Here is a 392,828-nt window from a genome sequence, read left to right as displayed (position 1 = left end):
GGATTAAGTCCAGTCGATTACCGAACTCAATCAACCCAATCAGCTGCATAATAAAAACTCTAACTTATAGGGGTAAGCACCAAGCCATCCGTCTGTTTTTTGATTTCCAATTATGAAGCCTATGGATAAATGTTTTTACCAAAAGAAAAAAGGAAGTAAAACGAGGGAAGTAATAGCACCAATCGCAAATCCAGCAGCAAATCCACCATACCCGCCATATCCATAATTTCCACCGAAACCAAACCCGTATCCGCCTAAATTTCTATTTTGGCCTAATGGTTGTAAATATACATTTCTATTGTCAACACGTCGGATAATACCTCTGTGAATTCTCCCGTTACGCATTCTTATTTCAACAGCCCTTCCCGTATGTTTACGGCAAAGCGCGAGGTTTTGTTCAAAAGACATACTTTCACCTCCATAATTTGTTTATGACTACAGGATAGTATATGCAAGTACTTAATATATCTAAAGGACGGGTGTATCAGGGGTATGGCTGAATTATTGTGATAACTAAATTTGTAAATGACTGAATACTTCCCAGGAATTTGCTTATTGCTTACATTAATATTGCAAGACGTTGGGGGATAAACCATGGTTTGCATAGGTGGTAAGAAAGTTTTTCACATGTCATCGTTGGAATTATCCTTTGATATGATCAATTGCTAGTTAAGTTGATCTAAGATTTATATTCAATTATTATTGGAGAACCTTGTGCTATTCTAAACAGATAGCTTAAATTTCAGCATTATAATCATTCATTATGATTGGTATATGATGATTGCATATGTTTGTATTAGGGTAGAGAATAGTAATATTAGAGAAAGAGGTGCTTATTTTGAAGAAGTTAAAAGCATTAATTTTGAATTGCTCTCTGAAGCCGTCTAATGAAAAATCCAATACGGATGCTCTATTGCAGGACTTTATAGACGTGTTTGAAAAGAAACATGTGGAAACTGAAACAATTAGAGTTGTAGATTATGATGTAGCATTTGGTGTGGATGATGATATGGGAAATGGCGATCAATGGCCAGTTATTTCTGATAAGATTGAGCAGGCTGATATTTTACTAGTCGGTACACCAGTTTGGCTAGGTGAGAAAAGCAGTGTTGCCAAAATGGTTATGGAAAGAATTAGTGGGTCTGGTTCTAAAATGAATGAATTGGGTCAGCCAATTTATTATAATAAAGTGGCTGGTGCTGTAGTAACAGGAAATGAGGATGGTGCGAAACATGCAGCTAGGGATATTCTTTTTAGTTTAGGACACTATGGATTCTCACTCCCACCTAATCCATTATCTTATTGGGTTGGAGATGCTGGTCCCGGACCTTCCTATATCGAGGCAGAAGGTAATAACAATGAATTTACAAAGAATAATGCCCAAGTTGCTAGTCATAACCTTGTGCATTTAGCAACAATTTTAGCTAATCATCCAATCCCCACTGAAGGGAATGTGTTAGATTAGTTTAGCTTGGTTAGTGTATAAATAAACGGTTTGAATCCAAAACGTTCCCTAATTTTATAGATAGGGAACGTTTACTTATCTTATTAAACATTGAATACCAACAGAAAAATAAGTATTTAAAATTGTACTTAAAATCGGTTTGTCGAATAAAGTAGGTCTATTTGACTTATTTTGTAAATTTATATGTAAAAAATAGTTAATTTGTAATATATCGATTGATTAAATAGTTCGAATTAACTATAATTGATAATAGTTGCTGTTTCACTAGGAAAATTGGTTTTCTCAAAATGATATTTGTATTTATTTAAAAAACAAAAAAGAAATCTTTATTATCAACAATATGAGCAATTTTGATTTCTGGAAAAGGTGGGAGAGTGGGGATGGAGTTTAACAGTTATGAGGAAATAGTTTCGCAAAATCAGAAACGATATATGCAACATATTCAAAAATTAAGTATCAATAATTCAGGGAAAATTGTTTACTATGGGGGACCTAGTGAAATATGGCATCCACTTAAAATGAATGAGCCGGATAAAGGAAACCTTTCTACATACTTCAACTTCATCATTCGCAATCATCTGATTAATTTAATACAAAATCCATCAAAAGCACTGCAGATTAAAGCCATCCAAGAGACAATCAGAATCCAACCTAACAAGTCGACAAATCAATAATCGCGTTAACCGCATGAAGCATATTTCTTCAATTTACATAATGGTACCGTAAATAATTAAAATAGCGTAGCAAAATTTTTGGTTATGCTACGCTATTTATGAATTTATAATGTCCGTAACTTAATTAAATCGTCATTTTGATTAATGGCAGTTTCTTTGGACGTTTGCACATCTAAATATTCTTCAGAATTGGTGATAACAATAGGTGTGGTTGTCTTATAGCCAGCTTTTTTAATTTCTTCAATATCAAATTCAATCAGTAGATCTCCTTGTTTAATTTGATCACCTTGCTGAACATGAGTTTTGAAATACTTTCCTTCTAGTTTAATAGTATCTACACCAATGAAAATTAACATTTCAGCGCCAGCATTTGTTGTTATACCGATTGCATGTCCAGTTGGAAATAATGAGGTTATCTTCCCGTTAACTGGTGAAATAACTTCACCTACCTCTGGTTCGATTGCAACTCCTTTTCCGACAGTCTCCGTTGCAAATAACTGGTCTTCTACCTTATTTAGTTGCACTACTTTCCCTTGTATTGGACTTCCGATAGTTTCCGGTTTGACTCCGACTAAAAGATGGCTGTAATTATCCATCTGTTTCTGATTTTTTCCTTCAAATCCAAATACATAGGTTAAAATCATTCCTAATATGAAGGCTGTTCCAATACCAATGATATGACTTCCTATCGGTGAGAACGCAGGGATGGATAGTAAGCTTGGCAGTACAAATTCTATCATTTGCACACCAAGACCTCCATTAATTGCACCGCCGATCGCTCCAGCGATAATGACGTAAATCATTGTTCGTCTATAACGTAAAATGATTCCATAACTAATTGCCTCCGTTGTCCCAGCCAAACCTCCAGGAACTATACCGCTTGCAGCAAGGGCTTTCAAATCTTTGTCTTTTGTCTTCAATAATACAGCAATAGCAATCCCAACTTGCGCAAATGGTGCAGCCGCAGCCATTGCTATAATTGGGTCTGGTCCCGTAGCAAGATTAGCAATAGCGAGTGGAACGACAGTCCAATGTAGACCAGCAATAGTAAGGAATGTCCATGCACTTCCTAGTACCGCTCCAGCGAGAATCCCACTTTTAGCGCTTAAGAAATTAATGATGAAACCAAGACCTTCACCAAGCAATGTACCAAATGGTCCAAAAATAAGCAATGTCAATGGTACAAGTATGAGTAAGGAAATCATTGGATTAATAAACATTTGTATATCTTTATAAATGACTTTTTTCAAAACCTTTTCCACACCTGCATAAACAAGCATTGCGATAAATATTGGGAATACAGTTGAGGAATAATCTGCCAATAGGACAGGCATTCCTAAGAAGCTAATTGACTCAACTCCGCCATCTACAAGACCGACGATTTCTGGAGCGAGCAGAGATGCCCCGACAACTCCTCCAACATATCCATTCGCACCTAGTTTATTGGCGATAGAAATTCCTAGAAATACTGGAAGGAAATAAAAAACCGCTCCGCCAGCAGCAGACAAAACTAAATAGGTACCGCTTTCAGAAGATAGCCAACCTATCATCGATAAAACTGCTACAAGTGCTTTCAATAATCCAGCACCTGCAAGTAAACCAATGATCGGTGCAAAGCTGCCAGAAAGTACTTCTAATATTTTTGTAAAAAATGATTCTGTTTTTATATTCGATTGTTCTGTTTTTTTGATGTCAACTTGTTGTCGATTACTCATTGCAATTCTCCTAAAATTCATTTTTGTTCATGAAAGCGTTGTTATGTTACAATTATAATTAAGTTTAGAAAATATTGTTAGGACTTTTTTAACATAAATAGGATTAAAATATCAAATTTATCATTATTTTACTTTGGGGGAGTAACATGAAACAATCACGATTAATTACAACTGCATTGAAAATACAACAGATTACTAATTTAAATATATATGTATTGGATCAGTATAGCGATTTCATTTATTATCATGAATTATTAACGATTCCAGAATATGTACCAGGATATGATCAGGCAGATATATTAGATTTACATCATAATATGAAGCGAAATGGAAAAGCTTATTCATATATTAATGAATGGGGGCTGCATTACCTAGGATTCCGCTTTTTAAAAAAACGAGATGAGTATACAGTTATCATTGGTCCATATTTAGATACAACACCCAACGTATATAGCTTATCCAGAGAATATAATTTAAGTAGTATGAAGGGAGAAGAACTGCGAGGGATAATTGATGAAATTTATGTACTCACCACTGATCAAGCTAGCAGTTATGCTAGTATGCTGAGACTTTTTGACACAATGCTGGAAAATGAAATGGATCACACTATTATTGTTGCGGATAAAACAAAAGAAGCGGAATATAATCGGCAGACAAACACGAATTTAGATGAAGAAGCGGAGATAGTAGAACTCCGTTATAGTATTGAAAAGGATTTTATGTTTGCTGTTGAGCAGGGAAATAAAACAGAGGCATTAAAACTCATTAGCTCAGGTAATTTATTGTTTTCTTTTTCTGAACGCTTTCCGAATCAGCCAATAAGAAGAGTGAAAAATATTTTAATTGTAATGAATACTATGCTGCGAATTGCAGCAAGAAATAGTAATGTTCCTACGATATTAATTCATCGGATCTCCGAGAAGTATGCACTGCAAATCGAACACTCAAGTAAATTAGCAACGCTAAATCAATTACAAGATAATATGATTGCAGCATATTGTGACCTTGTTTCTGAAAATGCATTACGTCATTATTCAAAAATAATCCAAATTGCAATTGAGCATATCCAAATTTATTATGACCAGCAATTAAATCTGGAAGAAATTGCAAAAGCTTGTAATACGCATCCTAGCCATCTTTCTAGGAGTTTTAAAAAGGAAACAAACATGACCATTACAGCATACCAGCAGATGTTAAGAATGAATCGTGCGAAGTACTTGCTGGAAACAGAGCCATTAGCGATAGAAGAGATCGCATGGATTGTAGGCTATGAAGATTCTTCCTATTTTGCGCGAGTGTTTAAGAAAGAAATAGGTTGTACGCCTACTGTATATCGGAAGGGGAAATAAATAAAGCTGGTCTAAGCTTCAAAACCTGGACCAGCATTAATCTTTAAAGCGCGAGAGCGATTATTTCTTAAATTTGCCCATATTTGCTTTTACAGCTTCAATAATTGCGGAACGAAATCCGTTCTCTTCTAGACTAGCAATAGATTCGATTGTTGTTCCACCAGGCGAACAAACGTCATCCTTTAGTTTTCCAGGGTGTTCTTCAGATTCTAATACCATTTTAGCAGAACCTAGTACCGACTGGGCAGCGATTTTATATGCATTATTTCGGGGCATACCATGTAATACTGCAGCATCTGCTAGAGCTTCTATAAACAGGTATACGAAAGCAGGGGAGGAGCCGCCAACTGCACTTGCAATATTCATAAGACTTTCATCAATGAACTCTACTTTTCCGAAGCTTTCAAACAATGCTCGGATTTCTTCTTTTTCCTCATCAGTCACAAATCGATTAAAACTAATTGAAGTCATTCCTTCTCCAACAGTTACAGGTGTATTCGGCATTGCTTTCGCAATTTTGATACTTCTTTGGAAATGTTTTTCACTTTGTGCTATTGTTTGTCCTGCTGCAATATGGATGACAATCGCGTCTTCACGGATGCCATCTCTTATTTCTTCAATTACATCAGGATACACATCTGGAGTAACAGAAAGGAACACAATATCACAGTTTTCTGCAACAGAAAAATTATCCTCGTAAATATTAATCCCGTATTCTTCTTTAATATCAATTAATTTCGCAGTGGAGCGATTTGAAGCGTAGACATCATGCGCCTGCGTATAACCTGATTTTATAATTCCTCCAATTATTGCTTTTGCCATATTTCCAGTACCGATAAATCCAATATTTCTTTTCATATCAAAAATCCTTCCAAACGTAAATTAAATACGACTTATTTTACTGCAGTATTAGAAGGAAAGCAATTGACAGTAAAGGCAGAAAAATGTATATTTTTACGAATATGGAGAGTGCCACTCCTGGATTCAATTTAGTTGGAGGTATGATTAATCAACATTTAACATCAAAGGCCAAATATGATATATTAATATATTTAGTTACGGTAGGTAACTATATTGAGAGGAAGATGTTTATGAAACCTTATCAGTTATTTTTTCACCATTATCATAAGATGTACAGACCATTTGTAAGTAAATTAAATGTCCATTTAGCAAAGCACCAACTGCATAGCTCACAATGGTCTGCTTTAGTACTTTTAAAAAATGAAGGTCCTCTTACGATTGTAGAAATTGCTAGTCACCAAAATGTGGAGAAACCGACAATATCACGTACCGTTAAACGTTTGGTGGAGCTTGGGTTTGTAGAGCAGACACCAGGAAAGGACAAACGGGAAAAGCGAATAGAGATTACTAGATTAGGCGAAGCTGTTTGTACTGAAATAAGAGAAACTGTCGAACAATTTGAAGTCGATGCATTACAAGGAATCAGTGAGGAAGAACAAATAGCGGTTAGTAGAATATTAGCTACGGTTTACGAGAATTTAAGAAAGTAGGAAGAAATAGATGAGGAAAGAAAAACTATGGACAAAAGATTTTATCTCCGTTTCAGCAGTGAATTTTTTTATGATGCTGTCAATGTATCTATTATTAGTAACCATGGCAACATATGCAACGAACGAATATAATACTACTGCTAGCATGGCTGGTTTGGTTGCAAGTATTTTCATCATTGGTTCTTTAGTAGGGCGGTTATATGCAGGGAAACAAATAGAAAAATTAGGTACAAAGAAAATGTTACTTATTGGAATTGTCATTTTCTTAGTATTTACCTTACTTTACTTTATCCCAACAAATATTTATGGACTGATTGCCATTCGATTCTTTCATGGGGTAGGCTGTGGATTAGCAACAACTGCAACTGGAACTATTATTGGTTTGATTGTACCTTCAAGTAGAAGTGGCGAAGGAATTGGATACTTTAGTCTAAGTGCAGTATTATCAACTGCTATCGGGCCATTAATTGGGATCGCCCTAATTGATATTGCAGGTTATACGAGTATATTTGTATTTTCTTTCGTAATGGGGCTTGTTAGTTTAATTTTAGCATTTGGTGTGAGGGCACCACTAGTGAATTACGTCGAAAGCAAAGAAACAAAAGGGTTTAAGCTTACCAATTTCTTTGAACCGAAAGCATTACCAATTTCTATTGCAATGTTTGTCATGGCATTTGCTTACTCGGGTATTCTATCATTTATTACTACGTATGCTATTGAGATTAATTTAGTACAAGCAGGCAGTTTCTACTTCTTAGTTTATGCAATTGTGATTATACTTTCCAGACCTTTTACGGGGAAATTACTTGATTCAAAAGGTGGGAATGTAATTGCATATCCAACTCTTATACTCTTTTCAATAGGCATGCTGCTTCTTAGCGGAACTCATTCTAGTTTTGTCTTTATATTGGCTGCCGCAATTATTGGATTAGGATATGGGAATTATCAGTCAATCACACAGGCAATTGCGATTAAAGTTACACCACCACATCGAATGGGGCTTGCAAACTCAACGTATTTCATATTTCTTGATTTAGGACTTGGTATCGGACCCTTCGTATTAGGATATGTCATTCCTATATTTGGCTACAGAGGACTATACCTTTCATTAGTTGGATTAATTATAGTCGGTATTTTTATTTACTACTTGTTACATGGAAAAAAGGATAAACAGCTTATGCAAGGTAAACGTGATTCACAATAAAGTCCATTGTATGAATTCTAATTATATAACGTCAAATTAGGTGCACACTTTTCACCCTCCAGCATATATTAGCTACTGTGTGAGAAAAGTATGAGGGAGGAAGAAAAGTGATGAATAATGACCAATCAATCATGGGAGATAAAGAAGTAATCATTGAGGGAGGTTATAAAGTAATCGAAGTCAATATTTCTAATATAACCGACAACTTATATGCAGTATGTACGCCTATTGAAATGGATTAGGATGCATATTAAAAACCATCTCTTTTTGTACGATTACATAGAGGAGATGGTTTTTCAATTTATGAAATTCCAGAATAATTGCGATCTGTTTCAGTCAAAGCTAATTTTGCAACCTATACCAATAAAATTCAGCAAAGCGGGAATAATAATGACATTAGCAAAAAAAAAGGGGCATACATCTAAGGTGAATAAACTATTTATCATTCTCATTGTAATTGGGTTGCCTTTATCAATAATTGGTTCCATCTTCCATTGGTCAGCTGTTATGATGTTTCTTATTTATTGTTTGACTATTATTGCTTTGGCAGGGTTTATCGGGCGAGCGACTGAAAGTTTAGCAATCGTGATGGGACCAAGAATAGGTGGGCTGCTTAATGCGACATTTGGGAATGCTGTGGAACTGATTATTTCCATTTTCTCATTAAAAGCAGGATTGGTTGGAATTGTTTTGGCATCTCTGACAGGGTCAGTTTTAGGAAATTTATTGCTTGTTGCTGGATTATCATTCTTTGTAGGCGGTCTGAAATATAAGCGGCAATCCTTCAATGTAAATGATGCACGACATAATGCTGGACTGTTAATATTTGCAGTTATCGTTGCCTTTGTTATTCCGGAAGTTTTTACACATACAATGGATAATCAGAAAACGATGGGGCTAAGTATCGGTATTTCGATTGTTTTAATCCTTTTGTATCTATCCATGCTGCTCTTTAAGCTTGTTACTCACCGTGGTGTTTATCAAAATAATGATGAACGGGAAATAAGGGATCAAGAATCGGAAGAACCAGAATGGAGTAAAAAGAAAGCAGTAATCATCCTTGCATTAGCAACTATTGCAGTTGCTTATGTATCGGAAAATTTAGTTCACACATTTAGTGCAGTCGGAGAAACTTTTGGGTGGACGGAATTATTCATTGGGATTATTATTGTAGCGATCGTTGGAAATGCAGCAGAACACGCATCTGCTGTTATTATGGCATTTAAAAATAAAATGGATGTTGCTGTAGAAATTGCTGTTGGTTCTACACTGCAAGTCGCAATGTTTGTTGCGCCAGTACTTGTACTCGTTTCTTTATTTTTCCCTGTTTCGATGCCACTTGTTTTTACATGGCCTGAATTGATTAGTATGGTGACTGCTGTACTACTTGTAATCATGCTTACTGTTGACGGAGACTCAAATTGGTTTGATGGACTTGTATTATTTGCTGCATATGTGATTATGGCGATTGGATTTTATATGCTCTAAGAAAGTTTATGTTAATAATTTAGCAAGGAATAGTACTTATACCATTCCTTGCTGTTTCTAAAACTGTCCGATTATTTTCTAGAGAAATACTCCAAACTTAATTTATTATAGTAACATTCACCGTTCGAACGCCCCAATTAAATGCTTCTTGATTAGTTGGTACGTAAACATCAATTTTATTTCCATTAATTGCACCACCCGTATCACCTGCTATTGCGTAACCATATCCTTCCACATAAACCTCCGTACCAAGTGGAATAACATTAGGATCAACGGCAATTAATTTAATATTTGGATTGGCATTTAGGTTAATTCCTGTAGCGGTAACACCAGACCCACCAGCACTTTGCACCGTGTAGGCTGTCGCTTTAACCGAAATAGTGTGTCCTGAAATGTTTTCGTCTTCAACTGCTGTATTTTCATGTTGATCTGGTTCATTTGTTACCGGCGTTTCAACTTCCTGTACAGGTGGCGCTTCCTCGGTTTGAGTGTCTGTAGATATTTCATTTGAACTTGTTTCTGCTGGTATAGCCTCTATATTAGGTCCATGAATGGTTAGTTTTTGTCCGATAGAGATTATATCATTATCTAATTGATTCCAATTCTTGAGGTTTTCTACTGTTGCATTATGTTTTTGACCGATTTCCCATAGAGTGTCACCTTTTTCTACTATATGATTACTCTTTATGTCCTCTGTGTCTTCTGTAGTTAAGAGCACCTGTTGAGGATAAATAACAGTAGATGTGAGATTATTTATTTCTATCAACTTTTCAACAGTAATGTTCTCACTTTGAGCAATGTCCCATAGAGTTTCCCCTTTATGTACGACGATTTCTTCTGCAGAAACCTTAGAATTCCAAGCAATAAAACTTAAAATTATTAAAGCCAGAGCAATTACTATTTTTTTCATGAGTATTTCCCCCTTGTTTAACGTTAAATGCATACTAACACAAAACCCATAACAAATAGGTTTCGCTAAGATTACAAATTGTTTACAAAATAAAGTAAATTAAGAAAATTATAACTAATTGTCGAACATTGGATTTTCTAGGTGAAATTTAGGAACTTACAGAAATAGCCATTAGCTTTCACATGTTAAATGCTAGGGCAATTTATGTTAAAATATATCCAGCAAGAATTAATAGGAGATAATCAGCATGAAAACACAGAACTATTATCAATTTTTAGAACCATTAAATAAGGAACTCGCGCTAATTGCTTGCGAGTTGGAAAATAGTATATTTACTAGCCCAAGGACGATGCTTACACATGCACGTGTTTTTGTGGAAAATATATTGCAATTTGTAATGAAGATAGAAAAACTGCCAAATGAATCTTGGACAACTTTAGTTGAAAGAATAGATATTCTAAGTGACAATGGCTATATTACGTCTGAAATTTGTGATGCATTGCATACTGTACGAATGATGGGAAATCAGGCAGCACATGATACACGAAAGTTTCGTTATTCTGAAGCATTGTTATCATGGGAATCTGTCTATTTGATTGTAAGGTGGTATGTAGAAACGTATGGACCAGTTGAATTTGAATTTCCGGAGTATCAGGACCCAACTCCACAAGCGTCTGAATCCTATGATATATCGGAGATCGAGGTGAGATTAGGTGCACTTGAAGCGCTGTTAACGACAACGTTAAAAGAAGAACAACAACAAACAAGCGTGGAAGTGGAGAAAGTAATCAGGGCAGAAAACCTATCACAAGTTGCTTCCCCTGGATTTACTACTATTCGGAATCTCATCTATAAAGGAAAGGAACTAGAGGTTCCGTATTTTCTTCGGGATGCATTTTTACTACCACAGCGTTTTGAACGGTCAGAAACATTTTTAATTCGCTTAGGGGCTGAACAACAAGCTCGGATTATGAGTGAACTGCCAAATAATCTTGAAGGGCTATCCAAGCACGTCAAACGTTTTAGTGAAAAGAATGAGGAAATATTATTTGCCGAGCTTAAAAATTATATAGAAGAAGAGAAGGTACGTAGAAATATAATGGTTGAGAGACCAGGAGACTTACTTTTCTTCTTCAAAACTGATTATTTGATTATAACAGAAAAGATAGCAGCAACACCATTAACAGCAAAATTATTTGCTGGCTTTCCTAGTCTATTAAAACAGTTGCATGCGGATCAAATCGAAACGGTTGGACAATTGCCTAGAGAATTAGTTATTCTAGCAAAATATGATAACGTTGGAGTAGGTACAGTGAAAAGTTTGTTTGACCAGATAATCAGTATACAGGAGAAACCTTCCGTCACAATTGGTTGAGGCCGGAGAGAAGATCATATTTGCCATCTGCAAAAGGGAAATCATCATTTGATTTCCCTTTAAAATTACAGGTATATCAATTCGAAGCTATAAATCTATTGTTTTTTCTATAATACCTTTTTTCATATGGGAAGGACTATTCGCTGAAATAGATACTGTCATTACTGTATGATTTGATCCACTATCTATTGTTGCTTTAAAAACTTGCTCTAACCCCTCGAAAATTGTCAATGCATCTCCATCAAGACGAGTGGAGTAATTTGCAGCGCTCACGGTAACATATTTTCTCATTGCTTCAATTTGCTTGTGAATAATATCCATATAATTATCTCCACCAAATGGATATAATGAAAACTTCGCTGCAACATATTGTTCGATTCCTTTTACTAATTCTGCGTTGATAGGGTCCTCATAATCTTCCATATCATTTTCCACTTTGGAATCCCCTGGACATCCAAAGGAATAAGTAGCTTGAAAAGCAACATGTTCACCTGTTTTTGCAGCATGGAGAAACATTGCTTTCGTTACATCAAATATATGTACCAAATTTCCCTTAACTGTTGTCGTCACATCATCCGTTATCAAATTAACTTTACTTGTATCTACATCAGTTAGTGCGGATTTAATAATCTCAATGAAACGATTACTCATTGGATGAATAGAGAAGCTAGCTCCAGCAACATCACTTTCTGTACAAGTTTGATTTTGATAATCCATTATAAGTACCTCCCTGTTCTTTAAAAAAACTACATCCCAAAATGAAATGCAGTTACATGTTACTGCAATGCTGACTGCACTTCCTTACGCTAGAATTATCTAGTTCGAGTATAGGATCTGAACAAAGATCGCTGCCAGATTGACAGTTCCCCTAGTGCTTAGCAAGATAAGTTGCCCAAATCGTAACATCGTGGTCGGATATTGTAAAGCTAATCGTTTGCTTCTAACAATACACGAGATAATAAATGAAATGAAAAGTTCGAAATACCTAATTCCCCAGTGAAGAATGAACCTTTATGCCTAAAAAATGTAAACGCATTATTAACGATATTAATCTACTGTTAACTCGTTGTAATGAATCGGTAAATCAAAACTTTTAAAGATAAAAATATGATTAAATGGAACTTGCAAAAGAAAAAAAGGAGGTACGCTTATGGGACAGATTGATTTGATTAATATTTCAAAGTCATACGATAAGCAAAAAAGCGTATTGAATGAAATTAATCTTTCGATTGAAGAAGGTGAATTTTTTGTACTTGTTGGTCCATCAGGTTCCGGAAAAAGTACCTTACTTCGAATGATTGCAGGCCTAGAAGATATAACAGCGGGTAAATTAAAAATTAACGATAAAGTGGTGAACCATATACCACCTAAAGATAGAAATCTATCAATGGTCTTTCAAAATTATGCCTTATATCCGCATTTATCGGTCGAACAAAATATTTTGTTTGGTTTAAATGCTAAGAAAGTAGATAAGAAGGAACAGCGTAGAAGACTTACAGAGACTGCGAAAATGATGGGGTTAAGCGAACTATTAAAGAGGAAGCCCCGGGAGCTTTCTGGTGGCCAAAGACAACGAGTTGCGTTAGCGAGGTCTGTCGTAAGTGAGGCCCCGCTTTGCTTAATGGATGAACCGCTGTCTAATTTAGATGCAAAGCTTCGGGCACATATGCGAATTGAAATTCGCCGCCTGCAAAGAAGATTAGGTTTAACAATGGTATATGTAACACATGATCAGGTGGAGGCGATGACGATGGGGGATCGAATCATGGTTCTCAATGATGGTAAGATTCAGCAGGTGGGAAAACCGATCACGCTTTATAATGAACCAGCTAATTTATTTGTCGCTTCTTTTATTGGGACACCAAAAATGAATTTAGGTAAAGCAGTTTTCAATGGGAATCAGAGTCAACTAATAGTAGAAAATGTACTTAATATTCAAGTAGATCCGATACAGGATGATATACCAAGAAATGAAAATGTAACTATTGGAATAAGAGCAGAACATATTTTCCCAGGAACAAATAACTTTACAACCCATCATTTAGAGGTTGTAAATGTCGAGCACTTAGGAAATGAAACATCAATCGCATTTGATATTGGTTCAGAGTTATGGACAGCAAAGTGGCCAGGACAGTGGGATATTACTGTAGGGGATGTTGTACCGGTACATATAAATATTGAAAATCTATGTTTCTTTGATTCGAAAACGGGATTATTAATAAAATCTGCAAAAGCTGGAAAGAAACAAGAGGTCGTGCTGGTATGAGTTTAGAAAATATTGTTATTCAAGATGCACAAATAGGTCAGATTAATTTTGAACAAGTGAAAAAGAGACAAAGAGCGAAGAGTTTTATAAAAGGGATGCTGTTTTTACTGCCTTCGATAATTTTATTTAGTATATTTCTATTTTATCCACTCGGAAGAACCATTTATTTAAGTTTTTTCTTAACGAATGCGGCAGGTGAGACGACGGTTTTTATTGGTTGGCAAAACTATGTAAACCTATTTACCTCGCCAATCTTTATGCAGAGTATGAAATCAACATTTTTATTTGTCTTATATACGGTGCCATTTACGATAATTATTAGCTTGTTTTTAGCGATGATTGCTAACGAAAAATTGAAGGGAATTGGATTTTTTCGTACGGTTTATTCATCGACAATGGGAATATCGGTTGCAGCGGCTTCTGTATTTTGGTTGTATTTATTCCACCCGTCAATTGGCTTACTGAATATGATTTTAGAAACGCTAGGAATAGATGGGATAGGGTGGCTGACGGATCCTGACTGGGCACTTTTTGCAGTGTCAATTACGACGATTTGGATGAATATTGGCTTTACATTTCTTATATTATTAGGTGGATTACAGTCGATCGATTCTTATTTGTATGAAAGTGCAGACATTGATGGTGCGGGGTATTTTTATAAAGTAAGAAGGATTACCATCCCAATGCTTTCACCGACATTGTTTTTCGTCGTCACGGTTACAATTATAAATGCCTTTCAAACATTTGGGCAAATTGATATTTTGACACAGGGTGGTCCAGTTAATTCTACAAACCTAGTCGTATATTCCATTTACCGAGAAGCGTTTGTAAACTATAAATTTGGATCTGCAAGTGCACAAGCAGTTTTACTCTTTATTATTATTTTAATCATGACATTTTTACAGTTTAAATTTGGTGAAAGGAAGGTTCATTATCAATGACCATGCCAATCAGCAAAAGGATTATATTCTATGTATTACTTTTTATCACAGGATTTATCGTTTTCGCGCCAACGCTAATGGCCTTGGTGATGAGCTTCATGTCAAACAAAGATATTATGACTGGTAGCTTCCCAACTATGTTGTCATTTGATAACTATGTGAAAGCATTTGGGCAATTTCCTTTACTGAAATATTTATTTAATAGTTTTATCATTTCAGCTTTAATTATGCTTGGACAGTTGATTTTATCTAGTTTAGCAGCATATGCTTTTGTCTTCTTAGAATTTAAAGGAAGAGATCTATTATTTTATCTATTTATTGCAACGATGATGGTTCCATTTGAAGCATCTATCATTCCTAACTTTCATACGATTCGTGATTTAGGTTGGATTGATAAGTACGAGGGGTTATCCATTCCATTTTTTGCATTAGCATTTGGCACATTTTTGCTAAGACAGAATTTCAAACAAATCCCGAAAGAATTGCGAGAAGCAAGTCAAATTGCTGGTATGGGTGATTTCAAATTCTATCTATCTGTTGTTTTGCCAGTTTCAAGAACGAGTTTGTTAACGCTAGGTGTCTACGGGTTTTTAACATCTTGGAACATGTACTTATGGCCACTTCTAGCAACGACAAATGACAGTGTTCGCACCGTTCAGATTGGGTTAAAACAACTACAAACACAGGAGCAATTAAATGACTGGGGCGTCATTATGGCGGGTGCGATAATCGTTGTTATTCCTACTTTAATTCTCTTATTCATAAGCCAAAATAAGCTCCAAAAGGGCTTAACAGAAGGCGCTTTGAAATAGAAAAACTTAATCATGAGTCATACTGTCGATCAACGGCAGGATAACTATATAATTTTAATATAACAGGGGAGTGTAAAGAGAATGAAAAAGCTAATCGCAGTACTGATGTTAGGATTGGTGCTCTTCATTGCAGCATGTAGTGAAGAAGGAGATACGGAAGAACCGGAAACTAGTGGTGCAACTGATTCAGATACTGCTGAAGCTTCAGCAGAAACTAGTGAAGCAACTGGCGAGAAACAAACTGTAACATTTTGGCATTCAATGGGCGGGGCTGGCCAAGAAGCATTAAATGCAATTGTCGATAGCTACAATAACTCTCAGGATGCAGTGCAAGTTAATGCAGAATATCAAGGTACATATGATGAAGCATTAACAAAGTTTAATAGTGTTGCTGGTACAGATAGTGTACCAAATATGATTCAAACATTTGAAATTGGTACGATGTCAATGATCAATAGTGGGAGTATTGTACCTATCCAAGAGTTAATTAATGCAGATGGCTATGATATGAATGGGCTAGAGGAGAACATTGTAAATTACTACTCTTTAGATGGTACATTTTATTCAATGCCATTTAACTCTTCTACTCCTGTAATGTATTACAACAAAGATGCATTTGAAGCTGCTGGACTAGATCCAGAAGCACCCCCAGAAACGTTTGAAGAAGTAGAAGAAGCAAGTAAAGCAATTGTAGAATCAAACCCAGATATGAAAGGTTTTGCATTACAAGCATATGGTTGGTTATATGAGCAATTATTAGCAAACCAAGGTGCATTATTATTGAATAATGACAATGGACGAACAGATACGCCGACTGAAATTGGGTGGACAGAAGAAGAAGGTAAATCCATTTTTGAATGGGTAAAACGTATGGTTGATGATGAAACATTTGCAAACTATGGTACTAATGGTGATAACATGATGGCTGGTTTCCTCGCTGGTGATGTTTCGATGTTCTTGCAATCTTCTGCAAGTTCAAGAGATGTTATTGATCATGCACCATTTGAAGTTGGGATTGCATTTTTACCACATCCAGAAGCAAAAGAACGTGCTGGTGTTGTCATCGGTGGTGCAAGTCTATGGATGATCGATGGTAAATCCGTAGAAGAACAAAACGCTGCATGGGACTTCATGAAGTATTTACAAACACCTGAAATCCAAGCAGAATGGCATGTAGGAACCGGATATTTTGCCATTAATCCAGCTGCATATGATGAACAAGTTGTAAAAGATGCTTATGTAGAAATGCCACAACTACAAGTTACAGTAGACCAGTTACAAGCAACAGAAGCTTCATATGCTACACAAGGTGCTTTAATGGATATGATTCCAGAAGGTCGTAAAATTATGGAAACAGCATTGGAAACCGTATATAATGGCGGAGATGTAGACGATGCATATAATACTGCAGTAGATCAATTTAATGCTGCAATTGAGCAAGCTAACGCAGCTCGAGGGGAATAAGCTTAAAGTGTTTAATAAAGGTTGTTAAATAGAGAGAATAAAGCAATGCAAAATGCTTTATTCTCTCTTTGGTAGGTAAGAAAGTATAACGAATTTCTGAGCGAATAAGTGGGTCCTACAGGATGTAGGTCAGTTCGGTGTTGCGACAAAGATTTTCGGGTGGGGCGAGTAATCGCAGTCCCAGGACGTCGTGTCTTTAACCGAACTTCACCTAAGGCTGTCACCAAAAAGGATTGGTTAAACCTTAGTTTTCTAAGCAATAATGGTAATGAGAATTGGTCTGTATTCTAATTAACCTATTAGGAGGATGTTAAGATGACTGCGACAAAAATATATGGGCATCGAGGATGTATGGGAACTTATCCGGAAAATACATTATTAGGATTTCAAAAAGCAATTGAGCAAGGTGTCGATGGACTTGAATTAGATGTTCAGTTAACAAAAGATGGCGAAGTAGTCGTCATCCATGACGAAATTTTAGACAGAACGACTAATGGCAATGGGTATATTAAGGACTTCACATTATTAGAAGTAAAACAGTTTAGTGCTGGTGTTAATTATGCACATTTTCCTGAATATGATGAAGCATCGTGGGTAGCAGAACGTGTGCCAACCCTTAAGGAAGTATTAGAATTACTTGCACCATATGATATCGAATTAAATATTGAATTGAAAACTTATTTAATTAATTACGAGGGCATCGAAGAGAAAGTATTATCAATTGTGGAGCAGTTTGGAAATGGTCGGAAAATAATATTTTCTTCATTTCATCTACCAACTTTATTACGGATTAAAAAGCTGAATAAGTATGCTGAAATTGCCTGGTTACTTGATCAACGGATTTCACATCCACTGGATTACATTCAAGGTTTAGACTTAGAAGCATTACATATTTCAAAACATGTCGCTTTATCGGATGCTTACTATTTGAAAGAAATATTTGAAAAAATACGTGTTTGGACAGTGAATGATAAAGATGAAATAAAGCAATTATTGGATTTAAATGTAAATGCGATAATTACCGATTTCCCAGAAAGAGCATTATTTTACCGAAGTGAAAGAAAATCATTTGTCTAAAAAGGTTATAGGGTTTATTCTGTTTATTGGCATCACGAATTTGCTTATTTACTATGTATATAGTGAGCGTGAGGTAGAGCCGATGGTAGCTGACTTTCCAAAAATAATTGCCCATCGTGGTGCAATGGATCGTTTCAACGAAAGTACCATCAGTGCATATAAAATAGCTGCAGAAGATGGTGTCGACGCGCTTGAAATTGATTTACGTATGACAGAGGATGGCACACTAATAGCGATGCATGATAAGACAATTGATCGAACTACGAATAGTACTGGCGAAGTTTCTAACTATAAACTCAATGAAATAAAGGGAATTCTAACGATAGATGTTTTTAGTAATCAAGTTGAAGAGATACCGACGTTAAAAGAGATTCTTGATACATTTAGAGACAGTGAGCATTATTATATAGAAACAAGATTAGTACATGATGAACTAGCAATGGAAGAAACCTTGGTACAGATGCTAAATGAATATGATCTAATCGAGAAAGATCTCGTTACGATACAGTCTTTTTCACAGAAAAGTTTAGAAAAGATTGAAGAATTAGTGCCTGGAGTGCAGTTAACCTTATTATTTGGAAAAGAAAAGTTTAACTTAAAGCAAGCGATAAGGGAAGACTATCCGTTCATCGGGATGGAAGCTTCTGATGTCACTACAAAGAATGTCAATGCATTGCATCGCCAAGGGAAAGAAGTTCATGTGTTCTTCAATGATTTGGAGACGGAGAGAAAGGAACAAGAGAGAGTAAAGTTGCTCAATGTGGACGGTTATTTCACTAATGATATTCAATTTACGAAGGAATTACTGCAGGTCGAGTAGGGTAATTAATATAAGAGTGAACTTACAACTTACATTTCAGTAGGATGTAAGTTCTTTTTCATTTCTGCTCTGGAAAGAAAAGAAGTTTGTAGTTGTAGTTTAAATTACATTATTTGAATAGAATGATACCATAAAATATACAAGTAGAGCCTTCAGCGACTGCAGGTTTACTCGGTCCAATTATGGCATAGAGTTCGGATTATTTGGGGAAAAAAGGAATAAATGAGGAAAATGTGACACATATTGCTTGGTCGACTGGTGGTTGACTTTTGCCTGAACAGGAGAGAGAAGATGATTATAAACAAGGAAGTTTGTTATTAGCGGAATAAGAGGTGATATTTTACAGAGTTAAGTTTTAATAATGAACGTAAATGTATAGATTAACATTTTGATCGATAAAAAAAGTAATTCCAAGAGAAGGAGACTAACTTCCTAACTCTTGGAATTGTTATTTACTTAAAGCTCTTCACATGAATTTAAAATGCCCAGTCCCCATTACGGAAAATTGGCATGATTGTTCCATCTTGCTTGATTCCATCAATATCCATTTTGTCTGAACCAATCATAAAGTCAACGTGAACAGTAGATGTATTCATTCCATGCTCTTGCAATTCTTCTTGGCTCATTTTAGTACCGTCCTCAATTGTAGTTGGGTAGGCAGATCCAATTGCTAAATGGTTTGATGCATTTTCATCAAATAATGTGTTAAAGAAAGTAATTCCCGATTGTGAAATTGGAGATGGATCTGGCACAAGCGCAACCTCACCTAATCCTGTTCCACCTTCATTATCATTCACTAATTTCTTAATTGTTTCATCGCCTTTTTCTGCGGTAATATCAACGATTTTCCCATCCTTGAAGTGAACTTCAATTCCTTCAATGAGTGTACCAGCATAGCTAAGTGGCTTCGTACTTCTTACGACGCCATCCATCCGACGTGTATCTGGAGCAGTGAACACTTCTTCTGTCGGCATATTAGCAATAAATTCTTCACCTTTTGGATTATAACTTTCAGCACTAGCCCAAATATGGTTTTTCGGAAGTCCTAATGTTAAATCTGTTCCAGGTGCTGTATAGTGTAACGCATCGAATTGGATTTCGTTTAATTTTGCTGCTTTTTCATTCAATGTTTTTTTATGCTCATCCCATGTTGCAATTGGATCATCAGCATACACACGGCTTGTTTTAAAAATCTGATCCCATAATGCATCTACTTGTTCTTCGCTTGTTTCTAAGTCTGGGAATACTTTTGCAGCCCAGCCTGCTCCAGCTGCTGCAGCGACCGTCCATTTTAAATCATCGTTTTGAGTTGCAATTCTTGTTGCTTCAAAAGCTTTGCCGGCAACTCTTTGATATGCTGCTATTTTTTTTGGATCAACTCCATCTAGCAGGCCAGGGTCACTAGAAATAATAGAAAGGCGACTTACGCGATGATTCAATACATGATCTTCAGATTCTTCGATTTCATATTTAGGAATATCCGTTAATACCTCTGTAGACTGATTTAAGTAATGTTCTCGGCCAATTTCATCGTCAGCCCATTTGACGATAACTTTCTCAGCTTTTAGTGCATATGCCTCCTTAGTAATTAGTCGTGCTAATGGTGCTTGGTCAACGTTGATCGTCATTTTCACCCAATCACCGGGTTGAACATTAATTCCTTTGGCAACCAATAATTTCGCATATTTTTGTAAATTTTCTTCAAAGTTAGGCAGTACCATACTTTTACCCCCAGTTAATTAATTTGATTAAGTTCTAATACAGTTTACCAGAAATTTCAATATGTAAACACTTTGTAAACTGTATATAGCTATAATTTAAGTATCCGGACTAAAAAATTCTACATTAATCGGGAAGAGGCAGACACTCATTAATAAGCTGAATTATTTGAATTTCGCAACCTGTTAATGGTACGCTAAATGCATTGATGATAGGATTTTAATACTGATTAAAGGGGAGATTATTAGTGAGTAAAACGGTTGAAGAAATTACATTAAACGATGGGACTTCAGTTCCGGTTATTGGTCTTGGTACATATGGGCTTAACGGAAATGCGGGTGCGAGCGCGATAACAAGTGCTATTGAAATAGGTTATCGACTAATTGATACCGCTTATAATTATGAAAATGAAGGTACGGTAGGGGAGGCAATTCGCCGCAGCACTGTTCCAAGAGAGGAATTACGAATAACATCGAAACTACCTGGACGCTATCATGAGTACAATAAAGCAGTTACAACAATTCAGGAATCTTTATACCGTGCAAATCTAGATTACTATGATTTATATCTAATTCATTGGCCAAATCCGAAGCAGGATCATTATGTTGAAGCTTGGCAAGCATTAATTGATGCTAAAAAATGGGGACTCATTCGTTCAATCGGAGTTTGTAATTTCTTGCCAGAACATTTAGTTCGATTAGAGAAGGAGACTGGTGTATTACCAAGTATTAATCAAATCGAATTACATCCATTTTTCAATCAAGAAGAGCAAAGAAAATGGCATATGGAACATAACGTGAAAACAGAGTCTTGGAGTCCGCTCGCAAGAGCAAATGATGTATTACAAAACGATAAATTGCAGAAAATTGCTGATTCACATAATAAGACTATTTCACAGGTCATTTTACGCTGGCATCACCAACTTGGAGCAATTCCTATTCCTAAGTCTGCATCGCCTGTTCGCCAGCTGGAAAATATATCGATTTTTGATTTCTCACTAAGTGATGCAGAAATGGAACTGGTTGCAGAACTTACTCGTCCAGATGGTAGAAATAAAAACCAGGATCCGGCAGAATATGAAGAGTTTTAATACAAGATAAGAATAGCGGCGGAATACAGCGTTTCAGTTTGGAGAGTAGCATTTATATAAAAAGTGCTTTCACTACTATAAATTTAGGTGGAAGCTCCTTTTTTTCGTGTCGAGAATCATCATCCGTCCAGTTCCTATTCTATTATTGGATTTACTTAATTAGAATTATCCTATTTTACATGATGTTTTTTAGAGAGGGAAGAATCGATTTATGAATGGACTAGAAAATAAAGTTGAAAGCCAGCTGAAGCCAAATCGATTCAGTAAAGTGTGGATTGTCTTATTGCTAGGATTGCTCACCGCATTTGGACCATTATCAATGGATATGTATTTACCGGCACTTCCTATAGTAACCGTTGATTTACACACGACTGCATCTCTTGCCCAATTAAGTTTAACAGCCTGCTTGTTAGGACTTGCGACTGGACAGCTTATCTTTGGCCCATTAAGTGATATTCAGGGACGACGGCGTCCGCTAGTATCAACATTGATTATTTATTCTGTTGCATCACTCCTTTGTGTATTTGCCCCAAATATTTGGGTGTTCATTGGATTACGATTTATTCAAGGGGTATCGGGTGCAGCAGGAATTGTTATTGCTCGTGCATCTGCACGTGATATGTATACTGGAAAAGATTTGACGAAATTTATTGCACTGCTCTCCCTTGTTAATGGTGCTGCCCCAATTTTAGCACCGATATTTGGTGGAGCTGTATTAAATTGGGTTTCGTGGCCGGCAGTATTTGTTATTCTAAGCGTGATTGGACTCATCATGTTATTATCTGTAATCGTATCACTACCTGAAACGTTGCCAATTGAAAAAAGGTCTGAGGCAAGTATTGTTGCAGTATTAAAAACGTTTCGTGTTCTATTGAAAGATCATGTATTCATGGGGATTGCACTTGCCCAATCCTTTATATCGATGAGTATGTTTGCGTACATCGCTGGATCACCGTTTGTATTGCAAAATATTTATGGGGTAACACCACAGCAATTCTCACTAATATTTGCGGCGAACGGCGTGGGGATTATAATTGCAGCCCAATTAACAAGTAGGTTAGCTAATAAAATGGATGAATTGACCCTATTATTAATAGGTATTATGATCTCTGTTATTGGTAGTATCCTACTCTTAATAGCTGTGTTGTTTACACTTCCATTATGGGCTTTAATTCCTGCACTTTTCCTCGTTGTATCAAGTATGGGAATGGTTGGAACTGCTAGTTTTTCACTAGGGATGGAACGACAAGGGAAATCAGCAGGGAGTGCTTCCGCATTTTTAGGTATTCTTCCTTTTGGTGGTGGTGCGCTCGTTTCCCCGCTGGTTGGTCTTGGAGGGGAATACAATGCATTACCGATGGGAATTGTGATTATCATTTGTAGTATGATGTCGTTAGTTGTTTATTTTTCATTGGTGAAATATAAAATTTGAAGATATTTATTCCCAGAAATTAAAACTGAAATATTTCTAATTCAAGCAATACCACTGATGCCAGTGGTATTGCTATTCTCAGTTAATTGCCAGGGGGCCGGTTCCGTTTAAATTTATTTTTGTTCTTCATCTCGTTTAGCTCTTCCTTGTTTTTATTCTTCGTTTTTGTTTTCCCTTTTACCAATGCAATTACCTCCTTTATTAATTATTCTCTCTTATTTCCTAGAAATAATGTAAGATTGTATTTGCTTGATTACATCGCTCTTCGTTTTTCAAATCTTGAATGCCGTTCAAGGGTCTAGGTGATAAGTATTTTTGGATATTGATTGTTTTATTAATGGTTTCATTTATTCTGTGGTCCTGTGGAAATCTAAGTGAAAATGAAACAAGTAGTAATGATTCGAATAACACGGATTGTAAATGGGGAGAAAATCAAGAAGATGGAGAAATTGTTGTAAGAACTTCCGGTACGTTGTTTCCAGCTTCGTATTATGAAGATGGAAAAGGCAATGAAGATGAGCTTGCTGGCTATGGTGTAGAAGTAATGCGGGAAAGCAGATTGTCTAGAACTAGATATAACATTTGAGATTATGGGTATTGATAGCTCGATAGAGAGTGGGCGAATTGACGTTGAAATTATAACCAAGCATTACAAGGAATGCGTGATGATGGAAGTCTTTCTAAACTTGCCATTCAATTTTTTGAGAGGATGCTTCAACAAGTTCCATATGTAGATTTTTAAGGATAAAAGAAATGACCTACACTTTAAAAAGAGAGGTCATTTCTTTTTAATTTATTTAGACAATTGTAACTAAGGTCATTGCTAATTCGCGAAAGTAAAAAAGGGATGCAAAAGCATCCCAAATTAATTGATTTAATCAACCGCTATCCGATCGAGGAGGAAATATAGATAAGCTGATGATATGATGCTAGTTAAGACTTAATTATAAATAAAAGCAGTTCCAACAATAATTAACAAGATAAATAGAACAACAATCAATGCAAATCCACTGTTACCATAACTACCGCCACCGCCACCGTATTGTTCACTCATTTTGTCACCCCCATTCCAGTTTACCTTAGTATTATATGAAGAAAATGTTCCAAAGTAAGGGCAATGATACTATAAATTAAACTTTTTTTATAATAAGTAAAGGATTACAACATAAAATAGTTAGAAAATCCAATAGAGGAATCTGCTGATATCCTGTAGAAATAGGTTAACAGTGCATCACTAATTCTCAATCTATATACAAGGGGACAAATAATGAAGGAGCAAATTGATAACTATATTAAAAACGAAATAAAATTACGCGGTTCGTTAATTGGTGTTTGTATCCTCTCACAATCTTCAGGTGAAAAACTATATGAACATATGAGCTGTGTTCGTCTGCATCCAGCGTCAAATATGAAACTATTTACTAGTGCAGCTGCATTAGCTGTTCTTGGCAAGGATTATACATTTCCAACAGAGATAAGAATGACCGGGACTACTGTAGGAGCGACATTGAAGGGCAATTTATATTTTGTTGGAAAAGGTGACCCCACCTTAGTACCATCCGCTATTATTAGTCTTTCCAAACAATTACTCAGTAATGGAATCAATAAAATTGAAGGAGATATCATCGGTGATGATACTTGGTATGACAAGGACCGGATTTCTCCTGATCTAGTTTGGACGGATGAGCAATATTATTATGGTGCCCAAGTATCCGCATTAACAGCATCGCCGAACGAAGATTATGATACTGGTTCAATCATTGTTGAAGTGACAGCTGCTAATGTTATTGGCGACAAACCAGCTTATTCCATTTTTCCAAAAACTGATATTATTGAGATTGAAAATAATGCGGTGACAGCAGAAGAAGCATCAGAAGATGAGCTCGTTATTACAAGAGGCTATGGTTCAAATGTCATTTGTATCAATGGAAATTTAATGCTCGGTTCAGTGAAGCGAAAGGAATTTATGTCTGTCCCAGATCCGTCACTGTATGCATTGAATCTTTTTACTCGTGTATTGGAAAAAGAGGGGATAATCCATCGTGGAGCCTCAAGGCTAGGAAATACTCCTAAAGATAGCCAATTGATCGTATCACGTAATTCGATTCCATTAGTTGAATTACTGATTCCACTAATGAAACTTAGCAATAATGGCCATGCGGAGATTTTAGTTAAAGAAATGGGCAAGAAAGTTGATGGGGAAGGAAGCTGGAAGAATGGACTAGCAGTCGTGAAGCGGGAGATGGTTAAACTAGGTATTAATATGGAAACGATACAAATTAAAGATGGATCAGGTATATCCCATAATAATCTAATTCCAGCTAATGAAATAACGCATCTTCTATACGAAGTACAAAAAGCGGACTGGTTTCCTTCATTTCTAAATGCACTTCCTGCTGCAGGGGAGGATGATCGGATGGTTGGTGGAACGTTGCGAGAAAGAATGAAAGGTATACTCGTAAAGGCGAAAACGGGGACAATAGAAGGTGTGAGCACACTCTCAGGTTATATTACAACGAAAAATCACAATAACTTGATTTTCTCAATAATGATAAATAATTTATTAAATGAAGAGGATGGAAAGTTAATCGAGGATGAAATTGTCAATATTATCGACTTTTTCGGCTGAATATTAACAGATTTATCCATGTAGTTCATAGATTGAGAAAAAAACGAATGATAATATTTAGATCTGGGTATAGAGGGTACTAATAAACTAGTTTGCGGGGTGAAAAGATTGCACTGATAAAACGTAAACAATCATAATATCTATAGACCACTGCTAATTAATTGACATTTTTGTTTCTTGGGGTTAAAGTTTTTGCTGGGGTAAACATTTTAACGTAGTTGCATATTTTTGTAAATATTTTAAGTAAGGAGTCTTTTCATATGGTCGATTTTTTCTTAGAGCTTGATCCCCTTGTTCAAACGTTAATTGCGAGTTTATTCACTTGGGGTATGACTGCACTAGGTGCGGCAATTGTATTTACAACAAGAACAGTAAATCAAAAGTTTATGGATGCAATGCTAGGATTTGCAGGAGGTGTGATGATTGCGGCCAGCTTTTGGTCTTTATTATCACCCGCACTTGAAATAGGAGCAGGTGGTAGTAGTGCTCCAGCTTGGCTTCCGGCAGCAATTGGATTTATGTTAGGGGGGATTTTCTTATCAAGTCTTGATAAAATACTTCCACACTTACATCCGAATGCACCGATGCATGAAGCGGAAGGGATTCAACCTAAAAAAAGAAAACGCAGTACTTTGCTTGTTCTAGCAATCACCATGCATAATATACCTGAAGGTTTGGCCGTTGGTGTTGCATTCGGTGCCGTCGCCAGTGGTTCTAGTCAGGCATCATTAGCTGGGGCAATTGCACTTGCAATTGGGATGGGGGTTCAAAATCTACCAGAGGGAATGGCCGTATCAATGCCACTTCGCCGGGATGGGTATTCAAGGAGAAAGAGCTTTCTGTACGGACAGTTTTCGGGAATGGTTGAGCCAGTTGCAGCAGTAATAGGTGTCCTGTTGGTTACTCTAGTAGAGCCAATCATGCCATATGCACTAAGCTTTGCAGCAGGTGCGATGATCTTTGTTGTGACGGAAGAGGTGATTCCGGGGTCTCAAGAAGAAGGGAATAAGGATTTGGCATCGATGAGTTTAATGATTGGTTTTACAATTATGATGATCTTAGATGTAGCACTTGGTTAATATAGAGGAATCTTTATTTACTTTAAACTTAGATGGGCGTTTTGATTTGACTGTTTGTTTGTCAATTGTTTGAGCGCGGGATTAATACGAGCGCTTGAACAAGGGCTTTTTCCAGTATAAGGAACAATTCTAATGAAACAGCAGCCATACCGATAGCAAAAACATGACTTCGTGTATCTTCAAGTTCTTCAATTTTTTCTTCGACAACCTCTTCGTTCCTCTTCTTTAACTTGCATCGTTATCATAGTTTTTGAACCGTTCCAGTATCCATTTTTGATTGACTTTTTGCGATAAATCATCCAAACTGGTAAAAAGAATATACGTTCGTTTTTAAGGTTTAATATTATATATGGAGTCTTATATATAGTAAATGATGATAATGACTAGTTGAGATAAACTGCAAGCTATGCGTAAAGTTGAAGTGTATTTCTGGAGTAGTCATTAAGTAGAGCAATGGCCAACTTCGTTTAATGAACTGAACTGATTGCAACTATAAAAAAGATATATTACTAAGCTTTTCAACCGAAGAAAAAAATACAATATCTCAAACATAGAATAGGGAGGGAAACCTAAAAATGGGACTTGCATTAATTTTAGCAGAAAAACCATCCGTAGCAAAAAACATTGCCGATGCATTAAAAATAAAAACAAAAAAGGACGGCTATTTTGAAGGAAACGATTATCTTATTACTTGGGCTTTTGGTCATTTAGTAGAATTATATGATGCTAAGGACTACGATAGTAAGATGAAAAGTTGGAAGATGGATAATTTCCCGTTCATCCCTTCAACATTTAAATATAAGGTAAAAAGCAATCCAAGGAATCGTGCACAAACAGATGGTGGAGCAGCGAAGCAGTTAAAAATTGTTCAAACATTAATCAAACGCCAGGATGTAGATTTAATCGTATCTGCTTGTGATTATGATCGAGAAGGACAGCTCATTGGCGACAGCATTATCTACCGTGGACAGGTACCTTCAAAGCCAGTTTACCGATTATTATTAAACGAATGGACACCGAATGAAGTAATCCGTGGTCTTGAGAATATGCAGTCCAATCAAATGATGAAGCCATTGCGTGATGCTGGTATTAGCAGACAATGGGCAGATTGGATCATTGGCATTAACTTAACTTCCGTTGCAACTTTGAAATACCAAAAGGGCAAAGGAAAGGCTTTAAATATTGGTCGCGTACTTATGCCCACCTTAAAGATTATTTATGATCGAGATAAGGAAATCGAAAATTTTGTACCGGAGGATTACTATAAATTAATCGTGACATTCCAAACGAAGGATAATAAAGAATACAAGGGAACTTATGTGGAAGACAAAGAGCAGAAATTCAAGTCAAAAGAGACTTTAGAGCAGCTCCGTCAGTTGATTCAAGGGAAACAGGCACTGATTTTTGATAAACAGGTCGATAGGAAGAAAGAATTCCCTCCATTTTTATTCAATCTATCTAACTTGCAGGGATACATCACGAGCAAGTTTAAAGGATTTACATCGGATAAGGTGTTAAAAGTGGCACAATCTTTGTATGAGAAAAAGTTCATCACATATCCAAGAACATCAAGTACAGCATTAGAGGAGAGTCTAGTAGCTAAAACGGCAAATGTATTAAAAGCGCATGCAGAAGATTTACCATATAAAGAAGAAATTAAGTTTATGAAAACGAAGCGCGTGTTTAATAATGCGAAAGTGGAGAGTCATAGCGCAATTATTCCAACTTATTTAAAGCCGAAGCGCTTAACAAGTGACGAGCAGCTTGTGTATACTGCAATTAAAAATCGGTTTATTATGCAGTTTATGCCAATTGCAGAGTATGAGGAGACAAGTTTAAAGACAAAATTAGTGGACGTTGATCAAAAAGGTCTATTTGCTTCAAAAGGAAAGGTTCAGCTCATAGAAGGATGGAAGAAGGTAGAGAAAATCCAATCAAAGGATACGATTTTGCCCTTTGTACAAATCAATGATCCTGTAAGTCTAGTAAGCTCAGAGGTAACGTCACATGTTACAAAACCGCCGAAACTTCATACAGAAAAAACATTACTTCGTGTAATGGAAACATGTGGAAGAAGTTATAAGGAAGAGGAGAGTGAAGAACTGTTAGGCAGCATCTTAACTGGATTTAGCATTGGCACTCCAGCTACTAGGGCGGAAACAATTAAGAAATTAAAATATGTTGGCTATATTACTACAGAAAGTAAAAATCTACTCTGCACGGAACTAGGCAGAAATCTAGTTGAAACGTTTCCCGTTCAAAATCTGTTTGATTTGGAATTTACTGGACGACTTGAAAAAGGATTGGCCGATATTCAAAAAGGAAAAGCAAGCAAACAGGAATTTCTTAATATCGTTTTCAAATTCACCAATGATTCAGTAGCGACGATTAAACAGGCGGAAGATAGGATCATTAATGAAGTCACCTCACCAAAAATTTCAAAGGAAGTATTAGGAACATGTCCACAATGTGGTGGGAATATAATTGAAGGATACAAAGGGTTTGGTTGTAGTAATTGGAAAAATGGCTGTAAGTTTACGATTTGGAAGAATGATAAATATTTAGCTGCTATGAAGAAACAACCGACGAAAACAATGGTAAAACAGCTACTAGCTAAAAAGAAAGCATTTGTTAAGGGCCTAACGAGTAAAAAAGGAAAGAAGTTTAATGCCTATTTAAGCTATGAGAAGAATCCTGATAATGTGTACTACAGCTGGAAGATGGAGTTTAATGATTAAATACAAAGCTTTTCACCCTATTTCTAATAAAATCTACTAATAATGGTCTTTCTCAGCCTTTTTCATGATTAAGGTGTATACTAAAGGGAGAGGGTAATATTATATAGATGGAGGTATTATCCATTAGATGGGAAAATAACTTAATAATCCTCAAAAAAAGTAAAGGGTGATTGAGTGAAAAAGGTAACAGTTAGTGTTGCTGAAGATTTAGGGTATGGAACTCTATTGTGGATTTATGCCAATAATCATAAGGTATATCACAGCAACAAACGAGTTGATCGTGTTGAATCATTTGACGATATTGATTCTAACTTTTTAGGAAAAGTGGAAGAACTTGATTTAAACAAAGCGGATAAAAAAACGATACTAAATCTTATTCTTGAAAAAACAGACCGGATTTTTGGTGTATGTGTAAATAAGAAGAAAAATGATAAAAATAATCGTACAAATGATTATAGTGTCGTTTTTTTCCAAAGTTGGGAACAAGTAAAGACCTTTGCAGAGACTACATTTCAGGAATTGGCTCAAACAGAAGTGCAACGGAAAAAAGAGGCAAAAGAAAAGTGGCTTGAACGAGGCAGACTCTTTTCCCAAAAGAAAAACTCTAACAAAGAAAGAGTTAAGTAATAACGGTAAACATCTAACAAAGCTTGTATTCTTTATAAAAGGATACAAGCTTTTTTTAGATTAGATTAACATATAAAATATGAACTAGTTCCATGATGATTTCCTACACGAAAAATACCTTTTTCTAAGTGATTCTCCTGAAAAAGAAGCTTTGACAGTAATGCATCATCGTTAGATATTTTTGGTTAATTTTGAATAATATTCCTATCTCCTTTGAAAAACTATAGGAAAGAGAAGTGCAAACTCATTTTATGGATAGTAAATATTTTATTTTATCTTGCCCCTACTTTAGCGGAGGAAGTACATGAAGACTCCCCGAAAATAAAACTCAATTTGTCTGATTGCCATGTAACGCTGCCGAGGCTTTCTATTTCCTGTGGGAGGAAGGACTAGGTGAGACTGCGGCGTGCGTAAGAACAAGGAGGATCAGCAGCACCCTGCGGAAAGCGTAGTGTATTTTCGGAGCGATTAGTTAGTCTGAGAGCTTTGATATCGAAGGTAGTACTCAGTTTACATTAAGAATAGTTATTTTGTAATATTGACTTTCTACGAATATTGTCGAAAGATATAGATAAGTTTTACATAGATGGGGGAGAGAGTATGTCTAAAAGGGTATAGTAATTCTAGCAATACTTGTTAGCTTGCTTTCTGCATGTAGTAATGATAATGCAGAGGATACGAGCAAGCTCCAGGAGAAAGGTGAAGATTCGGCAGTCTCTGCTAATGCAAAAGAATCAGAACAGGAAAAAAGCATCGTGGAGCAATTAAAAGCGAGCAAACTGATTGACTCAAGACAAGCAATGAAGGAACAACAAAGTGGGATGCTTGTTGCAGATATTGAGATTGATAGAGAACAAACGGAGTCATTAGAAACTACTATTTTAGATGAGACAGCAGTTGAGAAATTGACCGATGAATTAAAACGTTTAACAAAGGAAACGAAGGAACCAACCACGATGTATAAAGGGCTTATCTATCTACTTGGATCTCCGAATTATAAGGAAGCGATAGAAGCAGCAGAGGCATTTGAGCCAGAGTTTGAAGAACCGTATTTACCTGAACCTGGAAAAACAGAAGAAGAAATTGCAAACGAACCTGAGAGTGGAAAGGCAATAATTTTGCTTGATGCAAGCTCCAGTATGTTACTTCCTGTTGACAATCAAATAAAAATGGATGTTGCAAAGGAAGCTGTGCTTCGGTTTGGTGAAACAATCGGTCAAGACAGTGATATCTCTTTAGTTGTATATGGGCATAAGGGATCTGAATCTGCTGCAGACAAGAAACTATCTTGTACTGGCATAGAAGAACTTTATCCGATGGGTGCATACGATGAAGCAGCATTCGAAAAGTCTTTGGCAACCTTTGATAGTAAAGGGTATACACCACTAGCAGGCGCAATCGAAAAAGCGATGGAAATGAGCAAGAATTTCACGGAAAACGTTACGGTATATATTGTAAGTGATGGTGTGGAAACATGTGATGGTGATCCTGTTCAAGTAGCAACAGATTTTGTTAAAGAATATGAAACAAGAACGGTTAATATAATTGGCTTTAATGTTGATCAAGATGCAGAGGCACAGCTAAAGCAAGTTTCCGATGCTGGGAATGGTGAATACTTTGCCGCAAATAATGCAGATGAATTAAAAACTACAATTGAGAAACAATGGTTACCATCCGATATTGATTTAGCTTGGGCATTTCTTAAGGCGCCAGACGGATGGGAAACACTTGCTGAATATGAACGATTTGATGAAAAACTAAATCCAATTAAAATAATGATTGAAAACGAAAAAAACCGTTATCGACAAGCATTACAAATAATGCAGGATGAGCAATTAGTAGATAATGATGTTTTACAAGGTCTGCAAAATGTAATAAATGAACAAGATCAATTGATAACTAATTTAATGAATGATTTTCGTTCCGAGAAGATAGAAGAAATAAAAGAACTGGCAACAGCAATTAGTGATAAGGTTTCGTCATGGACAGAGGAAATGAAACGTCTTAAAGATGCAGAATAAATGATAAATCCAATAGGAGATATTTGTCTATTGGATTTTTTTGTCCTTGGGTAGAAAAAATCCTAAATTTTGTCATAATACATTGACTGGTTCTGTGCTTCAACAATTTTTTCTATAAAATGAGAAGAAAATTAGCCTAAACGTAAAATATTTGATATTATTAATAGGTAAACTAAACATTTCTTATTGATATAAGCTATGATATGGACTATATTAATTTGTGAAGGTTATTACATGCAAACGCTTATTCAATCGGCAAAATAACTAATACATATAAAATGAAAGGTGGATGGTTTAAATGAGTAAACCAAAAATTGTTGTCCTTGGCGCAGGTTATGCAGGGATTACGACAACAAAACGACTAACAAAACAATTATCACCAGAACAAGCTGAAATTGTACTAATAAACAAACACAACTACCACTATGAAAGCACATGGTTACATGAAGTAGCTGCTGGTACAATTAATCCAAATCAAGCGCGATACATGATTAGTGATGTTATTAATCCTAATAGAGTACGATTAATTTATGATTCAGTAGTTGAAATTAAAAAAGATGAACAACGTATTGTATTAGAAAATAGTGAAGTAACGTACGATTATTTAGTAGTTGCACTTGGGTTCGTTACAAATACATTTGGTATTAAAGGAATGGACGAAAATGCTCTATTCATCCAAGATATTGATTCTGCTCGCTTAATTAGCGAACATATTGAATATCAATTTGCACAATATAGTGCAGGTGAAAATACTGACGAAGATAGCTTAAACATTATCGTTGGCGGCGGCGGATTTACTGGTATTGAATTCGTTGGAGAATTAGCTGACATCGTTCCTAAACTTTGCAAAAAATATGATATCCCAAGAAACAAAGTACGCATCATTAATGTGGAAGCAGCACCATCTGTATTACCTATGTTTGACAGAGATTTAGTATCTTATGCTCTACAATCACTTGAATCACGTGGTGTTGAGTTTAGAATGGGTACTGCAATTAAAGAATGTACTCCTGAAGGATTTATCGTTGGTGACGACGCTGAATTAATTAAAGGTGGAACAGTTGTCTGGACTGGTGGAGTAACAGGTAACCCTGTACTTGGTAAATCAGGCTTTGAATTAGTAAAAGGTAAAGTAAATGTAGATGCAGACCTTCGTGTACCAGGTGAAGAAAATCTCTTCATTCTTGGTGACTGTTCATGGGTAATGGACAAGCAAGCTGGTCGTCCATATGCACCAACAGGCCAATTAGCAATGCAAGAAGCTGATGTTGCAGCATATAACATCAAGGCATTGCTTACAAATCAACCATTAAAAGAATTCGCATTAGATGATAAAGGTACGGTTGCATCCTTAGGACTTTCTGATGGAATCGGTAGTATCTTCTCTGGTACTAAACTAAAAGGTAAAGCAGCGGCTGCAATGAAAAAAGTAGTTGATGACCGTTCACTATTTATCGTTGGTGGACCTAAGTTAGTCCTTAAAAAAGGTAAATTCCGTCCTTTCTAATCGTTATCAAATTCTAAAATAGCTCTAATAATTTGGCAAAAAATTGAGGAGGTACATTTTAAATGAGAAAATGTTTATATGGAGTATTACTTGTAGTTGCATCCGTTATTGGCTACAGAATTGCAAGTGATTGCTTAGAAGACTCAAGAGATTTTCGTTAAAATTAGAAGAGTAGGACCACCTAGGTTTGTCTAGGTGGTTTTTTTTGTATAGAAATTTGAGTACGCTGAATTTTAAAACTGATGTCACACAGGCATAAACCGTAATTAAATGCACAATGATTGTTTGAGTTTTAGCTAGTCTTTCTACATTTAATTCTACATGATTTCACTACTTCTACTAATACTAATAATAGAGGTGAAATTCATGATAATATCCAGTCTTTCTATCCTTTTATTTATGTTTCTTGCTCATACAACTGAGGACACAATGGGTGTCAGTAGCGAAGACATTATGCTGCAAAATATTGAAGTGGATCAGTATTCCCTTCCATATTTTGAGCCAATCTTCCTGGATGAAGGTAAAGTACAATTATTGATGGATCGGTTAGAAGAGACTATCTACAAAGAGCCCGTAAATGCTCGATTTTCAGCTAATGGACAAATAATGCCTGAAATACTTGGAGAAACATTGGACCGTAATCAATTTCAAATTTTATTTCGGGAGCATTTTTATAGCAATAGAAATAGTAATTTTGAAGTTCCCAAAAAGCCAATATATCCAAAAGTGGATAGGGGACTATTAAAAGAAATTAGTACAAAACAGCTTGGGACATATACAACATTTTTTAGGAAAAATAATGCGGAGCGCGCGCATAATATTGCCCTTGCAACAGAAGCAATTAATAATTACGTGCTTTTCCCTGGAGAGACCTTTTCTTTTAATGAGATTGTTGGTGAAAGAACGAGAGAAAGGGGATATAAACGAGCCCCAGTAATCGTTCGCGGCGAATTGTCTGAGGATATTGGTGGTGGGATATGTCAAGTATCATCCACACTTTATAACGCAGTAGACATTAATGGAATCCAAATTGTTGAGCGGTATGCACATAGTAGGAATGTGCCATATGTACCGAAAGGACGTGACGCCACGGTTAGTTGGTGGGGACCTGATTTTGTTTTTAAAAATATGTATAATGCGCCCATTTTAATAAGATCGGTCTCTGTGAATGGTACGATGTGGGTATCTATTTATTCATCCGATACAGCAGAGTACTTCACTGGTAAATAATAACACGCGCAGTCATGTTTGAACTGCGCGTGTTTGCTATCTAATTAAATTAATCTTGTTTGTGTAATTCTAATTCAAGGTGAATTGTAACCTCGTCACCAACTAGTACACCACCAGTTTCAACAGTTGCATTCCATACTAAACCAAATTCTTTACGGCTAATCTTAGTTTTTCCACTGAATCCAGCAACAGTATTTCCGCCCATTGGATCTTTACTTTGTCCTTCGAAAGTAATATCAAATGTTGCAGGTTTAGTTACTCCGCGAATTGTTAAATCACCAGTTACATCGTAAGTTGAATCTGATTTTTTCTTAATATCAGTAGCAATGAAAGTTAATTTTGGATGGTTTTCAGCATCAAAGAAATCAGCTGAACGCAAGTGATTGTCACGGTCTTCATTACGAGTATTAATACTTGCAGCATCAATAGTTACTTCAACTTTAGCATCTGTTAAATCTTCTACTTCTGCTTCAATCGTTGCATCGAAGTTTTCAAATACTCCTTTTGCTTTTGAAATCATCATATGTTTTACTGAAAATCCAATTTCACTGTGTACTGCATCTACTGTCCATGTTGCTTTTGTCATAATAATATCCCTCCAAAAATTATTTGAAATACGTTAGTTACTTTATGTCACTAAGTATAGAATAATACATTAAAGATGTCAACTATATGTAATTAAAAAATAATCGATTAAAAATATGTAAACATTTATTAACAAATGAAATGAACTAACAATAGTAGTTTTCCCGACAATGTAAATCTAAAACATTATTTATTTTCCCGTTCCATCTAACATGTAAATGAGCAAATGGAATCTGGCATGGATATCAGAGATGGAAATTAAGGGCGAAGTTACAATATTTAGAACCGAATATTGCTATATTCATAAAACGATTCCTTATATGAAACAAAATTAGTATTGACATGTAAGGAGAAAGGCTTGATACCGTATAATTGTGAAGTTGATAAACAATTCTATATGGGTACTCTAAATGTAGCGTCTTTCCTCATCGTAGCATAGGCTATAGGACTAAATAATGAAGGGAAGCGAACAGTTATGGAGTTAACGATTTCCCATGGTCTATATGGTTTATTTACTATTATTATCATTGTTACGATGATTTTCCGAAAAGGAGTTGTCTTGCCTACCTTACTTGGTACATTTATTATCGCCTGGGTATATCATGGTAATATTATCGAGGGATTCACAGCAATTTTTCATGCCAACTTAGTAGCTGCTCAAGAACTCTTCAGTATTTTCTTAATTATTACTTTCATGTTAGCGCTCTTACAATCTTTGCGTGATTTAGGAGCAGATAAGCGGATGATTCAACCTATCCAGAAACTGATGGTCAATGGCCATGTTTCATATTTTATATTAGTTGCTGTGACCTATACTATTTCTTTGTTTTTCTGGCCAACTCCTGCAGTCCCATTAATTTGTGCTTTGCTTGTACCAGCAGCAATTCGAGCAGGATTACCAGCAATGACAGCAGCAGTTGCCATTGCTATAGCGGGGCAAGGGATGGCGCTTTCTTCTGATTACATCGTACAGGTTGCTCCTAATTTATCAGCTGCAGCTGCAGGAATAGAGACTTCACTCGTCGCAGATAAAACGATGATTCTGTCCCTTATTACAGGTGGAATTGCAATTGTAACTGCTTACTTATTGTATCGTAAATCAATTCGTTCAAAAGATGATAATAGAAATGAAGCGGAGCTACAAGCAATTCAAGCAATAGATGAGTCTACAAATAAAGCAATAACAAAATATGTAACAACCTGGAGTAGGATTTTTGCAGTCTTAGTTCCGTTTTCGCTTTTAATCGTCGTCATCTATATGATGTATAGTAAATTATTTTCTGGTAGCACCGATTTAATTGGCGGTGATGGTGCTGCATTTGTTGGAGGTGTTGCAGTTATTATATTATTGCTTTCAACTGTTGCTTTTGGAAAGCATTACGCACTCGATTATGTTAGTAACCATATAACGGAGGGATTTGTATTTGCTTTTAAAGCAATGGGACCAGTTATACCAATTGCTGGATTTTTCTTTCTTGGGAGTCCAGATTTATCTGGAAGAATATTAGGGGTAGAAGAGGGTCCTGCATTATTATTTGATCTTGTACAATCTACGCAATCATTCCTTCCACAGAGTGCTCTCCTATCGGGAATTAGTATCTTGATTATCGGTATTATTACTGGACTAGATGGTTCTGGATTCTCTGGATTACCATTAACAGGGGCACTTGCAGCATCACTTTCAAACAGCTCTATTGATACAGAAACCCTTGCAGCGATTGGTCAAATGGGTGCAATTTGGACCGGTGGTGGAACAATTGTTGCCTGGTCATCTTTAATTGCAATTGCAGGATTTTGTGGTGTTTCGGTAATGGATCTCGTGCGAAAAAACTTTTGGCCGGTGATTATTGGGTTATTTATTTCAACACTCACCGCTATCTTCTTATTATAGAAACAGATTTCTAGTTTATCCCTAAACCTTTTGTTATACTTTGAATAATCAGGAATTAATAGGTGTATTTCAGTGGGCAATTATCTGCTCGCTGGAATGCTAGCTTGTTGCTAAAATACATGCTAATGGAAAGGGTGTTATGGTGAAAGCATTTGTACTGGAATATGGAGAATTAAAAATCAAAGAGATGGAAGCACCTATTGCAAACAAGGGAGAGGTAGTTGTTGCTTTACGTGTTGCAGGATTAAACCGACGTGACCTATATATACCAAACAGAATGGGGAAGGACAAGGAAGCATTAATCCTTGGTTCCGATGGTGCAGGATTAGTCGAAGCAATCGGTGAAGGTGTGACACGCTTTAAAGTTGGCGATGAAGTAATTATTAATCCTTCGTTACGTTGGTTTGATAATAGTGATGCTCCATCAAAGGAATTCGATTTACTCGGGATGCCTGACCATGGAACCTTCGCTGAGAAGATTGCGATATCAGAAGAACAACTAGAGATGAAGCCGGAAAATCTCTCGTGGGAGGAAGCTGGAGTTCTTGCATTATCAGCTCTAACAGGGTTCCGTGCATTATTTACAAAGGGTAATTTAAAAGAGGGCGATACCGTCTTTATTCCTGGGGCTGGAAGCGGTGTTGCAACATACCTTATTGCCTTTTCAAAAAATGCAGGAGCAAGGGTAATTGTCACTTCTCGAAGCAAAGAAAAGCAGAATTTAGCAAAAGAACTTGGTGCGGACGTTGTACTGGATACGAATAGTGACTGGCAGAAGGAATTGGCTAATGAAACAGTTGATTTAGTAATTGATAGTGTTGGACGAGCCACATTTAATCGTTCACTTGATATATTAAAGAAGGGAGGAAGAATGGTTACATTTGGTGCAACAACAGAAGATAAAATTGAATTTGATTTGAGAAAATTCTTTTATGGTCAATATCAATTATTTGGAACGACAATGGGCAGTAGGGACGAACTTCGTGCATTGCTCATTCATATTGAGAAATATAATCTACATCCTGTTGTTGATCGGGTATTTTCGCTTGAACAAGCACAGGAAGCATTCGACTATTTGAAAGAAAGCAAACAATTTGGGAAGATTGCATTACAAATAGAAGCTTAAAAGCAAAGCAGTCCTATTTCATATAAATGGGACTGCTATTTACTGTATTGAAGGAAAAATAAGGTCAATTGCTGCTTGTAACTTTTTACTATTCCGTTCATATAGTTGCTTGGACTCTTCGTTCTCGGTTGCTAAAGAAAATAATTCTAAGTCTGCTTGGCATTTTTTCATTGTTGCTAGTAATAGCGGTTTTTCTGTCGGTTCAGGAACAGCGATTTTATCATCGTACAAGTCAACCGTTAGCTGGGCATCACTATCTGCTTGACCTAGAAAAACATTTTCAATACTTACGTTTAATTTTGCAAGCTCTGTTTCTAACCAGTTTAAATTAAGGGATAGGTTTGCTAGCGGTTCTAGAATTACTTTTCCATCCATAATAACGGTTTGAGGCTCTTTTTTGGGTGCAAGCTTAATACCTAAGTCTTTTGCGGTTAACGGCATCTTATCTCGTTTCTGCAAAACACTAATCGAGCCTGTTGGTTCTAATAATGCGAATTCTACATCAGAGGCAAGAAAAATATCCTTTTCCCGCAACTTTTCTAGCAAATCATCCGTTGTATAACCACGTTTTTTAAGATTATCTTCCATTATTTTGCCGTCTTGTATAAATACGGTACTTTTTCCTTGGGTGAAATCTCTAAAGGTCTTACTTTTTAATGAGATCAGCTCAACACTAAATGGAACGATAAACCAAATAGCCATTGCAATGAGCGCGTAAAGAAAGTTGCTGGAAAGATCGACCGTATGGAGCGCAACAATTCCGCCTAATACAACACCAGTAATGGTTTCGAAAATATTTAGTTGGGATAACTGTTTTGCTCCGAGCCATTTGACCATAAAAAATAAGATGGCAATTAGTGTTATTGATCTAATTATTACGAAAATCCAGTCTGGCATGGACAACCTTTCCTTTCTTGCTAATTATTTGTATTGTGGCTCTTCCTTGGAAAGCTGAATGACTTGTTTTTGTAAATCATCTTTGACTTCTTTTATTAGCTGCTGTACTTGTAAGAAGGTTTCCTTCGTTTCTTCGTCCTGTGATTTATTTACGAATAATTGCAGGCTTGCTTCAATGCTTTTTACCGATGCAAAGCAGCCTTTTACTTGTGAACCTACTGTCATACTCGTTTCACACCTTTCATCCTTTAGCCTTAAAAATCAATGCACCAATGACACCGAAGATAATAGCAGCAGAGATTCCTGAGCTTGTTACTTCAAACATTCCTGTAATGACACCAATAATTCCGTGTTTTTCTGCCTCTGCCATGGCCCCATGAACCAATGAGTTACCAAAGCTTGTTATTGGAACAGTTGCACCAGCACCAGCAAAATCAATTAATGGTTCATAGAGACCAAGCCCGTCTAAAATAGCACCAGCAACAACTAGGCTTGTCAATGTGTGAGCTGGAGTCAGTTTGAAAACGTCGAACATAATTTGTCCGATAACACAAATGAGACCACCAATTACAAACGCCCAAAAGAATATCATTGTATATCACTTCCCGATTCTATGGAAACTGCATGTGCAATACATGGAATTGGATCTTTTTGAAAGATGCTAAGAGGGGAATGGAGTGCACCAGTCGCAATAACAAGTATCCGGTTGAATTCACCTTGCTTCAGCCGATTTAAAAAATGTCCAAAAGTAACGATAGCTGAACATGCTGGACCACTAGCTCCAGCTAAAACGGGCTGTCCTTCACGATAGATCGTCAGTCCACAATCAACATATTTTTCCGAGGGGATATCAATCCCACGTTTATGCAATAAATCTAAAGATACTTCTCTACCAATATGTGCTAAATCCCCGGTAATAATTAAATCATAATATGAGTGGTCAATATTTCTTTCTCTTAAATGGGTTTCAATCGTTTCAACTGCAGCAGGAGCCATGGCACCACCCATATTAAATGGATCTGTCATTCCCATATCCACTACTTTTCCAATTGTAGCAGATGTTATAACTGGTCCTTCACCTTCTTTACCAACCAATGCACAACCAGCCCCTGTAACAGTCCATTGCGCTGTTGGTGGCTTCTGTCCACCATATTCTGTTGGGTAACGAAATTGTCTTTCTGCTGAAGCGTTATGGCTCGAAACGCCACTCAAAATATGATTTGCACCACCACTATTAATAATGGCAGCAGAAAGTGCTAAGCTTTCCATTGAAGTAGCGCAAGCACTAAATAGTCCAAAGTACGGGGCACCTAATGTGTTTGCTGCAAAGCTTGTTGGAGTAATCTGATTGATTAAATCACCACCGATGAAAAACTGAACATTTTCTTTTTCGATATTGCTTTTTTTGATAGCGATTTGACACGCTTCCTCCATTAGTGTTTGCTGTGCTTTTTCAAATGATGCTTGCTCTAACCACATGTCATCATGTAATAAATCAAAATCATTTGGAATCATTCCGTTCGCTTCAAAAGGACCACCAACAGTACCGGTAGTTAGGATAACTGGTTTATTGTCAAAGACCCATGTTTGATGTCCAACTAACACTAAAATCCACCCCACTCAATAATAATGGTCTTAATTAATGCAACAATAAACGCAGAGAATACACCATAGACAATAACAGGTCCAGCTACTTTGAAAATATTCCCACCAACACCTAAAATGAATCCTTCTGTTTTATGTTCAATTGCAGCAGAAATGACAGCATTTCCGAAACCTGTTACAGGAACAGCAGATCCTGCTCCACCAAATTGGCCAATTCGGTCATAGACGCCAAATCCAGTTAAAAGCATTGTTAGAAAGATTAATGTGGCTGTGGTTGGGTTTCCAGCAGTTTGTTCGGTAAAATTAAAATAATAAATATAGAAGGTGGAAATTAGCTGACCGATAAGACAAATTAATCCACCAACAAAGAAGGCTTTCAGGCAGTTCTTTAACAGTGGTCGCTTTACTTCCCGTTGCTGTTGAAACGCTTGATACTCCTGTGCATTTGGTGGTAGGTTTTTCTTCTTTTTATCTGCCATGCTTCCATCACTCTTTTCATTAATCTCATCATAATTTATTCATCTTTTGCGGCAAAATCTTTTCTTTAAAATGCTCGCGCATCATTATTGCTTTCAGATTATCTATGTTTGTTTCTTGGACAACTTAATAATTTTGTCAAGCTCTTTATTAAGCTCTTTCTCAGTCAGGGAGCCAGTTTGCATCTTTTTTTTCAATTTATCTAGCTCAAGAAAGATTTTTAAGTCAGTTGAAAATTCCACATCTAATTTTGGGAATTCATCTTTTAATTTTTTCGTCATTTTTTTCTCTAGCGATTTTAGTGTAAAACGTTCGTCATGATTCACTTTAACTGCAACTACAAGTGTTTTGGTGTTATTAACAGACCTGATCTCTGTAATTCCTTCGTGTTCGTTTAAAGTTTTCTTTGCTTTAATCGAAGGTTCTTGGTCAATTTGGCTATTACTATTATCAATTGTAGAATCTTGTTTAGCTTGTTGTTCCTTACTAGTATCGGTTCCACAACCAAATAATAGAAAGAACATTCCAGCGATAATAATGACTATAATTCGTTGCATGATGTTCACTCATTTCTAAAAACAAGTAATGTACTGTAATACCCTTATTCCTACATCTATGATGCATTGGGTAAATTGTTAAGATTGAATCTCAACTATGTAGGAAGTTGGAATAACCAACTTCCAACGCTTACTGTTTATATTGTGGTTCTTCTTGTTCAATTTGCTGTACTCTTGGTTCAACATTTTGCAATATTGCCATCGTTTGTTGTGCAGCATCCTGATACATTTGTTTCGCCTGTTTATTTTCAGTTTGCAGTGCAAATTGTTCAAAACTCGCTTGAGCACTCTTAAGACCTGCAATAGTTTGCTTTACTTGACTTGATACTGTCATAATAGAACCTCCCTAAAGAATTTAATGTCACCTTTAAGGTTTGACAATTTATTTTATTTATACGGTCAAATTATTTCCTATATATTCCTATCAAAATGCGGAAGGATTTTGATAGTGATTAAAGTTCTTCATACATAGCAAATCTTAACCGGTTTTGTTTATGTATTTGTATTATAATGTGTGAATAATGCTGCTTTATGCTATGCAATCCTAAGAGAACCGTTTTTCGGAGCGATAACAAATAAATTAACTCTCAGCCACCGGTAAAATTATTTAGTTTTTACCGAAGAAAAAAGCACATTGCATGAATGTGCTTGATTTATTGAGTTTATCTTTTATTTAATTTTTGCTCTTTCACAAAGCTACTAACGTCCATGCGAATCGGATTTCGATATTTACGAATCATTTGTTCGGACCAAGTATCTACTTTAGTATTGCTCGAACGAGTTTGATAATACTCTAGAAGTTCCGCGTCATAAGAAGAGATGGCAGGTTGTTGGATTTCATCAGCTAGATATTTATTTTCATGATACACAACCTCGAAAGGTAAACGTGGTTTTAATTCCGGTTGTTGGGCGGGGGTGCCAACTGCCATACCAAAAAGTGGAACAACATAATCAGGAAGCCCTAATAATTCACTTACATGGTAAATATCATTTCTTAAACTTCCGAGATAACAAATACCGAGTCCAATTGATTCTGCTGCAATTGCTAAATTCTGTGCCGATAATGCCGCATCAATTATTGTGACAATGAATTGTTCTGTGCTTTCAATTGTTTCTTCCATTTCAATCCGCTCTTCCGGTGTGGAAAGTTGTGTTATCCGATGTAGATCTCCGCAAAATACGAATAAATGACCATTATGTTCAACATATGGTTGACCGGATATTTTTCTAAGCTCTTTTTTCAGTACAGGATCTGTCACACCAATAATTGTATATGCCATTACATTACTTGAAGTAGAGGCTTGTTGTGCGGCTTTAATAAGTATATGGATTTGTTCATCTGTTAATTTATCTTCCGTAAATTTTCGGATTGATCGATGATTTAATATCGTATCAATAGTATGATTCATAATAATTAATCCCCCTCAACAGAATTGTACATGTTTATTGTTAGAAATAAATTAGATTACGATGATATTATACAGGAGAATAATAAATTATTGTTGTAATACATATCAATTCCAGTTTCTTTTTGATACACTCTAGATATATTCATCACTTTCATTATTAGATTAAAAAACTTCTTGCAACTAAGACTGTCGCAATAATGCTTAGCTAAGTCAAACTTTTCGATAGGGGGATTATATGAAGACGTTTAAGCTTATGAAGCTAACTATTATAAATCAAAGAAATGGCAATATAGTCCAAAATAATATACCGCTATTAAATGGTCTTATTATTAATCGGGAGGATGATACGAACCGGTGGATAATTGAAGCCTACATTGAAAAAGCGAACAAAGTCTATTTTAATCAACTCTTAGAAAATAAAGAAGAAATTATGCTTCAAGTAAAAATCACGAAAGAAAGCAATGAACCAGCGACATTTATTACATCAATTCTAAGTGTAAATGAAATTGGTGAAAATATTAACGTACTATTTATGGGCACTATTATTGAGCGCAAGGAAAAAAATATTTTAAAGGAATTGACAGCTTTATTGAAAGAAGGTTACCGTGGCAAGGAACTGTTAAAAACTTTTGATGAACCAATAGGTAAAGATTCGATTTAAAATATCATGCGGAATCCTTTTCTAATATGAAATACAGTAAACCAATATACTTAGGAGTAAGACAATGAAATATCTTCACTTTAATCATAAGTGGTTAAATAAACGAACACCGGCACAATTATTACTATTATTCTATTTATTATCAATCATTATTTCAACAGCAGCACTTTCATTACCATTTGCATACCAGGACGGAGTTCAAATTGGATTTATAGATATTCTCTTTACTGCTGTGAGTGCTATAAGTGTTACAGGGCTTAGTACAATTTCAGTTGTTGATACACTAAGTACGTCAGGAATCATTATCCTAACAGTAATTTTACACTTTGGAACAATTGGCATCATGGCTTCAGGAACATTTATCTGGCTTTTAATCGGGAAAAAAATAGGACTGCGTGAACGGCGATTGATTATGACAGATCAAAATCAAACTAGTTTTCAAGGGATGGTTCGCTTAACAAAGCAGATTATTATTGTATTGCTAGTGATAGAAATAATCGCTTTTCTTATTTTAGGAACGTATCTATTAAATTATTATCCTACAGCAAGAGAAGCCTATTTCCATGGTTTTTTTGGCACAATTAGTGCACTTTCAAATGCAGGATTTGATATAACAGGGGCGTCATTGCTACCCTATAGTCATGATTATTTTGTACAATTTATTATCATGCTTTTAATTATATTTGGAGCGATTGGATTCCCAGTGTTAATTGAAGTTAAAGAGTATTTATTTTCAAAAAAGAGGAAAAACATACGTTTTAGTTTATTTACAAAAGTAACGACAACAACTTTCTTTATATTAATTTTTGTTGGTGCAGGGATAATATATGTACTTGACAGCAGTGATTTTTTTGCGGATAAATCTTGGCATGAAGCATTGTTTTATGCACTTTTTCAATCTGTTACAACAAGAAGTGGCGGGTTGTCCACCATGAATATCAACCTGTTATCAGAAGAAAACCATTTGTTTATTTCGTTCTTGATGTTTATCGGTGCATCTCCAAGTAGTGCTGGTGGAGGGATTCGAACGACTACTTTTGCTCTAGTAATTATTTTTATCTTTACTTACGCTCGAAGTGGAAGAAGCATTCGGCTTTTTAAACGAGAGGTTTATGAGGAAGATCTGTTAAAGGCTGTAATGGTAACTCTTGTTGCATTGGCCATGGTACTTGGTTCGGTTCTTTACATTTCTTCAATAGAACCATTCTCCTTAATGGAAGTAATCTTTGAAGTAACTTCAGCTTTTGGAACTGTTGGTCTCTCGTTAGGGATTACAAGTGATTTAAGTAATGCAAGTAAATTAATTCTAATGTTGTTAATGTTTATTGGAAGGTTAGGGCTATTCACCTTTATCTTGATGTTTAGAAAGAATAAACAAGATGGTAATTACCATTATCCCAAAGAAAAAATTATTATCGGTTAATAAAATGATGAAACAAACGTAAAATCTAATTCATAAATTAATAATAACCTGTGCTACTTAGATATAGCACAGGTTAATTTGTTAGCAGTAAAATGCTGCTCCTACAATGATTAAAAGGATAAAAAGCACAACAATCAATGCGAAATTATTACCATATCCGCCACCACAATCATATGAGGGACTTTGATATCCACCGCAGCCGCCAAATCCTCCGTAGCCATAACCCATGCTCTTTCACCTCCTGAATGTTACGTTATACTATATGTATAACTACTCAAGATGTATGGACGTTTGCACTAGTTCTACAGAAAATTTGGATATAATTGGAGTAAAATCATTTTAGCAAAGGAGTGGATAGTAATAATACCACAATTACTTCCAAAAGATTGAGAATATGGTAAAATAAAGAGTAATTAATGGAATAATTAATTTATGTTGCTGAAAGGGGTGTTTGTTCTTGGAAATCGCTTTTGGAATCGTTTGCTTTGTTATCCTTGCAATGAACGTAGGATTTTGTATATTAGATAATGAGTAAGCTATTAAAGTGTAAGCATCTATCAAACAACGTTACGCTGCTCCTTATTCTTTATTGCAATTCTTAAATAATTTATCGATTAAGAAAAGGGGCAGCATCATGCTCCCCCTCAATCGTATCTTTGAAGATTATTTTGTTAATTCCCACTCACTGAATGGATAAATGATAATTTCAGATTTTCCAATGATTTCTTCCTCATCAATAAATCCAAGTCCATTCCGACTATCTTTACTAATTGCGCGATTATCTCCTAGCACAAAGTAACTCTCCTCTGGAACTGTTATGGGTCCAAAATTTCCAGTGTGTTTAATGACTTCATCTGTAATAAAATCTTGGTCATATGGTTTCCCATCAATTAGAAGCTCACCAGCAATAATTTCTATTTTTTCACCTGGTAAACCTATTACTCTTTTCACATAATTCTTATATGGTCGTTGTATGATTACAATGTCACCTCTGTCGGGATCATTTATCAAATAGACCAATTTATTTAAAATTACTCTTTCTCCGTCTTCTAGTGTTGGTTCCATACTTTCACCTTCAACAATAGAAGTAGCAAATATAAAGGTTCGTAATAAAAGTGCTATAATGATTGCAATTACAATTGCTTTTCCCCACTCTAGCCATTCGTTCTTTTCTTTTGATTTAGTCAATGAGGACATTCCTTCCCAAAAAAAGTTTCAATACTATAGTAGCATAGTGCCTGCAAGTATTCGAATATAAACCCTTGCTAATCATAAACTTACTTAATGTCGCTACTTTAATTACTTGTCAAGGACTATTTACCTATGTTACGTTAAATTAAGAGCGATTAGGAGGTGTATAGAATGGATATGCATGAGTATCTTCAAAAACGAATTGAATACTTACGTAGAAAAATGATGCAAATAGCAACGCATAAAGGATTAACTGACACCGAATCTGTTAAAATCAGTCAAGAATTGGATATTGTTTTAAATCATTATGAAAAAATGAAGAAACAAGCAAATAAACATAGTATGTAACTTCAAAAATCACTTGCTATATGCATTTAATAACTTCTTCATACCTTACTTCTTTAAAAGCCCCAAACTTCTTCCATAACTTATATTACTATATTAATAATTTAAAAAGCTAATACTAGCAAAATCCAAAAAATCTGGAAACAAGCTAAATCTTATACATAAATATGTAAATTGTTAGTAAAATATACATATTTCTATTAATTTTGACAAAAATTTAATAAAATGTTCAAACAATTTCGATTTAATTTGATAATAATAGGGTATAATAGGATTAGTATATGATAAGGAGTGTAAATCCAGAATGAGACCTAGGGCATTGAATTTTGAACAATTAGTGAAGCAAAATAAACAAGAACTTTTAGACGATGAAAAAAAGATAAGACAAATAGAATTACGTCTGGAAAAGAAACATCGAGAGTTAGTTGGTTTTGAATCAAAAGAATTAGAATTAAAATAAGTGCATTGTTTTCATTATTCTTTGATAGATTAACAAATAGAAGCAGCAGGTCTAATTCCTGCTGCCTCTATTTGTTAATGCGGGTAATATGTATAATATTTCATTAAAACGTATAGAATGCTGCTAAGATGAAAATAAGAAGAGGGATAGGGAGTTGAGCACAGTGTTACTAACAAGTTTGGTTAATAACTTTCTCGAAACGTTCGAAATTGAAACGAATCTATACTACTTTATCATGCTATTCATAGCTACATTTACTTGTTATTTCATTATGAAGCCATTGATTACTTTAATTGTTTCACTAAAATCCACGAAACTTCTAACGTATTTAATGAGTAGTTTGTTAGTGATGCTCTGCTTATTTATTGTTTCCATGTTCATAGAACAGTTATTTGATCCCGCCTTGTTCAAAACATTATTACAAGCTATATCCTTATTTGGAATTGTATTAGCGCTGTATTATAGTTTTCTTAGGTTATCTAAAAGGATTTGATATTAAATCCTTGAAACATTGCTGCTTATTTTTCTTGAACCTGACAATCTAGAATAAAAAAGCATATGATTCATACGCTTTTAGTAGTTTAATGTCCCTTAGGCTGACAATTAAGAGTTAATTCAGCCTAAGTTTTTTTTATTCGTGTTGGAACTTAATATCGTTTTGATTTTGTTGGTGGCCATTCCATTTTTCCTAATGAGGAAGGGGTAAAGTAGGAAGAGGTATACCGTTGCTGCTTTATCGGCTGCTTCTTATCAGGCTTCCAATTAATATATTCATATACAATATTTTTTGCTTTTGATAGTGACATTTTCGTAGGTGGGTTCCGATAATTTTGGTCAAGGGAACCTAAATGTTCAAGTTCTTGGAAGTCTTGTTTAGTAGGAGGGATATGGAAATAATAATCCGCTACCTTTACAAGCAGTGTGGAGTGTTGATTACTGAACTTTGGGTGATCTGAGAAATGAAGTCCTATCTTACTAGCACGTTTTTCTTTTATTAATTTATTTATTGTTTCTTTCTTAATAGAATACAGATGCTTAGGCTCTGGTGCAGTTTTTGCATGACGATTAATTGTAAATAATGCTTGAGCTAATTCATGTATTGGAATCGTTTCTGACAAACAGATTTCCTCCTTTCAATCGAACATCTCTATCGTATCGCAAAGCTTGTCCTAGCGCAAGAGAAAGCGGAAGCAATTTATCATAAACTTTTTAAAATAATAGTTTAACTTTGAAATAGAAAACGAACGGATACAATGATTACCGTTCGTTGCTAACTCTATTATTGTACTTGCTTTAAGTCTTCTACGATTAGATCAACGGATTTAGCATCAACACCACTATAATTCTTAATTACTTTACCTTCTGGACTAACTAGGAAGAATAAAGTGCCATGGACTACTTGATCCTCACCAGTTGGTGGTGGTGCTACAATATTCTTAAAGGAAGTAATGGAGAATTCTTTAATTGTTTCGAAATCATAACCTGTTAAGAAGGACCAATTAGCGAAATCTGCATCATAGCCTTGACCATATTTTTTTAATACTTCTGGAGTATCTCTTTCTGGATCGATGCTGAACGATACTAATTGCGCATCGATTTCTTCTTCAGATAGTTTATCCTGTAATGTTGCCATATTATAGGTCATTGGCAGACATACGGTAGTACAGTTTGTAAAGATGAAATCCGCTACCCACCAATTTCCTTCTAAATCTTCAAGACTGAGTGTTTCATTATTCTGTGTAGTATATTCAAAGCTATCAATTTCCTCCGACATATTCGTTTCAATTGCATATCCGTCACATGCAGCGAGGAAAAGAAGAACAAATAAAATAAATAATTTCAAACGATTCAAGATTACCTTCCTTTCTACAATATTTACTAGAGGCAAGCATGAATTTATTATATCATCACAATGGATATTATTTTAAGAATTCTAATCAATTATGTGAAGTCTTTATGACAAAAAATCTTAATATTAGTAAGGTTAATAATAGCTATTTGGACAATATCCAAGGTCATAGTGTTATGGGGGCTGAATATGGATAGGGTGGATATGGGGAATAATCTCCTTTAATAGATGCACGATATAAAATTTGACCGAAAGCTAGTCCAGTTGAGAAAGAGATAACTGGCAATAGTCGTGCAGTGCTGCTATTTTCATGAAGCATTTATGTAGGATGAAGGAGAAGAATCGTTCATAAATAAACTCCTTTTCTGATAAGCATTGTTGAATTATCGTATGCTAATATTCTAGAAAAGGAGCCTGACTGTTTATTGCTTTTCTTTTTTTAAAATAAATTGTTTTACCATTTATCCCTTATTTTGAAGTGTATATACATGGAGTTCTGGTTTACAAAGAAATCTATAGGGCAGACGTGTTGTTCCAATGCCTTTATTTACATATACAATTAGCTTATCGTTTTTTAATGAATATTTGCCTTGGACAAACTTTTCAGCATATGCAGGTGTATATAAGTGTCCTATGAATGGAAATCGAACTTGCCCACCATGACTGTGTCCAGAAAGTTGAATATCAACAGGATACTTGACTGTAGTATCTGCATAATCTGGTGCATGTGCTAATAGTATAATGAATAATTCTGGATTGGCGGAATGTAAGGCTTGTTGTATATTAGGGTTTCCAAGCATCATATCATCAATACCGGCGATGATGATTCGATCATTTTCCTTTTGAATGGCCACATGGCTATTTTTCAATAAAGTAAAATTAGAGCGCTCCATGACATCATGAATGATATCTGTTCCATATCCACCGTGATCGTGATTTCCGTATATCCAATATTTGCCATATTCAGCGTTAATCGATGTTAATGCCTCAATTAAGTTTGGGTACCAGTTGTATTGATTTGGTGCATCTACTAAGTCTCCAGTGAAAACGATAAGATCAGGCTTTAGAGCGTTGATTTGTTGCATTAGTGCATTTATATCCTCCATTGAATAATGAAAACCAGCATGGGTATCAGAAAACTGAACAATTCTAAAATTATTAAATGCAGCAGAAAATTTATTGGAAAAAATAGTTTCTTGTTGTATATGAAGCATATTCGGTTCGATATTCCTAGCGTAATAATATGTTCCACTACTGAGACCGACTAGTCCTACTATGCTTCCAAGTCCCTTTTTAATAAAGGTACGTCGATTCATTTTAGCATGTCAAACCTTTCTAATGAGAAAAATATCATACGAGAATTATAGCATGGAAGTGAAATGAATAGTGGGACTTTATTAGGAAAGCTGTAATTTTAATTATCAGTATATTCATTGACTTCGTATAAAAATACGTTTAAAATTAAGTTAATGTAAATAATGTAATCGCTGTCATAGATGGGAGATAAGGATAAGTAAAGCAGGTGATATTCAAAGATTGTTGTTATCCCTAAAAATTAATGATAATTAGCTATTGTTATAGACTGTTTATTAAGAGAACCGGGATTCTGCAGCTGTGTTCCGGAAACACCTATAATACAAAATTCTCTGCTGAATTTAATCGAACAAACGTTGAGTAATGAGTCCAAAAAAAGACATCAGGAAATTATTCCTGATGAATTAATTGAGATATTTATTAGGCATGCTATAAATTGTATTCTCATGGACTAATTAATGACACTAACATATAAATAAAGTAATCAATTGAAGTATAGAAGACAACTTAGTCACATGAATTACAGTTTTTATGAATAATTGAATTTATTCCTTCTATTTGAATTGTGCAATGTGAGATATTGAAATGATGATGAATCAATTCCTTCGCTCGCTGAAGTATTTGATCACGATCTATCGACTCTTGTACGATTAAATGGCAACTAAGTGTTGGGAATTCAGAGGTGATTGACCAAACATGTAAGTCATGAACATCCTCAATGCCATCCATTTTTGAAAGGGATTCTTTAATCGATGCGATATTAATATTCTCTGGTTTTCCTTCCATTAATATGTTCAATGAATCCTTAGTAATTCGAATACCGGAGAAGACAATTAGTATCGCTACAATCACACTGGCAATTGGATCGGCAATATTCCAACCAAATAATAAGATGAGAGTACCAGCAATGATTGCTCCAACAGACCCTAATAAATCTCCAAATACATGAAGTAAAGCGCTTCTAAGATTTAAGTTTTCTTTAGAATCTCCGCGCATTAGCAACCAAGCTACGAAGATATTTATGATTAGTCCAATTACTGCGATAATCATCATACTACCACTTACATTTGGAGGTTCAACAAATCGCTGGATTGCTTCATAAAATATGAAGAATGCTATTAAAATGAGTGCTGCACCATTAATAAAGGCAGCGATTATTTCAAAACGTCGATAACCAAATGTTTTATCCATTGTTGCTTTTTTTTCACCGATTTTAAATGCGACTAGGCTAAGCCCCATAGCAGCAGCATCACTAAGCATATGCCCAGCATCTGAAATCAATGCAAGACTATTCGTTATAATACCGCCAATCGCCTCAACAATCATAAACAAGAAGATAATGATAAAGCTAAAGAAAAGTACCTTCATATTACTTGAATGGTGATGATGGTGGTTATGGTTATGCCCATCATGATGATGTCCCATTTGTGCATCCTCCTAATTCGTATGTTTAATATGTTCAAGAGTTTGTTCTAATAAGTTCATGACATGATTGTCATCGAGCGAATAATAATTCGTTGTTTTTTCTTTTCGATTTTTAACCAAACGTAGTTGTTTTAAATATTTTAATTGATGAGAAATCGTTGACTGATTCATTTCAAGTTGATTTGCTATTTCATTTACTGAACATTCCTTGAAAAATAATAGATGCAAAATCCTTATTCTTGTTGGATCAGACAATGCTTTAAATATTTGCGAAGACTGTTCGATTAATTCGTTTTCAATTGAATGATAGGGCAAATTTAAACACTCCAATACAATATGATCATATGCTCATATTGTAAAATATGTGCATTAAAATAGCAAGAATTTGATTGTAAACTATATCCGTCTAAGATGTTACTTCTAATTATCTATGATAAACTGATAAAGTAAAAAGCTTACCTTAGAAGTATAAGCTTTCTTATGCTGCACAAGTGCAACTAAGAAATGCGTAGAAAAGTGATTAAAAAAGGGGCGTTAGTTATGAGTATGACACAAGATAGGCAATTAGTTGATATAGCTGTTGCTGAATTAATGATATCTTCCGAGAAAGTTGCCCATGTACAATTAAATAATCCATTAGAACATGCATTATTAGTTTTAGTTAAATCTGGATATTCAGCTGTACCAGTTTTAGATGCATCCTATAAATTAGCAGGAATAATTAGCAAGACAGTAATATTAAATCAAATTTTAGGCCTTGAGCGGTTTGAAATAGAGAAGCTATCGGAAATGCGAGTTCAAGAGATCATGCATCATGATGTTATAACTATAACCAAGGAAAATAATTTACTAGATGGTTTAAATGCGATTATTGATAATAATTTTATTTGTGTTGTCGATGAGGAAGGATACTTTGATGGTATTTTAACAAGAAGGGCAATCTTAAAACAATTAAAAAAAGAAATTTATTCTTCTAAACAATATTCAAAGTAAGATTATAAATAGGTATCTTCCATGTTGCTGTATAACATAGACGTTTTCGGTCAAACTACAGATGTATATTTTTTATGTAGAGGAGGAAATACCTATGGCGCGTATTGGAGTCGAAGAAACATTATCAGATGTAAAAGCAGCATTAACTGAGCTTGGCCACGAGGTTGTAGATTTACGGTCTGAAGCTGATGCAGCAGGGTGTGATTGCTGTATCATTTCTGGTCAGGATAAAGATGTAATGGGAATATCAAACGCGGTTATTTCTGGACCGGTAATAAATGCACACGGATTTAATGCTGATGATGTTTGTGACATGGTAAATCAACGATTAAGCTAAGGTTTTTCTATTAACAAAGTATTCTAAAGAGTAAACAGATTTTCATTAAATGAGAGTCTGTTTACTTTTTGTGTTTTGGAATACGAATTAAGGCTGGAACATATATTGTGGATAGAGAATAGACAACAGTTCACATTAGGGGAGGGCATCAATATCAAACTAAGAGATTCATTGCCAGAGCTAACGGGAGCAACAGCTTGGCTTAATAGTAATTCATTATATAGGCAAGATTTGATTGGTGAGAAACCATTACTCATTCATTTTTGGTCGATTAACTGCCATCTTTGTAAGAAATCAATGCCATATGTTAATGAGTTAAGAGATACTTATCGAGAGCGCTTAAATATCATTGCAGTATATATGCCATTATCTAGGCAGGATACTGATATAGAAGAAATTACTAGGGTTGCAAAAGCGCATAATATTTCACAGCCTGTCTACATTGATAATGACTTAAAGTTAAGTGATAGATTTCGCACACGATATGTACCAACATATTATATTTTTGATAAAAATGGTGATCTTAGGCATTTTCAAACCGATGGAAAAATTAGCACAATCCGTAACCGAATAAATCGATTAATAGATAAGTAATCATAACGATTAAACGATACCCTTGCGACGATCTTTGCAAGGGTATTTTTAATGCTTGTGGATGATAATTCCCGATAAATAAGGGAGGGACAAGTCATTACCCATTCGAATGCATTTTATCCCGGAAAAATGAACCTTTTCAGCGAAAGCGGGTGGTAGAACTTACAAAAATTAGCACGACTTTTCTGTCGAAAAAATAATTATAAAAATAATGAGAAATATATGGCAATTTATTTCGGTAACCGTTATATTAGTACATACGGGAATTAAGACTTTAGGGGGGAAGTAAATTGAATACGTTTAATCGGTTAAAAAGCTTTTACTGGCCATATAAGAAATATTTGCTATGGTCATTATTTTTCTTGTTATTTGTAACAGTAATTACTGTTGTTTATCCTATCATTTTACAGATAACAATTGATGAAGTTGTCGCAAAAGACAGGTATGCTTTAATCCCTTATATTTGTAGCCTATTCCTTGTACTAATGATTATGAAAGGCTTATCCACCTTTGCATTTCAATACTTAGGTGATTTGTTTGGGATGACTTCTGTTTATAAATTGCGTGGATCAATCTATGATAAACTCCAATCATTATCATTCCGATATTATGATAATGCTAAAACAGGAGATATAATGTCTCGTTTAACTGCAGACGTTGAAGGATTCCGCTTTTTCTTATCTATTGGAATTGCAGAATTAATTCGTACAATCTTATTAATTGTCATTAGTTTAGCTGTGATGTTTTACTATTCTGTTCCATTAGCGTTTGTCACGATGGCTGCAATGCCTTTTCTAATTGTCGTTGTTTACCAATTTGATAAGCGTGTACATCCTGCGTTTCGAAAAATAAGAAAATCAATGGGTGTATTGAATACGAGAATCCAAGAAAACATTAGTGGAATTAATACGGTTAAATCATTATCTCGAGAAGATTTCGAGGTGAAACGTTTTTCTACAAGCAATGATGATTATCGTAACAATTATATAGATACATCTAATCTATGGGCGAAATACTTCCCACTGATGGAATTTATCGGCAATATTTGTGTTATTGCATTACTTGGTTATGGTGGTTATTTGGTTATAAATGGATCGCTTGCATTGGGAGAATTGGTCGCTTTCTTCAGTCTAGTATGGTATATTCTTGATCCATTAATGGGCCTTGGCTTTATTATTAATCAGTTTTCCCAAGCAAAAGCATCTGGTGAGAGATTAATTGAAATACTCGATGCAAAAGAAGATATTGTGGAAAAAGAGAATGCAGTTGATGTACTAATAAAAGGTCATATTACATTTAAAGACGTAACGTTAACCTATGTTAAGGATGATGATTCAGCACTTAAAAATATCAGTTTCGATGCACCCCCAGGGAAAATTATCGGCTTAATCGGGGCAACAGGTTCAGGAAAAACAAGTATAACCCAACTCATCACAAGATTTTATGAGCCTGAACAAGGGGAAGTACTTGTGGATGGTCGTCCTGTTTCAGATTATAAACTTAAAACCTTACGTAGTCATATCGGTTTTGTATTGCAGGAACCGTTTTTATTTTCAACAACTATTAGAGAGAACATTGCCTACGGGAACCCAAATGTAACGAATGAGCAAATTATTGATGCAGCGAAAAGAGCACAGGCACATGACTTCATCATGGAAATGCCAAAAGGTTACGATACAATGCTTGGGGAACGTGGAATGGGTCTATCAGGTGGTCAAAAACAACGGATTGCAATTGCACGAGCAATTTGTATTAATCCTAGTATCCTTGTACTAGATGATGCAACATCAGCCGTTGATATGGAGACAGAATTTAAAATACAACACGCGCTGAGGGAAGTGATGGAAGGGAGAACTTCCTTCATTATTGCTCACCGTATTTCTTCACTAAAACATGCAGACGAAATTTTAGTTTTAGATGATGGTGAGATTGTCGAGCGTGGTACCCATGATTATTTATTACAAAATAATGGACCGTATGAACGTATCTACAGTATCCAATATCAAGATCGGGAAACGGTTATGAATACAGTTAACTAATTAGGAGGTGATCAGGAAAATGGCAAAAGCAGCAAATAGGAAAAGGGAAAGCAGACATTTAAAGCGATTTCACTATACAGTAGACCAAGCGATTGATAAACCATTTAACTGGAGGCAAATGCTGAGACTGTTACAGTATGTTAAACCATACGCTAAAACATACCTTCCGGCCGCATTAATCGCTATGTTACTCTCTACAATTGTTCGTTTAACTGTACCAATATTAATTGGAAAGGTAGCAATCGATATTGCAATCGAGCATAAAGATTTTACATTGCTAACTTATCTTGTATTAGGGATAGGTGTTCTTTACTTAATAAGCTACACTGCGAACGTATTTAGGATCAAATGGGTAAACAAGCTAGGGCAAAATGTAATTTTTGATTTAAGGCAGCATTTATTCTCACATGTTGAACGTTTGTCCCATCGTTTTTTTGATAGTAGATCAGCTGGATCAATCTTAGTAAGAATATTAAATGACGTAAACTCATTACAGGAACTATTTTCGAACGGGATTATCAACTTATTGATGGATTTTGTAACACTAACTGCAATTGTTGTTATTTTATTTGCATTAAGTCCACAGCTTGCACTTGCAGTAATTATTGTTATTCCACTTATGTTTTTGATTTCAACAAGATTAAGGAAGATGATACGCAGGACATGGCAGGACGTAAGGGTGCACCAATCGCGATTAAATTCACATTTAAATGAAGGACTTCAAGGAATGCGCATTACCCAATCGTTTACACAGGAAAAAGAGAATGCTGAATTTTTTAATGGCGTAAATGAGGGATATTTTAATAGCTTTAGAATCGCTTCGAAGCGAAGTGCGATGTTTCGCCCCTTAGTTGAGATTTGCGATGCAATTGGAACAATTATTTTAATAGCATTTGGAGCCTATCTAATCTTAAATGATACGATTCAGGTTGGTACGTTTGTATCTTTCGCCTTTTTCCTTGGCATGTTCTGGGGACCGATTTCCAGATTAGGACAGATGTATAATCAACTACTCATGGCAATGGCATCTTCTGAACGGATATTTGAATTTTTGGATGAAGAGTCAAATGTAGAAGAGAAGAAAGATGCATATGTGTATACAGAGATGAAAGGTCATATTGAATTTGACCATGTAGAATTTTCATATGAGGAAGACAGAATAGCATTACATGAAATTTCTCTGGAAATGAAGGAAGGGGAGACGGTTGCTCTTGTTGGCCATACTGGTAGTGGGAAGTCAACAATTGCAAACTTAATTAGTCGTTTCTATGATCCAACTAAAGGGTCTGTAAAGATTGATGGCGTTGATTTAAGAGATGTAACCTTGGATAGTCTGCGAAGTCAAATAAGTGTTGTTCTGCAAGATACATTTATTTTCTCGGGAACAATCATAGATAATGTTCGCTTTGGCAGGCCAGATGCCACAGATGAAGAAGTAATAAATGCTGCTAAGGTAGTTGGTGCCGATGATTTCATTCAACGTTTATCAAATGGTTATTATACGGAAGTAGAGGAAAGAGGGAATATATTATCAGCGGGTGAGCGACAATTGCTCTCCTTTGCTAGAGCACTATTAGCTAATCCCAGAATAATCATTTTGGATGAAGCGACTGCAAGTATTGATACGGAAACAGAAGTAAGAATTCAAGAAGCAATGCGCACGTTATTAAAGGGAAGAACTTCGATTATCATTGCTCACCGATTATCTACGATTAGGGAATCTGACACTATTTTTGTTTTAGAGCAAGGTAAGATAATCGAGCAAGGGGATCATGAAGAATTAATGAGCCAATATGGTAAGTATTATCATTTGGTAAAATCACAGTTTCAAATGTTAGACGCAATTTAATTAATAAATTGTTCAAGGAAATATAAAACATTCCAATTTTAATTCACAGACTGAATTGGTCATGTCTAGCAAGCGCCCGTTTAGCGACACTTTCTTCACCTCCGTACGTTGCTAAACGGGTCCTTGCGCTTTTGTTCTAAAAATGTGGTATGATAATGCTAAAGTTAGACAGACATGGGGGAACTATGATGAAAAAGGAATTTGCTGTAATTGGGTTAGGTCGTTTCGGCGGGAGTATTTGTCGTGAATTGAGTTCAGAAGGAATGCAGGTACTTGCAATTGATAAAGATGAGGAAAAGGTAAATGAATTTAAAAATATTGCCTCCCATGCTGTAATATTAGACTCGACTGATGAGGTTTCTTTAAAAGAAATTGGAATTTCAAATTTTGAACATGTGATTGTAGCAATTGGCGAAAATATTCAGGCGAGTATATTAACAACGGTAATTCTATCAGAATTAGGAGTAGATCGAATAACAGTAAAGGCACAAAATGATTATCATGAAAAAATATTAAATAAGATTGGTGCACATCAAATTGTCCATCCAGAACGTGATATGGGAAGAAGAATAGCGCATAATCTTATCTCAAATAATATTCTAGATTATCTTGATTTATCGGACGAGCATAGCATTGTCGAGGTTAAGGCAGGGCTCAAGATGAAGGGCAGAACATTAATTGACCTTGATATTCGTGCAAATTACGGATGTAACGTTGTTGCTATCAAACAAGGGAAATCGATAAATGTTTCCCCAATGGCTGATGAAGTACTGCAAGAAGATGATGTTCTAATAGTTATCGGAGCAGATATTGATATTTCAAGATTTGAAAAGAATCTAGTAATTGATGATTAAGTAATGAATAGGAAATAGTCCTTTTGTGAAATAGCAAAAGGACTATTTTTTATGATGTATTATTCCTAGTTGATGTAAAGTTCGAACTAACTTAACAGATGTTCTTGGGCCAGTCGCTGCGAAAATACACTACGCTTTCCTCGGGGGGGCTGGTGAGCCTTCTTGTGCGTCTCACCGAAGCCCTTCCTCCCGCAGGAGTCTTCGTGTATTATCTCCGCTTGGGATGTGCGAGTTAATAATTTTCTAAAATAGATAGAAGTGCATTTTCCTCTCTCATGGCTGTTGATTGGAACCGAGGACAGGAGACTCGTCGAAAATAAAAATATTTTCATCGTGCGATGTAACGCTGTCGAGGCATTTTTTGTCCTGTGGGAAAAGCTACGGCTGAAGATACATCTAAAGTGATTTTCTTTAGAAGGAGCAGACCGCGTTGCCCTCCAGATGCGCGACTTTCCGGAGCGAAAATCAACTTTGCGTCTTCTTAGTCCACAGTTTATCTAAACTTTTCCTTACTATATCAAGTAATAGCAATAACAATATTAAATTAGCTTATCTTAAACAATGGAAAAAGACCCGAGTTGTATATAAACTCAGGTCTTTTAAATATTAAACTTCCATAATTATTGGTAATACCATTGGACGGCGTTTTGTTTTTTCATAAAGGAATGGTGCAATTGTATCAGTAATTTCATTCTTAATTTCTGACCATTGGGTTGTTCTTCTTTCCATTACTTTAGATAAATGACTTGAAACAAGCTTTTGTGCTTCATTTATTAAGTCCTCAGACTCTCTCATATAAACGAATCCGCGGGATATGATATCTGGACCTGCCGCAATTCTAAATTCTTTCATATTAATACTTACAACTACAATTACTAATCCTTCCTCAGATAGGATGCGACGATCGCGTAAAACAATATTTCCGATGTCACCAATACCACTGCCGTCAACATAGATGGAACCTGAAGGGATTTTACCTGCTATTTCACCTTGTTCTTTTCCTAAAGCCAGTACATCTCCATTGTCCATGATGAAGACATTATCAGGATCGACACCACAAGCTACAGCTAGTTTCTCATGCTCTTTAAACATGCGGTATTCTCCGTGAATTGGTAAGAAGAATTTAGGTTGAATTAATCGTAACATTAATTTTTGGTCTTCTTGTGCACCATGTCCTGATGTATGCACGTTGTTTAATTTACCATGTATCACTTCAGCACCAGCACGGTATAATTTATTGATGATTCTTGATACACTGACCGTATTTCCAGGGATTGGTGAAGATGAGAATACGACAGTGTCACCAGGTATTAATTGGATTTGTCTATGTGTGCCATTTGCAATTCTAGATAAAGCTGCCATCGATTCACCTTGTGAACCAGTACAAAGAATTGCCACTTCATTGGCTGGCAAGCGGTTAAGCTGCTGGGCATCAATAAAGGTTTCTTTTGGTGCCTGAATATAACCTAGTTCAAGACCAAGGGTGATAGCTGACTCCATGCTTCTGCCAAAGACTGCAACTTTACGATTATACTTTATTGCCGATTCTACAACTTGTTGAAGTCGATAAATATTAGAGGCGAATGTGGCAAAGATAAGTCTACCATCTGCACGGCTGAATATATCATTAATACTTTCACCTACAACTCTTTCTGACATTGTATAACCAGGGACTTCACTATTTGTACTGTCTGAAAGTAAGCAGAGAACACCATCTTTACCAATTTCAGCCATTTTTGCAAGATTAGCTGGCTCACCGACTGGAGTGAAGTCAAATTTGAAATCTCCAGTATGAACAATATTCCCTGGTGGTGTCTTAACGACGACACCATATGCATCTGGGATACTGTGTGTAGTACGGAAAAAGCTTACGGAAGTTTTACGGAATTTAATAATATCATCTTCTTGGATAACGTTTAATTTTGCAGTCCTTAATAAACCATGTTCATCTAATTTATTTCTAATTAATCCAATTGCGAGTTTCCCTGCATAAATTGGAATATTTACTTCACGTAAAAGGAATGGGATACCGCCAATGTGATCCTCATGTCCATGAGTAATGAACAACCCTTTAATTTTATCTTGGTTTTGTACGATGTAGGTATAATCTGGTATAACGTAGTCAATTCCAAGTAACTCATCCTCAGGGAACTTAACCCCTGCATCAATTAAAATAATCTCATCTTGGAATTGTACCCCATACGTATTTTTACCAATTTCACCTAGTCCACCAAGAGCGAATACTGCGGTTTGATCGTTTTTTACAAATTTCATAATTAAATGTTCTCCAATTCAAAATTTTCGGATTTTTGTTCATACTCCAGATGTGCAGCATCCAATTCTTGGATAAGCTCGATGTTATAGTTGCGATCGTTTAATTTTTGGCGAACTTCGCGTACTGAGTTTGCTTCCACATATATACTTTTTGTTTTTTCACGAACAGGGTTTTCGCCCATGAATTCTTGGAACAATACTTTATAAATCATTCTATCTCTCCTGACCTAATTCTAATACTTTTTTATTTTTGATTCTTTTAATAAAGCTAGCACTATTTGTGATAGCTAAAACACTTTTATTAATTAGATGTTATTTATTTTCCGTAGCCATACTAAAATAAGCTTATTATGCTTCCGTAACATAACCAGTTAAGCTTGCAATACTAAATTCGTTGTGATTGGTGACATCAATGATAGTCTTTTTCAAAAGTTGTAGGTACACGTCCTTCTTTGCCTAAAAATTCCTTCCAGCGTTTCTTTAGCTTTTCTTTTAGGCGCTTCAGCATAATCATGCACGTCTCCTTCCAAATATTTAAGAAAAGCAACATAAACATCTACCGATCCAATCCCTCTTAACTATAGTATAGTACGATTTGAGGAAATTTGAAATACAAATCCATTATTTATCTAAAAATAAGTTCTAAATTCTATGGAATTTGTTGATATGGTTATGCTTTACAGTAAAATAATAATTATTCATTTGTAGGAATGATGCCGTTAAAATGAAAAAAGTGCCCGCTGTTGGACACTTCTCGAAAGTGATTATTTGATTTGCCAAGTTCAGCGAAGTATATCAACTTGGTATCAGACAGTTAAATTTTCTTTATTCAATTACAGTCGAATTATCTGGTACGGCGAAGGGAACTTCTGTATTAATATGGTCGTAGAACATTACACCGTTTAAATGATCAATTTCATGTTGAAAAACAATTGCTGGATAACCTTTTAATCTAAGTTTTACAGGATTACCTTCTATATCTGTTGCTTTAACTGTAATTCTAGCATGACGTGGAACATATCCTTCGACGGGGCGATCAACAGAAAGGCAACCTTCACCACCAGCCAAATATGACTGTTCGACTGAATGGCTAACAATTTTAGGATTTACTAAACCGTAGTTATACAGTTTTCCATCTGAATCCTCAAAATAAACTGCAATTAATCGTTTCTCTATCCCTAACTGTGGTGCTGCTAAACCAACACCAGCACGCAAATCATATTTAGCTGCAATTTCATCATCTTGACTATTTTTCAAAAAGGTAATCATATCAAGTAGAAGCTGTCTATCTTCATCATGAAGCGGTAACTCCACTTCTTTTGCTACTTTTTCTAATGAAGGATGTCCTTCACGAACGATGTCTTTCATTGTAATCATGGTTCATACTCCTTTTTCAATGTTTCAGAAATTATTTAAAATAAGGGCTGTTGTAGCTTTTTAAGTAATACTCTTAACCAACTCCAGCGACTCGTAATACAAGCCTAAGGTAACAATCTCATTTGTCGCTAAATAGGTTTTTCATGTTTATTGTTACATATAGTTACAATCTATATCATATTATTCTAACATAGGTTACAGGTTTTAATCATTTATTTTCCATTACGGATATTTTTGGAAAAATAGTAAATCGTTTATGGATGTTTTATGGTATACTGTAGAACATATTATTGAAGCAACATGATGTAGGAGGGTATTTGAATGAAGTGGAACGGTTCAATACTAATTGGGTTTGCAATGATGCTATTTATTGTATTTCTATCAGCTTGTAGTGGTGAATCAACACAGGTGCAAATACATAATCATTTAGAAGAAGCGGTTAACTTAGAAGAAGTGTTTGAATCGCAACAAGAAAATATTACAGAGTTAGAAACACAAGAACAAGAAATCTATAGTCAAATTATCGATTTAGGAATGGATGAATTTGAGCAAATTGTAGAGCTTGCAAAAGAAGCAACTGGTATTATTGATGAGAGGGCAGACAAAATAAAGCTTGAAAAGGAAAGTATCGATGCATCCAGAGAAGAGTTTAATAAAATCCGTCCACTAATTGACGAACTAGAAGATGGTGAATTAAAGCAGGTTGCAGATAAAATGTATGCGATGATGGAGAAACGATACAATTCCTATGACAAGCTGCACGAGGCATACCTACAGTCACTTAAGCAAGAAAAGGAACTGTACTCATTGTTACAACAAGAGGATTTAGAGCAAGAGACATTGACAGAGCAAATTAACAAAATAAATGAAAGCTACCAAAAGATATTAGATGAGAATCAGAATTTTAATGAATTTACAACGGAGTATAATAAATTAAAGAAAGAGTTTTACACGCAGGCGAATATGAATGTATCTTATGAGAGTGAATAAAAGTAAGAGGGCTGAAAATAGTTTCAGCTCTCTTTTTATTATGCGATTAACTTGTATTATAACAAAAATGGTGTTGTGATATAACAACGGCTCGTATAATGTATAATCATGAACGAATGAAATATGTAACACCTTTCATTGTTGTAAAGTATACACAACATTAATATTGACGCCATAAAAAAAATAGTCTATCATGAGTTTGTATTCATGATTGTACCATTCAAACTCATACTTAATAATATAACAGTTTAGTGAAATTGCATAAGTGTTAAATAAGTTTATAAGGGTACATCAAATATAGACCTTTTTTTAGTGTTAGTTTTTGGTAGTTGGGAAAGCTATCAAAGAAAATATTTTTAAGGATAGAAAGGATAGGTGACTATTTTGAAACACGTATTAGAAAGTGTTGAAAATCAGTTTGAAACATTCCAGATTCTTAATGAAGATGGAAAAATTGTTAACAAAGCAGATATGCCTGAACTATCAGATGAGGAATTAAAAGAGTTAATGCGCCGCATGGTATATACTCGTGTACTAGATCAGCGTTCGATTGCACTTAACCGTCAAGGACGTTTAGGTTTCTACGCTCCAACAGCAGGACAAGAGGCTTCACAACTTGGTAGTCATTTTGCATTAGAAAAAGAAGATTACTTATTGCCAGGTTACCGTGATGTTCCACAATTAATTTGGCAAGGACTACCATTACATCAAGCATTCCTATGGTCAAGAGGCCATTTTGCTGGTGGACAATTCCCTGAAGATGTAAGAGCGTTATTCCCACAAATTATTATTGGTGCACAATATGTACAAGCAGCTGGGGTTGCACTAGGAATTAAGAAACGTGGTAAACAAGCTGTTGCAGTCACATGGACTGGTGATGGTGGTACATCACAAGGTGATTTCTACGAAGGTATGAACTTTGCAGGTGCGTATAAAGCTCCGGCAATTTTTATTGCACAAAATAACGGATTTGCTATTTCAGTACCAAGAGAAAAACAATCATCTGCTAAAACATTAGCTCAAAAAGCTATCGCAGCAGGTATTGAAGGAATTCAAGTTGACGGTATGGACGTGTTAGCTGTTTATGCGGCAACAAAACATGCTCGTAACCGTGCTATCAATGGTGAAGGACCAACATTAATTGAGACTTTAACTTACCGTTATGGTCCACATACAATGTCTGGTGATGACCCGACTCGTTATCGTTCAGATGAGCTAAACTCAGAATGGGAAAAGAAAGACCCACTTATTCGTTTCCGTAAATTCTTAGAAGGCAAGAAATTATGGTCTGAAGAAGAAGAAGCAAAAGTAATTGAGGATGCTAAGAACGATATTAAAGAAGCTATTAAAAAAGCTGACCAAGCTCCAAAACAAAAAGTAACTGATTTAATCGGATTTATGTACGAAGAACTTCCAGTGAACTTGCAAGCGCAAATGGAAGAGTACCAAGCGAAGGAGTCGAAATAACTCATGGCACAAATGACAATGATCCAAGCAATAACTGATGCAATGCGTAATGAACTTAAAAATGACGAAAACGTGCTAGTTTTTGGTGAAGACGTTGGTCAAAACGGCGGTGTATTCCGTGCTACCGAAGGATTACAAAAAGAATTCGGTGAAGATCGTGTATTCGATACTCCACTTGCTGAATCAGGAATTGGTGGTCTTGCAATTGGACTAGCGTTAGAAGGATATCGTCCAGTACCAGAAATCCAATTCTTCGGTTTCTTATTTGAAGTAATGGATTCTGTAGCTGGTCAAATGAACCGTATTCGTTTCCGTACTGGTGGTACAAAAAACCAACCAATTACGGTACGTGCGCCATTTGGTGGTGGGGTTCATACTCCAGAAATGCATGCTGACTCATTAGAAGGATTAATCGCTCAAACACCAGGAATTAAAGTAGTAATTCCTTCAACACCATACGAAGCGAAAGGTTTATTAATCTCATCTATTCGTGATAATGATCCAGTTGTATTTTTAGAGCATATGAAATTATACCGTTCATTCCGTGAAGAGGTACCGGAAGAAGAATATACAATTGAACTTGGTAAAGCAGCAGTTAAACGTGAAGGTAAAGATGTGACAGTTGTTGCTTACGGTGCAATGGTTCACTCTTCATTAAAAGCTGCAGAAGAATTGGAAAAAGAGGGTATTGATGTTGAAGTAATCGACCTTCGTACTGTTTCCCCAGTTGATTATGAAACAGTAATGGAATCTGTTAAGAAAACAGGTCGTGCAGTCGTTGTACAAGAAGCGCAACGTCAAGCAGGTATTGCAGCAAATATCGTTGCAGAAATTCAAGAAAGAGCAATTTTACATCTAGAAGCACCAGTACTAAGAGTTACAGCTGCAGATACGATTTATCCATTCTCAGAAGCAGAAGATGTATGGTTGCCAAACCATCAAGATATCGTTGAGAAAATTAAAGCTGTCGTAAACTTTTAATTTTAGATAGGAGGTAATAATAATGGCATTTGAATTTAAATTCCCAGATATTGGTGAAGGAATCACAGAAGGTGAAATTGTAAAGTGGTTCGTAAATGAAGGCGATGAAGTAAAAGAAGACGATACACTATGTGAGGTTCAAAACGATAAAGCTGTCGTTGAAATTCCTTCTCCAGTAGACGGTACAGTTAAGAAAATCCATGTTGCAGAAGGTGAAGTAGCAACTGTTGGAAATACATTTATTTCATTAGATGCTGAAGGATATGAATCAGAAGAACCAGCTGAAGAAGCTAAGGAAGAAGCACCTAAAGAAGAAGCAAAATCAGCAGAAAAACCAGCAGCAGAATCAGCACCAGCTGAAGAATCTGATGGCAAACGTGTTATTGCAATGCCTTCAGTTAGAAAATATGCTCGTGAAAACGATGTGAACATTCAAGCAGTTTCAGGTACTGGTAAAAATGGCCGTATTCTAAAAGAAGATATTGACAACTATCTAAATGGTGGACAACCTTCAGAAGCTGCTCAAGCAGAGGATTCTGCTGAGAAGAGTACAGAAACTAAACAAGCTCCTGTCGTTTCAGAAGGTCAATACCCTGAATCACGCGAGAAGATGACTAATATCCGTAAAGCTATTGCTAAAGCAATGGTTAACTCTAAATCTAAAGCACCACATGTTACATTAATGGACGATATAGAAGTGTCTGCACTAGTTGCACATCGTAAGAAATTCAAAGCTGTTGCTGCTGACCAAGGCATTAAATTAACATTCTTGCCATACGTTGTAAAAGCATTAGTTTCAGCTTCTAAGAAATATCCAATTTTAAATTCTTACATTGATGATGCTACTGACGAAATCGTTGAAAAACATTATTATAATGTAGGTATTGCTGCTGATACAGACCGCGGATTACTTGTACCAGTCGTTAATAATGCAGACCGCAAATCAATCTTTGAGATTTCTCAGGAGATAAATGAATTGGCAGTTAAGGCTCGTGATGGTAAACTTACACCAGATGAGATGAAAGGCGCTTCAAATACCATTTCAAACATTGGTTCTGCTGGTGGTCAATGGTTTACGCCAGTAATTAACTACCCTGAAGCATGTATTCTTGGTATTGGACGCATTGCTGAGAAGCCAATCGTTAAAGATGGCGAAATCGTAATTGCTCCTGTCCTAGCATTATCACTAAGCTTTGATCATCGTATCGTTGATGGTGCAACGGCGCAAAACGCTTTAAATCAAATCAAACGATTATTAAATGATCCACAATTAATTATGATGGAGGCGTAAAACAATGGTAGTAGGAGATTTCCCAATCGAAGTAGATACGTTAGTTGTTGGCGCTGGTCCTGGCGGCTATGTAGCAGCCATCCGTGCGGCACAACTAGGTCAAAAAGTAACAATTGTTGAAAAAGGTGCAATTGGCGGGGTATGCTTAAACGTAGGTTGTATCCCATCTAAAGCATTGATTTCAGCAGGGCATTCATTTGAAAGTGCAGCAGGCAATGAAGCATTAGGAATTAAATCTGAAAATGTAACTGTTGATTTCACAAAGGTTCAAGAGTGGAAAGGCAGCGTTGTTCAGAAGCTTACTTCAGGTGTTGAAGGTTTACTTAAAGGGAATAAAGTTGATATCGTAAGAGGCGAAGTATATTTCCATGATGCAAATACAGTAAAAGTAATGGATGAGAATTCTTCTCAAACATATAAGTTTAACAACTGTATTATTGCAACTGGTTCACGACCAATTGAAATCCCTACTTTCAAGTTCTCTGACCGTGTATTAGATTCAACTGGAGCTCTTAACTTGAAAGAAGTACCGAAGAAACTAGTAGTTATCGGTGCTGGATATGTTGGTAGTGAATTAGGATCTGCATATGCTAACTTCGGTACAGAAGTAACATTCCTTGAGGGCGCTAAAGATATCTTAGGTGGATTCGAGAAACAAATGACAGCATTAGTTAAAAAACGCCTTAAAGCTAAAGGTGCAACAATTGTTACTGAAGCAATGGCTAAAGGTGTAGAAGAGACTGCTGACGGTGTTAAAGTTACTTATGAAGTAAAAGGAAAAGAAGAAACTGTAGAAGCTGATTATGTATTAGTAACAGTTGGTCGTCGTCCAAATACTTCAGAACTTGGCCTTGAGCAAGTTGGTATCGAAATTGATGAGAAAGGTCTTATCAAAGTAGATAAGCAATCTCGTACAAATATCGGAAATATCTATGCAATTGGTGATATTGTACCAGGTCTTCCACTTGCACATAAAGCATCTTATGAAGGTAAAATTGCTGCTGAAGCAATTAGCGGTGAGAAATCAGAAGTTGATTATATCGGTATGCCTGCAGTTGCATTTACAGAGCCAGAACTTGCCCAAGTTGGCTTGACTGAGCAACAAGCAAAAGATGCTGGTTATGATGTTAAAGTTGGTAAATTCCCATTTGCGGCTAATGGACGTGCATTATCACTAAACAATAGCGATGGTTTCTTGAAACTTATTACTCGTAAGGAAGACGGATTAGTTCTTGGTGGACAAATCGCTGGACCTAATGCAAGTGATATGATTTCTGAACTTAGCTTAGCTGTTGAATCAGGTATGACTGCGGAAGATATCGCATTAACAATCCACGCACATCCAACATTGGGTGAAATTACAATGGAAGCTGCAGAAGTGGCACTTGGTAATCCAATCCATATTATGTAGGCATGATAATAAATTATTAAAGGGATAGCTATAATACTAGCTATCCCTTTTGTTTTTTATTTGCTGAAAAGGGTATATTAGAAAGGTATCAATTATGGAATATTCTTCCGCTAATACTTTATGAATCTATTAGGATTAAGCAATCTATGTTAAGATTCAAGTTAAAGATTAATAAAATTGCTGAATTATTTTAAACTGAAGGGGACTTTGCTTGTGAAAAAAGTTGTAATTACCATTTTAATTGTTATGTCAATGTTAATTTTAGCCGCATGTAATACTGAGTCAGCTTCACAACCATCCATGCCGAGTGAAGAAGGAAAGAATGAGTCGAGCAACAATGATGAAGGGCAAAGTAGTGAAAAAGATGAAGTTTTTGAGGAAAAGAAACCAGAAGTGGAAGAGGATGAACTGAAGGAGGAAGAAGAGGAAGTAAATGCGGCATACAAAGTTTCTGATGATTCATCCATTGTTCCATTAAATGATGAGATAAATGAAAATGTTGTGTTATTAACCTTTGATGATGCACCTGATAAATATTCATTGGAAATTGCTGAAACTTTGAAATCAATGGAAGCAAATGCAATATTCTTTGTTAATGGGCATTTCATTAATACACCAGATGGGGAAGAGAAATTAAGGGAAATCCATGACATGGGTTTTATGATTGGTAACCATACATATAATCACCCATTATTATCATCAATTTCTGAAGAAGAGCAAAAAGAAGAAATTGTTTCGTTGAATAATCGAATTGAAGAAATAATTGGTGAGCGACCGAAGTTTTTTCGTGCGCCAAATGGTGTTAATACGGATAACTCAAGACAGGTTGTACAGGATGAAAGTATGGTTTTAATGAATTGGACCTATGGTTATGATTATTTTGAGCCCTATATGGATAAGGGCAAGCTAACCACTGCAATGGTAACTGGTAAAGGTCCTGAGGTTGATGTACCCTATTCACTTCTAAAACCAGGAGCTAATCTATTGATGCATGATAGGGAATGGACGGCAGCAGCACTTAAAGATATTATCGATGGGTTGCGCAAAAGTGGATATGAAATGGTAGATCCAAATTTAATTCAAACGAATTAACAGGTATTTATATAAATAAAAAGCAGTTCATTTTGGGGCGCTATAACAGCTTGTTATAGCGCCTGTATTATTATTTATATCCCGTTATAATAGCTTATATATTTATATGTATGTCTAATATTATAATAAATATTTTAATATGTTATACTATTTAGGGTTGATTTATTAAATGTGTTATATTATAATGTGAATACGCTATCAAATAGATTATAAAGGGGATGGGCTAATGGGAACGATTATTTGTCAAGATTGTCAGCAAGTTATTGAAAACTATGACGATGAAAAAGTAACAACTCTTTATAGTACATGTCCTAGCTGTGAAAAATAACAAAAAGTACACAGCAAAATAAAAAGTTCAGGCAGATTTTTTCACTGAATTATACATTGTTTCAATTCAACTTAATAAATCGCGAATGACAACAGCTACTTACTATATTGTAGCTGTTTTTCTTTTTAAAGACGCCTTTAGAATTGCTCAATAAGTAGTTAGGATTACAAAGATATTATAAGTATTGACGAGATTCGTTCAATTACTAAACTAGAAATCCTAATATTCTTAGAAAAAGAGTTCTGAGGATGTCATTTTACATAGTACGAATATACAGGTTCAGCATGTTACTATTAATTAAGTCAAATTAAATAAGGGGGAGTTATTGTGAATCTTAATACGAGGGTTACAGCATTACTTAACATTAAGTATCCTATTATTCAGGGGGGGCTTGCTTATTTGGCATATTCTGACTTAGCTGCAGCAGTCTCAAATGCTGGCGGTTTAGGGCAGATTACAGCAATGAGCTTGCCAGGACCTGATCAATTAAGAAAAGAAATTAAACGTGTTAAAATCTTAACGAATAAACCATTCGGTGTAAATTTTGCGATAGGTCAACATGGTAGACCATTTGCTGACATGGTTAACGTAGCAATTGAAGAGAAAGTTCCAGTCATCTCTGTTACCGGGGGAAATCCGAAAGCGGTAATCGAAATGACGAAGGGTCATGATATAAAAACATTAGTACTTGTGGCTGCTAAACGACAGGCGATTAAGGCGGAGGAATTAGGTGCAGATGCAGTAATGGTAGTAGGGCAGGAAGGTGGAGGACATTTGGGAAGAAGTGATATGGGGACCTTTGTACTAACGCCAGAAGTTGTAGATTATCTGTCCATACCTGTAATTGCATCAGGAGGAATTGTCGATGGTCGGGGGTTAATGGCCGCTCTCAGTTTAGGTGCAGAAGGGATAGAGATGGGTACGAGATTTATCGCTACGAAGGAATGTATTGCTGCACATCCAGATTACAAGCAGGCAATTATAGATGCTGATGAAAATAGTACGGTTGTAATTAAACGTTCTATAGGAGCGCCTGCAAGAGCATTGAGAAATTCATGGACAGAGGAAATATTAGCAATTGAAAAATTAGCAAAAGGATATGAATCCATGAAAGAATACATTAGTGGTAATGCGAATAAACGATATATTTATGATGGAGATATTAATGGATTTGGCTGGGCAGGGCAATCCTCTGTTAGAATCCATGATATACCGACCGTTGAGGTGTTAATTCGTTCCATAGTTTCTGACGCAGAGGCGATTAGGAATGCTTGGAATTAAAGTAAAGCTATTGAAACAAAGTGAGGCAGATGATGGATCTGCCTCACTTTGTTATTCTCGACTGCAATGCAATACGATAGAGTGGAATCAATTTATCGTATGTATCTTTAACAGTTTGTATAAATTTTTCACCGTCTTTGATACGTGAATCGTTGAATGGAAGCTGCAGACCAATTAAAAATTCTGCTTTCTTCACATCTCGAAATCTCTCCAATTGTTTCATCTGCAAATCTTCTAGGTTAATAGAATCCTTCTTCATATGATCCATCGAAATGACGAAATTATCAGGAAGCTGCTTAATCTCATCATAATGCTTGATTAGTGATTCTGCAATTTCCTTCTTATAAGGTAGTTCATAAATAAGTGCCATCCAGACGAATACATGATCATCAAATAAACCAACCTGAAAATGTGGATGTTGTTTATACCCACGTTTATTATCAGCAATAGCTAACCAAGTATCGTTCGGTGGATTCACAGTTCTTCTAGCATGTCTAGCAATATGTAAATACACTTCGTTTCCTAATTGAGCGGATAGGTAATCTACTAATTCACTACCAATTTCTTGAAATTTGGGCTGAATTCTTGTTTGGATTGCTTCCATTCTTGTATCCAGTCCTTTGAGTTGAAACGTATCAAAATCACGTTCTGTAAAACCTGTAAAAGCCAAATTCTTCACCTTCCAATAGATTGAAAATGTAATGATAATTATTAGGTATTGATTAGGGGAAGTCAAGTAATATCAACCTGTATCCAGAGAATATAATTGAGCAATGTTTAAATATGGCCCAATTTGGGAAAAGATATAAAATAAATAGCGGATTTCTGAAAATTAGATGAACGAATCACAGTGTAAATCATAAAATATAAGAAAGTAAAATCGATGGCAAAGACCTAAATGAAAGGTTGTGAACAAAGTGAAATATGTAATGGAAGCAATAAAGAGAAAAGAAGCGGAAGAAAAGCTACCGGTTATTCGAATGGAAATTGATTATGAATTAGTTACATTGTTTGATGCAATGCAGCAGAAAGATAGTTTACAAATTATTAAAACAAAAGAGCGACTAGAATCACTGAGAAGCCAGATGCTTGAGATAGAAAATGAAGCATAGCTAAGATTCTAGATAGATTAATATGACGCACCCCATTCTATTTGATACAATATTAATATCAGGTAAATGGGGGTATATTGATGAATACAGAAGAACGAAAAGCAATATATAATCAAGCTAAGGAATGGGTATTAGAAGCAGGTAAAAATATAAGAGCAAAAATTGATGATCCATTAATAATCGATACAAAGTCAAATCCAAATGATCTTGTTACAACAATGGATAAAGAAACTGAAGCATATTTTGTTGGGAAAATAAATCAAATTTTTCCTGAACACCATATTATTGGTGAAGAAGGATATGGAGATAAGCTCACATCTTTAGATGGTACGGTATGGATTATTGATCCGATTGATGGGACGATGAATTTTGTCCACCAGAAGCGAAATTTTGCAATATCTGTAGGTATTTATCATGATGGAATCGGTGAAATTGGATTAATTTACGACGTAATGGAAGACAATTTATATCATGCAAAGAGAACGGAAGGCGCATATAAAAACGAGAATAAATTAGCACCATTAGCGCAGAATGTAAGATTTGATGAAGCAATCATTGGGTTAAATCATTATTGGTTATGTGAAAATCGTTTAGTAGATGAGTTGGTAATGCAACAGTTCGTTCGTAAGATAAGAGGAAGCAGAACATATGGATCGGCAGCACTTGAATTTGCATATGTAGCAGAAGGAATTATTAATGGGTATTTAACAATGAGTCTTGCTCCGTGGGATATCGCTGCGGGAATTGTTATTGTAAATGAAGTTGGCGGAGTGACAACTGATATTGATGGTGCTACCCTCGATATGTTGGAGAAGAATTCCGTACTGACTTGTAACCAAGGTTTGCAACAGGAGATTATTCAGTTTATTGAGAAAGGAAGAAAGTGACAATACATCATGTCACTTTCTTTTTTCTTGCTATGCCAATGGACATTAGTGAGAATCCTAAAATTAAAAATATCAAGATAAGCCAGATGTTACGTAATGCGATTGAAAGTCCTACTCCAAGAAACATTGCAATTACTAGCATAGATAGCAGCAACATTGGAACATTAACTCTTTTCACGTTTTATACACCTCTTTTAATGTATTTATTCTGTAATCAAATCCATTCCAATGCTAATAATTTAAGTATATAGTAAAATGTAAAGGGATTCAAAAATACAGCAGTCGAAATCATAAACATTAACTGGCAGGAAATGAGAAGATTTAGTATGATATACGAAGAGTTTGAATTGTTGCAAGTTAGATGAAAGGTTTTACTATTCTATATAAAGCGATAATTGTAGTTCGATAAACTAGAAAAGTGAATTGATTTTAGTAACAATTTATATGAAATGGGGGAAGAGATTGAGTATATTTTTTGATTTGATTTTAGAAAACAATGGTACAGATAATATTTTCTGGATATTCTATTTTATGAATCTTGTTCTTGCAGCAATTGCTTTTAAGTTAGGTTTTGCCAGAAAACTTTCACTATTAAAAAATATATTCGTTTACGCAATGCTCTTTGTTGGTACATATATTATAACGGTTTTCAGTGTTTTAAGGATGCCAATGACGGAAAGTTTGATTATTATCATAATCGTACTTGCAATCTATCGTATGAGGCTCCATTTTCAGCGTAAGGCTAATCATAATGCATAAAAAAATGCCAAGGTCCCTTGGCATTTTTATGTGTCTATATTTGTTCTAATGATTAAAAAAATCTTCCGGTTTCTTTTGTTCTCGATATAAATGGAAATTACCTGTATCGTGTCGTTTTGCTGTTTTATATTCTATTCTTTCATAACAAGGATTGCATAAATACATATAAATTCGGCGATTTCTTAATCGCTTAGCCTTCGGGGCATTATCATCAATGATTTCTACATGATCACAAAGCGAACATTTAACTTGCATGATTGTCACCTCAAACTACAAAAGTATGTTAATAAGTATAACATAAAGGATCGCCATCTATTAGTGGAAAGTTACTTTTCTTATACTGCTTTTTAAAGTTTGCTGCTATGTAGCCGAATTACCAATAATTACTTGGCTGCTAAGGAATTATAACACTTTCTTAACAAGTAAATGAAACGTAGGCTTTCTCCCAAACGATGGTATGCGCATGTTTTAAAATAAATCAGATGGGGAAGATAAATACAAATGCTCTTTCTAAAGAAGGGATGATTTGATGAATAAACGTTTACTTTCAAGTATTGGTGCAGTAAGTGCAATTGGAGCTTCCGTTGCAGGGTATTATTTAAAAGAGAAAGGAAATAGGCAAAAACTGAAACAGAATTTTCGAAATCTAAAAAATAAGTTATTCAATACAGAGAAACAATATTCAATTTTTGATAATGCGGGTGTACCAGACCAAGTGCCAAGTATCGAACACGAACAATTGGAAAATTCTAAAATGGTGTCAGAAGGATCGCAATTTGGTGTACAGTATTATAATGAAAAAAAGGAAGAAGACGAGCCGAAATAATGCAATTACGTAGCAGCTAGGCTAAAGATTGTCCTAGCTGCTACGTTCTTATGCTATTTATTATTGAATGATTAATGATTTATATGGTGGTTGGATTGTTCATCTTCCACATTTTTTAATCTGCTCTTATCCTCTTGTGGAATTGATTGCTTATTTTGATCTGGCTCGGTTGGCCGATTTTCATTAACTGGAAATTCAGGCATAAATCTGCCAACAATCTCAGCTAATTCATCTACAACGCCCTGGACTGGATATCCCTGCTGGACTTTATTTGCCATTCCACGAATTCTTTCCATTGCATCTGCATCAGCTACAACGACAGCGGTCTTGCCGTATGGATCATGATAAAGTGCTTCTGCTACAGAATATTTAATGGCCCCGACGCGTGTTCGATCAAGATCTTTATCCACATCTATACCTACGACAGCATATGGTCCAGCAACAACAGCAGAGGCACCATTTACATCTGGTACGCCAGCCGCAAGATCGGCTAAATGATTGGCAATCTCATTATTGGATAGTTCTTTTTGTTCTGTGGGCGAAGAATTCTTGACCTGCATCAATTGATTATCATTTTGTGATTCAGGTGCAAGGGAACTTTCATTTCTGTTTGTACAACCGGTAACAATCAGCACAATTATGATAAGAAAGACACTTAGATAGAATCTCATGATATATTTTCCCTCCTAATAACTTTCAATATTGTTATTTTGGTTGGAAAAGGAAAAAATATACCGTAAATCGAAGAACAAGAGTGGAATTACAAAAATAGCGAGATATATTGAGGGGATAAGTCTGGGAGGTACGCAACAGTACTGTGTCATATATTGAAATAACGTATCTTGGGATCTTTCTATTACAGATAAGGAAAGCTGCTACTATATTTAGTACCAGCTTAAAATAAGCATTAATTAATAATAATCTTTTTCACATTTCTAATTGGGTTATCTTTATTTGAGCCGTCATGATAGAAGAAATATGCAGGACCATCACTTTTCAATGGTTTGCCATTCAATGCAAATTGTAAATATCCTTCCTCTAATTCCTGCAACGTAATGGTAATATCATTTTCGGGATTCTCGCTGGTAACGAGAGTAGCATTGACAGCCTCTGGCTTGATTTCAGCATTTTTTATGAAATCTTTTATCGGCATAACGTAAGAATGCTTTAAAATTTCTTCACCTTCAACTCTTGTAATACCCTTGTTTACAGGTGGATTAATTGCTCGTTCCCATCTTTGTGAAGCTTTTTCAAGTTCATTTTTAGATTCTGAAAGAGGCACGGATTCGCTAAAGGCTTCTTCAATTTTGATTTTTCGATCATCAAAAATCCAAACAGATGGATCAAGTGTTATTGTATAACAAACGCTTCCAGTAATCGGAATGATCATTTTCTTTCCCCCTAATCTATGTATCTTTGTCAAGAATACCAGACCTAACGAAATATTTCACTTTATTTCATTTGCATTTTCTTTTATCTAACGATAATATAGTATAAAAGAGAGTGTTTTAGCGGAGGGGATGATCCAAATTGATGCCGGAGGTAACTATAAATCATCGTGAAAATGCCTATGCCCTTCTAAAGGCTGATGCAGATAAGATTTTACGACTTATAGAGGTTCAAATTCAAAACTTAACAATGCCACAGTGTCCTGTTTATGAAGATGTTTTGGATACGCAAATGTTTGGACTTTCTAGAGAAATAGATTTTGCAATTCGCTTGCAATTAATTGATGAGACTGAAGGTAAAGCCCTTCTTGATAATTTAGAGAAAAAGCTTAATATATTGCATGAGGCATCACAAGAAACTTTGTGAACACTCAACAATGCATTTCGGCGTTTAAATTTTTAACAAAAACTTTGCCCTAGAGGAACATGGCAAGGTTTTTTTGTCTAAAATACTTGTTTTTTTAAGCTATGATGAAGTAACTTTATTACCTCTATTATATCGTAATAAATGTAGTCTGGTCACATTTATCATAGGCAAAAGTTAAATTTGGAATGATGAAATTAGAATAATAAATTTAAAATATTACACTATTTAAATAAATGTGATATACTTATTAAAATTTCTAATTCATCTACACTTATCAAACTATTCTGGAAATTAGCGGAGGAAATCGAGATAATTGTTGCTTCAAGGATACGGGTTTTCAAATAAAATTTGTAACCATTAGACAATCGATTATTCACATTTGTGTGAACGATTAGAACTTCCTCTTGTAAATACATATTAAGTGGGGAGAAGTAGTAAGATGATTCAGAGATTAAAAGATTATGATTTTACATTAATAATTACACCATTACTTTTAACTGCTTTTGGACTTGTTATGATATACAGCGCGAGTATGGTATCAGCTGTAGTTGAAGGGTTAGAAAGTACTTACTACCTTAAGCGGCAAGCAATGTGGTTTGCTATCGGGTTAGTTGGATTTACTGTTACTAGCATATTTCCATACAAGCATTATCAGAAATTAATAAAACCGATTATTTTTGGGGTTATTCTATTGCTGCTTGGTGTTTTGATTTTTGGATCAGTGGTAAATAATGCAAAATCATGGTTTAGATTAGGGCCATTAAGTCTTCAACCAGCAGAATTTGCAAAATTAGCTTTGATTATGTATTTAGCCTCTGTATATTCAAAAAAACAATCCTACCTAGATAATTTTTCTAAAGGTGTTTTGCCCCCGCTAATCATGACTGGAATAGTCCTAGCTTTAGTCGTTTTGCAACCTGATATTGGTACAGCTTCGATTATCTTCCTAATCGCTTGTTCTGTTATTTTTAGCTCAGGTATAAGATTCAAGCATTTGTCACTCTTGATTGTATTAGGAGTTGGGCTTGTTATTTTAGCTATTCCATATATGGTAACAGATGAACGGCTGTCTAGATTTACCGGTGCATATCAGCCTTTTGAAACTCCGGATTCTGATGGCTATCAATTAATTCAGTCTTATTTAGCAATAGGGACTGGAGGAATTACTGGTGTGGGACTTGGACAAGGTGTACAGAAGCTCGGATACTTAACGCAAGCAGAATCTGATTTTATCATGGCAACAGTTGCTGAAGAATTAGGATTTATCGGTGTCATCATTGTGATAGGCTTAATTGCGATTATTGTGTTAAGGGGAATATTTATTGCTAGAAAAAGCGAAGATAGTTTTGGGGCGTTGCTAGCAATTGGAATATCCTCAATGGTGGGAATTCAAGCATGCATCAATTTAGGAGCAATAAGTGGTCTACTCCCAATAACTGGTGTTCCACTACCATTTGTTAGTAATGGGGGTTCATCATTATTCGTTTTACTTATTTCTATGGGAATAATAAATAACGTAGCAATGAATGTAAAGAGAAAAGAGCATGAACGCAGTTAATTTTATCTCACTTTATATAACTACAAATAATTCTAACAGGGGTGGATCAATATGACAGAAGTGAAAGAAATTAAAAAGGTTTTAGTCGCAAATCGTGGTGAAATTGCAATTCGTGTTTTTCGAGCATGTACAGAACTTAACATTCGTACAGTTGCAATTTATTCAAACGAAGATAATTCCTCATTCCACCGTTTTAAAGCGGATGAAGCTTATTTAATTGGTCAAGGATTGAAGCCTATTGATGCTTATTTGGACATTGAGGGAATTATTCGCTTAGCAAAAAGTGTAAATGTAGATGCAATCCATCCAGGTTATGGGTTCCTATCTGAGAACATTCAGTTTGCTAAACGATGTGAGGAAGAGGGACTTATTTTTATCGGTCCAACAAGTGAACATTTAAATATGTTTGGCGATAAGGTGAAGGCTAGAGAACAAGCGTTGGATGCAGGAATTCCAATCATTCCTGGAAGTGATGGACCGATTGAATCTGTTGAAGATGTAAAAGCATTTGGAAATAATTATGGCTACCCAATCATTATTAAAGCTTCTCTCGGCGGTGGGGGTAGAGGAATGCGAATTGTCGAAGATGAACAAAGTGTATCAGAAGCATATGATCGTGCAAAATCAGAGGCAAAAGCAGCATTTGGTAATGATGAGGTATACTTAGAAAAACTAATTGAAAATCCAAAACATATTGAAGTCCAGATTATTGGTGATAAAAACGGGAACATCGTGCATCTGTATGATCGTGATTGCTCCATCCAACGTCGACATCAAAAAGTTATCGAAATTGCTCCGAGTTTATCTTTGACAGACAAACTGCGTGAAGAAATCTGTGATGCTGCAGTGCAATTGATGTCAAAAGTGAATTACTTAAATGCAGGGACCGTTGAGTTTCTAGTAACAGATAAAGAGTTTTATTTTATCGAGGTTAACCCGCGTATTCAAGTAGAGCATACAATTACAGAAATGATTACAGGTGTGGATATTGTTCAAACACAAATTAAAGTAGCTGAGGGTAAGGGCTTACACGATGAGTCCATTAATATTCCCGAGCAAGAAAACATTCGAATTAGTGGATATGCGATTCAATCTCGAATTACGACTGAAGATCCATTAAATAATTTTATGCCTGATACAGGGAGGATTGTCGCATACCGTTCTGGCGGAGGCTTTGGTGTCCGATTAGATGCTGGGAATGCGTTCCAAGGTGCAGTCATTTCTCCACACTATGATTCATTATTAGTAAAAGTATCTATCTGGGCAATGAGTTTTGAACAAGCAGCAAGTAAGGCAATTAGAAATTTAAAGGAATTCAGAATCCGCGGTATTAAAACGAACATACCATTTTTAGAAAATGTGATTCAACACGAGCAATTTCTGACAGGAAAATGTGATACAACGTTTATCGATAAAACCCCTGAATTATTCATTTTTCCAACACGTAAGGACCGTGGAACGAAAATGCTTACATATATTGGGGATGCGACGATTAATGGTGTAGAGGGTACAATTAAAAAGAATAAACCACAATTTACTAAATTAAGTATACCCGTGGTCGATAGCTTTGAAGAGATGCCGCGTGGTACGAAACAAATTCTAGATGAAGAAGGACCAGAGGGATTGTCGAAATGGCTGCTCGGCGAACAAGAAGTTTTACTAACGGATACTACCTTCCGTGATGCACACCAGTCTTTATTTGCAACAAGGGTTAGAACGAAGGATATTTTACAAATTGCAGAACCAACAGCACGTCTGTTACCTAATCTGTTCTCAGTAGAAATGTGGGGCGGCGCAACATTTGATGTTGCCTATCGTTTCTTAAAAGAAGATCCATGGACAAGATTAATTAAGCTCAGGGAGCAAATGCCGAATATTCTGTTCCAAATGCTTCTGCGTTCGAGCAATGCGGTTGGCTATAAGAACTATCCAGATAACTTAATTCGTGAATTCGTTGAAAAGAGTGCTAATGCCGGTATTGATGTTTATCGAATTTTTGATAGTTTAAACTGGGTGGAAGGTATGCGGCTTGCGATTGATTCAGTAAGAGAAAATAACAAAATTGCAGAAGCTACGATGTGTTATACAGGAAATATCTTAGATGTTGGTCGCAAAAAATATGATCTGAATTATTATATTAACTTAGCTAAAGAGCTTGAAAATGCTGGTGCACATATTCTAGGTATTAAAGATATGGCAGGCTTATTAAAGCCAGAAGCAGCATATCAATTAATTTCTAGCTTGAAGGATACACTTAATATTCCAATTCATTTGCATATGCATGACACTAGTGGCAATGGAGTTGTAACCTATGCTCGTGCAATTGATGCGGGGGTTGATGTAGTCGATGTAGCAACAGGTGCAATGGCAGGACTTACGTCGCAACCTAGTGCACAATCGTTATATCATGCTCTAGAAGGAACAGACCGTCAGCCTAAGGTTAACATTGGTAACTATGAAAAAATTTCAAACTACTGGGAAGGTGTCCGTGAATATTATCAAGACTTCGAAAGTGGAATGAAGGCACCACATACCGAGATATACTTCCATGAAATGCCTGGCGGACAGTATAGTAATTTAAAGCAGCAAGCAAAGGCTGTTGGACTGGAAGAACGCTGGGATGAAGTCAAAAAGACGTACCATCAAGTGAATGAAATGTTTGGTGATATTATTAAGGTAACCCCATCTTCTAAGGTTATTGGAGATATGACACTCTTTATGGTACAGAATAATTTAACAGAAGAAGATGTTTATGAGCGTGGCGCAACAATTGATTTTCCAGATTCTGTTATTGAATTTGCGCAAGGATACATTGGACAACCATATCAAGGTTTCCCAGAAAAGTTACAAAAGATTATTTTGAAGGAAAAAGAGGCGATTACAGTTCGACCTGGTGAGTTATTAGAACCAGTTGACTTTAAACAAACGAGAGATTATTTGTTTAAAGAACTGAATCGACCAGTATCAAGCTTTGATGTGATTGCACACGCACTTTATCCAAAGGTATTTATGGAATACAATAAATTCATTGAATCCTATGGTGATGTGTCGGTACTGGATACACCAACATTCTTCTACGGGATGAATTTAGAAGAAGTTATTGAAGTAGAAATTGAAAAAGGGAAGACATTAATCGTTAAGCTAAATTCCATTTCTGAGCCAAAACCAGATGGAACACGTGTTGTTTATTTCGAATTAAACGGCCAATCTAGAGAAGTAAAAATCAAGGATAACAGTGTAGAATCGAAATTAACAACAAGACCAAAAGCAGAAAAAGGGAATGAAAAGCATATTGGTGGCACGATGCCGGGTACAGTTTTATCAGTAAATTGTGCACCAGGGGATCAAGTAACAAAAGGTGATTATATTATGACTACTGAAGCAATGAAAATGGAGACAACGGTTCAAGCCCCATTTACAGGAGTTATAAAAGCTATCTACGTATCAAATGGGGATGCGATTGAAGTGGGAGATTTACTAGTTGAATTAGAATAATCTAATAAACAGGAAGGAGAATCTGCAGATTCTCCTTCCTGTTTCCTTGTTATACTCACTAGCTTTTATGTGGTTAGTTAATCTGCTTATCTAACAGATCATTCTTATAGTCCGAATCTGCCAACATTTTCTCTTGTCTTGCGCTTCTGGCTGACAGAAGAATGAAGTAGCTTAACATTCCAAAATAACAAGATATTACAAGTGCATGCATTAAGGCGATTCCAAGATTGAGCATTGTAAAAATAATCATCGCGCCAAAGAATACTTGTAAGGTAATGAGCGCAAGCGTTATGCTCCATCCCCATCTCATTACTCTACTCGAACGGTAATGTTTAACCATCTTTACAACTATAAGAATGGTCCAAATAAATAAGATGCCTGCCAGTAATCGATGTCCCATTTGCACCCATTGCTGAAAGTTATAGTCTGTGAAACTAAGTGGTGCTCCATTATTACAGAATGGCCAGTCTCCACAAACCATATTTGAATTTGTGTGCCGCACTAATGCACCAGTATACACGACGATTAGTGTATAAATGGATAAGGCGAATATCTCTGTTCGATGTCTTTTTTCAATGAAGAGTGAATCTGCATCGAATTTCTTATCAATTTCAAAGATAAGTAGCATTAGTAAAAATACAGATGCAAATGAAAGTAATGATATACCAAAATGTGAAGCCAGAACAAAATCAGATTGGCCCCACATTACGGCTGCCGCACCAATTAAAGATTGTAAAACAATAAAGAAAACGGATAAAAATGATAACAGTTTTACTTCGCGGATATGTCCAATTAATCTCCATGAAAGAATGGAAAGTGCTAGAACAACAATCCCAACACCACCAGTAACTAAACGGTGACTGACTTCCACAACCATTTCAAAAGAAAATTCAGCATTACATAACGGCCAGCTATCTCCACAACCATCTTCAGAACCTGTTTTTGTTACAAGTGCGCCACCTAAGAGGATAAAGAGCATGCCAATCGTAGCAATTACAGATAACCACTTTAAGTATTTAATCATTATGTAGTCCTCACTTTTCAATCTCTAAGATAATATTAAATCCAGTTATTTTATATTAAACAAAATTACTTTGCATCTTAATAAAAGTATCTAGGATTTAAATACTATTCTAACATAATTAATAATATTCTCACGTTGTCTATTGTAAAAAACCGCTTGCATTATTGGAAAGAGTTTGCTAGAAATAGTATAGAAGGAAATATTATAAAACTCTTAAACACAATAATGGTAAGGAATTCACTACTTGTTTTGTTTTCTGCATACATATTGATATTTACAAGGAAGAAATAAAAAATTCAATATTTTGTCACAATTTGTTAGTAAGATATCTATAAATATAAAATATTATGAAGTAGTTACCTAGAATCAATTAACTATCCATGGTACAATTGAGTTATTAGTGATTTATAAAACGGATTCATTTCTATTATTCCACAATAAACGATACATTTCGTGTATTGGAAAGGGGGACAAGAATGGATAAAGTGGAAACGTCCTATTCTGAAATGGATCTACATACCTCGGATTCAAATAGTGCAAAGATAAAAAAACTATTTACGGAGTTAAAATCACTAATTAAAATAGGGATAATAAATTCAAATTTAATTACAGCCTTTACCGGATTTTGGTTAGCAATTTTCTTTACTAATACCTCCATCACGATGCATTGGGATACTTTTTTCCTGACGATGATTGGAAGTGTGTTAATAATCGCAGGTGGCTGTATTCTTAATAACTGGTATGATGTAGATATAGATCCAATAATGGCAAGGACGAAAAACAGACCAACTGTAACTGGTTACTTTACTTTAAGATCTGTCCTAATTATGGGGATTATTACTAGTTTTATTGGATTTATTTTATTATCTTTAACCACAATAATAGCAACAATATTTGGATTTATTGGTTGGTTTATTTATGTTGTGTTGTATACGATGTGGTCTAAAAGAAAGTATACGCTTAATACGATTGTTGGTAGCTTTTCAGGGGCAGTGCCTCCATTAATTGGCTGGACAGCTGTTAGTCCTGAATTACATATTGTACCAATTGCTTTATTTTTAATTATGTTTATTTGGCAAACACCACATTTTCTTTCGTTAGCAATGAAGAAGAGGGATGATTATAAAGCGGCGAATGTGCCAATGCTTCCCGTAGTCTATGGTTTCGAGTTTACTAAGCGACAGATTGTAATATACATTGCTTGCTTGTTACCGTTGCCATTATTATTAACTTCCTTGGGAACGACGTTTGTTGTAATCGCTACAATTCTTAATATAGCCTGGTTAATTATTGGTTTTAGAGGACTTTTCACTAAGGATAATCTGAAATGGGCAAATATGATTTTCTTTTATTCTCTTAATTATTTAACCGTGATGTTCTTATTGATGGTAATTGTCACATTACCAATATTCTAATCATAGTCCTTAATTTATTTATTAATATATAAGGAATCAACAAGGAGAAAGAGAGGTATAATTCATGAATGGTTGGATGGGGAAAATTAGAGCAGTTCTGATGTTGAGTATTCTATCCCTTGTGTTAGCGGCTTGTGGTAAAGAAAACTTAACGGCGCTTGATCCAAAGGGGTACGGTGCAGATACATCGATGGATATGATTATACTGACAACATTAATCATGGTAGTAGTATTTCTAGTAGTAATCATTGTTTATTCAATCGTATTAGTTCGATTCCGTCGAAAGAAGGGTCAAGAAAATTACATACCAAAACAAGTAGAAGGTAATCACACCCTTGAAATGGTATGGACAGCAATCCCGATTGTATTAGTTCTTATCATGGGAGTTCCAGCTGTAATGACTGTTTTTGATTTAGCGGATGAATCAGAGGCAAGTGATAGTATCAATATTGAAGTTACTGGTAATCAGTATTGGTGGCATTTCAACTATGCTGGCGAAGAAGTAGTAACGAGTCAGGATCTATACATTCCTACTGGCGAAAAAGTATATTTGAATATGCAATCCTCTGATGTGATCCACTCTTTCTGGGTGCCAAGTATTTCTGGGAAAATGGATGTAAATCCTGAAAACGTAAATACAATGTATATTGAAGCATATGAAGAAGGCGTATATTGGGGAAAATGTGCTGAATTATGTGGACCATCACATTCACTGATGGACTTTAAAGTAATTGCTGTAAGTCCAGAAGAATTTGATCAGTGGATTGCGGATATGCAAAGTGTTGATCCTGCTGACGAGCCACAGGATGCAGTTGCTCAGGAGGGTAAAGAATTATTTGAAGCGAACAATTGTATGGGATGTCATGCTATCGGATCATCACCATCAGCAGTAGGTCCTAACTTAACCAACTTTGGTGACCGTACGAAAATTGCTGGTTTCTTAGAGCCTACCGAAGAGAATTTAGTAGATTGGATTATGGATCCTGAATCTATTAAACCTGGTAATAAGATGACAGGAAAGTATCCGAATTTGTCTGAGGACGAGGCAAGTAGTATTGCGGCATATTTAATGCAATTGAAACCATCAGAAGTAACTCCTGAAAGCGTAGGAGGAATTAATTAAAGAAATTTAAGAAGCTAAAATGGGATGAGAGACAAAAGGGAGGTTTATAAGTTGAGTATAGCAACTACTCAAAAAAAGGGCTTTGGTGCTGTTTTATGGGATTATTTAACGACAGTAGACCATAAGAAAATTGGTAATATGTATATTGCCGCCGGCGCCTTCTTCTTCTTAATTGGGGGATTAGAAGCTCTAATAATACGAATTCAATTAATTAAACCTGAGAATGATTTTATTAGTGCAGGTTTGTATAATGAAATGATTACGATGCATGGAACTACAATGATATTCTTTGCAGCCACACCGATATTAATTGGGTTTATGAACGCAATTATGCCTTTACAAATTGGAGCGCGAGATGTTGCATTTCCGTTTTTAAACTCATTAGGTTTTTGGTTATTCTTCTTTGGAGGAGTTCTTCTAAACCTAAGTTGGATCTTTGGCGGAGGAGCTCCTGATGCAGGTTGGACTTCATATGCACCGTTATCGCTCCAATCACCAGGGCATGGGGTGGATTTTTATGTTATGGGTCTTCAGCTTTCGGGTGCGGGAACATTAATGGGTGGTATTAACTTCATTGTGACTATCGTAACGATGCGTGCTCCTGGTATGACCTATATGCGTATGCCATTATTTACATGGACAACATTTGTTACAAGTATTTTAATTTTATTTGCATTTCCAGCACTAACTGTAGGTTTGTTTTTACTAATGTTTGATAGAATGTTTGGATCGGCATTCTTTGATGTTGCTTTGGGCGGTAATGCAATTATTTGGCAGCATTTATTCTGGATATTTGGACATCCTGAAGTTTATATTTTGATTCTGCCAGCGTTTGGTATTTTTAGTGAAATTATTCCAGCGTTTTCTAAGAAGCGTTTATTTGGATATACATCCATGGTATTTGCAACATTCTTAATCGCATTCTTAGGATTTATGGTATGGGCTCACCATATGTTTACGGTTGGACTTGGACCTGTTGCAAACGCAATTTTTGCTGTTGCAACAATGGCAATTGCGGTGCCAACCGGAATTAAGATATTTAACTGGTTAGCAACAATGTGGGGCGGAAGTATAACGATTAACTCAGCAATGCTTTGGGCATTGGCATTTATTCCTTCATTTACGATTGGTGGTATGACAGGTGTAATGCTAGGTGCTGCATCAGCTGACTACCAATACCATGATACGTATTTCGTTGTCGCCCACTTCCACTATGTAATTGTTGGTGGGGTAGTGTTTGGTATATTTGCAGCAACACATTATTGGTATCCAAAAATGTTTGGAAGAATCTTACACGAAGGCCTTGGTAAGCTATCATTCTGGCTATTCTTTATAGGCTTCCATTTAACTTTCTTTATTCAGCATTTCCTAGGGTTAATGGGCATGCCACGTCGTTATTGGGTATTCTTGGAGAACCAGGGATTAGATACAGGAAACTTAATTAGTACGATTGGTGCCTTCTTGATGGGGCTTGGTACAATCGTCGTATTAATAAACGTAGTCTATACTGCTGTAAAAGGTAAAAAGGTTTCGGGGGATCCATGGGATGCACGTACATTAGAATGGGCAATACCTTCACCACCACCTGAATACAACTTTAAGCAGCTTCCTTTAGTTCGTGGTTTGGATCCATTGTGGATTGAAAAAACAGAAGGAAAAGGAAAAATGACACCAGCAGAACCTGTAGTTGATATTCATATGCCAAATGGATCAATATATCCATTTATTATGACAATTGGATTTTTCATTGCTTCTATTGGATTTATATTCCAAGTAGATAATAATGTATGGTTACTTGCGGTTTACTTTGGAATGGCACTTGCTCTTGGAACAATGGTTGTTAGATCACTAAAAGATGACCACGGTTATCATATACACAAAGAAGACCTTGAAAGGGAGGCTGACTGATATGAGTCAAGATCATTCCTTGAATCCAGAAACAATGCCACATGATCCGTCAAAGGCTACTACAGAGGGGAAACACAAGTTCCTTGGATTATGGTTTTTCCTAGGTGGAGAGACTGTTCTGTTCGCATGTTTCTTCGGAACATTTATTGCTCTAAGAAATTCAACAGCAGGCGGTCCAACCTCTCAGGAATTATTTGGGTTAGAATTAGTATTTCTTATGACAGTATTATTATTAACTAGTTCATTAACTAGTGTATATGCAATCTACCATATGAAGAACAATGATTTTAAAAAGATGCAATTATGGTTTGGAATTACTGCATTGCTTGGAATTGGATTTTTAGCTTGTGAGTTATATGAGTTTGCACATTATATAACAGAATATGGCTTTACATTCCGTTCCTCAGCATTTGGATCAGCGTTTTATACGTTAGTAGGCTTCCATGGTGGTCACGTTATATTCGGACTTAGCTGGTTAATTGCACTGATGGTTCGGAATGCTAAACGTGGACTTAATTTATATAACGCACCAAAGTACAACACTTTTAGTCTATACTGGCATTTTATTGATGTTGTTTGGGTGTTTATCTTTACGGTTGTATATTTGATGGGAGCGGTGAGTTAATTTATGAATAACGAGAATATGAATATTGATAAAATTAATTCTTTCCAAAAACAACAAAATAAAGAAGAAATGAAGAAACAAATTATTACATTTGTATTAATGATTGCCTTTACTGTTGTCGCTTTTGCAGTAGTTGCTAGTGGTTTAGAAGCAATCTATGCTGTTCCATTGATTTTAATATTAGCTGTAGTGCAAGTCGGCTTCCAATTTTACTATTTCATGCATATGAAGGATGAAGGCCATGAAGTTCCAGCTGCATTAATTTATGGCGGCATTTGGGTTGCTATTCTAGTCGCATTAACTATGGCAACAATAATATGGTGGTAATGATATGATCGGAGTTAAATACTCCGATCTTTTTTTACTAAAATCGTCACAATATTAGTCGTTTTAGTAGAAATGAACAGGTATAATATAAAGAAAGGCAATAATTCCAATAATTGGAGTGAGCTAACATGTGGTTAAATTTACAAATTTTTGGTTTTCGTGCGCTGTGGAGTCCTTATTTTTTGATCTTTCTAATACTCATTGTAGTAGCGTACGCATTAATTACAGGACCATACAGACATCGATTTGGTGGAGAGGATAAGCCAAGTTTAAAACAACAAATTTCATTTTATATTGCGATATTGTTAATTTATGCTGTAAAGGGTTCACCAGTTGATTTAATGTCGCATATTACACTAACAGCACATATGACACAAATGGCAATTTATATCCTAATCGTTCCAATTCTTATTATTAAAGGAATACCAGAATGGATTTGGCATAAATTTATTTATGCTCCATTTATAAGACCGATGTTAAAGGTACTTGCAAATCCAATCATATCTGTATTATTATTCTATAGTCTGTTTAGTTTTTATCATGTCCCATTTGTGTTTGATTTTTCGAAATCGTCACCGATCGCTCATACTTTAATTCATTTAGTTTTATTTATCGCAGCATTTAATATGTGGTTGCCAGTTCTTGCTCCTGTCATGGAACTGGATCGGTTAAAACCATTACTTAAAATTGCTTATGTATTTGTAAGTGCAGTGTTAATGACACCAGCTTGTGTAATTATCATATTTGCAGCAGAACCACTTTACGCTTCTTATTCGAGTGGTGGGGCATGGATAACGGCATTAAGTCTGTGTGTGCCGGGAGATGTGTTACAGGGCATATCCAGTAATTTAACTGGTCCAGGGTTATTTACTTCGATGGATGTCCTAGAGGACCAGCAATTAGGTGGAATCGTAATGAAGGTTATTCAAGAAATTACCTATGGATTTATTCTAGCAGGAATTTTCTTTAAATGGTTTTCAAAAGAAAGCTTGAGAGTTGATCCATTACCATCTGATTCTTAAAGAACATTCACTCGAGTTGCTGGATAGTTTAGGAGCTTGATGTGACCGTTCGAAGCCTTTAGTTAGGCCTTCATTTCTAATTATTTTTTTTGAAAGGAATAGTGTTCAAGATGCCTTTTTTACCAACTATTAGTACATTATTTATTATTATAAGTGCCGTTTTAATGGCATTTGGCTGGAATTTAATAATTAAAGGGAAGGCAAAAGCGCATAAAATAACGATGATTGCATCGGCTATTAGTGCATTGCTTTTTTTAATTATTTATATGTCACGGACAATTTTTATTGGAAACACGAGCTTTGGTGGACCCGAGGATTTAAAGATCTATTACACAATCTTTTTAATCTTCCATATTATTTTAGCAACGACTGGTGCGGTTTTTGTAGTTGTTACCCTTACGTTGGCTTTCAAACGAAAGATTAAATTACATAGAAAAGTTGGACCAGTGACTGCAGTGATTTGGTTCTTTACCGCGATAACTGGTGTGATGGTGTATTTATTCTTATATATCTTCTGGGATGTTGGTGAAACGACGAATCTATTCCGAGCAATCTGGGGATTCTAAGTAAAACAAAAAGTTGGAAGCTTTATCTCGATATGCTTCCAACTTTTTATTTAATTGTTTTCCGTTACTTCTTTCTTAAAGCTTGTAAGTTCGTCTGCTAGTTTCGAAGCTAAAGTATTTGCTCGTTCAACAAGACTTTCTGGGAAATTCTCTTCTTCTCCGTATTCAATTCCATGTGGATAGTAATGCTTGCCTAAAAGTGGTGGAAGTAATTTAATTACGGCATTTCTTCTATCGACATCACCTTCAAGAGCATATCCTTGGATACGAACATAATATGTAATGTTTTTTTCCTTGGAACCAATCTTATAATCATATGTTACTCGTTCATAATCCCACTGACCTGCGCGGATAAAGGCATGTTTTCCGGTAATGTGATCCAAAGGCTTTAAATCAACAACAATATCCTCGATACCTGTGTTTTCTAGTCTCATTATATACACCTCTTATGTTAATCATCTTCTATTAATCATATTACGAAAACGCTTAAGTTGCAATTAAAAACAATTTATTTAGGTAGTTAAGAAAGTTTGAAATTTTTCTCGATACAAGAGTGCACTTAGACTTAAGCAAAGTGTAGCTATATGTAATCCATTGTGTGGAATACATTTTTTCTATATTATTATAGGCGAAAATAGTATAAATACTTTTGTTCAACATAAACTCTATTAAATTGAATTCCAAAGAATTAGACCTGGAAGTTAATAATATAAATCTTTCTTCATAGATAAGCGCAACCAAATTTTTAAAAGAAGCATACGATTTGGCAGTCGAAAGCTCAAATACCGAAATCTATTTAGTTAATCAGAGTGATTAGTACAGCTAGTTGGATTATCACGTTGAGTCAAAAGGAGAATAAAGCATGAAATTTATTCGAAGTTTAATATTTATTACTATCATCGCCTTCATAGCCTTTTACATTTTAGAAGAAAAGAATCTGTTACCAAATGATGCAATCGATAGTGTTGGGAGTGTAGCCAAAGAAAAGACCAATACAATGCGGAATAAAGTTCCTCCTGAGTACGATGAAAAACAAAGTGAGCTTCCGATAGAAGGAGATTTATATGGATGGGTTGGTGGGTCGATCGAGCGGTTGATTGATAAATATGGTGAACCAATTAGAAGGGATACTAGTGCATACGGCTATGAATGGTGGGTGTATACCGATTATCAAACAAATTATATTCAATTTGGCATTAAAAACAATCAAATTGAAACGATATATGCAACAGGGAATAGTTTAACGGATGAGCGTGCTTCCGTTGGACAAAGCTTTACTTCTTTAGATGAAAAATTTTCTTTTAATAATGAAGTATCTTTTAATGAAGGGTTTTCAACGTATACGTTCAAACTAACGAATGACGAGCTGAAAATGCGGCCATTGGTGAAACTTAATGACAATGTATTTGCACAATTTTATTTTGATACTTTTACAAATCAATTATCATCAATTCGTGTATTAACTGCAGATATATTATTAAAGCATCGTCCATATCAATTACATTATCGTGGTGATTTACCTGAAGAGCCACATTTAACTGTGGGGGAATGGGAAAAGATCGAGGCTGGAATGGAACAGCAAGTATTTGATATTACGAATGTTTTTCGAGATCAACAAGGATTGGAGCCTTTACAATGGGATGTTCCAGTAGCTGAAGTAGCATTTTCACATAGTAAAGATATGGAGGAAAATAATTACTTTTCACATGATAGCTTAAATGGGGATGGACTTAAAGAAAGATTAGCCGTTGAAGAAGTGATTTACGTTGCAGCCGGGGAGAATATTGCTGCGGAATATACTGATGCACCAGCAGCGATGGAAGGTTGGTTAAATAGTGAAGGGCATCGTGAGGCATTGTTTAATAAAGAATACACGCATTTAGGTGTTGGTGTTTATAAACTTTATTACACACAGAACTTTCTGGCGAAACCGCTGTAAGTTCTTTTTTTCTTGCACGTAGTGTCAGTAGCCCGCATAAATTATTTAGTATAAGTGCGTGTTTAAAAAGGAGGATAAAAGGACCGAGAAGTTCGAGGCGGCGTAGCTTTGAGTAGCGGAACGTATGCTATTAATACGTGAGCGAACGATTCTGCACGCAGTAAAAGCTTTTTTTCTTTTCCAAGGAACGGAAAAGCGAGCCAACGAAGAAATTCGATGTGTCATTTTTACCGGACTTTTTGAAACATCCTCTATAAAAGAACGATTTATGTGGGGTGAATATTATGGAAGTAGAACATCTGAATCCAACGGTGCTTGCATTCAAAGAATTTATTAATGCACATCCATCTTTAATTAAAGAAGTAAGAAAAAGTGGAAAATCATGGCAAGAATATTATGAGAAGTGGGTTCTTCTTGGTGAAGATGATCCACATTGGGAACAATATAAGGAAGAGCCAACAAAAGAGAATGAAAAAAAAAGCGACGAGAAAAATTTTGAGCTAATGAGCCAACTTATGAAGCTTACCGAAAATTTCGATATAAACAAGGTACAAGGTCAGGTGCAGCAACTAAGCAACACAATTTCCACCATTCAAGAAGTCATTAGTCAATATCAACAATCAAAAAAGCCAAGTGAACAAACAAAGGATCCATTTAACTGGTTTCATGATTAAGGAGTGGTACGGTGGATCAATATAGTTATCAATATATTAGCGGAAATCGTCAATTAGCTAACTATATTCGTTATAATCCTATATGGTATCGCTACTTATCACGAGACCCGAATCGTGTTTTAGAAATGGAAAAAGAAGCAAAGAAATTTTACGGGAAAACATTTCCACAACGATTGGAAAAGATCAGCAATAATATTCAAATGGTCGGGATGCTAATGCAATTTGCGGATGCAATGAAAGATTAATGAGCCAAGTTATTTTCATTCACAACTTAAAATGGTAATATACTAATTGGGGGTGTTAATCTTGATTGCAACATTAGAATATGTTGATATTCTCGATCAATCAGAGCAACTTGGTAAGATGATCATGGATTCTGAAGTTATGGATGATTATAAGAACAGACAAGTTGCACTTTATGAAGATACTGAAGCACAAGAACTGATTCGTGCTTTTACAGATATGAAACAACATTATGATGATATTCAGAGGTTTGGAAGATATCATCCAGATTATAACGAAATAATGAAGAAGGTTCGTTCTGCCAAAAGGGAAATGGATATGAACGAGAAGGTTGCAATGTTTAAAGTTGCTGAACGTAACTTGCAAAATTTGCTAGATGAAATCAGTAGCTATGTTGCATTAAGTGTAAGTGAACAAATCAAAGCACCAAAGGACGGAGCAGCATTAACAGATAGTGGCTGTGGTCATGGCGGCGCATGTGGTTGCTCACATTAATGATTTAATCAACTATCTTATAGCTTAGATAGTTGATTGAATCTGACTATTAAAATAGAACGAACGTTTGAAGTACATAATATTGTTGAGAATCCTATTTGAAAAGTAATAGGGAGGGCAGGGTATGAGAACAGAACGGCAAGGGATTATCGTGTGGTTTCAACATACGAAGAATATTAAACAAATTAAGCGTTTTGGTAACTTGATCTATGTATCAAAGAAATTAAAATATGCTGTTATTTATGTTGACCAAGTAGAATTAGACAAAATCGAATATAAATTATTAAAACTACCATTTGTTTCTAAAGTAGAAAAGTCATATAAGCCATTCATTAAGACCGACTATGAAAATGCGAAACCTGATGAAGCAAAGCAATATGATTATGATTATAAAATGGGGATATAAAAGCCATTGTAGTGACTTTACCTACAATGGTTATTTTTTTTGCTTTTAAAAATAGAAGGTAGCGAATAGTTGATATAAAGTGCGACGTAACTTAAGAAGCTCAATGCTCATGGACCGACCGCTCCAGTAATACACTACGCTTTCCGCGGGGAGCTGGCGAGCCTTCTTGTGCTGCGCACTTCGAAGTCTCGCCGAGGCTCTACCTCCCGCAGGACAATGAAAGCTTCGGCAGCGTTACATCGCAATTAGACAAATCGTTCTTTATTTTCGAGGAGTCTCCGTGTATTTCTTCCGCTAGGGATTTTGCAATTACTGTCATCTTTCTATCTGTGATATAAGGCGAGAGGGCAATTCCTCTATCATGGCCGTTGATTTTAGCGTAGGACAGGAGACTCCTGCGGGAACAACGAAGATGTTGAGCCCTAAGGTTCACGACTGTCCGCAGTGAAAATCAACATTGCTCCTAGTTCGTAGTTAATATTAATGGTAAAAAATGATTAATTATGTCTAGAAAAAGAAAAATCCTGCAGAGATGACTCTGCAGGTCCTATATGTTTTTAGTATAAAAAACATATAGGTAAAGGGAGAGGAGAAACCGAAGAAGAACTTATGGGGAAGTATAAGTTCCTCTCCGTATTGAAACAACCAAGCTAACAGTTAGTTGAATCATTATGTTATTATGTACAAAGGGAAAAATAATATACCTAAACAGGTGAATTTTTCTTAGAGAAGTGTGAGCTAGGAAATCGTTCTACTGAACATAATTGTCGTTTGTGGTAATATTAATTTTGATTAGTAGGATATCGAGGTGATGACATGCGGGTTATAGCAGGTGAATTTAAAGGAAGACAATTAAAAGCTGTTCCTGGTAAATCAACAAGGCCGACAACCGATAAGGTAAAAGAGGCGGTATTTCAAGTCATGGGACCATTCTTTGAGGGTGGAGCAGTACTTGATCTATTTGCAGGAAGCGGCTCGTTAGGGATTGAAGCGATTAGTAGGGGAATGGATTCAGGTATATTTGTTGATAAAAACCCCAAAGCGATACATACTATTTCAGACAATGTAAAAACGGTAAAAATAGAGGACAAAGTAGAATTATTTCGAACAGACGCTGTTCGTGCACTAAAAGCGATAGCGAAACGTGATTTACAATTCGATTTAATCTTACTGGATCCGCCATATAAAAAAGTTGAATACGACAAGGTCTTAAAACAAATTATCGAATCTAACTTAATCAAAAAAAATGGAATTATATATTGTGAACATGATTTAGAAGATGAGCTAGCAGCAAGTTATGGCCCATTATCCCTTATTAAACATGAAAATTATGGAGGAACTATTGGGATAACAATTTATCAAAGGAATTGAAAAGGAGTTGGCATCATGGGAAAATTGGCGATTTGTCCGGGAAGCTTTGATCCAATAACGAATGGACATTTGGATATTATTACTAGAGGCGCAAAAATCTTTGAGAATGTAATAGTTACAGTTTTTAATAATCAATCTAAGTCACCATTGTTTACGGTAGAAGAAAGAATCCATTTAATGCGAGAGTCCACAAAGCATTTACCGAATGTTACGGTTGATTCCTCGGATCACCTGCTAATGGATTACGCTCGTGAAAACAAAGCGAACGCAGTAGTTCGTGGATTAAGAGCTGTAAGTGATTTTGAATATGAAATGCAAGTAACATCGATGAATCGAAAGCTTAATCAAGATGTGGAAACGTTTTTTATTATGACGAATAATCAATATTCCTTCCTAAGCTCAAGTATTGTGAAGGAAATTGCGAAGTATAATGGTGATATTTCAGGATTGGTACCAGATGTAGTTCTCGAAGCACTGAAAGAGAAATTTGGTCATCGCTAATGTAATAAACAACACTCTAGCTATCAGTTAGAGTGTTGTTTATTTATGCCTTCTATTGCTTCTTCATATTTCTCCGATAAAGAATGATGATTGCTATTCCTAGGGAGAAGAAAGTTAATAATGCACCGTTTTGCGTAACTAAATCCAATATATAATTCCCTATATTATTATCTGACGCTTGTGATGCGGGGACACTTGTCTGGGAAGTTTCTTTATTAAGATAGAGAGGCTTGTACAGAATAATTGTTAATATACTTGCGAGGGTTCCATGTAATAAACGTGCAAAGAAATACGGTAAGAAACGAATATCCGTTTTAGCTAATATACTAGCAACCTGGGCTTGTATAGAAAAACCGTTAAATCCAAGAATAAAGCTAATAAGGATTAATTGTGGCAATAATGATTCGGTTGTAATTTGGGTAATCATATTGGCACCGATTGTTATTTCGAATAATCCTGATAAAAAAGGAAGTGCAAATTCAATTGGCAGACTGAACAATGATAAGGCGACTTTGAATAATCCTGCTATTGCTGGAGTAACTCCAACTAAGAAGAGTAGTTTGATTAAGACAGAGAATAAGGTAATAAACCCGCCGACCATGATTAACGTTTTAATCGAATTTAGAACTGCATCTCCTAGAATTTCTCCAAATGGTCTTTTGTCTTTTAATCTTGTTCGGTGCATTGCTTTGAAAGCTGTTGTCAAGGAAACTCTCTCTCGCTTCTCCCGCAGTATTTTCTTCTTGCTCCTCCCGTGAAATCGCATGACAATACCTACGATTGCGTTACTTGTATAGTGGCAAACAGCGATTAAAACTCCTAAAGATGCATCGTGAAAAAAACCGACAGAAATAGCGCCGAAGATAAATAATGGACTCGAATTATTTGTAAATGCGACTAGTCTTTCTGCTTCAATTTGTGTAAGTTGGCCTTCTTCTCGTAGTCGAGCCGCAATTTTTGCACCTGTTGGATAGCCGCTAGCCATACCCATCATCCAGCCAAAACTTCCTACACCAGGGATATTAAATAACGGACGCATAATCGGCTCAAACAATACCCCTATGAAGTTTACAACCCCAAATGCTAGTAATAGCTCGGCCGTGATGAAAAATGGCAACAGCGATGGGAAAACTACTTCCCACCATAAATTTAATCCTCTAATACTAGCTTCCAGTGCCTGATCTGGAAACTGAATTAGTGAAATCATTATGAAAATAGTCATTCCTGAAAAGAGCAATGTTTTAATAATTTGTATCAATGGGAATCCCCCTACGTCTATAAAGTGGTGCCAATACGATTACGTGTATCAAGTGATTTTTTGAGCGGGCTTACCAACCCAAGTTCTGTACATCTAATTCGCTTAGTAGTAAAATAAATTTTAGCTTGTAATAATTTAAAACTTCATTTTGCTGAAGTCTTACTATTATCTACATTCAATGATAAATGAATTAGCTAAATCACTACGAATTGTTTCGTTTTCACATCCGTCCTATATCATCATTTTTACGCTTAGGGTATCATATAGGTCAAAAAGAAACATGTTATGTACAAGTTCTTTACTAATATACGCACATAGAGAGGTTGTTTATGACATACACTTTTTTCAGGCCCTGCTGATAATGTGTTTATCAATCGTATGAATTAGCAAATAATGTTTTATTTATAGTCGGCAAGTCATTTTGGTCGTTTACTTTGGAAGGAGCATTAGCGAAATAATGAATATTACGAAGAAAAATATTATTTACTTTGTCCTAATCATTGTAGTTGCTTATTTAATAGCAGGATATCAACTACCTTACTATATTCAAAAACCAGGTGGAGCAGATGCTCTAAACCCGATCATCAAAGTTACTGGTGGATTTGAAAGTGAGGGCGACATGCATCTAGTAACGGTCAGCGGACTACAAGCAACGCCATTGCAATATATATGGGCCAAAGTTACGCCTCACAATGAAATATTGCCAATCGACAAAGTATTTCCTAAAGGAACTTCACAGAACGAATACATGCAGGCGCAACTTCAAGTGATGGAAAACTCACAGGAAGCGGCGACTGTTGTTGCGTATCAAGCGGCAGGAGAGGACATAACAATTTCATATAACGGTGTTTATGTTGCTTCTGTTATCGAAGGAATGCCTGCAGAGGGGAAATTATTTGTTGGCGATTTGATAACTGGGGTTGATGGAGCAGGGATACAAGAATCTGAGCAATTAGTCCAGTATATAGAAGCGAAAAAAGCAGGAGACACGATTACAATAGATTTTGAACGTGAAAATAAAAAAATGACAACAGATGTAACGTTGAAAGCTTTTAATGAAATCGATAATAAAGTTGGAATTGGCATTAGCTTAGTGACTGACAGGAGTGTCTCAGTTGAGCCAGAAATAGAATTTTCAAGCGGTAATATTGGAGGACCTAGCGCAGGACTTATGTTTTCACTTGAAATATATGATCAACTAACAGAAGATGATTTGACGAAAGGATATCAAATTGCCGGTACGGGTGAAATCGATTATGATGGCAATGTACTAAGAATCGGTGGAATTGATAAGAAAATTGTTGCTGCTGACAAAGAAGGGATTGATATCTTCTTTGCTCCAAATGAAAATGGGGCAATTGATTCCAATTATCAACTTGCAAAACGAACGGCAGAGGAAATAGGCACAGATATGAAGATAGTACCGGTAGATACGTTTGCAGAGGCACTCGAATACTTAGAAAATCTATAATTTGTAAGTAGGGTGATTTCTGGAAGACTTTTACTCTTCCTACGATAGTTAGAAAGCAAAGCTTTAAATTAAGTTAAATTACAAATCATATACAAAGGGTTTATAAGTAAAAATAAAATCGACCTACTCTGTGGAGGGTCGATTTTATTTAATTTCCTTAATATACAACTGGACCTTTATACTCTTGCTTGATTGCCTGTATTCTTGCTTCAGGTGGGAGAATACTATAATAAGCATAACTTGCTCTTTCTTCTAACTTCATTAATGTTGGTGCATCACGCTTAATATTTGAAACAATTGGAACTTGTATTTCCTTTTTTCTTTTGTTTAGATAATGCTGCCCTGTTTTTGTTAATCCGAGTACTCGGACGTAGGGGACAGTCGGAAGGTTGATGATCGATGTAATCTCCGACCTTTTCGTATTGGTCAAGAGATGAACGAACAGTCGTTGAATTCTTGTCCACGTATAACGTTTCGTTTTAATCAATGTCACCCATTGTTCGAATGAAGTTGCCTGTTTTGCAGTTTTCTTTATCCGATGCTCTAATCCTTCATCAACACCGTGAATCATGCCTAATTCCTCTAAAGGCATTGTCATAACTCGATAATGCAGGAGCGGAAAGTAAAGTTCCCACGTATGCCAAAAGGATGCAATATTTTTATAAGATTGTAACTGAATTGCTGTTGCTTTAGGGATAGCTTGTTGAATTGCAATTGAAAGCTCATTTTGTTCGATTAACTGTTTTCGGATACTTGTTGCACTAGCGATATCACTAGTAATTAATTCGTCATGAAAATTATTATTTGTCCTTTTAATCGTAATCGGTTCAATAGGTAATTCATTATTCAATATTGATTTCACGTAGCTGAATCCAAGAATATTATTTGGTTTTGCAAGATCTATGTCACTTGATGCTAAGTTAATCTCTTGATATGCATCTCTACTTGCCTCTGGAAAAGATTTTCCCTCTGCTAGAGCATGTTTCAATGTGGTATTATAGATGTCTTCATTGTTCTTCATTGTTGTGTAGCTGTTTAGGAAAGGGGAGATACTTCCGGACTCACTACCGAAACATATGCTAGATACACCGATCTCGTTAAGGGTATGTACAGCACCATGTGCAAATATATCACTATTTTGAACTGCAAATGCATAAGGGAGCTCGAGGACAATATCAATGCCGGATTGGAGTGCAGCTTTCGTTCGATGGTATTTATCGATAATCGCCGGTTCTCCACGTTGTAGGAAATTACCGCTCATAACAGCGATGGTGCAATCCGCGTTCGTAGCAGTTTTTGATTCTTCTATATGATAGACATGTCCATTATGGAATGGATTATATTCAACAATTAGGCCAGTGGCTTTCATACATTCAGCTCCTATAGTATAATGAAATTATTGTATCAAAAAAGAGTGTTAAAAACATCTTTAATCGCAATATACATGCTAATTGGATAAATGTTAAGCTTATAATAAGTTTCATGCAAAAATAGCAGAAGTGTGATAAAGTATCTGTAAAGAAAATATGTTGACAAAAGTACATTTTTCTTTTAAAATTACTCTTGTTGCCTTGAGGTGATAATAATGAAATTTCCATTAAGCCAAATTAAAAAAAGTGCTTATAATGAACCTTTCAAATTTGATGATTATGTGGATGTTTCGGAACTGGAAACGATGAATAATGATATACGTAAAATACAACCTGTAAGAGTATACGGGAATTGTAGCGAACAAGGGGAACAAATTTTATGCTCCTTTACAATTGAAGGAGAAATGATTTTACCTTGTGCACGTACACTAGTGGATGTTCCTTATTCGTTTAAGATTAAAGCGACAGAGGTTTTCACCACATCATCTTATTATAGTGAAGAAGAGGAAGATGAAATTCATCCAGTAAATGGAGATGTGCTTGACTTAACTCCATATATAAAGGAAAATATTTTATTAGAAATTCCTTTTCGTGTATTTTCTGAAGAAGCAAACCCTGAAAACGCTGCTCCAATTAAAGGGCGGGACTGGGAATATGTTTTAGAAGAAAAGAAAGAAAAAACGATAGATCCACGTTTTCAAAAATTGGCGTCATTACTTGAAAATAAACAGAAAGACAAATAAGAATCAACATTCAAACTTTGCTTTCATTTGAAGGAGGTGTTTGTCGTGGCAGTACCTAAACAAAGAACGTCTAAAAAAGTTAAAAATCAACGTCGTACACACAAGAAATTACTTGTACCTGGCATGGTAGAATGTTCAAATTGTGGAGAATTAACTAAATCACACCACGTTTGCAAATCTTGCGGACATTACGATGGTAAAGAAGTAGTTGCTAACTAATCTTCTAAAATAATAATAAAAAGGCAGATCACTTTTGTGGTCTGTCTTTTTATTTTCGTCTCCGATTCATTTGCTGGTATTTAAATATAGTGCGGACTACATTAATGAAATAGGGGTTTTCGGGCCAATCGCTCCAGAAATACACTACGTTTTCCGCAGGGTGCTGGTGAGCCTCTTTGTGCCCTGGCACATCAGAGTCTCACCTAGGCTCATCTTCCCGCAGGACAAGGAAGACTTCGGCAGCGTTACATCGCAATCAGACAAGAACTTTATTTTCGAGGAGTCTCCGTGTATTTCTTCCGCGGGGATAGTGTAGAAGTTAACTACAATAGAATGCCTTAACCACTAGCAAACCGACGTAGTTTGTAGGGAAATACTGAGGTATCGCGAGTGAATAAAAATTGCTGTCTAAATCTGAAATCAATACTTGTCACTTGTTCGCACTTTATATCAACTTCAAACTACTATCCATCAATTGCCACATAAGGTTGCTTTAAAAATTCCTCGCTTTATCTGAAGAGTTGGGGCTGTTACTTCAAGTAATAGTGACATCTCAGTTTTTCCTGTAAAAAGCAATTTAATTTTAGAATACAGCCTATTTTTACATATAAATGTAAACATGTATTCTAGCTTTCCTACTTTTTGCATACATTGATACCAAAGTGATAAGGAGGGGTGTAATGAACGAGACGCGTCAGGATGCTTGGACGAAGGATGAAGATATTCTGTTGGCAGAGACGGTATTACGCTATATTAGAGAGGGAAAGACGCAGCTAGAGGCGTTTAAGGAAGTAGCGGAAGGGTTGTCGCGTACATCTGCAGCATGTGGATTTAGATGGAATGCAACAATCCGTAAACAATATCAAGATGCAATTCAGTTAGCGAAAGAGGAGAGGAAGCACGGAGGTAGAAAAGATATTTGGAAATTTGTGAAACCAGAGAATCCGGAGCTTGATACGATAGATTCTGCAATTTTATTATTAGAGAAGATGAGAACTAAGTACCCTGATGAACATAACATACTGCAAAAGGAGCAAGAAAAGGTAGTTACATTAGAATTAGAGAATAAGCAATTGAAGGAAGCACTACTAAGATATGATCATGCGTGGGAAGAAATGGGGAAACTCTGGGGCTGGGTAAAGCATACGGAAAATGACTAAACCGAAAAAAGACATGAATGCACATAATGGCTTCATGTCTTTTGTATAATTTCATAAGTACAAACCTATCTTCAAACCCATTCCTTCTCTAGAACACCTTCAGGCAGCCAAATTAACGGGTTCTCACCTAAGTCCCTTTCCAATTCGTAATGCGTTTTTTGAAACCCCATCTTTTTCCAAAAGGAATGAGAGTTAATTCTTGGTTTGGTTGAAAATGGCTTATTAAATGATTTAGCAAAATTTATTAATTTCTTTCCATCGCCATTCCTTTGAAAATTCGCTAACACTTCAAGCTTCCATAGTGTTAAATGTGTTTAGAAAAAAAGTATTGATTATACTTCGCTTTTACTTCATATAAACTCATTCTAGCAATGAGATTCTCACCATAGTAAATTCCATAAAAAGGAGATTTGCTATCATTTTCAACTAAATTATTCTGTAAATCCTCGATCATTGATGACCATATTCATTAAAATGCTTAAACTTCTCGAAGGTTTTATAATTAATCAGGAGGTTGTCTATCTTCACCTTGTTTCATCCCCTAACATATAACACATCGAAAGTAAGCGTTCTCTAAAGTGAGTGATTATAAAGGAGTTTATGTTTTATTTTATTATAATATAGAATCAATTATTTTGAAATTAAAGTCTATTATAGAAATTAGTTCAATATTTTTACCCTAAAGATAAATCTATTTGGTACAATATATTAGAATTGTAACAGCACTTTAGTATGAATAAATAGGACATAATCGATTCTCCTACTGTAGGAGTAAAGAGGATAAAGGAGTTAAATCAAAATAATGGTCGATGTTATCATCTATATAATCGCATTTTTAATGACAGTTCCAATGTTTCTAACAACAGTGATTTATTTTCTTTCTATTAAATTTCATCAACCAGTTTGGAAAGCAGTTCACGCTGCGGTGAATTGGTCAACCATTTTTTATATAATGGCTGTAATATTAATATTAGACATGACGTTTGATCTCCATGTTATCGGCATCGTTTTAGTCTTCTTTCTCCTTTTATTGGGATTGTTTATATATCTGCAATGGAAATTCAATACGGAAGTGAAAGTTACGAAGGCATTCAAACTAGTTTGGCGAATATGTTTTCTGCTTTTTCTAATCTTATATATTTGCCTCGTTATTATTGGAATCATTATAGAATTTATGTAATATTAAGCGATACAAAGTCAGATCAGGTTTATCCTTAAACAGAATACGTGAAATACTTTAGGAAACATTGTACAATACACTCAGTTGATAAATGTTACAAAAGGAGCAAGGAATTTATGTGGATTGACCCGATAAAGTTGACGAAACAAGCAAAACTTATAAATGATTACCGAAATAATAAACCAGAGATTATGCAGTTTTTTGATTATCACCCGTTTGATAATTATCAGCAGCGAATCCAGAATTTAACAGAGCGTACGTTTAATCGCAGTCGTTTAACCAGAGTCTTAAATAAAATCAATGAGGAATGGGGAGCGCCGGTCTCAACATTCAATAATATTGAAAGACTAAAGCAGGAAAACAGTGTAGTCGTAATTGGGGGACAGCAAGCTGGATTATTAACGGGTCCATTGTATACAATCAATAAGGTTATTTCGATCATTCAGCTTGCTAAACAACAGGAATCAGAATTAAATATTCCAGTTATCCCAGTGTTTTGGATTGCTGGTGAAGATCATGATTTTGAGGAAATGAACCATATTCATTTACCAGCAGCGAACCGATTGAAAAAGTATAAAGTGGCACAACAGAATATCGAGAAACGATCTGTTTCTAACATTTCGTTGGATGAAAAACTAATGAAGGAGTGGCTGGATAATCTATTTGTTCAATTAATGGAAAGCGAATATACAAAGGACTTGTACGACACGATGAATGCTTGTTTAGAAAAATCTACTACATATACGGATTTCTTTGCGCGTGTTATTTTCCAATTGTTTGATGATGAAGGGGTAGTGTTAGTTGACTCTGCTCATCCACTAGTTCGAGAAATTGAGAAAGAACACTTTGTTCATATGATTGAGGCACAACCGAAGATTAGTTCTGGTGTATTTCGGACGTCAGCGGAATTAAAGCAAGAACAATATCCTCTCGGACTGGATGTTACACTTGATGATGTGAATCTCTTTTACCATAAAAATAATGAACGGATTTTACTGACTCGAAATGAGAATCAGGAATGGATTGGAAAGCAAGAAGAGGTAACCTTTTCAACAGAGGAATTAATAGGTATAGCTAAAGATACACCGTCTTTATTAAGTAACAATGTTGTCACACGACCTTTAATGCAAGAATTATTATTTCCTTCCTTAGCATTTATTGGAGGTCCTGGAGAAATTAGTTACTGGGCGCAATTGAAGTCTGCTTTTCATGCACTTGGGATAACTATGCCGCCGGTAGTCCCGCGATTATCCCTAACCTATGTTGAGCGCAATTTAGAAAAAAGGATAGAAAAATATGATTTAGAGATTGAAGACATTGTAAATTATGGTCTAAACGATTTTAAAAATGATTGGCTAGCAGGGAAGGTTAATCCTCCTGTACAGAAATTAGCTGATGAATTAAAGGCCGTTATAGATCAAGCGCATAAACCATTAAGAGATATCGCTACTGAGTTACGGGCAGATCTAAGTGAATTAGCAAATAAGAATTTACTGCAAATACATCGTGATGTAGAGTTTTTAGAAAAAAGAATTGTAAGTGCAATAAAAGAAAAATATGCATTAGAGATTTCTGATCTGGATCAAATCAATTTAGCTTTACATCCTGAGGGCGGACTTCAGGAACGGATGTGGAATCCCTTACCATATCTTAATAAATATGGTAGAGGGTTTGTGAAGGAAACGTTGAAGCAATCCTATTCGTTTAAAGAAGATCATTATATCGTTTACATATAATCCGAAGAATTGTCTGCGGAAAAAGGCAGGCGGGAACGAAGATTAGTAAATGTATGGAGCGACTTATATCGACTAGTCACTGACATAAAATCTAATCCTATTTTAAATACGATTAAGTAGCATTTTGGGAAATTACCCCCACCATCCTCCACTTTGTAATAATATTTTAATAAAAAGCTGTCAAACCTTGGTTTGGCAGCTTTTTATATGGAAAAAATTAGGTGAATAAGTCTAGTATTAAATGTAAGATTACTATTTTTGAGAAATGGGTGGTGAAGAGTGGGGGGATGTGGTAATATAAAAAATAGAAAGTGGGGCGTACTATATGTTCATGGGAGAATACCAACATAACATTGATTTAAAAGGTCGAATAATCGTCCCTTCTAAGTTCCGTGATGAGCTTGGAGAATCTTTTGTTGTGACCCGTGGACTTGATAAGTGTCTATTTGCTTATCCAATGGATGAATGGAAAATTCTCGAGGATAAGTTAAAGAAACTCCCTTTAACAAAAAAAGATGCTAGAGCATTCACCCGGTTTTTCTTTTCTGGAGCAGTTGAATGCGAAGTCGATAAACAGGGAAGAATAAACATTCCGCAAACACTTAGAAATTATGCTGTTCTTGAAAAAGAGTGTGCAGTAATTGGAGTATCAAACCGAATTGAAATTTGGTCGAATGATAATTGGCAGGAATATGTTTCAACTTCTGAAGAATCATTTGCTGAGATAGCCGAGAATCTAATGGATTTTGATATTTAAGCTAAATGCGGAAGCTTATTAAAGAAAAGTGGGTGGATTATTTAAATGTTTGAACATTATAGTGTACTTAAAGAAGAAACAATTAACGGACTTGCTATTAAACCAAGTGGTACATATGTCGATTGCACAGTTGGCGGTGGCGGTCATTCAGAAGTAATTGCATCAAGATTAAATGAAGATGGACTATTAATTGCATTTGATCAAGATCTAGATGCACTTGCTGCAGCAAAAGAGAGACTGGAGAAGTATCAAGATAAAATTCTTTTCATCCACTCCAATTTCCGTGGATTGGAACAGAAACTCTCTGAGCATAATATTACGCATGTTGATGGAATATTATTTGATTTAGGCGTTTCATCTCCACAGCTAGATAGAGGAGAAAGAGGTTTTAGCTATCAGCATGATGCACACCTCGATATGAGAATGAATCAAAGGCAGGAATTGACGGCATTTGAAATTGTTAATACATGGTCGTACAATCAATTGGTTTCAATTTTCTTCAAATACGGAGAAGAGAAATTCTCTAAACAAATTGCTAGAAAAATTGAATCATACAGAGAAACGGCACCGATTAATTCGACACATGAATTAGTCGAAATTATTAAAGAGGGGATTCCTGCAGCAGCAAGAAGAACCGGTGGACATCCAGCAAAGCGTATTTTCCAAGCGTTGCGGATAGCTGTAAATGATGAGCTTGAGGCTTTTAATGATGCATTACACCAAGCGGCAAGAGTAATAAGCATCGAGGGGAGAATTGTAGTAATTACTTTCCATTCATTAGAAGACAGACTTTGTAAACAGGCATTTAAGAAATGGAGTACGGCGAAAGAAACTCCTAGAAATCTTCCTGTTCTACCAGACGATCATAAAGCTCCATTTAAATTGATTACGAAGAAACCGATTATTGCGGGAGATAATGAATTAGAAGACAATCGCAGATCTAGATCAGCAAAACTACGGATAACAGAAAAAGTAAATAACTGGCGAAATGAATTTGCTTATGAGGAAGGGTGGAAAAAATAATGAATACAAGTAATGCGCGTAGTTGGCAACAATCAAGTCCGCAGCAGGCGCCGAAAAAAGAACAAAAAGTAGCTGTAAAAGTAAAGAAACAAGGTTGGGTTACAAAAGGTGAAAAAGTTATTTATTCCATTTTTTCGGTAGCTCTAGTTGCAATATGCATTTTTATTGTATCTTTTTCTTCCTCTACTGATGCGCTAAATCGGGAGTTGCAAACATTAGAGAAAACAGCACAAAGTCTCGAACTTAAAAACGAAGCGCTTCAATTCGAGAAGAAAGAGCTAAGCAGACCCGAACGAATCATTGAAATCGCAAAGAAAAATGGTTTGAAAATCCAAGACGCTGAAGTGAAACAGGCACACGCATTCAACAATTAACAAGGGGCATTCATGATGAGGAAAAATAAAACAACGCACATAGTAGCGGGAATCTTGCTCCCATTATTCGTCATAGCCTTCATTGTTTTGACAGGAAGGTTCATGTATATACAAGCAACGGGTGTTGTTGACGGTGTTTCTTTAGATGAATGGGCTAAACAAAAACGTACTTCTTCATATCCATTGCATGCAGAACGTGGGAAAATCTACGATAATAATGGGATGACTTTAGCATACGATCGACCGATTTTTCGAATGTATGCAATTGTCGATAAAAAACACTCTGAAAAGTCGGATACACCCAGACATGTAACTAATCCAGAGAAAACAGCAGAATCAATCGCAAAAGTATTAGAAGTAGAAACGGATGATATATTAACGCCTTTACAGAATGGCATTGAAAATGAACGTTTCCAAGTTGAATTTGGAAGTATAGCGAATGAACTATCGCAACAACAGCGAGATGAAATCCTCGAATTAAAACTACCAGGTATTAATTTTGAAAAAGACTCCATCAGATATTATCCAAATGGAATGTTTGCGTCTCACATCATCGGTTTCGCTAGAGAGACTGAAGTGCAAAACGAAGAAGGAATAAAGAATGAAATAACAGGTATCGCGGGAATTGAAAATGAAATGAACGATATTTTAGGTGGGAAAAATGGATTTATCTCCTACCAACGTGATAAATATAATAACCGACTGCTAAATCCAAACGAGATTATCCAGGAACCAGAGAACGGAAATGATGTTTACTTAACATTAGATCAGAAGATCCAAACCCTTGTAGAGGATGTTCTTACAGAAGTAGACGAAGAATACAATCCTAAACGTTTAACGGCAGTAGTTATGAATCCAAAGACTGGAGAAGTACTAGCAATGAGCAGTCGACCGAGCTATAATCCAAACAATCCAGCGAATGTAGAAAATTGGTATAATGATGCCGTTTCAACACCATTTGAGCCTGGTTCAACGATGAAAATGTTTACTTGGGCGGCAGCAATCGAAGAAGGTGTCTATAATGGTAGTGAAGGCTTTCAATCTGGTAGCTATCGGGTAAACGAAAAAATAGTACCGATCCATGATCATAATAATGGAAAAGGCTGGGGAACGATTTCATATGACGAAGGATTTGAACGCTCATCGAACGTTGCTGCAGCGAAACTAGTTTGGGAAAAACTAGGGGCTGATAAATACCTTGAATATCTACATGCATTTGATTTTGATAAAAAAACAGGAATTGATTTACCAGGTGAAGTGGCAGGACATATTCTTTATAACTGGCCTCTCGAAAAAATTACAACATCATTCGGACAAGGTACAACATTGACACCTATTCAGCAGATGAAGGCTGCAACTGCAATTGCAAATAATGGTAAAATGCTGCAACCATATGTTATTCAAAAAATTGTTGATTCAACAAGTGGGGACATAATTGAAGAGAAGTCACCGAATGTTGTAGGGGAACCAATTTCTAAAGAGACAGCAAAGCAAGTCCTTTCATTACTCGAAGCAACGGTCACCTCTGAAGATGGAACATCTGGAAGGTACGAATTGCAGGATTATTCAGTTGGAGGGAAATCAGGTACTGCGCAAATTCCGAATCCTAAAGGTGGCTATTTAACTGGGAAGGAAAATTACATTTTTTCATTTCTAGGAATGGCACCAATTGATAATCCACAGCTTATGATGTATGTTTCTGTACAACAACCAGAACTAGAAGCGACAGAAACCGGATCAATGCCAGTATCATTTATCTTTACGAACGTAATGGAAAATGCCCTGCATTATCTTAATATCGACCCTGATAAGGATTCTGAGGATACTGTTAATTTAGTAGAAATCCCTACCTTAAAGAATCAAAAGGCGACAGATATTGCAAAAAACTTAACAGACCAAGGTGCAACTGTCACAACGATTGGTAATGGAAGTAAGATTGTTTCATCCAATGTTCAAGAGGGTGATAAAGTTCTACCACAAGAACGGATTATGCTTGTTACTGACAAGCCGACGATGCCTAATATCATCGGTTGGTCGGTACGTGATACGTTAGAATTAGCTGGCTTGTTAAAATTACAAACAGAAATATTAGGTAATGGTTTTGCGGTGACTCAGAACATTAAAGAAGGTACACCAATCAAGGAAAATGATTATCTTGGAATAGAATTCAAGATTCCTACTATACAAGATGAGAAACCGACGGATACAACAGAAAACCCAGAAGATGAGAATGGAAATGAGTAATATTAAAAGTTCCTGAAACATACCTATTTACTTTCTATGACAGGAGAAGCTACATCCAGCTCTAGCGTCCGTGCACATAGCGAGACTTCCCTCACTTCCGTACGGGCGCTTCCGCTTTTGTTACTGAAACAGTGTTCTATTCAGTTTTTGACATTCATATAGTGGATACAAGCCTACCTATGAAAAGAGGATGGAATATGAAACATGTATCTGCTATAGTCGTTAGAAAAAGAATAGTCACTGTTTTTCTTTTTGGATTAATAGTCTTAGCAATTATTTGTATACGTTTAGGCTATGTGCAATTCATTATTGGTGATCGTTTAATGGCACAGGCGAATGAATTGTGGACAAGGGATATCGTATTTGAGCCTGAACGAGGACTTATTTTAGATGAGGATGGGGAAATACTAGCAGAGAATGTAACTGCACCATCTATTGTAGTTGTTCCTAGACAAATTAAAGAACCAGAAGAGACAGCTAGTAAACTAGCAAGTGTGTTAGATGTATCTGCCGATAAGATTTATGAGCAGATTACAAAATCAAGGTCGAGTGTAAATATTCGCCCTGAAGGTATTAAAATATCTGAAGAACAAGAATTAGCAATCCGTACATTAAATATGGACGGGGTTTATCTTGCGAAAGATTCTAAACGACATTATCCTTATGGAAATTATTTATCCCATGTGCTGGGCTTCGCTGGAATTGATAATCAAGGACTGATGGGTCTTGAGCTATATTATGATAAGCAACTTAGCGGGGATAAAGGGAGTTTATCTTTTTACTCAGATGCAAAAGGACGGAGACTTGATGATTTAGCTGATAGTTATAGAGCGCCAAAAGATGGATTTAATTTAAAGACAACGATTAATTCAAAAGTCCAAACAATTATGGAAAGGGAACTTGATCTAGCTGTTTCGAAATTTAATCCAGATGGTGCAATTGCGATTGCTGTCAATCCTAAAACAGGTGGCGTACTCGGTATGTCAAGCCGACCTAATTTCAATCCGGAAAATTACCAGGAAGTGGATGCTGAAGTTTTTGACCGTAACTTACCAATTTGGAGTTCATATGAGCCAGGATCAACATTCAAGATTATTACACTTGCTGCAGCTTTAGAAGAAAATATTGTGGATTTAGAAAATGATCATTACTTTGATGATGGCGAGATAGCGGTTGGTGGTGCACATCTTCATTGCTGGAAACGTGGAGGTCATGGAAGTCAAACCTATTTGGAAGTTGTTCAGAACTCTTGTAATCCAGGGTTTGTAAATTTAGGATTGAACCTTGGTAAGGAGAAGCTATTTTCATATATTGATAAGTTCGGATTTGGTAAGAAAACAGGGATAGATTTACAAGGAGAAGGGTCTGGAATCCTATTTAAACTTGATAATGTTGGTCCTGTTGAGCTTGCAACGACAGCATTTGGTCAAGGAGTATCTGTAACTCCAATCCAGCAAGTAATGGCAGTAGCTGCGGCAGTGAATGGTGGTTACTTGTATGAACCACATATAGCGAAAGAATGGATTGATGCAAAAACAGAGCAGACAGTTGAGTCCGTAGAACCTGTTTTAAAAGAGAGGGTTATTTCAGAATCAACATCTAAAGAAATTCGTTATGCACTTGAAAGTGTAGTCGCACAAGGGACAGGTAGACCTGCATATGTTGAAGGGTACCGGGTAGGCGGAAAAACGGGGACTGCCCAAAAAGTGGGGCCAGACGGAAGGTATATGCAAAATAATCATATCGTTTCTTTTATCGGTTTCGCTCCCGCAGATGATCCAGAGATTGTTGTCTACGTTGCGATAGATAATCCGAAAAATACGGTTCAATTTGGTGGAACCGTTGCAGCGCCAATTGTTGGTTCCATCATTGGTGATAGTTTAAGGGCAATGGATGTCGAGCCAAGAACCGACGGATTGGAAAAAGAATACCTTTGGCCTGAACAGCCTAAAGTAGAGGTGCCAGATCTGATTGGCCATAAGAAGAGCGAAATTGCAGAGATGATGATTAATCTATCGATAGAGGCTAGCGGAACCGGAAATTATATTATCGATCAGGCTCCAAGTCCTGGCTCGAAACTGGAAGAAGGCGCACAAGTGAGAATTTATTTAGGGGATGAAAAGGTCCAGGGGACAGAATAGAGATTATTATCATTTAGCACGCCTGGATAAAGTCAATTAGTTGGTCATTAATGAATAAAGGATGTTTGTTATGAAATTAAAGGAATTGCTTTCGAGTCTATCTTTTTATAACAGAAATTCATTCTTTAAGGATGTAGAGATATCGGATATTGCAATCGATTCTCGTGAGGTAAAGCATGGATGTTTATTTATTTGTATCAACGGATTTACAGTGGATGGTCATCAATATGTTGATGAAGCAGTGAACAATGGAGCGGCAGCAATTGTAGCAGAGCAGCCAATTAATTGTTCAGTCCCAGTAATCAATGTGCAGGACACTAATAGGGCTTTAGCAATGCTTGCAGCGAAGTTCTATCAATACCCAACGGATAAGCTTCCGCTAATCGGTGTTACAGGAACAAACGGCAAGACAACGATTACCTATCTGCTTGAAAAAATATTCAATACTAATAATGTCAAAACTGGTATAATTGGAACGATACAAACAAAAATAGGTAATCAAGTATATCCAATTGAGAATACGACACCGAATGCGTTAATTTTGCAACGAACATTTCGTCAGATGATTGATGCCAACGTGGAACAAACAATCATGGAAGTCTCCTCGCACGCACTTGATTTAGGAAGGGTGTATGGTTGTGAATTTGACATTGCAATCTTTACGAACTTGTCACAGGATCATTTGGATTATCATAAAACTTTAGATGATTATTTACATGCTAAAAGTCTGCTGTTTGCCCAATTAGGGAATAGCTATCATAATAATAAAAAAAAGTTTGCTATAATTAATCAGGATGATTCAGCTTGTAGGATATTAAAGCGTAGTACAGCTCAGGAAATTATCACGTACGGATGTAAAAATCAAGCAGATGTTATGGCTAGCAATATAACATTGTCTGCTAAAGGAAGCCAATTCCGATTAATAACACCAATTGGCAATATCGTTGTAAATAGTAAACTAATTGGTATGTTTAATGTATATAATATGCTAGCTGCTACTGCCGCTGCAATTGCTGCAAATATTCCCTTAACTATCATAAATACTGCTATGGATAATATTCAAGGGGTAGATGGACGATTTGAAACAGTATCGCTAGGACAATCATTTGGTGTCATCGTCGATTACGCACACACACCAGACTCACTAGAAAATGTCCTGCAGACTAGCAAGGAAATAGCAAAGCGAAAAGTCTATGTTGTCGTCGGGTGTGGAGGGGATCGTGATCGCTCTAAGCGTCCATTAATGGCAGCAATTGCCATACAATATGCAGACTATGCAATTTTTACATCGGATAATCCTAGAACAGAGGACCCTAACTTGATTATAGAAGATATGATAATAGAGCTGACAGATACAGCGAAATTTGAAGTCATTGTTGACCGAAAAAAAGCAATAAATAAAGCTATTCAATATGCTAGTAACGATGATATTGTATTAATTGCAGGGAAAGGTCATGAAACCTATCAGCAAATTGGTCATGTAAAATATGACTTCGACGATCGCGAAATAGCAAGAGAAGCAATAAAAGCTAAGGAGAAATGAATATGTTATTTACTACTAACTGGTTATCTGAACAATTTACGGACTACCGTGGTGATGCAAAAATATTAATTGAAATTGAAGCAGTTAATACTGACAGTCGTGTACAATTAAAGAAATCTTTATTTGTACCGATTGTCGGTGATAATTTCGATGGGCATGATTATGTGAAACAGGCCATTAATAATGGAGCTGTTGCAGTTTTATGGGAGAAGGGAAGAAGCCTTCCAGCATTCATACCGACGGATTTCCCTGTTTTTTTTGTTGAGGATACACTTACCGGATTACAGCTGCTTGCAACCAATTACCGCGAGTATGTAAATCCAATTGTGATTGGCATCACTGGTTCGAACGGAAAGACAACAACGAAAGATTTAGTTGCTGCGATGATGAAATCTACATATATTACCCATTATACGGATGGTAATTTTAATAATCATATTGGTTTACCACTGACGATTTTATCAATGGAGAAAAACACAGAGGTGCTCGTACTTGAAATGGGGATGAGCGGTTTTGGAGAAATAGATTTATTATCAAAAATTGCTAAGCCAGATTATGCGATTATTACAAATATCGGCGAATCTCATATCGAATACCTTGGCTCAAGGGAAGGTATTGCCAAAGCAAAATTAGAGATAATTAATGGATTAAAGAATGATGGTGTCTTAATAATCGATGGCGACGAACCCTTGCTAACCCAACATAATAATTATCCAAATACGATAGCATGCGGATTTAATGTTGAAAACGACATTGTAATCAGCGATGTAAAGATTTCGTTAGAAGTAACGAGTTTTGTTTTATCTGATAGCACAGATTATGATGTTCCATTGTTAGGAAAACATCACGCAAAAAACGCAACATATGCTATTATATTAGGGGAGCAATTGGGAATAGATTTAAATAAACGAAAGAAAGCGTTGCTTGATTTAGAGCAGACCTCCATGCGTTTTGAATTGATGAACGGTAGACACGACGTATCCATCGTTAATGATGCATATAATGCATCGCCAACATCGATGAAAGCTGCGATAGAGGTAGTGAAGCAGATGAAAGGATTTAAGAACAAGATATTGGTTCTTGGTGACGTTCTGGAATTAGGGGAACATTCGGAACAAATGCATCAGTCAATCGCGGACGTGATACATTCACCAATAACTGCGGTCTATACGTATGGCAATTATTCTAAGGCCATATCGACAGCTGTATTGAAGAAAAATGAGAAAATTGAATGTAATCATTTTACAGAAAAAGATGCATTACTTCAGGCACTTGAACCATATTTAGAAAAAGAAACAATCCTTTTGTTCAAAGCATCTAGGGGATTGCAATTTGAAACATTAATTAAAGAAATACTGAACTAATCCACTATAAGTGCGTTTTCAAAAAGAGGATAAAAATGACCGCGTCGGCTAAGAACGCAACGTCCTGGGGCTGCGATTACTCGCCCCATCGAAAAGATTTGTTGCAATGCCGACACTAACCCGTTCTGGGCGTCGAAAGTTCGAGGCGGCGTAGCTCCCTTTAGCGGGCTTCCACAGGATGTGGTGACTTCTACGTTGTCCACAGGACGTGGACGTTTATAGTAAAAGTTCCTTGACTGTTTGAGCGTGAGCAAACGATCCTGCACGGAGGAAAAGCGTTTTTTCTATTCCAAGGAACGGAAAAGCAAGCCAAATAGAAACATCGATGTGTCATTTTTACCGGACTTTTTGAACATCCTTTATAACGGACGGTAAAGGTAAGAGGAGGAATAACAATGAATATAACTGTGTTACTAATTACTATAGCAATAGGATTTCTAATCACCGTCCTTTTGTCTCCGATTTTTATTCCATTTTTAAGACGATTAAAGTTTGGACAAAGCATCCGAGAAGAAGGACCCCAATCACATTTGAAAAAGACTGGTACACCAACAATGGGCGGGATTATGATAATTTTGAGTATTGTCATTACATCGCTCATTATGGTTAATCGAGTGTCAGAAGATTCCATTGGGTATGAGTTCTGGCTATTGTTATTTGTACTTGCGGGCTACGGCCTTTTAGGATTTTTAGATGATTATATTAAAGTAGCATTAAAAAGAAATTTAGGATTAACATCTTTGCAGAAATTTATTGGACAAATTATCATTGCTCTCATATTTTTCTTTATTTTACGAAGTCAGGATTTCCCTACATATATCCAAATACCTGGGACAGATATTCAGTGGGAACTTGGATGGGCATACGCATTATTAATTATTGTAATGCTTGTAGGTGCTTCTAATGCAGTAAATTTAACAGATGGATTAGATGGACTGCTTTCTGGAACCGCGGTAATTGCTTTCGGAGCATTTGGAATTATTGCCTGGTATCTTGGGGCACAGGCCGAAATAGGTATCTTTACATTAGCTGTTGTAGGCGCACTTTTAGGGTTTCTAGTGTTTAATGCACACCCTGCTAAAGTATTTATGGGGGATACAGGGTCATTGGCACTTGGAGGATCAATTGCAGCTGTTGCGATTTTAACAAAAACAGAAATACTTCTGGTTGTTATTGGCGGCGTGTTTGTAATTGAAACTCTTTCGGTTATTATTCAGGTCATTTCCTTTAAGACAACAGGAAAAAGAGTATTTAAAATGAGTCCGCTACATCATCATTATGAATTAGTAGGATGGTCAGAATGGCGTGTTGTCACTACATTTTGGGTCATTGGAATTATTTTTGCCGCGCTAGGCATTTTTATTGAGGTGGGCATAAATTGAAAAAATTAAATGATTTCCCGTTTTCCCATGCACTTGTGCTTGGTCTTGCAAAAAGTGGCACAGCAGCTGCTAAAGTGTTATTAGCAAACGATAAAAAAGTACGAGTGAATGATCGAAATGCAACGAAGGAAGATGAAGTTGTGATGCAACTTCAAGCCTTAGGTGCGGAAGTGATTGTTGGTGAACATCCACTTGAAGTTCTCGATGATATTGAAATTATCGTAAAAAATCCAGGCATTCCTTATGAAAATCCAATAATTGTCGAGGCTGAGAGACGTAATATTCCAATCATTACCGAAATAGAAATTGCATATAGCCTTGTAGAGGGTTCAATTATTGGCATTACAGGGTCAAATGGAAAAACAACAACGACAACTTTAGTGACCGAAATGTTAGAGAAGAGTAATCAGCCAGTTAAGGTAGCAGGTAATATTGGGATTGTTGCGATTGATGCAGCACAATCACTTAAAAAAGAAGAAACGCTTGTTTTAGAATTATCTTCCTTTCAGTTGCTAGGAATTAATAAGTTTAGGCCAAAAATTGCTGTCTTATTAAATATTTTTGAAGCACATTTAGATTATCACAAAACAATGGAACATTATGTACAAGCAAAATGCAATATCTTTAAGCAACAAACGAGTGATGATTATTTAGTATATAATGCGGATGATCCAGTCATTACTGATGCAGTGAGGCATGCAAAAGCATTATTAATTCCTTTCTCCACAAAGAGAAACTTAGAAAATGGTGCTTGGATTGATGATGAATGGATTTATTTTAAAGATGAAAAAGTGATGAAACTTAATGAAGTCGTATTAGTTGGTGATCATAACATTGAAAATATTCTTGCGGCAGTTGCAGCGGCTAAATTAGATGGAGCAACCAATGAAGGTATACGTAAGGTATTGACTACCTTTTCGGGTGTGAAGCATCGTTTACAATATATTGACACAATTGATGGCCGTTTATTTTATAATGATTCAAAGGCTACTAATTTGCTGGCAACACAAAAGGCATTAACAGCGTTCAAGCAGCCTACGATATTGTTAGCTGGTGGTCTTGATCGTGGGAATGAATTCACGGATTTATTGCCATATTTAAGCAGCGTAAAAGCGATGGTGTTATTCGGTCAAACAAAAGGAAAATTACAAGAACTTGGTCATCAAGCAGGCATCGAAACGATGGAATTAGTCGAAAATGTAGACGAGGCAGTTAAGAAGGCATATGCAATTTCCAATGCTGGCGATGTCATTCTACTATCTCCGTCCTGTGCTAGCTGGGATCAATATCGGACATTTGAAGAAAGAGGTGACATGTTTATACAAGCCGTGCATAAACTAGTATAGGGGCTTGTATTAATCAGTCGCAATTAAATATTAGTCATCGAGATACGATACTACCCCTATTCCAATTACAAGGAAAGGGGTATTTTTTTGTTACAAAAACTATTGAAGGACAAAAATAAACCGGATTTTCTTTTGTTAGCGATAATATTAACTTTACTCACGGTGGGTATGATAATGGTATTTAGTTCTTCCTATGTCTGGGCAGAATATAAGTTTGGTGATGCATTTTTTTATTTAAAACGGCAAATACTCTTTGGTGGTGTAGGTGTAATTGCGATGTTCTCAATCATGGTTATTCCGTATAGCAACTGGAAAAGGTATAGCAGAGTTATTTTGTTAATTTGTTTTATTATGCTAATACTAGTACTTATCCCTGGAGTAGGTCTGGTGCGTGGGGGAGCACAAAGTTGGATTGGTGTTGGCGCATTTAGTATTCAGCCTTCTGAATTTATGAAATTAGGATTAATTATTTTTCTGTCTAGTTTGTTAGCAACTAGTCAAAAATACATTACGTCTCTAAGAAAAGGATTTATCCCTTGTTTGTTACTAGTATTTACGGCATTCGGATTAATTATGCTGCAGCCAGATCTTGGCACGGGATTAGTTTTAGTTTTAACTTGTATCGTTATGATTTTTGTTGCTGGTGCAAGATTATCTCATTTTTTTGGACTAGCAGCACTTGGAGTTATTGGTTTTGTTCTATTAATCGCATCAGCACCATACAGAATTAAAAGAATTACTGCGTTTTTAGATCCATGGGAAGATCCATTAGGTGATGGTTTTCAAATTATCCAGTCTTTATATGCTATTGGACCTGGGGGATTAATGGGGCTTGGTTTAGGAAATAGCCTTCAGAAATATTTTTACTTACCAGAGCCTCAAACTGACTTTATCTTTGCAATACTTGCAGAGGAGCTAGGATATATCGGAGGTATTTTTATTATTGGCTTGTTTTTACTGCTTTTATGGAGAGGAATAAAGATTTCACTTGAGGCACCAGATTTATTCGGAAGATTTCTCGCATTAGGGATTGTCGTAATGTTAACGATTCAAGCGATGATTAATATAAGCGTTGTGATTGGATTAATCCCTGTTACAGGAATTACCTTACCATTCTTGAGCTACGGCGGATCCTCACTAACATTAACATTATGCTCTGTTGGTATCCTGTTGAATATCAGCATCCATTCCAAGATTTAGTAGTAATTGAATAGAATGGAAAAATAAATAGGCAAGAGGCACTCTGAAAAAAGCTTGGAATAATCGATTGCTGCGATGATAACAAGTTGATATAAACTGTGACGTGACTTAAGAACCTCAACGCTCATGGACCGACCGCTTCGGAAATACACCACGCTTTCCGCGGGGGCCTAGGTGAGCCTTCTTGTGCTGATGCACACGAAGTCTCACCTAGGCCCTTCCTCCCTCAGGAGTGCTCTTCTTCCGCTGGAGATGAAGATTTGCCCGCGGAAAGCGACTGTCAGCAGCGGAAATTAATATAGCTCATAGTTCGCACTTTATATGAATAGTGAAAAATGATGCAACGTAAGCTTGTTTTTTGAGTCAATTTAAGGTCGATTTTTACCAGATTAAAGGTAAGATTTGTAATTTTAACGTGTTCATATTTCTAAACGATAAAAAAAGCAAAACAAATCGTAGTAAACTACGTGTTTCACGATATTTTATGATATAATTCTAGTAACTAGATTGAAGCGGCAACAAATGCTGTCGTTTATTCTTTAAATAATGAAAAAAGGAAGAAATGGGGATGAGCAAAAAGAACATTGTCTCAATTGAGGATCGAATTCCGAAATTGAAACAAGCTCGCAAGAAAAAAGCAAATCGACGATTAATTTTTTATCTTTCTATTTTTTTCTTCTTAATCTCAATTATTGTCTATTTACAATCACCTTTAAGTAACATTAAAACTATTCAAGTCCATGGCAATACACATGTTTCCAATGAATCGATTATCGAACAAAGCGGTTTGACAATGGATACAAATATTTGGATGCTTAATCAAAAGCATACGGAAGATTTACTAACTAAAAATCCAATTATTGAATCTGTTGAAGTATCTAGGAAACTACCTTGGACAGTGGATATTAAAGTAAATGAATACAAAATTGTCGGTTACACGAAGGAAGAAACTAACTATTTTCCAATTTTAGGAAATGGTGTAATGATAAATCAGCTAGGCCAATCTTCATTTAACGGTAAATCTCCATTAATCTTAGGATTCACAGAAGAGGAATACTTACATAAAATGGCTGAAGAGCTTAATGAATTACCATCTACTATTTCTGCTCTTATCTCTGAAATTCACTGGCAGCCTACAGATGAAAATAAGAATAAAATTTTACTTTATATGAATGATGGTTATTTGGTTGATGCAACGATTCGTGATTTTTCGGATAAGATGGAAGTTTATCCATCAATTGTTGCTCAATTAGACCCAAAAAGCAAAGGGATTATTCATCTTGGAGTGGGCGTTTACTTTGAATCATTTGAAAAAAGACCAGCGAGTGATGAGGAAGAAATTGATAGGATAGAAGAAGATAATACAACGGAATAAATTCTTTTTTAAAGTCATATAAACATAACCATAATCGAATAACTATACGATGGCGGTACAATCGCCTGCTTTAGATAATAATTCAACCAGAACGAAACTTAAACGCCATGAAACGATGTGCGGACTGCCCCCAGGGATGTGGGCTGTTTTGGTGTTGCGATTAAACGGTGGCTATAGTCTAGTTATCCAAGTTATATAGAGCAACCTAAATGTAAAAGATAAAATCTGTACTTTATTATCTTAAAATAAAGGGAAATGCCGTCCGGATGTGGAATTAACTATGTATCATTTTCTTTTTCACTGAAATTCCTTTAAAATAATAGTTTATGAGTACCCAAGGTTTATTATTAGATTTTCCTTAATTAATAATTATATTTCTTAGTGAAAAGTGGGTAGGTATTGAACTATATGTGTATAGAGAATTTATATCGAATAGCAGAAAAAGATAAATTTTCCACTGTGAGTGGATCGATTTTTGTATAATAGTTTGAGGTATAGTTACTATTAAAGCAATTGTTTTTTGAAATTGGAGGTGCCTTTCATTGAAAAATAGTGAAATACTAGTAAGCCTTGATATAGGAACAGCAAAAATTAAAGTAATAATTGGAGAAGTATTAAATGATTCGCTAAATATTATTGGTGTTGGTACGGCCAAATCAAATGGGATGAAAAAAGGTGCGATTGTAGACATTGATCAAACCGTTCAATCAATAAGAAGTGCAATTGAACAAGCTGAGCGTATGGTTGGCATGCATATTGAAAGTGTGATAGTTGGTATTAATGGAAACCATATACAATTACAGCCTTGTCACGGTGTTGTTGCAGTTCAAAGTGAAAATCGCGAAATTGGCGACGAAGATATTAAGCGAGTAATTGATGGTGCGCAAGTAATCTCAATTCCACCAGAACGCGAAATAATCGATGTCATACCGAAGCAATTTATTGTTGATGGGTTGGATGAAATTACGGATCCTCGAGGTATGATTGGTGTACGCTTAGAAATGGAAGGTACGATTATTACTTGTTCAAAAACTGTCTTGCATAATATTTTAAAATGTGTTGAACGTGCGAACTTACAAGTATCTGATATTTGCTTGCAACCATTAGCAGCTGGAACCATTGCTTTGTCAAAAGATGAAAAGAATATGGGAGTAGCACTAATTGATATTGGTGGTGGCTGCTCAACAGTTTCCATCTTTGAAAATGATCATCTAGTATCTACTAGTGTTCTAAGCTTAGGCGGGGACAATATTACGAAGGATTTATCTATCGGACTCCGAACTTCAACAGAGGAAGCAGAGGCTGTCAAATTAAATTATGGTCATGCATTTTACGATGATGCCCAAGAAGATGAAACCTTTGAAATTTCAATTATTGGAAGCAATACAAAGCAAACGTATAATCAACTACAAATTGCTGATATGATTGAAGCGAGATTAGAAGAAATATATGCATTTGCTGAACGAGAAATCAGAAAAATGGGTTACCAAGAATTACCTGGTGGCTATGTATTGACAGGTGGTACAATGATGATGCCAGGAGTTTTAGAATTAGCTCAAGACTTATTCCGTTCGAATGTTCGCATCGCGATACCTGATTACATAGGTGTTCGAGAATCACAATTTACGGCTGGAGTAGGGATTTTGCAATTCGCACATCGAAATGCGAAAATACAAGGGAAAGAACTATATCCTTCTGTAACTGTTAGTTCAAATGAACCAAAACCAAAACGAAATCAAAAACAAGAAAAGACCAATGAACCGAAAGAAAAGAAGAAAAAAGAATCTGGAATGGCTAATCTTTTTAAATATTTCTTTGATTAATCTTTGAAAATAGTAATGACTTAGATTAATAGTTTTATTAAAATAAGTGATGTGCATTAGCTTCTGGTACTCTTGTTATTTTGCATATTAGGAGGAACAAATATGTTAGAGTTTGATACAAATCTTGATGAATTAGCGACGATAAAAGTTATAGGCGTCGGTGGCGGCGGAAACAATGCTGTTAACCGAATGATTGAACATGGGGTAGAAGGTGTAGAATTTATTGCTGTAAATACTGATTCACAGGCATTGAACTTATCCAAGGCTGAGCTTAAGATTCAAATTGGCGGAAAGTTAACACGTGGATTAGGTGCAGGTGCAAATCCAGAAGTTGGTAAAAAGGCTGCAGAGGAAAGTAAAGAACAAATTGAAGAAGTGTTGAAAGGTGCCGATATGGTCTTTGTAACAGCTGGTATGGGTGGCGGAACTGGAACAGGTGCGGCACCGGTTATTGCTCAAGTTGCAAAAGATTTAGGGGCATTAACTGTTGGTGTTGTAACACGACCATTCTCATTTGAAGGAAGAAGACGTTCGACACAAGCAATTTCGGGAATCGAAACATTAAAAGATAGTGTGGATACACTTATTGTTATTCCAAACGATCGTTTATTAGAGATAGTAGATAAAAATACACCAATGTTAGAAGCTTTCCGTGAAGCAGATAATGTTTTAAGACAAGGTGTACAAGGTATCTCAGACCTTATTGCAAAACCTGGGTTAATTAATGTTGACTTTGCCGATGTGAAGACTATCATGTACGACAAAGGATCTGCATTAATGGGAATTGGGATTGCAACTGGTGAATCACGGGCGATGGAAGCTGCTAAAAAAGCAATTTCATCCCCATTACTTGAGACATCTATCGATGGTGCACATGGTATTTTAATGAACATTACCGGTGGAACAAACTTAAGCTTGTATGAAGTACAGGAAGCTGCTGACTTAGTAACCTCTGCAGCAGACAAAGAAGTTAATGTTATCTTCGGTTCTGTAATTAATGAAGACTTAAATGATGAAATTGTTGTAACAGTTATTGCAACTGGTTTTGATGAATCAATCCAAAAGCCGGAAGCAAAAGTGAAACATCAACGTCCAGTCATTAATCATAGTCAACATGCAGCAACACAAGCAAATGAAGAAGCTGCACCACAGCAGCGTGAGCGCGAACGTGAAAGAGAACGTGAGCAAGCCCAAGCACAGCCTCAACGCCAGCGCCATGAAGAAGACGAACTGGATATTCCAACATTTTTAAGAAACCGTAATCGAAATCGCTAAATGATAGATAACAAAAATAGCAAGCAGGTAGCTACTTCTAGCTTCCTGCTTGCTATTTTTTGTTTTTCACAACTAATTATCTCTACAAACAATATACAATACCCCTTAGCCTCTGTACTTAACACATACTCAATTCCTTTTTTGTGAATGACAAACTTTTCAATAACTAGTTAAAATTAGCCCCAATCTGCTTACAAGAAGTGACAGACTTTGCTTATGAATATCGATATACTTCTCATTAACTCCTCTAATAAAAAAATAGTAATTGAAGTTGGGAAAATCATATAGGCAATCATAAACTCACGAGGGAAGGAAGAATTTGTTGACCATTTATCTTGATGCCGTTTGGGCTTTAAATTTTTTCTTAGATATGATGCTGCTCTTATTGACACAGGCTCTATCCCGAGAAAATTCGAGAAAGCGAAGCATTCTTTTAGGGGCTTTTATTGCTTCGTTGTTAGTACCCATTACGATATATTTTCCAGATTCATTTATTACAAGTGTATTTGGAAAAATACTCTATTCTGCACTTATCATATTTAGTACGTTCGGTTATCGATCAATTTATCGATTTTTTAGACTACTTTTGTTATTTTATTTTACTACCTTTGCTATTGGGGGTGGATTAATCGGTTTACATTTTCTCATACAAAACCCAATTGGGATGTCGGAGAATAGTTTGCTTACCTTTACAAGCGGATATGGGGACCCTGTTAGCTGGTTATTCGTTGTAGTAGGCTTTCCTATTGTGTGGTTGTTTACCAAGTCCCGTATGGACAAGCATGTGATGGAGAAAATTCGCTATGATCAACTTTATACGGTAACGATTCAGATTAGTAATCAAAGTTTTTCAACGACCGGCTATATTGATAGTGGTAATCAATTAGTCGATCCATTATCAAAGAAGCCAGTAATCATTTGTGACGAATTTTTCCTTAAACAGTGGTTTACTGATGAAGAATGGGAATTATTAAAAGCAGCACAGGATACGTTAGATTTCGAAATTCTTCCAAGAAATTGGGAAAATAAGATTCAAATCGTTCCATATCAAGATGTACAAGGAAAGAGTATGTTTCTAATCACCATCCGTCCTGAGCAGTTAATTGTCTATTATAATGAGCAAAAAATAGTGTCAACAAAGTTATTAATTGGTATCCAGTTTGCAGAATTAGTGAAGGACGGAAGTTATCATTGTTTGCTCCAACCGCAAATAATTAAGTTAGCAACTGTACATTCAGCATAGAGGAAAAAAGCTTAGAAAATAGCTCATTTACATTGTTTGTTGCTATTTGTATAAGCTGCGAACTAGTTTGGATTGAAGAGAGATCACGGGCCAGTCGCTCCAGAAATACACTACGCTTTCCGCGGGGAGCTGGTGAGCCTTCTAGTGCTGGCGCACTTCGAAGTCTCACCTAGGCTCTTCTTCTCGCAGGAGTCTCCGTGTATTTCTTCCGCTGAAGATAGAGTAGAATCTAGAAACAAAAGAATGGCAAATCCACTAACTATTAACGGTGACTGTAGTAACTTACTCGATACTCGTGTTAAATAGTAACGACTGTCTAGATATTAAAGAGACAATTGTCACTTGTTCGCAATTTATATCAACTGCTACTTATCATCCATTACTTTAAAAGGAATTTATCTTATTTATAATCAGCCAATCAAATATGATTATCAAAAGGGGAGATGTGACATGAAGGTGTGGTTTATTCGTTTACGTTTAAGATGGTATAAGCTATTAATTAAACTAGGGATAAAATCAGATGAAATATACTATATCGGTGGCAGCGAAGCACTCCCGCCACCCCTTTCAAAGCAAGAGGAGGCGGAATTACTCGTAAAACTGCCAAAAGGGGATAAAGCAGCGCGAGCAATTTTGATTGAACGTAATTTACGTTTGGTCGTTTACATCGCTCGTAAATTTGAAAATACTGGGATAAATATTGAGGATTTAATAAGTATTGGCACTATCGGTCTTATTAAAGCTGTAAACACGTTTAATCCTGAAAAGAATATTAAATTGGCGACATATGCATCAAGATGTATCGAAAACGAAATCTTAATGTATTTACGAAGAAATAATAAGCTTAAATCAGAAATATCCTTTGATGAACCGTTAAATATCGATTGGGATGGAAATGAATTATTATTATCAGATGTACTTGGGACAGATGATGATATTATTACAAAGAACTTAGAATCTAACGTTGATAAAAGTCTATTAAAAAGTGCATTATCCCAATTAAATGATCGTGAGAAACAAATAATGGAGCTACGGTTTGGACTAATTGGCGATGAAGAAAAAACACAAAAAGATGTAGCAGATATGTTAGGGATTTCACAATCTTACATATCCAGATTAGAAAAAAAGATTATACGTAGACTGCAAAAAGAATTTAATAAAATGGTTTAAGCTTTTCCTATCAAGTTTTGATATGATATGGCAATTTTTTCAAGCTATTGACGTTGCATAAAAACTTTTCCAGTTGGTGATAATGACCATGAACAGCATCACCATCTGGGAGGGTTAACAGAATGACTAGACATAAAGTTGTAATATGTGGTGTTGATACATCGAAGCTACCTGTGCTTAAGAATGACGAAATGAAGAAGCTGTTTGTTAGAATGCAGCAAGAAGGAGACATATCCGCACGAGAAGAGCTTGTAAATGGGAATCTTAGACTAGTATTAAGTGTTATTCAGCGTTTTAATAATCGTGGAGAATTCGTCGATGATCTATTTCAAGTGGGATGCATTGGCTTAATGAAATCCATTGATAACTTTGACCTAGGACATAATGTACGATTTTCTACTTATGCTGTACCAATGATTATTGGTGAAATTAGAAGGTATTTACGTGATAATAATCCAATCAGAGTATCGAGGTCATTAAGAGATATTGCATATAAGGCGATGCAAGTAAGGGAAAAACTAATTAATAAGACATCAAGAGAACCTACACCAGCAGAGATTGCAGAAGTAATGGAAATTCCGCACTCAGAAATTGTGTTTGCACTAGATGCTATCCAAGATCCTGTATCCTTATTTGAACCGATTTATAATGATGGTGGGGATCCAATCTTTGTTGTCGATCAAATAAGTGATGATAAAGACAAAGACTCAACCTGGGTTGATAAAATTTCCTTAAAAGAAGGAATGTATAATTTAAATGAACGGGAAAAAATGATCTTAAACAAGCGATTTTTTCAAGGAAAAACTCAAATGGAAGTGGCAGATGAGATTGGAATTTCTCAAGCCCAAGTTTCCCGCCTAGAAAAAGCAGCAATAAGCCAAATGAATAAACAAATGTTTGAATAAAAGAAAAGTATAGCGGGCTGTTCAGAGGGAAAAGCATAGACAAGGGACCGTAGAGCACATGATCTTCGTGCTCGGAGAGTCAATTGACTATGACTCGAGCCTCTAGCCCACGCTGTACTGGACAATGATATGCTGAAACGACTGTCCAGAGACGGACGCATAAGCAGGGGACCGAAAACGCGTGGTTTTCCGCGTTGAAGAGTCAACAGCTTATGACGGTAGTCTCTAGGAGTTGAAGCTGGACAAAGAAAAGTATAGCGGGCTGTTCAATATGTCTAAAACGATAGCTGATTTTGATGTGCGAATTAGTGGTACTTTTGATATCAGATCTTTAGAGAAGTAGATATTCACTCAAAAGGTTATATTGTTACTTCAAACAACATCGTTTGTCATGATAAGACGCTCTATAATATATGATTCTTTACTATTCCAGCGGAAGAAATACACGGAGACTTCTGCGGGAAAAAGAGCCTAGGTGAGACTATGAATCGCGATAGCTTGAGTAGGCTCACCAGCTCCCCGCGAAAAGTGTAGTGTATTTCTGGAGCGACTAGCCTGAGATCCCTAAGCACTATGCTAGTCTGCATTTTATTTTATTATCCTTAAGAAATAAGCTAAAAAATAGAAGAAATCGTATTTGCAATAAACGATTTCTTCTATTTTTTATTTCCATATGAAAAAAACCAAAACACCTGCATATAGTTAAATAAAGGCGGTGATTAGATTGGTAAAATTGTCAGAACTACAATTAAAAGAAGTGATAATTGTTGATGATGGACGGAGGTTAGGGCATATTTCTGATCTTGAAATCAATACGAATACAGGTAAAATAACGGCAATTATTCTAATGTCAAAAGACAAAAGAAACAGTTTATTTGGAAAGGTAGATGAGCTTGTTATCCGCTGGGATCAGATTATTCGAATTGGTTCCGATGTCGTCCTAGTCAAAGATGTTCATGATCAAACCCTTTCTTCAGAGCCACATTTTTCAAAAATAGATAAATAAATAGCAAAATATGATAAAATGGTACAAACATACTTTCAGGAGGCTAATGCATGGCGGAACCTTTTAAACAATCAAATGAATCCTATTTACATATAGAAAATTGGCAGAAACATAATCCCAACCTGAGAGCGGGCTTTACGACAAGGAATGGTGGGGTAAGTGTGGCACCATTTCACTCCTTTAATTGTGGTCTGCATGTAAACGATAGGACAGAAACAGTGATTGAAAATCGAACCCTTTTAGCAAGCGCATTAAATATCCCACTTGAAAATTGGGTTTCCGGTGAACAAGTACATGGGACGAATGTACAAATAATTGTTGACAGTGATAAAGGACGGGGTGCTACGTCCTATGATAGTGCAATTAAAGGGATAGATGGACTGATAACGAATAAAAAAGGGATACTTTGTACAGCTTTTTTTGCTGACTGTGTCCCTCTATATTTTTACGATCCAGTTACAGAATATATTGGAATAGCCCACGCAGGGTGGAAAGGAACAGTAAATCGAATCCAAGAACAAATGGTGCAAGCATTAACAGAAGTTGGAGTAGATGCAAAGAATTTACTAGTGGCTATCGGACCATCAATATCGCAATCAGAATATGAAGTCGATAATCGGGTTATAACGGCAATTTCTAAAGAAGAGAGACAAAAAACTGTTATTCCACTGGACAATGAGCGTTATTTATTAGATTTAAAGCAATTAAATGTAGAAATCCTTTTACAATCAGGAGTATTACGTCATAATATAGAGGTAACAAATTATTGCACACATCAGGATGAAACGTTGTTTTTTTCACATAGACGGGATAATGGAAAAACAGGAAGAATGTTAGGATTCCTAGGATTTCAAGAGTGATGATGCTGGGAAGGGGAATAAATAGTGGATGTAGTAACAAATTTAGAGAAGATTAAACGCAATATTAGTGAAGCATGTGGACGAAGTAATCGGAGATCAGATGAACTTACTATAATTGGGGTAACGAAATATGTTACAATAGAGCGAACGGTTGAGGCAATTGAAGCAGGTATTGAAAACATTGGTGAAAATCGAAATGAAGGATTTTTAGAGAAATATAGTGAAATTGGAACAAAGGCAAAATGGCATTTCATTGGGAGCCTGCAATCTAGAAAAGTTAAGGATATTATAGATAAGATAGATGTCCTCCATTCACTAGATCGCCTTTCCCTTGCTAAAGAAATAAATAAACGAGCAAGCAATCAAGTAGATTGTTTCATTCAAGTAAATGTAAGTGGAGAAGAGTCAAAGCATGGGCTTGCTCCTGAAGAGGTCATGCCATTTATTGAAAACCTTACAACATATGAAAAAGTTCATATTATCGGTTTAATGACGATGGCACCCCATATAGATGATGAGGAAAAGATTCGATCCGTATTTAGGCGTCTAGCCGAGCTAAGAGATTCAATTCAATCTAAGAATTATGATCATGCACCATGTTCGTTTTTATCAATGGGAATGAGTAATGACTATGAGATAGCAATTGAAGAAGGAGCAACCCATATTCGGATTGGTTCGAACTTAGTAGGAAACTAAACAAAATCAAATAATTGTGAGGTGTACCAATGAGCATTAAGAATAAATTAAAAAATTATTTTTCAATGGATGATGAGTATGAATATGAATATGTTGAAGAATCAGAATTACCAGAGGCAAGTAAAAATATAGCACCTAAGCCTAAAAATCAAAATGTCGTAAGTCTATCGAGTGTTCAACAACCATCTTCGAAAGTTGTATTATGTGAGCCGAGAAACTATAATGAAGCACAGGAGATAGCGGATAATATAGTCAATCGACGTGCGGTCGTTATTAACCTGCAACGGGTGGATCACGATCATGCGAAGCGAATTGTTGACTTTCTTAGTGGCACGGTATACGCCGTTAATGGTGATATTCAAAAACTTGGAGCAGAAACGTTTCTCTGTACGCCAGATAACGTAGATGTATCCGGAACTATCTCAGAAAATTATGCCGCTGAAGATGAATATAACAAAGGATGGTAGCACGCAATGTACGAACTGTATAGGATACTAAATTCAGCATTAACGATCTATAATTTTGCGATTATTATTTACATTTTCATGTCTTGGTTTCCAGGTGCACGTGAATCGTCATTTGGATTGATGCTTGGAAAAATTGTTGAACCATATCTTGATGTTTTCCGAAGAATTATTCCACCTCTTGGCATGATTGATTTTTCACCGATTGTAGCAATTTTTGTTTTGTACTTAGCAAGAATTGGATTACTGGAATTCTTTGAAATGTTCCTATTTTAATTGGTGATAACATGGATATCTATCAGCATTTTAGAAAAGAAGAACAGGGCTTTATCGATCAGGTTTTATCATGGAAGGAACAGGTAGAGCGTACGTTTGTACTGAAATTAACAGATTTCCTCGATCCTCGTGAACAACAGATAATCGAGATGTTAATTGGGACAAGCAATGATGAATTAAAGTTATACCAATTTGGTGGTGCAGAACAGAGCGAGCGTAAGCGAGTAGTAATTGCACCCTATTATGAAGTAATTACAAATAATAGTTTTCAGCTAACATTATTACAAGCAACATATCAGGATAAATTCGTCACATTGGAGCATCGAGATGTGATGGGTGCTTTTTTATCGCTGGGAATCATTCGAAAAAAGCTCGGAGATATTTATGTAAAGGATGGAACCATCCAAATCATTATGACGGATGACATCGCTTCTTACGTAATTACGAATCTTACATCGATTAAGAATGCTACGATTAGGTTTGAGGAAAAGACAAGTAATTCTTTATTAACTAATGCAGCGGATTGGGTTGAAGCTGAGAAAACCGTATCCTCTTTACGTTTAGATGCAGTAGTGAAGGAAATTTACCGGATATCTAGAAAAGATGCTTCAGACCTAATTACAAGGCAATATGTAAAGGTTAATCATCGGGTTGTCGAGGACGCAAAGTTTACCGTTGAACGTGGCGATCTTATTTCTGTACGAGGTAAGGGGAGAAGTAAGCTATTAACGATAAACGGTCAATCGAAAAAAGACAAATGGCGAATTACAACTGCAATGATGAAATAAATTATTGTGATCTTGCAGGAATTCACAGATTTTTGTCGAATGATAGTTAAAGCTGTATATAATAAGTTTAAAATTCAAGGAGGTGGCCATCGTGCCATTAACACCATTAGATATTCATAACAAAGCATTTACGAAAAGTTTACGTGGATTTGACCAAGATGAGGTAAATGAATTCCTGGATCAGGTAATCAAAGATTATGAAATGGCAATTAGAGAAAAGAAGGAATTAAAGGAAAAAGTAACACAGCTCGAAGAGAGACTTGGGCATTTTACTAATATAGAAGAAACGTTAAATAAATCGATTCTTGTTGCCCAGGAAACAGCTGAAGAAGTAAAAGGAAACGCAATGAAGGAATCGAAGTTGATCATTAAAGAAGCTGAGAAAAATGCGGATCGAATTATTAATGAAGCCCTGAGTAAATCACGCAGAATTTCGATGGATGTCGAAGAGTTGAAGAAGCAAGCGAAAGTATTCCGAACAAGATTAAAAATGCTAGTGGAAGCACAATTAGAAATGATTGTAACAGAAGATTGGGATCAATTATTCGATGCTGAACTAGGCGAAGATCTTGATTTAATTGAAAATAAATAGAAAGTCTTGACGAAAGCTTTAATTTTACATATAATTCATACTACAGAATTGTAACATAATAAATATATTATATACGATGATAGAGACAGTATATTAGTAATTACTGATAAGCGAATCAGGGATTGGTGAAAGCCTGATACAGTGATACTACTAGAAAATCACTCTTGAGTATCCATTAGGAAATTAAGTAATAATGGACGGTATTCCCCGTTACGGAATTCGAGTGAATTTAAAAATAAGAATGCAAGTAAAGTATTATAGCATTTGCTTATTTTAAATTTATAAGGGTGGTACCGCGAGTCTTCTCGTCCCTTTTTGGGATTAGAGGGCTTTTTCTATTTAAGTAGATAAGAAAGATAAAAACCTTCTTACTACATGCAACTAAGGTTGTCACCGAAAAGCTTGGCTAACCTTAGTTCTCTAAAAACAGAATTCGTAAGGAAATCAATTAAGGAGGAAGAAGCAATGGAATACAAAGACACATTATTAATGCCGAAAACTGCATTCCCAATGCGAGGAAATTTACCAAATAAAGAACCAGTTCGTCAACAAGCATGGAGAGAAGAGAATATTTACGAAAAGGATTTAGAACGTACAAAAGGAAGACCAACATTTATTTTGCATGATGGTCCTCCATATGCAAATGGTGATTTACACATTGGGCATGCGCTTAATAAAATCTTAAAAGATTTTATTACACGTTATCGCTCTATGACTGGATTCCACGCACCATATGTTCCAGGTTGGGATACACATGGTTTACCTATTGAAACAGCACTTACAAAAAACAAAAAAGTAAAACGTAAAGAAATGAGCGTTGCTGAATTTAGAAAGCTATGTGCAGAATATGCGCTTGGTCAAGTAAATAATCAACGTGATCAGTTTAAACAATTAGGTGTTCGTGCTGATTGGGATAATCCTTATATTACTTTAACAAAGGATTATGAAGCAGCACAAATTCAAGTTTTTGGTGAAATGGCGAAAAAAGGCTATATCTATAAAGGATTGAAGCCGGTTTATTGGTCCCCATCATCTGAATCTGCTTTGGCAGAAGCTGAAATTGAATATCAGGATAAACGCTCAGCATCGATTTATGTAGCGTTCAATGTTATCGATGGGAAGAATGTATTAGATGGTGATGAGAAGATTGTCATTTGGACGACAACACCATGGACACTTCCTGCAAACCTGGGAATTAGCATCCATCCTGACTTAGAATATGTTGTTGCAAAAGTAAATGATGATAAATATGTTGTGGCACAGGCATTATTAGAAACTGTTGCCGAAGAATTAGGCTGGGAAAATCCAGAAGTCGTGAAATCATTTAAAGGTAAAGAAGCAGACCATGTTGTTGCGAAGCATCCTTTCTATGATCGTGAATCTCTAGTAATGTTAGGAGAGCATGTAACTACAGATGCTGGTACTGGTTGTGTTCATACTGCACCTGGACATGGGGAAGACGACTTTTATGTATGTAAGAAATATGGAATTGATGCTTTCTGTCCAGTTGATGACAAAGGTGTCATGACAGCAGAAGCGCCAGGGTTTGAAGGATTGTTTTATGAGGACGCAAATAAAGTAGTTACAGAGAAATTGGAAGCAGAAGGTGCCTTGCTGAAACTATCATTTATCACGCACTCATACCCACATGACTGGCGTACGAAGAAGCCAACTATTTTCCGTGCGACAGCACAATGGTTTGCATCAATTAAAGATTTCCGTCATGATATTTTAGACGAAATCAAGAAAATCAATTGGTACCCGAACTGGGGAGAAACTAGATTATATAACATGGTGAGGGATCGTGAAGATTGGTGTATTTCCCGTCAGCGTGCATGGGGAGTTCCAATTCCAGTATTCTACGGTGAAGATGGTACACCAATAATTACAGATGAAACGATTGAACATGTTGCAAATCTATTTGCAGAATTTGGTTCTAATGTTTGGTTTGAACGTGAAGCAAAAGACTTGTTACCAGAAGGATTCACATCTGAGCATAGTCCGAATGGAGCATTTACGAAAGAAACAGATATTATGGACGTATGGTTTGATTCTGGTTCTTCACATCAGGCAGTATTACTTGGGCGTGAGGATCACAGAAGACCTGCCGATATTTATTTAGAAGGTAGTGACCAATATCGCGGGTGGTTTAACTCTTCTATTTCAACAGCTGTTGCAGTAACAGGGAAAGCACCATATAAAAATGTTATCAGCCATGGTTTTGTACTTGATGGTAATGGAAGAAAAATGAGTAAATCGCTAGGAAATGTTATTCTTCCATCGAAGGTTCAGAAGCAACTTGGTGCAGATATCTTGCGTCTATGGGTATCATCAGTAGACTATCAAGCAGACGTTCGAATTTCTGATGATATTCTAAAACAAGTTTCTGAATCATACCGTAAAATCCGTAACACATTCCGTTTTATGCTTGCAAACTTAGCTGACTTTGATCCTTCAAAAGATCGGATTCCAGAGCAAGAATTAGAAGAAGTGGATCGTTATATGCTTCATCGATTACAACAAGTAGTAAGTGATGTCCGTGAGAACTATGAGAAATATGAATTCTCACCAATTTTCCATCAAATTCATAATTTCTGTGCTATTGATCTAAGTTCGTTCTATTTAGATTTTGCGAAAGATATTCTATATATCGAGGCTGCAGATAATAAACGCCGCCGTAGTATTCAAACCGGTTATTATGAAATCTTAACTACCTTGGTTAAATTATTAACACCAATCATTCCACATACAACTGATGAAGTATGGGAATATATCCCAGGTGTAGAAGAAGAAAGTGTACAGTTAACAGATATCCCTGAGGCAAGAGAAGTTGCTGATTATGAGCAAATCGAAGCGAAATGGGAACACTTTATGGCTGTTCGTGATGATGTTATGAAAGCATTAGAAGAAGCAAGAAATGACAAGGTAATTGGTAAGTCATTAGAAGCTAAATTAACACTAGTGCCGAAAGATGAACAAACAAAAGAAGTATTACTTTCAATGGAGCATTTACATCAATATTTAATCGTATCAGAAGCAAATGTTGTGGACGCAGCTGAAAATGCGAAAGAATACAAATGTGTAGATGTAGTTGTTGAGAAGCATCCAAGTGAAAAATGTGAACGGTGCTGGGTTTCTGATAATTCAGTTGGCCATGATCATGATCACCCAGAATTATGTGAACGTTGTGCGACTGTAGTGAAAGAGCATTACACAGCTTAAATTAAGAAATACTCCTCTTAACAGGGGAGTATTTTTATCTTTAGGCATACTTTGACTAATTTTTAGTTCTTTAGATAAACTGCGGACTACTTGTGATGTTGATTCCCTTGGATCTTCAGCCATTGCTATTCCCACAGGAGTCTCCTGTCCTCCGCTACAATCAACGGCCATAAGAGAGGTAGACTCCATCCTCCCTTATAAGGAAATTCACACAATCCCAGCGGAGAAAATACACGAAGACTCCTGTGGGAGGAAGGGCATCGGTGAGACTTTGAAGTGCGACAGCACAAGAAGGCTCACCAACCCCCGCGGAAAGCGGAGTGTATTTTCGGAGCGAACGGCCTAAGAGTATTTGACATCCGTAGTTAGTTCGCAGTTTATATCACATTATAGTTAACAGGTTACCTAAAAATATATTCTTTTTGTTAAAGCCTATAAACAAAATCATGCAATGAAATAAAAGACTGTAGTAATTGTTGAAATTATTTGTTGTAAAGTATAAGATAAATAGGAATTAGGAAAGAATCGGGGGAAAGCAGATGTTTCTATACTACATTATCGCACTCATTATCATTGCAATAGATCAACTAACGAAATGGACCATTGTAAAAACGATGGAGCTCGGGGAATCTATTACAGTAATTCAAGATTTCTTTTATATTACTTCACATCGGAATTCAGGTGCAGCTTGGGGTATTTTAGAAGGGAAAATGCTGTTTTTTTATATTGTAACCATTGTTGTTGTAATCTGTGTAGTCTATTATATGCAAAAGCATGCTAAAAACGATAAAATTCTTGCAGTCGCTTTAAGCTTTATTTTAGGTGGTGCGATTGGTAACTTCATTGATCGTCTATTCCGCCAAGAAGTTGTAGACTTCTTTAACTTCTATATTTTTAATTACAACTTCCCAATATTTAATGTCGCAGATTCTGCATTAACGGTTGGTGTAATTCTAGTAATTATTGCAACAATACTTGATGAAAGAAAGAAAGGAAAAACAACGAAATGACTTCTTTTCAACATATAGTAACAGAGGAGCAAGCAAAAGTACGAATTGATAAACTTTTATCGGAATTGAATCCGGAAGAGTCGCGTTCACAGGTGCAAACCTGGATTGTTAAGGAGCATGTTAAAGTGAATGGCGTAATTGTAAAAGCGAACTATAAGGTTCAGACTGGTGATGAGGTGGAATGGTCGATTCCAGAAGTTGTTCCACTTGAATTAACAGCGGAAAACATCCCATTAACAATTGTCTATGAAGATAGTGATTTATTGGTAGTGAATAAACCAAAGGGGATGGTTGTTCATCCTTCAGCTGGACACCAAGGTGGTACACTAGTAAATGCATTGCTTTACCATTGTAAAGATTTGTCAGGAATTAATGGTGTCGAAAGACCTGGAATTGTGCACCGAATTGATAAGGATACAAGTGGACTATTAGTTGTTGCTAAAAATGACTTTACCCATGTAAATTTATCAGAACAATTGTCTGCCAAGGAAGTAAACCGTGTGTATGAGGCGATTGTACACGGAGAAATCCCACATTCAACAGGGATAATTGATGCACCAATCGGTAGGGATCCTAAGGACCGACAGAAAATGGGGATTGTTGATGATGGAAAACCTGCTGTTACTCATTTTAAAGTGATTAAAAGCTTCCCAGACTACACACATATAGAATGTAGACTGGAAACAGGCAGAACCCATCAAATTCGTGTACACATGAAATATATTGGCTATCCATTAGTTGGGGATCCTAAATATGGCCCTAGAAAAACAATGGACACAGATGGTCAAGCATTACATGCAAAAGTATTAGGTTTTACCCATCCACGTACAAAGGAATGGTTGGAATTTCAAGCGGAAGCCCCAGCGTATTTTGCAGAAGTACTTGATTATATTGAGAAATTGTATTGACAGAAACAAGATAGTCTGTAATAATGAATACAATTATAAATGACCTTTAATAATAGTCCTGTGAGGCTAAAAAGGAACGTGAAATATATGGTAAGACACATATATTGTAAAAACCCCTTTTCCTCATGGATAATGGGGTTTTTCTTGTTCTAAGGAAGAAAGGAAGAGACTTAAATGAAGAAAAAAACAGAGATATTAGATGCAGCAGCAATGAACCGTGCACTAACAAGAATGGCTCATGAAATTCTTGAGAAGAATAAGGGTGGAGAAGAGCTTGTATTAATTGGGATCAAGACTAGAGGTGTACCACTTACAAAACGGTTACAGGATAAAATCAAGCAAATTGAGTCGATTGACGTTCCTGCAGGTGAGCTTGATATTACTTTATATCGTGATGATTTAACAATAGCGAACAAAAATGAGGAACCAGAATTAAAATCCACCTCAGTTCATAATGATATTACTGGCAAGAAAGTTGTTCTAGTTGATGACGTTCTTTTTACTGGGCGAACAGTGCGAGCAGCAATGGATGCTGTAATGGACATCGGTAGACCTTCCCAAATTCAACTCGGTGTTCTAGTTGATCGGGGACATCGCGAATTGCCAATTCGTGCAGATTATGTAGGAAAAAATATACCAACTTCTGATAAAGAAGTGATCGTTGTCCAATTAAACGAAATTGACGACATTGATTCAGTATCTATATATGAATAATAAAATATTCAACTTTTAAATAAATCCAGAGAGATTTATAAGGTTGTTCTGAAGGAAATCTGTATACATTGATACAGGTGTACCTCTTTGCATCCTTATGCAAAGAGGTTTTTTTTTGGTAAAAAACATAAACAGAATTAATAATTTTCTGTTCTATACAAGTAGGAACGCATTTAATTCAAGTAATAAACCTTGAGCAAGACTTGCTTCATCTAAGAACAATAAATCAAAATCGATGTGCTAAAGTCCAACGTGTTTCCATTAACTCTTGCGATGATTTGTTCGGCAAGACCGTCATATCGTTTCGAACGCAGTATGTACCAACTTAAACAGTCGTTTATCATTTAGCTCTAGTCAAAATGGTTATAAAGAGGAGGTATTCTATAAATGAAACATTTTATTTCGATGAATCAACTAACAGTGGAAGATATTTATTCGATATTAAGCAATGCTGAGAAATACAGAGTAAAAGAAGCTAGTATACCGAAGCAGTTATTTGCTGGCAATCTATTCTTCGAGCCGAGTACAAGAACGAAAATGAGTTTCATTGTTGCAGAGAGAAAGCTTGGCCTTGAAGTGCTGGATTTTCATATGGAAAGTTCGAGCGTATTAAAAGGGGAGTCATTATATGATACGGCGAAGACCTTTGAAGCAATTGGGGCAAATTTATTAGTTATTCGTGATGCTTCTGATACATGGTTTGAAGAGCTTGATCAGAAACTGGCAATTCCAGTAATAAACGCTGGTGCTGGTAAAGAAGAACATCCGACCCAGTGCATGTTGGATTTACTTACGATTTATCAGGAGTATGGCAGATTCAGAGGGTTAAATATTGTCATTGTCGGCGACATCAAACATAGTCGTGTTGCTCACTCAAATGCCAATGCATTAAAAAAGCTAGGAGCAAAAGTATTCTTAAGTGCTGCACCAGAATTTATTGATGAAGAACTAGAATTTCCCTATATTACGATGGATCAGGCGGTCGAACTTGCAGATGTTGTCATGCTCTTAAGAATTCAGCATGAAAGACATGAAGATAAAGCAGAAACGAATAATTATTTACAGCAATATGGGTTAACAAAAGAACGGGAAAAGAAAATGAAACAGGCGGCAATTATTATGCATCCGGCACCAATCAATAGAGGGATAGAGATTGATACAGACCTTGTAGAATGCAGTCGTTCTCGAATTTTTAAACAGATGGAAAATGGTGTCTATATCCGCATGGCAATAATCAAGCATGTATTACAAGAATGGGGGATTATTAATGAAAATACGATTGAAAAACGCGAAACGACTATTAGAAACCAGTGGAATGGAGCCTTGCGAAGTATTAATTAACGATAAAAAAATAGAAAGGATAGACCACGATTTATCGGCAGAACAAGTAGATAAGACCATTGATCTCGACGGCAATTTGATTCTACCTGGGTTCATCGATGTACATATCCATCTAAGAGAACCAGGTGGTGAGCATAAGGAAACGATTAAAACTGGTACAGAGGCTGCTGCAAGAGGAGGATTTACGACGGTTTGTGCGATGCCAAATACAAATCCTGTACCTGATAATGCAGCAACCATCCGCGAGTTGTTTGCAAAAATTAGTGAAGATGCAGTCGTTCGTGTACTTCCATATGCTGCAATTACAAAAGGATTAAAAGGCAAGGAAATTACGGAAATTAATGCACTTGTTGAAATGGGGGTATTCGCCTTTACTGATGACGGGGTAGGAATTCAAACGGCAGATTTCATGCTTAAAGCGATGAAAGAAGCGGCAGCATGCGGTGCTTCAATTGTTGCCCATTGCGAGGATAATTCCATTGTCTACGATGGAGTCGTACATGATGGCAAGGTTAGTAATCGCTTAAACTTACCAGGTATCCCATCATTAAGTGAATCGGTACAAATTGCTAGAGATGTGCTATTAGCAGAAGCAACGGGCTGTCATTACCATGTTTGTCACGTAAGTACAAAGGAATCCGTTCGTATCATCCGTGATGCTAAGCGGGCAGGAATCAATGTTACTGCTGAAGTAACACCACATCATTTATTGATGAACGAAGATTCGATTATGACGAATGATGCAAACTATAAAATGAATCCACCACTACGCACAGCAGCAGACCAACAAGCACTACTTGCAGGTTTGCTGGATGGGACGATAGATTTTATTGCAACTGATCATGCGCCACATGCAGCAGATGAAAAGGACAAAGGTTTTCTGTATGCACCTTTCGGAATTGTTGGCTTAGAGACAGCTTTCCCACTACTGTACACATACTTAGTAAAACAGGGAAAGGTTACATTGCATCAGCTTGTAGAATGGCTGACAACGAAACCAGCTAAAGTGTTTAACTTGCCCTACGGATTATTAGAAGAAAATCAAGTAGCTGATATAACAGTAGTGAATTTAGAAAGGGAATCGATTATTCAAAAAGAGAATTTTTTATCGAAAGGGAAAAATACACCATTCGACAGTTGGAAGGTTGTAGGTTCTCCGATTTTAACAATCTCAGAGGGAAATGTAGCTTACATTAATGAGGAGGATATTCATGTACAAACGACAATTGGTTCTTGAGGATGGAACAGTTTTCATAGGTGAAGGATTCGGCAGTGATCGTTTATCAACAGGAGAAGTTGTATTTAATACAGGTATGACTGGTTATCAAGAAGTCATTACAGACCCATCATACTATGGACAAATTGTAACGATGACTTACCCGCTAGTTGGTAATTATGGAATAAACCGTGATGATTTTGAAACAGTAACACCATTTATTCAGGGATTAGTGGTGAAAGAAGTGAGTGAGCATCCTTCTAATTTTAGAAATGATGAAAGCTTGGACCATTTTCTAAAAGCGCATAATATCCCAGGTATTTCTGGAATAGATACTAGGAAACTAACGAAGATTATAAGAAAACATGGAACAATGAAAGCAATGATTGCGGATACCAGTCAGTCTGCTGAAGAAATTGTAAGTCAGTTGAAAGAAAAAGAGTTATCAAAAGACCAAGTTAAAATGACATCTACAGTAAAACCTTATGTTGTACCTGGAAGAGGTTTGCGGATTGTAATGGTTGACTTTGGTGCAAAACATGGGATACTTCGTGAACTGACTAAACGTGACTGTCATATTACAGTTGTTCCTTACAACTATAGTGCAGAAAAGATTTTACGCCTAAAACCAGATGGTATGATGCTTACAAATGGACCTGGAGATCCCAAAGATGTACCGGAAGCTATAGAAATGATTAAACAGGTAATTGGAAAGATTCCTATCTTCGGAATATGTCTCGGACATCAATTATTAGCACTTGCAAATGGTGCAGATACAGAGAAAATGAGATTTGGTCACAGAGGTGCGAATCATCCAGTAAAAGATATTCGCAAAAATATTACTTATTTAACTTCACAGAATCATAGTTATGCGGTAAGTAAAGCATCCCTTGAAAATACGGAATTAGAATTGACGCAACTGGCGCTAAATGATGACACAGTGGAGGGAATTGCACATAAGAAGCATCTTGCGTTTTCCGTGCAATATCATCCAGAAGCAGCACCAGGACCTGAAGATACGAATTATTTATTTGATCAATTTTTGCAAATGATTAAATCAAGTAAAAATGAGGAGGAAGCATATGCCTAAAAATACTGCAATTAATAAAATTCTTGTAATCGGGTCAGGTCCAATTGTAATTGGTCAAGCAGCTGAATTTGATTATTCAGGTACACAGGCATGTCAAACGCTGAAGGATGAAGGGTACACTGTCATCTTAGCAAATTCCAATCCAGCAACGATTATGACTGATCATACAGTAGCAGATAAAGTATATATGGAGCCATTAACAGTTGAATTTTTAACAAAGATTATTCGTAAAGAACGGCCGGATGCACTTTTAGCAACATTAGGAGGACAAACTGGATTAAACTTAGCAATTGAATTGGAGAATAATGGAATATTATCCAAGTATGATGTTGAATTATTAGGTACATCATTAGAAGCAATTCAAAAAGCAGAAGATCGAGAGAAATTCAGAAGTTTAATGCAGGAAATCAATGAGCCTGTACCTGATAGCAGAATAGTGCACACTGTAAATGAGGCAATTGATTTTTCAAAAGAGATTGGCTTTCCACTAATTGTACGCCCTGCATTTACATTAGGAGGAACTGGCGGTGGAATGTGTTATAACGAAACAGAATTACTGGAGATTACGAGGAATGGCCTTGCGTTATCCCCAGTAAATCAGTGTCTAATTGAGCGAAATATAGCTGGATTTAAAGAAATTGAATATGAAGTGATTCGTGATAAAAAGGATCAAGCGATTGTTGTTTGTAATATGGAAAATATTGATCCGGTGGGTATACATACTGGTGATTCGATTGTTGTTGCTCCTTCACAAACCTTAAGTGATCGTGAGCACCAGCTATTACGCAACGCTTCTCTTAAAATTATTCGTGCACTAGGGATTGAAGGTGGATGTAATGTCCAACTGGCAATCGACCCAAATAGTTTCAACTATTATATTATCGAAGTGAACCCAAGAGTAAGCAGGTCCTCTGCGCTGGCATCAAAAGCAACAGGATATCCAATTGCAAAAGTAGCAGCAAAAATAGCAGTAGGGTACACGATGGATGAGATTATCAATCCGATTACAGGAAATACATATGCATTATTTGAACCGACACTTGATTATATCGTTACGAAATTTCCACGCTTCCCATTTGATAAGTTTACAGCGGGTGACAGAAAGCTTGGAACCCAAATGAAGGCTACCGGTGAAATCATGGCGATTGGGAGAAGTTTCGAGGAGTCACTATTAAAGGGTATCCGTTCTCTTGACCATGGTTCGCAAGAGTTATGGCTGAAATCATTAGAAAAGGTAGCAACTAATGATTTGGAAAATCGGATGAAATCAGCGGATGATGAACGTATTTTTGTTATCGCAGAAGCATTTCGTCGTGGGGTATCAGTGGATACGATTTTTGATAATACAAAAATCGATCGTTTCTTCCTCGTAAAAATACAACAGTTAATTATGTTTGAAACAGAACTAGTAAATAATCGTTTATCTATGGAAATATTAAGGAAAGCAAAACGATTGGGGATTTCAGATACACAGATTGCTAGACTATGGAATGTATCCGTTGATTACGTGTATGAGCAGCGACTGAAGGAAAACATAGCACCTGTCTATAAAATGGTAGATACATGTGCAGCAGAATTTGAATCCAAGACTCCTTACTTTTATAGTTCGTATGAAGAGGAAAACGAATCGATTGCTTCGAACCGTAAGAAAATTCTCGTTCTCGGCTCAGGTCCAATTCGGATCGGTCAAGGAATTGAATTCGATTATGCTACCGTCCATTCCGTTCTTGCCATAAGGGAAATGGGATATGAATCGATAATTATGAACAATAATCCAGAAACGGTTTCAACCGATTTTAGTATCTCTGATAAGCTCTATTTTGAACCGCTAACCTTGGAAGATGTCATGCATGTCATTGCATTAGAAAATCCAGAAGGTGTAATCGTCCAGTTCGGTGGGCAAACCGCAATTAACTTAGCGGCAGGTCTTGAACGAAGAGGGGTAAATATTTTAGGAACAAGCTTGGAATCGATTGACCGTGCAGAGGATCGTGACAAATTCGAAGACTTACTGGATGAATTAGCAATACTAAGGCCGAAAGGTAAGGCAGTTCGTAATTTTGACCAAGCGATTGAAGTAGCAAATTGGGTCGGTTATCCGGTACTCGTAAGACCTTCTTATGTAATTGGTGGAAGCAAAATGGAAATTGTTTATGATGATCATGATCTGCAATTATATTTAAATAAAACAATAAATGCGAGTCCAGAGCATCCGCTGCTAATCGATAAATACATCACAGGTATGGAAGCAGAAGTTGATGCAATCAGCGATGGTGAGACAGTAATATTACCAGGAATAATGGAACATATTGAGCGAGCTGGCGTACATTCGGGCGATTCGATGGCAGTATACCCACCACAAAGAATGGGGGGAAATGTCAAACAAAAATGTATCGATGCAGCAATTAAAATTGCGCGCGCGCTGCAGGTAAAAGGTCTGATTAACATTCAATTCATTATTCGGGATGAAGATGTATATGTCCTTGAAGTTAATCCACGAGCAAGCAGAACGATTCCATTTTTAAGTAAAATTACGGGCGTACCAATGGCCAATCTTGCTACAAAATCAATTCTCGGTATGAAACTAGCAGATCTAGGCTATCAATCTGGGATTCTACCAGATATTGACAATGTCGCGGTTAAAATCCCTGTCTTCTCATTTGAAAAATTGCGCAGTGTTGATACGATTCTTGGACCAGAGATGAAATCAACAGGTGAAGCAATCGGTTATGATAAAAATTTAGAAAAAGCATTATTTAAAGGATTGCTCGCTGCTGGAGTTAAGGTTCCCCAAGAAGGTGGCGTATTATTAACGGTTGCGGATAAAGATAAAGAAGAAATGCTCGATATAGCAGAACGATTCCATGAGCTGGGATTTGAATTGTTTGCAACTGAAGGGACAGCTGCGTTTGTAAAACAAGCAGGAATTCCAATTACGGCTGTACAGAAGGTTGGAGCTGAACAACCAAATGTTCTATCTATCATTGAAAAGGGTCAAGTACAGTTTGTAGTGAATACTTTAAATTCTGGTAAGCAGCCACGCTCAGATGGATTTTTAATTCGACGACAGGCGGTAGAACATGGAATACCGTGTCTCACGAATTTAGATACAGCAAATGCAATCGTAAACGTAATTGATACTACAACATTTAGCGCTAAATCAATAACAAATAAAGAGGTAGTTCGCCCATGATTAAAAAGGAAAAGCTGCAGATAATTGGAACGAAACAGATTGCGAAAGATACGATCGAGATGAAGCTGGAGAATATCCATATTAGTGAAACAGCCGTGCCAGGTCAATTCCTCCATATTTTAATCGAAGGTCATACGTTGGGGAGACCAATTTCCATAGCTGATATAGATAAAGAAAATCATCTCGTCACGATTCTTTTTAAAGTAATTGGATCAGGTACGAAACGCCTAGCTGCATACAGTGTAGGACAACAGATTAATGCGCTTGGTCCAAGTGGTAATGGTTTTCCGCTTAGGCAAGAAGCGAAGGAAACTGTTCTTTTAATAGGTGGAGGGATTGGTGTACCACCGATGTATTATCTTGGTAAACAGCTAGCAGCGCAGAATGTCAATGCAATTGCAATACTTGGTTTTCAAACAGCAGAAAATGTTTTTTATGAAGATAAGTTTAAAGAGATTGCAGAAACGTATATTGTTACCGATGATGGTTCCTATGGGAATAAAGGGTTAGTAACAGATTTATTGGATAAGGTCGGTGACTTTGACTGCTATTATACTTGTGGTCCACTTCCAATGATTCAAGCAGTTACTAGTAAATTAAGTGGAAAACGTGGGTATATTTCTTTAGAAGAACGAATGGGCTGTGGGGTCGGTGCTTGTCTCGCCTGCATGATACCAGCAAATAATGAAAGTGGATATAAGAAAATATGCAGTGATGGACCAGTATTTCTTGCAGAGGAGGTAACAATATGAACGAGTTAGCGGTATCTTTACCAGGTTTGAAATTGAAAAATCCGATTATGCCTGCCTCAGGCTGTTTCGGATTTGGACATGAATATAGTAACTATTATGATCTAAGTGAACTTGGAGCAGTGATAATGAAGGCAGCAACGGGAAATGCTAGGCTAGGAAATCCCACACCACGTGTCGCTGAAACTGCTTCAGGAATGCTTAATGCCATCGGTTTACAAAATCCAGGTGTCGATAAAATTATCGAGTATGAAGTGCCATTTTTAGCTAATTTTGATACATCTATCATCGCTAATATTGCTGGTAGTACGATTGAGGAATACGAAATGGTGGCGGCAGCATTTAACTATACGGAAGATGTACATGCATTGGAACTAAATATTTCCTGTCCAAATGTAAAGGAAGGTGGCATTCAGTTCGGAACAGATCCAGTAATGGCTGCTAAAGTAACCGAGAGAGTAAAGAGAGTAAGCAAGTTACCAGTATATGTAAAACTCTCACCAAATGTAGCTGATATTGTTGAGATGGCAAAAGCAGTGGAAGCGGCTGGTGCTGACGGTCTATCGATGATTAACACATTAACTGGAATGCAAATCCACTTACCATCTAAGCGACCTTTGATTGCAAATAAAACTGGTGGTTTATCAGGTCCTGCAATTAAACCGATTGCGATTCGGATGATTTATGAAGTAAAGCAGAATGTAGATCTGCCAATTATCGGCATGGGCGGAATTTGCAGTGCAGAAGATGTACTTGAATTTTTATTAGCAGGGGCAAGTGCGGTTGCGGTTGGAACTGCTAATTTCGGCAATCCTTTGGTTTGTAAGGAAATTATTGATGAATTACCCGATGTGCTGAGCCGTTATGGTTTTGCTTCTGTCCAAGAGGCGATGGGAAAGGCGGTATTTGTATAATGAATAAAGCAATATATTTGGCTTTGGATTTTCCTACATGGGAAGTTACGGAACAATTTCTTAAAAACAATCAGCTTCATGGTGTCCCAGTCAAAGTAGGGATGGAACTATTTTTTCGTGAGGGCCCAGCTATCATTGAAAAGTTGAAAGCAAATAACCATCCGATTTTTTTAGATTTGAAATTGCATGATATTCCGACAACAGTAATGAAGGCAATGAAAAATCTTGCAGCACTTGAAGTGGATATTGTTAATGTTCACGCACTTGGTGGAAGTGACATGATAGAACATGCGAAAGAAGGATTATTAAAAGGTTCTTCTAAACATAAGACTAAATTAATTGCTGTTACTATCTTGACTTCACATGATAAAGAAACGATGAATAATCAACTACTAATTCCTGGTGAGCTTCGAGAAAACGCCGTACATTTAGCATATACTGCAAAGCAGAGTGGTGCAGATGGTGTTGTCTGCTCGGTTTACGAAGCGGGTTCAATTAAAGAAAAATGTGGTAATTCTTTTTTAACTGTAACACCTGGAATACGATTAGCTAATTCTAGTTTAGATGATCAAAAACGAGTTGCAACACTGAAAATTGCAAAAGAAAATGATGCAGATATCCTTGTGATTGGCAGAAGCATAACAAAAGCAGAAAATCCGTATCAAGCATACCAACAAGCAGTAGAGGAGTGGGGAAATGGCATTAAATGAAGAATTGGCAAGAGACCTATTAGAAATTAAAGCAGTGCAAATTAATCCAGATAATTATTTCACATGGACATCGGGAATAAAGTCACCTATTTATTGTGATAATCGTTTAACTATGTCATATCCTGAAATTCGCAAAAAGATCACCGATGCATTTATTACGATGATTGGTAAGCTAAATCAAAAACCCGATGTAATTGCCGGATGTGCCACCGCTGGGATTCCCCATGCAGCATGGTTAGCAGATTGTTTACAATTGCCAATGGTATACGTTCGCTCAAAGCCTAAGGGACATGGCAAAGGAAATCAAATCGAGGGACAAATATCAAAGGGGCAAAAGGTTCTTGTCATTGAAGACTTAATTTCAACAGGTGGTTCTGCAATTGAAGCTGCCAAAGCATTACAACAAGAAGATGTAGAAGTAATTAGTGTCTTTGCAATTTTTACATATGGATTAGGGAAGGCAGAATCACAGTTTGCCGCAGCAGAACTTCCATTTGCGACAATTACGAACTTTGATCAATTAGTTGAGGCGTTAGTTGTAGACCGGAAGCTGACTCAAAGTGAAAAAGAGAAGTTAATCGACTGGCGTGACAATTTGAAATAAGGAGTAGCGTTTCATTATTGGTTGTTGCTATTTAAATATTTGGATAAAAAACATAGTTGATATAAACTGCGAACTAGTGACAATCGTGTCTTCGAACCTAGACAGTCGTTGCAATTAAGACATGAGTCTCATGTATATTGCTACAATCAATGGTGATAGTTAGTGGGTTTGTCATTATTTTCTTTTGATTCTACTCTATCTTCAGCGGAAGAAATACACGAAGACTCCTCGAAAATAAAGGTCAATTTTCTTCGTGCGATGCATCGCTGCCGAAGCCTTCCTTGTCCTGCGGGAAGAAGAGCCTAGGTGAGACTTCGAAGTGCGGCAGCACAAGAAGGCTCACCAGCTCCCCGCGGAAAGCGTAGTGTATTTTTGGAGCGACGGCCAAGGATGCAAATATCATCCTAAGTTAGTTCGCAGTTTATCTAATAGGCGACTTTGTACATAAGACCATCCATTCATCAATTGTAAATTCTTTAATTTCTTCGTGCTCAATCTTGATTTGGAAATAATCTTTTATCTTCGTATTGGCAGCTAATATATACTGTTTTACTTCCTCGATTTTAGATTGTTTATCTAATGTTCGGTTAACCCATTCATTATATGGTAAGGTCTTTTTTCTCTTCTCTTGTTTCACCACGGTTAAATGGTTGCTGCTAAGTAGTTTTTCCCATTCAGTAATTTTCAATGACCTACCATGGCTATAATCCCGCATTTTCTCTAATGAATTAATGAATATATCTGCAGAAGGTTCCTCTGCTCCAACATTATCAATTAGTAAAAAACTGCCATTTGGTTTTAATACACGCTCAACTTCTTGAATAAATCTATCAGGATTAGGAAAATGGTGTGCAGCAATTCTACAAGTAATAATATCAAAGGAGTTATCTAGAAATGGCAGTGATTCAGCGTCTGCTATGACGTAATTAATATTAGGATAAGATTGCAAATGCATTGCGGTATTTTCTAACATTTCTTTCGTAATGTCTGTGGCAAAAACTTTTTTAACATTCGGGGCAAGCTTCTTGGCGGCATGACCACCACCAGTGGCTATATCAAGCGCTGACAAATCTTTATTTGGATTTAGCCAATGTATCAAAACTGACAAATCATTACCATTTGCATGTGTGCTACTCGTAAAATATGCTTCCTTATTTTTGGAGAAAACCTCTTGGACACTTTTCTTCTCATTCATTTTAACTCCTCCAATCATTCTTACTATTATCCTATGCTTTTGCGTGATATAAGTAAAATACTATTATATAATCAATTATAATAATAATTACTTATTAGGTTGGTGAAGCAATGAAAATTGAGGATTATGAATTACTCTTGAAACTCAACGAGATTGGTACGATTCGCGGTACGGCAAAGATTATACTGATTTCGCAACCAGCAGTTACACAGCGTTTGAAATATATTGAGGATTATTTTGGAGAAATATTATTTATCAGGACACCTAAAGGCTTAGTGCCAACTCCTAGTGGCGAAATTATCTTAAACCATGCAAAAGAGGTGGTAGAAAGAGAAGCAGGCTTAATAAACAAACTTGCAGAGTCAAGTAAAGAAATTCAAGGAACATTGTCAATTGCTTGTTCATCATTGATAAGTCAACGATTTCTTCCAGCTATTTTAGGAGAATTTACAACAAAATTTCCTAAGGTTGCAATTGATCTTGTGACAGGAATTAGTGAAGATATTCGACGTAATCATAAAAATTATCATGTCTGTATCATTCGTGGTGAAAAATTAAAGGAGAGTGTGTCGATTCGTTTATTTGATGATCCATTATACATTTTTGATACGGAACCTTTTCCGAAAGATGATATAAAGGAGCGTCCGCTAATCTCTTTTAAAAGTGATGATAGTATGCATGAGCTTGTAGACAACTGGCTCTATCATCATCAGGAACAAATCAAGCCTCAGAAAACAATGACTGTAGACCAAATTGAAACGTGTAAACAATTTATGAAGCAGGGAATTGGGATGGCAGTACTGCCAGAAAGTGTCTCAGATTCTATGAAAAATGAATATCCAAATGTTCCGTTGAAACTAAATGGGAAGCCAGTGACAAGGGATACGTGGGTATGTTATCAAGAGGGAATTCGCCAACTACCACAGGTCGATCATTTTATTACAGCACTAACAAGTACGAGTTTTCTTTAGGATGTTATTATAAGCTTGTTTTGTTTAACAGCTTATAATGAATCAAAACGAAAAGTTAAGATAAACAGTGAACTAGCTATTGAGAGCAATTGCTCTCTAGCCGATCGCTCCGAAAATACACTTCGCTTTCCGCGGGGGGCTGGTGAGCCATCTTGTGCTAACGCACTTCGAAGTCTCACCTAGGCCCTTCCTCCCGCAGGAGTCTTCGTGTATTTTCTGCGCTGGATTTTGCTATTGCTGGCATCTTTCTATGATATAAGACGAGAGGGCAATTCCTCTCTCATGGCCGTTGCCCTCCGGATGCGCGACTGTCCGCAGCTGAAATCAACGTAGCTCATAGTTCGCAGTTTATATCAACCGTAACAATTAATAGGAAACGAGTCTTATTAATGTTTAAAAGGGACCTTTAAGAGGAATACGAAGGTATAAGTAATAGTATAAGGAGTGAATAGAATGAGTAATGTAATTTTTACATCATTTGCAACGGCTAAGAATGGAAGAGCCGGTCATGTGAAGTCAGACGATGGACTGATTGATTTACAGTTAGTAAATCCAGCGACAGATAAGTCTGGCGAGAAAGGATCCAATCCAGAACAGCTATTTGCAGCAGGGTATGCAGCTTGCTATGATGGTGCACTCAATTTAGTAGCTTCGAAGCAAAAGAAAAAACTTGAATCAGAGACAACAGCTGAAGTTAGCTTTCTTAAAGATACAGCAGATGATGGTTTCAAAATAGGGGTTACGTTGAAGGTGAAAATTGAAGGTTTAAGTCCAGAAGAAGCAGTGGAGCTAACGGAATCTGCTCACCAATTTTGTCCGTATTCGAAAGCAACGAGAGGGAATATTGAAGTGACGATTATTCCGGAAGTAGTATAATAAATGAGGATTCCCAGAAAGGGAATCCTCATTGTAGGTAGATAATAAAGTGATTTTCTCACTATATTAGTCCATGGCAATCTTAAGTTTTATTATTTCTTAACCGCTCCACAGTTTCATTTGATGGGGTTACGAATAATGTTTTTTGATTATCATATGTAACGAATCCAGGCTTCGCACCGTTGGGCTTCTTTACATGACGTATTTTCGTATAGTCAACAGGTACTGCTGATGAGTTTTGTGACTTGCTGAAAAATGCAGCAAGCTCTGCTGCTTCGAGTAATGTTTCCTCACTTGGTTCTTTGGAACGGATAATTACGTGGGACCCAGGAATATCCTTTGTATGCAACCATGTATCGTCTCGATGCCCGAGCTTCATGGTGACATATTCGTTTTGCTTATTATTTTTACCGACAAGAATTTCAGTGCCATCAGCTGATATAAATTTCTCTGGTACTGGGTTCTTTGGTTTGTTTTTCTGTTTCCTTTGTTTCCCTTGTTTTTTTAAATATCCTTCTTCTCGTAGCTCTTCACGAATTTCTTCGATATCCTCAACGCTAGCAACATCAATTTGCTGTAATAATTGCTCCAAGTAATCAATTTCTTCTTGATTCTTAATGATTTCTTGTTCGATAATTTTTTTAGATGTTTTTAACTTTTGATACGTTTTAAAGAAACCCTGTGCGTTTTCGCTAGGAGTTTTATTTGGATTTAATTCAATCGTTATTTCCGATTGTTGTGGATCATAATAATCAATCACTGCTATGCTTTTATCTCCTTTGGAAACGAGGTGCATATTGGCTGTTAAAAGCTCACCTTTCTTTTGATAACGATCTGCTTCAGCAGCCTTTTTAATTGTTTGCAGATGCTTTTTCATTTTTCTTTCGTTTTTATTCTTTTCATTTTTTATGAAATGTGATAAATCTTTTGCCTGCTGCTTTACACGATCACGCTCTGCTTTTCCAGAATAAAAAGTATCGAGCATATTATTTACTGAATCAAATTTTATGATTTCACCATTAAAGCTTTGTAACGCAATGACGTGGAATTCTTCTTTCTTATTTCGATAAATTGCTGGTGTATAGTGATTTTCAATTAGCTGCGTTCTTATTTCCATATATTTTTCCGCATAGATGTTCCCACTACCTAAGCCTGCACGTGAAACGATTTCGCGCGCAATAAAAGGGGAAAATCCATCAAGATGAGTTACAATCTGACTGTCTAATTTCCCTGCATTAAAATCAAGCTTCTTAATTAAATCCTCACCATCTGTTAATAATGGATTTAATTTATTCTGTGCAGGTGGAAGGATGTACTGTTGGCCAGGTAAAATTGTTCGATAACGATTTTGAGCCATGGATACATGCTTTAGACTGTCGATGATATTACCCTTTTCTTCGTCTACCAGCATAACATTGCTATGTTTCCCCATCAATTCAATGACGAGTAGCTTTTGACCAATATCGCCAATTTCATTTCTTGTTCTAATTTTAAAAGTAACGATACGCTCCATGCCATTCTGCTCAATTTCTTCTATGGTCGCACCTGATAGATGCTTACGCAGTACCATGCAAAACATCGGTGCTTCTTGCGGGTTAACATATGTATCATCCGTTAAGTGGAATCTAGCATAGGTTGGGTGGATTGATAATAATAGTGTATGATTTTTCCCTTGGCTACGAATTGTTAAGATGATTTCGGTAGCGGTAGGCTGGTATATTTTATTTATTTTACCTGGGACTATTGTTTGCTTTAATTCATCTGTTACTGCTCTAGTTACAATACCATCGAATGGCATAGGATCACCTCTCATGACAATTATAGCATTTTTTAGGACAAGTATGCATAGATATTGAAGTATGAGCTTGGTAGTAAAGAAAGTATATCCGTATTTCTTTCTACATAAGTGCAACTATGGCATTCGCCCAAAGGCTTAGGCGTTTGCCAAGTTTTCTAATATTATTTAATAGCCCGGAGGAATGCAGATGAAATGGTATCAATTAGACGTAGACCGCATTGAAGAGAAGTTAGTAGTTTCCAGTAATAGAGGACTTACAGAAAAACAAGTGGGGGAACGGCAGAAACAGTATGGTTATAATGTGCTAGATGAGCAAAAGCATACATCAAAGTGGCTTGTTTTCTTAAAACAATTTCAGGATTTTATGGTTATTGTCTTACTTGCAGCAACTCTCATTGCGGGATTATTAGGGGAATTTGTTGATGCGATCGCAATCATGTTAATTGTTTTAGTAAATGGGTTTATTGGCTATTTTCAAGAACAAAAGGCTGAAAAGTCTCTTGAAAAATTGAAAGAACTATCAGCACCTATTGCACATGTGTTGCGCGACAATAAATGGGAAAGGGTAACATCAAGAGAAATTGTAGTTGGTGATATTGTAAAAGTCGATAGTGGCGATCGTATCCCGGCTGATATTCGAATCATTAAATCAACAAGCATGGAAACGGAAGAATCTGCACTTACTGGTGAATCTTTACCAGTAATGAAGCATGCTACGGCAATTGTAAAGGAAAACCTAGATGCACAGGATCAAGTAAATATGGGCTTTATGGGAACGCTTGTCACGAGAGGATCAGGAGTAGGCATTGTGGTGGGAACAGGGATGAATACCGTAATGGGACAAATTGCATCATTAATGGTTAATACGAAAAAAGCGATTACACCACTTGAGCGAAAATTAGCAGAGCTTGGTAAAATTTTAATTGTTGTTGCCTTACTTTTAACCGCACTTGTTGTTGTGCTAGGAGTACTACAAGGGAATCCAATGTATGAAATGTTTTTAGCGGGTGTTTCATTAGCGGTTGCCGCCATACCAGAAGGATTACCGGCGATTGTAACGGTCGCATTATCATTAGGTGTCCAGCGAATGATTAAGAAGAAGGCGATTGTTCGAAAACTGTCAGCAGTAGAAACCTTAGGTTGTGCTTCTGTCATATGTTCGGATAAAACCGGAACAATGACGGAAAACCAAATGACTGTTAAAGAGATTTATTTAAATGGCAAACATCTTTATGTGACAGGTGATGGCTATGATATTCGTGGAGATTTTTTTATTAATAAAACAAAAGTTGAGCAAGATTATCCAAACTTAGGATCGATGTTATTCTACGGAATGCTTTGCAACAATGCAATATTACAAACTAAGAAGGGAAAATATTCGATTGACGGCGACCCGACAGATGGGGCTTTATTAGTCGCTGCAAGAAAATTAGGTTTTACAGATGCAGACAAGAGTAAATACCAGATAATAAAAGAATTACCTTTTGATTCGGATCGCAAACGGATGAGTGTTATCGTTGAAGATGAAAATCAAATGCGTTTTCTTATCACCAAAGGTGCACCAGATGTACTTCTTCCAAGATCTACTTTTTGGCTAGATGGAAATAATAAAGCATTAATTAAAGCAGTGGATCGCACAAAAATTGATACTGCGATTAATTTGATGGCAAATAAAGCACTGCGAACGATAGCGATTGGGATAAGGTCATTATCAAAAAATGAGTCACTTGACGCTACCTTCCTAGAAAAAGATTTAACGTTTATCGGACTATATGGAATGATTGATCCACCGCGGAAAGAAGTGAAGTCGGCGATTGAAGAGTGTAGACAAGCAGGAATTAAGACCGTAATGATTACCGGAGATCATGTTAATACCGCACGTGCAATTGCGAAGAATCTCAATTTATTACCTGAAAACGGTCTCGTTCTTGAAGGATATCAATTAAATCAAATGTCGTTGGCGGATCTAGAGGAAGTTATCGAGGATACTTACGTATTCGCAAGGGTAACCCCTGAACATAAATTGAAAATCGTCAAGGCTTTTCAAGATAAAGGACATATCGTTGCCATGACGGGAGATGGTGTCAATGATGCCCCGGCGATTAAAGCAAGTGATATTGGGATAAGTATGGGCATTAGCGGGACAGACGTTACAAAAGAAGCCTCCTCCCTAGTATTAATGGATGACAACTTTGCGACAATTAAGGAAGCAATTCATGAAGGAAGAAACATTTATGAAAATATCCGTAAATTTATTCGATATTTACTAGCCTCAAATGTTGGTGAAATATTAGTCATGTTATTTGCGATGCTATTAGCACTACCGTTACCGCTCGTCCCCGTACAAATATTATGGGTAAACCTTGTAACAGATGGATTGCCGGCGATGGCACTTGGATTAGACAAACCAGAAAATGATGTAATGAAGCGAACGCCAAGAAATCCGAAAGAAGGTATATTTGCAAGAGGACTAGGTTATAAAATTATTAGTCGTGGGATATTAATTGGCCTTGTAACGTTAATTGCCTTTATGTTATCGTATCAATATAATCCGGATAACTTGATTTATGCCCAAACAGTTGCATTTACGACATTAGTTATGGCCCAGCTCATTCATGTGTTCGATTGTCGAAGTGACCATTCGGTATTTTCAAGAAATCCATTTGAAAATATTTACCTTGTCCTTGCGGTAATTTCATCATTATTACTGTTACTTGTTGTAATTTACTGGCCACCAATGCAGCCTGTTTTCCATACAACGGCATTATCGTTAAGAGACTGGATGTTTGTCGGAGCAATAAGCGCAATCCCAACCGTACTATTTGGCTTTAGGAAATAACCATGCTAACCCGAGCAAACTTGTTCGGGTTTTTAGCCTTTTTCACATTGAATGGTACAATCTTTATAAACTGGGGACTAACTTAGGATTATATTTGCTTACTTGGCCGTCGCTCCAGAAATACACTACGCTTTCCGCGGGGAGCTGGCGAGCCTTCTCGTGCTAAAGCACTTCATAGTCTCACCTAGGCTCTTCTTACCGCAGGAGTCTTCGTGTATTTCTTCCGCTAGGATGGTTCGAAAATAACCATTTACATGTTTATATTCCCTCTCACATGGCCGTTGATTGTAGCTGAGGACAAGAGCCTCCTATGGAAAAAGCACCGGCTGAAGATTCATCGAAAGTGGTCATCGTTTTCGGAGAAGCAGACTGCCTTGCTCCCGGAAATCTTTGCTGATTGTCCGTAGATTATCTACAACTATGTATTTACCCAATAAGGAAACGATGTCTTGGTAAACTGTCTTTTTTTTGATAAGATAAAAAGTATATTTGAAATCGGATGTGATAATGATGGCGATGAGTATGACTGGTTACGGAAGTAGCGTATTATATATTGAAGATGCAAGTATTACGGTTGAAATACGAACGGTGAATCACCGATTTTTGGATATTGCAATCAAGATGCCTTCATTCCTGCTTTTCCTAGAAGAAAAAATTAAAAAAATTATTCAATACCAATTTAAACGTGGAAGAATCGAAGTTATTATTGAAATCGCAGGAAGTTCACTTGCACAGAAAAAAGTAGAAATGGACTGGGAATTGTTGGATGAATATATGGAAAAGATAAATGCAGCAAAGGAGCGTTACAGTCTATCTGGCGAACTGCCAGTAACCATTTTAACAAGTCTTCCAAATATCCTTACAGTACAAGAAGGAAATCAAAAGGATGCATTTAAAGATGCTATTTTAGCAAGTGTAGAAAAAGCTTGTGAACAGGCAGTTGCAATGCGGCGAAAAGAGGGCGAATATTTATTTCAAGATTTAATGAAACGTGTATCCACAATAGAGGATATTGTGATATTATTACAAACAAGACGAACTTTAGTAATCGAAGAATATCGCAAGCGAATCAAGGAAAGAGTGGAAGATCAATTAGAAGGTCACACGCTAATTGATCCTGCAAGAATTCACCAGGAAATTGTCTTACTTGCTGAAAAAGGGGATATAACGGAAGAAGTCACGAGACTTATCAGTCATATTGAACATTTTCGGGCATCGATTCAGATGAATGATGCGATTGGAAGAAAGTTGGATTTTATTACGCAAGAAATGCATCGTGAAGTAAATACGATTGGCTCTAAGTCAACCGACGCTAAACTCAGTGAATGGACGATTTCGCTTAAAGGTGAAATTGAAAAGATTAAAGAACAAGTACAAAATATTGAGTGAAGCCTAGGTTTTTATTTGCATTTTATAGTATAATGATTGTTAGACGTAATTTAAATGTCACGATTTTTAAATAATGCGAGTCTTTCAACTGGATCATGGAGGGAAATTACTTGAATTTGCGACTTATTAATATAGGATTCGGAAATGTTGTTTCTGCCAATCGAATAATCTCGATTGTTTCACCAGAATCAGCTCCAATAAAAAGAATTATTACCGTGGCAAGAGATCATAATAAACTGATAGATGCTACATACGGACGCCGGACCAGAGCAGTGATCGTTACCGATAGTGATCATGTCGTACTATCAGCGGTACAACCTGAAACTGTTGGACAAAGGCTGTTAAGTCATGACGAGGATTCAGATGATTAAGGTTTGTGTTTTTTAGTTTAAATGTATTAGGAGGAAATATATTGGTTGCAGAGAAAGGTATATTATTTATTCTCTCTGGTCCGTCTGGAGTAGGGAAAGGCACAGTTCGGAAAAGACTTTTTGAAGAATCTACAGAATTACAGTATTCTATTTCGATGACAACAAGAAATAAACGTCCAGGTGAAGTCGATGGTGTGGATTATTTCTATAAGTCAAATGAAGAATTTGAAAGCCTAATTGAACAAAATCAACTTCTGGAATATGCGAAGTACGTAAATAATTATTATGGCACACCTAGGAAGTATGTTGAGGACACACTTGCAAAAGGACTGGATGTATTTTTGGAGATTGAAGTTCAAGGTGCTCTTCAAGTGAAAGAAAACTTTCCGCAGGGTGTATTTATTTTTCTATTCCCGCCGAGTCTAGTGGAATTGAAAAATCGAATTGTAAACCGTGGTACAGAATCTCAAGAACTCGTATTAAATCGATTGAAAGAAGCAAGAAAAGAAATCGAGATGATGGATGCATATGATTATGTCGTTGTAAATGACAATGTCGATCATGCGGTTGCAAAAGTAAAAGCCATTATCCAAAGTGAACACTTAAAACGTATTCGTGTTGCAAAACAATATAAGAAAATATTGGAGGATGAAATCCATTGATGTTAGAACCATCTATTGATAAATTGCAAGAAAGAATTAAATCAAAATATACCCTAGTTACATTATCATCTAGACGTGCCAGACAGCTTACAGTTACGAAGGATTTGCAAGTTGAAAATCCAAAATCATTTAAAAATGTAGGGATGGCGCTTGAAGAAATAGAAGCTGGAAAACTACATTTAGCAGAAGATTAATAAATCAGCCTAAGCCAAGCCCTAATTGCAATTAATATTTAAGGATTTCTTAAACACTACAGTTCGAATGCATAGAAATACTTATAAGTTATACCCTCGCTTATTACTTGCGGGGGTATTGTTGTTTTATTGGTAGTTAAGAAAGTATAAAATATATCTTACTACATAAGTGGGGCCTACAGGATGTAGGTCAGTTCGGTGTTGCGACAAAGGTCTTCGGTGGGGCGAGTAACCGCAGTCCCAAAGGTCTTCGGTGGGACGAGTAACCGCAGTCCCAGGACGTCGCGTTTCTAATCGAACTTCCCCTAAGGCTATCATCGAAAGACCTTGGTTAAACCCAAGTATTCTAACCTATTACAAGATTTAATACACGGGTTTATGGTATAAATAAACTATAGATAAGTATGAAATTGGAAATAATTGTTGAGAGGTGCTAGTGAATGGTATTTAATAAGAATATTCTATTAGGGGTTACTGGTGGTATTGCCGCTTATAAGGCATGCACATTAACAAGCAGATTAACACAGAAGGGTGCAAATGTTAAAGTCATAATGACGAAAAGCGCGGCAGAATTTGTCTCTCCCTTAACCTTTCAAGCATTATCACGGAACCCTGTTTATATAGATACATTTGATGAAAAGGATCCGAACAAAATTGCACATATAGATTTAGCCGATTGGGCAGACATTGTAATTATTGCACCAGCAACAGCCAATATTATTGGGAAAGTTGCAAATGGTGTTGCTGATGACATGCTTTCTACTACGCTGTTAGCGACGAAGGCGAGTATTTATGTTGCTCCAGCTATGAATGTTAATATGTATGGGCATCCTGCAGTTATGAGGAATATGCAGCAATTGGATGAATGGGGATACCATTTTATTGAACCCGGTGCTGGTTATTTAGCATGTGGCTGGATTGGAAAAGGACGCTTAGAGGAGCCAGAAACCATTATTGATGTAATTGAAAAGCATCAATCAATTGATCCGTTTTTACAAGGGAGGAAAGTACTTGTATCAGCAGGACCAACACGTGAAAAAATTGATCCTGTTCGTTTTTTTACCAACCATTCATCAGGAAAAATGGGCTTTGCATTAGCGGAAGCTGCGGCTAAATATGGTGCTGAAGTAACATTGGTTTCTGGACCAACTGCATTAACAGTTTCAAATAATAAAATTAACCGAATCAATGTAACATCTGCACAAGAAATGTATGAGGCGATGCATGATTATTTTGCAGATAGTGATATCGTTATTAAAGCAGCGGCAGTTGCAGATTATACACCGAAACTAGTCTATGATGAGAAAATGAAAAAACAACCTGGTGATTTACAGATTGAAATGAAAAGAACGAAGGATATTTTACTATCGCTTGGTGAGATAAAGTCGAATCAATATTTAGTTGGTTTTGCTGCAGAAACGAATAATTCAATCGAAAATGGATTAAAGAAGTTAGAGAAAAAGCATTTAGACGCAATTGTTATTAATGATATTTCAACAAAGGGTGCTGGTTTCGGTGGAGATACAAATATCGTTACCTATGTAAATAAAAAGCAGGAGCAAAAGGATATCGAGCTAGCTACTAAAATAGAAATAGCAGAAAAAATATTGCGTTTCATTGATCGAGATATGAAGGATGAAAAGCATTGAATATAGCAAAAGTAATTGTGGATGTACCTGCAAGCTCTATTAATCAAACATTTGACTATTATATTCCAGAGAGATTTCAAGAAATTCTGGAAAATGGTATGCGCGTAATTGTGCCGTTTGGACCGAGAAAGATTATGGGATTTGTTGTTGGACGTGTATCAGAGTCATCCTTTAAGCAATTAAAGGAAATTGTTGAAGTATTGGACTTAACTCCTGTTTTAACTGACGAGTTATTAGAATTAGGGAAATGGGTTGCAAATGAAACCCTTAGCCTGTCTATAACCGCATTACAAGCGATGCTACCACAAGTGCTAAAGGCACAATATGAAAAAGAGCTTGTAAGAATGACGGATGCCGATTTACCGGAACCGTTTGAAGCGCTTTTTGCAGGGCGGGATTTCATAAGTTTTGCTGAATTTGCAGGATCAACTTTGAGCTACTATCAACTGCAAAAAGTTGTGCAGGATGGTGATATTTCGATTGAATATCTAGTAAAATCAAAAATCACAAAAAAATATGTGACAAAGGTAAAAGCTGCACGTCCTATACATTTATTAGAAGAGGCACTGCTTGATCTATCGGCGAGTGCAAAGAAACAGAGACAATTATTACATTATTTTATAGAAAATGAAGCTCCAATTGAACAAAAAAAATTGCTTCAGCAAGTGAATACAACAACAAGTACTGTGAAATCATTGATTGATAAAGGCCTACTTGAAATATTCAAGGAAGAAGTATTTAGAAATCCATACAATGATGCAGAAATCGAACGAACGAGTGCATTAACTTTAAACGAGGAACAACAAATTGCGATTAACCCAATTAATGAAGCGATTGATTCTGGACACCATGATGTCTTTCTACTTCATGGTGTTACTGGAAGTGGAAAAACGGAGATCTATTTACAGGCAATCCAAAACGTGATTAATCAAGGAAAAGAAGCGATTGTCCTAGTACCAGAAATATCACTAACACCACAAATGGTGAAACGTTTCAAAGGAAGATTTGGCGCAAATGTTGCAGTGATGCATAGTGCATTGTCTGCTGGTGAGAAGTTCGATGAATGGCGGAAGATTCAACGAAAAGAAGTACAGGTTGTCGTTGGGGCAAGATCTGCAGTGTTTGCCCCATTTGAAAATCTTGGAATTATCATTATCGATGAAGAACATGAAACAACATATAAACAAGAAGATCAGCCCCGCTATCATGCAAGGGACGTATCGATACAACGGGGGGAGTATCATCAATGTCCGGTCATTTTGGGAAGTGCGACACCGACATTAGAGTCTTACGCAAGAGCTAGTAAAGGCGTATATAAATTAGCAACCCTTAATAAGAGAACCAATGATAAACCAATGCCTAAAGTAGATATCGTTGATATGCGAGAAGAACTTCATGCAGGAAATCGGACAATGTTTTCCAGAAAACTAAAAGAAAGCATCGAGCATTGTATTGAAAGAGGAGAACAGGTTGTTCTATTATTAAATCGACGTGGATACTCTACATTTGTGATGTGCAGAGATTGTGGGCATGTGAAAGAATGTCCACATTGTGATATTGCACTAACCTATCATAAGAATAGCAATCAATTAAAATGCCATTATTGCTCGCATGAAGAAGCAATGCCTACTGAGTGCCCTGAATGTCAAAGTAATTTAATTCGTTATTTTGGTACAGGAACCCAACGTGTCGAGGAAGCAATTACCCAGCTAATTCCCGAAGCAAAGGTTTTACGAATGGACGTAGATACGACAAGGCGGAAAGGCTCCCATGAGAAAATATTAAAGCAATTTGTTGAGAGAAGAGCTGATATATTATTAGGAACGCAAATGATTGCAAAAGGATTAGATTTTGAGAATGTCACATTAGTCGGTGTTCTAACCGCAGATTCTATGCTGCATTTACCAGACTTCCGCTCATCAGAAAAAACATTTCAACTATTGACCCAGGTTAGCGGCAGGGCTGGGAGACATGAATTAACTGGTGAAGTAATTGTCCAAACGTACACTCCTGAGCATTATAGTATCGTTCTTGCAAGTGAATATAACTTTCATGATTTTTATAATAAAGAGATGAACACGAGAAGGACTTTTCAATATCCACCATATTTTTATTTAGCACTTATTACAATTTCTCATAAAAACCGAGTGAAAGTGATTCAGACATCACAGCAGATCGCGCAATTGCTTATGAGACAGCTGCAGCAGGATACAGTGGTATTAGGTCCTACACCGTCACCTATCCCGCGGATCAAAGATAGATATCGCTATCAATGCATGATAAAATACAGAAATGAGCCAGATTTACGTATTCATATTAGAAAAATTATCGATCAATTTGCTGACGAGGTACGTAAGGATGATTTACAGATAACGGTAGATATGCAACCATATCATTTAATGTAAAGATGCTTATGATTAATAGAAATAGAAAGTAGGTAATGTTTTTGAAAAAAATCGTTTTTATGGGTACACCAGATTTTTCTGTGCCAGTTTTAGAGTCGCTTGTCCAATCGGAGTATGAAGTAGTTTTAGTTGTAACACAGCCAGATAGACCAAAGGGAAGAAAGCGGGTCATGACTCCTCCACCTGTTAAGGTAGAAGCAGAAAAACATAATATACCAGTATTTCAACCAGAGAAATTACGAAATGAATATGATGAAATTTTGAGTTACAATCCAGATTTAATTGTAACTGCAGCATATGGTCAAATTTTACCAAATGCATTATTAGATGCACCAGAGTTCGGTTGTATTAATGTACATGCATCATTACTTCCAGAATTACGAGGTGGAGCACCAATCCATTATGCAATCGTACAAGGTAAAAAAGAAACAGGGATTACGATTATGTATATGGTGGAAAAGTTAGATGCTGGAGATATCTTGACCCAAGTGAGTGTGCCGATTGAAGAAGAAGATAATGTAGGAACGATGCATGACAAGCTTTCAAAAGCAGGATCATCCTTATTATTAGAAACCTTGCCAAAACTATTTGCGAAACAATTGGAGCAGGTAAAGCAAGATGAAGCACAAGCGACATTTGCTTCCAACATTAAACGGGAACAGGAAAGAATCGATTGGAAGAAAGACAACCAAGCAGTCTACAATCAAATACGCGGACTACATCCATGGCCAGTAGCTTTTACAACTTATGAAGGAAATGTAATGAAAATCTGGTGGGGTGAAGTAGATTCGACTATCTACGAAGGAAAGCCTGGAGAAATCGTGAAGAAAATTGATGATGAAGCTTTCGTTGTTGTCTGTGGCAATCAAAAGGGAGTGAAGATCACCGAAATTCAACCAGCAGGTAAGAAAAGAATGTCTGTGAAAGATTATTTGCGCGGTTCAAGTGATCGAATAAAACTAGGTATCATAATGGGTGAGTAAATGAAAACATATCAATTGAGAAACGCAATATTAGATTTATTAATCCGTATTGAAAAAGATCAGAGCTTCAGTCATCTATTAATTGATCATGAAATAAAATCTGGTCAAATAAAACAGAAGGATGAAGGTCTATTAACAGAAGTTGTTTATGGGACGTTACAAAGAGAAATGACGTTGGATTATTATCTTGACAGCTTCATGGATTCTAAGAAAAAAATGGAACCATGGGTAAGAATACTTTTAAGGATGTCACTCTACCAAATGTTATTTTTAGATAAGGTTCCAGATCATGCGATTATCCACGAAGCAGTAGAAATCGCAAAACATCGTGGCCATAGAGGAATAGCGGGATTCGTTAATGGTGTATTGCGTAATGTGCAGCGAAATGGGGTTCCAGATACTGCATTAATCGAAGACCCAGTCAGCAGGATTAGCATTGAAACTAGTCATCCAAAATGGCTCGTTGCCAGGTGGACAGCACAATACGGAATAGAAACGACAAAAGCAATGTGTGAGGCAAATGTAAACAAGAAAAGCCAATCGATTAGAATACAGCCCTTAAAAATATCAAGAGAAGAAGCGATGGAGATTTTAAAAGAGCAGGGATATTCTGTGATTCCATCCCGTTTTTCTAGTCAAGGTATCATTATCGAAAAAGGGAATATTTTACACTCCAGTTTGTTTAAGGATGGGTTGATTACAATTCAAGATCAAAGTTCCATGCTTGTTGCTGAAATGCTTGATGCAAAACCGAGTATGGAAGTTTTAGATGCTTGTAGTGCACCAGGTGGAAAGGCAACACATATTGCTGAGAAGATGGAAAATCAAGGGAGTATTAAGGCTTACGATCTCCATAAAAAGAAAGTAAATCTAATCGCGAATAAGGCGAAGAGTCTTGGTTTAACAATTATCGATGCAAATGCGAATGATGCAAGAAAGCTACATGAAATTCATGCGGCAGAAAGCTTTGACCGAATTGTTGTCGATGCCCCATGCTCTGGGCTGGGTGTGATACGCGGCAAACCTGAAATTAAATACAATAAAAACGAAAATGATATTGAGCGCCTATCAGAGATTCAATTGGATATATTAGAGCGCGTTGCGCCACTTTTGAAGAAAGACGGTTTACTCGTCTATAGTACGTGCACGGTCGATAAGCAAGAAAACGAACAAGTGGTAAAGTCATTTATTGAAAGCAACCCAGACTTTGAAGTTGATTCGGTATTTTTCGAAAAACTACCAGATGAATTAAAAGCTTCTCAAGGGAAATCTGAATTTGGACTGCAATTATTTCCACAGAATTTTGATACAGACGGCTTCTTTCTTACTAGACTTAAGAGAAAAAAATAATCCTGTTTTACTCTAGCAGATAGGAGGTTTTTATTTGTACCTATCTGCTAGAGTATAATTTTCTGTTGCATTAATCCTAGTTTTCTAAGGGGAAATATGCAATACTTTAACTAAATTATTTATTGCAATTGCATCCTATATTTCAAATGAGGAGGGATATAAAATGAATGGGCAATTCTTAACGGATCGCGGTAGGGTTAGAAGTCACAATGAGGATTCTGGGGGAATATTTTATAATCTCGGAAATCAGTTTATGGCGATTATTGCTGATGGTATGGGTGGACATCAGTCAGGTGATGTCGCTAGTCAGATGGCGACATCATTAATGAAGGCTAAATGGGAGAGCACAAACGATTTTACTGCACCTCAAGATTTAGAGGCATGGTTAGTTAAGGCAATTTCGGAAATTAATGAATCAGTTTATAAACATGCCCAAGCTAATAGCGAATGTGAAGGAATGGGTACGACGATTGTCATTGCTATTTACATAGAAGAATTTCTGACAATAGCCCATATTGGCGACAGTAGGTGTTATTTACTAAATAGTAAAGGGTTTAGACAATTAACCGAGGATCATTCATTAGTAAATGCACTCGTTCAGTCTGGGCAAATCTCGAAAAACGATGCACAGCACCATCCAAGAAAAAATATTGTTTTAAAAGCTTTAGGTACGGATAGTAAAGTAGAACCAGAAATTAATACTGTTGGCATCGATGTAGGCGATAAAATACTATTATGTTCTGACGGGTTAACAGATAAACTAGAAGATCAAGAATTAATTGAAGTAATTAAACAGCCTATTGATATTCTCGAGGCGGGGCAGCAATTAATTGACTTGGCTAATGCTCGTGGTGGTGAAGATAATATTTCCATTATCCTAGCATCGCTTGACTCATCGGCGGAAGAAGGTGAAACAAGTGAATAAGGGCCATATGTTAAATGATCGCTACAAAATTGATAAAAAAATTGGTGGCGGCGGAATGGCCAATGTATTTCTAGCGAGGGATACGATATTGGATCGTGATGTCGCGGTAAAAGCACTGCGAATGGAGTATGCAAACGACCAGGAATTTATTGCTCGATTTGATCGGGAAGCACAGTCAGCCTCAAGCCTATCGCATCCAAATATAGTAAACATCTTTGATGTCGGTGGGGAAGACCATGTGATGTATATTGTGATGGAATATGTCGACGGTATGACATTAAAGGAATACATACAACTTCATGGGTCAATTGAGGTTAGTGAAGCACTTGATATCATGCGTCAGTTAACATCCGCAATAGCACACGCACATGACAATGATATCGTACATCGTGATATCAAACCTCAAAATATATTAATAGATAAGTTTGGTCAAATAAAAGTCACTGACTTTGGGATTGCTGTTGCTTTAAGTGCTACCTCGTTAACACATACCAATTCAATCTTAGGTTCAGTGCACTATCTATCTCCCGAACAAGCACGAGGTGGATTGGCGACAAAGAAATCAGATATTTATTCGATTGGTATCGTTTTATTTGAGTTACTGACTGGGAAGATTCCATTTTCTGGGCAATCACCAGTTTCAATAGCGTTGAAGCACTTGCAAAGCAATACGCCTTCTGTTAGAAGATTTAATCAGGATATTCCTCAAAGTGTTGAAAATATTGTGCTGAAAGCAACTGCAAAGGATCCATTTCATCGTTATCAATCAATTTATGAAATGGAAGAGGCATTAGCAACAGCGCTTGATCCTGATAAATTGAATGAGGAAATGTATGAACCGCCAGTTGAAGCTGGTGATGAAACAAAGGCAATCCCAATTATTACGGATCATCAAATTGCTAACAATCCTGAGCAACATACAATTGTTCATCAAACGAATGGAGCAACAAAGAATTATCCTGAAGAAAGCAATGCCAAAGAATCATTTAGTAAAGCGAAAAAAAAGGAAAAGAAACCGAAAAAGGGAAAGAAGAGAAAGAAATGGCCAATGATTCTAATTATTATCGTCGTCTTGCTTGCAGCCGGAGTTGCTTCATTTTTAATTCTTCCGGACTTACTCCAACCCAAAGATATTGTTGTTGAAAATGTCATTGGTAAGGAAAGCGATGAGGCCAGAGAAATATTAGAAGAAAAGAAATTCGTAGTAGAGGATGAACTAGTATACTCGGAGGATGTCGAAGAAGGACATGTCGTTAAGACAAACCCTGGTGCAGACCGAATTGCAAAAGAAGGATCAACCGTTACTTTATTTATTAGTCAAGGTAAAGAAAAAGTAAATTTTCATGATTATGTTGGCCGTGATTTCAGTCAGGTTAAACGAATTCTTGATGAAGCAGGCTACTCAGAGGTTATTAAGATTGACAAATATTCCAATCGTCCAGAAGGAGAAATAATAGACCAAATTCAACCAACTCCTGAAAGTGATGTTATTCCAAGTGAAACTAAGGTTATTTTTGAAGTAAGCATGGGGCCTGAGCTAATAAGCTTAAATAATTTAACCGGTATGACCCAGGAAGAAGCGGAAGCATATTTGAATTCTAAAAATCTCAAAATGAATGTGATTGAGACGAATTCTGAAACGGTACCAGCGGGTATGGTTATTAGACAGTCACCGACAATGGGGATGGAAGTGGAGGAAGGAACTACGGTTGATGTTTACATTTCCATTGGTCCTGTAGAGAAACCACATGCATCACATACGATTACTTACACTGTACCATACAAACCAATGCCACCGGAAAATCCAGAAGAGGTTGAGCAGGATAATCCAGAAGAAACACCGCAAGAACAAGTGGAGCCAGTCGAACAAAACGTGAAAATTTATATTGGCGATGCAAATAATGATATCACTAACGTATATCGAGAAGTATCGATTACGGAGGACACGCCAGTTACCTTTACATTATCAATTGCTCCTGGTAGTGAAGCAGAATATGTAATTACACGTGATGATGAAGAAATTGTTAGAGATACAGTATTATATGAGGATGGTGAATAATGGCCGAAGGGAGAATTATTAAAGCTTTAAGTGGTTTTTATTATGTACAGTCGGGTGATAATGTTTATCCATGTAAAGGAAGAGGGGTGTTTCGGAATCAGAAGATTTCCCCTTTAGTTGGTGATTTTGTCCAATATGATTTAGATGAAAATGATGAAGGCTATATCATGAAAATTAATAAAAGGACGAACGAGCTTGTTCGTCCTCCTATTGCTAATATTACGCAAGCAATTCTTATTAGCTCTGCAAATTCTCCTGTTTTTAGTACACTCTTACTTGATCGTTTTCTCGTATTAATCGAGGCTAAAGACATTAGACCAGTTATTTTCATTACAAAAATTGATATGCTTACCAATTCTGAACAATTGGAAATTGAACATTATAAGCAAGTATATGAGGGAATTGGTTATAGGGTAGAATTGCTCTCATCAAAAAAGCCAGAAAGCATTCCAGATCTTTCACATTATTTTAAAGACAATGTGTCGGTATTTGCAGGGCAGTCTGGGGTTGGAAAGACCTCATTACTCAATGCATTAAACCCTTCCTTAACATTAGAAACAGGAGAAATTTCCCAAAGTCTTGGGCGGGGGAGACACACTACTAGACATGTTGAGCTTATTCAGCTTTATGGAGGTTTAGTTGCAGATACGCCTGGATTCAGTGCGTTAGACTTTAGTGAGATTGAAGCAGATATGTTAGGCGATAGTTTTCCAGAAATACGCGAGCTTGGGCAGTACTGTAAATTTAGAGGCTGCATGCATCATAAAGAACCGAAATGCGCGGTAAAAGAAGCTGTTGAAAATAATAAAATCGAACAATTTAGATATGAGCATTATTTAAGTTTTTTAGAAGAAATACAATCGAGAAAGCAGAGGTATTAACTATGTTGAAAATTGCACCTTCGATCCTATCAGCAGACTTTGCAAAACTTGGGGACGAAATAAAAGATGTTGAAAAAGGTGGAGCGGACTATATCCATGTAGATGTTATGGATGGCCATTTTGTACCAAATATTACAATCGGACCATTGATAGTGGAAGCTATTAAGCCAGTAACAACCCTTCCGCTAGATGTCCATTTAATGATTGAAAATCCCGATCCTTATATCCCGATTTTTGCAAGCAGTGGTGCATCAATCATTACCGTTCATCAAGAAGCATGTACTCATTTACATCGAACCATTCAATTAATCAAGCAACATAATGTGAAGGCTGGTGTTGTGATCAATCCTGCGACCCCTGCTGAAGTATTGCTGCCAATTCTTGCTGATGTTGATTTAGTGCTACTAATGACTGTAAATCCCGGATTTGGCGGACAATCATTTATAGAGAGCGTATTAAAAAAGATTGAACTGGTTTCAGCATGGAGAAAAGAATTTGGTTTATCTTTCGAAATTGAAGTAGATGGCGGAGTTAATGCAGAGACAGCTAAATTATGTACAGATGCTGGTGCTGATGTACTTGTTGCCGGAAGTGCTATCTTTAATCGTGAAAATAGACAGGAAGCAATACAAGCAATACGTGTTGCTGCTAAAGGGTAAAACCTATGACAGTTGTTGCAATTGTTGGGAATGGCCCCGAGGAATTACTCGCAGATTTAGATTCCTATGTCGATAAAGTTGACTATTGGATTGGCGCAGATCGTGGAGCATTCGTATTAGCGCAAAACAAAATGCCGATTAAATATGCTGTTGGTGATTTCGATTCTATTGATGAGGAAGAAAAAGTATTAATCCAAAACTCAGCAGATAACTATGAGGAATATCAACCAGAAAAAGATGAAACAGATTTAGAAATAGCTTTATTGAAAGCTTTTGAACTAAATCCTAATGAAATATATTTATTCGGTGTCACTGGCGGCAGGATTGATCACGAGCTAGTCAATATTCAATTACTCTACTTGATTCGGAATAAGGGAATCAAGGGAGTAATTATCGATCATGTAAATTATCTCGAGCTTACGCTTCCAGGAACTTATGAAATAATAGAGGATGAACGTTATTCCAATATATCGTTTATTCCATACACCGAAAAGGTTGAAGGAATTACATTAACAGGGTTTTACTATCCATTAACAAATAAAACGATTACTTGGGGATCTACCCGTTGTATTTCAAACAAGCTTTCTTCAAATTCTGGTACTTTTTCCTATGACAAGGGCATATTATTATTAATAAAGAGTCGTGACGCGATTCCGAAGTAAGCCTGGATTGTAGGAATAGGAGGGGGCACTTATGAAATTTTATACTATTAAACTCCCAAGATTTATCGGTGGATTTGTTAAAATTGTAATTAATATTTTTAAAAAGGATAAATAACTTTCTAATCAGCTTTTGTCATTTGAATGGCAAAAGCTTGTTTTTTAGAAAGGTAGTTTTCAGAAGGCTTGTTATATTTATAAAGTTTATTGATTTTAAGTTGCAGTTGATATAAATTACGAACTAACTGAATCATATGCTCTTGAGCCAGTCGCTCCGAAAATACACTTCGCTTTCCGCGGGGGCTGGAGAGCCTTCTTGTGCTATAGCACTTCGAAGTCACTGAGGCCCTTCCTCCCGCAGGAGTCTTCGTGTATTTTCTCCGCTGGGGATGTGAGTAAAAAATCTATCCCTAAATTAGATAGAATCGCAGTTCCATCTCTCATGGCCGTTGATTGGAGTGGAGGATAGGAGCCTCCTTGAAAATATAAACGATTTTCATCGTGCGATGTAACCCTGCTGAAGCCATCCTTGTCCTGCAGGAATAGCAACGGCTGAAGATCCATCGCCAGTGGTTTTCTTTCGATGGAGCAGACCGTGTTGCTGTTGCCCCAAGGATGCACGACAGTCCTTCCGCAGTCTATCTAAATAGCGACGATGATACGGAATGAGATTTTAGAGAAAATATATGTGGAAATGAAAAAAAGCGCCTATTTATAATAAATAGGTGCTTTTAGTTACATTACCTGAACGGTATATTATACGCGCTCAACTTTACCTGATTTAAGGGCGCGTGCAGAAACATAAACTTTTTTAGGTTTTCCGTCTACCATAATACGCACTTTTTGTACATTAGCTTTCCAATTACGCTTGTTGGAATTCATAGCGTGAGAGCGTTGGTTACCACTGCGAGTTTTACGTCCAGTTACAACACATTTTCTAGCCATGTTATCCCTCCTTACTCGAGAACTCGTGTCTTTTAATACTTATACAATTTACCACAAGAATGACAAGAATGCAATCAAAATTTACATGTAATATAAAGAATAAATACTTGACAGATTAATTATAATCGTCCAAAGTAATAATAGAAATTTTCTACTATAGTTATTACAACTTTTATTCCGAAATGGATTTCAAGGTGGGTTTGTATTAGCACCTGCTTTTAAAAACGTTTAGTATGTAGTATAATTTGCTTAGATTATAAGCAGTTGTTTTGAGGAGGATAATTATGTCCATAGAATTAAATACGAAGGATGGCCTAGTAACCATTACAAATGACGTTATCGCTACGATTGCTGGTGGAACTGCTGTAGAATGTTATGGTATTGTTGGTATGGCTTCAAAAAGCCAAATCAGAGATGGAATCGCTGAAATTCTGAGAAAAGAAAATTACTCTCGTGGCATCATCGTACGTCAAGAAGATGATGAGTTACATATTGATATGTATATTATTGTTAGTTATGGAACGAAGATTTCTGAGGTTGCGAGCAATGTACAATCACAAGTTAAGTATACATTGAATAAATCATTAGGATTAAACATTGACTCCATAAATATTTATATTCAAGGAGTACGTGTAGCGAAAGACTAATTTTTTGCTAACGTTTGAGGAGGAAATATAGTGAGGGTTGAAAAAATTGATGGTGTAGTTCTAACTAGTATGATTCTTGCTGGTGCGCATCATTTAACAAATAATGCCAAAAAAATCGATGCATTGAATGTTTTCCCGGTGCCTGATGGAGATACAGGGACGAACATGAATTTATCGATGACTTCTGGAGCAAATGAAGTTAAAAAATTAAAAGGCGAACATGCCGCTGATGTAGCAAATGCTTTTTCAAAAGGACTTCTAATGGGAGCGAGAGGGAATTCAGGTGTAATCCTTTCACAGATATTCCGAGGATTTGCAAAAGGTATGGATAATAAAGAGTTGGTTACCGTTAAAGATTTAGCTATTTGTTTTGATGCAGGTGTAAAAACAGCGTATAAAGCAGTTATGAAGCCTGTAGAAGGAACGATTCTTACAGTTGCAAAAGACGCTGCTAAAGAAGCTGTAAAAGTGGCTGAAACGGAAAATGATTTAATTGGATTAATGGAAAAAGTATTAGCTGAAGCTAAGGCATCATTGAAACGTACACCAGATTTACTACCTGTTTTAAAAGAGGTCGGTGTTGTGGATTCTGGTGGACAAGGACTTGTAACAATTTACGAAGGATTTTTGGCAGCTCTTAAAGGTGAAGAACTACCTGAATCTTCTCTGGAATTCGAAATGGAAGAAATGGTGAATGCTGAACACCATCGTGTGACACAAGATTTCATGAATACTTCCGATATTGTTTTCGGTTATTGTACGGAATTCATGGTTAAATTCGAAGAAAATAAATTAGCTGAAAATCCATACAATGAAGAAGCTTTTCGACAAGAGTTAAGTGAGATTGGTGATTCTTTACTCGTTGTTTCCGATGAAGAAATTGTTAAAGTACATGTTCATTCTGAGACTCCGGGAACTTGTTTATCACTTGGACAACGCTATGGTAGCTTAATTAACATGAAGATTGAAAATATGCGCGAACAGCATATAGCATTAGTAGGGGAAAACGAAAAAGCAGTACAGAAAGAGATGAAAGAGTATGCAATTGTTACGGTAGTAATGGGTAAAGGTTTGAAAGCATTATTTGAAAGCCTTGGCGCATCTGTTGTTATTGAGGGTGGTCAAACGATGAATCCGAGTACGAAAGATATTACGGATGCTATCAAAGAAGCGAACGCTCGAAATGTAATTATTTTGCCTAATAATAAGAATATCCGTATGGCGGCAGATCAAGCGGCTGAATTAGCAGAAGTAGATGTAGTAGTTGTGCCGACAACAACCATTCCACAAGGGATTACAGCAATGCTAGCATTTCATCCAGAAGCAGATATTTTAGAGAATAAGGATGCAATGGATGAAGCCAGAAGACAAGTAAAAACTGGACAAGTAACATATGCTGTAAGGGATACACAAATTGAAGGCATCACAATTAAAAATGGTAATTTTATGGGAATTGAAGATGGCAAGATAAAGGCAACACATCAAGATAAAGCAGAAGCGACTAAACTATTATTAAAAGAGATGATTTCGGAAGATAGCGAGATCTTAACGATCCTATATGGTGAAGATGTTGATAAGCAAGAAATCGACGCGCTAGTAGCTTATATCGAAGAAGCTTATGAAGATGTGGAAATTGAAGTACATCATGGTGATCAACCAATTTATTCGTATATCTTTTCTGTTGAATAACAAAAAATTCGCCTTAATGAATCATTAAGGCGAATTTTTTGTGTTTGTTTTTCAACCTTTCCAATGTAATTGGCGTCTCAGCACTATTTATATAAACTGCAGATTAGTTTTTGCTCAAGGCTCTCAGGCTAGTCGCTCCAGAAATACACTACGCTTTTCGCGGCGAGCTGGTGAGCCTACTCACGCTATCGCGCTTCGTAGTCTCACCTAGGCTCTTCTTCCCGCAGAAGTCTCTGTGTATTTCTTCCGCTAGGGTTAAAAATCGCATATAAAAGAGTAACTTACCACTAAGAGTCACCGTTGATTAAAGTGAACGAATGGAAACTCATATGTGAATAACAACAACTGTCCGGATCTCAAATAATAATTTTCATTAGTTCACAGTTTATATCAACTTTTTTTCTATTATTAACTACAAAGTGATTAAAAGCACCTTTTTTGTTATAATTTATTTAGGATATTAATATTTCTAATGGAGAGGGGATGTGGTCTTTCATGAAATATAATTCAGTTTTTGATATTATTGGACCTGTTATGGTTGGACCATCGAGTTCACATACGGCCGGTGCTGCAAGAATTGGGCTTGCGGCAAGAAACTTATTTGGAGAAGAACCGAAATGGGCCAAAATACATTTGTATGAGTCATTCGCTAAAACTTATAGAGGACATGGAACAGATTTTGCTTTAGCGGGGGGGTTATTAGGCTTTGCAACAGATGATCCACGGATGAGTAAAGCGCTAGACATTGCCAAACAACGTGGAATTAATATTGAATATATTGAAGATAGTGCTTCGAGCGATCATCCAAACACTGCAAGATTGATTATTGGGAATGACGAGGAGTCTCTTGAACTTGTTGGAATATCTATCGGTGGTGGAAAAGTAGAGATTACTGAATTAAACGGGTTTGCATTGCGTTTATCTGGAAATCATCCGGCAATCCTTATTATGCATAGTGATCGCTTTGGTGCAATAGCATCAGTTACTAGAATACTAGCGAAATACGAAATAAACATCGGACATATGGAAGTAAATCGTAAAGACGTTGGAAAAGAGGCTTTAATGGTCATAGAAGTTGATCAAAATGTAGAAGATTTTATCTTAGAAGAATTAAAGAATGCAGAACATATTATTAGTATTGCCAAGATTGTCAGTTAAATATAGAAAGGAGCATGTAAATGTTTAGAACAGTTGCAGAGTTAGTAGAGCTAGCTGACAATGAACAATTATCTATTTCTGAAATAATGATACGCCAAGAAATGGATGTAAAAGAGAAAACTCGTGAAGAGGTACTCGATGAGATGGAAAGTAATCTTCAAGTGATGGAAAAAGCAATTGAGGACGGATTAAAAGGTGTACAATCTACTACTGGGCTAACAGGTGGCGACGCAGTACTTATTCAAAAATATATGAAAGAAAAGACTCCATTATCTGGCCCAGTGATGATGGATGCTGTGAGTAAAGCGATGGGGACAAATGAAGTAAATGCAGCGATGGGAATTATTTGTGCAACGCCAACAGCAGGTAGTGCTGGGTGTGTACCAGGTGCTTTATTTGCCGTGAAGGACCAGTTAAATGCAACGCGTGAACAAATGATTCGCTTTTTATTTACTGCGGGTGCATTCGGGATGGTAGTCGCGAATAATGCGTTTATTTCTGGTGCTGCTGGTGGATGTCAAGCAGAAGTAGGTTCTGCAGGTGCAATGGCATCTGCTGCAATTGTTGAGATGGCAGGTGGAACGCCCCAACAATCCGCAGAAGCATTTGCAATAACATTAAAAAATATGCTTGGACTCGTATGTGACCCTGTTGCAGGTCTTGTTGAAGTCCCTTGTGTAAAACGAAATGCACTCGGTTCTTCGCAAGCAATTGTCTCTGCAGATATGGCTTTGGCAGGTGTTGTTAGCCGAATCCCTTGTGATGAAGTAATTGGAGCAATGTACAGAATCGGTAGACAAATGCCTTCTTCTTTGAGAGAAACTGGTGAAGGTGGACTAGCGGATACACCAACGGGGCGATTATTAAAAGAAAAAATTTTTGGAATGTCCATATAGAAAGAGTGATCGATTGTGCTTAGTGATTCTGTATTGGAAATAAAAGGTGTAGGTGAAAAATTTGCAGAAGATCTAGCTGCATTAAATATTTATACCATATATGATTTATTACTTTATTTTCCTAGTCGATACAATGAATATGAAATCAAAGCCTTAAGTGATTTAATTCATGATGATAGAGTTACGATTGAGGGAAGGGTCGTTCACGAACCTTCTCTTACTTTTTTTGGAAGAAAGAAATCTCGGCTATCATTTACAGTCATTGTAGAAAATGTTGCAATAAAAGTAGTAATGTTTAATCGTGCATTTGCCAAAAAACAACTAAATGCGGATGATATTGTAACGCTAACTGGCAAGTGGGATGCGCATCGTTTACAAATAACCGTAGACCATTATAAAAAGGGGCCAGCGAGTACAGATGAGGAAATCCAAGGTTTATATGCTTTAAAAGGTGACATAACAAATGTGAAATTGAAGAAAACAATTAAGCAGGCACTGAATAGTTATGGAAATGAGATTGAAGAGCTATTGCCAGAACAGTATTTACAATCTTATAAAATACCAAATCGAAAAACAGCGATACGAACCATGCATTTTCCAGTTAATCGTATTGCTTTAAAGCATGCGAGACGCCGATTTATTTATGAAGAGTTTTTACTCTTTCAGCTAAAAATGCAGTTATTACGAAAGATTCATCGTGAAGCAACAAAAGGAAATGCCCAACTTTATGATCCACAAAAACTCCAGGAATTTATTCATGATTTCCCATTTTCATTAACGAATGCTCAAGAGAAATCTTTACAGCAAATACTGGCTGATATGAAATCTCCTTATCGAATGAATCGGCTACTACAGGGGGATGTAGGTTCAGGGAAAACAGCAGTAGCAGCTATTAGCTTATATGCGGCTCTCACAGCTGGTAAGCAAGGTGCATTAATGGTGCCCACGGAAATTTTGGCTGAACAACACTATCAATCCTTAACAGAATTATTTGGTGAACGTGCAAATATTGCCTTACTTACAGGTTCTGTAAAAGGCAAGAAACGTAAAGGGATTTTAGAACAAATGGTGAACCATGAAGTACATATCGTTGTTGGGACACATGCACTCATTCAAGATGATATTGTATTTGATGACTTAGGGTTTGTTATTGTAGATGAGCAGCATCGATTTGGGGTGGAACAGCGTCGCACATTAAGAGAGAAGGGGCTCGATCCTGATGTACTGTTTATGACAGCTACTCCTATTCCTAGGACGCTCGCAATTACAGCTTTCGGTGACATGGATGTATCGGTAATCGATGAGATGCCTGTTGGTCGAAAAGCAATCGAGACTCACTGGGCGAAGGAAAATATGCTCGATCGTGTCCTCACAATGATTGAAAAGCATGTCGGCTTCGGTGAACAAGCATATGTTATTTGTCCGCTTATCGAGGAATCAGATAAATTGGATATTCAAAATGCAGTTGATCTTCATAACCAACTACAAGCTTTTTATCCTCCTGAAATTAATGTTGGTCTGATGCATGGCAGGCTCAAAGCAACTGAAAAAGAAGAGATAATGAAGCAATTTGCTGCGAATGAAATTCAAGTCCTCGTTTCGACGACAGTGGTTGAGGTTGGAGTAAATGTCCCGAATGCAACAATCATGGTTATATATGATGCGGAACGTTTTGGTTTGTCGCAGTTGCACCAATTAAGAGGTAGAGTAGGCCGAGGAAGTAAACAAAGTTATTGCATCTTAATAGCTGATCCCAAAGGGCAAGTAGGGAAAGAACGGATGCGGATAATGACTGAAACATCGAATGGATTTGAACTATCTGAACAGGATTTGAAGCTGAGAGGACCAGGGGACTTCTTCGGAAAAAAACAAAGTGGTGTACCAGAATTTAAAGTAGCAGACATGATTCATGACTACCGTGCACTGGAAACTGCTCGTAATGATGCAGCGGAAATTATTGAGCAGAACTTATTGGAGCAAGATGCTGCATTTACTCCTCTGAGGAATTATTTAGAAAAAAATCATACATTTACAGATAAACTTGATTAAATCAATGCTTGCATAAATAGAGATGCTATTATATATTACTATTAGTACCAAGTCATAATACAACTCATTCACTGAAGTTTAATTATTTTATCCGTAATTTGGTAAGGAAGCAAACTTTAGAGATGAGCCTAAAAATAAAATAAAAGATTTAGATTCTCCTTTATGATTAAAGTGAGAATTATTACTCCATAACCTGTTACAAAAAATATGAAATGTAAATGCGGATGGTGCAATAATGAAACGAACAAAGACAGAGCGTCAATTATTGTTAAAGGAGAAAATAGAAGAGACTCCATTTATAACAGATGAACAGCTTGCAAAGTTTTTCACTGTAAGTATACAAACAATCCGGTTGGATCGAATGGAACTTTCTATCCCAGAACTTAGAGAAAGAATCAAATATGTTGCAACTAATCAATGGAATGAAACGTTAAAGGCATTACCATTAGAAGAAGTAATTGGTGATATTATTGATTTAGAGCTAGATAAACGTGCCATCTCTATTCTTGATATTACATCTGAGCTTGTCTTTTCGCGAAATAAAATCGCAAGGGGTCACCATTTATTTGCACAGGCAAACTCGCTTGCTGTTGCGGTAATTAACGATGAATTGGCACTTACTGCTAAATCTGAAATAAGGTTTACAAGACAAGTAAAGGCCGGTGAAAGAGTAATTGCGAAGGCAACTATTGAAGGAAAAGAAAAAGGTTTAACGATTGTAAACGTGAATAGCTATGTAGGGAAAGAAAAAGTATTTACAGGAATCTTTTATATGTACCAATCCAATGATCAAAAAGGGGAAATATCAAATGAGACTAGCAGTTGATGCAATGGGTGGCGACAATGCACCAAAGGAAATTGTTGAAGGTGCAATGGCGGCTGTGTCCCAATTAGACGATCTGCAGATAATATTAGTAGGCGATGAAAATAAGATAAACCCTTTTCTAACAAACTCAACTAATATAAATATTATCCATACGGAAGAAGTGATTACTGGTGATGATGAGCCAGTGAGAGCTGTCCGCCGCAAAAAAAATGCATCGCTCGTTCTTATGGCGAATGAAGTAAAAGAAGGGCGAGCAGATGCATGTATTTCTGCAGGCAATACTGGGGCATTAATGAGTGCTGGATTATTCGTTGTTGGCAGGATTCCTGGAATTGACCGTCCTGCTCTTAGTCCTACCTTACCTACGATTGATGGTAAGGGTGTTCTGATGCTTGATGTAGGTGCAAATGTTGATGCAAAGCCATCGCATTTGGTTCAATATGCGATAATGGGCTCTGTTTATGCAGAGAAAGTGAGAAACATTAAAAACCCAAGAATCGGCTTATTAAATGTCGGTACTGAAGATGGTAAAGGGAATGAGCTAACAAAAAAAGCATTTTCAGAATTACAAGCAGCGCCAATTAATTTTATTGGCAATGTAGAAGCACGTGATATTTTACATGGAGTTGCGGATGTTGTTGTTACTGACGGTTTTAGTGGCAATATAGCATTAAAAACGATTGAAGGCACTGCACAAACGATTTTTAAATTATTGAAGGAAACATTAATGTCGTCAATGAAAACAAAGCTTGCTGCAGGGATGCTAAAAAATGATTTACTTAGCTTAAAAGATAAACTGGATTATTCGGAATACGGTGGTGCTGGTTTATTTGGTTTAGCTGCCCCAGTCATTAAAGCGCATGGTTCGTCAAATGCACGTGCAATCGCAAGCGCAATTAAGCAGGCGAAACATATGGTCGATAATGATGTAACCAATACTATTAAAACGACGGTAGAAACAATTAAACTAGATAAGGAGTGAGCGTATGAAACGTGTAGCATTTATGTTCCCAGGACAAGGTTCCCAGGCTGTAGGAATGGGGAAAGAGTTCTATGATCAATTTCCAGAAGTTAAAGACCTGTTCAATCAAGCAAATGATTTGTTAAATAAGGATATTACTTCGTTGATGTTTGAAGGCCCTGCAGAAAGCTTAACGGATACAGAGAACGCACAACCAGCATTGTTATTAACGAGCATAGCGATACATAAATTACTTACAGGTGCAGAAATTAGTCCGATGATGACAGTTGGTCATAGTCTAGGTGAATATAGTGCATTAGTTGCAGCAGGAGCATTGTCAATTGAAAGTGCGTTACCGCTTGTTGCAACTAGAGGTAAATTAATGGAAGAGGCATTTCCTAAAGGGCAAGGTACAATGGCAGCTGTACTTGGACTATCACAAGAGGAAATTGTACAAGCTCTTAAGGGAATAACAGAAGAGATTGTTGACATAGCCAACTTAAATTGTCCTGGACAAGTTGTGATATCCGGATCTCAAGCAGGAATTGAAGAGGCATCAGCTCTACTAAAAGAGCATGGTGCAAAGCGTGTCCTGCCGTTAAACGTTAGTGGACCATTTCATTCAAGATTAATGAAATCGGCAAATGAAGAATTCGCTAACTATTTAAATGAAGTTGAAATTCATGATGCAGCTATTCCTGTGTATGCAAATGTTTCAGCGCAGCCAGTTGTTTCAAGCAATGAGATTAAAGAGCTATTAATCAAGCAATTGTACTCCCCGGTTCGTTTTGAAGAGTCCATTCGTCATATGCTGGAACAAGATGTGGATGCATTTGTTGAGGTCGGAAATGGAAAAGTACTTTCTGGATTATTAAGAAAAATTGATCGAAAAGCACAAACATTTGCAATCCAGGATATGAAATCAATGGATGAATTTATCGCATGGTACAAGGAGGATGCATGATGTTAAAAGGTAAAAGTGCATTAATTACTGGAGCATCCCGTGGAATTGGTCGGGCGATCGCTTTAGAACTAGCAAAAAACGGTGTGAACCTTGTGATTAACTACGCAGGAAATGAAGCAAAAGCACAGGCGGTTGTAGAAGAAGTAGAGCAGCTTGGAGTAAAAGCATTTAAGGTTCAAGCAGACGTAGCAAATGAGACAGAAGTAAAGGCAATGATTAAAGAAGCAATCAGCCAATTTGGAAGCCTTGATATTCTTGTGAATAATGCCGGTATAACCAGAGATAATTTGTTAATGCGAATGAAAGAGGAAGAATTTGATCAAGTAATCAATACGAACTTAAAGGGCGCCTTTATTTGTTCAAAAGCGGTAACGAGACAAATGATGAAGCAAAAGGCTGGTAGAATTATTAATGTTGCTTCCATTGTTGGCGTTAGTGGCAATCCAGGGCAAGCGAACTATGTTGCAGCGAAGGCTGGTGTGATTGGCTTAACAAAATCAACTGCAAAAGAACTCGCATCAAGAAATATTCTTGTGAATGCTGTTGCACCAGGATTTATTTCAACTGATATGACGGATGTGCTTACAGAAGAGCAGAGAGAGCAGATGCTAGCACTAATTCCATTAGCGAAGCTTGGAGCGCCTGAAGACGTGGCTAGGGTTGTTCGTTTCCTTGCATCAGAGGACGCAAATTATATTACTGGGCAAACCATCCATATCGATGGTGGGATGGTTATGTAACTCTAAAATTCTGGAAACTACTAGCAAATAATTCATGAGTTCGAGGAATGGCTGTTTGCTCAGAATAATAAGATTTTTATTATCATTTTTTGATAACTAGATTTTTTATTAAAAAATCTTTATACTACTTGGAGGGAGGTGAAGTAAATGGCAGAAGTATTTGATCGTATCAAAACAATTATTATCGATCGTCTTGATGTTGAAGAGTCTAAAGTAACGATGGAAGCATCTTTCAAAGATGACCTTGAAGCTGATTCTCTAGACGTTGTTGAGCTTGTAATGGAGCTTGAAGATGAATTCGATTTGGAGATTGCTGATGAGGAAGCTGAAAATATTAATACAGTAGGTGACGCTGTTAACTACATAAATAGCAAACAGTAATTAGTCCCAGTCTACATTAGATAACATGGTTGTCACCAAGCTTTTAGGTGATAGCCATAGTTGGCCTTATGTAGTGAGAAAGTTTTTATACTTTTTTACCTACCAAAAAATGAAGTCTCGCTATATGCGAGACTTTCTGCATATTACAGACTAGAGGTGACATTATGGATGTTGCACAATTAGAAAGACAGTTAAAGATGACCTTTAATAATCATGATTTGATTAAACAGGCTTTTACACATTCATCCTATGTTAATGAGCATCGGCACGAAGTTATTTCGGATAATGAACGCTTGGAATTTCTTGGTGATGCAGTTCTTGAATTAGGTGTATCACAATATTTATATCGGAAAAATAGCGATATGCCTGAGGGAGAATTGACAAAATTACGTGCTGCTATCGTTTGTGAGCCATCGCTAATGGATTTTGCACAGAATCTTGAATTTGGTAAATTTTTACTGCTAGGTAAGGGAGAAGAACAAACCGGTGGTAGAGAACGTCCAGCTATTTTAGCAGATGTATTTGAATCATTTCTTGGTGCTGTCTATTTAGATCAAGGCTTTGAACAAGCGTTACAGTTTCTAAAAGATCATGTTTTTCCGAAAATATCAACAGGTGCTTTTTCGCATGCGATGGATTATAAAAGCCAGCTGCAGGAATTAATACAAGCAGTTAAAAATCAAGGGATTGAATATAAGATTGTTGAAGAAAGAGGCCCATCCCATGATAAAGAATTTATATCCCAAGTATTAATTGGCAATGAATTAGCTGGAGAAGGACTCGGTAGAACTAAGAAAGAAGCTGAACAACGAGCTGCAAAACACGCATTAGACAAGTTCAGTGAAATAAATAGATAAAGAAATCATTTGAGTCGAACAAAGGCTGTGATTCGATATTGAATCACAGCCTTTGTTCGACTTTATTTAATTCTAACACCTGCTAATTCTTCAAGGAATGCTTGTGTTTCGAGTGTAGATAACTTTCCCTTCTTAACTACAATATCATAGAGAAATTTTATATCATCATATTTTTCTAGATCATAATCTTCCGCATCCAATAATGAAACATTAACGACCTGTAGCCTTACTGCTAAATCATTTAACAAATGTTTTAAATTTTCTTCTGAAGCAATTGATAAATCCATTTAATCCCTCCTCGTTATCCAAAATTAAAGTGACAATAAGTATAAGTAATGTGTAAGCTTCTTTTGTTTCTCATTTTATGATAAAATAAATGCGGTAAAAAGCCAACTGTTTAGTGTAGCAGTTTAAATTACAAGGATTATTCGTTTTTTATTAATTATTAGCGAGAGTGTACGATGATATTTCCGGAGTAGCGCATGAAGAGAAGACTATTTGTTAGCTTCATTAACTGGAGATAACAATACTAATAAATCCGCCTGAAATAAATAATGATAATAACGTGTATTTTAGAACAGAGATATACCACTTATTAAAATAAGTGATTATGGCCGTCGGATAATGGCTTGGGCGTTGCCCTAGTTTCTTAGCTTATATGTGCAACCAAGGTTGTCACCTAAAGGCTTGGCGACAAGTGAGTTTGTGAATAATAGGAGAATTTAGTATGTATTTAAAACGAATTGAGAGTGTAGGGTTTAAATCATTTGCCGAGCGGATAAATGTTGAATTTGTACCAGGAGTGACGGCGGTTGTTGGCCCGAATGGAAGTGGTAAAAGTAATATCATAGATGCAATCCGCTGGGTGCTTGGCGAGCAGTCAGCGAAAGCGCTGCGTGGTACGAAAATGGAGGATATTATTTTCCAAGGTAGTGATACGAGAAAGGCTTTGAATGTAGCAGAGGTTACGTTGGTGCTTGATAATGAGGACCATACCCTCCCATTAGATTATGATGAAGTGAGTGTAAGCCGCCGAGTTTACCGTAGTGGAGATAGTGAATTTTATATTAACAAGCAATCTTGTCGTTTAAAAGATATTATAGATTTGTTTATGGACTCTGGACTTGGTCGAGAAGCATTTTCCATCATTAGTCAAGGTAAAGTGGAAGAAATTCTCAGCTCTAAACCGGATGAACGTCGGACTATTTTTGAAGAAGCAGCAGGAGTATTGAAATATAAGCAACGGAAAAAGAAAGCGGAATATAAATTAGCGGAAACACAGGAAAACCTAAATCGAGTGGAAGATATCATTTATGAAATTGAACAACAAATAAATCCACTGAAGGAACAAGCGGAGACAGCAAAGAAGTATAAGGAATTAAAAGAAAAATTAAAGCATCAGGAAATTTCTTTTTTAATTGCAGAAATTGAAAAATTACATAATGGATGGCAAACACTTCTTGCTGACATTGAAGACCAAAAGTCAAAGGAGCAAGGTCTGCAATTATCAATCCAACAAAAAGAATCTGCAATCGAACAAGAAAAACAAAGAATTCAAGCGCTCGATGAAGAAATGGAAGCACAGCAGTCTCGATTATTAGCAACAACCGAGCATTTAGAAAAATATGAAGGTCGAAAACAACTGCTGCATGAGCGTACGAAACATTTTGATGAAAATAAACAAAAGCTTGGTATCCAAAAAAATGAAACTGCTGTAAAGATTGGGACGATGCACGAGGAACTCATAAGGGAACAAAAGAAGTTAAGTGATATACAGGCAGATCGTCAAAAAACAAAAGAAGCGATTAAAAACCTGCAAGCAAAATTAGAAATAAGTAAGGAAACGATTTTCGATCAAATTGAAGATTTAAAATCAGACTATATTGAGCTACTCAATAATCAAGCTGCAAAGCGAAATGAAAAGCAGTCGATCCATAGTCAATTAAAGCAAATTACTGGTAAAAAAGATAAACAGGCCGATAAATTCCAGGATTTATTAAAAGTGCGAGAAGAATTACATGAGAAAAAGGTAGAAACGGAAGCCGCATATAAAGTACAAAATAAGGAGTACTTAGAAACGGCAGCTGAGATTAAGAATCTGAAGTTTCGATTAGAAACGGCTAGGAATTCATTTCAAGAATCACAGTCGAAGCTTTATAAAGGTTATCAATATATTGAAAACTTGAAGTCCAAAAAGGAAATGTTAGATGAAATGAAAGAGGATTTCCAAGGATTCTTTCACGGTGTGAAGGCTGTTTTAAAAGCTCGAGAGGAAAATCAATTAGAACATATTGAGGGTGCGGTAATTGAACTGATTGATGTACCAAGTAAATATATTACGGCGATTGAAACAGTTTTAGGTGGACAAGCACAGCATATCGTCGTTAAAGACGACCAAGCTGCCCGAAATGCAATTATGTGGCTGAAGCGTACAAATAATGGGCGTGCAACCTTTCTACCTCTAAAATCCATCCAAGAACGGTTTATTACAATGGATATGGAGCAGAAAGTTAAATTACATCAAGGTTATATTGGTATAGCTGCAAGCCTAGTGAATACGAATGAACGATACGAAAGAGCTGTAAATCATTTGATGGGACATGTTATTATTGCAGAATCCTTGAAGGATGCAAACGATATTGCGAAAATTGTCGGGCGTAAGTATCGCGTCGTTACACTTGAAGGTGATGTTGTAAATCCAGGTGGATCGATGTCAGGTGGTGCGCAAAAGAAAACGAATCAATCGCTGTTTACACGAGAAAAGGATATTCAAGAAATAACAGAGAAATTAACTGCATTCCAAAAGAAAATCCTTTTATTTGAACAAAAAGTTCAGCGAGAAAAGCAAGAGATAGTTACTAGTGAAGAACAGCTTCAACAAGCTGAAGTGACATTATCAGTTAAACAGCAAGAAATTCAAGAATTACAAGCAACAGTAAGAGAAGTAACATTAAAGTTGGAATCATTGAATGATAATCTGTCTATCTATGATCAGGATAAAAACCAGTATATGCAGGACAGCAATACATTAAAAACACGCGACGAACAATTAACGAAAGAACTAGAAGTGATTGCGAATCGTTTGGAATCTATCCAAAAACAGATTGACGACTTATCAGAACAGGAATCTAAGTTCAAAGATAATCAGGAAAAACTGCAAAATGAATATTATCAACAACAAGTTATACTTGCCGAGCAGGATGAACGAGTGAAAAACCAAAGAGAAAAGGCAAGGATGGCACAAAATCAACTCGAGGATTTGCAGGAACAATATGATACGATGGCCGTTGAATTAACGAATTTAGCAGAAATGGAACAATCAACGGAGACAGCGGAGGAAATTGATCAAACAATTGAAACCAGCCGACTGGAAAAAGAAGAGATTACAGCATCCATTCAACAAAAGAGAGAGGAACGTACGAAACGAACAGAGCGTAATATAGGTCTTGAAACCGAATTAAAAGAAGAAAATAAAAAGCATCAAATTTTCGTACAAGCAATTCAGGAAAAGGAAGTTAAAGTAAATCGTTTAGATGTTGAGTTAGAGAATCGCTTAAACCATTTACAAACCGAATATACAATCACATATGAAAAAGCGAAGCAAATGTATGAAAAGGCAGAGGATATTGAGGACGCGAAGCAGATTGTCAAGGAACTGAAATTTAATATTGAACAGCTAGGTTCAGTTAATTTAGGAGCAGTTGATGAATATGAACGTATCTCGGAGCGATATACATTCTTATCCGATCAAAAAAATGATTTAGTCGAGGCAAAGCAAACACTCTACACGGTTATTAATGAAATGGACGAAGAGATGGAGAAACGATTTGATTTCACTTTTAACCAAATAAAAGATGAATTTACTGTCGTTTTCAAACAATTATTTAATGGTGGACATGCAGAACTAAAATTGACGGATCCGAAAAAATTATTGGATACAGGGGTTGATATTGTAGCCCAGCCGCCAGGGAAAAAACTCCAAAACTTAAGTCTATTATCAGGGGGAGAACGTGCGCTAACCGCAATAGCATTATTATTTGCGATATTACGGGTGCGCCCAGTTCCGTTTTGTATTCTTGATGAAGTAGAAGCAGCACTAGATGAAGCGAATGTCATTCGCTTTGCTAAATACGTGAAAACGTATAGTGAACAGACACAATTTATTGTTATTACTCATCGTCAAGGAACGATGGAGGAAGCCGATGTTTTATATGGGGTGACCATGCAGGAGTCTGGTGTCTCACGACTAGTTTCTGTTCGCTTAGAGGATACGAAGGAATTAATTAATTTATAGGGAGGTAATTTGAGATGGGATTCATGGATAAATTAAAAAATCGATTTAAGAAAAATACAGAAACAGAAGAGGTTTCCGAAAAATATAAAGAAGGCATGAAAAAAACGAGAAATTCGTTTTCCTCAAAATTGAATGATCTAATGGCAAGATATCGCAAAGTAGATGAGGATTTCTTTGAAGAATTAGAAGAGGTACTGATTACTGCCGATGTTGGTGTAATGACTGTTATGGATTTAATCGAGGAACTAAAGATGGAAGTGAAGCGTCAAAATATTAAAGACACAAAAGAAGTAAAAGACGTCATCTCCGAGAAACTAGTGGAAATATATTATGGTGATGATGAGGAACAAGTGGAATCTTTGAATATACAAGAGAAAGAATTAACTGTTATTTTAGTTGTTGGTGTAAATGGTGTTGGGAAAACAACTTCCATTGGTAAGCTAGCAAATCAATTGAAACAGAAAGGCAAACGGGTCGTATTAGCGGCGGGAGATACTTTCCGTGCTGGTGCGATTGAACAGCTTGAAGTGTGGGGAGAACGTGCAGGTGTCGATGTTGTGAAACAAAGTTCAGGCAGTGATCCGGCTGCAGTTATATTCGATGGGATTAAGGCTGCAAAATCACGAAATGCAGATGTATTATTATGTGACACAGCTGGAAGACTTCAAAATAAAGTAAATCTGATGAATGAATTATCCAAAGTAAAACGAGTGATAGAGCGAGAAGTGCCTGGAGCGCCACATGAAGTTTTACTCGTTCTTGATGCAACTACAGGACAAAATGCATTGAGTCAGGCGAAAACTTTCTCAGAAGCTGCCGATGTTACCGGAATTGTATTAACGAAATTAGATGGAACAGCAAAAGGTGGAATTGTCTTGGCGATACGTCATGAGCTAAACCTTCCAGTGAAATTTGTCGGGCTCGGTGAACAAATAAATGATCTCCAAGAGTTTGATGCAGAAGCCTTTGTATATGGGCTGTTTGCTGACATGCTCGAAGAAGAGTAGAAAGCAATATCCCTTGACAGAACGTCAAAATCCAGTATGATATAATGTAAAGGATTTTCACTTAACAAGGGGTGAATAGGATGCTAGAAAAAGCGAACAGAATAAATTATTTATTGGATTTTTATCAGGCATTGTTAACACCCAAGCAACGGAATTATATGGAATTATATTATTTAGAGGACTATTCCCTTGGGGAGATTTCCGAGTTATTTAATGTGTCGCGTCAAGCAGTATATGATAATATAAAACGTACAGAAGCAATGCTTGAAACCTATGAAGAAAAGCTTCGTTTATATGAGAAATTTAAACAACGTGTATCGCTTATTGCTGAAATTGAATCATCCATAACCGATACACATACGTTAGATTTGATAAAACAATTAAAAGAATTAGATTAGGAGGACACCTTCTATGGCATTTGAAGGATTGGCCGACCGCCTGCAAAGTACAATTAAAAAGATTACTGGTAAGGGGAAGGTTTCTGAACAAGATGTAAAAGAAATGACCCGTGAAGTACGCTTAGCATTACTGGAAGCAGATGTAAACTTTAAAGTGGTAAAAGATTTAATCAATCGAATTAAGGAACGTGCGGTTGGACAGGAAGTAATGGAAAGTCTAACACCTGGACAGCAAGTAATCAAAGTTGTAAAAGAAGAATTGACAGATTTAATGGGTGGAGAACAAAGTAAGATTGCTGTTAGCGATCGTCCACCAACAGTAATTATGATGGTAGGTCTTCAAGGTGCTGGTAAAACGACGACAACCGGTAAACTTGCTAACTTATTGCGCAAGAAATACAATCGTTCACCATTACTCGTTGCTTGTGATGTTTATCGTCCTGCAGCGATTAAGCAGTTGGAAACACTTGGCGAGCAATTAGATATGCCAGTATTTTCACTAGGGACAGAGGTTAGTCCGATAGATATCGCAAAGCAAGCAATTGATAAGGCTAAGAACGAGCATCATGACTATGTCATTATTGATACTGCAGGTCGACTTCATGTAGATACAGATTTAATGGATGAGTTACAACAAATCAAATCAACAGTAGTACCTGATGAAATTTTCCTTGTGGTTGACTCCATGACAGGGCAGGATGCAGTTAATGTTGCTGAGAGCTTTAATGAACAATTAGATATCTCAGGAGTTGTCTTAACGAAGCTTGATGGTGATACACGGGGCGGTGCAGCGCTTTCAATTAAGGCTGTTACTGGCAAGCCGATAAAATTTGCTGGGATGGGTGAAAAACTCGATCAGTTAGAAGCTTTCCATCCTGAACGTATGGCATCAAGAATTCTTGGTATGGGTGACGTTCTTTCTCTAATCGAAAAAGCGCAGACTAGTGTAAATGAGAAACAAGCAAAAGAACTAGAAGAGAAAATGAGAACCATGTCATTTACGTTTGATGATTTCCTAGAACAGATGGGGCAAGTAAGGAAAATGGGACCCCTCGATGAGTTAATATCGATGCTTCCAGGTGCAAACAAAATGAAAGGTCTTAAAAATGCACAAATAGATGAAAAACAAATTGTGCATGTCGAAGCGATTATTCAGTCGATGACCAAAAAGGAAAGACAAGATCCAAGTCTTATGAATGCAAGTCGTAAGAAAAGAATTGCCAAAGGCTCAGGGACAAATGTTTCCCAGGTCAATCGTTTGCTCAAACAATTTGATGATATGAAGAAAATGATGAAGCAAATGACCAACATGCAAAAGGGTAAAAAAGGCAAAGGAATGAAATTTCCATTCATGTAAAAAAATTAAAGCAAAGGCTATCGTCTAGTGTCGCCTGAGCTTGACGTGGCCTGTTCACGTGAAAAAATACTGACTGTATTTTATACTTTTTAATGTTGTAATGGAAAAATACTTTACAGACTAATAATTATCTGTTAGAATCTTAAATTGTGAATAACATTTTTATGGAGGTGCAAATAAATGGCAGTTAAAATTCGTTTAAAACGTATGGGTTCTAAAAGAAATCCATTTTATCGTATCGTTGTTGCTGATTCACGTTCTCCTCGTGACGGACGTTCTATTGAACAAATTGGAACATACAATCCAGTAGTTAATCCAGTTGAAGTTAAAATAGATGAAGAAAAAGCGCTTGATTGGATGACAAAAGGTGCAAAACCAAGTGATACAGTTCGCAATCTATTCTCAAACGAAGGCATCATGAAGAAATTCCACGAAATCAAAAACCAAAAGTAAAGTGGTGTGATATATCATGAAAGCCCTAATAGAATCAATTGTTACGCCGCTTGTTGATCATCCTGAAGACATTGTAATAACGGAATCAGAAGAGGAAACAAAAATAGTTTACCATCTAAAGGTTAACGGGGATGATGTTGGTAAGGTGATCGGCAAAAACGGCCGTATTGCAAAGGCGATTCGAACAGTGGTGTATGCAACAAAATCGGATAGTAAGAAGCGTATTTATTTAGATATTATGTAAAGGGAAAGGTGATACCTTTCCCTTTTACGTATCATTGCTGAATATTAAGGCGTTTTGTGAGAGTGAGGAGAAAAGATGAAAATAATCAAAAAGGTCCTAATCAAACAAATTGTCACAGAGAAAAGCAAAGAGAAAATAAATCGGAAATTTAATGAACAGAAAATGCGACTTGAACAAGAGTGTCAACAATTGCTTTTTGAAAAAAGAAAGTTACAAAATAAAGCAAGTATATCCAAACAAGAGATTACGCAACGATTTCAACAGGAAATCGATAATCGTAAAGAAAAAATTAAGTTGGTTGAGTTTAAAGTAGAACAACTGGACATGCTTGAAATAGGTAGTGAAATTATTGAAAAAGAAGTTGAAGCTCTTGTTGAAGTAACAGAAGGATCGCATTGGAATGATATTGATAGTGCAGCAATTATTATTAAAGATGATGTTGTAATTAGAATAGATGAGTAGTAGGTGAAAGAATGGAAGATAAAATGTTTAATATCGGTAAGATTGTGAATACACATGGTATACGTGGCGAAGTTAAGGTGCATCGTATTACTGATTTTGAAGAACGTTTTGCAGTCGGCAAAACAGTATATATTGAAAAAGAAAATGGAACATTATTAGAGTTGATCATTGTTGGACATCGAATGCATAAGGGATTCGATTTAATTCAATTTGAAGGATTGAATAATATTAATGATGTGGAGCAATTCAAAGGTTTAAAGCTAAAGATATCAGAAGAACAGCAATCGCAGCTGGATGAGCATGAATATTACTATCATGAAATTATTGGTTGTGAGGTTCATACTACTAGTGGTGATAAACTTGGTGTAATTAAAGAAATTTTGTCACCAGGTGCAAATGACGTATGGGTTGTAAAGCAAGAAAAGGGTAAAGATTTGCTTATTCCATATATCGAAGAAGTTGTAAAGGAAATTGATGTTGAAGCAAAGAAAATCGTAATTGAACCAATGGAAGGATTGCTAGAATAATGCATATTGATATTTTGACCCTTTTTCCTGAAATGTTTTCTGGAGTTTTTCAATCGTCTATATTGAATAAGGCGCGTGAGAAAGGAAAATACAGCTATAATCTTGTTGACTTTAGGGAATACTCAGATAGTAAGCATGCAAAAGTAGATGATTATCCATATGGTGGTGGTGCAGGAATGGTATTGCAGCCTCAACCTATTTTCGATGCAATCGAAGCAGTCGTAAACGTGAAGGCAACAAAGCCAAGAATTATTTTAATGTGCCCGCAAGGTGAGCCTTATAGCCAACAGAAAGCAGAAGAGCTAGCAAAGGAAGAGCATCTAGTGTTCATTTGTGGACATTATGAGGGCTATGACGAGCGAATTAGAGAGCATCTCGTAACAGATGAGATATCGATTGGCGATTATGTTTTAACAGGCGGGGAGCTTGGAGCAATGGTCGTTGTTGATAGCGTCGTGCGCTTACTTCCTGATGTACTTGGTAATGATCAGTCTGCACCAATGGATTCTTTCTCCACAGGATTATTAGAACACCCACATTATACTAGACCAGCAGATTTTAGAGGGATGAAGGTTCCAGAAGTACTACTCTCAGGTGACCACGCTAAGATTGAAGCTTGGCGTAGGAAACAGTCTTTGAAACGGACATATGAAAGAAGGAAGGATTTACTGGAGAATTTTTCATTAACTACAGAAGAGCAACAGATACTAGATGATATTAAGAAACAATAAAATTACTACTAGAAATTTTATTAAATATTGTTGAACTCCATGTTGTCTTATGATATATTTATTATTGTGCTTAAGTGTGCTTAAGTCACTAAAAACGATGTTCCGCTGTTCTGTAGTGAATGATGAACATTGGTTGGAAGGAGAATAAACAATGCAAAAACTTATTGCAGACATAACAAAAGATCAATTACGCACTGATCACCCTGAGTTTCGTGCAGGTGATTCTGTAAAGGTACACGTTAAAGTTGTTGAAGGAACTCGTGAACGTATACAGATATTCGAAGGTGTTGTTATTAAACGTCAAAATGGTGGAATTAGCGAAACTTTCACAGTAAGAAAAATCTCTTACGGTGTAGGTGTTGAGCGTACATTCCCAATCCATTCACCTCGAGTAGACAAAATCGAAGTTACTCGTCACGGTGTTGTACGTCGTGCGAAATTATACTATCTTCGTGAGCTACGTGGAAAAGCAGCGCGTATTAAAGAACGCCGCAAATAATTCACGAATCGAAAAAACAGAAAGGAGCTTGGCAATGTGCACAAGCTTCTTTTTTTACTTTAAAGACTGAACCAAAAGTGCAAGCGGCCGTTTAGCGACGTACAGAGGTGAGGGAAGTCTCGCTAGTCGCTGGAGCTGGACGTAGCCTATCTGGGAATTGGAATAGGAATTTTTATCCATTCATATTTCAATGAATGTGAAAATTGGGTGCTTGGAGGGATAGCGATGGCAAAGAAAAAGAATGAATGGTTAGACTGGATAAAGGCTTTATTAGTTGCACTTGGTTTGGCGCTTGTAATTCGGATGTTTCTATTTACCCCAATCATTGTTGATGGTCCATCCATGCAGCCTACGTTACATGATCGTGATCAAATGATTGTGAATAAATTTACGTACCGTTTTTGGGAACCCGAGCGTTTTGATATTATTGTCTTTCATGCTAACTCCGAGAAAGACTTTATTAAACGCGTTATCGGCCTACCAGGTGAGCATGTTGAAATGAAAGATGATGTATTATACATTAATGGCGAAGAAGTAGCTGAACCATTCTTACAGGACCAAAAGGACGAAATGGAATCTTATGAAACATTAACGAGTGATTTTACACTTGAGAATTTACCGGGAGAATTTGAGGTTATTCCTGATGGACATGTACTTGTTCTTGGAGATAATCGCCGGAATTCCACGGATAGTCGGATATTAGGTGTAATTCCAATGGATCAAGTTGTCGGTAAGACAGAATTTATTTACTGGCCATTTGATCGACTACAAATAGTAGGAGAGTAGGGTGAAATATGACAATACAATGGTTTCCAGGACATATGGCAAAGGCAAGGCGTCAAGTAGAAGAAAAATTAAAACTAGTTGATTTTGTAATGGAATTGGTTGACGCAAGAGCACCTCTATCCTCACAAAATCCAATGTTACAACAAGTATTGCAGAGTAAAACAAAAATGATTGTATTAATGAAAAGAGATTTGGCGGATCAGCGCATAACAGAGCAATGGATTAACTATTTTAAAGAGAAAGAAATTCCAGCTATTGCCGTAGATGTTAATGATAAAACAGATATTAAGAAAGTCATTCAGCTAGCTAAATCGCTTGGACAAGAAAAAATGGATAAGCTGATGAAGAAAGGAATACAGCCAAGACCAGCTCGAGCAATGATTGTTGGAATTCCTAACGTTGGTAAGTCTACATTGATTAATCGTTTAGCGAATAAGAAAATTGCACAAACAGGAGATCGACCGGGAATTACAAAGCATCAATTATGGATTAAAGTAAAGAAGGATTTTGAATTATTAGATACACCAGGTATTTTATGGCCAAAATTTGAAGATCAAATGGTTGGTTATCGTTTAGCGGCAATTGGTACGATAAAGGATCAATTATTATCCCTTCAAGATATTGTTGTCTTTGTAATCAAATACTTACAAGTTCATTATCCAGCATTGCTTAAAGAAAGATTTAATATTGACCATGATATGGAAGATATGTGGGAAATATTTAAGTTAATCGGCAAGCAAAGAGGTGCATTGGAAAGTGGCGGTAATATAAATCTTGATAAAGTATCAGAAATTGTACTGCAAGATCTTCGTTCAGGACGACTTGGTAATATTACACTTGAATCACCAGAATAAATAATATGACATGCATCTTAAATACGCGGATGGATGTCTGTTTTTTATCTTGACTGGTTGCTGATATAGATGCTTCATTGATATAGAGTGAGAACTAATGAAAATTGTGTTTTAAATCTGGACAGTTGTTAGTAGTTACACACTAACCTTCTGAAATTGATACAATCAACATCGTTAGTTAGTGGGTTTCTATTCTTTAGTTTCTAAATTCTGCTGCACTATCCTCAGCGGAAGAAATACACGAATACTCCTGCGGGAAGAAGAGCCTAGGTGAGACTTCGAAGTGCGACAACAAGAAGGCTAAACAGCTCCCCGCGGAAAGCGAAGTGTATTTCTGGACCGACAGCCAAGGTAGCAAATATCATCCAAAGTTTTGCCGCACTTTATATAAATGCTTGATAAACAATAAAGTTAGATTATTTTTTAACGATATAAAATAGAGAGAATGGTGTCATCATGGAGAAACAATCAATTTCAAATTTAAAAAAACTACTAGATAATAGAGAATTAAATGATACAATGCTTGAACAATTGAAGAAGGATGAACGGAAAGGTGTCCAGAAATTAATTTATACATACGAAAAACGTTTGGCAAAGCAAGCGGAGCTAGAGAAGAACTATCAAGAAATGTGCTGTTATGAACAATCAGCCTTCGCTAAAGGAAAGCAATATATTTCCGGAATTGATGAGGCAGGGCGAGGACCACTTGCGGGGCCAGTTGTGGCAGCAGCGGTAATATTACCAAGGGATTTTAAATTGCTTGGACTAAATGATTCGAAACAAATAAATGAAGTGACGAGAGAGAAGTTTTTTTCTATCATTAAAGAAGAAGCCATTAGTTATGGAATTTCGATCATTAGCAGTGAAACAATCGATGAAATGAATATTTTTGAAGCAACAAAATTAGCAATGCGAGAGGCTGTAAATCAGCTTGAACCAAAGCCAGATCATGTATTAATTGATGCAGTACAACTAAGTGGACTTCCATGCTCCTCAGAGTCAATTATCAAAGGAGATGCGAAAAGTATTTCGATTGCAGCAGCAAGTATCTTGGCCAAAGTATCCCGTGATCACCTAATGAAAGAAATACATCAGGAATATCCAAATTATAATTTTAGTTCAAATATGGGTTATGGTACGAAGCATCATATAGAGATGATAAAAGAATACGGAGCAACACCATATCATAGAAGATCATTTGCACCCATTCGAGATGTGTTAACGAAATCACGAGTAAGTTATTAAAGAGGTAAGGGAGTCAAGCTACGTGAGTATAAATAAAATCGTTGGAATACGAATGAATCAAGTAGTAGAACCTCAGCAAAAGTTTCGGGTTGGACAAATTGTGGAAGGGAAAATTTTGAAATTATATCCTAATAATAAAGCACAAATACTATTGGGAATGCAAAAAATGACCGCTCAACTAGAGGCTAATCTTTTGGTCGGTGAAAAATACCATTTCCAAGTGCAATCTACCGGAAATGTTATTCCGTTGAAGGTGATTGGTGAAGCATTAACAAGTCATACGAAGACGAATGCTATTCGTTTACTGAAGCATTTAAGCTTAAAAACAACAAAAGACAATGTAGCCTTTGTTCAGCAGCTTTTAGATAGTAACATTACCTTTAATAAAGCACAATTAATCGATGCTTTACAGTTATTGGACAGCAAAAAAAATGATGAAGAAGCTCAAAAAGTATTAACTGAAATGTTTTCTCGTAAATCACCAATTAATCGGTTTATATTCGAAGCATTGCAGACGGTTGATTCAATGAAACAAACTGACTTAATGAAAAATTTATTGAATCAGTTAAGGAAAAATAACGTGCACTCAGAACTCGTCAATCAATTAAGTCAATTGATTGAAAAGCCAACGGATATTAATGCATCTTTGGTCAAACAAATAAATACAAATAAACAACCGTTATTCCAATTATTTACATCATTAGGGTTAATAAATCAAAACACAGACTTCTTTGCTTGGGAATCGGCCTGGAAGTCATTATCTAACGGGATAGAGCAGCTTAATGTTAAACAGGGTATTGCTACTGATCTACCACGGATAGACACTAAGTTACCGTTTAATTTAAATTTTAACACGATTTTACAAAGTTTTACACAACTTAATATGAACCAAGCACCACTACTTAGTCAAGCTGACAGTATATTACAATCAATGGATACGAGACTAAACCATGCAATTTCCACTAGTTCGAGTCTACCTGAGGAGGATTTCAGAGTGTTAAAGCAAGCACTCGTTCAAGGAGTAGTACCGCTCTTAGGGAAGGAAACCGGTCAAGCAGTAATTGGATTAGAAAATGATTTCAAACAAATAGGACAGGTTCAAAAACTATTATATTTATTGAGCAATCTGCAGACATTTGAAATGCTAGAAGAAGTATTGTTTTCAATTAACAAGGATCACGCATTTCTTTCAGCAACCCCACAGAAGCAGTTTCAGCAGCAGCTAACACAAGCGCTCTTGCTTACTGGACTGTTTTATGAAAATCAAATTGCAAATGAGCAAGTTCAACAACAAGCAACAATCAAGGAAATGCTAATTCAATTATTGCAAACTGATGATGGCTCTCTAAGGGAATCTAGTTCGAAATTATTACATTTCATCAATGGTATGCAAATAAATTCAGTACAGGAGTCTGCTAATTTTATTCAAGCAAGCTTGCAAATTCCCGCTGAAAAACTAGGTCTAAATTATGATATAGAGTTAGAATTTGAAAGTAGAAAAACCGAAACTGGACAAATAAATCCAGAATTTTGTCGAATATTATTTTATCTAAATCTTGCTAAATTAAAAGAAACAGTTATCGACATGAATATTCAGAAACGGTCAGTTTCTATTACAGTATTCAATGATTATGACCAGATAAAGACGAACACAGATGCTTATCAACCACTGCTAAGAAAGGGATTAGAGGAATTGGATTATCATCTATCAAGCATATCCATAAAACCTTTATCAGAGAAAGAACAAGTTAAGACAAAGCTAGTTAGTTACAAAAAAGAGTCATTAAACGGAGGAGTTGATTACCGAATATGACGGAAAAACGAAAAAAATCGGTAGCACTCAAATATGAGGCTGAAACAGATTATGCTCCTAAAGTATCTGCAACAGGTAAAGGTATCATTGCTGAGGAAATCATTAAAAAGGCGAAAGAAAATAATGTGCCTATTATAGAAGATGCTTCACTAATAGAGTTATTAGCGGAGCTAAATATTAATGAAGTAATCCCGGAAGAGTTATACAAAGTCGTTGCAGAAGTATTTGCATTTATTTATAGAGTGGATCAGAATATGGAAGAGAGGGATGGAAAATGAGTCCATCCCTTTCAGGAATTATTAATCAATTCTATATTTCTTGTTTATTTTGCATATTTTTTATACAATGAAGTTGCAGTTAAATTGATAGGAGGATGAAAGATGAACATTCACGAATATCAAGGCAAAGAACTTTTGCGTGAGTTTGGTGTCAAGGTTCCTAATGGATTTGTTGCATTTACGGTGGACGAAGCTGTAGAAGCTGCTGAAAAATTAGGCACAAATGTAACCGTTGTAAAAGCGCAAATCCATGCAGGAGGACGAGGAAAAGCTGGTGGTGTTAAAGTCGCTAAAAGCTTGGACGAAGTTCGTACATATGCGAATGAAATATTAGGAAAGACGCTAGTAACCCATCAAACGGGCCCAGCAGGAAAAGAAGTTAAACGCTTACTTATTGAAGAAGGCTGTGACATACAAAAAGAATATTATGTGGGTGTTGTACTTGACCGCGCAACCTCACGTGTTGTCATGATGGCTTCTGAAGAGGGTGGAACTGAGATTGAAGAAGTAGCTGAAGAGACACCAGAGAAGATATTTAAGGAAGTAATTGATCCTGCTATCGGCCTCTCTCCTTATCAAGCTCGTAGACTAGCATTCAATATTAATATACCAAACGAATTAATTAATAAAGCAGTACAATTTATGACAAGTCTTTATCAAGCATTTGTCGAAAAAGATTGTTCCATTGCTGAAATAAATCCATTAGTTACAACTGGTGATGGTGAAGTTCTTGCACTTGATGCGAAGCTAAACTTTGATGATAACGCATTGTATCGTCACAAAGATATTCAAGAATTACGTGATTTAGAAGAGGAAGATGAAAAAGAAATTGAAGCATCAAAATATGACTTAAGCTATATTTCCTTAGATGGAAATATTGGATGTATGGTTAACGGTGCTGGTCTTGCGATGTCAACGATGGATATCATTAAGCATTATGGCGGTGACCCAGCGAACTTCCTCGATGTTGGGGGCGGTGCGACAGCAGAGAAAGTAACAGAAGCATTTAAGATTATCCTTTCTGACACTAATGTTAAAGGAATTTTTGTGAATATCTTTGGTGGAATTATGAAGTGTGATGTAATTGCAGAAGGTGTTGTCGAGGCAACAAAACAAGTAGGATTAGAAATTCCACTAGTTGTTCGATTAGAAGGAACAAATGTTGATTTAGGGAAGAATATCTTGAAAGAATCTGGTCTTAATATAACAGCTGCAGACTCAATGGCTGATGGTGCTGAAAAAATCGTTTCGTTAGTAAAATAGTAAATAATAGAAAGGACGGCATACAAATGGGTGTATATATTAATAAAGATACAAAAGTAATTGTCCAAGGAATTACAGGGTCTACAGCTACATTCCATACAAAACAAATGCTAGAATATGGGACCAAAATAGTTGGTGGGGTAACTCCTAAAAAAGGTGGGACAGAAGTAGAAGGTGTACCAGTATTTAATACATTACAAGAAGCAGTAGACCAAACAAGTGCAACGGTTTCTGTGATTTATGTACCAGCACCATTTGCAGCAGACGCAATTATCGAAGCCGTTGATGCGGAATTAGATTTAGTAATTTGTATTACCGAGCATATCCCTGTGTTAGATATGGTAAAAGTGAAGCGTTATATGGAAGGCAAAAAAACTCGACTCATTGGACCGAATTGCCCGGGAGTAATCACCGCAGATGAAACAAAAGTAGGGATTATGCCAGGTTACATCCATAAAAAAGGTCATATTGGTGTTGTATCGCGTTCAGGTACATTGACATATGAAGCAGTTCATCAATTAACACAAGCTGGTTTCGGCCAATCAACTGCAGTTGGTATTGGTGGAGACCCTGTAAATGGGACAAACTTTATTGATGTTTTAAAAGCATTCAATGAAGATGATCAAACAGAAGCGGTAATAATGATTGGCGAAATTGGTGGTACTGCTGAAGAAGAGGCTGCAGAATGGGTGAAAGCAAACATGAATAAACCTGTAGTTGGCTTCATTGGTGGAGCTACAGCGCCTCCAGGAAAACGGATGGGACATGCTGGCGCGATTATTTCTGGTGGTAAGGGCACTGCTGCAGAGAAAATCCGCGTGATGGAAGCTAGCGGGATTACTGTTGCAGAAACACCCGCTGTCATGGGAGAAACGATGATCAGAGTATTAGAGGAGACTGGACTAATAGAAAAATGTAAAACCCATTAAATTTGAGGATTTGCACTTATAGTACGAGTTCAAAAAGAGGTTAAAAAGGACCGATTCGGCTAGGAATGCAACGTTCTGGGACTGCGATTACTCGCCCCCTCGCAAAGATTTGTTGCAACGCCGACACTAGCCCGTCCTGGGCGTCGAAAGTTCGAGGCGGCGAGCTCTTTGAGTAGCGGTCTTTCACAGGAAGTGGTGATTTCTATGTTGTCCACAGAACGCGGACGGTTTTAGTAGAAGTTCCTTAACTGTTTTAGTTTGAGCAAACAATCCTGTACGCAGGAAAAGCAAGCCAACTAAAAACATGGATGTGTCATTTTTACCGGATTTTTGAACATCATCTTCATATAGTACGATAGATAAACTGGAACCTATTGGTTCCAGTTTTATAAATATGATAAGGAAGTGATAACTTGACCCAGCAACGAAAACGGCTAATACATATAAGTAGATGTCGCGGATTGACGAGAAGAATGATTAGAAAAATACTCCTTCAAGATTCCTCTTTATTACAAATCTATTCACTATCTCCCACACAAATTAGTCAACTATTTTCAGTACCAATAAAAAATGCAACATTATTCTATCAAGACCTTCATAATGTAGGTATACGCAAACAATTACATGCAGATTTGGTAAACTTCAAAACTATCACAATACTTGACGAGAACTATCCGCGTGTGTTAAATACAATTAAAGATGCGCCACTAGTTTTATATGCTATCGGTGATGTATCATTATTGTCGCTTACACCCTCATTAAGTGTAATTGGAACTAGAAGCCCAACGAATGAAGCAATGAGGAAAGTTGAGTATATTGTTAAACCATTAGTGAAATACCAATGGATAATTGTAAGCGGGATGGCAAAAGGAATTGATAGTTTTGCGCATCAGGTATCACTTGAAAATAATGGAAAAACCATTGCGGTATTGGGTGGTGGATTTCATCATGTTTATCCTAAACAAAATCTTCCATTGTTTCATCAAATTACTGAAATGGGTTTAATTATCTCGGAATACGCTCCAGATTGTCCGCCTGCTAAGTATCATTTTCCGGAAAGGAACCGTATAATAAGTGGACTTAGTTTTGGAACCTTAGTAATTGAAGCAACGGAAAGAAGTGGTACATTGATAACTGTTGATCAGGCTTTGGATCAAGGAAGGGAAGTATTTGCAGTACCTGGTTCACCATTAGTTCCTCAAACGAAGGGATGCCATCAATTGATTCAAGATGGGGCAAAATTAGTTACGGATGCAGAAGATATTATGGAAGATTGGGTTCGTATAAAAAATTATCAATTTATATAATATGTTTGGTAGTTAAGAAAGTATATAAACTTTCTTACTATATAAGTGTAACCAAGTATAAAAAATATTTTAGCAGATGAGAAGGTAATCACGCTTTCTCAATGAATAACTGCATTCAAGATTGTCAACGTAGTTAACTAAGAAAGATATATGAGTGTTAAATTAATAAGTGTAGTAAGATTGACAAAAACTGGTTCTATCCTTACTATTAGTGAAAGATTTTAAAATATTAATTGTCAACCTCATTTTGGGAGGATTTATTATGTCGGAATATCTAGTAATCGTAGAATCGCCAGCAAAAGCGAAAACAATCGAACGTTATTTAGGTAAAAAATATGAAGTAAAAGCATCAATGGGTCATATACGCGACCTGCCTAAAAGCCAGATGGGTGTTGATGTTGAGGATAGTTATAATCCAAAATATATTACCATCCGTGGAAAAGGTGAAGTATTAAAAGAACTTCGGAAATCAGCTAAAAAAGCTAAAAAAATATATCTCGCAGCCGACCCCGACAGAGAGGGAGAAGCAATCGCCTGGCATTTAGCACATATTTTGAATGTGGATGAAAATTCAGAATGTCGTGTAGTTTTTAATGAGATAACAAAAGATGCGATTAAGGAGTCCTTTAAACATCCAAGATCAATTGATCTTGATTTAGTTGATGCACAACAGGCAAGACGTATTCTTGATCGATTAGTTGGCTACAACATTAGTCCGTTACTTTGGAAAAAGGTTAAAAAAGGGCTTAGCGCCGGACGTGTACAGTCAGTTGCACTTAAGATGATTTTAGATCGTGAAAAGGAAATCGAAAACTTTAAACCAGAAGAATACTGGTCCATCGAGGGAACCTTCCTCAATAAAAAAGAACTGTTTGAAGGTTCATTCTATGGTGTTGATGGTGAAAAACAAGAACTGAAAACAGAGGCAGATGTAGAGGAAATTACCAAGAAATTAGCAAGTGACAAATTCAAAATCGAGAAAATTAATAAACGAGAACGAAAGCGGAATGCACCTAAACCATTTATTACATCTTCTTTACAACAAGAGGCAGCTCGTAAACTAAATTTTCGTGCGAGAAAAACAATGATGGTTGCACAGCAATTATATGAAGGAATAGACCTAGGTAGAAAAGCTGGTGGAATTACAGGGTTAATTACCTATATGCGTACTGATTCAACACGAATTTCTGATACAGCTAAAGAAGAAGCGAAGGGCTTTATTTTAGATAAACATGGTAAGGAATATCTTGGAACAAGTACGCCATCAAAAAATAAAGAAGGGGCACAGGATGCGCATGAGGCAATACGCCCCACCTCTGTATTAAGAGAGCCTAGCTCGCTTAAAGAGATCTTGTCTAATGATCAGCTTCGCTTATATAAACTAATTTGGGAACGATTCTTGGCTAGCCAAATGTCTCCGGCAGTAATGGATACAATGACTGTTCATTTAGTCAATAATGGCGTTGAGTTTCGTGCAACTGGATCTAAAATCAAATTTAAAGGTTTTATGAAGATCTATATCGAAGGAACAGATGATAATAAAAAAGTTGAAGATAAGCTACTTCCTGATTTAGAAGAAGGCATGGTTGTTGATACTAAAGAAATTATTCCAAACCAACATTTCACACAGCCACCTCCAAGATTTACTGAAGCAAGGCTTGTTCAGGTAATGGAAGAACTAGGAATTGGAAGACCATCAACCTATGCTCCAACTATTGATACGATACAACGTAGAGGATATGTATCGATTGATAATAAACGATTTATTCCAACAGAACTTGGAACAATCGTTAACGAATTAGTGGAAGAATTTTTCCCGGAAATAATTAATGTTGATTTTACAGTGAAAATGGAAGCTGATCTGGATTCAATTGAAGACGGAAAACGTGAATGGGTAACGATCATTGATGATTTCTATCAAGGGTTTAGTAAGCGGCTTGAAACTGCTGAAAAAGAAATGGAAAAAATTGAGATTAAAGATGAACCAGCAGGAATCGACTGTGAAAATTGTGGGCATGAAATGGTATATAAAATGGGAAGATATGGTAAATTCCTAGCTTGTTCTAATTTCCCCGAATGCCGGAACACGAAGCCAATTTTAAAAGAAATTGGGGTTAAATGTCCGACATGTAAAGAAGGAAATGTAGTTGAACGTAAATCTAAGAAACGCAGAACTTTCTATGGGTGTGATCGATTCCCTGAATGTGATTTTGTCTCGTGGGATAAACCAATTTCTAGACCATGCCCGAAATGTGATTCGCTTTTAGTCGAGAAGAAAAATAAAAAAGAAACACAAGTACAATGCACAAATTGTGACTATAAAGAAAAAGAACAAAGTTAAGCCGGTGCTGCCCATCTATTAAAGATGGGCAGTATTAATTTGGTAAAATTTACAAACTAGGCACAGATAGAAATTTCAAAAACACTGAAGTTGTATACAGCTTAGAATTCATAAGGTTAAGCGGAGCAAAGACATCGGTGATGAGATCTCTCTTCACAAGTGGGTCCCACCAGTTCTAAGATGGGTGAAGTGTATTTCTTGAGCAACTGACTTGTTATGGTGCCAAAATGGATGATACGACAACCAAAGCCATTCCAATTAAATAAATGTTTTTCCGGATAGATTGCAGAAAAAGTAAACTGGGACGATTTATATAAAGACATTGTTTAGAAAAGTTAACATAGAATAAATAAAAATGTATTAACTTATTTAATTTTAGGGAACAAAATAAAGATAATTATGAATAGATTCTTATAAAATTGGTAATACATTTAAATAGTGGGGATTCACAAAAAATTCACTAAATCACTTTATCACCAGGTTAACCGCTGATATTTGTTGACTAATCACTGTCAAGGATTTATAATATCGCATTGGTAGGTTGATTTTAGTTTATTAGCTAAATTAATACAGCGTATGGAAACTACCATTAAAACAAAATGGCTACGATTCAGAATTTTGTTGCAATTTAGTCAAATTTATTGCATCGGCATGATTAGTGTGATATGATTTATTCGCAGTCCTTTTGAGGTGCTAAAATGGAAGAATTCTATACTCAGTATCGGTCATTTGTTGAATATTTACAGATTGAAAAGAACGCTTCTCCGTATACTGTAAAGTGTTATCAGAATGATCTGGATTCTTTTTTGGGTTTTCTTAATCAAGAAGGAATTCATCAATTGAATGATGTTAATCATCAAGTTGTTCGATTGTTTCTGACGAATTTATACGATCGAAAACTTAGTAGAAGATCTGTATCAAGAAAGATTTCTTCATTGCGCAGTTTTTTTAAATTCATAGAACGAGAGAAACAAGTTGAAACCAATCCGTTTATTCAAATAACTTTACCTAAAACGACGAAACCAATTCCAGGTTTTTTATATATGGAAGAGCTAGAGAAGCTGTTTGAAGTAAGTGATATGACGGAGCCTTTGGGGCAACGTAATCAGGCAATCTTGGAAACTTTATATGGTACTGGAATAAGGGTAAGTGAATGTCAAGGCATTAAGCTTGGGGATATTGATTTTTCAATTGGCACCATTTTTATTAAGGGAAAAGGTCGGAAAGAACGTTATGTTCCTTTTGGAAGGTATGCGGAAATTGCCTTGGAGACATACATACAGGAAGGCAGACAGAAGCTGCTGGAAAAATCAAACATAGAAACGGACACTCTATTTTTAAATGCACGCGGTAAAATACTAACTGCAAGAGGTATCCGACTTATTCTGAATAAAATGGTGGAAAATGCGGCATTAACTGTTCATGTACACCCACATAAATTACGGCATACGTTTGCAACCCATTTATTAAATGAGGGTGCTGATCTCCGTACTGTTCAAGAACTACTTGGGCATGATAATTTATCTTCCACTCAAATCTATACTCATGTAACAAAAGATCATTTACGAGATGTGTACATGAAGAGTCATCCAAGAGCAAATGATTAAATGCTACTAAAGAGGTGATCGTTTTTGACTAATGAGATGCATGCTACTACTATTTTTGCGATTCAACATAATGGACAATGCGCAATGTGTGGTGATGGTCAAGTTACATTAGGCAATGCAGTTGTGATGAAACACAAGGCGAAGAAGGTTAGGACGCTATTTGAAGGTCAAGTTTTAGCGGGATTTGCTGGTTCAGTAGCAGATGCTTTTACTTTATTTGAGAAATTCGAGGGAAAGTTAGAAGCCTTTAACGGTAATTTAACACGTGCCGCTGTTGATCTAGCACAAGAGTGGCGGAGTGATCGAGTACTTAGAAAGCTAGAAGCAATGTTGATTGTAATGAATAAGGAGCATATGTTTTTAGTTTCTGGAACTGGAGAAGTGATTGAGCCTGATGATGGAATTCTAGCAATTGGTTCAGGCGGTAATTATGCACTCAGTGCAGGAAGAGCCTTAGTAAGACATTCAAGCGGATTATCTGCTAAAGAAATAGCACAAACAGCGTTGGAAGTTGCTGGAGAAATTTGTGTATATACAAATGATTATATTACTTTAGAGGTACTTGAATAATAAAGGAGGTCTTTCTAAAGCATGGGTATTGATTACACTCCGAAGCAAATTGTAAGTCAGTTGGATAAGTATGTCATCGGACAAAAGAGTGCAAAGAGAGCTGTTGCCGTTGCTCTTAGAAATCGTTATCGCAGAATACAGCTTGACGATGCAATTAAAGAAGAGATTACACCTAAGAATATTTTAATGATTGGGCCTACAGGAGTCGGTAAGACCGAGATTGCTAGAAGATTAGCGAAGCTTGTTGGTGCGCCATTTGTAAAAGTAGAGGCAACTAAATTCACAGAAGTTGGTTACGTCGGGCGTGATGTCGAATCGATGGTACGTGACTTAGTTGAAATGGCTGTAAGAATGATTAAAGAAGAGAAAATGCATGAAGTGATGGATGAAGCGTTGCGAAAAGCGAACAAAAATCTAGTTAGTTTATTGGTCCCACAGACTAAGAAACAAGCAGGCATTAAAAATCCATTTGAAATGTTTTTTTCAAATCAAGATTCTGATCAAGTCGAAAATGATATAACAGATAAAGATGAAGAACTAAGGAACAAGCGAAAGCAAATTGAGCATAAACTTGCCTTGGGAGAACTTGAAGACCAAATGGTCACAGTAGAAATCGAAGAAGTTGCTCCTTCCATGTTTGATATGTTGCAAGGATCCGGAATGGAACATATGGGCATGAATATGCAAGATGCATTTGGACAGTTTATGCCAAATAAAAAAAAGAAACGTAGACTCCCGGTAACGGAAGCAAGAAAAGTACTAACACATCAAGAAGCACAGAAGCTTGTTGATATGGAAGAAGTAGCACAAATTTCGATAGAACGTGCAGAACAGTCAGGGATCATTTTTATTGATGAAATTGATAAAGTAGTCAGTAAGGGAGATAATACTGCGAATGTTTCACGAGAAGGCGTACAACGAGATATTCTACCCATAGTAGAAGGATCGACAGTAATTACGAAACATGGACCAGTAAAAACAGATCACATGTTATTTATTGCAGCGGGTGCATTCCATATGGTAAAACCTTCTAATTTAATCCCTGAGCTGCAGGGGAGATTTCCTATAAGAGTAGAGCTTGAGAAGTTGTCGGTAGAGGATTTTAAACTGATATTAACAGAGCCTTCAAATGCTTTAATTAAACAATATCAAGCATTACTAAAAACAGAAGGTATAGATGTTGTTTTTACAGACGAAGCTATAGATAGGCTTGCAGAGATTGCCTTTCAAGTTAATCAGGATACAGATAACATTGGTGCCAGAAGGCTTCACACGATAATGGAGAAACTGTTAGAAGATTTATCATTTGAGTCACCAGAAATAACAATGGAGAAAATTGATATAACTCCAAATTATGTTGATCAAAAACTACAAAACATTGTACAAAACAAGGACTTAAGTCAATTTATACTATAACCTGAAACAATTGAATGGAGGATTATCATGGAATTACTAGAACGCGCAAGAAAAATTAATGCAATGTTACAAAAAGCAACAGGAAAATCGGTGAATTTTAACGATATGTCTGCATCTTTAAGAGATGTAATTGAAGGAAATATTTACATTCTTAGCAGAAGAGGAAAGCTATTAGGGTTTGCAGTAACAAAAGAAGTAGAAAACGATCGTATGAAAAAAATGCTGGAAGAAAGACAATTCCCAGAAGAATACACACAAGGACTTTCTAGCATTTATGAAACAACAGCAAATCTTGATATTGATAGCACACATTCGGTATTCCCTGTTGAAAACAAAGATTTATTTAGAAATGGTTTAACAACAGTTGTTCCTATTATCGGCGGTGGGGAACGTTTAGGAACACTTGTACTTGGAAGAGTGAACGATACTTTTAACAACGATGATCTATTACTAGCAGAGTATGGCGCAACAGTTGTTGGTATGGAAATCTTGCATGAAAAGACAGAAGAAATTGAAATGGAAGCTAGAAGTAAAGCTGTAGTACAAATGGCAATTAGCTCACTATCTTATAGTGAATTAGAAGCAATCGATCACATCTTTGAAGAATTAAACGGTAATGAAGGACTTCTAGTAGCAAGTAAAATTGCAGATAGAGTAGGAATTACAAGATCTGTAATTGTTAATGCATTGCGTAAGCTGGAAAGTGCTGGTGTTATTGAGTCACGTTCATTAGGTATGAAGGGTACTTACATTAAAGTGCTAAACGATAAATTCTTAGTAGAACTTGAAAAATTACGTACAAGATAAAGAATTAAAAAAGCTAGGACTCAAATCGAGTCCTAGCTTTTTTTGTATCTACTTTGTATTCAGATTCTTCATGAGTTTTCTAATCAAGTATATTTCTAATTGGCCACTTGAATCGATGTTCACTAATAATGTTTGTTAATCCGCTCCATACATTTACTTCTAAGTAGATTTGACTAGGACTAAACGTATATATATCGGTGTAAGCGTTGGAAATTGCTAGTAAATTAGCGCAATTATCAGTTATCGGATGATGTTTATACAGTAAATAGAACTTAATACTCATGATAAAACCAGTCCTAAAGAACTAATTGTTTTCCAATCTGTAGATATTGTCGAAAATCAGTAGACTTTGTCACTTTTATAAACTACAATATTCGTATGAAAGAAGGTTTTTATGACCGTAAGTTTAAAATTAAATAGGAGGAGATTTTTATGGGGTTATTTAGTGGAACTATTCAAAAATTAGAACATTCACTAGATTATTCATCTACTAAAAATCGAGCTATTTCTACTAATTTAGCGAATATCGATACACCGAACTATAAATCAAAAGATGTAGTATTCAAAAACGTATTAAATGATACCCTTGAATCCTCGATCAAAGCAAAAACTACCCATTCTAAACACATTCCGTTTAATCAAACAACAATCACACCATATCAAGTAGTAACCAATAATAATACGACTTACAATAATAATGGTAATAATGTTGATGTAGATGTTGAAATGGCAGAATTGGCGAAGAATCAAATTTATTATAATAGTTTAGTGGACCGGATAAATGGAAAGTTCAGTAGTCTGCAAACGGTTTTAAGAGGAGGTAATTAATTGTGTCAATCTTTAATGCAATTAATGCAAGTGCTAGTGCATTAACAACCCAGCGATTGCGGATGGATGTCGTATCCTCAAACATCGCAAATGCACAAACTACAAGGGCAACTGTAAATGAGAATGGAGAGTATGAACCCTATCGAAGAAAGCTAGTAGTAATGGAATCTGGTGAGAATAATTTTAATTCTATTTTAAAATATGCAACGAATAAAAATGCCTCAACATCAAATGTAACGGTCTCGGAAATTAGGGAAGATGATGAGCCGTTTAAGGTTGTTTATAATCCGACACATCCAGATGCAGATGAAGCTGGGTATGTTCAAATGCCAAATGTAGACCCTTTACAAGAAATGGTAGATTTAATGAGTGCTACAAGATCATATGAAGCAAATATTACAGCACTAAATGCTAGTAAAAGTATGTTGATGAAGGCATTAGAAATTGGCAAATAAGAAGGGACCTAAATAATGAATACAATATTCAGCAATATAGCACAGCTGAATCCAACACAAGAATTAAGTCGAAATGTGTCGATTACGCCGAAAGTAGCTCAAACAAGTTTTGCTGATACATTAAAAGGTGCAATTGAAAATTTAAACGATGTTCAGATGGATTCAGATAAAGCTACAGAAGCATTGGCAACTGGAAATATTGATGATTTACATAATGTAATGATTACAGCACAAAAAGCAAGTATTACACTTGAAGCTACCGTGCAAATACAGAAAAAGGTTATCGATGCCTATAACGAAGTAATGCGAATGCAAGTATAGGTAGATAACGAATTTCAAGAAAGAGTATATCAAACTTAGATTGTGAACATATTGCACGTTGGTGGGGGAACATATGAATGAAATGATAACCAAATGGAGAGAAAATATCACTACTTTCTGGACGAAGCGAACAAAAAGCCAGAAAGGGATATTTATAGGGTCTGTCGCAATTGTTGTACTATTAATAATCGGAATATCCCTGTTTGTTAATAATACAAAATTTGTCACATTATATAATAACTTGTCATTGCAAGAAGTGGGACAAATCAAAACGGAATTAGATTCAAGAGGTGTGCCTTATGAGTTGGACGATGGTGGGACGACGATATCTGTACCGGAAGAACAGGTTGATACACTGCTAGTTGATTTAGCGGGTCAAGGCATACCAAGCAGTGGAAACATAGACTATTCTTTTTTTAGTGAGAATTCTTCCTTTGGAATAACTGATAATGAGTTTAATATAATGAAGCTCGATGCAATGCAGTCGGAGCTGGCCAACTTGATTACAGGCATTGATGGGATTGAAAATGCCCAAGTTATGATTAACATGCCTGAAAAGCCGGTTTTTGCAAATGAAACATCAGAGGAAGCAAGTGCATCTATTGTATTAACGACAGAGCAAGGATATCAGTTTAAAGGCAATCAGATTGAGTCACTGTATACGCTTGTCTCAAAAGCTGTGCCAAATTTGCCTGCAGATAATATCGTCATCATGAATCAGTATTTTGAATATTTTGATCGGATGTCAGATACAGGTCTTGCTGCACAGGATGTTTATAGCAGTCAACAAGCGGTAAAACAAGATATCGAACGTGACATTAGACAGAGACTGCAGCAAATGATTGGCATGATGGTAGGAATGGACAACGTAATTGTTTCCGTAACTGCTGATGTTGATTTCACTCAAGAAAATAGAGCAGAAGAGCTAGTGGAACCTGTGGATCTTGAGAATATGGAAGGACTTCCTGTAAGTTTAGAAACAATTCAGGAATCCTATACTGGCAATGCTGCAGAAGGTGGCGTTCCAGGAGCAGGTGAAGAGGATGTAACAAATTTCCAAGTCACTCAAAATGGTGATGGTAATGGTGATTATGAGCTTGATAAAGAAACAATCAATTATGAATTTAATCGTATTCGTAAAGAGATTGTAGAAAGCCCATATAAAATTAGGGATTTAGGTATTCAAGTTGCTGTTGATAGTGTCAGAGATTCCAAGGGTTCAGAGCTTGAATATTTATCTACGCAAGATCAAAATGCAGTCGAACAAGGTATTTCATCAATTTTAGATTCGATTATTGCAACATCAATCGATGATGAATTTGAAAATGTACCAACAACTGATAACACTTCAATTGTATTTCAAGAGTTCACTGGCAGTGTAACGACACCGCAAGCAACTACACCGTTTATCCAAACTTGGATGTATGTTGTAGGTGGAATATTATTAGCAATTATTATTTTATTAATCGTACTTCTTATTCGAAATCGAAATAAGGATGAGGTTGTTGAAGAAGAACTGATGGAAACTGAAACTGTTATTGCTGAGGTTCCAGACATTCAACATGCGGAACAAACAGAATCGGATATCAGAAGACAACAATTGGAAAAAATAGCAAAAGAAAAACCTGAAGAATTTGCTAAACTTTTAAGAAGTTGGATGGGACAGGATTAGGAGGATTGTTAGATGGCAAGACAAAAAGGTGCATTAAGCGGGAAACAAAAAGCAGCAATTCTTTTAATCTCTCTTGGTCCAGATGTTTCAGCTCAAGTATATAAACATTTAACGGAAGAGGAAATTGAAAAGCTTAGCTTAGAGATTTCCTCTGTGAAAAAAGTAGATTCTAGTTTAAAAGAAGATGTTATTGAGCAATTTCATCAAGTTGCTGTTGCACAGGACTATATTTCGCAAGGAGGTATTGGCTACGCTAAAACTGTATTAGAAAAAGCATTTGGAAAAACAGAAGCTTCTAATATTATTAATCGCCTTACTTCCTCGCTGCAAGTAAGACCCTTTGACTTTGCAAGGAAAGCTGATCCACAGCAGGTATTAAATTTCATACAAGGAGAACATCCTCAAACGATAGCACTTATACTTTCTTATCTTGATTCAGAACAAGCGGGGCAAATTCTTTCTTCCTTACCTCAGGAAATGCAAGCAGATATTGCTAAACGGATTGCGACGATGGATTCTACTTCACCAGAGATAATTAGTCAAGTTGAGCAGGTTTTAGAAAGAAATCTATCCTCCTCTATCACAGAAGACTTTACTCAAACGGGTGGAATTGCTGCAGTAGTCGAAGTATTAAATGGCGTTGATCGCAGTACAGAACGAACAATTCTTGATGCACTTGAAGTACAGGATCCAGAACTTGCTGAAGAAATCAAGAAGCGGATGTTTGTATTTGAAGATATCGTAATTCTAGATAATCGTGCGATCCAGCGTGTTATCCGTGAAGTAGAAAATGATGATTTACGTCTTGCTCTGAAAGTTGCTAGTGATGAAGTTAAGCAAATCGTCTTTACCAACATGTCACAACGGATGGCTGAGACGTTTAAGGAAGAAATGGAATATATGGGACCTGTTAGACTACGTGATGTGGAAGAAGCACAGACGAGAATTGTAGGGACTATTCGAAGATTAGAGGATATTGGTGAAATAGTTATTGCGCGTGGTGGAGGAGACGATATCATTGTCTAAATTTGGCCAATCACTGGATTCAAACCGTAGAATTATTGAAATTAAGCCAATCGAACTTAGAAGAGATGAACAACAGAACAGGCAATTGATCAAAGAGGAAGATGTAGCAACTATACATACAGAAGTTCAAAAGGCGAATGCTGAGCTTGCGGAGTTAAATGATAAAAAAGAATCATTGCTTGAAGCAACAAAGGTAGAAATAGAGAATGAAAAAAGTGCATGGAAACTGGAAAGATTAAAGTGGATTGAATCAGCAAAAGAAGAAGGCTATTCAGCCGGGTTTGAACTTGGAAAGTCTGAAATTCGTATTGAATATCAAGAAATCTTAAATAAGGCAAATGCCATTGTAGAAACAACAACGAAAGATTATCATGCAACACTTGAAAAAAGTGAGGAAATGATAGCACAATTGGCAGTTAAAGTAGCTGAAAAAATTATTAAATCGACGATTACCGGGAATCCTGATACCTTTTTAGAGCTGGTTAAAGCAGCTATTAAAGAAATAGAGGATCGATCGACAATTTCAATATTTTTACATCCAATGAATTATGAAACAGTCTTTGAGCAAAAACAGGAACTTGTTAATTTATTGGAAAATGAATCAAAATTATCACTTTATGTGAGAGAAGATTTATCTGAAAATGCATGCATAATTGAACATCCATTTGGGAGAGTTGATGCAGGCATTGATACTCAGCTAAACGAAATTCGTAATGTATTATTAGAACTATCGGGTGGAGAATAAGCGATGAAATTAATAGACTATGTCTCAGCCATAGAAAAGGCCGATACATATAAGTACTATGGAAAGGTGTTACGGGTTGTTGGCTTGATGATTGAATCACTAGGCCCTCAAGCCAATATCGGTGATGTTTGTTATATTCATACTTCCAATAATGGGAAAAAGCCGATACTCTCTGAAGTTGTCGGATTTAACAACGAGCGAATTATCCTTATGCCATATTCTGAGGTGACAGAAATTGGTCCCGGCAGCATTGTAGAATCTACTGGGAAATCTTTAAGTGTTAAAATTGGACGCGGTATGATAGGTAACGTTGTTGATTCTCTAGGAAAGCCGTTAGATGGATCCCCATTGCCTAAAGGCTTGACAAATTATTTGACAGAAAATGCTCCACCAAATCCAATGTTACGTCCACCAATTGCTGAGCCGATCCAAGTTGGTGTCAAAGCAATTGATTCGTTACTAACCGTCGGAAAAGGACAGCGAGTAGGGATTTTCGCTGGAAGTGGTGTAGGGAAAAGTACATTACTCGGAATGATCGCTCGTAATAGTGGGGCAGATATAAATATTATTGCTTTAATTGGTGAACGTGGTCGTGAGGTACGAGAGTTTATTGAAAAGGACCTTGGACCAGAAGGGTTGAAAAAGTCTATCGTCGTTGTTGCTACATCAGATCAACCAGCTTTAATGCGAATTAAGGGAGCATATACAGCAACAGCCTTTGCAGAATATTTTCGCGACTTGGGCTATCAAGTTAATTTGATGATGGATTCAGTAACACGTGTTGCAATGGCTCAACGAGAGATTGGTCTTGCGATTGGCGAACCACCGACAACAAAGGGTTATACACCGTCTGTATTCTCAATTTTACCAAAGCTTTTAGAACGAACTGGAACAAATGAGTATGGAACCATTACAGCTTTTTATACAGTATTAGTCGATGGTGACGATATGAATGAACCGATTGCCGATGCAGTACGAGGAATTTTAGATGGACACTTTGTAATGGACAGAAAGATAGCTGAGCGGGGACAATTTCCTGCTATTAATGTACTTAAATCCATTAGTCGTGTGATGAACCAAATTGTGGATAAGGAGCATAAGGAAGTAGCGGTAGAGCTTCGTACAATTCTTGCTACATATGAGGAAAATCGTGAGTTAATTAATATTGGTGCATATAAACGAGGTACAAATCAGGAAATTGATCGATCAATTTCTTATTATCCATCGATTCAAGCCTTTTTAAAACAAGATGTTTTTGAGTATAAAACATTAAGTGAATCAATTGAAACAATGAAAGTATTGTTAAATGGAGGCATCAATTAATGGCCGAAACGGTTGTTTTTTCGAAAATATTACATGTACGTGAGAATGAAAAAAAAGCTGCGCAAAAAATCTATTACCAAGCAATGGATGTATTCGAGAGAGCTGCATCAGAGCTATATATCTTGTTAAAGAAAAAAGAAGCGGCTGAGGAAACTTATGATCGGTATATCCAAACAACAACAGCATTAAATAAAATTATCGATCAAGTAAATTACATTGAACAGTTAAATAACCAAATTATTTTGGTTGAGAAAAATGTACAAAAAGCTAGAACTGATATGGAAGCAAAACAATTAAAACTAACCGATGCACATGTTGAAGTAAAGAAATTCGAGAAAATTATTGAATTACGAAAAGAAACAGAAGCAAATAAAGTTAAGCAATTGGAAAAATCATTTATGGATGAAATTTCCATGAATCAATATTTAAGCCACAAAAATGGGTGAGAAAATGGCAGGACAAGCGAATGGATCGAACCAAGTTAAGAAGGAACGAAAACCAATTATATGGTTTCTTTTTGCAATAATAATCCCTATTATCGTTGCTGCTACACTAATCATAGTTATTTTAGAAGTAGCGGGTGTGGGTGTGATGGATTGGACAAAGGAGAAAGTCGGTATCAACTCAGAAGTATCCGAACCAGATACTTCTGAAAGAGAAGGTCAAACGGATAATGTCCAGTCCACAATCGAAGCAAAAGATACCGAAATTGAAGTTTTAAATCAAGATATACGTATTCTTGAGTCTACGATTGATGAATTAGAACAAGAAATAGTAAAAAACGAAAATAGTCAAGAAGGTACATCAACTGCTACAAGTGAAGAAGAAGATGGATCGCAGCAAGAAAATGATTCAGTAGCGCTAGTTGCGAATGCCTATAAGGAAATGGATAGTAAACAATCTGCTGCAATATTAGAGAGTCTTGATAGAGAAACTGCGGTGGCAATTCTGTTAGCTGTTTCAAATAAAGTAAGAGGAAGTATTTTGCAAGAGATGGATCCAAAGATTGCAGCTGAACTGACAGAATTATTATTAGCGACAGAGAATTAAATTAATGTTCTTGAGGGGGAGGTGAATAAGTGAACACGCTAGATATGATTTTTCAACATAAACAATCAGCAAATAATATGATGAGTCAACATAATACAAGAAATTTAAGTAATGGGCACGATACCTTTCAAAATGTATTGACAAACGAACATAACACAGCAGAGTCAGAACTACCTCAAGCTCTAACAAATACTTCAGATCTTGAAATAGGTAGCATGTTTAACTTAAACAAAAATGAACTAGCATTGATTATGCGTGATCAAAACAAAGAAGGGTTAAAAGCAGTTACATCAACAAAGGATTTTGGTGTTGACATTGATTCATTGAAGCTTTGGAATGAAATAAAAGCAGAAGTAAAAGAATCAATGAACCTAAATAATTCCCTAGATAATAGGTTAGGTCAGGTGGATCAGCTAAATTCACAGGACGAGCCAAAAACGATATCAACGGATTTGATGGATGAATCTATTTCACTTTTTCCGGAAGATAAACAAGAAAATGCACTTTCGATGCCATCTACATCCACTGAAGATTATGGAGTAGAAAATACATCAATGAGTTTGGGAATAGAAGTGTTAGAAACTGATGAACAGCTTGATGATTACAATTTGGGGAATCTACATCCTGCATCATTAGTTTCCCGCATTAGGGAAACGGCAGAGCAGAACGATTTAGTTATGGAGAATCCCAATCAAAATGTGGAGAAAACTAAAATATTTGAAAATAATCTTGCTACAGCACCACAACCGAGGAATTCTTCATCAGCAGTTCAAGAGCAATTAGCAAAAGTATACACGGACGTACAAAACCTTTTATCTCAAGTTCAAAGTGAAAAGGACATTCCTAAAATTGCTCATAAGCTTCTAGAGCTACTGCAGCAATGGTCAGCAATAGAAAAACAGAATAATAAATCCAGTGATCCTTCAGCACCACAATTAATAGGGAAAAATGATGGGTCAAGAGAACAATTAATCTGGAAGAATTTAGTAGAAGTTTTTCAAAAAAGACAGGATATTGCTGCAAAGCAAATGTACGATATGGACTCTAAAGTTACTACCCAGGATGTTATAAAGTGGGCAGCAAAATCATTAGAAAATCAATCACAATCCGAACGAGTATTGAATCAAACAGTTGAATTTATGCCAGCAACATCAATGCAGAAATTGGAGCAACATGCAATTCACGTTAATCGAACTCTAACAAGCGATTTGCAATCCACTACTCAAGAAGTAATGGAAAAGTTTCAATCGATAGTAAAATCTAGTAAATTTTTAACAATGCCTAATGGTACAAATCAATTGTCAATTACATTGAATCCAGATAATTTGGGTGAAATGAGACTCCGTTTAATACAAATTGATGGTGAAATGACGGTTAAGATTATGGTAACAACTCAGGCAACGAAAGAAATACTAGAGTCCAATATTAATCAATTGAAGCATATGTTTGCGCCAAACCAGGTAGTAATTGAGAAGCAAGAATCAATGATGCAGCAAAATAGTGAGCAAATGAAAGAATCAAAAGAACAACAAATGAATCAGAAGGAAGAAAGTGAATCGAACCATCAAGAGCATCATGAACAACGTTATGCTGATGATGAGTTTGAAAGTCAATTTCGTGAGATGTTAATGAATGAGAAAGTTTAGGTGAATTAGATGAATACAATCGATCCGTCATTATATTTATCAAATCAGAAGGCAATGAGAGAGCCGAAACCAACATTGGATAAAGATGGTTTTCTTCAAATTTTGATGACACAAATGCAGAATCAAGATCCAACCCAACCAATGGACAGCCAGGCAATGATTGAACAAATGACATCATTAACATCACTTGAGCAAATGATGAATATCTCAAGTTCTATTGATAATCTTGTTCAAAGCCAATTAATATCTCCTGTTATCCAATACAGCCATATGATTGGGAAGGAAGTTACCTATCAAGCATATGACCCTATAACTGGTGAGTCTCTTGGTGAAAAAGCTAGTGCTGTTGTAGCAGTCAGTCAAAATGAAGGCTGGGCTATGTTAGAACTGGAAAATGGTGAAAAGATTTATGCTGATGCGGCATTAAAAGTTAGTACCCCGGATTCTGAGGAGGATGTTACAGAATAGGAGGTGAGATGTAAGTATGGACCATCGGATACATCAAGTAGCACAGCACTATGCATTACAATTACCTATTGCAAAAAAGGCGAGTAATCTTGGGCCAAAGTCCTCGTTTAAAGATGTATTAGCAGAGCAGCAGACATTAAAAATTAGTAAACATGCGAGCGAACGTATGAATGAAAGAAATATCCAATTAAATGAGAAACAATGGCAAACATTAGAAGTAAAAATGCTAGAAGCGAAACAAAAAGGAATTACAGATTCATTAGTAGTTATGAACAATGCAGCACTTTTAGTGAGTGCAAAGAATAATACCGTTGTAACAGCAATGGACCGGGAAGAAGCAACAGGTCGAATTTTTACTAATATTAATGGTACGATTTTAATTAATGACTAGGCTGGACCCAATTGGGAGGCCATTATAGCTGTTGACTGATTGATACAGCAAATTAAATTAAACCAATAAAGGGGAAATGAGAAATGTTACGTTCAATGTATGCAGGAATCTCAGGAATGAAAAACTTTCAAACGAAATTAGATGTTATCGGGAATAATATAGCCAATGTAAATACATCAGGTTTCAAAAAAGGACGAGTTACTTTCCAAGAAATGATGGCACAAACTACAAGTGGTGCACAAGGACCAACAAATACACGCGGAGGTATTAATCCCGCACAAGTAGGACTCGGTTCTCAATTAGGATCAATAGATAATATTCAAACACAAGGATTTCGTCAAACAACGAATAATCCTTTAGACTTTGCCCTAGAGGGTGATGGAATGTTTGTTGTTGCAAGTGACTTGCAACCTGTATTAACAGATTCTGATGTATCCTATACTCGGGCTGGAAACTTTTATTTAGATGAATCAGGCGATATTGTAAATCCTCAAGGTTTATATTTGATTGGATTTGAAGTTGACCCAAATGGGGAACCTGTCTTAAATCCCGATAATAGTTATAGATACACTACTATTACAATACCGACGGATGCACAAAGTTTTAATGTGCAGTCTAATGGCGTAGTAAACTATATTGATGCTGACGGAGATACTGGTATTGCAGGTAGGGTAGCATTAGCGAATTTTGCTAATCCAGCAGGACTACTTAAAGATGGTAGTAATCATTTTTTAGCAAGTGAAAACTCAGGAACACCGCAATTTGTAGTTCCGGAATCCGAAGGTGTAGCTTCCGTAATAAGTGGTTCCCTAGAAATGTCCAACGTTGACCTTGCTGAAGAATTTACTGAAATGATAACAGCACAACGTGGATTCCAAGCAAATACTAGAATTATTACAACTTCTGATGAAATCTTGCAGGAATTAGTAAACTTAAAACGATAATAAGGGGGTAGGGAGTGCCTACAATTCTAGTAGTGCGCTCCTGCCAATATTATGATTCAATTATTGCGTTTAAACGGAGAACCGTTTACATTAAATGCCGTTTTGATTGAACAAATTCAGTCTTTGCCAGATACAACAATAACTTTGCTTAATGGCAAAAAGCTAGTGGTAAAGAACCCTGAAAAAGAAGTGGTTCAATTAATAACAGCATATTATCAAACTATTGGATTACAAAGAATTCATATTGAAGCAGGTGAAGAAAGTGAGTAGGTCAATTAAAGCATTCATAATCTTTCTCGTAATATTACTAATCGCTGCTGTTGCTGCGCTAGTAGTAGTATTGAATTCTCCTAAAGAAAACGTTCAAGGTAAAGAGTTAACAATTGACGAAGTAGTTGAATATTCCTATGAATCTCCAGAAATTACCACCGACCTTGAAGATGGCAGCTTTGTACGGATTCAGTTTCAAATTTTAACTGATAGTGAAGAAGCAAAAGAGGAAGTAACCAAGAGAGAATTCCAGTTAAAAAACATTATTATTAAAGAACTGGCAGTAATGAATGAAGAAGATTTTAAATCAGGTCTTGGAAATCTAGAGGATATATTAAGAACGAAATTAAATGAAGTAATGAAGGATGGCAGCATAACAGCTGTCTATACGATAAATAAAATTCTGCAATAGTAGATAGATACTCCAATCTGGAGGTGAGTATTTGTAATGAACGAAATTCTTTCGCAAAATGAAATTGATGCATTGTTATCTGCTATAAGTTCAGGAGAAATGGATGCCGAAGAATTAAAAAAAGAAGAGCAGGAAAAAAGGGTTCGTGTCTATGATTTTAAACGAGCATTACGTTTTTCCAAAGATCAAATAAGAAGTATCTCAAGAATACATGAAAATTATGCACGATTATTAACGACATTCTTTTCAACACAATTTAGATCGTTTGTTAATATCTCAGTGACTTCAGTAGACCAAATACCGTTTGAAGAATTCATTCGTTCTGTTCCTAAAATGACGATATTAAATATATACAGCGTCGAGCCACTCGATGGTAGACTAATTATGGAAATTAACCCGAACATCGCATATGCAATTTTAGATCGGATTCTAGGTGGAAAAGGAAGTAGCACTTATAAAAATGAAGGATTAACGGAAATTGAAAAAATACTGTTAAGGCAAGTGTTTGAAAAAGCAGAAGAAAGTTTGACGGAAGCATGGTCATCAGTTACGGAGATACATCCGAGATTAGAGGATTTCGAGGAGAATCCACAATTTATACAAATGATTTCTCCTAATGAAACGGTTGTTGTAGTTTCATTATCAACGGCAATTGGTGAGACAAGTGGGATGATTAATATTTGTATACCACATATTTTACTCGAACCAATTATTTCGAAATTATCTGCCCATTATTGGATGCAATCTCCGAATAAAGAGCGAGATTCAGAAAGCTATAATAAATTAACAAAACATATTCAACAAACACAAATAGATGTAAAATCAATATTGGGTGAGACGACGATATCAATTCAAGAGTTCTTAAAGTTGAATAATCAAGATGTTATTGCGTTGAACCAACCAATAGATGATCCACTTACATTAGTAATTAATGATAAACCTAAATTTAAAGTACAGCCAGGAAAGTATAAAAACAAAATGTCTGTGCAAGTATTGGAAGAAATTAAAGGGGTGAATGAAGATAATGAATGACGGTATGCTGTCTCAGGACGAAATTGATGCATTATTAAACATAAGTTCTGATAACGATAACGTAGAGGAAAAAGAATCTGACTCACAAGGTTATCTATCCAGTATTGAAGTTGACACACTAGGTGAAATTGGAAATATTTCATTCGGTAGTTCTGCAACAACACTATCAACCTTGCTGAATCAAAAAGTGGAAATTACTACACCTCGTGTAGCTGTTATTGAAAATAGTGAACTGAAAGAAGCATTTTCATTTCAGCCCGTAAGTATCCAAGTGAATTACACAGACGGTTTTACAGGTAAAAGTGTATTCATTATTAAGGCAAATGATGCTGCGATTATCGCAGACATTATGCTTGGAGGAGACGGAACAAGTCCGGATACGGAATTGAATGAAATCCATTTAAGTGCTGTCCAAGAAGCAATGAATCAAATGATGGGTGCAGCAGCAACTAGCATGTCTACCATTTTTAGCAGGAAAGTAGACATTTCACCTCCATCCATTTTAGATGATTCCGTAACAAACGAAACTTTCTTTGATGAGGAGGCCTATGTTCGAGTTTCATTCCGATTAATGGTAGGAGATTTGATTGACTCGGATATGATGCAACTAATGCCAATGCAATTTGCTAAGCAGTTAGTTGATCAATTATTGAATGAAGATACAAATAGAGAATCAGAAAACTTAACTACTGAAGTTGCAGCTACAATAGAAACTTTGGAAAGAACTATAGATCCTAAAATAGAATCAGTTCCACAAACGGCATCAACTAATAAGCAATCTGCTGAACAACCAGTAGCTCAGGTACCGCAATTTTTAGGAAATCAGTTAGGTGCAGAACAGGCAACAATTCAAGAAGCATCATTTTCTAACTTTGAAAAAGTGGAATTAAATCAATCTGAACAAAGAAATTTGGATATGCTCCTTGATATTCCTTTAAAAATTACCGTTGAGCTTGGTCGGACGAAACGATCTATTAAGGATATTCTCGATCTCACATCAGGTTCAATTATTGAGCTAGACAAACTAGCAGGTGAACCAGTAGATATTCTTGTTAATGATAAATTAATCGCTGAGGGCGAAGTAGTGGTAATTGATGAGAACTTTGGTGTCCGGGTGACGGATATTATTAGTAAGCCAGATCGTTTATTGAAATTAAAATAACTAATTATGGGGGAATTATAATGGCACAACGAATTTTAGTAGTAGATGATGCAGCATTTATGCGTATGATGATTAAAGATATTTTAACTAAGAATGGCTTTGAAGTTGTTGGTGAAGCACAGGATGGGGCACAAGCTGTTGAAAAATATAAAGAACTCTCACCTGATCTAGTAACAATGGATATTACGATGCCTGAAATGGATGGAATCACTGCCTTAAAAAATATCAAAGCATTTAACCCTGAAGCAAAAATTATTATGTGCTCTGCGATGGGGCAGCAAGCAATGGTTATTGACGCAATACAAGCTGGAGCGAAGGATTTTATTGTAAAACCGTTTCAAGCTGATCGTGTAATTGAGGCAATCCAAAAAGCTTTAAATTAAGAAACGAGTGAGTATCTTGAAATTTAAAATCATTGTTTACTTATGTGTTGCCGTTGTTCTGTCACTATATGTATTTCCTAGTATTACAGTAGTGGCAGCAACATCGAACGCTAAGGATTGTATTGAGAAAGATATTGATTGTGATGAAATGAATGATAACTTACATAGTGATAGTAAAGAAGAAAATGAAGAACTTTTAACAGGCGGGGATAATACAGAAGCACTCGCACTGTCTATCGTGAGGATGTTTTTTGCCCTAGTATTAGTACTAGCTCTTATATACTTCCTATTAAGATTTTTAAATAAACGTAATAAATTATTAAATAATCAAGTAAAAGCATTAGAAAAATTAGGTGGCATATCTCTCGGGCAAAATAAAACGATTCAGCTGGTAAGGGTTGGCAATCAAGTTTTCCTACTAGGTGTTGGTGATAATATCGAGCTGTTAATGGAAATTACAGAGGAAGAAGTGAAAGAAGGTCTATTACATAAAGATGAGAATCTTACAAATGATTTCATTTCTAGTTCGCTTTTTAGCTCGATTTTCCAATTGAAAACAGATGACAATAAAGCTACAGATGGCAAGAAGTTCAAAAAGTTGTTTTCTAACGAACTTGATGAATTAAAGAAAAACAGAGAGAAATTGATTAAAACGCAAGAGCAGAAGGAAGATAATAATGAATGAATTTGTTGATATGTTTTCGAGCTCTGACCCCTCAAATGTAGCGACATCTGTTAAATTAATTTTATTACTAACAGTTTTATCATTAGCGCCAGGAATCTTAATTTTGATGACGAGCTTCACAAGGATCATTATTGTATTGTCATTTGTTCGAACATCACTCGGTACACAACAAATGCCGCCAAACCAAGTTTTAATTGGTCTTGCACTATTCTTGACCTTTTTCATCATGGCACCAATATTTAATCAAGTATATGAGGAAGCATTAGAACCTTTATTTGCAGAAGAAATAACATTGGACGAAGCATATGACAATGCCAGTACACCATTAAAAGATTTCATGGCTAGCCACACAAGACAAAAGGATTTAGCATTATTTTTAAATTACTCACAAATTGAACAGCCTGAAACAATCCAGGATATTCCGCTAACGACATTAGTTCCAGCTTTTGCGATTAGTGAATTAAAAACAGCATTTCAAATGGGCTTTATGATTTTCATACCGTTTTTGGTTATTGATATGGCTGTTGCTAGTATTCTCATGTCAATGGGGATGATGATGTTACCGCCAGTAATGATTTCATTACCATTTAAAATCTTATTATTTGTTTTAGTAGATGGCTGGTATTTAATTACACATTCGTTGTTAGATGGTTTTTAGCAGGATGAAAGGGGCTATAAGGTAAATGAGTAGTGAATACGTTTTGGCATTGGCAGAAAATGCAATATCAACACTGTTACTTGTAACAGGACCTTTATTAATTTTGGCCCTTGCTGTTGGTCTGCTTGTGAGTATTTTCCAAGCTACAACACAGATTCAAGAACAAACATTGGCCTTTGTCCCGAAGATTATTGCAGTATTAGTTGGACTAATATTTCTCGGTCCATGGATGTTAACAACGATGGTAGAGTTTACTGCATCAATATTTCAAAGCTTAAACCAGTTTGTGGGGTAAATTATGCTTGAATTAATAAATTTGAATAGTCTACCAGTATTTCTATTAATCTTTGTAAGGGTAATGGCCTTTTTTGTTACAATGCCTTTATTTTCTTATCGTACAATTCCAGTTCAATATAAAATTGGATTTAGCTTTTTCTTAGCATTAACAATGTTCTATACAGTTGATACGTCCTTGATTGCGATCGACGAGATGTTCCTCTTGCTGCTTATGAAAGAGATAATTGTCGGAATGTTAATTGGACTTATCGCGTTTATAATTCTTTCTGCTATTCAAGTAGCAGGGGGGTTAATTGATTTTCAAATGGGATTTGCGATTGCCAATGTAATGGATCCACAAACAGGGACTCAAAGTCCAATAAGTGGACAGTTTTTGAATATCACATCATTATTATTTCTCTTATCAATCGATGGTCATCATTTAATTATCGATGGAATTTATAATAGTTATCAATTCATTCCAATAGATACTTTTATTCCATTTGAAAATAAATCAATTGCTGATTTTGTTATCCATTCGTTTAATAATATGTTTATTATTGCTTTTCAAATTGCGCTGCCTATTGTTGGTTGTTTATTTTTAGTTGATATTGCGCTAGGTATAATTGCACGAACGGTTCCACAGCTGAATGTTTTTGTTGTTGGGCTGCCACTGAAAATAATCGTAGGCTTAGTCGCACTTTTAATATTTCTACCGCTTTATATGTCATTAGCACAGTATTTATTTGATACGATGTTTAAGACGATGCGTGGGTTAATGCAATTATTCGGAGGTGCTTAACTTGCAACTAAAAATGGAATTACAGTTTTTTGCAGGTGAGAAGACTGAGAAGGCAACTCCAAAGAAAAGACAAGATGAACGTAAAAAAGGTAAAGTGGCAAAAAGCCAAGATGTTAATGCGGCGATTTTATTATTAAGTTGTCTTGTTACCTTAATTCTGTTTAGTAATTATATATTAGGTCATATGACCACACTATATGAACAATTTTTTACAAATTATATAGATCAAGAAGTTACCGTCTCTAGTGTAATGCAAACTTTCTTAATAACAGTCTTTGAGCTTATGAAAATGGTAGCTCCTATATTTATAATTGCAATTATCGCAGCACTTGCTTCAAATTTTTTACAGATAGGTTTTTTATTTACAACCGAATCACTAAAGTTTGATTTGAAGCGAATTGATCCCATTCAAGGTGCCAAACGGATATTTTCAATCCGAGCTTTAGTAGAGTTATTAAAATCATTATTAAAAATTGTTTGTATCGGTGCAATCACATTCTTTATCATTTGGATATATAAGGATGAGATGCTAATGACCGCCTTTACGACGGCAGAGAATGCACTATCTTTTTTCGGTACGGTCACAACGACAATGGGTATTTCTGCGACGATTGCATTATTATTTTTAGCCATACTTGATTATGCGTACCAACGTTTTGATTATGAAAAAAACTTGAGAATGTCAAAACAAGATATCAAAGATGAGTATAAAAATATGGAAGGTGACCCATTAATTAAATCTAAGATTAAAGAGAAACAAAGGCAAGCAGCGACAAGACGAATGATGAGCGAAGTGCCAAATGCAGATGTAGTTATTACGAACCCGACGCATTACGCAATTGCAATAAAATATGATGAGCAAAAAGCAAGCGCACCATATGTTATTGCACTAGGTGTTGATCAAACGGCATTAAAGATTAAGGAAATTGCAAAAGAACATGATGTCGTCATGATTGAAAATCGGCCGCTAGCGCGGGCCTTATATAAAGCCGTTGAAATTGGTGATGTCATACCAGAGGAATTTTACAAGGCAGTTGCCGAAATTTTGGCATATGTTTACCGACTAGAGAAAAAAGCTTAAGCAATGAGGAGAGTCATCCATGAAAGTACGAGATTTATCCGTTCTTGTAGCGGTAATTGTAGTAATAATGATGCTAGTAATTCCATTACCGGGATGGCTATTAGACATACTTATTTTAGTGAATATAACCTTGTCCCTAATTGTTATTTTAGTATCAATGAATACGACGGAAGTGTTACAGTTTTCCGTATTTCCTACATTGATTTTATTATTAACGTTATTTCGCCTAGCACTAAATGTATCAACGACAAGAGCGATATTATCAGAAGGAGATGCTGGTGGTGTTGTAGATACGTTTGGATCATTCGTAATTGGTGATAATCCATTAGTTGGTTTTGTAGTATTTATCATACTAGTCATTATCAACTTCCTAGTCATTACGAAAGGTTCGGAGCGTGTATCTGAAGTAGCAGCAAGGTTCTCCCTTGATGCGATGCCAGGAAAGCAAATGGCTATTGATGCAGACTTAAATGCTGGTCTAGTTTCCGAAAAAGAAGCAAGAGAAAGACGTGAAAAAGTGGAAAGAGAAGCGGATTTTCATGGTTCCATGGATGGTGCCAGTAAGTTCGTTAAAGGCGATGCAATTGCTGGTATCATTATTGTTATTATTAATATCGTATTTGGAATTATCATTGGAATGATGCAAATGGGAATGCCAGTTGGCGAAGCTGTTACAACCTTTACTCGTCTAACTGTTGGTGATGGGTTAGTAAGTCAAATCCCAGCATTATTAGTATCAACTGCAACAGGTATTGTAGTGACTAGATCAAGTGGTTTAGGAAATTTGGGCACACAAGTAACAGGACAGCTAACGCAATACCCGAAATTATTATTTATTGCTGCTGGAACAATGTTTCTAATAGGAGTAATTACTCCTATTAATTTCTTATTAACTACAACACTTGCGGGATTATTAGCAATCAGCGGTTACATGTTGTTAAAACAGTCTAATGAACCAGAAATAGCAGATATTGAGGAAGATGTACAGGCTGAAAGTTCTGCGATGCGATCCCCGGAAAATGTAGTGAATCTATTAAGTATGGATCCTATAGAATTTGAGTTTGGTTATGCACTTATTCCATTAGCAGATGCAAATCAGGGTGGGGACTTATTGGATCGAATTGTGATGATTCGCAGGCAATTAGCGATAGAACTTGGAATCGTTATTCCAGTAGTGCGTATCCGTGACAATATTCAACTTAATCCGAATGAGTATCGGCTCAAGGTTAAAGGGAATGTCGTAGCTTCAGGTGAATTACTATTAGATCATTATTTAGCGATGGCTCCAGGTATTGATGACGACGAAATTGAAGGTATCGACACGAAAGAACCTGCATTTGGTTTGCCAGCTAAATGGATAAGCGAAGAAATAAAGGATGAAGCTGAATTGTCAGGTTATACAGTGGTGGATCCACCATCTGTTGTCTCGACACATATTACTGAGGTAATTAAGAATTATGCACATATTTTACTAGGAAGACAAGAAACGAAACAGTTAATTGACCACCTTAAAGAATCATATCCAATTTTAGTTGATGAGGTGACACCAGAGCCACTTGCAACTGGAGATATTCAAAAAGTCCTTGCAAAATTATTAAGAGAAAGTATTTCAATTCGCAATTTACCAATCATTTTCGAAACACTGGCTGATTTTTCGAAGTTAACTAACGATACCGAGCTATTAGGGGAATACGTAAGGCAAGCATTATCTGCTCAAATTACAAAGCAATATACAGCTGATGACCTGTCCTTAAAAGTGATCACAGTATCAGGAAAAGTAGAAAAAATAATTGCTGAAAATATTAAACAAACGGAGCATGGTAATTTTCTATCTTTAGACCCGGAATCTCAGCAATCGATAATTAAAACGGTTCATGCAGAAGTAGAAAAGCTAACGCTTCAAGAAGAAACAGCAATAATATTATGTTCCCCAGCAATTCGCATGTATTTAAAACAGTTACTAGACAGGTTCTTACCTCAGGTTGTCGTACTGTCATATAATGAGCTAGAACCAAATGTACAAGTTCAAAGTGTTGGAGTGGTGAATGTAGCATGAAGATGAAAAAGTATATAGCGCCAACAATGCTAGAAGCAATGAAAGAAATACGAAAAGAACTTGGACCAGATGCTGTTATATTAAATTCACAAGAAATACAGCAGGGTGGCATTTTGGGCTTATTTAAGAAAAAAAGAATTGAAGTAGTTGCTGCACTTGATTCTGTGCCAAAGCAACGTAAATTAGAAGAGAAGAGAATGGTGCAAGAAAAAAAGCTGGACCACTTTTTGCCGCAAAGAGCAAATAATGAAAGTGCAATTGTCTTAAGTGAGTTAAAGCAGCTTAAAAAAATGATGGAATATCAAGCCGAGAAAGTGAATCAATACCCGATACAATATCAAGAAATGTATCAGCATTTGCTCTATCATGAGATTAGTTCTACAATTGCACGACAAATTATCGATGCGCTAATTGCCAGGCATGAAGCAGCCGAAATTACTGCTGATATGGATACAGTGAAGCGAGATACGAAAGAGCTCATTAATGAAATGCTTCAGGATATACCATTTAACAGTATCGCATATGAGAAAAAAGTGATTCAATTTGTTGGTCCAACTGGGGTTGGAAAGACGACGACAATTGCTAAAATTGCTGCGAATATGATATTGAAGGATCATAAAAAAGTTGCATTCATAACAACAGATACATATCGGATAGCGGCAATTGATCAATTGAAAACATATGCGAAAATATTAAATATCCCTTTAGAAGTAGCATATTCTATTCCTGATTATAAACGGGCAGTGGAAAAATTCCACGATTATGATGTCATTCTCGTGGATACTGCAGGCAGAAACTTCCGAGATGAGAAATATGTACGTGAATTAGAAAAAAGTGTGGCCATGCAAGTTGCGATGGATACGTATGTTGTACTATCCTTAACGGCTAAACCACAAGATATTATAGAAATATATAAGCAATTCAGGCATCTTTCCGTAAAAGAAGTAATCTTTACGAAGCTTGATGAAACACGGCAGTATGGTAGTATGCTTAATGTTGTAATAGATAATCAGATAGGCGTTGCCTATGTTACAAATGGACAAGATGTACCTGATGATCTAATGAAAGTATCTACCGAACGAATTGCAGAACTTCTTGTAGGTGATTTTGGTGATGCATGATCAGGCTGCAAGCTTACGTAGAAAGTTAGCAATATCAAGTGATTCAAAGCAAGCGAAGACACTATGTATTATTAGTGGTAAAGGTGGAGTCGGCAAATCCAATATTGCAGTTAATTTTTCGTTGGAATTAATAAATGAAGGAAAGAAAGTACTGCTGATTGATTTAGATGTTGGAATGGGAAACATTGATATATTATTAGGGTTGCATGCAAAGAAGTCAGTCTTTGATTTGTTCCATCACTATGAATCGATACACGATATTATTGAACTAGGACCTAAGAACCTGGGGTTTATAGCAGGAGGATCCGGTGTTAATGAATTCTTTTCGTTAGATGAAGGGAAGAAGGATCACTTTTATCAACAATACAATGATGTTGTTCAACTGTATGACTATATTCTTTTTGATATGGGTGCGGGAGTGACGAAGGAAAGTTTATTCTTTATTCTTGCAGCGGATGAATGTATCGTCGTTATGACACCAGAACCAACGTCGATTATGGATGCATACAGTGCGATAAAATTTGTTAATGGTAGTAACAGAGATATGCCTCTATCAGTTATCATGAATCGCTCTTCCTCACAAAAGGAAGGAGAACAATCATTGGAAAGATTTAAGCAAGTTGTATCGCAGTTTCTGCAAATCGAAATTGAGAAACTCGGTATTTTACCAGAGGATAAGAGCGTCACTAATTCCGTAATTAAACAGACCCCATTTATATTGTTTAATAGGCAGTCAAAAATATCAAAAGCGATGCAAGCACTGACTTATAACTATTTAAACATTACAAAAAATAGTAATACAAAAGAAACTTCATTTATCCAGAGGTTAAAACAAATGCTATTGGAGAGGTAAAATGATGAAACCGATTCGAGTTATCATAATTGATGATTCCGCATTTATGAGAAAAGTTATCACGGATATATTATCTAGTGATCCACGTATTGAAGTAGTTTCGACAGCACGTAATGGTGAAGATGGTCTGAAGAAAATCGAGATGTTTAACCCAGATGTTGTGACAATGGATATTCACATGCCTGTGATGGATGGGATAGATGCATTACAGGAAATTATGCTTAAGAATCCATTACCAGTCGTAATGTTATCTAGTGTCTCGGAAGAAGGAGCATCCAGTACAATTGAAGCTATCTCTAAAGGCGCCGTAGATTTTATTATGAAGCCTTCAGGACCTATTTCGCTAAATTTGACTTCGATCAAGGAAGAGATAATCCGAACAGTTATCACTGCTTGGCAAGTTAATTTTAATAAGTCTAAACAGTTAAGGAAATTCAATACTGTAACAACGAGGAAAACAGCGAAAAAGATTTTCGATAATACTATTATAGCAATTGGTACGTCAACGGGTGGACCTAGAGCATTACAGCAAGTATTGACAGATCTTCCCGGTGATTTTATTCCGCCAATATTAATTGTACAGCACATGCCTCAAGGGTTTACGAAGTCACTTGCTAATCGTTTAAATACCTTGACTAAAATAGAAGTGAAAGAAGCCGTAGATGGAGAGATAATTAAAAATAATACGGCATATATTGCACCAGGAAATTTCCATATGAAGGTAGTCAGAGTAGGGCAAATAATAAAAATTAAATTATCAAAAGAAGCCTTAAGAAATGGACATCGTCCTGCAGTAGATGAACTATTTGACTCCGTCGCTACGCTGACGAGCACAAATAAAATTGCTGTTGTACTAACTGGGATGGGGAATGATGGGTCAGAGGGTATCAAACGCTTAAATGAAATGGATCCACAAACAATCGTTTTGTCAGAAGCAAAAGAAACAGCAATCGTATTTGGAATGCCGAAAGCAGCTGCTGACACCAAATTAGTTGATCATGTTGTCCCACTGCATCATGTAGGGGAAATGCTAGTAAAATTAGAGAGAAATTTGAAGTAAACGCTAGGGAGGAAACCATGATGGAGAAAGATATTACAAATGATGGAAAAGTTATTGTTTTTCAATTAAAAGATGAAGAGTATGCATTACCAGTAGACCAGGTAGGGGCTATTGAGAAGATGCATACAATTACAAGGGTTCCACAAACTTCTGGATTTGTTAAAGGAGTAATAAACCTTCGAGGTGTTGTTACACCAATAATAGATTTACGATTACGTTTTGGTATGGAAGAAATTGCAGTCAGTGAATCGACACGCATTATCATTGTTACACTGCCTGAGATGGAAGTGGGATTAATTGTTGATGCTGCAAATGATATTATTGATGTGCCAGAAGAAATGATCGAACAACCGCCTGCTGCTATTGGTTCTATTGATATTGATTATATTGATGGTGTGACCAAATACAATAATCGTCTAATAGTACTGCTTAATTTACAAAAGGTATTAAAAATGGAAGCAAATGAATCTTTAGTATTCTTGGAAGACTGAGCAAATGGAATATTTTAACTTGACGGGTACTCAAAAGGACCTTTTACGAGAAATTGGAAATATTGGCGCAGGAAATGCTGCAACATCGATGGCAAAGTTAACGAATAGAAAGATTAATATGCAAGTTCCTTCTGTTAATATTCTCGATTTTGATCAGATGATGGAAATGATTGGTGGTCCCGAAGAGTTAGTTGTTGCGCTGCTCTTTCAAATTAACGGGGAAGTTCCTGGGACTGTTTATTTTATTTTGAAAGTAGAAGAAGCGGAAATGTTAGTCAGGAATTTAACTGATAACCACGACTTTTCATTGACAGATAATCATTCGGTGAATGAAGTGACGTTATCTGCACTGCAAGAAATTGGAAATATAGTAACGGGTTCATATCTTACTGCATTATCGGATTTTACGAATATTAATATGCAGCCATCTGTACCACATCTAAGCATCGATATGGCTGGTGCTGTTTTAACAATGGGAATAATTGAACTCTCACAGGTTTCTGATTATGCGATTATTATTGATACGAAGATTGAGAGTAGTAATCTTGAAGATGGCATCCATGGAAATTTCTTTTTTGTTCCACACCCAGAGGCATTATCAAAATTATTTACAGCGTTAGGAATAAGTGAACATCTATGAAAAATTCAAATCAAACAGTGATAAGAGTTGGCATTGCAGATTTGAAGTTTGTAAAAGCACCAGATACAATCCGGACACTAGGTCTCGGCTCTTGCGTTGGGGTCGTTGTTTATGACGATACGAAGAGAATTGCAGGATTGGCCCATGTACTACTTCCTGATTCATCACATACAAAGCAAACTAATTTAAATGCATTTAAATATGCTGACACTGCTATTCCGATCCTAGTGGATGAGTTAGTTCGAAATGGTGCAAGTAAACTGCGGTTAAAAGCAAAAATCGCCGGAGGAGCTCAAATGTTTCAGTTTACGTCAAACTCTGATACGATGCGAATCGGTGCTCGAAATGTTGATATGGTAAAAGAAATGTTAAAGGGATTTGAAATACCAATTGTATCCTCTGATGTGGGTGGTAATTCCGGTAGGACGATAGAGTTTGATCCGATAACAAGTGAATTAAAGATTCGAAAAGTACGAAGTGACGAATATGTTATTTAAGCTTGTTTCTATAATTTTAATGCTTCTTGTATCAATGTTCAGTTAAAAGCTTTGCTGATTTCATCGGTAAATGGTTGCATTTCGCAGTCACCGTCATTTTTACTACATAATTAGTTGCATGTTTATTCTAAGGGCGAAGGAGGAGCAATTTAATATGACAACTAATGATACTCCTATCGAACAAGAACATTGGGATAATTGGGTAAAGTATCGCAGCAATGATGCTGCAAACGAGCTAATTGTTAATTATATGTATTTGGTTAATTTTCATGTGGAGAGAATATCGAGCAATTTACCGAAAAGCGTGAATAAAGATGATGTAAAAAGTCTTGGTTTACTTGGATTGTATGATGCATTAAAAAAATTTGATCCTAGTCGGGACTTAAAATTTGATACCTATGCATCTTTTCGTATAAAGGGAGCAATTCTAGATGGTCTGAGAAAGTTAGATTGGCTACCTAGATCACTCAGAGAAAAGACGAAGAAGGTAAATCAAGTTTCAATTGAATTAGAGCAAGCACTAAAAAGACAGCCTAGCTCCAAGGAAATTGCAGAACAAATGGGCATATCAAGCAGGGAGGTTGAATCGATTGTTAGTGATTCACTTTATGCAAATGTCCTCTCTATCGAAGAGAAACCGAAAAACAATGCAGAAGAATTAAAAGAAGGAATTGGTTATTCAATCCCAGATGAGGCAACTTTGCCAGAGATGCAGTTGCTTCAGGGTGAATTAAAAGACGAACTAGTGATGGGGATTAAAGCTTTAAATAAGAATGAGCAAATGGTTGTAAGCCTATTCTATTATGATGAATTAACTTTTACAGAAATTGGTCAGATTTTAGGATTGACTACTTCAAGAATATCTCAAATTCATAAAAAATCGATCTTCAAACTGAAAAATACGTTAACTAAAATTCAAAAGTCATCGTAGCCTCCAAAGGTCAATACCGGTGATTTATTGCGCAAGAACCAAGTATACGTATTTCATGTTTAAGGCAAAGAAACGGTATTCGCTATGCTAAGCCTAAATTAGTGAATTTTGCAGAAGTAATTTAACAGCTTGATGAGCAAATCGATATAGGAGAGGAAGCAACACTGTGGGTTAGAAATAATATTCATGCCACTGTTATTGTTTCCTTTGGAAAATATAAGCGATTTAATTAAAGTAATTATTATTTTGTACCTATGAATTTAATTTAAAATAATATTGTCATCAATCTTTTTTAATTAAAAGTTGGTACTAATATTTTCGTTAAAATGGGTGGGAAGACGAACAAAATCCCCATGGCTGATTTGCTACGCACGGAGGGAAAGGAAGCTCGCTGCAGCTTTAGCACTAGAACTAAAAGTGGCCGACCATGCATGGCAACAAAATAAGTAATCTTTTATACTTTCCTATTCTTTTAGACAGGAGGAAAATCATGCAGTCACTATTACTTATAATTAGTTTTTTAATACATATTGTTGCATTATATGCAATCTATCGACTTTCTCAACAGTTACAATCATTTAAAAAAGCAGATACTGCAGAAATAACGGAATTATTCGAATTGTATTTACAAGAAATAAAGGAAGAGAATAATCGATTGCAAGATAAAATTAGTTCCAAAACACCTCCTCATATCAAGCCTGAGAAGACTCAAGTTGTGTCTAATAATCTAAAAAATGATAATCACCAGAAGGAAATCAATGTTGAACCTACAGCAAAGTATGCTGCGCCATTTATTGATGCAAAGGTTGATGATTTAATTGAAACTTCATTAGAAGCAAGAATATTACAGCTTCACCATCAAGGGATGTCGATTACAGAAATAGCACAAAAATTAGACCGCGGAAAAACGGAAGTAGAACTATTTATTAAATTGCATCAAAAATAATAAAAAAGCTTGATTACATTGTATCATTATGTTATAGTAACTTCTGGTGTAAATACTATGTTCAAACTAATTGAATAGGTAAATAAAACACACGTCTGGTGATTTATGTGAAGGGTGCCATTGATATCATTGGTCTTTACATGAAGATGATCTGGACGGAGGGAAATACAAAAACCAAATAGGAGGAATTTATCATGGCAGCAATTTCTATGAAGCAACTATTAGAAGCTGGTGTACATTTCGGACATCAGACTCGCCGTTGGAATCCAAAGATGAAAAAATACATCTTCACGGAACGTAACGGAATTTATATCATTGACCTACAAAAAACAGTTAAGAAGGTTGATGAAGCGTACAATTTTGTAAAGGAAATCGCATCAAATGGCGGTACAATCCTTTTCGTTGGTACGAAAAAACAAGCACAAGACTCAGTAAGAGACGAAGCAATTCGTTCTGGTATGTACTTTGTTAACCAACGTTGGTTAGGTGGTACACTTACAAACTTCCAAACAATCCGTAAACGTATCAATCGTCTAAAAGACATTGAGCGTATGGAAGAAGATGGAACATTTGATGTTTTACCTAAAAAAGAAGTTGTTAATTTATTAAAAGAAAAAGATCGTTTAGTTAAATTCTTAGGTGGAATTAAAGAAATGAAAAAGCTACCTGATGCTTTGTTCATCGTTGACCCACGTAAAGAACGTATCGCGATCGCTGAAGCTCATAAATTAAACATTCCGATTATCGGGATTGTAGATACAAACTGTGATCCAGATGAAATCGATTATGTTATTCCAGCAAATGATGATGCTATTCGTGCGGTTAAACTTTTGACATCTAAAATGGCAGATGCTATTTTAGAAGTGAAACAGGAAGAAGAAGTTGAAGAAGTTCCTGTAGAAGAAGCTGTTACTGAAGAAGCTGCAGAAGAATCAGAACAAGCGTAATCGCATTTTAAAACGAGGACCTAACGAAACCTTTAGGTATTAAGTAGCCTTCGTTGCACTAATATAGAAAGAAAAGCATGCTTTCCTTTCTACCAAAAAGGTTAGGGTGATAAGAGGAGAGGAACCTTTTATCACCTTTTTTTAAGAGTTTATTTTGAGAGACAAGCCTGATAATTTTAAAGGAGGACAAAAACATGAATATTACTGCAAAAATGGTAAAAGAACTACGTGAAAAAACTGGTGCAGGTATGATGGATTGTAAAAAAGCACTTCAAGAAACAGAAGGTAATATCGATAAAGCAATTGACTATCTTCGTGAAAAAGGAATTGCAAAAGCTTCTAAAAAAGCAGACCGAATTGCTGCTGAAGGTGCTACATTTGTAGATGTAGACAACAATACTGCAGTTCTTCTAGAAGTGAACTGTGAAACTGACTTTGTAACGAAAAACGACATGTTTAAAGACTTACTAGGTGAGTTAGGAAAACACTTAGTTAAAGAGCAACCTGCAAACGTGGAAGAAGCATTACAACAAAAACTTCATGGTGATGGAGAAACAGTAGAAACATTCATCAATGCAGCAATAGCTAAAATCGGTGAGAAGATTTCTTTACGTCGTTTCACAATCTTTAACAAAACAGATAATGATGTGTTTGGTGCTTACTTACATATGGGTGGAAGTATCGGTGTTCTATCTGTATTAGAAGGAACAAATGATGAGCAACTTGCAAAAGATATTGCAATGCATATCGCTGCTGCTAAACCTAAATACGTTTCACGTGATGCAGTTTCTGAAGAAGAGACAAATCATGAACGTGAAATTTTAAAGGCACAGGCGCTAAATGAAGGCAAACCTGAAAACATTGTTGAAAAAATGGTAGAAGGACGCCTAAATAAATTCTTTGAAGAAATTTGCCTACTTGACCAAAGCTTTATTAAAGATCCAGATCAAAAAGTGAAAAAATATGTAGCTGATAAAGGTGCTACTGTTACTTCATTTGTTCGTTATGAAGTTGGTGAAGGATTAGAAAAACGCGAAGAAAACTTTGCTGAAGAAGTAATGAGCCAAGTCAACAAAAAATAGTAATTTAAATATAGTTATATGTTGGGATAGGGGACAAATTTTGTTCCCTATTTCAACATAAACGCTAACATTTTTACAGAATATTTAAATTACATATAAAATATCAAGCTTCTATGGAGGTAATTATGACAACAGCAAAGTACCGTAGAATAGTGCTGAAATTGAGTGGAGAAGCCTTAAGTGGTGACCAGGATTTTGGTATTAATCCTAAAACGATTAAATCAATTGCAGAGCAAGTGAAAGAAGTAGTAGAATTAGGTGTTGAAGTAGCCATCGTAGTTGGTGGAGGAAATATCTGGCGTGGGAAAGTCGGTAGTGAAATGGGAATGGACCGTGCATCAGCGGATTATATGGGGATGTTGGCAACGGTAATGAATTCCTTAGCACTTCAAGATGGACTAGAAAATGTCGGAGTTGAGACTCGAGTACAAACATCAATAGAAATGCGTCAGGTTGCTGAACCATACATAAGAAGAAGAGCAATCAGACATTTAGAGAAGAATCGCGTTGTCATTTTCGCTGCTGGAACAGGGAATCCGTATTTCTCTACAGACACAACTGCGGCATTAAGAGCTGCTGAAATCGAAGCGGAAGTAATCCTAATGGCTAAAAATAATGTGGATGGCGTTTACACAGCGGATCCTAAATTAAATAAGGATGCGACGAAATACGAAAGCTTATCTTACATGGAAATGTTAAATGAAGGACTTGGCGTTATGGATGCAACAGCTTCATCACTAAGTATGGATAATGATATCCCATTAATTGTATTTTCTATCACAGAAGAAGGAAATATTAAAAAAGTTGTCGAAGGTGAAATAATCGGGACAACAATAAGGGGGAAATAAACATGTCAGATGTAATTATGAAAGAAATGAAAGATAAAATGGAACAAACTGTTCAAGCTTTTTCAAAAAGCTTAGCAACTGTAAGAGCTGGGCGTGCTAATCCAAGTCTTTTGGATGGTGTAAACGTGGATTATTATGGTGCTCCAACACCATTAAATCAAATAGCTTCTATTGCGGCTGCAGAAGCAAGATTATTAGTAATCACACCTTATGATAAAACAGCAATTAAAGATATTGAGAAAGCAATTCAAATTGCAGATCTTGGTCTCGCACCATCAAATGATGGAAATGTTATTCGTATTAGTATTCCTGCACTTACAGAAGAGAGACGAAAAGATTTAGTTAAAGTGGTAAGCAAGTATACGGAAGAATATCGTGTGCAAGTAAGAAATGTACGTCGTGATGCAAATGATCAATTGAAAAAAGAAGAGAAAAACGGTGAAATTACTGAGGATGAACTAAGAAGCTCACAAGAATCCGTTCAAAAAGAAACAGATAATTTCATTGCTAAAATCGAACAGTTAGCGAAAGAAAAAGAACAAGAAATTATGGAAGTGTAATAATATATAAAGGCCATTCTATTATTAAATAGAGTACTTTACCTTTATTTATACACCTTTTACGTGTAAAATAATATAAGAATCGCCCTCTTGTATAAGGGGGCTTTTGTATTTTTATCATCTCCTCGTTATAATAAAAGGAATTCGATGTTATAATAAGACAGAATAAATTGTGTAGTGTTTATCAGGAAAGTATAGGCAGTTGAAGTATGTACAATTTTCGAAAATGATATTGTCAATTCTCACATTTGAAATCACATTGATGGCATTGTTATATTAACTTTACGCGTAATATAATTCCTTATTCATTCATAATAATTATGTAAGAGGTAGACGTAATCTATCAACACATGCGGAGGACAAACGATGGCGATGAAAATTCCATTTTTAAAAAGTAAACAAATAGAGCAACATAAACAAGAATCTATAGAAAATATTCCAAATCACGTCGCAATTATTATGGATGGAAATGGGCGATGGGCGGAGAAGCGAGGATTACCTCGGATTGCTGGACATCAAGCAGGTGTTAAGACCGTGAATAAGATTGTGAAAACCGCTGTTGAAGCAAATATTCAAATTCTCACGTTATATGCTTTCTCAACCGAAAATTGGAATAGACCGAAATCAGAGATTGATTTTATAATGAAATTACCAAAGGAATTTTTGCATATTTATCTCCCAGGATTAATTGAAAATAATGTAAGAATCAACATCATAGGTGATATTTCAACACTACCAAAGCATACTCAAGAATCTGTCCAATATGCGATTGATAAAACGAAAGATAATGACGGTTTACTATTAAATTTTGCACTTAATTATGGAAGCAGATCAGAAATTATGCGCGCAATAAAGCAAATCATGACTGATATTGACGGCTCTAAGCTATCAATTGATTCAATTGACGAGAAGGTATTCTCTGAATATCTTTATACACATAATTTAACAGATCCAGATTTATTAATTCGAACTAGTGGTGAACAACGTTTAAGTAATTTCTTATTATGGCAATTAGCTTACACCGAATTTTGGTTTACAGATGTACTATGGCCAGACTTCGATGAAGCAGTATTTGGACAAGCGCTGGAAGAATATCAACACCGAAAAAGACGCTACGGAGGTATATAAGGAGAGGTCAGATTTATGAAGCAACGAACGATCACAGCACTATTAGCCCTAATTGTATTCGTTCCATTTGTTATTATCGGCGGATGGCCATTTAAAATATTGGTAGCTGGTTTAGCAACAATCAGCTTATTTGAGCTAATTCGAATGAGAAAAAACAATGGATATTGGGTCAGTTCTATTTTAGCAGCATTATTACTTTGGGTCATATTACTATATAACCAATCGGAAATATTTTCATTTCTCGTTTTATCTGAGCTGGAAATAATTACAATCATTATTTTACTATTATTATCCTATATCGTGCTTGTAAAGAATAAATTTACATTTGATGATGCTGGGTTTATCCTACTAGCAACCTTCTATGTTGGATTAGGATTCTATTATCTAATGGAGACAAGAGACGGTGCGAATGGCCTAAGCAATATATTTTATGCCTTCTTCATTATTTGGTCAACTGACACTGGAGCGTATCTATTTGGCCGCGCATTTGGAAAACGTAAACTTTGGCCAACGATTAGTCCAAATAAAACTGTTGAGGGAGCGATCGGTGGAATCGTACTTGCTTGTGTAATTGCGGTGATTTTCCATCTAATTCACCCATTCCCACATTCTTTACTTATCGTAATAGGGGTTACAATACTTGCGTCAATATTTGGGCAAATTGGTGATCTTGTAGAATCTGCATTAAAGCGGAATTATGGTGTAAAAGATTCAGGGAAAATTCTTCCTGGTCATGGTGGTATTTTGGATAGATTTGATAGCTTATTATTTGTTCTTCCTATACTACATATCATTCAATTTTTGTAAAAAAATATGACCTTAGAGTTGTACTATTCTTCAATTTAAGTTTAAATTTACTTAGAGTTTTAGTTCTAAAAGTACGGAATAATGCGCATCGAAATTCTCTCTTTGACTTGTCTATCAGTGCCAAGAAAATGATAGACACTTCCCCTGCTTACGCAGCGGTTCGGGAAAGAATTCCTTGTAGTCACGCTAAAATGGTCAGATCCTAAAGCGAAGTAGAAGTCATTATATTTAGTGAGGTCCGCTGCGTAGAAACACGCTTAGGACGGGCTAGTGTAGGCGGAAATACAAAGCTTTCAATTGGGCGAGTAATCTTCTCCCAGAATGATGCGAACTTAGCCGTCTCGGTCCTTTTTAGCCTCCTTTTGAACATAAACTCATATTTAAAGCTTATCTTATAAAAAATGATTCTCGCTAAGCCTGTTTTACGAAAGTCTTAATTGCACTTATATGGTTAGAAAGTTATCTATTCTTTCTTACCTATTAAAGAAATCCAATACCAATTGAAGGAAGGTGCTATATTTGACCACTGTTATTGCGTTTATATTGATGTTTGGTATATTAGTGTTTATTCACGAGTGGGGTCATATGATTTTTGCCAAGCGCGCCGGAATGCTTGTCCGTGAATTTGCAATTGGTTTTGGACCAAAGGTTTTTTCATTCACTAAAAACGAAACATTATACACGATTCGTTTAATCCCTGCTGGTGGTTATGTTCGTGTAGCTGGTGAAGATCCCGAAATCATTGAATTAAAACCAGGACACCATATCGGATTAGAATTTAATCAGGCAGGTAAAGTTAATAAAATTATTGTGAACAATAAATCGAAACATCCGAATGCAAGGGTAATCGAGGTGGAGCATGTTGATTTAGATCATCAGTTAATCATCAAAGGTTATGAAATTGATGAAGAAAATGAATTGCTGAGTTTCGATGTAGATGAAAAAGCATTCTTTATCATGGATGAAAAAGAAACACAAATAGCACCATATAATCGACAGTTTGCATCTAAAACAACAGGTCAACGAGCAATGCAATTGTTTGCCGGACCTATGATGAATTTCTTGCTTGCAATTGTAATCTTTATTATTTTAGGAATAATTCAAGGTGTGCCTGTCGATGAAGCACGCATGGGACAGATTCAGCCGAATACACCGGCAGAAGAAGCTGGATTACAACCTAATGATGAAGTCATCCAAATAGAAGATCAATCTGTTTCAACTTGGGAAGAATTTACTAGCATCGTAAGGGATAATCCAGGACAAGAAATGGAACTCGTCATATTAAGAAATGGGAATGAGGAAGTAATAACGATTGTGCCCAACGAGAAAGAGTCGGTTAATCAAAAAGGTGAACCAATTAGCATAGGGCAAATTGGTGTATATCAAGCAACCGAAAAATCTATTCTAGGTACGTTACAGTATGGGTTTATCCAAACCTATGACATAACAAAGCTAGTGTTAACTAACTTAATGATGCTAATTACCGGACAGGTTTCGCTTGATATGCTTTCAGGTCCTGTTGGGATTTATGATGCAACAGATCAAGTGGTCCAAACAGGATTCATGAATTTGCTGTTATGGACTGCAATGCTAAGCGTTAATCTAGGGATTGTTAATCTAGTACCTTTACCTGCACTTGATGGTGGTCGATTACTATTTATTGGAATTGAAGCGATTCGCGGAAAGCCAGTACCACCAGAAAAAGAAGGAATCTTTCATTTTGTAGGGTTTGCATTATTAATGCTCCTAATGATTGTCGTAACATGGAATGATATCCAACGTCTATTCCTGTAGAAGTACTAAAGCGCAAGTGCCCGTTTAGCGACGTACAGAGGTGAGGGAAGTCTCACTAGGAGCTGGGCGTGGCTAACCTTGTCACGGTAATTGAAATAGGAGATTTTATACGTTCCTATTCTAGTAGAAACCAAATCTGAAACCCTTGTCTTATTACTGGCAAGGGTTTCAGGTATTATGACGTTATATTGATGTAGATGAGTAGGAGGGCTATCAATGGATATTTCAAAAGTAGAAAAAATGCACTACTTACTTCAACAACTCCAAATACCAGAAGATTATTGTAAACAATATTTCAATGAGAGCTACTTAGAGAAACTAGAAGTATTTAAGAAAACAAAAACATGGCATTTTCACATTCATGTTGAAAAAGTATTGCCGGTTAATATGTACTTGTTATTACAAGCAAAGCTTAACGAATCCTTCCGTCAAATTGCTTCGGTAGACGTTACGATTACGACAGATAACAAAGCTTGTACGGAAGAAGATATAATCGGTTACTGGAAAAACTATATTACATCGATTACAAACCTTTCTCCGGCATATCGTGATTTGGTGCAAAATCAAGTACCGCAAGTCAACGGTAATAAGATTATGTTAACCGCAAGAAATGAAGCAGAAGGAAGTGCACTTAAAAAGCGACTTGAGGCAGATTTTAATATTTATTGTAAAAAAATTGGAACTTTATCTTATTCACTAGAAATTGATGTGAAAACAAATTTAGCAGATCTTGAGAAGTTCAAGGAACAGACGGCAAAGGAAGATCAGCAAATAGTACTAAAAACGGTTCAAGAAAAAGAAAAACGTGACCAAGCAAAGGCGACGAATGATAATCAGCCATTACAGCTTGGTCATAAGATTCAAGATGAACCAATACAAATGGAACAAATTCAAGATGAGGAACGCCGTGTAACGGTACAAGGATACATTTTCTCTGTTGAAGTTCGAGAATTGCGTTCAGGCAGAAGCTTATTAATTGTTAAAGCAACCGATTATACAGATTCACTGCAAATTAAGAAGTTTTCAAACAGTGACGACGATGTTGCACAATTTAAATCTGTTAAAGAAGGAATGTGGATTAAGGCGAGAGGAAGCATTCAGACAGATATGTATTCTAATGAGCTTGCGATGATGGCAAATGATATTCATGAGATTAAAGTAGAGCAACGTAGAGATGAAGCAGATGAAGATGAGAAACGTGTCGAATTACACGCACATACAACAATGAGTCAAATGGATGCGGTTGTCTCACCAAGTGCACTTGTTAGTCAGGCGGCAAAATGGGGACATAAAGCAGTTGCTATTACAGATCATGCTGGTGTTCAAGGATTTCCAGATGCACATGCAGCAGGTAAAAAGAATGGCATTAAAGTTTTATATGGTGTAGAAGCTAACTTAGTCGATGATGGTGTACCAATTGCATATAATGAAAGAGATTTAGATTTAGAAGAAGCTACTTATGTCGTATTTGACGTGGAAACTACAGGTTTGTCAGCGGTATACGATACGATAATTGAGCTTGCAGGGGTGAAAATTCACAAAGGGGAAATCATTGACCGGTTTGAAGCATTTGCTAACCCGCATCATCCATTATCAGAAACGACAATTGAATTAACAGGAATTACAGATGATATGGTTAAAGACGCTCCAGAGGTTGCTGAGGTAATTAAAGATTTTTATGACTGGATGGGAAGTGATGTTCTCGTCGCTCATAATGCAAGCTTTGATATGGGATTCTTGAATCAGGCACTAAATAGAATCAGCTATGATAAGGCGGACAATCCTGTTGTCGATACATTGGAATTAGCTCGTTTTCTTTTGCCAGAATTGAAAAATCATCGACTAAATACACTATGTAAGCATTTAGAGATTGAACTGACACAACATCACCGAGCAATATATGATGCAGAAGCAACAGGTTATTTACTTTGGAAGCTTGTACAAAGGCTGCTAAATCAAGAAATTGTAAATCATAATCAATTAAATAGTCATATGGGTGAAGGAAATGCATATCAACGCTCAAGGCCTTATCATTGTATTCTGCTTGCGAAAACAGAAGAAGGGTTAAAAAATCTGTATAAGTTAGTCTCCTATGCACATATTGACTATTTCTACCGTGTTCCAAGACTACCAAGGTCCGTTTTACAAAAGCATCGGCAAGGATTATTAGTTGGGACTGCATGTGATCGCGGGGAAGTTTTTGAAACGATGATGCAAAAGTCTGCTGAAGAGGCGGAGCATGTTGCTGAATTTTATGATTATATTGAAGTGCAGCCTCCGGCAAATTATGTTCATCTTATTGAGAAGGATCTTGTTCAAAATGAAGCACAGGTATTAGATATTATTTCAAAAATTGTTGATATGGGAAACAGGATGAATAAAATGGTTGTTGCTACAGGTAATGTCCATTATATTGATGAGCATGATAAGCAATACCGACAAATCCTGATTTCATCTCAAGCGGGCAACCCGTTAAGCCGACAAACATTGCCAGATACTCCTTTCCGTACGACAAACGAAATGCTAGATTGTTTTCATTTCTTAGGGAAAGAAAAGGCATATGAAATTGTCGTGACGAATCCAAATCAGCTTGCAGAAGAGATTGAGGAGCTTTCACCAGTAAAGGACGGTCTATACACACCGACCATAGATGGAGCAGATCAAGAAATGCGCGATCTCTGCTACTCAAATGCAAAACGAATTTATGGTGAACCAGTACCTAAAATTGTTGTAGATCGATTAGAAAAAGAGTTAGAAAGTATTATTGGTCATGGATTTGCAGTTATTTATTTAATTTCCCATAAGCTTGTTAAGAAGTCACTTGATGACGGATACCTCGTTGGTTCTCGTGGGTCGGTAGGTTCGTCTTTAGTTGCTACATTGTCAGAAATTACCGAAGTAAACCCACTTGTACCTCATTATGTTTGTCCTGAATGCCAATATAATGAGTTTATTACAGACGGTTCAGTCGGAAGTGGATTTGATTTACCAGATAAAAATTGTCCGAATTGTAATGCATCATTAAAAAAAGATGGACATGATATTCCGTTTGAAACATTCCTTGGCTTTAAGGGAGATAAAGTACCGGATATTGATTTGAACTTCTCAGGTGATTACCAACCACGGGCACATAACTATACTAAAGTGTTGTTTGGTGATGATAAAGTTTTTCGTGCAGGCACAATTGGTACGGTTGCAGAAAAAACAGCCTATGGCTATGTAAAAGGATATGCATCAGATAGGCAATTAGTATTTAAAAACGCGGAAATAGATCGTCTAGTTAAGGGAAGTACGGGTGTTAAGAGAACTACTGGACAGCATCCAGGAGGAATAATTGTTGTACCTGATGATAAGGAAATATATGATTTTACACCAATTCAGTTCCCTGCTGATGATCGAAATAGTGAATGGAAAACGACACATTTTGATTTCCATTCCATCCATGATAATTTATTGAAGCTAGATATTCTTGGTCATGATGATCCGACCGTGATACGTATGCTTCAAGACCTAAGTGGCATTGATCCAAAAACGATACCAACAGATGATCCAGATGTATTTAAACTATTTTCAGGAACAGAGGCACTTGGTGTTACATCAGAACAAATTAATAGTAAAACAGGTACATTTGGACTACCTGAATTTGGTACGAAATTTGTAAGGCAAATGCTAGAAGATACAAAGCCATCTACATTTGCTGAGCTTCTCATTATATCTGGATTATCTCATGGTACAGATGTATGGTTAGGTAATGCTCAAGACTTAATCAATGATGGTACTTGTGTATTAACAGAGGTTATCGGTTGTCGTGATGACATTATGGTATATCTAATCCATAAAGGGTTGGAAGCTTCGTTAGCATTTAAAATTATGGAATCTGTCCGTAAAGGTAAAGGATTGCAGGATGAATGGATAGTCGAAATGAGGAAAAACAATGTGCCTAATTGGTATATTGATTCCTGTAAAAAAATTAAATATATGTTCCCTAAAGCACATGCTGCTGCATATGCATTAAACGCAATCCGAATAGCATATTTCAAAGTACACTATCCAATTTACTTTTATGCTGCGTATTTCACGGTACGGGCTGATGATTTTGATCTAATTACGATGCATAAAGGTTCAGAGGCAATACGAAAACAAATTCAAGGGATTACTGCTAAAGGAAACGAGGCTTCACCGAAAGAGAAAAACTTATTAACTGTATTAGAACTCTCACTTGAGATGTGTGAACGTGGACTTTCATTTAAGAAGGTTGATTTATATAAATCAAGTGCAACGGAATTTATCGTAGACGGAGATAGCTTAATCCCTCCGTTTAATGCAGTTGATGGTTTAGGTACAAACGCTGCATTAAACATTGTTAAAGCACGTGAAGAAGGAGAATTCCTTTCTAAAGAAGATTTACGTGAACGCAGTAAGATTTCCAAAACTGTGTTAGAGTACCTTGATAATATTGGTTGTCTAGAAGGTATGGAAGAGAAAAATCAACTTTCCCTGTTTTAATAATGAGTCAATGTTTTGTTGAATTGGTAAATCTTGCATCACATATGCGGATGTGATATAATACTTTGTGGTAAGTAATGATACGGACAGTCAAAGAGTGGGTGAAAACCCACTCTTTCTTCATAGTTCTATTCCACATTGACAAAACTTTCCCTTGCCACACGTTCAGGCGGGGATTTTATTTTTACATGAGGGATAAATGAAGAAGCGTGGATTAGTCCATAATATATGTAAGACTACAATTGAATATAAAGGAGGATGAAAGTTGAGTTCTCAAGTAATAAAAACAGCAGAAGAATTAGTTCTACCCATTCTGGAAGAAAAGAATTTAGAACTTGTGGATATCGAATATGTCAAAGAAGGAAAAAATTGGTTTCTTCGTCTATATATCGATAAACCAGGCGGGATTGATATTACAGAATGTGGCGATGTATCTGAAGCGCTAAGTGAGAAGCTTGATGCAACAGATCCAATAAAAGACCCATATTTTTTAGAAGTCTCCTCACCAGGTGTTGAAAGACCACTTAAAACTACAGAAGACTTTAATAAAAATATATCAAAAAACATGTATATTAAACTATATGAGCCAATTGATAATGAAAAAGAGTTTGAAGGAATTTTAAAGAATTTTGAAGATAATATATTAACGATTGAATATAAACTTAAAAATCGAGTAAAACAAGTGGAGATTCCATACGACAAAATAGCAAAAGCTAGAATTGCTGTCACGTTTTAAGGGGGAAAAGATAGTGAGCAGTCAGTTGTTTGATGCAATTGATAATTTATCAAATGAAAAAGGTATTGACAAAGAAGTATTACTAGAGGCTTTGGAAGCAGCATTAATCTCAGCATATAAGAAGAATTTTCAATCTGCCTCAAATGTTAGAGTCGAACTAAATGAAACAACTGGAAAAATGAGTGTTTACTCAAGAAAAATTGTTGTTGAGGAAGTAGAGGATTCACAGTTAGAAGTTTCATTAGATGAAGCTAGAAAGCTTGATCCCAACTATGAATTAGAAGATACGATTGAATTAGAGGTAACACCGAAAGATTTCGGGCGAATTGCTGCACAGGCTGCTAAGCAAGTTGTAACACAACGAGTTCGAGAGGCAGAACGTGGCGTTATTTTCTCAGAATATATTGATCGTGAAGAAGATGTAATGACAGGGATTATTCAGCGTGAAGATCCGCGATTCGTATATGTAAATTTAGGGAAAATTGAAGCTAAGCTAGCGGAAGCTGAACAGATGCCAAATGAGGAATACAACATACATGACCGATTAAAAGTATTTGTTACAAAGGTTGAGAACACAAGTAAGGGACCGCAAATTTATGTCTCAAGATCTCACCCTGGACTGTTAAAACGGCTATTTGAAATGGAAGTTCCAGAAATTTTCGATGGTATTGTAGAAATTAAGTCTGTAGCAAGGGAAGCAGGCGATCGTTCGAAACTTTCCGTATACGCTGCAAACCCTGAAATCGATCCAGTTGGCTCTTGTGTAGGTCAAAGAGGACAACGCGTACAGGCAATCGTCGATGAATTAAAAGGTGAAAAAATCGATATTGTCGAGTGGTCAGAAGATCCGAAAGTATATGTTTCAAATGCATTAAGCCCTTCAAAAGTGGTTGATGTCATTGTAAATGAAGAGGAAAAGTCAACAACAGTAATAGTCCCCGACTATCAATTATCGTTAGCAATTGGTAAACGTGGTCAGAATGCAAGATTAGCTGCGAAGCTAACTGGCTGGAAAATTGATATTAAAAGCGAAACAGAAGCAAGAGAAGAAGGTATGTTAACTGGAGAAGATACGTATTCAGAGGAAGCAGAAGACTTGTTCGAATAAGGAGGGATACGTATGGTAAAACAGAGAAAGACACCAGAACGCAAATGTATTGTAACGAATGAAATGAAACCTAAGAAAGATCTTATCCGTGTTGTTCGCAACAAAGAGGGAGAGGTTTTTGTAGATCCTACAGGTAAGAAAAATGGACGTGGTGCTTACGTATCACGTGATTTGGATGTTATTACAAAAGCGGAGAAATCAAATGCACTAAATCGGCAGTTAAATGCGGAAGTAGATCCTTCTATTTATGAAGAATTAAGAATGCTTGTCGCAGGTAATGGCAATGAAAAATAGTTATTTAAACTTAATCGGACTTGCATATCGAGCTAGAAAATGCTCATTAGGTGAAGAATTGATTGTTAAAGATATTCAAAACCAACGAGCGAAATTAGTATTATTAGCAAGTGATATCGGTCCCCAAACGAAGAAGAAACTAATGGATAAATGTAGTTATTATAATGTGCCAGTTGTGATAGTAGATGATCGGGAAACGCTATCTAACGCAATTGGGAAATCCCAAAGAGTTGCAGTTGGTATTTTAGATGCTGGATTTGCGACTAAAATACAATCGTTGTTGGGTAATTAATCTCGGGGGTGAACGTATGAGCAAAATGCGTGTATATGAATATGCAAAACAAAATAATACGTCAAGTAAAGATGTAATTGACTATCTAAAGGAATTGGATGTGGACGTTTCGAATCATATGTCAACAATATCAGATGATACTAAAGAAAAATTAGATAAGAAGTTTGTTAGTCAGCCAAAGAATAGTGAGAAGAATGTACAACAAACGACTGTTAAAAATGAATCAAATAATAACGGGTCAAATCAAATGAAAAAGAAAGATAATCGTCCAGAGAAGAAAGCTAACACAACAACGCAAAACAATAAATCTGGTGGCCACCAAAAGAATAATAGAAATCAAAATAGACGTCCGAATCACTTTAATAAAGGCAGAGGTAATAAGCAAACTTCAACAAAACAATCAACTGTTGTAGAGACGCCTAAAAAGATTACTTACAGTGATACATTAACAGTAAGCGGGTTAGCTAGTAAGCTTTATAAAAAAGAAGCGGAAATTATTAAAAAGTTAATGTTCATGGGTGTAATGGCAACGAAAAATCAAGATTTAGACGATGATACAATCGAACTAATTTGTAACGATTATAATGTAGAAGTAGAGAAAGAAATTATTATTGAAGATACGAATTTTGACAAATATATCGTTGAAGAAAAACCAGAAGATCTTGTTGAACGACCTGCTGTTGTAACAATTATGGGGCATGTTGACCATGGTAAAACGACAACACTTGACTCGATTCGTAATACGAAGGTAACTGCAGGCGAAGCTGGTGGAATTACACAGCATATTGGTGCGTATCAAGTAGAAGTTAATGATAAGAAAATAACGTTCTTAGATACACCTGGACATGCTGCATTTACTAGCATGCGCTCACGTGGTGCACAAGTTACAGATATTGCTATACTTGTTGTTGCGGCAGATGACGGTGTTATGCCACAAACAATTGAAGCAATTAACCATGCGAAAGCAGCGGAAGTACCGATTATTGTAGCGGTGAACAAAGTGGATAAAGAAGCAGCAAACCCTGACCGAGTAATGCAAGAGTTAACTGAACATGGTCTTGTACCAGAAGACTGGGGCGGAGAAACAATTTTCGTGAAGATATCCGCGAAACAGCATACAGGTATTGATGATTTATTAGAAATGATTTTACTTGTAGCTGAAGTTGAGGAATTAAAAGCAAATCCAAATGCAAATGGATTTGGTACTGTTATTGAGGCAGAGCTTGATAAGGGTAGGGGATCTGTTGCAACGTTACTTGTACAAAATGGTACCTTAAATGTTGGGGATTCTGTAGTCGTCGGTAATACTTTTGGCCGTGTTCGTGCAATGGTAAATGATCTTGGCGAACGAGTTACAAGTGTTGGGCCATCGACTCCTGTTGCAATTACCGGATTACATGATGTACCACAAGCTGGTGATCAATTCTTAGTATTTAAAGATGAGAAGAAAGCTCGTCAAATTGGTGAAGCTCGTCAGCAAAAACACATTATGGAAAATCGTCATGAACAAACGAAAATTAGCCTAGATGATTTATTTGAGCAAATTAAACTAGGTGAAATGAAGGAATTAAATATTATCATTAAGGCAGATGTACAAGGTTCTGCTGAAGCACTTTCATCATCACTTCAAAAAATTGATGTGGAAGGCGTTAATATTAAAATCATCCATGCAGGTGTTGGAGCGATTACGGAGTCAGATATTATTCTAGCATCAGCTTCAAATGCGATTGTTATCGGCTTTAACGTTCGTCCAGATGTTAATGCGAAAAAAGCAGCAGAATCTGAAAAAGTTGATGTTCGCCTGCATCGTGTTATTTACAGTGCAATTGAAGAAATTGAATCAGCGATGAAAGGCTTGCTTGATCCAGAATTTGAAGAAAAAGTTATTGGCCAAGCGGAAGTTCGCGAAACATTTAAAGTTTCTAAAGTTGGTACAATTGCTGGAAGCTATGTAACGGATGGTAAAATAACAAGAGATTCCAGTATTCGTTTAATCCGTGATGGTATTGTGTTATTCGAAGGTGAAATTGATACGCTAAAACGTTTCAAAGATGATGTAAAAGAAGTAGCACAAAACTATGAATGTGGTATTACAATTGCAAACTTTAATGACCTTAAAGAAGGCGATGTAATTGAAGCATACAAAATGGTAGAAATCGAACGTAAATGATTGTACTTGCGGAGGTTGAATGTAAGTTATATGAAGGGAATTCACTCAAAGCAAAACGCTCTGTTGTAAAAAGATTATTAGCGAAGTTACGCAAGGATTATAATGTGTCTGTAACTGAACTGGATTATCATGATCTTTGGCAAAGGTCCAAGATAGGGATTGTCACGATTTCAATAGACTTATCTCATGCCGAACAAAGAATTCAAAAGACGTTGCAAGTTATTGATTCATTTCCAGAATTAGAACGTACGATTACAACTGTAGAACGCATATAAAAGTTCCTTTTCCCTGTTCTTTTTTCATAGAGCAGGTGAGAAGGATAATAGGTTTTTGATGAGGTGAAAGTATAATGTCTGAATTACGTGCAAATAGAATTGCAGAACAAATGAAAAAAGAGTTAGGTGAAATAATAACGCGCAAGATAAAAGATCCGCGAGTTGGATTCGTTACAGTAACGGATGTTGAAGTGACCGGTGACTTGCAGCAGGCAAAGATATTTATTTCCGTTTTAGGCGATGAGAAGCAAAAACAGGAAACACTTACTGGACTTGCGAAAGCGAAAGGGTTTATTCGCACAGAAATCGGTAGACGAATTCGTCTTCGTAAAACACCAGAACTAATTTTTGAATTTGATGAAGCATTTGAATATGGCAATCGCATCGATACGATTTTACGTGATCTAAATAAATAAACATATTAATCTGACTCGGTTATTCATTTAGCCGGTCAGATTTTTCCATGGATAAAACTTGACTTAAATTATGATGGTAATAGGCAATTTGTCACTTTCCTGTGACGGAAATGGTTGTTATTAGCAACCAGACAATACAGCCTGAGCCTAAGCGTATGAGAACTTCAATATTTTATGTTTTTGGAGCTGATTAAATGAATGGTATTTTACCATTATGGAAGCCAAAAGGAATGACATCACACGATTGCGTGATGAAGTGTAGAAGGCTGTTTAAAACTAAGAAAGTTGGCCACACTGGAACCCTAGATCCCGAGGTGGAAGGTGTATTGCCAATTTGTATTGGTGAAGCGACTAAAATTGTCTCGTTTTTAACCGATACGAAAAAAACGTATATTGCAGAAGTGAAATTGGGTACTTCGACTGAAACAGAAGATGCTGAGGGGAAAATAGTAGAAGAAAAGAAAGTATTAAATCCCCCTACAACAGAAAAGATTATGGAAGTACTGCAATCTTTCATGGGAACGATTACACAAATTCCTCCAATGTATTCTGCTGTTAAGGTCAATGGAAGAAAACTTTATGAATATGCAAGGGCAAATGAACCAGTGGACCGACCTCAACGTAAGATTACGATTTACGATATCCAATTATTATCAACGAAGACAGATAGTTTCAAAATCAAAGTGCTTTGTTCAAAAGGTACGTATATCCGTACATTATGTGTTGATATTGGTAAGGAATTAGGTTATCCTGCACATATGTCAAGTTTAGTTCGGACAGAAACAGGATCATTTTCCGAGAAAAATACAGTGACTTTTGCTAATATAGAAGAGGCTGCAGAAATTAATGAACAACAAAGATTACTAGTGCCTATCATTCATGGCGTGAATCATTTAGACCGCTTGGATGTTGATGAGGTGACGAAATTAAAAGTTATGAATGGACAGAAGCTGAAGTCGCCGACTCAAGTAATCAAAACAAATCCATTCTTAGTTGTTCACCAGCAGCAGTTATTAGCAATTTATCAAAACCACCCTGATAAACCCGAGGAAATTAAACCAGTTCGTGTTTTTAATGGGTGAGAAAGAAGTGAAAGAAATTGAGAACATTTGAATTAACATACCCACATGCCCTAGTTCTGGATGAATTACCGAATACAATAAGTGCGATTGGATTTTTTGATGGTATACATAAGGGTCATCAGAAAGTAATTCAAGCGGCAATCGATGAAGCTAAAGAGAAGCGTATGGAGAGTGCTGTTATTTCCTTTCATCCACACCCATCCGTAGTATTAAAAAAAGATACGCAACATGTGAAATACATTACACCGTTAAAAGAAAAAAAGGAACTGCTTAAGCAATTAAATGTAGATCGATTATATATTATTGAATTTAATCAAGAACTATCTAAATTATCACCACAGGAATTTATTGATCACTTCATAATCGGATTAAATATTAAACATTTAGTAGCTGGGTTTGATTATTCGTTTGGCCATAAGGGGAGTGGAAACATGAATAATATAGCTGACTATACGAGAGATAAGTTTACATTTACGACAATTGATAAATTCACTTTGGATGATGAGAAGGTCAGTTCAACAAGAATTAGAGAGCTTTTACAAACCGGAAAAGTAGAGGAAGCGAATCGTTTACTTGGAAGATTCTTTAAGCTAGATGGAATTGTAATAAAAGGCGACCAGCGTGGAAGAGTTCTAGGCTATCCAACTGCAAACTTAAGAGTCAATCCTGATGCATTGCTACCAAAACAAGGGATCTATGCTGTAAAAGTAATCTACAAGAATGAAACTTATGAAGGTATGGCTAGTATTGGAACAAACCCAACATTTACTGCTGAACGTGAGGACCTATCAGTCGAAGTAAATATATTTGACTATAATAATGATTTGTATGGGGAAGAATTATACATTGAGTGGTATAAGTACATCCGTGATGAAGAGAAATTTGCTAATGCTGAGGAGTTAATCGAACAATTAGCATTAGATGAGAAAAACATTCGTGCTTATTTTAGCAGATAACATGAATTCTAGCTTTCTCATTTCATAAGTGTAACTGTGGCTAATATCAAGCGAACTGGGCTAAACTAAAATAATTCAACACATGAATGCATTTCTTCTTGCATTTTATCTCAAAAAACGTTATGCTTATATTCGTAAAACCGTTGCTTGGCAAATCGTAACTCCGACGCTTGCTAGGGAACTGGGGATATAGAAATTATAGGAGGTGAGCCAGATGGCTATTACACAAGAGCGTAAGAATGAAATTATCAATGAATACAAAGTTCATGATACAGATACTGGTTCTCCAGAAGTACAAATCGCTGTACTAACTGAAGAAATCACAACTCTAAATGAACATTTACGTGTTCATAAAAAAGATCACCATTCACGTCGTGGTTTATTGAAAATGGTAGGTAAACGTCGTAATTTACTTAACTATCTTCGTAATAAAGATGTTACACGTTACCGCGAATTAATTAAACGACTTGGATTACGTCGATAATCTTAAAAAGCAGGAGAAATCCTGCTTTTTCTATTATTATAAGGTATAATACATAAGATAAGAAAACTTGGTTGTCACCAAGCCTTTCGGTGACAACCTTAGTTGCAATTATGTAGTAAGAAATATTTTTATACTTTCTTAACTACTAAAGAAAATCGAATTTACTTTTTTTCATTTAAAATATAAAATGGAAAATATATCGTGGTATTGAAAGGAGCACTTTAACTAATGGCAGAAGAAAAACACGTATTTTCTACAGAAATTGCTGGTAAAACATTTACTGTAGAAATTGGAGAATTAGCGAAGCAAGCAAATGGTGCTTGTATGGTCCATTATGGAGATACATCGGTACTTGCTGTTGCAACAGCTTCAAAAGAACCAAAAGATTTACCATTTTTTCCATTAACAGTTAACTATGAAGAACGTTTATATGCAGTAGGGAAAATCCCTGGAGGCTTCATCAAACGTGAGGGTAGACCAAGTGAAAAGGCAATCCTTAATTCACGATTGATTGATCGACCAATTCGCCCACTATTTCCAGATGGATTTAGAAATGAAGTTCAAGTAATTAGTATGGTCATGAGTGCTGACCAAGATTGTCCATCCGAAATTGCAGCAATGATTGGATCATCTATTGCATTAGGTGTTTCCGATATTCCATTCGCTGGTCCGATTGCAGGGGTACATGTTGGAAGAGTTGACGGCGAATTTGTCATTAATCCAACTGTTGAACAAGCTGAGAAAAGCGATATTGAATTAACGGTTGCAGGTACGAAAGATGCGATTAATATGGTTGAAGCGGGTGCATTTGAAGTACCTGAAGAAATCATGCTAGAAGCAATCCTTTTCGGTCACAAGGAAATTGTTCGTCTTGTTGAGTTCCAAGAGGAAATTGTAAAACAAATTGGTTTAGACAAATTTGAAGTTATCGTATCTGAATTCGATGAAGCGCTAGTTGCACGAGTAGAAGCAGAGGCAAAAGTTAAATTGCATGAAGCAATCCAAGTTCAAGAGAAGCATGCAAGAGACGATGCAATTAATCTTGTTAGAGAAGAAGTGCTAGCTTCATTTGAAGAGGATGAACAAGAGCTTATTAAAGAAGTTAAATCCATTTTAGATAAAATGGTGAAAGAAGAAGTGCGTCGATTAATAACGGTTGAGAAGATTCGTCCAGATGGAAGAAAAATTGATGAAATTCGCCCGTTATCATCTCGAGTACATTTACTTCCGAGAACACATGGTTCGGGATTATTTACACGTGGACAAACCCAAGCACTTAGTATTTGTACTCTAGGAGCATTAGGTGATGTTCAAATATTAGACGGGCTAGATTTAGAAGAGACAAAACGATTTATGCACCACTATAATTTCCCGCAATTCAGTGTTGGCGAAACAGGACCTATTAGAGGACCTGGTCGTCGTGAAATTGGACATGGGGCGCTTGGGGAACGAGCACTTGAAAAAGTAATCCCATCTGAAAAGGAATTTCCATATACGATTCGTTTAGTTTCAGAAGTATTAGAATCAAATGGCTCTACATCTCAAGCGAGTATTTGTGCTAGTACATTAGCGATGATGGATGCAGGGGTTCCTATCAAAGCTCCAGTTGCGGGAATTGCAATGGGTCTAGTAAAATCCGGCGATGACTATAGTATTCTAACGGATATTCAAGGTATGGAAGATGCGCTTGGTGACATGGACTTTAAAGTTGCTGGAACTGCAAAAGGTGTTACAGCATTGCAAATGGATATTAAGATCGATGGATTATCAAATGAGATTTTATCAGAGGCATTGGCGCAGGCTAAAAAAGGTCGTATGCAAATTTTAGATTCTATGTTAGCTACGATTAATGAGCCGAAATCAGAGCTTTCTGAGTATGCACCTAAAATCTTAACGATGGAAATTAATCCTGACAAAATTCGCGATGTTATTGGACCGGGCGGGAAGCAAATTAATAAAATCATTGATGAAACAGGCGTTAAGATTGATATCGAACAGGATGGTAAAGTCTTTATCTCCTCAACTAACTCATCAATGAATAAAGAAGCTCAGAAGATCATTGAGGATATTGTAAGAGAAGTCGAAGTTGGGCAAATGTACTTAGGAACTGTTAAGCGAATTGAGAAATTCGGGGCATTTGTTGAATTGTTTAAAGGTAAGGACGGACTCGTTCATATCTCTGAATTAGCAGAAGAAAGAACGAATAAAGTTGAAGACGCCGTATCAATTGGCGATCAAATCATGGTAAAAGTGAAAGAAATTGATCGACAAGGACGAATTAATCTTTCTCGCAAAGCTGTTTTAATTGAAGATAGAGAAAGAAAAGAGAAGGCTAATCAATAATTTAATAAAGTTTGAAAAAGGAAGCTGGAGAATCAGTTTCTTTTTTTATACCCATTTTTAGTGCAGTTTATATATAAAATGCGAACTAAGTAGGAGCAAAGTTGATTTTCGCCTCGGACAGTCGCGCATCCGGAGGGCTCGAGCTGAGCCCCTAGCAAAGACCGCTATGGTCTCAACATCTTCGCTGTTCCCGCAGGAGTCTCCTGTCCTCCGCTACAATCAACGGCGTTTAGAGAGGTAATACCGTAGCATCTTTTGAAGAAAATACTAAAAATTACAACCGCACAATCCTAGCGGAAGAAATACACGAAGACTCCTGCCGGAGGAAGGGCTTAGATGTGACTTCGAAGTGCGTCAGCACAAGATGGCTCACCAGCCCCCCGCGGAAAGCGAAGTGTATTTTTGGAGCGGTTGGCTAGAAGCACCTAACTAGTTCGCAATTTATATCGACTGTTCATTAATATCGATTTCCAGTAAATGAAGCAATCTTTAAGAAAACAGTATTGGAAAATGATTTGTATTGGTATAAACCTGTCCATCTTATGCATAAAGATGTATGGGAGGGATAAACCGATGAAACACTATCGTAAGTATGTTAATTTATTTATTTTTTCAATCCTAGTCATACTAACATTCAATTCGCAATATAATCCATTTCAAATAAGAGACGTTCCGATCTTCTCACAGAATAAAAAAGAAGATGCGCTGTATCAAGAAATTTTAGAAAAACAGTCAAATTATCATGAAGAACCGCAAGATGCTTATATTGATGACGTTTGGAAAAAAACACCGGGAAGAAATGGGCGAGCGGTTGATGTTGATAAATCGTATGAAAAAATGAAAGATGTAGGCGTGTTTGATGATTCCTTACTCGTTTATAAACAAATCGAACCAGAAATCTCGCTGTCTGACCTACCAGCTTCACCAATTTATCGTGGACATCCTGAAAAGAAAATGGTTTCATTAATGATAAATGTATCATGGGGAACAGAGTATATACCGACAATATTGAAAACATTACAAGAGAATAAAGTGAAGGCAACGTTTTTTATTGAAGGAAAGTGGGCGAAGGAAAATGCTGAGTTAGTGAAAATGATTGATGAGCAAGGTCATATTATTGGCAATCATGCATATAACCATCCCGACATGGCAAGAATATCCAATCAAAAAATCGTTGAGCAAATTGCACAAACGAATGATATACTAAGCGCGATTACTGGGAAAACACCAAAATGGTTCGCACCTCCGAGTGGAAGTTTCAATGAGCAGGTAGTACAATCGGCTTATAACCTAAAAATGGAAACGATACTTTGGACAGTAGATACCATTGATTGGAAGAAACCGTCTGTATCTGTTATGATGAATCGAGTAAATAGTAAACTACATCCAGGGGCTACAATATTAATGCATCCAACTCAGGTTATCGCTGAAGGACTTGATTTATTGATCAAAAGTATTAAAGAAAATGAATATCGAATCGGCACTATTGATAAACTATTAAGCAATGATAGATAATGGAAGTAATGATACACGATTATGATGTAGTGAAGCCTTGATTCAAACTATAGGAGGAACCGTATTGATAGAAAAACATAATTGTAAAAACGGTGTAAGGATTGTATTAGAAAATATACCTGCTGTACGCTCCGTAACCATTGGTATTTGGGTGTTAACAGGTTCACGAAATGAAAGTGAACAAAACAACGGGATTTCTCACTTTATCGAGCATATGCTTTTTAAAGGCACAAAGACACGAACAGCACAAGATATTGCGGAAGCATTTGATTCAATTGGAGGACAAATAAACGCGTTTACCTCAAAAGAATATACTTGTTTCTATGCAAAAGTATTGGATACTCATAAGGATCATGCATTAGAAATTTTGGCAGATATGTTCTTTAACTCTACTTTCGATGAAGAAGAGATGGAAAGAGAAAAGAAAGTTGTATTTGAAGAAATCAAAATGTATGAAGATACACCAGATGATATAGTCCATGATTTATTAGCTAAGGCATCTTTTGGAAAGCATCCACTTGGCTATTCTATCCTAGGTACAGAGGGACATTTGAAATCTTTTATACCAGATGATTTACGCAACTACATTAATGATCGCTACACACCTGAAAATGTCGTTATTTCTGTTGCAGGAAATGTTGAGAAATCTTTTGTAAACAGTATTGAAAATTATTTCGGTTCATATCAATCAAAGAACAGCCAATCATCCATTTTGAAACCAACTTTCTTAGCCAACAATATTGAACAATTTAAGGATACTGAGCAAGCACATTTATGCTTCGGATTTAGTGGGCTGCCAGTAGGTGATGAAAATGCGTATAGCTTAGTCATTATGAATAATGTATTAGGCGGCAGCATGAGTTCAAGACTATTTCAGGATGTAAGGGAAAAACGAGGGTTAGCATATTCCGTATTCTCTTATCACAGTTCATTTTTAGATAATGGTTTATTAACGATCTATGCTGGCACTGGGAAAGAACAATTACCATTACTTCGGGATACAATCAAACAGACTGTAGATACTCTGATTGATAAAGGATTAACAGATAAAGAATTACATAATAGTAAGGAGCAACTAAAAGGGAATCTCATGCTAGGCTTAGAAAGCACTAGTAGTCGAATGAACAGAAACGGCAGGAATGAATTATTATTACAGCGTCACCGTACATTGGATGAGATGATTCGTGAAATCGATGCAGTAGATCATCAATCGATTCAAAAGGTAATTGAGTCGACCTTTAATCAACCTGCATCAACCGCATTAATTGGACCAGATAAAATGAATTAATAAGACGACTATCTAACATAGCTGCTTATTTCTCGCATATATATGTATTACTTAGGTATAAATGGAGGTAATGTGATGCGTTTTAAGGAGATCAGTGGCAAGGAAATTGTCAATGTTAATGAAGGTACAAGATTAGGGATATTAGGACAAACCGATTTAGAGATTAATGAGCAGACAGGACAAATCGAAGCCTTTATTATTCCAAATTATAAGTGGTTTGGATTAAAAAAAGAGGGAGAAGAAACAAAAATTCGCTGGAAATCGATTAAAAAAATCGGTGAGGATATGATTATGGTGGAAACAGAAACACTTTAGTACTTTTCTTTAAAAATTGGCTGAGTTCAGCTATCATGCGATTTAGGCTAATATCACAAAGTTGTGATATTAGCCTTTTACATTTTTATTCCAAACTCCTTATCACTCTTGGGCACGATGAACATAAGCTATTAAGAAGTTATGTTAGGAATTTTAGGTTTGGGAGGGTATTAGATAATGAGTCAAATAATTGCGGTAATAGGTGGCGATGCCAGGTACTTGGAATTGATTCGACAATTACAAACGCTGCCAGATGCAATCATTATGCTAGTTGGCTATGATAAATTGGAACAGGGGTACATCGGATTAAAGCAGGTTGACTTTCACGAGCTTGAGTTAGATACACTTGATGCGATTGTTTTACCGATAACTGGAACAGATCCAGAAGGCTATGTTGAAACGATATTTTCAGATCAGACAATCCAATTAACGAAAGAATGGTTAGATCAAATTACAAAATCGACCATTGTTTTTACTGGAATCTCAAATGACTATTTAAATGCTATCTCGGCAAATCCCGCAATCTCACTAATTCCATTATTAGATCGAGATGATGTGGCAATTTATAATTCCATCCCAACTGCAGAAGGTGCGATAATGATGGCAATTGAAAATACGGATTACACAATTCATTCTTCGCGTGTCATTGTCACCGGTTTTGGCAGAGTTGGAAACACAGTTGCAAATAAATTCTCCGCACTTGGTGCGAAAGTTGCTGTTAGTGCGAGAAATATAAAAGATTTAGCTAGAATAAATGAGATGGGATTAACGGCGTTTCCTCTCGAAAAATTATACGATTATACAAGTGAATGTGATTTATTAATAAATACAATTCCAGCTCTTGTCGTGAACCAAAGAGCAATTCAACAACTGCAGTCAAGTGCTGTCATTATTGATCTTGCATCGAAACCAGGTGGAACTGATTTTGAATATGCGCGTAAACGTGGAATAAAAGCAATTTTAGCTAGAAGTCTACCAAGTATCGTTGCACCGAAAACAGCGGGGAAAATTCTGGGTGATGTGGTGAAACAAATTATGATGGAAGAAAGGAGTACATCATGAGCCTTGCAGGTAAACGAATTGGTTTTGGCTTGACAGGATCCCATCATACGTATAGCAAAGCATTTGAAGTGATGGAGAAACTAGTTGCTGAACAGGTTGATGTGGTTCCAATTGTTTCAGATACTGTAATGAATATGGATACTAAATTCGGTAAAGGCCCAGAACATATTGAGAAGATTGAAGCAATTGCAGGAAAAAAAGTGATTTCAACAATTCCAGATGCAGAACCGCTTGGTCCCGATTATCCACTTGATTGTATGATCATTGCCCCGCTAACAGGAAATTCATTAAGTAAGCTAGCGAATGCCCATACTGATAATGCAGTCCTGATGGCTGCGAAATCAACGATGCGGAATGAAAATCCTGTAGTTTTAGGAATTACAACAAATGATGCGCTAGGTTTAAATGGAGTGAACTTGATGAAATTAATGAATAGCAAGCATATTTACTTTATTCCATTTGGCCAAGATAATCCGTTCAAAAAACCGAACTCATTAGTAGCTGATTTGAATTATTTAGAAGCAGCTGTAACATATGCTCTCCAAGGTAAACAACTTCAACCTATAATTATTCCTTTTATTCGTTAAAGTATGATAAGATAGTTTAAATATTAGAAATACATTACAGGAGGAATTTTACAAATGACAGTAAAAACAACATATAATGTAGCAGTAGTCGGAGCAACAGGCGCTGTTGGACAAAAAATATTAAAATTATTAGCAGAAAAAGAATTTCCAATAAATGAAATAAAACTACTATCCTCTAAACGATCTGCAGGAAAAATTATATCTTTTAATGGTACAGATGTAACGATTGAAGAAGCTACTCCAGAAAGCTTTGAAGGAATAGACATCGCATTATTTTCTGCTGGTGGCTCAGTTTCGAAACAACTTGCACCAGAAGCGGTAAAACGTGGTGCAGTTGTTATAGATAATACGAGTGCATATCGAATGGCTGAAGATGTTCCATTAGTTGTGCCTGAAGTAAATAAAGAGGCAATTAAAGGTCATAATGGTATAATCGCAAATCCAAATTGTTCGACGATCCAAATGGTAACTGCACTTAAACCAATTAAAGAGCAATTTGGATTAAAACGTGTCATCGTATCAACATATCAAGCTGTTTCAGGGGCAGGAACCCAAGCAACAGTTGAATTACAGAAACAGGCAAAACAGTATCTTAATAACCAAGAATTAGAAGCAGATATTCTACCAGTAAAAGGCGATAAAAAACACTATCCAATAGCATTTAATGCATTGCCGCAAATCGACGTATTTGATGAAGATGGCTATACATTTGAGGAAATGAAAATGATTAATGAGACAAAGAAAATCTTGGATGATCAGGAGCTAGCTGTTGCTGCTACATGTGTACGTCTTCCATTCTTTACATCACATGCGGAAAGTGTCTATATCGAAGTAGAGAAATCCGGAGTAACAGTTAAAGATGTTTGGAAAGAGTTGGAAGCAGCTGATGGGGTAATCTTGGAAGACAATCCAGCAACACAAACGTATCCTACACCATTAAGTGCTGCGAATAAAGAAGCGGTATTTGTCGGACGCGTTCGTAAGGATATAGATAATGAAAAAGGATTCCATTTATGGGTTGTGTCAGATAATCTCTTAAAAGGTGCAGCACTTAATACAGTACAAATCGCAGAATCAATAATTAAAAATAATTGGCTGTAAGATTTTTTTATCTGTCATATAATGGATGGTAATGATAAGTAGATGTATAGAATAATTTGAGATGACGAGTAGCTCCCGTGCCAGTCGCTTCGGAAATACACCACGCGCACCTTAGGGAGGCTGGTGAGCCTCTCTTTTATTGCCTTGCCGCTGATTGGCAGAGGACGGAGGACACCAGTGGAAATATTTATGGCTGAGATCAATGGGGGAGGGAATCTCTTCAGTAGAAGCAGGCCGCATTGTCCGTGAAAGCGACTGGATGGAGTGAAAATCAACTTTACGCCTAATTCGGAATTTATTTATAAATAGCATCAAATTATTCGAAATGAGCCTTAGTGTTTGAACATCCCCCTTCATAAGGAGATAATGATAGAGGTGTTATGATGCAACTGCTAGTTCAAAAATATGGTGGTACTTCCGTGCAATCTAAGGAAAACAGACAACATGTTATCAAACACATCAAAGATGCATTAGTACAAGGGTATAAACTAGTTGTTGTTGTATCTGCACTGGGAAGAAAACCAGACCCATATGCAACAGATACATTGCTCGGATTAGTTGATTTTCCAGGAAATCAGAATGCAAATCGTGAGCTTGATTTGCTAATGTCTTGCGGTGAAATTATTTCATCGGTTGTATTAACTAGTGAATTAAAGAACCAACAAATAAATTCTTTAGCACTAACTGGTGCACAGGCAGGAATTATTACTACTAGGGATTATAATCATGCAAGAATAAAAAAAGTGGATACTAAAAGAATAATACATGAACTACAATATCATGATGTTGTGGTTGTTGCAGGATTTCAAGGGCAAACAGAATCAGGAGAAATTACTACCATAGGACGCGGCGGGAGTGATACCAGTGCAGCAGCCCTTGGAGCTGCACTACTTGCTGAGCAAATTGAAATATTTACAGATGTAAATGGTATCATGACTGCAGATCCTAGACTTGTAGAAAATGCAAGACATCTAGAGTCTGTCACATACACCGAGATTTGTAATTTAGCATATCAAGGTGCAAAGGTTGTTCATCCAAGAGCAGTTGAAATTGCGATGCAGGCAAATATTCCAATGCGTATAAGATCGACGTATACCGATTTACCTGGAACCTATGTCACTTCAGCTACAAGTATTGAAATCGAGATTCCTGATCGCTTGATTACAGGTATCGCTCATATTTCGTCAATTTCACAAATCAGAGTGCAAACTAAGGAATCGGCTTATCGGATTCAATCGGAAGTTTTTAAAGCAATGGCTGGGGCAGGGATATCCGTTGATTTCATAAATATGTCGCCAACAGGTGTTATTTATACGATTCCAGATTATGTAACGAATGAAGCGGTATCCATCTTGGAATCATTGGGTTTTCATCCAGAAATTACAGAGAACTGCGCGAAGGTCTCTGCAGTTGGTGCGGGTATGACTGGTCAACCAGGTGTTATTTCAAAAATTGTTCAAGCGCTAACAGAAGCTGGCATTGAGATTCTGCAATCAGCGGATAGTTATACGACTATTTGGGTACTTGTAATGCAAAAGGATTTACATTTAGCAGTAAATGCATTACATGAAGTGTTTGAACTTAGTTAATAGAGGGCGTTTTAAAAGTCTTATCCTCCTTTTTAAACATAAATTAATAAGAAATTGTGAGGTACGTCAAGCCAATAATACGGAAGGGTGGACATCGCATGAATTTTGGTAGACTTTTAACGGCAATGGTTACTCCGTTTGCTTCAGATAATAAAATTGATTTTGAACAAACAACAAAGCTAATTGAATACCTTCTTGATAATGGAACTGAGGGATTGATTGTCGCCGGAACTACAGGAGAGTCTCCTACATTAACACATGAAGAGAAAGTTGACTTGTTTAAACATGTTGTACAGGTGGTCGATAAACGTGTACCAGTGATTGCTGGAACAGGTGGGAATAATACTCAAGCTTCGATTTCTTTAACTAAAGAGGCGGAGTCCTGCGGTGTTGACGGTATTTTACTTGTTACTCCTTACTATAATAAGCCAAATCAACGGGGGTTATATGAGCATTTTAAAATGATAGCTAGTGAAACAGCATTACCAATCATGTTGTATAACATTCCAGGTCGATCCGTTATCAATATGAATGCAGAAACTGTGATTCAATTAAGTAAAATCGATAATATTGTTTCGTTAAAAGAAGCCGGGGTAGATCTTGATCAAGTAGCAACTATTATTGAGAAGACAGATGATAACTTTAGTGTGTATAGTGGGAATGACAGTATGACATTACCAATGCTTGCAATAGGTGCAAATGGCGTAGTTTCAGTTTCATCACATGTAATTGGTAATGAAATGAAAGAAATGATTGACCTATTTTTTGAAGGTAATGTAAAAGAATCTGCATCATTGCATCGTGAATTAGTTCCTGTTATGACTGGACTCTTTTCTTCACCATCACCAACACCAGTTAAAGCCGCGTTAGCAATAAATGGAATGTCGGTTGGTAGTGTCCGATTACCATTAGTTGACTTAACAGACAATGAGATAGCGAAATTAAATTCACTCCTAAATCGTTAAAGATATCGGCTTACAAGGCCGATTTTTTTTGTTCGCGGACAGGGATGTATAGGATTTAACGGGAATATTTCATTTCTTGTACTAGAACAGCTGAGTCGAGATTCAGCGCCCGAGCTCGTAGCATGACTACTCTCACCTCATAACAATCTAAACTGCCGATGGTGAAACCAGAAGCTTAGTCGCACTTGTACTCTTGTGGTTAAATTCAACATCGACTCTCCAACGCTCCCAAAGAGTTTCCTGTATCACCTACGAAGGAATATTCGGCAAGTCCACAACATCATGTGGCAAAGTCGAACCACTCCACGTCGGGAGAAACAAAAACACTTTTTCTTTTTACGATATTTTCAAGGAAGCTTATTTATCCTGTGGGGCACAGTCCGTACGTCTCCTAACCGGGTGCTTCCGCTTTTGCGTGCATGTATCCAATCAATTACGCCAATACTAAGCTTATAAATCAAAAGGAGTGTGCGTAAATGGAAAAGGAAGTAGAGAAAAAAGATGATCAGGCAACTGGTGGATCCTCTTTAGTTCAGAAAATCCAGGCATTAGGACAATCGACGATCCCACAAGCGCCTGACTCTAATATTCATGTATTATCAATTATCGGTCAGATAGAAGGTCATATGCAATTGCCTCCACAAAATAAAACGACGAAATATGAGCATTTACTCCCACAATTAATTGCCATTGAACAAAATCCTAAAATTGAAGGATTGATTATTCTACTAAATACTGTAGGGGGAGATGTTGAAGCAGGATTAGCACTTTCCGAGATGATTGCTTCCATTTCTAAACCAACCGTATCAATTGTGTTAGGTGGTGGGCATTCGATTGGTGTCCCAATAGCGGTCGCAACGAATTATTCCTATATTGTTCCAACTGCAACGATGACGATTCATCCAGTTAGATTAACAGGCCTAGTGATTGGGGTGCCACAAACATTTGAATACTTGGACAAAATGCAAGAAAGAGTGATTCAATTTGTTATTAACCATTCCAAAGTGAAGGAAGAAAAATTTAAGGACCTAATGTTTGCTAAAGGAAATTTAACTAGAGATATTGGTACAAATGTCATTGGCATTGAGGCGGTCGAATGTGGATTAATAGATGAAGTTGGTGGAGTTAAAGAAGCAATGCAGAAATTAAATGAGTTGATCAGTGATAATAAAATAGAAAATAAGGTGATACAATGATTCTGTATACCCCAGTAGCAATTACAGATATTTATCCGAATACATCCGATCTATTTGAAAATAGAACATTTATTGAGCATGAGGGAAAACTCATTGCGGTCGATAAAAATACTGACGGTTCTTACAAATTGATCCAGCTATTGTCGACAGATCCACAGGATTTCTTAAATGATAATTACTGTCCCGGTACGGTAATAAATTAACCAAAATATGTTATAATAGTTTTGACTGTATAATAGGACAGACCCTTGCCATGCTATTGGTAAGGGTTTACTATTTAGTGAAAAATGATATTGGATAGAAGTAAGATAGAGGTGGTAAAAATGGCGAAGAAACGGAGAAAACGAAGAAATAGTAAACAATCGAAACTATTAAAATATGAACTACTAGGATTATTATTTATCTTTTTAGCTATTTTTGGTAGTGGTGCAAGTGCAATTAGTGATGGTGCAATTCCAGGTGGACTTGAGCATCTATTTCGTTTCTTTTTAGGAATATGGTATTTTATTGCATCGGTCATTTTATTGGTTACAGGAATTAGCTTACTAGTGAGGAGAAAATACCCGGACTTTTTAACGAAAAAGATGGTTGGGTTTTATTTTCTATTAGCAGGGATTCTTCTTTTAACCCATATTCAAGTATTTGATAGATTACTTATATCGCCAAGCGATGTTTCAATTATCGGAACGACTTGGGATAATTTCTTTCTATTTTTAAACGGACAAGGTACTTCCATGCAAACGGGTGGAGGAATGATCGGTGCAATCATATTTGCATTTTGTAATTATTTATTTTCAATGGTAGGAGCAAAAATAGTTGCAGTCTTTTCTATGTTGCTAGGTGTAATCTTTATAACGAATCTATCAATTAGTGAGTTATCTATTAAGCTCTTTAAAAAATCGAAGGAATCCACATTTAGTTTCTATGAAAAATGGAAGACGAGAAGGATGGATAAGAAGAATCAAAAGGAAGAAAGGTTACTTCAATCCGAGTCAATGGATGATAAGGACACGCATGAAGAGCCAATAATTGGTGATTTTCCGGAGGTTGCATATTCAACATCAATGGTTGATGAAATGAAGACTAATGAGACAGAACAGCAATCTGAACCTGATTCGGAACTTGAAACAGACCCGCCGATGCAGATGGCGGAAACAGAGAATTTCGATTATATCTTGCCATCTGTTGATCTATTAGAGGAGCCACTTCCAAGTGGACAACATCAAGAAAAGTCTGAAGTACAAGCGACGGTTAGAAAGCTGGAGCGCACTTTCAAGAGCTTTTCTGTGAAAGCAAGAATTACCAAAGTACATGTTGGACCCGCTGTTACAAAATACGAAGTTTCACCTGAAGCAGGAGTAAAGGTTAGTAAAATCGTTAGTCTGCATGATGATTTGGCACTTGCACTTGCTGCAAAGGATTTAAGAATTGAAGCACCAATTCCAGGGAAGTCAGCAGTTGGGATTGAAGTTCCAAATAAAGAGATTTCAATGGTATCGCTTCGAGAGGTATTTGACAGTACGTGGAATAATAAAGCTTCGAAACTATTAGTGGCTCTTGGGCGAGACATTTCTGGTGAAGCAGTGTCCACGGAATTAAATAAAATGCCACATCTGCTAATTGCTGGCTCTACTGGAAGTGGGAAAAGTGTATGTGTCAATGGAATTATTACTACAATACTTATGCGTGCAAAGCCGCATGAAGTTAAAATGATGATGATTGATCCAAAAAAGGTAGAATTAAATGTGTATAATGGCATTCCACATTTACTTGCACCTGTTGTAACCGATCCGAAAAAAGCTTCTCGGGCATTAAAAAAAGTTGTTTCAGAGATGGAAAGAAGATACGATCTATTTTCTGATAGTGGAACACGTAATATCGAGGGCTACAATGAATATATTCGTAAATATAATTTAACTACAGAAGAAATCCAACCGAATCTGCCATATATTGTAGTTATTGTTGATGAATTAGCGGATCTAATGATGGTTGCTTCAAGTGATGTAGAGGATTCGATTACGAGACTTGCACAAATGGCAAGGGCAGCAGGAATACATTTAATTATTGCTACACAAAGACCATCTGTAGATGTTATTACAGGAGTGATTAAGGCGAATATACCATCTCGTATCGCCTTCAGTGTATCCTCACAAACAGACTCTCGGACGATTTTAGATTCTGGAGGGGCAGAGAAGCTCTTAGGGCGTGGAGATATGCTATTTCTCCCTGTTGGTCAATCGAAACCGACAAGAATTCAAGGTGCTTTTTTAACCGATGATGAGGTAGAACGAGTTGTCGATCATTGTATTGAACAACAAAAGGCATCTTACCAAGAAGATATGATCCCTGAAGACACGGAAGATATGGTAGAGGAAGTAGAAGATGAATTATATGACGACGCTGTTAAGTTAGTTTCAGAAATGCAAAGTGCAAGTGTATCCATGCTTCAGCGTCGCTTCAGAATCGGCTATAACCGAGCTGCCCGTCTAATTGATGCTATGGAAGCTAGAGGTGTCGTTGGACCATACGAAGGTAGTAAGCCAAGAACGGTATTAGTCTCGCAGCTAAGTGAAGAAATAACGTCTTAATATGCATATTATAATCATCAATAAGTAGCATCATTTATAAATAATGCAGTACAATTTATAATGTACTGCATTATTTGACTGGTGAAAAATAGAGTAACTCAATCGCTAGTAAATAGCTTAACAACGTGTGAATTTTTCGGGAAAGTAGACTATATTTTAATAATACTAATTTTCAATCAAACAGAATCCGGACGTTAAACAAAAATATTTATAAATCGTCCGATTTTTTATTGACATCCTCACTATGAATTTGATATGCTTATTACGAAAAAAATAATTAAATAGACTCATATATTTACTAAGAATATGGCTTAGAAGTTTCTACCTAGCACCGTAAATGCTAGACTATGAGAAAGATGAATCATTGTGGGGATACAATGATATGTTTTATGTTAAAGTTTATTCATCTTCTCTCATAGTATGAGGAAGTAGAATAGACTTTTTTTAGTATTTACTAACCAATATTTGATTTTATGTTTTTGGGAGGTGATTGTTTAGCAGGTGTGCTATGTTTTTTAAAGTAAATAGTATTTTATTAATAATAATATTGAATTATGGGGGTTCATTTATGATGAAAAAAAGCAAAATCTTCTTATTATTCGCATTGGTTTTAGGGTTAGGAATCTTTTTAGCGGCATGTGGTACTAGTTCAAGTGACAAAAACACAGATAAAAAAGATAGTGCAAGTGGCAGTGAAGCTGAAGTTAAGGATTTCGGCATCGCAATGGTAACAGACCAAGGTGGAGTTGATGATAAGTCATTTAACCAATCAGCATGGGAAGGTTTACAAGAATTTGGAGAAGCAAATGGATTGACAAAAGGTAATGGTATAGATTTTGCACAATCTAATGGACAAGCAGACTTTATGCCAAATATTACAAGATTAGTTCGTGATGAGTATGATGTAATTCTTGCTACAGGATTCTTATTGAAGGAAGATATACAAAAAGCAGCAAAACAGTTCCCGGATTCGAATTTCGCAATCGTCGATGAAACTGTTGACGCACCAAATGCTGCTAGTCTTGGATTTGCAGAACATCAAGGTTCATTCTTAGTAGGGGTTGCTGCAGCTCATAAATCAGAAACAGGAAAATTAGGTTTCGTCGGTGGAATTGACTCTCCACTAATCCAAAAGTTTGAAGCAGGTTTTATTGCTGGTGCTAAATCTGTTAATCCTGATATCACAGTCGATGTACAATATGCAGAACATTTTAGTGATGCTGCGAAGGGTAAATTAATTGCTTCAAACATGTACGATAACGGAATTGATGTAATCTATCATGCTGCAGGTGGTACTGGTAACGGAGTATTTAACCAAGCAAAAGATATTAAGCAAAATGATCCAGAGCGTCAAATATGGGTAATCGGTGTTGACCGTGACCAGCATGAGGAAGGGCAAATTGGTGATAATAATGTTACATTGACATCTATGGTTAAACGTGTGGATGTTGCAGTAAAAGAACTTGCTAATCTTGCGAAAGACGGTAAATTCCCTGGTGGAGAGAAATTAGAATTCGGCATTGAAGAAGATGGAATTGCTGTTACAACAACAAATGAAGAAGCAATGACAGAAGATATCATTAAATCAGTTGATGAATGGCAAGAGAAAATTCTTAACGGTGAAGTAGAAGTTCCTAAAACACGAGAAGAATTAGAAGCATTTGAGGAATCACTTTAATTTATGATGGAAGAAGGCTGAAAAAGCAGCCTTCTTCTCTCATGATTTGTGCTGTAGGTTAAAATCTTCAAATAAAAAAGAGTTAATGATTAGCCTTTTTTATTTGGTGATTTTGCTAGTAAAATCATTAGACAGTAAGGTTTTAAAAAGCCTTATGGTATATGTAGAGTCAGATAGTTTTTATACTTTCTTGATAACTAAAAAATATTCATATTTTAATAGAGGTGAACGCTGTGGAGTACGTGATTGAAATGTTAAACATCCGTAAAGAATTCCCTGGTATCATTGCAAATGATAACATTACGATTCAATTAAAAAAAGGTGAAATTCACGCTTTATTGGGTGAAAATGGAGCGGGGAAATCGACATTAATGAACGTGTTATTCGGTTTATACCAGCCTGAAAAGGGCGAAATTCGCGTTAATGGCAAGAAAGAAAATATTACGAGCCCGAATAAAGCGAATGATCTTGGGATTGGTATGGTGCATCAACACTTTATGCTAGTTGAATCGTTCACCGTAACGCAAAATATTGTTCTAGGCAAGGAGCCGAGAAAGAAAACTGGTACGATTGATATTGATAAAGCTAGAAAAGAAATTCAAGAGCTTTCCGATCGCTATGGATTGAGAGTGGATCCAGATGCGAAAATAAGTGATATTTCAGTTGGGATGCAGCAGCGTGTTGAAATTCTAAAAACGCTTTATCGTGGTGCAGAGGTTCTTATTTTTGACGAACCTACAGCAGTTTTAACACCTCAAGAGATAAAAGAGTTAATAGAAATACTAAAATCTCTAACACGTGAAGGGAAATCTATCATCTTAATCACGCATAAATTAAAAGAAATAATGGAAGTATGTGATACATGCACGATTATACGAAAAGGTAAAGGAATTGGAACGGTTAAAGTAGCTGAAACAAATCCAATCGAGCTAGCTTCCTTAATGGTAGGCAGAGAGGTTAACTTTAAAACAGAGAAAAAGGTTGCTGAACCAAAGGAGAATGTCCTTGAAATTGAGAATTTATATGTAAAGGATTCTCGGAAGGTAGATCTTGTAAAGGGATTAGATCTTAATATTCGTGCAGGTGAAATTGTTGGAATCGCTGGTGTCGATGGGAATGGTCAGTCCGAGTTGATTGAGTCAATTACAGGTTTAAGGAAAGCAAGATCTGGAGTAATCAAATTAAATAATAAAGATATTACCAATCTATCACCAAGAAAAATAACGGAAAGTGGTGTCGGACATATTCCAGAGGACAGACATCGTTTCGGGCTTGTGCTAGACTATTCGATTGGTGAAAATATTGTTTTACAAACATATTATAAAAAGCCTTATTCAAAAGTAAAAATACTAAACTATAAAGAGATATTTAATAAAGCTGAACAATTAATTAAAGAGTACGATGTTCGGACACCAAGTGTTTATACAAAAGCCCGGGCATTATCTGGTGGAAATCAGCAAAAAGCGATTATCGGTCGGGAAGTAGACCGTTCACCTGATTTATTAATCGCAGCACAGCCAACAAGAGGGCTTGATGTTGGAGCAATAGAATTTATTCATAAAAAATTGATTGAAGAGCGTGACAAAGGAAAAGCCGTTCTACTTGTTTCGTTTGAATTGGATGAAATTTTAAATGTGAGTGATCGAATTGCTGTCATGTTTGATGGTAAGGTAGTTGCCATTGTGAATCCCGAAGAAACGAATGAGCAAGAGCTAGGCATGCTAATGGCAGGTAGTAAGGTAAATGGGATGGGTGAAGCAAATGGCAAATAAACGATTAATTACATTTTTAATACCAATCATTTCAGTAATACTTGGTTTAATCGCTGGAGCAATTATTATGCTTGTATCGGGTTATAATCCAATTGTGGGATATACCGCACTTTGGAACGGTGCTTTCGGAGACTCATACACAATAGGTGAAACGGTAAGACGTACGACACCATATATATTGACTGGTCTTTCGATTGCCTTTGCCTTTAGGTCCGGTCTATTTAATATTGGTGCTGAGGGACAAGTAATTGTCGGCTGGCTTGCAGCGATATGGGTTGGACTGGCTGTTGATGCGCCAATGATTATCCATTTACCATTAGCAATCCTAGCTTCAGTGGCTGCTGGTGCACTTTGGTCATTTGTTCCAGGAATTTTAAAAGCAAAGTTAGGTGTACATGAAGTTATCGTAACGATTATGATGAACTATATTGCACTATTCAGTGCGAATGAAATTATTCGTAGTGTATTAACAGATGGTGCAACAACTACTGAGCCTATTTCTGCTACTGCATCACTTGCATCACCTTGGTTACAAAGTATAACCTTTTACTCAAGAATGCATTATGGAATTTTAATTGCATTATTTGCAGCTGTTATCATGTGGTTTATTATTGAAAGAACAACATTAGGTTATGAATTGAAAGCTGTTGGATATAACAAGCATGCCTCTAAGTATGCTGGTATGAATGTTAGTAAGAATATTGTACTGACTATGGTTATTTCTGGTGGGTTTGCAGGTTTAGCAGGAGCAATGGAAGGTTTAGGTACATATGGTACCATTTCTGTTATGTCTGGAAATATTAATATCGGTTTTGATGGGATTGCGGTCGCATTACTAGGTGCGAATAATCCATTTGCTGTGGTGTTTGCCGCTTTCTTATTTGGAGCATTAAAAGAAGGTGCTGGCGAAATGCCAACTGGTGCAGGTGTGCCTACAGAATTAGTTGATATTATTATAGCTTTAATTATTTTCTTTGTTGCATCAAGTTATATTATTCGTTGGGCATTACTTCGTTTTAAAAAGGGGGAGAAATAAATGTTTGATATTTTGCAATCAATAGTACCGACTGCATTATTTTATTCTGCTCCTCTTATATTTACTGCACTAGGTGGAGTATTTAGTGAGCGTTCTGGTGTAGTCAACATTGGTCTAGAAGGATTAATGGTTATGGGTGCTTTTGTAGGAATTGTATTTAACTTAACGTTTGCTGATGTATTAGGGGCTTGGACTCCTTGGGTTTCAATTATAGCAGCAACAGTAGTTGGTGCAATCTTCTCGATAGTCCATGCAGTTGCATCGATTACATTTCGATCGGATCAAACGATTAGTGGTGTGGCTATTAATATGCTTGCGTTGGGATTAGGAGTATATTTGACAAAATTATGGTATGGAAAAGGACAAACAGATATGGTTCAACAACCGTTCTATACTACAGACATCCCATTACTTTCTGAAATTCCAATCATTGGCCCAATCTTTTTTCAAGGTGTGTATGTAACATCCTATCTAGCAATCATTATAGCGTTTATTGCTTGGTATGTTCTTTATAAAACTTCATTTGGTCTACGTCTAAGAGCAGTTGGAGAGCATCCAATGGCAGCAGATACGAATGGTATAAACGTGTATAAAATGCGTTATATTGGTGTTATTCTCTCTGGTGCACTCGGAGGTCTAGGTGGTTCTGTATTCGCCTTAACTATTGTGTCTAACTTCTCACATTCTACGATTGTTGGGCAAGGTTTTATGGCGTTGGCTGCGGTTATTTTTGGTAAATGGCATCCGCTAGGTGCAATGGGAGCAGCACTTTTCTTCGGATTAGCACAAAGCTTAAGTGTTGTAAGTGCGGGAGTTCCATTACTTGCAGATGTACCGCAAGTATACTTACTAATAGCTCCATATGTATTAACTATCCTTGCTTTAGCAGGATTCATCGGTCGTGCTGAGGCACCAAAAGCAAGTGGAATTCCTTATATTAAAGGTAATCGATAACTATAATTACAGACCTGTCATTTAAACATGGCAGGTCTGTTTTTTGGGGGAGTTAAGAAAATATAATACCTTTCTTACTACAAAAGCGGGGCCTACAGGTTTAAAGGTTTTGGGGTGGTGCGAGTAATCGCAGTCCCAGGACGCCCTAGTTGTTAACCGAACGAACTTCCCCTAAAATTGTCCCTGAAAATCTTGGTGACAACAAAGTTTTCTAACCGTATAATGGATGACAGTTGGTAAAATTGTGCAGAATAGGAATATAAATGAATGCTGGGAGGAAAGTACATGTTACCTATAGAAGAAAAACGTAGAAATGTAAATGGATTACAGTTACATTTTATCCAAAGTAAAAAATATAAAACACTAAACATTGTTGCTAAATTAAGGGCTCCTTTGAATCGAGAAACGATAACAAAACGGGCATTACTTCCATATATATTAAACCAAGGTTCTAAACGTTATCCCAGCAAGCAAGAGCTGCAATTAAAATTAGATGATTTATATGGTGCAGTTCTTTCTGTTGATGGATCAAAAAAAGGGAATAATCATATTATTAGCATTCGCTTGGAGCTTGCAAACCCTAAATTTATTCCAGAAGAGACAGCAATTATTGATGATGGAATAAGCTTATTTAGTGAGTTATTACTGGATCCAAATATCTCTAATAATTCTTTTAATGAGGAGATTGTAAGCCGTGAAAAGAATACACTGAAGAGTCGGATCCAAGCGGTAAAAGATGATAAGATGAACTATGCAAATATGAGATTAATTGATGCGATGTGTGAGGGCGAAGCATACGAGCTGCATGCACACGGGTATGAAGAAGATTTACAAGCGATAACTGCAGTAAACCTCTATGGATATTATCAGACACTATTAGAAGAGGATAGCCTTGATATTTATGTATTAGGGGATTTTGATGAGGATGAAATGAGTACGAAAATCGCATCACTGTTCGAGCGTAAGGGTAATCACGTTTGGTCTGAAAATGAAAGCAATGACCCTATCAAGGACATTCAAGCGAAAGAAGTTATCGAATCAGAAGATATTCAACAAGCCAAACTACATATTGGTTATCGAACCAATACGACATTCAAAGATGAGGATTATGCTGCATTACAAGTATTTAATGGGATATTTGGTGGATTTCCGAATTCGAAGTTATTTATTAATGTAAGGGAGAAAAATAGTCTTGCATATTATGCATCTTCTCGAATCGAAAGCCACAAAGGTCTGCTATTTGTTTTTAGCGGGATTGCCCCAGAGGATTATGAGAAGGCGAGGGATATAATCCAGCTACAAATGGAAGCAATGAAAAAAGGAGATTACACTGAAACGGATTTACAGGAAACGAAGGAATTAATTATTAATCAGTTACTCGAAACGATGGACCATTCACAAGGATTGATCGAGTTATTATATCAGCAAGTAATCGGTGATAGAATAATTACTCCAGAGCAATTAATTGCTAATATCAAGCAGGTGACGAAGGAGCAAGTGACGATGCTTGCTAATAAAATTGAAGAGGACACTGTTTATCTACTAACAAGTAAAGGAGGACAAACGAATGAATAAAGCAGTACACCAAGATATTGCTGAGACGATTTTTTCAGAGAAACTCGATAATGGATTAACCGTATACTTATTACCTAAAACAGAAATGGCAAAAACCTATGGAATTTTTTCTACGGATTATGGCTCAATTGATCAACGGTTCGTTCCTATTGGGCAGCAAGAGATGGTAACCGTTCCAGAAGGTGTTGCCCATTTCTTAGAACATAAATTATTTGAAAAAGAAGATCATGATGTTTTTGCTGATTTTGGTAAACAAGGAGCCTCAGCGAATGCTTATACATCGTTTACAAAAACAGCATATTTGTTTTCGGCGACGAGTAATATAGAAGAAAATGTTCAGACTTTAATTAACTTTGTTCAGGAACCATACTTTTCGAAAAGCTCTGTTGAGAAAGAAAAAGGGATTATCGGCCAAGAAATCAAAATGTACGATGACCAGGCGGATTGGCAATCGTTTATGGGAACAATCAAGAGTATGTTTAAAAGTCACCCCGTAAATATTGATATCGCTGGAACAGTTGAATCAATTACGGATATTACGAAGGACGATTTGTATACATGCTACAACACATTCTACCATCCAGAAAATATGACATTGTTTATTGCAGGAAACTTTGATGCTGAAAAAATGATGAAGCTTATCAAAGCTAATCAAGCAGAAAAGACATTTACAAAAATGGAACAGCTTGAGAGAGATTTTCCGGAAGAACCAAAAGAAGTAGCAATGAAAGAAAATAAACTGATTATGCCTGTGTCGATTCCGAAATGTACCATTGGTATTAAGGAATCTACAACTGCGTTAAGTAGTGAAGCATTTCTCCAAAAAGATTTGCTGCAGGCTATGGTTGTTGATCATTACTTTTCGAAAGGCTCATCCTTCTATCAAGAGTTATATCAAGCTGGGTTAATTGATGCTAGTTTTTATTTTGAAACAACGTTAGAAAAGAACTTTGGGTATACATTGATAGGTACGAATACTGATCAGCCTGAAAACTTTGCTGAAAAAGTAAAGGAATTACTACTTTCAACGAATAAAAAGTCATTAACATCAGAAGAATTTGCACGAATGAAAAAGAAAAAAATAGGGCAATTGCTTCGGTCAATGAATTCGCTTGAATTCATTGCAAATAAATATATCCATTATCATACAATGGGTATCGATTTCTTTAATGTCATTCCGGCTATACAAGCATTAAGTCTAGATGATGCGAATGATTTTATTCGAAACTGGATTGAAGAGGATCGCCTCGCAGTTTGTACGATTGCTGCAAAGTAAGGAGAAATTATGGGGAAAAATGTACTGATTATCGGTGCAAGTGGTGAAATTGGGATTAGCATCGCAGAGAGGCTTGCCGAGGATGGACACCAATTAATCCTGCACTATAATAAAAATGAAGAAATCATAAGTGATTTAAGAAAGAAGCTTAATAATAATTCGATTCTGACCGCGATTCATGCAGATTTAAGCAATGAATTAGAGATAGAGATTTTTTTGAAGAAGCTTGTGTTTTCAGTGGATATGATTGTATTTGCAAGCGGGCGTGCACAGTATGGTGTTTTTCACGAAACGTCAAACGCGACAATGGATGAAATGCTAACATTACATGTAAAAGCACCATGGTTGATAACGAAAGCATTATTACCGAGCATGCTCCATAAAAAGTATGGAAAAATTATCTTAATTAGCTCCATCTGGGGTGATGTCGGGGCAAGTTATGAAGTAATTTACTCCACGGTAAAGGGTGCACAAAATAGCTTTGTTAAAGCTTTAGCAAAAGAAGTTGCTCCAAGCGGGATATCTGTCAATGCCGTGAGCCCAGGGTTCATCGAGACAAAAATGAACCAACATTTATCAGAAGAGGAAAAGGAAATATTAATTTCGGAGATTCCGATGAATCGTGCAGGGAAACCGGATGAGATAGCCCATGTTGTATCCTTCTTATTGGACGACAAATCTAGCTATATTCAAGGTGAAATCATTCGCGTAACAGGTGCTTGGTAAACATATAGATATTAATAGAAATTAATTACGAAGGCAGCCCTAGCTAAGCCTTCGTTTTAATGATGATATTATTAATAATGGGTCATCTGGCTGTTCGGATAAAATGCGAACTAAGAAGCACAAAGTTGATTCCCACTCCGGACAGTCGCTTTCCGTCTGCTCTAGCTGTTCCATCAGGAGTCTCCTGTCAACAGCAACACTCAACGGTGTTAAGAGAGGTAATGCCGTTACATTTTATTAAGAAAATAATAAAAAAATAACAAACGCACAATCCCAGTGGAAGAAATACAAGGAGTCTCCTGCGAGTTGGCTCACCAGCTCCCCGCGGAAAGCGTAGTGTATTTCTGGAGCGAACGGTCTGAGAGCCTATAGCGAGTAAACTAATTCTCAATTTACACCGACAAAATTATATCGATATTATTCCTGTGTAAGTAAAAGCTGCTCATAAAAATAAAGTATAATTCCTTTCCAACAAACGAATTATGCTTTATGATAGAACTATATATTGCAATTATCGAATAGATTCGTTACCATTATAAGAGTATGTAATATGAAGGAGAATATAATGACGAAAGAATGGTACCTGGAATATGAAATTCTAATCAATCGTCCTGGACTACTAGGGGATATTTCTTCATTATTAGGGATGCTTTCTATTAATATAATAACCATTAATGGCGTTGAAAATTCTAGAAGAGGAATGCTTCTTCTATCGAAACATGATGAAAATATTATGCGCCTAAAATCAATATTAAAAACGATGGATACAATTGAATTAATAAAAATACGTAAACCAAAATTAAAAGACAAAATGGCAGTCCGACATGGGAAATATATTCATACGGATGCAGATGATCGTAAAACGGTTCGATTTGTTCGTGATGAACTCGGGTTATTAGTCGATTTCATGGCAGAATTATATAAGCAAGAAGGTCATAAACTGATTGGGATTCGTGGTATGCCAAGGGTTGGGAAGACAGAGTCGGTTGTAGCTGCTAGCGTTTGCGCCAATAAGCGTTGGCTGTTTGTATCTAGCACGATGCTTAAACAGACTATTAGAAATAAACTAATCGAAGGCGAGTATAATGTTGATAATATTTATATTATTGACGGCATACTATCTACTAGACGAGCGAATGATAAACATTGGCAACTAATTCGAGAAATTATGCAACTGCCTTCAATAAAAGTTGTAGAGCATCCAGATATTTTTGTTCAAACAACTGAATATAAACTTGATGATTTTGACTATATTATTGAATTACGTAGTCATGAAGGGGAAGAGATTACATACGATTCAGTTGATAATCACTCTCTAAGTACTGCGAACAATGGCTTTTCGATGTTTGATTTCTAAAACGGAAGGTGTTATTTATGGATGTAGGGGCAAGATTAAAAGAGTCGCGACATGAAAAGGGACTCTCATTAGATGAACTGCAAGAAATTACAAAAATACAAAAGCGTTATTTAGTTGCAATTGAAGAAGGAAATTTAAACATTCTTCCAGGGAAATTTTATGCAAGAGCATTTATAAAAGAATATGCAACTGCTGTTGGCTTGGATTCAAGTGAATTATTAGAGGAACATAAAGAAGAAATTCCAAAAACTGAAGAGGAAAGCGAGATTCAGTATACAAGAATTGAACGATCACGAAAAGAAGCAAATGTTGATAAAAATTCAAGCTTCTCATTTATACCAACTATTATCGTAATTTTATTAGTAATTGGTATATTCTTTGTTGCGTGGTATTTCATTCAAGAAGGTTCCACAGGTGAAGGAGATCCACCGGAAGAAGAATTAACGGATAATGAAATTATCATAAACGACTCTACACCAGATTCAAAGGGAAATGCGGAACAAGGTCAACAGGAAGAGAATAATGAAGAAGCGAATAAAGAAGATGATGAAGCGGGTACACAATCAAAAGAAAAAACTGAAGTAGTTTCATCTGCGTTTACTGTTACTGAAGAAGGAACAGGTCCTGTGCCAGAATCTACTCTAGAGTTTAATACTTCAGATGATGAACTAATCTTTACGTTTGAGTCGCCAGGTGAAGTATGGTTAGATGTTAAGAATGAAACTGGAGAATCTTTCTATAGTACTATTCTTACCGAGGCAGATTCACCGATGGAACTGGATTTATCGGGAGAAGATACCATTTACTTAAACATTGGTAGTGCTCCGAATTTAACATTTGATGTCAATGGTGTAGAATTTGAATATCCAGTTGATCCAAATGAACGAGACCATCAACGACTATGGATAAATATTACACAATAAAGCCAATATGTTATAAGACCCTTCCAATATGGGAGGGTCTTATACCTTCTAGAATGTGTTCAACATACTTGAAGTAATAGACGTATGATATATCAGCAATTAAATAGAAATTTTGGAGGAAAGTATAATTATGAATTTACCAAATAAACTAACCCTGTCAAGAATCATATTAATCCCAGTTTTTATCCTATTATTAAGTATTCCATTTAATTGGGGAGAGTGGAATATTGGTGATACGACGCTCCCAGTATCCCATTTTGTAGCGGCGATTTTATTTATTTTTGCATCAGCAACAGATTGGGTCGATGGTTATTATGCTAGAAAGTATAATCTGGTTACCAATTTAGGAAAGTTTATGGATCCATTAGCGGATAAGTTACTCGTTTCGGCAGCTCTAATTTTATTAATTGAAATGGGCTTAGCGCCTGCATGGATTGTCATAATCATTATTAGCAGGGAATTTGCGGTAACAGGATTAAGGCTTGTAGCTGCTGGGGAAGGAATTGTACTTGCAGCAGGAAACCTTGGGAAAATTAAGACGGCAACGCAAATGATTGCAATTGCTGTATTATTATTGCATAATTTCCCTTTTTCTTACTTAGGATTCCCATTTGGTACGATCATGCTATATATCGCACTATTTTTCACGGTATTATCTGGAGTTGATTACTTTATTAAAAACTGGCATGTGATGGGAGAGTCTAAATAATGCACCAGCCTAAAGCAGAAATTATTGCTGTTGGTACTGAGTTGTTATTAGGTCAAATCGCAAACACAAATGCACAATGGATATCAGAGCAGCTCGCATTATATGGAATCAATATTTATAATCATGCCGTTGTTGGTGATAACCTTAACAGAGTAGTTGAAGCATTCTCACAAGCACATATACGCTCTGATATTATTATTGTAACTGGGGGACTCGGTCCAACAGAAGATGATCTTACTAGAGAAGCATTTCAACAAATGAGTAAACTTGATGTATCCGAGCATGAGCCGTCAATGGATAAAATTGTACGTTTTTTTAAAGAACGTAACATCGTTATGACGCCTAATAATCGAAGACAGGCAAGGGTGTTTAAAGGTAGTATTGTGCTTGATAATAAAGTTGGAATGGCCCCAGGGATGATTGTAAATTTTGAAAATCGAACTTGGATTTTCTTACCCGGAGTACCCCGTGAGATGAAAAGTCTTGTTGCGAACGATGTATTGCCATATCTCCTACAGATTATTGGCGATAAAGCAATTATTAAATCTCAAGTATTGAGATTTATCGGCATTGGTGAATCACAATTAGAACATGAAATTAAAGATATCATTGATGGCCAAAGTAATCCGACGATTGCTCCTTTAGCAACAGATAGTGACGTTACAATCCGACTTACTGCTAGAACTGATTCACTGGAAAATGCAGATAAATTAATTGAATCAAGTAAACAACAAATTCTATCTAGAATTGGAAACTTTTTTTATGGAACAGATGAACAAACATTAGAACAGCAAATCATCGACAAATTACGAGCAAGTGATAAACGACTTGCACTTGCCGAAAGTTTGACCGGCGGAATGGTGACTAGTAAACTTGTTTCTATCAGTGGGGTTTCAGATGTTTTAACAGGTGGAATCGTTTGCTATGACACGAAGGTTAAAGAGAGAGTCTTAGGTGTCTCAAAAGAAACAATCGATTTATTCGGTACGGTTAGTGAACAATGCGCAATTGAAATGGCAACCAATGTATTGCGAATTTTAGATGCAGATATTGGTATCAGCTTTACTGGGGTAGCAGGTCCTAATGTGTCGGAGGGAAAGCCTGTAGGTACTGTATTTATTGCCGTCTGTACGAAAAATGGTTATCAGCAAGTGGAGCAATTTAAGTTTCGAGGTGATCGGGATACGATTAGAAATCGCACAGCATTAAAAGGGCTGCAAATTCTTTTTAATTTGTTAAAACAGTAATTTACATTGGTTCAGTTGATTGAAATTCAATTTTCTTAGCTAGAAATAGTGCAATTATAAATTTTTTCAATGAAACATTACTATCAAAATACAAGAACATTTATTCGGCTTTTTGTTGGCAAAATGGAAAAAACAATGTATGATGGAAGTAGTTAATTTAAGGAGGTAGTTTCGTTGAGTGATAGAAAACAAGCTTTAGATATGGCTTTGAGACAAATAGAGAAACAATTTGGTAAAGGTTCGGTGATGAAACTCGGTGAAAACGAGTTTCAACCGATTGAAACGATCCCAAGTGGTTCATTAGCGTTAGACGTTGCATTAGGAATAGGTGGATATCCAAAAGGACGTATCATCGAAATCTATGGTCCTGAATCATCTGGTAAAACAACAGTAGCACTTCATGCGATTGCTGAAGCACAGAAAAAAGGTGGACAAGCTGCGTTTATTGATGCTGAGCATGCGTTAGACCCATCCTATGCAAGAGCTTTAGGGGTTAACATTGATGAATTACTATTGTCTCAACCAGATACAGGAGAACAAGCATTAGAAATTGCTGAAGCACTCGTTCGAAGTGGTGCTGTTGATATTCTAGTTGTCGACTCTGTTGCTGCACTTGTTCCAAAAGCAGAAATCGAAGGCGAAATGGGAGATTCCCATATGGGGTTACAAGCACGCTTAATGTCACAAGCATTAAGAAAATTATCTGGCGCAATCAATAAATCAAACACGATTGCTATTTTCATTAATCAAGTTCGTGAGAAAATTGGCGTTATGTTCGGTAATCCAGAAACAACTCCAGGTGGACGTGCACTTAAATTCTATTCATCTGTAAGACTTGAAGTACGTCGTGCAGAGCAATTGAAGCAAGGTAATGACATTGTTGGGAATAGAACGAGAGTTAAAGTTGTAAAAAATAAAGTAGCACCACCATTCAAACAGGCAGAAATTGATATTATGTATGGTAAAGGGATTTCTAGAGAAGGAGAAATTCTTGATATTGGATCCGAACTGGATATCGTTGACAAGAGTGGTGCATGGTACTCATACGACGGTGACCGCTTAGGACAAGGACGTGAAAACTCTAAACTATTTCTATTAGAAAATCCGGAAATAGCCGAAGTTATTCATACTGCGATTCGTGAACACTATAGTTTAGATCAAAAGGCTGAGGCAGTTCCTGAATCAACAGAAGATACTCAAGAGAGTTTAGATGTATAGAAAATATGATGAAAATCCTTTGCCCAAAATGGCAAAGGATTTTTTTATGAGATATTATGGCGATTCCTTGACAATATTAGAATAGACAATTAAAATTAAAACTGTATAATTTTATATTTTTCTATAAAACGTATTGTTAATTATACATCTAAAATGTTACATGCCGACAAATAAGAATTGTAAAACTTTATAGCAATAGGAGGTGAAAACATGGACAATCCTATCATCATCTCCATTTTGTTTGTAATTATCCTAATCGTCGGTATTGTTGTTGGTTATCTGATACGTAAATCTATTGCAGAAGCTAAAATTTCTAGTGCGGAGACATTAGCAAAACAAATCGTCGAAGAAGCACATCGAAATGCTGATGCCGCTAAGAAAGAGGCACTCCTTGAAGCGCGAGATGAAAACCATAAGCTTCGTCAACAAACAGAAGATGAATTGCGCGAACGACGTGCAGAATCTTCGAAGCTTGAAAATCGCCTCACGCAAAAGGAAGAAAATCTGGATCGAAAAAGTGAAACACTAGACAAACGTGAATTGTTGTTAGAGAAAAAAGAACAATCATTAGCAGAAAAACAACAACAAATTGAAGAAATGGAAAGCAAAGTGGAAGCTATGAAAGATGAGCAGCAAACGGAGCTTGAGCGCATTTCAGGATACACATCAGACCAAGCCAAACAGATTATTTTAGAGCGGATTGAAAAAGAGGTACAACATGAATCAGCAATCATGATCAAAGAAGCCGAAAATCGCGCGAAGGAAGAAGCGGATAAGAAAGCGAAAAGCATTCTTTCCCTCGCATTACAGCGTTGTGCCGCGGATCACGTTGCTGAAACAACAGTATCTGTAGTAAATCTTCCAAATGATGAGATGAAAGGTCGTATAATTGGTCGTGAAGGTCGAAATATACGTACACTCGAAACTTTAACTGGTATTGATTTAATTATTGATGATACACCGGAAGCAGTTATTCTATCTGGTTTTGATCCGATTAGAAGAGAAATTGCTCGTATGGCATTAGAAAAACTAGTACAGGATGGCAGAATCCACCCAGCTAGAATTGAAGAAATGGTGGATAAAGCTAGACGTGAGGTTGACGAATATATACGGGAAATTGGAGAAGAAACTACATTTGAGGTTGGTGTACATGGTTTACATCCAGATCTAGTCAAAATATTAGGAAGACTAAAATATCGTACAAGCTATGGGCAAAATGTACTGAAGCACTCAACAGAGGTTGCATACCTTTCCGGATTGCTAGCTGCTGAATTAGGTGAAGATGTTACGTTAGCAAGAAGAGCTGGATTGCTTCATGACATTGGGAAAGCGATTGATCATGAAGTTGAAGGCAGCCACGTAGAAATAGGTAAAGAACTAGCGATTAAATACAAAGAACATGATATAGTAATCAATTCAATTGCTTCCCACCATGGCGATGAAGAGGCAACATCTGTTATTGCAGTTCTTGTAGCTGCTGCTGATGCATTGTCTGCCGCTAGACCTGGTGCAAGAAGTGAAACATTAGAAAACTATATTAAACGATTAGAGAAACTTGAAGAAATATCTGAATCATTCGAAGGCGTAGAGAAGTCATTCGCAATTCAAGCTGGCCGAGAAATTAGAATTATGGTTAAACCAGATGAAATTGACGACCTTGAATCTGTACGCATTGCTAGAGAAATACGGAAGCAAATTGAGAATGAACTTGATTACCCTGGTCATATTAAAGTAACAGTGATCAGAGAAACAAGAGCAGTAGAATATGCTAAATAAAAATAAAAGCGGGTATAACATCCGCTTTTATTTTTATTTCCAAGTAGAAAGTTGTAACTTAAAAGAATAGATAGGGTGAGTTAATATGAAAATATTATTTATTGGCGATGTTGTAGGTTCTCCAGGTAGAGATATGGTGCAGGAATATTTACCGAGGTTAAAAGAAAAGTATCATCCAAATTTAACAATCATTAACGGGGAAAATGCTGCATCAGGGAAAGGGATTACTGAGAAAATTTATAAGCAATTTCTAGAGTGGGGTGCGCAAGTAATTACGATGGGCAATCACACTTGGGATAAAAAAGAAATCTTTGAATTCATTGATGATGCGAAGTATATGATTAGACCTGCTAACTTTCCTGAGGGAACTCCGGGTAAGGGATTAGTTTTTATTAATATAAATGGAGTGGAAGTAGCAGTAATCAATATGCAAGGTCGTACATTTCTGCCTGCAATCGATGATCCTTTCCGAAAAATTGATGAATTAGTTGAAGAGGCAAAAAAACGAACCAATCTTATCTTTGTAGACTTTCATGGGGAAGCCACTAGTGAAAAGCAAGCATTTGGATGGTATTTAGATGGCAGAGTGAGTGCAGTAGTTGGTACACATACACACACGCAGACTGCAGATGAACGAATTTTACCAGCAGGTACGGCATATATAACGGATGTAGGTATGACAGGTCCATATGATGGAATATTAGGTGTAGAACGGGATGCTGTATTAAAAAGATTTCTAACTTCTTTGCCTGTACGTTTCGAAACTACAAAAGAGGGTAGAACACAGTTAAATGGTTTTTTTGTTACGATTGATGATAGAACTGGAAAGGCAACAAAAGTAGAGCGAATTATGATTAATGAGGATCATCCCTTTTTCAGCTGATTTATTGAATTTTGCGAACCATTGAAGGATAATAGGGAATAAGCTAACATCTCCAGGAATATAGTAGCAATAGAACTACAATAGGAAATGAAGGAGGTACTAGTAATGGATGTATTAAAGGTTTCAGCAAAATCAAGTCCAAATTCTGTAGCAGGTGCACTAGCCAACGTATTACGCGAACAAGGTTCTGCGGAGATGCAAGCAATTGGGGCGGGTGCATTAAACCAAGCAGTTAAAGCGGTGGCGATAGCGAGAGGATTTGTAGCCCCGAGCGGTGTTGACCTAGTTTGTATTCCAGCATTTACCGATATTATGATTGACAATGAAGAGCGAACTGCGATTAAACTAATCGTTGAACCTAGATAGTATTCAATGAACCAACCTTCCTAATAAATGGGAAGGTTTTGCTTTTGTCTAGAATAAGAAAGTCCAATTTCAATCCCCACGACAGGAGATGTCACGTCCAGTTCCACCGCACGTGCTCCTAGCGAGACTTCCCTCCTTATGACAATCTAAAGAAGACTTGCCTGTTGGTTACACATGAGGCTTAGTCGCACTAATTCCCTTGTGGTGAAAGTCAACATCGATTCGCTTTTACAACCAAAGAGTTTCCATTATCTCCTGCGAAGGAATGACCACCCTAAACTGTGGGTCGCAAGCAGTCCATACACTGCACAAACGGGCGCTTGCGCTTTTGCTCTTTTCCTTTTACAATATTTGTTATACTTGACATTATCCTCTATACTATAATAATGTAATCCTATACATATTGATTTTACAGATAATTTAATTACTCTGCCATTATAAGTTGTATATACTCATAGAAAGCTAAGGATTAACCAAGCCTTTCGACGACATCCTTAGTTGCACTTATGTAGTAAGAAATATTTTATACTTCTTAACTACTAAATTTACGACCAACTTACTGCGTAAGATTTCTAAACATAAGAAATTACACTATTGATGTTTGATTTTATTGAAAGGGGTTTTTCTCATGAACGAGCAGCAACGAGTAGACCAAGCACAGGTTAAGCAGGTAGGAAAAAAATTTGTAAAGCAAGAAGATAATATTAATCGAATCAAGAATACATCTAGTGAAGAAATGATTGCTAAATATTTTCAAACGAGCTATGAACCGCAAGCACCAGATATTAAAAAGGCAAGAAAGCGTCGGAAAGAAGATATTCAGTTTCACTATGATTTTGCAATTCCAGAAGATATTGAGAAGATTGGAAAAGGGAAGAAATTCCTAATTCGTACATATGGTTGTCAAATGAATGAACATGATACAGAGGTGATGGCGGGGATTTTAATCGAAATGGGGTATGAATTTACTGCAGATACGAATGAAGCGGATATCATCTTATTAAATACGTGTGCAATCCGGGAAAATGCGGAAAACAAAGTGTTTGGCGAAATTGGCCACTTAAAACCTTTAAAACTAGAAAAACCCGATTTAATTATTGGTGTTTGTGGTTGTATGTCACAAGAAGAATCCGTGGTTGACCGTATTCTAAAAAAACATCAGCATATCGATTTGATCTTTGGAACACATAATATCCATCGACTTCCACAATTGCTTAAAGAAGCTTTATTTGGAAAAGAGATGATTGTTGAGGTTTGGTCTAAAGAGGGAGATATTATTGAAAATCTTCCAAAAGCTCGTAAAGGGAAAATCAAGGCATGGGTAAACATTATGTATGGCTGTGATAAATTCTGTACCTATTGTATTGTACCAATGACTCGTGGAAAAGAAAGAAGTCGTAAACCAGAAGATATTATTCAGGAAGTTCGTCACTTAGCAGCACAGGGCTATCAAGAAGTAACATTACTCGGTCAAAATGTGAATGCATATGGAAAAGATTTTGAGGATATCTCCTATGGTCTTGGAGATTTGATGGATGATATTAATAAAATCGATATACCACGTGTTCGATTTACAACATCACATCCTAGAGATTTCGATGATTATTTAATTGAAGTTTTAGCTAAAGGCGGTAATCTTCTCGACCATATACATCTTCCAGTTCAATCTGGCAGCAGTGAAGTACTCAAGAAAATGAATCGTAAATATACGAGGGAGGAATATTTAAATTTAGTGAAAAAAATACGTAAGGCGATTCCAAATGTTACGTTAACTACGGATATTATTGTTGGTTTTCCTAATGAAACAGAGGAACAATTTGAAGAAACGATGACATTAATGGAAGAAGTTGGTTTTGAAGCAGCATACACGTATATCTACTCACCGCGCGAAGGAACACCAGCAGCTCGTAAAGTGGATGATGTTCCAGAAGAAGTGAAAAAACAACGATTACATCGTCTGAATGCGCTTGTTAACAAACAATCTGCTGAATCGATGAAGAAATATAAGGATAAAGTTGTAAAAGTACTTGTTGAAGGTGAAAGTAAAAAGAATCCAGACGTACTTGCTGGATATACAGAAAAGAATAAATTAGTTAACTTTAGAGGCCCGAAATCTTCTATTGGTAAAATCGTAGAAGTTGAAATTACAGAAGCAAAAACATGGTCCTTAGATGGTATCATTGTTGAAAATATGGTTGAGGTGAAATAAAAAATGGCTGAATATACACGTAAAGAAGTTTTAGACGAAGCAAGAAAATTAGCAGATATGCTTGCGAATACAGAAGAGATCGACCGCTTTAAGCAAGTTGAAGCAAAACTTAATGAAAATAAAAAAGTACAGCAGTTAATTCAAAAAATAAAGACCCTGCAAAAACAAGCGGTTAATTTCCAAGCATATGAGAAAAGAGAAGCACTTAAAAAAATTGAAGCCGAGCTTGATCGACTGCAAAATGAGATTGATGAAATACCGGTTGTTCAGGAATTTAAAGAAACACAAATCGTTGTAAATGATGTGCTGCAGCTCGTTTCTGGAACGATTGCAAGGGAAGTGACTAACAGTGTCATTGAATCAACTGGTGGCGATGTATTATCAGGAGAAACAGGATCTAAAACGAAAAATAAAATAGGGCACGGTCATTAAAGAAGAAAAATCAAGTAAGTGGAACGATTCGCTTGCTTGATTTTTTATATTACTCACGGACACGATGTAGATGCTTTTTATAGGAAATAATAACTCTAGGACCATTAATGTCAATAGATTTTTTCCAGACCGCATTACAGGGGTCGTAGCCTGTAGCGTGATATGTTCAAAGTGAAAGCCAAAGCGTTGAAAACCTAGGCTTTCTTATTCTGACTTGAAATCTTCATTTATTGAGTAGGATAAAACATCTTCTTCTTTATTCCAATCAACGAACACTTCAACAGATTCCCCCCTGCTATTAGTTACCACAAAGCTTGGATCACCATGTTCTCCTGCATTTTCTGCTTGTTCATTAAATTTATTTGTAACATCCTCTTCAAGAATTACATTTATTAATTTAATTGCTTGGCTAAGGGGTAAATTTTTCATTGATTATCCTTTTCCTCTCCTATTTGTGTTTATAGGATATCCAGTTATTCATTTTTATTTCGTGAATCTTAAAGTCCAACTACGGGAAAAGCTGGGGTTTATGGATAATACGTAATCAACTACTAATCCACGGTCATATTTCAATATCTTCGTTGAATAGCTCAAAAGCGGGTCATGTGGATCTGGTTGGTTCATTTACTTTACAAAATCATAATCAGTACTGCATCTCCAGTTCAACACGAGGCGTTTCTTCTTTTACAGAGAATTGGCGTATTTTTAACGTATGGGTAAATATTATTAGGTAAAAAGAAGGATTACTTCTCCTTTTGTCGAATGATGTAGGTAGGAGGACAGGAGGATGATCATGTTTAAAAGAAAATGTAGCATTTGTACTAAAAAAACGACGAAAAGTTTAAGGAGAGAATATGTAACTGATCTAGGTAAAAAAATAATAGTTTGCTTACAGTGTGCAGAATATGCGGAAAAACGAGCATTTAGAAAAGCCTAAAAAAGTTCGTAAAGGTGGTTTACTAAAAGTTAGAGTAGAAAATCTGACTTTCAGTGGTCGGTACCTAACAGATATGAAGAATAGTCACAAATATAAGTTTGGAATAACCTTAATAAAAATTATACGATTTATCCAGGATGAAAATTACATGTAAAATAAAGAGTAAGTCCCTGACCAATTATGGTTAGGGGCATGTTTAAGTTTATATTATTATGTAGCTACTTTTCTTTCATGTTGTCGCTCTTGAGATTACTAATACTACCCACCGGATTTTTAAAGTTCTTCTTCATCTACTCATCAGAAGAGATTGTATCAGGTTAAAATGAAGATGTAACAACTACAGAGGAAGTAGATACAAGAACCAACAGAAACTGAGGCACCTGTAGAATCAGAAGAAGTAGAGGCGATAATTGAAGCAATGTCAGAGGAAGAAAAAATAGAAGACCTGGCTATAGAAGAGACTGTAGAAAGCACGAATGAAAAATTATCTCAATAAAATGCAGGGGTATGGCTGAAGCTATTTGACTATACAGCTTTTGTTACATCGAGGATTTAGAGATTCATGATGATTTAACTGATTTACTTGTTGATACTCGGTTAATGAAGTTTATGACTTTGATTTGGCTATAGAAGTTTGGAGATATTTATTATTTAGAAGGCTATATGCCCTCTTCATTGCTAAAGCCTTCAAACTCCTGCTGTTCTATTAAACCGCTTCTTGAGAAACTTGAGTAGTCTAAGTAGCCTTGAGCAATTAGTACTGCTGCTCTTGCCATTCAACACTTATTTGGTTTACTGCATAAGACGTCCTCATCATTAAATCCTAGTCTCGTTGTTGTTCTTCTTTCTCCCATATGTAAAATTCTTCTGAAAATCCCCCCCAGGCCGTCTATATAAGATACCAAAGAAATACTTTTATCATTGGTTAGAAAGCAAGCAGGGGAGCTATCTCCCTGCTTGCCGCTAATTAGAAATGGTTTCGAGAAGCTCCTGTCCACGTTTTTTTTTAGGTCCTCAAAATGCCTCCAATACGACCGAAATGCTTCAACTTTGAATATACTTTTTTATATAGCTTAAAAACACTAAGAAATTGAAGATACTGATACATCAATACTTGTTAATTTAAATACTGATAAATAATAATAAACTGTTCTATGCACTTTAGGTATTTATCTTGCATAAAATGACTATGAAAAAAGAGGAGGTAAAAGTAATCATGACTTTTCTCGATAAAGAATATAGAGAGATCATTTCGAAAGCTGTCATTGGTAAGGGGAAGAAGTTCACGCAGGAGTCTCATTCCGTTACACCGTCACATCGCCCATCAAGTATTCTTGGATGTTGGGTCATCAATCATTTATATAATGCCAAGAAGAAATCAGAAGAATCTGTAGAAATTCAAGGTAGCTATGATGTAAACGTTTGGTATTCCTATAATGATAATACTAAAACAGAAGTTGTAACAGAAAGAGTAACGTATACCGATGTTATACCACTCTCAGTTAAGGATGATAATTGCATTAATGATGATCATGATGTAATTGCTAAGGTTATCCAACAACCCAATTGCCTAGAATGTAAAATTGGAAGTAATGGACATAAGATCGTTGTTGAAATCGAGCGAGAATTTGTAGTGCAAGTTATCGGTGAAACAAAACTTTCTGTTCGAGTAAATCCAGTACAGGACGATTTTGGTGATGATGATGACGCTTGGGACTTCAAGCTAACAGATGATGAATTAGAAAGAGTAGAGCCAGACTTCTTAAATAAACAAGATTAAGAAAATTACGAGGGATAACATCTCTCGTAATATTTTTACATAAGTTGTTTTTATATAAGATAAGAATTTGTGATAATGATGATTTTTGCTATAGAGAGTCGTGCATCCAGAGGACAAGGCAGAAGTCTCTCGTCCCTTCACTACAATCAACGAAGATAGGTGAATTAATGCCATTTTCACTTTTTGTAAAAAGATGAAAATGGTATTTTTAACATTCAACCCTAGCGGAAGAAATACACGGAGACTCCTCGAAAATAAAGAGCAATTTGTCGTGATTGCGGTGCAATGCTGCCGAGGTCTTTCTTGTTCTTCGGGAAGAAGATTAGGTGAGACTACGAAGTGCGGCAGCACAAGAAGGCTCGCCAGCTCCCCGCGAAAAGCGCAGTGTATTTCTGGAGCGACTGGACTAAGAGCCACTCACACCTCTAATTAAGTTTGAATCATCATAAAGAATCCAAGTGTTGAAGAAATGCTTCCTGCGCTTTTCTTGCCTTTTATGCTATAATTATATAAGTATATTACGGGATTTTTTGGAGGATTAATGATGGGCAAGCAGACACCGATGATGGAACAATATTTAAAAATAAAAGCAAATTATCAAGACGCATTTCTATTTTTCCGATTAGGAGATTTCTATGAAATGTTTAATGATGATGCCATAAATGCTGCAAGAGAGTTAGAGATTACCCTTACAAAACGTGGTGGTAGTGATGGAATTCCGATGTGTGGAGTGCCCTATCATGCTGCTGAAAATTATATAAAAACATTAATAGAAAAAGGTTATAAAGTAGCAATATGCGAACAGGTAGAAGATCCAAAGACAGCTAAAGGCGTAGTGAAACGTGAAGTAGTACAGCTTATTACACCTGGAACTGTAATGGAAAGCAATATGCTAAAAGAAGGCGAAAACAATTACATTGCAAGTCTTTCTCAGTTTAAAGATGGCTCATATGTTATTGTGTATAACGACCTTTCGACTGGTGAAAATAATATTACAGTAATTTCTCATGGATGGGACGCTGTTATCCATGAGTTGTATAATCAACCAATTAAAGAGATTGTTATTTCTTCTAATTTACCAGAGGAGTTACAAACCCAGCTAAGAGATAGACTACATGTAACATTGTCTTATCAGGATGAAGTAACATTCAATGCAGAGTATCGAAATCTTACAGCAAATTTAAATGACGAGCGGTTGATGAAGGCATTTAGCCGATTATTAAATTATATACAGCATACGCAAAAGCGTTCACTTGATCATTTACAACAAGCAAATGTAATCGAATTGAAGCATTATCTGTCACTCGATATGTATTCTAAACGAAATTTAGAATTAACAGAAACCATTATTAAGAAGGGAAAGCATGGCAGCTTGCTTTGGGTTCTTGATCAAACGGTAACTGCGATGGGATCAAGACTACTTAAGAAATGGCTTGAGCGACCATTACTTGATAAGCAGCGAATTGAAGACAGACTAAATGTTGTTGATGCTTTCTATCAACGTTTTATGGAAAGAGATACACTGCGGGATACACTAAAATCAGTTTATGATTTAGAACGACTTGCAGGAAGAATTGCGTTCGGGAATGTAAATGCTCGTGATTTATTACAGTTAAAGCAATCACTTGAGAAAATTCCGGAGTTAAAAGCAACATTAAATCAATTTGAACAACATCAGATTCAGGCTCTTTCCAAAGGTCTAATTTACCCTAAGGAATTAGTAGACTTATTAAATACAAGCATCGTTGATAATCCACCAATTTCAATTAAAGAAGGTTCAATCATTAGAGATGGTTACAATGATATGCTCGATACTTATCGTGATGCATCAAAAAATGGTAAGAAGTGGATTGCTGCGTTAGAAAAGCAAGAAAAACAAGAAACCAATATTAAATCATTAAAGATTGGCTATAATCGCGTATTCGGCTACTATATTGAAATAACAAAGGCAAATATCCATTTGATTCCCGAGGGACGATATGAACGGAAGCAAACATTAGCAAATGCGGAACGGTACATTACTCCAGAATTAAAAGAGAAGGAACAATTAATTCTAGAAGCAGAAGAAAAAAGTGTTGATCTTGAATATAATTTATTTATAGAAATACGTGAAAAAATTAAAGAGCATATTCCAGAATTACAATATTTAGCGGAAGTTGTCAGTAAAATTGATGTGTTGCAATCTTTTGCTACGGTAAGTGAAAGGAATAATTACCATCGGCCGCATTTTGGTGACAGTAAATTAAATATCAAAAATGGTCGTCATCCTGTCATAGAGCAAGTAATGAAAGATGGCTCTTTTGTTCCCAATAATGTATCTCTTGATGAAGATAAAAACATTTTATTAATAACTGGACCAAACATGTCAGGAAAAAGCACCTATATGCGGCAGCTCGCACTTGCTGTAATTATGGGACAAATTGGTTGCTTTGTTCCTTGTGATGAAGCGGAGCTAATTATATTCGATCAGATCTTCACACGAATTGGTGCTGCAGATGATTTAGTATCTGGACAAAGTACGTTTATGGTCGAAATGCTTGAAGCGAACCATGCAATTGCTAATGCAACGGATAGAAGTTTAATCTTACTCGATGAAATTGGCCGAGGGACAAGCACTTATGATGGGATGGCTTTAGCACAAGCGATTGTGGAATATATCCATAATAATATTCAGGCAAAAACGTTATTTTCAACACATTATCATGAATTAACCGTGTTAGAAGAATCATTGGAGAAACTAAAGAATATTCACGTTCGGGCGGAAGAATTTGAAGGAAATGTTGTGTTTTTACACCAAATTCAAGAGGGCGCAGCAGATAAGAGCTATGGCATTCATGTAGCTAAATTAGCTGATTTACCGGAAGCACTTATTGAGCGAGCTAGCACAATTTTACAAGATTTGGAATCAAGCGATAAACCAGTGCCAAAGAATGAAAAAAATGATTCGAGTCAATTATCCTTTTTTGTTGAAGAAACGGTACAGGCAGAAAAGAAAAATAAGCCAGTTCCTGTAACTGAAGAAAAAGCGTTAGATGAATTAAAAAGATTAAATTTATTCGAGATGACGCCGATGGAAGCGATGAATGCATTGTATCGATTACAAAAACAAGTAAATATGTAGAAATTCAGACGAAAGGATTGTTAACATGAAGATCGTACAAATGTCTGATGCATTAGCAAATAAAATAGCTGCTGGGGAAGTTGTTGAGCGTCCAGCATCGGTTGTCAAAGAACTTGTCGAGAATAGTATTGATGCTAATAGTACTTGGATTAAAGTTGAAATAACTGAGGCAGGATTACAACAAATCAAAATTACCGATAATGGGGATGGAATGTCAGAAGCAGACTGTGAAATGGCATTCTTACCCCATGCTACGAGCAAGGTTAAAAACGAAAGTGATTTATTTCATGTGAAAACCTTAGGATTCCGTGGAGAGGCGCTCGCAAGTATCGCTTCTGTCAGCAAGCTTTCAGTTAAGTCTTCTGAAGGAGACCAAGCCGGTACGTATTTAAAGCTTGACGGTGGGAAAATAATTGAAAAGAAGAAGAGTGATGCAAGGAAGGGTTCGGAAATCATCGTAGAGGATTTATTTTTTAATACACCTGCAAGACTTAAATATATGAAAAGTCTCCATACTGAGCTTGGTCATATAACGGATTTACTGAATCGATTAGCACTTGCACATCCTGAAATTAGGTTTGAAGCAATTCATAATGATAAGGGACTATTTAAGACGGCGGGAACTGGGGACTTATTACAAGTTATCTCTCAAGTATACGGTATGAATGTTGCAAAGAAAATGCTTCCAGTTAAACAAGAAACACTCGATTATTCGATTGCTGGATATATTGCAAAACCAGAGGTCACTAGAGCATCAAGATCTTATATATCGATAATCATCAATGGTCGCTACATTAAGAGTGTGCCGTTGAATCAAGCGATAATACGTGCCTATCATACATTACTGCCAATTGGTCGGTCACCGATTGTGGTGTTAAGAATTGAAATGGATCCTATCTTAGTTGATGTTAACGTACATCCAACGAAATTAGAAGTTCGCTTTAGTAAAGATAAAGAATTATTTACTAATATAGAAGAAATGATTAAAAATAAGTTCCGGGAAATAACGCTGATTCCTGAAGTAGAGCAAAAGCCAATGCCAAAGCCAAAAGTTCAATCCTTTCAATCGATGATGAAGTTTGATGATCCAGTTAGGAAATCGGTAGAAGCAAATGATAATGCACAGGAAGTCGGGAATATTCAACAGGAAACTAGTATTAATCCTTATGAAATCAAAGAAACAACATCCTATCATGTTAGTGGTGAAGAAACTGACAGCTCCGAGGATATTGACGAACCTCAGGTTGAAATTGAGCAACAAGAACAGAATCATGAGACAAACGAGCAAGAATTCGAACCAAAGGAAACTCAGAATCCTCGTGTCCCGCAAATGTATCCAGTTGGACAAGTGCAAGGAACGTATATTATTGCACAAAATGAAAATGGGCTTTATATGATTGATCAGCATGCAGCGCAAGAAAGAATTAAATATGAATTTTTTAAAGAGAAGTTGGGAAAACCGATCAAGATGTCACAAGAATTATTAATCCCAATGACCTTTGAATTTTCAAAGCAAGAATCGATTTTTATCGAACAATACAAAGAAACATTTGAAAACGTTGGGTTATTTTTTGAGCAATTCGGGAATCAAACGTATATTATCCGTTCACACCCAAATTGGTTTCCGGGTGGATTTGAAGAGGAAGTCATCCGAGAAATGATTGATCAAATTATGAATGAGGAACGTGTCAATATTGAGTCCATTCGTGAAGAAGCAGCAATTCTTATGTCTTGCAAGCGGTCGATAAAAGCAAATCATTATTTAAATCATTCCGAAATGTTTCGGTTATTGGAAGACCTGCGAAAATCGACAGATCCATTTACTTGCCCACATGGAAGACCAATCATTGTTCATTTTTCAACCTATGAATTAGAGAAAATGTTTAAGCGTGTGATGTAAAACTAGTATAATTTATCGTCATCTCGGGTAAACCTAGTAATAAAAGCCGAGGTGCAGCATGGAAAATCAAAAGTTGATTAATTTTCTAAATCAATTGCTATCAAATTATGTTGTCATGTATATAAAGCTTCATCGTTACCATTGGTTTATTCAAGGGAGACATTTTTTCCTTCTACATGAGAAGTTTGAGGAAATGTATCAGGAAATCGCAAGTGATTTAGATGAAATTGCTGAACGTATTTTAATGATTGATGGTAAGCCGCTTGCTACAATGGCGAAATATTTAAAGGAAACAACCTTGGTTGAGGCGAATGCAGATGATAAAGAAAATGAAATCATCGCTCAATTAATCGAGGATTTCGAGCAAATGATTTCAGAAATACATCAAGTAGGAATACCGCTTAGCAATGAACAGCAGGATGATCCGTCAATCGATTTATTAGCAACTTTACAAGGAAAACTAGAAAAATATCTATGGATGTTAAAGAGTTATTTAGCATTAGAATAAAAGAATGGAATTTAGGGGAATACGAATGAAAAAAACTGTAGTTGCTATCGTTGGTCCGACGGCAGTAGGAAAAACCAAGCTTAGTATCGAAATGGCCAAAAGATTTAATGGTGAAATTATTAGTGGGGATTCTATGCAAGTATACAAGGGATTTGATATTGGAACAGCAAAGATTAGCGAAGAAGAAGCACAGGGAATTCCACATCATATGATTGATATCTTGAATCCAAACGAATCCTTCTCTGTTGCTGATTATCAATATTATGTACAAAAGTATATAGAAGAAGTCTCTGCTAAAGGTAAATTGCCAATTATCGTTGGAGGTAGCGGTCTCTATATTCAGGCAGCACTTTATAACTATAATTTTGCTGAACAAAAAAGAGATGAGGCCCTTACAAGCAAGTTTGAACAAATCATTGAACGAGATGGGATTATGCCATTATATCAACAACTAGAAGAAATTGATCCAGAACAAGCGCAGAAGATTCATCCGAATAATCATCGAAGGGTAATTCGCGCACTTGAAATCTATGAAACAACTGGAATGACGATGACGGCTTATCAAGAGAAACAAACACTCGAATCACCTTATAACTTGATTTTAATTGGGTTAGAAATGGAAAGAGAGCTTTTGTATAAACGCATTAACCAAAGAGTTGATTTAATGATTGCATCCGGGCTAGTGGAAGAAGTAAAGGCTCTCTATGATCAAGGTTTAGAAAAAAGCCAGGCAATGACTGCTATCGGCTATAAAGAGTTTATTCCTTATTTCAAGAATGGAGAAAGCTTAGAACAGGCAATTGAGGTTCTAAAGCGTAATTCGAGGAGATACGCTAAACGCCAATATACTTGGTTTAAAAATAAGATGGATATTAAATGGTATTTGCTTACACCAAGCTCCATCAATGAAAAGTTTAAAATGATTTTTGACGATTTTGAAGGAATTTTAGAAAAAAAGTAGAATGGTTATAGTATAGATAAATAGAGGAGGAAGTACGATGGCGCAAACTGTGAATGTCCAAGATCAGTATTTAAATCAATTAAGAAAGCATCATATTTCAGTAACTATATTCCTTACCAATGGTTTCCAGTTAAGGGGGACTGTGAAGGCTTTTGACAATTTCACAGTGTTACTTGAAACCGATGGGAAGCAACAGCTTATATTTAAACATGCTATTTCAACCTTCGCTCCAGTTAAAAATGTATCATTAGAAAATGAGTAAGTGGCTAACGGACGCTTTTATTGGCGTCCGTTTTCAATTGGATAAATACTAGGCGTTTGTCACAACTTTTTTCCTTTGTGCGTATACTAAGGTTGACTAGAGGGGTGATAACGTGGAATCACAATTGAACCGTAATCGAAATGGTCAAATAAATATTATTTTGCATAATGCTAATAAGAAACCGAGTGATGTGCATAACAATCCATTCGAATTTAGTAAAAATGAACAATATAAAGCAATTGATCGAGAATTTTCGTCATTTATTGGCATGGATAAATTTAAAAAAACAATAAAAGAGATTTATGCGACAATCGTAATCAATGAGAAGCGGAAGGAGTTAGGGTTAAATAGTTCGAAGCAGGTACTCCATATGCTTTTCAAAGGTAATCCCGGCACAGGTAAGACTACTGTAGCGAGAAAACTTGCCAAGGTATATTTTAATATGAATATATTATCAAAAGGGCATTTTGTTGAAGCTGAAAGAGCAGATTTGGTTGGAGAATACATTGGTCAAACCGCGCAAAAAACGCGCGCAATCATTCAGAAAGCAATGGGTGGTATTCTTTTTATAGATGAAGCATATTCCTTGGCAAGAGGTGGAGAAAAGGATTTTGGTAAGGAAGCGATTGATACTTTAGTGAAGCACATGGAGGATCATCATAACGACTTAGTGTTGATTCTTGCAGGATATCCTCATGAAATGGATAAATTTTTATTACTAAATCCTGGTCTGCAATCTAGATTCCCGTTTATCTTGAATTTTGAGGATTACGGCGTCGATCAATTATTAGATATTGCTAAACAAATGGTAGGAGAAAGAGAATATCAATTTACTAAAGAAGCAGAATGGGAACTACGGAATCATCTAGATAAAAAAACAGGTGGAGGCATACGGAATTTTTCCAATGCCCGCTATGTGCGTAACATAATCGAGCGAGCAATACGAATGCATGCTGTAAGGTTGATTCAGGAGGAACGGTTTACGACAGAAAACTTAACAAATATTACGGCAAAAGATTTACAAATGGATGATTGAATAGCTAACGAATTTTTGGAACTAGTAGGAAAAACACATAGAAAAATCCTCAGTGATGATTCGTCGCTGAGGATTCATTCACTCGCTCTAACTTTGTAAACATTGTGTTTTTTGTTATGATGAAGGAATAAACAGGGTACATATAAGATGATTTCATATAAATCATGACGAGCGAGTACGATCAGCTCGTCATAAGAAAGAGGTTGTTAAATGTCCGAAGAAAGAATCCTAATTATAGCAGTTAAAAACGAGGGTGAGCACGAAGAGCGATTTTTATCTTCTCTAGATGAACTTGTTTCACTAAGCAAGACGGCGGGTGGTACAGTTAAAAGTGTCATTACACAAAATCGAAGTAGGATTCATCCGGCTACATATATAGGAGAAGGGAAAATTAAAGAAATAAAGGAAGAAATTGATGCATTAGAAATTGACCTCGTAATTTCTAATGATGAGCTATCTCCAGGTCAATTAAGAAATTTAGGTAATCGGTTCGAGGTCCGAATCATTGACCGGAGTCAGTTAATCCTAGATATATTCGCGCAGCGTGCGCGAACGAAGGAAGGGAAATTGCAGGTCGAGCTAGCGCAATTGGAATATTTATTGCCGAGGCTCCAGGGGCAAGGGATCGCCATGTCTAGACTTGGAGCGGGAATCGGGACAAGAGGACCGGGGGAAACGAAATTAGAAACAGACCGACGACATATTAAGAATAAGATTCATGACATTAAACAAAAGTTAAAATTAGTAGTCCGTACACGCGAACAGTACAGAAAGCGAAGGAAAGTTAATGAAGTATTCCAGATTGCTGTTGTTGGCTATACCAATGCCGGAAAATCTACCCTATTCAATCGATTAACGGCGAGCAATACATTAGAGGAGAATAAACTATTCGCTACCCTTGATCCACTAACGAGAAAATTGCAGCTTGATTCGGGATTTCAAGCGTTGATTACAGATACAGTTGGTTTTCTACAAGAACTACCAACATCTTTAATTGCATCCTTCCGTTCGACATTAGAAGAGGTTTCAGCTGCAAATCTGCTGCTGCATGTTGTTGATGGATCACATGAGGATCAAGTACAGCAACAGAATACGGTATTAAAATTACTAGAGGATCTAGACGCACAGCAAATACCAGTGCTCACAATTTATAATAAAAAGGATTTACTTAAAGAGACTGTCATACCGATGAATCATCCATACCTTATTATTAGTGCGAACGATGAAGATGATGTAAAGCGTGTCCTGCTGAAAATAGAAGAGCTTCTTAAGGAGTTATGGGAAAGCTATGCAGTAGAGCTGGATCCAGATAAGGGGAAATTGCTCTCTAAGCTTGAGCGGGAAACGATCATCACAGATAAGAAATTTGATGAGGCAAGGAATAAATACGTAATACAGGGCTATGTTCGCAAAGAACACCCGATAAATTATTTGATTAAATAAATGCAATAAGCAAAAGAGGAGAAAATATTAACATGATTGAAGAAATAGTGAAGCAAGCAGAATTAGATTGCAGTAATGAGCACCAAAAAATAAATGAAATCGTTGAAAAAACTCAAAAACGAGTGCTTGATGCATTTATTAATAACCGGATAAGTGATAGTCATTTTAGTTCGACAACAGGTTACGGCTATGATGACCTTGGGCGTGATGCGTTAGAATCGGTTTATGCTGATGTATTCGGTGGAGAAGATGCGCTCGTTCGTCCGCAAATTGTTTCAGGCACGCATGCAATTGCAACAACACTATTTGGTTTATTACGTCCAAATGATGAGCTTATTTATATTACCGGAAAACCTTATGATACGTTGGAAGAAGTAATTGGCATCAGAGGAAACAATGCTGGTTCATTAAAAGATTACGATATAAAGTATCAAGAAGTACGTTTAAATGATGCTGGAGCGGTAGACTTTCCGGCAGTTCAAAGAGCAATTACAGCTGATACTAAGGTAATTGGTATCCAGCGTTCTAAAGGATATGATGACCGTCCATCTTTTACAATTAAAGAAATTGCAGAAATGGTTCGATTTGTTAAGGAGATAAATCCCGAAATTATTATTTTTGTAGATAATTGCTACGGTGAATTTGTAGAAGAACAGGAACCTCTTCATGTCGGCGTAGATATTATGGCTGGATCACTAATAAAAAATCCAGGTGGTGGGATTGTTCGAGCTGGTGGTTATATTGTAGGAAGAGAAGATTTGATTATGCAATGTGGCAATCGCCTCACTGCCCCAGGTCTAGGCAAAGAAACTGGAGCAACATTCAATATGCTGCAAGAAATGTATCAAGGGCTATTTCTAGCACCTCATATCGTTGGACAAGCATTAAAAGGTGCAGTATTTACAGCTAGATTTCTTGAATTGGTTGGTTTTAAAACGTCACCACATTATCAAGCGAATCGAACAGATTTAATTCAATCGGTGACTTTTCCTAATGCCGAGCAAATGGTTGCATTCTGTCAAGCAATCCAAAGGAATTCCCCAGTTAATTCTTATGTAACTCCATATCCAAGTGAAATGCCTGGCTATGAGGACAAAGTAATTATGGCTGCAGGTACGTTTATTCAAGGCTCAAGTATTGAATTATCAGCAGATGGTCCGATCCGTGCCCCATATACAGCCTTTGTTCAGGGGGGCCTCACATATGAACATGTGAAAATAGCATTAATCGAATCAGTAAAAAGTCTTATAAAACAAGGTTTTATAAAATTAAAGTAGGGAATATAACTAAAGAGTCTTAACGGCTCTTTTTTTAAATGGTTTATTTTTCAAGGCGCAGTATGTAGAAGATTTTTACTTCCTGTTATGAAACACTTCTCGGTGATATTGAGCGTAATCTTTCGATATCGAAGCGGCAAAGACTCCTAAATTAGCTGTAACGTATCAACACTACTGAAAATTATTTAGCATAGCGTAAATTCTTTTCGTAAATACGTTTAAAATTCTATGTTAGGTAATCTAACAAATGTTTGACAGCAAACCTTACATACAATATAATTTACCTATCAATTAGTTGGGGGTAATGGTTTGAATGATCAAGATCGTCGTTCAATGCCTTTGTTTTCAATTGGCATTGTCATGAAATTGACCGAACTTACTGCTCGTCAAATTAGATATTATGAAGAACATGAATTAATATCTCCAGAACGAACAGCCGGTAATCAACGATTATTTTCATTTAATGATGTTGATAAACTGCTAGAGATAAAAAATCTATTGGATAATGGACTTAATCTAGCGGGTATAAAAATTATGCTGCAAGAGGAACTTAAGCAAGAAGTGAAAGTGCAGGTAGCAAAAACTGATTTAACGGACAGAGAACTTCGAAATATTTTGCGAGCGGAGCTGAACCATGTTGGTATGAATGGAAAAGTAAGCATTAGACAAGGTGAGCTATCAAGGTTTTTTGTCAATCGTTAATCATTTATGATGTATTTGAGCAAGTATTTTTGGTAGTTAAGAAAGTATAAAAATTTTCTTACTACATAAGTGCAACTAAGGCAGTCATCGAAAGGCTTAGTTAAACCTTAGTTTTCTAATTATTACTCAAGGAGGAAATTTAGTGGGACAGTTTACGAAAGAAGCGATTATTAAAAAAATTAAAGAAGAAAATGTGCGATTCATTAGACTGCAATTCACAGATATGTTCGGAAGCATTAAAAATGTGGAAATTCCTTTAAGCCAATTAGATAAAGCATTATCGAATAAAATGATGTTTGATGGCTCTTCCATTGAAGGTTTTGTACGGATTGAAGAGTCAGACATGTATTTATATCCAGATTTAGATACCTTCGTTGTATTCCCATGGACATCTGAGAAAGGAAAAGTAGCAAGATTTATTTGTGATATTTATAATCCTGATGGAACACCTTTCGAAGGCTGCCCAAGATATAATTTAAAACGTAATTTAAAGAAAATGGAAGAATTAGGATTCGATACTTTTAATATCGGTGCGGAACCGGAGTTTTTCTTGTTTAAACTAGACCAAAATGGTGATCCATCACTAGAGCTTAATGATCATGGTGGTTATTTCGACTTAGCTCCTACTGATCTTGGAGAAAACTGCCGTCGTGATATAGTATTAGAACTTGAAGAAATGGGATTTGAAATCGAAGCATCCCATCACGAAGTAGCTCCTGGACAGCATGAAATCGACTTTAAATATTCCAATGCAGTAAAACATGCAGATGATATTCAAACCTTTAAATTGGTAGTAAAAACGATTGCAAGGAAGTATAACCTTCATGCAACCTTTATGCCGAAGCCGTTATTCGGTGTAGCTGGATCTGGGATGCATGTAAACATGTCAATGTTTAAAGACGGTAAAAATGTCTTTTTAGATGAAAACGGGGAAATGCAATTAAGTGATGTTGCATATCAATTCATCGCAGGAATTATGAAGCATGCAACTGGATTTACAGCTGTAACGAATCCAATAGTAAATTCATATAAGCGATTAGTTCCAGGTTATGAAGCGCCATGCTATGTAGCTTGGTCAGGATCAAACCGTAGTCCATTACTGCGAATTCCGAGCTCTCGTGGATTAAGTACTCGTGTTGAAGTACGAAGTGTTGACCCAGCAGCAAATCCATATATGGCACTTGCTGTATTACTAGCATCTGGTTTAGATGGAGTAGAAAATAATCTAGTAGCACCACATGCTGTCGATCGTAACATTTATGTAATGACGAAAGAAGAACGTGAAGAGAATGGTGTAGAAGATTTACCAAGTACGCTAGCAAATGCACTAGAGTTATTAAAGAAAGATGAGGTCGTAGTAAGCTCACTAGGCAATCATCTATTTGAGAATTTTGTTGAAGCGAAAGAGATTGAATGGGAAATGTTTAAAACTCAAGTACATCCATGGGAACGAGAACAGTATATTACGCAGTACTAATTCGTATCTTATAAATAGAAAAACTTCGAATGAGGGCAATGCCCTTGCTCGAAGTTTTTTGTTTTATTAATGTATATTTCGATATAAGCCAATGACTTTGCCGAGTATGCTGACATTTTCATAAAAAAGTGGTTCCATTGTTGCATTTTCCGGTTGTAGTCGGATATGGTTCTTCTCTTTAAAGAATCGTTTTACAGTTGCTTCATTGTCCTCTGTCATTGCAACAACAATATCCCCGTTATTTGCTGTATTTTGTTGTTTGACAATTACCATATCTCGGTCTAGTATTCCTGCCTCTATCATACTTTCCCCATCAATTACTAAGACAAATAGATTATCATCAGGGCTTGAAGTAGAACTAGGAAGTGGAATGAATTCCTCAATATTCTCTACTGCCGTAATTGGAATACCGGCAGTAACCTTCCCGATTACAGGTGCATAGCGTGCAATATCTTTCGGTATGTTACTTTCTTCAGCATCATCAAGTATTTCTATTGCTCTCGGTTTCGTAGGATCTCGTCTAATAAAGCCTTTACTCTCTAATCTCTCAAGATGACCATGAACAGTAGAGCTTGATGCAAGTCCAACAGCTACTGCAATTTCCCGAACGGACGGCGGATAACCTTTGCTATTAACTTCATTTTTTATGAAATCGAGTATCATTTGTTGTCTATTTGAAAGTTTTGTCATCATTTATACACCTCACACATAGGATTTATTATTAATAGTTTATCATTTTATATATAAACAAGCAAACATTCGTTCGAAAAAATTGTTGACAAGACCATATGTTCGTGTGATAATAAATTTAACAAATAACGAACAGAGGTTCTGTAAAACCAATTAGGGAGGAATTTATATGTTTGAAAAAATTACAAAAACAGATATATTTTATTTAGTTGCTTTTGCATTGACTTTAGGATTTTTATATTTTTCAATGGTTATAAGTGGATAAATTTTATTTATATTAAGGGGAATTACAAGGTGAGGGCTATACTATATTGTCGCGTAAGCACGGATAAAATTACGCAAGAAACATCTCTAGTTAGGCAAAAAGAAGAACTGCTTAATCTAGCTGCTAAACATCAAATGGTGGTTGTAGACTGTATTGAAGAGAAACAGAGCGGATATGATATAGAAAGAGAAGGTATTTTCCAAATGCTCGACTATTTTTCTGCGAACGAGGCGGACTGTCTTCTAATTCAAGATGAAACTAGATTAGGGCGCGGAAATACGAAAATTGCACTATTCCATCAATTAAATAAATTGCATGTTCGTATTTACACTGCTACACATGATGGTGAGTTAGAGCTTTCGGAATCGGATTCTATGGTGCTGCAAATCGTCGGAGTTGTGGAGGAATACCAACGTAAGATTCACAATATGAAGATTAAACGAGGGATGAAAAAGGCGGTTGCTGCGGGCTATGATCCTAGTAAAAATCTTACGAATCAAGATAAAGCACCAGGGAGGGAACGGATTGAGTTTCCAATTGAAGAAGTAGTGAGATTGAAAGAGAATAAACTTACCTTTGAAGAGATTACAAAAGTATTAAATGGACTGGGATATGATGTATCAAAAGCTACGGTGCATCGAAGATATCAAGAGTATCAAATACTTGAATAACAATAAAGTAAATAGTACTATTAAAAAAGCAAGAACGCAGGAAAAAGGTTCTTGTTTTTTATTTGATATTTTAATTTAGAGAGGATAGTATCGATGCTTTCACAAGAAAAATTGGGTCGTATTAATGAGCTTGCAAGAAAAGCAAAGAATGAAGGATTAACTGACATAGAGAAGCAAGAACAAAAAGATTTAAGAGAAGCATATTTAAAAAATGTACGAAGCTCCTTTAAAAATCAATTTAAAACGATGACGGTAATTGATCCAGCTGGTAATGATGTAACACCACAAAAAGTACGGGATATGCAGGAAAGAAATAAGAAACATTAATTATATAGTCAATCAAGATGATTTCCATTAGGAGTCATCTTTTTTTATTTAATCGACAAAACTAGTGTTCGTTTGCAATGCAATTTGACATGTTTCGAAAATAGAATATGTATAATATGATTTAAAAGGGAGCGATTTTAATGTATGAGTATTCTATTTATCGGATAAGAGAAGAAATTGCTAACCATTATTATCATAAAAGTGATATATTATATCGTTTTCTCAAAGAGTATGAAAAGAATAAAGAACTTCTATATTTACATGGGCAGTTTCTATATATTACAAATAAATTTACTCAAAAAAAAATAGAACTATATTTAAATAAATACCTTGCGAAAACTATTTCATATATTACAGAGCAATCAAAAATAAAAATATTTAATGAAAAACAGTCAATTACTTTACATCTAAATAAATACTGTATAAACTTTCGATGTGAGTCTCTTCATGATGCGGAAGAATTTTTGTTTCCTGTACTAAGAAAATATGACTCGTTATTATTTGTAATTGGTAATCAGCATGTAAATTATGGCTGGATTTCGCCAATATCAAAACTAAATACTGATCATGGAAATCTAGTATTGTATTCTTCACGCTGATTTAATATACTGTATAAGAGACAACACGAAGGAGGAAATACAGAAATGGACGTAATTTGGGTCGTGCTAATTGCTATAGCAGCATTAATTGCTGGTGTTGCTCTTGGATTTTTCTTAGCGAGAAAATACATGATGAACTATATGAAAAAGAATCCACCAATTAATGAGCAAATGCTTCGTACGTTAATGATGCAAATGGGTCAAAAGCCATCGCAAAAGAAAATCAATCAAATGATGCGTGCAATGAATAATCAAACTGATAAGAAATAGCAATAGTATCAAGGGTTATAAAATTTTATCAAAGTTTATTCGTTACATAAAATAGCATTTGGTTAATCTTTCTTTGCAATTATATCAATAAATTGGTTAATTTTACTCAAACCACTTTTTCTGTTAAAAAATTTAGCAGAGGGAGTGGTTTTTCGTTGTTGGATGAGTTTTAGTAGATTATAAATGCCGCTTTTTTTACAATAGACATTGATAAATATGCACCATTTATTAAACTTAAATTCATAAAAGTAACGAAGGCAAATTGAAGAGGGAGATTATTTCTTAAGTTATAGAGGATATGTAATTGCTCTCTCAGGGGTAAATCTCGATAAAGGCAATTCAATTATAAGTTTAGGTATCACTATGACAATCATTAAAGCATATTATTGAATTAATAATTAATTTTTAATGTTTACAAAATTGTAAACTTAAAAAAGGAAGCCCTAGACTTAGGAACGGCTTAGACAAGAAAATAATTAAACAAAGTCAAAAGCAAGATGTCAGATATTTTTGACTGTAAAAGGAATTCTAAATGCCACCGTAACTGGAAGTAAAATAAATTACTTCTATCGGTCAGTCCATTAAAACTTTTTTAGTACAAACGGTTTGTCCACTTGGATCAGTAATAATATAAATATATTAAGGAGTGATTTTAATGGCTTATAAAAAAGAAAAATAATATTTTATCAAACAAATAAAAATGGCCAAATAGATATAAAAATAATACTTTGTATTAACAGCGGTATGTTTGAGAGTACACCCATACTAAGATAAATAACATTTTATATCAATTGCTATTTATCATCATCACTTGGCGAATAAGAAGGCACACTACTTAAAAATATTAAGACCGTTACTTAATAGCTTAGCTAAGTTCTATATTTTCTAACAAATTCACTTATTTGTTGAATTAAATCGTAATAACTCGGGTTGCTTCTGTTAAAATAATAGGAGTTGAATGATTATTAAGGGGGAGTTTCTTTGTCAGAAATTAATGTGTTTCTTGCTTTCGGAGCAGGATTTTTATCTTTTATATCTCCATGTGTCTTGCCGCTTTACCCAGTATTCCTATCTTATATAACTGGGATGAGTCTAAGTGAAATAAAAGAGGAAAATAAGAAATTAAATAAAAAAGCATTATTACATACACTGTTCTTCTTACTTGGATTTTCGAGTATTTTTGTAATGATTGGCTTTACAACAACAACCTATATATCAACATTTTTACTAACCAACCAGGATGTTATTAGACAGATTGGAGCAATCTTAATCGTTTTCTTTGGTCTTGTAATTGTAGGGATTTTTAATTTTGAATTTTTAATGAAGGATAAGAAAATTCGTTTTAAAAATCGGCCAGCAGGTTTTATCGGTTCATTCATTATTGGAATGGCATTCTCATTGGGCTGGACACCGTGTACTGGTCCGATTCTAGCGATTGTACTTTCACTTGCAGTTACAGATCCGGGATCAGGAATGGTCATGATGATTTCTTACGTGCTAGGCTTTTCTATTCCATTTCTTTTACTATCATTTTTCATTGGGAAATTTACTTGGGTTAAAAAATATAGCACAAGTATAGTAAAAATTGGTGGATATGTTATGATATTTATGGGTATTGCACTCTTTTTTGACTGGATGACTAAATTAACTGCTTTCTTAGCGGGTTGGTTTGGATTTTCAGGCTTTTAATAATCGTTGAAGCTGTGGCAATTTTCCCGAAAGAATGTTGAATTCGCTACATGTAGTGAAACAATTAGGAGGAAAATTTAATGGCAAAAATACTAGTAGCCGATGACGCTAAATTCATGAGACTGACACTTCAGGCGATGTTAAGTAAAGATACACATGAAATCATAGGTGAAGCGGTAAATGGTGAAGAGGCTATTAAACTTTTTAAAGAATTACGTCCTGACTTAATTACGATGGATATTACAATGCCTGTTGTAAATGGGATTGATGCTATCAAAGAAATAATTAAATTAGATCCTAATGCAAAGATTATTGTATGCTCAGCTATGGGGCAACAAAAGGTAGTCGTTGAAGCTATTGAGGCAGGGGCAAAGGATTTTATTGTGAAACCGTTTGATGAGCGTAATGTATTGGCTACAATTAGTCGTGTGTTGAACACAATTGACTAGTATTGCTTAAGGAATGCTTAAGGAATCAGAAAGAGTGATAACCATGTTCTGGGTAATTGCAAGTACAATCGTTGCAGCTATAATGGCAACTCTCATGATATTTGTTCGTTTACGAGCAGCAAAAAGGCCTGCATCAGCGAAAAAAATTATTCTTCCGCCGTTAATGATGAGTACTGGCGCGTTTATGTTTATACTTCCTGTCTTTCGAGTTGAATGGATGCAGGTACTTGAAGCAATAGGAGTTGGAATCATTTTTTCTATATTTTTAATTAAAACATCTAAGTTTGAACTTCGTGATGGAGAGATATATTTAGTTCCTTCAAGAGCATTTCCATTTATTCTATTCAGTCTCTTAATCATTCGAATTATTATTAAGTTAATAATCGGAAGTTATATTTCAGTAGGGGAGACAAGTGGCATGTTCTTCCTTCTAGCGCTTGGAATGATATTGACTTGGAGAATTACTATGCTCTACCAGTACTTTCAAATTAAAAGAGAATTTTAAAAAAGATATGCAGAAGATTTCTTCTGCATATCTTTTTAGGTAAACATGATCACTACATAAACGTAACCGAAATTTGCACTTACATTTAAGCCTTGGTTTTCTTGTATCTTGATTGCCAATTATCACGATAATTACTTTTAGAAAGCTCAAAGAGATGCTCATACGGCGTTATGTCAATTTCTTTTTCTTTGAGTTTTTTTCTAAGGAATTTATGATCTCGTTTTGGTGTTGCGATAATATAACCTTCAATAATCGATTCCTGAGTTATCCTTTTTTGGTTCTTTTCGAGAGATACTTCCCCAACTTTACTAGCAATTGTTTGTTTGGCAACATCGCGAAATAGTTCCGGAACAGGTGACACTAGTTCTTCCAGTAAGGCTTTCTCCTTACCATCCCACATATGTTTTGTTTTTTCCATATAATATTCTTCCCAATCCATTACGGATTTTCCATCTTCTTTTGGTAGCTTCTTAAGGAATTTACGAAACATGAAAAATCCACCTATTGCCATTAAGCTAATTAACAAAAATCCCCATAACACGAGTAAAGTCCCCATAATTTCACCTATTTCTTAATTTTTGCAGAAATATTACTTTTCCGCAAATTTTTAATGTATTTTTGCAATTTTTTATAGTAATATACATGTAATCGAATAAATAAAATTAAAATGCAATCGTAATATTTTTTATATTTTAATTATAGTGGTCTTTTTAAAGACATACAAGTATCATATCTTATCGGATTCTTCATATACTAGATTAATAAGAAGATGGCAAAGAGCAGAGAAAGGAGGAGTTTGATGGATTCTGAAGGATTTAAATCAGAGAATACAGATAAGTGCAGTACATCGCAAAGTACCGTTAATGTAAAAAATAGTAAAGATAACGACTTAAATTTTGCTGCAATGCCTAGTTTTATGTTGAATTGGGTCGAATGCAATCGAGATGAAATTATTACAGTTTGGAATCTTAAAGGAAAGATGTTGTATATTTCTGATGCAATTGAACGATTAATAGGAATTAATAAGTCTGAACTTATAGGTTCTAGATGGTATGATCGCATGAATCCGGAAGATGTTAATTATCTATCACACCACTTAAATCGAAATATACACAAGAGACAGAAATTTATTATTAATTTACTCCACAAAAATGGAAAGTATATATCAACAGAGTGTAAGATCCAAAAATTAACGGATGATACTAGTGGTACTTCCTATTATATTGGACTACTAAAGGACATTACAGATAAACGGCAAGTGGAAGAACTAATGATTCGATCGGAAAAAATGTCTGTTGCAGGCCAACTTGCTGCAGGAGTTGCACATGAGATTAGAAATCCGTTGACCTCAATTAAAGGGTTCATGCAGTTACTGCAGGCAGGAGTGAGTCGTAAGGAAGAGTACTACAATATCATGTTAGATGAAATAGAGAAGATGGAGAAAATTACATCTGAATTGTTATTTCTCTCAAAGCCAGTTACGGATGATAGAAATGAAGAATCTTTAAATAGTATGATTGAAGATATAGTAAGTTTACTTCGGCCGCAAGCGAGAATGAAAAATATCGAAATTGTAATTGATAATCCAATATCAGATTATATCACTTGTGATCGATCCCAGATTAAGCAGGTCTTAATTAATCTTGTCAAAAATGCAATTGAGGCAATGGATACTCCAGGTGAAATTATAGTTAGTGTTGTATCCAGTGAAACGAAAGTAGTAATTTCAATAATGGATGAGGGTCCTGGAATTCCAGAAGATATACTCGAGAAATTAGGAGAACCATTTTTCACAACGAAAAAAAATGGGACAGGTTTAGGTTTATTAATTACAAAGCAAATATTAGAACGGCATAATGCGGTGTTATCTATTTTTAAAAATAGTGATAGAGGAAGCACCTTTCAACTGTCATTTCCAAAATAATAGATAGATATTATTCCTATGGATATAAGTTTTTTACTATGTATGATTTGCAAACGATCCTCTCGTTCCCGATGTGATATACAACTCCAAATTGTTTTCATTCACAACTAGGGAATAAATTCAGCTATTATATTTATTTTATAAAAATATTATAACGAGGGCAAACGTTAATTGCGTTTTTATATAAGAAAAACTTATCATAACACATAATATTTTAATATATACTGAAATGATAGATTTAATTGTTTTATGTAAACGAATACGATAAGATGTATATTGAAGGGGCTTTCTGAGTTTCTTAGATTGAAAGATAGTTTTATTTTAGGTAATTATAACCATTTTAATGAAAAGATGAAAAGTGAGAAAGTTTGGAAGGGGTAGCTTACATGAGCAATGAAAATGCATTTCAAGCAAAGAAACAATTTGAGTTACATGGGAAAAAGTATAATTATTACCAATTAAAAGCATTAGAAGAAGCAGGAATTGGCAATATTGAACGTTTGCCATTTTCGATTCGTGTGCTCTTAGAATCAGTAATACGACAACATGACGGACACCAAATTACAGATGAACATGTTAAAGCATTAGCAAAGTGGGGCAATAAAGAAGTTAAGGATGTTGATGTGCCATTTAAACCATCGCGTGTAATCCTTCAAGATTTTACTGGAGTACCTGCAGTTGTTGACCTTGCATCATTACGCAAAGCAATGGTTGACCTTGGTGGAAATCCGAATAAAATAAACCCTGAGGTTCCGGTTGATCTTGTTATTGACCATTCAGTACAAGTTGATCAATACGGTACAGCAAATGCATTGCAGGCAAATATGGATTTAGAATTTAAACGAAATGCTGAGCGCTATGAATTCCTAAACTGGGCACAAAAAGCATTTGATAATTATCGAGCAGTACCTCCTGCAACTGGAATCGTTCACCAAGTTAACCTTGAGTACTTAGCAAATGTTGTCCATAGTATTGAACAGGAAAATGGTGAATACAATGCATATCCTGATACATTAGTTGGAACAGATTCACATACAACAATGATTAATGGTTTAGGTGTATTAGGCTGGGGTGTTGGTGGAATTGAAGCAGAGGCAGGGATGCTCGGACAGCCTTCATATTTCCCGCAGCCAGAAGTAATTGGTGTTAAATTTACAGGTAGTTTCCCTGACGCAACAACAGCAACTGATTTAGCTTTAAAAGTAACGCAAGTACTGCGTGCAGAAAATGTTGTTGGAAAATTTGTTGAATACTTCGGACCAGGCTTAAAGGATATGCCATTAGCAGACCGTGCAACAATCTCAAATATGGCTCCTGAATATGGTGCAACTTGTGGATTCTTCCCAGTAGACGAGGAATCACTAAGTTATTTACGTTTAACAGGTAGAAGTGAAGAACAAATTGATTTAGTTGAAACATATTGTAAAGAAAATGGTCTTTGGTATTCTTCAGACCAGGCAGACCCAGAATATACAGAGGTTATCGAGATTAATCTTTCTGAGCTTGAACCAAACCTTTCAGGACCTAAGCGCCCACAAGATTTGATTACATTATCAAATATGCAAAAAGAATTTAATAAAGCAATCACTGCAAAAGAAGGAAACCAAGGATATGGCTTGGATAAATCTGAGTTTGACAAAGTAGTAACAATCGCACATCCAAGCGGTAATACATCTGTTATGAAAACTGGATCACTAGCAATCGCTGCAATTACATCTTGTACGAATACATCAAATCCATATGTTATGCTAGGTGCTGGATTAGTAGCGAAAAAAGCCGTTGAAAAAGGTCTAAAAGTACCGGAATATGTAAAAACATCATTAGCGCCAGGTTCAAAAGTAGTTACTCGTTATTTAGAAGATGCTGGATTACAATCTTATCTAGATCAATTAGGATTTAATTTAGTTGGTTATGGTTGTACGACATGTATCGGAAACTCTGGTCCTTTACGCGAGGAAATTGAGAAGGCGATTATGGAAAGTGATTTAATAGCCTCTTCTGTGTTATCTGGTAATCGTAACTTTGAAGGACGAATTCATCCATTAGTGAAGGCGAACTATCTAGCATCTCCACCATTAGTTGTCGCTTATGCACTTGCAGGTACAGTTGATATCGATTTAACGAAAGATGCAATTGGTACGGATAAGGACGGAAACCCAGTTTATATTCACGATATTTGGCCATCGATGCAAGAAATTAAAGAAGAAGTCAATAAAGTAGTTACACCTGAAATTTTCCGTAAAGAATACGAAAATGTGTTCAATTCCAATGAGCAATGGAATAAAATTGATACAACTGATGAAGCGTTATTTGAATGGGATGGAGATTCAACTTACATCCAAAACCCACCTTTCTTTGAAGGTTTGGCGAAAAATGCGGGAACAGTTGAAGCATTAAACAATTTACGTGCAATCGGCCAATTTGGCGATTCTGTCACTACTGACCATATTTCACCAGCTGGAGCAATTGCAAAAGATATGCCAGCAGGAAAGTATTTACAAGAAAAAGGTGTGTCACCAAGGAACTTTAACTCTTACGGATCTCGTCGGGGTAATCATGAAATTATGATGCGCGGTACGTTTGCTAATATCCGTATTCGGAATAAACTTGCTCCTAATACAGAGGGCGGCTATACAACTTACTGGCCAACAGGAGAAGTAATGCCTATCTATGATGCAGCGATGAAGTATCAACAATCTGGTACTGGATTAGTAGTATTTGGTGGAAAAGATTATGGTATGGGTTCTTCTAGAGACTGGGCGGCCAAAGGTACGAACTTATTAGGAATTAAAACCGTTATTGCAGAGAGCTTTGAGCGTATTCACCGTTCAAATCTAGTAATGATGGGAGTTTTACCACTGCAATTCCAAAAAGGTCAGAATGCTGAGAAACTTGGCTTAACAGGCCAAGAAAGCTTTAATGTGGAAATTGATGAAAGTGTTAAACCACATGATTTATTAAAAGTCACAGCAACTGATGAAACAGGAAAAACAACAGAATTTGAAGTTATTGCACGTTTCGATAGTGATGTGGAAATTGATTACTATCGTCATGGGGGTATCCTTCAAATGGTCTTACGTGAAAGAATGGGAGCATAACATGACGCTGGAGCTGGACGTGGCTATTCTCTCTAATTAAGTTATCCACAGCATTCAAATTGTATAGTTTCCTAAGCAATTAGAAAAAGCGTTCTACATAATAGTAGGACGCTTTTTTAATACTTTTCTTTTACGGTATATCGTAGAAATATAGCGGACAAGCCAATATATTAGATACGTATTTACGAATAATTTAAGAACAATCGGTTGAATCCCTTTACAAAAGTCATGAATATCCATAACATTTAATTATATTATTTATATCCATAAGAATTGATGAATTTCGGGGTGGAAAGTGATGTATAAAAAAATGACGGGTTTAATGATTTTACTAGTTTTGGTAGGAATCTTAATCGTTAATATTATCGATCAAAATAAACAAAATACGACAGAACGAATAAGCAATGAATTTGATGTTAGTGGGGATACGAGCGTTCAAGGCGGAGTAATTGCTCCTATAGAAAGTGTTGGCATTGAACCTGGTGAGTTGGCACCGGATATTGAACTCGAAGCAGCTGACGGCACCCAGTTTAAATTATCTGAACTTCGTGGAAAGAAGGTTTTATTAAATTTCTGGGCAACCTGGTGTCCGCCATGTAAAGAAGAAATGCCAGCAATGCAGCAATTTTACGATGCGCATAAAGATGAGATGGAAGTAATTGCGGTTAACTTTAAAGAAAAAGATCAAAAGGTACGAGATTTTATTAACGATTCTGTATACACTTATACGATTCCAATAGATGAAGATGGGGTTGTAAGCAATGAATATGGTGTCTATACGGTCCCTACAACTTATTTTATCGGAACAGATGGCATTATCCAGCAGCCTAGGAAGGTTGGGCCGATGACATATGAATATATGGAAGAAATGCTGCAAACCTTAAATTAATGAAAAAATATTTAATTAATTATGATTTAATATTATAATTTTTGATAAAAATGGTGATACTTCCAAATAATGTGAAACATGTATCTATCAGCTTATTAATAGATGCAATGTCGAGCAAATAGAGCATTTCCTATAGTGAATCAATTTTTATTCGGGACCGAACGAATTGAATATGGATGCTCTAGATAAGGAGTGAATCACTATTTCATTGAAAAAGAAAATAACATTCGAAGAGCTTGTTGAAGAAAATCGGAGGCAAATCTTGGAAGACCGTCGATTAATGGATGAAATTGAACAGAATTTAGAAATGAAGATGAATCAGTCATTAAAAAAAGTGAATGAAAATTAATCCAGTTGTCCCTTCTTGTGTATTAAGAAAGGGACATTTTTTATCGTATAATTTAGATTACAATTGGTATGATAATAATTATAGAAAGGAGAATGAAAATGACCAATAACTTTAGAAAACCAAACCCAGATGATCGAAGCGACAATGCCGGTAAATTACAAAGTATGATACAAAATACGATTGAAAATATGGATGAAGCAAATGAAACAATGCAGTTTTCAGATGGAGTAGAAAAAGAACAAATTATAGCTAAAAATAAACGCCGAGAACAAGCCATTGAAGTAATGCGTGAAGAAATACAAGATGAATCTTAATATAACTTTGGAAACTATGGCTGTCGTAAACTCTTGTGCGACAGCCATAGTTGAATTTATACATTGAGAAAGGCCTGTTGAATAAAATCTAAAATTTACATAATCTGGATTTAAAGATGTTTTATTAGGTACGAATATCAATTTTCAATTATCTAATCATTTTATGCTAATATAATAGAAGAGTAGGAAATATAGGGGGAAAGAGATTGAATATTGTTCGTACACCAATAGAAGTAAGATATCAAGAAACAGATCAAATGGGTGTTGTCTATCACGCTAACTATTTAGTATGGTTTGAAATAGGGCGTACAAAGTACATCGAGAGTTTAGGATTAAGTTATGCAAAAATTGAAGAAGAAAATGTAGTATCACCAGTAATCGATGCGCAGCTCTCATTTAAGAAGCCTGTGAAATACGGAGAAGATGTATACGTCGAAACATGGATAGAGGAATACGACGGACTCAGAACTACTTATGGGTATAATATTACAGATGCTAACGGAGAAGTAGCGGTAAGTGGAACTACGAAACATGTAATTGTTAAGAAAGATACTTTTAGACCTCTATCATTGCGGAGATCCTTTCCCGAATGGCATCAAGCATACATCGAGAGTATGAAGGGAGAATTGTAATGGCCTTTGGGATAAAACGAGAAGAACTAGTCACATGGAAGGAAAATGTCAAAAGTGGAAAGATTGATTTTTTAACCCACTATTGGCAAGATGATAGATTTCCAGACAGTACTACTGTAACAAAAGTGGGCTGTAATGATATAGAAAAATTAATTTCATGGGGTAAAAAATACGGACTCCAAGAGAACTGGATCGATAGGAAGGAACAATATCCACATTATGATTTATTTGGGGTGCATCAAGAAGAAGTATTGCGCAAAGAGGGCAAGTGGGAGCAGTTAAACCGATTCAATTTAATCAAAAATAAATAGAAGAGGCTATTGTTCCTCTCTTATTTATTTTTTTCTTTTTCGGGTACCAAATCGACTCCACCCGGGTGAAAAGGATGGCATTTACTAATCCTTTTAATTGTTAAATAGAAACCCTTAATTGCCCCAAATCGTTTAAATGCTTCTAATCCATACTCGGAGCAAGTTGGATAGAATCGGCAAGTTGCAGGCGTGAAGGGGCTTATGACTGCTCGATAAAACTTAATTAGTCCGATAAATATATATTTCATGAATCGATCTTCATCTCCAGCTAATTGTATTCTTTATAACTTCCTTGATTGTAAACGAAAAAATAGGATGATTCAATTTATTGAATCATCCCATCCATTTAATTTTAGGTTCTGTTCCGTTTCGAATTCGCTTAATATTTTCTCGATGACGATAAAAAACAAAAATTGTTAGAAGCGCAATTAAAATGATTAGACTAATATCTTGGAAAAATATAGCAACCAATGTACTTATTACTCCTGTAACCATCGAGGATAAGGAAACATATTTCGTGATATACAATGATAAGATGAAAGTAATAATCATAATGATAAATAATAATGGGTTTATACCTAATATAATTCCACTAGAAGTTGCAACTGCCTTTCCGCCTTTAAATTTAGCAAAAAGCGGATATGTATGTCCTATAACCGCGAAGATCCCGATTATTAAGCGATTCAAATCTACATCAAAAAGTAATGGGATTAATACTGCAATTGTCCCCTTTAAAATATCTGCCAATGTTACAATAATTCCAGCCTTTATTCCTAAAACACGGAAAGCATTCGTGGCACCTAAATTCCCACTTCCATGCTCACGAATATCAACTTTATAACCAATTTTTCCAACAATTAACGCGGATGGAATGGATCCTAATAGATACGCGATAATGACAAATAATATATATTCCATCGTACATCCTACTTTCTAATTTTATCAAATGAGTGTCCAACTTCATTACTCATTTTAGCATGAAGTACACGGAGAGAGAATAAAAAAATAATTTTTCCTGAAAAATGTCTCCGAATTTACTCTTCACAGCTGGACTCTAATAGCCGTTATTTTGTAATTAATAAAAAACGTGTGCTATAATTACGATAGATATCGAAAAATTAGTTTCACTTCTCCAATTGATTTGAAGTTATTATGATAATTACAAGGAGGATACCATAATGTCTTGGGAAAATCCATCGAAAGAAAAATTGAAAGAAATATTAGAATCTACTAAGACAATTGCTGTAGTAGGACTCTCTGATAATCCGGAACGCACTTCCTATCAAATATCAAAGAAAATGCAAGAAAATGGGTATCGAATAATTCCTGTGAATCCTACAGTTGTAGAAGTTTTAGGCGAGAAAGCTTATGCGTCTTTACAGGATATTCCAGAAGAATTTGATTTAATTAACGTATTTAGACGTCCAGAATATTTGCCAGAAATTGCAAAAGACGCTACAATGACAAATGCAAAAGTTTTTTGGGCACAGCAAGGGATTGTTAACGAAGAGGCGTACCATTACCTCAAAGAACATGATTTTACAGTAATTATGGATTTATGCATAAAGGTAGTCCATTCGGTGTTAGTAAAATAAAGTAAGATTTAGGATGACATGCTCTGTCATCCTTTTTCTTCGAATGAAAATAAATATCATTACACTTGAATTTGACTTTATCGCAAGCAAATGCAATCAACCCTTAATTATAGTATACTTATTACCGTGTTCTGGGCTATTATAAGTGTACTATAATTATTTTTGTTAACATTCCTTTTGCACTGATTGTCGGAATCGATATAAAATGCGACATAGAGCAATAGGAACGGCCTCCGTGAGACCTTGAATTTCGTTAGCACAAAGAGGCTCACCAGCCGCCCGCGGAAAGCGTAGTGTATTTCCGCAGCGGTCGGTCCGTGAGACACCTCGTCTCCAAAGCTTAAGTCGCACTTTATATAATCTAATCGTTATCATCTTTACTTAAAAAGCAAAAAGAATTGAAACAGTTTTACAAAATGAAGAATATATCGCAAACGAATGTTTGTTCTGATATTATTAGTATGAGTATTTTTAGAAAGGAGTTGATGGTCAATTGACCAATCAACCAACCCAATATACCGATGAATCCATTCAAGTTCTGGAAGGTCTTGATGCTGTAAGAAAAAGACCGGGGATGTACATTGGTAGTACAGATAGTCGAGGACTACATCACCTCGTATTTGAAATTGTAGACAATGCCGTTGATGAGGCGTTATCCGGTTATGGAAATGAAATTAAAGTGACGATTCATAAAGACAATAGTATTTCTGTAGAAGATAGTGGTAGAGGAATACCAACTGGGTTACATAGTTCTGGAAAGCCTACCACGGAAGTGATTTTTACCGTACTACATGCAGGCGGTAAATTCGGACAGGGTGGCTATAAAACAAGTGGAGGTCTGCATGGAGTAGGGGCTTCAGTAGTAAATGCCCTTTCGGAATGGTTAGAGGTAACAATATTTCGAGATGGACAAACCTTCAAACAACGATTTGTAAATGGTGGGAAGCCTGATACAACATTAGAAAAACATGGTCCGACAAAGAAGAGTGGAACTATTATTCATTTTAAACCAGATGCATTAATTTTCTCCTCATTAATCTATGATTATGAAATTATTTCGGAGCGGTTACGTGAGTCAGCATTTTTATTAAAAGGGATCACAATTGAGCTGAACGATCAACGAACGGAAGATAAGGAAATATTCCATTATCCGAACGGGATTGAGTCGTTTGTTAGTTACTTAAATGAAGAAAAAGATACACTTAGTCCAATCGTTTCCTTTGAGGGTGAGCAACAGGAAATTGAAGTTGAATTTGCTTTTCAGTATAATGATGGCTATTCAGAGACAATGTTATCTTTTGTTAACCATGTTCGTACTAGAGACGGTGGTACCCATGAATCAGGAGCAAGAACAGCAATTACAAGAACAATTAATGAGTATGCAAGAAGAACAGGACTCTTAAAAGAAAAAGATAAAAACCTCGAAGGATCCGATATTCGTGAAGGGATGACTGCGGTTGTTTCCGTACGCGTTCCTGAGGATAAGCTGCAATTTGAGGGTCAAACCAAAGGGAGACTTGGAACAATTGAGGCTAGGTCTGTTGTAGATAGCATTGTTTCAGAACATCTATCTTATTTTCTCGAAGAAAATCCAGATATTGCTGGCATGTTAACAAGAAAATCCTTAAAGGCTAAAGAGGCACGCGATGCTGCTAGAAAAGCAAGAGAAGAAGCAAGAACTGGAAAACAGCGGAAAAAGAGAGATACATTATTGAGTGGGAAGCTTACTCCTGCACAGTCAAGAAATCCAAAACGAAATGAACTTTATTTGGTAGAGGGTGATTCTGCTGGTGGATCTGCTAAACAGGGAAGAGATCGTAAGTTCCAAGCAGTACTTCCACTAAGAGGAAAAGTCATAAACACCGAGAAGGCAAAGCTTGAAGATGTTATGAAAAATGAAGAAATATCTACAATCATTCACACAATTGGTGCAGGTGTCGGAAGTGACTTTGATTTAGAAGATGTACAATATGACAAAGTGATTATCATGACAGATGCTGATACAGACGGAGCACATATTCAAGTATTATTGTTAACCTTCTTCTATCGCTACATGCGTAAGCTAATAGAGGCTGGCAAAGTATTTATTGGTCTACCACCGCTCTTTAAAATTTCCAAAGGAAAAGGAAAGAGTGAGAAAGTTGTCTATGCCTGGGATGAAGAGGAAATGAAAAGAGCAGTACAAGAATTTAAAAATGGTTATACTGTACAACGATATAAAGGTCTTGGGGAAATGAACGCAGATCAATTATGGGATACGACGATGAATCCAGAAACCCGTACATTAATTCGAGTAACGATCGATGACTTTGCTCGTGCAGACCGCAGAATTACGACATTAATGGGTGATAAAGTAGAGCCACGAAGAAAGTGGATTGAAAATAATGTTGAATTTGGTTTGGAAGAAGATGCCACAATACTAGAGAATGAGAAAATTACAAAGGAATAAGGGGGGGTTGGTTTGTCACAACCTGAGAAGTTTTTAGACCTTCCACTAGAAGAAGCAATAGGCGATCGATTCGGAAGGTATAGTAAATATATTATACAGGACAGGGCTTTACCAGATGTCAGAGATGGATTAAAACCTGTTCAACGTAGAATTTTATATGCGATGCATGTAGAAAAGAATACACATGATAGAATATTTCGTAAATCTGCTAAAACAGTCGGTAACGTAATTGGGAATTATCATCCACATGGTGATTCCTCTGTTTATGAGGCAATGGTTCGTTTGAGCCAAGATTGGAAATTAAGAAGTGAATTAATTGAAATGCATGGTAACAATGGGAGTATGGATGGTGACCCGGCAGCTGCAATGCGATATACGGAGGCTAGACTTTCTGCTATTTCTTCAGAATTACTTCGCGACATTGATAAAGAGACCGTTGATTTTATCCCTAACTTTGACGAGACTACGTTAGAGCCAGTTGTCCTTCCAGCTAAATTTCCTAATTTGCTTGTAAATGGTTCAACAGGAATATCAGCTGGATATGCAACAGATATTCCCCCACATAATCTAGCAGAAGTAATTGATGCTGTAATCATGAAGATTGAAAAGCCAGAGGCAACAATTGAAGAGCTAATGAAGGTTATTAAAGGACCTGACTTCCCTACAGGCGGGATTATTCAAGGTGTCGAAGGAATAAAGAAAGCTTATGAGACAGGTCGTGGGAAAATCATTGTTCGCGGGAAAGCTAGAATTGAAGAAATACGTGGTAATCGTGAACAAATCGTGATTGAGGAAATCCCATATGAAGTAAATAAAGCAAGCATGGTTAAGAAAATGGACGAGCTTCGTGTTGATCGTAAGGTAGAGGGAATAGCGGAAGTTCGTGATGAATCGGATCGTACAGGATTAAGAGTAGTAGTTGAATTGAAAAAAGAAGTAAATAGTGAAGGTATCCTAAACTATTTATATAAAAATACGGATTTACAAGTGAACTATCATTTTAATATGGTTGCTATTCAAAATCGTACTCCGAAATTATTATCTCTATCGCAAATACTTGACGCGTATATTGATCATCAAAAAGAAGTAGTAACAAGACAATCAACCTTTGATCTTAAAAAAGCGAGAGATCGTGCACATATTGTCGAAGGATTAATAAAAGCAATCTCCATTCTTGATGAATTGATTGTCACGATTCGTTCATCTAAGGATAAGCAGGATGCTAAGAAACGAATTATAGCTGCATATTATTTCTCCGAAGCGCAAGCAGAAGCGATTGTCATGCTCCAGCTTTATCGCTTAACCAACACGGATATTACACAGCTACAAAAAGAAGCCGAGGATTTATTCAATCAAATTGAAGCGTTAGAAGCAATTCTTGGAAGTGAAAAGGTTCTTCTCCAAACGATTAAAAAGGATTTGCGCCAGATTAAGAAAACATTTCAAGATCCAAGAAGAACAGCAATTGAAGATAAAATAGAAGAATTAAAAATTAATATTGAGGTTATGATCGCTAGTGAAGATGTTCTCGTCTCAATTTCAAAAGATGGATATTTGAAGCGTACGAGTATACGCTCTTACACTGCTTCAAATGGTGAGGACTTGGCGATTAAAGATCAGGACCATCTTGTTTCATTAATTGAGGTAAACACGACAGATAAGATTTTACTATTTACTAATAAGGGGAAATATTGGATTTTACCTGTCCATGAAATGCCTGATATTCGCTGGAAAGATATTGGCCAGCACATATCGAATCTTGCATCCTTTGAAAAGGATGAGCATATCATTCAATGTATTCCAATTCGTAACTTTGACGAAGATAAATTTTTCGTATTCTTCACGAAAAATGGAATGGTGAAGCGGAGTGAATTAATGCTATACAATGCACAACGTCATTCTAAGGCACTCATTGCTTTAAATTTAAAGCAGGATGATGAAGTTGTAAGTGTGCATGTAACAGATGGGAAATCCGAAGTATTTGTTACTTCAAATAGAGGATACGGATTATGGTATAAAGAAGACGAAATTAACGTTGTTGGCCAACGTGCTGCAGGTGTAAAAGCGATTCAATTAAAAGACGATGAATATGTGGTTAATGGTCAAGTATTTGACGAGTTAAGTAACCCATCGCTGTTTATCATTACACAGCGCGGAGCAAGTAAACGAATGAGATTACAAGAATTTGAACGGACAAGTCGCGCAAAAAGAGGATTTGTTATGTTAAAAGAATTAAAGAGTAAGCCACATCGTGTGAGAGGCTTCTTTGTTGTGAATGAGCAGGATAAAATAAACTTCCTAACTTCTAATGGGGAAACGCATCAAGTACTCCCACTTGGACTATCAGCAAGTGGACGAAACAGTAACGGGTCATTCGTTATAGATGCAGATAATCAAGGTGAAGTAGTAGATGTGTGGAAGGAAGCACAATATCTACGTCCTTTTGATGGCAGTTAAGATCATGTATAGCATAAGTGCTGCTAAACAATTTGCGCAAAGGATTAGGTGTTTGTCAAGATATTAAAATGAATTCCAGAATTGACTCGTTTTCATAAACAAATCCTTTTCTATTTTCACGGGAGAGTATACAATTAAATTATATTTTATTTTTATGAATACTAGGAATTGACTTTGATTTTAGAATTCCTAGTATTCACTATAAATTTAAATTAAGTATCAGATAACCTTAGGGGGCGAAAGGATGAACTTCGAATTATCTAAGGAACAGCAAATGGTCAAAAGTATGGTACATGAGTTTGCAGAAGAAGTAATAAAACCAAGAGCAATTGAAATTGACGAGCAAGCTAAATTTCCAGTTGATATTTTTAAGCAAATGGGTGAATTAGGTTTATTAGGAATTCCCTTTCCAGAAAAATATGGTGGTTCTGGTGGAGATACATTATCTTACGCGATTGCTGTTGAGGAAATTAGTCGTGTCTGTGCAAGTACTGGTTTAAGCTATGCAGCAGCTGTTTCACTTGGAGCCAGTCCTATTTACTACTTTGGAACAGAAGAACAAAAGAAACAGTTTTTGAAACCGCTTGCATCAGGAGTGGCTTTAGGTTCATTTGGATTAACTGAGCCAAATGCTGGTTCAGATGCTGGTGGCACAGCAACGACAGCAGTACTTAAGGATGATTCCTATATAATAAATGGTGAAAAGTGCTTCATTACAAATGCAAGCTATGCTGAAACGTTAATTATTACAGCTGTTACAGGAAAAAATGATAAAGGGAAGAACATGATTTCCGCCTTCATAGTGCCTGTGGATACTGTTGGTGTAACGATTACAAGTAATTACGATAAACTGGGCATGCGCGGGTCCGATACTGCTGAAATCGTATTAAATAATGTAAGCGTTCCAAAGGAGAATCTTTTAGGTGATGCCAGTAAAGGATTTAAACAATTTTTATATACCCTTGACGGAGGCAGAATTTCGATTGGCGCATTAGGTGTAGGCATTGCACAAGCAGCATTAGAAAAGTCGTTGCAATATGCAAAGGAACGTAAACAATTTGGTAAATCAATTTCCAGCTTTCAAGCGATTCAATTTAAGCTTGCAGACATGGCGATGGAGGTAGAGCTTGCTAGAAATATGGTACATAAAGCGGCTTGGTTGAAGGATAAAGGGAAATCTTTTAGTAAAGAAGCGGCGTTTGCCAAGCTATTTGCAACCGAAACTGCATTCCGTTCGGCAAACCAAGCAGTACAAATTCATGGTGGATACGGCTATATGCGCGAATATGAAGTAGAACGCTATTTAAGGGATGCTAAATTACTAGAAATCGGTGAAGGAACATCTGAGATTCAACGACTTGTTATTGCTAGACAACTAGGCTGTTAGAAACGAAATAACAGGTGAAGTAGATGAACTTATATGATTAAAAGGATACTAATCGCAAACCTAAGGAAAATTGCTGCATGGATTACAAAAACTTGTAGCGTCTTGGGATTAAGACGGTGGCAATATACTCGGAAGCGGATGAACAAGCACCAAATGTTAAATCAAAAGCGAAACGACAACAGATTTTATTGAAAACTATGTTCACACAAAGAAATGAGGAGGAATTGAAATGGCAGATGTACGGGCAAGTATGGCTGGAAATGTATGGAAGATTAATGTTAAACCAGGTGATGTTGTTGATGAAGGACAGGATGTTGTTATTCTGGAATCGATGAAAATGGAGATTCCAATCGTTGCAGAAGATAATGGTACCGTAAAAGAGGTTAAAGTTGCTGAAGGAGATTTTGTAAATGAAGGCGATATCATTGCTGTTATTGAATAAGGGCTAAGGAGGAAACTTATGGAGCAGCTCATTAAGCTCAGCCAGGAACATGATCATATTGCTATTATCACGCTTAATCGACCAGAAGCAGCAAATGCAATGTCTAATTCCTTACTTCATCAATTAAATCAAATACTGCAAAAGGTTAATGAAGATACCGCTATTAATGCTACGATTATTACAAATGCAGGGGAAAAAGCATTTTGTGCTGGTGCTGACTTGAAAGAAAGAAAAAACATGACAAATGAACAGGTGATTGAAACGGTGGCCTATATTGGAAAAACGGTGAACGCCATTGAACACTTACGAATGCCTGTCATCGCGGCAATTAATGGAGCTGCATATGGTGGAGGACTGGAACTAGCATTGGCATGTGATATTCGGATTGCTTCCCAAGATACTAAGTTAGGTTTAACAGAAACATCGCTCGCAATTGTTCCAGGTGCTGGAGGAACGCAACGTTTGCCCCGCTTAGTCGGATTAGGTCATGCGAAGCGGCTTATTTATTCTGCTAAGCCAATTACAGCAGCGGAAGCATTAAACATTGGTTTAGTTGAGCAGATTTTTAAAAAGGAAAACTTACTTAATGAGGCAATTAAACTAGCAGAAAGTATCGCTGCAAATGGCCCAATTGCAATTGAGCAAGCAAAGCTAGCAATCAATACAGGAATGCAAACAAATCTTTTATCAGGACTGGCAATCGAACATGAAGCATATAAGAAAACAATACCAACAGAAGATCGATTAGAAGGATTGCATGCATTTAGTGAAAAAAGAAGGCCGAGATATCAAGGAAAATAAAGGAGGGGAGCTCCATGACATCTATTGATGATTTAAAATCAAGAGTAAATAAGATTGAACAAGGTGGCCAAGAGAAGTATCACGAAAAAAACAAAGAAAAAGGAAAGCTTTTTGTTCGCAAACGATTAGCATTATTATTTGATAATGGCATCGATATTGAGGATGCTTTCTTTGCCAATTGCATAGATGATTCACTTCCATCAGACGGAGTTGTCACAGGGATAGGGGAAATAAACGGTCAAAAGGTCTGTGTGATGGCAAATGATTCTACGGTTAAGGCTGGATCATGGGGGAAACGAACCGTCGAAAAAATTCTTCGTATTCAGGAAACTGCTGATAAACTAGAATTACCAATGATTTATTTAGTTGACTCTGCTGGAGCGAGAATTACTGATCAAATTGAAATGTTTCCTGGGCGACGTGGAGCAGGAAGAATATTTCATAACCAAATAAAATTGTCTGGACGCGTTCCTCAAATATGTTTATTGTTTGGACCATCTGCTGCAGGAGGCGCATATATCCCAGCGTTTTGTGATATCGTTGTCATGGTAGATGGGAATGCCTCGATGTATTTAGGTTCACCAAGAATGGCAGAAAAAGTAATTGGCGAGAAGGTAACACTTGAGGAAATGGGCGGTGCACGGATGCACACTGCTGTATCTGGTGTAGGTGATGTTCTAGTAAAAACAGAAGAAGAAGCAATTCAATATGCAAAACGTTACTTACGATATTTCCCGGCAAACTTTAGGTCGAGACCAAGTTTAGCGGATGGAAGAGAAGTAAAACCCTTCGAAAAATCAATTTCAGAAATAATTCCTGAAAATCAGAATGCTGCATTCAATATGTATGATCTAATTGATCGAATAATTGATGAGGATAGCTTCTGTGAAATTAAAAAGAAGTTTGCTGCTGAGCTCATTACAGGTCTTGCACTTATTGATGGCAGGTCAATCGGGATTATTGCCAATCAACCTCGCGTAAAAGGAGGGGTCCTCTTTACAGACTCAGCGGATAAAGCTGCAAAGTTTATCCAGCTTTGTGATGCATTCAATATCCCATTATTGTTTTTAACTGATGTGCCAGGTTTTATGATTGGTACAAAAGTGGAAAGAGAAGGGATTATTCGACATGGTGCAAAAATGCTATCCTCGATGAGTGAAGCTACCGTACCGAAAATCTCGGTTATCGTTCGAAAGGCATATGGCGCTGGGCTTTATGCTATGGCAGGACCTGCATTTGATCCAGACTGTGTACTCGCATTTCCAAATGCACAAATAGCAGTCATGGGACCTGAAGCGGCGATTAATGCAGTACATGCAAATAAGATAGCAGCATTACCTGAAGAAGAACGTGCGGCATATATTAAAGAAAAACAAGATGAATATCGCAGGGAAATTGATATTTACCGATTGGCATCAGAAATGGTCGTTGATGCAATTATTAACCCTGATGATTTAAGAAAAGAATTAATCACAAGATTCGCAATCTACGAGGATAGGAACATTATATTTACTGAAAGAAAACACGGTGTCTATCCAGTATAGGTTTGAAAACAAGGCTGTCACCAAACCATTAGGTTAAAGTGACAGCCTTGTTGCACTTATCTAGTGACAAGACTATCCTTCGCTTCAATCAATGGCCCCTGTAAGAGCGAATGTCATCTAAATGGATATAGTTAGGGTTATTAATAATTGGTAAAATTAACACAAATCCAGCGAAGGAAATACACGGAGACTCCTGCGGGAGGAAAGGCCTCGGTGAGACTACGAAGTGCAAAGCACAAGGAGGCTCACCAGCCGCCCGCGGAAAGCGTAGTGTATTTCCGTAGCGACAGCCTATTCAGTAAATACCATCCGTGGAAATCGTAATAATGTTTTTGGCAGTTAAGACACTATCAATCGAATGAGTAGATTGCGGATTCTTTGAGGTGTTCGACTGTTCGCAGTTGAAATTAACATCACAACTAGTTAGCAGTTCGTATCAACTGCTAATGACAATTCATCATTTGAAAAAGTAACTATCAATTTTATCCAACCTCTTAATTAACGATAATTACATTATGTAAACTAAAGGGTATAATTAGAATATTGAAAATGGTTTAATAGAATAAAATAGAAAAGTTTCGTATAATAGTTGTTAAGTTGGGACTTCAGAAGGGCAGGAAGACAATGAAAGTAAAAGAAGGTATTAACTTGCATACAACGTTTCCGCGATTGACAGGATTATATCAGCTAATGATAGACAATGGAGATCAACAGTCTGCTGAAAAAATAATAGATTTATACGAGAAACTAGAAAGAGAAGAATTTACAATTAGTTTTTCTGGACATTTTTCTGCTGGTAAATCATCTATGATAAATGCGCTATTAGGTGTAGACCTACTAGCAAAAAGTCCAGTTCCGACAAGTGCTAATATCGTAAAAATAAGCGCTGGTGAGGGATCTGCACGTGTCCATTTACATAATGGTGAAGTAATAGAATTCAAAGAACCATATGATTTAGAAATGATTAAAGCTTACTCGATGGATAAGGACACAATTAAAAAAATTGAAATAGAAACGAGTGAAGATGTTTTACCCAATGGTGTAAGTATAATGGATACACCTGGAATTGATGCGGCAGATGATGCCGATCGATTGATAACAGAGGCATCCGTACACCTCGTTGATGTATTGTTTTATGTGATGGATTATAATCATGTGCAATCGGAAGTGAATTTACAGTTTTTGAAATCTGTTCAAGAGAAAGGGATTCCTTTTTATACGATAATCAATCAAATAGATAAGCATGATGAAAGCGAACTATCCTTTGAACAATATTGTTCAGAAATCAAACAAACGTTTGATCAATGGAATTTGTTTCCAAGAGATCTCTTTTTTACATCTTTATATGATGAAGCACTGCAACATAATCAGTTTACTGCGCTGAAGCGGTTCTTATTTGAGCAAATTTACGAAGAAAGGGATTATTTGATTCAACTCGATCAGTCGACTCAACAAGTCATCATGGAACATAAGGATTATTTAAAACAGCAGTATGAAGCAGCTACGATTGATATAACACCATTAACTACCGAGCAATTGGAAACGAGTAAATTAGCATTTCAAACATTAACAAATAAACTGGAAGAGATGAAACAATCGCTGCTATTGTTCGAGAAGAAATTTAATCATGAACTTCAAGCAACATTAGATAATGCCTACATCATGCCAGCTAGTTTGCGTGATAAGGTTCAATTATTTCTAGAATCGCAGCAAAAGAATTTTAAACTGGGCTTATTTTCATCAGCTAAAAAAGTATCAGAGGCAAAAACTAAACGCTTAACGGATTTTCTTGGAACATTACAGGGGAATATCGATGCATTAATCCAGTGGAAGCTTCGGGATAAGTTTCTTAAGCTGGCTAATCAATTCGACCTTACTGATAGCGAGTTGCAAAAACAAGTCCAAAAATTAGCAGTGCATTATACAGAAGAGGATATTATTGCAATTATCAAGCCAGGAGCAAAGGTTAATAGTGATTATGTACTCATTTACACGCAAGATGTGACCGCCGATATCAAACTCAAATTTAAACAAGTTGCAAAGCATTTACTTGAACAGATCAAAGCAAGTTTAGAAAAGGATCTTAATGTGAAAATTATTAATATAAATTCACAGCTTGCAGAACATGAACAAGCATTGACAACACATGCTAGATTTGAAAGTCTCCAGGGCGATCTTGATGCTCAATACAGACAAATTGATCTGCAACAGGAATCACCGAAACCATCTCAATCTGCATATAAACGCCTTGAACAAGTTCGGAATAAACGAATGCAAAAGATTAAACAGGTCAGTCATCCATTTGAGAGTGCTATTCAGGTAAAAGAGACGGAGCTGGAAGAAAGGCACAGCATTGATACGAAACATGCAAATGGTTTTAAACTGGATTCCATCCTAAAGAATATTGAGGAAACAATTCAAGTCATCGAGGATTTACCAAGTTTTGCTACGCTAAAACAAGATTTAATTAATAGACAGGAACAACTAACAAATCGTACGTATACAATCGCCTTATTCGGAGCATTTAGTGCAGGAAAATCATCATTTGCGAACGCATTAATGGGTGAGGGTGTTTTACCTGTCTCACCTAACCCGACGACAGCAGTGGTGAACCGGATTCGTCCTGTAACAGATACATGGAAGCATGGAGATGTAATTATTACAATAAAGAACGAGGATACGCTAGCAAATGATCTACGTTTAATCACGAAGAAATATTCTCCTATGGAAACAACATTTGAAGGATTACTGAAATGGGTTAATACGAATCAAATCCAACATGATGAAAAGCTAAATAAGATGTATCAATCCTATTTACAAGCAATGATTGACGGTTTCGAGGAAAATAAAGCAGTTATTGGTAAGCAATTGACAATATCTCTCGTGGAATTTGCTACCTATGTTACAGATGAGTCAAAAGCGTGTTATTTCGAAACAATTGATTTGTATTATGATTGTTCATTAACAAGACAAGGAATCGTCCTCGTGGATACTCCAGGAGCAGATTCCGTTAATGCACGGCATACAAACGTTGCTTTTGATTATATCAAACATGCGGATGCAATTTTGTATGTAACGTATTATAATCATGCATTGTCACGAGCAGACAGAGACTTTCTTCTCCAATTAGGAAGGGTAAAGGAATCATTTGAATTAGATAAAATGTTTTTCATTGTTAATGCAGCTGATCTTGCTGTAGATAAAAGAGAACTTGAATTGGTTATAGACTATGTACAAGAACAGTTATTACAGTTAGGGATCCGCCTACCTAATTTATATCCTGTCTCTAGTAAAAAATCTCTTGCAGAGAAGCAATCCAATTCAGTGTTAAATCAACAAATGCAATATTTAGAAGACTATTTTTATCGATTTATTCACCAGGATTTAACTGCATTAACGGTTGAATCTGCTAGATGGGATATTATGCGAACGTATCAAACGATGAAACAGTCAATTGAAACTTTACAATTGGATGAGAATCAAAAGGAAGCATATAAGCAGCGTTTAATTAATAGTAAAGAAAAGTTTGAGAGCGAGCTTGTTTTAATGAAGGGGACGGTAAATGAAGAACGATTAAAACAGAAAGTGGAGAAGCAGCTATATTATGTAGTTGAAAGACTATCCATTCGGTTCCACGACATTTTTAAAGAATTTTTCAATCCAACTACGGTTACCTATTCAGGGAGAAATGCAAGGGTAGAACTAAGAAATAATCTAGAAAGCTTGATTGATTATGTTGGAAATGAATTATACCAGGAAATCCAAGCAATTTCCTTACGAATTGAACAGTTTATCCAATCAGAATTAGCAGCTATTTATCAGGATATTACTGACAAAGGAAAACAAGCGGATTCTATCTTTGTCCTACCTAGTTTGAGAACATTTGGGATGGAAACCCCCGCTTACGAACGTGCATTCCAAGGGCTTGATTTCTCCATATTCGATTCCGCAATTAGTACGTTTAAAAGTACGAAAGCTTTTTTTGAGAAGAACGAAAAAGAGAAATTGAAGGAACGATTGTTAACAATTTTGTTACCAATTATAAAAGATTATATCAATCTTAATAAAGCAATTATGTTAGAATATTACATGGAGGTTCTCGCTCAACTTATAGAGGACGTAAAAGATGATGCAATTAATTCTGTAACGGTACTGCTAAATAATCATTTAAAAATGATCGTAACAGCGATGGATCTATCCATTTTATCGGAAAAAGAAGAAAAGTTAAAAGCAATTATCGAGCAACATAAGGAAAAGGACGTGTCGTAATGGATAGAAATAAAGTATTACTAGTTGATGGGATGGCATTATTATTCCGTGGGTTCTTCGCAACTTCTTTTAGAGGGAATTTTATGCGTACGAGTCAAGGAATACCGACGAATGGAATCTACCAGTTTATCCGTTATTTTACGGATGCTGTAAATAAATTTGAACCAACACATATCATTTGTTGCTGGGATATGGGGAGTAAAACCTTCCGTACAGATCTCTATGATGGATACAAGGCGAATCGGGGTGCTCCACCAGAAGAGCTTGTGCCACAATTTGATCTAATCAAAGAAGTAGTGGACTCTTTTGATATGCCGAATATCGGTGTAGTGAACTATGAAGCGGATGACTGTATGGGAACATTAGCTAATGATTTCCGTCTTGAACATGATGTAATCATCTTAACGGGTGATCAGGACATGCTTCAGCTCGTTGAACAAGGTGTTGAAGTAGCAATCATGAAGAAGGGGATTGGGAATTACGATGTGTTTACCATCGATAATTTTTATGAGAAAAAAGGAATCATGCCGAAGCAAGTTATTGACATAAAAGCATTAATGGGTGATACAGCTGACAATTATCCTGGTGTTAAAGGAATTGGTGAGAAGACAGCAACGAAATTGATTCAAGAGTATGGTTCCATTGATAATTTATTAGATAATATCGACCAACTATCAAAGGGCATTCAAACGAAGATTAAAGAAAATATCGATTTACTTCATTTATCTAGAAATCTAGCGGAAATTAAATGTGATGTTCCGGTAACTTGTTCAATTGAAACAGCGATTTGGCAATACGATAGAGCAAAAATAGAAGCAAAATTTGCAGAGCTAGAATTTAAAAACGTCGCAAATTTATTTTAAAAAGTGAGAACGGTATTTGGTGAAAAGCGCAAAAATAAATTGCGCTTTTTATTTTTGTTCTATACCTATATCGTATATATAAATAGGGGTATAGGTATATAAAAAGTAAGTATTATCTCATTTTTAGGTATGCAGGGTTTATACAAATATAGGTATTGGTATACGTGTCTATATGAATGTGTTGATGTGCATGTGTTTAATGGGTATATTATTATTCTGTTACAGGGGGTATATTGCCCACTGGAATTGGGAAACTTCTCATGTAATAGTACCAAATGGAGAGTGATGGCCCTATTGTTGTTTGTGCAACAATAATTAACTATAATTGGAAATGGGTGGTTGCTAACTTCCAAACTTAATAGAAAGCAGGTTATTACATAATGCGAGTGGTCGAAAATATAACAGAGCTCATCGGCAAAACACCAATAGTCAAGCTTCACAATCTTGTACCTGAAGGCGCTGCCGATGTTTATATTAAATTAGAAATGTTTAACCCTAGTAAAAGTGTAAAAGATCGTGCAGCATTTAATATGATTAAAATTGCTGAAGAGCAAGGGATTATTAAGCCTGGTGACACGATTATCGAACCTACAAGTGGCAATACTGGAATCGGACTAGCGATGACTGCTGCTGCAAAAGGATATAAATCTATCTTAGTTATGCCGGATAATAGTACGATGGAAAGAAGACAAATTTTAAAGGCATATGGAGCAAAAATTGTATTAACACCTAGCGAAGAGAAAATGCCTGGAGCAATAAAGAAGGCAATTGAATTGAAGGAAGAAATACCTGGAAGTTTTATTCCACAGCAATTTGAAAATCAGGCAAATCCTGACATCCATCGAACAACAACAGCGCTTGAGATCTTTGAGCAAATGAATGGTGATTTCGATGCATTTGTATGTACAGCTGGAACCGGCGGGACCGTAACAGGAACAGGTGAAACGTTAAAAGAAAAGCTTCCTGATTTACATATTGCAGTTGTAGAGCCTAAAGGGTCTCCTGTTTTGTCGGGGGGCAAGCCAGGCAAACATATATTAGTTGGTACAAGCCCTGGTTTTATTCCGTCCATATTAAACACGGATGTTTTTGACGAGATTATCCAAATCGATGATCAGGATGCGGTTCAAATGTTACGCAAGCTTGCACAAATGGAAGGAATTTTTATAGGCCCTTCTGGTGCGGCGGCAGTTTTTGCAGCAATCGATGTTGCGAAGCGGCTAGGAAAAGGAAAGAAAGTTGTTTGTATTGCTCCTGATACTGGGGAACGATATTTAAGTATGAATCTTTTTGAACAATAATGAAGGGAGAAACAGATGTATATTAGCAACCTGATTCCATTATTTACAGCTAAGCAGACTAAAGAAGATGCAATAGAGATGGAAAAATATATGAGAGATAAGTTTCCATTTTTAGGAATTCGTGCACCAGAGAGAAAAGTTATTTTGAGAGATTTCTATCAAGAATCAAATATTTTAAAGGAACCGTTTCAAGTAGATTTCGTTGCTTCATTATGGGAGCAAGCAGCAAGAGAGTATCAATATGCGGGTGTCGATTATATTGAACGCTCATTAAAGAAGTTAGAAAAAGAACATTTGCTATTGATGGAGAAATTAATCATAACTAAATCATGGTGGGATACGGTTGACTTGCTCGCACAGAAGGCAGTTGGAAAGATTGCAAAAGACCATCCTGAAGTCATTCCTGAGACGATTGAAGGATGGGCTACAAGTGATAATATCTGGCTCCAGCGTACTGCCATACTATTTCAGCTAAAAAATAAGGGAAATACGGATGAGGAGTTACTATATCATTATATTCAACTGCATAACGATAGTAATGAATTTTTTATCCAAAAAGCGATTGGCTGGGCATTAAGGGAATATTCGAAAACAAATCCAGCATCTGTGAAACGATTTATTGAGAATAATGAGCTTGCTAAATTGAGTGTTCGAGAGGGTAGTAAATATTTGGATTAATTTTGTCAAAATGACCTTATGGAGATGATGAAAATGAAAAAAGTAATATTTTTAATAATTATAATGCTTATTGCGTTACTAACAGGATGTGGAACAACATCTTCTGTCGATGACAACAACAAGAATAGTTCTGATAAACAACCATCGGCGAACTATCCTGCCGATGTTGAAAAGAATCCAGTTGTTACCATTACAATGGAAAATGATGAACAAATTGTCTTAGAATTGTATCCAGAAATTGCACCGAATACAGTTGCAAACTTTATTTCATTAGTGGAAGAGGGATACTATAATGGATTAATTTTCCACCGTGTGATTCCGCAGTTTATGATCCAAGGAGGAGATCCTGATGGTAATGGAACAGGTGGTCCTGGGTATGGAATAAAAGGTGAGTTTAGTTCTAATGGGTTTGAAAATGAGTTAATTCATGAACGTGGAGTTATTTCGATGGCAAGATCAAGTGCTCCTGATTCTGCAGGTTCACAATTCTTTATTATGGTGGCAGATTCACCGCCTCTTGACGGAGAATACGCATCTTTTGGAAAAGTTACAGAAGGAATGGAAGTAGTGGATAATATTGTTTCTGTAGAACGTAGCGCTGCAGATAAACCACTTGAAGATCAGAAAATGAAAACGGTCGAAGCGGATACAAAAGGATATGACTATCCAGCACCAGAAGTGATTGAGTAATTTAAAGGAGTCAACATTATGTTGGCTTTTTTTGTTGAAAAACACAATTCAAAATTTCAAGCTGAATGTAAGATATTTTCTATTTTTATCAGTATAATGGATGGTAATTAATAAGAATTAAACAGTTAGGGTGAGAGTGATGAGCAAAATTATCCTATTTGATGGCGTATGTAACTTTTGTAGCAGCAGTGTTAAATTTATTATTAAACGTGATAAGCTCGCTAAGTTTAAATTTGGTTCGTTGCAAAGTAAAATAGGACAGGAGCTGAAAAATAACACAAATCTGCCAGAAAATACGGACAGCATTATCCTTATCGAAGACGGAAAATCTTATGATAAATCCACTGCAGCACTTCGGATAAGTAAGGAATTAGATGGATTATGGAAGTTATTTTATATGCTTATTATCATTCCAAAACCGCTAAGAGATATTGCTTATAATTATCTTGCAAAGAATAGGTATAAATGGTTTGGCAAGAAAAATGAATGCATGCTCCCATCTCCGGAGATAAGAAGTAGGTTTTTACAGGATGGTCAACAGTAATTTTATTATGTAAACAAAGTAGTTCAAATTGATTAATGTATAAAAGAAAGACGAATGTTCCATTAAACAAGCCGAATAATAGCAACTGGCTATTATTCCGCTAATTTAGTTAATCAATGAGTCGAGCCGTGAATATCATTCCTTGATTGATTAAAGTCTGATAACATTTTTTGGGTGTTTACTAAGCGTTCGCATTAAATGGTCTACCTTCTAAAGTTTGAGAAGGTAGGCCATTTTTTATTTGATAAATTCCACCAAATTTTGGGAAGTGACAGGCACCAGTCTGTAAGCCTTAAGTCGTAGTTAATATTCAGACTAAGGAGTGTTGTTTTGAATATTTAGATATTTTATTCTAGATATGGATAAAAGAAGGATGAGGTGATAGATAAAATGTTATGACTGTAATCTTAACATAGGGAAGCGGTGCTTAATGGTTAGCTTTTATAGTTAGACACTCCGTAAATTGATCATACTTCTTAGCGATTTAAAATATTTATCATTTTTACTATTAAGGATTAAAAAATAAAAGTGAGGGATGGGAAGAATTTGCTGAAGTTTATTGTTAATCGTAAAATTCTTGTTGGTTTGGCGACGGTACTAGTACTTATTTTAGGGGTTTACTCATTAACGAAGCTTGATGAAGAGCTTATGCCACCCGTAGAGTTTGATGGAGCTTATATTGCTGTGAACGCAGGGGATATGGCCGCAATTGAAGTGGAAAGAACGATTACTACACCACTCGAACAAAGTATACAAGGGATTGATGGGGTGGAAGAAATCTATTCCACCAGTACGATTGGACAAAGCAGTTTGCAAATTACGATTGAAAATGGCCAAGGTGAAGCTGTTTCAAAGGAGATCGAATCTATTGCCAACGCTGTTACATCCGATGTAGCTGAGGTTACAGAAGTAATAGCAGATCAAATGAGTATGAGTGCAAATTATGAGTTTTTTATGGATGTATCAAATGGTGATATGGATGCCTTGACAGCTTTTTCGCAGGATATTCTTGAACCTCGTCTGGAGGAGCTTCCTGAAGTAAGAGATGTTTCGCTCATGGGGATACAGGAATATGAAATGAGTATCGAATTGGATAGGAACAGTTTGGCAGAATTTGGATTGGATAGTTCACAAGTAATTTCGATTATACAGCAAACCAATACAGAAGCGACATTAGGAGAAGTACAAGAAAACGGAGAACAGCCCTCTATTCGATGGGAAACCGAATTAACATCAATAGAAAATGTGGAAAACATAAAAATCCCAACACAAGGAGGTTTTATTGCGTTAAATGAAATTGCAGATGTTACCAAACAGCCTTTGGAAAGTGCCTCCTATGTGTGGAAAGATGGAACCAAGGATTTTATCTTTGTACAGGTTGGCCGAAACGGTGATGTGACACAAATCGATATGGCAGAGGCAATACGTGAAGAAATTCAGCAGATAAGAGATGAAGGATTAATTGAAGATGTTGAGTTAAATGAGCTTGTTGCACAGGCTGATTATGTAAAAGACTCCATTGATGGGGTTACCAGTAATATTCTCATTGGCGGTTTAGTAGCAATTTTTATTTTACTGTTATTTTTACGTAATGTTCGTGCAACGGTTATTATCGGATTGTCAATTCCAACTTCTATCCTGTTAACATTTATCACGATGTGGGTTTTAGATTACAGCTTTAATATGCTTTCTCTGATTGCCTTAGGTCTAGGAATTGGAATGATGGTCGACTCGTCGATTGTTATTCTGGAGTCGATTTACAAGAAAAAGGAACAAGGATTAAAACCTTTAGAAGCAGTGCTTGTAGGAACAAAGGAAGTGACTTCGGCAGTTATCGCCTCGATGCTGACCACGATTGTTGTATTTGTTCCAATTGGATTAATGGGTGGAGATATCGGGCAGTTTATGGTTATTCTGTCTGTAGTTGTTGCCATTACGTTGATTAGTTCTGTTATTGTTGCCTTTACCTTAATACCATCTCTGTCTGAAAGATTTTTTAAGATTAGTGAAAAGAATAAAGGAAAAGAGGGACGTATTATCAGAGGGTATGGGGACCTCGTATCATGGGTTGTGAAAAAGAAACGAAACAGCTTTGCAATGATTTTGATCTTTTTCCTCATGTTTTCTGGCTCTATGTTTCTAGTTTCTAAGATTCCAATGACAATCATGCCTGATATGTTAAATCGGTATACGGAACTAATGATTGATCTTGAGACAGGTGTATCGGCGGAAGAAAAAGAAGAACTTGCAGCTACAATCAACGAAACTTTAGCTACAGTTGATGATGTTGAAACAAGTTATATTATTGATAATGGATCGATGTTCTATACGCTGATTAATATGACCAAAGAGGAAGACATAACAAGAGAACAGAAAGAAGTGAATGAAGAAATTTTAAGTTCCTTGCGAGAACTGGAAGAAGAACAACCAGTACAAAGTGTGCAAAGTGCAATGTCTGTAACTGTTGGGCAGCCAGTTCAAGTACAGATTAAGGGAGAAAATTATGACGAAATGAAAGCTATCGTGAATGATCTTACGAATGAGCTTGAAGGTATCGAGGGACTTACTGGTATCAGCAATTCAATTGAACGGACTTCCTATGAGAAGGTAGTTGAATTGAATGAAAAGGCGATGGAGGATGCTGGGTTATCAGAAATCCAGGTTCGCCAATATATACAGGAAGCATTTCTTGATATGCCAATTGGTGAAGTTGCAATCAACGAGACGAGCGTCCCTTTGGTTGTGAAGTGGAATGAAGAAGTTGTTAATGAAGAAGCTTTACTTGATTTGAAAATTCCGACGGTTAAAGAAGAAAGGACATTATCCGAGTTTGTGGAGTTACGGAATGTAAATACACCGAATGAAATTTCTCATATCGATGGCGAACGATATATAACGGTTTCTGCCGATATTGAAAATACTGATTTAGGGACAGTCAATCGAGAAGTACAAAACCTTATTAATGATTTTGAAATTCCATCCGGTTACACGATATCTGCTGGAGGGGATCTTGAAACACAACAAGAACTCATATCCGATTTGGTAATAGTTCTTATCATATCGATTTTCCTTGTTTATCTAGTGATGGCAGTACAATTTAATAATTTGGCACACCCGATTATCGTTATGTCTGTGATTCCAATGACAATTGTTGGTGTCATTTTAGGTTTATTTATTACACAGCGTGAACTTAGTATGATGTCAGGAATGGGTATTATTATGCTCATTGGTATTGTGCTAAATAATGCAATTCTATTAATCGATAGGGCCAACCAGCTAACTAAGGAAGGAGTTTCTCCAAATGAAGCAATAAGTAGAGCTGGTAAGGATCGTATACGCCCGATATTTATGACGACATTTACGACAGTTGGCGGCATGTTACCACTTGCACTCGCCTCAGGTACTACAAGCAATTATCAGGCACCGATGGCAACAGCGATTATATCTGGGCTAATGTTTGCAACTATGATTACATTAATCTTAATTCCTTCAGTCTACCGAATATTTAATGCAATTGGAAATGGATTTGGTCGCTTATTTAAGAAAAAGCAAAAGGTAGTGCAGGACGGTGTTAAAGAACAAGCCGGGTAATGCCAATCAGGTTTCTTGTACTTTTATTTCTCAATATGGCTGACTGGCAAAGTAATGATGTAATTGGTAGAAGCATTTAGATAATATTTTAATACAGAGCTAGAGAGAAGTCAGTAAAAAACCTCATTTGCAATTTATTATTGCAAATGAGGTTTTTATGCCATAACTTATGGTTTGTAAAGGTCTGTCGGCTTAAAACAAAGATTGATCAAGGAATCCTTAAAATTCCTTATAGAAACTGGGAATTACAGGTGTAAGTTTTTATTAGTTCCACAGGAAGAGTTAGTCAATAGGGTTTCCCAAAAAAATAATATTATTTACAATGCAAGTCGGCGACTTTTTATTTCTGTGTAAATCATATTAATAACTTTATTTTCTCCTAGAAATAAATAGTAATAAATGGATAGGCTACACTAAGTTGGACAGATAAAATAAGGGCTTGTAAACTTAGACTATTAACTTAAGGGAGCGTGCAATTATGACACATCAACGTCGAACTTTTACACCCGAATTTAAGCTGCAATTAGTGAAGCTTTATGAAAATGGTAAATCTCGTGCGGACATTACTAGGGAATACGATATTACGCCTTCTGCGCTAGATCGTTGGATTAAAAATCATAAGGAAACCGGTTCATTCGCCGCCAAAGATAACCGTTCTGAAGAAGAAAATGAATTGGCTCGATTACGCAAGGAAAATCAACGTTTAATGATGAAGAATGATATTTTAAAGCAAGCAGCGCTGATCATGGGACGAAAATAGATGTGATTCGAAATAACGCTCACAAATATTCAGTATCAGCAATGTGTGACGTATTACTATCATGCCAATTTGTATGGAAAACGTGCGCTTAAAACTGATGATAAAGAGATTTCCAAAGAGATTGCCCGGATTTTCAAAGAAAGTCGAAACAATTATGGGACGCGAAAAATCAAGAAAGAACTAAGTAAATTATCAAAGCCAAGATACGTATCACGTCGTCGGATTGGTCGTTTAATGAAAGAACTTGGACTCGTATCAAACTACACTGTAGCACAGTATAAGCCACATAAATCAACATATAATGAGGCGTTGATAAACAATGAATTACAGCGTCAGTTTGAACAAGAAGAACCGTTGGCTGTCATCGTGAGTGATTTAACATACGTCCGTGTCGGAACAAAATGGTATTATATATGCTTATTTGTTGACCTTTTTAATCGTGAAATTATTGGCCGTAGTGCTGGTGCGAATAAGAGTGCAGAGCTTGTCTATCAGGCTTTATCAAGCATTAAAGGCAATTTGAACGACGTTCAACTATTCCATACAGATCGTGGAAAAGAGTTTGATAATAAGCTTATTTCAGAAGCACTGAAACATTCGGCATCCAGAGATCACTGAGCATGAAAGGATGTCCTTATGATAACGCCGTGGCTGAAGCGATGTTTAAGGTATTCAAAACAGAATTCGCTAACGGAGCTCATTTCTCTTCTCTTGAACAACTTGCTCTTGAACTGGATGATTATGTTCACTGGTTTAATAACATTCGAATTCACGGAACACTAGGCTATTTAACGCCAGTGGAATTCAAGCAACAGACCCTATAATTTTTGTCCAGTTTAGTGTTGACATACCAAGGCTATGATCGGTTAATTGGTGGGATAGGGATTTACAATATTAATAAGGGGAAAACAGGAAGATATCATGTTAACGATAGGGATGACTTGCGTCCTCTACAGTATATTTATATGGATCAAGATAGTCTCTTGGTACACTAGAAACATAATAAATATGTGTGGGTTACACCTTGAAACTATTGTAAAACGTATTACAAAAAATATAGAGTACCTTTAGGAAAAAGCTTATTAGACAAACTTAAAGGTCTTATTGAATTGGAGCTTTTATCAGATAAAAAATTATCGCAGATATGTTTAATGCTGGAAAACATGAGGGGGCATCAATTTTGAAATCAATAATTGTGATAGGGAGCTAGTTAGAGTTTTATGTCCTTGTACATCACATTTGTATTTCTTGTCAAAGAGGATAACTTACTAAAATATTAACATTGCGTTAAATTCCCATTACCCATACTTTTGAAACCGGAGAAAAACCGCCATGAACCCTTATGATATAAGGTTCCGTGGCGGTTTTATGATTTGATTTATTTGCTAATGAAAGTAATATTAACCTGACTAGCGTTAAATAACTATGATGTGAGGGAAGGGGATATCAGGCGGATTCTTTTTTTGTAGAAACCAAATCTGTATTATTTTAAAGGGATAATGTTTTCCATTTGGTACTTAATTTTATCCTACAATCGATTGAATGGGGTACTCAGAAGTCTTTTTATTTTGGTTTGAAAGTTCTTAGTAACACTATTGTAGTATTACTAGGTAAAAGTTGATATTGAGAAATGTTATTGAGACAAGATGTTTATAAAGGATGTTTCTTTATTAAAGGTCTTACTTAATTAAGTTGTTCAGTGTAAACTGAATTTAAAGAAATAAAAGAAATGGTGATATTTGAAAGTTTGTGAAGAAATGTACTTAAACTAACGGGGCAGGATAGTGGAATAAGAAAAAATTATTATCTTCTCCATATGAACGCGAAATAAAAAGGGGGAAATTATTAAAATGAAGGTTCGGCTTACAGAATATAGTAAAGATTGGTCTCGGATGTTTAAGGATGAAGTAGAGATTCTTAAAACGGTATTCGGCGACTTAATAATTAAATATGAGCATTTTGGGAGTACGTCAGTTAAGGAAATGAAGGCAAAGCCTGTAATCGATATGATGTGTATCGTTAAAAACATAGAGCAGGTTGATTTACTTAATAACCAAATGGATTCTCTTGGGTACGATGTTGCTGGGGAATGGGGTATTGCAGGTAGAAGGTTATTTCGAAAGGGCGGGGATAACAGGACTCATCATATTCATTTTTATCAATTTGATAATCCTGAAATTGACCGACATTTAATTTTTCGAGACTATCTGAGGTCTCATCCTAATGAAGTAGCTAAGTACAGTAGCTTCAAAGAAGAATTGGCTCAACGATACGATACTACAAGTGAATACAGTCCAGCGAAAAAGAAATTCGTAAGTGAGATTGAACACAAAGCTCTCCGATGGTTTTCGGAAAGATAGAGAAATATTCTTGTGAAAAGTTGTACTTAAAGTAAAGGGTGCTTTAGTACAACAATGAGATCGACTATATGGTGCGTTAATTCAAGAAGGAGTAACGCTTCTTTTGTAGAATTTATTGTACTAAAGGGGCAGTTTAGTTTGTAACAACAGAGTGATTAACAATAAAAGGAGGTTAGTAAGTGATAAATGAAATAGGTAAACGAATCTTAATAGGGGTTATTGCGACAGTCTTATTTAGTGTTTCGCTTGCTATATTTGCGTACGAACCTGTTTCTAACAGACAACCGAATTCTTCATATACTTCTCTAGCAGGACTTTTTACTATTTACGCTATATTCTCAGGTCCAGTCTTTATTATTGCAGGTGTTATTTGGTCATTTGTTATTGATAAAGTGAGCGTGAAACATCAACATTATCCAAGACTTAAAAGATACTTGAGAAAATCTATTTGGTATATTTCGGCAGGGGTAGTTAGCACTTTGATTTTTTTGTTTATACTTTCAAATGGGGCTATTGTATATAATTCAGAGACATTTGGTTTTTTGTCTCTTGGAATAATTGCATCACTCATTTATTATCATTTACAAATTATTTGGCAGTTTTTATTTAACAAACGAAGTGGTCTATTAATAAAACTGTAAAATTTCGATAAAGATACTGGAAAGCAGAAAAATATTATATGGAAACAGGTCCACCAATGAAAAAAGCAGATTTAGTCAATCATATTTAAACGAAAATCTAAAGTTTGTGAAGCTTGACACTTAAACTAACTGGTGCAATAGTTAAACAAGGTAACGACCAAAACGGTCGTCTTTATATTTAGTAATTATTTATGAAAATTATGGTAATATTGAAGTTGAATTTATTGAGCTAACAGGGCAGGTTAGTTTAAGAAGGTAGTAATTTACTAAAACAGAAAACATATCAATCTCTTTAGCTACATTAATAAAAAAAGGGGGAAATCAAATGAGATTTATTATTTCGCCGTTACTAGCTTATTTAATCGTTTGCATTATTGGAGTATTAGCTACTGCGGCAGAAGGTTATAATACGGTAGCTTGGAAATTAATAGTTATACAGGTTTATGCGATACCAGTTTTAATCATTTCTGCAATGATATCACTATATATTTATAAAAAAAATCACACAGCTAATTTCAATAGGGATAACTAGTTGTGCTAACTGGTGCGTTAGTTCAAGAACAATATAACGGGCAGTAGAATAAAAAAGGTGGATCTTAAAGGGAGAATAATTATGCCGATATCTGATTATTATAAAAAAATCCGTAGAAAGATTGGAACAGACCTAATATTTATGCCAAGTGTTGCTGCGATTATTAGAAACGATGATAATGATATATTGTTTCAAAAACCTCACGATGGCGAATACTGGAGTTTACCTGCTGGAGCAATAGAGCCAGGTGAAGCACCTGCACAAGCACTTATTCGTGAAGTTTGGGAAGAAACTGGATTAAGAGTAAAGCCAAATAAGTTATTAGGAGTATTTGGTGGAGAGAGTTTTCGTTTTACATATCCTAACGGTGATCAAGTAGAGTACAGTGTATTTGTTTTTGAATGCAACAATATAGTAAGTGGGGAATTGACCCCGATTGATGGTGAATCAGCCGATCTAGCCTTTATTAAAGAGGAAAGTAAACCGAAACTTGCTTTACCATATCCAGACTTTATATTTAAGAAATCAGCTTCAGATAATGCTTATTTTCAATGGGAAAATAACTGGCTTTAGAAATAAAAATTCTATTTCTTATTGCACTAACTGGTGCTTTAATACAACAATGGGATTGGTACAGTGGCTGTATTGAATACTTCAACAAATATTATGGATTTTTATGGTAAAATTAGAGGAGAATCAGTAAAATTGTTCAAATAGGGAGTTTTATTTACAATGGGGAAACGAAAATTATCCATTACAGTATTTTTATTAAGCCTTTTTTCATTAATCATTTCTCTTAAATTATTTTGGAATTTAGGTATTTTTGTTGATGATTATGGTTTAAGCCCTGATATTGTTAATGGCGGAGATTTTTGGCTTACAATGGATTGGTTAAGATTATTATTACTATTATTGCTATGTGTAGTATCTGGTATTAGTATTTTTAGTGCTAAAAAATAAGTGAAATAAAGTAAGAAATTGTGAAGAATTACACTTAAACTAACTGGTGATTTAGCACAACAAGGAGATCGTCAATACGGCGATCTTTTTTCAGTTAACGGGCGGTTTAGTTGAACAAGAGGTTTTCAGATTGAAACTTTTTCCAATTGAAATCGTACAAATAGTTAAATAAACACACCCTTATACTGTTAACAGCACATAATCAAAAGGAGGAGAATTAAATGTATGAGTACAAGTTTATAAAAATAGAGTTTAAAAAGTTATCTGGTAAACCTATTGAAGACTATCGAGAAGTAATTAAAAATCACGCAAATCAAGGCTGGCGTTTTGTTCAAATTTTCTCTCCTGACTTTGCAACTTCAGGAATTGCAGCAGGGTCATACTATGAATTGATTTTTGAAAGACCTATAAAACAGTAAAGAGCAGAAACTATTCACTATGAAAGTTTGCGAAACGTTACACTTAAACTATATGGTGCGTTAATTCTAGAAGGATTAACGCTATTTTATATAGAAGTAAATGCACTAAAGGGGCAGTAATCTTTAATAAGGATTCGATTTTTAGTGGTAATATTCGTATTGAGAGGGGATGAATTTATGAGTAAAAGCAAACCAGTTGATGAATTAACCATTGAGGACTTAAAGGAAAATCCTATATGGGAATGGGCAATAGATGGAGAAGAAAATCAAGAACAAGACGAGACGTGGGTAAGACCATCTGAAACAACGAACTTTAGGGAAGAGCTAAACGGTTCAATTGTATTGGGAGAATTAACCACAAATAATGGAGATAAATATCCTATGATGTGTAACCTAGGTATAGAAGACAACGAGGTATCAATTAGTTCTGTTGTTTTTTATAACGATAAACAGGATGAATACTATGCCCTAGAAGATATGATTAAAAAAATTGATTTGCCTTTATCCATTAATATTGGTCTTACAATCAATGGGAAAACACGATCTTTGAAATTTTCAGCGAACAAAGTAGACGTTTATAAAAATGACATAAAAACCAATCTGAATTAGTGTCTTGTTCAACTAACTGGTGCTATTGTTAAACAAGGTGATCATAGAATTTGATCGCTTTTTTTCTCTGGAAAATTCAATAAATTGTTTGGAATATTATGGTATTATTCAGGTATAGAGATATTGAGCTAATGGGGCAGGTTAGGGGAAGAGTTGTATCTACTGAAGTAGAAAAGAAAATTGAATCTTGGTTCATAAACAAGAGCTTAAAATTACGCTGCTTTTGGAGGTGAGTTATTGTTAAAATATAAATTTAACGCATCTATAATAACATATTGGATTTCCTGTTTTATTGTATTCTATACAGTAACTTATTTTGGGATTTTTAATACAGATTTTCAATCAACTGAAAGTGTAACTGGTAGCTTTTTAATAGTGGCTTATCTAATTTTTTTAGGTATCTTTTTTTTTTCTATCCAATTTCACTACTTATTCAATTATTGATTAATAAGATACCTGGAAATAACTGGACATATAAATTTATTTTTTATATGCTCTTCGCAACATTATTTAGTCTTATTTTCTTTATTGGATTATTTGGGATGAGTTTCTTTGCTGTTATAGTTATCTTTATATATTTTTTTATCGAGGAATTTGTTATTAAGTATAAGGGTTCTAAAGTATATAGAGTCACAATAGGTGTATCATATATATTTTTTATCTTTATACTGGGTTTATTTTTCTATCAGTTCTTCAGTTATTATTTTAACTTAATGAATTAAAGGACTAAGGACAAAACAATGAAATCGTGTTAAATCGTAAACTCCCAAGTAAAGTAAGAACTTGGAGAGTGTTAATAAATAATGAAAAAGCTAAGTAAATCTCTTATTAAACTAACTGGTGCTTTAGCACAACAAGGTAATCGTAAATATTGCAGTCTTCTTTACTCTAGGGGCAGTTTAGTAAAAGAAGAAACTTCAATGGTTAAGACAGAATATTATTAGGAAAATGATTTCTTACAAAGGGGAATATAACTTGCAAAAATGGTTTGGTTCATCAGGTGTTTGTATTAACGAAAATGGTCATTTGTTAATGGTCTTGCAAGGGAAACCAGAAGAGAAAAAAACGTGGTCTATTCCATCGGGAGGAAGAGAACACGATGAGACATTTGAAGAATGTTGTATTAGAGAAATTGAAGAAGAAACGGGATATACAGGCGAAATTGTTGAAGAAATTAAGGTTAAAAGAATGACTTATGGATATCTTAATATTTCTGTTGAAGCCCATTATTTTTTAGTAAAGATAGTGAGTGGAAAAAGATATATCCAAGATCCTGATAATCTTATTTATGATATAGCTTGGAAAACTTTGGAGGAAATAAAAAGTTTAGAATTAACCTTCGCCGAAGATAGAGATTTCCTTATTAACTACATAACGAAGATAAACCATTCAAAATCCTTATTCAACTAACTGGTGCTATACTCAAAGATGACTATATTGTTAAAGGGATGGTAGTCGAAGATTAGTGGGACGGGAAAGAGAAAAATAAAATGTGATTGTGAACTATAAATGACCGGGGTGGAGATTTAATGAAAAACAATGATACTATTTATGAAATTGCCGTGCATGTTGTCAATTGGCTCTTACTCGGTTTTATCGGTTTTATCGCATTTTTCTCAGTGATAATCAGCCCAGGCCCGCATCCTTACGGTCTCATATTCGGTTATATTATTACAATGCTGCTAATCTGGGGAGTTAATTACTGGTACCAATCCTACAAGAAAAGAAAATGGATTGTGCTATTAGCTGGAACCATCCTTTACGTTGTCATTGCTTTGTTTCTCTTGGGCGTAGTCATGCCAGTTCTGGCTAACGTCATTTATTCAGATGAAAATACTGGCCAAGTTAAAGATACGATTGGTGAAGATTATGATGGAGGAGTTCCAATTGCCATCTTATATATTGATGATTCCCAGGTTCGTCTTACTGAGGCAAATATCAGTTGGAATTCAGCTAGTATGGGTGTACAACGGACAATAGAAGATATTAAAGAATATGCATCATCATTGAATACAATAGATGTCTCTTCAGGTAGAAAGGTATTATTGGATCTTACAGAGAACGTAGAGAATGGTGGTGGAGGAGATATTTGGGCTGATTCAAAGATAACAGTTTCCTTGTTAAAAGATAACGAACGAATCGAGCTTGAATAGGATGAATCAAGAGAATTTCGTTTTCCACAAAACACAGGGAATTATGTTTTAGTAGTTGAATATGTCAATTCGGCTGGAAAAGCTCAATATGTAGGCAATGTTATTATTCATTAACCTGATTTAGTGAAAACTTAATTCTCTATATTGTGCTAATGGGTGCGTGTGATGAAGAAGAAAAATATAACTCTATTGAGGTGATTAGATGAAATATACTTGCCTTTGCTGTGGATATTTAACATTAGATGAAGAACCTCCAGGAACATACAATATATGTGGTATTTGTTTTTGGGAAGATGATGATGTTCAGTATAATGATCCCAATTATGAGGGTGGAGCTAATGTTCCATCGTTAAGACAAGCACAACAAAATTTTATTAAGTTTGTAAGAAAACCAAATCAAGAAGACATTAAAGACCCGAACTGGAAACCGGAATCAGAATAGATTGCATATATGATTAAGTTTCTTATTCAACTAACTGGTGCAAGAATTCAACAGTCGGTTCTTGTGCTAATGATGCAAGATAGTTGAAGAAGGAATCCAATTAAGTTTCGTTGAATTAAATAACAATCATATTAACATATCGAGGTGTAAATTGGTGGGCAGGAACAAGTATGAAGGCAGTTGGATAGAATCAAATTTTATTGAAATTGATTGGATGTTAAGTAAGGAAAACTTAGTTGAACTGTTAAAGAGTGTCGTAAATGGAACAAGTCAATTTACTCATCAACAAATTTGTAATTGGTGTGATAAGCATTATACAGATGAGACTGAACTAGATGGCGAAAAATTATACGACGTATTAGAGGATATTTCTACACAGTGGGATTTATATTTAACAAACACTTACACACTAAAAGAACTACAACATATGGATTTTTCTAAAGTAAAACTTCCCATCGAATGGTTTGAGAGGTGGGTAGGAGAATTATCTTAACAGATTTTTAATGAGAAGTTTGTGAAGAGTTGTACTTCATGTAACGGGTGCTTTAGTTTAATAAAGAATATAAAGAGGAACTCAAGGAAGGTCCTTTTTTAACTAATTATGTCTGTTGCGACCCCTTCAAATTGATATCTCAATTGACAACGAATTTTTTGTTGTACAATAACTATTATCATAGATAAAATCTTTAAAATATTGGGGTGTTACTAAACATTGATATAACAACAAAAAGGCATACTTCAATTTCGTATGCTTTTTAGCGTGTCATTTAATCATTATGCACCTCCTCAAAACGGAACTCTTTATCATTCGACAGATTGCTTTTTTTGTTACATTATGGACATATGTCCTTTATGAAGTATGTAAATTAAAGTATATTGAAAAAGGAGTTAGTATCATTGGATCTTTTGAACGTTGAAAGTGTAATGGCACAATATAAAAAGCAAGTAAAGGAAAAGTATCATATTGCCACGGATATACTAGAATGGCGATCTTTTTCTCCTGGAGAATGTATATATGAGCAAGGGTTTCCATTAACCTTTCTGTCTTTTTTAGTAAAGGGAAAGGTAAAAGTTTATATGACTTCTGATGAAGGCAAAGAATTGATTGTGACTTTTAACAAACCACTTGAACTCTTTGGTGATATTGAGCTTGTACAAAATGTTGATACACTGCATACGGTTGAAGCAGTGACACCGGTCCATATCGGTGTTTTATCGATTGAGGTCGCACGAAGGTGGAGAGAAGATGCAGTCTTTAATGAAATATTACTTCAATCTATTAGTCGTAAATTTTTCACGAAATCAACTACATTATCTTTTCATTTGTTGCATGAGGCAGATATAAGGTTGGCTAGCTATTTAGCTTCTATTTCCCACGATGAATATGGAGCTTTTATCAAACCTTCTATACCAAAGAGTGAGTTGAAGGCCATTGCTGAATTTATTGGAATTACTGTAAGGCACCAAAATAGATGTATTCAATCACTTGAGAGGGATGGAATCTTAAAACGAATTCCGGGGTTCATTGTTATCATAGACTCCAAGCAATTATTACAGCATGCAAAACAGAATATATATGAAATACAATAGGAGTGAGATGATGAAAGCAGTAATTTTTGATTTTGATGGTACATTAGCTGACTCTGGAGAATGTGGATTATTGGCAACACAGAAGGCATTTGAGGAATGCAATTTACCGATTCCCTCAAAGGAAATGATTGATTATTATATGGGAATTCCTATTGAGAAGTCATTTCATGAAATGACAAATCATATATTAGATGATACACAATTTACGGAGCTATTAAGCTGTTTTCGACAAGCATATAAACGTTATGAGGAAAAAACGATTACCTCCTTCCCACATATTTCAGAAGTGTTAAAAACGTTTCAATTGCAAGGTATTTTATTGTTTGTTCTTTCGAGTAAAAAAACAGATGTCTTGTACCGTAATTTACAAAAGCTACAATTAGATCACTATTTAACAGATTGGATTGGTTCAGACCAAGTGGCACATTATAAACCACATCCAGACGGCATCTACAAGATTATAGAACGTTATTCGTTAAATGTGAGCGAATGTACGATGATTGGTGATGCTATTTTCGATATACAAATGGGAAAAGCTGCTGGGTGTAGAACAGTTGCAGTCAATTGGGGGAGTCATACAAAGGAACAATTACTGAAAGAAGAGCCTAACTTTTTTGCACATGAAGTAAGTGATTTATATCATTTAACGAATTCCTCAAATAGTGGTTGGTAAATGGGCGTTTCCTGTTGGTTGGACTGACATTAATGCTAACTTATTCGCTTTCTTCCAATCTAACCAGAATCGATTCACCAAAATTACAAATAAGATTGCATAAGTTAATGAGTCCGTTAATATTGTAATGCAATTTGTTTCAAGGTGTGCTTATGATTGAGAAGGATTGTACTTAAACTAGCTGGTGCAAGAGTTAAACAAGATGATCATACAATTTGGTCGCCTTTTATTTGCGGAAGGAGGAGTAAATCATTTGTAATATATTTGTTTTACTTGACCTTTCCGTTACGTAATGGTTTACAGATTAGATAAATTCATTACGAGGGGAGTTAAATATGGTTTGGACAGATATTAAGGAGGAAATTTACATTTTATGATTAAAATTGTTGGACAAAGAATTGAATTAAAAGAAGCTACTCAACAAGATATTGATGAAATATATTATTGGAAATATGAAGAAAAGGAACAAGAAGCGAAGAAATGGAATGGTCCTTACATACCTGAATCTAAAATGACAATAGAAGAATTTCAAAAAAAATGGGAGCAAGATTATGAAATTGCTCCGAACACTCCTAATACACTAATCATTTTTGTTGAGGGAAAATTAATTGGAACAGTAGGTTCTTATTGGGTAGATAAAAACACTAATTGGTTAGAAACTGGTATTGTTATTTATGATAAAGATTATTGGAATGGTGGTTATGGAATGGAGGCTTATAAACTTTGGATCGATTTTCTATTCAGCTCTACTGATTTACATCGACTAGGGATGTCAACTTGGTCAGGGAATGTAAGAATGATGAAGGTAGCTGAAAAAATAGGAATGAAAGAAGAAGCAAGAATAAGACAAGCAAGAATAGTAGATGGTGAATATTTTGATGCAATTAAAATGGGGATTTTACGAAAAGAGTGGGAAGAGTTAGATCGCAATATAAGGACATGTATCTTTTCGAATTCTTGGGAGGTGAACTTATTGAAATTTAAGTCACGAAAAGATTGGTGGTTATCCACTATCGTCTGGGTAGCTATAATTTTTATTCTAGGAAGTGGTGTTTATGCATTATTGATAAAACACTGGATATTTTGGGATTTATAATTACATTTTCTCTTTCAATTATTTTACCAATTTTTGTTTTATGGATGTGGTTAACTACCTTTTATGTCATAGAAGATAACAACTTAATTATCAAGTTTGATCCTTTTAAAAGAAATATTCGATTAGACACTATAACATCTGTAAAAAAACAAAGAACCCATTATCAAGTCCTGCGTTATCTTTAAAAAGGCTTGAGATTGTATACGGTCAATACAATTCTGTACTCATTTCTCCTTTTGATAGAGAGGAGTTCATAAGAATTCTCTCCAAACGGTGTCAGCATATCAAAATCATATCATAATCAAGAAGTTCATATTTTAATGAAAAAATAAGGTAATACAGTCTAATATACTATCTGGTGCTTTAGCATAGAAGAGCGATCGTCAATATGGTGGTCTTTTTTAACTAAAAGGGACAGGATTGTTTTACAAGAGATAAAGAAAGAGATGGTAAAATAATGGTAATGAGGAGGATATGAATGAAATATTTTTCGTAATTTTTCGTAGGATTATTTAGTATTGTGTTATTAACAGGATGTAATTTTATAGGGGAAGACTACGATTATACACCCCCAACTGTATCACTTTCTTACAGTGAAATCGAGTTAGAAGAAGCAAATATCAATTGGAATACTAAGGGGGATACTTCAGAAGATGGAACGGTTAGCACAAACGACATTTTTGAATTAGCGAATGAACAGGAACAATCAGCCGTTAAAGTAGGTGGAAATGATAGTATTCAATTTGATAATCAACATTTTTTACTAGAAGATGTAACTGTTTTGCTTTGGAAAGACGGTCAAAGTACAACAATAGAGATAGATGAAAAGAGTTTAGATTTTAATTATCCATCAGAAGCCGGTAATTATGTTATTGATGTAACAATTGATACAGATAGTGGAATGGCACAATATGTTGGAAATATCCTTGTTGATTGATAGAAATAAGGTTATTCTTCAACTAACTGGTGCAATACTTCAAGAAGAAAATTAAATATTAAAATAAGGGAGAAATGTCTATGCGATACTTGATATTGTTAACTCCATCAATAAATTGGAAAGATGGTGTAGTCTTACATAATCAACCGTTCATGCCCGAACATGCTGTTTATGTTCAAACTGAATATAATAGAGGAAATATAGTTTTAGCTGGACCTTTTGGTGGTTCAACTGGAGGAGCCATAGTTATTGATGCAGAAAAGGAAGAAGATGTCATTAAATTTGCTGAAAATGACCCTACTGTTAAAAATGGTATCTTCAGTTATGAAATAAAACAATGGGATTACAAAATGAGCAAATTTGAAAACGAAAATCCGAATTTTGACCAGGGGTATATTGATTATAAACATAAGATTCAAAAAGAATTAGGGATTATCTAAGAACATTCTTTTTCAAGTAACGGGTGCAAGAGTTTAACAGGCGATCATCAAATTGATCGTCCTTTTCATTAGTGAATTTTTTGAACAGAATGCGCATACCTGGTCCATCCTTCAATACGTTTAAAGGGTTAATTCTGAAACTCTTAGTCTTTTCCTGTAGTTTTTTCTCCATACTATAAAAGTTAGTATCTGACGAAACGGGATAGAACAGCGGGCAAATATTCCGGTGGTTTCCACCATTAATCCAATAGGTTTATCCTCTCAAAAATCAGTAAAAAATCGGACAGAATCCATAAGGGTTCAGTTTTTTTCTATGAGTTGTCCAACATTCCCTCAATTCCTTGTCCAATAAGGCTTCAATCGTCCCTCCTCCGATTTTTCCCTATCCAATCCAGTGGTTATTCTTACTAGTTATTTAGTGACTTCGGACAGCTGCAATATAACGGATTCTAATTTATCTAATTTACGTTCGAAACTAATAGACTGATATAGAGTTATAGCTATAGGGAAAACTAAAGGTACCTATTACAGATATCCATGCAATGAATTCATCCTGCACCATAAAAATGCAACTCCCTCTCTACATCTCGTGCGAAGATGCTTAAAGATAAACAACCATTGGAGAGTATTTTATCTCGATGGAGTTATTGAAACCTAAAAAGTTTTGAACTAAAGATAATACCAGAAATTATATTTTAATTATTATGTAAATGTGCTAAGGTAAATACTGGAATATTTTAGAAGGATTTAAAATGAAGGGGAAATGCATAATGCAAAAGATGAACTATTTAGTTTTGGTATGTCTAATAGTATGAACATCAATAATTTCAACCGATTGCAGGGGTGCGAAAAAAATAATGTCACACAGGGATACTGTTGAAAAGGAACATGAATTAGTCTACTAATCTAAGAGTTTATTTTTGTTCAGTATGCAAATTTTGTTGGAATATGTTTTTATATTTAATGACATATTCATATAGCAGTGGGAGGAGAGTGCGTGCATAGGCGGAGGAGGTTAAATACTAGGGGGAAAATTGCGGTATCTATCTTGTTGTTCATTTTGATTTTACTGATAACTTGGTTGTTCGGAGGGGATAAAAAAGGAGCAGCAAAGGAGTCAGAAAACATTATTGGAAATTCACTAGATATGTTATCTTTTTCCTCGGAACCTGTAGAAGCGTTCGCAGATTCTACATTAAGTCAATCGATTGTAGAGAAGGAAAACGAAAAGAAAGAAGTTTCCCGACAAAAGGAATATAAAAAACAGAACCAATTAGACCAGCTAGATAAGGCAATTTATCTAACATTTGATGATGGTCCATCAAGAGATACAAATCAGTTGTTGGATATTCTAGATGATTATGATATGACTGCTACTTTTTTTATGATGGGTCCAAAAATGAAGGAAAACCCTACTGTAGTTAAGCGAACATATCATAAAGGCCATGGATTAGCCCTTCATGGAATAACACATGAGGTGTCCAATATATATAGTAGTCCGTATGCTCCTTCAGAGGAGATGGTAGAAGGGCAGGAAATATTGGAAAGTATAACAGGGGTAAAATCTAATATTGTTCGTTTACCTTATGGGACTTTCCCTTATTTAACAGAAAGTATGCGATATGTATTATCTCAAAATGAATTTAACACTTGGGATTGGAATGTAGATAGTATGGATTGGGATTTAAAGGATGATAGGTATGTTCAACATACTATACAGGAACTCAAAAGAACAGAAGAAGTAGGGGAAACCCCTATTGTCCTTCTACATGATAAAAAAGAGACAATAGAATATTTACCCGAATTACTGTCTTATATTAAGAAACAAGGTTATAAGGCGAAAGTATTAACCAATGATATGACCCCATTAACATTTCCTTGTGCGGGTCAATGTCGTCAGATTAACTAATACCAGTTTAGCTGTAGGAGGTAACTATGGTTGAAACGATTACTAGCATTTGCGGTTGTTGTAAGTATCATTTTTCTTCTAACAGGCTGTCCTACTAATGAAAAGCGAGCTGCCAAAATACAAGAAAAGATAGAGGAATCTGCAACATTTGAGAATGATTTTGTAGATAATCAAACGAAACTATACGAAGTTAGGGGAAAAGCACAGCAAGTTTATGATGATTTGATTGATCTTAGTATTAATGATGCGGACATGATTAGCCAAAAACTAGATGAGGCCGCTACATATAAGGAAGAACAAGAAAAATTATTAAAACAATCAGAAGAAAATTTCCAAAAGGCATATGATAAGTTCTCGAAAATTGAGAAGAATGCCCAAAAGATTAAAGACGAAAATCAAAAAGATGTAGCATTAGAACTAATAACGCTTATGAATAATCGAAAAGAATTAATAGACACCTTTTTTGAAAAATATCGTGATTATTTAGAGCTGCAGAGTACATTTTATGGATATATTGAAAAGGAAGAATATAGATTTGATAGTCTGGATAAACAGATTAAGGATGTAAATGAAAGCAGTAAGGAAATAGGAGAGGTAATCCAACAATTTAATGTATATACCGAGCAATATTCGAATAAAAGGGATGACTATTACCAAATGAATTAGATAGGAGCATAATACTCGGAACTATAATTAGTTTTACAATAATGAAAGGAATGGTTTGACGAATGAAAAAGCTAACAAAGATTCTATATTTTATGGTTGCATTATTTATACTAGCAGGATGCGGTAGTAATACAAACGAAGAATCCACAACTGATTCTTCAGAAAGCAGTTCTGTTTTAGAATCAACCGAAGAGGGTACAACCAAAGAGGATGATAGTACATCAACAAGTGAATTAGAGGGATCAGACATTGATGATGCAAATGACATCTCTTCAGAAGGATCTGTTAATATTGATTCGGATAGTGCCTCATCTGAAAATAGTGACTTAAATGTAGGCGGTAAAGAAGATAAAGAAATACCGTCGCAGCATTCTACTGAACCTGATAATACATCAACTAAAAATCAGTCAAAACCCGATAACACATCTCAAAGTACAGATGACTCTTCTACTGATAGTACAGTGACATCCGATAATAGCGGTGAAAATGATTCATATATTAAAAGCGGAGAAGAAGCTGTCCAATATTTAAAACAGAAACTACCAGAGGGAGAGGACGAAGATATTTCATTTGGTGTAGATGAAACTCTCAGAACGGATGATAACGGTTCATATTATACGATACAACTGGTCGACATACCTTTGCGTATATCTGGGAAAACTGGAAACTTAGGTTACTACAAAGTTTATCAAGATGGCACTTATAAGGTTGATGACCTGAATCAGTAATCAAATACTTAGTCCAAAAGAGCTTAGTTACCAAGCTCTTTTTACTTATATTTATTTATTATGGTTTTGATATTTATTTAGACTTATTCCAGTTGTAAAAACCACTATTTGTTTTGGGGCCCCATAACAGTTAACTACTATCCCCCTGTAACTGCCTCGGTTCCCATGGAACTTTGTTCTTTCCTACTGTAACTAAGTTGATATCTGAGCGGGAAGGAATCGGAATGGAAGAGCGGGCGAAACGCTATGTACTCGGATGGTTTTTCAATCATTGTCCAATAGGTTTTTACCAATCAAAAACCAATACAAATTCAGGCCGGATTCAATATCAGGGTTCAACCTTTTTCTTTATCAATACCCCCTTGATCAATAGTAGGTCTAGGCGGTGTCCTATCCCTTTCCCGTTTCCTTCCTAAATGTATCAATCCGAAGGATTTCCAATCGTCTTGTCCGGTGCTTTTTCAATAGTATTTCAGTCTCTTTTCTCATGTTTTTCTCTTTTTTCTTTTTCCATTCCGGTACCAACTTAATTACAATGGCATAATATTCTATACAATCCAGAGCGGAAAAAGAGGGGCATTGTACGATGACTGTTAAACTTCAAGAAGTTTTGGAATCAGAAAAATCTATCTTGCGTAACTTTTTCTCATTGTATCTTCACGAGCTTTCGAATTTTACCACGAATTTGGATATTGCAGAAGATGGTGTTTTTCATTTTGAGGAATTGGATAAATTCTGGGAAGTAGATGGATTATCGCCCTATTTTATAATGTTGGATGATAAAATTATCGGTTTTATATTACTATTAGAACGTCCATTCTTGAAAAAAAGCAATGATTATGGAATAAATGACTTGTTCATACTTAATAAGTACAAAGGTAAAGGATTGGCTGTGCAGGCTGTAAGAAAATTATTTGAAGATAAACCAGGGCAATATTTTGTAATGCAAGTTGTTGAAAATAAGCGTGCGGTTGCATTTTGGAAAAAAGTTTATAATGGATTAAATATTGAAACTCAAGAAAGACAAGACCTAATTGATGATGAGCTATTTCTAATTCAAACATTTAAGGTTTAATTTAGCTAAAGGGTGCGATAGTCCAAGGATGAACTGCTTCCCAATTTCGGGGCATCAGTAAGGAACAAGTCTGTGTGTTAATTGCAAGGGACCGTCAAAAACTGACTTATTCCAAAGTGATTGGGCAAGGACGTATTGTAAAATCTCGTTTAGAGAAAGCAATCGGCTCCAAGCTATCCAAATCGAATACCTTATGTACGGACGCTTGGCGGGCTTTCAAAACCTATGCAAGAGATAAAGGACAAGAGCACTATCCGTTCAAATCGGATGGGAAGGAACGTGTAAAAGGGCTTTACCATATCCAAAATGTTAATAACTATCATAGTCGAGTGAAAGGTTGGGTGGACCGTTTTAATGGTGTGGCAACAAAATACCTCGACCATTATTTGAGTTGGTTTCATTTCCTGGACATAATCAGATTCCGAAATGATTCTACAACAGTAAGCAAAATGGTTATTGATAGTTGCTTGTTATCCACCAATGCTAGTTATGAGAGATTAAGATTATCGGCATTTAAGTTATAGTGGTACATTTTTACTTGAACTACGATGTGTTTAGTTAAACAATAGATGATTATAATACCAACAAAAAGTCTAAATTTATGGAGGGGAATATGGGTTTAGAACACAAATTTTACCTTGTTTCTGAAACGATTGAAATAAATGAAATTTGGACGCTCAGAGAAAACAACAGGGTGATTGATAATGTTGTAATTCACGATGATATTGTCCAATACATTTCAGACTCATTAGAATGGATACCAAGTAAAAACCCTGCGAAAAAAGGGAATCCAAATGGTCAAGGCATTAATTATTATGGAGTCACTCTTTTTGATGAACAATCTTCCAAATCAATCTTCCAAATCATTAAAAGGTATTTCTACATCTTGGAGAGATTTATTTGAGAATGCACCAAATACCTTTGAAATAACAGGAAATTTTGTTTATGGAGATAACGAACAAGATGGAGAATACGAAAGAATTAATATCAATCGTGATGAAGTGGTTAATCAGCTTGGAAAGATTATTTCTATGTCAGAACATTTAGCAAAAGGTAATTGTTATCTTTACCATTTGGGCATATAAAGTGTTTTACAATACTCTTCAATAATATAAACCAAGGACCAAATCTAAGGTCCTTGATTTATATTCCATTATCAACAACAGTATTATTTAACAGAGCCTATTTAAAAAATGGTTTGTGATACCGTTATTGACATTCATAGTTTTTACTATCCTAACTTTTACTAATTTCAATGAATCATTTTTTATTTGGGTAGTAGTTTATACAATAATCTCTGTTGTTGTTACTTTGATTATGAAGTTCAATAAAAAATGAATATTATCACCCGACTACACAACCGTTTTTTTCACCACCAAAAACCATAAATTACACCAGATCGATATGTGAACCTGACGGAATCATGAATTTCGTCAGGTTCTTTCTGTATTCTGGCTCTTGTTAAATCAAAGTAATTTAGGTAAATGTAAAGGTACTTTATATTTTTGTATAAGTTTACTTTACTTTTGTGAATAATGAGTTTATAATTTGATTCAAGAGGTGATGGTCATGAAGAAAGATTTTGGTGATTCGATATCAAATAAGGTTTATGAATATCGTGTACTTGCCAGAATGTCGCAACAAGAATTAGCAGAGAAAGTCGGGGTTTCCAAACAAACCATCTTCGTAATGGAAAAAGGTAATTATGTTCCAACTCTGCTGTTAGCTTTTAGAATTGCGGAATTTTTTAATGTTGATGTAAACGATATTTTTACTTATGAGAAAGGAAATGATCAAAATGATAACTAAGTTTTTCTCAGATATCCATAACGCAATTTTTGACCCTTTAAAGTCCTGGGCTGAACAATCTACGGGAAATTGGAGTATTCTCATTGTAGTTGGTTTTTTACTGGTTATGGGTAGTGCGATTTTTGCCCTTGTAATGCATAAGATGGTTGGGCCAGACGACGAACGGACAAAAATAATCTCTTTGAAAAGCAGTTACTATGTGTTGGGGGTAATTATTCTATGTGACATGATTTTTCCTAAAGAATATATGTGGAACATCTTTTTCTTGTTTAAGTATGGACTGGCATTTTTAGCTGGTGGGATTTACCTAGCCGTACAATATAAAAAGGATTTTTCATAAAGAAATGTCGGGGAGCGAGACTCAACCAAGGGTGGAGGATTAGACAGTGCTGATAAATATGCTAACAAAGCGATATGGAAATTCAATAGTTTTAAAAGATCTCTCTTTAGATTTCAACCAAGGAGAAATCGTTGGTCTGATTGGGAGGAACGGCGCAGGCAAAAGTACCCTGATGAAGATTATAACGCAAACCATTCAAACCTACGAAGGATCAGTTGCAGACAATCATCAGGTAGGGTACTTGATCGAGGAACCAAAGCTATTCAGTAATAAGGCGGGATTATTCCACTTAACTTATTTTTCAGGAATTTACGGCAACACCTTTAAACTCAGTGAATACGAGAGGCTCTTACGGAACCTGCAATTATTTGATGTGTTGAATAAAAAGGTGAAGGAATATTCTTTAGGAATGCGGCAGAAGTTAGGAATCGTCATTAGCCTACTAAATAATCCAAGCTACATTGTATTAGATGAACCTACTAACGGAATGGATGTAGAAACGTCTCTTGAGGTTTTGCAGGAATTGAGAAGAATGGCTGATGAACGGAATGTAGGTATTTTGATTTCTAGCCATAAACTAGAGGATATTGAAGCTATATGCAATCGAGTTTTATTCTTAGGAGATGGCACGATTGCCGGTGAACAGCACTTTGACAAAAATGAGCAACGAACTCTCACGCTAATCTTTGATAATTCGGTTGATTTAGCTACATTCGCTTCGAAGCAACACTTTGGGAGGGTAGTCCATTCGGGTGACAAAGATATTCAGATTGAAACAGTTGCGAAAAACGCTGAGATTTTCGAAATGGTAAATCGACTAGGAGTCCGATTAATTGATTTCACTGCGGAGAAGAAAACCCTGCGTAGTGTTTATATGAACAAATTCAGAGGTGAATATCATGACACTCAGTATTAACAAATATGTGATTTACAACCTGAAAGAACTGCTTAAAAATGGTTATCTGGTCGTTGGTTTGTTGGGTGCTTGTGTACCCGCAATCATAATGACTTACTATATCCTTAATGAGTCAACGCCCTTTAATATCAAACATATATCAAGTTTTTATTGTATGCTGGGGATGCTGGCAGCGGTCTTATTGCCGCTTTTCTTTATCAATAGAGACTATTCGACTAAAACGATTTCTTTGATCAATAACTCAGTGCAGAATAGAAGAAACTATGTTTTCGCTAATGGTATCATCGCTCTTTCGGTGAGTTTACTTTATACGATGACAGGTATCGTACTACTTCTGGTCACGAAAGCACTTGGTGTTTCTGGTGACTTAAAGCTCTCTTTCTTGGCTGGATTTTCTGTGAATGTCTTTCTCCTGGTAATGACCTATTTCTTATTTGGGTATCTTCTATTCTTATATGGCGTTCGTAGTGGTGCAGTTTATGGAATCTTAACAGCCATATTGTTGTTTTTTCCAAACGCCTTGTTTAAAATCCAAGGGATAATCCATAACGAGTTTCTTTTTGAGTTGATTGAGAACTTTCCCGGGTATTTCTATCCAGCCAAGGTCGGATCAAATCCGCTTTCTCCTCTACAATATTCTATTGGCTGCCTGACACTAATCGTTTTGTTTGTGGTTGTCCTTAAAAAAAGCGAAAAAATCGAAGTATAGGAATCGTTTACTTGTTCTGAGGAGGAATTCGAATGATTGATTACAAAAAAATTCTCCAAATGCACTTTGATCATACTTCTCAACGTACGATTGAATCATCACTTGGACATTCGAGACATACGATAAACGATGTCATAAAGCGATCTCAAGCAAAAGGGATTACGGAACTTACTGAGGAAATGGACAATGAATGGTTGTTCGGGTTGCTTTTATCCGGAAGGATAAACCTTTGAGAGAGGGAATTATCCTGTTTATTGGAGATTGATGATTTACCATTTTAAGAAGCCACCAATCACCGTATATGACGTTTCGGGATAATAAAGTCGTTTAAATCATAATATAGTTGTTTAAAAAATAATAAAGTCATTTAAAATTAAAATGTCGATTATGCTATTCAACAAACGGGCCATTTTATAGAATGGAGTGAGATTTAGATGTATAAAAACTTATTTAATATCTTTGGGTATACCATTCAGAGCCATGCGGTAATATCAGTTATTGCTATCTTTTTAGGCTTTGGAGTAGCTCTAACATTAACGAGAAAAACAATTTATTACGATCATATTTATAAATTTATCTATTGGGCTGTAATCGGCGCCATTATTGGTGCAAGGGTATGGCATGTTTTCGTATTCCAATGGCCTTATTACATGCAACATCCGGGTCAGATTATTGCAATCTGGCAAGGGGGGATTTCAGTATTGGGAGCAATTGTTGGCGGAGCTGTTGCTCTTATTATTTATTGCTTTAAGCATCGCTTGGATTTTCTAGATCTTGCTGACTACCTGTCGCCAGCAATGATGCTGGGTATGGGAATTGGACGTATTGCGTGTTTTTTTGCGGGTGATGCTTTTGGTAAGCCAACTGGTAGTGAGTTCGGTATAACCTATCCCAAAGGCACTATTGCTTACAATACATATGGAGATCAACCACTTTGGCCGGCTATTTCTTGGGAGATACAGGCTGACTTCGTTGTCTTTGCGATATTATTGTATTTGTTTGGTAAAAAGCTACCCAAGGGAACGCTTTTCTTTGTTTATCTAATTTTGTATGGCGCTGTCCGTTTTTCCCTCGAATTCTTCAGGGGAGATTCCGACCGGTTTGCTCTCCACTTAACAGGGGGGCAATGGACGTCACTTGGCTTTATTATTATTGGTTTGGTGTTAGGCATTTTTGTAAGCGTTAAAAGACTAAAAAAACCGGAGCATAAAGCATTGATAGGAGATTTTCAAACAGAAAAATAAACGTTTTTGAAATCTTCCAGAATCGGGTGCAATTCAGGTGCGAAACGTTTCTATCACAAATTAAGAATGGTCGCACATTACTCTGGTAAAAGATAGACAATTCCGTATGGAATTGAAGGGTTTATAAAATCAGAGAATATGAGGGATATATAAATGATTATTTTAAAAAAGAGTTCTTTATTAATTGTAGCAATTTCTCTATTTTTTTTCTTATCTGGATGCGGGACTGGTGAAACAGTTGATGAAGCAGATCAATACATATCAACCATTGAACAAATCGATATTCCAGATGATATAAAGGTGATCGGATTGGGTGAGGCAACACATGGGAATATTGAATTTCAAGAGTTGAAAAAAGACGTTTTTGAAGTATTGGTAAAAAATGAAAATGTCCGTGTTTTTGTCTTAGAAGGTGATTTTGGAGGCGGACAGCAAATTAATCAATTCATTTTAAATGGAACTGGTACTGCAGAAGAGGCAGTAAACACCCTTGATTATAGTGTTTATAAAACGGAACAAATGATTGATCTACGATGAAAATTAAATTCTAAAATATTGATAAAAAGGCAACACTAAATAAGACGCAGCTCATTCATTTTTTTTTAAAAGGGGAGAGCGCCAGATTCCAAAATCTATTGAAATTAGATGGGACAGTTTAAGACGCTTCTGGTTCAACAATTGAAACTGTATATCCTAGACTTTCCAGTCTTCGAAGTGAATGCCGAACAATTGATTGTTGTTTTTGTTTTTCAAAGTGATCTTCACCTAAGTCTACGTAAATTTCTTTACGGGTTAGTAAATAATAATTGATACGTAGAATGGCGTGTGCAACTACGATTCCTGCACGCTTTTTACCTTTTTGTGCTGCAGTTCGCCGATAAAGTGCACCCAGATAGTTTTTAGATCCTCTTACAGAATGGGCTGCTTCAATTAAAGCTGATTTTAAGTATTTGTTTCCATTTTTAGTTTTTGAAGATTTCCGTTTTCCAGCGCTTTCGTTGTTTCCAGGAACTAATCCCGCCCAAGAGCACATTTGAGATGCGCTAGGAAATTGGTTCTCAATATCTGTTCCAAGTTCTGCAAGCATTTGTTCAGCGATTCTTGTCGCAATGCCTGGAATGGAATCTAAACGCTCTACATCTTCTTGATAGATACTCACCCTATTGGCGACCTCTTGATCTAACATATCGATTTGTTCTGTTAGGAAGTCAATATGGGTTAAAATAGTCTTAATCATCAGTCGTTGATGATCACTAATATAACCTTGAAGTGCGAGTTTAAGTTTGTCCTTTTTCTTTTTCATAGTTCGTCTCGCAAAGTTTGCTAGTTTTTCAGGATCATTTTCGCCATCGGCGATTTCACGAAGCATATCACGAGCTGAAACTCCCATAATATCGGAAACAACAGAGCCAAGCTTTATATTTGCTCCTTCTAAAACTTTTTGAATCCGATTATGTTGTCTAGCGCGCTCTTCAATGATACTTCGACGATAACGAACAAGTTCACGCAACTCTCGTTGGTTTCTGTCTGGGATGAAACTAGCTCTGAGTAATCCTGGCGAAGTAGTTTGGCAATCCATTCGGCATCTTTCACATCGGTTTTTCGTCCAGGTACAGATTTAATATGTTCGGCATTCACAACTAGAAACTCAATGTCTTCTGCTTCTAGTAAGTTGACAATAGGTTTCCAGTAGACACTTGTACTTTCCATTGCCACATGGGTACATCTATGCTTCTTAACCCAGTCAACCAACTGAATTAGAAATAACGTTTTAGTTTAAAATGTTTCAATCTCCTTTCCTTCTGGAGTGATGATACATGCAGTAATGTTGTCTTTGTGGACATCCATACCACAGGCTCTTTCAATGATTACATCCATTGAAAACATTCTTTCTACGGCATAAATTATTAGAGGCTGGTGCAACAACCAGAAAAGGATTAATCTACCATGAGTGCTTCCCGTAAGGGAGCGACAGTCTGTGATGCACCGTGGTCGAAGGAGTCAGACTAACTGAAGGGCTCTAATGCACCATAGTTGATCGACCTTCCTCATCCAGCGGTAGAATCAGTATAGCCAAACTAAATTCATTTTCATTCTCTGTGGTGTAGCGCTGGTCTTGCGCTACATGTATGACTAACTGGTGCGATTGTTAAACAAGAAATTTTAGATTATTGAACTATAGGGGCAGGATGGTGATAAAGAGACTTAAATCTATCACATCCTTTTTTTGTAAATTTAGTTGTAAAGCAAACTCGACATTTAGTAAAGTGTATTTTACTATAAGTAAAGAATCTTTTACTAAGGAGGTATGTAATTTAGAGTGGACCAGGATAAAGCACTATCTAATAGAATTGCGGTTTTGAGAGCTGAACACAAAATGACGCAGAAAGAATTAGCCGAAAAATCGGGGGTTAGCAGACAGACGATAATCTCAATAGAAAAAAACAGGTACACCCCATCTTTAACTTTGGCTTTTGACATAGCAAATGTTTTTGGTGTAGGTATAGAAAAAGTATTTCAATATAAGGAGGAAAAATAGAAGTGTTGTTTATAATAACGGTAATTTTAATAGTAATAAGTTTAGGTGTTTATATAGGTTTTGTTTCAAATCAAGGAAAAGATGAACGTGGACAGGCGATTATTGCTAAATCAAGTCAAATAGCTTTTATACTTATACTTTTAGGGTTTGTGTTTCAAGGATTTTATTATCAATTTACAAATCCAATGTTGATAAAGTTAAAACAATGATTTATGTTTGGATGGCACTTGTATTTTGTGGTAATAGTCTTAGTATTATGGTGTTACAGAAAAAAATGTAATATGAATGTTTTATTGTACTAACTGGTGCAAGAGTATAACAAGGTGATTATCAAATTGAACTTTTTTAATAATAAATTTTGGGATATTCTGTTAATATTGTAAATGATATAATAAAAAAGATGTAGATATTTAATGAAGGGTGGGATATTGCTTGGCTGATAAACAAAAACGTGTTCCGTTTTTGAAAAAATATTGGGTAACTTCTATTGGTGTATTTTTATTATCACAGATAATCTTTATTACATTTGAAGCAACGGGATGGTTACCTAATTATAGAGAGATTGATGGAACATTACTTGGGAGAATTACTGAATCGTCAATTTTTATAGAATGGTTTACTTTTTATGAAACACCACAATTAAATTTACTTACTGTCTTTTTTGGCATCTTTTTTCTTGTGCCTGGAATAATAAGTGCATTAAAAAACGCATTTTCGCCAAGTCATCATACTAATAGCTATAAATAACCGCCGTTGAAAAATAAATGTTGTTCACTAAAAATAAATAAAGTTTGTGAAAAGATGTTCTTAGACTATATGGTGCTTTAGCATAACAAGGAGATCGTCAATACGGCGGTCTTTTTTTACTAAAGGGGCAGAATAGTTTAACAAGGGGTATGGATTTTTATGGTAAATTTCGAGGTTGGGGAGGAATTTTTATGTTTGACCTTAGTTCGGCAATTGCACAAATTATATTTATAGGTTTGATAATTATTATTGGATGGGCTATCTTTGCATTCGTAAAACGTAATTATAAGAAAAAGTAGGAGTTCTTATACTATTGGGGCAGGTTAGTGTGCAAATAAAATCCTTGGGAACCTTTCGTTTTCTAATTCGTATATGCTGTAAAGGTAGGAGGGGATAAATTATGAAAAAAATGTTTGATGTTACATTTGAAGGACACCATATTCAAATGGTTAATACCTGGTTTAATGGTGAAGAGTTATACATTGATGGTAAATTACAGGATGAAAATTTAGGTATCGCATTGAGAGCAACTTTGAGAGGAATTCTTAAAGACAATGATTTAATTACAAAAAATATTAAAGTAAGCCTCGGTGGTATTTTTACAATAAAATGCAAGATTTTTGTAGATAATGTTTTGGTTTTTAGTAAATAGATAGCCTTTTATGCTAATTAAACTAAATGGTCTGTAGGAATTACGACCTTACTTTTACTGATTTTAGGTCTATATTTACTTGTGAAATCTTTGAAGAAATATCATTGGCGATTTGTAATTATTGCCATTTTAATCGTAATTTTTGCTCCCACGTTTGCAGTTAATTCGTTTCAAAAAACCTTTGCAACAGGTATTTATGCCGTTTCCTATTCGGAAGAAGAAAGTAATTGTAGTTTTGCAATGATAAATGAGAAAACATTGCAGGCAGAGTGTGAACTTCCTTTTAAAAACTGCAGTAACAATGATGTCCAGTTCTCCGTTGAATTTTATGAGGAATTAGTATATAAAGATGACCTACCAATGGTATCACTTATGAATAACGATGCTCCTTATGAAATTATGCTAAAGGGTAAAGAAAACAAACACGTAAAAATTAGGACAAATATTGATGTGTCGAATATGGAAAACCACATTGAAGGTGGTGAAGCAACGGGTGTGAATATTATCATTAAATCAAAAGGTAAAAGTAGAAATCTATGAAACAACTTTCATAATAGCAATACTTAATTCTTCAATGTACTAACGAGGCTTTAATAATAGAAAAAATAATTGATTTAGTTATTCCATTAACTGGTGCTTTAGTTGAATGGCAGCTATTGTGCTAAAGGGGAAGGTTAATAGAACAAGAAATTCCACACAGGGAATATTGTATTATACAGTTTCAATTAAGAATTTTTTTTAGGAAAGAGGGCTGAGATTTGGCATATTGCAAAGTTCGTCAAGCAGAAATACATTATAAAGATTTTGGGGAGGGTAAACCAATTCTAATGATACACGGTTATTCTCCCGACCATAGATTAATGACTGGATGTATGGAACCTATATTTACAAAGAGGGATGGATGGAGACGTATTTATATTGATCTACCTGGTATGGGATTAACAAAAAAATATAATGACATAAATAGTTGTGATGAAATGCTGGAGGCTGTTTTAGAATTTATCCAAGCAATAATTCCTAATCAAGAATACATAATCGTTGGAGAATCATACGGTGGCTACCTAGCTAGGGGCGTTATTCAAAAGCAGAAAGACAAGGTACTTGGTGCAGCATTTATTTGTCCTGTTATTATTCCTTTTCCAGAAAAAAGAACAGTTGAGAAACATAAAATATTGAAAACAGATGAAAGATTCATTGAAAAATTATCAAAGGAAGAATTAAAAGATTTTAGAAGCAATAACGTTGTGCTTGATGAATACATTTGGCTAAGATACAACCAAGAAATTATAAGTGGTTGTAAAATTGGAGATGAAAAGTTTTTAAATATGGTTAAGAATAAATATGGTTTTACTTTTGAGATTGATCAATCTGATTTTCATAAACCTAGTTTATTCCTCTTAGGGAGACAAGACTCTTCTGTTGGATACAAAGATGCGCTTGATATAATAAACAAGTATACACGAGGAACTTTTGCTGTATTGGATAAAGCAGGTCATAATTTGCAAATTGAACAGCCAGAACTTTTTAATAACTTAGTAAATGAATGGTTGGATCGAATTGAAGATTCTCTTAATCATAATTGATAATATATGGTAAGTTTGTGAAATAATGTACTTAAGCTAACTGGTGCTTTACTTGAAGATCGTTGAACTGTATAGAGGCTCTTTTTTCAACGGGGCAGGATTGTTGAATAAGCCAGGAGGAGGTAATATATGAAAATTGCTCTCTTAGGGATAGCAATAATACTTTTTGGTATTGCAATTATATTAGTATACAGTTCAACGGGACTTGGATATTCAAGTGGAACAAAAATAGGATTTGGAATCTCTATTTTAGGTTTAATAGTTTCAATGGTGGGTTGCTTTATTAATGATAAATAAATCTTATTCAACTAAATGGTGCGTTAGCGCAACAAGGAGATCGTCACGGCGGTCTTTTTTTACTAAAGTGGCAGGTTAGTGCAAGAAGGAATGGATTAATAAATATCGAATAGAATACTATCTGGATTTATGGGGGATAAAAAATGAGTAAACATATTGAAGGTTTTTTTTGCAAATGTTGCGGAAAATATCACGATGAACTTCCAATGAGTTATGGAAGTCCTGTTCCTGATTATTTTTATGATATACCAACAGAAGAGCAAGAAAGCAGAGTCGAGATGAATGAAGATTTGTGCATTATTGACGATGAGCATTTTTTTATTCGTGGATGTATTGAAATCCCCATAGTAGATGGGAATGAGCCATTTATATGGGATGTCTGGATTTCATTGAGCGAAGCGAATTTTAATAAAACCAATGATTATTGGGAAGTAGAAGGCAGAGAAAAGGAACTTGAACCGATGTTTGGTTGGTTATCAACATCCATTCCTTGTTATCCTGAAACATTAAATTTAAAAACAATGGTCCATACTCGTTCAGTAGGGGTAAGCCCATTTATTGAACTAGAACCAACAAGCCATCCTTTAGCAGTTGAACAAAGAGAAGGTATTACAATTGAACGTGTAAAGCTGATTTCCGAAGAGTTATGTGAAGGAGGGGAGCAACAATAGCTTTTTCTTGTTGAACTAACTGGTGCAATAGTTGAAAAGAGCAACGTGTTATAATATGCGTTGCTCTTTAATATTCTAGAAGTATTTTCTATAAAACTCTTGTCGCAGTCTACCGCTTAGTTCTGCATAAATCCTTGTGGTTTCACTTTTCTCGTGACCTAATAGGCTTTGAATAACTTCTAGTGGGGCACCATTATTTAACAGGTGCGTTGCGTAACTGTGCCCTAATTGGTGATGGTGAATCGTTTTATTTATTCCTGCTCGTTTGGAAATACGTTTAATGATATACCTCATCTGAGCAATGCTCATTCTATGTGGAGAGCGTTCTGTGACAAATATAGCTGGATCATTATCGTATCTAGTATCTAGATGTTTCTTTAGCCAAATATCGCATCGGATATTAAAGTAAACTTCTCGCTCCTTATCTCCTTTACCACGAACAATGGCAGATTGACTTCCCCAATTAATACTATTCGATCCAAAGTAACAATTTCTCCTATTCGACAACCAGTAGAAAACATAAATTCAAATAAGGCTTTTTCCATTGGAGAAAAGCAAGCATCTCTTAAATATTCGATTTCTCTTTCAGTAAGGAATTTTTGAATACGCTTTCCAACTCTCGGTTCCTTTATTTTACTAGCAGGATTTAACTCACTGAAACCTTCCTCGTGTAACCACCGAAATAAGGAACGTAAAAATCTAATACGATGTGACAAACTTGAAGGCTTTAAACTATTACTTGATTCAGCTAAATAATTCTTCAGTTGTAGGGTTGTTATCTTATCTATATTGATATTTTCAAAATAATCAATAAGTAGCTTTGCCTGAAGCCTATAAGCATTTAATGTTTGTGCTGAAAAGCCCTCAATTCTCTTATCTGCCTCGTAACTCTTTGCAGCATCCGATAATAACATAATTGTTCACTCCAAAAATATTATTATCAACATCATTTCCACTCAGTTTAATAAAATAAGTTTTAAAAATATTCAGGTGATTTGAGCGGGATTTAATGTTAAAATTGTTATTGAACTAAAGGGGCAGGTTAGTTGAAGATGAGAACGGGAGTATTTATGTCGCATTTGACACAAACTGTGACATAAAAAGAGACCTGGGAAGTAACCATCTCATTACGATGCTCTATCAAAAAATTTAGTAATTCTGGTGATGGTAATAATAATTCTCTAATTATTTTTTCTTAATTTTTCAAGTTCAGTCTTTAAATAGTTAATCTGTTTCTGCATCTCGTATATTTCATTTCTTTTTTGAGACTCTTCAAGAGAATGTAATAATATATCCGCGGAAATAGAATCACTCACTTTAATCAAATTCTTACCAATTTCAATAAGCTCATCTAATTGAGCATCGGTTTCGTGATTTGAATCATTATGTTCAAAATTTTTATTATTTAATTTCATAATTATAGCCCCCTATGGCAAAGAATTTTCATATTATTTTATGCATTAATTATTTTTAAGTGCGTGTTGAATTACCTTGAGGAAAGACCTAAACCAAAATAAATTCTTTACTTATTACTCTGCTCCATTCTTTCTATTTTTCTAGTTAATTGTTCAATTTGCTTTTGCATCAATTCTAATTGACTTGATTGATCTAATTGCTTTTGGGAATTTTGATTATTTGGGTTTTCTAATTCTTGTAGCGTAATCCCTGCTGCAATTGTTTGTAAACCATCGCCTATTGTGGAAAGTGCAGTTCCAATTAATGTGAGTTTAGCAGCATAAATTTCTGGTGACCCAGTATTTTGACCCGTCTGATTATTATTTACGTTTTTCATTATTACACATCCTTGATTTTATTATGCGTTCTTATTATATATATGAAATACTTAACAATTTGGATATTCAAGGGTTAGTTACTTTAAATCCAAACAATAATGAACAGGTGCTTATTCAACTACCATGAAAGTTTACATCCAAAAATCCTAAAAAAGACAAAAACAAACTAGACCCAGCGTTTTCTGTTTTTTAAACGCTGAGACACGATTGTTGTGAATGCACCCAAAAGTCATTATGGACATAGAAACAAACTTTCATTCTCTGTGGTGTATCGCTGTTTTTGCGATACATGGATGACTAACTGGTGCATTAGTTGAAGATGAAATCGAACAGCAGCTATTGTTCTAAAGGGGCAGGATTGTTTAAAAAGAAACTTTTTGTTGGGGGGTTATAATTTGAAACAATTAACTTATATAATTGGAATACTTATATTGGGATTATCAATAGTAATATCTGCCTTTATTCTAAGTAAAACATCGCCGAATTCAGCTAGTAAAGACAAAAATTCACAAATTACTAATTCAACACCTGATTTGATGAAAATAACTCAACTTGCTGAATATCTTCAAATAAGTGAACAAGCAATAGAAAACATTATTTTGAAAGATGATTCGGAAAGAGTAGAATTAGGTGGTTATGACACTTATCAATTTATCCCATATCTAAAAATCGATAATCAGAAAAGATTTATTAAAGCAGAAATTGATGAGTGGTTAAAGTATAAGAATGATCACAACTACAACTAGTTCACTAACTGGTGCTTTCCTTAAATAAGGAGAAGTACCTTTTTTGTTGAATTTATTAAAGGCAGGACAGTTAAATAACTATTGCTTTTTTACAATTCTAATATTATTATATCTACATACATAGAATTTCTATATACATAGAATGACTTAGTGTGGAGAGAAGTAAACTCTTTAATCATTTGGGGAAGGATATGCAAGGATTAGCTTGGGTTTTAATGTTTTTTAATTTACTTGTTACGGCACTTTGGGTAGCAAATTCACCGTACTTATTTTCATTGTGGGGTATAATTATATGGCTAATTTCAATTGTTTTAGGGTTTGTCACCTATAAACAAATAAAGGAGCCAAAAATAATAAGGAAACTTATTTTGTATTCAAGTTCTTTTAGGGTGTTTTTGGTTATAGTAACAGGTTTGATTCATTTTTAGTAACATCTATGCCATAACTAAAATTCAACTATGAAGTCAAATGGCAGTTATTGTGCTAAAGGGGGAAGAATAGTTGAAAAACAGAATTTCATTTATCGACTAAGAAAAGAATGAAAATTATTTGTTAAACTCTTCGTGGGTGAGCGAATTAGGATGGTGATATCATTTGAATATTCCAGTATATGGATTAATTTTACAGGTGTTATTTATTTTATCTATTACTGTTTTTAACTTTATTAGAATATATGTAATGGAACAGTTTAATGTATATCCAGTAGCATTTTTCGAGTTGTTCCTTGGATTAGCCAGTTTTGTTTGTGGGATATATGGTATTTTAAAAAGAGTTAATCCTTTAATTTCAATATTCGTTTCTCTTTTTGGGGTCCTAATTTGTGTGTTCTTCGTCTTTGTTTACCTGTTACCAGAAGCAGGAATACCTCCAGCTATTCCTTGGTTCTATTCTGAATAAATTTAGGTCTTTCTTCAACTAATTGGTGCGTTAATTCAAGAAGGATTAACGCTATTTTACGTAGAAGTTATTGTACTGGGGCAGTTTAGTGCAATTAGGAATTAGTGGGGAAGGGGGATGGATTATATGGTTTTTGAAACATTAACAGGAACACTTTCGGTTGTAATTACCCTTGCTTTTGGGTCTTTGCTAATTGTTCTATACCCTATAATAAATAAAGAAAATAAATATTTTGCTTGGTTTAGTCTGGTGATGGGAGTTATAGTTTTATTGCTTTTATTATGGTTCACATTTGGTAACGAAGTTATGAGACATCAGATACTAAAATATGGACTCCAATAATTATCTTTAACAAACTGGTGCGTTAGTAATAAAAACTAAATTAAAAAAGTCGATTCCGTGAAGAGACAGAAAATCGGCTTTTCTAATGGGGGGAAACTTCCTAAGAGTTGTAACTTCGTATTTCCTAATGCTTACCCCATGAAGGAAGTTTTGGAAACTTCAAATATTTTTAAAATAAAAAAATATGTCAAGGTGGAAAATTATGAAAAAGGCTAGAATTTTTTTCAATAAACATATTCTATTTAGGGGATTTATTTGTTCTTATTTTAGGTATTTATGTGTTTCCGGCAGTCTACATGCCTAATTGGATAGGATTTATTATAGGACTTATTTTAGCTATAATTGTAGGTGAATTTTTAAGTTTACAGTGGAGACCGTTAAGATCACTAAATAACAAAAAACAAAATCCTCACTTATCCTATCTCATCTTACTAATAGGTAATTTTTTCAACCTTTAATACTTCCCCATTAATTGCATCTACAATAACATTTACTTCATGACTATAATCTGTGCTTATCAAGATATCGTAGACTAAACTGTTGTTAGAGTTATCTAAATCAAATTCAATTATGGTCCCGCTTGCCCTATTTAACGCTATTTGTCTTGCATCCTTTATAGAAATTTTTGGAGAAACGTTTTGCAGCTTACTTTCGTCGTCACTTTGAACACTTTGTTCAATTCCTAATACCTTACCTGTTAACGAATCAACATCCACTGCATAATTCTTATTTCCTTTTAAAATATGGACTTCGTATTTATTAGTTACTTCATCTACATGGGAACTAATTACTATACCACCCTTTACTTCATCTGAAGCAATTTCTACCGCTCTGACTTCATCAATTATTTGTGTTGTTTCATTTGTCTGTGGTGTGTTTGGTTTGTTATTTGTCATCGAACAAGCACTAGTTCCCAGCAACTCAATAACAATCAAAGTACCTATTAATATTTTTGATTTAAATTTCATGTTGGCATTCTCCTTCGTTTGTTTATATTTATTATTGTCAAAATTTACGTCAAAATTCACTGTGGAAATATTCCTGAATATTGATGGTGTGATTCCGTTAAAAGGGTGAAAGCTATTTTGAAAGTTAGATCATTGAAAATGACCGGGGAATCAGACCAAGAGAATTGACATCAAAATCTCGATCCGGTAGCTGTGGTTGTCTGGTCAGAATCGAAACTTAGGGTGTGGATTTGAAATAAAGTTGAACTGTTTATAAAAAATATCAGCACAAATTTTCTAGTCTCTATAAAAAAGTAATTTCGGTTTTTCTTGTGGATTAAGAACCTATTTTTAGATTAAAATTCGCTTAATGTACAAATTTTCGAAATGTCGGCCGCACCTTGACTGTGTATAATATAAAATAGATTAAAACAGCTTAAAATCACGGCTGCTGGCGCATAAGGGATAGAAATGATGAAATTCACTCATTAGATTATTAAAAAATTCTAATGAAACTCCAACTATTATTTTATGTACCCTTCATCTTGTTTTCATCTTAGTAGGATAAGATATTTCATGTAGTCAAAAATAAGAAGGAGGAACAAAGAAATGAACAAGAAAGTAAAGAAGATTATTATTCCAGCAGTAGCAACAGCAGTCATTATAGGGGGAGGATTTAGCTATGCTTCAGCGGCGACAAATACAACTTCTAATACACTAACGGCCGAGAATAGCGCTCAATCAAATGAGGAAAACCAATCCCAAGCTGAATTAGCAAAACAAGCTACAGTTACAAAAGAGGTAGCAACTAAAACAGCGCTTGACCAGGTTCCAGGAACAATTGGAGACATTGAACTAGAAGATGAAGAAGGCACACTCATTTACAGCATTGAAGTAACAGCAGAAGATGGAACGAAACAAGAAGTAGAAGTAGATGCAACAACAGGTGAAGTTGTAAAGGTAGAAGCCGAAGATGACGAAGAAGAGGGGGATGATGAACAGTCCCAAGCAGAATTAGCGAAACAAGCTACAGTTACAAAAGAAGCAGCAACTAAAACAGCGCTTGACCAGGTTCCCGGAACAGTTGGAGACGTTGAATTAGAAGATGAAAATGGCACCGTCGTTTATAGCATTGAAGTTACAGCAGAAGATGGAACGAAACAAGAAGTAAAAGTTGATGCAACATCTGGTGAAGTTGTAAAAGTTGAACATAATGACGACGAAGAGAATGACGATGGAAACGAAGTGGACGACCAAGAGTAAAAGTAGGGGAAATTGATCGAAAGGTGTCCGACATAGTACCTTAATTCGGACACCTTTTTTTATATAATGTAAAGTAGAGTAATGAAAACCAGTATTATGGATCAACTACTATAGTGACATAGGAGAACGTATAATGAAAAAAATCCTAATTATTGAAGATGAAGCTAATTTGTCTAATTTTATTCGGTTAGAGCTTGAATATGAAAAGTATGAAGTTCTTGTTTCCTTTAATGGCAGGGATGGTGTTAAGAAGGCACTGGAAGAAGATATTGATCTTATTTTATTGGACTTAATGCTTCCGGGGCTAAACGGAATTGAAGTATGCCGGAGAATACGCGCCGTAAAGTATACGCCAATTATTATGATTACTGCACGTGATAATGTATTAGATCGTATATCTGGTCTCGATAGCGGTGCAGATGATTATATATCGAAACCTTTTGAAATTGAGGAGTTATTAGCAAGAATGCGAGCAATCTTTAGAAGGGTAGAAAATGGAAATCATAGTAGTCACAAGTTAATCTATCAAGATCTTGAAATGGATTTAGAGGCAAGGATTGTGAAACGGGATAACGAAATCATTGAGTTAACAAAAAAGGAATTTAATCTGCTTCGTCTTTTAATGGAAAATGTAAATAGAGTGCTTACAAGAGAAATCCTTTTAGAAGAGATTTGGGGTTATGATACATCAGTCGAGACGAATGTGGTTGATGTTTATGTCAGTTATTTGCGGGCAAAAGTAGATAAGAAGCACCAAGATTCCCATATCCAAACGGTAAGAGGAGCTGGATATGTATTACGGCAATAAAAGGTGGACAAGGCGAATGTTAAATAAATTATCAATAAAGGGAAAGATGACCCTCTTGTCTGCTATTGTTATTTTTGTAATCTTTATGATTGTTAATCTCATCCAATTATTCCTCATTCAAACCCTTACCTCAAAACAAGAAGAAGATTCGTTAAGGAAACGTTCAGAGGAAATTCAAGTTTTCTTAGCGGAACAGGCAAAATACTTGGAAACGGAAGGGGGAAATATCGTTTTATCTGATCAATTCCTTGAAAGAATTGTTGAGAATGAGGAAATGGTTCGCATCCTTGATCAAAATGGACAGGAAATCTTAAATATTTCTAATAACTTTCCAGAGCTCAATAATGAAATTAACGCTTTAGAGCGTGGATTTTCCCGTATTAATATTAAAGAGGATACCGTTCTTCTATACAGGAGCCCATTAGATATGAAATCCTTTCATGGTACGATCATCATTGGACAGAATGAAGAAGTTTTCGAAGGTTTCTTAGAAAAGGTCTTATGGACATTAATTTTAGGTACCATTCTTTCTTTAGCTTTAAGTATTGTTAGTGGTCGTCTCCTTGCTGGAAAATTATTATCCCCACTTCGAGTGCTTACAAATACAATGAAAAAAATTGAAAATGAAAACTTTGCGGAAAGAGTACCCGTAATGGAAACGAATGATGAATTTTCGCAGCTTAGTTTAATTTTTAATAGGATGATGGATAAGGTGGAAGCATCGATGCTGCAACAGCAAAAGTTTGTTGGAGACGCATCACATGAACTTCGCACACCACTTGCAATCATTCATGGCCATCTTTCCCTTTTGAAAAGATGGGGGAAAAATGATAAGGAAGTATTGGATAAGTCATTGAATATCAGTATTAATGAAACGAAGCGGATGATCGAGTTGACGAAAGAACTACTCTGGCTCTCACAATTGGAAAACCATCGAGAAAAACAAGACACGATAGGATCATATCAAATTACCGACACTGTAAATGAAATCGTTAGTAATTATTTGCTCATCTATCCGAATTTAACCATTCATAATGAAATAGATGCAAAACATACAATACAATTGGCTATTCCAGAAGAGCAATTCAAACAACTTTTAATTATTATTATGGATAATGCAATTAAATATAGCGGTGAAAATAAGGAAATAACAATTACGTCGAACATAATGAATGATAATTATAGAATTGATATTCAAGATAACGGAGTCGGCATCAGCAAAGAAGATATACCCCATATCTTTGACCGATTTTACAGGGTAGACAAAGCCCGCAGTAGGGAAAGTGGAGGAAGTGGCTTAGGGTTGTCTATTGCGAAAGAAATGATCGAAGAATATGAGGGAACGATCCTAGCAGATAGTATTGTCGGGGAAGGTACTAAGATCAGCTTAATCATTCCATATATCTCTTAGAAAACTTGGTTGTCACCAAGCCTTCCGGTGACAACCATAGTTGCACTTATGCAGCGGAGGAAAGTTTATACTTTCCTACCTGCTAAATAAAATGTAATTTCATCTAAGGAGTTTTTCAGCATGATAAATAAAAAGCACTCGGCAGGTGCCTTGATTACCGGTTTAGTTACGCTTTTCGGATTTAGTATGATGGTGATTTTGATAATTAACCAACGTATTACTAGTTTTGATAGCACAGTGATTTATTTTATTCAAGGGTTCGAAACACCAACACTAACGTCCATCATGAAGTTTTTCACATTCATTGGTTCTTTTTCCGCCTTGCTCGTCATTGTTCTGGTGACTACCCTGTTTCTATATTTTTTATTGAAGCATCGAGTAGAAATTATTTTACTTTGGACGGTCATTATTAGTACGTCAATCCTAAATTGGATTTTAAAACATAGCTTTCATCGAGCACGTCCAGAGCTTCACCGTTTAATTGATGCTGGCGGTTATAGTTTTCCAAGTGGTCATGCAATGATTGCATTTGCATTTTATGGCATACTAGCTTTTCTCTTATGGCGTCATATTCCAAATCGCACTGGACGTAACATATTAGTACTATTTAGCAGCCTATTTATTATTTTGATTGGAATTAGTAGGGTTTATCTTGGTGTACATTACCCGAGTGATATTATTGGCGGATACTTTGCTAGTGGATTTTGGCTAACAATTGTAATTTGGCTTTTTCAGAAATATAAAGAAAAGCAGTATGAAAAAATCAAACGGCTAAAAGAGAAGGATTGTAAGTAATTTTATTCCCGTATTAATTAGCGTAGTTTGATACGGGATGAGGGTTGAAAAAAATGAAAAGGGAGTATAAGCATGTCATTCATTCAGGATTTAATCAGTTTTATTTTACATATTGATCAACATCTCATTGGTATAATAGATACATTTGGGGTATGGTCATATGCTATTTTATTTTTAATTGTCTTTATTGAGACTGGTATTGTTATTTTTCCATTTCTACCTGGGGATTCTTTACTGTTTGCTAGTGGTGCCTTCGCAGCAATGGGAGCCTTTAATCTTGTATTCCTTATTGTTCTATTTTTTGCTGCAGCGGCGATCGGCGATACGGTTAATTACTACATTGGGAAAAAGATAGGGACATCAATCCCTGAGAATAGCTGGTTAGGGAAAATAATTAATAAAGAAAAGATGAAAAAGGCGGAAGATTTCTTTAACAAGCAAGGTGGAAAAACGATTATCATCGCCCGTTTCATGCCGTTTATTCGCACATTTATACCATTCGTTGCTGGTGCGAGTAAAATGAATTATCGTTATTTTATTATTAATAATATAATCGGAGCGGCACTATGGGTAATAATATGTACGATTCTGGGCTATTCATTTGGAAATATTCCGGTCATCAAGGAAAACTTCTCAACTGTTATTTTATTCATTATCTTTTTATCTATTTTACCAGCAATAATCACCTACTTTCGGAATCGTACAAAAAAATAAGTGCGGCTCGAATACTCCTTATTAGCGGGAAACAGACATCTTTTATCAAGAGATGACTGTTTTAGTTAAAATTCATGTACAAAACGTTGGACTATACGAGCTACTCAAATGACCGATGAAATAAGTATTATTAGCATTAGGATGGGTGTCTAAAGTGACACTAGATAATCATTGTTCAATTAGAGTACTGGCAAGCCTTTTGACAGCTTTGCTAATCTTCTTTCTTTGCCATATGTAACAAGGAAATGATCAAATAGGTCCAACAATTCTACATATAATAAATTAATAGTGTAGCTTGGAATGAATTTTGGTAAAAACCCTATTCAATGCAGAATCTTATATTTGAAAAGCGTGTATTTCATTGAATGGACTTACCTAAAAAAGTTGTTCTGAATTTATAGGGTAAATATAGTTTGTAACGATATGTCTCATTGTTACTAGTTTTGGGAATCCGCCGGGACCATCATGAAATAATGATATGCAGGATATTTGTGTATCTGTTGCATCCATTTGTACACGCTGGATAAATTGTAAATATGGGTGTTTATGGACACGAACATGAAATGCATCCTCAAACAACCAATTCCCTTCCACTCTGCCAATTTACCTATCCTAGGATATTTAGATGACGTAATTCTCCTTCCTATAGGGATATTGTTTGCTTTGAAAATGATACCGAAGAATGTATTATCTGACTGTGAAGTTATGGCAGAGGAACTGATGAGAAATGGTAAGCCCCAAAATTGGATAGTTGGTTCACTAATAGTATTGATTTGGGGTGTAATTACAGTTTGGGCTGTTATGAAAATTTATCATTATTCAACTAAAAGGTGCAGGTAAGCGGATAATAACACAATATAACGGAGAAATTAACTAAATATTAAATAGAAATAGGAACAAAGGTAAAGCTGTTAAAATATACTAAAGGGTGATAAACGATGGGTAATATTACAGCATACATTGATCAATATGGATATGTTGTGTTATTTGTTGCCCTTTTATTAGAATTGATTGCACTTCCATTACCAGGTGAAATTCTTATGAGTTACACAGGATTTCTTGTTTTTCAAGGACGTTTAAATTGGATACTCAGTATTTTAATAGCTGGTTTTGGATCTTGTATAGGAATGACCATTTCTTACTGGATAGGTTATAAGGTAGGACAACCGTTCTTCGAAAAATATGGTTCTCGTTTTCATATGGGTCCAGAACGAATTGAAAAATTTTCCCACTGGTTTAGCAAGTATGGGAATAAGCTGTTGCTGATTGCTTATTTTATCCCTGGAATTAGACATATTACGGGGTACTTTTCAGGAACTACCCGACTGCCTTTTCGAATGTACGCTGTTTTTGCCTATACTGGAGCATTCCTGTGGGTGACGGTATTTATAACACTCGGTAAAGTACTAGGTCCACAATGGGAGGCATTTCACAGTTCGATTAAAAAATACCTCATTATTGGGGGAATAGCAGTTGCCGTCGTTTTTATCGTGCTCTTCATCTACAAAAAATTTAAAGAGGAGATAAAAGAGACAGTCATTAGGATAATAAATCTAACTTTAACTATTTTTCATACGAGAAGACGAGTTGGATTTCTATTAACTGTGACTTCTATCCTGACGCTGGGCCTTATGATTCTCATGTTTGGCATGATAGAGGATTTTCTTGGAAACGAGTTTACCAATTTTAATCAAACTGTGGATTTATTGAATTCCCTGATTTTTAATAAGGACTGGATAGAGGCAATGCAAATATTTTTATTCCTAGGTTCGAGGCAAGTCCAACTTATACTTATCAGCTTTACAATCATTTGGATTATATGGAAAGGTGAGAATAGATTAATTGAGTTAGGTTCTCTGTTAATCGTTATTTTAGTTGGGGAACTCTTTGAAGAAAGTTTGAGGAGAATTTTTCAAATCCTTTCTCCTGTTCACTATTCTTCCAAGGATCATCTTTTTCGTAATTTTCCAAGCGAGCAATCTTTAATGAATTTTGTTATTTACGGCTTTGCAGTATTTATATGTGTACGCTTTATAAAAAACGCTTGGGTTCACACCCTTGTTCCAGTATCCGGATTAGGTGTGTTAATTCTTATTGCCATCAGTCGATTGTTCTTTAAAGTCGAACTCCCTAGTGATATTGCTGCTGGCTACGTCTTTGGAGGAGTCTGGCTGAGCTTAAATATTCTCTTACTAGAAATATTTCGATTACTAAGGAGAATAGATATAGATTAATTATACTATTAAGATAAATGGATATTTTGAATAAATGTACTTAAATTAACTGTTGCTTTAGTTGAAAATGAGATTGAACGGCAGCTATTGTGCTAAAGGGGCAGAATAATGGAATTAGATACCATTAAAACCTAAGAAGCATTTCCTTTAATATAGGGAATGTTTTTTTATATAAAAACGATAATAAATTAATATAATGTGATATTTTTTTATTGAATATCGATAAATATCGCGGTAAACTTAATTTTAAGATAATTAAGTTAGGTGCTTTCCAGAATAAAGGATAATAACATTTACAATATTGCAGGTTAATTCGACAATTTTGTATTATAAAGGGGGGAGAGATATGAAATGATTAGCTTGGGTTTTGGTGCTTTTTTATTTACTTGTTACAGTATTTTGGATAGCAAACTCACCATATTTATTCTCATTGTGGGGTATGAGTGTTTGGTTAATTTTGATATTATTAGGCTTTTTCGTTTATGTTACTGCCCAATATATCAACCCCGTTACTATAAGCAAAAGCACCATAAAGGAACTAGATAAAAATATAAGTTTCCTTATAACTTTTGGCTCACTTATTTGTTTCATAACTGAAATTTAACTAATTGGTGTTTACTTCAACAAGGAGACTCTCCTCAATGTGACAATCTTCTTTTACTAAAGGGACAGAATCTCATTTATCGACTAAGAAAGAATGACAATTATTTGTTACACTTTTCATAAGGGTGTGCGAGTTAGGATGGTGATATCAATTGAGTATTCCGGTTTATTGATTAATTTTACAGGTGTTATTTATGTTATGTATTACTATTTTTAACTTTATTAGAATTTATGTAATAGAACATTTAAATGTATATCCAGTAGCATTTTTCGAGTTATTCCTTGGATTAGCCAGTTTTGTTTGTGGGATATATGGTATTTTGAAAAGAGTTAATCTATTAAATTCTATACTCGTTTCTCTTTTAGGGGTCCTAATTTGTGTGTTTTTCGTCTTTGTTTATCTCTTGCCGTAGTCTACCACTTAGTTCTGCATAAATTCTTGTAGTTTCACTTTTTTCGTGACCCAGTAGACTTTGAATAACTTCTAGAGGGGCACCATTATTTAACAGGTGTGTTGCGTAACTATGCCTTAGCTGGTGAGGGTGAATGGTTTTATTTATTCCTGCTCGTTTGGAAATACGTTTAATTATATATCTCATCTGGGCAATACTCAGTCTATGTGGAGAGCGTTCAGTAACAAATACTGCTGAATCATTATCGTATCTGCTATCTATATATTTCTTTAGCCAAATATCGCAACGGATATTAAAGTACACTTCTCGTTCCTTATCTCCTTTACCACGAACAATGGCAGATTGATTTCCCCAATTAATACTATTTCGATCCAAAGAAACAATTTCTCCTATTCGACAACCAGTAGAAAACATAAATTCAAACAATGCTTTTTCCATTGGAGAAAAGCAAGCGTCCCTTAAATATTCGATTTCTCTTTCAGTAAGGAATTTCGGAATCCGTTTTCCAACTCTTGGTTCCTTTATTTTACTAGCAGGATTTAACTCTATGATATCTTCCTCGTGTAACCATCGAAATAAAGAACGTAAAAATCTAATGCGATGTGACAAACTTGAAGGCTTTAAGCTATTACTTGATTCAGCTAAATAATTCTTCAGTTGTAGAGTTGTTATCTTATTAATATTGATATTTCCAAAGTAATCAATAAGTAGCTTTGCTTGAATCCTATAAGCATTTAATGTTTGTGCTGAAAAACCCTCAATTTTTTTATCTGCCTCATAACTCTTTGCAGCATCCGATAATAACATAATCACTCACTCCCAAAAATATTGTTATCAACATCATTTCCACACAGTTGAATAAAATAAGTCTTTAAAATATTCGGGTGAATTGAGTGGGAGTTAATGTTAAAATTAAGATGTGTTATTGAACTCCCATGAAAATAAAAAAAGCTCAAAATCCAGAAAAAAGCATAACAAAATTGACCCAGTAAAAACGCTTTAAAAAAAAGGATGAGCCTTCTGAGTGTTCATTATTGAGTAGTTGACAGGTAATCGAGAACCTTCCTTCTATAAAAAGTATAGTATTGGCTGACGCAACGACCAAAATAAGGATTAATCTCCCATGAGTGCTACCCATATAAGGCGCGACAGTCGGTGGTACACCGTGATCGTTGGAGTCAGACTAAAGGATGGGCTCTCTGGCACCATAGTACATAGACCTTCTTCGTCAGCCGTAGAAACATTATAGACAGATGTATCAATTTTCATTCTCTGTGGTGTAGCGTTGGTCTTACGCTACATGAATGACTAAAGGGTGCAATCCTTGAAGAAGGAGAAGTATCTAATTTTGTTGAATATATATAGGGTTAGTTTAACAGATATAGCAGACTATCTTGGGCGGAAGGTGAAGTAGTAATTGCGAAAATACTTAGGAATTATATCAATATTGGTCCTGGTTGCGACTTTTTTAACTTTGCAATCTTTCGTTGGAAAACAAATTGGGAACTTGTGGATTTGGATAATTTTGATTGGATATTTGGTTGCGACACTGGCTTCTTGGTATAGTAAAAGTGGATTTTGGAGGAAAGCATCAGCGACTATTTTGATTATACTCCCTGTGGGTTATTTGATATTACTCGTTTTATTTATATTTGGTTTAGCATTTAATTAAACATTTTACTCAACTAAAGGGGTGTTATAGTTAAACAAGGTGATCCTAGTGGGTCACCTTTTTCTTATGGTTAAAATTTTGATTTTATTATTGGAATATTATGTTAGTATTTAGTTAGAAGTTATTAAGCTAACGGGGCAGGATAATGGAATAAGAAATATTTTAGTGTAAAGAGCATAACTATTAGTACATAGATGTTTCCGAAACGTTGCTGCTATTTAACAAATTACCTATTTTTTCGTCAGTTAAGGAGGAAATCATATGGATTGGTATATTTGGTTCGCCGTAAGTGCTGTTATTATTATTGGGTATAAATTTTCTGAAAAAGAAATAATCACCTTTTTTAAGCAGAAAAATATATTGAGCTAACGAGGCATTTAGTGGGAGAACAATAGGTATTATCTACTGTTTTTGTAGAAGTAAAATTATTGGGAGGAAAACAATTGAAGCAAAATATTTATGACAATCCAATTTTCTTTAAAGAATATATTTCTTTACGTGAAAGTGGAGTAACCTTTAATGATTTCGTTGAACAACCAGCAATAAAGTCTGCAATCTCAACTCTTAAAGAGAAATCTATATTAGATTTAGGATGTGGGACTGGTCATTTTGCAAAGTATTGTATTGAGAACGGTGCATCAAAGGTTATGGGTGTAGATATCTCAAGAAATATGATAGAACAGGCTAAAAAAGAAAACGGGCATGAGAAAATAGAATATATATGTACACCAATAGAAGATTTAGAATTACATAATCAAAAATTCGAGTTAATTATAAGCTCTTTGGCAATACACTATATAGAAGATTACTCAAAACTGATTGTAAAGGTCAGAAGTTTATTAAATAAAAATGGAGAATTTATTTTTTCAACTGAACATCCTATTGTAACTGCCCGAAAGGAGATGAACAATTGGGTGAAGGATGGCAGTGGAAATAAATTACATTGGGCTTTAGACGATTATCAAGAAGAGGGAAAAAGAGAGGAACATTGGTATATTGATGGTGTTATTAAATACCATCGAACTATTTCAACCCTAATAAATACACTTATAGACAATGGATTTATAGTAGAGAAGATTATTGAACCACAGTCAATTCCATCTGGATTAGAACAAATGTCTAAGTTAGAATTAATAAATGAAGAAAGAAGACCATCGTTTATTGTTATCAAGTCAAGTAAGTTAAGTTAATTCTACAAGTTTTACTATCTGGTGCGATTCTTCAATAAGAAGGATCGTCCTTTTTTATTGATCAAACGGAGTTTAGTTAAACAAGTCTTTTTATATATTGTTGCTATGTTTATTCAAACCAAGTATTAAATTTAAAACCATAGAATAAGTATTAAAAGTGATAAAGAGCTTGCCGAGTTATCTTTTCTTCTTGTTTTCTTTTTATCTCCAAATTAATATCCTGCTTTTAATAATACTCGAAGGTGAGTGAACATGAAAAATATAATAAAAATACTCAGTGGAAACAGGATAACTAGATTAACCGTTCAAGTTGCAGATACTCAAGGAAAAATAGAGAAGGGATTAATGTTTGTTGAAAAATTACCCGAGAATGAGGGGATGTTATTTGTGTTTTCAAGAAAAATATATGGTGGCTTTTGGATGAAAGACACATTAATTCCTTTATCTATTGCTTTTCTTGATTCAGATGGGGAAATTCTAAAAATACTGGATATGGAGCCTTGTAAAGGGAATGAATGTCCTTTCTATGTTCCAAAAATTTCTTATCGTTATGCAATTGAAGTGAATCTTGGATGGTTTGAAAAAAATCAAATCAAAGAAGGGGATTATGTAAAGTTTGACTGAATTCATCTTACCTCTAAGAACTAGGGGTAAGGTGATTTTTTAATGGATATTTATATATTACTGAAAAGATTGTGAAAAAATGTACTTAAACTAACTGGTTCGTTAATTCAAGAAGGATTAACGCTATTTTACGTAGAAGTTATTGTACTAAAGGGGCATGATAGTGTAAGAAAATATGGAAACTTTTATTAAGATTTATCGTCTACATTATGGGGGCATGTATCATGAAAAAAATATTTATTTTATTTATCGTAATTGGTTTTACGTTAGTCGGATGTTCTCAAGAACCAAAGAATGAAATAAGTGAACAAGTCGCTGAAAATGGTTCAGATAAACAAACAGGAATAGAAACTAACTCTAAAACTTATGATTTCGTTACAGAAGCTGCTCAGGAAAATTGGAATATAAGCCCTGCCTTTACAATTCCTAAGCCAGGTGCAAATGGAAAAGATGTATCTTATGATCTCAGAGGAATAGAGGGTAAATTGGCTATCGTTGATGGTCAAGTTATTGCAGGGACAAATAATAAACAATTATTTCATTTTTGGGGAGAAACGCCAGAAAAAACGGAACAATTATTTAATAAAAAAGTGGAAGTAATCGGAACGAATAAAGAGAACGGAGAGACAGTTACGGCTTTTGAAAGTTCAATTGGTCTTCCGAATGAAGAAATCATAAAGCCTCCACATCATTACGCTGAATCAGTAGGATATTTGAATTTACCTTCAAAAGGAATTTGGAAACTGGATGCTAATATTGAAGGTGAATTGTTTGGTAGCATTATAATTGATGTCCAAGAAAAATAGAAGTAATTACTTTACTAACTGGTGCTTTTCTTAAAGAAAGAGAATTACCTTTTTGTTGAAGTTATTGTATTAACGGGTCAGGTTAGTGCAAGAGCAATGATTAACTGATGTTCTACAATAGGGCTAGATTGTTCAAGAAAAATAGGAGGAGAGATATGAAGCATATTCTCCAATTTACAATGGGGTATTTAGGATATTTCCTAATAGTATTTATGGCGTTAAGGGCTTTGCTTACCAAAGATGATACGGTAGGGTTTATAATATTATTTGTCGGGTCATTTTTACTTGTAGACTATGTACAGTTTCTAGAAAAAAAACACGAAACACCAAAGTATAGTGGTTACATAAAACTAATTTTAGTTATAGTATTTTTACTTTCAGGATTTACAATGTTCTTTTAACAATAGGGGGCACGATTGTTAAAAAAGTGTGAAGTGATGTACCTAAATTAACTAGTGCTTTACTGAAATGGGGGGATAAAGTTGGAAATATTCATTGGAATTGCCATTATACTAATTGTATTTTTCTCTTCAAGTATCATTGAAAAAAGATTAAAATCTATAGAGAATCAAAATAACCGTTTAATAAAAGTCTTAGAAGAAATAAGAGATAATAAGTAACCCTTTTTACAACTAACTGGTGCTTTACTTCAAGAAGCAAGTGTGCACTCTTTAGTTAACTATTGGGGCAGTCAGTTTACACTCAAAAAATTAACTGGAAACAATTATATACGGTACAAAGGTGAGTATATAAACAACAAACAATATGGCAGATATTTTTGTGTATTTGGATTTAAATAGATTATTAATTCCATTGTTGAGAATTCCTAGAATAAATATGCAAAAACATAAGCCCAAGGAAACCATTGATACAATAAATAAAACTTGTTCCATTAGTTAACTCCTTTTCGATTAATTTTTATTTTTATCATAGCAAGTAGAGTTATTATACGAAATCGAATCACCTAACAAAAGACAATACGTTGTGACAATTTTGTCACTTGAACGAATAAAGTGTAGTCTGCACATACTACTTTTAGGATGAAGAGCGTTTTAATAAATTATTAAAGATGATGTTTTGAAAGTTATTAAAGGTAATACTTATAGAAATTAATAAATAATATTAAAATCTTATTCAACTATCCTGGTGCGTTAATTCAAGAAGGATTAACGCTATTTTACGTAGAAGTTATTGTACTAAAGGGGCAGTTTAGTTGAAGAATCGTTTTTAGATTTTATTCAACAATCGAGCCATTTAAGGGAGTAACAATATTAGTTTTAAAAAATGAATTTAATCTTTATTAAGCAAATATTAAATAATGGGCTAGAATATAAAATACATATAACAAAGTGAGGAATTCTCAATGGTTTATGATATGAGGGGAGAGCATTTATGATTTCAAAAGAAAGCAATATTAAATTTGTTGTGACAGGCTTATTGCTAGGGATCCTTATGTCAGCTATGGATAATACGATTGTGGCAACAGCAATGGGTACGATTGTTTCAGACCTTGGAGACTTTGATAAATTTGTATGGGTAACATCTGCCTATATGATTGCAGTTATGGCTGGAATGCCGATTTTTGGTAAACTGTCGGATATGTTTGGGCGCAAGCGATTTTTTATATTTGGATTAGCTGTCTTTTTAATTGGGTCAGCACTTTGTGGGATTGCTCAAAGTATGGTTCAGCTAAGTATTTATCGTGCTATTCAAGGAATTGGTGGTGGGGCATTAATGCCAATCGCCTTCACAATCGTTTTTGATATTTTTCCGCCAGAAAAGCGTGGGAAAATGACAGGATTGCTTGGGGCTGTATTTGGGGCATCTAGCGTGATGGGGCCGTTATTAGGTGCTTATATAACTGAGTATATTAGCTGGCATTGGGTATTTTATGTTAATGTTCCTATCGGATTGATATCGTTATTTCTAATTGTTCGCTATTATAAGGAATCATCGCAGCTACAGAATCAGAAAATTGACTGGGGTGGGGCAATTACCCTTGTGACGGCAATCGTATGTTTAATGTTTGCACTAGAGCTGGGGGGTAAGACGTATACTTGGGATTCTATTCAGGTAATTAGTTTATTTATTAGCTTTACAGTATTCATCATTGCCTTTATCCTTTTTGAGCTTAAGGCGAAGGAACCGATTTTGCCTTTTTGGTTATTTAAAAGAAGATTGTTTGCTTCCTCGCAAATTTTAGCTTTCTTATACGGAGGAACATTCATTATTTTAACGGTTTTTATTCCTATATTTGTTCAAGCAGTTTACGGTGGATCGACTACAAATGCAGGATTAATTCTAATGCCAATGATGCTGGGATCCGTGGCTGGAAGTGCAATTGGGGGGATATTTCAAACGAAGACGAGCTTTCGTAATTTAATGATTATTTCCGTTATTTCATATTTTTTAGGTATGTACTTTCTTAGCACTTTAACACCTGACACAACTAGAGGAATCATGACTATTTATATGATTACTGTTGGCTTTGGGATGGGCTTTTCATTTTCACTATTGCCGACAGCTTCTGTTCATAATCTTGAGTCCCATTTTCGAGGAACAGCTAATTCAACGAACTCCTTTTTACGTTCGATCGGCATGACTATTGGAATCACTGTCTTTGGTACCATTCAAAACAATGTATTTACACAAAAATTAGCGGATGCTTTTAAAGGTCTGGACGGCGGTTCGGGGATAGGTAATATTGGCAGCCCTCAACAAATTTTTGAGCCAAGTGAACGTGCGAAGATTCCTGATTTTATTTTGGAAAAAATAACTTATTCGCTCTCAGACTCTATAACATTTATATTTTTCATCGCGCTAATACCTATCTTATTGTCCGCAGTTGTCATTTTCTTTATGGGCAAGGAGCGAGTAAATGTTGCAAAAGAGAGTCTTGAAATGAAAAAATAATATTTGGTAATGGTGGCATTTTATTAAGAGAAAATTAGAAAGCTGCTATTCAGCTAAAGGGCACATTTCTTGAGCAAGGGAACTGCGATTTTATTCTTTTACATTAACAAAGAGGTCCATTACTAAAAATTTGGGGGCATTTTTTATTCTTTATCGCATTTTTCATTATTCCACAATCGGGCGCTTTTCTTTAATAAGAGGGCGTCTTTTGTAGTTGCCCAACACATTCAAGAGATTAGATCTTGAAGAGTAAAGAAAAGATTGTGAAGGATTCCACTTAAACTAACTGGTGCGTTAATTCAAGAAGGATTAACGCTATTTTAGGTAGAAATTATTGTACTATTGGGGCAGGTTAGTTGAAGAAGGAATATCTAAATTGCCACATTATATTTGGACTCCAAATCGGGTATCAGATTTTTAGAGTCGTAATTTGTCGAAGATTCTACATATAAATACAAATGTTATTGTGGTAATGTTTTCTTATGCTATTTGGAAATGCCAAAAAATGCCGGATGGAAATCAATGCGTAAATTTTGGTTAGATGATGAAGACGATTTAGTGTTAGGCCCTATAAAAAAGAAGGATATTGTTTTAGCAGAGGAAAAGTTAGGCATAGAATTACCCAAACTCTATAAGAAATTAGTAAAAAAACAAAATGGGGGATACATAAAACGTACTGTTTTCCCTATTGATTTCTCTACTGAATCAGTAGAGGACTATATTGAGGTTGATAGTATATTTGGTATTGGGGAAGATGGTATTTTAGATTCTGAGTATCTCATTAAGGAATGGGAGCTTCCAAATGATTTAGTGCTTCTTAATGGAGAGGGTCATACTTGGGTTGCGATGGATTACAGAGGAAAGACAAAAAATCCAAGTATCGTTTATATCGATGTTGAAGAAGAAGTTGAATTTCAAATCGCACGTAGTTTCTCAGAATTCATTGAACGCCTTGAAGAGGAAGATATTGTTGATGAAGATGAAATTACAGGTGATATGGATATACCAAATCTGGAAGAAATAACGAAAGAAGAAGCGGAACATATTTTTAAGACAAGTGACGATAAAAGATTTATCAGAAGCGTTATAATTAATTTACCCTTAGATAAGGATGGCGTGAATTGGTTTTTAGATCAACTCATTTTTCTCTTGGATAAATATAATAGTACAGGAATAGCTGAAGATGCGGCTGATTTTTTTCTAATACACCACTATCTTCGAGGGAAAATGGACGATAGTAAATATTCTTTATTAATGAATAAGTTAAATGCCCTTCCCTATAAAAATTTAAAGACATTACAGATGATAGATGAAAGGGAAAGACGAGCTAATCTAAAAAAAATTTAGCAAACTCACCTAAATCTTATTTTATGTACCTTACCCTTAATGCTCAAATTAAAGAGCAAAAACAAATGTGAAAAACCTAATCAAGTTAAATTCTTGTGAAGAGGTGTACTTAAACTATATGGTGCATTACTTTAAGAAGGAAATCTGAACCTGAACCTGTTATTCAACTAATTGGGTAGATTAATGAAATAAGAAGGTGTTATTAAGAGTGTGCCGAAATAGTTTAGTAAAATCAATTTAAGAATGGGGGAGCTTCTTTGATAAAAAACTATTTCATGTTCAGTACTATCCTATTTTTTTTCTTAGTATTAAGCTCTGGTTGCACTAATTCAAGTGACAATAAAGTTACTATTTCAGTTAATTCCGATTCCGAATATGTGAATACCTTTGAGGATTTAAATTTAGGGATACTATATGATTTTGATTTTAAATTACCCAATGCAGATAAAAGTTGGGTAAATCTTTGGGTAGAAAGATACTATTATGGAAAAAGAGAATCTAAACCATTAACGCAATTATCCTATGGTAACAGCCCTAATGAAGTGGACGAAGGGCATTTGGGGTTTGGTATGATCAATCCAAATTCAGAAGACACTTTAGTTTTTGTTTATGGACCTGATGTAAGCACTCAACCATCAATAATTGAATATGAATCTAAGACTGATATTTTTAGTTCTTGGGACTATGCCATTGGTAATGAAGAAGTAGAGTTAGAATTGGGTGAAACAAAGATATTAGCAGTATATAGGGAAACGGAAGGTAATTCAATTAGTACCATTGATTTACAAGATGAGGAATCAGTAAATAGAATGATTAAAGAAGATGCTATGGTACTATTATTGAAGATAAAGATAGAAGAAAAAAATGCAAACCAGAACTAATTAACTGCATTTAGTTAAATTGTGAAGTAATGTACTTAAAGTAACTGGTGCGTTAATTCAAGAAGGATTAACGCTATTTTAGGTAGAAGTTATTGTACTAAACAATGAATCAAATTATTAAAGGGAAAGAGAAGATGTAATGGAAGCTGCTGAGGTAATCTTAGGGAGACCAATTCATGTTGTGAAAGCATAATTGATATACTTTGAATACAGACATTAATAAAATATTTTTTAATAGAAATAGGAATAGCTATAAAATAAAAATATTGGGGGATATAGACTTATCAAAAGTTTTTAGTTCATAACATTTTGATTATCTTTATTAGGAGGTATTCTAATTGACAACATTAAAAGAGCAGATTGTTGGTGTTTGGTCACTCGTATCCTTTAAAGATCGAGATGAGAATGGAAACACCGTTTATCCATTAGGTGAAGATGCAACGGGGTTTATCATGTACCATCCAGAAGGGTATATGTCTGCTCAACTCATGAAGCAAGGGCGTCCACATTATCAGTCAGGGCATATGCTTACAGGGACGACTGAAGAAATGGCTGAGGCAGCACATGGTTATTTGGCTTATGGGGGAAAATTTCATGTTAATGAAGTAGAGCGTACGCTAACCCACCATATGGATGTAAGTATGAATCCAACCTGGCTAGGGCAGCAGCAACCACGAATAGCTTCAATTGAAGGGGATATACTAACTATTCATAACGGCTTGAATCCAATTCAAAAGTTGGTCTGGAAACGTGTTAAAGCTTATCAATTTTAATTTGGTGGATGAAGTATGAGTAAAGAATAGGAACGTACTGTCATTTGAAATAAATAATCCTTCAGTAAACGGACGCTTTTCTTTAATAAGAAGGCGTCTTTTGCATGGACAACACATTTAAGGGAGTTGGAGTTAATTGAGATGTAAATAGATTGTGAAGTATTGTACTTAAAGTAACTGGTGCGATAGTTTAACAAGGCGATCATCAAATTGATCGTCTTATTTTTTTGAAAATCGTTTGGAATATTATGTTAATATTAAATTAAAAAGTTCTTTAGCTAACGGGGCAGGTTAGTTTAAGAAGGATATTTTTTTACAAACATCGAATTACATAATAAAAGGGATAATTTTGGGGGGAAATGATGTGATTGATAATAGACGTTTAAAAGAGTTTGAACACGAAATAGATGATGATTTGCAAGGAATCTCCGATACATCAATTTTACTGAATTTCCAACAAGCTATTGTCAGTTTATACCCTCATTTAATTCCGATTAATGCCTCCGCATATGATTCTTGGGATGATATTGTAATGCCTTTATTTTATGAGATGGTTTACAATACTTTTGCTTTTAAATATGGCATTGATATTAATTGGGATGAAACGCATACCTATATGTTTTCATTAAGATGCTACAAAGGGATAAATCATATTGAATGCATTCCCAAGCACTATTCTTTTGCAGTTTTAGTAAACGAACAGTGGATTGAGATGGATAATGATGATTTGGAAGAAAAGGTACTCGTTTTTAAGTCTTTTGGGGACGGGGTACATTCTTTAACAGGTGGACTTGATGCTGAAGATGCTTACAATGTAAGTTTTAACCTTGTAGAGGTTGATATTGTTTCGGCAAGCACAAGTAACCCTGCTAAAACAAGTTTATTTATTAATAAAGAACAGCTAGACTTTGTGTTTGTTGCGGAAACCTATGATGACAATATAAAACGTTAACTTCTTATTGTGCTAACGGGTGCAAGAGTTAAACAAGGTGATCATAAAATTCGATCACCTTTTTCTTCCGGAAATATTATTTGAATATTGCGCTATTATTGAGGGAGGAGTTAAAGTCGCAGGTTAGTTGAAGAAGTAATTACACTCATAAATAATTAAATAATATCAAATAGGCTATTTTCTATTATAAACTCCTTTAACATTCTTATAAATTTTTATGATTTAACAAAGATTATTGGTGAGGAGTACAACAAATGAAGATAAAAACTCAGTATTATTTTAGAGAGATTAGAAAAAATGAAAAATTAGAAAAACCAGGACCTGAACTAACTAGGGAAGGCTTTTTTACAGATGATTTAACTGAAAAGGTTTTAGAGGAAGGTCCAGTATACTCTGAGGACTTTTTGTTAGTAGGAGTAACAGCACCACCTAGAGAAATATGGATACTTGAACCTAACCAAGAAGTAAATGTACTTACATTTGACCTTGAATTTTTGGATGCTGATCCTTATTCGGATCCTAACAAATTCTATGAAACAAACCGAGAATATTTTAAAGAATATGAAGTTCGAGATCGAAAGGATAGGATTATTAGAAAAGTAACGTTTGACTTGGATAAGATAAGAGAAAGAGACTACGATGCGATAAAAGCGAATTGGTGGGCATTAAAGTCGTATTTTAATGAACAACATAGATTATCTTTTTATTCTGGAGGTAGTGGAGGTAATAGAAAAGGGGGTAGAAGAAACCTTTTATGGGTTAAATGGGGTTTTAAAGAGTTAGTTCATAAATGGTGTAATTTACCTGATAGTCAGAATGAAGGTCTGAATAATAATGCAATAACTACCGTAGAGCTGGAAGAAGAATTAGCCCTAAATAAATATGATGATAGCGAATTAGATAAAAAGGGAGAAATCACATATAGGGTCGAACATAAAGATTTAAGAAAACACCTATTTAAAGGAAAGATATCGGAGCGTTGTGGTATCTGTGGTAAAGAATACCCTGTTAATTTATTAGTGGCAGCTCATATTAAGAAAAGAGCAGAATGTAAACCTCATGAAAAAAAGGACAAAAATATTGTGATGCCGATGTGTACATTTGGCTGTGATGATCTTTATGAAAGAGGTTATATTTCCGTTAAAAATGGTAAAATTGTTGCGAACAATCAAAAACACCTTACTGATGATGTAAGGGAATATATTAAAAAAATAGAGAACAAGGAATGTGCATACTACAATAGGTATAAGGAAAAATACTTTTTATGGCACAATGATTATCATCATATCAAATAATCCAGAAATTGTGAGAAAGTATTGCTTAAACTAACTGGTGCTTTAGTACAACAATGAAATCGTCACAATGGCGGTCTTGTTTAACTAATGGGGCAGTTTAGTTGAATAAGAAATCACAAAAGTAATGAGTATTTACTTTAAAATAAGATTAAACGGGGGTTTATATGCGAAAAATTTATCTAGATAGAACAGCATTCTCTGGAGCCATAGGTGTTAATTTAGAGGATACTGAGATTATATCAGCAGGAACAACCATTAATTCAATGGGGGTTCATGATAGAAATGAAGAGTATCAAACATACGCTAACGATTATGATATTCAATTTATCTTTGACGATGATATTCCACATTTAGAGTTTTTTACGGTGCCACATGTAGATATTATGGCAAAAGATAGTAAAGGAGGATTTGTCGGAATTGTTTATCAACAGTGTGATTCGGAAAGTGACGCACCAATTTGTTATATCAAAAGGGATTTAGAGTGCTTTATAATTTCTGAAAACGTAGAAGATTTTCTGAGTAATATAGGAACATGGCAAGACAACATGAAACCCTATGATAAAATTACCGTTTATCGTTCGAAAGCAGAAGCAGAAACTGAACTAGAATTTATCGATTTGTCTGACATTCTTCCATTATTATAAATTCTTCTTGAACTAACGGGTGCAAGAGTTGAAGAAGGCTTAATAGAGCTATTATGTGAATTTGGGGTGATATGATGACACAATATTATATTGCAGTGACGTATGATGTTTGCGAACGTAATAATCTATATGAAGATATGAATGAATATCCTTTAGATATGTCCATTGATATAGATAAGCAAGTAAGGGAATTTGCAAAAACCGATGTTGCTCCCATAATAAAGGTTTTTGAGTCAGATACTAGTGATCTTAAAGAGTTAAGATTATATAAAGAATATAAATTTAAAGAATATGAGTGTGGTTGTAATCAATAGTCTTTGTTCAACTATTTGGTGCAAGGGTAGGACAAGTGAGATCATCAAATGGGTACCGACCCCCAAAAGTTAGAGTTAAAAAATGACTTTTGGGGGTGTTTTTATGGCCAAATATAGTGAGGAATTTAAAATA

At 35.9% G+C, this 392,828-nt stretch carries 382 protein-coding genes, 9 pseudogenes, 1 riboswitch and 1 other annotated feature; of the genes and pseudogenes, 337 read left to right on the top strand and 54 right to left on the bottom strand.

Features of this window, described 5'->3' with window-relative positions:
- Window positions 1–135: 135 nt before the first annotated feature.
- Window positions 136–408: a hypothetical protein gene (locus tag CWR45_RS11975; RefSeq protein WP_115750090.1), complete on the bottom strand. Its 273-nt coding sequence runs from the start codon at window positions 406–408 to the stop codon at window positions 136–138.
- 421 nt (window positions 409–829) lie between these two features.
- Here CWR45_RS11975 and CWR45_RS11970 point away from each other — a divergent pair, with 421 nt between their 5' ends.
- Window positions 830–1,465 (top strand): flavodoxin family protein, encoded by a 636-nt coding sequence (locus CWR45_RS11970; protein ID WP_342770179.1) that lies wholly within the window; start codon window positions 830–832, stop codon window positions 1,463–1,465.
- 380 nt (window positions 1,466–1,845) lie between these two features.
- Window positions 1,846–2,139, top strand: a complete 294-nt coding sequence (locus CWR45_RS11965; protein WP_115750088.1) for a hypothetical protein — start codon at window positions 1,846–1,848, stop codon at window positions 2,137–2,139.
- Between the two features lie 104 nt (window positions 2,140–2,243).
- Here CWR45_RS11965 and CWR45_RS11960 read toward each other — a convergent pair whose 3' ends face one another.
- Entirely contained in the window at window positions 2,244–3,854 is a 1,611-nt protein-coding gene (locus CWR45_RS11960) for a glucose PTS transporter subunit IIA (protein WP_115750087.1), read from the bottom strand.
- 146 nt (window positions 3,855–4,000) lie between these two features.
- On the opposite strand from CWR45_RS11960, the gene CWR45_RS11955 reads away from it, so the two are divergent.
- A complete protein-coding gene (locus CWR45_RS11955; protein WP_115750086.1) occupies window positions 4,001–5,203 on the top strand; it encodes a helix-turn-helix domain-containing protein in 1,203 nt (400 codons plus the stop codon).
- Window positions 5,204–5,263: 60 nt separating this feature from the next.
- Here the strand turns inward: CWR45_RS11955 and proC are convergent, their stop codons facing one another.
- Complete coding sequence (gene proC / locus CWR45_RS11950; RefSeq protein ID WP_115750085.1) at window positions 5,264–6,061, bottom strand: pyrroline-5-carboxylate reductase; 798 nt, start codon at window positions 6,059–6,061, stop codon at window positions 5,264–5,266.
- A 143-nt stretch (window positions 6,062–6,204) separates the two neighbouring features.
- Here proC and CWR45_RS11945 point away from each other — a divergent pair, with 143 nt between their 5' ends.
- The 4 genes from CWR45_RS11945 (at window position 6,205) to cax (ending at window position 9,406) form a co-directional block, all read left to right on the top strand.
- Window positions 6,205–6,714, top strand: coding sequence for a MarR family winged helix-turn-helix transcriptional regulator (locus CWR45_RS11945; protein ID WP_245975411.1), 510 nt, complete (start codon window positions 6,205–6,207; stop codon window positions 6,712–6,714).
- A gap of 10 nt (window positions 6,715–6,724) precedes the next feature.
- Window positions 6,725–7,918: an MFS transporter gene (locus CWR45_RS11940; protein ID WP_115750084.1), complete on the top strand. Its 1,194-nt coding sequence runs from the start codon at window positions 6,725–6,727 to the stop codon at window positions 7,916–7,918.
- Window positions 7,919–8,025: 107 nt separating this feature from the next.
- Complete coding sequence (locus CWR45_RS20325) at window positions 8,026–8,160, top strand: hypothetical protein (protein ID WP_281271856.1); 135 nt, start codon at window positions 8,026–8,028, stop codon at window positions 8,158–8,160.
- A 148-nt stretch (window positions 8,161–8,308) separates the two neighbouring features.
- Window positions 8,309–9,406: a calcium/proton exchanger gene (gene cax, locus CWR45_RS11935; protein WP_115750107.1), complete on the top strand. Its 1,098-nt coding sequence runs from the start codon at window positions 8,309–8,311 to the stop codon at window positions 9,404–9,406.
- Between the two features lie 97 nt (window positions 9,407–9,503).
- On the opposite strand, the gene CWR45_RS20320 is transcribed toward cax, so the two are convergent.
- On the bottom strand, window positions 9,504–10,316 hold the full coding sequence (locus CWR45_RS20320; RefSeq protein ID WP_115750083.1) for a 3D domain-containing protein: 813 nt from the start codon (window positions 10,314–10,316) through the stop codon (window positions 9,504–9,506).
- A gap of 247 nt (window positions 10,317–10,563) precedes the next feature.
- Here CWR45_RS20320 and CWR45_RS11925 point away from each other — a divergent pair, with 247 nt between their 5' ends.
- Window positions 10,564–11,691 (top strand): DUF4145 domain-containing protein, encoded by a 1,128-nt coding sequence (locus CWR45_RS11925; protein ID WP_115750082.1) that lies wholly within the window; start codon window positions 10,564–10,566, stop codon window positions 11,689–11,691.
- Between the two features lie 87 nt (window positions 11,692–11,778).
- Here CWR45_RS11925 and CWR45_RS11920 read toward each other — a convergent pair whose 3' ends face one another.
- A complete protein-coding gene (locus CWR45_RS11920; RefSeq protein ID WP_115750081.1) occupies window positions 11,779–12,408 on the bottom strand; it encodes a YkoF family thiamine/hydroxymethylpyrimidine-binding protein in 630 nt (209 codons plus the stop codon).
- 433 nt (window positions 12,409–12,841) lie between these two features.
- Between CWR45_RS11920 and CWR45_RS11915 the strand changes: the two genes are divergently transcribed.
- From CWR45_RS11915 to CWR45_RS11890, 6 genes are all read left to right on the top strand, one after another.
- Entirely contained in the window at window positions 12,842–13,957 is a 1,116-nt protein-coding gene (locus CWR45_RS11915; protein WP_115750080.1) for an ABC transporter ATP-binding protein, read from the top strand.
- An 11-nt stretch (window positions 13,958–13,968) separates the two neighbouring features.
- The gene (locus CWR45_RS11910) at window positions 13,969–14,898 is read left to right on the top strand and encodes a carbohydrate ABC transporter permease (RefSeq protein ID WP_425453622.1); all 930 of its coding nucleotides are present in this window, start codon (window positions 13,969–13,971) and stop codon (window positions 14,896–14,898) included.
- Entirely contained in the window at window positions 14,895–15,710 is an 816-nt protein-coding gene (locus CWR45_RS11905; protein ID WP_211315965.1) for a carbohydrate ABC transporter permease, read from the top strand. The genes CWR45_RS11910 and CWR45_RS11905 overlap by 4 nt, the downstream gene beginning before the upstream one ends.
- An 81-nt stretch (window positions 15,711–15,791) precedes the next feature.
- Complete coding sequence (locus tag CWR45_RS11900; RefSeq protein ID WP_115750078.1) at window positions 15,792–17,174, top strand: ABC transporter substrate-binding protein; 1,383 nt, start codon at window positions 15,792–15,794, stop codon at window positions 17,172–17,174.
- A 315-nt stretch (window positions 17,175–17,489) separates the two neighbouring features.
- Entirely contained in the window at window positions 17,490–18,251 is a 762-nt protein-coding gene (locus CWR45_RS11895) for a glycerophosphodiester phosphodiesterase (protein ID WP_115750077.1), read from the top strand.
- Window positions 18,244–19,071 carry a glycerophosphodiester phosphodiesterase gene (locus tag CWR45_RS11890; RefSeq protein ID WP_147294836.1) on the top strand — a complete coding sequence of 276 codons (828 nt, stop codon included), beginning with the start codon at window positions 18,244–18,246 and terminating at the stop codon, window positions 19,069–19,071. The genes CWR45_RS11895 and CWR45_RS11890 overlap by 8 nt, the downstream gene beginning before the upstream one ends.
- Before the next feature lie 476 nt (window positions 19,072–19,547).
- On the opposite strand, the gene CWR45_RS11885 is transcribed toward CWR45_RS11890, so the two are convergent.
- On the bottom strand, window positions 19,548–20,792 hold the full coding sequence (locus CWR45_RS11885) for an aminopeptidase (protein ID WP_115750075.1): 1,245 nt from the start codon (window positions 20,790–20,792) through the stop codon (window positions 19,548–19,550).
- Window positions 20,793–21,037: 245 nt separating this feature from the next.
- Here CWR45_RS11885 and CWR45_RS11880 point away from each other — a divergent pair, with 245 nt between their 5' ends.
- From CWR45_RS11880 to CWR45_RS11870, 3 genes are all read left to right on the top strand, one after another.
- On the top strand, window positions 21,038–21,880 hold the full coding sequence (locus CWR45_RS11880) for an aldo/keto reductase (RefSeq protein ID WP_115750074.1): 843 nt from the start codon (window positions 21,038–21,040) through the stop codon (window positions 21,878–21,880).
- 211 nt (window positions 21,881–22,091) lie between these two features.
- A complete protein-coding gene (locus CWR45_RS11875; RefSeq protein ID WP_115750073.1) occupies window positions 22,092–23,312 on the top strand; it encodes a multidrug effflux MFS transporter in 1,221 nt (406 codons plus the stop codon).
- 322 nt (window positions 23,313–23,634) lie between these two features.
- Window positions 23,635–23,898: a hypothetical protein gene (locus tag CWR45_RS11870; protein ID WP_115750072.1), complete on the top strand. Its 264-nt coding sequence runs from the start codon at window positions 23,635–23,637 to the stop codon at window positions 23,896–23,898.
- A 354-nt stretch (window positions 23,899–24,252) separates the two neighbouring features.
- Here the strand turns inward: CWR45_RS11870 and CWR45_RS11865 are convergent, their stop codons facing one another.
- Window positions 24,253–24,366, bottom strand: coding sequence for a YjcZ family sporulation protein (locus tag CWR45_RS11865; protein WP_115750071.1), 114 nt, complete (start codon window positions 24,364–24,366; stop codon window positions 24,253–24,255).
- A 213-nt stretch (window positions 24,367–24,579) separates the two neighbouring features.
- Between CWR45_RS11865 and dacB the strand changes: the two genes are divergently transcribed.
- From dacB to CWR45_RS11830, 7 genes are all read left to right on the top strand, one after another.
- The gene (gene dacB / locus CWR45_RS11860) at window positions 24,580–25,941 is read left to right on the top strand and encodes a D-alanyl-D-alanine carboxypeptidase/D-alanyl-D-alanine endopeptidase (RefSeq protein ID WP_115750070.1); all 1,362 of its coding nucleotides are present in this window, start codon (window positions 24,580–24,582) and stop codon (window positions 25,939–25,941) included.
- A gap of 260 nt (window positions 25,942–26,201) precedes the next feature.
- Complete coding sequence (locus tag CWR45_RS11855) at window positions 26,202–27,020, top strand: ZIP family metal transporter (RefSeq protein ID WP_115750069.1); 819 nt, start codon at window positions 26,202–26,204, stop codon at window positions 27,018–27,020.
- Window positions 27,021–27,595: 575 nt separating this feature from the next.
- Complete coding sequence (locus CWR45_RS11850) at window positions 27,596–29,758, top strand: type IA DNA topoisomerase (RefSeq protein ID WP_115750068.1); 2,163 nt, start codon at window positions 27,596–27,598, stop codon at window positions 29,756–29,758.
- Between the two features lie 174 nt (window positions 29,759–29,932).
- A complete protein-coding gene (locus tag CWR45_RS11845; protein WP_115750067.1) occupies window positions 29,933–30,385 on the top strand; it encodes a hypothetical protein in 453 nt (150 codons plus the stop codon).
- Window positions 30,386–31,026: 641 nt separating this feature from the next.
- A complete protein-coding gene (locus CWR45_RS11840) occupies window positions 31,027–32,406 on the top strand; it encodes a vWA domain-containing protein (RefSeq protein WP_115750066.1) in 1,380 nt (459 codons plus the stop codon).
- A gap of 298 nt (window positions 32,407–32,704) precedes the next feature.
- Complete coding sequence (locus CWR45_RS11835) at window positions 32,705–33,913, top strand: NAD(P)/FAD-dependent oxidoreductase (RefSeq protein WP_115750065.1); 1,209 nt, start codon at window positions 32,705–32,707, stop codon at window positions 33,911–33,913.
- Window positions 33,914–34,279: 366 nt separating this feature from the next.
- Window positions 34,280–35,143 carry a VanW family protein gene (locus CWR45_RS11830; RefSeq protein WP_115750064.1) on the top strand — a complete coding sequence of 288 codons (864 nt, stop codon included), beginning with the start codon at window positions 34,280–34,282 and terminating at the stop codon, window positions 35,141–35,143.
- Between the two features lie 49 nt (window positions 35,144–35,192).
- Here the strand turns inward: CWR45_RS11830 and CWR45_RS11825 are convergent, their stop codons facing one another.
- Complete coding sequence (locus CWR45_RS11825) at window positions 35,193–35,729, bottom strand: YceI family protein (RefSeq protein WP_115750063.1); 537 nt, start codon at window positions 35,727–35,729, stop codon at window positions 35,193–35,195.
- Between the two features lie 474 nt (window positions 35,730–36,203).
- On the opposite strand from CWR45_RS11825, the gene CWR45_RS11820 reads away from it, so the two are divergent.
- Both CWR45_RS11820 and CWR45_RS11815 read left to right on the top strand, forming a co-directional pair.
- Window positions 36,204–37,619 (top strand): hypothetical protein, encoded by a 1,416-nt coding sequence (locus tag CWR45_RS11820; protein WP_115750062.1) that lies wholly within the window; start codon window positions 36,204–36,206, stop codon window positions 37,617–37,619.
- A 142-nt stretch (window positions 37,620–37,761) separates the two neighbouring features.
- Window positions 37,762–38,745, top strand: coding sequence for a zinc-binding dehydrogenase (locus CWR45_RS11815; protein ID WP_115750105.1), 984 nt, complete (start codon window positions 37,762–37,764; stop codon window positions 38,743–38,745).
- A 39-nt stretch (window positions 38,746–38,784) separates the two neighbouring features.
- Here the strand turns inward: CWR45_RS11815 and CWR45_RS11810 are convergent, their stop codons facing one another.
- The 8 genes from CWR45_RS11810 to nfsA all read right to left on the bottom strand — a co-directional run bounded on the left by CWR45_RS11810 (window position 38,785) and on the right by nfsA (window position 43,690).
- Entirely contained in the window at window positions 38,785–39,642 is an 858-nt protein-coding gene (locus CWR45_RS11810) for a DUF421 domain-containing protein (RefSeq protein ID WP_115750061.1), read from the bottom strand.
- 24 nt (window positions 39,643–39,666) lie between these two features.
- Entirely contained in the window at window positions 39,667–39,867 is a 201-nt protein-coding gene (locus CWR45_RS11805; RefSeq protein ID WP_115750060.1) for a DUF1657 domain-containing protein, read from the bottom strand.
- Between the two features lie 16 nt (window positions 39,868–39,883).
- Entirely contained in the window at window positions 39,884–40,234 is a 351-nt protein-coding gene (gene spoVAE, locus CWR45_RS11800; RefSeq protein ID WP_115750059.1) for a stage V sporulation protein AE, read from the bottom strand.
- Window positions 40,231–41,247 (bottom strand): stage V sporulation protein AD, encoded by a 1,017-nt coding sequence (gene spoVAD, locus CWR45_RS11795; RefSeq protein ID WP_115750058.1) that lies wholly within the window; start codon window positions 41,245–41,247, stop codon window positions 40,231–40,233. The genes spoVAE and spoVAD overlap by 4 nt, the downstream gene beginning before the upstream one ends.
- Window positions 41,247–41,726 (bottom strand): stage V sporulation protein AC, encoded by a 480-nt coding sequence (gene spoVAC, locus CWR45_RS11790; protein ID WP_115750057.1) that lies wholly within the window; start codon window positions 41,724–41,726, stop codon window positions 41,247–41,249. The genes spoVAD and spoVAC overlap by 1 nt, the downstream gene beginning before the upstream one ends.
- A gap of 102 nt (window positions 41,727–41,828) precedes the next feature.
- Window positions 41,829–42,281, bottom strand: a complete 453-nt coding sequence (locus tag CWR45_RS11785) for a YhcN/YlaJ family sporulation lipoprotein (protein ID WP_115750056.1) — start codon at window positions 42,279–42,281, stop codon at window positions 41,829–41,831.
- Between the two features lie 130 nt (window positions 42,282–42,411).
- Entirely contained in the window at window positions 42,412–42,615 is a 204-nt protein-coding gene (locus CWR45_RS11780) for a DUF1657 domain-containing protein (protein WP_115750055.1), read from the bottom strand.
- Window positions 42,616–42,943: 328 nt separating this feature from the next.
- Entirely contained in the window at window positions 42,944–43,690 is a 747-nt protein-coding gene (gene nfsA, locus CWR45_RS11775) for an oxygen-insensitive NADPH nitroreductase (protein ID WP_115750054.1), read from the bottom strand.
- Window positions 43,691–43,925: 235 nt separating this feature from the next.
- Here nfsA and CWR45_RS11770 point away from each other — a divergent pair, with 235 nt between their 5' ends.
- Window positions 43,926–44,351 (top strand): YwpF family protein, encoded by a 426-nt coding sequence (locus tag CWR45_RS11770; protein ID WP_115750053.1) that lies wholly within the window; start codon window positions 43,926–43,928, stop codon window positions 44,349–44,351.
- 64 nt (window positions 44,352–44,415) lie between these two features.
- On the top strand, window positions 44,416–45,774 hold the full coding sequence (locus tag CWR45_RS11765) for a TrkH family potassium uptake protein (RefSeq protein WP_115750052.1): 1,359 nt from the start codon (window positions 44,416–44,418) through the stop codon (window positions 45,772–45,774).
- Between the two features lie 81 nt (window positions 45,775–45,855).
- Here the strand turns inward: CWR45_RS11765 and CWR45_RS20145 are convergent.
- Window positions 45,856–45,936, bottom strand: a pseudogene (locus CWR45_RS20145) (YjcZ family sporulation protein); the annotation flags it as partial.
- A gap of 501 nt (window positions 45,937–46,437) precedes the next feature.
- Window positions 46,438–46,962: a signal peptidase I gene (gene lepB, locus CWR45_RS11755; RefSeq protein WP_115750050.1), complete on the bottom strand. Its 525-nt coding sequence runs from the start codon at window positions 46,960–46,962 to the stop codon at window positions 46,438–46,440.
- A 174-nt stretch (window positions 46,963–47,136) separates the two neighbouring features.
- Here lepB (CWR45_RS11755) and CWR45_RS11750 point away from each other — a divergent pair, with 174 nt between their 5' ends.
- Window positions 47,137–47,313, top strand: a complete 177-nt coding sequence (locus CWR45_RS11750; protein ID WP_115750049.1) for an aspartyl-phosphate phosphatase Spo0E family protein — start codon at window positions 47,137–47,139, stop codon at window positions 47,311–47,313.
- A gap of 301 nt (window positions 47,314–47,614) precedes the next feature.
- Complete coding sequence (locus CWR45_RS11745; protein ID WP_115750048.1) at window positions 47,615–47,770, top strand: FbpB family small basic protein; 156 nt, start codon at window positions 47,615–47,617, stop codon at window positions 47,768–47,770.
- A gap of 647 nt (window positions 47,771–48,417) precedes the next feature.
- Here CWR45_RS11745 and CWR45_RS11740 read toward each other — a convergent pair.
- The 5 genes from CWR45_RS11740 to CWR45_RS11720 all read right to left on the bottom strand — a co-directional run bounded on the left by CWR45_RS11740 (window position 48,418) and on the right by CWR45_RS11720 (window position 52,673).
- Window positions 48,418–48,888, bottom strand: coding sequence for a YkyB family protein (locus CWR45_RS11740; RefSeq protein ID WP_115750047.1), 471 nt, complete (start codon window positions 48,886–48,888; stop codon window positions 48,418–48,420).
- Window positions 48,889–49,049: 161 nt separating this feature from the next.
- Window positions 49,050–49,622 carry an SCO family protein gene (locus CWR45_RS11735; RefSeq protein WP_115750046.1) on the bottom strand — a complete coding sequence of 191 codons (573 nt, stop codon included), beginning with the start codon at window positions 49,620–49,622 and terminating at the stop codon, window positions 49,050–49,052.
- Window positions 49,623–50,080: 458 nt separating this feature from the next.
- Window positions 50,081–50,935: a metallophosphoesterase gene (locus CWR45_RS11730; RefSeq protein ID WP_115750045.1), complete on the bottom strand. Its 855-nt coding sequence runs from the start codon at window positions 50,933–50,935 to the stop codon at window positions 50,081–50,083.
- Window positions 50,936–51,440: 505 nt separating this feature from the next.
- Window positions 51,441–52,358: a cation diffusion facilitator family transporter gene (locus tag CWR45_RS11725; protein WP_115750044.1), complete on the bottom strand. Its 918-nt coding sequence runs from the start codon at window positions 52,356–52,358 to the stop codon at window positions 51,441–51,443.
- A gap of 12 nt (window positions 52,359–52,370) precedes the next feature.
- A complete protein-coding gene (locus CWR45_RS11720) occupies window positions 52,371–52,673 on the bottom strand; it encodes an ArsR/SmtB family transcription factor (RefSeq protein ID WP_115750043.1) in 303 nt (100 codons plus the stop codon).
- 225 nt (window positions 52,674–52,898) lie between these two features.
- Between CWR45_RS11720 and cbpB the strand changes: the two genes are divergently transcribed.
- The 6 genes from cbpB to CWR45_RS11690 all read left to right on the top strand — a co-directional run bounded on the left by cbpB (window position 52,899) and on the right by CWR45_RS11690 (window position 59,024).
- Window positions 52,899–53,351: a cyclic-di-AMP-binding protein CbpB gene (gene cbpB, locus CWR45_RS11715; protein ID WP_115750042.1), complete on the top strand. Its 453-nt coding sequence runs from the start codon at window positions 52,899–52,901 to the stop codon at window positions 53,349–53,351.
- Window positions 53,352–53,445: 94 nt separating this feature from the next.
- Window positions 53,446–53,688 carry a YkuS family protein gene (locus CWR45_RS11710; protein WP_115750041.1) on the top strand — a complete coding sequence of 81 codons (243 nt, stop codon included), beginning with the start codon at window positions 53,446–53,448 and terminating at the stop codon, window positions 53,686–53,688.
- Window positions 53,689–53,841: 153 nt separating this feature from the next.
- On the top strand, window positions 53,842–54,282 hold the full coding sequence (locus CWR45_RS11705; protein WP_115750104.1) for a TlpA family protein disulfide reductase: 441 nt from the start codon (window positions 53,842–53,844) through the stop codon (window positions 54,280–54,282).
- Between the two features lie 290 nt (window positions 54,283–54,572).
- A complete protein-coding gene (locus CWR45_RS11700) occupies window positions 54,573–56,321 on the top strand; it encodes an ABC transporter ATP-binding protein (protein WP_115750040.1) in 1,749 nt (582 codons plus the stop codon).
- A gap of 19 nt (window positions 56,322–56,340) precedes the next feature.
- Window positions 56,341–58,170 carry an ABC transporter ATP-binding protein gene (locus CWR45_RS11695; RefSeq protein WP_115750039.1) on the top strand — a complete coding sequence of 610 codons (1,830 nt, stop codon included), beginning with the start codon at window positions 56,341–56,343 and terminating at the stop codon, window positions 58,168–58,170.
- A gap of 188 nt (window positions 58,171–58,358) precedes the next feature.
- Complete coding sequence (locus CWR45_RS11690; protein WP_115750038.1) at window positions 58,359–59,024, top strand: potassium channel family protein; 666 nt, start codon at window positions 58,359–58,361, stop codon at window positions 59,022–59,024.
- A gap of 606 nt (window positions 59,025–59,630) precedes the next feature.
- On the opposite strand, the gene rnjA is transcribed toward CWR45_RS11690, so the two are convergent.
- The 3 genes from rnjA to def all read right to left on the bottom strand — a co-directional run bounded on the left by rnjA (window position 59,631) and on the right by def (window position 62,675).
- A complete protein-coding gene (rnjA, locus tag CWR45_RS11685; protein WP_115750037.1) occupies window positions 59,631–61,298 on the bottom strand; it encodes a ribonuclease J1 in 1,668 nt (555 codons plus the stop codon).
- Between the two features lie 2 nt (window positions 61,299–61,300).
- Complete coding sequence (locus CWR45_RS11680) at window positions 61,301–61,510, bottom strand: DNA-dependent RNA polymerase subunit epsilon (protein WP_115750036.1); 210 nt, start codon at window positions 61,508–61,510, stop codon at window positions 61,301–61,303.
- 613 nt (window positions 61,511–62,123) lie between these two features.
- Window positions 62,124–62,675: a peptide deformylase gene (gene def, locus CWR45_RS11675; RefSeq protein ID WP_115750035.1), complete on the bottom strand. Its 552-nt coding sequence runs from the start codon at window positions 62,673–62,675 to the stop codon at window positions 62,124–62,126.
- A 321-nt stretch (window positions 62,676–62,996) separates the two neighbouring features.
- On the opposite strand from def, the gene CWR45_RS11670 reads away from it, so the two are divergent.
- The 8 genes from CWR45_RS11670 to CWR45_RS11635 all read left to right on the top strand — a co-directional run bounded on the left by CWR45_RS11670 (window position 62,997) and on the right by CWR45_RS11635 (window position 71,516).
- Window positions 62,997–63,665: a YkyA family protein gene (locus CWR45_RS11670; protein WP_170138846.1), complete on the top strand. Its 669-nt coding sequence runs from the start codon at window positions 62,997–62,999 to the stop codon at window positions 63,663–63,665.
- Between the two features lie 384 nt (window positions 63,666–64,049).
- Window positions 64,050–65,132: a pyruvate dehydrogenase (acetyl-transferring) E1 component subunit alpha gene (pdhA, locus tag CWR45_RS11665; protein WP_115750034.1), complete on the top strand. Its 1,083-nt coding sequence runs from the start codon at window positions 64,050–64,052 to the stop codon at window positions 65,130–65,132.
- A gap of 3 nt (window positions 65,133–65,135) precedes the next feature.
- Window positions 65,136–66,113 (top strand): alpha-ketoacid dehydrogenase subunit beta, encoded by a 978-nt coding sequence (locus CWR45_RS11660; protein ID WP_115750033.1) that lies wholly within the window; start codon window positions 65,136–65,138, stop codon window positions 66,111–66,113.
- 22 nt (window positions 66,114–66,135) lie between these two features.
- Window positions 66,136–67,404, top strand: a complete 1,269-nt coding sequence (locus tag CWR45_RS11655; RefSeq protein WP_115750032.1) for a dihydrolipoamide acetyltransferase family protein — start codon at window positions 66,136–66,138, stop codon at window positions 67,402–67,404.
- Window positions 67,405–67,408: 4 nt separating this feature from the next.
- Window positions 67,409–68,815, top strand: a complete 1,407-nt coding sequence (gene lpdA, locus CWR45_RS11650; RefSeq protein WP_115750031.1) for a dihydrolipoyl dehydrogenase — start codon at window positions 67,409–67,411, stop codon at window positions 68,813–68,815.
- Window positions 68,816–69,028: 213 nt separating this feature from the next.
- A complete protein-coding gene (locus tag CWR45_RS11645) occupies window positions 69,029–69,907 on the top strand; it encodes a polysaccharide deacetylase family protein (RefSeq protein WP_245975410.1) in 879 nt (292 codons plus the stop codon).
- 226 nt (window positions 69,908–70,133) lie between these two features.
- Complete coding sequence (locus CWR45_RS11640; RefSeq protein WP_114916248.1) at window positions 70,134–70,235, top strand: GapA-binding peptide SR1P; 102 nt, start codon at window positions 70,134–70,136, stop codon at window positions 70,233–70,235.
- A 327-nt stretch (window positions 70,236–70,562) separates the two neighbouring features.
- Window positions 70,563–71,516: an NAD(P)H-dependent flavin oxidoreductase gene (locus CWR45_RS11635; RefSeq protein WP_115750030.1), complete on the top strand. Its 954-nt coding sequence runs from the start codon at window positions 70,563–70,565 to the stop codon at window positions 71,514–71,516.
- Between the two features lie 43 nt (window positions 71,517–71,559).
- Here CWR45_RS11635 and CWR45_RS11630 read toward each other — a convergent pair whose 3' ends face one another.
- A complete protein-coding gene (locus CWR45_RS11630) occupies window positions 71,560–72,186 on the bottom strand; it encodes a YktB family protein (RefSeq protein WP_115750029.1) in 627 nt (208 codons plus the stop codon).
- 247 nt (window positions 72,187–72,433) lie between these two features.
- On the opposite strand from CWR45_RS11630, the gene CWR45_RS11625 reads away from it, so the two are divergent.
- Both CWR45_RS11625 and CWR45_RS11620 read left to right on the top strand, forming a co-directional pair.
- A complete protein-coding gene (locus CWR45_RS11625) occupies window positions 72,434–72,628 on the top strand; it encodes a hypothetical protein (protein WP_115750028.1) in 195 nt (64 codons plus the stop codon).
- 80 nt (window positions 72,629–72,708) lie between these two features.
- Complete coding sequence (locus CWR45_RS11620; RefSeq protein ID WP_115750027.1) at window positions 72,709–73,515, top strand: inositol monophosphatase family protein; 807 nt, start codon at window positions 72,709–72,711, stop codon at window positions 73,513–73,515.
- Window positions 73,516–73,522: 7 nt separating this feature from the next.
- Here CWR45_RS11620 and CWR45_RS19840 read toward each other — a convergent pair whose 3' ends face one another.
- Window positions 73,523–73,693, bottom strand: a complete 171-nt coding sequence (locus CWR45_RS19840; protein WP_170138845.1) for a DUF5325 family protein — start codon at window positions 73,691–73,693, stop codon at window positions 73,523–73,525.
- A gap of 284 nt (window positions 73,694–73,977) precedes the next feature.
- On the opposite strand from CWR45_RS19840, the gene CWR45_RS11615 reads away from it, so the two are divergent.
- Entirely contained in the window at window positions 73,978–74,274 is a 297-nt protein-coding gene (locus tag CWR45_RS11615) for a YlaH-like family protein (protein ID WP_115750026.1), read from the top strand.
- 45 nt (window positions 74,275–74,319) lie between these two features.
- Here CWR45_RS11615 and CWR45_RS11610 read toward each other — a convergent pair whose 3' ends face one another.
- Window positions 74,320–74,529: a YlaI family protein gene (locus CWR45_RS11610; protein ID WP_115750025.1), complete on the bottom strand. Its 210-nt coding sequence runs from the start codon at window positions 74,527–74,529 to the stop codon at window positions 74,320–74,322.
- A gap of 274 nt (window positions 74,530–74,803) precedes the next feature.
- Between CWR45_RS11610 and CWR45_RS11605 the strand changes: the two genes are divergently transcribed.
- The gene (locus CWR45_RS11605) at window positions 74,804–75,100 is read left to right on the top strand and encodes a hypothetical protein (protein WP_115750024.1); all 297 of its coding nucleotides are present in this window, start codon (window positions 74,804–74,806) and stop codon (window positions 75,098–75,100) included.
- Window positions 75,101–75,171: 71 nt separating this feature from the next.
- Here the strand turns inward: CWR45_RS11605 and CWR45_RS11600 are convergent, their stop codons facing one another.
- Both CWR45_RS11600 and CWR45_RS11595 read right to left on the bottom strand, forming a co-directional pair.
- Window positions 75,172–75,771 (bottom strand): YhcN/YlaJ family sporulation lipoprotein, encoded by a 600-nt coding sequence (locus CWR45_RS11600; protein WP_115750023.1) that lies wholly within the window; start codon window positions 75,769–75,771, stop codon window positions 75,172–75,174.
- Window positions 75,772–76,007: 236 nt separating this feature from the next.
- Complete coding sequence (locus tag CWR45_RS11595; RefSeq protein ID WP_115750022.1) at window positions 76,008–76,490, bottom strand: hypothetical protein; 483 nt, start codon at window positions 76,488–76,490, stop codon at window positions 76,008–76,010.
- A 143-nt stretch (window positions 76,491–76,633) separates the two neighbouring features.
- On the opposite strand from CWR45_RS11595, the gene CWR45_RS11590 reads away from it, so the two are divergent.
- The 3 genes from CWR45_RS11590 (at window position 76,634) to pyc (ending at window position 81,968) form a co-directional block, all read left to right on the top strand.
- The gene (locus CWR45_RS11590) at window positions 76,634–76,915 is read left to right on the top strand and encodes an Fpa/YlaN family protein (RefSeq protein ID WP_115750101.1); all 282 of its coding nucleotides are present in this window, start codon (window positions 76,634–76,636) and stop codon (window positions 76,913–76,915) included.
- A 439-nt stretch (window positions 76,916–77,354) separates the two neighbouring features.
- A complete protein-coding gene (gene ftsW, locus CWR45_RS11585; protein WP_115750021.1) occupies window positions 77,355–78,473 on the top strand; it encodes a putative lipid II flippase FtsW in 1,119 nt (372 codons plus the stop codon).
- Window positions 78,474–78,524: 51 nt separating this feature from the next.
- Entirely contained in the window at window positions 78,525–81,968 is a 3,444-nt protein-coding gene (gene pyc / locus CWR45_RS11580) for a pyruvate carboxylase (RefSeq protein WP_115750020.1), read from the top strand.
- A gap of 73 nt (window positions 81,969–82,041) precedes the next feature.
- Here the strand turns inward: pyc and CWR45_RS11575 are convergent, their stop codons facing one another.
- Entirely contained in the window at window positions 82,042–82,992 is a 951-nt protein-coding gene (locus CWR45_RS11575; protein ID WP_115750019.1) for a COX15/CtaA family protein, read from the bottom strand.
- Between the two features lie 476 nt (window positions 82,993–83,468).
- Between CWR45_RS11575 and cyoE the strand changes: the two genes are divergently transcribed.
- The 7 genes from cyoE to CWR45_RS11540 all read left to right on the top strand — a co-directional run bounded on the left by cyoE (window position 83,469) and on the right by CWR45_RS11540 (window position 89,978).
- The gene (gene cyoE / locus CWR45_RS11570) at window positions 83,469–84,407 is read left to right on the top strand and encodes a heme o synthase (protein WP_115750018.1); all 939 of its coding nucleotides are present in this window, start codon (window positions 83,469–83,471) and stop codon (window positions 84,405–84,407) included.
- A gap of 64 nt (window positions 84,408–84,471) precedes the next feature.
- On the top strand, window positions 84,472–85,530 hold the full coding sequence (coxB, locus tag CWR45_RS11565; RefSeq protein WP_115750017.1) for a cytochrome c oxidase subunit II: 1,059 nt from the start codon (window positions 84,472–84,474) through the stop codon (window positions 85,528–85,530).
- 51 nt (window positions 85,531–85,581) lie between these two features.
- Window positions 85,582–87,438 (top strand): cytochrome c oxidase subunit I, encoded by a 1,857-nt coding sequence (ctaD, locus tag CWR45_RS11560; RefSeq protein WP_115750016.1) that lies wholly within the window; start codon window positions 85,582–85,584, stop codon window positions 87,436–87,438.
- 1 nt (window position 87,439) lies between these two features.
- Window positions 87,440–88,063, top strand: coding sequence for a cytochrome (ubi)quinol oxidase subunit III (locus tag CWR45_RS11555; RefSeq protein WP_114916264.1), 624 nt, complete (start codon window positions 87,440–87,442; stop codon window positions 88,061–88,063).
- Between the two features lie 3 nt (window positions 88,064–88,066).
- Entirely contained in the window at window positions 88,067–88,390 is a 324-nt protein-coding gene (ctaF, locus tag CWR45_RS11550; protein ID WP_115750015.1) for a cytochrome c oxidase subunit IVB, read from the top strand.
- 128 nt (window positions 88,391–88,518) lie between these two features.
- Entirely contained in the window at window positions 88,519–89,412 is an 894-nt protein-coding gene (gene ctaG / locus CWR45_RS11545; protein ID WP_115750014.1) for a cytochrome c oxidase assembly factor CtaG, read from the top strand.
- 110 nt (window positions 89,413–89,522) lie between these two features.
- Entirely contained in the window at window positions 89,523–89,978 is a 456-nt protein-coding gene (locus CWR45_RS11540) for a DUF420 domain-containing protein (protein WP_115750013.1), read from the top strand.
- A 50-nt stretch (window positions 89,979–90,028) separates the two neighbouring features.
- Here the strand turns inward: CWR45_RS11540 and CWR45_RS11535 are convergent, their stop codons facing one another.
- Entirely contained in the window at window positions 90,029–90,412 is a 384-nt protein-coding gene (locus tag CWR45_RS11535) for a YugN family protein (protein ID WP_115750012.1), read from the bottom strand.
- 428 nt (window positions 90,413–90,840) lie between these two features.
- Here CWR45_RS11535 and CWR45_RS11530 point away from each other — a divergent pair, with 428 nt between their 5' ends.
- From CWR45_RS11530 to coaD, 7 genes are all read left to right on the top strand, one after another.
- Complete coding sequence (locus CWR45_RS11530) at window positions 90,841–91,917, top strand: CAP domain-containing protein (RefSeq protein WP_115750011.1); 1,077 nt, start codon at window positions 90,841–90,843, stop codon at window positions 91,915–91,917.
- 284 nt (window positions 91,918–92,201) lie between these two features.
- A complete protein-coding gene (ylbD, locus tag CWR45_RS11525) occupies window positions 92,202–92,591 on the top strand; it encodes a YlbD family protein (protein WP_115750010.1) in 390 nt (129 codons plus the stop codon).
- An 11-nt stretch (window positions 92,592–92,602) separates the two neighbouring features.
- Window positions 92,603–92,836: a YlbE-like family protein gene (locus CWR45_RS11520; RefSeq protein WP_115750009.1), complete on the top strand. Its 234-nt coding sequence runs from the start codon at window positions 92,603–92,605 to the stop codon at window positions 92,834–92,836.
- Between the two features lie 61 nt (window positions 92,837–92,897).
- The gene (locus CWR45_RS11515; RefSeq protein WP_115750008.1) at window positions 92,898–93,329 is read left to right on the top strand and encodes a YlbF/YmcA family competence regulator; all 432 of its coding nucleotides are present in this window, start codon (window positions 92,898–92,900) and stop codon (window positions 93,327–93,329) included.
- Between the two features lie 124 nt (window positions 93,330–93,453).
- Entirely contained in the window at window positions 93,454–93,735 is a 282-nt protein-coding gene (locus tag CWR45_RS11510; protein ID WP_115750007.1) for a YlbG family protein, read from the top strand.
- Between the two features lie 816 nt (window positions 93,736–94,551).
- A complete protein-coding gene (rsmD, locus tag CWR45_RS11505) occupies window positions 94,552–95,106 on the top strand; it encodes a 16S rRNA (guanine(966)-N(2))-methyltransferase RsmD (RefSeq protein WP_115750006.1) in 555 nt (184 codons plus the stop codon).
- Between the two features lie 15 nt (window positions 95,107–95,121).
- Complete coding sequence (gene coaD / locus CWR45_RS11500) at window positions 95,122–95,607, top strand: pantetheine-phosphate adenylyltransferase (RefSeq protein ID WP_115750005.1); 486 nt, start codon at window positions 95,122–95,124, stop codon at window positions 95,605–95,607.
- A gap of 52 nt (window positions 95,608–95,659) precedes the next feature.
- On the opposite strand, the gene ylbJ is transcribed toward coaD, so the two are convergent.
- Complete coding sequence (gene ylbJ, locus CWR45_RS11495) at window positions 95,660–96,865, bottom strand: sporulation integral membrane protein YlbJ (RefSeq protein WP_281271854.1); 1,206 nt, start codon at window positions 96,863–96,865, stop codon at window positions 95,660–95,662.
- A 457-nt stretch (window positions 96,866–97,322) separates the two neighbouring features.
- Here ylbJ and CWR45_RS11490 point away from each other — a divergent pair, with 457 nt between their 5' ends.
- The gene (locus CWR45_RS11490) at window positions 97,323–98,336 is read left to right on the top strand and encodes a SepM family pheromone-processing serine protease (protein WP_115750004.1); all 1,014 of its coding nucleotides are present in this window, start codon (window positions 97,323–97,325) and stop codon (window positions 98,334–98,336) included.
- A 157-nt stretch (window positions 98,337–98,493) separates the two neighbouring features.
- Here the strand turns inward: CWR45_RS11490 and CWR45_RS11485 are convergent, their stop codons facing one another.
- On the bottom strand, window positions 98,494–99,705 hold the full coding sequence (locus CWR45_RS11485; RefSeq protein WP_115750003.1) for a nucleotidyltransferase: 1,212 nt from the start codon (window positions 99,703–99,705) through the stop codon (window positions 98,494–98,496).
- Between the two features lie 216 nt (window positions 99,706–99,921).
- Between CWR45_RS11485 and CWR45_RS11480 the strand changes: the two genes are divergently transcribed.
- The 3 genes from CWR45_RS11480 to CWR45_RS11470 all read left to right on the top strand — a co-directional run bounded on the left by CWR45_RS11480 (window position 99,922) and on the right by CWR45_RS11470 (window position 101,828).
- Window positions 99,922–100,449: a YceD family protein gene (locus CWR45_RS11480; RefSeq protein WP_115750002.1), complete on the top strand. Its 528-nt coding sequence runs from the start codon at window positions 99,922–99,924 to the stop codon at window positions 100,447–100,449.
- 45 nt (window positions 100,450–100,494) lie between these two features.
- On the top strand, window positions 100,495–100,668 hold the full coding sequence (rpmF, locus tag CWR45_RS11475) for a 50S ribosomal protein L32 (protein WP_114916279.1): 174 nt from the start codon (window positions 100,495–100,497) through the stop codon (window positions 100,666–100,668).
- 680 nt (window positions 100,669–101,348) lie between these two features.
- Window positions 101,349–101,828 (top strand): RsfA family transcriptional regulator, encoded by a 480-nt coding sequence (locus tag CWR45_RS11470; RefSeq protein ID WP_115750001.1) that lies wholly within the window; start codon window positions 101,349–101,351, stop codon window positions 101,826–101,828.
- A gap of 71 nt (window positions 101,829–101,899) precedes the next feature.
- Here the strand turns inward: CWR45_RS11470 and CWR45_RS11465 are convergent.
- Window positions 101,900–102,356, bottom strand: a pseudogene (locus CWR45_RS11465) (GNAT family N-acetyltransferase).
- A 274-nt stretch (window positions 102,357–102,630) separates the two neighbouring features.
- Between CWR45_RS11465 and CWR45_RS11460 the strand changes: the two are divergent.
- The 37 genes from CWR45_RS11460 to pyrE all read left to right on the top strand — a co-directional run bounded on the left by CWR45_RS11460 (window position 102,631) and on the right by pyrE (window position 146,262).
- Window positions 102,631–103,008, top strand: coding sequence for a DUF3397 domain-containing protein (locus CWR45_RS11460; protein ID WP_115750000.1), 378 nt, complete (start codon window positions 102,631–102,633; stop codon window positions 103,006–103,008).
- A gap of 116 nt (window positions 103,009–103,124) precedes the next feature.
- The gene (gene bshC / locus CWR45_RS11455; RefSeq protein WP_115749999.1) at window positions 103,125–104,744 is read left to right on the top strand and encodes a bacillithiol biosynthesis cysteine-adding enzyme BshC; all 1,620 of its coding nucleotides are present in this window, start codon (window positions 103,125–103,127) and stop codon (window positions 104,742–104,744) included.
- 325 nt (window positions 104,745–105,069) lie between these two features.
- Window positions 105,070–105,501, top strand: a complete 432-nt coding sequence (gene mraZ / locus CWR45_RS11450) for a division/cell wall cluster transcriptional repressor MraZ (RefSeq protein ID WP_115749998.1) — start codon at window positions 105,070–105,072, stop codon at window positions 105,499–105,501.
- Between the two features lie 45 nt (window positions 105,502–105,546).
- Complete coding sequence (rsmH, locus tag CWR45_RS11445; RefSeq protein ID WP_115749997.1) at window positions 105,547–106,524, top strand: 16S rRNA (cytosine(1402)-N(4))-methyltransferase RsmH; 978 nt, start codon at window positions 105,547–105,549, stop codon at window positions 106,522–106,524.
- Entirely contained in the window at window positions 106,524–106,898 is a 375-nt protein-coding gene (gene ftsL, locus CWR45_RS11440) for a cell division protein FtsL (protein WP_115749996.1), read from the top strand. Before rsmH ends, ftsL begins: the two co-directional genes overlap by 1 nt.
- Window positions 106,899–106,913: 15 nt before the next feature.
- Complete coding sequence (locus CWR45_RS11435) at window positions 106,914–109,142, top strand: penicillin-binding protein (RefSeq protein WP_115749995.1); 2,229 nt, start codon at window positions 106,914–106,916, stop codon at window positions 109,140–109,142.
- Window positions 109,143–109,339: 197 nt separating this feature from the next.
- Complete coding sequence (locus CWR45_RS11430; RefSeq protein ID WP_115749994.1) at window positions 109,340–111,283, top strand: stage V sporulation protein D; 1,944 nt, start codon at window positions 109,340–109,342, stop codon at window positions 111,281–111,283.
- A gap of 70 nt (window positions 111,284–111,353) precedes the next feature.
- The gene (locus tag CWR45_RS11425; RefSeq protein ID WP_115749993.1) at window positions 111,354–112,826 is read left to right on the top strand and encodes a UDP-N-acetylmuramoyl-L-alanyl-D-glutamate--2,6-diaminopimelate ligase; all 1,473 of its coding nucleotides are present in this window, start codon (window positions 111,354–111,356) and stop codon (window positions 112,824–112,826) included.
- A gap of 2 nt (window positions 112,827–112,828) precedes the next feature.
- Entirely contained in the window at window positions 112,829–114,190 is a 1,362-nt protein-coding gene (locus CWR45_RS11420) for a UDP-N-acetylmuramoyl-tripeptide--D-alanyl-D-alanine ligase (protein WP_115749992.1), read from the top strand.
- A gap of 395 nt (window positions 114,191–114,585) precedes the next feature.
- The gene (gene mraY / locus CWR45_RS11415) at window positions 114,586–115,572 is read left to right on the top strand and encodes a phospho-N-acetylmuramoyl-pentapeptide-transferase (protein WP_115749991.1); all 987 of its coding nucleotides are present in this window, start codon (window positions 114,586–114,588) and stop codon (window positions 115,570–115,572) included.
- Window positions 115,569–116,918 carry a UDP-N-acetylmuramoyl-L-alanine--D-glutamate ligase gene (murD, locus tag CWR45_RS11410; protein WP_115749990.1) on the top strand — a complete coding sequence of 450 codons (1,350 nt, stop codon included), beginning with the start codon at window positions 115,569–115,571 and terminating at the stop codon, window positions 116,916–116,918. Before mraY ends, murD begins: the two co-directional genes overlap by 4 nt.
- An 87-nt stretch (window positions 116,919–117,005) precedes the next feature.
- A complete protein-coding gene (gene spoVE / locus CWR45_RS11405) occupies window positions 117,006–118,118 on the top strand; it encodes a stage V sporulation protein E (protein WP_115749989.1) in 1,113 nt (370 codons plus the stop codon).
- 568 nt (window positions 118,119–118,686) lie between these two features.
- Window positions 118,687–119,493: a cell division protein FtsQ/DivIB gene (locus CWR45_RS11400; RefSeq protein WP_115749988.1), complete on the top strand. Its 807-nt coding sequence runs from the start codon at window positions 118,687–118,689 to the stop codon at window positions 119,491–119,493.
- Window positions 119,494–120,035: 542 nt separating this feature from the next.
- Window positions 120,036–121,316, top strand: coding sequence for a cell division protein FtsA (gene ftsA, locus CWR45_RS11395; RefSeq protein ID WP_115749987.1), 1,281 nt, complete (start codon window positions 120,036–120,038; stop codon window positions 121,314–121,316).
- Window positions 121,317–121,418: 102 nt separating this feature from the next.
- Complete coding sequence (ftsZ, locus tag CWR45_RS11390; protein ID WP_115749986.1) at window positions 121,419–122,591, top strand: cell division protein FtsZ; 1,173 nt, start codon at window positions 121,419–121,421, stop codon at window positions 122,589–122,591.
- A gap of 322 nt (window positions 122,592–122,913) precedes the next feature.
- Window positions 122,914–123,834 (top strand): sigma-E processing peptidase SpoIIGA, encoded by a 921-nt coding sequence (spoIIGA, locus tag CWR45_RS11385; RefSeq protein WP_115749985.1) that lies wholly within the window; start codon window positions 122,914–122,916, stop codon window positions 123,832–123,834.
- Window positions 123,835–124,284: 450 nt separating this feature from the next.
- Window positions 124,285–125,004, top strand: coding sequence for an RNA polymerase sporulation sigma factor SigE (gene sigE, locus CWR45_RS11380; protein ID WP_115749984.1), 720 nt, complete (start codon window positions 124,285–124,287; stop codon window positions 125,002–125,004).
- A gap of 122 nt (window positions 125,005–125,126) precedes the next feature.
- Window positions 125,127–125,909, top strand: a complete 783-nt coding sequence (gene sigG / locus CWR45_RS11375) for an RNA polymerase sporulation sigma factor SigG (RefSeq protein WP_115749983.1) — start codon at window positions 125,127–125,129, stop codon at window positions 125,907–125,909.
- 715 nt (window positions 125,910–126,624) lie between these two features.
- Window positions 126,625–126,915, top strand: a complete 291-nt coding sequence (locus tag CWR45_RS11370) for a YlmC/YmxH family sporulation protein (RefSeq protein ID WP_342770178.1) — start codon at window positions 126,625–126,627, stop codon at window positions 126,913–126,915.
- A 50-nt stretch (window positions 126,916–126,965) separates the two neighbouring features.
- Window positions 126,966–127,775, top strand: a complete 810-nt coding sequence (gene pgeF, locus CWR45_RS11365) for a peptidoglycan editing factor PgeF (RefSeq protein WP_115749981.1) — start codon at window positions 126,966–126,968, stop codon at window positions 127,773–127,775.
- A gap of 24 nt (window positions 127,776–127,799) precedes the next feature.
- The gene (locus tag CWR45_RS11360; RefSeq protein ID WP_211315964.1) at window positions 127,800–128,471 is read left to right on the top strand and encodes a YggS family pyridoxal phosphate-dependent enzyme; all 672 of its coding nucleotides are present in this window, start codon (window positions 127,800–127,802) and stop codon (window positions 128,469–128,471) included.
- A gap of 29 nt (window positions 128,472–128,500) precedes the next feature.
- The gene (locus CWR45_RS11355) at window positions 128,501–128,938 is read left to right on the top strand and encodes a cell division protein SepF (RefSeq protein WP_115749979.1); all 438 of its coding nucleotides are present in this window, start codon (window positions 128,501–128,503) and stop codon (window positions 128,936–128,938) included.
- A 6-nt stretch (window positions 128,939–128,944) separates the two neighbouring features.
- Entirely contained in the window at window positions 128,945–129,211 is a 267-nt protein-coding gene (locus tag CWR45_RS11350; protein ID WP_115749978.1) for a YggT family protein, read from the top strand.
- Between the two features lie 11 nt (window positions 129,212–129,222).
- Complete coding sequence (locus CWR45_RS11345) at window positions 129,223–129,999, top strand: YlmH family RNA-binding protein (RefSeq protein WP_115749977.1); 777 nt, start codon at window positions 129,223–129,225, stop codon at window positions 129,997–129,999.
- Window positions 130,000–130,090: 91 nt separating this feature from the next.
- Entirely contained in the window at window positions 130,091–130,591 is a 501-nt protein-coding gene (locus CWR45_RS11340) for a DivIVA domain-containing protein (RefSeq protein ID WP_115749976.1), read from the top strand.
- 67 nt (window positions 130,592–130,658) lie between these two features.
- Window positions 130,659–130,907, top strand: a binding site (T-box leader).
- A 149-nt stretch (window positions 130,908–131,056) separates the two neighbouring features.
- The gene (gene ileS, locus CWR45_RS11335) at window positions 131,057–133,813 is read left to right on the top strand and encodes an isoleucine--tRNA ligase (RefSeq protein ID WP_115749975.1); all 2,757 of its coding nucleotides are present in this window, start codon (window positions 131,057–131,059) and stop codon (window positions 133,811–133,813) included.
- Between the two features lie 539 nt (window positions 133,814–134,352).
- Entirely contained in the window at window positions 134,353–134,823 is a 471-nt protein-coding gene (gene lspA, locus CWR45_RS11330; protein WP_115749974.1) for a signal peptidase II, read from the top strand.
- Entirely contained in the window at window positions 134,820–135,731 is a 912-nt protein-coding gene (locus tag CWR45_RS11325; protein ID WP_115749973.1) for an RluA family pseudouridine synthase, read from the top strand. The genes lspA and CWR45_RS11325 overlap by 4 nt, the downstream gene beginning before the upstream one ends.
- Window positions 135,732–135,905: 174 nt before the next feature.
- A complete protein-coding gene (gene pyrR / locus CWR45_RS11320; RefSeq protein WP_115749972.1) occupies window positions 135,906–136,445 on the top strand; it encodes a bifunctional pyr operon transcriptional regulator/uracil phosphoribosyltransferase PyrR in 540 nt (179 codons plus the stop codon).
- Window positions 136,446–136,832: 387 nt separating this feature from the next.
- Window positions 136,833–137,786, top strand: coding sequence for an aspartate carbamoyltransferase catalytic subunit (locus tag CWR45_RS11315; protein WP_115749971.1), 954 nt, complete (start codon window positions 136,833–136,835; stop codon window positions 137,784–137,786).
- A complete protein-coding gene (locus CWR45_RS11310) occupies window positions 137,713–139,023 on the top strand; it encodes a dihydroorotase (protein WP_115749970.1) in 1,311 nt (436 codons plus the stop codon). The genes CWR45_RS11315 and CWR45_RS11310 overlap by 74 nt, the downstream gene beginning before the upstream one ends.
- Window positions 138,998–140,092, top strand: coding sequence for a carbamoyl phosphate synthase small subunit (locus CWR45_RS11305; RefSeq protein ID WP_115749969.1), 1,095 nt, complete (start codon window positions 138,998–139,000; stop codon window positions 140,090–140,092). Before CWR45_RS11310 ends, CWR45_RS11305 begins: the two co-directional genes overlap by 26 nt.
- Complete coding sequence (gene carB, locus CWR45_RS11300) at window positions 140,085–143,285, top strand: carbamoyl-phosphate synthase large subunit (RefSeq protein WP_115749968.1); 3,201 nt, start codon at window positions 140,085–140,087, stop codon at window positions 143,283–143,285. The genes CWR45_RS11305 and carB overlap by 8 nt, the downstream gene beginning before the upstream one ends.
- Window positions 143,282–144,037 (top strand): dihydroorotate dehydrogenase electron transfer subunit, encoded by a 756-nt coding sequence (locus tag CWR45_RS11295; protein WP_115749967.1) that lies wholly within the window; start codon window positions 143,282–143,284, stop codon window positions 144,035–144,037. Before carB ends, CWR45_RS11295 begins: the two co-directional genes overlap by 4 nt.
- Window positions 144,034–144,948: a dihydroorotate dehydrogenase gene (locus CWR45_RS11290; RefSeq protein ID WP_115749966.1), complete on the top strand. Its 915-nt coding sequence runs from the start codon at window positions 144,034–144,036 to the stop codon at window positions 144,946–144,948. Before CWR45_RS11295 ends, CWR45_RS11290 begins: the two co-directional genes overlap by 4 nt.
- Window positions 144,948–145,658 (top strand): orotidine-5'-phosphate decarboxylase, encoded by a 711-nt coding sequence (gene pyrF / locus CWR45_RS11285; protein WP_115749965.1) that lies wholly within the window; start codon window positions 144,948–144,950, stop codon window positions 145,656–145,658. The genes CWR45_RS11290 and pyrF overlap by 1 nt, the downstream gene beginning before the upstream one ends.
- Window positions 145,645–146,262, top strand: a complete 618-nt coding sequence (gene pyrE / locus CWR45_RS11280) for an orotate phosphoribosyltransferase (protein ID WP_115749964.1) — start codon at window positions 145,645–145,647, stop codon at window positions 146,260–146,262. The genes pyrF and pyrE overlap by 14 nt, the downstream gene beginning before the upstream one ends.
- A gap of 421 nt (window positions 146,263–146,683) precedes the next feature.
- Here pyrE and CWR45_RS11275 read toward each other — a convergent pair whose 3' ends face one another.
- The gene (locus tag CWR45_RS11275; RefSeq protein WP_115749963.1) at window positions 146,684–147,457 is read right to left on the bottom strand and encodes a class I SAM-dependent methyltransferase; all 774 of its coding nucleotides are present in this window, start codon (window positions 147,455–147,457) and stop codon (window positions 146,684–146,686) included.
- Window positions 147,458–147,567: 110 nt separating this feature from the next.
- Between CWR45_RS11275 and CWR45_RS11270 the strand changes: the two genes are divergently transcribed.
- Window positions 147,568–148,428, top strand: a complete 861-nt coding sequence (locus CWR45_RS11270) for a LysR family transcriptional regulator (protein WP_115749962.1) — start codon at window positions 147,568–147,570, stop codon at window positions 148,426–148,428.
- 32 nt (window positions 148,429–148,460) lie between these two features.
- Here CWR45_RS11270 and CWR45_RS19835 read toward each other — a convergent pair whose 3' ends face one another.
- On the bottom strand, window positions 148,461–148,607 hold the full coding sequence (locus CWR45_RS19835; RefSeq protein ID WP_170138844.1) for a hypothetical protein: 147 nt from the start codon (window positions 148,605–148,607) through the stop codon (window positions 148,461–148,463).
- 274 nt (window positions 148,608–148,881) lie between these two features.
- On the opposite strand from CWR45_RS19835, the gene CWR45_RS11265 reads away from it, so the two are divergent.
- Window positions 148,882–149,304 (top strand): organic hydroperoxide resistance protein, encoded by a 423-nt coding sequence (locus tag CWR45_RS11265; protein ID WP_115749961.1) that lies wholly within the window; start codon window positions 148,882–148,884, stop codon window positions 149,302–149,304.
- An 82-nt stretch (window positions 149,305–149,386) separates the two neighbouring features.
- Here the strand turns inward: CWR45_RS11265 and CWR45_RS11260 are convergent, their stop codons facing one another.
- Window positions 149,387–151,102: an Rqc2 family fibronectin-binding protein gene (locus CWR45_RS11260; protein ID WP_115749960.1), complete on the bottom strand. Its 1,716-nt coding sequence runs from the start codon at window positions 151,100–151,102 to the stop codon at window positions 149,387–149,389.
- 187 nt (window positions 151,103–151,289) lie between these two features.
- Here CWR45_RS11260 and CWR45_RS11255 point away from each other — a divergent pair, with 187 nt between their 5' ends.
- The 15 genes from CWR45_RS11255 (at window position 151,290) to spoVM (ending at window position 168,245) form a co-directional block, all read left to right on the top strand.
- The gene (locus CWR45_RS11255; RefSeq protein ID WP_115749959.1) at window positions 151,290–153,941 is read left to right on the top strand and encodes a calcium-translocating P-type ATPase, SERCA-type; all 2,652 of its coding nucleotides are present in this window, start codon (window positions 151,290–151,292) and stop codon (window positions 153,939–153,941) included.
- Between the two features lie 507 nt (window positions 153,942–154,448).
- Window positions 154,449–155,330, top strand: a complete 882-nt coding sequence (locus CWR45_RS11250) for a YicC/YloC family endoribonuclease (RefSeq protein WP_245975409.1) — start codon at window positions 154,449–154,451, stop codon at window positions 155,328–155,330.
- Between the two features lie 110 nt (window positions 155,331–155,440).
- Window positions 155,441–155,701, top strand: coding sequence for an extracellular matrix/biofilm regulator RemA (gene remA, locus CWR45_RS11245; protein WP_115749957.1), 261 nt, complete (start codon window positions 155,441–155,443; stop codon window positions 155,699–155,701).
- Window positions 155,702–155,742: 41 nt separating this feature from the next.
- On the top strand, window positions 155,743–156,363 hold the full coding sequence (gmk, locus tag CWR45_RS11240; protein ID WP_115749956.1) for a guanylate kinase: 621 nt from the start codon (window positions 155,743–155,745) through the stop codon (window positions 156,361–156,363).
- The gene (gene rpoZ, locus CWR45_RS11235) at window positions 156,360–156,557 is read left to right on the top strand and encodes a DNA-directed RNA polymerase subunit omega (protein WP_115749955.1); all 198 of its coding nucleotides are present in this window, start codon (window positions 156,360–156,362) and stop codon (window positions 156,555–156,557) included. The genes gmk and rpoZ overlap by 4 nt, the downstream gene beginning before the upstream one ends.
- Before the next feature lie 440 nt (window positions 156,558–156,997).
- Window positions 156,998–158,206 carry a bifunctional phosphopantothenoylcysteine decarboxylase/phosphopantothenate--cysteine ligase CoaBC gene (coaBC, locus tag CWR45_RS11230; RefSeq protein WP_115749954.1) on the top strand — a complete coding sequence of 403 codons (1,209 nt, stop codon included), beginning with the start codon at window positions 156,998–157,000 and terminating at the stop codon, window positions 158,204–158,206.
- On the top strand, window positions 158,203–160,611 hold the full coding sequence (gene priA, locus CWR45_RS11225; RefSeq protein WP_115749953.1) for a primosomal protein N': 2,409 nt from the start codon (window positions 158,203–158,205) through the stop codon (window positions 160,609–160,611). Before coaBC ends, priA begins: the two co-directional genes overlap by 4 nt.
- 41 nt (window positions 160,612–160,652) lie before the next feature.
- Window positions 160,653–161,594 carry a methionyl-tRNA formyltransferase gene (gene fmt, locus CWR45_RS11220; protein ID WP_211315963.1) on the top strand — a complete coding sequence of 314 codons (942 nt, stop codon included), beginning with the start codon at window positions 160,653–160,655 and terminating at the stop codon, window positions 161,592–161,594.
- Window positions 161,595–162,944, top strand: a complete 1,350-nt coding sequence (gene rsmB, locus CWR45_RS11215) for a 16S rRNA (cytosine(967)-C(5))-methyltransferase RsmB (protein WP_115749951.1) — start codon at window positions 161,595–161,597, stop codon at window positions 162,942–162,944.
- Window positions 162,945–163,107: 163 nt separating this feature from the next.
- On the top strand, window positions 163,108–163,869 hold the full coding sequence (locus CWR45_RS11210; protein ID WP_115749950.1) for a Stp1/IreP family PP2C-type Ser/Thr phosphatase: 762 nt from the start codon (window positions 163,108–163,110) through the stop codon (window positions 163,867–163,869).
- A complete protein-coding gene (gene pknB, locus CWR45_RS11205) occupies window positions 163,862–165,928 on the top strand; it encodes a Stk1 family PASTA domain-containing Ser/Thr kinase (protein ID WP_115749949.1) in 2,067 nt (688 codons plus the stop codon). The genes CWR45_RS11210 and pknB overlap by 8 nt, the downstream gene beginning before the upstream one ends.
- Window positions 165,928–166,809: a ribosome small subunit-dependent GTPase A gene (gene rsgA / locus CWR45_RS11200; RefSeq protein WP_115749948.1), complete on the top strand. Its 882-nt coding sequence runs from the start codon at window positions 165,928–165,930 to the stop codon at window positions 166,807–166,809. The genes pknB and rsgA overlap by 1 nt, the downstream gene beginning before the upstream one ends.
- A gap of 2 nt (window positions 166,810–166,811) precedes the next feature.
- The gene (gene rpe, locus CWR45_RS11195; protein WP_115749947.1) at window positions 166,812–167,468 is read left to right on the top strand and encodes a ribulose-phosphate 3-epimerase; all 657 of its coding nucleotides are present in this window, start codon (window positions 166,812–166,814) and stop codon (window positions 167,466–167,468) included.
- 5 nt (window positions 167,469–167,473) lie between these two features.
- Window positions 167,474–168,130: a thiamine diphosphokinase gene (locus CWR45_RS11190; protein WP_115749946.1), complete on the top strand. Its 657-nt coding sequence runs from the start codon at window positions 167,474–167,476 to the stop codon at window positions 168,128–168,130.
- A 31-nt stretch (window positions 168,131–168,161) separates the two neighbouring features.
- Window positions 168,162–168,245, top strand: a complete 84-nt coding sequence (gene spoVM, locus CWR45_RS11185; RefSeq protein WP_115749945.1) for a stage V sporulation protein SpoVM — start codon at window positions 168,162–168,164, stop codon at window positions 168,243–168,245.
- A 638-nt stretch (window positions 168,246–168,883) separates the two neighbouring features.
- On the opposite strand, the gene rpmB is transcribed toward spoVM, so the two are convergent.
- Window positions 168,884–169,072 (bottom strand): 50S ribosomal protein L28, encoded by a 189-nt coding sequence (rpmB, locus tag CWR45_RS11170; RefSeq protein ID WP_085992429.1) that lies wholly within the window; start codon window positions 169,070–169,072, stop codon window positions 168,884–168,886.
- 284 nt (window positions 169,073–169,356) lie between these two features.
- On the opposite strand from rpmB, the gene CWR45_RS11165 reads away from it, so the two are divergent.
- From CWR45_RS11165 to rnc, 11 genes are all read left to right on the top strand, one after another.
- Entirely contained in the window at window positions 169,357–169,719 is a 363-nt protein-coding gene (locus tag CWR45_RS11165) for an Asp23/Gls24 family envelope stress response protein (protein ID WP_115749942.1), read from the top strand.
- 30 nt (window positions 169,720–169,749) lie between these two features.
- Window positions 169,750–171,408 (top strand): DAK2 domain-containing protein, encoded by a 1,659-nt coding sequence (locus CWR45_RS11160; protein ID WP_115749941.1) that lies wholly within the window; start codon window positions 169,750–169,752, stop codon window positions 171,406–171,408.
- Window positions 171,409–171,903: 495 nt separating this feature from the next.
- The gene (sdaAB, locus tag CWR45_RS11155) at window positions 171,904–172,566 is read left to right on the top strand and encodes an L-serine ammonia-lyase, iron-sulfur-dependent subunit beta (protein ID WP_115749940.1); all 663 of its coding nucleotides are present in this window, start codon (window positions 171,904–171,906) and stop codon (window positions 172,564–172,566) included.
- 20 nt (window positions 172,567–172,586) lie between these two features.
- Window positions 172,587–173,462, top strand: coding sequence for an L-serine ammonia-lyase, iron-sulfur-dependent, subunit alpha (gene sdaAA / locus CWR45_RS11150; RefSeq protein WP_115749939.1), 876 nt, complete (start codon window positions 172,587–172,589; stop codon window positions 173,460–173,462).
- Between the two features lie 15 nt (window positions 173,463–173,477).
- Complete coding sequence (gene recG / locus CWR45_RS11145) at window positions 173,478–175,511, top strand: ATP-dependent DNA helicase RecG (RefSeq protein WP_115749938.1); 2,034 nt, start codon at window positions 173,478–173,480, stop codon at window positions 175,509–175,511.
- A gap of 235 nt (window positions 175,512–175,746) precedes the next feature.
- Window positions 175,747–176,337: a transcription factor FapR gene (gene fapR, locus CWR45_RS11140; protein WP_115749937.1), complete on the top strand. Its 591-nt coding sequence runs from the start codon at window positions 175,747–175,749 to the stop codon at window positions 176,335–176,337.
- Window positions 176,321–177,319, top strand: coding sequence for a phosphate acyltransferase PlsX (plsX, locus tag CWR45_RS11135; protein WP_115749936.1), 999 nt, complete (start codon window positions 176,321–176,323; stop codon window positions 177,317–177,319). The genes fapR and plsX overlap by 17 nt, the downstream gene beginning before the upstream one ends.
- A gap of 4 nt (window positions 177,320–177,323) precedes the next feature.
- Window positions 177,324–178,262 (top strand): ACP S-malonyltransferase, encoded by a 939-nt coding sequence (gene fabD, locus CWR45_RS11130; RefSeq protein ID WP_115749935.1) that lies wholly within the window; start codon window positions 177,324–177,326, stop codon window positions 178,260–178,262.
- Window positions 178,262–179,002 carry a 3-oxoacyl-[acyl-carrier-protein] reductase gene (fabG, locus tag CWR45_RS11125; protein WP_115749934.1) on the top strand — a complete coding sequence of 247 codons (741 nt, stop codon included), beginning with the start codon at window positions 178,262–178,264 and terminating at the stop codon, window positions 179,000–179,002. Before fabD ends, fabG begins: the two co-directional genes overlap by 1 nt.
- A 147-nt stretch (window positions 179,003–179,149) precedes the next feature.
- Window positions 179,150–179,383: an acyl carrier protein gene (locus tag CWR45_RS11120; RefSeq protein WP_115749933.1), complete on the top strand. Its 234-nt coding sequence runs from the start codon at window positions 179,150–179,152 to the stop codon at window positions 179,381–179,383.
- Between the two features lie 164 nt (window positions 179,384–179,547).
- A complete protein-coding gene (gene rnc, locus CWR45_RS11115) occupies window positions 179,548–180,240 on the top strand; it encodes a ribonuclease III (RefSeq protein ID WP_115749932.1) in 693 nt (230 codons plus the stop codon).
- Window positions 180,241–180,302: 62 nt separating this feature from the next.
- Here the strand turns inward: rnc and CWR45_RS11110 are convergent, their stop codons facing one another.
- Entirely contained in the window at window positions 180,303–180,527 is a 225-nt protein-coding gene (locus tag CWR45_RS11110; protein WP_115749931.1) for a DUF1128 domain-containing protein, read from the bottom strand.
- Window positions 180,528–180,967: 440 nt separating this feature from the next.
- Here CWR45_RS11110 and smc point away from each other — a divergent pair, with 440 nt between their 5' ends.
- The 102 genes from smc to CWR45_RS10600 all read left to right on the top strand — a co-directional run bounded on the left by smc (window position 180,968) and on the right by CWR45_RS10600 (window position 285,824).
- Window positions 180,968–184,534 carry a chromosome segregation protein SMC gene (gene smc / locus CWR45_RS11105; protein ID WP_115749930.1) on the top strand — a complete coding sequence of 1,189 codons (3,567 nt, stop codon included), beginning with the start codon at window positions 180,968–180,970 and terminating at the stop codon, window positions 184,532–184,534.
- Window positions 184,535–184,548: 14 nt separating this feature from the next.
- Entirely contained in the window at window positions 184,549–185,541 is a 993-nt protein-coding gene (ftsY, locus tag CWR45_RS11100) for a signal recognition particle-docking protein FtsY (protein WP_115749929.1), read from the top strand.
- Between the two features lie 80 nt (window positions 185,542–185,621).
- Window positions 185,622–185,939 carry a putative DNA-binding protein gene (locus CWR45_RS11095; RefSeq protein ID WP_115749928.1) on the top strand — a complete coding sequence of 106 codons (318 nt, stop codon included), beginning with the start codon at window positions 185,622–185,624 and terminating at the stop codon, window positions 185,937–185,939.
- Window positions 185,940–185,952: 13 nt separating this feature from the next.
- Window positions 185,953–187,296, top strand: coding sequence for a signal recognition particle protein (gene ffh, locus CWR45_RS11090; protein WP_115749927.1), 1,344 nt, complete (start codon window positions 185,953–185,955; stop codon window positions 187,294–187,296).
- 180 nt (window positions 187,297–187,476) lie between these two features.
- Window positions 187,477–187,749, top strand: coding sequence for a 30S ribosomal protein S16 (rpsP, locus tag CWR45_RS11085; protein WP_115749926.1), 273 nt, complete (start codon window positions 187,477–187,479; stop codon window positions 187,747–187,749).
- Window positions 187,750–187,765: 16 nt separating this feature from the next.
- Window positions 187,766–187,993 carry a KH domain-containing protein gene (locus CWR45_RS11080; protein ID WP_115749925.1) on the top strand — a complete coding sequence of 76 codons (228 nt, stop codon included), beginning with the start codon at window positions 187,766–187,768 and terminating at the stop codon, window positions 187,991–187,993.
- Window positions 187,994–188,068: 75 nt separating this feature from the next.
- Window positions 188,069–188,455: a YlqD family protein gene (locus CWR45_RS11075; RefSeq protein ID WP_115749924.1), complete on the top strand. Its 387-nt coding sequence runs from the start codon at window positions 188,069–188,071 to the stop codon at window positions 188,453–188,455.
- An 11-nt stretch (window positions 188,456–188,466) separates the two neighbouring features.
- Window positions 188,467–188,982: a ribosome maturation factor RimM gene (rimM, locus tag CWR45_RS11070; RefSeq protein WP_115749923.1), complete on the top strand. Its 516-nt coding sequence runs from the start codon at window positions 188,467–188,469 to the stop codon at window positions 188,980–188,982.
- Window positions 188,982–189,713 carry a tRNA (guanosine(37)-N1)-methyltransferase TrmD gene (gene trmD, locus CWR45_RS11065; RefSeq protein ID WP_115749922.1) on the top strand — a complete coding sequence of 244 codons (732 nt, stop codon included), beginning with the start codon at window positions 188,982–188,984 and terminating at the stop codon, window positions 189,711–189,713. Before rimM ends, trmD begins: the two co-directional genes overlap by 1 nt.
- A gap of 151 nt (window positions 189,714–189,864) precedes the next feature.
- Window positions 189,865–190,212 carry a 50S ribosomal protein L19 gene (gene rplS, locus CWR45_RS11060; protein ID WP_115749921.1) on the top strand — a complete coding sequence of 116 codons (348 nt, stop codon included), beginning with the start codon at window positions 189,865–189,867 and terminating at the stop codon, window positions 190,210–190,212.
- A gap of 225 nt (window positions 190,213–190,437) precedes the next feature.
- On the top strand, window positions 190,438–190,998 hold the full coding sequence (gene lepB, locus CWR45_RS11055; protein ID WP_115749920.1) for a signal peptidase I: 561 nt from the start codon (window positions 190,438–190,440) through the stop codon (window positions 190,996–190,998).
- Window positions 190,999–191,006: 8 nt separating this feature from the next.
- Window positions 191,007–191,852 carry a ribosome biogenesis GTPase YlqF gene (ylqF, locus tag CWR45_RS11050; protein WP_115749919.1) on the top strand — a complete coding sequence of 282 codons (846 nt, stop codon included), beginning with the start codon at window positions 191,007–191,009 and terminating at the stop codon, window positions 191,850–191,852.
- Between the two features lie 456 nt (window positions 191,853–192,308).
- Window positions 192,309–193,097, top strand: a complete 789-nt coding sequence (locus CWR45_RS11045; RefSeq protein WP_115749918.1) for a ribonuclease HII — start codon at window positions 192,309–192,311, stop codon at window positions 193,095–193,097.
- A gap of 22 nt (window positions 193,098–193,119) precedes the next feature.
- Window positions 193,120–194,910, top strand: coding sequence for a hypothetical protein (locus CWR45_RS11040; protein ID WP_115749917.1), 1,791 nt, complete (start codon window positions 193,120–193,122; stop codon window positions 194,908–194,910).
- Window positions 194,907–195,188 (top strand): EscU/YscU/HrcU family type III secretion system export apparatus switch protein, encoded by a 282-nt coding sequence (locus tag CWR45_RS11035; RefSeq protein ID WP_115749916.1) that lies wholly within the window; start codon window positions 194,907–194,909, stop codon window positions 195,186–195,188. Before CWR45_RS11040 ends, CWR45_RS11035 begins: the two co-directional genes overlap by 4 nt.
- A 102-nt stretch (window positions 195,189–195,290) precedes the next feature.
- The gene (gene sucC / locus CWR45_RS11030; RefSeq protein ID WP_115749915.1) at window positions 195,291–196,451 is read left to right on the top strand and encodes an ADP-forming succinate--CoA ligase subunit beta; all 1,161 of its coding nucleotides are present in this window, start codon (window positions 195,291–195,293) and stop codon (window positions 196,449–196,451) included.
- 26 nt (window positions 196,452–196,477) lie between these two features.
- Window positions 196,478–197,380, top strand: coding sequence for a succinate--CoA ligase subunit alpha (gene sucD / locus CWR45_RS11025; protein WP_115749914.1), 903 nt, complete (start codon window positions 196,478–196,480; stop codon window positions 197,378–197,380).
- A 413-nt stretch (window positions 197,381–197,793) separates the two neighbouring features.
- A complete protein-coding gene (gene dprA, locus CWR45_RS11020) occupies window positions 197,794–198,687 on the top strand; it encodes a DNA-processing protein DprA (protein ID WP_115749913.1) in 894 nt (297 codons plus the stop codon).
- Between the two features lie 262 nt (window positions 198,688–198,949).
- Window positions 198,950–201,028, top strand: coding sequence for a type I DNA topoisomerase (topA, locus tag CWR45_RS11015; protein WP_115749912.1), 2,079 nt, complete (start codon window positions 198,950–198,952; stop codon window positions 201,026–201,028).
- Between the two features lie 698 nt (window positions 201,029–201,726).
- The gene (xerC, locus tag CWR45_RS11010; protein WP_115749911.1) at window positions 201,727–202,635 is read left to right on the top strand and encodes a tyrosine recombinase XerC; all 909 of its coding nucleotides are present in this window, start codon (window positions 201,727–201,729) and stop codon (window positions 202,633–202,635) included.
- 24 nt (window positions 202,636–202,659) lie between these two features.
- Window positions 202,660–203,205, top strand: a complete 546-nt coding sequence (gene hslV, locus CWR45_RS11005) for an ATP-dependent protease subunit HslV (RefSeq protein WP_115749910.1) — start codon at window positions 202,660–202,662, stop codon at window positions 203,203–203,205.
- A 21-nt stretch (window positions 203,206–203,226) separates the two neighbouring features.
- On the top strand, window positions 203,227–204,621 hold the full coding sequence (gene hslU / locus CWR45_RS11000; protein ID WP_115749909.1) for an ATP-dependent protease ATPase subunit HslU: 1,395 nt from the start codon (window positions 203,227–203,229) through the stop codon (window positions 204,619–204,621).
- A gap of 27 nt (window positions 204,622–204,648) precedes the next feature.
- Window positions 204,649–205,428, top strand: coding sequence for a GTP-sensing pleiotropic transcriptional regulator CodY (gene codY / locus CWR45_RS10995; protein ID WP_115749908.1), 780 nt, complete (start codon window positions 204,649–204,651; stop codon window positions 205,426–205,428).
- 432 nt (window positions 205,429–205,860) lie between these two features.
- Window positions 205,861–206,256, top strand: coding sequence for a flagellar basal body rod protein FlgB (flgB, locus tag CWR45_RS10990; RefSeq protein WP_115749907.1), 396 nt, complete (start codon window positions 205,861–205,863; stop codon window positions 206,254–206,256).
- Window positions 206,257–206,258: 2 nt separating this feature from the next.
- Window positions 206,259–206,711 carry a flagellar basal body rod protein FlgC gene (flgC, locus tag CWR45_RS10985; protein ID WP_115749906.1) on the top strand — a complete coding sequence of 151 codons (453 nt, stop codon included), beginning with the start codon at window positions 206,259–206,261 and terminating at the stop codon, window positions 206,709–206,711.
- A gap of 15 nt (window positions 206,712–206,726) precedes the next feature.
- Window positions 206,727–207,032, top strand: coding sequence for a flagellar hook-basal body complex protein FliE (gene fliE, locus CWR45_RS10980; protein WP_115749905.1), 306 nt, complete (start codon window positions 206,727–206,729; stop codon window positions 207,030–207,032).
- A gap of 73 nt (window positions 207,033–207,105) precedes the next feature.
- A complete protein-coding gene (fliF, locus tag CWR45_RS10975) occupies window positions 207,106–208,704 on the top strand; it encodes a flagellar basal-body MS-ring/collar protein FliF (RefSeq protein WP_115749904.1) in 1,599 nt (532 codons plus the stop codon).
- Window positions 208,705–208,716: 12 nt separating this feature from the next.
- Window positions 208,717–209,730, top strand: coding sequence for a flagellar motor switch protein FliG (gene fliG, locus CWR45_RS10970; RefSeq protein WP_115749903.1), 1,014 nt, complete (start codon window positions 208,717–208,719; stop codon window positions 209,728–209,730).
- On the top strand, window positions 209,723–210,475 hold the full coding sequence (gene fliH, locus CWR45_RS10965) for a flagellar assembly protein FliH (protein WP_170138843.1): 753 nt from the start codon (window positions 209,723–209,725) through the stop codon (window positions 210,473–210,475). The genes fliG and fliH overlap by 8 nt, the downstream gene beginning before the upstream one ends.
- 3 nt (window positions 210,476–210,478) lie before the next feature.
- Window positions 210,479–211,798 carry a flagellar protein export ATPase FliI gene (gene fliI, locus CWR45_RS10960; protein ID WP_115749901.1) on the top strand — a complete coding sequence of 440 codons (1,320 nt, stop codon included), beginning with the start codon at window positions 210,479–210,481 and terminating at the stop codon, window positions 211,796–211,798.
- Entirely contained in the window at window positions 211,798–212,244 is a 447-nt protein-coding gene (fliJ, locus tag CWR45_RS10955; RefSeq protein WP_115749900.1) for a flagellar export protein FliJ, read from the top strand. The genes fliI and fliJ overlap by 1 nt, the downstream gene beginning before the upstream one ends.
- 4 nt (window positions 212,245–212,248) lie before the next feature.
- The gene (locus CWR45_RS10950) at window positions 212,249–212,848 is read left to right on the top strand and encodes a MotE family protein (protein WP_170138842.1); all 600 of its coding nucleotides are present in this window, start codon (window positions 212,249–212,251) and stop codon (window positions 212,846–212,848) included.
- Window positions 212,849–212,877: 29 nt separating this feature from the next.
- On the top strand, window positions 212,878–214,494 hold the full coding sequence (locus CWR45_RS10945; protein WP_115749898.1) for a flagellar hook-length control protein FliK: 1,617 nt from the start codon (window positions 212,878–212,880) through the stop codon (window positions 214,492–214,494).
- A gap of 9 nt (window positions 214,495–214,503) precedes the next feature.
- Window positions 214,504–214,962 (top strand): flagellar hook capping FlgD N-terminal domain-containing protein, encoded by a 459-nt coding sequence (locus CWR45_RS10940; RefSeq protein ID WP_115749897.1) that lies wholly within the window; start codon window positions 214,504–214,506, stop codon window positions 214,960–214,962.
- Window positions 214,963–214,978: 16 nt separating this feature from the next.
- Window positions 214,979–215,353 (top strand): TIGR02530 family flagellar biosynthesis protein, encoded by a 375-nt coding sequence (locus CWR45_RS10935; protein ID WP_115749896.1) that lies wholly within the window; start codon window positions 214,979–214,981, stop codon window positions 215,351–215,353.
- 83 nt (window positions 215,354–215,436) lie between these two features.
- Window positions 215,437–216,297, top strand: a complete 861-nt coding sequence (gene flgG, locus CWR45_RS10930) for a flagellar basal body rod protein FlgG (RefSeq protein ID WP_115749895.1) — start codon at window positions 215,437–215,439, stop codon at window positions 216,295–216,297.
- Between the two features lie 51 nt (window positions 216,298–216,348).
- Window positions 216,349–216,567 carry a flagellar FlbD family protein gene (locus tag CWR45_RS10925; RefSeq protein WP_115749894.1) on the top strand — a complete coding sequence of 73 codons (219 nt, stop codon included), beginning with the start codon at window positions 216,349–216,351 and terminating at the stop codon, window positions 216,565–216,567.
- Complete coding sequence (gene fliL / locus CWR45_RS10920) at window positions 216,560–216,979, top strand: flagellar basal body-associated protein FliL (RefSeq protein ID WP_115749893.1); 420 nt, start codon at window positions 216,560–216,562, stop codon at window positions 216,977–216,979. The genes CWR45_RS10925 and fliL overlap by 8 nt, the downstream gene beginning before the upstream one ends.
- A gap of 36 nt (window positions 216,980–217,015) precedes the next feature.
- Window positions 217,016–218,011, top strand: a complete 996-nt coding sequence (gene fliM, locus CWR45_RS10915; RefSeq protein WP_115749892.1) for a flagellar motor switch protein FliM — start codon at window positions 217,016–217,018, stop codon at window positions 218,009–218,011.
- Complete coding sequence (fliY, locus tag CWR45_RS10910) at window positions 218,001–219,173, top strand: flagellar motor switch phosphatase FliY (protein ID WP_115750099.1); 1,173 nt, start codon at window positions 218,001–218,003, stop codon at window positions 219,171–219,173. Before fliM ends, fliY begins: the two co-directional genes overlap by 11 nt.
- Before the next feature lie 20 nt (window positions 219,174–219,193).
- The gene (gene cheY, locus CWR45_RS10905) at window positions 219,194–219,556 is read left to right on the top strand and encodes a chemotaxis protein CheY (RefSeq protein WP_115749891.1); all 363 of its coding nucleotides are present in this window, start codon (window positions 219,194–219,196) and stop codon (window positions 219,554–219,556) included.
- Between the two features lie 16 nt (window positions 219,557–219,572).
- Window positions 219,573–220,241 (top strand): flagellar biosynthetic protein FliO, encoded by a 669-nt coding sequence (locus tag CWR45_RS10900; protein ID WP_115749890.1) that lies wholly within the window; start codon window positions 219,573–219,575, stop codon window positions 220,239–220,241.
- The gene (gene fliP, locus CWR45_RS10895) at window positions 220,234–220,899 is read left to right on the top strand and encodes a flagellar type III secretion system pore protein FliP (RefSeq protein ID WP_115749889.1); all 666 of its coding nucleotides are present in this window, start codon (window positions 220,234–220,236) and stop codon (window positions 220,897–220,899) included. Before CWR45_RS10900 ends, fliP begins: the two co-directional genes overlap by 8 nt.
- Window positions 220,900–220,924: 25 nt before the next feature.
- Window positions 220,925–221,194, top strand: a complete 270-nt coding sequence (gene fliQ / locus CWR45_RS10890) for a flagellar biosynthesis protein FliQ (RefSeq protein WP_115749888.1) — start codon at window positions 220,925–220,927, stop codon at window positions 221,192–221,194.
- A 3-nt stretch (window positions 221,195–221,197) separates the two neighbouring features.
- Complete coding sequence (fliR, locus tag CWR45_RS10885; protein ID WP_115749887.1) at window positions 221,198–221,977, top strand: flagellar biosynthetic protein FliR; 780 nt, start codon at window positions 221,198–221,200, stop codon at window positions 221,975–221,977.
- A gap of 1 nt (window position 221,978) precedes the next feature.
- Window positions 221,979–223,058 carry a flagellar biosynthesis protein FlhB gene (gene flhB, locus CWR45_RS10880; protein WP_115749886.1) on the top strand — a complete coding sequence of 360 codons (1,080 nt, stop codon included), beginning with the start codon at window positions 221,979–221,981 and terminating at the stop codon, window positions 223,056–223,058.
- Window positions 223,059–223,077: 19 nt separating this feature from the next.
- On the top strand, window positions 223,078–225,114 hold the full coding sequence (gene flhA, locus CWR45_RS10875; RefSeq protein ID WP_115749885.1) for a flagellar biosynthesis protein FlhA: 2,037 nt from the start codon (window positions 223,078–223,080) through the stop codon (window positions 225,112–225,114).
- Window positions 225,111–226,235 (top strand): flagellar biosynthesis GTPase FlhF, encoded by a 1,125-nt coding sequence (gene flhF, locus CWR45_RS10870; protein WP_115749884.1) that lies wholly within the window; start codon window positions 225,111–225,113, stop codon window positions 226,233–226,235. Before flhA ends, flhF begins: the two co-directional genes overlap by 4 nt.
- The gene (locus tag CWR45_RS10865) at window positions 226,228–227,088 is read left to right on the top strand and encodes a MinD/ParA family protein (protein ID WP_245975414.1); all 861 of its coding nucleotides are present in this window, start codon (window positions 226,228–226,230) and stop codon (window positions 227,086–227,088) included. Before flhF ends, CWR45_RS10865 begins: the two co-directional genes overlap by 8 nt.
- Before the next feature lies 1 nt (window position 227,089).
- The gene (locus CWR45_RS10860) at window positions 227,090–228,148 is read left to right on the top strand and encodes a protein-glutamate methylesterase/protein-glutamine glutaminase (protein WP_342770177.1); all 1,059 of its coding nucleotides are present in this window, start codon (window positions 227,090–227,092) and stop codon (window positions 228,146–228,148) included.
- Window positions 228,149–228,168: 20 nt separating this feature from the next.
- Window positions 228,169–228,639 carry a chemotaxis protein CheW gene (locus tag CWR45_RS10855; RefSeq protein WP_425453619.1) on the top strand — a complete coding sequence of 157 codons (471 nt, stop codon included), beginning with the start codon at window positions 228,169–228,171 and terminating at the stop codon, window positions 228,637–228,639.
- Window positions 228,640–228,643: 4 nt separating this feature from the next.
- Entirely contained in the window at window positions 228,644–229,279 is a 636-nt protein-coding gene (locus tag CWR45_RS10850) for a chemotaxis protein CheC (RefSeq protein ID WP_115749881.1), read from the top strand.
- Window positions 229,276–229,776: a chemotaxis protein CheD gene (locus CWR45_RS10845; protein WP_115749880.1), complete on the top strand. Its 501-nt coding sequence runs from the start codon at window positions 229,276–229,278 to the stop codon at window positions 229,774–229,776. Before CWR45_RS10850 ends, CWR45_RS10845 begins: the two co-directional genes overlap by 4 nt.
- Before the next feature lie 154 nt (window positions 229,777–229,930).
- Complete coding sequence (locus CWR45_RS10840; protein WP_115749879.1) at window positions 229,931–230,707, top strand: FliA/WhiG family RNA polymerase sigma factor; 777 nt, start codon at window positions 229,931–229,933, stop codon at window positions 230,705–230,707.
- Window positions 230,708–231,197: 490 nt separating this feature from the next.
- Entirely contained in the window at window positions 231,198–231,653 is a 456-nt protein-coding gene (locus CWR45_RS10835) for a DUF6115 domain-containing protein (RefSeq protein ID WP_115749878.1), read from the top strand.
- Window positions 231,654–231,847: 194 nt separating this feature from the next.
- On the top strand, window positions 231,848–232,600 hold the full coding sequence (rpsB, locus tag CWR45_RS10830) for a 30S ribosomal protein S2 (RefSeq protein WP_115749877.1): 753 nt from the start codon (window positions 231,848–231,850) through the stop codon (window positions 232,598–232,600).
- A 194-nt stretch (window positions 232,601–232,794) separates the two neighbouring features.
- Complete coding sequence (gene tsf, locus CWR45_RS10825; protein ID WP_115749876.1) at window positions 232,795–233,682, top strand: translation elongation factor Ts; 888 nt, start codon at window positions 232,795–232,797, stop codon at window positions 233,680–233,682.
- Window positions 233,683–233,807: 125 nt separating this feature from the next.
- Window positions 233,808–234,530, top strand: a complete 723-nt coding sequence (gene pyrH, locus CWR45_RS10820; RefSeq protein WP_115749875.1) for a UMP kinase — start codon at window positions 233,808–233,810, stop codon at window positions 234,528–234,530.
- A gap of 2 nt (window positions 234,531–234,532) precedes the next feature.
- Entirely contained in the window at window positions 234,533–235,090 is a 558-nt protein-coding gene (frr, locus tag CWR45_RS10815; protein ID WP_115749874.1) for a ribosome recycling factor, read from the top strand.
- A gap of 366 nt (window positions 235,091–235,456) precedes the next feature.
- Entirely contained in the window at window positions 235,457–236,218 is a 762-nt protein-coding gene (locus CWR45_RS10810) for an undecaprenyl pyrophosphate synthase (RefSeq protein WP_115749873.1), read from the top strand.
- A gap of 15 nt (window positions 236,219–236,233) precedes the next feature.
- Complete coding sequence (locus CWR45_RS10805) at window positions 236,234–237,025, top strand: phosphatidate cytidylyltransferase (RefSeq protein WP_115749872.1); 792 nt, start codon at window positions 236,234–236,236, stop codon at window positions 237,023–237,025.
- A 519-nt stretch (window positions 237,026–237,544) separates the two neighbouring features.
- Window positions 237,545–238,819 carry an RIP metalloprotease RseP gene (gene rseP / locus CWR45_RS10800; RefSeq protein WP_115749871.1) on the top strand — a complete coding sequence of 425 codons (1,275 nt, stop codon included), beginning with the start codon at window positions 237,545–237,547 and terminating at the stop codon, window positions 238,817–238,819.
- 216 nt (window positions 238,820–239,035) lie between these two features.
- Window positions 239,036–243,325 carry a PolC-type DNA polymerase III gene (locus CWR45_RS10795; RefSeq protein WP_115749870.1) on the top strand — a complete coding sequence of 1,430 codons (4,290 nt, stop codon included), beginning with the start codon at window positions 239,036–239,038 and terminating at the stop codon, window positions 243,323–243,325.
- A gap of 265 nt (window positions 243,326–243,590) precedes the next feature.
- On the top strand, window positions 243,591–244,061 hold the full coding sequence (gene rimP / locus CWR45_RS10790) for a ribosome maturation factor RimP (RefSeq protein WP_115749869.1): 471 nt from the start codon (window positions 243,591–243,593) through the stop codon (window positions 244,059–244,061).
- Between the two features lie 13 nt (window positions 244,062–244,074).
- Window positions 244,075–245,169, top strand: coding sequence for a transcription termination factor NusA (gene nusA / locus CWR45_RS10785; protein WP_115749868.1), 1,095 nt, complete (start codon window positions 244,075–244,077; stop codon window positions 245,167–245,169).
- A 12-nt stretch (window positions 245,170–245,181) separates the two neighbouring features.
- Window positions 245,182–245,463, top strand: coding sequence for an RNase P modulator RnpM (rnpM, locus tag CWR45_RS10780; RefSeq protein ID WP_115749867.1), 282 nt, complete (start codon window positions 245,182–245,184; stop codon window positions 245,461–245,463).
- Window positions 245,453–245,755, top strand: coding sequence for a YlxQ family RNA-binding protein (locus tag CWR45_RS10775; RefSeq protein ID WP_115749866.1), 303 nt, complete (start codon window positions 245,453–245,455; stop codon window positions 245,753–245,755). Before rnpM ends, CWR45_RS10775 begins: the two co-directional genes overlap by 11 nt.
- 16 nt (window positions 245,756–245,771) lie before the next feature.
- The gene (gene infB / locus CWR45_RS10770) at window positions 245,772–247,925 is read left to right on the top strand and encodes a translation initiation factor IF-2 (protein ID WP_115749865.1); all 2,154 of its coding nucleotides are present in this window, start codon (window positions 245,772–245,774) and stop codon (window positions 247,923–247,925) included.
- Window positions 247,922–248,200, top strand: a complete 279-nt coding sequence (locus CWR45_RS10765; protein WP_115749864.1) for a DUF503 domain-containing protein — start codon at window positions 247,922–247,924, stop codon at window positions 248,198–248,200. Before infB ends, CWR45_RS10765 begins: the two co-directional genes overlap by 4 nt.
- Before the next feature lie 74 nt (window positions 248,201–248,274).
- Window positions 248,275–248,616 carry a 30S ribosome-binding factor RbfA gene (gene rbfA / locus CWR45_RS10760; protein WP_115749863.1) on the top strand — a complete coding sequence of 114 codons (342 nt, stop codon included), beginning with the start codon at window positions 248,275–248,277 and terminating at the stop codon, window positions 248,614–248,616.
- Between the two features lie 194 nt (window positions 248,617–248,810).
- Window positions 248,811–249,698: a tRNA pseudouridine(55) synthase TruB gene (gene truB, locus CWR45_RS10755; RefSeq protein ID WP_115749862.1), complete on the top strand. Its 888-nt coding sequence runs from the start codon at window positions 248,811–248,813 to the stop codon at window positions 249,696–249,698.
- A 17-nt stretch (window positions 249,699–249,715) separates the two neighbouring features.
- Window positions 249,716–250,654 (top strand): bifunctional riboflavin kinase/FAD synthetase, encoded by a 939-nt coding sequence (locus CWR45_RS10750; protein ID WP_115749861.1) that lies wholly within the window; start codon window positions 249,716–249,718, stop codon window positions 250,652–250,654.
- Window positions 250,655–250,868: 214 nt separating this feature from the next.
- Complete coding sequence (rpsO, locus tag CWR45_RS10745) at window positions 250,869–251,138, top strand: 30S ribosomal protein S15 (protein WP_114916417.1); 270 nt, start codon at window positions 250,869–250,871, stop codon at window positions 251,136–251,138.
- Window positions 251,139–251,366: 228 nt separating this feature from the next.
- Window positions 251,367–253,481 (top strand): polyribonucleotide nucleotidyltransferase, encoded by a 2,115-nt coding sequence (locus tag CWR45_RS10740; protein WP_115749860.1) that lies wholly within the window; start codon window positions 251,367–251,369, stop codon window positions 253,479–253,481.
- A 573-nt stretch (window positions 253,482–254,054) separates the two neighbouring features.
- Window positions 254,055–254,996 carry a polysaccharide deacetylase family protein gene (locus tag CWR45_RS10735; protein WP_115749859.1) on the top strand — a complete coding sequence of 314 codons (942 nt, stop codon included), beginning with the start codon at window positions 254,055–254,057 and terminating at the stop codon, window positions 254,994–254,996.
- Between the two features lie 64 nt (window positions 254,997–255,060).
- Window positions 255,061–256,284: a M16 family metallopeptidase gene (locus CWR45_RS10730; protein WP_115749858.1), complete on the top strand. Its 1,224-nt coding sequence runs from the start codon at window positions 255,061–255,063 to the stop codon at window positions 256,282–256,284.
- A gap of 75 nt (window positions 256,285–256,359) precedes the next feature.
- Window positions 256,360–256,599 (top strand): YlmC/YmxH family sporulation protein, encoded by a 240-nt coding sequence (locus tag CWR45_RS10725; RefSeq protein WP_115749857.1) that lies wholly within the window; start codon window positions 256,360–256,362, stop codon window positions 256,597–256,599.
- A 177-nt stretch (window positions 256,600–256,776) separates the two neighbouring features.
- Complete coding sequence (dpaA, locus tag CWR45_RS10720; protein WP_115749856.1) at window positions 256,777–257,661, top strand: dipicolinic acid synthetase subunit A; 885 nt, start codon at window positions 256,777–256,779, stop codon at window positions 257,659–257,661.
- Complete coding sequence (gene dpaB / locus CWR45_RS10715) at window positions 257,658–258,248, top strand: dipicolinate synthase subunit B (protein WP_115749855.1); 591 nt, start codon at window positions 257,658–257,660, stop codon at window positions 258,246–258,248. The genes dpaA and dpaB overlap by 4 nt, the downstream gene beginning before the upstream one ends.
- A gap of 54 nt (window positions 258,249–258,302) precedes the next feature.
- On the top strand, window positions 258,303–259,349 hold the full coding sequence (locus CWR45_RS10710) for an aspartate-semialdehyde dehydrogenase (protein ID WP_115749854.1): 1,047 nt from the start codon (window positions 258,303–258,305) through the stop codon (window positions 259,347–259,349).
- A 383-nt stretch (window positions 259,350–259,732) separates the two neighbouring features.
- Window positions 259,733–260,938 (top strand): aspartate kinase, encoded by a 1,206-nt coding sequence (gene dapG / locus CWR45_RS10705; protein WP_115749853.1) that lies wholly within the window; start codon window positions 259,733–259,735, stop codon window positions 260,936–260,938.
- A gap of 98 nt (window positions 260,939–261,036) precedes the next feature.
- Complete coding sequence (gene dapA, locus CWR45_RS10700) at window positions 261,037–261,903, top strand: 4-hydroxy-tetrahydrodipicolinate synthase (RefSeq protein ID WP_115749852.1); 867 nt, start codon at window positions 261,037–261,039, stop codon at window positions 261,901–261,903.
- Between the two features lie 476 nt (window positions 261,904–262,379).
- On the top strand, window positions 262,380–263,099 hold the full coding sequence (locus CWR45_RS10695; protein WP_115749851.1) for a ClpP family protease: 720 nt from the start codon (window positions 262,380–262,382) through the stop codon (window positions 263,097–263,099).
- On the top strand, window positions 263,096–263,302 hold the full coding sequence (locus CWR45_RS10690; protein WP_115749850.1) for a YlzJ-like family protein: 207 nt from the start codon (window positions 263,096–263,098) through the stop codon (window positions 263,300–263,302). The genes CWR45_RS10695 and CWR45_RS10690 overlap by 4 nt, the downstream gene beginning before the upstream one ends.
- 120 nt (window positions 263,303–263,422) lie before the next feature.
- Complete coding sequence (locus tag CWR45_RS10685) at window positions 263,423–265,687, top strand: FtsK/SpoIIIE family DNA translocase (protein ID WP_115749849.1); 2,265 nt, start codon at window positions 263,423–263,425, stop codon at window positions 265,685–265,687.
- Window positions 265,688–265,954: 267 nt separating this feature from the next.
- Window positions 265,955–266,055: riboswitch (purine riboswitch) on the top strand.
- Between the two features lie 203 nt (window positions 266,056–266,258).
- Window positions 266,259–267,365, top strand: coding sequence for a BMP family lipoprotein (locus CWR45_RS10680; protein ID WP_115750097.1), 1,107 nt, complete (start codon window positions 266,259–266,261; stop codon window positions 267,363–267,365).
- 233 nt (window positions 267,366–267,598) lie between these two features.
- Window positions 267,599–269,137 (top strand): ABC transporter ATP-binding protein, encoded by a 1,539-nt coding sequence (locus CWR45_RS10675; RefSeq protein WP_115749848.1) that lies wholly within the window; start codon window positions 267,599–267,601, stop codon window positions 269,135–269,137.
- A complete protein-coding gene (locus CWR45_RS10670; protein ID WP_115750096.1) occupies window positions 269,127–270,173 on the top strand; it encodes an ABC transporter permease in 1,047 nt (348 codons plus the stop codon). The genes CWR45_RS10675 and CWR45_RS10670 overlap by 11 nt, the downstream gene beginning before the upstream one ends.
- Entirely contained in the window at window positions 270,174–271,127 is a 954-nt protein-coding gene (locus CWR45_RS10665) for an ABC transporter permease (RefSeq protein WP_115749847.1), read from the top strand.
- 285 nt (window positions 271,128–271,412) lie between these two features.
- The gene (gene yfmF / locus CWR45_RS10660) at window positions 271,413–272,702 is read left to right on the top strand and encodes an EF-P 5-aminopentanol modification-associated protein YfmF (protein ID WP_115749846.1); all 1,290 of its coding nucleotides are present in this window, start codon (window positions 271,413–271,415) and stop codon (window positions 272,700–272,702) included.
- Entirely contained in the window at window positions 272,695–273,978 is a 1,284-nt protein-coding gene (yfmH, locus tag CWR45_RS10655) for an EF-P 5-aminopentanol modification-associated protein YfmH (protein WP_115749845.1), read from the top strand. Before yfmF ends, yfmH begins: the two co-directional genes overlap by 8 nt.
- 9 nt (window positions 273,979–273,987) lie before the next feature.
- The gene (ymfI, locus tag CWR45_RS10650; RefSeq protein ID WP_115749844.1) at window positions 273,988–274,704 is read left to right on the top strand and encodes an elongation factor P 5-aminopentanone reductase; all 717 of its coding nucleotides are present in this window, start codon (window positions 273,988–273,990) and stop codon (window positions 274,702–274,704) included.
- A 562-nt stretch (window positions 274,705–275,266) separates the two neighbouring features.
- Complete coding sequence (locus tag CWR45_RS10645) at window positions 275,267–276,061, top strand: DUF3388 domain-containing protein (RefSeq protein ID WP_115750095.1); 795 nt, start codon at window positions 275,267–275,269, stop codon at window positions 276,059–276,061.
- Between the two features lie 17 nt (window positions 276,062–276,078).
- Window positions 276,079–276,984 carry a helix-turn-helix domain-containing protein gene (locus tag CWR45_RS10640; protein WP_115749843.1) on the top strand — a complete coding sequence of 302 codons (906 nt, stop codon included), beginning with the start codon at window positions 276,079–276,081 and terminating at the stop codon, window positions 276,982–276,984.
- Window positions 276,985–277,114: 130 nt separating this feature from the next.
- Complete coding sequence (gene pgsA / locus CWR45_RS10635) at window positions 277,115–277,693, top strand: CDP-diacylglycerol--glycerol-3-phosphate 3-phosphatidyltransferase (protein WP_115749842.1); 579 nt, start codon at window positions 277,115–277,117, stop codon at window positions 277,691–277,693.
- On the top strand, window positions 277,693–278,940 hold the full coding sequence (locus CWR45_RS10630; RefSeq protein WP_115749841.1) for a competence/damage-inducible protein A: 1,248 nt from the start codon (window positions 277,693–277,695) through the stop codon (window positions 278,938–278,940). Before pgsA ends, CWR45_RS10630 begins: the two co-directional genes overlap by 1 nt.
- Window positions 278,941–279,114: 174 nt before the next feature.
- On the top strand, window positions 279,115–280,158 hold the full coding sequence (recA, locus tag CWR45_RS10625) for a recombinase RecA (RefSeq protein ID WP_115749840.1): 1,044 nt from the start codon (window positions 279,115–279,117) through the stop codon (window positions 280,156–280,158).
- Window positions 280,159–280,368: 210 nt separating this feature from the next.
- Window positions 280,369–281,934 (top strand): ribonuclease Y, encoded by a 1,566-nt coding sequence (gene rny, locus CWR45_RS10620; RefSeq protein WP_115749839.1) that lies wholly within the window; start codon window positions 280,369–280,371, stop codon window positions 281,932–281,934.
- 85 nt (window positions 281,935–282,019) lie between these two features.
- Window positions 282,020–282,817, top strand: a complete 798-nt coding sequence (locus CWR45_RS10615; RefSeq protein WP_115749838.1) for a TIGR00282 family metallophosphoesterase — start codon at window positions 282,020–282,022, stop codon at window positions 282,815–282,817.
- 105 nt (window positions 282,818–282,922) lie between these two features.
- Window positions 282,923–283,183, top strand: coding sequence for a stage V sporulation protein S (locus CWR45_RS10610; protein WP_115749837.1), 261 nt, complete (start codon window positions 282,923–282,925; stop codon window positions 283,181–283,183).
- A 628-nt stretch (window positions 283,184–283,811) separates the two neighbouring features.
- Entirely contained in the window at window positions 283,812–285,392 is a 1,581-nt protein-coding gene (gene miaB, locus CWR45_RS10605) for a tRNA (N6-isopentenyl adenosine(37)-C2)-methylthiotransferase MiaB (protein WP_115749836.1), read from the top strand.
- A gap of 3 nt (window positions 285,393–285,395) precedes the next feature.
- Window positions 285,396–285,824 carry a YlbF/YmcA family competence regulator gene (locus CWR45_RS10600; RefSeq protein ID WP_115749835.1) on the top strand — a complete coding sequence of 143 codons (429 nt, stop codon included), beginning with the start codon at window positions 285,396–285,398 and terminating at the stop codon, window positions 285,822–285,824.
- A 204-nt stretch (window positions 285,825–286,028) separates the two neighbouring features.
- Here the strand turns inward: CWR45_RS10600 and CWR45_RS10595 are convergent, their stop codons facing one another.
- Window positions 286,029–286,253, bottom strand: coding sequence for a hypothetical protein (locus CWR45_RS10595; protein WP_115749834.1), 225 nt, complete (start codon window positions 286,251–286,253; stop codon window positions 286,029–286,031).
- A 1,167-nt stretch (window positions 286,254–287,420) separates the two neighbouring features.
- On the bottom strand, window positions 287,421–287,537 hold the full coding sequence (locus CWR45_RS10590; RefSeq protein ID WP_245975408.1) for an Ltp family lipoprotein: 117 nt from the start codon (window positions 287,535–287,537) through the stop codon (window positions 287,421–287,423).
- Between the two features lie 440 nt (window positions 287,538–287,977).
- On the opposite strand from CWR45_RS10590, the gene CWR45_RS10585 reads away from it, so the two are divergent.
- The 11 genes from CWR45_RS10585 to glnA all read left to right on the top strand — a co-directional run bounded on the left by CWR45_RS10585 (window position 287,978) and on the right by glnA (window position 301,228).
- A complete protein-coding gene (locus tag CWR45_RS10585) occupies window positions 287,978–288,541 on the top strand; it encodes an outer spore coat protein CotE (protein WP_115749833.1) in 564 nt (187 codons plus the stop codon).
- 544 nt (window positions 288,542–289,085) lie between these two features.
- Complete coding sequence (gene mutS, locus CWR45_RS10580) at window positions 289,086–291,662, top strand: DNA mismatch repair protein MutS (RefSeq protein ID WP_115749832.1); 2,577 nt, start codon at window positions 289,086–289,088, stop codon at window positions 291,660–291,662.
- Window positions 291,663–291,687: 25 nt separating this feature from the next.
- Window positions 291,688–293,562: a DNA mismatch repair endonuclease MutL gene (gene mutL, locus CWR45_RS10575; RefSeq protein WP_115749831.1), complete on the top strand. Its 1,875-nt coding sequence runs from the start codon at window positions 291,688–291,690 to the stop codon at window positions 293,560–293,562.
- A gap of 58 nt (window positions 293,563–293,620) precedes the next feature.
- Window positions 293,621–294,070, top strand: coding sequence for a Dps family protein (locus CWR45_RS10570; RefSeq protein WP_115749830.1), 450 nt, complete (start codon window positions 293,621–293,623; stop codon window positions 294,068–294,070).
- Between the two features lie 25 nt (window positions 294,071–294,095).
- A complete protein-coding gene (gene miaA, locus CWR45_RS10565; RefSeq protein ID WP_115749829.1) occupies window positions 294,096–295,031 on the top strand; it encodes a tRNA (adenosine(37)-N6)-dimethylallyltransferase MiaA in 936 nt (311 codons plus the stop codon).
- A 37-nt stretch (window positions 295,032–295,068) separates the two neighbouring features.
- The gene (hfq, locus tag CWR45_RS10560) at window positions 295,069–295,293 is read left to right on the top strand and encodes an RNA chaperone Hfq (RefSeq protein WP_115749828.1); all 225 of its coding nucleotides are present in this window, start codon (window positions 295,069–295,071) and stop codon (window positions 295,291–295,293) included.
- Between the two features lie 112 nt (window positions 295,294–295,405).
- Window positions 295,406–296,329, top strand: a complete 924-nt coding sequence (spoVK, locus tag CWR45_RS10555) for a stage V sporulation protein K (RefSeq protein ID WP_115749827.1) — start codon at window positions 295,406–295,408, stop codon at window positions 296,327–296,329.
- A 210-nt stretch (window positions 296,330–296,539) separates the two neighbouring features.
- A complete protein-coding gene (gene hflX / locus CWR45_RS10550; protein WP_115749826.1) occupies window positions 296,540–297,772 on the top strand; it encodes a GTPase HflX in 1,233 nt (410 codons plus the stop codon).
- A gap of 5 nt (window positions 297,773–297,777) precedes the next feature.
- Window positions 297,778–299,049, top strand: coding sequence for a methionine gamma-lyase family protein (locus tag CWR45_RS10545; RefSeq protein WP_425453621.1), 1,272 nt, complete (start codon window positions 297,778–297,780; stop codon window positions 299,047–299,049).
- Window positions 299,050–299,382: 333 nt separating this feature from the next.
- Window positions 299,383–299,751 (top strand): MerR family transcriptional regulator, encoded by a 369-nt coding sequence (locus CWR45_RS10540; protein WP_115750094.1) that lies wholly within the window; start codon window positions 299,383–299,385, stop codon window positions 299,749–299,751.
- A 142-nt stretch (window positions 299,752–299,893) separates the two neighbouring features.
- Window positions 299,894–301,228, top strand: coding sequence for a type I glutamate--ammonia ligase (glnA, locus tag CWR45_RS10535; RefSeq protein WP_115749824.1), 1,335 nt, complete (start codon window positions 299,894–299,896; stop codon window positions 301,226–301,228).
- Between the two features lie 66 nt (window positions 301,229–301,294).
- Here glnA and lexA read toward each other — a convergent pair whose 3' ends face one another.
- On the bottom strand, window positions 301,295–301,918 hold the full coding sequence (gene lexA, locus CWR45_RS10530) for a transcriptional repressor LexA (protein ID WP_115749823.1): 624 nt from the start codon (window positions 301,916–301,918) through the stop codon (window positions 301,295–301,297).
- A 294-nt stretch (window positions 301,919–302,212) separates the two neighbouring features.
- Here lexA and CWR45_RS10525 point away from each other — a divergent pair, with 294 nt between their 5' ends.
- The 7 genes from CWR45_RS10525 to CWR45_RS10495 all read left to right on the top strand — a co-directional run bounded on the left by CWR45_RS10525 (window position 302,213) and on the right by CWR45_RS10495 (window position 306,693).
- Window positions 302,213–302,854 carry a YneB family resolvase-like protein gene (locus CWR45_RS10525; protein WP_115749822.1) on the top strand — a complete coding sequence of 214 codons (642 nt, stop codon included), beginning with the start codon at window positions 302,213–302,215 and terminating at the stop codon, window positions 302,852–302,854.
- Between the two features lie 93 nt (window positions 302,855–302,947).
- Window positions 302,948–303,181, top strand: a complete 234-nt coding sequence (locus CWR45_RS10520; RefSeq protein WP_115749821.1) for a DUF896 domain-containing protein — start codon at window positions 302,948–302,950, stop codon at window positions 303,179–303,181.
- A gap of 140 nt (window positions 303,182–303,321) precedes the next feature.
- Complete coding sequence (sirA, locus tag CWR45_RS10515; protein WP_115749820.1) at window positions 303,322–303,780, top strand: sporulation inhibitor of replication protein SirA; 459 nt, start codon at window positions 303,322–303,324, stop codon at window positions 303,778–303,780.
- A 45-nt stretch (window positions 303,781–303,825) separates the two neighbouring features.
- Window positions 303,826–304,050 carry a YneF family protein gene (locus CWR45_RS10510; RefSeq protein ID WP_114916459.1) on the top strand — a complete coding sequence of 75 codons (225 nt, stop codon included), beginning with the start codon at window positions 303,826–303,828 and terminating at the stop codon, window positions 304,048–304,050.
- Between the two features lie 981 nt (window positions 304,051–305,031).
- Window positions 305,032–305,739 carry a cytochrome c biogenesis CcdA family protein gene (locus tag CWR45_RS10505; protein ID WP_115749819.1) on the top strand — a complete coding sequence of 236 codons (708 nt, stop codon included), beginning with the start codon at window positions 305,032–305,034 and terminating at the stop codon, window positions 305,737–305,739.
- 80 nt (window positions 305,740–305,819) lie between these two features.
- Window positions 305,820–306,188 carry a response regulator gene (locus tag CWR45_RS10500; RefSeq protein ID WP_115749818.1) on the top strand — a complete coding sequence of 123 codons (369 nt, stop codon included), beginning with the start codon at window positions 305,820–305,822 and terminating at the stop codon, window positions 306,186–306,188.
- A 43-nt stretch (window positions 306,189–306,231) separates the two neighbouring features.
- Window positions 306,232–306,693: a CcdC family protein gene (locus tag CWR45_RS10495; RefSeq protein WP_115749817.1), complete on the top strand. Its 462-nt coding sequence runs from the start codon at window positions 306,232–306,234 to the stop codon at window positions 306,691–306,693.
- An 85-nt stretch (window positions 306,694–306,778) separates the two neighbouring features.
- Here the strand turns inward: CWR45_RS10495 and CWR45_RS10490 are convergent, their stop codons facing one another.
- On the bottom strand, window positions 306,779–307,249 hold the full coding sequence (locus tag CWR45_RS10490; RefSeq protein WP_115749816.1) for a DUF2621 family protein: 471 nt from the start codon (window positions 307,247–307,249) through the stop codon (window positions 306,779–306,781).
- A gap of 243 nt (window positions 307,250–307,492) precedes the next feature.
- Between CWR45_RS10490 and CWR45_RS10485 the strand changes: the two genes are divergently transcribed.
- The 7 genes from CWR45_RS10485 to CWR45_RS10455 all read left to right on the top strand — a co-directional run bounded on the left by CWR45_RS10485 (window position 307,493) and on the right by CWR45_RS10455 (window position 314,210).
- A complete protein-coding gene (locus CWR45_RS10485) occupies window positions 307,493–308,617 on the top strand; it encodes an ATP-binding protein (protein WP_245975407.1) in 1,125 nt (374 codons plus the stop codon).
- 386 nt (window positions 308,618–309,003) lie between these two features.
- A complete protein-coding gene (gene acnA, locus CWR45_RS10480) occupies window positions 309,004–311,715 on the top strand; it encodes an aconitate hydratase AcnA (protein ID WP_115749815.1) in 2,712 nt (903 codons plus the stop codon).
- 298 nt (window positions 311,716–312,013) lie between these two features.
- Window positions 312,014–312,604 carry a TlpA family protein disulfide reductase gene (locus CWR45_RS10475; protein WP_115749814.1) on the top strand — a complete coding sequence of 197 codons (591 nt, stop codon included), beginning with the start codon at window positions 312,014–312,016 and terminating at the stop codon, window positions 312,602–312,604.
- A 208-nt stretch (window positions 312,605–312,812) separates the two neighbouring features.
- Entirely contained in the window at window positions 312,813–312,953 is a 141-nt protein-coding gene (locus CWR45_RS10470; protein ID WP_425453618.1) for an FbpB family small basic protein, read from the top strand.
- 98 nt (window positions 312,954–313,051) lie between these two features.
- Complete coding sequence (tlp, locus tag CWR45_RS10465; RefSeq protein ID WP_115749812.1) at window positions 313,052–313,267, top strand: small acid-soluble spore protein Tlp; 216 nt, start codon at window positions 313,052–313,054, stop codon at window positions 313,265–313,267.
- Between the two features lie 206 nt (window positions 313,268–313,473).
- The gene (locus tag CWR45_RS10460) at window positions 313,474–313,899 is read left to right on the top strand and encodes an acyl-CoA thioesterase (RefSeq protein WP_115749811.1); all 426 of its coding nucleotides are present in this window, start codon (window positions 313,474–313,476) and stop codon (window positions 313,897–313,899) included.
- Window positions 313,899–314,210 (top strand): hypothetical protein, encoded by a 312-nt coding sequence (locus tag CWR45_RS10455; RefSeq protein WP_115749810.1) that lies wholly within the window; start codon window positions 313,899–313,901, stop codon window positions 314,208–314,210. Before CWR45_RS10460 ends, CWR45_RS10455 begins: the two co-directional genes overlap by 1 nt.
- Window positions 314,211–314,230: 20 nt before the next feature.
- Here the strand turns inward: CWR45_RS10455 and yidD are convergent, their stop codons facing one another.
- Window positions 314,231–314,458 carry a membrane protein insertion efficiency factor YidD gene (yidD, locus tag CWR45_RS10450; protein ID WP_115749809.1) on the bottom strand — a complete coding sequence of 76 codons (228 nt, stop codon included), beginning with the start codon at window positions 314,456–314,458 and terminating at the stop codon, window positions 314,231–314,233.
- A gap of 85 nt (window positions 314,459–314,543) precedes the next feature.
- A complete protein-coding gene (plsY, locus tag CWR45_RS10445; protein WP_115749808.1) occupies window positions 314,544–315,128 on the bottom strand; it encodes a glycerol-3-phosphate 1-O-acyltransferase PlsY in 585 nt (194 codons plus the stop codon).
- A gap of 260 nt (window positions 315,129–315,388) precedes the next feature.
- Between plsY and CWR45_RS10440 the strand changes: the two genes are divergently transcribed.
- From CWR45_RS10440 to CWR45_RS10200, 46 genes and pseudogenes are all read left to right on the top strand, one after another.
- Window positions 315,389–315,805, top strand: a complete 417-nt coding sequence (locus CWR45_RS10440; protein WP_115749807.1) for a CoA-binding protein — start codon at window positions 315,389–315,391, stop codon at window positions 315,803–315,805.
- A 493-nt stretch (window positions 315,806–316,298) separates the two neighbouring features.
- Window positions 316,299–318,254, top strand: a complete 1,956-nt coding sequence (gene parE, locus CWR45_RS10435) for a DNA topoisomerase IV subunit B (RefSeq protein WP_115749806.1) — start codon at window positions 316,299–316,301, stop codon at window positions 318,252–318,254.
- A gap of 12 nt (window positions 318,255–318,266) precedes the next feature.
- Window positions 318,267–320,711 (top strand): DNA topoisomerase IV subunit A, encoded by a 2,445-nt coding sequence (gene parC, locus CWR45_RS10430; RefSeq protein ID WP_115749805.1) that lies wholly within the window; start codon window positions 318,267–318,269, stop codon window positions 320,709–320,711.
- 244 nt (window positions 320,712–320,955) lie between these two features.
- A complete protein-coding gene (locus CWR45_RS10425; protein ID WP_115749804.1) occupies window positions 320,956–322,098 on the top strand; it encodes an acyl-CoA dehydrogenase family protein in 1,143 nt (380 codons plus the stop codon).
- A gap of 229 nt (window positions 322,099–322,327) precedes the next feature.
- The gene (locus CWR45_RS10420) at window positions 322,328–322,540 is read left to right on the top strand and encodes an acetyl-CoA carboxylase biotin carboxyl carrier protein subunit (RefSeq protein WP_115749803.1); all 213 of its coding nucleotides are present in this window, start codon (window positions 322,328–322,330) and stop codon (window positions 322,538–322,540) included.
- Between the two features lie 18 nt (window positions 322,541–322,558).
- On the top strand, window positions 322,559–323,341 hold the full coding sequence (locus tag CWR45_RS10415; protein WP_115749802.1) for an enoyl-CoA hydratase: 783 nt from the start codon (window positions 322,559–322,561) through the stop codon (window positions 323,339–323,341).
- 14 nt (window positions 323,342–323,355) lie between these two features.
- On the top strand, window positions 323,356–324,885 hold the full coding sequence (locus CWR45_RS10410) for an acyl-CoA carboxylase subunit beta (protein WP_115749801.1): 1,530 nt from the start codon (window positions 323,356–323,358) through the stop codon (window positions 324,883–324,885).
- Between the two features lie 624 nt (window positions 324,886–325,509).
- Entirely contained in the window at window positions 325,510–329,154 is a 3,645-nt protein-coding gene (locus CWR45_RS10405) for a dynamin family protein (protein WP_115749800.1), read from the top strand.
- Window positions 329,154–330,017: a 5'-3' exonuclease gene (locus tag CWR45_RS10400; protein WP_115749799.1), complete on the top strand. Its 864-nt coding sequence runs from the start codon at window positions 329,154–329,156 to the stop codon at window positions 330,015–330,017. The genes CWR45_RS10405 and CWR45_RS10400 overlap by 1 nt, the downstream gene beginning before the upstream one ends.
- A 380-nt stretch (window positions 330,018–330,397) precedes the next feature.
- The gene (gene cysK, locus CWR45_RS10395) at window positions 330,398–331,318 is read left to right on the top strand and encodes a cysteine synthase A (RefSeq protein ID WP_115749798.1); all 921 of its coding nucleotides are present in this window, start codon (window positions 330,398–330,400) and stop codon (window positions 331,316–331,318) included.
- Window positions 331,319–331,333: 15 nt separating this feature from the next.
- Complete coding sequence (locus tag CWR45_RS10390; RefSeq protein ID WP_115749797.1) at window positions 331,334–331,996, top strand: DNA alkylation repair protein; 663 nt, start codon at window positions 331,334–331,336, stop codon at window positions 331,994–331,996.
- 27 nt (window positions 331,997–332,023) lie between these two features.
- Window positions 332,024–332,686, top strand: coding sequence for a peptidylprolyl isomerase (locus CWR45_RS10385; RefSeq protein ID WP_425453617.1), 663 nt, complete (start codon window positions 332,024–332,026; stop codon window positions 332,684–332,686).
- Between the two features lie 139 nt (window positions 332,687–332,825).
- Window positions 332,826–333,230, top strand: coding sequence for a thiol-disulfide oxidoreductase DCC family protein (locus CWR45_RS10380; RefSeq protein WP_115749795.1), 405 nt, complete (start codon window positions 332,826–332,828; stop codon window positions 333,228–333,230).
- Window positions 333,231–333,776: 546 nt separating this feature from the next.
- A complete protein-coding gene (locus CWR45_RS10375; RefSeq protein ID WP_115749794.1) occupies window positions 333,777–336,821 on the top strand; it encodes an efflux RND transporter permease subunit in 3,045 nt (1,014 codons plus the stop codon).
- A 478-nt stretch (window positions 336,822–337,299) separates the two neighbouring features.
- A pseudogene (locus CWR45_RS10370) lies at window positions 337,300–338,405 on the top strand (IS3 family transposase).
- A gap of 1,026 nt (window positions 338,406–339,431) precedes the next feature.
- Window positions 339,432–339,941 (top strand): GrpB family protein, encoded by a 510-nt coding sequence (locus tag CWR45_RS10365; RefSeq protein WP_115749793.1) that lies wholly within the window; start codon window positions 339,432–339,434, stop codon window positions 339,939–339,941.
- Between the two features lie 179 nt (window positions 339,942–340,120).
- Entirely contained in the window at window positions 340,121–340,582 is a 462-nt protein-coding gene (locus CWR45_RS10360; protein WP_115749792.1) for a hypothetical protein, read from the top strand.
- Between the two features lie 325 nt (window positions 340,583–340,907).
- Window positions 340,908–341,114 (top strand): DUF4017 family protein, encoded by a 207-nt coding sequence (locus CWR45_RS10355; protein ID WP_115749791.1) that lies wholly within the window; start codon window positions 340,908–340,910, stop codon window positions 341,112–341,114.
- Window positions 341,115–341,195: 81 nt separating this feature from the next.
- On the top strand, window positions 341,196–341,687 hold the full coding sequence (locus tag CWR45_RS10350; RefSeq protein WP_115749790.1) for an NUDIX hydrolase: 492 nt from the start codon (window positions 341,196–341,198) through the stop codon (window positions 341,685–341,687).
- Window positions 341,688–341,846: 159 nt separating this feature from the next.
- Window positions 341,847–342,074, top strand: coding sequence for a hypothetical protein (locus tag CWR45_RS10345; protein ID WP_115749789.1), 228 nt, complete (start codon window positions 341,847–341,849; stop codon window positions 342,072–342,074).
- 221 nt (window positions 342,075–342,295) lie between these two features.
- Window positions 342,296–342,493 (top strand): DUF4177 domain-containing protein, encoded by a 198-nt coding sequence (locus CWR45_RS10340; RefSeq protein ID WP_115749788.1) that lies wholly within the window; start codon window positions 342,296–342,298, stop codon window positions 342,491–342,493.
- A 177-nt stretch (window positions 342,494–342,670) separates the two neighbouring features.
- Entirely contained in the window at window positions 342,671–343,102 is a 432-nt protein-coding gene (locus tag CWR45_RS10335; protein ID WP_115749787.1) for a hypothetical protein, read from the top strand.
- Window positions 343,103–344,077: 975 nt separating this feature from the next.
- Entirely contained in the window at window positions 344,078–344,512 is a 435-nt protein-coding gene (locus CWR45_RS10325; RefSeq protein WP_115749785.1) for an NUDIX hydrolase, read from the top strand.
- A gap of 119 nt (window positions 344,513–344,631) precedes the next feature.
- Window positions 344,632–345,255, top strand: a complete 624-nt coding sequence (locus CWR45_RS20140) for a hypothetical protein (protein WP_245975406.1) — start codon at window positions 344,632–344,634, stop codon at window positions 345,253–345,255.
- 202 nt (window positions 345,256–345,457) lie between these two features.
- Window positions 345,458–345,697, top strand: coding sequence for a CPCC family cysteine-rich protein (locus CWR45_RS10315; protein ID WP_115749784.1), 240 nt, complete (start codon window positions 345,458–345,460; stop codon window positions 345,695–345,697).
- A gap of 154 nt (window positions 345,698–345,851) precedes the next feature.
- Entirely contained in the window at window positions 345,852–346,190 is a 339-nt protein-coding gene (locus CWR45_RS10310) for a hypothetical protein (protein WP_115749783.1), read from the top strand.
- A gap of 404 nt (window positions 346,191–346,594) precedes the next feature.
- On the top strand, window positions 346,595–347,287 hold the full coding sequence (locus CWR45_RS10305) for a Crp/Fnr family transcriptional regulator (RefSeq protein WP_115749782.1): 693 nt from the start codon (window positions 346,595–346,597) through the stop codon (window positions 347,285–347,287).
- Between the two features lie 10 nt (window positions 347,288–347,297).
- Complete coding sequence (locus CWR45_RS10300) at window positions 347,298–347,960, top strand: HAD family hydrolase (RefSeq protein WP_245975405.1); 663 nt, start codon at window positions 347,298–347,300, stop codon at window positions 347,958–347,960.
- A gap of 373 nt (window positions 347,961–348,333) precedes the next feature.
- A pseudogene (locus CWR45_RS10295) lies at window positions 348,334–348,876 on the top strand (GNAT family N-acetyltransferase); the annotation flags it as partial.
- Between the two features lie 224 nt (window positions 348,877–349,100).
- A pseudogene (locus CWR45_RS20495) lies at window positions 349,101–349,357 on the top strand (PH domain-containing protein).
- A 219-nt stretch (window positions 349,358–349,576) separates the two neighbouring features.
- A complete protein-coding gene (locus CWR45_RS10280) occupies window positions 349,577–349,993 on the top strand; it encodes a hypothetical protein (protein WP_115749778.1) in 417 nt (138 codons plus the stop codon).
- A gap of 80 nt (window positions 349,994–350,073) precedes the next feature.
- Window positions 350,074–350,433: a YciI family protein gene (locus tag CWR45_RS10275; protein ID WP_115749777.1), complete on the top strand. Its 360-nt coding sequence runs from the start codon at window positions 350,074–350,076 to the stop codon at window positions 350,431–350,433.
- Between the two features lie 997 nt (window positions 350,434–351,430).
- A complete protein-coding gene (locus CWR45_RS10265) occupies window positions 351,431–352,342 on the top strand; it encodes a polysaccharide deacetylase family protein (protein ID WP_115749776.1) in 912 nt (303 codons plus the stop codon).
- A gap of 30 nt (window positions 352,343–352,372) precedes the next feature.
- The gene (locus CWR45_RS10260) at window positions 352,373–353,008 is read left to right on the top strand and encodes a YkyA family protein (protein ID WP_115749775.1); all 636 of its coding nucleotides are present in this window, start codon (window positions 352,373–352,375) and stop codon (window positions 353,006–353,008) included.
- A gap of 62 nt (window positions 353,009–353,070) precedes the next feature.
- Window positions 353,071–353,736 carry a hypothetical protein gene (locus tag CWR45_RS10255; protein ID WP_115749774.1) on the top strand — a complete coding sequence of 222 codons (666 nt, stop codon included), beginning with the start codon at window positions 353,071–353,073 and terminating at the stop codon, window positions 353,734–353,736.
- A 586-nt stretch (window positions 353,737–354,322) separates the two neighbouring features.
- Window positions 354,323–354,811 (top strand): GNAT family N-acetyltransferase, encoded by a 489-nt coding sequence (locus CWR45_RS10250; RefSeq protein WP_115749773.1) that lies wholly within the window; start codon window positions 354,323–354,325, stop codon window positions 354,809–354,811.
- Between the two features lie 38 nt (window positions 354,812–354,849).
- Window positions 354,850–355,335: pseudogene (locus CWR45_RS10245) on the top strand (IS1595 family transposase); the annotation flags it as partial.
- Between the two features lie 306 nt (window positions 355,336–355,641).
- Window positions 355,642–355,896, top strand: a complete 255-nt coding sequence (locus CWR45_RS10240) for a hypothetical protein (RefSeq protein WP_147294834.1) — start codon at window positions 355,642–355,644, stop codon at window positions 355,894–355,896.
- Window positions 355,897–356,005: 109 nt separating this feature from the next.
- Window positions 356,006–356,149: pseudogene (locus CWR45_RS10235) on the top strand (DUF2651 family protein); the annotation flags it as partial.
- 231 nt (window positions 356,150–356,380) lie between these two features.
- A complete protein-coding gene (locus CWR45_RS10230) occupies window positions 356,381–356,620 on the top strand; it encodes a helix-turn-helix transcriptional regulator (RefSeq protein ID WP_115749771.1) in 240 nt (79 codons plus the stop codon).
- Window positions 356,610–356,960, top strand: a complete 351-nt coding sequence (locus CWR45_RS10225) for a DUF2178 domain-containing protein (protein WP_115749770.1) — start codon at window positions 356,610–356,612, stop codon at window positions 356,958–356,960. Before CWR45_RS10230 ends, CWR45_RS10225 begins: the two co-directional genes overlap by 11 nt.
- A gap of 46 nt (window positions 356,961–357,006) precedes the next feature.
- Complete coding sequence (locus tag CWR45_RS10220) at window positions 357,007–357,876, top strand: ABC transporter ATP-binding protein (protein WP_245975403.1); 870 nt, start codon at window positions 357,007–357,009, stop codon at window positions 357,874–357,876.
- Entirely contained in the window at window positions 357,860–358,585 is a 726-nt protein-coding gene (locus CWR45_RS10215) for an ABC transporter permease (protein ID WP_115749769.1), read from the top strand. Before CWR45_RS10220 ends, CWR45_RS10215 begins: the two co-directional genes overlap by 17 nt.
- Window positions 358,586–358,617: 32 nt before the next feature.
- Complete coding sequence (locus CWR45_RS10210; protein ID WP_115749768.1) at window positions 358,618–358,818, top strand: hypothetical protein; 201 nt, start codon at window positions 358,618–358,620, stop codon at window positions 358,816–358,818.
- A gap of 201 nt (window positions 358,819–359,019) precedes the next feature.
- Entirely contained in the window at window positions 359,020–359,829 is an 810-nt protein-coding gene (gene lgt, locus CWR45_RS10205) for a prolipoprotein diacylglyceryl transferase (RefSeq protein ID WP_115749767.1), read from the top strand.
- 153 nt (window positions 359,830–359,982) lie between these two features.
- A complete protein-coding gene (locus CWR45_RS10200) occupies window positions 359,983–360,366 on the top strand; it encodes a TraB/GumN family protein (RefSeq protein WP_245975402.1) in 384 nt (127 codons plus the stop codon).
- Window positions 360,367–360,484: 118 nt separating this feature from the next.
- Here the strand turns inward: CWR45_RS10200 and CWR45_RS10195 are convergent.
- Window positions 360,485–361,707, bottom strand: a pseudogene (locus CWR45_RS10195) (IS110 family RNA-guided transposase).
- A gap of 442 nt (window positions 361,708–362,149) precedes the next feature.
- Here CWR45_RS10195 and CWR45_RS10190 point away from each other — a divergent pair.
- The 8 genes from CWR45_RS10190 (at window position 362,150) to CWR45_RS10160 (ending at window position 366,318) form a co-directional block, all read left to right on the top strand.
- Window positions 362,150–362,368, top strand: coding sequence for a helix-turn-helix transcriptional regulator (locus tag CWR45_RS10190; protein WP_115749766.1), 219 nt, complete (start codon window positions 362,150–362,152; stop codon window positions 362,366–362,368).
- Between the two features lie 2 nt (window positions 362,369–362,370).
- Entirely contained in the window at window positions 362,371–362,577 is a 207-nt protein-coding gene (locus CWR45_RS10185) for a hypothetical protein (protein ID WP_115749765.1), read from the top strand.
- 223 nt (window positions 362,578–362,800) lie between these two features.
- Window positions 362,801–363,115 (top strand): YfzA family protein, encoded by a 315-nt coding sequence (locus CWR45_RS10180; RefSeq protein ID WP_115749764.1) that lies wholly within the window; start codon window positions 362,801–362,803, stop codon window positions 363,113–363,115.
- Window positions 363,116–363,515: 400 nt separating this feature from the next.
- Window positions 363,516–363,767, top strand: coding sequence for a hypothetical protein (locus CWR45_RS10175; protein ID WP_115749763.1), 252 nt, complete (start codon window positions 363,516–363,518; stop codon window positions 363,765–363,767).
- Between the two features lie 81 nt (window positions 363,768–363,848).
- Window positions 363,849–364,307 carry a hypothetical protein gene (locus CWR45_RS10170; RefSeq protein WP_147294833.1) on the top strand — a complete coding sequence of 153 codons (459 nt, stop codon included), beginning with the start codon at window positions 363,849–363,851 and terminating at the stop codon, window positions 364,305–364,307.
- Between the two features lie 218 nt (window positions 364,308–364,525).
- Complete coding sequence (locus CWR45_RS10165) at window positions 364,526–365,350, top strand: alpha/beta fold hydrolase (protein ID WP_115749761.1); 825 nt, start codon at window positions 364,526–364,528, stop codon at window positions 365,348–365,350.
- 129 nt (window positions 365,351–365,479) lie between these two features.
- Window positions 365,480–365,647 carry a hypothetical protein gene (locus CWR45_RS19830; RefSeq protein ID WP_170138841.1) on the top strand — a complete coding sequence of 56 codons (168 nt, stop codon included), beginning with the start codon at window positions 365,480–365,482 and terminating at the stop codon, window positions 365,645–365,647.
- Between the two features lie 143 nt (window positions 365,648–365,790).
- Window positions 365,791–366,318: a DUF2199 domain-containing protein gene (locus CWR45_RS10160; protein ID WP_115749760.1), complete on the top strand. Its 528-nt coding sequence runs from the start codon at window positions 365,791–365,793 to the stop codon at window positions 366,316–366,318.
- 75 nt (window positions 366,319–366,393) lie between these two features.
- Here CWR45_RS10160 and CWR45_RS10155 read toward each other — a convergent pair.
- The 3 genes and pseudogenes from CWR45_RS10155 to CWR45_RS10145 form a co-directional block, all read right to left on the bottom strand.
- Window positions 366,394–367,232 (bottom strand): annotated as a pseudogene (locus tag CWR45_RS10155) (tyrosine-type recombinase/integrase).
- Window positions 367,233–367,499: 267 nt separating this feature from the next.
- Window positions 367,500–367,733, bottom strand: a complete 234-nt coding sequence (locus tag CWR45_RS10150) for a hypothetical protein (protein WP_115749759.1) — start codon at window positions 367,731–367,733, stop codon at window positions 367,500–367,502.
- Between the two features lie 107 nt (window positions 367,734–367,840).
- Window positions 367,841–368,110 (bottom strand): translation initiation factor 2, encoded by a 270-nt coding sequence (locus CWR45_RS10145; RefSeq protein ID WP_115749758.1) that lies wholly within the window; start codon window positions 368,108–368,110, stop codon window positions 367,841–367,843.
- Window positions 368,111–368,506: 396 nt separating this feature from the next.
- On the opposite strand from CWR45_RS10145, the gene CWR45_RS10140 reads away from it, so the two are divergent.
- From CWR45_RS10140 to CWR45_RS10125, 3 genes are all read left to right on the top strand, one after another.
- Complete coding sequence (locus CWR45_RS10140) at window positions 368,507–368,857, top strand: helix-turn-helix domain-containing protein (protein WP_115749757.1); 351 nt, start codon at window positions 368,507–368,509, stop codon at window positions 368,855–368,857.
- Window positions 368,858–369,451: 594 nt separating this feature from the next.
- On the top strand, window positions 369,452–369,754 hold the full coding sequence (locus CWR45_RS10130; protein WP_115749755.1) for a hypothetical protein: 303 nt from the start codon (window positions 369,452–369,454) through the stop codon (window positions 369,752–369,754).
- A gap of 126 nt (window positions 369,755–369,880) precedes the next feature.
- The gene (locus CWR45_RS10125) at window positions 369,881–370,096 is read left to right on the top strand and encodes a hypothetical protein (protein ID WP_115749754.1); all 216 of its coding nucleotides are present in this window, start codon (window positions 369,881–369,883) and stop codon (window positions 370,094–370,096) included.
- A 431-nt stretch (window positions 370,097–370,527) separates the two neighbouring features.
- On the opposite strand, the gene CWR45_RS10120 is transcribed toward CWR45_RS10125, so the two are convergent.
- The gene (locus CWR45_RS10120; protein WP_115749753.1) at window positions 370,528–371,064 is read right to left on the bottom strand and encodes a PepSY domain-containing protein; all 537 of its coding nucleotides are present in this window, start codon (window positions 371,062–371,064) and stop codon (window positions 370,528–370,530) included.
- Between the two features lie 588 nt (window positions 371,065–371,652).
- On the opposite strand from CWR45_RS10120, the gene CWR45_RS10115 reads away from it, so the two are divergent.
- From CWR45_RS10115 to CWR45_RS10095, 5 genes are all read left to right on the top strand, one after another.
- Window positions 371,653–372,306, top strand: coding sequence for a PepSY domain-containing protein (locus CWR45_RS10115; protein WP_115749752.1), 654 nt, complete (start codon window positions 371,653–371,655; stop codon window positions 372,304–372,306).
- Window positions 372,307–372,439: 133 nt separating this feature from the next.
- Window positions 372,440–373,114, top strand: a complete 675-nt coding sequence (locus CWR45_RS10110; protein WP_115749751.1) for a response regulator transcription factor — start codon at window positions 372,440–372,442, stop codon at window positions 373,112–373,114.
- 16 nt (window positions 373,115–373,130) lie between these two features.
- Complete coding sequence (locus CWR45_RS10105) at window positions 373,131–374,525, top strand: HAMP domain-containing sensor histidine kinase (RefSeq protein WP_170138840.1); 1,395 nt, start codon at window positions 373,131–373,133, stop codon at window positions 374,523–374,525.
- 120 nt (window positions 374,526–374,645) lie between these two features.
- On the top strand, window positions 374,646–375,320 hold the full coding sequence (locus tag CWR45_RS10100; protein WP_115749749.1) for a phosphatase PAP2 family protein: 675 nt from the start codon (window positions 374,646–374,648) through the stop codon (window positions 375,318–375,320).
- A gap of 72 nt (window positions 375,321–375,392) precedes the next feature.
- Complete coding sequence (locus CWR45_RS10095) at window positions 375,393–376,034, top strand: VTT domain-containing protein (RefSeq protein ID WP_115749748.1); 642 nt, start codon at window positions 375,393–375,395, stop codon at window positions 376,032–376,034.
- A gap of 375 nt (window positions 376,035–376,409) precedes the next feature.
- Here CWR45_RS10095 and CWR45_RS19825 read toward each other — a convergent pair whose 3' ends face one another.
- Window positions 376,410–376,613, bottom strand: a complete 204-nt coding sequence (locus CWR45_RS19825; protein WP_115749747.1) for a hypothetical protein — start codon at window positions 376,611–376,613, stop codon at window positions 376,410–376,412.
- A gap of 359 nt (window positions 376,614–376,972) precedes the next feature.
- On the opposite strand from CWR45_RS19825, the gene CWR45_RS10080 reads away from it, so the two are divergent.
- A complete protein-coding gene (locus tag CWR45_RS10080; RefSeq protein ID WP_115749746.1) occupies window positions 376,973–378,268 on the top strand; it encodes a VTT domain-containing protein in 1,296 nt (431 codons plus the stop codon).
- A gap of 974 nt (window positions 378,269–379,242) precedes the next feature.
- Here CWR45_RS10080 and CWR45_RS10070 read toward each other — a convergent pair.
- Window positions 379,243–380,091: a tyrosine-type recombinase/integrase gene (locus CWR45_RS10070; protein ID WP_115749744.1), complete on the bottom strand. Its 849-nt coding sequence runs from the start codon at window positions 380,089–380,091 to the stop codon at window positions 379,243–379,245.
- A 1,308-nt stretch (window positions 380,092–381,399) separates the two neighbouring features.
- Here CWR45_RS10070 and CWR45_RS10060 point away from each other — a divergent pair.
- The 13 genes from CWR45_RS10060 (at window position 381,400) to CWR45_RS10005 (ending at window position 392,695) form a co-directional block, all read left to right on the top strand.
- Window positions 381,400–382,146, top strand: coding sequence for a class I SAM-dependent methyltransferase (locus CWR45_RS10060; protein ID WP_115749742.1), 747 nt, complete (start codon window positions 381,400–381,402; stop codon window positions 382,144–382,146).
- Window positions 382,147–382,398: 252 nt separating this feature from the next.
- Window positions 382,399–382,770: a DUF192 domain-containing protein gene (locus tag CWR45_RS10055; RefSeq protein WP_115749741.1), complete on the top strand. Its 372-nt coding sequence runs from the start codon at window positions 382,399–382,401 to the stop codon at window positions 382,768–382,770.
- 224 nt (window positions 382,771–382,994) lie between these two features.
- Window positions 382,995–383,576, top strand: coding sequence for a hypothetical protein (locus tag CWR45_RS10050; protein WP_115749740.1), 582 nt, complete (start codon window positions 382,995–382,997; stop codon window positions 383,574–383,576).
- Window positions 383,577–383,731: 155 nt separating this feature from the next.
- Window positions 383,732–383,977 carry a hypothetical protein gene (locus CWR45_RS10045; RefSeq protein WP_115749739.1) on the top strand — a complete coding sequence of 82 codons (246 nt, stop codon included), beginning with the start codon at window positions 383,732–383,734 and terminating at the stop codon, window positions 383,975–383,977.
- A gap of 81 nt (window positions 383,978–384,058) precedes the next feature.
- Complete coding sequence (locus tag CWR45_RS19820; protein WP_170138839.1) at window positions 384,059–384,196, top strand: hypothetical protein; 138 nt, start codon at window positions 384,059–384,061, stop codon at window positions 384,194–384,196.
- A gap of 772 nt (window positions 384,197–384,968) precedes the next feature.
- Complete coding sequence (locus CWR45_RS10040) at window positions 384,969–386,489, top strand: MDR family MFS transporter (RefSeq protein WP_115749738.1); 1,521 nt, start codon at window positions 384,969–384,971, stop codon at window positions 386,487–386,489.
- A 522-nt stretch (window positions 386,490–387,011) separates the two neighbouring features.
- On the top strand, window positions 387,012–387,836 hold the full coding sequence (locus tag CWR45_RS10035) for an SMI1/KNR4 family protein (protein ID WP_170138838.1): 825 nt from the start codon (window positions 387,012–387,014) through the stop codon (window positions 387,834–387,836).
- A 257-nt stretch (window positions 387,837–388,093) separates the two neighbouring features.
- Window positions 388,094–388,717 carry a hypothetical protein gene (locus CWR45_RS10030; protein WP_115749736.1) on the top strand — a complete coding sequence of 208 codons (624 nt, stop codon included), beginning with the start codon at window positions 388,094–388,096 and terminating at the stop codon, window positions 388,715–388,717.
- A 338-nt stretch (window positions 388,718–389,055) separates the two neighbouring features.
- Window positions 389,056–389,490 (top strand): lipocalin-like domain-containing protein, encoded by a 435-nt coding sequence (locus tag CWR45_RS10025; protein ID WP_115749735.1) that lies wholly within the window; start codon window positions 389,056–389,058, stop codon window positions 389,488–389,490.
- 364 nt (window positions 389,491–389,854) lie between these two features.
- Window positions 389,855–390,442 (top strand): hypothetical protein, encoded by a 588-nt coding sequence (locus CWR45_RS10020; protein WP_115749734.1) that lies wholly within the window; start codon window positions 389,855–389,857, stop codon window positions 390,440–390,442.
- A gap of 254 nt (window positions 390,443–390,696) precedes the next feature.
- Window positions 390,697–391,737: a hypothetical protein gene (locus tag CWR45_RS10015; RefSeq protein ID WP_115749733.1), complete on the top strand. Its 1,041-nt coding sequence runs from the start codon at window positions 390,697–390,699 to the stop codon at window positions 391,735–391,737.
- Between the two features lie 164 nt (window positions 391,738–391,901).
- A complete protein-coding gene (locus CWR45_RS10010; RefSeq protein WP_115749732.1) occupies window positions 391,902–392,381 on the top strand; it encodes a hypothetical protein in 480 nt (159 codons plus the stop codon).
- A 74-nt stretch (window positions 392,382–392,455) separates the two neighbouring features.
- Window positions 392,456–392,695, top strand: a complete 240-nt coding sequence (locus CWR45_RS10005) for a hypothetical protein (RefSeq protein ID WP_115749731.1) — start codon at window positions 392,456–392,458, stop codon at window positions 392,693–392,695.
- Window positions 392,696–392,828: the final 133 nt, after the last annotated feature.

Origin of the sequence: Oceanobacillus chungangensis, from assembly GCF_003369565.1 — a bacterium.
Classification (GTDB): Bacteria; Bacillota; Bacilli; order Bacillales; family Amphibacillaceae; genus Oceanobacillus; species Oceanobacillus chungangensis.
This window is presented reverse-complemented; position numbering and strand designations above follow the sequence as displayed.

Coding starts and splice junctions, on each gene's coding strand:
- CWR45_RS11975 (WP_115750090.1), bottom strand. CDS start 408: ATGTCTTTTGAACAAAACCTCGCGCTTTGCCGTAAACATACGGGAAGG.
- CWR45_RS11965 (WP_115750088.1), top strand. CDS start 1,846: ATGGAGTTTAACAGTTATGAGGAAATAGTTTCGCAAAATCAGAAACGA.
- CWR45_RS11960 (WP_115750087.1), bottom strand. CDS start 3,854: ATGAGTAATCGACAACAAGTTGACATCAAAAAAACAGAACAATCGAAT.
- CWR45_RS11955 (WP_115750086.1), top strand. CDS start 4,001: ATGAAACAATCACGATTAATTACAACTGCATTGAAAATACAACAGATT.
- proC (WP_115750085.1), bottom strand. CDS start 6,061: ATGAAAAGAAATATTGGATTTATCGGTACTGGAAATATGGCAAAAGCA.
- CWR45_RS11945 (WP_245975411.1), top strand. CDS start 6,205: ATGATTAATCAACATTTAACATCAAAGGCCAAATATGATATATTAATA.
- CWR45_RS11940 (WP_115750084.1), top strand. CDS start 6,725: ATGAGGAAAGAAAAACTATGGACAAAAGATTTTATCTCCGTTTCAGCA.
- cax (WP_115750107.1), top strand. CDS start 8,309: ATGACATTAGCAAAAAAAAAGGGGCATACATCTAAGGTGAATAAACTA.
- CWR45_RS20320 (WP_115750083.1), bottom strand. CDS start 10,316: ATGAAAAAAATAGTAATTGCTCTGGCTTTAATAATTTTAAGTTTTATT.
- CWR45_RS11925 (WP_115750082.1), top strand. CDS start 10,564: ATGAAAACACAGAACTATTATCAATTTTTAGAACCATTAAATAAGGAA.
- CWR45_RS11920 (WP_115750081.1), bottom strand. CDS start 12,408: ATGGATTATCAAAATCAAACTTGTACAGAAAGTGATGTTGCTGGAGCT.
- CWR45_RS11915 (WP_115750080.1), top strand. CDS start 12,842: ATGGGACAGATTGATTTGATTAATATTTCAAAGTCATACGATAAGCAA.
- CWR45_RS11905 (WP_211315965.1), top strand. CDS start 14,895: ATGACCATGCCAATCAGCAAAAGGATTATATTCTATGTATTACTTTTT.
- CWR45_RS11900 (WP_115750078.1), top strand. CDS start 15,792: ATGAAAAAGCTAATCGCAGTACTGATGTTAGGATTGGTGCTCTTCATT.
- CWR45_RS11895 (WP_115750077.1), top strand. CDS start 17,490: ATGACTGCGACAAAAATATATGGGCATCGAGGATGTATGGGAACTTAT.
- CWR45_RS11885 (WP_115750075.1), bottom strand. CDS start 20,792: ATGGTACTGCCTAACTTTGAAGAAAATTTACAAAAATATGCGAAATTA.
- CWR45_RS11875 (WP_115750073.1), top strand. CDS start 22,092: ATGAATGGACTAGAAAATAAAGTTGAAAGCCAGCTGAAGCCAAATCGA.
- CWR45_RS11865 (WP_115750071.1), bottom strand. CDS start 24,366: ATGAGTGAACAATACGGTGGCGGTGGCGGTAGTTATGGTAACAGTGGA.
- dacB (WP_115750070.1), top strand. CDS start 24,580: ATGAAGGAGCAAATTGATAACTATATTAAAAACGAAATAAAATTACGC.
- CWR45_RS11855 (WP_115750069.1), top strand. CDS start 26,202: ATGGTCGATTTTTTCTTAGAGCTTGATCCCCTTGTTCAAACGTTAATT.
- CWR45_RS11850 (WP_115750068.1), top strand. CDS start 27,596: ATGGGACTTGCATTAATTTTAGCAGAAAAACCATCCGTAGCAAAAAAC.
- CWR45_RS11835 (WP_115750065.1), top strand. CDS start 32,705: ATGAGTAAACCAAAAATTGTTGTCCTTGGCGCAGGTTATGCAGGGATT.
- CWR45_RS11830 (WP_115750064.1), top strand. CDS start 34,280: ATGATAATATCCAGTCTTTCTATCCTTTTATTTATGTTTCTTGCTCAT.
- CWR45_RS11825 (WP_115750063.1), bottom strand. CDS start 35,729: ATGACAAAAGCAACATGGACAGTAGATGCAGTACACAGTGAAATTGGA.
- CWR45_RS11820 (WP_115750062.1), top strand. CDS start 36,204: ATGGAGTTAACGATTTCCCATGGTCTATATGGTTTATTTACTATTATT.
- CWR45_RS11810 (WP_115750061.1), bottom strand. CDS start 39,642: ATGCCAGACTGGATTTTCGTAATAATTAGATCAATAACACTAATTGCC.
- CWR45_RS11805 (WP_115750060.1), bottom strand. CDS start 39,867: ATGACAGTAGGTTCACAAGTAAAAGGCTGCTTTGCATCGGTAAAAAGC.
- spoVAE (WP_115750059.1), bottom strand. CDS start 40,234: ATGATATTCTTTTGGGCGTTTGTAATTGGTGGTCTCATTTGTGTTATC.
- spoVAC (WP_115750057.1), bottom strand. CDS start 41,726: ATGGCAGATAAAAAGAAGAAAAACCTACCACCAAATGCACAGGAGTAT.
- CWR45_RS11785 (WP_115750056.1), bottom strand. CDS start 42,281: ATGCAACGAATTATAGTCATTATTATCGCTGGAATGTTCTTTCTATTA.
- CWR45_RS11780 (WP_115750055.1), bottom strand. CDS start 42,615: ATGACAGTATCAAGTCAAGTAAAGCAAACTATTGCAGGTCTTAAGAGT.
- nfsA (WP_115750054.1), bottom strand. CDS start 43,690: ATGAATCATACTATTGATACGATATTAAATCATCGATCAATCCGAAAA.
- CWR45_RS11770 (WP_115750053.1), top strand. CDS start 43,926: ATGAAGACGTTTAAGCTTATGAAGCTAACTATTATAAATCAAAGAAAT.
- CWR45_RS11765 (WP_115750052.1), top strand. CDS start 44,416: ATGAAATATCTTCACTTTAATCATAAGTGGTTAAATAAACGAACACCG.
- CWR45_RS11750 (WP_115750049.1), top strand. CDS start 47,137: ATGGATATGCATGAGTATCTTCAAAAACGAATTGAATACTTACGTAGA.
- CWR45_RS11745 (WP_115750048.1), top strand. CDS start 47,615: ATGAGACCTAGGGCATTGAATTTTGAACAATTAGTGAAGCAAAATAAA.
- CWR45_RS11730 (WP_115750045.1), bottom strand. CDS start 50,935: ATGAATCGACGTACCTTTATTAAAAAGGGACTTGGAAGCATAGTAGGA.
- CWR45_RS11725 (WP_115750044.1), bottom strand. CDS start 52,358: ATGGGACATCATCATGATGGGCATAACCATAACCACCATCATCACCAT.
- cbpB (WP_115750042.1), top strand. CDS start 52,899: ATGAGTATGACACAAGATAGGCAATTAGTTGATATAGCTGTTGCTGAA.
- CWR45_RS11710 (WP_115750041.1), top strand. CDS start 53,446: ATGGCGCGTATTGGAGTCGAAGAAACATTATCAGATGTAAAAGCAGCA.
- CWR45_RS11695 (WP_115750039.1), top strand. CDS start 56,341: ATGGCAAAAGCAGCAAATAGGAAAAGGGAAAGCAGACATTTAAAGCGA.
- CWR45_RS11690 (WP_115750038.1), top strand. CDS start 58,359: ATGAAAAAGGAATTTGCTGTAATTGGGTTAGGTCGTTTCGGCGGGAGT.
- rnjA (WP_115750037.1), bottom strand. CDS start 61,298: ATGAAATTTGTAAAAAACGATCAAACCGCAGTATTCGCTCTTGGTGGA.
- CWR45_RS11680 (WP_115750036.1), bottom strand. CDS start 61,510: ATGATTTATAAAGTATTGTTCCAAGAATTCATGGGCGAAAACCCTGTT.
- def (WP_115750035.1), bottom strand. CDS start 62,675: ATGATTACAATGAAAGACATCGTTCGTGAAGGACATCCTTCATTAGAA.
- CWR45_RS11670 (WP_170138846.1), top strand. CDS start 62,997: ATGAAGTGGAACGGTTCAATACTAATTGGGTTTGCAATGATGCTATTT.
- CWR45_RS11660 (WP_115750033.1), top strand. CDS start 65,136: ATGGCACAAATGACAATGATCCAAGCAATAACTGATGCAATGCGTAAT.
- CWR45_RS11655 (WP_115750032.1), top strand. CDS start 66,136: ATGGCATTTGAATTTAAATTCCCAGATATTGGTGAAGGAATCACAGAA.
- lpdA (WP_115750031.1), top strand. CDS start 67,409: ATGGTAGTAGGAGATTTCCCAATCGAAGTAGATACGTTAGTTGTTGGC.
- CWR45_RS11640 (WP_114916248.1), top strand. CDS start 70,134: ATGGGAACGATTATTTGTCAAGATTGTCAGCAAGTTATTGAAAACTAT.
- CWR45_RS11620 (WP_115750027.1), top strand. CDS start 72,709: ATGAATACAGAAGAACGAAAAGCAATATATAATCAAGCTAAGGAATGG.
- CWR45_RS11610 (WP_115750025.1), bottom strand. CDS start 74,529: ATGCAAGTTAAATGTTCGCTTTGTGATCATGTAGAAATCATTGATGAT.
- CWR45_RS11605 (WP_115750024.1), top strand. CDS start 74,804: ATGAATAAACGTTTACTTTCAAGTATTGGTGCAGTAAGTGCAATTGGA.
- CWR45_RS11600 (WP_115750023.1), bottom strand. CDS start 75,771: ATGAGATTCTATCTAAGTGTCTTTCTTATCATAATTGTGCTGATTGTT.
- CWR45_RS11595 (WP_115750022.1), bottom strand. CDS start 76,490: ATGATCATTCCGATTACTGGAAGCGTTTGTTATACAATAACACTTGAT.
- CWR45_RS11590 (WP_115750101.1), top strand. CDS start 76,634: ATGCCGGAGGTAACTATAAATCATCGTGAAAATGCCTATGCCCTTCTA.
- ftsW (WP_115750021.1), top strand. CDS start 77,355: ATGATTCAGAGATTAAAAGATTATGATTTTACATTAATAATTACACCA.
- pyc (WP_115750020.1), top strand. CDS start 78,525: ATGACAGAAGTGAAAGAAATTAAAAAGGTTTTAGTCGCAAATCGTGGT.
- CWR45_RS11575 (WP_115750019.1), bottom strand. CDS start 82,992: ATGATTAAATACTTAAAGTGGTTATCTGTAATTGCTACGATTGGCATG.
- cyoE (WP_115750018.1), top strand. CDS start 83,469: ATGGATAAAGTGGAAACGTCCTATTCTGAAATGGATCTACATACCTCG.
- coxB (WP_115750017.1), top strand. CDS start 84,472: ATGAATGGTTGGATGGGGAAAATTAGAGCAGTTCTGATGTTGAGTATT.
- CWR45_RS11555 (WP_114916264.1), top strand. CDS start 87,440: ATGAGTCAAGATCATTCCTTGAATCCAGAAACAATGCCACATGATCCG.
- ctaF (WP_115750015.1), top strand. CDS start 88,067: ATGAATAACGAGAATATGAATATTGATAAAATTAATTCTTTCCAAAAA.
- ctaG (WP_115750014.1), top strand. CDS start 88,519: ATGTGGTTAAATTTACAAATTTTTGGTTTTCGTGCGCTGTGGAGTCCT.
- CWR45_RS11540 (WP_115750013.1), top strand. CDS start 89,523: ATGCCTTTTTTACCAACTATTAGTACATTATTTATTATTATAAGTGCC.
- CWR45_RS11535 (WP_115750012.1), bottom strand. CDS start 90,412: ATGAGACTAGAAAACACAGGTATCGAGGATATTGTTGTTGATTTAAAG.
- CWR45_RS11530 (WP_115750011.1), top strand. CDS start 90,841: ATGAAATTTATTCGAAGTTTAATATTTATTACTATCATCGCCTTCATA.
- ylbD (WP_115750010.1), top strand. CDS start 92,202: ATGGAAGTAGAACATCTGAATCCAACGGTGCTTGCATTCAAAGAATTT.
- CWR45_RS11510 (WP_115750007.1), top strand. CDS start 93,454: ATGAGAACAGAACGGCAAGGGATTATCGTGTGGTTTCAACATACGAAG.
- rsmD (WP_115750006.1), top strand. CDS start 94,552: ATGCGGGTTATAGCAGGTGAATTTAAAGGAAGACAATTAAAAGCTGTT.
- coaD (WP_115750005.1), top strand. CDS start 95,122: ATGGGAAAATTGGCGATTTGTCCGGGAAGCTTTGATCCAATAACGAAT.
- CWR45_RS11490 (WP_115750004.1), top strand. CDS start 97,323: ATGAATATTACGAAGAAAAATATTATTTACTTTGTCCTAATCATTGTA.
- CWR45_RS11485 (WP_115750003.1), bottom strand. CDS start 99,705: ATGAAAGCCACTGGCCTAATTGTTGAATATAATCCATTCCATAATGGA.
- CWR45_RS11480 (WP_115750002.1), top strand. CDS start 99,922: ATGAAATTTCCATTAAGCCAAATTAAAAAAAGTGCTTATAATGAACCT.
- CWR45_RS11470 (WP_115750001.1), top strand. CDS start 101,349: ATGAACGAGACGCGTCAGGATGCTTGGACGAAGGATGAAGATATTCTG.
- CWR45_RS11460 (WP_115750000.1), top strand. CDS start 102,631: ATGGTCGATGTTATCATCTATATAATCGCATTTTTAATGACAGTTCCA.
- bshC (WP_115749999.1), top strand. CDS start 103,125: ATGTGGATTGACCCGATAAAGTTGACGAAACAAGCAAAACTTATAAAT.
- mraZ (WP_115749998.1), top strand. CDS start 105,070: ATGTTCATGGGAGAATACCAACATAACATTGATTTAAAAGGTCGAATA.
- rsmH (WP_115749997.1), top strand. CDS start 105,547: ATGTTTGAACATTATAGTGTACTTAAAGAAGAAACAATTAACGGACTT.
- ftsL (WP_115749996.1), top strand. CDS start 106,524: ATGAATACAAGTAATGCGCGTAGTTGGCAACAATCAAGTCCGCAGCAG.
- CWR45_RS11435 (WP_115749995.1), top strand. CDS start 106,914: ATGAGGAAAAATAAAACAACGCACATAGTAGCGGGAATCTTGCTCCCA.
- CWR45_RS11430 (WP_115749994.1), top strand. CDS start 109,340: ATGAAACATGTATCTGCTATAGTCGTTAGAAAAAGAATAGTCACTGTT.
- CWR45_RS11425 (WP_115749993.1), top strand. CDS start 111,354: ATGAAATTAAAGGAATTGCTTTCGAGTCTATCTTTTTATAACAGAAAT.
- CWR45_RS11420 (WP_115749992.1), top strand. CDS start 112,829: ATGTTATTTACTACTAACTGGTTATCTGAACAATTTACGGACTACCGT.
- mraY (WP_115749991.1), top strand. CDS start 114,586: ATGAATATAACTGTGTTACTAATTACTATAGCAATAGGATTTCTAATC.
- CWR45_RS11400 (WP_115749988.1), top strand. CDS start 118,687: ATGAGCAAAAAGAACATTGTCTCAATTGAGGATCGAATTCCGAAATTG.
- ftsZ (WP_115749986.1), top strand. CDS start 121,419: ATGTTAGAGTTTGATACAAATCTTGATGAATTAGCGACGATAAAAGTT.
- sigE (WP_115749984.1), top strand. CDS start 124,285: ATGAAGGTGTGGTTTATTCGTTTACGTTTAAGATGGTATAAGCTATTA.
- sigG (WP_115749983.1), top strand. CDS start 125,127: ATGACTAGACATAAAGTTGTAATATGTGGTGTTGATACATCGAAGCTA.
- pgeF (WP_115749981.1), top strand. CDS start 126,966: ATGGCGGAACCTTTTAAACAATCAAATGAATCCTATTTACATATAGAA.
- CWR45_RS11355 (WP_115749979.1), top strand. CDS start 128,501: ATGAGCATTAAGAATAAATTAAAAAATTATTTTTCAATGGATGATGAG.
- CWR45_RS11350 (WP_115749978.1), top strand. CDS start 128,945: ATGTACGAACTGTATAGGATACTAAATTCAGCATTAACGATCTATAAT.
- CWR45_RS11345 (WP_115749977.1), top strand. CDS start 129,223: ATGGATATCTATCAGCATTTTAGAAAAGAAGAACAGGGCTTTATCGAT.
- ileS (WP_115749975.1), top strand. CDS start 131,057: ATGGAATACAAAGACACATTATTAATGCCGAAAACTGCATTCCCAATG.
- lspA (WP_115749974.1), top strand. CDS start 134,353: ATGTTTCTATACTACATTATCGCACTCATTATCATTGCAATAGATCAA.
- CWR45_RS11325 (WP_115749973.1), top strand. CDS start 134,820: ATGACTTCTTTTCAACATATAGTAACAGAGGAGCAAGCAAAAGTACGA.
- pyrR (WP_115749972.1), top strand. CDS start 135,906: ATGAAGAAAAAAACAGAGATATTAGATGCAGCAGCAATGAACCGTGCA.
- CWR45_RS11315 (WP_115749971.1), top strand. CDS start 136,833: ATGAAACATTTTATTTCGATGAATCAACTAACAGTGGAAGATATTTAT.
- CWR45_RS11310 (WP_115749970.1), top strand. CDS start 137,713: ATGAAAATACGATTGAAAAACGCGAAACGACTATTAGAAACCAGTGGA.
- CWR45_RS11305 (WP_115749969.1), top strand. CDS start 138,998: ATGTACAAACGACAATTGGTTCTTGAGGATGGAACAGTTTTCATAGGT.
- carB (WP_115749968.1), top strand. CDS start 140,085: ATGCCTAAAAATACTGCAATTAATAAAATTCTTGTAATCGGGTCAGGT.
- CWR45_RS11295 (WP_115749967.1), top strand. CDS start 143,282: ATGATTAAAAAGGAAAAGCTGCAGATAATTGGAACGAAACAGATTGCG.
- CWR45_RS11290 (WP_115749966.1), top strand. CDS start 144,034: ATGAACGAGTTAGCGGTATCTTTACCAGGTTTGAAATTGAAAAATCCG.
- pyrF (WP_115749965.1), top strand. CDS start 144,948: ATGAATAAAGCAATATATTTGGCTTTGGATTTTCCTACATGGGAAGTT.
- pyrE (WP_115749964.1), top strand. CDS start 145,645: ATGGCATTAAATGAAGAATTGGCAAGAGACCTATTAGAAATTAAAGCA.
- CWR45_RS11275 (WP_115749963.1), bottom strand. CDS start 147,457: ATGAATGAGAAGAAAAGTGTCCAAGAGGTTTTCTCCAAAAATAAGGAA.
- CWR45_RS11270 (WP_115749962.1), top strand. CDS start 147,568: ATGAAAATTGAGGATTATGAATTACTCTTGAAACTCAACGAGATTGGT.
- CWR45_RS11265 (WP_115749961.1), top strand. CDS start 148,882: ATGAGTAATGTAATTTTTACATCATTTGCAACGGCTAAGAATGGAAGA.
- CWR45_RS11260 (WP_115749960.1), bottom strand. CDS start 151,102: ATGCCATTCGATGGTATTGTAACTAGAGCAGTAACAGATGAATTAAAG.
- CWR45_RS11255 (WP_115749959.1), top strand. CDS start 151,290: ATGAAATGGTATCAATTAGACGTAGACCGCATTGAAGAGAAGTTAGTA.
- CWR45_RS11250 (WP_245975409.1), top strand. CDS start 154,449: ATGATGGCGATGAGTATGACTGGTTACGGAAGTAGCGTATTATATATT.
- coaBC (WP_115749954.1), top strand. CDS start 156,998: ATGGTATTTAATAAGAATATTCTATTAGGGGTTACTGGTGGTATTGCC.
- rsmB (WP_115749951.1), top strand. CDS start 161,595: ATGAAAACATATCAATTGAGAAACGCAATATTAGATTTATTAATCCGT.
- CWR45_RS11210 (WP_115749950.1), top strand. CDS start 163,108: ATGAATGGGCAATTCTTAACGGATCGCGGTAGGGTTAGAAGTCACAAT.
- rsgA (WP_115749948.1), top strand. CDS start 165,928: ATGGCCGAAGGGAGAATTATTAAAGCTTTAAGTGGTTTTTATTATGTA.
- rpe (WP_115749947.1), top strand. CDS start 166,812: ATGTTGAAAATTGCACCTTCGATCCTATCAGCAGACTTTGCAAAACTT.
- CWR45_RS11190 (WP_115749946.1), top strand. CDS start 167,474: ATGACAGTTGTTGCAATTGTTGGGAATGGCCCCGAGGAATTACTCGCA.
- spoVM (WP_115749945.1), top strand. CDS start 168,162: ATGAAATTTTATACTATTAAACTCCCAAGATTTATCGGTGGATTTGTT.
- rpmB (WP_085992429.1), bottom strand. CDS start 169,072: ATGGCTAGAAAATGTGTTGTAACTGGACGTAAAACTCGCAGTGGTAAC.
- CWR45_RS11165 (WP_115749942.1), top strand. CDS start 169,357: ATGTCCATAGAATTAAATACGAAGGATGGCCTAGTAACCATTACAAAT.
- sdaAB (WP_115749940.1), top strand. CDS start 171,904: ATGAAATATAATTCAGTTTTTGATATTATTGGACCTGTTATGGTTGGA.
- sdaAA (WP_115749939.1), top strand. CDS start 172,587: ATGTTTAGAACAGTTGCAGAGTTAGTAGAGCTAGCTGACAATGAACAA.
- fapR (WP_115749937.1), top strand. CDS start 175,747: ATGAAACGAACAAAGACAGAGCGTCAATTATTGTTAAAGGAGAAAATA.
- plsX (WP_115749936.1), top strand. CDS start 176,321: ATGAGACTAGCAGTTGATGCAATGGGTGGCGACAATGCACCAAAGGAA.
- fabD (WP_115749935.1), top strand. CDS start 177,324: ATGAAACGTGTAGCATTTATGTTCCCAGGACAAGGTTCCCAGGCTGTA.
- fabG (WP_115749934.1), top strand. CDS start 178,262: ATGTTAAAAGGTAAAAGTGCATTAATTACTGGAGCATCCCGTGGAATT.
- CWR45_RS11120 (WP_115749933.1), top strand. CDS start 179,150: ATGGCAGAAGTATTTGATCGTATCAAAACAATTATTATCGATCGTCTT.
- rnc (WP_115749932.1), top strand. CDS start 179,548: ATGGATGTTGCACAATTAGAAAGACAGTTAAAGATGACCTTTAATAAT.
- CWR45_RS11110 (WP_115749931.1), bottom strand. CDS start 180,527: ATGGATTTATCAATTGCTTCAGAAGAAAATTTAAAACATTTGTTAAAT.
- smc (WP_115749930.1), top strand. CDS start 180,968: ATGTATTTAAAACGAATTGAGAGTGTAGGGTTTAAATCATTTGCCGAG.
- ftsY (WP_115749929.1), top strand. CDS start 184,549: ATGGGATTCATGGATAAATTAAAAAATCGATTTAAGAAAAATACAGAA.
- CWR45_RS11095 (WP_115749928.1), top strand. CDS start 185,622: ATGCTAGAAAAAGCGAACAGAATAAATTATTTATTGGATTTTTATCAG.
- ffh (WP_115749927.1), top strand. CDS start 185,953: ATGGCATTTGAAGGATTGGCCGACCGCCTGCAAAGTACAATTAAAAAG.
- rpsP (WP_115749926.1), top strand. CDS start 187,477: ATGGCAGTTAAAATTCGTTTAAAACGTATGGGTTCTAAAAGAAATCCA.
- CWR45_RS11080 (WP_115749925.1), top strand. CDS start 187,766: ATGAAAGCCCTAATAGAATCAATTGTTACGCCGCTTGTTGATCATCCT.
- CWR45_RS11075 (WP_115749924.1), top strand. CDS start 188,069: ATGAAAATAATCAAAAAGGTCCTAATCAAACAAATTGTCACAGAGAAA.
- rimM (WP_115749923.1), top strand. CDS start 188,467: ATGGAAGATAAAATGTTTAATATCGGTAAGATTGTGAATACACATGGT.
- trmD (WP_115749922.1), top strand. CDS start 188,982: ATGCATATTGATATTTTGACCCTTTTTCCTGAAATGTTTTCTGGAGTT.
- rplS (WP_115749921.1), top strand. CDS start 189,865: ATGCAAAAACTTATTGCAGACATAACAAAAGATCAATTACGCACTGAT.
- lepB (WP_115749920.1), top strand. CDS start 190,438: ATGGCAAAGAAAAAGAATGAATGGTTAGACTGGATAAAGGCTTTATTA.
- ylqF (WP_115749919.1), top strand. CDS start 191,007: ATGACAATACAATGGTTTCCAGGACATATGGCAAAGGCAAGGCGTCAA.
- CWR45_RS11045 (WP_115749918.1), top strand. CDS start 192,309: ATGGAGAAACAATCAATTTCAAATTTAAAAAAACTACTAGATAATAGA.
- CWR45_RS11035 (WP_115749916.1), top strand. CDS start 194,907: ATGACGGAAAAACGAAAAAAATCGGTAGCACTCAAATATGAGGCTGAA.
- sucC (WP_115749915.1), top strand. CDS start 195,291: ATGAACATTCACGAATATCAAGGCAAAGAACTTTTGCGTGAGTTTGGT.
- sucD (WP_115749914.1), top strand. CDS start 196,478: ATGGGTGTATATATTAATAAAGATACAAAAGTAATTGTCCAAGGAATT.
- topA (WP_115749912.1), top strand. CDS start 198,950: ATGTCGGAATATCTAGTAATCGTAGAATCGCCAGCAAAAGCGAAAACA.
- xerC (WP_115749911.1), top strand. CDS start 201,727: ATGGAAGAATTCTATACTCAGTATCGGTCATTTGTTGAATATTTACAG.
- hslU (WP_115749909.1), top strand. CDS start 203,227: ATGGGTATTGATTACACTCCGAAGCAAATTGTAAGTCAGTTGGATAAG.
- codY (WP_115749908.1), top strand. CDS start 204,649: ATGGAATTACTAGAACGCGCAAGAAAAATTAATGCAATGTTACAAAAA.
- flgB (WP_115749907.1), top strand. CDS start 205,861: ATGGGGTTATTTAGTGGAACTATTCAAAAATTAGAACATTCACTAGAT.
- fliE (WP_115749905.1), top strand. CDS start 206,727: ATGAATACAATATTCAGCAATATAGCACAGCTGAATCCAACACAAGAA.
- fliF (WP_115749904.1), top strand. CDS start 207,106: ATGAATGAAATGATAACCAAATGGAGAGAAAATATCACTACTTTCTGG.
- fliG (WP_115749903.1), top strand. CDS start 208,717: ATGGCAAGACAAAAAGGTGCATTAAGCGGGAAACAAAAAGCAGCAATT.
- fliI (WP_115749901.1), top strand. CDS start 210,479: ATGAAATTAATAGACTATGTCTCAGCCATAGAAAAGGCCGATACATAT.
- fliJ (WP_115749900.1), top strand. CDS start 211,798: ATGGCCGAAACGGTTGTTTTTTCGAAAATATTACATGTACGTGAGAAT.
- CWR45_RS10950 (WP_170138842.1), top strand. CDS start 212,249: ATGGCAGGACAAGCGAATGGATCGAACCAAGTTAAGAAGGAACGAAAA.
- CWR45_RS10940 (WP_115749897.1), top strand. CDS start 214,504: ATGAATACAATCGATCCGTCATTATATTTATCAAATCAGAAGGCAATG.
- CWR45_RS10935 (WP_115749896.1), top strand. CDS start 214,979: ATGGACCATCGGATACATCAAGTAGCACAGCACTATGCATTACAATTA.
- flgG (WP_115749895.1), top strand. CDS start 215,437: ATGTTACGTTCAATGTATGCAGGAATCTCAGGAATGAAAAACTTTCAA.
- CWR45_RS10925 (WP_115749894.1), top strand. CDS start 216,349: ATGATTCAATTATTGCGTTTAAACGGAGAACCGTTTACATTAAATGCC.
- fliM (WP_115749892.1), top strand. CDS start 217,016: ATGAACGAAATTCTTTCGCAAAATGAAATTGATGCATTGTTATCTGCT.
- cheY (WP_115749891.1), top strand. CDS start 219,194: ATGGCACAACGAATTTTAGTAGTAGATGATGCAGCATTTATGCGTATG.
- fliP (WP_115749889.1), top strand. CDS start 220,234: ATGAATGAATTTGTTGATATGTTTTCGAGCTCTGACCCCTCAAATGTA.
- fliQ (WP_115749888.1), top strand. CDS start 220,925: ATGAGTAGTGAATACGTTTTGGCATTGGCAGAAAATGCAATATCAACA.
- fliR (WP_115749887.1), top strand. CDS start 221,198: ATGCTTGAATTAATAAATTTGAATAGTCTACCAGTATTTCTATTAATC.
- flhA (WP_115749885.1), top strand. CDS start 223,078: ATGAAAGTACGAGATTTATCCGTTCTTGTAGCGGTAATTGTAGTAATA.
- flhF (WP_115749884.1), top strand. CDS start 225,111: ATGAAGATGAAAAAGTATATAGCGCCAACAATGCTAGAAGCAATGAAA.
- CWR45_RS10865 (WP_245975414.1), top strand. CDS start 226,228: ATGCATGATCAGGCTGCAAGCTTACGTAGAAAGTTAGCAATATCAAGT.
- CWR45_RS10860 (WP_342770177.1), top strand. CDS start 227,090: ATGATGAAACCGATTCGAGTTATCATAATTGATGATTCCGCATTTATG.
- CWR45_RS10855 (WP_425453619.1), top strand. CDS start 228,169: ATGGAGAAAGATATTACAAATGATGGAAAAGTTATTGTTTTTCAATTA.
- CWR45_RS10850 (WP_115749881.1), top strand. CDS start 228,644: ATGGAATATTTTAACTTGACGGGTACTCAAAAGGACCTTTTACGAGAA.
- CWR45_RS10845 (WP_115749880.1), top strand. CDS start 229,276: ATGAAAAATTCAAATCAAACAGTGATAAGAGTTGGCATTGCAGATTTG.
- CWR45_RS10840 (WP_115749879.1), top strand. CDS start 229,931: ATGACAACTAATGATACTCCTATCGAACAAGAACATTGGGATAATTGG.
- CWR45_RS10835 (WP_115749878.1), top strand. CDS start 231,198: ATGCAGTCACTATTACTTATAATTAGTTTTTTAATACATATTGTTGCA.
- rpsB (WP_115749877.1), top strand. CDS start 231,848: ATGGCAGCAATTTCTATGAAGCAACTATTAGAAGCTGGTGTACATTTC.
- tsf (WP_115749876.1), top strand. CDS start 232,795: ATGAATATTACTGCAAAAATGGTAAAAGAACTACGTGAAAAAACTGGT.
- pyrH (WP_115749875.1), top strand. CDS start 233,808: ATGACAACAGCAAAGTACCGTAGAATAGTGCTGAAATTGAGTGGAGAA.
- frr (WP_115749874.1), top strand. CDS start 234,533: ATGTCAGATGTAATTATGAAAGAAATGAAAGATAAAATGGAACAAACT.
- CWR45_RS10810 (WP_115749873.1), top strand. CDS start 235,457: ATGGCGATGAAAATTCCATTTTTAAAAAGTAAACAAATAGAGCAACAT.
- CWR45_RS10805 (WP_115749872.1), top strand. CDS start 236,234: ATGAAGCAACGAACGATCACAGCACTATTAGCCCTAATTGTATTCGTT.
- CWR45_RS10795 (WP_115749870.1), top strand. CDS start 239,036: ATGGATATTTCAAAAGTAGAAAAAATGCACTACTTACTTCAACAACTC.
- rnpM (WP_115749867.1), top strand. CDS start 245,182: ATGGTAAAACAGAGAAAGACACCAGAACGCAAATGTATTGTAACGAAT.
- CWR45_RS10775 (WP_115749866.1), top strand. CDS start 245,453: ATGAAAAATAGTTATTTAAACTTAATCGGACTTGCATATCGAGCTAGA.
- infB (WP_115749865.1), top strand. CDS start 245,772: ATGAGCAAAATGCGTGTATATGAATATGCAAAACAAAATAATACGTCA.
- CWR45_RS10765 (WP_115749864.1), top strand. CDS start 247,922: ATGATTGTACTTGCGGAGGTTGAATGTAAGTTATATGAAGGGAATTCA.
- rbfA (WP_115749863.1), top strand. CDS start 248,275: ATGTCTGAATTACGTGCAAATAGAATTGCAGAACAAATGAAAAAAGAG.
- truB (WP_115749862.1), top strand. CDS start 248,811: ATGAATGGTATTTTACCATTATGGAAGCCAAAAGGAATGACATCACAC.
- rpsO (WP_114916417.1), top strand. CDS start 250,869: ATGGCTATTACACAAGAGCGTAAGAATGAAATTATCAATGAATACAAA.
- CWR45_RS10740 (WP_115749860.1), top strand. CDS start 251,367: ATGGCAGAAGAAAAACACGTATTTTCTACAGAAATTGCTGGTAAAACA.
- CWR45_RS10735 (WP_115749859.1), top strand. CDS start 254,055: ATGAAACACTATCGTAAGTATGTTAATTTATTTATTTTTTCAATCCTA.
- CWR45_RS10725 (WP_115749857.1), top strand. CDS start 256,360: ATGCGTTTTAAGGAGATCAGTGGCAAGGAAATTGTCAATGTTAATGAA.
- dpaA (WP_115749856.1), top strand. CDS start 256,777: ATGAGTCAAATAATTGCGGTAATAGGTGGCGATGCCAGGTACTTGGAA.
- dpaB (WP_115749855.1), top strand. CDS start 257,658: ATGAGCCTTGCAGGTAAACGAATTGGTTTTGGCTTGACAGGATCCCAT.
- CWR45_RS10710 (WP_115749854.1), top strand. CDS start 258,303: ATGACAGTAAAAACAACATATAATGTAGCAGTAGTCGGAGCAACAGGC.
- dapG (WP_115749853.1), top strand. CDS start 259,733: ATGCAACTGCTAGTTCAAAAATATGGTGGTACTTCCGTGCAATCTAAG.
- dapA (WP_115749852.1), top strand. CDS start 261,037: ATGAATTTTGGTAGACTTTTAACGGCAATGGTTACTCCGTTTGCTTCA.
- CWR45_RS10695 (WP_115749851.1), top strand. CDS start 262,380: ATGGAAAAGGAAGTAGAGAAAAAAGATGATCAGGCAACTGGTGGATCC.
- CWR45_RS10690 (WP_115749850.1), top strand. CDS start 263,096: ATGATTCTGTATACCCCAGTAGCAATTACAGATATTTATCCGAATACA.
- CWR45_RS10685 (WP_115749849.1), top strand. CDS start 263,423: ATGGCGAAGAAACGGAGAAAACGAAGAAATAGTAAACAATCGAAACTA.
- CWR45_RS10680 (WP_115750097.1), top strand. CDS start 266,259: ATGAAAAAAAGCAAAATCTTCTTATTATTCGCATTGGTTTTAGGGTTA.
- CWR45_RS10670 (WP_115750096.1), top strand. CDS start 269,127: ATGGCAAATAAACGATTAATTACATTTTTAATACCAATCATTTCAGTA.
- CWR45_RS10665 (WP_115749847.1), top strand. CDS start 270,174: ATGTTTGATATTTTGCAATCAATAGTACCGACTGCATTATTTTATTCT.
- yfmF (WP_115749846.1), top strand. CDS start 271,413: ATGTTACCTATAGAAGAAAAACGTAGAAATGTAAATGGATTACAGTTA.
- yfmH (WP_115749845.1), top strand. CDS start 272,695: ATGAATAAAGCAGTACACCAAGATATTGCTGAGACGATTTTTTCAGAG.
- ymfI (WP_115749844.1), top strand. CDS start 273,988: ATGGGGAAAAATGTACTGATTATCGGTGCAAGTGGTGAAATTGGGATT.
- CWR45_RS10640 (WP_115749843.1), top strand. CDS start 276,079: ATGGATGTAGGGGCAAGATTAAAAGAGTCGCGACATGAAAAGGGACTC.
- pgsA (WP_115749842.1), top strand. CDS start 277,115: ATGAATTTACCAAATAAACTAACCCTGTCAAGAATCATATTAATCCCA.
- CWR45_RS10630 (WP_115749841.1), top strand. CDS start 277,693: ATGCACCAGCCTAAAGCAGAAATTATTGCTGTTGGTACTGAGTTGTTA.
- rny (WP_115749839.1), top strand. CDS start 280,369: ATGGACAATCCTATCATCATCTCCATTTTGTTTGTAATTATCCTAATC.
- CWR45_RS10615 (WP_115749838.1), top strand. CDS start 282,020: ATGAAAATATTATTTATTGGCGATGTTGTAGGTTCTCCAGGTAGAGAT.
- CWR45_RS10610 (WP_115749837.1), top strand. CDS start 282,923: ATGGATGTATTAAAGGTTTCAGCAAAATCAAGTCCAAATTCTGTAGCA.
- miaB (WP_115749836.1), top strand. CDS start 283,812: ATGAACGAGCAGCAACGAGTAGACCAAGCACAGGTTAAGCAGGTAGGA.
- CWR45_RS10600 (WP_115749835.1), top strand. CDS start 285,396: ATGGCTGAATATACACGTAAAGAAGTTTTAGACGAAGCAAGAAAATTA.
- CWR45_RS10595 (WP_115749834.1), bottom strand. CDS start 286,253: ATGAAAAATTTACCCCTTAGCCAAGCAATTAAATTAATAAATGTAATT.
- CWR45_RS10590 (WP_245975408.1), bottom strand. CDS start 287,537: ATGGCAAGAGCAGCAGTACTAATTGCTCAAGGCTACTTAGACTACTCA.
- CWR45_RS10585 (WP_115749833.1), top strand. CDS start 287,978: ATGACTTTTCTCGATAAAGAATATAGAGAGATCATTTCGAAAGCTGTC.
- mutS (WP_115749832.1), top strand. CDS start 289,086: ATGGGCAAGCAGACACCGATGATGGAACAATATTTAAAAATAAAAGCA.
- mutL (WP_115749831.1), top strand. CDS start 291,688: ATGAAGATCGTACAAATGTCTGATGCATTAGCAAATAAAATAGCTGCT.
- CWR45_RS10570 (WP_115749830.1), top strand. CDS start 293,621: ATGGAAAATCAAAAGTTGATTAATTTTCTAAATCAATTGCTATCAAAT.
- miaA (WP_115749829.1), top strand. CDS start 294,096: ATGAAAAAAACTGTAGTTGCTATCGTTGGTCCGACGGCAGTAGGAAAA.
- hfq (WP_115749828.1), top strand. CDS start 295,069: ATGGCGCAAACTGTGAATGTCCAAGATCAGTATTTAAATCAATTAAGA.
- hflX (WP_115749826.1), top strand. CDS start 296,540: ATGTCCGAAGAAAGAATCCTAATTATAGCAGTTAAAAACGAGGGTGAG.
- CWR45_RS10540 (WP_115750094.1), top strand. CDS start 299,383: ATGCCTTTGTTTTCAATTGGCATTGTCATGAAATTGACCGAACTTACT.
- lexA (WP_115749823.1), bottom strand. CDS start 301,918: ATGACAAAACTTTCAAATAGACAACAAATGATACTCGATTTCATAAAA.
- CWR45_RS10520 (WP_115749821.1), top strand. CDS start 302,948: ATGCTTTCACAAGAAAAATTGGGTCGTATTAATGAGCTTGCAAGAAAA.
- sirA (WP_115749820.1), top strand. CDS start 303,322: ATGTATGAGTATTCTATTTATCGGATAAGAGAAGAAATTGCTAACCAT.
- CWR45_RS10510 (WP_114916459.1), top strand. CDS start 303,826: ATGGACGTAATTTGGGTCGTGCTAATTGCTATAGCAGCATTAATTGCT.
- CWR45_RS10500 (WP_115749818.1), top strand. CDS start 305,820: ATGGCAAAAATACTAGTAGCCGATGACGCTAAATTCATGAGACTGACA.
- CWR45_RS10495 (WP_115749817.1), top strand. CDS start 306,232: ATGTTCTGGGTAATTGCAAGTACAATCGTTGCAGCTATAATGGCAACT.
- CWR45_RS10490 (WP_115749816.1), bottom strand. CDS start 307,249: ATGGGGACTTTACTCGTGTTATGGGGATTTTTGTTAATTAGCTTAATG.
- CWR45_RS10485 (WP_245975407.1), top strand. CDS start 307,493: ATGGATTCTGAAGGATTTAAATCAGAGAATACAGATAAGTGCAGTACA.
- acnA (WP_115749815.1), top strand. CDS start 309,004: ATGAGCAATGAAAATGCATTTCAAGCAAAGAAACAATTTGAGTTACAT.
- CWR45_RS10475 (WP_115749814.1), top strand. CDS start 312,014: ATGTATAAAAAAATGACGGGTTTAATGATTTTACTAGTTTTGGTAGGA.
- tlp (WP_115749812.1), top strand. CDS start 313,052: ATGACCAATAACTTTAGAAAACCAAACCCAGATGATCGAAGCGACAAT.
- CWR45_RS10455 (WP_115749810.1), top strand. CDS start 313,899: ATGGCCTTTGGGATAAAACGAGAAGAACTAGTCACATGGAAGGAAAAT.
- yidD (WP_115749809.1), bottom strand. CDS start 314,458: ATGAAATATATATTTATCGGACTAATTAAGTTTTATCGAGCAGTCATA.
- plsY (WP_115749808.1), bottom strand. CDS start 315,128: ATGGAATATATATTATTTGTCATTATCGCGTATCTATTAGGATCCATT.
- CWR45_RS10440 (WP_115749807.1), top strand. CDS start 315,389: ATGTCTTGGGAAAATCCATCGAAAGAAAAATTGAAAGAAATATTAGAA.
- CWR45_RS10425 (WP_115749804.1), top strand. CDS start 320,956: ATGAACTTCGAATTATCTAAGGAACAGCAAATGGTCAAAAGTATGGTA.
- CWR45_RS10420 (WP_115749803.1), top strand. CDS start 322,328: ATGGCAGATGTACGGGCAAGTATGGCTGGAAATGTATGGAAGATTAAT.
- CWR45_RS10415 (WP_115749802.1), top strand. CDS start 322,559: ATGGAGCAGCTCATTAAGCTCAGCCAGGAACATGATCATATTGCTATT.
- CWR45_RS10410 (WP_115749801.1), top strand. CDS start 323,356: ATGACATCTATTGATGATTTAAAATCAAGAGTAAATAAGATTGAACAA.
- CWR45_RS10405 (WP_115749800.1), top strand. CDS start 325,510: ATGAAAGTAAAAGAAGGTATTAACTTGCATACAACGTTTCCGCGATTG.
- CWR45_RS10400 (WP_115749799.1), top strand. CDS start 329,154: ATGGATAGAAATAAAGTATTACTAGTTGATGGGATGGCATTATTATTC.
- cysK (WP_115749798.1), top strand. CDS start 330,398: ATGCGAGTGGTCGAAAATATAACAGAGCTCATCGGCAAAACACCAATA.
- CWR45_RS10390 (WP_115749797.1), top strand. CDS start 331,334: ATGTATATTAGCAACCTGATTCCATTATTTACAGCTAAGCAGACTAAA.
- CWR45_RS10385 (WP_425453617.1), top strand. CDS start 332,024: ATGAAAATGAAAAAAGTAATATTTTTAATAATTATAATGCTTATTGCG.
- CWR45_RS10380 (WP_115749795.1), top strand. CDS start 332,826: ATGAGCAAAATTATCCTATTTGATGGCGTATGTAACTTTTGTAGCAGC.
- CWR45_RS10365 (WP_115749793.1), top strand. CDS start 339,432: ATGAAGGTTCGGCTTACAGAATATAGTAAAGATTGGTCTCGGATGTTT.
- CWR45_RS10355 (WP_115749791.1), top strand. CDS start 340,908: ATGAGATTTATTATTTCGCCGTTACTAGCTTATTTAATCGTTTGCATT.
- CWR45_RS10350 (WP_115749790.1), top strand. CDS start 341,196: ATGCCGATATCTGATTATTATAAAAAAATCCGTAGAAAGATTGGAACA.
- CWR45_RS10345 (WP_115749789.1), top strand. CDS start 341,847: ATGGGGAAACGAAAATTATCCATTACAGTATTTTTATTAAGCCTTTTT.
- CWR45_RS10340 (WP_115749788.1), top strand. CDS start 342,296: ATGTATGAGTACAAGTTTATAAAAATAGAGTTTAAAAAGTTATCTGGT.
- CWR45_RS10335 (WP_115749787.1), top strand. CDS start 342,671: ATGAGTAAAAGCAAACCAGTTGATGAATTAACCATTGAGGACTTAAAG.
- CWR45_RS20140 (WP_245975406.1), top strand. CDS start 344,632: ATGAAAAACAATGATACTATTTATGAAATTGCCGTGCATGTTGTCAAT.
- CWR45_RS10315 (WP_115749784.1), top strand. CDS start 345,458: ATGAAATATACTTGCCTTTGCTGTGGATATTTAACATTAGATGAAGAA.
- CWR45_RS10300 (WP_245975405.1), top strand. CDS start 347,298: ATGAAAGCAGTAATTTTTGATTTTGATGGTACATTAGCTGACTCTGGA.
- CWR45_RS10275 (WP_115749777.1), top strand. CDS start 350,074: ATGCGATACTTGATATTGTTAACTCCATCAATAAATTGGAAAGATGGT.
- CWR45_RS10255 (WP_115749774.1), top strand. CDS start 353,071: ATGAAAAAGCTAACAAAGATTCTATATTTTATGGTTGCATTATTTATA.
- CWR45_RS10250 (WP_115749773.1), top strand. CDS start 354,323: ATGACTGTTAAACTTCAAGAAGTTTTGGAATCAGAAAAATCTATCTTG.
- CWR45_RS10230 (WP_115749771.1), top strand. CDS start 356,381: ATGAAGAAAGATTTTGGTGATTCGATATCAAATAAGGTTTATGAATAT.
- CWR45_RS10225 (WP_115749770.1), top strand. CDS start 356,610: ATGATAACTAAGTTTTTCTCAGATATCCATAACGCAATTTTTGACCCT.
- CWR45_RS10215 (WP_115749769.1), top strand. CDS start 357,860: ATGACACTCAGTATTAACAAATATGTGATTTACAACCTGAAAGAACTG.
- CWR45_RS10210 (WP_115749768.1), top strand. CDS start 358,618: ATGATTGATTACAAAAAAATTCTCCAAATGCACTTTGATCATACTTCT.
- lgt (WP_115749767.1), top strand. CDS start 359,020: ATGTATAAAAACTTATTTAATATCTTTGGGTATACCATTCAGAGCCAT.
- CWR45_RS10200 (WP_245975402.1), top strand. CDS start 359,983: ATGATTATTTTAAAAAAGAGTTCTTTATTAATTGTAGCAATTTCTCTA.
- CWR45_RS10175 (WP_115749763.1), top strand. CDS start 363,516: ATGAAAAAAATGTTTGATGTTACATTTGAAGGACACCATATTCAAATG.
- CWR45_RS19830 (WP_170138841.1), top strand. CDS start 365,480: ATGAAAATTGCTCTCTTAGGGATAGCAATAATACTTTTTGGTATTGCA.
- CWR45_RS10160 (WP_115749760.1), top strand. CDS start 365,791: ATGAGTAAACATATTGAAGGTTTTTTTTGCAAATGTTGCGGAAAATAT.
- CWR45_RS10150 (WP_115749759.1), bottom strand. CDS start 367,733: ATGAAATTAAATAATAAAAATTTTGAACATAATGATTCAAATCACGAA.
- CWR45_RS10145 (WP_115749758.1), bottom strand. CDS start 368,110: ATGAAAAACGTAAATAATAATCAGACGGGTCAAAATACTGGGTCACCA.
- CWR45_RS10125 (WP_115749754.1), top strand. CDS start 369,881: ATGGTTTTTGAAACATTAACAGGAACACTTTCGGTTGTAATTACCCTT.
- CWR45_RS10120 (WP_115749753.1), bottom strand. CDS start 371,064: ATGAAATTTAAATCAAAAATATTAATAGGTACTTTGATTGTTATTGAG.
- CWR45_RS10115 (WP_115749752.1), top strand. CDS start 371,653: ATGAACAAGAAAGTAAAGAAGATTATTATTCCAGCAGTAGCAACAGCA.
- CWR45_RS10110 (WP_115749751.1), top strand. CDS start 372,440: ATGAAAAAAATCCTAATTATTGAAGATGAAGCTAATTTGTCTAATTTT.
- CWR45_RS10105 (WP_170138840.1), top strand. CDS start 373,131: ATGTTAAATAAATTATCAATAAAGGGAAAGATGACCCTCTTGTCTGCT.
- CWR45_RS10100 (WP_115749749.1), top strand. CDS start 374,646: ATGATAAATAAAAAGCACTCGGCAGGTGCCTTGATTACCGGTTTAGTT.
- CWR45_RS10095 (WP_115749748.1), top strand. CDS start 375,393: ATGTCATTCATTCAGGATTTAATCAGTTTTATTTTACATATTGATCAA.
- CWR45_RS10080 (WP_115749746.1), top strand. CDS start 376,973: ATGGGTAATATTACAGCATACATTGATCAATATGGATATGTTGTGTTA.
- CWR45_RS10070 (WP_115749744.1), bottom strand. CDS start 380,091: ATGTTATTATCGGATGCTGCAAAGAGTTATGAGGCAGATAAAAAAATT.
- CWR45_RS10055 (WP_115749741.1), top strand. CDS start 382,399: ATGAAAAATATAATAAAAATACTCAGTGGAAACAGGATAACTAGATTA.
- CWR45_RS10050 (WP_115749740.1), top strand. CDS start 382,995: ATGAAAAAAATATTTATTTTATTTATCGTAATTGGTTTTACGTTAGTC.
- CWR45_RS10045 (WP_115749739.1), top strand. CDS start 383,732: ATGAAGCATATTCTCCAATTTACAATGGGGTATTTAGGATATTTCCTA.
- CWR45_RS10040 (WP_115749738.1), top strand. CDS start 384,969: ATGATTTCAAAAGAAAGCAATATTAAATTTGTTGTGACAGGCTTATTG.
- CWR45_RS10035 (WP_170138838.1), top strand. CDS start 387,012: ATGCGTAAATTTTGGTTAGATGATGAAGACGATTTAGTGTTAGGCCCT.
- CWR45_RS10015 (WP_115749733.1), top strand. CDS start 390,697: ATGAAGATAAAAACTCAGTATTATTTTAGAGAGATTAGAAAAAATGAA.
- CWR45_RS10010 (WP_115749732.1), top strand. CDS start 391,902: ATGCGAAAAATTTATCTAGATAGAACAGCATTCTCTGGAGCCATAGGT.
- CWR45_RS10005 (WP_115749731.1), top strand. CDS start 392,456: ATGACACAATATTATATTGCAGTGACGTATGATGTTTGCGAACGTAAT.